Raw genomic sequence first — 461,373 nt, 5'->3', positions numbered from 1 at the left:
GTTTGTTTGCCGTGATGTTTGCCGGTTACCTCATTTCCACCGCCGACGGTGTGGGGATTCCGGTGTTTGGTCTGTTCGAGGTGCCGGCGTTGATCACCAGCATCCCTGATCAGGCGGACGTCGCTGGCGCTGTTCACTTGTACCTGGCCTGGATACTGGTGATTTTCTCCGGACTTCACGCCCTGGCAGCATTGAAGCACCACTTTATTGATCGCGATGCGACCCTTACGCGCATGTTGGGTCGCGACTAATGTTTAACCTAAACAGGAATAAAAGCATGTTGAAGAAGACTCTCGCCGCATTGGCTCTGGGCACGGCACTGTTGTCCGCTGGGCAGGCGATGGCCGCTGATTACAAAATCGACAAGGAAGGCAATCACGCCTTCGTAAACTTTAAGATCAGTCACTTGGGCTTTAGCTACATCTACGGCTCTTTCAAAGACTGGGATGGCAAGTTCAGCTTCGACGCCAAGAACCCGGAAGCCAGCAAAATTGATGTCACGCTGAAAACTGCCAGCGTTGACACCAACCACGCTGAACGTGACAAGCACATCCGTACTGCTGACTTCCTGGACGTGGCGAAATTTCCGGAAGCCAAATTCGTTTCGACTTCGGTTAAATCGACTGGCACCGACACGGCTGACGTGACCGGCGACCTGACCCTGCACGGCGTGACCAAGCCGGTTGTGATCGCTGCTCACTTCCTGGCCGAAGGCAAAGATCCATGGGGCGGCTACCGTGCAGCCTTTGAAGGCACCACGACCATCAAGCTGAAAGACTTCGCCATTCAGAAAGATCTGGGCCCTAAAACCCAGGAACTTGAGTTGATCATCTCGTTCGAAGGCGTTCAAACCAAGTAAGGTTTGCTCGCAGCATCAGAACGTCGGCCTTGGTGCCGGCGTTTTTATGTTTGATAAAAAAACGCCCCGAACCAGTCGGGGCGTTTTTTATTCAGCTTGCTTAGCCTTCGCGGTTGCGGGTCAGCAATGCTGGTTTCTCGCCACGCGGACGGCTTGGCAGTTGGTCGAGTTGCTCGGCCGACGGGAAGCGGTCGCTTTTCGACTCTTTGTGCATGATTTTCGGCTGCGGCTGGCTGTCACGAGGACCTTTGACTGCCGGTTCCTGACGTGCTGTTGGCTGATCATCGCGAGCAGGGCGACGATTGCGTGGCTGCTCCTCACGACGGGCCTGACCGTCGCGCGGTGCACCACTGCGTGGGCCACCGGTGCGTTTGGCCGGTGGTGTGCCAGTTGTGGTGCCGGTGCCACCAGTCCGAGGACCGCTCTGGCGGCCAGGGGCTGGCGCGCGAGCAGCCGGAGCTGCACCACCTGCGGCAGCGGCCGGAGCGGGGGCGCCCGGACGACGGCCGCGACCTTGATTTTTGTTCGGGTACGGGCTGACGTAATCAGCGCGGTTGCCGAAGTTATCCACTTCGTCATCCAGAAACTCATCCGGGGCACGGTCGGCACGTGGGGTTGCCTGACGCTGTTCGCGGGCTGGAGTGCCTTCGCGAGGCTTCTGGGCCGCACGTTCAGGACGCGCACCAGCTGCCGGTTTTTCCGCGCTCTGGCCCTTGTCCTTGCCTTTGTCCTTGCGACCGCCGCCACCGCCGCTGCCGTTCGGACCATCGCCGCGTGGGCCGCGAGGTGCGCGTGGGTTGCGCACATCCGGACGCTCGCGAACTTCTGGCTTCTCGGCTTCAACCGCCGTGATATCGAAGCCCATCAGGTCGCCGTCGGCGATTTTCTGCTTGGTCATGCGCTCGATGCTTTTGAGCAGCTTCTCTTCGTCCGGCGCGACCAGCGAGATTGCCTCACCGCTACGGCCCGCACGACCGGTACGACCGATACGGTGCACGTAATCTTCGTCGACGTTAGGCAGTTCGAAGTTGACGACATGGGGCAACTGATCGATATCCAGGCCGCGAGCGGCGATATCGGTAGCGACCATGATGCGAACCTGACCTGCCTTGAAGTCGGCCAAGGCTTTGGTCCGGGCGTTCTGGCTCTTGTTGCCGTGGATTGCCACAGCGGCGAGGCCGTGTTTGTCCAGGTACTCGGCCAGACGGTTGGCACCGTGTTTGGTCCGGGTGAAGACCAGCACCTGTTCCCAGGCGCCCGCGGTAATCAAGTGCGCCAGCAGCGAGCGTTTATGGCTCGAAGACAGACGGAAAACGCGTTGTTCGATGCGCTCGACCGTGGTGTTCGGCGGCGTGACTTCGATGCGTTCCGGGTTGTGCAGCAGCTTGCCGGCCAAGGCCGTAATGTCGTTGGAAAAAGTCGCCGAGAACAACAGGTTCTGACGTTTGGCCGGCAGACGGGCCAGGACTTTTTTCACGTCATGCACGAAGCCCATGTCGAGCATCCGGTCAGCTTCGTCGAGCACCAGGATTTCAACGTGGGACAGATCGACGCTGCCTTGGCCGGCCAGATCGAGCAGGCGGCCAGGGCAGGCCACCAGCACGTCAACGCCTCTAGCCATGGCCTGGACCTGCGGGTTCATGCCGACACCGCCGAAAATCACGGCGCTGACGAACTTCAGGTTCTTGGCGTACACCTTGAAGCTGTCGTGTACTTGCGCCGCGAGTTCGCGGGTCGGGGTCAGGACCAGAACGCGCGGTTGGCGCGGGCCGTGACGCTGGGATTTGTCCGGATGACCATTGGGGAACAACCGCTCCAGGATCGGAAGGGCGAAGCCGCCGGTTTTACCAGTACCTGTCTGAGCCGCGACCATCAGGTCGCGACCTTGCAACACGGCGGGAATGGCCCGCTGTTGCACCGGGGTAGGCTGGGTATAGCCAGCTGCCTCGATGGCGCTGACTAAAGCCTCGGAGAGACCGAGGGAAGCAAAGGACATGAGTAATCCTGTTTTAGTTAGGGCTTGGCCCATAGGGAAGATCTTGCCTGGCGCGAATGGCGTTTAGAAGACGCAATCCCGTCCGGTCCTGCTGGGTCTTTAAGTTCATCTCGGCACATCGGCGCGGGAAAGAAAGGCGCGACTGGCGTGATCGAGATGCCTTTTGCAAGGCCGAGCGTCCGGGCGTAAGCCTGGCGGGAAGGCCGGAGTATAACAGAGCAATCACCGTGCGCTGCTTTCCTGCTGCTCAACGGTTTTTCTCAGGCTCGGACGCCGGCCCGGCGGGCAACGGCGCCGATGCTTGAATGCTATAGAAGCGGGTTGATCACGTCAGTTTGGTTCTTAACGTGGAAGCTGCAGGTTATTCCAGATGGCCAGGCTGGGATCTGCCTGGTTAAGGGTATAGAAATGCAGCCCCGGTGCGCCGCCTTGCAGTAGGCGCTCACACATTTGTGTGATGACCTGTTCGCCAAACGCCTGGATGCTTTGGACATCATCGCCGTAGGCTTCCAGCTGCTTGCGAATCCAGCGTGGGATTTCCGCACCACAGGCGTCGGAGAAGCGCGCCAGTTTGGTGTAGTTAGTGATCGGCATGATGCCCGGCACCACTGGAATGTTCACGCCCATCTTCTGCACGCGTTCGACGAAGTAGAAGTAGCTGTCGGCGTTGAAGAAGTATTGGGTGATGGCACTGTCGGCGCCAGCGCGGGCCTTACGCACGAAGTTTGCGATATCGTCTTCGAAATTGCGTGCCTGTGGATGCATCTCCGGGTAAGCGGCAACTTCGATATGGAAATGGCTGCCGGTTTCTTCACGAATGAAGGCCACCAGATCGTTGGCATGGCGCAATTCACCGCTGGCCATGCCCATACCCGAAGGCAGGTCACCGCGCAGAGCAACAATACGTTTGATCCCTGCATCCTTGTAGTGCGTCAGCAGAGTGCGCAGTTCGTCTTTGCTATCGCCAACGCAGGACAAATGCGGAGCGGAGGGGATTTTGACTTCGCTTTCCAACTGCAGCACGGTGTTGATCGTGCGGTCGCGGGTCGAGCCACCGGCACCGTAGGTGCAGGAGAAAAAGTCAGGGTTGTACTCGGCCAGTTGACGAGCAGTGGCGAGCAGTTTTTCATGCCCGGCATCGGTCTTGGTCGGGAAGAATTCGAAGCTGAAGCGACGGTCGTTAGACATGGACGCCGATCTCATTGTAGGAGCGGGCTTGCCCGCGATAAGGTCGGAACGACCTTCAAAATGCTGAAACCACATCGGTCACTTGTCTGATCACGACGACCGCTGCGCGGCCGATCGTCCGGATGCGGCCCAGACCAAGCCCGCTCCTACAAAGGGGAGCGGGCTGCCTGGTCAATCAGTAGCGATAAGCGTGTGGCTTGAACGGGCCTTCCACGGTTACACCGATGTAGTCGGCTTGGGTCTTGGTCAGTTGAGTGACCACGCCACCGAAACCACGGACCATTTCCAGGGCCACTTCTTCGTCGAGTTTCTTCGGCAGCACTTCAACCGTCAGACGCTCGGCTTTCTGTGCAGGTGCCAGGTCGGCGTATTTCTGACCGAACAGGAAGATCTGCGCCAGTACCTGGTTGGCGAACGAGCCGTCCATGATCCGGCTCGGGTGACCTGTGGCGTTGCCCAGGTTCACCAGACGGCCTTCGGCCAGCAGGATCAGGTAGTCATCGTTGTGCGGATCGAAGGTGCCAGCGCCGGTACGGTGAATCTTGTGTACCTGTGGCTTCACTTCTTCCCATGCCCAGTTTTTGCGCATGAAAGCGGTGTCGATTTCGTTGTCGAAGTGACCGATGTTGCACACGACCGCGCGTTTCTTCAGGGCCTTGAGCATGTTCGAGTCGCAGACGTTGACGTTACCGGTCGTAGTCACGATCAGGTCGATCTTGCCCAGCAGTGCGGTGTCGATGCTGGCGGCGGTGCCGTCGTTGATCCCGTCGATGAACGGCGAAACCAGTTCGAAACCGTCCATGCAGGCTTGCATGGCGCAGATCGGATCGACTTCGGAAACCTTGACGATCATGCCTTCCTGACGCAACGACTGCGACGAGCCTTTGCCCACGTCACCGTAACCGATGACCAGCGCTTGCTTGCCGGACAGCAGGTGGTCAGTGCCGCGCTTGATTGCATCGTTCAGGCTATGACGGCAGCCGTACTTGTTGTCGTTCTTGCTCTTGGTGACCGAGTCGTTGACGTTGATGGCCGGGATTTTCAGCTCGCCCTTGGCCAGCATGTCCAGCAGGCGGTGAACGCCGGTGGTGGTTTCTTCGGTGACGCCGTGGATGCGGTTCAGCATCGCAGGGTATTTCTTGTGGATGATCTCGGTCAGGTCGCCGCCGTCGTCGAGGATCATGTTGGCGTCCCAAGGCTGGCCATCTTTAAGGATGGTTTGCTCGATGCACCACTCGTACTCTTCTTCAGTCTCGCCTTTCCAGGCGAAAACCGCGATGCCGGCAGCAGCGATAGCAGCAGCGGCCTGGTCCTGAGTGGAGAAAATGTTGCAGGACGACCAGCGCACTTCGGCACCCAGGGCAACCAGGGTTTCGATCAGCACGGCAGTCTGAATGGTCATGTGGATGCAGCCGAGAATCTTCGCGCCCTTGAGCGGTTGCTCGCCGGCGTATTTGCGGCGCAGACCCATCAGGGCAGGCATTTCGGATTCAGCAATGATGGTTTCGCGACGACCCCAGGCAGCCAGGGACATGTCGGCGACTTTGTAGTCGTTAAAATCTGCGGGCGTGATTACAGCACTCATTGAGAGTCTCCATTCGTAGTGTGCGAATGGGCGCCGTTGTGCGTTTAAGGCTCGTCCGGACTGATTCAGTAAAATCAGCCGATCAAACAACGCCCCATCCGAGCCTGACAGGAAAAACCTGCTGCAGCGCCCCTCGGACAGGTGGCGGGAACGGTATCAAGCGAAGATGACCGTTTTGAAGCGGTGGCGATTATAGCTGTGCCGGCGGATCTTCCCAAGGCTTTCTGTCGCATAAAAAGGACGAAAACTAATTGCCACCATAGAAGCACCTGCATAGAGGTAATGTGCCGGGTCTGCCATGATTACCGGCATCAATCGGCAAGACGGTCAGGAGTGAGCATGAATTTCCACACCCGTAAGTGGGTCAAACCCGAAGACCTCAACCCCAATGGCACACTGTTCGGCGGCAGTCTGTTGCGCTGGATCGATGAAGAAGCCGCGATCTATGCGATCGTCCAGCTGGGCAACCAGCGCATCGTGACCAAGTACATTTCCGAGATCAACTTCGTCAGCGCCTCACGTCAGGGCGACATCATCGAGTTGGGTATCACCGCCACTGAATTTGGCCGCACCTCGATCACCCTGACCTGCGAAGTGCGCAACAAGATCACTCGCAAAAGCATCCTGACGGTGGAGAAGATGGTCTTCGTCAACCTCGGTGAAGACGGCCTGCCCGCGCCGCATGGCAGAACCGAAATCATCTACGTGAAGGACCAGTTCAAGGACGACGTGGTCAGTTGAGATCGCATCTCTGATCGTTCCCATGCGGAGTGGGAACGATCAGCAAACCCGGACGACCAGTGTAGGAGCGCGCTTGCCCGCGATCGCTCCGGGGTCGCGTCCGACCAAGCAGTCGCAAAATCAGCGAACTCGATGCTGGCAATAGACCCGTTCTCAGCATTTTTGGGACCGCTTCGCGGTCCATCGCGGGCAAGCGCGCTCCTACAGGGTTTGTGTCAGGCGCTGACGGTCCGCACCTGCCGCCGCTGCAAATAGATATAGAACAGCGCCGTCAGCACAGTCAGTACTGCGACAGCCGCCCCGGTCCAAGGCAGGTCGGCCAGGTCCGCGCCGCTGCCGACCACCAGGCCGCCAATCCAGGCGCCGGCCGCATTACCCAGGTTGAACGCGCTCTGGTTGAGGGTCGAACCCAGGTTCGGCGCGTCGCTGGCTTGATCGATGATCAGCAGTTGCAGAATCGGGCACAACGCGAATGCCACCACGCCCCACAGCAGCAGGGTAATGGCCGCCGGAATGACGGAATGGCTGGTTTGGCTGAACAGCGCCACGATCAGCACCACCGCCACTGACATCCCCACCAGTGCTGGCAGCAAGCGGCTATCGGCCAGTTTCCCGCCGAGCATGCTGCCACCCGTCAACCCCAGCCCGAACAGCAGCAACATGATGGTCACGCCATGGGGGCTGACGCCGGTGACATCGCGCAGGATCGGTGCGATATAAGTGAACACGCTGAACAGGCTGGTAGATGCCAGTGCGCTCATCGCCAGCGCCAGTAATACATTGGGCTTGCCCAGCACGCGGAATTCGGTGACCAGATTGCCCTTTTCCATGGGGATTTCCCTGGGCAGCCAGATCATCTGCGCAATCACTGCGATCACGCCGATCACCGCCACCGCCCAGAACGTCGAGCGCCAGCCAGCGTATTGCCCGAGCGCTGTGCCCAGTGGCACGCCCAATACGTTCGCCAGGGTCAAGCCGGTGAACATCAGCGCGATGGCCTGCGCCCGTTTGTTCGGCGCCACCAGACCTGCCGCGACCACCGAACCGATGCCAAAGAACGCGCCGTGGCACAGGGCGGTGATCACCCGCGCGGCCATCAGTGCGGCATAGGTCGGCGCCAGCGCGCAGAGGATATTGCCGAGGATGAACATCAGAGTCATGCCCAATAATGTGGCTTTGCGCGGCATATTCGCGGTGGCGATGGCGAGGATCGGCGCACCGAACACCACGCCCAGTGCGTAGCCGGTGATCAGCAGCCCGGCGTGGGGGATGCTGACGCTCAGATCGCTGGCGACCTCGGGCAGCAAGCCCATGATCACGAATTCAGTGGTGCCGATGCCGAAAGCGGCAACCGCGAGTGCAAGCAATGCGAGTGGCATGCGTAGGGCTCCGTCTTAAGGGATATGTCTGTACTCTTGACGCCCTGATCAGGCACACGCATGCGAGCGACAGAACTCGATCCGGTGAAGGCTGAGCCCGGTAGATGCAAAGATTATTGGAATAGTTAGAGTGCGCAGCGGATGTGGCGTAGTGGTTGTCAGTATATCCAGCTGCTGACATATGGCGAATCAATTATCCCCGTCAGCACTCTTTTCAATAACGGCAATTTTGAACAAGGAAGTGCCCAGTGCTGGCGACGGCTTTGGTGTTGATCGCAGCGTTACTGCATGCGACCTGGAATACCCTGATCAAATTCAGTGGCGAACGGTTGTTGGTCATCGCCAGCATGGATGCCGTGGCGCTGCTGTTCGCCGTGCTGATGCTCGGCTTGGTCACACCGCCTCTCGCAAGCGTCTGGCCGTGGATGCTGGCGTCGGCCGGGTTCGAATTGCTTTATCGTTATTTGCTGATCAAGGCCTACCGGGTTGGCGATCTGGGGCTGGTCTATCCTCTGATGCGCGGGCTTTCGCCGTTGGTGGTGTTGGGGCTGACACTGGTGTTTGCCGGCGAGCAACTGAACACGCAACAAATCCTCGGAATTCTGTTGATTCCGTGTGGGATGGTCTGCCTGCTGTGGCAGGGTGGGGGCAGCGAGCGCTTGCCTTGGTCGATGTTGCCGGTGGTCGGGCTGATCGGCCTGTGCATAGGCTGTTACACCTGGATCGACGGTCAGGCGCTGAAGCGCGGCGTACAGCCTTTGGGTTATCTGGTGTGGTTGACGCTGATCAGTGCCTGGCCGTTTCCATTGCTGGCGATGTGCAACAAGCGTCAGGCGTTCACCTTGTTCTGGCGTGAACAATGGCGCTTGGGGTTGAGCGTCGGGCTCTGTGTGCTGTTCAGCTACGCCTTGGTGCTGTGGGCCATGCAACTGGGTTCGGTGGCGGAAGCGGCCGCCTTGCGTGAAATCAGCGTGGTATTGGTGGTGCTGTTCGGCATGCGTTATCTGAAAGAACCTTTTGGTCGGCCCCGGCTCCTGGCGTGTGGGCTAGTGTTGCTAGGGATGCTTCTGATGAAGTTAAAACTATAGGGATTGGTTCATGACTGCTGCCTTCTGGTGCGTATTGATCGCGATACTCCTGCCTTACCTGTGTACGGGGGTGGCCAAGTTCAGCGGCGGCAAGTTCGGTCTCCCCGAGAACCACGACCCACGGGCCTTTCTCGATAACCTCGAGGGCTTTGCCAGACGCGCGCATTCAGCGCAGCTAAACAGCTTTGAAGTGACTCCGGCGTTTGCCGCGGCGGTGATCATTGCCCATTACGTCGGCAATGCCCTGCCAGTGACGATCAACGTGCTGGCAGTGATGTTCATCACCAGTCGTCTGCTGTACATCATTTTCTATTTGGCGGACTGGGCCGCTCTGCGCTCGCTGGCCTGGGCCATCGGCATGGGGATTATTGTGACGTTGTTCGTCGTTTCGGCGTGAAGGATGCCCCGACTGCGGCAATGGTGCGCTTGGCCTTTTGCGGTCACCCGAGGATACTGACGGCCGTTTCCCCCAGCCTGTAGCCATCATGACCCTGAAAAGACTTTCCATAGTATTGCTGGCCTGCCTGACCCTGAGTGCCTGCGGTGGCGTCGATCCGAACTCACCGCTGGGTCAGCGCAAGGCGATCTTCAAGCAGATGCTCAAGGCCAGCGAAGACCTGAGCGGCATGTTGAAAGGGCGCGTGGCGTTCGATGGTCAGCGCTTTACCGATGGCGCGACCAAACTCGACAGCCTGTCCCGCGAGCCATGGAAGCACTTCCCGGCGGTCAAGGAAGCCGACAATAGCAGCGCCAAGGACGATGTCTGGCAAAAGCAGGCACACTTCCAGGATCTGGTGAGCTCGCTTGAGTCAGCCACTGGGGAGTTGGTTCTCGCCACCAATGCCAAGCCGTTCAAGGCCAGCACCCTCAACCCTGCGGTGCAGAAGGTTCAGGATGCGTGCGAGGCGTGTCATAAAGAGTTTCGCGATCATTGATTGAGTCAGGCACCCCAAGCCTTCTGTAGGAGCGCGCTTGCCCGCGAGAAGGTCGGTACGACCTTCCGGCGATGGTGGGCCCACTATTTTCAGGAGCGCTCCGCACTGGAGCGCCAGCCCGGTCCATCGCGGGCAAGCGCGCTCCTACAGTCGGAATGTGATCTGTGGGAGCAGGCCTGCGAATGGCCCTCAATCATCACTCGGCTCGACCTTCTCCAGTTCCACCTGCGCGTCTTGCAGGTCTTTGCGCGACTGGGCGAGCTTGTCTTTGTGCTTGTTGATCTTGTCCGGGTCGCCCTTGCTCATGGCTTTGTTCAGGTCCGACTGGCGACGACTGACTTCGTGCTTGGCATCCAGTACTTTCTGTTCGAGTTGCTTGAGCAAGGGGGTATCGGTGCAATTGGCCGTCACTTCACTCAGGGCTTTTTCCAAACCGGCTTGCTGGTCGCTGTTGCCATTGGCCTTGGCTTGATCGGGCTGGGTGCTGATGTCCTGACGCTTGGCGGCACAGCCTGTCAGTTGAGGGGCTTCTTCGGCGGCGAATAGCAGTGCAGCCAGCAGACTGCATGCGGTGAACAAGATGAGTGGTGACAAGAATTTCATATGAGCTCCCTTGAAAACTTCCCTGAAAAGATGATGTTGACCTAAAAACCATCGATGCCCTGAATCCGCAATTGTTCACTCAATGCCTGCACGTGCGGATTTTGAAAAAATGCAGTGAGCTGCGCGGCTCGTCCTGGGCCGATACCCGGCGCGGTTTGCCACTGCTCGACGCTCTTGGACGCCAGCGCGCTCCATTGGTTGCCAAGCTCGACGCCGGCAGTTGGCGGCAGGCCAAGGGCTTTAAGCCAGCGATGAAACGGCTGTTGTCGGGCGTTTTGAAAACTGCTCAGCAGTTTAGCGCCGCTGCGCTCACCAAAGCCGGGAATGTTAACAAGTTGAGCGGCATCGAGGGTCATCCAGTCGAGTAGGCCGTTAATCCGTTCGGCCTTGAGCAGTTTGTCCCAGGTACCGGGGCCGACACCTGCCAACGCCAACCCTTGTTTGCCGCTAAGCCAGGTCAGTCGCGCCTGGAACTGGCTTTCACACCCTGGGCTCGGCTGCCAGCAACTGAGGGGGTGATAGTCGCTCGCCATGGGCACCTTGAGTTCAGCCCGTTCCACGCTGCGCGATACCACGCTGTCCAGACGCGGGATGGTCAGCCCGGCAAGGCTGATCGCGATCTGATCGCCCGGTCTGATATCAAGCTGTTGCCAACGTTGCAGCGAGCCGACGTTGATCCGTTTGACCTGCCGATCGTCCAGACGTACAGGATCGATGTCCAGTACCGGGGTGATTCGGCCGCTGCGCCCGACGTTGAAGTTGACCTTGCGCACCTGCGCCAGCACTTGGGCGTAGGGGTATTTCCACGCCGCAATCCAGTACGGCGCCTTGGCCTGCCAGCGCTGTGCGGGCGGCCGCTGGCTTTGGCGCATGACCACGCCATCGCTGGCGAAAGGCAGCGCGCTGCGATACCACTGCTCGCGCCATGATTGCGCCTGCGCGAAGTTTTCCAGCGGATGGCTATAGGACGCGCTGTCGGGGAAGCCCATTGCAGTCAATCCGGCCAGGCGTTCGGTCAACTGCTCCGGTCCACCGGGCCAGTCCCAGACAAATAACCCGATATTCGCCGCTTCGTCTGCGCTGATGGTCTTGCGCGCCAGCAGCCCGGCGACCTTGCTGCGCGCGTTCAGGCTACCGGCGGTGGCTTGCACGTGATCCTGCAATCGCCAATACAACTCGCTCTGCAGTAGCAGATTTTCCTGTACCGGCAACTGTTGAGGGATCGCTGGAATCTGCCGTGCATGATGGGTCCAATCCTGCCCTTTGAGCCCGTCACCACGACTGATGGCCTGCTTGAAGCGGCCATTTTCATACACCAGCGTCACCGCAACCCCATCGACCTTGGGCTGAATCCACACGTCGTGACGATCCTTGAGCCAGCTTTGCACGGCGCGCTCATTGGGCAGTTTATTCAGCCCGTATGGGGGATTGGATGAGGGATCGGGCCGGCAGCGGTTTTCAGCGGATTGTCATCAGACGCAGGCGCTTGGGCAAAACACCCACGCCACAGCGTCAGGCGAGCGCGGGATTGGTCGTACAGCTCATCGGCGACTTGAGACACACCGATGCGGTGATAGCTGTCATCCCACTCGGTGATTTGCTGTTGCAGTGCGGTGATTTCTTGTCGGGCTTTGGCGATGGGCCAGTCGGGACAGGTAGCGGCGTTGGCGGTCAGGGCGGTGAGGGCGAGTACACAAACGGTCAGTGAGCGCAGCATCGAAGCATCCTTGCTTGAGGAGGGTGCTTGTGAGGCTAGTTGTTGGTGGTGAAGCGGACGGATTGGGTGATTACAGGGTTTTGCGGCGCCTGAAATATTGCTATCGCGGGCAAGCGCGCTCCTACATGGGGTGCGTATATTTGTAGGAGCGCGCTTGCCCGCGATGGCGGTATCGCAGATACAAAAAAGCCCCAGCCGACCGAAATCGACTAAGGCTATTTAAAGCTAAAGCGTCTTACAGACCAGCAGCGATACGCAGGGCGTCGGCGCGGTCGGTTTTTTCCCAGGTGAAGGCGGTGAAGGTGTCATCACCAACTGTCATTTCCACTGGTGTGCGACCGAAGTGGCCGTAGGCAGCGGTGGCCTGGTACATCGGGTGCAGCAGGTCGAGCATGGTGGTGATCGCGTAAGGACGCAGGTCGAAGTGCTCGCGAACCAGGGCGATGATTTTCGAGTCTGGCAGCTTGCCGGTACCGAAGGTGTTCAACGAGATCGACGTCGGTTGAGCGACACCAATCGCGTAGGAAACCTGAATCTCGCAACGCTCGGCCAGGCCGGCGGCGACGATGTTCTTCGCCACGTAACGACCGGCGTATGCCGCGGAACGGTCAACCTTCGATGGATCCTTGCCGGAGAACGCACCACCACCGTGACGGGCCATGCCGCCGTAGGTGTCGACGATGATCTTGCGACCGGTCAGACCGCAGTCGCCCACTGGGCCACCGATGATGAAGTTGCCGGTCGGGTTGATGTGGAACTGGGTGTCTTTGTGCAGCAAATGAGCTGGCACCACGTGCTTGACGATCAGCTCCATCACGCCTTCGCGCAGGTCTTTGTACGCCACTTCAGGGTTGTGCTGAGTCGACAGTACAATGGCGTCGATGCCCACGACCTTGCCGTTTTCGTAGCGGCAAGTCACTTGCGATTTGGCATCCGGACGCAACCACGGCAGCAGGCCGGATTTGCGGGCTTCGGCCTGACGCTCCACCAGTTGGTGGGCGAAGGTGATCGGTGCTGGCATCAGCACGTCGGTTTCGTTGCTGGCGTAGCCGAACATCAGGCCCTGGTCGCCAGCGCCTTGATCTTCCGGCTTGCTGCGGTCAACGCCCTGGGCGATGTCCACGGACTGCTTGCCGATGATGTTCATCACCGCGCAGGTCGCGCCGTCGAAGCCAACATCGGAGCTGTTGTAGCCGATATCGATAATGACTTTGCGGACGATGTCTTCCAGGTCGACCCAGGCCGACGTGGTCACTTCACCAGCGATGATCGCTACGCCGGTTTTCACCAGTGTTTCGCAGGCCACGCGGGCAAACTTGTCTTCGGCAATAATGGCGTCCAGAACCGCATCGGAAATCTGGTCGGCGATTTTGTCCGGATGCCCTTCAGACACGGATTCGGAGGTGAAAAGTGAGTATTCGCTCATATCGACGGGTTTCCTGAATTTACCGATGGTGAGTGTCGCCAGCCGGTCGCTGAAAGTGGCGAACCTGGATCTGGAAACCATTACGTAGGCCTACATAGAGGCTTTCCCCGGGAACGAGTCCCGCAGCGGAGGCCCAACGGGCCAGATCATCCTGTTCAAAACCCAACCAGAGATCGCCGCAGGCCTCCTTGGCCCAACTCTGGTCGTGGCTACACAACTCTGTCACTAATAAGCTACCGCCTGGTTGCACCAGATGGGCCAGTTGCTTAAGGGCTTCGGCCGGTGCGGCGAAATGATGAAGCACCATGTTCAACACTACGCAGTCGGCGCGCACTTCAACGCCGTTCAAGGCATCGGCCAGTTGCAGCTCGACATTGCCCAGCGCCTCGCGCTCGCAGACCTGTCGGGCCAGTTCCAGCATCGCCGGGCTGTTGTCCAGCGCCGTGACGTGGCGGAAACGCCGCGCCAGTTCCGGCAGGAAACCGCCATCGCCCGGCCCGACTTCCACTGCAGTGGCGTCGCTGCCAAAGCTCAGCTTGTCCAGCAGCGACAACAGGCTCTCTCGATATTGCGCCAGTCCGGCGATCAAATCCTGCTGTGCCCGAAATTTTTCCGCGACCCGCGCGAAGAAGTCCTGACTGGCCGTCGCCCGTTGCCGATGCACCAGGCCAATACGCGCCTGAACTTCGCCGGGCAAGGCCAGGTTATCCACTTCATCGAGCAAGGCCGCGTGCAGCCTGCCGCCCGGTTGTCCGGTGTGGGGCAGGGCGCGACGGTAAAAAATCGCATTGCCTTCACGGCGTGTCGCCACCAGTTCGGCCTGGGCCAGCACCTTTAAATGGTGGCTCATGCCGGACTGACCGATGGCGAAGATCTGCGCCAGCTCCAGAACCCCGAACGAATCGTTGGCCAACGCGCGCAGCACATTGAGTCGCAGCGGATCGCCCCCGGCTTTGCACAGGGCAGCCAGGTCGTCGCTGTCATCATGGCGGATTGCAGGCACGCGAAGGTTCATAGGGCAGGCAGTCTAGAGAGCGACCGTTCGCCTCGCAAGAGCAATATCAAAAAGTTTTGATATTGCTCGATGGATGGCGTTTGTCAGGCGCATTTGAGTAAACGCAGGAAAAACGCGCTCCAATGACTATCTGTCATTGCCCCCGAGCAGTGCCTGAGGGAAAATGCTCGCCTTTTTTCCGATCCCATCCTTTCAGTTCCAGGAGATCAGCGATGCCCAGCCGTCGTGAGCGTGCCAACGCCATTCGTGCCCTCAGCATGGATGCCGTGCAAAAAGCCAACAGCGGCCATCCCGGTGCCCCTATGGGCATGGCGGATATTGCCGAGGTGCTGTGGCGTGACTACCTCAAGCACAACCCGAGCAACCCGTCGTTCGCCGACCGTGACCGTTTCATCATGTCCAACGGCCACGGCTCGATGCTGGTGTACTCGCTGCTGCACCTGACCGGTTACGACCTGTCGATCGACGACCTGAAAAACTTCCGTCAATTGAATAGCCGTACCCCGGGTCACCCGGAATACGGTTACACCCCAGGCGTTGAAACCACCACCGGTCCATTGGGCCAAGGCCTGGCCAATGCCGTTGGTTTCGCCATCGCTGAAAAAGTGCTGGCCGAGCAGTTCAACCGCCCGGGTCACAACATCGTCGATCACCACACCTACGTATTCCTGGGTGATGGCTGCATGATGGAAGGCATTTCCCACGAAGTTAGCTCGCTGGCCGGTACCTTGGGTCTGGGCAAGCTGATCGCGTTCTACGATGACAACGGCATCTCCATCGATGGCGAAGTTGAAGGCTGGTTCACCGACGACACACCAAAACGTTTCGAAGCCTACAACTGGCAAGTGATCCGCAACGTCGACGGCCACGATGCCGAAGAAATCAAGATCGCTATCGACACTGCACGCAAAAGCGCGCAGCCAACGCTGATCTGCTGCAAGACCACCATTGGTTTCGGCTCGCCGAACAAGCAAGGCAAGGAAGAGTCCCACGGCGCGCCACTGGGCGCCGAGGAAATCGCCCTGACCCGCGCTGCGCTGAAATGGAACCACGGTCCTTTCGAAATTCCGGCTGATATCTACGCCGAATGGGATGCCAAGGAAACCGGTCTTGCCGTCGAAGCCGAGTGGGATCAGCGGTTTGCTGCCTACTCCGCTGCTCACCCGGAACTGGCCAACGAGCTTATTCGTCGCATCAGCGGCGAGCTGCCTGCCGATTTCGCCGAAAAAGCCGATGCTTACATCGCTGAAGTCAACGCCAAGGGCGAAACCATCGCCAGCCGTAAAGCCAGCCAGAACGCATTGAATGCCTTCGGCCCGCTGCTGCCTGAGTTCCTGGGTGGTTCGGCTGACCTGGCCGGCTCCAACCTGACCATCTGGAAAGGCTCCAAGAGCATCACGGCTGACGATTTCAGCGGTAACTACCTGCATTACGGCGTTCGCGAATTCGGCATGAGCGCGATCATGAACGGCATCGTTCTGCACGGTGGTTTCGTGCCGTACGGCGCAACGTTCCTGATCTTCATGGAGTACGCCCGTAACGCAGTGCGCATGTCCGCACTGATGAAGAAGCGCGTGATCTACGTGTTCACCCACGACTCCATCGGTCTGGGCGAAGACGGCCCGACGCACCAGCCCATCGAGCAACTGGCCAGCCTGCGTTGCACGCCGAACCTCGACACCTGGCGTCCGGCGGATGCCGTGGAATCGGCAGTGGCCTGGAAATACGCCATCGAGCGTAACGACGGTCCATCGGCGATGATCTTCTCCCGTCAGAACCTGACTCACCAATCCCGTCATACCGTGCAATTGGCGGATATCGCTCGTGGTGGTTATGTGCTGCGCGATTGCGATGTCGAGCCTGAGCTGATTCTGATCGCTACCGGTTCGGAAGTAGGTCTGGCGGTACAAGCCTTTGACGCCCTGACTGCACAAGGCCGCAAGGTGCGCGTGGTTTCCATGCCGTGCACCAGCGTCTTCGAAGCGCAGGACGCGATGTACAAGCAAGCGGTCCTGCCGTTGCAAGTCAGCGCCCGTATCGCCATCGAAGCCGCCCACGCGGACTACTGGTACAAGTACGTCGGTCTGGAAGGTCGTGTGATCGGCATGACCACCTTCGGCGAGTCGGCGCCTGCGCCAGCCTTGTTCGAACATTTCGGTTTCACCCTGGAAAACATCCTGGGTACGGCTGAAGAGCTGCTGGAAGACTAAGAAGTAACGCGTCCCCTGTAGGAGCTGCCGAAGGCTGCGATCGACCGAGAATCGGTCGTGGCTTTTGGTGCACAGAAGGTCCTTCGGACCTTATCGCAGCCTTCGGCAGCTCCTACAGGTTCTCTGCAATCCTTCACGCGAGAACCCCATGCCTCAGCCGCGTCCTTATAGAGTTGCTCTCAACGGCTACGGCCGAATCGGTCGTTGTGTCGTGCGTGCGCTCTGTGAGCGAGGGGCGAAGGCCGGGTTTGAAGTGGTTGCAATCAACGATCTGGCCGACATGGCCAGTCTCGAATACCTCACGCGCTTCGATTCCACCCACGGTCGCTTTCCGGGCGAAGTGCGGGTCGAAGGCGAATACCTGCACATCAACGATCACCGCATCAAAGTCCTGCGCAGCGCGATTCCGGAAGGCATCGACTGGGCCGGGCTGGGCGTGGATCTGGTGCTCGAATGCTCGGGTGTCTACCACACCCGCGAAGACGGTCAGCGCTTTCTCGATGCCGGCGCGCCCCGCGTGCTGTTCTCGCAGCCGATGGCCAGCGAAGCGGATGTCGACGCCACCATCGTCTATGGCATCAATCAGCACACACTGACCGGTGATGAACTGCTGGTCTCGGCCGCGTCCTGCACCACCAACTGCAGCGTGCCGTTGCTGCGCCTGCTGGATCAGGCCGTCGGCCTGGAATACCTGACCATCACCACCATTCACTCGGCGATGAACGACCAGCCGGTGATCGACGCCTACCATCACGAAGACCTGCGCCGTACGCGTTCGGCCTTTCAGTCGATCATTCCGGTGTCCACTGGTCTGGCGCGTGGCATCGAGCGGCTTCTGCCGGAACTTGCCGGGCGAATTCAGGCCAAAGCAGTACGTGTGCCGACCGTTAACGTTTCCTGCCTCGACATCACCCTGCAAACCGAGCGTGATACCGATGCCGCCGAGATCAACCGGATCCTTCGCGAGGCTGCCACCAGCGGCCCGCTGAAAGGTTTGCTGGCGTATACCGAACTACCGCATGCCAGCTGTGATTTCAACCATGATCCCCATTCGGCCATTGTCGATGCCAGTCAGACTCGCGTTTCCGGCCCTCGGCTGGTGAACCTGCTGGCCTGGTTCGACAACGAATGGGGTTTTGCCAATCGAATGCTCGACGTTGCGGATCATTATCTGAACGTCATCCACAAACAACAGTAACAAACAGGGACTGCATCATGACCGTGTTGAAGATGACCGACCTCGATCTGCAAGGTAAGCGTGTATTGATCCGCGAAGACCTCAACGTCCCGGTCAAGGACGGTTTGGTAACCAGCGATGCGCGGATTCTTGCTTCGCTGCCGACCATCAAGCTGGCGCTGGAAAAGGGTGCTGCCGTCATGGTCTGCTCGCACCTGGGCCGTCCGACCGAGGGCGAGTTTTCCGCCGAAAACAGCCTTAAACCGGTTGCCGACTACCTGAGCAAAGCGCTGGGTCGTGACGTGCCGCTGGTGGCCGACTATCTGGACGGTATCGAGGTCAAGGCTGGCGACATCGTGCTGTTCGAGAACGTGCGCTTCAACAAGGGCGAGAAGAAAAACGCCGACGAGCTGGCGCAAAAATACGCAGCTCTGTGCGACGTGTTCGTGATGGACGCCTTCGGCACCGCTCACCGCGCCGAGGGTTCGACCCACGGCGTCGCCAAGTTCGCCAAAATCGCGGCCGCTGGCCCGTTGCTGGCTGCCGAGCTGGATGCCTTGGGCAAAGCCCTTGGCGCACCTGCCCAGCCGATGGCGGCCATCGTCGCCGGCTCCAAGGTGTCCACCAAGCTGGACGTACTCAATAGCCTGAGCGCGATCTGCAACCAGTTGATCGTCGGTGGCGGCATCGCCAACACCTTCCTCGCGGCAGCCGGTCACAATGTCGGCAAATCGCTGTACGAACCCGACCTGCTGGACACCGCGCGCGCCATCGCCGCCAAAGTCAGCGTGCCGCTGCCGGTGGACGTGGTCGTGGCCAAGGAATTCGCCGAAAGCGCTGTGGCGACGGTCAAGCTGATCGCCGACGTGGCTGACGACGACATGATTCTGGACATCGGTCCGCAAACGGCGGCGCACTTTGCCGAATTACTGAAATCTTCCAAGACTATTCTGTGGAACGGTCCGGTGGGTGTATTCGAGTTCGATCAGTTCGGCGAAGGCACCAAGACACTGGCCAAGGCCATCGCCGAGAGCCCGGCATTTTCCATCGCGGGTGGCGGCGATACACTGGCAGCTATCGATAAATATGGCGTAGCGGATCAAATCTCCTACATTTCTACGGGTGGCGGTGCGTTCCTTGAGTTTGTAGAAGGCAAGGTTCTGCCTGCCGTTGAAGTTTTGGAGCAACGTGCCAAGGCCTGAGCATCCGGCGTTGGTAAAGGGGAATTACATGATCAAGCCGTTACCGCTGTTCATCATTGCCGGTCTGATGGTCGGGTGTGCCAGTGAGCCGGAAGCCGAAGAGACGCAAACCGCGCCTCGGGTGCTCCAGGTAAGCTGCTACCAGGCTCACTGGCAGGCGGAAACCGTGCCGATCATTTACAAGCGCGGCGGTCAGGAAGCCCTGGACAAGTACGAGCTTATCCCCAAGGTGGCGGAAGTGGGCTGTCCATAACGCTTGGGATGTGGTTGAGCAACCGTGGTGGATGTCGAGGCATACGCCACGGGTGAACTGACCGATGAGCGCAATCAGGAACAAGACTGCCCCTGAGCGACCGAAGTGATTGGCACCTGCCAGGCTTCATGGGGCGACCAGGAGAAGTAATGAAAGGCTTAATCGCCCTTGCGACACTTGCAGTACTTGGCGGTTGCGCCAGCATGAAAGCACCGGAACCGGACACTTGGACCAATTGGGTTTGCGACAGTAAGGCGGGATTGCTGTGGCATTTTACCGATAGCACCAAGAATGAAGTCGATGTTCGCCTGATCGGCAGTGATCAGGTCTATCGTTTGAAGCCTGAGCCCGGCGCTTCTGGTGAGCTGTACAGTGATGGCGTGTTGGCGTTTCACATAAAAGGTGAGGAAGGCCTGGTTTACTGGGTTGCCACCAATGATTTGATCGGTCGCGGTTGCAAGGCTCCATAGTCTGGAGCTGAGGCTGCTACTGAATAAGCGCGACTGCGTAGAGAGAGCGCTCGGCATGTGTACGATGCGCAAAATTTGAATAGCAGCCGCCGTTAAGGCAGGCTTGCACGATTAACGACCCTACCGGGAGAGAGACCTAAAATGGCACTTATCAGCATGCGCCAGATGTTGGACCACGCAGCCGAGTTCGGCTACGGCGTCCCCGCTTTCAACGTCAACAACCTGGAACAGATGCGCGCCATTATGGAAGCGGCCGACAAGACCGATTCCCCGGTGATCGTTCAGGCTTCGGCCGGTGCGCGCAAATACGCTGGCGCGCCGTTCCTGCGTCACTTGATCCTCGCCGCCATCGAAGAATTCCCGCACATCCCGGTGGTCATGCACCAGGACCACGGCACCAGCCCTGACATCTGCCAGCGCTCGATCCAGCTGGGCTTCAGCTCGGTCATGATGGATGGCTCCCTTGCCGAAGACGGCAAGACCCCGACTGACTACGAGTACAACGTACGCGTGACTCAGCAAACCGTGGCCATGGCTCACGCCTGCGGCGTGTCGGTCGAAGGCGAGCTGGGCTGCCTGGGTTCTCTGGAAACCGGTATGGCTGGCGAAGAAGACGGCGTGGGTGCAGAAGGCGTGCTCGATCACAGCCAGCTGTTGACCGATCCGGAAGAAGCCGCTGACTTCGTCAAGAAGACTCAGGTCGATGCCCTGGCCATCGCTATCGGTACCAGCCACGGCGCGTACAAGTTCACCAAGCCGCCTACCGGCGACACCTTGGCTATCGAACGCATCAAGGAAATCCACAAGCGCATCCCTAACACCCACCTGGTGATGCACGGTTCGTCTTCGGTTCCGCAAGAATGGTTGAAAATCATCAACCAATACGGCGGCGACATCAAAGAGACCTACGGCGTACCGGTTGAAGAAATCGTCGAAGGCATCAAGTACGGCGTGCGTAAGGTCAACATCGACACCGACCTGCGTCTGGCGTCCACCGGCGCAATGCGTCGCCTGATGGCTACCAACCCGAGTGAATTCGACCCGCGCAAATTCTTCGGCGAAACCATCACGGCTATGCGTGACATCTGTATCGCGCGTTACGAAGCCTTCGGCACTGCCGGCAACGCTTCGAAAATCAAGCCGATCTCGCTTGAGAAAATGTTCCAGCGTTATGCAAAAGGCGAGCTGAACGCCAAAATCAACTGAGTCCGAGTTGATTGAAAAAGCCCGCAGATGCGGGCTTTTTTGTGGCTGTCTGTCGGCTTACCGCTGCAACACCAATATCCGCGACAGCAGTTCATCCCGGTCGATGTAGCAACCCTGGAAGTGCCTTGCGCCGGTTGCCGGGTCAAACGCATTGCGGGCGTGGAGGGTGCGGCGGTTGTCGAAGCACCACATTTCACCTGGGCTCAACCGCGCAATCACCCGAAAACGCGCTTCGCGGGTCATGGCGATAAAGCGTCGATAGGCCCGATACAGTGCGGGCATCTGGGCTGCCGGTGCATCGAACGGACCGCGCAGGAAGTTGGCCATGCGAATTTCACTGACTCGACCCAGCGCGTCGAGCGCGATGATTGGCGCCAGGCAGCGGTAGTCGCTGTGGCGATCCTTGTTGCGGAATTCCACCGGGATCTCGCACAAGCTGCGGAACGCCTCTGGATCTTCACGGCGTAGCGCATCGGCAATCGCAAAGCCATCGACGAAAATGCTTTCGCCGCCCACCGTTTCATTGACCAGACAATGCAGAAACTGCAGCCCCGGTTGCAGCTCGCGGGTCGGCAGGTCGCTGTGCAGCGGCAGGTTGAAAGCGGTGTAGGCGTTGCTGTCGGCATCGGCTTTTGATTGCACGTTGAACAACACGCCGAAATTACTCTCGCGGATAAACGAAATCCGCTTGGCGATCTGCACCAATGAACCCGGCTCGGTCGGCACGCCGCGCACCTGAGTCAGGCCGATATCGCGTAGGGCCAGCAACCACTTGAGCAGCGTCTGCGGGTCTTCCATCACCGCTTGATATTCGAAAACCGGCAGTTGCAGATCCGCAGTCCACAGCTGGCTTTTTGGCTTGGCCCCCAGTCGCTCGGCCCGCGACGCCTCGTCATAGGCGTGGGCACGTAGCCAGCCGGGATCGAAGCGGCTTTGATGGCCATCCTGCCATTCCACACACAGACAACCCTGGGCATCGATAAGACTGAAGTTCGGCACCAGGACTTCGGCGACATCGACGATTTCCAGTACTTGCTCGCGGGTCACGCTGTACACGCATTCGGGGCACGGGCAGTTGTCCCGCAGCCATTGATGATGAAAGGGGCTGAGTCGCCCATCGGCCCATTGCACTTGCAGCTTGTCCGCCAATGGTTGCACGGCGGTCAAAGCGCTGATCAACGGGTAACTGCGAAAGTCGGCGAAGGCTGAAGTGTTAATGGCGATCTCCTTTTTATTGTTTAGGCAGTCCAATCACGCGACCGACGTAGGCGGGCGGCGGTAAGTCCTTCTGTGTTTCGACCAGGCCCAGCAAGGTGTTCAACACAGGTTCGCTGAAGGGCGCCGAACGCGGGCCAGCCAGGTCGACATGCAGCAGCATTTGCTCATTGGCGGCCAAAGCTTCGTCGCTGCCGGGTTTGTGCAGGCTGTGGTAGAGGTGCACGCGTTTGCGGTCGTGGCCGACCACTTGGGTGCGAACTTCGACCTCTTCGCCCAGCTTCACTTCGTGCAAATAATTGAGATGGCATTCAAGGGTGAACAGCGAATGGCCGCTGGCTTCACGGTTGTCGCTGTCCAGACCCAAGTGGTCCATGAAAGCGTCAGTGGCGTAGCTGAAGATCAGCAGATAAAACGCATCGCGCAGATGCCCGTTGTAGTCGACCCAGTCGGCGAGGACTGGGGTTTTGTAGGTGGTTAGTGTTGGCATGGCAGTCTCATCAATTTTTATTTGGAATGATCCCCCTGTAGGAGCGCGCTTGCCCGCGATGCAGTCGGCGCGGTGTGTCAGGCAAGTCGCTATCGCGGGCAAGCGCGCTCCTACAGGTTTATCGGCTAGTCGCTAAACGCCATCCCATGCTTGGCTTTGGTGGTTTTCACCGCCTCAAGCACGGCCAGCAGGCAGTCATCACGATAGCGTTCCAGGGCCGAGATGCTGTGGCTGCCGAGCTGCTCGGTGGTGCCGTCGACCACATCGTCGATCAGCTTGTCGGTCAGTTCCGGTGCCGGCAAGTAGGTCCACGGCAGTTGCAGTGCCGGGCCGAATTGCGCCATGAAGTGGCGCATGCCGGCATCGCCGCCTGCCAGGGTGTAGGTCAGGAAGGTGCCCATGAACGACCAGCGCAGACCGGCGCCAAAGCGGATCGCATCGTCGATTTCGCCGGTGGTGGCCACGCCGTCGTTGACCAGATGCAAGGCCTCGCGCCACAGCGCTTCGAGCAAACGGTCAGCGATAAAGCCCGGTACTTCCTTGCGCACATGCAGCGGACGCATGCCCAGGGATTCATAGACCTTGATCGCCGCTTGCACGGCCTCGGGCGCGGTGTTTTTGCCGCCAACCACTTCGACCAGCGGCAGCAGGTAAACCGGGTTGAACGGATGGCCCACCACGCAGCGTTCCGGGTGGGTGGCGCTTTCGTAGAATTCACTCGGCAACAGGCCGGAGGTGCTGGAGCCGATCAAGGCGTTCGGCTTGGCCGCGGCGCTGATCTTGCTGTGCAGATCGAGTTTCAGGTCCAGACGCTCGGGGGCGCTTTCCTGAATGAAGTCGGCGTCACGCACGCATTCTTCGATAGTGGCGACGAAGCGCAGGCGATCTTGCGAGGCACCTGGGGTCAGACCCTGTTTTTCCAGCGCCGGCCAGGCATTGGCGACGCGCTTGCGCAGGGCGGCTTCAGCGCCAGGCGCCGGGTCCCAGGCCACCACGTCCAGGCCGTGGGCCAGTGCACGGGAAACCCAACCGCTGCCGATAACGCCGCTACCGAGGGCGGCGAAGGTTTTGATGTCAGTGATAAAAGTCATCGCGAGTTCCTGAATAGAATTCTGTAGGCGATTTTGTGGGAGCGAATTCATTCGCGAAGGCGGTGTGTCAGGCACTGACGATGTTGGATGTGCCGACGTCTTCGCGAATGAATTCGCTCCCACAGTGGGTCTGAGTCGTTGTCGTTATTGATCAGCCGCGCTTGGTCAGGCCCATTTTGATCCGGCCTTCGGCAGGGGTCAGAACACGAGCGCCCATGCGGCTGAGGATTTCCGAGGCACGTTCGACCAGTGCGCCGTTGCTGGCCAGCACGCCGCGATCAAGCCAGATATTGTCTTCCAGGCCGACGCGCACGTTGCCGCCCAGCAATACCGCTTGAGCCGCCATCGGCATTTGCATGCGGCCGATGCCGAAGCCCGCCCACACCGCGTTTTCCGGCAGGTTGTCGACCATGGCTTTCATGGTGGTGGTGTCAGCCGGCGCGCCCCATGGAATGCCCAGGCACAGCTGGAACAATGGGTTGTCGAGCAAGCCTTCCTTGATCATCTGTTTGGCGAACCACAGGTGACCGGTGTCGAAAATTTCCAGCTCGGCTTTCACGCCCAGCTCTTGAATGCGTTTGGCGCCAGCGCGCAGCTGGGCCGGGGTGGAGACGTAGATGGTGTCACCGTCGCCGAAATTGAGGGTGCCGCAATCGAGGGTGCAGATTTCCGGCAGCAGCGCTTCAACGTGCGCCAGACGGGCCAGCGGGCCGATCAGATCGGTGTTCGGGCCAAACTCCATCGGGTTCTCGCCAGCGCCAATCTCCAGGTCGCCGCCCATGCCTGCGGTGAGGTTGACGATGATGTCGACGTCGGCTTCGCGAATGCGCTCCATCACTTCGCGGTACAGGGCAACGTCGCGGCTGAACTTGCCGGTTTCGGGGTCGCGTACGTGGCAATGGACCACGGTCGCGCCCGCATTGGCGGCTTCAACGGCGGCGGCGGCGATTTGTTTGGGAGTGATCGGGACCAGATGGCTTTTCCCGGTCGTGTCGCCAGCACCGGTCAGTGCGCAGGTGATGATGACGTCATGGTTCATTTCAGGATTCCTTACAGGCGGTTTTTAAAGTGTCGTGGTCCCGTCCGCAGTCTTTCAGGCTGCGGATCGGCGGTTCGAGTCGGTTATTGATTGCTGGTCAGTTGCAGATTTGCCGCGGCGTCTTTGCCGTCAAAGGTTGTGACCCCGGCGAGCCAGCGTTTCAGATCTTGCGGATGGTCTTTGAGCCATTGTTTGGCCGATACCAGCGCGTCTTTGTGGTCGAGCAGCGGCTGCATCATCCGGCTCTCGTCTTCTGCGGTGAACTTCAGGTTGGTCAGTAGCTTGTCGACGTTCGGGCAACGTTGGGCGTAATCCGGCGCGGTGACGGTCCAGACTTTGGCCTCGCCTTCATTCGGGCCCAAGGCATCATTGCTGCCAGTGAGGTAGGTCATCTTCTGATTGACGTTCATCGGGTGTGGCGCCCAGCCGAAGAACACGATGGCTTCGTTGCGATTGACCGCCCGGGTCACTGCCGACAGCATCCCGGCTTCACCGGATTCCACCAATTGGAAGTCGCCTAGGCCGAACTCGTTCTTGGCAATCATTGCCTTAATCTGGGTGTTGGCCCCTGATCCAGGCTCGATGCCGTAGATTTTGCCGCCCAGTTCTGTCTTGAACTTGGCGATGTCGGCGAAGGTTTTCAGGCCCTTGTCGGCGAGGTAAGTGGGGACGGCGAGGGTGGCGCGGGCGTCTTTGAGGCTGGGCTCAGACAGCACGCGGACCTGATTGGCTTTCACGAACGGGGTGATGGTTTGGGTCATCAGCGGGTCCCAGTAACCGAGGAACATGTCCAGACGCTGGTCGCGGATACCGGCGAAGATGATTTGTTGTGAGGCACTGGTCTGTTTGGTCTTGTAGCCCAGGCCATCGAGCAAGACCTGGGTCATGGCGCTGGTGGCCATGACGTCGGTCCAGTTGACCACGCCCAAGCGCACGTTCTGGCAGCTGGCCGCTTCAGCCGCGACGGCGTTGCTGGCGATGAAGGTGGTACCGGTGAGTGCCAGCAGACAGCAGCTGATCAGTCTTTTCATGATGGATTCCCTCGGCAGTGGTTATTGTGGGTTCCGGCGTCTTTGCGCGCCGTGAGGCCAAGTTACGCAGCTGCAGCCCCGGGAAAACGCACAGCGGCGACCAGCTCTTGCACAGCAGCGACCTGCCCTCTTGCTGTCCAGATTCAACAGGCGTATGTGGTTATTGATGCTGGCACCGATTCCGACCCTTTGAGTACGCCCGATGTCTCAGGATTACTACTTTCTGCTCATGCCCGGTTTCTCGGTGATGGGCTTTGTCTCGGCCGTCGAGCCGCTGCGCGTGGCCAATCGCTTCGGTGGCGAGCTGTATCGCTGGCACGTACTGAGTGTCGATGGTGGGGCTGTGATTGCCAGTAACGGCATGTCGGTCAACGCCGATGCTGCGCTGGAGCCACTGAAGAAGGGCGCGACGCTCTGGGTGGTGGCCGGTTTTGAACCGCTGAAGTTTTGCACCCCCGCACTGGAACACTGGCTACGCCGCCTCGACCATGAGGGCGTGATCCTCGGCGGCATCGACACCGGCAGTTTCGTACTGGCTCAGGCTGGCCTGCTCGACGGCCATCGCCTGACTCTGCATTGGGAAGCGCTGGACGCGTTCAAGGAATCTTATCCACAGCTGGCAGTGACCCAGGAACTGTTCGAAATCGACCGCCGTCGCATCACTTCGGCCGGTGGCACGGCGTCCATCGACATGATGCTCGACCTGATCGGCCAGGCTCATGGGGCGGAGCTGGCGATTCAGGTCTCGGAACAGTTCGTGCTCGGCCGGATCCGCCCACGCAAAGACCACCAACGCATGCAGATCGCAACGCGTTATGGCATCAACAACAAAAAACTGGTGCAGGTGATTGGCGAAATGGAACAACACACAGAACCGCCACTCAGCACCCTGGACCTGGCCGACGGCATTCAAGTGACTCGTCGTCAGCTGGAGCGGCTGTTTCGGCTGCATTTGAAAGACACGCCGAGCAACTTCTATCTGGGCCTGCGCCTGGAGAAGGCTCGCCAGCTATTACGTCAGACCGACATGAGCGTGCTGGAGATCAGCATCGCCTGCGGTTTCGAGTCGCCTTCGTACTTTACCCGCAGCTATAAAGGGCGCTTCGTGAAGTGCCCGCGTGAGGATCGGCATCGGTCGAATGCGTGAGGGCTACCGGCCTCTTCGCAGGCAAGCCTGCTCCCACAGTTGATCCGGAATGTCCGAAAATAATCCTTTAAAACCAATGATTTAAAAGGTGTTTGATAGGCGCGCGAATCACTCAATCCCGATCGACTGCAAATACTCTGACCGTTCATCGCTCATCTGTGCGAAGCAGTCGTTTTGCCCGATTTCGAGGGTCTGGCTGCCTTTTTCGGTCAGGAAGGTTTGCACCGCGCAGTCGGCTTCGCGCAGTTTGGTCCAGATTTGTTGGGCATTTTTGATTTTGGCGAGGTAGTCGCTCAGTTGCACCGGGTGGTTGGCGTACTGCGAGCTGATGCGCTCGACCAGGTCTTTATAAGCGTTTTCCAGCTCGTGCTCGGAGGTGGTCCTGTTGTAGGCCGAACACTCGAAGCTTTGCTGGGTGGTTTCCACGTTGTCGCAGGGGGTGCTTTCTTCGGCTTGAGCGCCGGCGGCCAGCACTGCCAAAACCAATAACATTGACCTCATTTGCGACATCCTCGTCCGTTGTTAGGAACAATGGTCCGGGATTTTCGCTCAGGTGTCGGGTAAAGAACAGAGGCCAAGCGGTCTATCCGGGCGGGCGGCGCTTACCCTTTGTCGCTTCTTGACGCTTTCGGCAAACCCCCTGTCGTTTTTGCACCCGGCTCGCTTAACCCTCAGGCATATGCTGGCCCCAAAGCGCCGGCAGACGATTCGGCGCATGAATCACTAATAGGGGACAGCCTGATGAGCCCAGCCGAATTGCACGCCGACAGCATCGTTATTGACGGGCTGATCATTGCCAAGTGGAACCGTGAGCTGTTCGAAGACATGCGCAAAGGCGGTCTGACGGCAGCCAACTGCACCGTGTCGGTGTGGGAGGGCTTCCAGGCCACCGTCAACAATATCGCCGCCAGTCAGAAGCTGATCCGCGACAACAGCGACCTGGTTATCCCGGTCAAGACCACCGCTGACATCCGTCGCGCTAAAGAACAGGGCAAGACCGGCATCATCTTCGGCTTCCAGAATGCCCACGCTTTCGAAGACCAGCTCGGCTACGTCGAGATCTTCAAGCAGCTCGGCGTTGGCGTGGTACAGATGTGCTACAACACCCAGAACCTCGTCGGCACCGGTTGCTACGAGCGTGATGGCGGCCTGTCGGGCTTCGGTCGCGAAGTCGTGGCTGAGATGAACCGCGTCGGCATCATGTGCGACCTGTCCCACGTCGGCTCGAAGACCTCTGAAGAAGTGATCCTCGAATCGAAAAAACCGGTCTGCTACTCACACTGCCTGCCGTCCGGCCTCAAAGAACACCCACGCAACAAGTCTGACGAAGAACTGAAGTTCATCGCCGATCACGGTGGTTTCGTCGGCGTGACCATGTTCGCCCCGTTCCTGGCCAAGGGCATCGATTCGACCATCGACGATTACGCCGAAGCCATCGAGTACGTGATGAACATCGTCGGTGAAGACGCTATCGGTATCGGCACTGACTTCACCCAGGGCCATGGCCAGGACTTCTTCGAATGGCTGACCCACGACAAGGGCTACGCCCGTCGTCTGACCAGCTTCGGCAAGATCGTCAACCCGCTGGGTATCCGTACCGTCGGCGAGTTCCCCAATCTCACTGAAACCCTGCTCAAGCGCGGTCACCCCGAGCGTGTGGTGCGCAAGATCATGGGCGAGAACTGGGTCAACGTCTTGAAGGACGTTTGGGGCGAATAACCGCCCAGCCGGTCACCTGAATACATCACCCCTCTGCCATTCGCGCAGAGGGTGTAACCCGAATTTCTGGAGTTTTACCCCATGGCTAAAATCGCCCCGCAACTGCCTATCGAAGTCGACAGCGAAACCGGTGTCTGGACCTCTGATGCTTTGCCAATGCTCTACGTGCCACGTCACTTTTTCGTCAACAACCACATGGGCATCGAAGAAGTGCTGGGCGCTGATGCCTACGCCGAGATTCTCTACAAGGCCGGCTACAAGTCCGCCTGGCACTGGTGCGAGAAAGAAGCTGAATGCCACGGCCTGGAAGGCGTCGCGGTGTTCGAACATTACATGAAGCGTCTGTCGCAACGTGGCTGGGGCCTGTTCAAGATCGAAGCCATCGACCTGGAAACAGGCACCGCCAGCGTACGCCTGGAACACTCGGCGTTCGTTTACGTGTACGGCAAGGTCGGGCGCAAGGTCGATTACATGTTCACCGGCTGGTTCGCAGGTGCCATGGATCAGATTCTTGAAGCCAAGGGCAGTTCGATCCGCACCGTGGCCGAGCAGGTCTACGGCGGTTCTGAAGAAGGCCACGACGACGGCCTGTTCATCGTCAAGCCGTTGTAAGTCGAGGTTTCCGTCATGGCTTTCGAAGCAATGTTCCAGCCGATCCAGATCGGCAAACTGACCATCCGCAACCGCGTCCTCAGTACCGCACACGCCGAGGTCTATGCCACCGATGGCGGCATGACCACTGAGCGGTATGTGAAGTACTACGAGGAGAAAGCCAAGGGTGGCATCGGCCTGGCCATTTGTGGCGGGTCCTCCAGCGTGGCCATCGACAGTCCGCAAGGCTGGTGGAAATCGGTCAACCTGGCGACCGACAAGATCATCCCGCACTTCCAGAATCTGGCCGACGCCATGCACAAGCATGGCGCCAAGATCATGATCCAGATTACCCACATGGGTCGTCGTTCCCGTTGGGACGGCGACCACTGGCCGACCCTGCTGTCGCCATCGGGCATTCGTGAACCGGTGCACCGCGCGACCTGCAAAACCATCGAGCCGGAAGAAATCTGGCGGGTGATCGGCAACTACGCCAGCGCGGCTGCGCGGGCCAAGGCCGGTGGCCTGGATGGCGTTGAGCTGTCCGCCGTGCACCAACACATGATCGACCAGTTCTGGAGCCCGCGGGTCAACAAGCGTACCGATGAATGGGGCGGCAGTTTCGAAAATCGCATGCGTTTCGGCCTGGAAGTGATCAAGGCTGTGCGCAAGGAAGTCGGCCCGGATTTCTGCGTCGGTCTGCGTATCTGTGGTGACGAATTCCACCCCGATGGCTTGAGCCACGAGGACATGAAGGAAATCGCCAAGTATTACGATGCCACCGGCATGATCGATTTCCTCGGCGTCGTGGGTTCGGGATGTGACACCCACAACACCCTGGCCAACGTTATCCCCAACATGAGTTATCCACCGGAGCCGTTCCTGCATCTGGCGGCCGGCATCAAAGAAGTGGTCAAAGTCCCGGTGCTGCACGCGCAGAACATCAAGGACCCGAACCAGGCCACGCGGATTCTGGAAGGTGGCTACGTCGACATGGTCGGCATGACCCGTGCGCACATCGCTGACCCGCACCTGATCGCCAAGATCAAGATGGGCCAGATCGACCAGATCAGACAATGCGTCGGTGCCAACTATTGCATCGACCGTCAGTACCAAGGTCTGGATGTGCTGTGCATCCAGAACGCCGCGACCTCCCGTGAATACATGGGTGTGCCGCACATCATCGAAAAATCCACCGGCGTGAAACGCAAAGTGGTGGTAGTCGGTGCCGGTCCTGCGGGTCTGGAAGCCGCTCGAGTGTCCGCTGAACGTGGACATGACGTGACCCTGTTTGAGAAGAAAGACACGCTCGGCGGGCAGATCACTACGGCGTCGAAAGCGCCGCAGCGCGATCAGATTGCCGGGATCACCCGTTGGTTCCAGCTGGAACTGGCGCGTTTGAAAGTCGACGTGCGTCTGAGTACGGCGGCGGATGCAGCGGCCATTCTCGACCTGCGCCCGGATGTGGTGGTGTTGGCGGTGGGCGGTCATCCGTTCCTGGAGCAGAACGAACACTGGGGCGCTGCTGAAGGCCTGGTGGTCAGCAGCTGGGATGTGCTCGACGGCAAGGTTGCGCCGGGCAAGAACGTGCTGGTCTACGACACCATCTGTGAGTTCACCGGGATGTCGGTTGCCGACTTCCTCGCGGACAAGGGCAGCCAGGTCGAGATCGTCACCGACGACATCAAACCGGGCGTGGCCATCGGCGGCACGTCGTTCCCGACGTACTACCGCAGCATGTACCCCAAAGAAGTGATCATGACCGGCGACCTGATGCTGGAGAAGGTCTATCGCGAGGGCGACAAGCTGGTCGCCGTGCTGGAGAACGAATACACCGGCGCCAAAGAGGAGCGGGTGATCGATCAAGTGGTGATTGAGAACGGCGTGCGTCCGGATGAAGAAATCTACTACGCGTTGAAAGAGGGCTCGCGCAACAAGGGCCAGATCGACATCGACGCGTTGTTCGCCATCAAGCCGCAACCTTGTCTGAGCCAGCCGGGCGACGGCTACTTGCTGTTCCGCATCGGCGACTGCGTGGCCCAGCGCAACACCCATGCGGCGATCTACGACGCATTGCGGTTGTGTAAGGATTTCTAAAACCAACGCCGTACCCCTGTAGGAGCGGGCTTGCCCGCGATTGGGCGCGAAGCGGCCACAAAAGGTCCGTTTCGCCCCGTTATCTCTGAAGGCCTCCCGGCCTTATCGCGGGCAAGCCCGCTCCTACATTGATCGTGTTTCTCCGATGTTCCGGTGGGAGCTCCATATGTTGAACACCCTTCTCCCTATTCTGCTGTTCGTCGCCCTGGCTTTGGCCGTGTTGGGCGCGGTACGGCGGATGATGCTGTGGCGCCAGGGCCGTGCGGCCAAGGTCGACCTGCTCGGTGGCCTGCTGGCTATACCCAAACGCTATATGGTCGATCTGCACCACGTGGTGGCGCGGGACAAATACATCGCCAACACCCACGTCGCGACTGCTGGCGGCTTTGTGGCGGCGGCGGTGCTGGCGATCCTGGTACACGGCTTCGGCCTGCACAACCGCATCCTCGGCTACGCCTTGCTGCTGGCCTCGGCGATCATGTTCGTCGGCGCGATCTTCGTGGCCTTGCGTCGGAGCAATCCGCCCGCGCGGCTGTCGAAAGGCCCGTGGATGCGCCTGCCGAAAAGCCTGATGGCGTTTTCGGTCAGCTTCTTTCTGGTCACCCTGCCGGTGGCGGGCATCCTGCCGGAAGACTTTGGCGGTTGGGTTCTCGTCGTACTGCTGGGCCTGGGCGTAGCCTGGGGCGTGTCGGAAATGTTTTTCGGCATGACCTGGGGCGGACCGATGAAGCACGCCTTCGCTGGCGCCTTGCACTTGGCCTGGCACCGTCGCGCCGAACGCTTTGGCGGCGGCCGCTCCACGGGTTTGAAACCTCTGGACCTGAGCGACACCAGCGCACCGTTGGGCGTGGAAAAACCCAAGGACTTCACCTGGAACCAGCTGCTGGGCTTCGACGCCTGCGTACAGTGCGGCAAATGCGAAGCAGCCTGCCCGGCGTTCGCTGCCGGCCAGCCGTTGAACCCTAAAAAGCTGATTCAAGACATGGTAGTCGGCCTGGCCGGTGGCACCGATGCCAAGTTCGCTGGCAGCCCCTACCCATCCCTTGACGGCAAGGGCAAGCCGATCGGTGAACACGGCGGCAATGCTCATCAGCCCATCGTCAATGGTCTGGTGGACGCCGAAACCCTATGGTCCTGCACCACTTGCCGCGCCTGCGTGGAAGAGTGCCCGATGATGATCGAGCACGTTGACGCCATCGTCGACATGCGCCGCTATCTGACCCTGGAAAAGGGCGCGACGCCGAACAAAGGTGCCGAAGTTCTGGACAACCTGATCGCCACCGACAACCCCGGCGGTTTTGCACCCGGTGGACGGATGAACTGGGCGGCAGACTTGAACCTGAATCTGCTCAGCGAGAAGAAGACCGCCGACGTGTTGTTCTGGGTCGGTGACGGTGCGTTCGACATGCGTAACCAGCGGACCTTGCGCGCCTTCGTCAAAGTGCTGAAAGCGGCCAACGTCGACTTCGCCGTGTTGGGTCTGGAAGAGCGCGACAGTGGCGACGTGGCCCGCCGTCTGGGCGATGAAGCAACCTTCCAGATGCTCGCCAAACGCAACATCCAGACCCTGGCCAAATACAACTTCAAGCGCATCGTCACCTGCGACCCGCACAGCTTCCATGTGCTGAAAAACGAATACGGTGCTTTTGACGGCAACTATCAGGTGCAGCACCACAGCACCTACATGGCTGAACTGATCGAAGCGGGCTCGCTGAATTTGGGTCAGCACAAAGGCACCAGCGTGACCTATCACGATCCGTGCTACCTCGGCCGTTACAACGGCGAATACGAGGCGCCGCGCGAGGTATTGCGTGCGCTGGGCATCGAGATCAAGGAAATGCAACGCTCCGGTTTCCGCTCTCGTTGCTGCGGTGGTGGTGGCGGCGCGCCGATCACTGACATTCCAGGCAAGCAGCGTATTCCTGACATGCGTATGGACGACATCCGCGAAACCGGCGCCGAGCTGGTGGCCGTCGGCTGCCCGCAGTGCACGGCGATGCTCGAGGGCGTGGTCGAGCCCCGGCCGCTGATTAAAGACATTGCTGAGCTGGTCGCCGATGCGTTGCTGGAGGGTGTGGTTGCCAGCGCTCCTTTACCAGACAAGCAGTCCCCAGCCAAACGTAAACCTGCGGAGGTGCATTGATGAGCGACATTATCCGCCGCGACCCGCGTGCCGAATGGATCGCCCGTAACCGCCTGCACCCGCTGCATGCAGCCATGCAACCGGCTCAAACCAGCTGGATGGGGCCCAACGGTATTCTGCGCAAGAACGTTCACGGCATCGGTTTTATTGGCCCCAACGGTATCAAGCGTATCGACCGCAGTGGCGCGCAACAGGGTGGGGCGGTCAAACGTTCCGCTGCTGCCGAAGTGCAACTGCCGCTGCATCAGGTCGCGCAGCCTGCGTTCTATATCTGTGTTGCGCCAGACATGGTCGGCGGCCGCCTGAGCAGCCACGACCGTGATCTGCTGGGTCTGGCTCACAGCCTTGCCGGCAAAGACGGCGCGGTGCTGGCCGTGGTGTTCGGTGAGCACAAGGAAAACGCTTTCGCTACGGCGGGCGTCGACCGTTTGTTGTTGCTGGAAGGCAGCGAGTTCAGCGGTTACTCACCGGAACAACGGGTGCAAGGTCTGCGGGCTGTGGATAACCAGTTCAATCCGCGTCACTGGTTGCTGCCCGACAGCCGCAGCGGTGGCGGTGAATTGGGTCGGCGCTTTGCCGCAAGCCTGGGCGAACGTCCGGCGACACGGGTCTGGCAGATGACTGACGATCAGTGCATCGGTCGCGCCGGTGCCGGTCGTGAAGACCTGGCCCGTCCGCTGGCCCGATTGATTCTGGCCGCCGTCGAATGTGCAGAGCCGGTCAGCGAGACACGGCATGAAGTCTTGCCAGTGGAGTTATCCACAGCCGTCGCCCGCAGCTTGTCGCGTATCGAAGACCTCGGCGCGGTGGCCGTGGACCCTGCAGTTATCCCCATGGCCGAAGCCGAGTTCATCTTCTCCGGTGGTAATGGCGTGAAGGACTGGGATTTGTTCCACCGTACCGCCGCCGTACTGGGCGCCACCGAAGGTGCATCCCGTGTGGCGGTGGACGATGGCTACATGGCGCGTGATCGTCAGGTCGGTGCCAGCGGCACCTGGGTCACGGCGCGGGTCTACGTCGCAGTCGGTATTTCCGGGGCGATCCAGCACCTGCAGGGCATCGGAGCCTGCGACAAGGTAGTGGCGATCAACCTCGATCCGGGTTGCGACATGATCAAACGGGCCGATTTGTCGGTGATTGGCGAAAGCGCGGACATCCTCAAGGCGCTGATTGCAGCCATCGAGACTTACCGTAACGAGGCGAAACGTGATGCGGCCTGAACTTATGAATCGCCCTGTGGATAAGAATGCTCTGCATGTGATCAGCCTGGTTTCTATTGGCGCGCACCCGACTTCTGGCCGGCCGCGCCGTGCCGAACAGGACGCCCGTGCCGTCGAACTCGGTCTGCAACTGGCTGGGGATAACTTGCATGTGCTGCACGCCGGTAATGTCGACGAGCCTGCGCTGCGGGCTTATCTGGGCATGGGGCTGGACGAACTGCACGTGCTGGAGCAGCCCGAAGGTGCCGACGCCTTGCCGGCGCTGATTGATTACCTGCGTGAAACCAATGTGCAAGTGGTGCTGACGGGCAGCCAAGCCGAAACCGGCGAAGGCTCGGGCATGCTGCCGTTCCTGCTGGCCGAAAAGCTCGGCTGGCCGTTGGTGGTCGGGCTGGCGCAGGTCGAGTCGCTGGCTAACGGCGTGGCTCACGTGCTGCAAGCGCTGCCACGCGGTCAGCGGCGTCGCCTGAAGGTGCGCCTGCCGTTTCTCGCCACTGTGGATAACGCTGCACCCAAGTCCCGGCAAAGCGCCTATGGCCCGGCACAACGCGGCATGCTCGCGGCCGAGCAGGTAGAAGTGGTGGTGGATCAGCTGCTCGCCGGCTCGACGTTGCAGCCCGCCAAGCCACGGCCCAAGCGTTTGAAAGTGATCAAAGGCAAAAGCGGTGCGGATCGGATGAAAGCCGCCACGGCCAAGGCCAGCGGCGGCGGTGGGCAAGTGCTCAAGGACGTCAGTGCTGAAGCAGGCGCAGAGGCGATTTTGAAGCTGTTGATTGAAGAGGGTGTGGTTAGGTAGTCCGACCCCGTGTAGGAGCGCGCTTGCCCGCGATGACGTCGATACATCCGACGCATTTTTGTCGCCCGACAGAGAAAATCGCGGGCAAGCGCGCTCCTACAATCCATCTACAACACTTACGCACACAGACTGTTAGCGCTTCTGTGGATAAGATGTTTGCTCTCCGCTACAGCCTATATATTCAGGCACTTACAGCCGATTGTATAAAAAACGACCAACTCTGGTTGTGGATATAAGCCTCCCCCCGATCACCTATCGACACTTCCAAAGCCTGCCGCCCCTGCTGTCATGCCCGGCCCGTAGCCTCCGGATATTCCATTCAGTTCTACCGTCTTGATTTCTCTCGTGATATTACTTCATTGGTTTTTTACTTAGCATGAAGCTAAACACTATTACGGATATAGAACTGGCAGACAAAAAACATCCTGCTGCGACACCGATAATTGTCTTTCCGGTTTCTTCACTGAGCGCCAGCCACCCTCCCGCTATGATAAGAAAAGCTAAGATCGTGGTTGGTAGAATGGCCTGCTTTATTGTGGGGCGAACAAATGCAAGATTTGAAGCATTTGCCTTTGCTATCCCATGGCCTATAACGTTGATTATATGAGCTATAAGTATTACCGCTAACGTGTAGTCGACATATTTCAGCGTTGATCGGTTGATGGGCCACGTATTGTGGCATGCCATAAATATTATTGTTGTTAGCCAGAGGGCTGAGAAAAATATTGATTCGATAGTTTTTTTTATGTCTGTTTTCCAGCTTCTTGAATGTTTAGATTCTCTGTTCATTAAAAGTCTAGTCATTGATTGGGGCATGCGGTAGCGATGCCGAGGTTGAAGGTTTAATCAATGCTACTTGTTCTCACTCCCGCTTTCTCTTGCGCTGCGACCCGTTCCCTTTAATCATCCTCATAAATAATTTAAAACTTGGCTTCCGTCCGTAGGCTTTTAAAAGTAGTCGGTTGCTGCGAAAAAAGAGAACGATGGGAGCCGTAACGATGACGGACAATAGTGCTCCAGCGATGACGAGTCCCGGCCATTCGATTCCGGGGAAGTGTTTATGAATTTGCCAAATGGCGAGAAGCGTTGTCCCAAAAAAGACTGATGCAGATACGCGATACATAGAAGTCCTTGTTTTTGTGTTGGCGTCCATTGCCTGGATGCTATTGAAGCTGTTTGCAAATCATCAGTGATCTGAGCGGCGATGACAATCCGACAGATGTAGGGGGTATTAGCGGTTGTTTGGTATTTAGTCAGTTATGCGGACGACCAAACCGTATCTAAAGTGTTCGAAAGTGGACCACCCCCAAAGCGGCGCCGACCGCATGAAGGACACGATCACCAAGGTCGATGGAAGTGCGCGAAGGCGTGAGCCCACAGGAAGGTTCGGACATGCTGCCGTTCCTGCTGGCCGAAAAGCTCGGCTGGCCGTTGGTGGTCGGGCTGGCGCAGGTCGAATCGCTGGCTAACGGCGTGGCTCACGTGCTGCAAGCGCTGCCACGCGGTCAGCGGCGTCGCCTGAAGGTGCGCCTGCCGTTTTCTCGCCACTGTGGATAACGCTGCACCCAAGTCCCGGCAAAGCGCCTATGGCCCGGCACAACGCGGCATGCTCGCGGCCGAGCAGGTAGAAGTGGTGGTGGATCAGCTGCTCGCCGGCTCGACGTTGCAGCCCGCCAAACCACGGCCCAAGCGTTTGAAAGTGATCAAAGGCAAAAGCGGTGCGGATCGAATGAAAGCCGCCACAGCCAAGGCCAGCGGCGGCGGTGGGCAAGTGCTCAAGGACGTCAGCGCAGAAGCAGGCGCTGAGGCGATTTTGAAGTTGTTGATTGAAGAGGGTGTGGTTAGGTAGTCCGACCCCGTGTAGGAGCGCGCTTGCCCGCGATGACGTCGATACATCCGACGCATTTTTGTCGCCCGACAGAGACAATCGCGGGCAAGCGCGCTCCTACAATCTATCTACAACACTTACGCACACAGACTGTTAGCGCTTCTGTGGATAAGATGTTTGCTCTCTGCTACAGCCTATATATTCAGGCACTTACAGCCGATTGTATGAAAAACGACCAATTCTGGTTGTGGATAAAAACCTCTTCCCTGATCACTTATCAACACTTGCCCACAAAGTCTGTTGGCGCTTCTGTGGATAAGATGTTCGCTATCCCCTGTAAGCCATATGAACCGTGGCTTTTCGCGATGCGATCAAAAAACAACCAATAGCTTCGAGGAAAGACCTTTCTGGATAAGTCACGGTTTTTATTGGGTTTTTACACAGGGAGAAATCGACTTGCCCACAATTGCTGTGGGTGGAGCTGTGGATAAGTTGTTTGTGGAAGGCTGGGAGGTGCTGCGGGGTTGGTGTTGGCGAGGACTGATCAAATTTTGATCGGTCAAAGATGTGCTGTCTGATAAACCCTCTTCGCAGGCAAGCCTGCTCCCACAGTGATCGTACGTCTGTGGGAGCAGGCTTGCCTGCGAATCAGGTCAGCACATTACTCGTGATTAACCGCCACACCCTTCAGATACGGCGCTGGCGCCGCGCCGAGGTTTTCCAGCAGGCGGGAACTGTACCAATCCACGAAGTTGACCACCCCGAACTCATACGTCTTGGAGTACGGGCCTGGCTGGTAGGCGTCGGAGTTGATGCCGCGCTGGTTCTCTTCAGCCAGACGACGGTCCTGATCGTTGGTGGCGTCCCAGACCTGGCGCATGCGGTCGACATCGTAATCGACACCTTCGACGGCATCTTTGTGCACCAGCCATTTGGTGGTGACCATGGTTTCCTGCGCGCCCAGTGGCCATACGGTAAAGACGATGATGTGATCGCCCATGCAGTGGTTCCACGAGTGCGGCAGGTGCAGGATGCGCATCGAGCCCAGGTCCGGGTTCTGGATCCGGCCCATGAGTTTTTTGCTGCCGACCTTGCCATCGATGGTCATCGATACAGTGCCCTTGAGCAGCGGCATGCGCACGATGCGGTTACGCAGGCCGAAGCTGGCGTGGGCGTAAGGAATCTTCTCGGCTTCCCAGGCAGCCGCAGATGCCGCGACATGGTCCTTGAAGGCCTGGTCGGCACGTGGGTCGGTAACGTCGTCCCACTCCAGCAGGGTTTTCAGCAGTTCCGGGTGCGACGCGTTGCAGTGGTAGCACTCGCGGTTGTTTTCCAGCACCAGCTTCCAGTTGGCTTTCTCCAGCAAGGTGGTGGTAATCGCCACCTTGGTGTTCTCCATGTCATAGGGTTCCATGTAGTGATTCAGCGTCTGCAGGAAATCATCGATGGCCGGCGGGTTTTCCGCCAGGCTGATAAAGATGTAACCGCCCGCGGTCTTCACGTTCACTGGCTTGAGGCCGTACTGCTTCATGTCGAAGTCGGCGCCCATTTCGGTGCCGGCGAACAACAGACGCCCGTCAAGCTCGTAGGTCCACTGGTGGTAGTGGCAGACCAGCTTGGCGACTTTGCCCTTGTCGCTGGTGCACAGACGCGAACCGCGATGACGACAGACGTTGTGGAACGCGTGCACCTGACCTTCGGCACCGCGAATCACGATGATCGGGTTTTTGCCGATCTGCAGGGTCAGGTAGTTGCCCTTGGTCGGGATCTCGCAGGTCATGCCCGCAATCAACCACTCTTTGTGAAAGATTTCCTGCATATCGATTTCAAAAAGCCGTTCGTCGCTGTAGAAAGGCTGCGGCAGCGAAAACGTGCGTTCGCGGTTCTGCAGCATTTCGGCGGTGGCCTTACGTGCCGGTTCCAGCGGATCGCCCAAGCTCAAGGTTGCGGTGACGTCCATCTTTCAAGTCCTCATGACCGTTTCTGAACGGTCGGCGAATGTGGCTAATACGGTTCTTTTGTAGTCAGTTGCACGCAAGGCGACGGTTCTTTTGCCGTTCAGGCTTATCGGTACAGATTTTCAATACAAAACAGGCATGGATATTTAGTGCCGAGTGTGGGGGCCGGCGCTGACCGAACCTTATCCATGGGCGACATGGCCGAATCCGTTTCCGACGCGCTAACCCCAGTCGTTGGGGGCTGGTCGCGATAAGTATGTCAATGTCGCTGATAGGTAAGTGGGCAACCTGCGCCTTACGCAGAATCCGCATCATAAGGCCGACAGTCGGCCGTGGAGATGAGCATGTCTAACAGTTTCCTCAGCCCGGTAAATACCCAGACCTGGGCCAATGGCCGCCACCTGGTGCGTGTCGTCAAGGTGATCCAGGAAACCTGGGACGTGCGCACCTTCTGTTTCATGGCCGACCAGCCGATCCTGTTCTTCTTCAAACCGGGTCAGTTCGTCACGCTAGAGCTGGAAATCGAAGGCGTGCCGGTGATGCGTTCGTACACCATCTCCAGCTCGCCTTCGGTACCGTACAGCTTCTCCATCACCATCAAGCGCGTACCCGGCGGCAAGGTTTCCAACTGGCTGCACGACACGCTGCATGAAGGCCAGGAGCTGGCCGTGCACGGTCCGGTGGGGTTATTCAACGCCATCGACTTCCCCAACCCGAAAATTCTCTACCTCAGCGGCGGTGTCGGGATCACGCCAGTGATGTCCATGGCGCGCTGGTTCTACGACACCAACGGCAATGTCGATATGGTTTTTGTCCACAGCGCCCGTTCGCCTAAAGACATCATTTACCACCGCGAGCTGGAGCACATGGCGTCGCGGATCGACAACTTCAGTCTGCATCTGATTTGCGAAAAGCATGGCCTCGGCGAACCTTGGGCCGGCTACCGCGGTTATCTGAACCAGAAAATGCTGGAATTGATGGTCCCGGACTTCCTCGACCGCGAGGTGTTCTGCTGCGGGCCAACGCCGTACATGAACGCCGTCAAACGCCTGCTCGAAGCCAACGGCTTCAACATGGCCCAGTACCACGAAGAATCCTTCGGCGCGACGCCGGCTGAAGCACGCGCCGATGCGGTGGAGCAAGCCGAGCAAGCGGCCGACGCCCCGGAAATCGATCTGGCGGACCTGCATCAGGTGGAGTTTATTTCGGCGGGCAAAAGCATCCGCGTTGCCCCGGGCGAAACCGTGCACTCGGCGGCCGCCAAACTGGGCCTGATGATTCCCAAAGCCTGCGGCATGGGTATCTGCGGTACTTGCAAGGTAATGAAGCTGGGCGGGGAAGTGGAGATGGACCACAACGGCGGTATCACGGATGAAGACGTGGCCGAGGGTTACATCCTGTCCTGCTGCAGCGTGCCCAAGGGCGATGTGCGGATCGATTACTAAGCGCGATCTAAAAAGCTTCGCAGGCAAGCCTGCTCCCACAGTCTGTGAGAGCAGGCTTGCCTGCGAATAGGCCGACTCGGTGTCAGCCTTTTCCCTCTTACACCCTAAACCGCGAAACCATACTGTTCAGGTCTACAGCCAGACGCGACAGCTCGTTGCTGGCAGCGCTGGTCTGATTGGCGCCGGTAGACGATTGCACCGACAGGTCGCGGATGTTCACCAGGTTGCGGTCCACTTCACGGGCCACTTGCGCCTGTTCTTCGGCGGCGCTGGCGATCACCAGGTTGCGCTCGTTGATCTGCACGATGGCCAGGTTGATGGTGTCCAGCGCGATGCCTGCACCTTTGGCGATGTTCAACGTCGACTCAGCTCGTTCGGTACTGTTGCGCATCGAGTCGACGGCCTGCTCGGTGCCGCCTTGAATGCTGCCGATCATCCGTTCGATTTCGCTGGTGGACTGCTGGGTGCGGTGCGCCAAGGCGCGAACTTCGTCAGCGACCACGGCGAAACCACGTCCGGCTTCACCGGCACGCGCGGCTTCGATGGCGGCGTTGAGGGCCAGCAGATTGGTCTGATCCGCCAGACCGCGAATCACGTCCAGCACCTTGCCGATATCTCGCGATTCGTTGGCCAGATTACCGATCAGCTCGGCCGTGCTTTGCACATCACCGCTCATGCGCTCGATGGCACCGACGGTTTCCATCACCAGTTCCCGGCCATCGCTCGCTGAAGTGGTGGCGTCTTTCGAGGCTTCGGAAGTGCTGACCGCGTTGCGCGCGACTTCTTCCACGGCGCTGGTCATCTGATTGACGGCGGTCGCGGCCTGCTCGATTTCCCTGTTCTGCTGTGTCAGGCCACGTGCGCTTTCGTCAGTGACGGTATTCAGCTCTTCGGCCGCCGATGCGAGCTGAGTAGCGGAGCCGGAAATCCGTTGCAGGGTGTCGCGCAGTTTTTCCTGCATTTTCAGCATTGCCGCCAGCAGGCGACCCGCTTCGTCGCGACCTTCGACCTTGATTGGGCGCGTCAGGTTGCCTTCGGCGATTTCTTCTGCAGCTGTTAACGCTTGGTCGATAGGCTGGGTGATGCTGGCGGTCAATAGCCAGGCAAATAGCATGGTCAGGATGGTAGCGACAACCAACAGCGCGATCACCAGATTGAACGCCATGTCGTACTGGTCGCTGGCGACTTGATTGCGGTCGCGAGTCTGACGGGTATTGATATCGACCAGCTTGCTCAGCACGGTATTCATTTGTTCGGAGTTGCTCAGCAGCTCCGTGTTGAGCAGTGAGCGCAGTTCATCGACCTGGTTATTGCGCGACAGCGACTTCATTTTCTCTTCCAGCTGGTGGTACTCGCCCAGCTTCTGCACGTATTGGTCATACGCTGCGCGCTCCTCCGTGCCACTGATCAGCTTTTCGTAGGCGTTTTGTGCCACGCGAATCTGTTCGTTACGCAACTGGAACAGTTCGAGGGTTTTTTGCTGAACATCGGGTTCGCGGTTGATCAGCAAGCGGTAAGACAACGTGCGAAAACGCAGTGTCAGTTGTGTGAACTCATCCAGGCTCTTGATGCTGGGCAAGTCGCTCTGTTCGATTTCCAGGCCGGCCGTGCGGATCTTGCTCATCTGCGTCAGGGCGAAGATGCCAAGGACCAGCATCAAGCTGCCAATCAGGGCAAATCCGAGGAATGCGCGCGGGGCGATATTCATATTGCGAAGGGACATAGGAGATTCCATAAGTGGCGCATTCCATACGGCGCAGGGCAAAAAAGGCGAGGGCTTGCATGACTTATCGGACGCAAGACTAAAGTCTTGAGCGTGTCGGATTAACTGAGCGTATTTGTCGCAGTCTGGGACGGTCTGACGGGCAGCAGGAACCTGAGTCGGAAAACGCAGTCAGTAGCACTCCTTATGCGTTTATATCGATAACTGTCGAAAAGTGCTGATCTGCCTGAATCAAAGGCTGAAATGCCTTGATATACCTGGCATGAGCAGTGACTTTTCTTTATCGTGTGCGCCCTTCGAAATTTGCTAGAGAAATCAAAATGTTGGAAGCATCCCTGAGTCAATTGGAGCAACTGGTCGGTGACCTGGTGCAGCAGAATCAGACCTTGCAAAACACCAATGCGCAATTGAGCGCCGAGCTGGCACAAGTCAAGGATGACAATGACAGTCTGCAATTGAGCCTGCTGGAGCACGAAGAAAAACAGGGTGCGACCGCTGCGCGCATCCAGGCCCTGGTTCAGCGTGCCACTAGCGTCAACCCTGTCAGCGCATGAGTACCGACAGGGACGGGGTAAAGGTCGTCTCGATTCTGGGCAACGACTATTCGATCAAGGCACCTGTCGGTGAAGAGCAAACCTTGCTGGAAGCGGCGGTCATGCTCAAGGCAGCCCTGGCTGACACCAAAAGGAAATACCCAAGCCTGATCGGCGACAAACTGCTGGTATTGGCGGCATTGAACTTGTGTTCGCAGCAGATCGAACTCAAGCAGAAGCACAAAGTGGAACTCAATCGTTATCAAGAGCAGGTCAGCGCCACGGTTGAAGTGATCTCCAAGACCCTCGCCCGTGGGTAATTGCTTTCATTTGTAGGAGCGCGCTTGCCCGCGATGGACCGCGAAGCGGTCCCAAAAATGATTTTGCGACTGCTGCACAGCCGATCGCGGGCAAGCGCGCTCCTACAGAAGATTGACCTTACCCCGCCTGCATCACCAACCGGATATCCGCCGCCAACTCGCGCACGCGGTCTTCTTCGGTGTCCCATGAGCACATGAAGCGCGCGCCGCCGTCGCCGATGAAGGTGTAGAAGCGCCAGCCCTTGTCGGTCAGCGCTTTGATCGCCGGCTCCGACATTTGCAGGAACACGCCGTTGGCCTGTACCGGGAACATCAGTTCGACGCCAGGGATGTCTTTGACCAGTTCACTGAGCAATTGCGCGCAGTGGTTGGCGTGGCGCGCGTGTTTGAGCCAGGCATCGTTTTCCAGCAGGCCGACCCATGGCGCCGAGAGAAAGCGCATCTTCGAGGCCAGTTGCCCGGCCTGTTTACAGCGGTAGTCGAAGTCTTCTGCCAGCTTCTGGTTAAAGAACAGGATCGCCTCACCGACCGCCATGCCGTTTTTGGTACCACCGAAGCACAGCACGTCGATGCCGGCTTTCCAGGTCAGTTCGGCCGGGGTGCAGTTCAGAAACGCGCAGGCGTTGGAAAAGCGCGCGCCGTCCATGTGCAGGTTGAGGCCCAGTTCTTTGCAGGTGGCGCTGATGGCCTTGAGTTCTTCTGGCAGGTAGACGCTGCCTACTTCAGTCGCCTGGGTCAGGGTCACGACGCGAGGTTTTGGGTAATGAATGTCCTGACGCTTGAGCGCGACTTCGCGGATCGAGTCGGGTGTCAGCTTGCCGTTTACGCTGCGGGCGGTTAGCAGCTTGGAGCCGTTGGAGAAAAACTCCGGCGCACCGCATTCATCGGTTTCGACGTGGGCGGTTTCCGAGCAGATGACGCTGTGGTAACTCTGGCACAACGACGACAGCGCCAGCGAGTTGGCCGCCGTGCCGTTGAAGGCGAAAAACACTTCACAGTCGGTTTCGAATAATTTGCGGAAATCATCGGAAGCGCGAGCGGTCCATTCATCTTCACCGTAGGCGCGCTGATGGCCGTGGTTCGCCTGCTCCATGGCGGCCCAAGCCTCGGGGCAGATCCCGGAATAGTTGTCGCTGGCAAACTGCTGGCTTTTGTCTGTCATGGCCGGTTCCCTGTGATCGAATAGGGTCGCACTTTAACCAGAATTGCGGGCTCAGGTCATGCGTTGTTCTGTTTCACCTGACCATGGAGCGCTATGAAGCCGTTGCAGAAGAAGTCGATGACCGCTGGACGAGACACCGCGCTGGACCTGCTGAAATGGCTGGCGATGCTGAGCATGGTGCTCGACCACTTGCGTTACATCGGCTGGTCGGTGAATTTTCTTTATGTGCCGGGGCGAATGGCGTTTCCGTGGTTTTGCCTGGCGATTGCGGCCAATCTTGCACGCAGCGGCGCGGGCCATGTCAGTCGGGGCGCCCAGTGGCGTTATTTGGGTTGGTTGCTGGTGTTTGCCGGGCTGGCGGAGTTGCCCTATCGGCTGTTCATGCCGCATGCCGAGACGTTGAACGTGCTGCCGACATTGGCGTTGGGGCTGTTGTTGGCTCAGGGCTGGCGCGACCGCACGCCTTGGGCGCTGTCGTTAGCGGGCGTGGCGTTGTTGGTGGCGGTGATTTTCCAGGCGCGGCTGATGTTCGATTTTTTGGGTGCAGTGCTGCCACTGGCATTCCTGCTGGTGCTGCGCGGGCCGTGGTACGGCGCGCTGCTGCCGGGGCTGGTGTGTCTGGCGAGCAATGCCTGGCCGGAGATGTTCGCGGGTGCGAGTTGGGGCGATCCCATATCGATTGGAGGGATAGTCGCGTGTCTGACAGGGCCGTTGATCGGGCTGCTGGTGTTGCGTTCGCTGCCGCCGTTCAGCGTCTTGCCCATGCGGCGTTGGGCGTATGCCATTTATCCGGTGCACTTTTTAATACTGGTAGGTGTGCGCACCGTGATCGGAGGCTGATGCTCGCTAACTCGAACGCTTCAGCGGGCACTGGACAGATCCCCCGTCCGGCGTTTACCTTCTGCGCCAGGCCACAGCAGTGGCTAGCGTCGCTCGGACGGTTCCGGGCGCTTACGTTTTCGAGGCTTACATGGCTGACCAAGGTGTGCCGCGCCGCTTTGCGCGTATAGATCGACTCCCCCCCTACGTATTCAACATCACCGCCGAGCTGAAGATGGCCGCTCGTCGTCGTGGTGAAGACATCATCGACTTGAGCATGGGCAACCCTGATGGGGCGACGCCACCGCATATTGTCGAAAAATTGGTCACGGTCGCCCAACGAGAAGACACCCACGGTTATTCCACTTCGCGCGGCATTCCTCGCCTGCGTCGGGCGATATCCAGTTGGTATAAAAAGCGTTACGACGTCGATATCGACCCAGAAGACGAAGCCATCGTCACCATTGGCTCTAAAGAAGGGTTGGCGCATCTGATGCTCGCCACCCTCGATCAGGGCGACACGGTGCTGGTGCCTAACCCCAGTTACCCCATTCATATCTACGGTGCGGTGATTGCCGGCGCGCAAGTGCGTTCGGTGCCATTGGTGCCGGGCGTGGATTTCTTCATCGAGCTGGAGAAGGCCATTCGTGGTTCTATCCCCAAGCCAAAGATGATGATTCTCGGTTTCCCATCCAACCCTACTGCTCAGTGCGTGGAGTTGGATTTTTTCGAGCGTGTCGTGGCCCTGGCCAAACAGTACGACGTGCTGGTGGTGCATGACCTGGCCTATGCCGACATCGTTTACGACGGCTGGAAAGCGCCATCGATCATGCAGGTGCCCGGCGCCAAAGACATCGCCGTAGAGTTCTTCACTCTGTCCAAGAGCTACAACATGGCAGGCTGGCGGATCGGTTTCATGGTCGGTAATCCGGAACTGGTCAATGCCTTGGCGCGGATCAAGAGTTACCACGACTACGGCACCTTCACGCCGCTGCAAGTCGCCGCCATCGCTGCACTCGAAGGCGACCAACAATGCGTGCTCGACATCGCCGAACAGTACCGCCAGCGCCGCAATGTGCTGGTCAAAGGGCTGCATGAGCTGGGCTGGATGGTTGAAAACCCCAAGGCGTCGATGTACGTCTGGGCGAAAATCCCCGAAGCCTATGCGCACCTTGGGTCTTTGGAATTTGCCAAGAAGCTGCTGGCCGAGGCCAAGGTCTGCGTGTCCCCAGGTGTCGGTTTTGGTGAGTACGGTGACGACCATGTGCGTTTCGCCCTGATCGAAAATCAGGACCGTATTCGTCAGGCGGTTCGGGGTATTCGCGGCATGTTCCGGGCTGATGGGGCGGCGGGGCAGAATCCGCAAGCTTGAACAAAAGCCAGGCGTTCCATCGCTGGAACGCCTGGCTATTCACTGCAAAATAAGCCTTTGGAGTGAGATAACTATTTTTTTGATTTGGCCAGCACGCTCACAACAATATTACCGTTGGCAATAAGCCTGAATGTCTTCCGTTCAATGACCGCCATGCCTCCGTCAAAATAATAATAATCTCCCGAATTCATAAATTTATAGGACTGGTCCAATGGTAATTCTTCCAGGGACTCCAGCTTATAGTTTCCATCTTTATCGGCAGTGGGTTGATGGGTGCTCATATTCCACCTCATTAATATTCAGGTTAGTTTCATGTTTGGTTCCTGGAAGACTTGTAGAAAACAGCCTTGCTCTACAAACTCAGTGAGATAACCCTAAGCCTGAATCCTTGGGTCGACTACTGTTAGAAATGACAGGTTCTGCACTTTTTCCGACGAGCGGTTCGAGTGGTATTTCTGGCAATGCGCCCTTGCCTGGAAATCACCCCGCTGGAGCGCGACAGCGCAGGAACGCGATCCTCGGCAGGGGATCCCGCAGCGTCCCTGGCACTGGAGTCAATCACCCAGCAACTGAATAACCTGTGGGAGGCTTGCCCGCGATGGCGTTCGCTCAGACGATGATATTTCGCCTATCAGACCGATTCGCGGGCAAGTGCGCTCCTACAAATGTCCACAATCCTCTGTAGGAACAGCTCTGCAGTGCACCTTTCCCAAGCACCAATTATCTCTGCGCGCCAAGCCATGTCGTAAACGCACCTTTGCGTGGCGTCCATAGGCATTTGGCCTGTCTGCGTCGGACCTACCATCGCATCCAAAGGGCACTCTACAAGCCCTATCGATAAGCCAGGCGCAGCGCCGCCGCTGGGAGAACCGCGATGTTCAGCAAGCAAGACAAAATCCAAGGCTATGACGATGCACTGTTGGCGGCGATGAATGCCGAGGAGCAGCGCCAGGAAGACCACATCGAGCTGATCGCTTCGGAAAACTACACCAGCATGCGCGTGATGGAAGCTCAAGGCAGCGGCCTGACCAACAAATACGCTGAAGGCTACCCGGGCAAGCGCTACTACGGCGGTTGTGAGCATGTGGACAAGGTCGAGCAGTTGGCCATCGATCGCGCCAAGCAACTGTTCGGTGCCGACTACGCCAACGTTCAGCCGCACTCCGGCAGCCAGGCCAACGCAGCGGTCTATCTGGCCCTGCTGCAAGCGGGCGACACCGTGCTGGGCATGAGCCTGGCCCACGGCGGTCACCTGACCCACGGCGCCAAAGTCAGCTTCTCCGGCAAGCTCTATAACGCTGTGCAATATGGCATCGACACCGCAACCGGCTTGATCGATTACGACGAAGTCGAGCGCATCGCCGTCGAACACAAGCCAAAAATGATCATCGCTGGCTTCTCGGCGTACTCGAAGACTCTGGATTTCCCACGCTTCCGTGCCATCGCCGACAAAGTGGGCGCTTACCTGTTCGTCGACATGGCCCACGTTGCCGGTCTGGTCGCCGCAGGCCTGTACCCGAACCCGCTGCCGTACGCCGACGTCGTGACCACCACCACGCACAAGACCCTGCGCGGTCCTCGTGGCGGTCTGATCCTGGCGAAGGCCAACGAAGAAATCGAGAAAAAACTCAATTCCGCCGTATTCCCCGGTGGCCAGGGCGGCCCGTTGATGCACGTTATCGCGGCCAAGGCCGTGTGCTTCAAGGAAGCGATGGAGCCTGGCTTCAAGGCTTATCAGCAGCAAGTGATCGACAACGCCCAAGCCATGGCGCGCGTTTTCGTGGATCGTGGCTACGATGTAGTGTCCGGCGGTACCGACAATCACCTGTTCTTGGTCAGCCTGATCCGTCAGGGCCTCACCGGTAAAGACGCCGACGCCGCTTTGGGCCGTGCGCACATCACCGTGAACAAAAATTCGGTGCCGAATGATCCACAGTCGCCGTTCGTGACCTCGGGCTTGCGTATCGGCACCCCGGCTGTCACCACCCGCGGTTTCAAAGTGACCCAGTGCGTCGAGTTGGCGGGCTGGATTTGCGACATCCTCGACAACCTCGGCGATGCCGATGTCGAGGCCAATGTTGCCAGCCAGGTTGCAGCACTGTGCACCGATTTCCCGGTTTATCGCTGAGTCAGGAGTAGCCCCATGCAGCATTACTCAGGCTTCGGCCTTTTCAAGCACTCCCTCAGCCACCACGAAAACTGGCAGCGCATGTGGCGCACGCCGACCCCGAAAAAAGTCTACGACGTGGTTATCGTCGGCGGCGGCGGGCATGGTCTGGCGACGGCGTATTACCTGGCCAAGGAACACGGCATCACCAACGTGGCCGTGGTCGAGAAAGGCTGGTTGGGCGGCGGTAACACCGCGCGCAACACCACCATCGTGCGCTCGAACTATCTGTGGGACGAATCGGCTCACCTGTACGAACACGCGATGAAGTTGTGGGAAGGCCTGTCTCAGGACATCAACTACAACGTGATGTTTTCCCAGCGCGGCGTTTACAACCTGTGCCACACCCTGCAAGACATTCGCGACTCGGAACGCCGGGTCAGCGCCAACCGTCTGAACGGTGTGGACGGCGAATTGCTTAACGCGAAACAGGTTGCGGACGAGATTCCGTACCTGGACTGCTCGAAAAACACCCGTTACCCGATCATCGGTGCCACCGTTCAACGTCGTGGCGGCGTTGCTCGTCACGATGCCGTGGCCTGGGGCTTTGCCCGTGCCGCTGACGCCTTGGGCGTCGACCTGATTCAACAGACCGAAGTGATCGGCTTCCGCAAGGAAAACGGCGTGTGCATCGGCGTTGAAACCAATAAAGGCTTCATCGGCGCCAAACGCGTCGGTGTGGTGACGGCCGGTAACTCCGGGCACATGGCGAAACTGGCGGGCTTCCGCTTGCCGATCGAATCCCATCCGCTGCAAGCGCTGGTGTCCGAGCCGATCAAGCCGATTATCGACAGCGTGATCATGTCCAACGCGGTTCACGGCTACATCAGCCAGTCGGACAAAGGCGACCTGGTGATCGGTGCCGGTATCGACGGCTATAACGGTTACGGCCAGCGTGGTTCGTACCCGGTGATCGAACACACTATCCAGGCCATTGTCGAGATGTTCCCGGTGCTGTCCCGCGTGCGCATGAACCGTCAGTGGGGCGGCATCGTCGACACCACGCCGGACGCGTGCCCGATCATTTCCAAAACGCCAGTGGCCAACATGTTCTTCAACTGCGGTTGGGGCACCGGTGGCTTCAAGGCGACGCCGGGCTCGGGCAACGTATTTGCCGCCAGCCTCGCCAAAGGCGAAATGCACCCATTGGCCAAGCCATTTTCCATCGACCGTTTCCACAACGGTGCGTTGATCGACGAACACGGCGCCGCGGCTGTCGCCCACTAACAGGAGAAATCCCTATGTTGCACATCTTCTGTCCTCACTGTGGCGAACTGCGCTCCGAAGAGGAATTCCACGCTTCGGGCCAGGCTCATATCCCGCGTCCGCTGGACCCGAATACCTGCACCGACGAACAGTGGGGCGACTACATGTTCTTCCGCGACAACCCGCGCGGTCTGCACCATGAACTGTGGATTCACGCCGCCGGTTGCCGTCAGTACTTCAACGCGACCCGTGACACCGTGACCTACGAAATTCTCGAGACTTACCCGATTGGCGCCAAGCCGCAATTCACCGGCAAAGCGGGCAGCCCGCAGTTGGCCAGCACTGGCTTAGGAGAGAAGGTATGAGCCAGAACAATCGCTTGCCTAACGGTGGCCGTATCGACCGTAGCAAGGTGTTGAACTTCACCTTCAATGGTCAGACCTATCAGGGCTTCGAAGGCGACACACTGGCCGCAGCGTTGCTGGCCAATGGCGTCGACATCATTGGCCGCAGCTTCAAGTATTCGCGTCCTCGCGGGATTTTTGCAGCGGGCTCCGAAGAGCCGAACGCCGTGTTGCAGATCGGTGCTACCGAAGCCACCCAGATCCCGAACGTGCGTGCCACGCAACAAGCGCTGTATCAAGGTTTGGTCGCCACCAGCACCAACGGCTGGCCGAGCGTGAACAATGACGTGATGGGGATTCTCGGTAAGGTCGGCGGCAAGCTGATGCCGCCGGGCTTCTACTACAAAACCTTCATGTACCCGCAATCGTTCTGGATGACCTACGAGAAGTACATCCGTAAGGCGGCGGGCCTTGGTCGTTCGCCTACTGAGAACGATCCGGACACCTACGACGCGATGAACCAGCACTGCGACGTGCTGATCGTCGGCGCCGGCCCTGCTGGCCTGGCCGCAGCTCTGGCTGCCGGTCGTAGCGGTGCGCGAGTGATCCTGGCCGATGAACAGGAAGAATTCGGCGGCAGTCTGCTGGACAGCCGTGAAAGCCTGGACGGTAAACCTGCGGCCGAATGGGTCGCCACGGTGCTGGCCGAGCTGAAAAAAATGCCGGAAGTGATCTTGCTGCCACGGGCGACTGTGAACGGCTATCACGACCATAACTTCCTGACCATTCACGAACGTCTGGCCGATCACCTTGGTGACCGCGCGCCGATTGGCCAAGTGCGTCAGCGCATGCACCGGGTTCGCGCCAACCGCGTGGTGCTGGCTACCGGTACTCACGAACGTCCACTGGTTTACGGCAACAACGACGTGCCGGGCAACATGCTCGCCGGCGCTGTTTCCACCTACGTCCGCCGTTATGGCGTGGCGCCGGGCAAAAAACTGGTGCTGTCGACCAACAACGATCACGCCTACCGCGTAGCGCTGGACTGGTTTGATGCCAGCCTGCAAGTAGTGGCGATCGCCGATGCGCGCAGCAACCCACGCGGCGCACTGGTTGAAGAAGCGCGGGCCAAAGGGATTCGCATCCTGACCTCCAGCGCTGTGGTTGAAGCGCGCGGCACCAAGCGCGTCACGGCGGCGCGTGTTGCCGCCATCGACGTCAAAGGCCATCGCGTCACCAGCCCTGGCGAATGGCTCGATTGTGACCTGGTTGCCAGTTCCGGTGGTTACAGCCCAATCGTGCACTTGGCGTCCCACTTGGGCGGCAAGCCGATCTGGCGTGAAGACATCCTCGGTTTCGTACCGGGCGAAGCACCGCAAAAACGCGTCTGCGTCGGTGGCGTGAACGGTGTGTACAGCCTGGCTGATGCCTTGGCTAATGGTTTTGAAGGCGGCGCCCGCGCAGCCAGCGAAGCCGGTTTCAAAGCAGTCCAGGGCGTGTTGCCAAAAGCCCTGGCCCGTCTGGAAGAACCAACCCTGGCGCTGTTCCAGGTGCCTCATGACAAAGCGACTGCACGGGCGCCGAAGCAATTCGTCGACCTGCAGAACGACGTCACCGCTGCCGCCATCGAACTGGCGACCCGCGAAGGTTTTGAGTCGGTCGAACACGTTAAACGCTACACCGCGCTCGGTTTCGGTACCGATCAAGGCAAGCTCGGCAACGTCAACGGTCTGGCCATTGCTGCCCGCTCGTTGAACATGTCGATCACCGAAATGGGCACCACGATGTTCCGCCCGAACTACACGCCGGTGACCTTCGGCGCGATAGCCGGTCGTCACGCCGGGCACATCTTCGAACCTGTGCGCTTCACCGCGCTGCACGCCTGGCACGTTAAAAAGGGCGCCGAGTTCGAAGACGTCGGTCAGTGGAAGCGCCCTTGGTACTTCCCGAGAAATGGCGAAGACCTGCACGCTGCGGTCAGCCGTGAATGCAAAGCCGTGCGCGACAGCGTCGGCCTGCTCGATGCCTCGACACTGGGCAAGATCGATATTCAAGGTCCTGATGCGCGGGAATTCCTCAACCGCATCTACACCAACGCCTGGACCAAGCTCGACGTGGGCAAGGCGCGTTACGGCCTGATGTGTAAAGAAGACGGCATGGTGTTCGACGATGGCGTGACCGCCTGTATCGCCGACAACCACTTCCTGATGACCACCACCACCGGCGGCGCCGCACGCGTACTGCAATGGCTGGAAATCTACCAACAGACCGAATGGCCAGACCTGAAGGTGTACTTCACTTCCGTCACTGACCATTGGGCGACCCTGACCTTGTCCGGCCCCAACAGCCGCAAGCTGCTCAGCGAAGTCACGGCTATCGATCTGGACAAGGACGCTTTCCCGTTCATGACCTGGAAAGAAGGTCTGGTGGGCGGTGTGCCGGCTCGGGTGTTCCGTATCTCGTTCACCGGTGAACTCTCGTACGAGGTCAACATCCAGGCCGACTACGCCATGGGTGTGCTGGAAAAAATCGCCGAAGCGGGCAAGAAGTACAACCTGACGCCATACGGCACTGAAACCATGCACGTCCTGCGGGCCGAGAAGGGCTTCATCATCGTCGGTCAAGACACCGACGGCTCGATGACTCCGGACGACCTGAACATGGGCTGGTGCGTAGGCCGGACCAAACCGTTCTCGTGGCTCGGCTGGCGTGGCATGAACCGCGAAGACTGCGTGCGTGACCAACGTAAACAGCTAGTGGGCCTCAAGCCTGTAGACCCGAAAAAATGGCTGCCCGAAGGCGCGCAACTGGTATTCGATACCAAACAGTCGATCCCGATGAGCATGGTCGGTCACGTGACCTCCAGCTACACCAATGGCTCGTTGGGTTATTCGTTCGCGCTGGGCGTGGTCAAAGGCGGCTTGAAGCGCATGGGCGAACGGGTGTTCGCACCCTTGGCCGATGGCAGCGTGATCGAAGCCGAAATCGTTTCTTCGGTGTTCTTCGATCCGAAAGGCGAGCAGCAGAACGTTTGACGATAACGCCGCCGCCCTCCTGTAGGAGCTGCCGGAGGCTGCGATCTGCCGCGAAGCGGTAGTGATGTTGAGCATTGAAGGTCCTTCGGACCTTATCGCAGCCTTCGGCAGCTCCTACAAGTGCCGCACAGTGAAACAAACAGAATTCAGAACAGGTGCTTTATGACCACAGCCAACGTTTACCAACAGCGGCCAACGACCGGCGAAAAAGCCGAGTCGCCGCTGTTCCATGCCGACCTCAAGAGCTTGGTCGGCAAGGGCCGCAACAACCCTGGCGTAACCCTGCGCGAGAAAAAATTGCTGGGCCATTTGACCCTGCGTGGCGATGGCAAAGACCCGGCATTCGCAGCCGGTGTTGCCAAGGCGCTGGGCATGGAACTGCCGGTCGCACTGACCGTTGTTGCCAATGGCGACAGCTCGCTGCAATGGCTGGGCCCGGATGAATGGCTGCTGATCGTCCCGAGTGGCGAAGAGCTGGCTGCCGAACAGCGTCTGCGTGAAGCGTTGACCGGGCTGCATATTGCCGTGGTCAACGTCAGCGGCGGACAAAGCCTGCTGGAACTGACCGGGCCCAAGGTTCGCGAAGTGCTGATGAAATCCACCAGCTATGACGTGCATCCGAACAACTTCCCGGTGGGTAAAGCCATCGGCACCGTGTTCGCCAAGTCGCAATTGGTGATTCGCCGCACGGGTGAAGAAACCTGGGAGCTGCTGATCCGTCGCTCATTCTCCGACTACTGGTGGCTGTGGTTGCAGGACGCCAGCGCCGAATACGGTTTGAGCATCAAGGCCTGAGGAACGAATGACATGAGCCGCGCCCCCGATACATGGATTCTGACTGCCGACTGCCCGAGCGTTTTAGGCACGGTGGACGCGGTGACCCGCTATTTGTTCGAGCAGGGCTGTTACGTCACCGAGCACCACTCCTTCGATGACCGGCTGTCGAGCCGGTTCTTTATCCGCATCGAGTTTCGCCAACCGGAGGGCTTCGATGAACAGGCTTTCCGTACAGGGCTGGCCGCGCGTGGTGAAGCCTTCGGTATGGTCTTCGAGCTGACCGCGCCCAACTATCGGCCCAAAGTGGTGATCATGGTCTCCAAGGCCGATCACTGCCTGAACGATCTGCTCTATCGGCAGCGCATCGGGCAGTTGTCCATGGATGTGGTGGCGGTGATTTCCAACCACCCGGACCTGGAACCGCTGGCGCGCTGGCACGATGTTCCTTATTACCACTTCGCCCTCGATCCGCATGACAAACCGGCGCAAGAGCGTCAGGTGTGGCAAGTGATCCAGGAGTCCGGTGCCGAACTGGTGGTCCTCGCCCGCTACATGCAGGTGTTGTCGCCAGAGCTGTGCCGCCGTCTCGATGGCTGGGCGATCAATATCCATCACTCGTTGCTGCCCGGCTTCAAGGGCGCAAAACCGTACCATCAGGCCTACAACAAGGGCGTGAAACTGGTCGGTGCAACGGCGCATTACATCAACAACGACCTCGACGAAGGCCCGATCATTGCCCAGGGCGTCGAAGCGGTCGATCACAGCCACTACCCCGAAGACCTGATCGCCAAAGGCCGGGATATCGAGGGTCAGACGCTGGCGAGGGCAGTGGGTTATCACATTGAGCGGCGCGTGTTCCTGAACGCGAATCGCACAGTCATTTTGTAAATTTCATGCAATACAGGGCGCGTTGCGGATCTCCTGTATCAACGCTGCGCGCTACGCCGCTACTAAAACAAAAGTGAGGTGAAGGCATGTCTGGTAATCGTGGTGTGGTGTATCTCGGCAATGGCAAGGTCGAAGTGCAGAAAATTGACTATCCAAAAATGCAGGACCCGCGCGGCAGGAAGATCGAACACGGTGTCATCCTGCGCGTGGTATCCACCAATATCTGTGGTTCGGACCAGCACATGGTGCGCGGGCGTACCACCGCCCAGACTGGTCTGGTCCTGGGTCACGAGATCACCGGTGAAGTGATCGAGAAGGGCAGCGATGTCGAGAATCTGAAAATCGGCGACCTGGTATCGGTGCCGTTCAACGTCGCTTGCGGCCGCTGCCGTTCCTGCAAAGAGCAACACACCGGTGTCTGCCTGAGCGTTAACCCGGCGCGTCCGGGCGGTGCTTATGGCTATGTCGACATGGGTGACTGGACCGGTGGCCAGGCCGAATACGCGATGGTGCCGTATGCCGACTTCAACCTGCTTAAACTCCCGGATCGCGACCGGGCCATGGAAAAAATCCGTGACCTGACCTGCCTCTCCGACATCCTGCCGACCGGTTACCATGGCGCAGTGACTGCCGGCGTTGGCCCGGGCAGCACCGTGTACATTGCCGGCGCCGGCCCGGTCGGTCTGGCAGCAGCGGCCTCCGCTCGCCTGCTGGGCGCAGCAGTGGTGATCATCGGTGACGTCAACCCGATCCGCCTGGCCCACGCCAAGGCTCAGGGTTTTGAAATCGCTGACCTGTCCACAGATACCCCGCTGCACGAACAGATCGCTGCACTGCTGGGTGAGCCAGAAGTTGACTGTGCCGTCGACGCCGTTGGCTTCGAAGCTCGCGGTCACGGCCATGACGGCGTGAAGCACGAGGCTCCGGCTACCGTACTTAACTCCCTGATGGGCGTGGTTCGCGTCGCTGGCAAGATCGGTATTCCTGGCCTCTACGTCACCGAAGATCCGGGTGCAGTCGATGCCGCTGCGAAAATGGGCAGCCTGAGCATCCGCTTCGGTCTGGGCTGGGCTAAATCCCACAGCTTCCACACTGGCCAGACCCCGGTCATGAAGTACAACCGCCAACTGATGCAAGCCATCATGTGGGACCGCATCAAAATCGCTGACATCGTCGGTGTCGAAGTCATCAGCCTCGACGAAGCACCACGCGGTTACGGCGAATTCGATGCCGGCGTACCGAAGAAGTTTGTGATTGATCCACACAAGATGTTTAGTGCGGCGTAAGTCGTAATAGCAATAACGAAGGGCGGCGCAATGCCGCCCTTTTTCGTGGACGAAGATTTGTGGGAGCAGGCTTGCCTGCGAAGAAATTGACGCGGTGTGTCAGGCAAACCGCATCAGGCTATTCGCAGGCAAGCCTGCTCCCACAGGTTGGGGCAGGCATTGCATTTGTGGTGGTCAAAGCCCTGCCAATGCCCCTTGATACAGCACCGGCCCGGTCGGTTGTCCGGTTGGCGAGCCGCCTTCGGGTTCGAGGCTGACGGCCAGGGTGATGGGGGCGCCGAGCAGTTTCTGTTGGCTTTCGCTCAGGATGATTCGGCCTTTTCCGTGTGCGGGCAGCAGGCCCAGGGACACCGGTTTGCCGTCTGCCGGGATGGCCCAGAGTTCCAGGCTGCGACCCGTGTCTACAGGGGCCAGCGTCAGAGGTTCGATATTCAGATAATGGCTGTACGCCTGAACGCTGATCGCGGGCTGCTGATTGGCGGCCATCAGGGTGGCGTTGTAGTTCGGGGTATCGCGTTTGTAGAGCACGCCGAGGGTGATCGCGACGATCAGCGAGCAAGCGACGGCAGCAATCCGCAGCCAGTTCCAGAACGGACGCTTGGCCGGGACGTGCAACTCTTGCGGATCGATCCGCGCCACGATGGCATCCCAGACGCGTTCCGGCACCGCTTGCTCGGGCAGGGGCTCGGCGAGGGTGGCGAGGGTGGCCTGCCATTGGGCCAGTTCGGCGCGCATGGCGGGGTCATCCAGCAACAGCTGTTCGAAACGGCGGCGCGCGGCAGTGGACATCAAACCGATGGCGTAGTCAGCGGCGAGAGCGCGGCGCAGTGCGGGTTGTTGGTAGTTCATGATTCAAGGCACCTGCGCAGGCGTTCCATGCCCCGGCGAATCCAGGATTTGACCGAACCGAGCGGTGCGGCTAATTGCGCGGCCAGATCAGCGTGGGACACACCATGGAAATAAGCACTGATGATCGATTTGCGCTGCATGCCGTCAAGGGTGTCCAGGCAGCGCTGCAACGCATGGGCTTCACGTTTACTGTCGAGTTGTTCGGGTGCGCCCGGGCTGTCATCGCACAGTGCATCAGCCTGTTCATCTGTCAGCGGTACTTCACGGTGCTTGCGCAACTGGTCGATGGCCTGATTGCGGGTGATGTTGACCATCCACGTCATCGGCGCCGACAGATTGGCGTCGTAACGCGAGGCGTTGTGCCAGATTCGCACGAAGCTTTCCTGCAACACCTCTTCGGCCAGATCGCTGCGGTTCATGCAGCGCAGGGCGACAGCGAACAAACGTCTGGAAGCCCTGCGATAGAGACTTTCAAAGGCCCGTCGGTTGCCCAGCGTGCATTCAGCCAGCAGTTGCCTGAGTTCATCGGCGTCGACAGAAGAAATAGTGGTTCTCCAGACAAGGTGAAGAGGTCGGCCATGCTGTGTGCCAGGTCCATGGCAGGGTAGTCCAGGTTGAGCCGCTATACCATTCACCTCGGTGCTCTCTACTTATAGGGGTTGGCTTTATAAGCGCTCTCTTTATAAAAGGAGCCACCGGCATGCCCGATCAGGCATGCCGGTGAAGGCTTCAGCTTTTAGGCAGTAGCACTCGGTCGATGACGTGAATTACGCCATTGGATTGAGTGACGTCGTAAGTACTGATGTCGGCAACACCGCCTTTTTCATCCTTGATCAAGATGTTGTGCGGGCCATTCATCATCAGCCACAGTTTGCCGCCGCTGACGGTGGTCAGCTCGGCTTTGCCGCCGCCAGCCTTGATCCGCTTGGCCAGTTCCGCCATGTCGAGATTCCCGGCGACTACGTGGTAGGTCAGGATGTGAGTCAGGGTGCCTTTGTTTTCAGGTTTGAGCAGGGTGTCGACAGTGCCGGCAGGTAGAGCGGCGAACGCGGAGTTGACTGGGGCGAAGACCGTGAAAGGGCCTTTGCCTTTCAAGGTATCGACCAGGCCGGCCGCTTTCACTGCAGCGACCAGCGTCGTGTGATCGGCCGAGTTGACGGCGTTGTCGACGATATCTTTACTCGGCAACATGCTTTGCCCGCCGACCATTACAGTGGGGTGCGACATATCGGCCGCTTGCACGGTGCTGAAAGCAAAACTGGTGGACAACGCCAACGTCAGCAGGCTGGCGATCAAGGGAGCTTTAATCGATGTGCGCTTCATGGTGATGATCCTTGGTGGAAAAAATCGGCCAGAGAATCTGTCCGTGCTTGATATACGCAAGGGCCGTCAGAGTGGATGCAGGCGGATGAAAATATTATTCGCAGGGCGCAGGGAGCGGTGCCTCAAGGGCGCAAGGGAACATTCACGCCACGGCTGCGGTCAAATCGTCAGTTTTATACCGGCACTCGCCGGATCCATGGATCAAGGGGCTGTTTCGATGAAGATTTCACGCGGTTTTGCACTGGCTACGCTCATGACCCTGGCAGCGAGCCCGGTCTTCGCTTTTAACCTCAACGATGCGGCTAATGCGGTTTCCGGAGCGACCGGCGGCAACCAGAACACCGCAACTACGCCCCAGGCGGCGGGCTTGCTCAATACCTTGGGGACCCAGCTCAACGTGACCCCGGAGCAAGCGGTCGGCGGTACCGGCGCGTTGCTGGGTCTGGCCCAGAACAAATTGAGCGGCAACGACTATTCACAGCTGACCAAGTCTGTCCCGGGCCTTGATCAATTGTCCGGTCTCGGCGCGCTGGGCAGTTTGGGCGGCCTGATGGGCAACTCCGGTGGTTCGGCAGCGAGCAGCCTGATGGGCAACGTCAAGAGCATGGCGGACGTCAACTCGGCGTTCAGCGCGTTGGGCATGGACAGTGGCATGGTTGGCCAGTTCGCCCCGCTGATCCTGCAATACCTGGGTCAGCAAGGCGCCAGTGGTTCGGCGCTGAAAAGCCTGGGCAGCCTGTGGAATGTCGGCGGCTGATTCAGTTGTTTGACGCATCGTCGTGCGAGGCGACGATGCGTGCCTTATTGTCCTCCCACAGCGACTGTTTACGAATGTTTCACGCAGGACTATCTATGCTGGCGGCCAGTTGCACCGGCGAACCCAATCAAATGTGACGGTCTAAATCGGGTGCGACATGCAGGCTTCATCCATTTGCGAGGAACCCCTTACGTGAAATCAATTCTGGCCTTGTTGTCCCTGTTAGCCCTTCCTGTGATGGCCGCTGAGCCAACGTTGTATGGTCGCTACGAATACATCGGGGTGCCGGAAATCGGCGAAATCTTCAAAGCCAAAATGGACACAGGTGCCTTGACCGCTTCGCTGTCGGCCAAGGACATCGAGTTGTTCAAGCGTGATGGCGAAGACTGGGTGCGCTTCCGCCTGGCGACCAAGGGTGCCAGCGACAAGGTTTACGAGCACAAGATTGCGCGGATCAGCAAGATCAAGACCCGCGCCGAGGAAAATGACGAAGACGGCGCCGACCCAACCAAGCGTCCGGTGGTCGATCTGGAGTTGTGCCTGGGTAATGTCAAACGCACCGTCGAGGTCAACCTGACCGACCGCAGCAGCTTCAATTACCCGCTGCTGATCGGTGCCAAAGCCCTTCGTGAATTCGGTGCGGCCATCAATCCGGCACGCCGTTATACCGCTGATAAACCTGATTGCTGAACAGCGATCCTGATGTGTTTACACATTCCCTGTAGGAGCTGACTTGTCTGCGATAAGGGCCGAAGGACCTTCCAGCGGCGGTGAATCCACCATTTTTGCCAGCGCTTCGGTCGAGCGCGACCCCGGACGGATCGCAGACAAGTCAGCTCCTACGCCCTCCGGGCAGAATCGAGGCCGAGTTTGCTGCGCGACAGCGCGGGATCGCCTACAAATGAAGCCTCACGCCGGCGGCTGAGTGCTCTGCATCGACGGCCGCTTGCTGACGTCGGCATACCAGTTGGCCAGGCGTGGATAGCTGCTGCGCCAGTTCAAATCAGGCTGACGGAAATCCAGATACCCCAGGGCGCAAGCCATGCTAATGGCGGCAATATCGAAATGGGCACTGAGTTCGGCGACTGTGTCCTGTTCGAAATAGGCCAGGGCGCGCTGGATTTTTTTCGCCTGATTGCTCAGCCACACATCCCACTGTTTTTCCGGGGGACGCAAGGCCGTTTCATAACGAATCAGCAGCGCCGCATCGAGCAATGCATCGGCCAGTGACGCCAGGGTCAAACGCCTCCAGCGTGCCGAACCCTCGCGTGGGATCAGCGGATTACCGACGTGCTGCTGATCGAAGTAATCGAGAATCACTCGGCTGTCATGAATCACATTCCCGTCGGCCAAACGCAGCGCTGGCAACTTGCCTGCCGGGTTGTCCAGGTTGAGCGCCGCGTCCGGGCTGACCGGGCTGACCTGAGTCGGCAGCAACGCCACCCGCTCAAACTGCCCGGTCTCATGCAGCAGGACCAGAACTTTGCGCACAAAAGGCGATGCCGGGTTGTAGAACAAGGTCAGGCTGGGGACGGACATGGGGATTCCTCGGGCGGGACAGGCGCCTAGACTAATCAGCGTGTCGGTTGTCCGCAATGTCGACGGGGCTAAAACGAATGGGATTGTTGCCGTCTGCGCCACTGGCTAAGGCTTTGGTCGAGGCGGGCCGGGCTGTCGAGCTGTTGGCGGCTGGCGTGGCTGAACAGAATCAGCGCCAGTTCGGCGGTGACCAGCGCGTCGGCGCTGGCGTGATGGCGTTCGCCAGCGTGCAGACCGAAAAACGCGGTCCAGTCATCCAGCCCGGCCTGACGAATATTCGCCCCAGGGCAAAGCATAGGCGCCATCTCGGCGACATCGACAAAGCGGTGCTGCAAGCGATAACCGAGGCTGTCTTTCAGGGCCCGGCCGAGCATGTGCTGGTCGAATGCCGCGTGAAATGCCATCAGCGGGCTATTACCGACGAATTCCATCAGGTCCAGCAGGGCGTCGACCGGTTCGCTGCCGGCGGCGATGGCGCTGGGCCCCAGCCCATGAATCAGCACGCTGGGGCTGAGTTTGTGATCCGGGCGCAGCAGCGTGCGCTCGAACTGTTGAGCAAAATCGATGGCGCCGTCCTCGATGACCACCGCGCCGATCGACAGCACCTGATCACGATTGAGGTTCAGACCGCTGGTTTCCAGGTCCAGTACCACCCAGCGCTGCTCGCGTAGTGGGTTCTGATTGAGCGGCGCACAAGGCGCCAACTGCGCCAGTCGTTGTTGTTGGCGTGCGTTCAATATTGGGGCGTGCGGGCGTAGCCAGGCGAATAGATTCATAGCTGATAGCGTAGCGTCAGGCTGCTTTGCAGACGTTGGGCCTGGCGTAGCGCTTCGCGCAGAATGCGTCGATCCAGATGATTGAGAATGTCCGGGTCGACCCGGTTGGAATATGGCAGATTCTGTCGGCTTTGCAGTTGATGTTGCTGCATGCGGGTTTGCTGGATGAAGTGATAAGCCTCTTCATAAGCCGCGCCATCCAGTGGCTCGATCACTTCTTTGGCGACCAGCTGGCGCAGGCGTTCCAGGGTGTTATTGGCTTCTATGCCGTTGGCCAGGGCGAGCAGGCGGGCGCCATCGACAAAGGGGGTAAGGCCCTGGACTTTAAGGTCTAGCGTGGCCTTTTCACTGCCCTTGCGCGCCAGCACGAACTCGCGGAAGCGCCCGACCGGTGGCCGCTGGCGAAGTGCATTGTCGGCCAGCATGCGCTGGAACAAACGGTTGTCAGCGACCTGATCGAGAATCCCGCGCCGCAGTTGATCGACGCTGTGCTCATCGCCCCAGACCACCCGCAAGTCGAAATAGATGCTGGAGGCCAGCAGGTTGTCAGGTGTCGCCTCGCGAATGAACGCGGCAAAGCGTCTCGCCCATTCAGCGCGGGACAGGCACAGTTCCGGGTTGCCGGCCATGATATTGCCTTTGCACAAGGTAAATCCGCACTGTGCCAGGCTTTGATTGATCTGCTGGGCCAAGGGCAACAGCTTTCCACGGATCTCGGCCGCTTCTGCCGCATCGCCGGCTTCGAACAGAATTCCGTTGTCCTGATCGGTGTACAGCGTCTGCTCGCGGCGACCCTCGCTGCCGAAGCACAGCCAGCTGAACGCAATGCCGGGGTCGCCTTTTTCTTGCAAGGTCAGTTCGATGACCCTGCACACCGTATGGTCGTTGAGCAGGGTGATGATCTGGGTGATCTGCGTCGACGAGGCGCCATGGGCGAGCATGCGGTCGACCAGTTGCACGATTTCCCCGCGCAGGTTGGCCAGGCTTTCAATGCGCGGCGCATTGCGGATGGTTCGCGCCAGGTGCACCAGATCCACGCGTTGCAACGAGAACAGATCACGCTCGGACACCACGCCGCACAAACGCTGATTCTTTACCAGGCAGACGTGGGCGATATGCCGCTCGGTCATGGCGATGGCTGCATCAAAGGCGCTGGCGTCGGGGCTGAGGAAAAACGGTTTCTGAATCATCCGTCGTTCGATGGGCAGACCGAAGTCGTCATTGCCGTCGGCGACCACCTGGCGCAAATCGCGCAGGGTGAAAATGCCCAGCGGTGCTTTGCGCTCATCGACGATCACGATACTGCCGACTTGTTGGTCGTGCATCAGTTTGACCGCTTCCCGCAGGGGCGTTTCAGGGAGGCAGGTCACGGGATGACGCATCGCCAGTTCGCCGAGACGGGTGTTCAACGAATATTGCGTGCCGAGGGTTTCCGCGGCGCGTTGCTGAACCTGCTGATTGACCTGATCGAGCAGGCTGCTGACCCCGCGCAAGGCAAAATCGCGGAAGGTGCTGGAGAGGGCGAACAGCTTGATGAACGCCAGCTTGTTCAGTTGCAGGCAGAAGGTGTCTTCGGCCGCCAGGTGCTCGGTGCGCGTGGCCCGTTCACCCAGTAGCGCCGCCAGCGGGAAACATTCCCCTGCGGCAATTTCGAACGTGGTCTCGGTGCCGCGCTTGGCCGAATGAGGGCGCTCACCGACCACCCGACCTTGTTTGACGATGTAAAAGTGTTCGACCGGTCCGTCGCTGGGCTTGATGATGCTTTCGTCAGCTGCGTAAAAACGCAATTGGCACTGTTCGACCAGGTACGCGAGGTGGGCGTTTTCCATCTGGTTGAACGGCGGGAATTTCTGCAGGAACTGTATGGTGCCGTAAATGTTCTGCAACACCGCTGTTTTGCCTGCCTGGGCGAAAGCATCTGCTTTACTCATGACCACTACCGCACTTTATTTATCGAACCGTCGTTATCAAATGGTTTTATCGACAACCATGGTCGGCCGCTTGCAGGGCCGTGCCCATTGGACGTAAGTCTAGGGTCGCTGGAAGGTGCTTAACTCAATACAACGGACTCTGTATGAAACGGCGCTTTAGCTACTATGCAGGCTAGAAAGCGATGAAACGTACGGAAAATTCACTGCAATCAGCTGTCTTAATCAGCGCCAGGGAAAGGTGATACATGTATGTCCGACCTCGATATTTTGAGTGATGAAGAGCGCGAAGCCATCAATGAAGCGATGCAAGCGCCGGATGTGCCTGCGCAACAGCGGGTGCTGATCGTCGATGATGACAAAGACACTCGCGAGGTATTGGCTGAGCTTCTCAGTCTCAATGGCATCAGTTGCCTCACGGCGGCCCGTGGCAGCACCGCGTTGAAGTTGCTTGAAAGCCGTAAATCCATCGGTTTACTGATCACTGACCTGAACATGGCGCCCTGCAGCGGTCTGGACTTGATCCGTCAGGTGCGTGAGTCCGAGCGTGCGGCGCTGCCGATTATCATTATTTCCGGCGAAGCTGACGTAGAGGACGCTATTGCGGCGATGCACCTGAGCGTGGTGGATTTCTTGCTCAAACCGATCGATACCAAGCATCTGGTGGAGTTGATCACGCGTGAGCTGGGGATGGGGTGATGCGGTGCGGTGTGTCAGGTACACCGCGTCCAGCCATTCGCAGGCAAGCCTGCTCCCACAGAGGTTGTGTCTAGCTCAAGCGAATGCGGCATGTCAGACATGCCGCATTCTGCAGATTACAGCCCGTTTTTAGCCTTGAACTCACGACGACGACGATGCAATACCGGCTCGGTGTAGCCGTTCGGCTGTTTGGTGCCTTCGATGACCAGCTCGAGCGCCGCCTGGAACGCGATATTGCTATCGAAATCCGGGGCCAGTGGGCGATACAGCGGGTCGTTGGCGTTCTGCCGGTCGACCACCGGTGCCATACGCTTGAGGCTTTCCAGCACTTGCGCCTGGTTGACCACGCCATGGCGCAGCCAGTTGGCGATGTGCTGACTGGAGATGCGTAGCGTGGCGCGGTCTTCCATCAAGCCGATATCGTTGATGTCCGGCACTTTCGAACAACCGACACCCTGATCGATCCAGCGCACTACATAACCGAGGATGCCTTGGGCGTTGTTGTCCAGTTCGTTCTGGATCTCGTCAGGCGACCAGTTGGTGTTGGGTGCCAGTGGAATGGTCAGGATGTCGTCGACGGAGGCGCGACCGCGTTTGGCCAGTTCGGCCTGGCGGGCGAACACGTCGACCTTGTGGTAATGCAGCGCGTGCAATGCGGCGGCGGTCGGCGAAGGTACCCAGGCGGTGTTGGCGCCCGCCAGCGGGTGAGCGATTTTCTGCTCGAGCATCGCGGCCATCAGGTCAGGCATGGCCCACATGCCTTTACCGATCTGTGCACGACCTTGCAGGCCGCTGCTCAAGCCGATATCGACGTTCCAGTTTTCGTAAGCAGCAATCCATTTCTCGGCTTTCATCTGCGCTTTGCGCACCACCGGGCCGGCTTCCATGGAGGTATGGATTTCGTCGCCGGTGCGGTCGAGGAAGCCAGTGTTGATGAACACCACGCGCTCACTGGCGGCCTTGATGCAAGCCTTGAGGTTGACCGTGGTCCGCCGTTCCTCGTCCATGATCCCGACTTTGAGCGTGTTGCGCGGCAGGTTCAGGACCTCTTCGATGCGACCGAACAGCTCATTGGTGAACGCCGCTTCTTCCGGGCCGTGCATTTTCGGTTTGACGATATAGACCGAACCGGTGCGGCTGTTCTTGCGCAGGCTTTTGCCGTTGAGGCTGTGGATCGCCGCGAGGCTGGTGATCAGGCCGTCGAGAATACCTTCCGGGACTTCGTTGCCGTCTTTGTCGAGAATCGCGTCGATGGTCATCAGATGACCAACGTTACGCACGAACAGCAGGGAGCGGCCATGCAGGCTTACTTCGCTGCCATTGGGAGCGGTATAAGTGCGGTCGGCGTTCATGGTGCGGGTGAAGGTCTCGCCGCCCTTGGACACTTGTTCGGCCAGATCGCCCTTCATCAGGCCCAGCCAATTGCGGTACACCACCACTTTATCGTCAGCATCGACGGCAGCGATGGAATCTTCGCAGTCCATGATGGTGGTCAGCGCCGCTTCCATCAGCACGTCTTTGACACCTGCGGCATCGGTCTGGCCGATGGGGCTGGCGGCATCGATCTGGATTTCGAAATGCAGACCGTTGTGCTTGAGCAGGATGGCGGTGGGTGCTGACGCCTGACCATGGAAACCGATCAGTTGCGCGTCGTCTTTCAAGCCGCTGCTTTTCAATTCAGAGCTGCTGCCGCCTTGCAAGGCGACAGCCAATTTCCCGTCGACGATAGTGTAACGGGTGGAATCGACGTGTGAGCCAGCAGCCAATGGCGCGGCTTCGTCGAGGAAGGCGCGGGCGAAGGCGATGACTTTGTCACCACGGACCTTGTTGTAGCCTTTGCCTTTTTCCGCGCCGCCGGCTTCGCTGATGGCATCGGTGCCGTACAACGCGTCGTACAGTGAACCCCAACGCGCATTCGAGGCGTTGAGGGCAAAGCGCGCATTCATGACCGGCACGACCAGTTGCGGGCCGGCCATACGGGCGATTTCATCGTCGACGTTTTGCGTCGTCGCCTGGAAATCCGCCGCTTCTGGCAGCAGATAACCGATTTCTTGCAGGAAGGCTTTGTAAGCCGCAGCGTCGTGCGCAACGCCCGCGCGAGACTGGTGCCAGGCATCGATCCGCGCCTGGAAGTCATTACGTTTGGCGAGTAGGGCTTTGTTCTTCGGCGCGAGGTCATTGATGATCTTTTCTGCACCGGCCCAGAACTTTTCGGCGTCGAGGCCGGTTCCAGGGATGGCTTCGTTATTCACGAAGTCGAACAGGACTTTGGCGACCTGCAGGCCACCGACTTGAACGTGTTCAGTCATTGCTTGCCTCACTCTGCTCAGCTATTCAGCTTTTCATCGATCAAACGTTATGTAGTGCTCGCCGCGGCATACTACATGAGAGTCGCGGTTGTGAAAATCAGACTAAATACGTCACTGAGCGACCAATATCTATGCACGGGTCACTCTGGGGGACAGGATGTTCTCAAAAATTATAAGGATTGTTCCAGGTAATAATAAAAACAGTACACGGTTTGTTTTCAGCGCCCGTGATTTCCCCTCGGCCAAAGCACGTTGGCAGACGTTGCCTATACTTGACCGACAGCTTGGCAAACCCTGATTTGTCGTCGCTTGGGCCCTTACAACTTAGCCCCATGCAGAATAAGAGGAATCGACCGTGGATCATCTCGTCATCACCGTGTTTGCTCCCGATCAGCCTGGCCAGGTCGAACGGATCGCTGAATGCATTGCCGAGCATGGCGGCAACTGGCTGGAAAGCCGTATGTCGCGGATGGCTGGCCAATTCGCCGGGATATTAAGAGTCGGCGTGCCCGCCGAAGCTTTCGATGAGTTGGTAGATGCCTTGCAGGCCTTGTCGGTACACGGCATCCGGGTATTGATCGCGCAGAGCGGCGTTGAGCAGTCTTGCACCTGGAAGCCAATCGCGATGGAGCTGGTGGGTAATGATCGGCCGGGTATCGTGCGTGATATCACGCGCCTGCTCGCTGAACATGGCGTCAACCTCGAACGACTGGTGACCGATGTCAGGCCGGCACCGATGAGCAGCGAGCCGCTGTTTCATGCCGAAGCGATTCTCGCGGTGCCGCTGACGTTGTCTCTGGATGTGCTGCAGAAACGTCTGGAAAATCTGGCGGATGATTTGATGGTCGAGCTGGTGTTGCGTGCTGAAGTCTAATCGCCGTCGACGCTGGAAAAGGTTATCCAAGTTATACGTGCACCTGCCTGTGGATAACCTGGGGAGACAGGGCTGCGGCCCATGACCATCAAGGCTTTGCCGAAGTTGATCAAAAAACCAGCAGTTTCAACGGCTTGTGCACAAATAGGTTGAACGAGGCTGTGGATAACCTCTGGAGAGATCCCCGCAAGCCACAGGTAGTGTGGCTTGCAGGGCTTTGTACGTTTTTTGATCAGCTGCGGCGGCGTGAGCGCAGCCAGATATCAACGCTATAAACCGCCAATCCAGTCCAGATAAACGCAAACGCTAGCAGGGTACTGGCTGCCAAGTGCTCGCCATACACCAGAACCGCCAGCGCCAAGACCAGGGTCGGCGCGATGTATTGCAGGAAGCCCAGCGTGGTGTACGGCAAATGACGCGCCGCTGCGTTGAAGCAGATCAGCGGCATGACCGTGATCGGGCCTGCGGCCGCCAGCCACCACGCCTGAGAGGTCGTCCAGAAACTGGCCTGAGCGCTGACCGCCATTGGATTGAGCAACAACCAGCCAATCGCCAGTGGCACCAACAGCCAGGTTTCCACCACCAGCCCCGGCAACGCTGCCACCGGTGCTTTCTTGCGGATCAGCCCGTAGAAACTAAAGCTCAGCGCCAGCACCAGTGAAACCCACGGCAGACTACCGACCTGCCAGACCTGCTGCGCGACTCCGACGGCGGCCAGGCCGACCGCCAGCCATTGCAGAGGACGCAGACGCTCGCCCAACAGCAGCATGCCCAGCAGCACATTCACCAACGGATTGATGTAATAGCCAAGGCTGGCTTCAACCATGCGCCCGTTGTTCACCGCCCACACATACGTCAGCCAATTGGCCGCGATCAAGGAGCCGCTGAGCGTGAGAATCGCCAGGCGGCGCGGGTTGTCCCGCAACTCACGCCACCAGTCCGGATGTTTCCAGACCAACAGCAATAGCGAGCCGCACAGCGCCGACCACAGCACGCGATGGACAATGATTTCGATGGAAGGGACGGCAGCGATGGCTTTGAAATAAAGCGGAAACAGACCCCAAGTGATGTAGGCGGTAAGGCCCAGAATGTACCCGCGACGCGGGTTGGCGGCTTGCATGCTTGTTCCTTAGGCAGCTAATTATTATGCGGTGTGTCGTCAGCAGGCGCCGCTGCTCTGAGGGCGTGGCGCCTGTCTTGATGGGTTAGAACAACTTCAAGGGCTCTTCATTGAGCGCCGACAGTTGCTCGCGCAAAGCCAGTACCTGGTCGCCCCAATAACGCTCGGTACCAAACCACGGGAAGCTGTGTGGGAACGCCGGGTCGTCCCAGCGCCGTGCGAGCCATGCGCTGTAGTGCATCAGGCGCAGCGCGCGCAAGGGTTCGATCAATGCCAGCTCGCGAGGGTTGAAGTCATGGAATTCGCTGTAGCCATCCATCAGTTCTGACAGCTGGCTCAGGCACTCCTGACGATCACCCGCCAGCATCATCCAGATATCTTGTGCCGCCGGACCCATGCGGCAGTCATCGAGGTCGACGATGTGGAACATCTCATCGCGGCACATCATGTTGCCGGGGTGGCAATCGCCGTGCATGCGGATGTTCTGATGCGGCGTGGCGGCATATACATCTTCGACCCGCTTGAGCAGATCGCGGGCGACCGACTCGTAGGCCGGTAACAGGCTGCGCGGGATGACGTTGTTTTCCAGCAGAAAGGTCAGCGAATCGTGGCCGAAGTTTTTCACGCCCAAGGCTTCGCGGTGTTCAAACGGACGGGTCGCGCCCACCGCGTGCAGGCGGCCGAGCAATTGGCCCAGGCGATACAGTTGATCCAGGTTGCCAGGCTCCGGTGCCCGGCCGCCGCGACGTGGAAACAGGGTGAAGCGGAAGCCAGCGTGTTCGAACAGGGTTTCGCCGTTGTGCACCATCGGCGCCACCACCGGCACATCGACCCCGGCCAACTCGAAGGTGAAGCTGTGTTCTTCGAGGATGGCTTCGTTGGTCCAGCGATGCGGCCGATAGAACTTTGCGATCAGCGGCTCGCCGTCTTCGATGCCAACCTGATAGACGCGGTTTTCATAACTGTTGAGCGCGAGTACGCGGGCGTCGCTGAGAAAGCCGATGCTTTCGACAGCGTCCAGCACCAGATCAGGCGTGAGTGTTGCAAACGGGTGGGCCATGCTTACTCCTGCGCGCAGCAGGCTGCCGCGTCGGGCCCGTCATGGTAACGCAACGCGGTGTGCCTGACACACCGCTTCCTATATCGCTATCGCAGGCAAGCCTGCGAAGCTTTTCTACTCCAATGCCTTCCAGATATCGTTCGAATATTCACGAATGGTTCGGTCCGATGAGAACCAGCCCATCCGCGCGGTATTCAGCACGGCTGAGCGCCACCAGTTTTCGGGGTCATGCCACAGCGCTTCGACCCTGGTCTGAGCCTGCCAATAGGATTCGAAGTCGGCACAGACCAAAAAGCGGTCGTAAGCGATCAATTGATCGATCAAGCCGGCATAGCGGTTGGGATCATCCGGCGAGAACACCCCGCCGCGAATCGCTTCCAGCACATCATTGAGTCGTGGCGAGCTGGCGATATCGGCTGCGGCGCTGTAGTCGCCGATGAGCTTGCGCTCTTCGACCTGCGCCGACGTGAGGCCGAAGATGAACATGTGCTCAAGCCCGATCTGCTCACTCATCTCCACGTTGGCGCCATCGAGGGTGCCGATGGTCAGGGCGCCGTTGAGGCCGAATTTCATGTTGCTGGTGCCGGAGGCTTCCAGGCCTGCGGTGGAGATTTGCTCCGACAGGTCGGCGGCCGGGATGATGCTTTCCGCCAAACTGACGTTGTAGTTGGGTATGAATACTACTTTTAGCCTGCCGCGCAGAGTCGGGTCGTTGTTTACGGTGCGGGCGATGTCGTTGGACAGCTTGATGATCATCTTGGCCGTGTGATAGCTGGCGGCCGCCTTGCCGGCAAAAATCTTGACCCGTGGCACCCAGCCAGTACTCGGTTCAGCCCGCATCGCTTGATACAGGGCGACGGTGTGAAACAGGTTGAGCAATTGGCGCTTGTATTCGTGGATACGTTTGACCTGAACGTCGAACATCGCCTCAGGGTTGACCGTAATTCCCAGACGTTCGTGAATGATGTGTGCCAACGCTCTTTTGCTTTTCAGACGCTGTTCGGCGAACTCTTTGCGGAACGAGGACTTCTCGGCATATGGCTCAAGCTCGATCAGGCGTGATTCGGCGTTATCAAGAACGTCTGAGCCCAAGGCTTCGACCAGCATGCCGGTCAGTGACGGGTTGGCTTGATGCAGCCAGCGTCGGAACGTGATGCCGTTGGTTTTGTTGTTGATCCGATTGGGGTACAGCTTGTGCAACTCGGCGAACACGGTCTGGCGCATCAATTGGGTGTGCAATGCCGACACGCCGTTGGTGCTGTGCGAGCCGAGGAACGCCAGATTGCCCATACGCACCCGACGACCGTTGTCTTCTTCGATCAAAGACACCGCGCGCAGCACATCGAAGTCGTGGATGCCTTTGGCGCGCAACTCGTCGATGTGCAGGGCATTGATCAGGTAAATGATCTGCATGTGGCGCGGCAGCATCCGCTCCATCAGACCCACCGACCACGTTTCCAGCGCCTCGGGCAGCAAGGTGTGGTTGGTGTAGGCCAGGGTGTCGACGGTGATTTTCCAGGCCGAGTCCCACGGGATGCCATGGGTGTCGATCAGCAGCCGCATCAATTCCGCGACGGCAATCGAAGGGTGGGTGTCGTTCATCTGGATCGCGGCGTGATCGGCCAGCGAGAGCAGGGACTCGTGCATGTTCAAATGGCGTCGCAACAAGTCCTGCAGCGACGCGGAAACGAAAAAGTACTCCTGGCGCAGACGCAATTCCTGACCTGCTTCGGTGCTGTCGTTGGGGTACAGTACACGGGAAATACTTTCTGCCCGGACGACTTCGGCCACAGCGCCAAAGTGATCGCCGGCATTGAAGCGCTCAAGGTGCAGGTCTTCTATTGCCCGTGCCCGCCACAAGCGCAGGGTATTGACGCTCGAGCCGCGCCAGCCGACCACGGGAGTGTCGTAGGCCACGGCGCGCACCACCTCTGCTGGGCGCCAGACTTGCCGCTGTTCACCGGCTTCGTTATCCAGCGTTTCGACGCTGCCGCTGAAGCCGATCGGGTAGATCACTTCTGGCCGTTCGAATTCCCATGGGTTGCCGAAGTCCAGCCAGTTCTCGGTTTGCTCCTGCTGCCAGCCATCGACGACGGCCTGACGGAACAAGCCGTGCTCGTAACGAATGCCGTAACCATGGGATGCGACCCCGAGGGTCGACATGCTCTCCATGAAGCAGGCGGCCAGGCGACCGAGGCCGCCGTTGCCCAGCGCGGCATCGGGTTCGAGCAAGCGGATCCGTTCCAGGTCTACACCCAGCTCGGTCAAGGCCTGTCGGGCGATGTCCAGCAGGCCAAGGTTGCTCAGGCTGTCGTAGAGCAGGCGGCCGATCAGAAACTCGAGGGAAAGGTAATAAACCCGCTTCTGGCCTTTGCGGTAAATTTGTCGAGTATGGTCCATCCAGTGTTCGACCATATGGTCGCGGGCGGCCAGTGCAATGGCTTCGAACCAGTCATGATCGAACGCATGATCCGGGTCTTTACCCACCGCATAAGTGAGTTTGGCGAGTACGGCGGCGCGGAAAGCGGCCACCTCGGCTTCTCGAACAAGCGGTTCCTCTGACATCAATGCGACCTCTAACGAGCAGACGAATAACGAGCGGGATGTTTTACTCTAGACGTTTCGACACAAGTCCGGCTTTGTGGTTCGCGAGTAATTGTAATTGGTAAATGGCTTGCATTGATCGTTCCATTGCGATCACCCCTTGTCTCTCTAAGGGAATGATCATTCCTCGATTCGGGTTTATGATGCCCAACGGCAGAATAAATAGAAGCCCCTGAAACGCCGCCTTTGGAGCACCTATGCAGACTTTGTACCCACAGATCAAACCTTACGCCCGGCACGATCTGGCCGTGGAAAAGCCTCATGTGCTGTACGTCGATGAAAGTGGTTCGCCCAAAGGTTTGCCAGTGGTTTACATCCACGGCGGGCCGGGTGCCGGGTGCGATGCCCAGAGCCGTCGGTTTTTTGACCCGAATATGTACCGAATCGTTACCTTCGATCAGCGCGGCTGTGGTCGCTCCACCCCTCATGCCAGCCTGGAGAACAACACCACTTGGCATTTGGTCGAAGACCTGGAGCGGATTCGTCTGCACCTGGGCATCGAAAAATGGGTGCTGTTCGGCGGCTCCTGGGGTTCGACCCTGGCGCTGGCTTATGCCCAGACCCATCCCGAGCGCGTGCATGCGTTGATCCTGCGCGGCATCTTTTTGTGCCGGCCGCAGGAAATCGAATGGTTCTATCAGTCGGGCGCCAGCCGCATGTTCCCTGACTACTGGCAAGACTATCTGGCGCCGATTCCGCTGGACGAGCGCGGCGACTTGCTCAGCGCTTTCCACAAGCGTCTGACCGGTAACGACCAGATCGCCCAGATGCATGCGGCCAAGGCCTGGTCGACCTGGGAAGGGCGCACCGCGACGTTGCGCCCCAACCCGCTGGTGGTCGATCGCTTCTCGGAGCCGCAGCGCGCGCTGTCCATCGCACGCATCGAGTGCCATTACTTCACCAACAACGGGTTCCTCGAAGAGAATCAGCTGATTCGCGACATGCCGAAGATCGCCCATTTGCCGGGCATCATCGTGCATGGTCGCTACGACGTGATCTGCCCGCTGGACAACGCCTGGGAGCTGCATCAAGCCTGGCCGAACAGTGAACTGCAGGTGATTCGCGATGCCGGGCACGCGGCGTCTGAGCCGTGCATCACTGATGCGTTGGTGCGTGCGGCCAACCAGATTGGCCGGCGCTTGCTCGATTTGCCGCCTGAAGAAGCGTGAAGGGTCTGCTATGAAAGGCCTGTTACAGCGCGTGAGTGGTGCCCGGGTCGAGGTGGCGGGTGAAAGTGTGGGTGCCATTGATCGGGGTTTGTTGGTATTGATCGGGGTCGAACCTCAAGACACGCGGGCCAGCGCCGACAAACTGTTACACAAGTTGCTGAACTATCGGGTATTTAGCGACACCGACGGCAAAATGAACCTGTCGCTCAGTGATATCGGCGGGGGTTTGCTGCTGGTGTCGCAGTTCACCCTGGCCGCGGATACCAAAAGCGGCCTGCGTCCGAGCTTTTCCAAAGCCGCGCCGCCCGCGCTGGGGGCTGAGCTGTTCGACTATCTATTGGCGCAGGCTAAAGTCATGCACCAAATGGTCGCGGCGGGCCAATTTGGTGCGGATATGCAGGTCCACCTGGTCAATGATGGCCCTGTGACGTTTTTGCTTGAGAGCTAAACGGTCGTTTACCGTGGGTCGCCCGGATTTATTAGGTGAAAAAGCAATAAATACTTCATCGGACATGATGCGTTGTAACGCTGCCTACTAGATAATCGCGCGCTACGGGAATCAGCGTTCGTTGACCCAATTGTATAGCCAGAGGCTGGTCTGCCACCGTTTGGGGAATTCTTAAGCCCTTTCGGAGTCGGAACAATGCTCGCCAACCCGGCACTTGATAGCTGGCCGTTGGTTTTATGATCTGTTTTTCGGCGAGGGTTGCTCGTGATTGTTAGTCCCTGTATTGCTCCAATGACACCCGGTAAGCGGTTACGCAGCGTCCTATTAGCTGGCTCGGCACTGATCTGCCTGCTTGGATCGAGCTCGCTTTGGGCGTTCGATCTTGAAGATGTCGCGACCAAGGCCAAAGACCTGGCCGGGCAGAAGTACGAAGCTCCGAAGAGCAATCTGCCGAACGAATTCCGCGACATGAAGTTCGCCGACTATCAGAAAATCCGTTTCCGTGAAGACAAGGCAGAGTGGGCGGCAGACAAGACGCTGTTCAAATTGTCCTTCTATCACCAGGGCATGCACTTCGACACGCCAGTCAAGATCAATGAAATCACGGCGACCGATGTCCAGGAGATCAAATACGACCCGAGTCGGTTTGACTTCGGCGACGTGAAGGTCGACCCAAAGTCGACCGAACAGCTCGGTTATGCGGGCTTTCGCGTGCTGTACCCGCTTAACAAAGATGACAAAAACGATGAAATCATGACCATGTTGGGCGCCAGCTACTTCCGGGTAGTGGGTAAAGGCCAGGTCTATGGTTTGTCCGCGCGTGGCATGGCAGTCGATACCGCATTGCCGTCGGGCGAAGAATTCCCGCGTTTCACCGAGTTCTGGATCGAGCGTCCGAAACCAACCGACAAGCAACTCGTGATCTACGCCTTGCTCGACTCGCCGCGTGCGACCGGTGCTTATCAGTTGACCCTGCGCCCTGGCACCGACTCCGTAGTCGATGTCAAATCGCGCATGTTCCTGCGTGACAAGGTCACCAAGCTGGGCGTCGCTCCGCTGACCAGCATGTTCCTGTTTGGTGCCAACCAGCCCTCCAAAGTGCTGAACTATCGTCGCGAACTGCACGATTCCAGCGGCCTGTCGATCAAGGCGGCCAACGGTGAGTGGATCTGGCGTCCGTTGAACAACCCGAAACACCTGTCTGTCAGCAACTTCTCGGTCGAGAACCCGCGTGGTTTCGGTCTGCTTCAGCGTGGCCGTAAGTTCAGCCATTACGAGGACCTCGACGACCGTTACGACAAACGTCCGAGCGGCTGGATCGAGCCAAAAGGCGATTGGGGCAAGGGCACCGTCGATCTGGTCGAAATTCCGACGGCCGATGAAACCAACGACAATATCGTAGCGTTCTGGAACCCGGAAAAGTTGCCTGAGCCAGGCCAGCCGCTGGATTTCAGCTATCGTTTGCATTGGACCATGGACGAAGCTGCCCTCCATTCGCCTGATCTGGGCTGGGTCAAGCAGACCTTGCGTTCTACCGGCGACGTCAAACAGTCCAACCTGATCCGTCAGCCGGATGGCAGCGGGGCATTTCTGGTCGACTTTGAAGGTTCGGTATTGGCGACATTGCCTGCGGATGCACCCGTTCGTAGTCAGGTGACCACCGATGACAACACCGATCTGCTTGAAAACAACTTGCGTTACAACCCTGAAACCAAGGGCTGGCGTTTGACGCTGCGGATCAAGGTCAAGGATTCCAAGAAGCCGATCGAAATGCGTGCGGCTCTGCTCAGGGATGTGGCTGCAGAACCGGCCAAGGAGTTTACCGCCGCTGTTGTGAGTAAAGCGGACAAGGTTGCCAGGGCAGAGAAAAAGGAAAAACAGACACAGACTCCGCAGCCTGAAGCCGAGACTGCCCCTATTAATCCGGAACCGGCCAATAATGTGCAAATATTGACCGAGACCTGGAGCTACCAGTTGCCTGCCGATGAGTAATTCCCAGTCCGTGCCAGTGTCTCTGACCGAGTACCTGGCACATTTGCCGATGAGCGATGCGCAACGTGCGGAACTCGCAAGTTGCACCTCGTTCACCGAGCTGCATGAGCGTCTTTCAGCGCAGCCGATCACCGATGCCGTCGACGCTGCTCAGGCTTCGGTGGGTCGTCGCCTGACATTGACCACCGCTGCCGAGCTGGAAGAGGCTGAAATGCTCGTCCTCGACGCCGGCGGTCGGGTCAGCCTGAAAGCTACGCCGCCGATTCGTCGTACCAAGGTCATCCCCGAGCCATGGCGCACCAATATTCTGGTGCGTGGCTGGCGCCGATTGACGGGGCGTACAAACGCTCCTGAGCCGGACAAGCGCGAGCTGCCCTCGGCACGCTGGCGTTTCGTCGGTTCCTTGCGTCGCTACATCCTGCTGGTGCTGATGCTGGGTCAAACCATCGTCGCCAGCTGGTACATGAAAGGGATCATGCCTTATCAAGGCTGGTCCTTCGTTTCACTGGATGAAATCACTCACCAGACATTGCTCCAGACTGCTGTGCAAGTGCTGCCCTATGCCTTGCAGACCAGTATTCTGCTGTTGTTCGGGATTCTGTTCTGCTGGGTGTCGGCGGGTTTCTGGACCGCGCTGATGGGCTTTCTCGAATTGCTCACCGGGCATGACAAATACCGTATCTCCGGTGCCAGCGCAGGCAACGAGCCCATCGAAGTCGGTGCCCGCACCGCCATCGTGATGCCGATCTGCAACGAAGACGTCCCGCGTGTGTTCGCAGGTTTGCGCGCTACCTTCGAATCGGTGGCTGCCACGGGGGATCTGGATCGCTTCGACTTTTTCGTCCTCAGCGACACCAACGACACGGATATTGCTGTCGCCGAACAGCAAGCCTGGCTTGAGGTCTGCCGTGAAAGCAAAGGCTTCGGCAAGATTTTCTATCGCCGCCGTCGCCGTCGTGTAAAACGCAAAAGCGGCAACCTCGACGACTTCTGCCGCCGCTGGGGCGGTGATTACCGTTACATGGTCGTGCTCGATGCCGACAGTGTCATGAGCGGTGAATGCCTGACCAGTCTGGTGCGCTTGATGGAAGCCACGCCGGACGCCGGGATCATCCAGACCGCGCCACGGGCGTCGGGCATGGACACGCTGTATGCGCGCATGCAGCAATTCGCCACGCGTGTGTATGGGCCGCTTTTCACCGCCGGTCTGCACTTCTGGCAGTTGGGCGAATCCCACTATTGGGGCCATAACGCGATCATCCGCATGAAGCCGTTCATCGAGCACTGCGCCTTGGCGCCGTTGCCCGGTAAAGGTGCGTTCGCCGGTGCGATCCTGTCCCACGACTTCGTCGAAGCCGCGCTGATGCGCCGTGCCGGTTGGGGCGTGTGGATTGCCTACGATCTACCGGGCAGCTATGAAGAATTGCCGCCCAACTTGCTGGACGAACTCAAACGCGACCGTCGCTGGTGCCACGGTAACCTGATGAACTTCCGGCTGTTCCTGGTCAAGGGCATGCACCCGGTACACCGTGCGGTGTTCCTGACCGGGGTGATGTCGTACCTGTCGGCGCCGTTGTGGTTCTTCTTCCTCGTGCTGTCGACGGCTTTGCTGGCGGTCAACACGCTGATGGAGCCGCAGTACTTCATGGAGCCACGCCAGCTGTATCCGCTGTGGCCGCAATGGCATCCGGACAAGGCAGTCGCGCTGTTCTCGACCACCATCGTGTTGCTGTTCCTGCCTAAGCTGCTCAGTATCATTCTGATCTGGGCCAAGGGCGCGGAAGGGTTTGGCGGGCGCATCAAAGTGACCCTGTCCATGTTGATGGAAATGCTGTTCTCGGTGCTGTTGGCGCCGGTACGCATGCTGTTCCACACCCGTTTCGTACTGGCCGCGTTCCTCGGTTGGGCCGCGACCTGGAACTCGCCGCAACGTGACGATGACTCCACGCCATGGGGCGAAGCGGTCAAGCGCCACGGTCCGCAAACCCTGCTGGGTTTGTGCTGGGGACTGTTGGTCGCCTCGCTGAACCCGAGCTTCCTCTGGTGGCTGGCGCCAATTGTCGGTTCGTTGATGCTGTCGATTCCGGTCTCGGTGATTTCCAGCCGTGTCGGGCTGGGCCTCAAGGCTCGGGACGAGAAGTTATTCCTGATCCCTGAGGAGTACGCGCCGCCACAAGAGCTGATCGCGACTGATCACTACACCCATGAAAACCGTTGGCATGCATTGAAACAGGGCTTCATCCGGGCCGTAGTCGATCCGCAACAGAACGCATTGGCGTGCGCCTTGGCCACGTCGCGGCACACACAGGCCGAACCGGTTGAATGGACACGCATCGAGCGGGTTCGTCAGGCGCTGAAAGCCGGTCCGGAAAAGCTCAGTAACCAAGAGCGTCTGATGCTGTTGAGTGACCCGGTGGTGCTGGCGCGTCTGCATGAGCAGGTCTGGAGCGAAGGCCACCCCGAGTGGCTTGCCGCCTGGCGGCAGTCGATCGCAGCCGATCCGCATGCGCCTCTGTTGCCATTGCAGCCCGCCACGCATCCAGCGGGACACCAACTGGCCAACGCTTGATAGCGCGGTAAAAAAACAGCGCCCTTGAGGGAAACTTCAAGGGCGTTTTTTTATGAGCGGATACCGTGTCGTCCCCCTTCGCGAATGAATTCGCTCCCACACAGACCGATGCAAATACCTGTGGGAGCGAATTCATTCGCGAAGGTCGCACCTCGGTCTATCTGTCTAAACCCGAAACCTCCCCACCAACCCCTGCAAATGATTCCCCAACCGCGCCAGTTCGACACTCGACGCTGCCGTCTCCTCGCTGGCGGCGGCGGTCTGTTCGGAAATATCGCGCACATTCAGTACGCTGCGGGTTATTTCCTCGGCGACGGCGCTTTGCTCTTCTCCGGCGGTCGCGATCTGCTGGTTCATGCTCTGGATGGTCGAGACCGTGCGGGTAATGTGTTCCAGCGCACTGCCGGCCCGTCGACTCAGCTCGACACTGTTGTCGGTCAGGGTGCGGCTGTTGTCGAGGGTGGTCGCGACCTGCTGGGTACCGTTCTGCAAGGCCGCGATCAGGTCTTCGATCTCTTCAGTGGATTGCTGGGTACGTTGTGCCAGGCCGCGCACCTCGTCGGCGACTACCGCAAAGCCGCGGCCAGCCTCACCGGCGCGGGCGGCTTCGATCGCGGCGTTCAGGGCCAGCAGATTGGTTTGCTGCGACACCGATTTGATCACGTCGAGTACGCCGCCAATCTTGTCGCTTTCCAGTTTGAGCTGATTCATCGCCTGGGTTGAATTGCCGACCTCGACGGCCAGGCGCTCAATCTGACCGATGGCCTCGGACACGACTGTGTCACCCTCACGCGCCTGTTGGTCGGCCTCGGCCGCCGCGTGCGACGCCTCTTCAGCGTTGCGCGCGACTTCCATGACGGTGGCGGTCATCTGGTTCATGGCGGTGGCGACCTGATCGGTTTCATCCTTCTGGCTGTTCACGCCGACGCTGGTTTGCGCGGTCACGGCAGACAGCTGTTCGGCAGCGCTGGCGATTTGCGTGACGCCATCGCCGATCCCGCCAATCAGCTCACGCAGGCTCAGGGTCATCTGTTGCATGCTGGCTTGCAGCTGACCCATTTCATCGCGCCGTTCGACGATCAGGTCTTTGCTTAAGTCGCCTTGGGCGATACGTCCGGCCGCCACCAATGTCTGCTGCAACGGCACGATGATTTGCCGAGTGATCAGCCATGCCGCCAGCAGACCGAGCAACAGCGCCAAACCGGCGACACTGGTCAGGGTGGTGCGCGCTCGCGCCGCTTCGGTGTCGCGCTGAGCCGTCTGGCGGCTGCTCAACTCGGCGCTCGAAGCGAGCAATCTATCGCCCAGCGCTTCCATTGCCTCTTGCGCGGCTTCGGCTTTGACCTGCATGTCTTTGAACTGGTCGAGTTTGTCGCGATAGCTGCGTAAGGTCTGGTTCGCCTGTTGCAGTCCGCTGACGTTAGCATCGGCTTGATCCTGAGCTATCTGACCGACCTCCTTGAGCGCCTCATCGATGGCCGCAATCGCCGCCAGTTCGTACTGCTCCTGGCCGCTGAAGGTGTAGGCCTGCACATGATGACGGGCGATCTGGATCTGTTGGCGCAACTGCGAAATGTTGGTGAACTCGTCCAATCGCTCGCTGCTGTCCTGCTCCTGACTGACCGCCTTCAGTACCTCGGTTTCCACCTCGGCCACGCTCTGCATGGCCTGCTCGGACTGCTGCTCAAGCTGGTCACGGGTGGTGTCGCGCGCCTTCAACGTTTGGCCAAGCTCATCAAACGTTTTTTCAAAACTGCGCACGGCTTCACTCTGGTCCGATAGCAGCGTGAGGTTGCCTGTGTCGTCCATCGTGCTGCGCAGTGCATTGAGCTGGGCTTCCAGCTCGTTCAGACGTTTGACCACCGTAGCGGCATTTTCCGGCGTGTTCTCCACGCGAAAGGTGATCCGCTCGATACGCAAATCCTTGGTCGCATTGCTCAACTGCCCAATCGCTGTCAACGATTCGGAGCGCTCGATCATCGTGTCCAGCCCGTGCCAGCCAGTCAGGGTGATCGCCAGAGTCAGCAACAAAACCAGGCCAAAGCCCAGCGCGAGTTTGAGTTTGACGCTTGTATTGCCCAGAGTCTGGGTCAGGGATCGGAACATGAGAGCTCTCCTGCGATGGATGCGAAAAGTCGGCAAAACATCGTTGTGCCTGTTAAGCGCATCGGCAGGAGCGGGTGTCGCGCGACCTGAGTTGGTTGTAGGAAAAGTCTGAATGAAAGCGAGGGGTGATGGGGGTCACAAAACCGGGAGATACCTGATAGAGCTTTGCAGGCAATGCTGACCTCTTCGCGAATGAATTCGCTCCCACAGGGAACACGCGGTCAATTGTGGGAGCGAATTTATTCGCGAAGGCGGAGCGTCAGGCGCAGAAAATTTGCCAGACAATCTACACCTTGAACTTGCCCACCAGCATTTGCAGGTGGTTACCCAGCCGCGCCAGTTCGATGCTGGAGGCTGCGGTTTCTTCGCTGGCGGCGGAGGTTTGTTCGGAGACATTGCGCACGTTTAACACGCTGCGATTGATCTCTTCGGCGGTGGCGCTTTGTTGTTCGGCGGCGGCGGCGATTTGCTGGTTCATCGACTGGATGGCCGAGACCGTGCGGGTAATGTTTTCCAGCGAGCTGCCGGCGCGACGGGTCAGTTCGACGCTGCTGACGGTTAAGTTGCGGCTGTTGTCCATGATCGTCGCCACATGCTGGGTGCCGTTTTGCAGGCCGGTGATCAGCCCTTCGATCTCTTCGGTGGATTTCTGCGTGCGTTGGGCCAGGCTGCGCACTTCATCGGCAACCACGGCGAAACCACGACCGGCTTCCCCGGCTCGCGCCGCCTCAATGGCGGCGTTGAGTGCCAGCAGATTGGTCTGCTGGGCGACGGATTTGATCACGTCGAGGACGCTGCCGATCTTGTCGCTTTCACGCTTGAGTTCGCTCATCGCTTCGGTGGAATTGCCCACTTCGCTGGCCAGACGTTCGATCTGGGCGATGGCTTCGTTCACTACGCGGTCGCCTTCACGCGCCTGCTGATCGGCGGCAACGGCCGCCTCGGAGGCTTCTTCGGCGTTGCGCGCGACTTCCTGAACGGTCGCCGTCATCTCCTGCATGGCGGTCGCTACTTGATCGGTTTCGATCTTCTGGCTGTTGACCCCGGCACTGGTTTGTTCGGTCACGGCGGACAGCTGCTCCGCCGCGCTGGCGATTTGTGTCACGCCTTCGCTGATGCCGCCAATCAATGCGCGCAGGCCGACGGTCATGCGCTGAATGCTGGTCTGCAACTGGCCCAGTTCATCCTGACGCTCGACCTGCAAGTCCTGGCTCAAGTCACCTGAGGCGACGCGCTCCACGACGTTGAGCGTCTGTAGCAGCGGGATCACGATCTGGCGGGTGATGGCCCAAGCCGCAATGACACCGAACAGCAGCGCCAGTGCAGTGGTGATGCCGAGTCTGAGGCGGGCTTGATCGCTGTCGGCATCACGCTTGAGGTTTTGCGAGGCCGTCAGCTGAGCACTCAGGTCCAGCAAGTGCTGGCCCTGAGTGGCCATTTTTTCCAACGCTTGCTGGCTCAGCAGTTGGGTATCGTGGTATTGGCCCACCGCACTGCGATAGGCCTTGAGGGCATCGCTGGCGTCTTTGAGCTTGCCGAGATACTCGGACGGTATGGAGCCTGGCAGGCTGTTAAGACCGGTCAGCGCGTCATCGATAGCCGCGTTGGCGCGTTGTTCGAACTCCGGCTTGCCACTGTAGGTGTAGCCGCGGACCTCAAAGCGCGCTTGCTGAATCAGCTTGCTCAGGCCCACCACATCGTTGAACGCCAGGATGCTATCGCCCTTGAGCAGGGATTCCTCGATGCCGGAGACTTGCTCCACGGCGCGGTCAGCGGTAGCGCCCAGGTTCACCTGACTCGCTTCGCGGGTTTGAATGGCTTGGGTCATGTCGGTAAAAGCTCGACGATAGCTTTCAGTGGTCTGGCTCTGTTCATCGAGCAAATCGACGTTAGTCTTGTCATGAAGCGTGCCCCGCGTGGTGTGCAGGCGTTGCTCCATCTTGTCCAGAACGCTGGTTACTTGGGCTGCTGATTCAGCGTTGAATTGCACTTCGTAGGCTTGTCGGGCGGAACGCAGGTCCTTGGTCAACTCATTGAGCCGCGAGATCGACACCAGCTTGTCGCTCCGATCAATCAACGACGTCATGCTCAGCCAGCCGGTAAGGGTAATCAGCAGCGTCAGCAACAGCACCAGCCCGAAGCCGATCGTCAGTTTAAGGCTGACGCTTACATTTCCCAGGTTTCGGACTAACCAGCGATACATGGCGGCTCCTTGAGGTGCAGTTGCTATAGATGTGCCTATACATCGGCTGGCGGTGTTGAAACTAAAGGGGGGGCCGTTTTAAAACAACCGAGCGAGCAAGGCGGCGACGGCGGTTTCGACCCGCAGGATGCGTTCGCCAAGCTGGACCGGCTGCAGGCCGGCCTTGTTCAGCAGGTCGATTTCGTAGGGGATCCAGCCGCCTTCCGGGCCGATGGCCAGTGTCACGGGCTGATCGATGCCGCGCGGGCAGGCAGGGAAGTTGCCAGGATGGCCGACCAGACCGAGGCTGCCTTCAACCAGTTGAGGCAGACGATCTTCGACGAAGGGCTTGAAGCGTTTTTCGATCAGGATTTCTGGCAACACACTGTCGCGCGCCTGTTCCAATCCCAACACAAGCTGTTCACGGATCGCTTCGGGTTCGAGGAACGGCGTTTGCCAGAAGCTTTTTTCCACCCGATAGCTGTTAAGCAGAATGACCCTGGGCACGCCCATGGTCGCCACCGTTTGAAACACCCGGCGCAGCATTTTTGGCCGGGGCAGGGCCAGCAACAGCGTCAGCGGCAGTTTGGCCGGTGGTGGGCGATCAAGGCTGATCTGCAACTCGGCTTCGTGGCTCTCCAGACGCAGCAGTTCGGCACTGCCGAGCAGGCCGCCGATGCGGCCCACACGCAGGCTGTCGCCAACCACCGAGCGATGCACTTCTTGCATGTGCTTGAGGCGGCGGTCGCGCAGGATTACCCGGTCAGCCGAGATAAAGTCGGCATCTTCGAGCAGCAGCAGGTTCACGGCTGGGTCGCAGGCGGCTGATCTTGCTTGTCGGAGTCGTCGTCTGGCTGGTCATCCGGGTGATCGCCACGCTTGACGATCAAGCCGCTGCACAACACACCGATCTCGAACAGCAGCCACATCGGCACCGCGAGCAACGTCTGCGAAAAGATGTCCGGTGGCGTCAGAATCATCCCGACCACGAAGCAGCCGATGACCACGTACGGGCGCATTTTTTTCAGGTATTTGACGTCGACGATGCCGATCCACACCAGCAACACCACGGCCACCGGAATCTCGAAAGCGACCCCGAAGGCGAGGAACAGAGTCATGACAAAGTCCAGGTAACTGGCGATGTCGGTCATCATCGAAACGCCTTCCGGGGTCACGCTGGCGAAAAAGTGGAAAATCAGCGGGAACACCAGAAAGTACGCGAAGGCCATGCCCGAGTAGAACAGGACGATGCTCGAAACCAGCAAGGGCACGGCGACGCGCTTTTCATGCTTGTACAGGCCCGGTGCGATAAAGCCCCAGATCTGGTGCAGGATCACCGGCATCGCCAGGAACAGCGAGCACATCATGGTCAGCTTGAACGGCGTCAGGAACGGCGAGGCCACGTCGGTGGCGATCATCGTCGCGCCTTCGGGCAGGTAGACCCGCAACGGCGCGGAGACCAGGGTGTAGATCTTCTGGGTGAAGTAGAACAACCCGGCAAAGATCAAGAAAATCGCCGCAACGCAACGCAACAGGCGTGTACGCAGTTCGGTGAGGTGCGAGATCAGCGGCATCTGCTGATCGTTTTCCGGGATGTTTGCGCTCATGGGGCTCGCGGTGGCAAAGAGGAATCGTTGGCGGAAGGCGCGCTCGGCATCGGGCTGACGTGTGTGACCGGTGCAGTCTCGACGGGCGCTGGAGCGGCCGGAGCAGCAACGTGAACCGGAGCAACGGCAGCCGTATCAGCAGTGGCTACTGGCGTAGTGGGCGCTGGTGCGGGTGCTGATGCAGGAACGGGCGGGACGATGCTCGGGGCCTCGACAGTCGGGCTGACCGTTGCGACGGGTTCGACCGGAGGTTGTTGCGGCGCGAGGATTTTTTTCGCTTCCTCTTCCAACGACAGGATGTGCTCGTTGTGCAGTTGCCGACGAATTTCATCGGCACCGATTTCGCGCTCGACCTCCTGTTTGATCGCATTGAAGCTGCGTTTCAGCCGCCCGACCCACAGGCCTGCGGTACGCGCCGCACCGGGCAGGCGCTCAGGCCCCAGAACCAGCAGGGCGACGAGACCGACGAGCAGCAGTTCAGAGAAGCTGATACCAAACATTCAACACGACCTAGTCTTTGCGGATCGGATCTTCGACTTTGTGCGCTTGCACGTCGATGGTATGGGGTTCATGCGGCGTCGAAGCCTGAGGCGCTTGTGGCGGCTGCATAGGCTGTACTGGCTGAACCGGCGGTTGTTGTTCTGCAGGCTTGGCTTCTTCATCATTCATGGCTTTGCGAAAGCCTTTGATCGTTTCGCCGACATCGGAGCCAAGACCTTTGAGTTTCTTGGTACCAAACACCAACACCACGACGATCAAAATGATGATCCAGTGTTTCCAGTCAAAAATGCCCATGAAGCGTTCCTCTCGATAGTTCTTATTTAGTCAGCTGAGCGTGCGGCTTTTTCCGCGTGTCCGGACAACCCGAAGCGGCGATCCAGTTCATCGAGTACAGCCTGAGGGTGCTGGCCCAATGCTGCAAGCATCACCATGCTGTGAAACCACAAATCGGCGGTTTCATAGATGACATCGCTGCAATCACCGCTCACGGCGGCATCTTTTGCGGCGATGATGGTTTCGACCGATTCTTCACCGACCTTTTCCAGAATCTTGTTCAAGCCCTTGTGATACAGGCTGGCGACATAGGAGCTGTCGGCAGCGGCGCCCTTGCGTGCTTCAAGCACTTCGGCCAGGCGGGTCAGGGTGTCAGTCATGTGTGTGTCCTGCCTGATAGATAGCGTGCGGATCTTTGAGCACCGGGTCGACGACTGTCCAGCCAGTATCGTCATAGACCCGATAGAAACAGCTCTCGCGACCGGTGTGGCAGGCTATCCCGCCGATCTGTTCGACCATCAGGATAATCACGTCAGCGTCGCAGTCCAGGCGCAGTTCGTGGAGCTTCTGCACATGCCCTGATTCTTCACCTTTACGCCAGAGTTTGCCACGGGAACGCGACCAATAAATGGCCCGGTTCTCGGCAGCGGTCAAACTCAGGGCTTCGCGATTCATCCAGGCCATCATCAGCACACGACCGGTCTTATGGTCCTGAGCGATTGCAGGCACCAAACCATCGCTGTTCCAGTGAATCTCGTCCAGCCAGTCTTTCATTATCGACTCCGGCAGCCGGGGCTGTAGCCCTGGCGAATTAAATAGTGTGCCAGCGCTCTACGCTGCTGGCTATTGGCGCACGACCAGATACAAACCCGCCGCCAGCATGATCCACGCCGGCCACGCTGTCAGCGCGACCCATGAAGTGCCGTTGGCGGCCAGGGTCGAGGCCAGTGTCGCGCCGCCGGCCAGCAAGCCCGCGCCGATCAGACGCAGCACCCAGCCATCGCCGCGCTTGCGCCTTTCACGCCACGGTGCCGGCGGGTCGGAGGCGTGAGGCTGGGACATACGCTCCAGCAGGTCACGGGTCATGCCGGCCAGGTGCGGTATCTGTTCGACCTGCGATTGCAGGTTGTGCAGCAAAGTCTTCGGGCTGACGCGATCACGCATCCAGCGCTCCAGAAACGGCTGCGCGGTACTCCATAAGTCTAGTTCCGGGTACAGCTGGCGGCCAAGACCCTCGATGTTGAGCAGGGTTTTCTGCAACAGCACCAGTTGCGGCTGGACTTCCATATTGAAGCGACGCGCCGTCTGGAACAGGCGCATCAGCACCTGACCAAACGAGATGTCCTTGAGCGGCTTTTCGAAAATCGGCTCGCAAACGGTACGGATCGCGGCTTCGAACTCATTGAGCTTGGTTTCCGCTGGCACCCAGCCCGAATCGATGTGCAGCTGGGCCACGCGCCGGTAGTCACGCTTGAAAAACGCGAACAGGTTGCGCGCCAGATAATCCTGATCCTCGGGCGTCAGGCTGCCGACAATGCCGCAGTCGATGGCAATGTACTGCGGGCTCCAGGGCTGCACGGTGCTGACGAAAATGTTGCCCGGGTGCATATCGGCATGGAAGAAACTGTCACGGAACACCTGAGTGAAGAAAATCTCCACACCGCGCTCGGCCAGCATTTTCATGTCGGTGCGCTGATCGGCCAGGGTCGCCAGATCCGTGACCTGAATACCGTAGATACGCTCCATCACCAGCACTTTGGGGCGGCACCAGTCCCAATAGACCTGTGGCACGTACAACAGCGGCGAGCCTTCGAAGTTGCGCTTGAGCTGGCTGGCGTTGGCCGCTTCGCGCAACAGATCGAGCTCGTCGTAGATGGTCTTTTCGTAGTCGCTGACCACATCCACGGGATGCAGCAGGCGTGCATCGGCTGACAGTCGCTCAGCGATGCGGGCGAGGATGAACAGCCACGCCAGATCTTGGCTGATGATCGGTTTGAGGCCAGGACGTACGACCTTGACCACCACTTCTTCGCCGCTTTTGAGTTGCGCGGCATGCACCTGCGCCACCGAGGCGGAGGCCAGGGGAGCGACATCGAAGCGGCTGAACACGGCACTGATTTTTGCACCGAGCTGTGCTTCGATCAGGTCGATGGCGTGCTGTGAATCGAACGGCGGTACCCGATCCTGCAAGCGCATCAACTCGTCGGCGATGTCCTCCGGGAGCAGATCGCGGCGAGTGGAGAGCAGCTGACCGAACTTGATGAAGATTGGTCCCAGATCCTGCAATGCCAGGCGCAAACGTGCGCCACGGCTCAGGTCCAGGGTTTTACGCGGGAACCAGCGCCACGGCATGGCATAACGCAGGGCGAGCATCCACCAGGGCAGCGGCAGGGCGAACAACAGGTCATCGAGACGGTAGCGGATCACGACACGCTGGATGCGAAACAGACGGCGGACGGCAAGCAGCTTCATGCGTTATCGCTGGGTTTGAGGGAGAGGGCAAGGCGTTCGAAACGCGCCTCGAGACGTTCAAGGTCAAGCTTGATCTGGTCCAGCTCAGCAAAGCGGGCTTGCGCTTCGCGTTGACCGACCAGGGTCCGCGACTCCTCACTGAGGTAGTCGGCGAGGTTGTGCGTGAGGTTGGCAATATTGTCGCGGGTCCAGCGGGCGCTACTGCGCAGATGGCCGCCGAGCAACGGGCTGGCCACCGGACCGAGCCAGCGCGAGAGTTCATACTCCCAATCCAGCTCAAGGTCTTGCAGCACGCCGACCAGCTCCAGCAACACCGCGCTGTCGCCTTCAAGCTCGACCTCAGGGCTATGCAGCACAGCGGTTTTATCCTGGCTCAAGGCCAGACGCAGCAAGCTCGACGCCGGCGCACGCAAGGTGCAATCGGCATCAACCGCCCAGTGGGCCGCCAGCAGCAGGCCGTCGTCATTGGGCAGAATGAACAACTGCAACGCCGGGCTACGGCAATCGATCGCAATCACCTTGCCTGCCAGACGCTCCAGGCGTGGCAGGGCGGTGCTGTCCATTCGCAGCACGCGGTTGATGCCGTGCTCAACGCTGGCGAGCAAGCCGCTGAGCAGCATCAGGGCTTGATGCCGCGATGCAGGGCAACGATGCCTGCGGTCATGTTGTGGTAAGTCACGCGGTCGAAACCGGCTTCTACCATCATCGACTTGAGGGTTTCCTGGTTCGGATGCATGCGGATCGACTCCGCCAGATAGCGGTAGCTTTCCGAGTCATTGGTGATCAGTTTGCCCATCAGCGGCATGAAGGCGAACGAGTAAGCGTCGTAGGCCTTGGACATCAGTTTGTTGGTCGGTTTGGAGAACTCCAGGACCAACAGACGACCACCTGGCTTGAGCACACGCAGCATCGAGCGCAGCGCATCTTCTTTATGCGTGACGTTGCGCAGGCCGAAGGCGATGGTCACGCAGTCGAAATGGTTGTCCGGGAACGGCAGTTTTTCCGCGTCGGCCTGGACGAACTTGACGTTGCCCGACACACCCAGATCCAGCAGGCGGTCCCGGCCGACTTTCAACATCGAGGCGTTGATGTCCGCCAGCACCACTTCGCCGGTCGGACCGACCAGATGCGAAAACTTTTTCGTCAGGTCGCCGGTACCGCCCGCGATGTCCAGCACGCGGTTGCCCGTGCGTACGCCGGAAAGCTCAATGGCGAAGCGCTTCCACAGCCGGTGCATACCACCGGACAGCAGGTCGTTCATCAAGTCGTACTTGGCCGCAACGGAATGGAAAACCTCAGCAACTTTCTCGGCTTTCTGGCTTTCCGGCACGTTTTTGAAGCCGAAGTGAGTGGTGGGTTCGGTATCGCTGCCTTTGCGCTGATCGTTCATGTCGCTGTCACCGGAAGAGAATGCGGGCCATTCTAATCCCGGTGGCTGTCTTTGTCTTGGCAAGGCGTAATGTAAGTATAGTGGCGCGCCAGGACGGATTGACGCATCGGACGTCGATGGGGTTCTGGCTGAACCAATGGATACAGGAGTCCTTCAATGGCCCGGATAAGTGTTGAACGTGCTCATGACCTGGGTCGTGAGGCAGCAAAACAGAAAGCAGAAGTACTGGTACAGAAACTGGCCGAGAAATACTCGGTCGAGCCCAAGTGGTCGGGCGATACCGTCAAACTCGCCGGCTCCGGCGTCAGCGGCACGGTCAGTGTCTTTGATGCGCTGATTAGAGTGGAGGTCGACGTCAACTTCTTGATGTCGGCCTTCAGCGGCACGATCAAGAGCGAAATCGAAAAGGCGCTGGATAAAGCGCTGGTCTGATGGCGCTGTCTTTTTGTAGGAGCGCGCTTGCCCGCGATTGCTTTGGAGTCGCGTTCGATCGCAGCAGTCGCAAAATCGGAGCGCTCGATTCTGGCAGTAAAACTGTGCTGAGCATTTTTGGGACCGCTTCGCGGTCCATCGCGGGCAAGCGCGCTCCTACAACAAGGAATGCATTCCAATCCAACCTAGGGTGAGCATTCTAATTTTTCTGATTACTTTGGGCTCATGCCCATAAACCCAGTGGGCAGTTCCTCCAACATTTTTGAGCGTGAGGTGCACCATGGCCAAAGTAACCCTGAAGAAGAAAGTTGAAGTCGAGCAAGCAACGACCCTTTCCGAAGTAAAACTTTATGCCCGCAAGATCTGGCTGGCTGGCCTGGGTGCCTACGCCAAGGCCGGTCACGAGGGCTCCGAGTACGTCAAGGAATTGATCAAGACCGGCGAAGGTGTCGAGCTCAAGGGCAAGAAACTCGTCGATGAAAAAATCGAAGCGGCCAACAGCGAGATCGATACGGTCAAAGGCGAAGTGAAAGGCATCAAGGGCAAAATCGAAGTGCAATTCGAGAAAGTCGAGAAGGCTTTTGATCGCCGCGTCGGCAGCGCCTTGAATCGCTTTGGTATTGCGTCTAAACATGATGTTGAGACACTCTCTGCTAAGCTCGATGGGCTAACGGCATTGCTTGAACGTGTCGCGCGTAAACAATAAGGAGAGCGGGATGGCTGGCAAAAAGAAAGTCGAAAAAGAAGGCAGCTCCTGGATCGGCGAGGTTGAGAAATACTCCCGCCAAATCTGGCTGGCTGGTTTAGGCGCTTACTCCAAGATCAGCAATGACGGCAGTAAGCTTTTCGAAACCTTGGTTAAAGACGGCGAGAAAGCTGAAAAGCAAACCAAGAGCGGCGTCGAGAAACAAGTCGACGCAGCAAAGGCAACGGCTCAAACGGCGAAATCCCGAGTGGGCGATGTCAAAGACCTTGCGCTTGGCAAGTGGAGCGAACTCGAAGGTGCTTTCGACAAACGCCTGAACAGCGCCATCTCCCGCCTCGGTGTACCGAGCCGCAACGAAGTCAAAGCGCTGCATAGCAAGGTCGATGCGCTGACCAAGCAAATTGAAAAACTGACCGGTGCGTCGGTGACGCCTGTGTCGTCCAAAGCGGATGCAAAACCTGCGGCGGCTAAAACCGCTGCAAAACCATTGGCCAAGGCCGCGGCAAAACCAGCAGCCAAACCTGCGGTTAAAGCACCGGCCAAAACGGCAGCGGCCAAGCCTGCTGCTAAACCGGCAGCAGCCAAGCCAGCAGCAGCGGCAAAACCCGCCGCGGCTAAAAAACCTGCGGCGCCAAAAGCGGCAACGCCCAAGCCAGCAGTAGCAGTCAAACCGGCAACACCGCCGGCGGCACCCGCAACGCCGAGCGCTACAGCCGCTCCCGTAGCAACCCCTGCGCCAGTAACGACGCCTGCGTCGACGCCAGCCAGCCAGTCCTGATTTTCCAGGATTGAGAAAACGCCCGATCTGCTCTGCAGACCGGGCGTTTTTTTGCGTGGGGATTGTGAATCATCGATATCAAACACCGCCGCACTCGGCGCCGTGGTCGATCCTGAGCATCAGCGCTGCTCATCCTTAAACCGACCCGCCTTCTCGATGACACGAGGAAATCTCGGCTCGTAGCACAGCAGCAGAGAGATCCAGTGGAAGGTGGCATAAATCAGACTCGCTGGTGGCCGCTTCGGGTCGGTCGCCCAAGAGGGTGGGGACCGTAGAGAATTATCGTCCAGCTGCCATTGAGCGTTGAGCGAATGCCAGGGCCAGGGGAATTTGCTGATCAGGCGAGCAGGCCGTGGCGCGGCTTCGGGGCCCATTTCCATATAGCGACGGATATATTCCCAGAAGGCCAGGAGCTCACTGGCATTGTGGGTAGGTTTGCCGACGAAGGTCACTTCCAGATATTCGGTGGGACGGCCTTGCAAGTCCGTGCCTTGTCCCTTGTCCCAGGCGAGGATCACAAAACCGCCAGTACCGTCCAGCTCGCTCATGCCCTTGTCGATGACGACCTCGGTCTTGTCCCAGTCCATGATCAAGGTGCCACCGATATGCCGGGGACGCAGCAGGTAGACCTTGCGGGTGATACGGTTGAAACGGACGATCAGTCGGCGGGCGGTGAAGGCTTCCAGGCGGAGGTGGGGGAACAGATACTTGAAGTAAGCCCATGGCAGTAGGGATGACATAGCAATAACCACTAGATAAGAGAAGAAGTGGTCCCATGACCATGGATTAGTTTCAGTTCTGACCTTTACGAAAAAAATATTTATAAAATCAAAAACTTTGGGTAAAAATATATAAATAAGTAGCGCCCCGATGCTACCTATAAACAAAGTGAACTGCCCGCGCTTTTCGTCGTGTGGGGTGCGTAGATCAATATAGGTTGCGTTGTGGCGATAGAGCGAGTGGTTGTCGGTCACCCTTGAAGACACCGACTCTTTTACACTGCCTGGGCTATCCAGAATCGCTTGGTCCGGCTTGCGTTGTTTATCACGTATTTCTTCTGCTCGTTCTTCATCGGTTGCTTCACCCTTATCCCAGTGCAATTCCCGTTCGTAGAGATACATCAGAAGGTACCCTTGATAGTTTTGTGAAGGTTTTTCAATTCCAGGTCCTCGGTTTTTTTGGGGAGGGCGGTGTCACGGTTTTTACGGAAGGTGCAATGCTCCAGATACTATTGCAGTGCATTGGGCAGTAAGAATTCAAGTGCAACCGTCAAGACAAAAATCGACACATGGATGCGGATGCAGCAACGCAACATAGAGGCCATTTGCAGCGCCAACTGACTGGGCCTATTGAGAAGGAATGAAAGCATGCGACTTTCGCCATGCTTCTTGATGAACAGGGCTTCGAAGAGCAAACCGTTGGCCCTGTCGCGGCGCTCGTAGTAGGCGGAAACCATCAGTGCTGCTCCTCCTCAAGTCGACCCGCCTGCTCGATGGCACGGGGAAACCTCGGCTCGTAGCACAGCAGCAGAGAGATCCAGTGACCGGTGGCATGGATCAGAATCACGGGCAGCAGCATCAGGTTGATCAACACGAACACCCACAGGGCGGGGTTGTGTAGAAAGCTGCTGTCCAGCCGCCACGCGGCTTTGAGCGAGTGCCAGGGCCAGGGGAATTTGCTGATCAGGCGGACGGGGCGAGGAGCAGCTTCGGGGCCCACTTCCATATAGCGGCGGATGTATTCCCAGAAGGCCAGCAGTTCACTGGCGTTGCGGGTGGGTTTGCCGACGAAGGTCATCTCGAAGTCGTCTTTGGGTTTGCCGTCGGCGTCGTAAACCGCTTGGCTTTCCTTCTCCCAACCGAGCAGCACAAAACCGCCCGTGCCCTCCAGTTCGGACATCTTCGGATCGATACAGGCCTCGGCTTTGTCCCAATCCAGCGCGACGACGCCGCCTAGGTGTTTGGGACGAAGGAGATAGACTTTTCGCGTGATGCGGTTGAAGCGGACGATCAGGCGGCGGGCGGTAAGGGCTTCCAGGTAGAGATAGCGGAAGACATATTTGAAGTAGAGGTAGAAAGAAATGCAGGTCACAGCCAAGGCAGTTATTGCAAACAGATAGAAGTCCCAAGGAAGCAGCTTGTCTTTGTTATCGTCTAAACCCAGTAGCGTTCTAATGACTAAGGAGAGGGAAAGCAAACACCCCCAGATTAGAACGCCACCACCACCGCCAACGATTAACGTAATCAGTCCACGCTTTTCATCATTGGGGGTGCGCACGTCGATATAGGTTTTGTTATAGGCGTACAGCGAGTGGTTATCGAACACTCTCTCGGAGACGCGTCGATGGACGTTTATAGGCGGGAGGGTGCCGCCTTCCTTTTTTTGCTTGTCGGCGGCCTGCACCAATTCTTCGTAGTCGACAGTATCGCGCCCGTCATAGGCGAGCCATTCAAAGAAGTACATCAGAAGGTCCCCTTGATAGCCTTGTGGAAGTTCTTCAGCTCTTGTTCTTCAGAATCGGGGGTACCGGTCTCCCGGTTTTTACGGAAGGTGCTGTGCTCCAAGTACTGTTGCAGTGCATTGGGCAGTAAGAATTCAAGTGCGACCGTCAATACAAAGATCGACACGTTGATGCGGATGCACCAACGCAGCATAAAGGCCATCTGCAGCGCCAACTGACTGGACTTTTTGAAGAGGAATGAAAGCATGCGGCTTTCGCCATGCTTCTTGATCAGATATTCCAGATAGGGACCTGCAACGGCTAAGCCGATGGCCGCTGAGAAAAAAGCTGATCCGAATTGAGCTGTGGCTCTGAGCAAGTAGACGCTGCCGAGTCCCCATCTCTGATTTTTATATGCCTCGGGAGCATCCTTAAAATCAAACACCGCCCCCACCAAAGCCACCCCACCGGCCAGCACCCCGGCACTCAACCGCAGCCCACTCCCCATCACCCGTCCGGCCTGCTGCACGGCCTGAGTCTTATGGCTCACCGCCCGGCTGACCGCCACCACACCCAGTTCCAGGACTGCCGCGGTGACGGCGACCAGGGCGGCGCCGAGTTCGAGTTTTTCGCGCCCGCCTTCGGCGGCTTTTTCGAACTTGACCTTGAGGTTCCACAGTTGCAGCAAGCCCAGGGTGGCGCCGAGGCGGAGTTCCAGTCGGTGAGCGTTGGCCCCCGGGCCGATCCCGACGGTGAAGCTCTTGGCGACGGACGCGTCGATCTTGGCTTTGACGCCGCGGCTCAGGGGGATGCCGCCACGGGATTCCAGATGGAACTGCTGGCCCATCTTGCCCAGGCGCGCCTTGAACAGCAGGGCCAGCGCCTTGTTGATCGATGCATCGACCAACGGGACCTTATCGCTTTGCAGCAGGCGGCTGCCGAAGGTGTTGATCAGCATGGCCGCGCCGCTGAGGTGGAAGACCGTGGGCGACGCGTCGAAGTGGGCGAAAACCATCAGCGCTGCCCCTCCTCAAGCCGACCCGCCTGCTCGATGGCGCGAGGAAACCTCGGCTCGTAGCACAGCAGCAGAGAAATCCAGTGGCCGGTGGCATGAATCAGAATCAGCGGCAGCAGCATCAGGTTTATCAGCACGAACACCCACAGGGCGGGGTTGTGCAGGAAGCTGCTGTCCAGCCGCCACGCGGCTTTGAGCGAGTGCCAGGGCCAGGGGAATTTGCTGATCAGACGAGCAGGCCGTGGCGCGGCTTCGGGGCCCACTTCCATATAGCGACGGATATATTCCCAGAAGGCCAGCAGTTCACTGGCATTGCGGGTGGGTTTGCCGACGAAGGTCATTTCAAAGTCGTCTTTGGGCTGGCCGTCGGCGTCGTAAACCGCCTGGCTTTCCTTTTCCCAGCCGAGCAGCACAAAACCGCCCGTGCCCTCCAGTTCGGACATCTTCGGATCGATACAAGCTTCGGCCTTGTCCCAGTCCAGGGCAACGACGCCGCCCAGGTGTTTGGGGCGAAGGAGATAGACTTTTCGGGTGATGCGGTTGAAGCGGACGATCAGGCGGCGGGCGGTGAAGGCTTCCAGACGGAGGTGGGGGAAGACATGTTTGAAGTAAAGCCATAGCGATAGGGTTGAAACAGGAGGAACTACTAGAAAATAGAAGTAGGCATCCCATGGTAGTGGATTAGATTCAGTTCTGATCTCAACGAAAAAGGTATTTATAAAATCAAAAACCATGAATAAAAACATAAAAGTAAATAGTGCGCCTCCGCTACCCGCAATCAACGTGATCAGCCCGCGCTTTTCATCATTGGGGGTGCGCACATCAATATAGGTTTCGTTGTAGGCGTACAGTGAGTTGTTATCCAATACTCTCTCGGATACACGTCGATGGACATCTATAGGTGGTAGCGTGCCACCCTCCCTTTTTTGTTTGTCGGCGGCTTGCACCAATTCTTCGTAGTCGACGGTATCGCGTCCGTCATAGGCGAGCCATTCTAAGAAGTACATCAGAACGTCCCCTCAATGGCATCGCGCAGGTTTTTCAATTCCTGTTCCTCGGTTTTTGGGGTACCGGTCTCCCGGTTTTTGCGAAACGTGCAATGTTCCAGGTACTGTTGCAGCGCGTTGGGCAGCAAGAACTCAAGTGCGACAGTCAATACAAAGATCGATACGTTGATGCGGATGCACCAGCGCAACATGAAGGCCATCTGCAGCGCCAACTGACTGGACTTTTTGAGGAGGAATGAAAGCATGCGGCTTTCGCCATGCTTCTTGATCAGATATTCCAGATAGGGGCCTGCAACAGCCAAGCCGATGGCCGCGGAGAAGTATGCCGATCCAGCTTGAGCAGAAGCGCGAAGGGAATAGATCGCAGCAATCGAGCGTTTATCGGTCTTGACCGCTCCGACCGCATCCTGAGCATCAAACACCGCCCCCACCAAAGCCACCCCACCGGCCAGCACCCCGGCACTCAACCGCAACCCACTCCCCATCACCCGCCCGGCTTGTTGCACGGCTTGAGTCTTATTGCTCACGGCCCGGCTGACCGCCACCACACCCAGTTCCAGGACTGCCGCGGTGACGGCGACCAGGGCGGCGCCGAGTTCGAGTTTTTCGCGCCCGCCTTCGCCGGCTTTTTCGAACTTGACCTTGAGGTTCCACAGTTGCAGCAAGCCCAGGGTGGCGCCGAGGCGGAGTTCCAGTCGGTGAGCGTTGGCCCCCGGGCCGATCCCGACGGTGAAGCTCTTGGCGACGGACGCGTCGATCTTGTTTTTGACGCCTTGGCTCAAGGGGATGCCGCCACGGGATTCCAGATGGAACTGCTGGCCCATCTTGCCCAGGCGCGCCTTGAACAGCAGCGCCAGCAGGTAGTTGATCGGTGCATCGACCAGGGGGACCTTATTGCTTTGCAGCAGGCGGCTGCCGAAGGTGTTGATCAGCATGGCCGCGCCGCTGAGGTGGAAGACCGTGGGTGGCGCGTCGAAGTGGGTCTCGGTGACCAGCGCATGGCTTTTGTCGAAGATGTCGGTCAGGCCCTGGGTCAGGCCCAGCAGGGCTTCGCGGCTGAGGGTGGGCAGGCGGTTGTGTTGGGCCAGCAACGCGTCGACCTCCTTCTGCGTTTCGCTTTGGTTCTGCGCCAGGCCCCGCCAGAACAGGTTGCCCAGGTCGATGCGGTCGCGCCGGTCATAGTGGGCGAAAACCATCAACGCTGCCCCTCCTCAAGCCGACCCGCCTGCTCGATGGCGCGAGGAAACCTCGGCTCGTAGCACAACAGCAGAGAGATCCAGTGGCCGGTGGCATGGATCAGGATCACTGGCAGCAGCATCAGGTTGATCAGCACGAACACCCACAGGGCGGGGTTATGCAGGAAACTGCTGTCCAATCGCCACGCGGCTTTGAGCGAGTGCCAGGGCCAGGGGAACTTGCTGATCAGTTGGGCGGGGCGAGGCGCCGCTTCGGGGCCCACTTCCATATAGCGGCGGATGTATTCCCAGAAGGCCAGCAGTTCGCTGGCGTTGCGGGTGGGTTTGCCGACGAAGGTCACCTCGAGATTTTCGGTGGGACGGCCTTGCAAGTCGGTGCCATGTCCATTGTCCCAGGCGAGGATCACAAAACCGCCAGTACCGTCCAGCTCGGTCATGCCTTTGTCGATGACGATCTCGGTCTTATCCCAGTCCATGATCAAGGTGCCGCCAATGTGTCGGGGACGCAGCAGATAGACTTTTCGCGTGATGCGGTTGAAGCGGACGATCAGGCGGCGAGCGGTGAAAGCTTCCAGACGGAGGTGGGGGAAGACATGTTTGAAGTAAAGCCACAGCGATAGGGATGAAACCGGAAGCATCACTACAAAAAAGAGATAGGCATCCCAGGGTAGCGGATTAGATTCAGCCCTGACCTTAATGAAAAAGGTGTTTATAAATTCAAAAACCACGAATAAAAACATAAAAGTGAGTCCAGCGCCTCCAGTACCCGCAAACAACGTAATCAGTCCGCGTTTTTCATCGTTAGGCGTGCGCAGATCAATATAGGTTGCGTTGTGGCGATAGAGCGAGTGGTTATCGATCACCCTTGAAGACACCGACTCTTTTACGCTGCTTGGGTTGTCCAGAATGTCCTGGCCGGGTTTGCGTTGCCGGAGGTATGCCTCCTCCGTCATGTCTTCATGCTTCGCGTGGCTCTTGGCCCAGTGCATGCCCCATTCAAAGAGATACATCAGAAGGTCCCCTCGATAGCCTTGTGAAAGTTCTTCAGCTCTTGTTCCTCAGTTCCGGGGGTGCCGGTCTCCCGGTTTTTCCGAAAGGTGCAATGTTCCAGATATTGTTGCAGTGCATTGGGCAGTAAGAATTCAAGTGCGACAGTCAAGACAAAGATCGACACGTTGATGCGGATGCACCAGCGCAACATAAAGGCCATACGCAGGGAGAGTGCGGTGGACACGGATAATGTCGAGTTCAAAAATCTATACATGAAGAAATTGCTGGCGTGTTTTTTGATCAAGTATTCAAGGAAAGGGCCTGCAACGGCCAAGCCGATGGCCGCTGAGAAAAAAGCTGATCCAAATTGAGCAGAAGCACGGAGGCCATAGACCAGTCCAATCGAATGCTTTTCTGTTTTTAGGGCTCCGACCGCATCCTTAACATCAAACACCGCCCCCACCAAAGCCACTCCACCGGCCAGCACCCCCGCACTCAACCGCAACCCACTCCCCATCACCCGTCCGGCTTGTTGCACGGCCTGAGTCTTATTGCTCACGGCCCGGCTGACCGCCACCGTACCCAGTTCCAGGACTGCCGCGGTGACGGCGACCAGGGCGGCGCCGAGTTCGAGTTTTTCGCGCCCGCCTTCGTCGGCTTTTTCGAACTTGACCTTGAGGTTCCACAGTTGCAGCAAGCCCAGGGTGGCGCCGAGGCGGAGTTCCAGCCGGTGAGCGTTGGCGCCTGCGCCGATGCCGACGGTGAAGCTCTTGGCGACGGACGCGTCGATCTTGTTTTTGACCCCTTGGCTCAGCGGGATGCCGCCACGGGATTCCAGGTGGAACTGCTGGCCCATCTTGCCCAGGCGCGCCTGGAACAGCAGGGCCAGCACCTTGTTGATCACTGCATCGACCAGCGGGACCTTATCGCTTTGCAGCAGGCGGCTGCCGAAGGTGTTGATCAGCATGGCCGCGCCGCTGAGGTGGAAGACCGTGGGCGGTGCGTCGAAGTGGGTCTCGGTGACCAGCGCATGGCTTTTGTCGAAGATGTCGGTCAGGCCCTGGGTCAGGCCCAGCAGGGCTTCGCGGCTGAGGGTGGGCAGCCGGTTGCGTTGGGCCAGCAGCGCGTCGACCTGCTCCTGTGTTTCGCTTTGGTTCTGCGTCAGGCCTCGCCAGAACAGGTTGCTCAGGTCGATGTTGTCGGCCTCGCTCCAAGTGGCGAGCAGCGTGTCTCCGGCCTGGGTGGCGTTCATGCCGCTCACGGCGACGCCGAGCTGGGCTTCGAACAGCAAGCCGTTGGCGCTGTCGCGGCGGTCGTAGTGGGCGAAGGCGTCGAGCAGGGCCGGGCTTTTGAGCCAGTGCAGGTGGTCGGCGGCGCGGGCATCCTTGAGTGCATCGGCGTGGGCCACGACCGCCTGGTAGTCGGCGAGGAAGGCCTGGCGTCGGGATTCGTCGAGGTATTTGCCGTATTTACCGTCCCAGCTGTGCTGGTGGGCCTGTTCGATGGCGAGTTGTTCCTGGCGTTGCTGGTCGGCAGGGTTGCGGTAGCTGCGATAGTTGCCGGCTGAGGCGCTGACCATATGGGCATTGTGGGCCGCATATTCGGGATCGGTGTAGCGCACGCCGACGCTGTTGTTGTGGGCGATGTAGTGCTGCTGTGTCTGCTCGGCCAGGGTGGTCTTGAGGTTGTCGATGGCGAAGGCGATGGTGTGTTTGCGCTGGTTGTCGACCCCTTCGCTGTCTATTTGCTGCATGAAATCGACGAGCACGGTGGCGCTTTGGTTGCGCCAGGCATTGAGTTCCTGGGTGATGCCAATCGGATCGTCGAGCACCACGGCAAAACCCTGCGCGTGGCTCTGGCTGAGGGCCAGACGGCGGGTGCTGCCGGCCAGTGCGTCGTAACCCCTGGGCGCCGCAAAGAGCTGCTCGGCGAGTACCGCGTCCAGTTCGGGGTCGGTCCGGGCGATGGCTTCGGCGATGACGCTGTCGAACCGCTCGGGGTCAATGACGTGTTCGCTGTGGGTGCAGGCTTGCAGCAGTCGGCGAATGTCCAGACGCCGCAGGGTGTTGCGCAGCCGGCTGTCGCTGCGGATTTTCTCCAGCATGCGCGGGGTCAGCTGGTCGGGGGTGAACAGCAGACGGGCTTCGCTGACGTCTTCGGGATCGGTGATCTCGATCACCCGCTCGCCGAAGCCGAGGCGCGCGCGGTAACTCGCGGCGAAGTCCGGGTCCGGCGGCGGCGCAAGCGGTTGGCACAGGCCGCTGTCATAGGTGCGGTAGGCCCCTTCGCAGCGCCAGTCATCCTCCAGGCGTTGCGTCCACAGGTACAGATAGCCCTCGCGCAAGGTGCGCACGGCGTAGCGCGCGCCGCTCAGGGGCAGGTGTGCGTCTTGCAGGCGCAGGCCGAGGTTGTCGGACCAGTCCGGCGCCAGCTGACTCGCGGCCTCCGGGTTGGTGCTGCCGATCACGCCGTAGCGCAACGGCAGGATGGCGACGGCGCGCTTGCAGGTGACACAGGCGCCTGAGCCCTCGTTGTTGCGGGTTTGATTGGCGATGAGGTCAATCAGTTCGAGCATTTCGGCTGGGGTTCTCATGGGGGTGATCAACTCCGGGTGGGCGTGTGGGGCTGCTGGGGGGCGCGATAGAGCTGGGCCAGCCGTCCTCTGCCGGCGGCGGCCTGTTGCACGGCGACCTGCCATTGCCGGTCATTGGCCAGGCGCGCTAGCGAGTGCTGCAGGCCCAGCAACACGTGGCCGGACAGGTCGTGGTGATCGGTCAGACCGTTCGCGCGCGCCGTCTTGAGCAGCGCCTCGACCTGAGCCACGCGTACGCCATGGCAGTCGCTGTTGAACAGCGAGGGGGTTTGCTGGCTCAGGCTCTGCACCAGTTGCTGGGGCAAGGGATCATTGCCCAGCGCTCGCTCAAGGGGTTCGTGCAGGATCAGCGGCGGGGCCGTACGGGGCGGGCGGTCAAGCGCAAGGCCGGGCAGACGGTGCCATTGTTCCTGCGCGGTCGTGGCCCTGGGGCACCACCAGGAAACCACCGGCGCGAAGAACCACTGACGCCATGCCTCTGCGGCCTGACGATGGAGGATCGGCATCACCCGAGGGTCGTAGTAACGCAACAGGTAGCGCTCACCCGCGAGGCCGGTGGCAAAAGTGGCCTGGGCGAAATGCTGTGCCAAAGCGGCGGGGGGCAAGGTACTGGTGATCCAGGCGCTGATGATCGAGCTGTCGTAAGAGTGGAGGCGGTTGAGCAGCGAGTCATGCCCCCTGAAATCTGCCGTGAGGGGCGCCAGCAGCATGGCCCCCAGGGGTTGCAGGACGGCAAAGGCCGGGTCTTGCAACAGCGGATGCAACCGGTCACTGAATTGGCTGGTCAGCTCGGTGCGGGTCTGCGCAGGCAAGGCGGCCATGTCGATCAGGGCCATCAAGTGGCGTGGCGCGTGGCCACGGGGTGGGTGCAGGTCTTCGGAGACGGTCTGGACCATTGAGCTGGAGATCATGGGTTCACCTGAGTAATGGCTTTGCGTTCCTGTGCGGCTTTCAACCAGCAGCTCACGCAAATCGGTTCGCCAGTGGCTGGAGAACCACTGATGGCCAAGGTATTTCCCACGCCTTGGGGGGTTGTGCTGACCGGCCCTTTGATATGGACGGCGATGGCGTCAAGGGTGACGCCACGGTTGTCGATCGTGATGGTGCCCCCAGGGCCCTGCAGCACGATGCGTTGTCCGGCTTGCACCTGATGGGTGCTGGTCTTTTGCTCGATGCCTTGACCGGTCGTGATCTGGAAGTGCCCTTGTACGCTGTGCTCTACACTCCCCCCGGTCTCGATCACATGATTGGCGGCCGTCTTGTCCTGGCGGTTGTTGCCCACGTTTTCGATGCGGTCCTGGTCGATCTGGATCGTCTGGCTGCGGCCGATGGCAAGAAACTCATCCTGGCCAACCTCATGGCGACGGTCGTGGCCGATGGTGACCTGCTCGTCATGACCGACCTGTTCGCTGCGGTCGTTGCCAATCTCGATGCGTTCGTCGTGCTCGACCTTTTCGCTGCGGTCGTTGCCGACGAAGGTGGTCTGGTTGTTGTTGATTTGGCTGTTCTGGTCCTTCTGCGCATGGAGGTAGATTTCTTCCTGGTCCTTTTCGTCCTCGAAGCGCAGTTCGTTGAAGCCCTCGCCCTTGTGGGTCTGGCTTTTGATCGTCATGCGGGTTTTGTGTTGCGGCAGCGGGTACGGCGGCAGGTTGTCGGCGCGGTAGGTGCGGCCGGTGACAATCGGTTGGTCGCCGTCGCCGTCCAGGTATTCGACAAGTACTTCCTGGCCGATGCGCGGAATGGCCATCGCGCCCCAAGTGGTCCCGGCCCAGCCTTGGGATACGCGGATCCAGCAGGAGCTGTGTTCGTTGTTTTGGCTGGCGCGATCCCACGGGAAACTGATCTTGATCCGGCCCCATTCGTCGCAGTAAATCTCCTCTCCCGGTGGGCCGACCACGGTGGCCATGTGCGGGCCGTCGATACGTGGTTTGTCGTGCAGTTCGGCTTTCCAGTCGGTCAGGCCGGTGACCAGTTTGGCGGTCTGCTGGTAGGTGGTGCTCTGCTCGCTGCCCGCCGCTTCCTCTTCCAGGCTGGTGAGCTGGGTGCCGTGGTGTTCGATGAACACCGGGCGCCAGCGGATATTCAGCTCTTCCCGCGGATGGCCGATCAGGTCGAACGCCAGACCGGGTTGCAGCCGGGCATCGTCGCCCTCGACCGTGGCGATGCGCGCATCGCGGCGCAAGGCGGCCAGGCGGGTTTTGGTGAAGGGTTTACCGGCCTCATCGCGCTTGTAGCGGCCGGGGTAATCGAAGCGCTCGTAGTCGCGTTGCTGGTGCTCGTGGTCACGGCCTTCGGCGACGTGCTCTTGGGCGTAGCTCGAGTGCTTGAAGGTGTAGTCGCGCTGCACCTGGCGCGCGGTGCGTACCTGTTCGGTGTAGTCGAAACGCCACAGCGCCGGTTCCGGCTGATCGCCGCCGGGGGTGGGTTGGTACAGCACCTGGCACTGTTCCTTGCGGCCGATGGCGCCGAGGTTTTGCACCTTATCGGTGTAGATCAGGCGATGGCCATCGGCGCGATGGACGAAGTTGTACAGCAGGCCTTCTTCGGCGGCCAGACGGGCGAGAAACGCCAGGTCGGTTTCGCCGACCTGCACACAATACTCGCGAGGCTCGTGCGCGGCGCCAACGAATTGCTCACGGTCGGTCAGGGGCTGAGCCTTGAGCACCGCATCGATGATCTGCGGCACGCTTTGCTGCTGGAAAATCCGCCAGTTCGAGCGCAAGTCGGCACGGGCCAGGGTCGGTTCAACCACCGCCCGGTAACGGGTACGGCGAAAGCCGGTGTCGCCCTGATTGAACAGGCTGATCAGCCCATGCACCCGCCGTACGGCGTGCTCGCCACGCCAGAGGGTGAACAACGCAGGCCGGTCGAGCACCGCGCCAAAATCCACCTTGGGGTTGTCGCTGGAGAGCTGGATGTCCAGATGAAACGGCCGGGACAGGCCTTCCTTCAAGGTGAAGGCAACCACCTCGAAAGTTGCGCCCGAGGCGGGTTCAAAGGTGTAACGCAGGTCGCTGTGACGGGGCATAGGGAGGGCCTGTCCGAAAGGGAACCCCAGCGTATTAAAGATTCAAACTATCTAGATATCAGATGAGTCTGTGAGTTATGTAGGCTTATTCTCGACGTCCTTTCTGGCCGATAGTGAACGCCGCCTTATTGGCTTTCCGTCAGCCCCGCCGGTTGTGCTTGCGCGCGACGACCAGCCGCGCACGGTGGGCCGTGCGGGGCTGAGTTATCTGCCGATCATCCCTGGTTCGTCACCTGATCATGCCCAATCAACCCATCCACTGACGCCTCGATCAGCGCCTTGCTGATCTCGACAAAATGCAAACTCGCCCAGTGCAGCGAGCGAAGTCGTTGTGGATCGGCATGATCGGTTTCGGCGATGAGTGAGCTGGCGCAGCCCATCATCACGGTGGCGTGTTCGAGGGCGATCTGGAGGGGGATGCCGGCCTGGACGGTGAACAGGTTTTCACCGGCGGACATGTGGCCGAAGGGCAGGGTTTCGGTGGTGGGGGTTTTGGTTTTTTGGAGCATTAGCGAGATCTCTTGTGGTCAGTCGAGGCTGCCACTGAGTCGCCGTCAAACGATTTTGGGTGGCAGCTGTACGCAGGTTGACGGACCGGTCACAAGCACCCGGCGCACTCGAAAGTGCCCCACGCACAGTTGCCATAACGCTGCGCAACGGGCACACGAAGGTGCGTTGCATAGCGGTGGACCGTGCATCGGTGCTTGTGGTGCTTCCAGGCCGTCAAACCTGATCACGGATGAGCCGTGACGAGGGCGAGGATAGGCAGTGTGGGGCGGAGGGTCAAGCTGGCTACTGTTCCAGGTAATGCAGTGCCAGCCGTTCTGCCGCGTGGCGCGATTCCGGGATCAGGTGGGGCGCGACGAGCATCATGATTTGGTAGACGACGATGCGGACCTGGCCTTCTTTGCCGAGGATGCGTTGGTAGTCCAGGGAGAACAGCAGGGTCATGCTGATCTGTTCGAGCAACTGCCCCAGGGCTTGCATGTCGCTGATGATCTGCCCTTGGGCTTTCAAGTGCGCGAGCAACGAGGCCAGTGTGCGTTTGAGCGCGTTGAGCAGGTTGCGGATGCCGCGCGCGAGTTTCGGCAGGCGTCCGGCGAGGTTGGACAGGTCCTGAAACAGAAAGCGGTAATGCGCCAGGCGCTCGACAATCAGGTGCAGGAACATCCAGTAATCCTCGGCCGCCAGCCGGGCGTCGGCGGGTGGGTCGAGCAGCGGCGACAGCTCTGTTTGAAAGCGTTCGAACAGCTCCAGCACCAGCGGCTCCTTGCCGTGGAAGTGGTAGTAGAGGTTGCCGGGGCTGATCCCCAGTTCGTTGGCGATTTCCAGGGTCGAGACGTTGGGTTCGCCCTGTTGATTGAACAAGTGCAGGGCACATTCAAGGATGCGGTCGCGGGTTTTCATCCAGTCTTCTTGTATGGGTTAATCAGGAATGCACAGATGCTGTGATCGGAACGGACTCTGTGGGAGCAGGCTTGCCTGCGAAGAGTCTGACGCGGTGTGTCAGATCAGCCGTATTCGCAGGCAAGCCTGCTCCCACAGGTTCGGGTGAAGACAAGACTTCAACGCACCCGCACATAAGTCCCCGGCGCGGGTTCCATGGGTGGGTAGTTCTGGTTGCCGAGGGCCATCAGGGTTTCCCGTTGCTCGCCGGAGCGTTGTTGAATCCAGCTCAGCCAATTCGGCCACCAACTGCCTTCGACTTTTTTTCCGTCGTAGTACCAGGCGCGTGGGTCGCTGCTGAGTTTGCTGTTTTCGATGTAGTTCGATTTGGGGTTGCCGGGCGGGTTGAGGATGCTTTGCACGTGGCCGCTGTTGGACAGCACGAAGCGTCGTTCGCCGCCGAGCAGCAAGGTTGAGCGATACACCGTGTCCCATGGCGTGATGTGGTCGTTGATCCCGGCCACGTTGAAGCTGTCCACCGTGACTTTTTGCAGGTCGATGGGCGTGCCGCACACTTCCAGGCCGCCGGCGTGGCTGAGCGGGTTGTGTTTGAAGAAGTCCAGCAGGTCGCCATGCAAGGCTGCGGGCAGGCGTGTGCTGTCGTTGTTCCAGTAGAGGATGTCGAAGGGCGGTGGCGACTTGCCCAGCAGGTAGTTGTTGACCCAGTAATTCCAGATCAGGTCGTTGGGGCGCATCCAGGCGAAGATTTTCGCCATGTCATGCCCGTCGAGCACGCCTTTTTGGTAGGAGCGGCGCTTGGCGGCTTCCAGGGCCTGTTCATCGATGAACAAGGTCGCCGGGCTTTCGATCTGGCTGTCCAGCAGGCTGACCAGATAGGTCGCGCTGGAGATCCGGCGCAGTTGCCGCTTGGCTTGTAGATGACCTTGCAGCGCGGCCATGGTCAGGCCGCCCGCACAGGCGCCCATCAGGCTGACGTCGCGACTGCCGGTGATGGCGCGGCACACGTTCATCGCTTCTTCGAGGGCTTCGACGTAGCTGGACAAACCCCACTCGCGATGACGCACATCCGGGTTGCGCCAACTGATCATGAACACTTGCAGGCCATTTTTCAGCGCGAACTGGACGAAGCTGTTCGCCGGGCTGAGGTCGAAAATGTAGTACTTGTTGATTTGCGGCGGGACGATCAGCAGCGGTTTGGCGTACTGCTTTTCGCTCATCGGCTTGTACTGCATCAGCTCCAGCAGCTCGTTGCGAAATATTACCGCGCCGGGGGTGGTGGCGACGGTCTTGCCGATTTCGAACGCATCTTTGGTGATCTGGCTGGGCAGGCCGTTGTTGTGCATCAGGTCATCGATCATGTGGCTGACGCCCTTGAGCACGCTGCTGCCGCCGGAGTTGAACAGCTCCTTGATCGCCAGCGGATTGAGCAGGGTGTTGGAGGGCGACAGCGCATCGTTGAGCAGGGAGAAAATAAAGTGCGCGCGGATGCGATCGTCCTTGGACATATTGCTGTCATCGATCCAGCTCTTGATCTCATGCTGCCAGCTCAGATAAGCCTGCAATCCGCGTCGATAAAGGGGGTTCTGACGCCACGTCGGATCGGCGAAGCGATGGTCATGCGGGTTGGGAGTGTGAGGGCTGTCGCCCAGCAAGACGCGACCCAATTGCCCGCCCAGCGCCAGTGCATGCCGGGCGCTGTGCACCGGGTGGCGCAGGCTCTGGGCGGCCACGCTGCGCAGGGTGGCGAACAGGTCTCGCCCGCGCAAACCGGTTATGGCGCTTTGCGCATTGATGAATGTGGCCGGGGTCGGCACCGGGCTCGTCACTGATTTGTCTCGCATGGGGGGCAACACTCCTTCGTCAGGCCAAAACACATTCACGACGCAAGACAATCACCGCGCGAGCGCGGGCTGGCTTGCGACATTCTGCGCCGCGGGGCCTCCGGCCTGGGCGCAGTCAGTGGAGCGATCTCTTCTTCCCTAGTACTTCAATTCTGAGCACTTCAATTGCATTTGAGCTGAATGACTAAAATCCTTTATCGGTGAATCGGAGCGGGGTGCGGATGCATGACCGCGCGCTGCCGTTCCTCCTGTAGAAACTTCATGATGATGGGCGCCACGGCTTCGGCGCGGGTGATCAAGAACAAATGACCATCGTCGATTATGTGTAGCTGGGCATTGGGTATCCGCCAAGCCAGCAGGCGCATATTTACCAAAGGAATGAGCGGGTCATCGTCGCCCGCCAGGACCAATGTCGGCTGAAGAATCCTGTGCAACCAATGAATGCTGGTCCAGCCCATCCCGGCGAACAGTTGCCAGTAGTAGCCCAGCTTGCTGGTCGAGCGGACCTTGGCGGCGTGATTGGCGGCCAGATTAGGGTCCCGACGAAAGGCACCGCCGTAGATTTCCGGTGCGATGCGAATGACATGCGACGGCTGGATATAACGCCGCGGACTGGCCATCAGCCACAGCACTCTCGGTTTGCCCGGCACCATCACCATACCGGCTGCGGTGGCGGCCAGAACCAGTTTTTTGCAGCGCTCGGGGTAGTCGTAGGCAAATTGCTGCGCCAGCGCGCCGCCCCACGAGACGCCGATCACGTTGACCTGGCCGTAATCCAGGTAGTCGAGCATGCGTGCCGTCAGCCTGGCCAGCCCGGGAAAGCGAAATGGCCGGCTCGGCGTGGAAGAACCACCGACGCCCGGCACATCGAAAGCGATCACTTCCAGGTCTGGGTCAAGTGCGTCGACGAACGGAAAGACCAGTTCCAGGTTGGCGCCGATGCCGTTGAAAATCAGCAGCGGCGTCAGGTGACTCTTGCCTGGGCGGACGGCCGTTCGGATGGTGTGGCCATCCAGATCGACGGTACGGAAAACAAACGGTTGCGGCATGCGCGAAGCCCTGTGGGTTAAGCCGCTGGCAAAGCCGTCCTGAGCTCTTCCAGATAGGTCGAGGAGATCCTCGTATTGCTCGTCACATGATCGCGCTTCGGAGGCTGATGGCTCTTCCAGAGATCCATCAGCCCCCTGTTTTATTGTCTAGCGTTCGTGTACGTAAGTGCCCGGCGATGCTTCGCCGGCTGGATAAGTTTTGTTGCCGAGACTGCTCGGCGCCTTTTTCAATTTGCCCGAGCGTTCGGCCTGCCAGGTTTGCCAGTGCAGCCACCAGGAGTCGGTGTGTTTGGTCGAGTTCTCTTGCCATTCTTTGGCGTCGACCGGCAGCTCGGAGTTGGTCATGTAGCGTGACTTGGGGTTGCCCGGTGGGTTGAGAATGCTTTGGATATGGCCGCTGCTGGAGAGCACGAATTCAGTCTTGCCGCCGAACAGGTGCGCCGATTTGTAGCACGAGCCCCAGGGCGTGATGTGGTCGTTGGTGCCGGCCAGGCAAAATACATCGCTGGTGATCTGCTTCAGATCGATCGGCGTGCCGCTCACTTCCAGGGCATTGGCGCGGGTCATCGGGTTGGTCTTGAACAGCTCGATCAGGTCGCCATGGAAAGCGGCGGGCAGACGGGTGGTGTCGTTGTTCCAGAACAAGATGTCGAACACCGGTGGTTCGTTGCCCAACAGGTAATTGTTGACCCAGTAGTTCCAGATCAAATCGTTGGGGCGCATCCAGGCGAAAATCTTCGCCATGTCGCGGCCTTCCAGTACGCCGGCCTGATAGGAGTGGCGCTTGGCCGATTCCAGGGTCTTTTCGTCGATGAACAGCGCCACCTCATTATCGAGCGTGGTGTCCAGCACGCTGACCAGCAAGGTCAGCGCATGGACTTTCTGCTCGCCCAGCGCGGCGTAGTGGCCCAGCAGCGCGGTGCAGGTTATGCCGCCGGAGCAGGCGCCCAGCATGTTGATGTCCTTGCTGCCAGTGACGGCAGAGACCACGTCTACGGCTTCCTTGAGCGCGTCGATATAGGTCGACAGGCCCCACTCGCGCTGAGCCTTGGTCGGGTTGCGCCAACTGACGATAAACGTCTGCACGCCGCCGCGCAGGCAGAAACGCGCCAGGCTCTTTTCCGGGCTCAGGTCGAAAATGTAGAACTTGTTGATTTGCGGCGGGACCACCATCAAGGGGCGCTCGAGCACCTGTTCGGTGGTCGGCTTGTACTGGATCAGCTCCAGTACGTCGTTGCGAAAGATCACCGAGCCCTCGGTGGTGCCCAGGCTCTTGCCGACTTCGAAGGCATCCATATTGACCTGGCTCGGCATGCCGCCGTTATGCACCAGATCCTTGGCCATGTGCGACAGGCCATCGAGAATGCTTTTGCCGCCGGTCTCGAAGAAGCGTTTGACAGCGGCGGGGTTGACGGCGCTGTTGGTCGGCGCCATGGCCTCGGTCATCAGGGTGATCACGAAGTGGGCGCGGCTGATGTTCTGTTCGGACAGATTGCTCTCGCCGATCCAGTCATGCAGCTCTTTGCGCCAGGCCAGGTAGGTTTGCAAATAACGACGATACAGCGGGTTCTGACTCCACGCAGGGTCAGCGAAGCGGCGGTCATCGCTTTCAGGCAGCAGGCTGGATTTGCCCAGTAAAACGTTCTTCAACTCGAGACCGAAATGAGCGACATGCTTGACGCTGTGGAAGGGTTGCCTGAGAGCTTGGCTTAGAACCATACGGGCAGTGGTCAGTAAATCTTTCCGCCGCAAGCCTACTACCGGGTTCAGCCCCAGCGTGTTTTCAGAAGCTTGGCGCTGCAGGTCATCGTTACTCTTGTTACTCATCTACGACGCTCCATTGTCCTGAGGCGAGCACTGGACATCCCTGTGAACAAGTGACACAGGCGACTGCCAGCACTACTGCTCGGGTGACCGATGATGGCTAAACCAGATGTTCCCCAGTCGGCGTTTGCGTAAAAGAGGAGTCCTGCCTTTTCTGTTAGCGGGATCTCATCTGTCACGTAATCGCACGCGCTGGCTCTGCACGAATTAAATGCAGGGAACTTGCCAGATCTATTGGTTACCCGAGATTTCAAAAAATCGCAAGCAGGGCCAGTCGTTGGCCTCTGCGAGGGATATTGAAACAAACGGAATTAGAATGGTCGCCCTAAAAGGCCAGACGGTTGCGCTAGAGCATCAGCTTGATGATTTGCACGGAGGGGTCGCGTGATTTTCCGGCGGCTTTCAGCTCGGCAAGATAATCGGTCCACAGCTGTTCCTGGCGTTGCGCCAATTGGTACAGGTAGTCCCACGTGAACAATCCGCTGTCATGACCGTCGTCGAAGGTCAGTTTTAGTGCGTATTGCCCGGCCGGTTCGATTTTGCTCAAGCCGACGCCAAGCTTGCCGAATTGCAGGATCGGTTTGCCATGACCCTGAACTTCGGCCGATGGCGAATGCACCCGCAGAAACTCGGCGGGTAGATGGTATTCCTCGCCAGACGCGTATTTCAGCGTCAGGGTTTTCGAGGCTTTGTGCAGGTTGATAGCGCTGGGGAGTGTGGTCATAGGGGGAGCGTAAAGCTGCACGCTGCAAGCTGCAAGAGGAAGGTCGTCCACCCGCTTGCAGCTTGAGGCTTGCCGCTTAAAGAATGTAACGCGAAAGGTCTTCGTCCTTGGCCAGTTCGCCCAAGTGGTTGTTGACGTACTCGGCATCGATGCGGATGGTCTCTGCATCGTGCGCGCTGGCCAGGTCAGCGGCACTGAAAGATACCTCTTCGAGCAGGCGTTCGAGCAGAGTGTGCAAACGACGCGCACCGATGTTCTCGGTCTTCTCGTTGACCTGCCAGGCGATCTCGGCAATGCGCTTGATGCCGTCGGGCAAGAACTCGATGTGCAGGCCTTCGGTCTTGAGCAGTTCGCAGTATTGCTCGGTCAGCGAGGCGTGAGGCTCGCTGAGAATGCGTTCGAAATCCTGCGGCGTCAGCGCCTTGAGTTCGACACGAATCGGCAGACGACCTTGCAGCTCGGGCACCAGATCGCTCGGCTTGCTCAGGTGGAATGCGCCAGAGGCAATGAACAGGATGTGGTCGGTCTTGACCATGCCCAGTTTGGTGTTCACGGTGCAGCCTTCGATCAGCGGCAGCAGGTCACGTTGCACGCCTTCGCGGGACACATCGACGCCACCGGAGTTGCCGCGTCTGGCGACCTTGTCGATCTCATCGATGAACACGATGCCGTGCTGTTCAACCGCTTCCAGCGCCTTGGCCTTGAGCTCTTCTTCATTGACCAGGCGTCCGGCTTCTTCGTCACGCACCAGTTTCAGCGCGTCCTTGACCTTGAGCTTGCGGTTTTTCTTTTTTCCCTTACCCATGTTGGCGAACAAGTTTTGCAGTTGGTTGGTCATCTCTTCCATGCCCGGAGGCGCGGAGATATCGACACCGACCGACTCAGAGACTTCGATCTCGATTTCCTTATCGTCCAGCTGGCCTTCACGCAGGCGTTTGCGGAACAGCTGACGGGTGTTGGAGTCGGTGCTCGGCGCGGCGTCTTCGTTGAAGCCAACTCGAGCGGGCGGCAGCAGGGCGTCGAGAATGCGATCTTCGGCGGCGTCTTCGGCGCGATGACGGACCTTGGTCATTTCCTGTTCGCGCAGTAGCTTGATCGCCGCGTCGGCCAGATCACGAATGATCGACTCGACGTCGCGGCCGACATAACCGACTTCGGTGAACTTGGTCGCTTCGACCTTGATGAACGGCGCGTTGGCCAGTTTGGCCAGGCGACGAGCGATTTCGGTTTTGCCGACACCGGTCGGGCCGATCATCAGAATATTCTTCGGCGTGACTTCGACGCGCAGCTCTTCAGGCAGCTGCATCCGGCGCCAGCGATTACGCAGCGCGATGGCGACGGCGCGTTTGGCATCGTCCTGGCCAATGATGTGGCGATTGAGTTCGTGGACGATTTCGCGGGGAGTCATAGACATGATAGTGGCGGTCCTCTAGCTGAAAAAAAGCGCTCATGGCCGCCTATACGAGCGGCCTGGAAAACGGCTTATTCGGCGAGGTCCTGCTCCTCAATGGTGATGTTGTGGTTGGTGAATACGCAGATGTCGGCGGCGATGCCCAATGCGGTTTCGGCGATTTCGCGGGCCGAGAGTTCGGTTTTCATCAGCAACGCGCGGGCAGCGGCTTGAGCGTAGGCGCCACCGGAGCCCATGGCAATCAGACCATCTTCAGGCTCAACGACATCGCCGTTACCGGTAATGATCAGCGATGCGTCCTTGTTGGCGACCGCGAGCATGGCTTCGAGGCGGCTGAGGGAGCGATCGGTGCGCCATTCTTTAGCCAGTTCAACGGCCGCGCGAACCAGATGGCCCTGATGTTTCTCAAGCTGGCCTTCGAAACGCTCGAAGAGGGTGAAAGCATCGGCGGTGGCCCCGGCGAAACCGGCGATCACTTCGCCGTGATACAGGCGCCGCACTTTTTTCGCATTGCCTTTCATGACGGTATTGCCGAGCGAAACCTGGCCGTCGCCGGCCATGACGACTTTGCCATTGCGGCGCACTGAAACGATGGTGGTCAAGGGAGAGTCTCCACGCAGTGGGGCGAAAATGCCCTAGTGGAAACTCATATGGGGGTGGTGATTGGCATTTCAACTGCGAGGGATGAATGGTGATCTGGAGCGAGTGATGAACTTGTAGGAGCTGCCGAAGGCTGCGATCGACTGCGAAGCGGTCGTAGCCTTTCAATTGCTGAAGGTCGTTTCGACCTTATCGCAGCCTTCGGCAGCTCCTACATGGCCGGTTGCCTGGCCATAAATGTGTCACTTACCCTGACGTTGTTGTAACAGCAAGTTGCTGAAGCCGCTGCCGGCCAGTTGTTTCTGCGCTGTGGTCAGTTGCTCACGATTGCTGAACGGACCGACCAGAACCCGGTACCAGGTTTCATCCTTCACGGTTCCGGACTCAACCTGCACGGCTTGCCCCAGCAAAATGATCTGCGCACGAACCTTGTCAGCGTCGGTCTGCTTGCGGAACGACCCGGCCTGCAAGAAGAACTTCGTCACCGCAGCCGGTTTGGCCACTGGTGGCGCGGGCGGAGGCGTCAGGCCGCTGAGTGCCGCTTGAGCGCGGGCGGTATCAATCTTCGCCGCTTGCTCAGGCGTGACCGGTGCAACCGGCGCTACAACGGGTGGCGGAGTTTTCTCGGGCACCGCTTCGTTCGGCACGATGACTTCGGATTCCGGCAGCAAGGTATAGAAGTCGTACTTCGGCTTCACCGGTGCCTGAGGGCTTGGCGGCGTCTTGTTCGCTTCGGCGATTTTCGCCGCCTTGGCGTCCTCCTTGACCCGCTTGACGTCAGCGCCGCCGGGTTCGAGCTTCATCAGGAATACGATAAAGGCACCGACCGAGAGGCCAATTGCCAACCACAACCATCCTGGAATCGGCTTCTTTGCGGGGGCCTGATAACGACTGGCACCGCGCTTGGGAGCAGGTTTTTTCTTCACAGCCAACTTACATACGCTCCAGAGTTTCCAGACCCAAGAGTTCCAGGCCTTGCTTGAGGGTGCGGCCGGTCAGCGCGGCGAGGCGCAGACGGCTTTGCTGTTGCTCCGGGCTCTCGGCACCGAGGATCGGGCAGTTCTCGTAGAAACTGGAGAACAGCCCCGCCAGATCATAGACGTAAGCGCACAGTACGTGCGGTGTACCTTTTTCTGCGACGTTGTTCAGGGTTTCGCCAAACTGCGCCAGCCGTGCCGCCAGTTCCTGCTCCTGTGGCGCCTCGAGCACGATCTGCCCCAGGGTTTCGTCGAACGGCTTGCCCAGCTTACGGAACACACCGGCCACGCGGGTGTAGGCGTAAAGCAGATACGGCGCGGTGTTGCCTTCGAAGCTGAGCATTTGATCGAAGTTGAAGCTGTAGTCGCTGGTGCGGTGCTTGGACAAGTCGGCGTATTTAACCGCGCTGATACCCACCGCCTTGGCGATGCTGCGCAGTTCGGCTTCGGCGACTTCCGGGTTCTTTTCTTTCACCAGGGTGTAGGCGCGTTCTTCGGCTTCATCGAGCAGGTCGACCAGCTTGACGGTGCCACCATCGCGGGTCTTGAACGGGCGGCCATCGGCGCCGTTCATGGTGCCAAAGCCCATGTGTTCCATCTGCATGCCATTGGTCACGAAACCGGCACGGCGTGCGACCTCGAACACTTGCTGAAAGTGCAGGGCCTGACGTTGATCGACGAAGTACAGCGCACGGTCGGCTTTCAACGTGTTGCTGCGATAACGGATGGCCGCCAGGTCGGTGGTGGCGTACAGATAACCGCCACCGGCCTTTTGCACGATCACGGGTAGTGGCGTGCCTTCAGCGGTCTTGAATTCTTCGAGGAACACGCACTGTGCGCCGTTGCTTTCGACCAGCAAGCCTGCGGCCTTGAGGTCGCTGACCACGTTGGCCAGGTCATCGTTGTAGGCGCTTTCGCCCATGACATCGGCGGGGGTCAGCTTGACGTTGAGGCGCTCGTAGGTGTTCTGGCAGTGCGACAGGGAAATCACGTTGAAGTGCTTCCACAGGGTCAGGCACTCCGGGTCGCCGGCTTGCAGCTTGACCACCAGGCCGCGGGCGCGCTCGGCAAACTCTTCGGATTCGTCGAAGCGATGCTTGGCGGCGCGGTAGAAGTTTTCCAGGTCGGACAGTTCATCGCTGGCCGCAGGTTTTTCCTGCAGGTACGCCAGCAACATACCGAACTGCGTGCCCCAGTCGCCGACGTGGTTCTGCCGGATCACGGTGTCGCCGAGAAACTCCAGCACATTGGCGACGCCGTCACCGATGATGGTCGAGCGCAAGTGGCCGACGTGCATCTCTTTGGCCAGGTTCGGCGCGGACAAATCGACCACCACGCGTTGAGCGGGGCCGACCTTGCGTACCGACAGGTGCGGATCGGCCAGCGCGGCATCAAGGCGCGATGCCAGGGCCTGAGTGTTCTGGAAGAAGTTGAGGAAGCCGGGGCCAGCGATTTCAACCTTGCTGACCTGCGCATCGGCAGGCATCGCAGCGACCAGTTTTTCCGCCAGATCACGAGGTTTCATGCCGGCAGGCTTGGCCAGCATCATCGCGATATTGCTGGCGAAGTCGCCGTGGGTCTTGTCCCGCACGTTTTCCACCTGGATCGCCGGCGTCAGCCCTTCAGGCAAGACGCCTTCGTTGACGAGTTGGGTCAGGGCTTGTTGGATCAGCTGGCGAATGGTGTCTTTCATGGTCTGCTCTTTCGACCGCAAGCGCGGCGGCGCCTGGATGCGCTGGTGGAAAAACTGGGCATTATCCGTTGCGATGGCGGGCTTGCCAACCGTGATGGACATGCGGTCTTGTTGTCGCCGAATTCCTGTAGGAGCTGCCGAAGGCTGCGATAGGCTGCGCAGCAGTCGTAAAGTTCTGGATTGTTGAAGGTCCTTCGGCCCTTATCGCAGCCTTCGGCAGCTCCTACAGAGGGCTTTGGTGTTCAATACAAATCTACCGGATCCACATCCAGCGACCAACGCACCTGCCGCCCGCTGGGCATTTGTTCGAGCACCTGCAACCAGGCGCTGAGCAATCGATGCAGTGGCGCACGGGCGCTGGCTTGCAGCAGCAACTGCGCGCGATAGCGACCGGCGCGTCGTTCCATGGGAGCCGGAACCGGGCCCAGTAGTTCAATGGCGCCCAGATTCATTTCCGCCAGCAAGTGTTCGGCTTCGGCGCAGGCGTTGTCGAGAAAACTTTCGGCTTGCCCCGGCTTATGCGCTTCGGCACGTAACAGCGCCAGATGGGAGAACGGTGGCAGGCCGGCGGCGCGGCGTTCGCTCAACGCCTGTTCGGCGAAGGCGAAGTAGCCTTGCTCGGTCAGTTGGATCAGCAGCGGATGATCGGCGAGGTGGGTCTGGATGATCACTTTGCCCGGCTCTTCGGCGCGCCCGGCACGGCCTGCGACCTGAACAATCAACTGCGCCATGCGTTCGCTGGCGCGGAAGTCGCCGGAAAACAGCCCGCCATCGGCATCCAGAATCGAGACCAGGGTCACCCGTGGAAAGTGATGCCCTTTGGCGAGCATTTGCGTGCCGACCAGAATGCACGGCTGGCCGCGTTGAATGGTGGCGAACAGTTGGTTCATCGCATCTTTGCGCGAGGTGCTGTCGCGGTCGACCCGCAGCACGGGATAGTCCGGAAACAAAATTCCCAGCCGCTCTTCGGCGCGCTCGGTGCCTGCACCCACAGGGCGCAGATCGACCTTGCCGCACGACGGACAGTGCCGTGGGACGCGCTCGACATGCCCGCAGTGGTGGCAGCGCAACTCGCCGGAGCGTTGGTGTACGGTCATGCGCGCATCGCAGCGTGGGCATTCCGAGAGCCAGCCGCAGTCGTGACAGAGCAGCGTCGGCGCAAAGCCTCGACGGTTGAGAAACACCAGCACCTGTTGGCCGGCAGCCAGGGTCTGGGCGATGGCCTGTTGCATCGGCCCGGAAATACCGCTGTCCAGCGGGCGGCTTTTCACGTCCAGACGCAGGAAGCGCGGTTGTTGTGCGCCGCCTGCCCGTTGATTCAGGCGTAGCAGGCCGTAGCGCCCGGTGTAGGCGTTGTGCAGGCTTTCCAGCGAGGGCGTGGCTGAGCCGAGCACAATCGGAATGTTTTCCTGTCGCGCGCGGACCAGGGCCAGATCACGGGCGTGATAACGCAGGCCCTCCTGCTGCTTATAGGAGCCGTCGTGCTCTTCGTCGATGATGATCAGGCCAGGATTTTTCATCGGCGTGAACAGCGCGGAGCGAGTGCCGATAATAATGTCGGCCTCGCCGTCGCGCGCCGCCAGCCAGGCGTCCAGGCGATCCCGGTCATTGACCGCCGAATGCACCAGGGCGATGCGCGCGTTGAAGCGCTGTTCGAAACGCGCCAGGGTTTGCGGGCCGAGGTTGATCTCCGGGATCAACACCAGCGCCTGCTTGCCGGCTTCGAGGGTTTCGCGGATCAGCTGTAAATAGACTTCGGTCTTGCCGCTGCCGGTGACGCCTGCCAGCAGAAACGCATGAAAACTGTCGAAGCCGGCACGAATGGCTTCGTACGCAGCACGCTGTTCGGGGTTGAGCGGCAACTCCGGTTGCGCCAGCCAGCGTTCATGGCGCTCGCTGGGCGGGTGGCGACGGACTTCGACCTGCACCATGTCCTTGGCCAGCAACAGGTTCAGGCTTTCCCGGTTCAGCATCAGTTTGCTGAGCAGTTGATGCGCCACGCCATGCGGGTGCTGGGCCAGCGTGGTCAGGGCCTCGCGCTGCTTCGGTGCGCGGGCGATGCGTGGGTCGTCGAGTTTGGCGCCGGGAGCCACTTGCCAGAAGCGTTCCTGGCGCGCTTCGGCGGGTTCGCCCTGGCGCAGCAGCACCGGCAAGGCCCAGCTCAGGGTATCGCCAAGGCTGTGTTGATAATATTGCGCCGTCCACAGGCACAGCTTGAACAGTGCGGGTGGCAGTGGCGCATGGTTGTCGAGAATGGCCACGGCGGGCTTGAGCTTTTCCGCCGGGACTTCACTGTGGTCAGTGATCTCCACCAGAATGCCGATCATCTCGCGACGGCCGAACGGCACCCGCACCCGCATGCCTGGCTGCAGCGCACTACGCAGCACTCCGGCGGGAGCGCGATAGTCGAATAAGCGTCTTAACGGCGAGGGCAGAGCGAGGCGCAAAATGGCGTCGGGCACGCGGAGAGTTCTCTGTAACGGTCTGTGACGAAGCGGCGATCTTAGCAGACGACCGGTTTAAACGTTTGCTTGCGTCATTGGCGTTGTCTGGTACTATCCGCAGCCTAATTACGTGCGGTATTCAACAATAGTGTTGAGTGGCGGCACGCCAGCCCGAGGAAATACCCATGAAAGCTGATATTCATCCAGTTTACGAAGCCATTGTCGCTACTTGCAGCTGCGGCAACGTCATTCACACTCGCTCCAATCTCGCCAAGCCATTGAGCCTTGACGTGTGCAACGAGTGCCACCCGTTCTACACCGGTAAGCAGAAGACTCTTGATGTTGGCGGCCGTGTCGACAAGTTCAAGTCGCGCTTCGGTGCTTTCGGCGCTACCAAAGCTCCTGCTGCCGAGTAAGATGGGTGGTTCTGGACGGTCCAGTGGACTACTCCAGGCTGCTTAAAAAGGCGTCCTTCGCGGGCGCCTTTTTTATGTCTGCGATTTGGCTGTCGGCGGCGCAGGCGCTGTGCCCGGCACCTGATTCCCTGCCCGTATTCGCTGTGCAGCGGGTCGTGGATGGTGACACCCTGCGGCTGAGTGATGGCCGCAGCGTGCGCATGATTGGCTTGAATGCGCCCGAGACGGGCAGGAAGGGTCGTTCAGCGGAGCCCTTTGCCGAAGCGGCCAAGCGCCGTCTGCAACGTCTGGTGGACGAAAACGCCGGCCAGGTGAGTCTGTTGGTAGGGCGAGAGTCAAAAGACCATTATGACCGTACGCTGGCCAACGTCTATGGCCGTCAGGGCGCAAATCTTGAGGCGCAGCTGTTGGCCGAGGGGTTGGGCTATCAAGTGGCGATTGCGCCGAATGTCGCTTTGCTCGACTGTCAGCAGGCGGCGGAGCGCAGTGCGCGTCAGGCCGGGCTCGGGTTGTGGCGCACGTCGCCGGTGCAGCCTGTCGGGCAAATCAACAGTGGCGGATTCGCCCTGATCTCCGGCCAGGTTAGCGATGTGCAGCGCAATGGTGGTGGCCTGTGGATCGAGTTGCAGGGCTCGCTGGTGTTGCGTATTGCACCCAATCTCTTGGGTCAGTTCGACGTCTCCCGACTGGAGCGCCTCAAAGGCCGGTCCATCGAAGCCCGCGGTTGGGTGATCGACCGTTCGCGTCGCGGCGGGTTGAAGTTTGGACAGGCGCGGTGGATGCTGCCGATCACCCATCAGGCGATGCTGAACCTCCCCGAACGATAGAAATTGTCGACATTTCAGACCTTCAATTGTGAACAGTCAATCCCTTGTGTTCCGTGGCTCTTGGCGTAAAGTCGTAGGCGCCGGGCCTTGACAGAAGTGACTGGTCAGTCTTGTGAGGACTTTCCTTCTTGCGTATCCTCGGCGGTCCGTCTGTCCAACAGTAAAAAAGCGGAATGCCCACATGTCAGATTTGAAAACTGCCGCTCTTGAGTATCATGCCAAGCCTCGCCCCGGGAAACTGAGCGTCGAGCTGACTAAACCTACCGCGACCGCCCGCGATCTGGCCCTGGCTTACAGCCCCGGCGTTGCCGAGCCTGTGCGCGAAATTGCCCGTGATCCTGAACTTGCTTACAAGTACACCGGCAAGGGAAATCTGGTAGCAGTCATTTCCAACGGCACCGCCATTCTTGGTCTGGGCGATCTTGGCCCACTGGCTTCCAAGCCAGTGATGGAAGGTAAAGGCGTTCTGTTCAAGCGTTTCGCCGGGATCGACGTTTTCGACATTGAGGTCGATGCCGAAAGCCCACAAGCCTTCATCGATACCGTTAAACGCATCTCGATCACCTTCGGCGGCATCAACCTTGAAGACATCAAGGCGCCTGAGTGCTTCGAGATCGAAAAAGCGCTGATCGAACAATGCGACATTCCGGTGTTCCATGATGACCAGCACGGCACGGCTATCGTGACTGCGGCCGGCATGATCAACGCTTTGGAAATCGTCGGCAAAACCCTGGGGAGCGCCAAAATCGTTTGCCTGGGTGCTGGCGCTGCGGCCATCTCCTGCATGAAATTGCTGGTGAGCATGGGCGCGAAGATCGAAAACATCTTCATGGTCGACCGTACCGGCGTGATTCACTCTGGCCGTGACGATCTGAACCAGTACAAAGCGGTATTCGCCCACGCGACTGAAAAACGCACACTGACCGACGCCCTGCACGGCGCTGACGTGTTCGTTGGCCTGTCGGGTCCAAACCTGCTGAGCGCTGATAACCTGAAGCTGATGGCCAAGGACCCGATCGTGTTCGCTTGCTCGAACCCGGACCCGGAAATTTCGCCAGAACTGGCTCACGCCACCCGCAACGATGTGATCATGGCCACTGGCCGTTCGGATTACCCGAACCAGGTCAACAACGTACTGGGCTTCCCGTTCATCTTCCGTGGCGCTCTGGATGTTCGTGCCAAGCGCATCAACGAAGAGATGAAAATCGCCGCTGCCAACGCCCTGCGCGAACTGGCCAAGCTGCCGGTTCCTCAGGAAGTCTGCGACGCCTACGGCGGTATCAAGCTGGAGTTCGGTCGTGAATACATCATCCCGAAACCAATGGACGCGCGCCTGCTGGGTGTGATCTCTGATGCCGTGGCTAAAGCCGCCATCGAGACCGGTGTGGCAACCCTGCCGTATCCGAAGAACTACCCGCTTAAAAGCGTCGATGACGTTTTCAACGGCTAAGTCCTGATCGCGATACAAAAAAAGCCCGGCTCTTGAGCCGGGCTTTTTGTCGATTGGGCAAACCAACTGTAGGAGCTGCCGAAGGCTGCGATAAGGTTGGAACAACCTTCTCTACCTTAACAACGGCGCCCGCTATGCGGTCGATCGCAGCCTTCGGCAGCTCCTACATGAGAGCTGCTTCTCTAGAACAAATCGATCGGTGCCGACTCATCCGCTGGCAACGGGCTGCCGGGTGCGCTACTGCCGCCCAGTTCGTTCACGCTGGGTGGCGTGTCTTCGCTTTTGAACAGCTCGAAGTAAGCGTTCGGCGTGCCTGGAGTGGCGGCGCGGCCACTGACCGGGTCGACCCGCAGGCTGAGGATGCCTTCCGGTTCGGCCTGGACATGGGGTGGCTTGTCTTTCAAGGCAGCGCTCATGTAGTTCATCCAGATTGGCAGGGCGACCGTGCCACCGAACTCCTGGCGCCCCAGGCTTTCTGGCTGATCGAAGCCGGTCCAGACGCTGGTGATGTAGTCAGCGTTATAACCGGTGAACCAGGCGTCCTTGGACTCGTTGGTGGTGCCGGTCTTGCCGGCGATGTCCGGGCGATTCATCGACAGGGCGCGACGGCCGGTGCCTTTCTTGATCACGTCCTGCAACATGCTGTTGAGGATGTACGTGGTACGGCCATCGACGATGCGTTCCGCGACTGCCGGAGCCTGGGGCTCAGGGGCAGTGGTCGATTGCGTCGATGCTGGCACCACGCTCGGGCTGTCATTGACGGCGAAGGTGGTGGTGTCTGGCGCAGTCTTGCCATCGTTGGCCGGTACGCTCGGCGGGTTGGCGACGAATATGGTCGCGCCTTCGCGGTTCTCGATGCGTTGGATCAGGTATGGGTTGACCTTGTAACCGCCGTTGGCGAAGGCGCTCCAGCCGGTGGCGATTTCCATTGGCGTCAGTGTTGCGGTGCCCAGGGCCAGCGACAGGTTGCGTGGCAGGTCCTGTTTATTGAAGCCGAAACGGCTGATGTAGTTGATCGCGGTGTCGACGCCAAGGCTTTGTAGCAGGCGGATCGATACCAGGTTACGCGACTTGTACAGCGCCTCGCGCAAACGGATCGGGCCGAGGAAGGTGTTGGTGTCGTTTTTCGGACGCCAGACCTTATCCAGGTATTCGTCGACGAACACGATAGGGGCGTCGTTGACCAGGCTGGAAGCGGTGAAGCCGTTGTCCAGTGCCGCGCTATACAGGAACGGCTTGAAGCTGGAGCCCGGTTGACGTTTGGCCTGCAGAGCGCGGTTGTAGTTGCTCTGCTCGAAGGCAAAGCCGCCGACCAGTGCGCGAATTGCACCGTTCTGCGGGTCCAGCGATACCAGCGCACTTTGCGCCGCCGGGATCTGGCTGAATTTCAGCGAGCCGTTGGCTTGACGCTGCACGCGAATCAGATCGCCGACTTGCGCGACGTCGGACGGCTGCGTCGGAGCTTTACCCAGGCTGTTGGTGTTCAGGAACGGTCGGGCCCACTTCATGCTGTCCCAGGACACGGTTTCTTCTTTTTCGCCATTGCGGGTCAGGACGTGCAAGCCGATTTTGTCGACCTGGCTGACGATGGCTGGCTCAAGGCCGCTGAACGGTCGCTGTTTGCTCAGCTCCAGCGCCCACGCTTCGCGGGTTTTACCTGGCAGGCGGGATTCCGGGCCACGGTAGCCGTGCCGCTGGTCATAGTTGATCAAGCCTTCCTGCACGGCAGTGTTGGCGTCTTCCTGACGATCGCTCGGCACCGTAGTGGTGACGCGGAAACCTTCGGTGTAGGCTTCGCTGCCATAGCGGCCGACCATTTCGGCGCGGGCCATTTCGGCGATGTACGGCGCGTTCACTTCCGGCATCGGTACGTGATAGCTGGCGTTGATCGGCTCAGCCAAAGCGGTCTGGTAGGCGTTCTGATCGATCTTGCCTAGCTTGTACATACGGCCCAGAATCCAGTCGCGACGCTCTTTGGCGCGCACCGGGTTCGCCAGTGGGTTGAAGCGCGATGGCGCTTTGGGCAGGCCGGCGATCATCGCCATCTGCGCAATGCTCACGTCGCGGATGGATTTGCCGTAATACACTTGCGCCGCGGCGTCGATACCGTAAGCGCGGTTGCCCAGATAAATCTTGTTGACGTACAGCTCAAGGATTTCGTCCTTGGTCAGCTCGCGTTCGATCTGCAGGGCCAGAAGGATTTCGTTGGTTTTGCGGGAAAAGCTTCTTTCGCTGGTCAAAAAGAAGTTTTTCGCGACTTGCATGGTGATGGTGCTGCCGCCGGACTGGATATGGCCGCTTGTTACCAGTTGCGAGGCAGCGCGCATCAGGCTGCTGGGGTCGACGCCGTAGTGGTTGGCGAAGTTGTCATCTTCGGCCGATAACAAGGCGTTGATGAAATTGGGGGGGATTTCGGCGAAACGAATAGGCGAGCGGCGCATTTCGCCGAATTCCGCGATCAATTTTCCATCGCTGCTATAGACCCGCAGGGGGATCTGTAGCTGAATGCTTCTCAGCGAGTCTACGGACGGCAGACCAGGGCTCAGATACAGAAATGCACCGCTCAATACGAGCAACAGCCCGCAAAACACAGCGACGAATGACCACCAGAAAAACTTCAGCAGGCGTATCAAGGCTTTTGGATTTCCAGATAAAAGAATGGGTTAAGCGAGGGCATTAATAAATGGACATGCCTCGAAGCTTGGTTTTACGAAAAAAGCGCTCGGCATTATAAGCATTTTTCGTGTGCGAGCGTTATTTGCGCTACTGTCAGCTCAGCTACCAAAGGCTTTGGGCGCGAAATAATCCGTAAGCGACGGAAACTCATAGGGAATCGGTTGTGTTCGAACTCTTCAGTAAGAAGGCCAATACCCTTCTAGGGATCGATATTAGCTCCACCTCGGTAAAACTCCTTGAGTTGAGTCGTTCCGGGACCCGCTACAAAGTTGAGTCTTATGCGGTTGAACCGCTGCCGGCCAATGCCGTAGTCGAAAAAAATATCGCCGATCTCGAAGGGGTTGGTCAGGCATTGTCACGGGTGCTGATCAAGGCCAAGACCCACGTCAAAAGCGTGGCGGTGGCGGTGGCGGGCTCTGCGGTCATCACCAAGACCATCGAGATGGACGCCGGGCTGACTGACGACGATCTGGAAAATCAGCTCAAGATCGAAGCTGATCAGTACATTCCGTACCCCCTCGAAGAAGTCGCCATCGATTTCGAAGTGCAGGGCTATTCGGCGCGCAACCCCGAGCGCGTTGAAGTCTTGCTCGCCGCCTGTCGAAAAGAAAACGTCGAGGTTCGCGAAGCCGCCCTGGCGCTGGCGGGTCTCACCGCCAGGGTCGTGGATGTGGAAGCGTATGCGCTGGAGCGTGCCTTCGGCCTGCTCTCGGCGCAGTTGGGTAACGATCACGAGCAACTGACCGTGGCGGTGGTCGACATTGGCGCCACCATGACCACCTTGAGCGTGCTGCACAACGGCCGGATCATCTACACCCGTGAGCAGCTGTTCGGCGGTCGACAGCTGACCGAAGAAATTCAGCGGCGCTACGGCTTGGTGATGGAAGAGGCGGGCCTGGCGAAGAAGCAGGGCGGGCTGCCGGATGACTACGTTTCCGAGGTGCTGCAGCCGTTCAAGGATGCTGTGGTTCAGCAAGTGTCGCGTTCATTGCAATTCTTCTTTGCGGCCGGCCAGTACAACACCGTGGATTACATCATGCTCGCGGGCGGTACAGCCTCGATTGCAGGTCTGGATCATCTGATCCAGCAGCGCATCGGCACGCCGACGCTGGTGGCCAACCCCTTCGCCGACATGGCGCTGGGTTCCAAGGTCAACGCGGGGGCTCTGGCCAGCGATGCGCCGGCCTTGATGATTGCCTGCGGTCTTGCGCTAAGGAGCTTCGACTAATGGCGCGGATCAACCTGTTACCGTGGCGCGAACAGCTTCGCGAAGAGCGGAAGAAGCGTTTTCTGACGGCGCTTGTCGGGGTATTGGTCATTGCCGTGGGCGTGGTTTTCCTTGGCGATCAATACATCAGCAATGCCATCGACCATCAAACCGCTCGCAATGCGTATGTGCAGAAAGAAATTGTTCAGCTCGATGAGCGGATAAAAGAAATCAGCGAGCTGAAGGCACGGCGCAAGCAACTGCTGGAGCGGATGAAAATCATCCAGGACCTGCAAGGCAATCGCCCGATCATTGGGCGGATTTTCGACCAGCTGGCGCGAACCTTGCCTGATGGCGTGTATTTCACTGAAGTAAAAATGACTGACAAGATCATTAACATTGCCGGCGCGGCTGAATCGAACAACCGCGTTTCGGACCTGATGCGTAATATCGAGGCCTCCGATTGGCTGGCCGCGCCGAGTCTGATCGAGGTCAAGGCCACCACGGCGGGCACCGTGGATCAGGCGAACGTCTTCAAGTTGACGGTGCGCCAGACGCAGCCTGTGGTTGAGGGGGCCAAGCCATGAATCCAAGAGAGTGGCTGGAGAGTCTGCGCAAGATCGACTTCAACGATCTGGACCTGCATAACCTTGGTTCCTGGCCTGCGGCGGTCAAAACCATCACCGGGGTTCTGGTTCTGATCGTGGTGCTGGCGCTGGGTTACAACTTCTATCTCAAGGATTTGCAGGCGCAGCTCGATCAGTCGCGGATGACCGAAGCCACGCTCAAGGAGCAGTTCGCCACCAAGGCTTTTCAAGCTGCGAATCTAAATGCCTACAAGGCACAGATGAAGGAAATGGAAAACTCCTTCGGCGCGTTGTTGCGGCAATTGCCCAGTGACACCGAAGTCCCGGGGTTGCTCGAAGACATCACCCGTACCGGTCTGGGCAGTGGCCTGGAGTTCGAAGAGATCAAGCTGCTGCCCGAAGTCACCCAGCAGTTCTATATCGAATTGCCGATCCAGATCACGGTGGTGGGTGCCTATCACGACCTGGCGACGTTCGTCAGCGGCGTGGCCAGTCTGCCGCGCATCGTGACCCTGCATGACTTTCAGATCAAGCCGGTCGATCCAGGCGGTACGCAGAAGCTGCGCATGAGCATCCTGGCCAAGACCTATCGCTACAACGATAAAGGGTTGCAGAAATGAGGGCCGCTGAACTGCTGTGCGTCAGTGTGGCCTTGATCAGCCTGGCCGGTTGCGACAACGGTAATCAGTTCGCCGACTTGCAGGCCTACATGGATGAAGTTCGTGGGCGCCCTGTGGGCGTCATCGAGCCAATGCCGAAATTCCGCCCTTACGAAGCCTTCACCTACAGCGCCGCTGTGCTGCGTAGCCCTTTTCAGCCGCCGATAAAAATTGATCTGGTCAACCGCCAGAAGGGCTCGAGGCAGGTCAAGCCGGATGAAACGCGGGTCAAGCAATTCCTCGAAGGGTTCAACATCGAGCAATTCGAAATGGTCGGCACGATGGCCAACGGCTCGGGAACCTTTGCCCTGATGCGCGGCGCTGGTGGTGTGTATCGCATGAAAGTCGGCGATTACCTGGGGCGCAATCATGGGCGCATCGTTTCAATCAGCGATTCGCAGGTCGATGTCATCGAAATAGTTCCTGATGGAGAGGGCGCCTGGCTGGAACGGCCACGCAGTATTTCCCTCAAAGAACACTCATAAAAGGGTGGGACCAGGCATGTACAACACCCTCGGGTCAGCACAACGGAAATTGATAATGACTAGGATTCTCTCGGTTATCGGTATTTCGCTATGGATAGCGATGGTTTCGCCGATGCTCCAGGCAGCCAGTTTGAAAACGCTGGATGTCGCTGCTTTGCCGGGAGATCGCGTCGAGTTGAAGCTGACATTCGACGGACCGGTCCCCGCGCCACATGGCTACACCACTGAGCAGCCGGCACGAATAGCCCTGGATTTGCCGGGTGTGACCAGCCAATTGGCGACCAAGAGTCGCGAGCTGGGGGTGGGTAATGCACGCAGCGTGGTGGTGGTCGAGGCCAAGGACCGCACGCGCGTGGTCATCAACATGGCCGTGCTTGCGCCTTACAGCACGCGGGTCGAGGGCAATAACCTGTTCGTGATCGTAGGACAGGGCGCTGCGACCGCGCAGCGCTCCCAGCCAGGCGCTGCGTCGGGGGCGGCGCGGGTTTCGGTCCCGGCCGCTGCGCCTGCAAAGCCTTATGTAGCGGTGGCCAGGGCGATCAAGAACATTGATTTCCAGCGCGGTGAATTGGGTGAGGGTAACGTCGTCATCGAACTGACCGATCCGGGTATCGCCCCGGACATTCAGGAGCAGGGCGGCAAGATCCGCGTGGACTTCGCCAAAACCCAATTACCGGACCCCTTGCGCGTTCGGCTGGACGTCAAGGATTTCGCTACGCCCGTGCAGTTCGTCAATGCCAGTGTGGCGGGTGACAAGGCCAGTATCAGTATCGAGCCGTCGGGGGCTTTCGATTATTCGGCCTACCAGACCGATAACAAGTTGACCATCAGCGTGCGGCCGTTGACGACCGAGGATCTGGAGCGACGCAACACGGACAAACCGGTCTACTCCGGGGAAAAACTGTCGCTGAATTTCCAGGACATCGACGTTCGCTCGGTCCTGCAACTGATTGCCGATTTCACCAACCTCAACCTGGTGGCCAGCGACACAGTGCAGGGCGGGATTACCTTACGCTTGCAGAATGTGCCGTGGGATCAGGCGCTGGATCTGGTGCTGAAAACCAAAGGCCTGGATAAGCGCAAGGTCGGCAATGTTCTGTTGATCGCGCCCGCGGATGAAATCGCCGCCCGCGAACGTCAGGAACTGGAATCGATGAAGCAGATTGCTGAATTGGCACCTTTGCGTCGCGAGCTGCTGCAAGTGAATTACGCCAAGGCCACCGATATTGCCAAGTTGTTCCAGTCGGTGACCAGCGCTGAGGCGAAAACCGACGAGCGCGGTTCGATCACCGTCGATGAGCGGACCAACAACATCATTGCCTACCAGACTCAGGATCGCCTCGATGAGCTGCGCCGGATCGTCTCGCAGCTGGATATCCCGGTGCGTCAGGTGATGATCGAAGCGCGCATCGTCGAAGCTAACGTCGATTACGACAAGGCGCTGGGCGTACGTTGGGGTGGCTCGACCAATACCAATGGCAACAGCAATGTGACCGTCGGTGGCACTGGCAGGGTGACCGGCGCTACCGGCTCTGTCGTCAATAACAACAGCCCCTACGTTGACATGGGCGCAGCCGGCGCGACGTCCGGGATCGGTATCGCCTACGTAACCGACAGCCTGATGCTGGACCTTGAATTGAGTGCCATGGAGAAAACCGGCAACGGCGAAATTGTCTCCCAGCCCAAAGTCGTGACCGCTGACAAGGAAACCGCGAAGATCCTCAAAGGTACTGAAATTCCGTATCAGGAAGCCAGTTCCAGCGGCGCGACGACGGTGACGTTCAAGCAGGCAGTCCTCTCGCTGGAGGTGACCCCGCAGATCACCCCGGACAACCGCATCATCATGGAGGTCAAGGTCACCAAGGATCAGCCGGATTACGCCAACGCGGTCCTTGGGCAGCCTCCTATCAACAAGAACGAAGTCAATGCCAAGGTGTTGGTGTCCGACGGCGAAACCATCGTCATCGGCGGCGTTTTCTCCAATACGCAGAGTAAAATCGTCGACAAGGTGCCATTTTTGGGCGATGTGCCGTATGTTGGCCGGCTTTTCCGGCGTGACGTGGTTTCAGAGAAAAAATCCGAGCTGCTGGTATTCCTGACTCCGCGTATCATGAACAACCAGGCGATTGCTGTGAGTCGTTGATTCTGTGAGAAATTTGATACTTGTAGGACCGATGGGGGCGGGCAAAAGCACCATCGGTCGTTTGCTGGCCAAAGAGCTGCGATTGCCGTTCAAAGATTCCGACAAGGAAATTGAACTGCGCACCGGCGCCAATATTCCGTGGATCTTCGATAAGGAAGGCGAGCCGGGCTTTCGCGATCGTGAGCAGGCGATGATCGCTGAGCTGTGCGCGTCCGACGGCGTCGTACTGGCGACCGGTGGCGGCGCCGTGATGCGCAGCGAAAACCGTCTGGCGTTGCGTGCTGGCGGGCGTGTGGTGTATTTGCATGCCTCGGTGGAGCAACAGGTCGGACGTACTGCCCGTGACCGCAACCGTCCACTGCTGCGTACCGCCGATCCGGCTCGCGTATTACGCGAACTGCTGGAGATCCGTGATCCGCTTTATCGAGAAATCGCCGATCTGGTGGTGGAAACCGATGAGCGGCCGCCGCGGATGGTGGTCCTGCACATCCTCGCACGACTGGCGGAGCTTGCTCCCCGTTAAAGCCTGCGCAGAAATGCGCTATTCTCTGGCATCAGCAAAAAACAGGGTCGTTATATGGCGTAAGGCCATGATTTATATGGCCGCTATGATTTATAACCAGAGTTCAGCGATGGCGCGACACGCGCACTAGTTAATCAACGTGGGGACACATGCAGACACTTACGGTCGAGCTGGGCGAACGAAGCTACCCGATTCACATTGGCGAAGGCTTGCTGGATCGGCCTGATCTGCTGGCGCCGCACATCGTCGGACGGCAAGTGGCGATTGTTTCCAACGCGACTGTTGCGCCTCTCTACCTTGAGCGATTGACCCGCACGCTGAGCAACTACAACGTGCTGCCCGTGGTGCTTCCCGATGGCGAAGCCTTCAAGAACTGGGAAACCCTGCAAACCATTTTCGACGCCTTGCTCATCGCTCGGCATGATCGCCGCACCACCGTTATCGCCTTGGGCGGTGGTGTGATCGGTGACATGGCCGGCTTCGCTGCGGCCTGTTACCAGCGTGGCGTGGATTTCATCCAGATTCCGACTACCTTGCTGTCCCAGGTGGACTCTTCGGTGGGTGGCAAGACCGGGATCAACCATCCGCTGGGCAAGAATATGGTCGGCGCCTTCTATCAGCCCAACGTGGTGCTGATCGATACGACGACGCTCAACACCTTGCCTGCGCGCGAGCTGTCGGCGGGTCTGGCCGAGGTGATCAAATACGGCCTGATCTGCGATGAGCCGTTTCTGACCTGGCTGGAAGAGAATGTCGATCAACTACGTGCCCTCGATCAAGCGGCCCTGACGGTTGCCATCGAGCGTTCCTGCGCGGCCAAGGCTGCGGTGGTGGGCGCCGATGAGCGTGAGACGGGTGTGCGCGCGACGCTCAATCTGGGCCATACCTTCGGCCATGCCATCGAAACCCATATGGGTTATGGCGTCTGGCTGCACGGCGAAGCGGTTGCGGCGGGCACGGTGATGGCGCTGGAGATGTCCGCGCGCCTGGGCTGGATCACCCAGCAGGAGCGCGATCGCGGTATTCGTCTGTTTCAGCGTGCCGGGTTGCCCGTCGTGCCGCCGGAAGACATGACTGAAGACGACTTCCTCGAACACATGGCAATTGACAAGAAGGTGATCGATGGTCGCTTGCGACTGGTCCTGCTGCGGCGGATCGGCGAAGCCGTTGTGACTGCCGATTATCCAAAAGAAGTATTACAGGCCACGCTGGGAGCGGACTACCGCACCCTGGTGGATCAGCTTAGAGGTTAATGAAAATTCCATGACTAGTTTGCATGCCGACGAGGCCTTTCTCGGCCATTTCCAGTTGAGTCATGACCCCTTTGCTACGCGGGTGCCTGGCTTCAAGTTCTTCCCGGCTCAGCGCAAACCGGTGCTCGGTCAGCTTCATCATCTGGCGCGCTATAGCGAATTGCTATTGGTGGTCACCGGCCCGCAAGGCAGCGGCAAAACGTTGCTGCGTCAGGCCCTGGTGGCCAGCACCAACAAACAATCGGTGCAGAGTGTGGTGGTTTCGGCGCGTGGCGCCAGCGATGCCACAGGTGTCATGCGTCAGGTCGCTCAGGCGCTGAACGTTGCACAACCGGAAATGCGTCCTATCCTCTCTCAGGTCGTGCAATTGGCGCTGACCGGACAGGAAGTCTATTTATTAGTGGACGACGCCGAACAACTCGGAGAATCCGCACTCGAAGCCTTGCTTGGGTTGGCAGCGGGTACACCTGAAGGTCGCCCGCATGTGTTCCTGTTCGGCGAGTCGTCATTGATCGACCGTCTGGATCAGCTCAGCGCCGAGGAAGAACGCTTCCACGTCATTGAACTGCAACCGTACACCGAAGAAGAAACCCGCGAGTACCTGGCTCAGCGTCTGGACGGTGCCGGTCAAGGCATCGAGTTGTTCACGGCTGATCAGATTGCCGATATTCACGAACACTCCAGTGGCTGGCCGGGCGCGATCAACCAGGTCGCCCGCGATGCCATGATAGAAGCCATGATCGCCAGCCGCACTGCGGTCAAGCGTCCAAGTATGGGGTTCAAGATGCCGAAGAAACATGTGGTGGCTTTAGGTGCAGTTGTCGTGGTCGGAATATTGGCCGCATGGCTGATGCCGGGCCGTAGTGGTAACAATACCGCCACCGCGCCTGCGACGCCGCCGGCGAATGCGCAAGCGCAATTGCCGTTGGGTCAGGGGCAGCCGTCTGCACAGCAATCGAACAATCAGGGCGGCCCGGCCATTGAGTTTGCCGGTAATTCGCAACCGATGCCTTTGCCACTGGTAGGAAAATCGCAACCGGTCATGCGGGGTCCGCTGGCGGAAGCCGCGGGCGATAGCGATGGCGACGACAGCGGTCCTGCGGCTATGGGCTCAGGCCAGCCACCTACAGTGACCACGACCGCACCTCCGGTCGGCGTTCCCGCTGGCCCGGTACCGACGCCAGCCCCTGCGCGTCCCGCAGCGCCTGTGGCCGCTGCCAAGCCTGTGGTTCCGGTCGCCAAGCCGGCTCCAGTTCAGGTCGCCACCGCCAAGCCAGCGCCCAAGCCGGTAGAGAAAGCCGTGGAAAAACCTGCAGTCGCCGCAGCCAAGCCTGCCGCGGGTGGTAGCTGGTACGCCGGTCAGGCTCCGGGTAACTATGTCGTGCAGATTCTCGGCACAAGCTCCGAAACCACGGCCCAGACGTTTGTTCGCGAGCAAGGTGGCGAGTACCGTTACTTCAAGAAAATCCTGCAGGGCAAACCCCTGTATGTCGTGACCTACGGCAGTTTTTCCAGTCATGCCGCTGCAACCGCAGCTATCCAGGTATTGCCAGCCAAGGTTCAGGCTGGTAAACCTTGGCCTCGTACTGTCGCCAGCATCCAACAGGAACTGGCTGCAACTCGCTGAATGTGTGGTGGCCTTATCCAGGCCGCCAGCACAGCACCCCTGAAGTCTCGCTTGCGCGTGCTGCCCTAAAGCAGCGCGCCTTGTGGTGTCTGCGTTACAGACGTAGGCGCGGTTTTAGGGCGTCCCAGTCAAATTCACAAAAAAGACTTTGACTAGCACAACATCTGGCTATAAACCTTTCATCAATGCGACATAGATTTGCGACTGTTCGTCGTTAAGTTTGTGAGCCTTTGTGTCGGTGTGTACAATGACCTCCCTTTTGCCCCTGCAAAGCTGGCGTACGTTCGGCGCGGATGGTAACTGGTTGAATTGAAAAGAAATTTGCCTCGATAAGAGGCAGCCTGGTGAGAAAGTGTCTATGAAAGCAGGTCTGTACCATCCAGATGAATTCAAGGATAACTGTGGTTTCGGCCTGATCGCTCATATGCAGGGCGAACCCAGTCATAACCTGTTGCAGACGGCTATTGAAGCCCTGACCTGCATGACCCACCGCGGTGGGATCAACGCCGACGGCAAGACCGGCGACGGCTGTGGTCTGCTGATACAGAAACCGGATCTGTTCCTGCGTGCGATGGCCAAGGAACATTTCGGCAGCGACCTGCCCAAGCAGTATGCCGTCGGCATGGTGTTCTTCAATCAGGACACCGCCAAGGCGGAAGCTGCGCGCGAGAACATGAATCGCGAAATCCAGGCCGCCGGCCTGCAGCTGATCGGTTGGCGCAAAGTGCCGATCGACACCAGCGTGCTCGGCCGCCTGGCCTTGGAGCGTCTGCCGCAAATCGAGCAGGTGTTCGTCGGTGGCGAAGGTCTGAGCGATCAAGCGTTCGCGATCAAACTGTTCAGCTCCCGTCGCCGTTCGTCGGTGGCCAACGCGGCGGACAGCGATCACTACATCTGCAGTTTTTCGCACAAAACCATCATTTATAAAGGTTTGATGATGCCGGCCGACCTGGCCGCCTTCTTTCCTGACCTCAGTGACGAACGTCTGCAAACCGCGATCTGTGTGTTTCACCAGCGTTTCTCCACCAACACGCTGCCGAAATGGCCGCTGGCACAGCCGTTCCGTTTCCTTGCCCATAACGGCGAGATCAACACCATCACCGGCAACCGCAACTGGGCGCAGGCCCGTCGCACCAAGTTCGCCAACGAGTTGATCCCAGATCTGGAAGAACTCGGCCCGCTGGTCAACCGCGTGGGCTCCGACTCTTCGAGCATGGACAACATGCTCGAACTGATGGTCACCGGCGGTATCGACCTGTTCCGTGGCGTGCGGATGCTCATTCCGCCAGCCTGGCAGAACGCCGAGACCATGGACGCCGAACTGCGTGCGTTCTATGAATACAACTCCATGCACATGGAACCGTGGGACGGCCCGGCCGGCGTGGTCATGACCGATGGTCGCCATGCGGTCTGCCTGCTCGATCGTAATGGTCTGCGTCCGGCGCGCTGGGTCACCACCAAGAACGGCTACATCACGCTGGCGTCGGAAATCGGTGTCTGGAACTACCAGCCTGAAGACGTCATCGCCAAGGGCCGTGTCGGCCCGGGGCAGATCTTCGCGGTGGACACCGAGACCGGTCAGATCCTCGACACCGACGCGATCGACAACCGCTTGAAGTCGCGCCATCCCTACAAGCAGTGGCTGCGCAAGAATGCCTTGCGCATCCAGGCGACGCTGGTCGACGACGACCAAGGCGTGGCCAGCTACGACGCTGACCAGCTCAAGCAATACATGAAAATGTTCCAGGTGACGTTCGAAGAACGTGATCAGGTGTTGCGTCCGTTGGCCGAACAAGGCCAGGAAGCGGTCGGTTCCATGGGCGACGATACGCCGATGGCCGTGCTGTCCCAGCGCGTGCGCACGCCATACGATTATTTCCGTCAGCAGTTCGCGCAGGTCACCAACCCGCCGATCGACCCGCTGCGTGAAGCGATCGTCATGTCGCTGGAAATCTGTCTCGGTGCCGAGCGCAACATCTTCCAGGAATCGCCTGAGCATGCTTCACGGGTGATTCTCAGCTCGCCGGTGGTTTCTCCGGCCAAATGGCGCTCGCTGATGACCCTGGATCGCCCAGGCTTCGATCGTCATTTCATCGACCTCAACTACGACGAGAGCATCGGGCTCGAAGCGGCGGTGATCAACATCGCCGATCAGGCCGAAGAAGCCGTGCGTGCGGGTAAAACCCAGCTGGTACTGAGTGATCGGCACATCGCCCCAGGCAAGCTGCCGGCTCATGCTGCGCTGGCTGTGGGCGCCGTGCACCACCGTCTGACCGAATGTGGCCTGCGTTGCGACAGCAACATCCTGGTCGAAACCGCCACCGCTCGCGATCCGCACCACTTTGCGGTGCTGATGGGCTTCGGTGCGTCGGCGGTCTACCCGTACCTCGCTTACGAAGTGCTGGCCGACCTGATCCGCACTGGCGAAGTGCTCGCGGACCTGGACGAAGCGTTCAAGTACTACCGTAAAGGCATCTCCAAAGGCCTGCTGAAGATCCTGTCGAAGATGGGCATCTCCACCGTTGCGTCTTACCGTGGCGCGCAGCTGTTCGAAGCCATCGGCCTGGCCGACGAAATCGTCAACCTGAGCTTCCGTGGTGTGCCGAGCCGGATCAAGGGCGCACGTTTCGTCGACCTCGAAGCCGAGCAGAAAATGCTCTCCGTCGAAGCCTGGAGCCCGCGCAAGCCGATCCAGCAGGGCGGTCTGCTCAAGTTCGTCTACGGCGGCGAATACCACGCCTACAACCCGGACGTGGTCAGCACCTTGCAAGCCGCCGTGCAGCAAGGCGACTACAGCAAATTCAAGGAATACACCGCGCTGGTGGACAACCGTCCGGTGTCGATGATTCGCGACCTGCTCAAGGTCAAGACCCTCGATCAGCCGCTGGCAATTGAAGAAATCGAACCGCTGGAGAAGATTCTCAAGCGCTTCGACTCCGCCGGGATTTCCCTTGGCGCGCTGTCGCCTGAGGCTCACGAAGCCTTGGCCGAAGCGATGAACCGCCTCGGTGCGCGCTCCAACTCCGGTGAGGGCGGCGAAGACCCTGCGCGTTACGGCACGGTGAAAAGCTCGAAGATCAAGCAAGTGGCGACCGGCCGTTTTGGCGTCACGGCTGAATACCTGGTCAACGCCGAAGTGTTGCAGATCAAAGTCGCTCAGGGCGCCAAGCCCGGCGAAGGTGGTCAGTTGCCGGGCGGCAAGGTCAACGGCCTGATCGCCAAGCTGCGTTATGCCGTGCCCGGCGTGACCCTGATTTCGCCGCCGCCGCACCACGACATCTACTCCATCGAAGACTTGTCGCAGCTGATTTTCGACCTGAAACAGGTCAACCCGGCAGCGCTGGTCTCGGTCAAGCTGGTCGCGGAAGCCGGCGTCGGCACCATCGCGGCCGGTGTGGCCAAGGCGTATGCCGACCTGATCACCATCTCCGGTTACGACGGTGGTACCGGCGCTTCACCGCTGAGTTCGATCAAATACGCGGGCGCTCCGTGGGAACTCGGCCTGGCCGAAACTCACCAGACCCTGCGCGGCAACGACCTGCGCGGCAAAGTCCGGGTGCAGACCGATGGTGGTCTGAAAACTGGTCTGGACGTGATCAAGGCTGCCATCCTCGGCGCTGAAAGCTTCGGTTTCGGTACCGCGCCGATGATCGCCCTGGGCTGCAAATACCTGCGCATCTGTCACCTGAACAACTGCGCCACCGGCGTGGCGACGCAGAATGAGAAGCTGCGTAAGGATCACTACATCGGCACCGTCGACATGGTGGTGAACTTCTTCATCTACGTCGCCGAAGAGACTCGCGAGTGGCTGGCCAAGCTCGGTGTGCGCAGCCTCGAAGAACTGATCGGTCGTACCGACTTGCTGGAAATCCTGCCGGGCGAAACCGCCAAGCAGCAGCATCTGGATCTGACCCCGCTATTGGGTAGCGATTACATCCCGGCGGACAAACCCCAGTTCTGCAAAGTGGAGCGCAACCCGCCGTTCGATAAAGGTCTGCTGGCCGAGAAAATGGTCGAGCTGGCTAAACCGGCTATCCAGAGTCTCAGCGGCGCTGACTTCTCCATGGACATCTGCAACTGCGATCGATCCATCGGTGCGCGGATTTCCGGTGAAGTGGCCAAGTTGCATGGCAACCAGGGTATGGCCAAGGCGCCGATCACGTTCCGCTTCAAGGGCACGGCCGGGCAAAGCTTCGGCGTGTGGAACGTCGGCGGCTTGAACATGTACCTGGAAGGCGACGCCAACGACTACGTCGGTAAAGGCATGACCGGCGGCAAGCTGGTTATCGTTCCGCCAGTCGGCAGCGCGTACAAGACTCAGGACAGCGCCATCATTGGTAACACCTGCCTGTATGGCGCAACCGGCGGCAAACTGTTCGCGGCCGGTACCGCTGGCGAGCGTTTTGCTGTGCGTAACTCCGGTGCCCACACCATCGTGGAAGGCACTGGCGATCACTGCTGTGAATACATGACAGGCGGTTTCGTCTGTGTACTGGGCAAGACGGGCTACAACTTCGGCTCCGGCATGACCGGTGGTTTCGCTTACGTGCTGGACCAGGACAACACCTTCGTTGACAAGGTCAACCACGAGTTGGTGGAAATCCAGCGGATCAGCGGCGAAGCGATGGAGGCTTATCGCAGCCACCTGCAACGCGTACTGGCCGAATACGTCGAGGAAACCAATAGCGAGTGGGGTCGTAACCTCTCGGAAAACCTCGATGACTATCTGCGTCGGTTCTGGTTGGTCAAGCCTAAGGCTGCCAGCTTGAAATCGTTGCTTTCCAGCACCCGTGCCAACCCGCAGTGATATGCGCCTGAAGTGTTTGATGAGGTTTTAACATGGCTGAACGTCTGAGTAATGACTTCCAGTTCATCGAGGTCGGGCGCAAGGATCCGAAGAAGAAACTCTTGCGTCAGCGCAAGAAAGAGTTCGTCGAGATCTACGAACCGTTCAAGCCCCAGCAGTCGGCCGATCAGGCCCATCGCTGCCTGGGCTGCGGTAACCCGTACTGCGAGTGGAAGTGCCCGGTGCACAACTTCATTCCCAACTGGCTCAAGCTGGTTGCGGAAGGCAACATCCTCGCGGCCGCCGAGCTGTCGCACCAGACCAACACTCTGCCGGAAGTCTGCGGCCGGGTTTGCCCACAGGATCGTCTGTGCGAGGGTGCCTGCACCCTTAACGACGGCTTTGGCGCGGTCACCATCGGCTCGGTGGAGAAGTACATCACCGATACCGCTTTCGCCATGGGCTGGCGCCCGGACATGTCCAAGGTCAAGCCGACCGGCAAACGTGTCGCGGTGATCGGCGCGGGGCCTGCGGGCCTCGGCTGTGCCGATGTACTGGTGCGCGGTGGTGTGACCCCGGTGGTGTTCGACAAGAACCCGGAAATCGGTGGGCTGCTGACCTTCGGCATCCCTGAGTTCAAGCTGGAAAAAACCGTGCTGAGCAATCGCCGCGAAGTCTTCACTGGCATGGGTATCGAGTTCCGTCTCAATACCGAAGTCGGCAAGGACGTCACCGTCGATCAACTGCTCGAAGAATACGATGCCGTATTCATGGGCATGGGCACCTACACCTACATGAAGGGTGGCTTTGCCGGTGAAGACTTGCCGGGCGTGCATGACGCGCTGGATTACCTCATTGCCAACGTCAATCGCAATCTTGGCTTCGAAAAGTCGCCGGAAGATTTCGTCGACATGAAGGGCAAGAAGATTGTGGTACTCGGCGGTGGTGACACTGCGATGGACTGCAACCGTACCTCGATTCGTCAGGGCGCCAAATCGGTAACCTGTGCTTATCGTCGCGACGAAGCGAACATGCCCGGCTCGCGCAAAGAAGTGAAGAACGCCAAGGAAGAAGGGGTGAAATTCCTCTACAACCGGCAGCCGATCGCTATCGTTGGCGAAGACAAGGTCGAAGGCGTGAAGGTGGTCGAGACCCGTCTCGGCGAACCGGATGCCCGTGGCCGTCGCAGCCCTGAGCCGATCCCGGGTTCCGAAGAGATCATCCCGGCTGATGCCGTGGTCATCGCGTTCGGTTTCCGCCCAAGCCCGGCGCTGTGGTTCGAGGAGTTCAGCATTCAGACCGACAGCCAGGGCCGCGTCATTGCCCCGGAACAGGCGCAGTTCAAGCACCAGACCAGCAACCCGAAGATCTTCGCCGGTGGCGACATGGTCCGTGGTTCTGACCTGGTGGTGACGGCGATCTTTGAAGGCCGCAATGCCGCCGAAGGGATTCTGGATTACCTGGGGCTGTAAACGTTCTGCAGACCTGATGCGGTTCTCGGTAGGAGCTGCCGAAGGCTGCGATTGGGCGCGCAGCGGCCACGGCATTCCAAAGTGAATGAAGGTCCTGCGGCCCTTATCGCAGCCTGCGGCAGCTCCTACGCCCTGCGACAAATCGCCTCGATAGATAAAAGGCACGGCTCTCGCCGTGCCTTTTGCGTCTGGCTCTGAGAAAATGCCCCCACTTTTTTACCGGATGCCGACATGACTGCCCTGAAGAACGACCGTTTCCTTCGTGCCCTGCTCAAGCAACCCGTCGATGTCACCCCGGTATGGATGATGCGTCAGGCCGGTCGCTATCTACCGGAATACCGTGCCAGTCGCGCCAAGGCCGGTGATTTCATGAGCCTGTGCATGAACCCGGAGTTCGCCTGCGAAGTCACGCTGCAACCGTTGGATCGTTATCCACAACTGGATGCGGCGATCCTGTTCTCCGACATCCTGACTATTCCCGATGCCATGGGTCTGGGCCTGTATTTCGAAACCGGCGAAGGTCCGCGCTTCAAGAAAACCGTCACCACCCTGGCCGATATCGAAGCCCTGCCGATTCCTGATCCGCAGAAAGACCTGGGTTATGTGATGGACGCGGTCAGCACCATCCGCCGTGAGCTCAACGGTCGCGTGCCGCTGATCGGTTTCTCTGGTAGCCCATGGACCCTGGCGACTTACATGGTCGAAGGCGGCTCGTCGAAAGACTTCCGCAAGTCCAAAGCCATGCTCTACGACAACCCGCAAGCCATGCACCTGCTGCTGGATAAACTGGCACAGTCGGTGACCTCCTATCTCAACGGCCAGATTCTCGCGGGCGCGCAAGCGGTGCAGATCTTCGACAGTTGGGGTGGCAGCCTGTCGTCAGCGGCGTATCAGGAGTTCTCCCTGGCCTACATGCGAAAAATCGTCAGCGGCCTGATCCGTGAACACGACGGGCGCAAAGTGCCGGTCATCCTGTTCACCAAAGGCGGTGGCCTGTGGCTGGAAAGCATCGCCGACGCCGGTGCCGATGCCCTCGGTCTGGACTGGACCTGCGACATCGGTGAAGCCCGTCAGCGCGTCGGCAACAAGGTCGCCCTGCAAGGCAACATGGACCCGACCGTACTCTATGCCCGCCCCGAAGCCATCCGCACCGAAGTCGCGCGCATCCTCGCCAGTTATGGCACCGGCACCGGCCATGTCTTCAACCTCGGCCACGGCATCACCCCGGAAGTCGACCCGGCCAATGCGGGTGCGTTTATGGAAGCGGTGCATGAGTTGTCGGTGCAGTATCACCAGTAAGTCGTTATGCGTTGAATGAAAACGCCCGGCGATGCCGGGCGTTTTTGTGGTGCAGCGAAGAGGCGTCAAGACGGGGCATTGCTCACCAACGGCGCCAGCTTCGACAGGCGCAACGCCACCGCCAGGGCGATCAACAGCAATACCCCGATGAACAGGCCAATACCGTTCCAGCCGGCGTAGTGCCAGAACATCCCGCCTGCGGTGCCGGCCACGCTGGAACCGGCGTAGTAGCAGAATAAGTACAGCGACGATGCCTGGCCCTTGGCTTTGATCGCACGGCGGCCGATCCAGCTGCTGGCGACCGAGTGGGCGCCGAAGAAGCCGAAGGTGAACAGCAGCACACCGATCACCACCAGCAGCAGCGGGCTGAACATCGTCAAGGCGATGCCGGCCAGCATCAGCACGATGACCGACCACAACATTTTGCGCCGACCGAGTTTGTCGGCCAGTGCGCCAATTTTTGCCGAGCTGTAGATGCCGGACAGGTACACCACGGAAAATAGCCCGACCAGTGACTGGCTCAGGTGGTAAGGCTCAGCCAGCAGGCGATAGCCGATGTAGTTGAACAGGGTGACGAAGGCGCCCATCAACAGGAAGCCCATGAGGAACAGCCACGGCAGGCCGGCATCGCGAAACTGCAGGGTGAAGCCGTCGAGCAGGCTGCGTGGGTGCAGCGAGCGAGGGCGGAAGTTGCGCGATTCCGGGAGGATCTTCCAGAACACTGCCGCGGCGATCATCGCCAGGCCGCCAATGATCAGCATCGCCATATGCCAGCTGACAAAGTCGACCAGGACCCCGGTGATTACCCGACCACTCATGCCGCCAATGGCGTTGCCGCCGATGTACAGGCCCATCGCCAAGCCGATGTGCTGCGGGTGAATCTCTTCGCTGAGGTAGGTCATGGCCACTGCGGCCAGGCCGCTGAGCGACAGTCCGACCAGGGCGCGCATCAGCAGGATGCCTTCCCAGGTTGGCATCATTGCACCGAGCATGGTGAACAGTGCGGCGCAAAACAGCGCCGTGACCATCACCGGTTTACGCCCGAGCCGATCGGAAATGGGCCCGGTGATCAGCAAGCCGATGGCGAGCATGCCGGTGGCCACCGAAAGAATCAGGCTGCTCTGTGCCGCGTTGATCGAATACTCATGGGACAGCACCGGCATCATCGGCTGCACGCAGTACAACAGGGCGAAGGTCGCAAAGCCACCGGAGAACAAGGCCAGCACCGTGCGCATGAACATCGGCGTGTCTTTTTCAGTATAGGTATCGCCCAGTGTCATCGCGACTTCGCTGGCGGGCGAGGGCTGGCGATCTTGAGAGGCGGGGACCTGAGAGTGTGGGGCAACAGCGGTTTTCACGATGGACCTCGATGGGCGCGGCCGTTCAGACAATATGAAAAAGAATATAGCTGGCTAATGATTCTTTCCAATATATTGTTCGACCTGTTTGATATCTAAAACGACCTAATGGTGAGTCCATGGAATTGCGTCATCTGCGGTATTTCATCGCAGTGGCCGAAGAGTTGCATTTCGGCAGGGCTGCGCAGGCGCTGGGCATTTCCCAGCCGCCGCTGAGCCAACAAATTCAGGCCCTGGAACACGAGGTGGGGGCGCGTTTGTTCGAGCGCACCAACCGTCGGGTCGAGCTGAGTGAGGCTGGCCGGCTGTTTCTGGATGAGGCGCGCCTGGTGTTGGCTCAAGTCGACAAAGCCGCCGACGTAGCGCGGCGTGCGCAGTTGGGGCAGTTGGGAGAACTGAAAATCGGTTTCACCGCCTCGGCGCCGTTCACTTCAAGTATTCCTCAGGCGATCTTTGCGTTTCGTCAGGCCTTCCCGGCGGTGCATCTGGCCTTGCAGGAAATGAGCAGCAAGGCGGTGGCCGAGGCGCTGGTGGATGAGTCGGTACAGGTTGGCATCATGCGTCCGCTGCCCTTGCCGGAGTCGTTGATCGCCGTGGAGTTGTTTCGCGAACCACTGGTGGCGATTATCCGCGCCGACCATCCGCTGGCGGCGGGCAGCGAAAAAGGCTTGCAGCTGTCGGCGCTGGCGGCTGAACCCTTCGTATTCTTTCCGCGCTCATATGGCAGCGGTTTGTACGCGCAGTTACTGAATCTGGCGCGCCAGGCCGGATTCAGTCCGCTGATTACGCAGGAAGCAGGCGAGGCGATGACGATCATCGGGCTGGTGGCGGCGGGGTTGGGGGTGACGGTATTGCCAGCGTCTTATCAGCGCATGCGCATAGACGGTGTGGTCTACCGCACGTTACTCGACGAGGACGCCAACACCGCCGTGTGGCTGGTGCAGCGTCGGGACCAGCATTCACCGATGGCCAAGGCGTTTGTTGAACTGTTGACCAAGCGTGCGGTGTTGCAGGGGTAGATGGCTCGCCACGAATGTAGGAGCTGCCGAAGGCTGCGATAAGGCCCGAAGGGCCTTCATGCGATCCGGAATTTCACGACCGATTCTCGGTCGATCGCAGCCTTCGGCAGCTCCTACCGGGAATGTGGTGGGCCGCGATCACTACGCCCAGCGACGGAAGATCAGTGAGGTGTTCACACCGCCGAACGCGAAGTTGTTGTTCATCACGAATTGGTTGCTCATCTGCCGCGATTCACCGCACAAGTAATCCAGCTCGCCACAACGCGGGTCGACGACGTCAAGGTTGAGGGTGTGGATGTAGCGGTCGCAGTTCATCATCTCGATGGAGAACCACGATTCAAGCGCACCGCACGCGCCCAAGGTGTGGCCAAGGAAGCTTTTCTGCGAACTGATGGGCATCCGCGCGCCGAACAAGCTGTGGGTCGCCAGGGTTTCGGCGATGTCGCCTTGTTCCGTGGCGGTGCCATGACCGTTGACGTAACCGATCGCGTCGGGCGACAGGTGGGCGTCCTCCAGGGCCAGTTCCATGGCACGGCGCATGGTGCTCTGCTCCGGACGCGTAGCGTGCATGCCATCGGCATTGCTGCCGAAGCCGACGATCTCGGCGTGAATATGCGCCCCCCGAGCCAGTGCGTGTTCCAGCTCTTCGAGGACCAGCATGCCGCCACCTTCACCGATCACCAGACCGTCACGGTCGCTGTCGTAGGGACGAGGAGTGGTGTGCGGGGCGTCGTTTTTCAGGCTGGTGGCATACAGCGCATCAAAGACCATGGCTTCGGTCGGGCACAGCTCTTCGGCGCCACCTGCAAGCATCAACGGCAGGCGCCCGAACTTGATCGACTCGTAGGCATAACCGATGCCCTGGCTGCCACTGGTGCAAGCGCTGGACGTAGGAATCAAGCGCCCGGTCAGGCCAAAGAAGATGCTGATATTCGCTGCCGTGGTGTGGGGCATCATCCGCACATACGAGTTGGCGTTCATACCTTCGGCCACCGAATTGATCAGCATGTTGCCGAATGCTTTGATCTCGTCGGTGCTGCCGGTGGACGAACCACAGGAGACGCCCATACGCCCATCGCGGATGATTTCATTACCCAGCAAACCGGCGTCGAGCAACGCTTGCTCAGATGCGCCCACTGCCAGCCGCGACACTCGGCCCATGCTGCGCAATTGCTTGCGGGTCCAGTGTCCGGGCACGGCGAAATCGTCGATGGGGCCGGCGAGGCGGGTGCTGAGTTCGGTGAAGCGGTCCCACTCATCCATCCGCCGAATGCCGCTGCGGTTGGCGTTGAAGTTGGCTTCGATGCTGGCCCAGTCACTGCCCAGCGAGGTAATGCCGGCCATGCCGGTGACGACGACGCGCTTCATCAGCACAGGCCTCCGTTGACCGCCAGAACCTGGCGGGTGATGTAGGACGCTTCGGCCGACATCAGGAAATTCACGGCACCGGCGACTTCTTCGGGGGTGCCCATGCGTTGTGCCGGGATCATCTTCATCAGCTCATCCACTGGCACGTGTTCGTCAAGCATCGCTGTGTCGATCAAGCCGGGTGCGACGCAATTGACCGTGATCTTGCGCTTGCCCAGTTCGATGGCCAGCGCTTTGGCGGCGCCAATGATGCCCGCCTTGGATGCGCTGTAATTGACCTGCCCACGATTGCCGATCAAACCCGACACCGAGGTGATGCAGACAATTCGCCCGGCGGCGCGACGTCGAATCATCGGCATCATCACCGGATGCAGGACGTTGTAGAAACCATCGAGGTTGGTGCGCATCACCAGATCCCAATCTTCGTCGGTCAGCGCCGGGAATGCGCCGTCGCGGGTCAGGCCGGCATTGCAGACCACACCGTAATAAGCGCCGTGTGTTTCCACATCGGCTTCGAGAATCGCTTTGCAGGCGGCGCGGTCGGCCACGTCGAATTGCAGAATGCGTGCCTGTCGGCCCAAGGCCTGGATCTCACGTTGCACTGCTTCGGCTTCGGTGCGACCGCTGCGGCAATGCAGGATCAGGTCATAGCCGGCCTGGGCCAGCCGCAGGGCGATGGCGCGACCGATGCCACGGCTGGAACCGGTGACCAGTATGGATTCAGTCATGCATGGACTCCTTCGGCGAGATAGTCGGCGATCTGGGGCGGGCAGTACACGTTCAGCCGCGCCGTGGCCTGAATGCCAGGGCCGGTCAGCTGGCATTCGAAAATGCCCATGCCGTTGTCATCCTGCAACGAGCGCAGGACGTGGATGGTCAGTTCGGTGCCAGCGGGGAAACTCTCGACGTTGCATTCGAACTTGCGCGTGCCCAGCAGAAACCCGAGCTGCACCGGGTTGCCGTGCTCGCGTGCATTGCAGCCGGCGTGGGCGGCAATGCTTTGGGCCATGAGCTCGACCGCGAGCCAGGCCGGGAGGCTGCCATCGGCGCGGTTGAACAGGCCACCGGAGCGCACGCTCAAGCGGGTGTGGATGTGTTCTTCATCGAACGCCAGGATTTGATCGATGAGGATCATGTCTCCGGCATGGGGCAGCAGTTCGGCGAGCGGCCAATCGATCATGGGGCGTCTCCGATAATCAGGCTGACGTTATTGCCACCGAAGGCGAAGGAATTGCTCATCAGTCGGCGTGGATGGGTTTGCAACAGACACTGGCCCGGCTCGACCCATTTTAGGGCGGGCAATTGCGCATCGGCCTGGCCGTCCCAAATATGCGGCGGCAACGCCTGCCTGGTATTTTCTGGCGCCAGGCTCAGCCAGCAGAACGCTGCTTCCAGGGCTCCGGCAGCGCCGAGGGTATGGCCACTCATCGGCTTGGTAGAAGAGCAAGGCACGCCGTCCGGGAAGACAGCCTGAACCGCAAAGCTTTCCATCGCATCATTGTGTTGCGTGGCGGTGCCGTGCAGATTCAGGTACCCGATGTCCGGTGCTTGCAGGCCCGCGTTACTCAGCGCTTTCTGCATGGCCTCGCGCGCACCCCGGCCGCTGGGTTCCGGCGCGGAAATATGGTGTGCATCAGAGCTGGCGCCGGCGCCGAGCAGGGCAATCGACGTGGCGCCGCTGGCTTCGCGGGTCATCAAATACAACACCGCGGCCTCACCGATATTGATGCCATTACGATTGCGCGAAAACGGATTACAGCGCTGCTCCGAGACCGCGTCCAGCGCGGAAAATCCGTTCAGCGTCAGCTTGCACAGGCTGTCCACGCCGCCGCACAGCACGGCATCGCACATGCCCATATCCAGCAAGCGTCGCGCACTGAGCAACGCCCGGGCGCTGGAGGTACAGGCGGTGGAAATCACGTAAGCGGGGCCGCTGAGGCGCAGCCACGCGGCAAGGAAGTTAGCCGGGGCGCTGAGTTCCTGTTGCTGATAGTCGTAGTCGCTGGGGAATTGCTTGTCGCGCAGGTAGGCTGCGAGGTCACGGCTGGCTTCATCGATTCCCGAGGTGCTGGTACCGAGAATCACGCCGATCCGTGTGGGGCCATAACGTTTGATGGCCTGTTGGATTTCGCCTTCTATTTGCAGCGCGGCGGCCAGCAGCAGCTGATTATTGCGACTGCGGTGCTGACTCAGTTCCACCGGGATGTGCGGCAGCTTGCCTTGCGCGGCGGCGACCGGCAGATGTCGATCCGCAACCCAGCCGCCGTCCTCGAGCATGCCCGAGCAATCGCCGGCAAACAGCTTGCGCGAGACTTCGGCTTTGTCATTGCCCAGGGCGCAAATTATCCCCAGCGCGTTGAGGTAGGCGGTCATGGGTCGATCTCGTCATTCAATGGGCTGACGTGATAGCGCAGGCCTTGCTCCAGCCGCAAGCTGAAGACCTGAGGCTGGCGGTACTCGACGCGCCAGCGTGTGCCGAGCGTGCGTTGCCCGGATTGAGCCTGCGCAGCAGGATAATTGCCGCGCAACTCATTGGCAGGCGTCAGGGCAAACAGCAGCGCGGCAAACAATTCCCGGGCTTGCGGGTTGGGCGGCAGCAAGCCATCGGCCTGCCATGTTCCGCCGCTCAAGCGCTGGCGGGCGAGGGGAATGCCCAGCGGGTCCATCAGCGACCAACGCAAGCCGGCGTCTTCCTGCTGAATCACCAGCAACCAGTCCTGACGCTGCCCGGCCTGTTCGCGCTGGATATGCAATTGCAGCGGCAACGGCAGATGCGGCGAGCTTTCAGGCAAAGGTGCCTGGCTGGCGCAGGCGCACAGCAACAAAAGGCAAATGCTGAGCAGCAGACCGCGAATCATCCCGGGCCACCTTGCACAGGCTTGCGCGCTACCACCTTGACCAGGGTTTTCTCGACGTAGCTGTGGTTCAGGTACTCAGCGCTCATTCGGCCGAACTCGCGCAGACTTCAGCGAGTACCCGCAAACGGCGTTTGGCCTCGCTGACAAAGGGGTTGCGCTCATCCCAGGCATAACCGGCGAGGATCGAACTGATCATGCGGCGGATCTCCGGCGAGCTGCCGGAGTGGAAGATCACATCCTGAAAACCGCCTTCATACCAGCCTTCGACGTAAGCACGGAAGGTATCCACGCCCCGTTTTAGCGGCACGGCGAACTCGGTTCTCCAATCGACGGTTTCGCCTTGCAGCTGACGATGCAGCAGGCCGGCGGCCATGCTTGCCGAACGCATGGCGATGGTCACGCCGGAAGAGAACACCGGATCGAGGAACTCTGCCGCGTTACCCAGCAGTGCGAAGCCTGGGCCGTGCAGGGTTTTTACATTGGCCGAATAACCGCCGATGTTCCGCGCCGGGGTATCCCACACCGCGTTTTGCAGCAAGCCTTTGAGGTTCGGCGTTTCGTCGATGAATGCACGCAGGCAGGCATCCAGATCCTGCGGCTTGTCCTTGAAACGCTCTGCCGCGGCGACTACCCCCAGCGAACAGCGGCCGTTGCTGAAGGGGATCAGCCAGAACCAGATGTCGCGATGTTCGGGGTGAGTGGTGATGAGGATCTTGTCGCGGTCGAAACGCGGGTCATCGATGTGGTCTTCGACGTGGGTAAACACCGCTTGGCGAATCGGGAAGTTCGACGGTGCTTCGAGGTCGAGCAATCGCGGCAGTACGCGGCCATAGCCACTGGCGTCGAGGACGAAATCCGCTTCGAGGGTGTACTCGCTGCCATCTTCACGGCGCGCGCGTAGCTGTGGTTTCGGACCGTCGAAATCAGCGGCGGTGATTTCTTCCTGATAGCGGATTTCCACGCCTTGCAGTTCGGCTTGATCGGCGAGCAATTTATCGAAGCGGGCTCGCTCCACCTGAAAGGTGGTCGGCTTGCCCTGGCTGAAGGTGTCGCCAAAATTGAAATCGGTATAGCGCTCACGCCAGGCGAAGGCCGCGCCGTTCTTCAACTGAAAGCCAGCGGCTTGCACGGCTTCGAGCATGCCGGCTTCTTCGACGAAATCCAGGCAGTGCGAGAGCAGGCTTTCACCGATGGAAAAGCGCGGGAAAAGCTGGCGCTCGATGATCAGCACGTCGTGCCCCTGACGCTTGAGCAGCGTAGCGGCGATGGCGCCAGAGGGGCCAGCACCAATCACCACTACTTGGCGTCGTTGCATTTCAGCTATTGGCATAAGGGCTCCTCGCCTGTTCGGCGGGTTTGACAATCATTCGGTTGATGCCTGCGAGGGCGGGTATCAGGGTCGCAATCAAGCCCATCAGCATCAGCGCGAAGTACAGCGCCGGACTGATCAGCTGTTGTTGCAGCAGCAGGTTGAGGAAGACGATCTCACTCAAGCCGCGGATATTGAGCAGCAGGCTTTCACGCCAGCGACTGGCGCCTGCAAACGAAGGCGTGGCCCAGCGCAGGCCGAGCCAGCTGCCGAGCACTTTGCTGGCGATCGGCAGCACCAGCAGCGCACCGAGTTGCAGCCAGCTGAGGCTACTGACGACGCTGTGTACATTGATCTGCACGATGCCGAACGTCAGGATCAGCGGGATCGCCAGAAAGTTCTGCAAGCGTTTGAACAGTGCGGGCTTTAACGGCAGGACAAAGGATTGCTTGAGCCAGGCCATGCAAAACAGGTAGCCGATGCCGAAGATCAGCGCGTTGAGCTTGTAATGTTCGGCGACCACCAGCAGCAGAAAAAAGGTCAGGCTGTACACCAGCGGCTGGCGCAGACGCAACGCCCTGAAGAGCAACGGCACGCAGGCGCCTAGCAGAGGCAGCAGCAGACTGCTCAGGTGCAGAGTGCCTTGCGCGACGGCGAACAGACTCCAGCATGTCAGGTCGATCAGGATCGCGGTCTGCACCAGTCGTCGAGTGGCCGCGGGCGGGTAGTCAATGTGGCGCAGGTACAAATACAGCACCGGGATCGCGGTGATCGCGAACACCAGCCCTACCGCCAGCGAACTCAGCCACGCTTGCTCTGGCAGCAGCCAGAACGCGCAGGCCAGCCCGCAGCAAAACGGCACGCAAAAACTGGGCACGGCGACTTTCAGGCTTTGCCGGTCCATGCGCAGCTCAATCACGTCGCTGAGGATATGCCCGAGCAACAGGGCGAAGCTCAGGCCATACAGGGTCTTGAGCCACACAGGCTCCACCAGCTGCGCGCCGCTGAGTTGCCATTGCGGCTCGATCCAGAACAGCATCAGCAAGGGCAGGCCGAACGTCGCCAGCAGCAATTGGCTGACGATGGGGATCAGGCCCAGGTAGTGACCCAAGCGTGTCGCCAGCGCAAACAGCAGCAAGGCCAGCAACCAGAACAGAGCGATCATCATGTCGCAGGCTCGGCGACGGCCTGTGCATGCGGCCGGCGGCCGGCCCAAGGCGCGAGCATAAAGCTGAAGGCCAGACCGAGACTCACCGACAGGCCAAAATTGCTCACCGCAGGTGTGCTGGAAATCGCCAGCAGGCCGAACGACAGCCAGGTGGTGACAGCCGCAAGCAAGGTGCCGAGCAGGCTGACCGCTGCACCGCCGACCTGCTCACGCATCAGGATTGCGTAATCGACGCTGATGGCCGTGACCAACAGCAGCCCGAACAGGCTGAACAGGGTCAGCGGCTGACCCAGCCAACCGAGGCTGGCCAGACTGCACAGTGCCGCCAGCAGCGGCAACGCGACGATCCGTAGTGCGCCACTGAGACCGAAGGGCAGAATCAGCAGCAACACGATCAAGCCACAGGACAGCAGCTTCAGCTCCGCAGCGCTGATTTGTGTGGCGGCGAACACATCGTTCAAATCGCCGAGACGATCCACCAGCTTTACGCCCTCAAGGTCCAGCGCCTGTACCCGCAACAACGCGGCATTGTTCAAGCCTTGCAGGCTGACGATGCCGGCTACGCCGTCGGTCGTCGTGCCGAGCCACAGCGTGCGCCAGGGCTCGCCCAGCGGGCCGGCCAAGGCCATGTCGATGTCTTCGACTGGCAGCGCCTGCAAGCGCGCCAGCTCAGCTTGTAGCGCGCCTATTGGTACACCCAGATCAATCAACGGCTGCCAATACAGTGACAATTGGTTCAGCGCATCGCGTACCTTGCGTTGCTCGGTGGGCGGGCTCAGCAATTGGTTGAGCGCCAGATAACCCTGCAACTTGTCGAGGCTGACCAGTTGATCGAGGCGTTGGCTCAGCGCGGTCTGCCGTTCCAGCAGTTGTTGCTGATCGGCAGCGCGCACCAGGAAAAATTGACTGGTCGGCTGATAGCCGGTGATGCGGGCAATCGCTTGTGCTTCGGCCATCAATTGCGGGGGCGTGCCGACCCATTGGCGGATGTCATTTTTGCTGGTCAGTTGCCACAGTCCGGCCGCGCAGAACAACAGCAACAGCCCCAGCAGAACGGGCGTACGGACACGACTGATCAGCGCTTCACGCCAGCTCAACAGGTGCTCGGCGATACGCAGCGGCCAGTTGGCCGGGCGCAGTTCGAGGTTGTTGAGCATCGCCGGCAGCAGGCACACGGCGGTCAGGTAAGCGCCGACCAGACCGGCGGCGGAGAACACCGCAATCTGAGTCAGGGCCGGAAAAGGTGTCCAGGCCAGGGCCAGATAGCCGATGCAACTGGTGACCAGGCTCAGGCTCAGGCCCCCCAGGGTCAGACGCAGGGCAGGCCAACTGCGCCAAGGCTTGAGGCTCCAGCTTTTCGACAGATAGTGCAGCGGGTAGTCCACCGCCACGCCAATCAGGCTGGAGCCAAGCACCAGCGTTATCACATGCATATGGCCGAACAGCGCCACGCAGGTCACCGCGCCGAACAACATGCCTACCACCACCGGGACGAACGCCAGCAGCACGCGCCACCGGCGGAAGGCCAGCAGCAGCAACAATAAAATGCCCAGCGTGGCCCCGCCGCCGACCCAGGTGATCTCTCGGGTGGCCTGGCGTTGACCGTTGGCGGCGTACAACAGACCGCTGGCGGCGAGTAATTGCGCATCGCCCTGGCGGGCTTGCTCGCGCGCCGCACTCAGCAGGTCTGCGACCTGTATGGGCAGGTGCATGTCGAACGCATTACCTTTGGTTCGCGCGCGCAGCAGCACCCAGTTTTTGCCGTCGGCGGTGGCAATCAACGCGCCACTGCCGATATCCAGCTGCACCGAGCCATGCTGTGGTTGGCTGTTTTGAATGCGTCCGGTCAGGCCGAGCCAGTCATCCTGGCTGGGCACAAGGCTGAAGCCGGTGAAGGGGTCGAACAGGCTTTGCACACGTTGCTGAATAAAAGCTTGGGGTTGTTCGATCAACTGGCTGCGATCCGCCGCCGACAGCATCGCCAGCCTACCCTGCAGCAGTTGCTGGCGCAGACCGGGGATGTCGGCTTGCAGGTTCCACTGAACCTTCTCGAATAGCCCACTGGCTTGCCATTGTTCGCCCAGTTGTCGGGCCAGATCGATGGCGTTCTGGCGATCCTTGTGGCCGACCAGCACCAGCATCTCTCGGTTGAGCGGTTCCTGCATCCGTTCTTCGGCGCGCTGCTCCAGCGCATCCGGGGTTGAGCCGGGCACCAGTTCCATCAAGTTGGCCGATAAGGGTGGACCGTTGCGCCATTGCCAACCCGCCAGGACCAGCGCTGCCAGCAAGAGGATCAGAAACAGGCGCGGCAGCCAGCGCTCAATCGGCATGCGTCCAGTCAACCCGCGTTTACTCAACAAAGTCGTGGCGCTCCGCATCGCTCAAACTGTCGGCGCTGCTGGTGTCGATCATGCGCAGCAGGGTGCTGTCGCCCTGGGTTTCCAGCAGCTCGATGCGCTGAACCAGCTCGCCGCCGTTGATATTGATCTGCTTGAATACCTGTTGCAGCAGCATTGAACGCGGGGTCAGGGTCAGTTGCCAAGCCTGTGGGTCACCCTTCAGTTGCAGGTCGAAATCACGTTGCAGGCCGCTACTGTCACCTTGCAAGACGGCGAGGAACAGCCGATTTTGCTCGGCACCAGCGCTCTTGTTCGGCAGCATTTGCCAGCCATGGGCATCACGGCGGGCAATGCCGGCAGCGTTGATCCGGTAGTCCTGTTTCAGGGGCGTCGCCAGCAGCCAAAGCAGCCCATAGTCTTTGGCGAGCACGAACTTGCCTTTGCTGGTCAGTGGCTGGGGCAGGGCGCGCAGGTGTTTTTCCTGAATGAAGTCGCCATGGATCACCGAAGGTTTCGCCAGTTGCGCGCTCAGCTGTTGCAGATCGAAGGCGTTGGCCAACGATGACAGGCCAAGCAGTGCAAGGGCACACAGCGCTCTGGAAAGGCGGCTCATGGCAATGCTCTCTGTACCGCTTCGATTAAAACCTTGGGCGAGGCTAGCTGCATCTCGCGGCTGGCCATGTTCACAGCCACCTGAACGGTGGTGGCACGGGTCATGCGCTCGCCCGTGACGGCGTCACTGATCAGGTAATTGATCTTCAAGCGGTTCTCCCATTCGACCAGACTGGCACGCACATTCAGCCGCTGGCCAAAAACTGCGCCGCGCACATAGCGCAGTTGCAAGTCGATCACCGGCCACGCGTAGCCGGCCTCACGCATCTGCGTGTAGTTGTGGTTCAGTTGATCGAGCAACGCACAGCGGGCGACTTCCAGGTACTTGATGTAATGGCCGTGCCAGACAACGTTCATCATGTCGATGTCGAAAAATGGCACCACCACTTCAGTGTCCGCGTGGATCAGGCCTTTACTGCGCATGCAGCCTCCAGTGGCGATCGGCGATCCGTTTCAGGCACAGACGCAGTTCGCCTTCCAGCGCGCGGTCTTCGATCACGGGCGGGAAGTCCTCGCGCAGTTGCTCGTGCATGGCGGCCAGCGCGGGCGACAGGGGGCGTGCATCTTCTGCCTGACTGCGCAACCACACGCCCTGATTGGCTGCGAGCAAGGTGGCGGCGGCGACTTGTTCAGTCAATTCCAGTACTCGGATCGCATCACGGGCGGCGATGGTGCCCATGCTGACCTTGTCCTGGTTGTGGCATTCGGTGGAGCGTGAGAACACGCTGGCCGGCATGGTGTTTTTCAAGGCTTCGGCGGTCCAGGCGCTGGTGCCGATCTGCACCGCCTTGAAGCCGTGATTGAGCATCGCCCGCTCGGCGCTGGCGCCTGACAGGTTGCTCGGCAGACCATGGTTGTAACGCACGTCCACCAGCAGCGCCAGTTGCCGATCCAGGAGGTCGGCGACGTTGGCCACCAGCGTTTTCAGGCTGTCCATGGCGAAGGCGATGTGACCGCCGTAGAAGTGACCGCCGTGCAGCACCCGCTCGGCTTCGGCGTCGATGATCGGGTTGTCGTTGGCGCTGTTCAGCTCGATTTCGATAAACGAACGCAGCCAGTTCAGGCTGTCGGCCAATACCCCCAGCACATGCGGCGCGCAACGTAGCGAGTAGCGATCCTGCAAGCGGTGCAAGGGCGCGGTCGGTGCATCGATGGCCAGATCCTGGCGCAACCACGCGGCGACTTGCATCTGCCCAGGGTGGGGTTTGGCGGCGAACAGGCGCTCATCGAAATGCTCGGGATTGCCCTGCAACGCGACCACGTTCATCGCGGTGATGCGGGTTGCCAGTTGCAGCAGGTAATCGGCGCGGGCGAATGCGAGGCAAGCGAGGCCGGTCATCACTGCGGTGCCGTTCATCAAGGCCAGCGCTTCTTTCGGCCGCAGGACCAGCGGGTCCCAGCCCAATTGGCGGTGCACGTCGCTGGCTTCGCGGCGTTCGCCACGGAACATCACTTCGCGCTCACCGGACAAGGTTGCGGCGACGTACGACAGCGGCGTCAGATCACCGCTGGCGCCCACCGAACCCTCTTCCGGGATCAGCGGCAGAATGTCCTGATCGAGAAACGCCTGCAGGCGCTCCAGCAACTCCACGCGAACCCCGGAAACGCCCTGGCACAGGGACTGCAAGCGCGCCGCCAGCACCGCGCGGGTGGCCTGCGCATCAAGCAGCTTGCCGAGGCCGCAACCATGGAAGGTGTACAAATGACGCGGCAGCGCCTCGACGTGCTGCAATGGCACCGCGACCACGCAGGAGTCGCCATAGCCGGTGGTCACGCCATAGATCACACCTTCCTTGTCCAGCAGGGAATCAAGAAATTGTGCGCCTTTGGCGATGCGCTGGCGAAATGTGGCGTCGCTCTGCAACTGCGTCCGCACTTGGCGATTGGCCAGTGCCAGCACCTCTTCAATCTGCAACGGCCGTTCGCCGAAGGTTACCGGTTCAAGCGCTTGGGTCGTCATTGGTTTTCCAGAATGGGTAGAAATTGAACCATTGCTGCGGCGCCTCCAGGCAATAGTGGCCGACGCGTTCGGCGTAGTGCTGGGCGTGTTCGGCGATCACCTGTTGGCGATCGCTGCGGCGCCATTGAATGGCCTCGGCGAAGGGCTCGAGGATCACTCGATAACCATGGGTGCCTTTCAGGCAAAAAATCAGATTGATCGGGCATTTCAGCAGGCCGGCCAGCAACCATGGGCCTTGCGGGAAGGCGGCCGGGTGACCGAGGAAATCCACCTGCACGTTGCGCCCGCCATGCAGCGCGACGCGATCGCCAGCGATGGCCAGCCATTCGCCGCGATCCAGGCGTTGGCTCAATTGCAGCATGATCGCCGGGTCCAGCTCACTGACCTGAATCAGGCGCAGATTGGTCGCGCCGGCCTCGCCCAGCAGGCGATTGAAACGTTCGGCGTGCTTGGTGTGCACCAGCACGTTCATGGTGACTCGTTCGCCCAGTTCGGCCAGCGCGCGGCAGACTTCCAGGTTGCCGAGGTGCGCGCCCACCAGCATTTGCCCTTGTCCGCTGCGGAGTCGGGGGCGCAGCAGGGCGTGATCGATAATTTCGATCTGCTCCAATCGCAGCTTGCCGTTCCACACGTCAAGCTTGTCCAGCAGCGAATCGGCGAAGGCCATGAACTGCTTGAACACGCGCCAGCGCGTGGGGCGTAGCATCGATTGCCCGCTCCAGTCGGCCAGGTGCTGCTGGTACTGCCAGGCGCTCCGTCTGGCGCCACGGCCAGACACAAAGAAGTACAGGACGGTGCCGTACAGCACCGGGGTCAACAGTCGTCGCCCGAGACGGCGCACGCCCCAGGCCATCAGCTGCATCAGCAGGAAGCTGCCACGTTCCTTATGTGCGGCCCAATGCTTGGTCGGCTGACTCATGCCTGCCACCGTCGCCAGAGGATCAGGGGCAGACGCGCCAGCATGCCGAAAAACAGCTTGGCATGCATTTTCGAGATCAGTACGTTGTCGCGGAACAGCCGGAAATGCGACAGGCCGTCCTGCGGGTAATGAACCCGAACGGGCAGCCAGCGCATCGGCTGATTGCGCCAGGACAGGCGCACGATGATGTCCGAGTCAAAGTCCATCCGTTTGCCCACCTGCACCGAGTCAATCAGCTTGACGGTCGGTGCCAGGGGGTAGAGCCGGAAGCCACACATTGAATCGCGAATCTGCAATGACAGGCTGTTGATCCAGACCCAGACGTGGGTCAGGTAGCGTGCATACAGGCGGACCTTGGGTACGCTGGCGTCGTATTGCGGATAGCCGCAAATCAAGGCGTTTGGGTGGCTGCGCGAGGCGTCGAGAAACAGTGTGACGTCGTTCAGGTCATGCTGGCCGTCGGCGTCCACTTGCAGTGCATGAGTGAAACCCAGGCGCGCTGCTTCGCGGAAGCCGACCATCACCGCGTTACCTTTGCCTTGGTTGATCGGCAGGCGCAGCAGATAGACGTTCTCTTGCCCGGCCAGCGCTTGCAGCACAGCGGCACAACCCGGGCTGCTGCCGTCGTCCACCAACACACAGGGCAGACCCGCCTTCAGCAGTTTATGCACCACCGCGGGCACCGCCCGTTCGTGGTCGTAGACCGGGATCACAGCGCAGGGCTTATGCATGGGCGGCCTCCAGCACGATACGGCCGCTGGAGCAGGCTGCTTCGGTGTTGTGGTAGGCGAAATGCAATTTGCTGCGTTTGGCATCGAACCGCAGGGTCAGCACGACCTGATCACCGGGACGCACCAATTGCTGGAACTTCAACACTTCCATACCCGCGAATCTGGGCGGCAGGTCCAGCAGGCGCTGACCCAGGTTCAGCGCCCAATCGACCTGTACCACGCCGGGCAGTACGGGGGCCTGGGGGAAGTGTCCGCTGAAGTAAGCCAGATCCGGTGGGACGATCAATTCCAGGCGCAACTCGCCGTCAACATGCTGCTGGCTGAGCAGTTCCGGTTCCTGGGGACGAGCTGCGAGCAGCAGGGCCTCGACCTCGGCCTGGGGTAGTTTGCCTTGAGCGTTAAACGGCAACTGGCGTAACAACCGCCAGCGACGTGGCAGGGCGATGGCCTCGCAATGCGGGCGTAAATGCTCGCGCAGTTGCTCGGTCAGCGCGCGTCGGCCTTGATTGCGCAGGGCGTGCAGGCCGCTATTGCTGAGTACTATCAAGGCCCCCAGGGAGGCCCGGTTTTCCTGAACCACGCCCAGGCGCACTTCGCTGACCCAGTCATGAGTCTCCAGCGCGCGTTCCAGTTGCGGCAGCGAGATGCGTTTTTCTTCAAGTTTGACGATGCGATCCAGACGCCCGAGCAATTCGAAACGGCCATCAGCACTGAAACGAGCGGCGTCGGCGGTGTGTTCGACATGGCCGACGGGCAAGTAGGGCGATTCGATGCGCAGCGCGCCGTCGCTGTCCTGGCTCAGTTGCACCCCTTCAAAGCCCTGCCACAGCCTGTCGCCCTGACGCCAGGCGATGCCGCCGGTTTCCGAACTGCCGAGAATTTCGGTCGGCCATTGGCCCAGGCGCTGGTGCAGGCTTTGCGCGGCCTCAGCGGGCAGCACACCTCCCGAGGAGAACACGCGCCGCACCTTGCTCAACGCCGGCCAATCCAGATGGTCGCTCATGCGCTTGAGCAAAGCCGGGCTGGCGACCCAGGCAAAGGTTGGGTGTTCGCGACTGGTTCGCTGCAAGTCTTCGGGAAATGGCAGCTGTTTGCGTACAAAGCTGCGTCCGGCACACAGCGGCCATAGCACGCGGAACAGCAAGCCATAGATATGTTGGGTGGCGACGCTGCCGATGATGCAGGCCGTGCCGAGATCCGCGCCCCACAGGCGCTCCAGCGCGTCGACTTCATTGGCCAGTTGCCGCAGACGCTTTTCGATCAGCTTCGGTTCGCCACTGGAGCCGGATGTGCACAGGCTCAGTCGACAGGCGTCGAGATCCAGGGCTGCGGGCGACAGCGGCGCGGCCTGTACGTCATCCAGCCGTGTGTCGCCGGTCTGGTCGCTGAGCCATAGATCGACTTCGCTCGACCAGCGCTCGCGGGTTTGCGCTTGCAGGTCGGCGGGCAATAACACGCTGACCCCGGCGCGCCAGGCGCCAAACAAGGCCACGGCCAGCTCGCCGGCGTCCTCCAGGTGCACCGCCAGGCGCTTGATGCCTCGGGCCTGCAGGCCAGCGGCGACGCTCAGGGCCTGTTCGCAGAATCGGGCGTGATCAAGGGGCGGGGCCATCGTCAGTTCACGGGCCGGCAAAGCCTCGAGCAACAGGTGCTCAAGTGATATCCAATTCATGCACGGCCTCTTACACGTTGGCGCAACAGCCATTCACCGGCAAACAGCAGACCCATCAGGCCATAAGCGATCAAGCCGTTGTACAGCGTCCACCAGCTCAGCGGTGCCCACAGGGTCAATGCCGCTGCGAGCAGGCCATTGCACAGAAAAAACAGGCTCCAGACTTTGGTCACCTGTCGGGTGTAGCGGATAGCGATCTCGGGCAAGTCGGGTTCACTCAAGCGCGCCAATCGTTCGACGACGGGGGGACCATAGATCAGGCTGAGGCCGAACAGGCTCAACATGAACCCGCTGACCAGCACCGGGTACCAGCGCAACAGCAGCGGGCTGTCGAGTAACCCCAGCAACAGGCAGAAACCAATGGCGGCAATCGCCATCCCCAGACTGCCAGGACGCCGTTCGCCAGTCAGCGCCCGGGCTAGCCACAGCCCTCCGAGCAACAGGGCGAACTGCCAGGGCGCGAAATGTCCCATGCCGAAATACACGGCAAAGGGGTACAGCGCTCCTGCCAGCAACAGGCCGAGGCTGATCAACCGACTCATGCGGCCGGGTTGACCAGACGGTAGACCGCCTCGACCACGTCGTTGACGGTGCGCACGGATTTGAAGTCTTCTGCGGCAATTTTCTTGCCGGTCTTGCGTTTGATGTGGTCGATCAGGTCCACCGCATCGATGCTGTCGATTTCCAGGTCCTGATACAGGTCGGACCGCAGGCTGATACGCTCGGGTTCAAGCTCGAACAGCTCAACCAGCGCACTGCGCAGGGTGTTGAAGATGTCTTCATGGGTTTGAATGACGCGGTCTTGCATGGTCATTCCTCAGGCCACTTGTCTGGTGCTGACGAACGCCACAAGGCTGTCCACGCTGGTGAAATCGTTGCGGGTGTCATTGGCTTCGGCGTCGATCTTGATGCCATAGCGTTTCTGGATGGCCAGACCCAGTTCCAGGGCGTCCACCGAGTCCAGGCCCAGACCTTCGCCGAACAATATCTGGTCATTGCCGATGTCATGGGGGCTGATGTCTTCGAGACCCAGGGAGTCGATGATCAGTTGCTTAATTTCCAGGTGCAGATCGCTCATCTTTGGCGAGCTCCTTGATAAAGTATTGATGTAGATAATCGTTGAACTTGCGCGAGGCCATAGGCGCCGGGCCAAGCACAGCAAAGGCTTGTGGATCTATATCGGCACCGACGCGCAGACTGAAGTGCACGCGGCGTTGCGGGATGCGATACCAGGGTTCGGCCTTGGTCAGGGTACTGGGCCTGACTTGGATCGTAATCGGGGTGACAAGTTTCGCACCCCGCAGGGCAATTGCGGCGGCGCCACGATGAAAGGCAGGTACCTGCCCGGGTCGGGTGCGCGTGCCTTCGGGGAAGATGATCAGCGTCTGCCCGCTTTGTAGAGCGGCTGCGGCGGTATCGAGCATGTCCATGCTGCCGTCATTGCTGATGTAATCGGCGGAGCGTACCGCCTCCCGGGTAAAAGGGTTCTGCCACAAGCTCTGTTTGACCACGCAGTTGGCATCGCGCACCAACCCGATCAAAAACACTACATCGATCAGCGACGGATGGTTGGCGATGATCATCTGCCCCGGGCGCCCGAGTTTTTCCGCGCCCTGGACTTCGTAGGTCAGGACTCCGGTGCGCTTCATGAACCGGATAAACCGCCAGAACAGCTGACCGATGGTGCGTCGGGCCCGCTGCCTATGGCTGTGCGCATCGCCGGGCAGGCAGCTAAACAAGGGGAAAATCACCAGCCGCAGGCACAGGCCACCCACCCCGAAGAGGGCAAAGCTCAGCGCGGTCGCCAGCAGACGCCAATAATAGGCGTCGCGGCGTTTGTTCAGGGGTGTCGTTGCCAACTCCACACCCGGTTCTTCCATGAATGCTGGCAGGTGGTCTGCTCGCTCAATAGCGTGCGCAGGAAGTTGAGGGCGTGAGGCCACTCGGCGCGGGGCAGGCTTTCGCTACCGGGGCCAAGGGACAATTGCCAGTCCGTGCCTGGGGTCAGTAACAGGCCGACCGCATAAGGGAAGGGTACATCGTCGATCCAGTTGGCATAAGCGTGTGGCGGTTGCTCTTCGGAGACAATCAGCAGTACGGCGGGTGCACCCTCGGCGAGCAGGGCGCAGGCTTCGACGATGCCATGTTCCAGACCATCACCGGCGGCGGCCAACGAGGTCATTTCACTGGTTTCGCCGCGCATGATCGACCACAAACCAATCACTGCGTTGTGCACTGACAGGCTGAACTGGGTGGGCGACAGCGGTTGGTCGGTAGCGAGGTCACTGAGGATGTCGAAGGTGCGCGGTGTTTCGCCATGGCGCGAGACGAACACCAGCGGCAACTGCTCACGACCTTCGGCCAATGGCCAGCCGACGCTGAAGGCCATCCGTGCCAGACGGCTCAGGCGTCTGCGCTGCATGGCCGGTAAAAACGAGACATCGGGTGCCGCGTCGCCACTTGCTACAGGCGACGGGCTCAGGCTCCATTGCTGCCAGTCCTCGACCGTTTCCAGGCCGGGGGCCCAGGCGCGCCATTGTGCGATGTTGAACGTAATCACGAATTCTCTTCCCGCCCCTGCGGGCTTGCCTTTCGCTGCGGTCTCCCGAGCGACACCCATCATGGCGCGACGCTTTTGGCCGAGAGGGTGCGTATTATCCCGATGAGGCTGGCGAGTAGCAAACGCCGTTACAAATAGTTCATTTACAGGAACGCATTCCTACGCTTAGTCGTTTTACATTCTTACATTGCTATGTGGGAAAGTGCTATTGCTGGTGTAAGTCTGAATCCGCTACCAGTGTCTCTTTTTATATGAAGCGCTCGCCCTTGTCCCACGCTTTGCTTAGACTCGGTCCCATTCATCTGGGCCATTTACAGAACCAAGGAGGTCTTTGCATGCGGCGCGTGGTGTTCAATCAGAAGGGCGGGGTGGGCAAGTCCAGCATCGCCTGCAACCTGGCGGCGGTCAGCGCGAACGAAGGGTATCGGACGCTTTTGATCGATCTTGATGCTCAGGCCAACTCGACCCAGTACCTCACCGGTTTGACCGGCGACGACATCCCCATGGGGATTGCTGACTTCTTCAAGCAAACCCTGTCGTCCGGCCCGTTCGCCAAAAAAAGTCAGGTCGATATCTACGAAACACCCTTCGACAACCTGCACGTGGTGACCGCCACGGCTGAACTGGCGGACCTGCAACCCAAGCTCGAGGCCAAGCACAAGATCAATAAACTGCGAAAACTGCTGGATGAACTGGACGAGGACTACGAACGTATCTACCTGGATACGCCGCCAGCGCTGAATTTCTATGCGGTTTCGGCGCTGATTGCCGCCGATAGAGTGCTGATCCCCTTCGATTGCGACAGCTTTTCCCGTCAGGCACTTTACGGCCTGCTCAAGGAAATCGACGAACTCAAGGAAGACCACAATGAGGGCCTGGAGGTCGAGGGCATCATCGTCAATCAGTTCCAGTCCCGCGCCAGCCTGCCGCAACAGATTCTCGATGAGCTGATCGCTGAAGGCCTGCCGGTGTTGCCGGTCTACCTCAACAGCTCGGTGAAAATGCGTGAGTCACATCAGGCCAACATTCCGCTGATTCATCTTGAGCCCCGCCACAAGCTGACCCAGCAGTTTGTGGAGCTGCACAGTCTGCTGGAGTCCGGCCCTCAGCGTTGAGCAATGTCGCAGTGGTTAGCCGGGTTGCGCTGGCCGGGTTAGCCGCAGCGGCGAGAACAATTTCTCGCGCAAAGAGCCTTCGAAGATGGCGTGTGACATCTGTTCGGCGGTCATTCGCGCGGCATCGGCGAGATCTGGCGGAATGGATATGGTCGCTTCCATATCTGCCGGAACGCTTTCCGGGCTTGCCAACAATCGATGACTGCCCAGCGGGCAAGCGCATTGCACCACCTGGCCGTGGGTCGCTACGGCGACATACTCATCAATGAATGTCGGATTGCCTTCAGCGATATAACCGACGCATTCACACGCCGGACACCATACTGGATCGCCCATTCTCGCCAGCTTGCGAAGCTGCACGGCGGCCTTTGCGGAAGCGGTTATGACGAAGCCGCTCGTGGTCGTGAGATCACCTTCCCTGATGACATAAACCATAGATATTCCTTATCCGTTGTGCAAATGGAGTAAGGAAGGCTAGAAGTAAAACGCAGCGGCGAGGGCCGGGAAAACCTGTTTAGGAATTGCCCTACAGGAAAGTCAGCGCGGACACCTGGGCCAGAAAACGCCTAAACCCCTTGGCTTTGCAACCAGGCCAGCAGCTGCGGCAGTGGGAACGCGCCACTTTGGCGTGCGACTTCCTGACCATTCTTGAACAGGATCAGGGTGGGGATCGAGCGGATGCCCAGCTGAGCCGACAGTTGCTGATGGGCTTCGCTGTCCAGCTTGGCGAGCCGACAGCGCCCGGATAGCTGGCTGGCCGCTTGCTCGAAAATCGGTGCGAAGGACTTGCACGGTCCGCACCACTCGGCCCAGACATCCACCAACAGCGGCAGATCGCCTTTTATCTGGCTGGCGTAATCGCCCTGAGTCAATTCGAAAGGTTTGCTGAGCAACACCTGCGCCTTGCAGCGCCCACATTTGGGCTGATCGCCCAGGCGGTCGGCGGGGATGCGATTGAGCCCGTTGCAGTGTGGGCAGGGGATCATGAGTGGGTCGGACATGGGGGGCTCCAAGTGTTTGGCCAATGTCATTGAGTTGGAGTCAATTGTCGAGGTTATCAAGCGTGGCGTGTTCTGGTGTCTGCATCATTTTGAATGGATCGATCTCGGATTGAACGTTGCGAACCAACAAGCGTTGGCTAGGATTTTCAGGGTTGATCGTGCTCACGCGCCCCTGAAGAGAAACAAAATCACTTTTTTGAGGTATCGCAATTTGCGATATTTTTTTGTCTGGTGCGACAAGGGCAAGTGGAGGGAGTAGGACATGAGCGCACTTATCAAACAAGCCGCTGAACATTGGCGCTACGTCGCCCCGCTACTGAGCAAGCCGGCAACCGATGCTGATTACGACGCTCTGGTCGAATCACTGGATGAACTGCTGTCTCTCGTCGGCGAAGATGAAGCCCACCCACTGAACACTCTGGTCATATTGATCGGCGATCTGATTGAGGCTTATGACCATGCGCATCGGCCCATGCCCGTGGTTTCCGGGACAGAAGCCTTGCGCTATCTGATGCGTGAGCATGGTTTGAATCAGGGGGACCTGCCTGAGATAGGTACGCAGTCAGTCATTTCCGAAATTCTCGCCGGAAAGCGTCAGATTAATTTGCGACAGGTACGTTTGTTGGCTGAGCGCTTCTCGGTACCTGCTGACGTTTTTTTCTAGAACGCTCAGAAGACTGTATCCGGTGACGTGTCGCTATTTTTACTAAATGGCGACACGTTCTGATGATGTGTCGTGGGCAACGAACAGCTAATCCCCTAATACTTCCCTCACTCCGGCGACCGTTCGGCGTGGCGCTCCTTGCTGGATAGTCCTATCCGAAGCGTTTGTCTGGCATGGAATGCCTAAAGCGGGTTTCGTCGTCGCCCTGTCAACTACCCGTTCAGAGAGTGGTGCCCAGCCATCGGGCGCAGTAGTCTCTGGCGAAAGCAATCAATCAGTCCCCTTCTTGAATTCAATAGTTGCCTATGAACGATGAGGACCTGGATATCTGTCCAAAGTAATGAGTGATTCAACTGCATTTAGTTGTCCAATCCAAAAATAATGAATTCGGTCTATTGTCGGTTAAGTATGGAGTATCACTATGCGGATTTTTAACCCGGTTGTTCTCTCGTTGGCGCTAGTCGCTGTAACTGCATCGGTTACCGCGCAGGCAGGGCCAAAGGTGCATGTTGTTTTCAAGAATCAAGGGGCGGGAGAAGCAATATATAGGGTCTTCGGTTCCAACGGGGTGACTACTAAGGCCAATGCTTCGCCAACACCTAGTCACAAAGTAGATGCAGGGAGTTTTGAGGCTTACACGGTACAAAGCAATCTTTCTCCCGATGCCAATTATGCTGTCGTACGCTATCAGATGGGCTCGAAGGTTTGTCAGTTTTCAACGACATTCGTCAATGCGTTCGTGCGCAGTGGCGTTAAAGTGCCGAAATGGAACAAAAGCGCAGTCGCCAGTGGAGGGGCTGTCTGTACGGCGGCTATCACAGCCACTAACTTCTCGACGTATGCGTGGTCAGTCGAATTCACAATGAAGTAATGGGAGGTTAGCTGATCTATAGACCCCTGTCCGTGGTGTGCATCAATCCGTGTGATGGGGGTTGTCTGAATATTTAAGTTGGAGTAGCCAATGGTCAATCATATTCAAGCTACGGTTGTCAGCAGTCAGGTGCAGTCTATCTCAAACAATCCTGTTTCAGTTCCAATAGAAGATATCAGCGTCAATACATCCACGTCCGCCTCATCTGATCCCGCGACCATTTCAACGCTTTCTCGTCAATTGGGTGAAAGCGCAGCGCGTGCAGACGTGCGTAATAACAGCCTGAATCACAAGCAACTCGGTGATCTGGCTCTCAAGCTCAGCGATCAGTTCTCGGGTGAGCGCTACTTCGCCAACAAGGCCAAACACGACAGTGAAGTCCCGGATACCGATGACCCGGAATTATTGGCCAGAGCCAAGCACGCTACGGACTATGTCAACCGGACTGCCGGGGGCGACAGAGCTGCGGAGAGCCCTTTTGCTGGCCTGTCCCGTGAGCAGCTCAATCTGATCGCTTACGATGACAGGGGTTCCTATACCGTGAATGAGCGGCGAGCCGCTTGGGTGGGTACACAAATTATGGAGCAAGCGTGGCGGCAGAAAGTGGTGGCCCAAGGCATGGATGAATACAACCGCACCGGCAAGTCGCCTGCCTTTTTCACCGAAGTACTCGCGCACTATGAAGCGCTGCCGCGTATCGAGCAGGCCCAATACCCTGAAGATTATGCGGCCGGCCTGAAAATTAAGATCGACCAAGAAGCCACGGATCCAGGTGTTCGGCCGAAAAACAACTTTCTCACGCTGGTCGAGTTTCTTGCTCGGGCACCCGCACCTGAGGTCGAGAAGCAAGCGGCCTCACCACCCCCTCAATCCCAATTCACGACGAACAACTTATCTCCAGATGCTTCCCCCACTCCGGTGGACGCTCCGCGTAGTTAGCCATGCCAGGCTGTTCGTCGAACGGCTTGCTCAGCACCGCATGCAAACGACGGACTTCTTCGTAGTTGCCGTCCTCGGCTGCATCGATGGCTTTTTGTGCCAGGTAGTTGCGCAGGATGTAGAGCGGGTTGACCGCGTGCATGCGGGTCTGGCGTTGTTGCTCGGTGCCGTTGTCTTCGCGGGCGATGCGCGCCTGGTAGTCGCTGGCCCAGGCGTCGAAGCCTTTGATGTCGATAAAGTCGTCGCGCAGGCGGGTGGCTGCCACGGCGGCGGACTCATCGCCCAGACGGCGGAAGAACAGGGTGTAATCGACGCCGCTGTTTTGCATCAGTTTGAGCAAGCGTTCGATCAGTGTGGCGTCGGCCTCTTCGGCGCGGGTCAGGCCCAGGCGGCGGCGCATCAGGTCCAGGTAGTGAGCCTGATACAGCGGTAGGAACAGGCCGAGGGCTTCGCGCAGGGCTTCGACGCTGATGAAGGGTGTCAAGGCTTGCGCGAGGGCGCTGAGGTTCCATTGGCCGATGGGCACCTGATTGCTGAAGGAGTAACGGCCTTCATGATCGGAATGATTGCAGATGAAGTTCTGGTCGAAGTCATCGAGGAAGGCGAACGGGCCGAAGTCGAAGGTGATGCCCAGAATCGACATGTTGTCGGTGTTCATTACGCCATGGCAGAAGCCATACGCCTGCCACTTGGCGATCAGTTCTGCGTTGCGCTCGACGATCTCCCGGAACATCGCCAGATAGGGTTCGGGTTGTTCCAGGCATTCAGGGAAGTGCATCGCCAGCACATGCTCGCCCAGCGCCTTCAGTTGTTCCGGCTGCTTGGTGTAGAAGAAGTATTCGAAACTGCCGAAACGGATATGGCTCTGCGCCAGGCGTAAGACCATGGCCGCCCGTTCCTGTTTCTCCCGCCACACCGGCGTGCTCGAACCGATGACGCACAGCGCCCGGCTGCTGGGAATGCCCAGTGCGTGCAGTGCTTCGGAAGCCAGAAACTCGCGGATCGATGAGCGCAACACTGCGCGGCCATCACCCATGCGCGAGTAGGGCGTCTGCCCGGCACCTTTGAGGTGCAAGTCCCAGTGCTCGCCGGCGTCGTTGTAAACCTCGCCCAGCAGCAAGCCGCGACCGTCACCCAAGCGTGGGTTGTAGGAGCCGAATTGATGGCCGGAATATACCATCGCCCGAGCGTCGGTGCTGGCCCAGAGTTTGTGACCACTGAAAATTTCGGCGAAGACTGGCAACTCGGCCTGCGCCGGATCGAGATCGAGCAACGCCATGGCGGCAGTACTTGCCACCACCAGACGCGGGTCGGCGATGGGTTCGGGCAGTACCGAAGTGGAGAACGCGTCGCCCAGGCGGGCGAAGCGGTTGTCGAAGGTCAGTTCGTCGAGGGCTTTCAAGGGCCATCTCCAGCAGAATGTCCGAGCATTCTGCTGGGATTAGCCTCATCAGTCGAGCTTCACATCCGGTGGCTCGGGCACGTCTTTGGCGACGGGCGGCACCGCTGGTATCGGGCTACCGTGTTTGTCAGGCACGTCGGTGGGTACCAACTTGTATTCCTCGCCTTGAAGGTTTTTCAGGTAGACCTCCATTTGCCGGAACGAGATGCTGATATCGTGCGCCTTGAACTCACGGTCAATGAAGCGGTTGATCTCGTCGACGGCCGGGTTACGGTCGCCAAGATCGCGAACGTGCATGCGTAACTCGTGGTCCAGGGTGCTTTCGCCGAAGTTCAGAAAGTACACCTGCGGTCCCGGATCCTTGAGTACTCGCGGGTTATCCTGAGCGGCCTTGAGCAACAGGCTACGCACCAGGTCCAGGTCCGAGCCGTAACCGACGCCGAGTTTCAGGGTCACACGGGTGATGGTGTCAGTCAGGGACCAGTTGATCAGTTGTCCGGTAATGAAGGTTTTGTTCGGGACAATGATGTCCTTGCGGTCGAAGTCGGTGATGGTTGTGGCGCGGATGCGGATCTTGCTGACGGTGCCCGACAGGTTGCCGATGGTGATGGTGTCGCCGATCCGCACTGGACGTTCGAACAGGATCATGATGCCGGAGATGAAGTTGGCGAAGATCTCCTGCATACCGAAACCCAGGCCTACCGACAGCGCCGCCACCAGCCATTGCAGCTTGTCCCAACTTACGCCCAGCGCCGACAGTGTCGAGACGAAACCGACCCCGGCAATCGCATACGACAGCAGGGTGGTGGTCGCGTAAGCGCTGCCCTGGGCCAGGTTCAGACGCGACAGCACCAGCACTTCCAGCAGGCCGGGCAGGTTGCCGGCCAGCACGACGGTGGTACCGATAATGATGATCGCGCCAATCATGTCGCCGAGGCTGATCGGCACCATGCTCATGGCGGCACCGGTGCCGCTGGTGTATTCGTAGAGGGTAATGTTGTTCAGGTACGAGAACACGCTGATCAAGTCCGACCAGGCCCAATACAGCGCACCGATGAAGCCGCCAAGCAGGGCCAGACGGATCAGGCGCAAGGACTGCTCGTTGACCTGTTCGATATCCAGTGTCGGCTCTTCGATGACCGCTTCGCCATCACCGCTTTCCTTCGCTGCCTGACGTTTGCTCAGGGCGCGATGGAAGGCCAGTCGCCGTGCCGCCACGCTCAGCCCGCGCACGAAGGCGGCTTCAATCACCAGCCACAGCATCAGTAAATACAGAGTGTTAATCAGTCGATCACTGAGTTTCAGGGCGGTGTAGTAGTAGCCGAAGCACACGGCGATGAACAAGGCGATCGGCAGCGCGGTGAAGATCACGCCGACGGCTTTGCGGAACAGTGACGCGCTATGTTGGGTCGGGCTGCTGACCAGCAGCCGGCTCAACAGCCAGGCCATCAGCGCGTAACACGTCAGGACCACGGCAATCCCAAGTACGTCGTCGGCCAGCGCAGCGGGTTGGTGCTCGGCCACCGCGACCACCGAAACCAACGCCAGCACGACCAGACCCAGACGACGAATCCAGCCTTGGAGGAATTCGACTTGCGGTTTTTCCCAGCGGAAATGCAATTGCGCAACGCCGCCCGGCGCAAGAATGCGGTAAGCGGTGTAGAAAATCAGCCAGGCCAGGGCGATTTGCAGCAATGCGGCGCCGAGGTTGGCGTTTTGCCCGCGTGCGTCGATTTGCAGGGCGTAACCACACAACGCCAGGCCCAGCGCGAGTGGCACGGCCAGCAGGATATTGATCAGGATCGCTAGCGGCGTGTGCCATTGGCTGTCCCGCTTGAAGTGGCCGATGTCCGAATGCAGTTCATTCAGTTTGGTGTAGAGCGACTTGCGCTTCCATACCAGGGTACCGATCAACAGCAGCAGCGGCAGGAACAGCAACGGCCGTTGTATCAGGCCATCTGCCAACTCGCTGACGCTGGAGACCCAGGGCAAGGTGGTGACTTGTTTCAGCAGTCGTGGCGGTATGCCTGCCAGCCAGTCCAGGTCCAGCGGTTTGTTGCTGGGTATCCAAAACATCTGCTCGTCGAGAGTCGCGCGCAGGCTCAGCGCGGTGCTGACCAGTTGTTTCTGATTGAGCTGCAGGGTGATGGATTCATTGAGCAGCGCGCTCAATTCGCGGTTCAGGCGCTCTAGCAGATCGCTGCGGGTGACGGCCAGGTCGAGCAAGGTTTTGCGCAGCAGCGGGGTAACGTCTTCCGGAGGCTGGGTCGCGAGCAGCTTGTCGACATAAGCGCTTGGGCTGCTCATCAGCTCCCGCTGTTGATTGACCTCGAATTGATACAGGCGAATGTCCGCGATTTCGTCGGCGAGCCCGCTGTCGAGCGTCAGATAAGGCAGCGCCTGTTTTTGCTTATAGAGAATCTTGGACAGCAGCAGGCTGCCCTTGAGTACGTTGATCTGCTCATCCAGCGCCTGATCGCTTTGGGTCAGGCTATCCAGTTGCTGTTTGGTCTTGAGGTTCTGCTGGGTCAGGTCGTTAAGCCGGTCGGTGCCGCGCAACAGGTAATCAGACAGCTTGAGGTTAGCGGCGCTTTCGGTGGCCAGCAGGCTGCTGCTGCCGGCTTTTTGCGCCTCGATGGACAGCTGGGTAACGGTCTGTTGCGACTGGGCGCGGCGCTTGTCGTTGATCAGGGTTTGGAGGTCCTGAATCTCTTGCTCTTGCCGACTGACGCGCTCGGTCAGCAGATCACGCTGGCTGTTGCCCAGGTCCTGCAGCAGGCTGTTACCCGCCAGTTCCTGACGGCGTAGCAGGGTCAGAGCGTTGAGCGAAGCCAGTTCGGCATTGAGTTGGTCGCGCTGGTCAGAGCTGATCGTTTTGCCGCCATCCTTGCCTGCCTTGAGGATGCTGTTGATCTGCTGAGTGCGCGTCTGATTGCTGCTGATCTCGCCTTGAGCCCGTTCCGGCCGGGTCTGGGCGGTGACGGTCAGGCTGTTGGCATCGTTCAGGGCCTTTTGCAGATCGCCTAGCTGAGTGCTGCGCTCGGTGAGTAACTGCTCCAGTTGTGGCACGTCGAGGTTGGCGTAACGCTGGGCAATCGGGATGGCCTTACTGGCCTTCAGGCGCACCAGATCGCGCTGGTTATCCGTAGTCTGTTTCGGGGCCTGGCTCAGTTGCTGCTTGAGTTCGGTCAGGCGCTTTTCGCTGTCTTCCTTGCTCGCGAGCAGTGCCAGGGTCTGCTCAAGCACCTGTTGCAGGGCTTTTTGATCAGCATCCGGCAATTTGCGGTCGGCAATTTTAGCCAGGCTTTGCTGTACGGCGCTTTTGGTCGGTGGCTCGGCAGCGTGTGCAGGAACGGTGGATAGGCATAGCCCGAGCAGGGCCGCGGCAAAAAGAGTGCGCAGGTTGAGCATAAGTACCGGTCGAACTGATCGAAGAGAGAGGCAGTTTAGAGGAACAGCCCAGGACCTGGGCGGCTTCCTTCGGGGAATTTGACGCCGACTTTGAGGATCTTGTTCCCTTCCATGACGGCAACGGTCCAAATTGTGCCGTTCCATTCGACCTGGTCGCCGATCACAGGCTCGCCACGATTCTTCTGAATGATGAATTGGCTGAGCGGCATGTTCGAATCCAGACCGTCGAGTTTCAGACCGTACAAGGCCGCGACAGCCCCGAGCTGAGCGTCTCCCTCAAGGACGAAGTCGCCGAAGAAGCGCAAATCCAGACCGCGCTGTGGGGCCTGACTGAACAGTTTGCCCAGGGCCGACAAGTTATGTTCATGGCCGATCACACAGAGCAGATCACCGACTTCCAGCGTGGTACTACCCGACGGATGGAGCAGTTGCTGGCCGCGAAACAGGGCTGCAATCCGGGTTCCTTCCGGCATTTTCAGCTCCCTCAGAGCCGCACCGATACACCACTTTTCAGCGCCGAGACGATAAACGAACAGCTCCCACTCGCTGGTGACATGCACCTCCAGCGCCGAGCGTGAGATCGGCGCGGGTTCTGGCGGCACGGTGACTTTCAGAAGCTTGGCGACCCACGGCAGGCTTGTGCCCTGGACCAGCAGTGAGACCAGCACGATAAAGAACGCCAGGTTGAAATACAGCTGGGCGTGGGGCAGCCCGGCCATGAGCGGGAACACTGCAAGAATGATCGGTACCGCACCCCGCAACCCGACCCAGGCGATAAAGGCTTTTTCTTTACCATGGAATGCTTTGAACGGTAGCAGGCTGACCAGGACCGACAGCGGTCGGGCAAACAGAATCATCCATAGCGCAAGACCCAGCGCGGGCAGGGCGATGGGTAGCAAATCATGGGGCGTGACCAGTAGGCCCAGGACCAGGAACATGCCGATCTGAGCCAGCCAGGCCATGCCGTCGAGCATGTGCAAAATTCCGTGGCGGCTGCGAATCGGCCGATTGCCCAGCACCAGACCACACAGGTAAACCGCAAGAAAACCACTGCCGTGGAGGGCGTTGGTCAAGGAGAACACCGCCAGCCCGCCGCTGATCACCAGAATCGGGTACAGGCCGTTGGCCAGATTGATCCGATTGACCAGCTGCAACATCAACCAGCCACCACTCAAGCCGATAATCGCGCCGATACCGAACTCACGGATCAGATGCCCCAACAAGCTCCAGTGCAGACCGGTCTGGCCGCTGGCGAGCATGTCAATCAGGGTCACGGTCAAGAACACCGCCATCGGGTCATTGCTGCCGGATTCGATTTCCAGGCTGGCGGTCACCCGCTCGTTCAGGCCTTTGCCGCCCAGTAGCGAGAACACCGCCGCCGCATCCGTGGAGCCGACGATGGCGCCGATCAACAGACCCTGAATCAGGTTCAGGTTGAATAACCAGGCCGCAACCATGCCGGTCAGCACGGTGGTGATCAGTACGCCGACAGTCGCCAGCGACAGTGCAGGCCATAACGCAACCCGGAAACTGGCGACCCGCGTGCGCAAGCCACCGTCGAGCAAAATCACCGCCAAGGCGAGGTTGCCGACCAGATAAGCCGTGGGGTAGTTGTCGAAAATAATCCCGGCGCCATCAACGCCCGCCGTCATGCCCACCGCGAGGATGATGACCAGAATCGGAATGCCGAGGCGCGAGGACAGCGAGCTGACCAGAATACTTGCACCCACCAGCAACGCGCCGATCAAGAACAGGCTGTTGATGGTTACTGAATCCAAGGGCGGTACTCCAGGTGAAGGGCAACAATTGAACAGCGCGGGACACGAACTGACCATGCAGTCCGCGTGCCAAAGGATTCTAACCTGTTGAATTGCCTGACTGTCAAAGCATTACTGCGGATGGCCCCTCGCCAGCGATAACTATGTACCGCACGGAGGGAATCTGGCGGTTTTATCGTCTGACTTCCACATCAAATGACAGGACGTCAGCATCATGGAAGATGAACGCAGTTTATTTAGAAACACGTTAAGCCAAGAGGGAAAAGATCGGCTGAACGCTCGATCGCGTGAACTCAGAGAGCATTACGGGAGCGCTGTGCCTGCTGATCGCGGTGGACATTCCCCTGGGACGTCAGACTGGGGTTGGCCTGAGGAGCATTCCGAGCACGTCGACAATTCAGGCACATCCGGGAATGTTCCAACGATAACCGAGGAGCAACTGGCGGCGCGACGCAAGGCGCAACAGGAGTACTACGACGCCAATAAAGAAGTCATCGATGAACTGCGTCATCGATGGGAGCAGGCGCGTGACAGCGGGTTCAGCGTCACCGTCGACGAACAGGTCGATCCCGACAACCTGCCGCCTGACCTACTCGTCGAGGAGTATTTCAACGGCCAGTCAGTAAGGCTGGAGGCGCCGGGAATTTATGCTCGCCAGCTGATCAAGCAGTACGCCCGGTCCCAATGGGGCGTTGACCTGGACCCGGACGAGACCCTGATTACCACCCTTTACATCGAGAGCATGGGCGCGCGTGCGCCATTTCGCGCCAATGTCGCGTTCTCGATGACGCTGACCCAGGCGATGTTGGGCAATTGGCAGCAAAACGGAAATGGCGATTGGTCGGACCACCTCGGGCACCCAGCCGCTCATCGCAAGGGTGGCTATTCGGTCAGGGTGACCCAGCAACCCGTTGCCAAGTGGGACAGCGTGGCGTACGAGGCTCTCTACCAAAAAACCACGCCGCAACGTTATGACGCCAGCACCCATCTGGAGATCCCGGCAGCCCGCTTCAAACAGTTCGTGTGGGACGCGGATCTGCAGCGTCATTATCTTTCGTATCTGAACGCGTTCTGGGCACGGCATTACCAGGGCTATCACTTGCTCATCAAAGGCAGTCTGCTCAAGGCCGCTTATATACAAGCGCGGGAAAGGACCCTAAGTCAGGACGATAAATCGCTGGTGCTTGAAGCGCTGGGATTGAGCTATTCCCAGCGGTGGGAAGACCTCACGTTTACGCGTTTCAGGGACGCAGCCCTGCGCAACTCCATGAGTTTTTGTGAGCTGATTATTCACAAGTACACCGCCACCGATATCATTGTGCTCAAAGACCCTCCTACCGAACGAGTGTTGCTCTATATCCCTGGCAACTCGTCGCCATGGCACTCGTTTGAGTCGGAGAACGCGGCGAAGGACTGGATAGGTCAACTCTGCAAGAATCCGACCAAACGCCGGGCGCTGGAAGCTCACTTCAGGGCGGAGGATGACGATGATGGGCTTTTCCTCAGCGGGGTGCACACCGCACTTGAAGGCATGGCCGCTTATCCGCAAATCTTGAACGGTGGGACCGGGCTGTGGAAGCCACGCGATATCGTCAAGTTCGGTGAGCCTCTGCGACCTTGGCCTTTCTCGCATTTCCGGGACAACGCAAAAAGTCGCTTCGAATCCGATGCCAAGCAGATCATCCACACCCAATCGGACTATCGAAAAGAGGAGTTTCGACGAGGGTTGATCAACGCTGTTACGGCGACGGGACTGATTGTCATGGTTGCGCCGGAGCTGCTTCCTGTTCTGGTTGGGCTGTCGTTGGCATTGGTGGGAACAGGCGTCGATCAGGCTATCCATGGGCGCACGCTGGAAGAGCGCAAGCAAGGGCTTGATCGCGTGGAGTTCGGCGTGATGAATGCCCTGCCGCTTGCGGCCGAGGTGGCTGAGGAGGGCTATAACGTCGTTCGTGAAGTTGTTGGAGGCAGGGAGATCGGGGAAGGAACGGGCAGCGAGTGGCTCACTGGGGTTGATGAGCAGTCCACCAATGAAGGGGGCGATATTCGTGACGCACAAGCCGAACAGGAAGCGTTCGAACTCGACGCTGAGTGGGACAGGGTCACAAAGGAAGCAGAAGAAAGGCGGGCACAGGCCGCACGTGAAAACCAAACTGACGCCGAGCGGCCGCAGATTCGTGATTTCGGGCCTGAGCCGCCGGCACTCCACTCACTGAACCCTCGAATGCGCAGGTTGTTGAGACGACTTGAGTCCCCTCAGCAGCTTGATGAGCTGGGGTGGACGACTACGAACGATGGCAAGGAGGTTTATAGCAAGGACCATAATAGTCACCAGTACATCCAGCTTCACGACAAGGTCTACTACGTCAAGTGGGTGCGGTCCGAGCGTCAATTCCGCATTTATTCTGAGCTCGATGAAAACCTTCCGGGCCCGTTCGTCAAAGCGTTGAAACCGGGCGAATGGGATCTGGACTTGAAACTTGGATTGCGAGGTGGCGAGAGTTTCGATGGTTCATTCGTGGTTCACCTTCAAGACCCTGCTATTTTAGGGCCCCAAGCGGCCGAAGTCCCCATTATTCTTCAGCCGAATATCCCCAAGATTCAGGTAGAAATACCCATGGACGGGATTGAGCAAACAGACGGTAATTACTTCGTAATGCTGAATGGAAAACGGGTGTCTGTTTACTATGACGCTGACGCCGACGTGACCTGCTGGAAGTCAGGAACTATCGACTATGTTTGGCGCGACAGTGCGGGTGAATGGCAGAGCGGTGACGCGGCAGCGTATAAAAAAGTAGAATCCAGGCTTGCTCACAGTGTGGACAGTCAGATTTATACTTTTCCGCGCCTGCCCAAACTACCCGATCATCCGACACCCATTCCACGTGAAGTTCACCATATCTGGATGGGCGATCGACTGCCCAGTGATAAGTTGTTGACCAATCTATCAAGGAATGCGGCAAAGAGTCCGGATTTAAAATTTACACTTCATATCGATATCGACAATGAAAACGCACTGTATGATCTGTCCAGCCGGTTTGCCAATCACTCAAATGTTCACATCTCTCCCTTGAAGGATGAATCATTTTACGCAGGCTTTCTAAAAAGCAAAAATGCACAGTTATTCAACTATTTCCGCTACGGAAATTATCAAAATCTGGCGGCCGCCTCGGACGTTCTCCGTTACCGTATGATCTACGAGTATGGGGGTATTTATATGGATTGTGACGACACAATCCTACAATCCTTTGTCGGTGTTGAGCTCAATGCCGGACCCTGTGATGTGTTGATGGGGAGTGAAGTTAATGCGCCGTCATTTGATTATGTCGGACCCAATACGAGCCATTTTGCCAGTCATCCTCGAAATCCCGTATTGAATCAACTGTTGGAGGAAATGCACCTACGTTATTTAAAAGAGGATCCGGCATTTTTTACAACGCCGAGGCCCCATATAGACACATCTACCGAAGCGCTTCGCGTTGCCTCGAAGGCAAAAATGAGACCGTATATGATCAAAATATTCGAGTTGACGGGGCCACGTTTATTTTCTGATGTGATCGGCAAACTGCGCACTGATTATTTCGACCTGCTGGAGAGAGGTGAGCAAATGCAGACAAGTGCAGTCATTGCATCTGCCTACACTGAGCGTTTTGAAGCGACGAGGGATTTTTACTTTCCATTCAAGCGCAAGGCTCGCATCTTTGCAGGAAGCGCGAATGAATGGTAAGGCAGTAATCAGCTATAGGGATTTTGATAAGAAATCCATGGGGGATGAGTCCTTGAGGTAAATAACTACACCCCAACGTCTTTTCCATCTTGCTTACGTCATGACTTCCCTCACACAAAGGATTGGAAGTCATGACGTCACTTTTTCCCGCCCAAAGCGATGCAGTTCAACTGAAGGACCGTGCCCGCCAGTTCATGGCGGCTTACCCCGATATCCATGACATGGCCTATGCGGCCGCCAGCAACATTCTGCTTAAACACACTCAGCTGAAACTTAATCTTGAAAAAGTGTATTGGCACCGTTTCAGTAATGCCGGCAGCAGCCACCGATCGTTTACGGGCTGGATGCACGTGGGGCCGCCGACTGAATCGATGACCTTCATCGAACTGCTTATGCAGCGTTTCAATGCTCGCGATCAGGAAGCCTGGGATGAACTTCAGGTTTACGGCGGCTTTTACTCCGATGGTCCGGATCACGACCTGTTCGACGAGCGTAACGAAATACGCATGCTGCCCAAGGATGTCCTGAATGATTTCTGGGCGCTGGATTTCAGTGCTGCTTACACCCAGGCCATGGAGCGTTTTTGGGCCGATCACAGTGAAAATTTCCGCACCCTGGCGAAGGCACACTTTTTAGCAGCTGCAGGACAAAGTCGACGCAGTGGAAAGCTGTCGGAGCAGGATTTTCGGACGGTGTTTCACGCGGTGGCTGACACAGTGAGCCCTGTGATGACGTTGGCCAAGTTGCAGGCAAAAGTGCGGCCGCGAACGGGTATCACACTGCGCACATTCGACATTGGGGGCGTGGTATCACGCGATATTCTGCGGATCGTCGATGTCCGGGGTCGACAGATTCTGTATGTGCCGGGCGAGTCACCGGCATTTCACAGCTTCGCAAGCGAGGCTGAGTTGTATCAGTGGGTTCGTGGTCGGCTGTCCGACAAAACCTCGCGCATGACCTTCAGCCTGCATTTTCTACGTTCGGCAGCGGACCGGGAGCAGAACGGTGCGGCGTTTGATGGGGTGGTCAAGCAGATACTCCAGCGCAAGTGGTTTGAACTCAAGCTCGTCAACCCGCTTGATCAGGTCATCACGGGCGATGTCTTCGAGCACTTTCGAGATCTTGCCCGCAGGGAGATGGCCGCGGATGCGACCCTGTTGCTCACGTCAAACGCCAGTCTGCGCAAGCAGCTATGGATCGGATACCTGAGCGCTTTTACTCATGTGTTCGGGGGTGTGGCGCCGCTAGGTTGGCCCATTGCCCTGACATTGGTAGGGGCTGGCATTGCCAACGTGGCGCTGAACATTGACCAGTCGATCCACGGTGCAAACGCATCCTTGCGCAGGGCCGGGGTCGAGGGGGCGATTTTCAGTTCGATCTTTGTGGTGTTCAACCTGCCGATGTTTGCCGGGCTGAGTGAGGCTGCTCAAGAGGTGCCCATCGCCGAAATTGGTGCGCCAGCTTCCCCATTACCGCTGGAACCTGTGATCCCGTCAGATCCCGTCGTCACTGAACCGGGCATTGAATCACCCTTGGCCGGGCTGGAAGGCAATGTGGTTCTCAATGAAGCCGTTCCCGTTCCCACCAAGGGCCCGCTGCGCGGTATCCACGTGTTGGCTAACGGTGAAACCTGGATCAGTTTGAATCATCTCCCGTATTACGTGCACTACAGCGCCGAACTACGCTCTTGGGCCGTTGTGGACCCGGACAGTCCCTTTGCCTTTCAGGGGGGCAAACCCGTACACCTGAACGCAGAAGGCAAGTGGGAGCTGGCGTCGCCACCGAAGTTCAAAGGTGGCATGGAGAGCGCGGGTACTTCTTCGCAGACAGGTTCCGCTCTGGCGGGCAAACCCTATCCCACGACAACCTCGACGTTTTGGGACGGCTACATGAGGTTCAATCCGTTGGAGGAAATGCAGTTATCCAGGGCGGCACTTGTACGGCAGCGGGAAGCCGTCGATGTGATGATCGTGCCGGATAGCGACGTGGTGCCCGATGAGGACGGCTTCAAAAAATATGTCGACCAAGGGGGATCGGCCTACCGCGTATTCAAGACCGAAAGTGGGCGTTACCACGGGGGTAGCATTGGGCATTACGTTCAGGAAGATCACGCTTACAACCTGTTTCTGCGCACCGGGACGCCTTACTCCTATGACAACCCGGTAGTCCTTATCGAACGGCTCGCCAACGACCTCGATGAGGTGGGCATCGATAACGCAGTGAATTTGTATCGAGGTGGCAGCGGCGGCCGCGGTACTTCCGGAGCTATGTATCGCAGTGGTGTCATCAAACCGGGCAACACCCTGGTCAATACGGATATCACTTCCTTCAGCGAGAACCCGTATGTGGCCAGGAACTTTGCCAACAGTCAGGTAGGGGAAAACTCGGGTGAGTTCCACGGCGTGGGCAGTTTCGACGATACGTCGATCATTTATGTTCTGCCCGCCAAGAGCTACCAGGGCGCGACGCCCATCGGGCCTTTTTCGGGGCTGGAAGAGGAAGCCGAATCGGTATTCCTGCCCGGCCATTACTTCAGGGTCAAGAGCATCGAAGAAGTCACTGGGCAGCGTTACAAGTTCATCAAAGTGGAGATGAGTGAGATCGACAAATCGCAAGCCTCCACCTCGATTTACGACCTGCGCACCGGCAAGCCTTTCAGCCGCGAGCAATACGCTGTAAAGCTCGGGGCCGGTGCGCAATCGATCGTCGATCGCTTCTTTCCGCTTGACGAGTAATCGGTCGGTCAGAACCACGCGTCCTGCATGGACAGGCAGGTGTCATCACGCGCTTCGAGAATCGCCAGTTCGTGATGACAACCTGGTACTTCCCAGGTCAGAAAGTAGCGTGCGGCTTGTAGTTTGCCTTTATAGAAGCTGACGTCCGCTTCGTTGCCCTTTGCCAGACCTTCTTCGGCGCGAATCGCTTGCTCCAGCCAGCGCCAGCCGATCACGGTATGACCGAATGCCTTCAGGTACAGCGCCGAGTTGGCGAGGCTGCTGTTGACCTTGCCCTGAGCCATGTCGGTCAACAGGCCGATGGTCACGGTCTGCAGGCGCGCCACCAGTTGCTCCAGCGGTTGGCGCAGCGGGGTCAGGGCTTCATGGGCTTGCGCCCGTTCGGCGGTGTCGGCGATCAGGCGAATCAGTTGCTTGAGACCGGCACCGCCGTTCTGTGCAAGCTTGCGACCCAACAGATCCAGCGACTGAATACCGTGGGTGCCCTCATGGATCGGGTTCAGGCGGTTATCGCGGTAGTACTGCTCCACCGGGTATTCGCGGGTGTAACCATGGCCGCCGAGAATCTGGATTGCCAGTTCGTTGGCCTTGAGGCAGAACTCCGACGGCCAGGATTTGACGATGGGGGTCAGCAGATCAAGCAGTTCGTGGGCCTGTTTGCGGACCTCTTCGGTTTCCCCTGTGTTGGTGTCGTCGAACAACCTTGCCGCGTACAGGCCGAGGTCGAACGCACCTTCGACGTAGGCTTTCTGCGTCAGCAACATGCGCTTGACGTCAGCGTGCTGAATGATCGACACCGGCGCGGTGTCCGGATTCTTGCTGTCCGGCAGGCGCCCCTGCGGCCGTTCGCGGGCGTATTCCAGCGAGTACAGATAACCGGCATAACCGAGCATCACCGCACCCATGCCGACGCCGATCCGCGCCTCGTTCATCATCTGGAACATATAGCTCAAGCCCTGATGCGGCTTGCCCACCAGATAACCGACGCACTCACCGTTATCGCCGAAGTTCAGCGCGGTGGACGTGGTGCCGCGCCAGCCCATCTTGTGAAACAGGCCGGCCAGCAATACGTCGTTGCGCTTGCCGAGGCTGCCGTCGTCGTTGACCAGGAACTTGGGCACGATAAACAGCGAGATGCCTTTCACCCCGGCAGGAGCGTCCGGCAACTTGGCCAGGACCATGTGCACGATGTTTTCCGACAGCGGATGATCGCCGCCCGAGATAAAAATCTTGTTGCCGCGCAGGCGATAGGTGCCGTCTGCTGCAGGTTCGGCGCGGGTACGGATGTCCGACAGCGATGAGCCGGCATGCGGTTCAGTCAGGGCCATGGTGCCGAAGAATCGACCGTCGATCATCGGCTGCAAAAAGCGCTGTTTCTGCTCGTCGCTGCCAAAGCTTTCGATCAGATTGGCCGCGCCCATGGTCAGGAACGGGTACGAGGTCGAGGCCGCGTTGGCTGACTGGAAATGTGCAAAACACGCCTGCGACAACAACGTCGGCAACTGCATGCCGCCCGCCTCGAAACTGCGCGCAGCGTTAAGGAAACCGGCTTCCAGAAACGCATCCACCGCCGGCTTCACTTCCGGGATCAGGATTGCCTCACCATTCTCATAGCGCGGTTCGTTCTCGTCACCTTTGCGGTTATGCGGGGCAAAATACTTTTCAGCGATGGTCCGCGCTGTACCGATCGCCGCATCGAAGGTCTCACGATTGTGCTCGGCGAAGCGCTCGCGCTGGGTCAGGGCTTCGGCGTCCAGCACTTCATACAGCTCGAAAGCCAGATTGCGGGAACTGAGCAGCGTCTCGGACATGGCGGGGTACCTTTTTTTGGAATGCCCGAGTCTAGGCCGCGATGCGAGTGGCTGAACAGCAAGATTGATGCGGGTGATGGAGGGGTAAATTGTGGGAGCAGGCTTGCCTGCGAATGTCTCGACGCGGTATGCCAGACACACCGCATGCTCTTCTTCGCAGGCAAGCCTGCTCCCACAGGATTTCAGCCAGCTGAAAGATCTTCGCCGGACCCCTGCCTTTGTGGGAGCAGGCTTGCCTGCGAATGTCTCGACGCGGTACGCCAGACACACCGCGTGCTCTTCTTCGCAGTTCAAGCCTGCTCCCACATCTAGGATTTCAGTCAGCTGAAAGATTTGCGCCGGGCTCGGCTTTTGTAGGAGCGCGCTTGCCCGCGATGTGCGGTGTGTCAGTCACCGACGATGTTGGATGTACCGACGCCATCGCGGGCAAGCGCGCTCCTACAAGGGTTATCCAATCGTCATCAAGCTCGCATTCCCCCCAGCCGCCGCCGTATTCACACTCAACGCCCGTTCAATTACCAACCGCTCCAGCGCAATGTTAGTTTCGCCGTGTGACAGACCGTGAACCCCAACAATAGCGCCAGCGCGTTTGGCGATTTGTTGGCAGACCGCTCGCAACTGGTCGGAGTCGCCGTGGTGCAGGACTGCATCAATGACCACCTCGTCTTTGTTCCAGTCGGCAACCAGTTGGATGCGCGTTTGCACGTCTTTAGGCAGGCGAGCGCGCAACGGTTTGCTCAGTTCGGTTTCGGGCCAGACGGCTGTGCTGCCGACGGCCAATACGGCTGCCAATTGAGTCAACAGGTCTGCTTCGGCCTCTGCGAGGCACAGTACGTGTTCGCGGGGCAGGAGGCTGTAGCTGTTGCGTTCGCCGGTCGGGCCGGTCAGCAGGCGGGTGATGCCGCTTTGCGACTGCTCGGCGAACTGGCTGCACAATGCGCCCAGTTCGGCTTGCTGATTGCTGCCGGCCCAGGTTTGCAGGGCGTTGAGCGGTTTGCTCATGGCTGTGCGCATCCGGGTGTCCGGTGCGGTCAGTGCATCGCCTCGAGCGAAGGATTGCTCGATGGCATCCACCGGACGGGTCGACAACAGGCGATAGAGGTAAAGCGGACCACCGGCTTTTGGGCCGGTGCCCGACAAGCCTTCACCACCGAACGGCTGCACACCCACCACGGCGCCGACGATGTTGCGGTTGACGTAGACGTTACCGGCGTTGACGTTGTCGATAACTTTGGCGATGGTTTCGTCGATGCGCGTGTGTACGCCCAGGGTCAGGCCGTAGCCGGAAGCGTTGATCTGGCTGATCAACTGGTCCAGTTCTTTGCGCTTGTAGCGCACCACGTGCAGCACCGGGCCGAAGATCTCCCGTTGCAGTTCGTCGAAGCTCTCAAGTTCGATCAAGGTCGGCATCACATACGTGCCGCGTTTGATTTCATCGCTGTCGGCAATTGCCACTTGGTAAACGGTGCGGCCTTTGTCGCGCATGGCCTGGATGTGCTTCTCGATTCCGGCCTTGGCTTCGGCGTCGATCACCGGTCCGATGTCCACAGACAGACGCTCGGGGTTGCCAAGGCGGCATTCAGCCATGGCACCTTTGAGCATTTCGATCACGCGGTCGGCGGAGTCTTCCTGCAGGCACAACACGCGCAGTGCCGAGCAACGTTGACCGGCGCTGTCGAAGGCCGAGGAGACCACGTCGATGACCACTTGTTCGGTGAGCGCCGAAGAGTCGACGATCATCGCGTTCTGGCCACCGGTTTCGGCGATCAGCGGGATCGGCCGACCCTGTGCATCCAGACGACCGGCAATGTTGCGTTGCAACAGACGTGCGACTTCAGTCGAGCCGGTGAACATCACGCCTTTGACCCGATCATCACCCACCAGACGCGCGCCAACGGTTTCGCCACGACCCGGCAGCAGTTGCACCACGCCTTCGGGGATACCGGCTTCGAGCAGCAGGCGCACAGCTTGCGCCGCAATCAGTGGAGTTTGCTCGGCAGGCTTGGCCAGCACCGGGTTGCCGGCGGCCAATGCAGCTGCAACCTGACCACTGAAAATCGCCAGCGGGAAGTTCCACGGGCTGATGCAGACCACTGGCCCCAGTGGCCGGTGCGCGTCGTTGGTGAAATCGTTGCGCGCCTGCACTGCGTAGTAACGCAGGAAGTCCACGGCTTCGCGCACTTCGGCGATGGCGTTGGCGAAGGTCTTGCCCGCTTCACGCGCCAGCAGGCCCATCAATGGCTGGATTTCGCCTTCCATCAAATCGGCGGCACGCTCCAGGATCGCGGCGCGTTCGGCAGGTGGCGTCGCTTGCCAGATGGGTGCGGCATTCAGGGCGCACTGGATGGCGTTATCGACGTCTTCCAGATTGGCTTCCTGAACATGACCGACCACATCGCGCAGATCCGACGGGTTCAACACCGGAGCAGGCGTGCCCACACTGGCTGGACTGCCCAGCATCGGGCCGGCTTGCCAATGGTTATGTGCGGTTGCCAGCAATGCCGAGGACAACGACGCCAGACGGTGTTCGTTCGCCAGGTCGATACCACTGGAGTTGGCACGTGCCGGGCCGTAAAGATCACGCGGCAGCGGAATACGCGGATGCGGCAGGCCGAAGCCGCCTTCCTGCGTCGCCATCTGCTCGATGCTGCTCACTGGATCGGCCACCAATTCCTGAATGGAGATGGATTGGTCGGCGATGCGGTTGACGAACGAAGTGTTCGCGCCGTTTTCCAGCAGGCGACGCACCAGGTACGCCAGCAATGTTTCGTGAGTGCCGACCGGTGCATAGACCCGGCACGGGCGGTTCAGCTTGCCATCGGCGACTTTGCCCACCACTTGCTCGTACAGCGGTTCGCCCATGCCGTGAAGGCACTGGAATTCGTACTGGCCGGGGTAATAGTTCTGACCGGCGATATGGTAAATCGCGGCCAGGGTGTGGGCGTTATGCGTGGCGAACTGCGGATAGATGACTTCCGGCACTGACAGCAGTTTTCTAGCACACGCGATGTAGGAAACGTCGGTGTACACCTTGCGGGTGTACACCGGATAGCCTTCCAGGCCTTCAACCTGCGCGCGCTTGATTTCGCTGTCCCAGTACGCGCCTTTCACCAGGCGGATCATCAGGCGGTGACGGCTGCGACGGGCCAGATCGATCACGTGGTCGATCACGTACGGGCAGCGCTTCTGGTACGCCTGAATCACGAAGCCAATGCCGTTCCAGCCGGTCAGTTGCGGCTCGAAGCACAGGCGCTCCAGCAGATCCAGCGACAGCTCCAGGCGGTCGGCTTCTTCGGCGTCGATATTCAGGCCGATGTCGTACTGCTTGGCCAGCAAGGTCAGCGACAGCAGACGCGGATACAGTTCATCCATTACTCGCTCATACTGCGCGCGGCTGTAGCGCGGGTGCAGGGCGGAGAGTTTGATCGAGATGCCGGGGCCTTCATAAATGCCACGACCATGGGACGCTTTGCCGATGGAGTGGATGGCCTGCTCGTAGGACGCGAGGTATTTCTGCGCGTCGTGTTCGGTCAGTGCTGCTTCACCGAGCATGTCGTAGGAGTAGCGGAAGCCCTTGGCTTCGAAGCGGCTGGCGTTGGCCAAGGCTTCGGCGATGGTTTCGCCCGTAACGAACTGCTCGCCCATCAGGCGCATGGCCATGTCCACGCCTTTGCGGATCATCGGCTCGCCGCTTTTACCAATGATGCGGCTCAGGGACGACGTCAGCCCGGTTTCATTGTGGGTGGCGACCAGTTTGCCGGTCAGCAACAGACCCCAGGTGGCAGCGTTGACGAACAATGAGGGGCTGTTACCCAGGTGCGGTTGCCAGTTGCCGGTGCTGATCTTGTCGCGGATCAATGCGTCGCGAGTGCCCTTGTCCGGGATGCGCAACAGCGCTTCGGCCAGACACATCAAGGCCACGCCTTCCTGGGACGACAGCGAGAATTCCTGCAACAGGCCCTGAACAATCCCGGCACGGCCACCGGCGCTTTTTTGATTGCGCAGTTTTTCGGCGATGCTCGAGGCTAGCTTGTGAGTCGCTTCAGCCATGCTGACGGGCAGGCGCGCCTGTTCCAGCAGCATCGGCACCACTTCAGGTTCAGGGCGGCGATAAGCGGAGGTGATCGCGGCGCGCAGAACCGATTGCGGCAGGATGCTTTCGGCGAATTCCAGGAAACACTGGTGGGTGACGTCGGTCAGCAGATCGGCGTGCTCGTCCGCATCCTTTCCGGTCAGGCCACTCAGTTCCGTCAGAGTTGCACCCCTCTCGAGTTTTTCCAGGTAGTTGAAAATTGCCTGCTTGATCAACCAGTGGGGTGTGCGGTCGATCGATTGTGCGGCAGCTTTCAAGCGCTCACGGGTAGGGTCATCGAGCTTGACTCCCAAGGTGGTCGTCGCCATTTTTTGTCCTCGTTATCGCCACCACGGTGTGGCATCAGCTGACGCTCAGATTAGTCCTGCGTTTATCTGGGTGCAACCTAGTGCAACCTGTTTTCGTCAGAAATAATTGCTCGCTCCCGGAAAACGACAGAATGCGGAGGTCTGGCGCGCTTTGGGGCCACTTTTCGGTCGGCAAAAGAACGCTTTTGCTCCGAAAAGAAGCAAAAACATTTCGTTATAGAAAAAAGCTGCTGGGTGCAACTGATTCGGGGGTATGGGTTGTACCTTGTTTGCATGGCTGACCAGGATTCGCCGTCGGGGTGCAACCATCTGTCCCTTTGGTTCATCAGCTGACGCTTTTCTGGGAAACGGCCCGCATCTTCAGGATGTCGGACCGTTCTTGAATATAAACCGGGGGGACTCCCTAAAGCGCTATACCGTTAGTCGGCTTGCGTTGTGTTTCGCTGATGGATATTCGTTAGCTAGCTTCTGCTTTTGCTGTGGCAGGTCTAGAGTAAGCCGCTAGTGGAACTCGGGTACTCGCCCAGCGCCCTGGCGTAAGGGTCATAGAAAGAGAAGCAGCATGGAATGCGCTCACTCAAAATCATTGGACGGCAGTTCTGTCTTATTGGTAGTTGATGATTACCCGGAAAATCTGGTCACCATGCGTGCGGTCTTGCAGCGGCAGGACTGGCATGTGGTCACGGCCAGTTCCGGGGTGGAAGCCTTGAATCTGCTGCTGGAAATGGACATAGATCTGGTCTTGCTCGACGTGCAGATGCCGGGCATGGATGGTTTCGAGGTCGCGCGCTTGATGCGTGGCAGCCAGCGCACGCGATTGACGCCGATCATTTTCCTTACCGCCAATGAGCAATCCCAGGACGCTGTTCACAAGGGTTACGCCAGTGGCGCTGTGGACTACCTGTTCAAACCCTTCGATCCGAAGATTCTCAAACCCAAGGTTCAGGCGTTGCTGGAACACCAGCGCAACCGCCGTGCCCTGCAAGCCCTGACGCATGAGCTGGAAGCCGCACGCGCCTTTAACGCGTCAGTGCTGTCCAATGTCGCCGAAGGCATTCTGGTGGTCGACGAGGCGGGCCTGATCAGCTTCGCCAATCCGGCGATTTGCCGTTTGCTCGACGCCACCGTCGAGGCGTTGTGCGGTACTCAGTTGACCGATTACCTGCACAAGCCCCACGTGGTGCAATGGTCGGAGTCGGACTTCTATCGCAGTTATCTCAACGCCGATACCTACCGGATGCATGACGCAGTCTTGCGCACCAGTGGCGGCCAGCAAGTACCGGTGGCGTTGTCCTGCGCGCCGCTGCCGGCCGAGCGGCGGTCGATGGTGTTGAGCATTCTCGATATGTCAGTGGTGCGTAACCTGTATCAGCAGCTAGAGCAGCAGGCGGTCACCGACGCACTGACCGGCCTGCTTAATCGGCGCGGATTTTATCAAATGGTCGAAAGTACGTTGTTGCGCAACGACCGCGCCGATAAATCGCTGGTTGTGCTGTACCTGGATCTCGATGGGTTCAAGCGTATCAATGACTCCCTCGGCCACGATGCTGGCGATCGGGTGTTGCTCTGGGTCGCCGAGCAGTTGAAGGAGTGCCTGCGTCCTTACGATATTCTGGCGCGCATGGGCGGCGATGAATTCACCGCGGTGATCGATGGGCTGGACTACCCGGAGCAGGCCGCGATCGTCGCTGAAAAGCTGATCGAGCGGGTGTCGGTACGTCAGCAAATCGACGGTCTGGATATCGCCCTCGGCGCGAGCATCGGCATCGCCACCTACCCGGATTGCGGTTCGGATCTGGACGGTCTGCTGCGTGCTGCCGACATTGCCATGTACGAAGCCAAGCGCGCGGGCCGTCAGCAATATCGCTTTTACGATCAAGAGATGAATGGCCGCGCCCGCTCGCGACTGATGCTGGAAGAGAGCGTACGCACGGCTATCGAAGGCAACGATTTTTCGCTGGTCTATCAGCCTCAGGTGTACATCGGCGATGGCCGCGTGCGGGGTTTCGAGGCCTTGTTGCGCTGGCAGCATCCCAGCGTCGGTGATGTGCCGCCGGGGCTGTTCATTCCGCTGCTCGAGGAAACTCGCCTGATCAATCGGTTGGGCAGCTGGATCTTCGAGCAGGGCGCCGCGCAGCTCCAGATCTGGAACGCTACTTTCGCTTCCGAGCGGGTGCTGGGAGTGAGTGTCAGCACCGCACAGTTCAGCATGCCCAATCTTGCGTCGGAGCTGCAGCGCGCCATCAGCCAGTATGATCTTCAGCCGCATCAGCTTGAGGTTGAGGTCACGGAAAGCTCGCTGGTACAAAACATGGGTCACACGCGCAAGCAATTGCAGGCGTTGCGCGACATAGGCGTGCGCATTGCGCTTGATGATTTTGGTGCCGGTGAGTGTTCGTTGGCCCTTCTGCGTAACTTTGAGCTGGATACCCTGAAGATCGACCGGCATTTCGTTGCGCGGTTACTCGATTCTCCGCGCGATGCTGCGGTGGCGCGAAGCATTATCGATCTATCTCGTCAGTTGGGCATGCTGGTGATCGCGGAAGGCGTCGAGACCCTCGGGCACTATCAATGGCTGGCGGAGAATGGCTGTCAGTTGATTCAAGGGCTCCTGGTAGCACACCCGCTGACCGCTGAAGATGCCCAGCTGTTTGAGCAGTCGTTCGACTGGAGCGGGCTCAAGGCGAACTGAATTCGGTACACTGGCGGCTTTCAAACCTTCGTTGCCACTTATGACCGCGCCGGCCCTCTCTCCCCTGAAATACCTGCAAGCCTATCCGCCTGCCCTGCAAGAGCAAGTGCGACAGTTGATTGCGCAGAACCGGCTGGCTGCCTATTTGAATCAGCGCTATCCCGAGCGGCATGCCGTGCAGAGCGATAAGGCGCTGTACGCCTATGCCCTGGCGTTGAAGCAAGAGCATCTGCGTAATGCCCCGAATATCGATAAGGTGCTATTCGACAATCGTCTGGACCTGACGCATCGGGCGCTGGGCCTGCATACGGCGATCTCGCGTGTGCAGGGCGGCAAGCTCAAGGCCAAGAAAGAAATCCGCATCGCCTCGTTGTTCAAGGACGCGGCACCGGAGTTCCTGAAAATGATCGTGGTGCACGAATTGGCGCACTTCAAAGAGTCCGACCACAACAAGGCGTTCTATCAGCTTTGCGAACACATGCAGCCCGGCTACCACCAGCTGGAATTCGACCTGCGCATTTACCTGACCTACCGTGACCTGCAAGGCAAAGCCGCCGAATGAGCATCGACAAGGATCTGACGATGGACGTCAGCAAGACCAAAAGCAGTTTTTATCGCCGTTTGTACGTGGCGTATCTGATTGATAGCCGGATCGCCAGCAGCGTCCCAGCACTGATGGAAGCCACCGGCATGCCGCGGCGCACTGCGCAGGACACTATTGCCGCGCTGGCCGATCTCGATATTTTTTGCGAATTCGAGCAACTGGACGGCGCGCGCAACCATGCGGGGGGGTATCAGATCCGTGAGTGGGGCGCGATCGACAAAACCTGGATCGCGCAGCATCTGGTGCAGATTAAAGCGGTACTGGGTTACCCGTAAGGCGTCGACTCAGGTAAAAGGCAGCGTGCCGCCGCGGCTCATCACTCCAGGTCGCGGCGCATGCCGATATGAGGAATGTTGTCTTCCAGATACGCCTCGCCAACTGCCTTGAAGCCATAGCGCCCGTAATAGCTTTGCAGGTGCGCCTGGGCCGAGAGGTAGATCGGTTGATCAGGCCATTTCTTCTCTGCCTGTTCCAGCGCTTGAACCATCAACGAATGCCCCATTCCCTTGTGGCGCGCGATGGGGGCGGTCACCACCCGACCGATGACCACGTCACCACCCTGCTGAATGGGGTCGAGCAGACGTAGATAAGCCACCAGCAGATCATTTTCCCAGGCCATCAGGTGGCAGGTGTCGCCCTCCAGGTCCTGACCATCGACGTCCTGGTACCAGCATTTTTGCTCAACCACGAACACTTCGGCACGCAGTCGCAAAATGGCGTACAGCTGTTCCTTGCTGAGATCGGTATGGTGTTTGCAGACCCAATTGATAGACATGTGGCAGACCTGAGAATGAGTTCTGAGGCGAATACTAAAGCCGGCATCCGGCTGGACGCCAAATAAAACTGTAGCGGGTTAATGCGGGGGTGTTTCGATTCCAGCGGGAACGACGTAATAAATCAGTGCCGCCACGCACGGTGCGGGCTCAATCCTATGCTTGCAAGCACTGATTTAGGTGGATTCCATGAGCGATCACTCATATCCACCACTCATATGAGTTGTGCTGCGTACTGAATGAGTCTTCAATAAAGGCTACTAGCCACCATCCGTGTTGGTGAGATTGCCATCTTTGTGTAATCTGCATTTCCCCTGTGGATTCGGGTTTATATGAACTAGTGTTAGTCCGGGCCGTGGCATAACACGTCCCTCACATGGCGGGCAGGCTGCCCGCCTCAGGATCTTGAGCATGCCGCGATTGCTTCGAGCCATGGGTTTGCTGGGATTGCTGCTGTTGGCACAAGCCGCAGCAGCGGAGAAATTACGTCTGGTGGGCGATGCATGGCCGCCGTTCACCGACATCAATCTGGTCAATGGTGGGCTAGCCACTGATATCGTCAGTACTGCCTTGACGCGGGCCGGGTACGCCACGGAGTTCGAGCAGGTGCCGTGGGCTCGGGCGTTGCTGGGGGTGGGCGAAGGGCGCTACGACGTGCTGGTCGATGCCTGGTTCAATCAGGAGCGCACGTTGCTCGGCGAGTTCTCCGGGGAGTTTCTGCTCAACCGGGTGCGCTTTCTCAAGCGCAAGGATTCGCCTATCGTCTTCGAAAACCTGAAGCAACTGCATCCCTATCCGATCGCGGTGGTGCGTGGCTATGCCTACTCGGCTGCATTCGACAGCGATCCTGAGTTGCAGAAAGTCCCGGTACACAGTTTTGCCATGGCCGTGCGCATGCTGGCGGCAGGGCGGGTGGCGCTGACAGTGGAAGACGAATATGTCGCTCGCTACAATCTCAACCGTGAGTCGCCGCACATACGCGACAGCGTCGAGTTCTTGCCCCAGTCATTGAGTGAGAACAGCCTGCATATTCTGGTCAGTTTGAAGAACCCCAATCATGCGCAAATCGTCGCCAACTTCGATCGGGAAATCGCCGCGATGAAAGCCGACGGCAGTTACGACCGGTTGTTTCGCGAGCACGGCCTGTAAAGCCCGTCATCGAATGGTTCAGGCTTCGCTGGGTTCTTTGATCAGGTGTGCAGCCAATGTCCGCAGCGGCCCCAGCTGACGGCCGATCAGTGCCAGTTGGGTCTGCACCAATCGCTGACTTTCGTCCATTTCGTCGGGCATGTGCTCCAGGTCACTGGCCAGCGCTTCTTCGGCATCGCTCTGGATCGTTACCGGTTTTTTATTGGCCAGGCTTTGTGCGATTTCATCGATGCTCGCTGCCAGGGTTGCCCCGGCGCCATCGATCAAATGCTCGCGCACTTCAGGCGGCAATTGCGTTTCGCGGTGGGCGCCCAAACCCGACAAATAGCTGAGCAAGGTGTGTGACAACACCAGAAAACGGAAGCCCACGTCGGCTTCTTTGCGAAAGTGCCCCGGCTCCATCAGCATGTTGGCCAAGGTAGTCGACAGCGCCGCATCGGCGTTGTGCGCGTTGCGTCGGGCCAAGCGGTAAGCCAGGTCGTCACTTTTGCCGTGGGCGTATTGCTGCATGATCTGGCGCAGGTAAATGCTGTTGCAGGTCAGGGTGTTCGCCAGCACTTTGTTCAACCGCCGTCCTTGCCAGTCCGGCAGGAACAGGAACACCGCGAGGCCGGCGATCAGGCTGCCGAGCAGGGTGTCGAACAGTCGCGGCAGGAACAGCCCGTAACTGTCGCCGATCTGATTGAAGCAGAACAAAATCATCAAGGTCATCGCCGCTGTCGCCAGCGTGTAACGCGCGGTTCGATTGACGAAGAACACCACGCCCGCGACGACTGCGAACATCGATTGAATCAATGGGCTGGGGAACAGATCGAACAGCGCCCAGCCGGCTGTGAGGCCAATCGCCGTGCCGCTGATCCGCTGTACCAGTTTGCGTCGGGTCGCGCCGTAGTTGGGCTGGCAGACGAACAAGGTGGTCAGAATGATCCAGTAGCCCTGAGACGGATGCACCAGATGCACCATGCCGTAACCGATGCTCAGCGCCAGCGGCAGGCGCAAGGCGTGGCGGAACAACAGCGAGGTGGGGGTCAGTTGCAGGCGCAGGCGATTCCACACGTCCTTGAGGTTGCGTGGCGAACGGTCCAGCAGGCTGCTGTCGGTGGCGTCGGCCAGGCTGTCAGGGTTGCTGGCGTCTTTCAGCAGGCGGTCGAGAGTCCCCAGGTTGGCTGCCAGTGCGCGCAATGAGCGCAGCAATCCACGCCATGCCGGGTTGCTCTGGATGCGCAGATGCTCCAGCGAGGCGTGCAAGTCGTCCAGGGCGTGGGCGAAGCGGTCGTCGTAAGCAAAGGGCTGACGTAACTGGATCGTTTCCGACAGCCTGCGGCAGGCGGTGCCTTGCTGGCGCAGCAGGCGCAGGCAGCGGAACAGCACATCGCTGTGGAAGAACGCTTCGGCCAGCGCGTTGTAAGGGTAGTGCGACGAACTGGCGCGCTCGTGGATGTCCTGAGCGAGAAAGTACAGCTTCAGATAACGGCTGACCTTGGCGCCGGGCCGGCCATCGCCGACGCGGTGCAGAATGATTTCCTTGGCAGCGTTCAGGGCCGCCACGACGCGGCCATTCTGTTGCGCCAACTTCAGGCGGCGCCGTTCGATATCGAGTTGCCGGATCGGCTCGAACAGCGTCGCTTTGAGTTCCAGATAGTGTCCCAGCTCACGAAACAGTCGCGCCAGGCTTTGCTGCACCGGCTGATTGGAAAACAGCATTTGCCATAGCACCGACAACAAACCATACCAGGCAGCACCGGCGACCAGCAGCATGGGTTCGTGCCAGAAGTCGGTGACCTCCCCACCGCGCTGGTCAACGCCGATCATGGTGTACACCGACAGAATCAGCGTGGCCGAGGCGATGGCACCATAGCGTTCGCCCAGCGCGCCGAGCATGGTCAGGCAAAAGGCTGCCAGCGCCAGCGCGAATACAAAAATCAGCGGGTAGGGAAACAGTAGTTCGACCGACAGCGAGGCGACGCTGAAGCACACCAGCGTCACTGCCAACGCGTTCAGGCGGCCTTGCCAGCTGTCATCGGTTTCGGCCAGGGCGCTGGCGATAATCCCCAGAAATACCGGGATCAGCAGGCCCATTTCGTCCTGGTACCAACACAGCGCCATGGTGCCAGTCAGCGCGATAAACACCCGCACGCTGTAGCTGAACTTGTCCAGTGCCCACAAACGACGGAGCGTATGACGAAAGGAAGTCGATGACATAAGTGAGCTAACGGCCTTGTTCGCTATTGATCTAAATCCAGCTCAGTATCTACAGCGCTAAGTGTCGGCTGTACATGGGATTTAGCAAATATCTTTCAATTCGCTGCCAAGCTATCGCGACCCCTGTAGGAGCGCGCTTGCCCGCGATAATGGCCGAAGGACCTTCCTGCGATGCTGAGCTCAACATCCTGCCAGCGCTTCGGTCGAGCGCGACCCCGGACGGATCGCGGGCAAGCGCGCTCCTACAAAAGGATCAGCACATGGCCTTAGACGTACTGCGCAGCGGCATACGCCGAGGCCCAGGCCCACTGGAAATTGAAGCCGCCCAGGTGCCCGCTGACGTCCAGCACTTCGCCGATGAAATACAGCCCCGGCGATTTCAGCGACTCCATGGTCTTGGACGACACTTCACGGGTATCGATCCCGCCGAGGGTCACTTCCGCCGTGCGATAGCCTTCGGTACCGGCGGGCACCACCTGCCAGTACGCCAGTTTTTCGGCGATGTCGCTGAGTTCGCCGGGGGTGTATTGCTTCATCGGTTTGGAGACGAACCAAAGCTCGGCGATCAGGTTGGACATCTTCTTGGTGAAGATTTCACCGAGCAGGGTTTTCAGCTCACTGTTGGGCCGTTCGGCTTGCTGTTGCAGCAGCCAGCTCGGCACATCGTGGTCCGGCAGCAGATTGATCACGACCGTTTCGCCCGGTTGCCAGAACGAAGAAATCTGCAGAATCGCCGGCCCGCTCAGACCGCGATGGGTGAAGAGGATGTTTTCGCGAAAGCTGGTGTCGTTGCAGCTGACCAGGCAATCCACCGACGTACCGGACAGCTCGGTGCACAGTGCTTTGAGTTGGTCGGTAATGGTGAACGGCACCAGACCCGCGCGGGTCGGCAGCAAGGTATGGCCGAATTGTTTGCCCACTTGATAACCGAAACCGGTGGCGCCTAGCGTCGGGATGGACAGCCCACCGGTGGCGATCACCAGCGACTGGCAATCCAGGATGCCAGCCGTGGTGTTCAGGCTGTAGCCGTTGTCGGTTTTTTCGATGTTCTGCACTGACGTGTCCAGGTGCAGACTGACCCCGGCGTGTTCACACTCGTTGAGCAGCAGTTCGAGGATGTCGCTGGATTTGTTATCGCAGAACAACTGGCCGAGTTTTTTCTCGTGGTATGGCACGCCATGCTTGGCGACCAGCGCGATGAAATCCCACTGGGTATAACGCGCCAGCGCGGACTTGCAGAAGTGCGGGTTCTGCGAGAGAAAATTACCGGGCTCGGTGTACATGTTGGTGAAGTTGCAGCGCCCACCACCGGACATGAGAATTTTCTTGCCGGCCTTGTTCGCGTGATCGATCAGCATCACCTTGCGCCCGCGATTGGCGGCCGTGAGCGCGCACATCAAACCTGCGGCGCCAGCGCCGATGATCACAACGTCAGTAACGGGCAAAACTAAATCCTCGGAGGGGGCGAACTGTAGGAGCTGCCGAAGGCTGCGATCGACCGCGCAGCGGTCGCGGGGTTCTGAATCGCATGAAGGTCCTGCGGACCTTATCGCAGCCTTCGGCAGCTCCTACAGGTGATGGCGTTATGTTTACAAAATCCGCACGCGCAGCGAACGGCCTTTGATCTTGCCGTTGTTCAAACGCTCCAGCGCCTGTTTGGCCACGCCGCGTTCGACGGCGACATACGCCTGGAAGTCGAAAATGGCGATTTTGCCGACCTGGGTGCCCGGAATCCCGGCATCACCGGTCAAGGCGCCAAGGATGTCGCCGGGGCGAACCTTGTCCTTGCGGCCAGCGCCGATTACTAACGTGCTCATGGTCGGTAACAACTGCGAGCCGCCCTGATTCTTCAGTTCGTCCAGTTGGTCCCACTTGAGCGGGGCTTTCTGTACGTCTTCGATGGCCCGTGCGCGGTGCGCTTCGGACGGCGCGACGAGGCTGATCGCCAGGCCTTTCTCGCCGGCGCGACCGGTACGGCCAACCCGGTGAATGTGCATTTCCGAGTCCCGCGCCAGTTCGACGTTGAGCACCATGTCCAGCGCATCGATATCCAGACCGCGAGCGGCGACATCGGTAGCGACCAGTACCGAGGTACTGCGGTTGGCGAACATCGCCAGCACTTGATCACGGTCACGCTGTTCCAGATCGCCGTGCAGGCCGACGGCGGAAATGCCTTTGGCGGTCAGGTGATCGACCACTTCCTGGCATTGCTGCTTGGTGAAGCAGAACGCGACACAGGACTGCGGACGGAAATGCCCGAGTACCTTGACCACGGCGTTCAGACGTTCTTCCGGGGTGATTTCGTAGAAGTGCTGCTGGATCTGGCTGTCCGCGTGCAAGGCTTCGACCTTGACCGTTTGCGGGTCGCGCATGAACTTCGACGACAGCTGCTTGATACCGGCCGGGTAGGTGGCCGAAAACAGCAGGGTCTGACGCTTGCTTGGGGTCTGGCCGATGATGTCCTCGATCGAGTCGTAGAAACCCATGTCGAGCATGCGGTCGGCTTCGTCGAGGATCAGCGTGTTGAGGCCGTCGAGGACCAGCGAGCCCTTGCGCAGGTGCTGCTGGATGCGCCCAGGGGTACCGACGATGATGTGCGCGCCGTGTTCCAGCGAACCGATCTGCGGGCCGAATGACACGCCGCCGCACAGGGTCAGGACCTTGATGTTGTCTTCCGAGCGCGCCAGACGGCGGATTTCCTTGGCCACCTGGTCGGCCAGCTCACGGGTCGGGCACAGCACCAACGCCTGGCAACCGAAGAAGCGCGGGTTGATCGGGTTGAGCAGGCCGATGCCGAACGCAGCGGTCTTGCCGCTGCCGGTCTTGGCCTGGGCGATCAGGTCCATACCCTTGAGAATCACCGGCAGGCTCTGTGCCTGGATCGGTGTCATTTCGGCATAACCAAGCGACTCGAGGTTAGCCAGCATGCCAGCGGATAGAGGCAAAGTATTGAAAGCGGTGTTAGTCACGGGACGGGCCTGCAAAACAAAATGTCGCGCAGTGTATCAGGTCGCGGGCCCGTCTTAATGCCCGATCTCGGGTTCCGGACGAGGAACACCCTGCCATTTCTTGGGCGACAGTTGCAGGAAAATCCCCGCCGCCAGCATCGACAGCACGCCAACACTGACGAATGTCAGTTGGAAAGCGCCTAATACACTGCTCACTTCGCCGCTACCGCTGGTCACATCGTCGGTAAAGCCGCCCAGCAACGCCGCTGCGCAGGCCACCCCAAGGCTCAAGGACAACTGCGCCACCACTGACAGCAGACTGTTGCCGCTGGCGGCGCTGGCATCATCGAGGTCGATCAGGGTCACGGCATTCATCGCGGTGAACTGCAGTGAATTCACCGCACCCATCAAGCCGAGATGGATCAGTAGCACCCAATACTCGGTTTGCGCATCGACCAGCGCCAGACTGGCCAGCAGGGCACCCAGCAGGAACGTGTTGCCTGTCAGCACGATGCGGTAGCCGAGGCGCTCGATCAGCGGCCGCGCCACCGACTTGGTGATCATGGCGGCGACCGCCAGCGGGATCATGCTCATCCCGGCCTTGGAGGGCGAATAACCGAGGGCCACTTGCAGCAACAACGGCACCAGAAACGGCAGGGCGCCGCTGCCAAGCCGGGAGAACAGGTTGCCAAAAATTCCCACGGCGAAGGACCGGGTACGAAACAGCGCGGGCGCGAACAAGGGGTAGTCGATATTCCCGGCGCGCAACCAGTAAGCGGCCAGACAGGCCATCCCGCCAAACAGCAGCAACACCACGCGCATATGCGGCAGGTGAAGTTCGCCCAAGCCTTCGAGAGCGATGGTGATCAGCACCATCGAGGCACCAAACAGCGCAAAGCCGACGCCATCGAAGCGCGTGCGGGCACCGCCGGGCAGGTTCGGGACGAACGCTTTGATAGCGTAGCAACCGAGCAGGCCCACGGGCAGGTTGATCAGGAAGATCCAGTGCCAGCTCAGGTACTCGACGATCCAGCCGCCCAGCGTCGGCCCCATCAACGGCCCGAGCAGGCCGGGGACGGTGATGAAGCTCATGATCCTCACCAGCTCCGAACGCGGGTAAGCGCGCAATACGATCAAGCGGCCGATGGGTACCATCAATGCGCCGCCCAGCCCCTGTACCACGCGCGCGGCGACCAGCATGCTCAACGAACTGGACAGCGCACACAGCAGCGAACCGAGGCTGAACAATAGAATTGCGCCAAAGAAAATCCGCTTGATGCCAAACCGGTCAGCGATCCAGCCAGACGCCGGAATCAGCAAGGCCACCGTGAGCATGTAGGCGATCACCACCGACTGCATGCGCAACGGGTCTTCGGTCAGGGAGCGGGCCATGGCCGGCAGGGCCGTATTGAGGATCGTGCCGTCGAGGCTTTGCATGAAAAACGCAATGGCTACGACCCAAGGCAGCCAGCGCAGGGTCCGGGCATCCAGAAGCGGTGTACTGGTCGGCATACGATCCTTAGAGCGTGAGAGTCAATCGGCTGATCAAGGCGCCCGGCAGCAGGCTCGACGCTGTCTGGCGTTGACTGTAGGTGCTTGCCGAGAGAATCAGTTCCCGCTCGCGGGTCAATGCTTCGAGGGCATTGCCGAGCAGGCTATAGACGCTGTCGTCGAAGCGCATGGTGCTGACTGGCGCCTGAATCTCGCCGTTCTCGACCCAGAACGTGGCAAAGCGGGTCATCCCGGTCAGCCGTGCGGCGGATTGATCGGAGAAGTTGAGGTACCAGAGGTTGCTGATGTAGAGCCCAGTGCCGAGTTGCTCGAGGATCTGCTTCAACTCCAGCGTACCCGCAGCCATGCTCAATGCACTTGGCGCTTCACCCCAGCCGGCGCCGTTGGCGGCCAGACCGTATTCCGCGGCGCTGCGCGAGCCGACCAGTTGTTCGCGGGCGAGGCCGGCGCCGATCAGCGACAGATCCTGGCGCGGATAGCCTTCGGGGGAGAATGCCGGCGACAGCGAGCCGGTCACCTGTTCATCCAGACACACCAGCGGGTTGAGGTGGGCGTCGCGGTTGTACAGCCGTTGCAGTGGGCTGGTCTTGCTGGCCAGCGCTTCGGCGGAGAAACCACCCCAGCACAGCATGCCAATGATTTCTTCGAGCGCGGCGGGGGCCAGGTACGCGCGATATTGACCGGGGGCCAGGGTTTGCAGTGGCCGACCGAGGAACTCCAGCTGTTCACGAGCCTGCTGAAAGCGTTGGGCAAAGGCGTCGTCGCTCCAGTCGTGCCCGGCGTAGCTGGCTTTCACTGCCTGGCCGTTAGCGTGGAACAGGCTCCAGTCGAAGTTGAAGCTGTTGGCCTGATGCCAACCCAGCGCGCCCCAGGAACTGGCGAAGCCGCGATACAACGGGCCGGCGGCATAAAACCCCACCAAGTCCAGGCCCTCGGCCAGCTCACTGATTTGCTCAAGTACGCGCGCGGTGTCCGGCAGCGGCTGGGTCTGGCTGTTGCTGATCTGCCAGGCCTCGGTGTTGGGCAGCAGATACGGATCCTGCGGCAGCAACACCAGGGTTTCGCGCAACTGTTGCAGCGCTGTGGCCAATCGCGCCTGATCGACCTGCGCATCGCCGGACAGCGTCAGATGCAAGTCGGCATGACGGCCGTCGTCGATCAGTTTGAAGTTCAGGCTGGCCTGCTGCACATGCCCGGCCTGCCGCACTTTGGCGTGGTTGAAACGAATGAATTCGGACGCTTCGGCGTTATAGCCGAGGGTGAAGGCTTCCTGCTCGGTGATCGCGCCGCGCAGCCCGTCGACCAGCGCTTCGAACTGCTGTTGCTGAGCTATTTGTTCCATCAAGCATCCCCTCCGAAAACATCGACCTGGGAGAACACGCAGGCGGGTGAGGCATGGCCTACGCGCACCACCTGATTGGGTTCGCCTTTGCCGCAGTTGGGCGTACCGAGCACCTTGAAGGTGCTGGCGTCGCCAACGGCGCTGAGGTTGCGCCAGAACTGCGCGGAAATGGCCCGATAGTTCGGGTTCTTTACCACGCCTTTGAGTTCGCCGTTTTCGATCAATTGGCCCCATTCACAACCGAACTGGAATTTGTTGCGGGCGTCATCGATGGACCAGGAACGGTTGGTCGACATCATGATGCCGTGCTCGATGCCGCTGATCAGTTGTTCGAGCGGCTGGTCGCCAGGCTCGACATTCAGGTTGGCCATGCGGTCGATGGGCGGGCGGTTCCAGCTGCACGCGCGGCTGTTGGCGACGCCCTCCATACCGGAGCGGTATTGCGACAGCGCGCCGCCCAGAGGCCGAATCAGCACGCCGTCGCGGATCAGGAATTGTTTGCTCGCGGGCGTGCCGTCATCGTCGTGACTGTAGCTGGCCAGTTGTTCGGGAATGTCCGGGTCGAACGTCACATTGAGCAGTGCGGAACCGTATTGCAGGCTGCCAAAGTCACTGGCCTTGACGAAGCTGGTGCCGGCGTAATTACGCTCGTCACCGAGAATGCGGTCCAACTCCAGCGGATGGCCGATGGATTCGTGGATTTGCAGCATCATCTGGTCCGGCATCAGCAGCAGATCGCGCGGCCCTTGGGGCGTGTTGGGAGCCATGATCAGTTGCAACGCCTGATCGGCCACCTGCGCAGCCGCGCCGATCAGCCCACAGTTGGCAATGACCTCGGCGCCACCTTGCTGGCCGAAGTTGTCGCGGCCCAGGCTGCGGGTCTGGCTGTCGAGGCCGTCGTAAGCGGTGACGCTCAACCCTGGATAGACGTAGCGCTGTGCCTGACGAATCTCGGCGCCAGCGCTGTTCAGGTAAATCTGTTCGACGTTGTCCAGCCCGAGGCTGACCTGCCAGTTCACCAGGCGTTTGTCGCTGGGCACGGCTGCCGATTCGGCACCGAGCAATTGGTAGCAGTCACTCAACGACGGAAAGGCGTCAGTCAGATGAGGCGACAGGTAATCGGCGCGGCCAGTGGAAACCGGCTGATCGCGCAGATCGAGCAGGGCATGGGGTGCCAGACGCCGGGCGTGTTGCTCGGCCTGTTCCAGCGCGGCTTGTAGCCCGCGTTGCGAGAGATCGCTGGTGGCGGCGTAGGCTTCGACGCCGTTGATTCGCACGGTCAACATCGCGCCTTCATCGCTGCTCAGATACGGCGGTTCGGCGACGTTCTTGCGAACGGACAGGTGTTGGCTGGTTTGCCGGACGTAACGCAGCGAGAAAAATTCGGCAGGGCTCCGCAAGGCGGCAAACCGCTGCTTGAGCTGAGCGGAGAAATCGAACATGCGGAGAGGCTCCTTTGAATATGCTGTGCCTGGGTTGACGCCTTCGCGAACAAGCTCGCTCACAGGAAACACGCGATCCCCTGTGGGAGCGAATTTATTCGCGAATGGCCTGACGCGGTGCATCTGGCACACTGCGATCGTGGGCAGGCCTTTTAAACCGGGCAACCCTTGCTGCGCAGGATCGCGTCGAAGCGGTCCGGGTCCAGGGTGCCGGCTTCGATGGCGGCCAGTGTGGCTTTTTCGCGAGCCAGCAGATCGTTGCAGCGCACCAGCAGTTCCGGCAGTTCGGCACGGGCCGCGGCGACAACGCCGTCACCGTCGCCAATCATCAAATCGCCGGGCATGACCAGCATGCCTGCGCAGGAAATAGGCACGTTGATTTCGCCGCCACCATCAGTGCTTGGCCCACGGTGTACGCCGCCGATGGCATAAGCCGGAAGCTCGCCGGTCTGCCATTCATCAAGGTCACGCAGGGCGCCGTTGATGACCACGCCGACGATGCCGGCCTTGAGCGCCATGGCGCGCATGATGCCGCCGAACACCGCACGGGTCAGGTCGGCACTGCCGTCGATCACTAGCACGTCGCCGGGACGGGCCATTTGCATGGCTTTGAGGATCATCAGGTTATCGCCGGGGCGAACGCGCACGGTCAGGGCACTGCCGAGCATCGGGGCGTTGCCGTGGAAGGCTTTGAGCCCCAGACCGCCGACATTGCGGCCCAGGCAGTCGCTGACAGCAGCAGCTGGAATCTTGCTGAAGGCTTGCAGCCATTTCGGATCGAGGGGTTCTGCGTTTGGATTGATCAGGTAGCCGGTGGGCCATGTGCTCGAAGACACTACATCAAACATGAGAAAGCCTCGTGGCCAGTCAGTGCCGGCTTGTCGATTGAAGCGGGGGGGGTGATCGTTTGCGTAGCGCTAGATTAGGCCTGCGCAGAAGGCGGATCAAGGGCGGAACGGTGAGCCAATGGTCTATGAGGTGTGTGGGATGGCATTGAAATTGTAGGAGCTGCCGAAGGCTGCGATTGGCCGCGAAGCGGTCACAATCCTCAAAAGCGAAGGTCGTTCCGACCTTATCGCAGCCTTCGGCAGCTCCTACATAAAGCCTTTGGCTTTATTTGACTTCACGCAATGGCTTGCCGCGTGCCGGTTTTTCACCCGCAACGAAGTAGTCGGCGGTGCTGCGCGGCAGTGGGGCGCGGCCACGGATGTTGTCGGCGATCTTCTCGGCAATCATGATCGTCGGCGCGTTGAGGTTGCCGGTGGTGATCAGCGGCATGATCGACGCATCGACCACACGCAACCCTTTCATCCCGTGCACCCGACCTTGACCATCGACCACGGCCATCTTGTCGGTGCCCATCTTGCACGAGCAGGACGGATGGAAGGCGGTTTCGGCATGTTCACGCACGAACTGGTCGAGCTGCTCATCCGTCTGCACCTCGATGCCGGGGCTGATTTCGCGACCACGGTACGGGTCCAGCGCTGGTTGCTGCATGATTTCCCGGGTCAGGCGGATGCCGTCGCGGAACTCCTGCCAGTCCTGCTCGGTGGCCATGTAGTTGAAAAGGATGCTCGGGTATTCGCGTGGGTTTTTGGATTTCAGGTGCACGCGACCACGGCTCGGCGAGCGCATGGAGCCGACGTGCGCCTGGAAACCGTGCTCTTTCACACCGTTGCTGCCGTTGTAGTTAATCGCGACCGGCAGGAAGTGGTACTGAATGTTCGGCCACTCGAATTCTTCGCGGGTACGAATGAAACCACCGGCTTCGAACTGGTTGCTGGCGCCGATGCCGGTACCGAGGAACATCCACTCCGCGCCAATGGCCGGCTGGTTCCACCACAACAGCGATGGGTACAGCGAAACCGGCTGGGTGCAGGCGTATTGCAGGTACATTTCCAGGTGGTCCTGAAGGTTCTGACCCACGCCTGGCAGGTCGTGAACCACCGGGATATCCAGGCTTTTCAGCAGCTTGGCCGGGCCGACGCCGGAGCGTTGCAGAATCTGTGGCGAACCAATAGCGCCGCTGCACAGCAGGACTTCCTTGCGGGCTTTGGCTTCAATGCGGGTATCGCTGTCGCCGACCATGTAGGACACGCCGACCGCACGTTTGCCGTTGAACAGAATCCGGTCGGTCAGGGCGTGGGTGACAATGGTCAGGGTCGAACGTTTTTTGGCTTGATCAAGGTAACCGCGAGCCGTACTGGCGCGACGGCCATTCGGCGTCACGGTACGGTCCATCGGGCCGAAACCTTCTTGCTGATAACCGTTCAGGTCATCGGTACGCGGATAACCAGCTTGCACGCCGGCTTCGACCATGGCGTGGAACAACGGGTTGTTACCGGCTTTAGGCGTGGTCACGCTGACCGGACCGTCGCCACCGTGGTAGTCGTTTGCACCGATGTCGCGGGTTTCCGCTTTGCGGAAATACGGCAGGCAGTCGAGGTACGACCAGTTTTCCAGGCCAGGGTTTTTCGCCCAACCGTCGTAGTCCATGGCGTTGCCACGGATGTAGCACATGCCATTGATCAGCGAAGAGCCGCCCAGGCCCTTGCCGCGACCACATTCCATGCGGCGATTGTTCATGTGCGGTTCTGGATCGGTTTCGTACGCCCAGTTGTAGCGGCGACCTTGCAGCGGGAAGGCCAGGGCTGCGGGCATTTGGGTGCGAAAGTCGAGGCGATAGTCCGGGCCGCCTGCTTCGAGCAGCAGGACGGTGACGCCTGGGTCTTCAGTCAGACGGGTCGCCAGGGTGTTACCGGCAGAGCCGGCACCGATGATGATGTAGTCGAATTCTTGGGACATTAAATGCACCCTCAAAGATGGGTGTGAGGTGTTCTGTGGGAGCAGGCTTGCCTGCGAATGGGCTGACGCGGTGTGTCAGATGCGCCGCCTTCGCGAATGAATTCGCTCCCACAGTTAGATTGCATTCCCCTGTGGGAGCGAATTTATTCGCGAAGAGGGCGGCGCGTTTTCTCAGAACACCGAAACGTAATCCCCCAACTCAACCTGCACCGATTTAATTCTCGTGTACTGCGCCAACGAGCTGATCCCGTTTTCACGACCCACGCCCGATTGCTTGTAGCCACCGACCGGCATTTCTGCGGCCGACTCGCCCCAGGCATTGATCCAGCAGATACCGGCTTCAAGCTGGTGAATGACGCGGTGAGCGCGGTTCAGGTCTTTGGTGACGACCCCGGCAGCCAGGCCGAACTCGGTGTCGTTGGCGCGGCGGATCACTTCTTCCTCGGTCTCGTAACTGAGGATGCTCATGACCGGGCCAAAGATCTCTTCGCGAACGATGGTCATCTCGTCGGTGCAATCGGTGAACACGGTGGCTGCAACGAACGCGCCTTTGGCGAATTCACCTTCAGCCAGACGTTCGCCGCCGCACAGCAGACGGGCGCCTTCTGCCTTGCCCTTGGCGATGTAACCCAACACGCTTTCCATATGGGCGAAGCTGACCAGCGGGCCGAAGTTGGTGTTGTCGTCCTGTGGGTTACCAACGCGGATGCGATTCACGCGCTCGACGATCTTGGCTTCGAAGGCGGCTTTCAACGCGCTTGGCACGAACACGCGGGTGCCGTTGGTGCAGACCTGACCGGAGCTGTAGAAGTTGGCCATCATCGCGGTGTCGGCGGCGCGATCGAGGTCGGCGTCGTCGAAAATGATCAGCGGCGACTTGCCACCCAGTTCCATGGTCACGTCTTTGAGCGAAGAGCTCGACGCGCTGGCCATGACTTTCTTGCCGGTGTCGGTGCCGCCGGTGAAGGAGATTTTCTCGATGCGCGGGTGTTCGGTCAGCCAGGTACCGACTTCACGGCCGCTGCCGGTCAGCACGTTGAACACACCATTCGGAACGCCGGCTTCGGTGTAGATCTCGGCCAGTTTCAGGGTGGTCAGCGACGTGACTTCGCTCGGTTTGAAAATCATCGCATTGCCGGCAGCCAGGGCCGGGGCGGACTTCCACAAGGCGATCTGGATCGGGTAGTTCCAGGCGCCGATACCGGCGACCACACCCAGCGGTTCGCGACGGGTGTACACGAATGAGGTGGTGCGCAGCGGGATCTGCTCGCCTTCGATGGCAGGCACCAGGCCGGCGTAATACTCCAGCACGTCAGCGCCGGTGACGATATCGACGTAACGGGTTTCGGAAATCGCTTTGCCGGTGTCCAGGGTTTCCAGTGCAGCCAGTTCGTCGTTGCGCTCACGCAGGATCTCGACGGCACGACGCAGAATGCGCGAACGCTGCATGGCGGTCATCGCGGCCCAGATCTTCTGGCCTTTTTCGGCGCTCTCGACGGCACGTTCAACGTCGGCTTTGCCAGCCCGCTGCACGGTGGCCAGGACTTCGCCGTTGGCCGGGTTGATGGTGTCGAAGGTGGCGTCGATGCTGGAGTCGACGTAACCGCCGTCAATGTAGAGTTTTTGCAATTCGAAACGGGCCATAGTGTCCTCGCGAGTACCGCGGTGTAGGGGTTCAGGCGTCGTGTGCGTTAGCGCACCTGTTTCGCCAGTTGTAGGTCCATGTATTCGTAAGCGATCTGCTGCGCTTGCTCGGTGTCGAAGGCATCGCCCGACAGCGCGCCGCGCAACCATAATCCATCGATCAAAGCCGCCAGACCGCGGGCTGCGCTGCGGGCATCGGCCAGCGTCAGCACTCGGCGAAACTGGCAGCACAGGTTTGAATACAGGCGGTGATCGTTGATCCGCTGCAACCTGTGCAATGACGGCTGGTGCATGCTGGTCGCCCAAAAGGCCAACCAGGTTTTCATTGCCGGGCCATTAACCTGGCTGGCGTCGAAGTTGCCCTCGATAATCACCTGAAGATGCGCCCGTGGGCTGTCATTGCCGAGCGCCAGACGACGTTCGCTGACGTTCTCGATCAAGGCATTCATCAGGTGGCGCATGGTCGCTGCGATCAGGCCGTTCTTGTCCTGAAAGTAGTGACTGATGATGCCATTCGACACGCCTGCCAAACGGGCGATCAGCGCAATGCTGGCGTCGCCCATCCCAACCTGATCGACAGCCTCTAACGTGGCCTGGATCAACTGTTGACGGCGGATGGGCTGCATTCCAACCTTGGGCATTTCAGGCATCTCCTTGGGTCAATCCATTCGGTGACGACCAGTCTATTTGTTTTTAGTTGAACGTTCAATCAACAAAAAACAACCTCTATGACTCTCCTTCGTTTCTCAGGTTGCTCAGGGAGTTTGTAGGAGCGGGGGGGCGCCGAGTTCTTGCCCGCGATGGCGTTAGGTCTGACACACCGCGTGAAGCTATTCGCGAATGAATTCGCTCCCACAGGACATAGGCGATCTGTGGGAGCGAATTTATTCGCGAAGCTGTCAGCCCAAATTCTTGCCTAACAACGCGTGGTACAACTCGCTGTCGCCGAGGATGCCGACAACCTTGTTGCCTTCTTGCAGGACCAGCTTGTTGCCGGTTTGATAACGGATTTGCAGCGCGTCGCGCATGCCGATGTCGGAGTGCACCAGCGTCGGACGGCGGTCCAGGCTGTCCATGGGTTGCCCCGGAACCCAGTTTTGCAGGTCGAAGTTGGCAGTGCCGTTGCGTGCATTCTTGACGGTGTTGCCTTCACCCAGATCGATCCAGGAATCTCCGCCCGGATCAAGGCATACCGAGCCGTTGACGCGGGTGCAGTTGGCCAGCGTGCGCATCAGGCTGCGACCGCACAACACGTTGAGCGGGTTGGTGTGGGCGACGAAGGTCCGCACGTATTCATCGGCCGGGTTGAGCACGATCTCTTCAGGCTTGCTGTACTGGACTATCCGACCGTCTTTCATGATGGCGATACGGCTGCCGAGCTTGAGCGCTTCATCGAGGTCGTGGCTCACGAATACGATGGTTTTGTGCAGCTTGCGTTGCAGTTCCAGCAGTTCGTCTTGCAAGCCTTGGCGGATCAGCGGGTCGAGGGCCGAGAAGGGTTCGTCCATCAGCAGAATATCGGCGTCCATCGCCAGCGCGCGAGCCAGGCCGACACGCTGCTGCATGCCACCGGACAGCTCGTCGGGCTTTTTGTTGCGCCACTGTTCCAGGCCCACCAACTCAAGTTTTTCATCCACCAGCTTGCGCCGCTCTTCGGGCGGACGGTGCTGCATCTCAAGACCGAAACTGATGTTTTCGCGTACCGTCAGCCAAGGCATCAGGGCGAACTTCTGGAAGACCATGGCGATACGTTTGGTGCGCATCAGCTTCAGTTCGGCAGGTGTGCACGACGCGATATTGATTTGCGCGCCTTCATGTTCGACGAACAGCTTGCCTCGGCTGACGGTGTTCAGGCCGTTGATGCAACGCAACAGGCTGGACTTGCCGGAACCGGAAAGGCCCATCAGGACGCAGATTTCGCCTTTCTCGATATCGAGGCTGGCTTTTTCGACACCGACGATCTGGCCGGTCTGTTTCAGAATCTGATCACGCGTCAAACCCTGGTCCAGCAGTCTGAGGGCCTCACGCGGATCTTTGGAGAAGACAACGTCAACCTTGTCGAAGCTGATTATGCTCATGCGTCACCCCTTACCTGTGCGTCGGGTTGTTTGCAGATACGGTCGAGCATGATCGCCAGCAATACGATCGCCAGGCCGGCTTCGAAGCCCAGGGCGATATCAGCAGTGTTCAGTGCGTTGACCACGGGTTTACCCAAGCCGTCGGCGCCTACCAGGGCCGCGATTACCACCATCGACAGCGACAACATGATGCATTGGGTGATGCCGGCTGCGATGCTCGGCATGGCGTAGGGAAGTTCAATGCGCGAGAGCAATTGTTGACGCGAGCAGCCAAAGGCCTTGCCTGCGTCCATCAACTCTTGCGGTACATCGCGGATACCCAGGTAAGTCAGGCGGATAGGCGCGGCAATCGCGAATACCACCGTGGAAATCAGACCGGGTACCACACCCAGACCGAACAGGGTCAGGGTAGGAATGAGGTAAACGAAGGTCGGTACGGTCTGCATCAGGTCGAGAACCGGACGCATGAGCGTATAGAACATCGGTTTGTGCGCGGCGACGATGCCCAGGGGCACGCCAATGATCACGCAGACAAACGTCGCGAAGAGCACCTGAGCCAGGGTCTCCATGGTTTCCTGCCAGTAACCCAGGTTCAGGATCAGCAGGAATGACAGCACCACAAACGCCGTCAGGCCCCATTTGCGCTGGATAAAATGAGCGAGCAGAGCAATCAGGCCGATCAACGCAAGCGGATTGAACCAGGTGAGTGCGAACGTCACGCCGTGGATCATCGTTTCCAGCGTCGTGGCAATCAAATCGAAGTAGTTGGCGCCATGTTTCGTCAGCCATTCAACGAAGGCGGCGATGTACTGGCCCAGAGGGATTTTGTGTTCAGTCAGCATGGTATTGAACGTCCACATGCGGGGGAAAAATTACAACAGCAGGCGGGCGAACCCGCCTGCACACGGGTTACTTCATCAACTTGGCTTTAACGGCCTCCAGGCCTGGTTTACCGTCCACGGTGGTCACGCCAGCCAACCAGGTATCAAGTACCTTCGGGTTTTTCTTCAGCCAGGCTGTGGCTGCTGCATCAGGCTTCATCTTGTCGTCCAGGACGTTGCCCATCAGCGAGCTTTCCATGTTCAAGGTGAACGACAGGTTTTTCAGCAACTGGCCCACGTTGCTGCACTCTTGGGTGTACCCCTTGCGAGTGTTGGTGTAAATGGTGGCCTGACCAAAGTTCGGACCGAAATACTCGTCACCGCCAGTCAGATACTTCATTTTGAAGCGGGTGTTCATCGGGTGCGGTTCCCAACCGAGGAAGACCACTGCGGTGTTGCGGCGCTGGGCGCGATCAACTTGCGAGAGCATGCCTGCTTCGCTGGACTCGACGACCTTGAAGCCGGCGTCTTTCAGGCCGAAGGCGTTTTTGTCGATCATGCTCTGGATCAGGCGGTTGCCGTCGTTACCCGGTTCGATACCGTAGATCTTGCCGTCGAGTTCTTTCTTGAACTTGGCGATATCGGCGAAATCATGCAGGCCCTTGTTGTACAGCTCTTCAGGAACGGCCAGGGTGTACTTGGCGTTTTCCAGGTTGGCACGAACGGTTTCGACACTGCCCGCGTCACGATAGGCCTTGATGTCGTTTTCCATGGTCGGCATCCAGTTGCCGAGGAACACGTCCATGTTCTTGCCGTCGGCCAGAGACTTGTAGGTCACAGGCACGGAGATCATGGTGGTCTTGGTTTTGTAGCCGAGGGCGTCAAGGATGACGCTGGTAGTCGCGGTGGTGACTGTGATGTCGGTCCAGCCGACATCGGAGAAGTTAACGGTTGCGCACTGTGCCGGCTCTGCAGCTTGCGCCAGCAGTGGCAGACTCAGTGCAGCGGCCAACAGCAACGTTTGGGAACCTTTCATCGGTGGACTCCTGGGTGTTTTCTCTCGTCATCAGCCTGTAATGACTGACGCGGTTTATGTGTTGCAGCTGAATGGCGAGGCGATCTACGCAACAGCTTTACCACTGCGCCTGGCAATCGAGTCGAGACTGATCATGTAACAGGGAAAAACAAACGCCTACAGGGGGCGTCGTATCCAGTACACACAGGGTCGCATCCAGTGTCGGCAACGTCGTTTACAGATTTTTTAGCCGGCGCAAAGGCACTTTTCAGGTGTCAGTGCGGCATTCGAGTGGTCAAGGCAGTCGTAAATCGTCATGCATGGACGCTCCCCATCAGCGGCGACGTTGGTGGGTATGAGTGAGTCGGTGTCAGACGCCGTACGCCGCGATAAAAGCCCGATGATGCGCCCATCTCGGCGGATAGCGGCTTCAGCGTAGCAGCTCCGTCGCCAGGCGCTATTTGCGCTCGGAGTCTCGACTACAGAGGGTTTGCGGTAATGGCTATCAGCGTGTTCGACCTGTTCAAGATCGGTATCGGCCCCTCCAGCTCCCACACCGTGGGGCCTATGCGCGCTGCGGCGCTTTTCACCCAGGGCCTGCGCGAACGCGGCCAGTTGAATCAAGTGCGACGCGTCGAAGTGCGCTTGTACGGTTCGCTGTCGGCCACCGGCATCGGCCACGGCAGCGACAACGCGGTGATCATGGGCCTGATGGGCGAATGGCCGGATCAGATCGACCCTTCGACCATCGGTTTGCACATCTCCACCCTGAAAGAAACCGACACGCTGCTGCTCAACGGCAACCTGTCGATCCCCTTTCAGTGGCAGCGCGACATGCTGCTCATTGACGAGAACCTGCCGTTCCACCCCAACGCAATGACCCTGATCGCCGAAGGCGAGGGCGGCGAGCTGCATCGCGACACGTACTACTCGGTGGGTGGCGGTTTCGTGGTTGATGAAGCCCAGGCCGCGAGTGGCGTGCTGGACATGGATCGCACGGTGTTGCCTTACGATTTCTCCAGCGCTGCGGAATTGCTCAGCCTGTGCGAGACCCATGGCTTGCGTGTGTCGCAACTGATGATGGCCAACGAAAAGGTCTGGCGCAGCGAAGAAGACATCCGCAGCGGCCTGATGCGTCTGTGGCGCGCCATGCAGGACTGCGTCGATCAAGGCCTCAAGCACGAAGGCATCCTGCCCGGTGGTTTGAATGTGCGCCGTCGCGCCGCGCGCTTGCACCGCAGCTTGCAGGAACTGGGCAAACCCAACGTGATCGGCTCGACCCTCAGCGCCATGGAGTGGGTCAACCTGTTCGCCCTGGCGGTGAACGAAGAGAACGCGGCCGGTGGACGCATGGTCACGGCACCGACCAACGGTGCGGCAGGGATCATCCCGGCAGTGCTGCATTACTTCGTCAAGTTCAGCGAGGAAGTCAGTGAGGCCAATGTGGTCGACTACTTCCTGGCGGCGGCTGCGGTGGGCATCCTCTGCAAGAAAAATGCGTCGATCTCTGGCGCCGAGGTCGGTTGTCAGGGAGAGGTGGGTTCGGCCTGCGCCATGGCCGCGGCGGGGTTGGCGGATATTCTCGGCGCCACCCCGGAGCAATTGTGCAACGCGGCGGAAATAGGCCTGGAACATAACCTGGGGCTGACCTGCGATCCGGTTGGCGGTCTGGTGCAGGTGCCGTGCATCGAGCGCAACGCCATCGCGGCGGTGAAAGCGATCAATGCCGCGCAAATGGCCTTGCGTGGCGACGGTCAGCACTTCATCTCCCTGGACCGGGTGATCCGCACCATGCGCGATACCGGCGCCGATATGCACGACAAATACAAAGAGACATCGCGGGGTGGGTTGGCGGTCAGCGCGATTGAGTGTTGAGACCCCGGCGTCAGGGATGACGCCTTCGCGAATGAATTCGCTCCCACGGTAGGATCGCAATCCCCTGTGGGAGCGAATTCATTCGCGAAGAGGCCGCACCGGATATACCCGTTGCCCATTTATTGAACACCACCCACAAATCCCGCCACCTTTTAGCGCGCAGCCCCTCATGCACTGACCGTTGGTCGGTTCGTGCACGGGGGTGACACTCCTTTCGTCTAGCTCGACGTGGCCTTCACACAAGTGCTACCGAAGTGCTCAACCTCTCTGAGCAGCCCGCCATACAAGGCGTCTCCCTCCTTATAACCCCGGTTGTCGTACGTCCTGATATAGACGCATCGCGACGTCGTTTTCAGGTTTTATTGAATGGCCATTCAACTTTAGGCATGGCAATTGCGTTGTCATTACAAAGCCCCCCACTGCATGGGGGCAATAACAAGAGCCTCGCCTGAGGCCATCAACCGCTTTGTGTGAGGAGATACCGTGATGACTTCGTTCAACTCCGGGGCCCAACCCCAGAACCGCGCGCCGCAATCCATCGGCTTTCTGCTGCTGGACAATTTCACACTGATCTCCCTCGCCTCGGCGGTTGAGCCACTGCGCATGGCCAATCAACTGTCTGGCCGCGAGCTGTATCGCTGGACCACCCTGACCGTTGACGGTGGGCAAGTCTGGGCCAGCGATGGTCTGCAGATCACCCCTGACGCCTCCATGCACAAAGCACCTGTTCTGGACACCGTGATTGTTTGCGGCGGCGTGGGCATTCAGCGCACCGTGACCCGCGAACACGTCAGCTGGTTGCAAAGCCAGGCGCGCCAATCGCGTCGCCTTGGTGCGGTCTGCACCGGCAGTTGGGCCCTGGCGTGCGCCGGCCTGCTCGATGGCTTCGATTGCAGCGTGCACTGGGAATGTCTGGCCTCGATGCAGGAAGCTTTCCCGCGCGTCGCCATGAGCACCCGTTTGTTCACCCTCGACCGCAACCGTTTCACCAGTTCTGGCGGCACCGCGCCGCTGGACATGATGCTGCACCTGATCAGCCGCGATCACGGTCGTGAACTGTCGGCAGCGATTTCCGAGATGTTCGTCTACGAGCGTATTCGCAACGAGCAGGATCACCAGCGCGTGCCGCTCAAGCACATGCTCGGCACCAACCAGCCGAAATTGCAGGAAATCGTCGCGCTGATGGAGGCCAACCTCGAAGAACCGATCGACCTGGACGAACTGGCGGTATACGTCACGGTTTCCCGGCGTCAGCTGGAGCGGCTGTTCCAGAAATACCTGCACTGCTCGCCATCGCGCTACTACCTCAAACTGCGTTTGATCCGCGCCCGGCAGCTGCTTAAACAGACGCCGATGTCGATCATCGAAGTGGCGTCGGTCTGTGGCTTCGTGTCCACGCCGCACTTCTCCAAGTGCTACCGCGAATACTTCGGCATTCCGCCGCGTGACGAACGCGTAGGCTCCAACACCGCCCAGCAAGTGGCAATGATGCCCATCCCGCAAGCGCTGGTACTGGCGCCGTTGTCAGGCCCGTTGTCCGCCTTGAGCCAGGCGCGCAATGAATCGACGTTCGCGAGTGTGCGGTTGTAACAAGTAAATGGGGAGACGCCGATCCCCTGTGGGAGCGAATTCATTCGCGAAGCCGTTGTGTCAGACGCAGCTGTGTTTGATGTGCTGGCCCTTTCGCGAATGAATTCGCTCCCTCGGGGAATCTGCGTCAGATATCAAATCCATATGGCATCCCAGAGCGGGTAATCACCGACGCGCTTTACCAGTCCTGCGCGCAGGGGATTGGCGACGATGTAACGAGCCAGGCCACGCAGATCCTCTTCCCGCCGAACTGCTTTGTCGTGAAAACCCTGCTGCCACAAGCGTCCTCGATTGATCATTACGGAGCTGCTGGCTTTAACCTGCTTCATGAGGTTAGCCAACGAGCCGTGCTTGAGCTCAATCAGCCAGTGGAAGTGATCCGGCATCACTACCCAGGCCAGAGACAGGACCAAGCCTTGCTGTTCGGCACGTCTGAATTCATTGACCACCAGCCGCCCCAGGCGCCAATCAGCAAAGATCGGGCGGCGGTCATGAACGATGGACGTCACCAGATAAATCCGTCCAGCTTCGGAAAAACGACCTGAGCGAAGTCGACAGGAGCGTGCGTGGTCGGGCATTCATTACCCTCCATTGCGGATAATCAGCGCTCGAATCTACCGCTGTAAAAGTCCTGGAGCTCGGCAAAATCTTTCCGAAATATGTATGGCCTTGCGGGCCCTTTCGCCAATGAATTCGCTCCCACGGTGAGCCCGTGTGTTCCTCAAATCTTTAATCTGCTGAAGATCCCCTGTGGGAGCGAATTCATTCGCGAAGGCAATATCAGCCCTGCACACGACTTTGCTTATAAGCCGCCAACGCCGGCAACAGCTGTTGATCGATCGCCTGGCGCACCGACGGCAGGATGGTTGCGCTGCCGGTCAGCAGTTGTTCGACCATGCGCCGCAAGGCTGTGGCGCGGGCTTCTGTCAAGCCGCATACCGCTTGCGCGCAGGCCTGTTCGGCGGTGGCGCCGGAAGGCATTTCGAAACCCAGGGCCCTGAGTTGGCCGAGCAGGTCCTCCTGGTCAATCAAATCCGCATGCATCATCACGTCCGCTCCTTTTGTGGGGTGTGGCTCGATTCTGGTGGCGCTCACGGATGTCGGCAAGGCCCTCAGTCGGCAATGTCCGGTATACCTACGAACAGGTCGTTTTCGGCTAACTCGCCAACCGGGGCAGCAGGCACACTGGGCTCACTCGACAATGCGCGGTAAATGGTTTGGTCACCCTCTGTATCGCGTAGTTCTTGGAGCAGTACCTCAGCCTCGGTTTTGTAACGGCTTAACCGGGGCTTTTTTTTGCCTTTGAAACGGGCATAAAAAAGGGGGCCATCAAGGCCCCCACATTCACACTTCAATCAAACAGCGGCATTACCAGCTGTAACGCAGCCCCAGGTTAACGCCCCAGGGTTGCTCGATCTTTTCGCCGTTGCTGTAGTCCACATCGCCGTGCACTTGCCATTTGTCGGTCAGCTGCGCGGCAATACCCGCGCCGATTTCACCGCGGCTACCGGACAAATCATTTCGGAACGTGGTGTCGTTGACCTGAACCTTGTTGCTATTGGCAAACTCGTGCGCCAGGGCCACTTTCACGTATGGCTGAACGTAGCCGCCTTTTTCCAGTGCGAAATTACGCCCCACGCTTGTCCCCACTTTACCCAGGTACGAGTTGGCCTTGTTGCTGCTGGCGTCCATGCCGTTGCTCAGCGAGTAGCTGTCGCCATTGACCCACAGGGCCGAGAACTGCGTGAAAGGTTCGACGAACCAGTTGTCAGCCAGCTTGATGTGTTTACCCGCTTCAATCGAACCACCAATACCGTGGTTGCTGTAGTCACCGCCAGACTTGGTGCCGTCGCTCATGCGCACGTCGGATTGGTTCTTGAAGTAGTTGGCCTTGATGATCGCGTCGATGTAATAACCGTCGTCCGACAGCCAGGTGCTGTAAGCACCAAGGTAGGTACTCTTGACGGTGCCGGAAGTGCCTGCCGCGATGTCCAGATCGGATTTGCTGTAACCGCCCAGCACACCCAGCAGCCATTGCCCGCTGGCGTTGGGTACCGCGCCGTCGGCACCGAACGAAATACCCTGCTGGTTTTGCGAGAAAGAGGAACCGCCTCCTGCAGACGTGTTGTATTTATTGCCGTAGGCGCGCATCCAGCCACCGCCTTCGGTTTTGCCATAGCGCAACTCGCCCATGCGACTGCGCAGAGTGGACAACTCGCCATACCAGACGGTCGGTGCAGCACTGAACAGGTCGATGGCGGACTCGGTGCCCGGGGTAATGATCGGGTCGCCGTTGTCATCGAGTTTCTGTACCAGGAACCAGTCGGTGCCCCGTTGCTCCAGACCGTAGGCGAATGTCCCCAGATCCACCTGGCCGCCGACCACGCCGAAGGCCGCGTCGCTGCCCGCGCCAGTGTGTACCACTTGCTGAGGCTGATCGCCCTTGAGTGGCTCCGCCCCGGTGTTCGCGATCTGTAGATCGTAGCTACCGGTCGCGTGGCCGGTCACATTCACCAGATCGCTCTGATGGGCCGCCAGATCGGTGTCCATCACGAACCGGCCGTTGCCCGAGAGGGTGGCAACCGTCAGGGTCTCGAACGTGCCGCTTCCTTCGCCCAGCTTGACCGTACCGGCATTCATGCTGAGGTTGGTGACGCCATTGCCGTCGAGGGTAGTCCACGTGGAATTATTCACGCTCAGGTTTTCGACATTGCTCATGTTGCCGGTCAGGCTGGCGTTGTTATTGAGTGTGACATCCCCTGTCGATCCCTGATTGACGAGGATATCGCCGCGAATCGCACTGTTGTCGACCGTTATATCCGCAGTGGAGTTGTTGTCCACTTCGATGGCAACACCATTGCCGCCATTCAGCGTTGAGCCGTTAGCAATCACGATGGTCGCGTTTGATGGCAGTGCCGGGTTGAATGGGCCCACATAAATGGCACTTGAGTCCGTACCCGTGATGGTCGAACCATCAACGGTCAGCGAAACATTCGCGCCAGCGGCTCCTCCTAAGGTATCAGAGCCTAGAAAAACACCATGAGCACTGCCTGTGATCGTACTGCCGCCCTGCACAGTCCCGGTCGCTCCAGCCAGCGTCAGCCCGGCGCCGCCTCCAAGCCCCTTACTCCCATCGCCCGATCCCGTTACGGTGGATCCAGACAGGGTCACATCGCTGCCAAAGGTGGCGATGACGCCGCTGCCCACGCCTGAGAGGGTGCTGTTGCTGACGGTTGCAGTTGAACGACCACCCACCAGATCCGGGGTTCGCTCAACAGCCAGTCCGAAATCACCGGTACTGGTAATCGTAGCGTTTGCAATCGTTGCATGACTTCCCACCAGGCTTATGCCTAAACCACCGCTGGCCACCGAACCACCATCGATATTGACGGTCGAGTTCTGTGCGCTGATCGCCAGCGTGTTACCGCCAGGCGTGACAGTCAACGTAGAGCCGCCTTGCAGGCTCCACGTGTCCACTGGATCTCCGGCACCGACGGTGGCATTTTTTCCAGGTACTACCACGCCAGCAAAGGCAGGAGAACTGAACGCTATCGCCAGGGCGACGGCGGTTGATACATGGGTGAGTCTGTGAGGGTGTTGGCTGATGTTCACGGCATCTTTCCTTTTAATGAGAGCAGCCACGGTTGATCGTGTGGTGCATGCAGAGGAGGGGGCGTAGTGAATAGGCTTCCTCACCTGCTCGCATTCAGATAAGTGCGACTCAATTTGTAGGAAACGTCCGAATATTCAGTAGGTATCTCTTTTATTTGGATAGTCCGTTTCCGACAGGCAAGAGCCAAACCCAATCTCCCGCTGCTCGACGCATACCTTCCTTAGATGACCAAAGAAACAATCTGACAACGCATGTTATTACAGTAACTAAGTAAAACCCTCAGTTGCACGCTGTCAAGAAAGCAAGAAAAATAAAGTGGGGTTACAGCCAATCGCTGTTTACTTAATTCCAAATGATGATAAGCCCGGCGGTGCCGATTAGCACATTATCGCGAAATCGAAAATAGTTGATTCTGATTTTATATAGCGTGTGTTTGCATTCTTCGTCTAGCCTTTACCCTTGTAGTACCCGCCACTTCGCACCGCTTATTATCCAAGGAGGGATAGTTGTCATGACTGTGTCCTCACGTGCGTTCTCTCCGCTGGATCACGCGTTGCTTGAATCAACTTGCCATCGAATGTTGATCAGCGTGCGACCTCGTGCGCCGAGCAAAAAGCCGATCAGGTTTAACGTGTTAAATTACTGAGACTATTGTCATGACCAACCTTAACGTACCGTCCACAGTCACAACCAAGCCTAACGTGCGGTCAAAAGCCAAAGTTCGGCCTGGTAGCCCACGGCAAAACCCACCCCTTCCTCCTCCAGTGACAACCCAGTGGCTCTCTGCTGACGACCCCAGATTACCTCTCAGTGTTGTAGATAATGAGCTTGAGGTCGATATCCCATGGTGGACGGGCATCGTGGCCAATTACAGAATTCAATTGTTCTGGGACGGAGCACCCTCCGGTCCCAGGAGAGACATAACCGCCACAGAAGCCGCTGATAACACGACTGTTTTTCATTTAACGGTCCCTGCCACATCGATGCTTGTTGAAGGGCCTCACATCATTAACTTTGAGCTCAGAACCAATAACGGCGTCAATCCGTACTTTTCACCGGACACCACGGTCATCGTCGACCGTACCGCACCGGGTGGCGATAGACTGCCGACATTGCAGTTCGACCAGTCAGTCATCGACAATGGTTTAACGGACAGCGACCTGATTAACGATCAACTTCCGGCGAACCTGCCTGATTACTTCGGGATGGCTGACTACGACAAAGTAACGCCCTGGATAGCCGGGCCGGGGAGGCTGGGGACGCTCCTGCCTGGATCTGCAGTGATCGTTCTTCCGGACAAAGTAGGGTTTGAAGTAAATTTGCTTTTCAACAGAGCAGACATTGTCGCCGAGGGCGACGGAATTGTGCGTTTCGCCTACCAGCTTAGCGATTGGTCTGGGAACGTTTCGGTGATTGCCCCGGAGGTTCCGATAAGCGTTTTGATCGCCGGTGCGCCAAGCGGGCTTCTGGCGCCTCTGGTTCCAGCGTTCGATGATGGCGTGGTCACCGATTCGGACGCTCGTCCGGATCCGGTGGCGGTCGAAATCCCGACCTACACCACTCCACTGGTAGGTGACATCATCACCGTCACCTGGGGGTCGCAAACCGCCGATCCGTATCCCCTGGTCGCTGGGGATATCACCCAGGATCCAGTGACGACCATTCTGTTGTCGTATCCGCTTGTCTTTGCGGCGGGAAACGGAATAATTCCCGTGTCCTATACGGTTAAACGCAGAAATGTCGTGTTCGGCCCTTCCCCCGTGCTTAATGTTGTGGTCGACCTTCGCATCCCAGGCGGGCCTGACCCCGACCCAACCACCCCGGTCAATGAAAACCTCAAACCATTGACCGTGACCAGTAATAGTGGGGCTATCAATGAGATTCCAGAAATCGACTATGGAAGAAATGCCAACGTAACGATTCCTTATCAGACCGCTGTAGACGTGCCGCCCGAACCCGTGTTCCTGGTTGACGACGAAGTGACCGTGTACTGGGGGGGCACTCCCGTACTTCCCGCCCATACGATTGTATTTAATGACCTCGCGAAGAACCTGGTTTTACCTGTATTGGCCCACTACATCACAGATGTCGGAACGGGGAACATCACTGTCGACTATACGATCACCCGTGAACTGTTGGTACCGGGCTATGCCCCTCCACAATTCAGCTCATCCCTATCTCCGCCCACCCTCGTCGATGTGCGCTCCAATCAAGGCTTGCCGAACGACGGTGTGCCACTGGCGAAACCTGGCTTCGTTGATAGAAACGGCGTTCCAATCGACACCGATAATGTGATAGACAAGCCCGAAAATCGGGCCGGCGTCTATGTGCGTTGCCTAGTGGATTATCCCAACGTCGCGGCAAATGATGGCGTTGAATTGTATTTCCTTGGATACGATGACTATCAAGGTCAAGGGAATCCAATAGAGGCGTCGAGGCATGAACCGAAGGAGACACTTTCGAATGCGGACATCACCGCTACCTATTTCGACTTCCTCATTCCTGCACCCAAAATACAAGTGATCTGTAACGGTTCTGCCAAGGTGTATTACAAGCTGGTCAATGCCAAGGGCCCAGGGGAATCGCTTCCTCATTTGGTCATTGTCGACCAGCGCGAAGGTTCCGATGACGTATGCGCCATCCCTTAAGTCTTCACTGGCGGGCAGATTAAACATCTGCCTGCCAGTGCGACGCCTTCTATCGAACGGACGACGCACATCAACTTGCAAGAAGCAGGTGAACGTACATGAATACCGAAGAGCTTGCCGGAGCGTTTCAATTACCCGATCCAACGTTGCCGGCTCCAAGAATCCCCGTCGTAGACCAAACGAACAAAGGCGGCCTTGGCGTCGATGAACTTCGCAAAACTCCACCAGAGCCGGTACGCGTGATTGCACCGATTTCAGTCGGAATGAAAATAAACGACACCGCGATCCTGTATTGGGACACAAACCCTGTGGATTCGTACCTCATCAACCTGGGTCACATCAATGCGGGTACTCTCGTCTTCGATGTCGACTCGTCAAAAATTCTCGATGCCGACCAGACCGAAGTGCACTACGAGTCCTACACCGTTATTGGCCAGAACCATTCGGTGTCCTTTCCTTACTTTGTGCGGGTCAATACCAAGGTTCCCGGCGACCCCGACCCCGATCTTTCGACGCCAACGATCAACGAAAACCTTCCGCCACCCGGGGGCATCCCTGCAGTCATTACCGACCCGATCGCCGCCGCCGGTGTGGATGTGATCGTGCCCAACTGGGTGTACATGGAGGTTGGCGACGTACTGGCACTCACGTGGGGGCAAACGCGACTTGTGCAACCTCCTTTGGATATTGGGGATGTCGACAAACCGGTCATTATTCATGTGGACGAGGCCACTATTCTGGCGACCTCCAATACGTTAAACCTGCAGGTGTTCTATGACATTCGCGACAACGTCAGTAATTGGTCGCTCAATTCGTTGTCGTACAAAACTGACGTTGAGGCCGGGCCCAATACTATGCCTGCTCCCCGAGTTCAGAAAGCGGTGAACAATGACCTCGATCTCGACGTATTGGACATTGATGACGCGCTTGTCGACATTCCGTCTTATGTTCCATGGGGTGTTGGTGACGCGGTCGTGCTGTTTTGGTTCGGAATCACCGCCGAGGGCGCGCCAGTCGATGAAACGGTGTCGTACACCATGACGCTCCCCGATGAAGGGTTTTTCGTCACCTTACCGATACCCAATGCGTCGGTGGTTGCCATCGCCAGTGGCCGGGCCATTGTGTATTACGAAGTCAACCGGGTGCGTCGCTCCAAACGGACATCCATCACGGTGAGCGGTGCGGTTCGGAAGCTTCCCGCCCCTAACGTTGTAGAGGCCGATGGCGACGTGCTCGACCCTGGTAAAGTCCCGGTTTCGGGGGCCACGGTCATGATCAAGGCCTACGCAGGTATGGCCGTAAACGATCATGTCTATCTCTTCTGGAGTGGCGTGACGGCCGACGGCTCCCTCACGTATTACAACGCCGACCTTCCCATTACCAACGCCAACGTCGACAAAGACGTGGTCCTCTCCGTGCCGAAAGCTCAACAAGTCGATCCACTGGCTGGCGGCAGTGTCGAGCTGTATTACGCCGTGGTCAGTGCTAAAGGTGTGCTGCGTGACTCCGACTCCCTGAAGCTGGCGGTCACTGTGGGTGGCGGATTGCTGTTGCCGGCAGCCACCGTGGTGGAATTTCCGAACGGCGACATCGACCCGCTGCTGGTTCCGTTCACCGGTGTCACACTGCGTGTGGTCTACAACATGCTAACCACGGACGTCATTGGTATCGCCTGGGGCGGGAATGACACGCTCGTTCCGACACAAAACGGCAATATCGGCGGCACCGTCGACTTCGCCATCCCGGCCTGGGCGGTGTTTGCTTATATCGGCAAATCGCTGACGGTCCACTACGCCGTCGCGCGCGCGGGCGGCCCTTATCTCTCGGACCCGCTCAATCTGACGGTGAAAGCCATTCCTGAGTCCGCACTGCCAAGGCCGAAAGTGCTGCAAGCGCCCGACGACAGGGTATTGGATTTGAATACCTTCACCGGAGACGCCACGGTCACCGTTGCGGCGTGGCCGTTGATTGCCGTCGCGCAGACCGTTTGGTTGTCGTTGAGTGGGACGGGGTTGAATGGCAGTCCGCTCGATATACCGTTAGTTCAGGGCTTTCCTATCCCGAACCTAAACGGTTATAGCGGTTCTATCCCTCGGATTGAACTGGAGAAGTTTGAAAATAATAGTCAGCTGCGCGTGGTGTTCAAGGTGGCGCTGGATGGCAGTTCGGATGAAACACATGCGGTTGGATTCCCGGTGTTATCGTTAACGTTGATTACTCAAGCAACGCTACTGCTGGAAGACTTTGAAAGTTATCCTGAACAGCCAATCAACGTAGGGCAACGTCTTCCAGGGCCGCTCCTGACTATAGTCCATCGTGCGGGCCCCGGGCTCTGTCGAATTGCAACGGATGCAGCGACCTGTCCAGCGCTTAGAGCGGGCAAATTCTTGAGTTTTGGCGTGAATGATAATTCCACTGTGGACCTTGAGTTCATCGCCAGCTATACGTCCGTTGATTGTGTGGTGATGGCCAATGAGTTTCGGATTGATATAGAGTTTTATGACGAAAACAATGACTTGATTATTAAAGTCCCCGTGCCCTCGAGCGGTACCGGTTGTACACCCGTGCATCAAGCAGCACCACCGGGCCGGAAAATTAAAAAAATGTCGCTGTACGGAGGTGCGGGCATCGATAACGTGAAGTTTACACCTTGATAGGGCAACGGGTTGTTTATAGGTAACACTCATTCTCATGGAGAGAGTTATGAAACCTTCACAGATCAAACAGGCTCTGCCGGTCCCCCTCGTCGATTATGCGGAAGGTACCCCACCTGATCGACTCGAGCCAGACAAAGTGCCTGCGGTGGGTACCACCGTGCGCTGCAGAAACAACGCCATGCAGGCAGGCGACCGGGTCGACCTGCGTTGGGACGGTGTAGTGAATTTCAGGGACTTCGCCGAAGTACCGTACGGTGGGGCTACTGAAATTAGCTTTCTGGTGCCCAAGAACAACTATGTCACTGGCAATTTGAACACCACCGTGCAGGTGTATTACACCGTGAACCGCGGCAGTGTGCCGCTGGAGTCGGCCAGGCAACCGTTGTTTATTGGCGTGTTGCTGCAACCCACCATCACCAGCGTCAAGGATTTGCAGAACCAGGAAATCCCGCATAACGGCAGCACCTTCGACACCAGCGTGACCTTGAGTGGCTCGGCCTTGGCCGGTCAGACGGTCGAGCTCTTTCTGGACGGGGGCTCGAAGGGCCTGGCGACCGTCAACAACAGCGGTGCGTGGACGCTGCCGGTCACGGACTTGAGCGTGGGCGAGCACAAGTTCCAGGCGCAGGCCCACTATGGCAGCAAACCGGTATCGGACATTCGCGCCGTTACCGTGGCCGTGGCAACCGCCCCGACCATCACCAGCGTCACGGACTCCAAAGGCCCGGTCGCCGATGGCGGCACCACCTTCGACGCCGACGTGACCCTGAGTGGCACGGCCTTGGCCGGTCAGAAGGTCGAGCTCTATCAGGACGGGAGCTCGAAGGGCGAGGTGACTGTCAACGCCAGCGGCGTGTGGACGCTACAGGTCACGGGCCTGAGCGTGGGCGAGCACAAGTTCCAGGCGCACGGCCGCTATGGCAGCAATCCGGGATCGGCCATTCGCGCCGTTACCGTGGCCGTGGCAACCGCCCCAACCATCGACAGCGTCAAGGATTCACAGAACCAGGAAATCCCGCATGACGGCAGCACCTTCGACACCAGCGTGACCCTGAGTGGCACGGCCGCGGCCGGTCAGAAGGTCGAGCTCTATCAGGACGGGAGCTCGAAGGGCGAGGTGACTGTCGACGGCAGCGGCGCGTGGAGGCTGCCGGTCACGGGGTTGAGCGTGGGCAAGCACAACTTCCAGGCGACGGCCCGCTATGGAAGCAATCCGGGATCGGCCATTCGCGCCGTTACCGTGGCCGTGGCAACCGCCCCGACCATCACCAGCGTCAAGGATTCGCAGAACCAGGAAATCCCGCATAACGGCACCACCTTCGACGCCGACGTGACCCTGAGTGGCACGGCCTTGGCCGGTCAGAAGGTCGAGCTCTATCAGGACGGGAGCTCGAAGGGCGAGGTGACTGTCAACGCCAGCGGCGTGTGGACGCTGGAGGTCACGGGCTTGAGCGTGGGCGAGCACAAGTTCCAGGCGACGGCCCGCTATGGAAGCAATCCGGTATCGACCATTCGCGCCGTTACCGTGGCCGTGGCAACCGCGCCCATTATCTCCAGCGTCAGGGATTCGTTGGGCGCCGAGATTCCCAATGGCAATACTACCAAGGACACCAGGGTGATAATCAGCGGTACCGCACTGGCCGGTGGACAAGTGCAGATTCTCGACGGTACTGCTCTGCTAACAACTGTGACGGCGACGGGCGGTAACTGGACTTATACGCTCACGACAACAGTGAAAACCTACAACATCAAAGCCCGAGGGGATTATGGCACCAATCCGGAGTCGGCGGTGCGGACGTTTACTGTGCAAGTGGCAACACCGCCGCTGGAAATCGATACTTCAACGATGGTCTTGAATGGACGGTTAATTCGGGACGCTCAAACACCTTTCAATCCACCGGCAAACACTCATGGAACCCGGGTAGCTTCAGGTGGTGTACCGCCTTATACCTACTCAGCTTCACCGATCGATATCGTAGATTTCACCACAGTGCCTGGTCAGGTGGTTTCTCGCCACACCGGTACAACCACCGTTACAGTGAAGGACAGTGCTAACCAAACTAAAAGTTATTCAGTCGTTGTATCCAATGTTTTTATTTTTGGAGGTTACGTGGGAAATCAGTTCTATGACAGTGCCGTCTCATTTGCACAGCAAAATGGTGGCCACCTTCCCTCTATGGAGGAATTTGCAACGTACAGAGCTACTTACAATAATAATCCTGGAATCCCACCAAACGAGGGAAATCCACAAGCGTGGACTACAAATGATGCAGGACTCAATCTTAAACAAACTATATCTCCGTTAACCGGCGCGACGGGAGCAGGAAATACTAAATTCCCACCCAACAACCTCCACTTTGGCTGGGCAATCATTCCATCCTAATAAGGAACAAACAGTAATCGAGTAATGGGGACGGATTTATTTAATCTGCCCCCCCCCCCCTTCTTTTTCTCCAGATGGATCACTGTTTATCGTTGAAAATAAATCAGTCCCGGCGAAATATGTCGCAACCATTTCATGACCCGGTTATCTCATTTCCTGGGCCGATGCCCGCTACGTTGATTTTTCCAATGGATGGAGGATTGACAATACCCCGGACTGCCCGCGTCGTTTTACCTAACTACCCGCACCACGTCGTTCAGCGTGGTCACAACCGCCAGGTGGTGTTTGCGCATGGAGATGATTTTGCGCGGTATCTGAACGATGTACGTGAGCTCAAAGATGTCTGTGGCGTGAAGGTCTATGCGTTTTGCCTGATGACTAACCATGTCCACTTGTTGCTTGCACCGGACACACCAAGTGGGTTGGGCCAATTGATGAAAGCCTTGGCCGCACGCATGACCCGCTATCGCAACAAGCTTGAGGCCGCTCCGGAACGCTGTGGGAGCGGGGACAGATTAATTTTTGATGAAGCGCTGAAAATAAATCAGTCCCCTCACGCCCCACCTGCTTTTGCTAAACTCGGCAGCCTTCCAGGAGCTGCCATGAATTACCGTCACGCCTTCCACGCTGGCAACCATGCCGACGTGTTCAAACACCTGACTCTGACTCGCTTGATCGCCCTCATGGCGCGCAAGGAGCAGCCGTTCGCCTATATCGACAGCCACGCCGGGATTGGTCTGTATGACCTCAAAGGCGATCAGGCCAGCCGCACCGGCGAATGGCTCGATGGCGTACGGCGCCTGTGGGATGCGCCGGACCTGCCTGCGCTGACGGCTGATTACCTGCAAGTGCTGCACGACATGAACCCCGACGGCGAGCTGCGCTACTACCCCGGCTCCCCGGAAATCGCCCGCCGCCTGACCCGCGAGCGCGAACGTATCCTGCTCAACGAGAAGCACCCGGAAGACGGGCGGCTGCTTAAAGAGAACATGAAGGGTGACCGGCGTGTTGCCGTGCACTTGGGCGAAGGCTGGCATGTGCCGCGTGCGTTGTTGCCAGTGGCGGAAAAACGCGGGCTGATGCTGATTGATCCGCCGTTCGAACAGCTGGATGAGATGAAGCGCTGCGCGGTGGCGTTGAAAGAAGCCATCAGCCGCATGCGTCAGACCGTGGCGGCAATCTGGTACCCAATCAAGGATCAGCGTTTGTTGAAGCGCTTCTATCAGGACCTGGCGGAGACCGGTGCGCCGAAGTTGTTGCGGGTGGAGTTGTTCGTGCATCCGCTGGACACGCCGCAGAGTCTTAACGGCTCAGGTCTGGCCATCGCCAACCCGCCTTGGGGGCTGGAAGAGGAATTGCGTGAACTAATGCCATGGCTGGCCAAGACCTTGGGGCAAACCCAGGGCGATTGGCGGATGGATTGGTTGATTGCTGAATAAGGGGACCGATTTTATTTTCAGCGCTTCACCGAAAATCAATCTGTCCCCGCTTGCGTAGGACCGGGGACAGATTGATTTTTCAAAGAGCGCGAAAAATAAATCAGTCCCCTAGTGAAGTATTCGGGCCAAGCATCCCAGCGGCCGGATATTTTCCGGGTGAGGCCCCATTGGGCCTTGGGTGATCTCGAACTCCACCTGCTGTTCTTCGGTGATCGTTTCGAAGTCTGTGCCCTGTGCCGTCTGGTCACGAAAGAACGCGTAAGGACCGATGTCATCTACGGTGATAAATCCGTAGCCCTCTTTGACGTTGATGAACTTGACTGTTCCGCGCGTCATTTTCGACCTCCCGCGTCAATTGCAGCTGCCTTTTATGGATTACTCCGATAGCAGTAATTGTCAATTGGCGAGGGCTCAGTGGTGTTTGGCCTATTCGCAGGCAAGCCTGCGAAGGCTGCCGTTCAGGTGATGAACTTCAAGCCGGCAAACAAACCCCGGTCCCACCCAGCCCGCAATAACCCTGCGGATTTTTCGCCAGGTATTGCTGGTGGTACGCCTCGGCGTAGTAGAACGTCGGCGCTTCTTCGATTTCGGTGGTGATTTTACCGAGGCCGGCTTTGTCCAATTCGGCCTGGAACACGTCTTTGCTGGCTTGGGCCGCTTTCAGTTGTGCTTCGTTGGTGCAGTAGATCACCGAGCGGTATTGCGTGCCGATGTCGTTGCCCTGGCGCATGCCTTGGGTCGGGTTGTGCGCTTCCCAGAACACTTTCAGCAGCGCTTCGTAGGTGGTTTGTTCGGTGTCGTACACCACCAGCACCACTTCGCTGTGGCCGGTCAGGCCGGAGCAGACTTCTTCATACGTTGGGTTGGGCGTCATTCCGCCGGCATAGCCGACTGCGGAGCTGTACACGCCCGGTTGCTGCCACAGGCGGCGTTCAGCGCCCCAGAAGCAGCCCAGACCAAAGATCGCAAAGTCCACGCTTCCCGGGAACGGCCCGAGCAGTGGGTTGCCGTTGACGAAATGCTTTTCCGGAACCGTCATCGGTGTTTCACGGCCTGGCAGTGCTTGCGAGGCAGTAGGGAGTTCGTTTTTGTTCACAAGTATCTCCGAGCGCCAAACCATGATTCATATCCTCTCGATAGATAGAGGTAATTGAATGGGTGTTGTCAGTGAGGGCTTTTGATTAATTGATGTTGAGTGACGAAGACCGTCAGTTTGCCCGACTGTTCAGGCCGGAGGGAAGGGGCAGGGGGCGAAGCGGTCAGGCCAGAGGGCCACGCGGGTAACGTCGGAGCTTGTCGATCAGATCCAGGCCCGGAATCGGTCGGTCGAACAGGTAACCCTGGCCGACGTCGCAGCGGTGCCGGCGCAGGAACGCCAGTTGCTCGGAGGTTTCGACCCCTTCAGCCACGACCTTGAGCTTGAGGTTGTGGGCCATGGCGATCACTGCTGAGGTGATTTCCATATCGTCCTGGTTATCCGGGATGTCGCGAATGAAGCTGCGGTCGATTTTGATCACATCGATCGGGAATTTCTTCAGGTAACTGAGCGACGAATAACCGGTGCCGAAGTCATCCATGGCCAGGGTCAGCCCGAGCTTTTTCAGCAGATCGAGTTGCTGCCGGGTGTCATCGGTGGCTTCCAGCAGCAGGCCTTCGGTGAGTTCAAGTTCCAGCATCGGCGCGGCCAGGCGTTCTTCCTTGAGGATGTTGGCAATCGAAGACACCAGGTCGGGGTCGGAAAACTGCTTCGGCGAGAGGTTGATCGCGACCTGCAAGCGGCCCAGCCCGGCGGCGGTCAGCTGTTTGCTCATGCGACACGCCTGACGCGCGACCCATTTGCCAATGGGGATGATCAGGCCAGTTTCTTCGGCGACGCTGATGAACTGGTCCGGGCGGATCATGCCTTTTTCCGGGTGATTCCAGCGCAGCAGCGCTTCCATCCCCAGCAACCGTCCGCTGCGCAGGCAGAGCTTGGGTTGGTAGAACACCTCCAGCTCGTTCTGGGTCAGGGCGCGCCGCAGGTTGTTCTCGACGAACAGCTTGTAGCTGGCCTCGGCGTTGAGCGCTTCGGTGAACACCTGAACCTGATGTTTGCCGTTGGCCTTGGCCTTGTGCAGGGCCAGCCCGGCGTTCTTCATCAGGGTTTGCGGATCGCGGCCGTGTACCGGCGCGCAGGCCAGGCCCACGGAGCCGGTGACGCTGATGAGCTGGTTGTCGACGAACATCGGTTTGTCGAGGGTCTTGAGCACCTGGATCGCGATCTGCTGGCCGGCTTCGAGGTCGGTGTCGTCCAGCAACACCGCAAACTCGTTACTGGCGAAACGCGCCAGGCTGCCGCTGGGGCTCAGGCTGTTGCGCAGGCGCCGGGCAAGGCTGATCAGCAGCTTGTCGCCGGTTTGGTGGCCGAGGCTGTCGTTAATGCGCTTGAAGTTGTCGATGTCGACCAGCAGCAGGGTGATCGGCGTGTCGCTGTCACGGGCGAAGCGTTCGTCAAGGTTGCGAATGAACGCCGGACGGTTGCCCAGGCTGGTGAGGTTGTCGGTGTAGGCCAGGCGCTCGATGCGCTGCTGCGCCAGCTTGGTCTGGGTGATGTCTTCGTAGATGCCGATGTAATGGGTCAGTTCGCGGTTGTCGCCATACACCTTGGATATCGACAGCTGGCCCCAGTAGGGTTCCAGGTTTTTGCGTCGGCTCTTGAACTCACCTTGCCAGCTGTTGCTTTTGGCGAGGCTGGAGTTGGCATCAAGCAGCAGTTCGTTGAGGTTCTCCAGTGCCGGCAGTTCTGACAGCCGGTGACCGTGGACCTCTTCGGTGGTGTATTGGGTGATCGCGGTGAAGCTCGGGTTGACGTACTCCACCACGCCGTCGCAATTGACCAGCAGAAAAGCGTTGGCGCTCTGTTCCACGGCACGCTGGAACAGGTGCAGGGCGCTGGTGGCGGTGCGCCGGTTGTGATTGTTGATGACCTGGGCAAATTGATCGGCCAACTCACCGGCAAAGGCGATTTCATCGGACTGCCAGGCGCGCGAGGTGCCGGTCTGTTCCAGGCACAGCACGCCGACCACATGCCCATCGATGCGGATACTGGCATCGAGTATTGCATTGATGTCCCGGGGCCTCAGGTTGTCGGCCATCTCGCGGGTACGCGGGTCATGCATGACGTCATTGGCATCGATGGCGCGACTGGTGTGCAGCGCCTCGAGGTAATTAGGATAGGTGCTGAGATCGATGGCTTTGGGCAGCAGGTATTCGCCCGTATCACGGCGGAACGCGGCAATCGATTGCAGATGATTACCGTTGAGGTTCCAGATACTGGCACTGCCGATGTCGTAGATTTCGCAAGCGCTCTGGGTGATCAGCTGGGCGGCCTCTTGCACAGAGTTTTGGCTGCTGTAGCGATGACGGGCCAGGCGCAGGATCAGGCTTTGCTGGGCGCGAGCCCGCTCCAGGTGCAGCAATTGTTCATGCTGGGCGCGCTGGTTCAACTCCAGGGCGATCTGCAGGCGGTTGTTCTGGGTTTCCAGGCTCGGGCCTGAAGCGTGTTCGTTTTTGCCGAACACGCCTTCGACCACCATTAAATAACCGCGTAGCAAGTCGCGGTTGTGTTGCCTGTAGCCTTCCCCCAGCTCCAGCAGGCCGATGGGGCCTTTTGCCGTGTGCAGCGTGTAGCGGATCAGATAGAAGGGGCTGTGGGCCAATTGCAGCTGGATGGCGTCATGCATCTGATAGCGCGCTTCGGGCTCCATCAGGCTGGCATAAGGCGAGCCGACCAGCGCGCAAAGGTCTACGGCTGGCAGGCCAAACTGTTTCTCGCAATTGGGATCGAGGTACAGCAGCGCCCAGTTAGCTTCATTCAGCCGTTCGAAACGCAACATGCCGAGCCGCGAGGGCACCGGTAATTGCGTCACTACCTCGGCCGCGGTTCGACCAGCGGCATCGGGTTGGCTTTTCATTAAGAAACTCGCTTTCAGAATGCTGACCGCGCAAGGGCTAAGACCCTCTTTTATGTCGCGAGCGGCAAGGTTGCATCATGCAGCTCGGGCTGACAAGTGAGCACGGTGGCTTAGTGCTATAAATCTATCGACTTGTGCGTCGGAATGATCAAAAGCGGCCAACGCGGTCCGTTGTTTCAAGGTAATAGCCATCTGTTGTTTTTCCAGTGCAGCGCCATTTCTACGGAAGAACTGCATCCGGACTTCTTTTTTTGCAGGCAAAAAAAGCCCCGCCAAATTGGCGGGGTTGAGGTACGAGCGTGGCAGCTCGGAAAACAGTCAGCGCAGCAGGCCCACCGAAATGGGCCTGCAGGCTTTTTACAGAAGCATCGTGCGGATATCCGCCAACAATTCGCTCAGACGCTTGGTGAAGCGCGCAGCCGCGGCGCCGTTGATCACGCGGTGATCGTAGGACAGTGACAGTGGCAGCATCAGTTTCGGCTGGAAGGCTTTGCCGTCCCAGACTGGCTGGATGGTTGCCTTGGACACGCCAAGGATCGCCACTTCCGGCGCGTTGACGATCGGCGTGAAGCCGGTGCCGCCAATGTGGCCGAGGCTGGAAATGGTGAAGCAGGCGCCTTGCATGTCGTTGGCGGTAAGCTTCTTGGCGCGCGCTTTTTCTGCCAGTTCGGCCGCTTCGGCCGCCAGTTGCAGCAAGCTCTTCTGATCGACGTTCTTGATCACCGGGACCAGCAGACCTTCCGGGGTGTCCACGGCAAAGCCAATGTTCACGTACTTCTTGCGGATGATCGCTTTGCCGCTTGGTGCCAGGGAGCTGTTGAAGTCCGGCAGTTCCTTGAGCAGATAGGCGCAGGTCTTGAGCAGCAGCGGCAGGATGGTCAGCTTGACGCCAGCCTTCTCGGCCACGGCTTTCTGGGCGACGCGGAAAGCTTCCAGCTCGGTAATGTCAGCCTGATCGAACTGAGTTACGTGCGGAATGTTCAGCCAGCTGCGATGAAGACCGGTGGCGCCCAATTGCATCAGGCGGGTCATCGGCACTTCTTCGATTTCGCCAAAACGGCTGAAATCGACTTCCGGGATCGGCGGAATGCCTGCGCCACTGGTAGCGCCGGCTGCTGGTGCTGCCTTGGCCTTCTGCATCATGGCCTGGACGTAAACCTGCACGTCTTCCTTGAGCACACGACCATGCGGACCGCTTGCGCTGACCGCGTTCAGCTCGACGCCGAATTCACGGGCCAATTGGCGAACAGCCGGACCGGCGTGAACCTTGGCGCCGTTCTGTGCTGGCGCTTGAGCCGGAGCGGCAGGGGCCGCTTCGGCTTTCGGTGCAGGTGCTGCGGCAGGTGCAGCCGCTTCAGCCTTGGCCGGAGCAGCCGGTGCGGCCGCGGGAGCAGGGGCTGCTGCCGGTGCTGCGCCCGTCACTTTCAATTTCAGGATCAGGTCGCCGGTACCGACTTCCTGGTCAAGCTTGACGAGGATGCTTTCGACCACGCCTGCGGCGGGCGAAGGGATTTCCATGCTGGCTTTGTCGGACTCGAGGGTGATCAGCGATTGATCAGCCACGATGGTGTCGCCGGCCTTGACCATCACTTCGATGATCTTGGCTTTGCCCGACGAACCGATGTCCGGGACATGGATGTCCTGAACGGTGGCCGCAGCGGCTGGTGCAGCAGCCGGTGCAGCAGCCGGTGCAGCAGCCGGTGCAGCAGCCGGTGCAGGCGCGGCGGCCGCAGGCGCTGCTTTTTCTGGCGCGGCAGCGGCAGGTGCAGTAGCAACAGGCGCCGGCGCAGCAGCTTCGCCTTCGACTTCCAGCTCGAACAGCTCGTCGCCTTCTTTCAGGCGGTCGCCCAGTTTCACTTTCATGCTTTTGATGACGCCGGCCTTGGGAGCAGGGATTTCCATGCTCGCCTTGTCCGATTCCAGAGTCAGAATGCTCTGGTCGGCTTCGATGCGATCGCCGACCTTGACCATCAACTCAATGACTTCACCTTCACCGTTGCCGATGTCGGGTACGCGAATTAGTTCACTCACAATGTCTCTCCTTCGGAGAACCTGTTCACTCTCGACTGCGCTGGATTCAGCTGCGACGAAAACAGCGTCGGATGCTCATTTACCGATGTAAATTCCGCATCCTCGGCTGTTTCGCGCACCTTGTCAGCGCCCTGTGCGATCTGGAAACAGACTCTTAACAGTCCAGTGGGTTGCGTTTTTCAGGGTCGATGCCGAATCGGGCAATGGCTTCAGCCACCACTTTAGGTTCGATATCGCCGCGATCAGCCAAGGCTTCCAGAGCTGCCAGCACCACGAAGTGACGGTCGACTTCAAAGAAGTGACGCAGCTTCTTGCGGCTGTCGCTGCGGCCGAAACCGTCAGTGCCCAGGACTTTGTATTCCTTGCTTGGTACCCACTGACGAATCTGGTCAGCGAACAGTTTCATGTAGTCGGTCGACGCGATCACCGGACCTTTACGGCCGTTGAGACACTCTTCCACGTAGCTCAGGGCAGGTTTCTGACCTGGGTGCATACGGTTGCTGCGTTCTACGGCCAGGCCATCGCGACGCAGTTCGTTGAAGCTGGTAACGCTCCAGACGTCGGCGCCGACGTTGAACTGCTCACGCAGGATTTTCGCGGCTTCACGCACTTCACGCAGGATGGTGCCCGAACCCAGAAGCTGAACGTGGTGCGCCGCTTCCTTGGTGTCGTCTTCGAGCAGGTACATGCCCTTGATGATGCCTTCCTCTACACCGGCCGGCATGGCGGGCTGGACGTAGGATTCGTTCATCACGGTGAGGTAGTAGAAAACGTCCTGCTGCTCTTCGAACATCAGGCGCATGCCTTCGCGGATGATGACCGCGAGTTCATAGCCATAAGTCGGGTCGAACGTGCGGCAGTTCGGGATGGTCGAGGCCAGGATGTGGCTGTGACCGTCTTCGTGCTGCAGACCTTCGCCGTTGAGCGTGGTACGACCGGCCGTGCCGCCGACCAGGAAGCCACGGGTGCGGCTGTCGCCAGCGGCCCAGGCCAGGTCACCGATACGTTGGAAACCGAACATCGAATAGAAGATGTAGAACGGAATCATCGGTTGGTTGTGGCTGCTGTACGACGTACCGGCAGCGATGAAGGAGGACATGGCGCCCGCTTCGTTGATGCCTTCTTCGAGGATCTGACCTTTCTTGTCCTCGCGGTAGAACATCACTTGTTCTTTATCGACTGGCTCGTAGAGCTGGCCGACGGACGAGTAGATGCCCAACTGGCGGAACATACCTTCCATACCGAAGGTACGGGCCTCGTCCGGGATGATCGGAACGATACGCTGGCCGATTTCCTTGTCCTTGACCAGTTGCGACAGAATCCGCACGAAGGCCATGGTGGTGGAGATTTCGCGATCGCCGGAACCGTCGAGGATGGCCTTGAGGGTGTCCAGTGGTGGCGTCGGCAGGTTGAAGCTCTTGGCGCGACGCTGTGGCACGAAACCGCCCAGTGCTGCACGGCGCTCGCTCAGGTAACGGGCTTCGGCGCTGCCTTCTTCGGGTTTGAAGAACGGCAGGTTGTCCAGCTCGGAGTCCTTGACCGGGATGTCGAAGCGGTCACGGAAGCTTTTCAGGCTGTCGACATCGACTTTCTTGGTGTTGTGCGCGGTGTTCTTCGCTTCACCGGCGCCGGTGCCATAACCCTTGATGGTCTTGGCCAGCACCACGGTCGGTTGACCCTTGTGGTTGACTGCCTGGTGGTAGGCCGCATACATCTTGTACGGGTCGTGGCCGCCACGGTTGAGTTTCCAGATTTCGTCGTCCGACAGGTCTTCGACCATCGCCTTGAGTTCAGGCGAGTTGAAGAAGTGTTCCCGTACGAACGCGCCGTCTTTGGCTTTGTAGTTCTGGTACTCGCCGTCGATCACTTCGTCCATCCGGCGTTGCAGAATGCCGTCGGTGTCTTTGGCCAGCAGTGGGTCCCAGAAACGGCCCCAGACCACTTTGGTCACGTTCCATTGAGCGCCACGGAACACACCTTCGAGTTCCTGGATGATCTTGCCGTTGCCGCGCACCGGACCGTCGAGACGTTGCAGGTTGCAGTTGACGACGAAGATCAGGTTGTCGAGTTTTTCACGACCGGCCAGGGCGATTGCGCCCAGGGATTCCGGCTCGTCGGTCTCGCCATCGCCAAGGAAGCACCAGACTTTCTGCTTGCCTTCAGGGATGTAACCACGGTGTTCCAGGTACTTCATGAAGCGTGCCTGGTAGATCGCCTGGATCGGGCCAAGGCCCATGGACACAGTCGGGAACTGCCAGAAATCTTTCATCAGCCACGGGTGTGGATAAGACGACAGACCCTTGCCATCGACTTCCTGACGGAAGTTGTTCATCTGGTCTTCAGTGATCCGGCCTTCCATGAACGCGCGAGCGTAGACGCCCGGCGAAGCGTGACCCTGGAAGTAGATCAGGTCGCCGCCATGTTCGTCGGTCGGTGCCTGGAAGAAGTAGTTGAAGCCGATGTCATACAGCGTCGCACTGGAGGCGAAGCTGGAGATGTGACCGCCCAGGTCGGGATCGTTCAGGTTGGTTTTGACAACCATGGCCAACGCGTTCCAGCGTACCAGCGAGCGAATGCGGCGTTCCATGAACAGGTCGCCAGGCATGCGTGCTTCGTGGGTGACTGGAATCGTGTTGCGGTAGGGCGTGGTGATGGCGTAAGGCAGCTGTGAGCCACTTCTGGTGGCCAGCTCGCCCATACGGGTCATCAAATAGTGAGCACGGTCTTCGCCTTCTTTGTCGAGAACCGATTCCAGGGCGTCCAGCCATTCCTGGGTTTCGACGGGATCGAGGTCTTGCATGGCTTGCTCCAGGGCGGAAAGGCTTCCAGAATCGGTTGCCTGAGTTTGCGACTGGCCTTGTGGGCAGACGACATAAATTCTTGGATTACCGGAGGTTGTACCGGCGTCGTGTAGTTTTACTACAAATCGTTGGCTATTTCAGCCTTTCGAGTAGTCGCCTCAGTAGTAAAACTACAGAAGAGCGACTGATGGGCTCCTGTTGTGTTGTGAGATAAATCGTTAATGTGAGTGTGAAGCGAATTAAAGCGGGTGAAAACTTGATGCTGGCTGCCAATAAATATGTTTTTTCAGCTATTTATAACTTTTGTTCGACGATCCATTCCGTAGCGTGTTTCTTGCTGTCACGGCAGCCAACCCTTCGCACGCCGACCAAGGATAGACCATGAGCCTCCCTTTGCTGGCCGATCTGCCGGCCATCCTGCTGCCATTTGTCACCCGTGCGCAACAGTCGTTTCGCACCGCCGTTGCCGCGTTATCCGACGATGCTCTCGCGACGCTGGACGCCTGGCCCGCCGCGCGCCGCGCTGCGTTCGACCGCGTATGTGCGGCCAGCGATTTTTTCGTCGATCAAGTGTCACGCGATCCGCAGATGTTGCTCGACCTGGCCGCCTCTGGCCAACTGGAGCGCAGTTATGCCGTGGGCGAGTTGCGCGAGCAGGTCGCTGCCGCGGTGCAGACCGCCGACACTGAGGATGGATTGGGCCGCCATTTGCGTCGGCAACGAACCCGGCATCAAGTGCGCATCGTCTGGCGTGACCTGACCCGTCAGGCCGATCTGGTAGAAACCTGCCAAGACCTGTCGGACATGGCCGATGCCTGCATCGATCTGGCCTATCAATGGTTGTATCAACGCCATTGCCAGCAATTCGGCACGCCCACCGGGCGGCGCAGCGGTGAGCCGCAGCAGATGGTCATCCTCGGCATGGGCAAGCTGGGGGCGGTCGAACTCAATCTGTCGTCGGACATCGACCTGATCTTCGGCTACCCCGAAGGTGGTGAAACCCAAGGGGTCAAGCGTCCGCTGGATAACCAGGAGTTCTTCATTCGTCTGGGGCAGCGGCTGATCAAGGCGCTGGACCCGATCACCGTCGACGGCTTCGTGTTCCGCGTCGACATGCGCTTGCGGCCTTACGGGTCGTCCGGCGCGCTGGTGCTCAGTTTTAACGCGCTGGAGCAGTATTACCAGGATCAGGGCCGCGACTGGGAACGCTACGCGATGATCAAGGCGCGGGTGGTCGGCGGCGATCAAGTGGCGGGCGCGCAGTTGCTCGACATGCTGCGTCCGTTCGTCTATCGGCGTTACCTGGACTTCTCGGCGATTGAAGCGCTGCGCACCATGAAGCAGCTGATTCAGCAGGAAGTCCGGCGCAAGGGCATGGCCGAGAATATAAAGTTGGGTTCTGGCGGGATTCGCGAAGTCGAGTTCATCGCCCAGGCGTTCCAGCTGATTCACGGGGGGCGCGACCTGAGCCTGCAACAGCGCCCCTTGCTGAAAGTGCTGCACACCCTGGAGGGCCAGGGTTACCTGCCACACGCGGTGATTGACGAACTGCGTGAAGGGTATGAATTCCTGCGTTATACCGAACATGCGATCCAGGCCATCGCCGACCGCCAGACCCAGATGCTACCTGACGGCGCGCAGGATCAGGCGCGCATCGCTTTTATGCTGGGCTTTGCGGACTGGGGAAGTTTCCACAAGCAGTTGATGCGCTGGCGTGGCCGGGTGGATTGGCATTTTCGCCAAGTCATTGCCGATCCTGATGAAGAGCAGGGCGATGAAGGCGAAATGGTGGTTGGTGGCGAATGGTTTGCGCTGTGGGAAGAATCCCAGGATGAAGAGGCCGCGTGCCGACAGTTGCAGGAAGGTGGTTTCGTCGATGCCACCAAGGCGCTGAAGCAGTTGTCAGCCCTGCGCGGTAGCCCGCAATTGCGCTCCATGCAACGCTTGGGTCGCGAGCGTCTGGATGCGTTTATTCCACGGTTGCTGGCTCAGGCGGTGGAGCATGACAGTCCCGATCTGGTGTTGGAGCGGGTGCTGCCGTTGGTCGAAGCCGTCGCTCGACGCTCGGCCTATCTGGTGCTGCTCACGGAAAACCCCAGTGCCTTGCGCCGCTTGCTGACGTTGTGTGCGGCCAGCCCGTGGATCGCCGAACAGATTGCGCGTTTCCCGTTGCTGCTCGATGAACTGCTCAACGAAGGCCGCTTGTTCAGCCCGCCGTTGGCGCCGGAGCTGGCAGCGGAGTTGCGCGAGCGGCTGACGCGCATCCCTGAAGATGACCTCGAACAACAAATGGAAGCCCTGCGTCACTTCAAGCTGGCTCATCGGTTGCGTGTGGCGGCGTCGGAAATCACCGGCAGTTTGCCGCTGATGAAAGTCAGCGATTACCTGACCTGGCTGGCCGAGGCGATTCTTGAACAGGTGCTGGCCCTGGCCTGGCGCCACACCGTCGCCAGGCACGGCACGCCGGTTCGCCCCGATGGCAGCTTGTGCGATCCGGGTTTCATCATTGTTGGCTATGGCAAGGTCGGCGGGATCGAACTCGGCCATGGTTCGGATCTGGATCTGGTGTTCATTCACGATGGCGATCCGCAAGCTGAAACCGACGGCGTCAAGCCTATCGACGGTGCACAGTTCTTCACCCGGCTGGGCCAGCGGATCATCCATCTGCTGACTACCCAGACCAACTCCGGCCAGTTGTACGAAGTCGATATGCGCCTGCGGCCGTCCGGTGCATCGGGGTTGTTGGTCAGTTCGCTGGGGGCGTTCGACCGCTATCAGCAGAACGAAGCCTGGACCTGGGAACATCAGGCGCTGGTGCGTGCGCGGGTGCTGGTGGGCAGTCATGAAGTGGGTGCTGCGTTCGAAAAAGTGCGTGCTGCGGTGCTGGGCCGCGAACGCGATCTGCCCACGCTGCGGGTGGATGTGAGTGAGATGCGCGCCAAGATGCGCGACAACCTCGGCAGCAAGGCGACCGCCGCCGGAACCGCCGAAAATGCCTTCGAAGCCACGTCGCCATTCGATCTCAAGCAGGACGCCGGTGGTATCGTCGATATCGAATTTATGGTGCAATACGCGGCCTTGGCTTGGTCCAGAGAGCATCCAGCGCTACTGCGTTACACCGATAACATCCGTATTCTCGAAGGCCTTGAGCAGGCCGGGTTGATCCTCGACACGGATGCCAACCTGTTGCGCGAGGCCTATAAAGCCTACCGTGCAGCCGCTCACCGGCAGGCTTTGCAGAACGAGGCCGGGGTGATCAGTGGCGATCAATTTCATGCCCAGCGGCGTGAAGTGTTGCGGATCTGGGCTGAATTGGGTTTGAGTTAGAAATGGTATCCGGCAAGTCTTTAAAGGCTTGCCTCACTTGTCTGACAGCTCTGAAAACGCCGTCAGGTACAGGATTTGAGGAGCGCAATGATGTCGATGGCCGATCGTGATGGCGTTATCTGGTATGACGGCAAGCTGGTTCCGTGGCGCGATGCCACCACCCACGTTCTGACTCATACCCTGCATTACGGCATGGGTGTATTCGAAGGTGTACGCGCCTATGAAACCCCGCAAGGCACAGCGATTTTCCGGTTGAAGGCGCACACTGACCGGCTGTTCGATTCCGCCCACATCATGAATATGAAGATTCCGTTCTCGAAAGACGAAATCAACGAAGCGACCCGCCTTGCGGTGCGTGAGAACAATCTCGACAGCGCCTACATCCGGCCGATGGTGTTCTACGGATCCGAAGCCATGGGCTTGCGCGCCACTGGCCTGAAAGTCCACGTGATCATCGCGCCCTGGAGCTGGGGCGCGTACATGGGCGAAGAAGCACTGCGTACCGGCATCAAAGTGCGGACCAGTTCGTTCACCCGTCACCACGTGAATATTTCCATGACCCGCGCCAAGGCCAACGGTAACTACATCAACTCGATGCTGGCGTTGCAGGAAGCCTTGTCCGGCGGTGCCGACGAAGCGCTGTTGCTTGACCCGGAAGGCTTTGTCGCCGAAGGTTCGGGCGAGAATGTGTTCCTGGTCAAGGACGGTGTGGTCTACACCCCGGATGTCACGGCCTGCCTGAATGGCATCACGCGCAGTACGGTGCTGACCCTGGCTGAAGAGTTCGGCATCAAGATTGTCGAAAAGCGCATTACTCGCGACGAGGTGTACATCGCCGACGAAGCGTTCTTCACCGGTACTGCCGCGGAAGTGACGCCGATCCGCGAAGTCGATGGCCGGCAGATTGGTATCGGCAGTCGCGGACCTGTGACCGAGAAGCTGCAAAAAGCCTATTTCGATCTGGTCAGTGGCAAAACCACTGCTCACGCCGAGTGGCGGACGTTGGTCAAATAAGCGCTATATAAGCTATGACAGGGAGGCGTCAGGTTGTGTGGAAATGTCACGCAGCCTGATAAGCCTCCCTGCTCGTTTCTGGTCGTATTTGGATTAAGCATGAGAATTCTGATCGTTGGGCCAAGCTGGGTCGGTGACATGGTAATGGCGCAAACGCTGTTCCAGTGCCTGAAGCAGCGTCATCCTCAGTGCGAAATCGATGTGTTGGCCCCTGAGTGGAGCCGGCCGATCCTTGAGCGCATGCCTGAAGTGCGCAAGGCCCTGAGCTTTCCGCTCGGCCATGGCGTGCTTGAATTGGCGACCCGCCGCCGGATTGGCAAGTCGCTGGCGGGCCAGTACGATCAAGCGATCCTTCTGCCTAATTCGCTGAAGTCGGCGCTGGTGCCGTTTTTTGCCGGCATCCCCAAGCGCACCGGCTGGCTTGGCGAGTTTCGTTACGGGCTGCTCAACGATGTGCGCACCCTGGACAAGCCGCGTTATCCGCTGATGATCGAACGCTTCATGGCCTTGGCCTATGACGCGGGTGTCGAGCTGCCCCTGCCTTATCCACGGCCAAGCCTGAAAATCGATGCGGCCACTCGCGACGTGGCGCTGGCCAAGTTTGGTTTGAGCCTGGACCGCCCGCTGTTGGTGCTGTGCCCCGGCGCCGAGTTTGGCGAATCCAAGCGCTGGCCCGCCGAGCATTACGCCAAGGTCGCGGAGACCAGGATCCGCGAGGGCTGGCAGGTCTGGTTGTTCGGTTCGAAAAATGACCACGCCGTGGGCGAGAGCATTCGTAACCGGTTGATTCCCGGCCTGCGTGAAGAATCGGTGAACCTCAGTGGCGCTACGTCGCTGGCGGAAGCAATTGATCTGATGTCCTGCGCTGACGCAGTGGTTTCCAATGACTCGGGACTGATGCACGTCGCCGCGGCGCTCAATCGACCGTTGGTGGCTGTGTACGGTTCGACCTCGCCGGGCTTCACGCCGCCGTTGGCCGAGCACGTCGAGATCGTCCGGTTGGGCATCGAGTGCAGTCCGTGTTTCGACCGTACCTGTCGTTTCGGTCATTACAACTGCCTGCGCCAACTTGAACCAAAATCCGTGGTCGAGGCGCTGGAGCGTCTGGGCGGCGGCACACCGGTCGAGGTCACCTGACTTTGTGTAGCTTGCGGGTACTGCTGATCAAAACCTCGTCCCTGGGGGATGTGATTCATACGCTGCCAGCGTTGACCGATGCTGCGCGGGCGCTCCCCGGTATTCAGTTCGATTGGGTGGTGGAAGAGGCCTTCGCCGAGATCCCGACCTGGCACCCGGCAGTGGCCGAGGTGATTCCGGTGGCGATTCGGCGCTGGCGCAAGAACCTCTGGCAAACCCTGCGCAATGGCGAGTGGCGAGGCTTGAAGCAGCGCCTGGGCGAGACTGATTACGACCTGGTCATCGACGCTCAAGGCCTGCTGAAAAGTGCCTGGCTGACGCGTTACGTCAAGGCGCCCATTGTTGGTCTTGACCGGCTATCTGCACGCGAACCGTTGGCCAGTCGGTTTTATGATCGACCGTATCCGGTGGATCCTGAGCAGCATGCCGTAGAGCGCTCGCGCCAGTTGTTCGCTCAAGCGCTGGGTTATCAAGTCCCGGCCGGGCTGGGCGAATACGGCCTGGATCGATCGCGGTTGCTGGATGCGCCCGCCAGTGAACCGTTCGTGCTGTTTCTGCACGGCACGACGTGGGCGACCAAGCACTGGCCGGAAATCTACTGGCGGCAGTTGGCTGAGCTCATGGGTAACCGCGGCTTGCAAGTGCGCCTGCCATGGGGCAATCCGGCCGAGCTGGCGCGTGCCGAGCGCATTGCGCTAGGTCTGGATAACGTCGTGGTACTGCCCAAACTGAACCTGGCGGGCGTCGCCAGGGTGTTGGCGGGCGCTCAGGCTTGCGTCGCGGTGGATACCGGCCTGGGGCATCTGGCCGCTGCGCTGGACGTGCCAACCCTGTCGTTGTTCGGTCCGACCAACCCCGGCTTGACCGGTGCCTACGGCCAATCGCAGGTGCACATCGCCAGCGATTTTCCCTGCGCGCCGTGTCTGCGAAAGAAATGCACTTATCGCCCGACCGCTGAAGATCAGCGCCGGTTCGATTTAAAACGCGAGTGGCCTTTATGCTTCACTCGCTTGAATCCCGAGCGAGTAGCGAGCCAATTGGGCGCGCTATTGCTGGTAAAGGAACCAGGCTGATGCAACTGGCGTTTGTGCTTTACAAATATTTCCCGTTCGGCGGACTGCAACGCGACTTCATGCGCATTGCCCTGGAGTGCCAGCAGCGCGGGCATCAGATTCGTGTCTACACCTTGACTTGGGAAGGCGACGTGCCGCACGGTTTCGACGTGGTGGTGGTGCCGGTCAAAGCGATATTCAACCATCGGCGTTACGAAAAACTCAGCGCGTGGGTGGAAGCGGATTTGCTCAAGCGTCCGGTGGACCGTGTGATCGGCTTCAACAAAATGCCTGGCCTGGACGTGTACTATGCCGCCGATGGCTGCTACGAAGACAAGGCGCAAAACCTGCGCAACGCGCTGTACCGCCGCTGGGGTCGCTATCGCCACTTCGCTGCCTATGAGCGTGCGGTGTTCGCCAAAGGCGCGAAAGCCGAAATCCTGATGATTTCCGAGGTGCAGCAACCGCTGTTTATCAAACATTACGACACGCCGCTTGAGCGCTTTCACCTGCTGCCACCAGGCATCGGCCAGGACCGTCGCGCCCCAGCCGATGCGCCGCAGATTCGTGCCGAGTTCCGGCAGGAGTTCGGCCTCGCGGACGACGATTTGTTGTTGGTGCAGATCGGCTCCGGGTTCAAGACCAAGGGGGTGGATCGAAGCATCAAAGCGCTGGCCGCCTTGCCATCGGATCTGAAAAAACGTACTCGACTGTTTGTCATCGGCCAGGACGACCCCAAAGTATTTCAGGTGCAAAGCACTGCGCTGGGGCTGGGCGAACACGTGCAGTTTCTCAAGGGGCGTAGCGACATTCCGCGTTTTCTGCTGGGTGCCGATGTGTTGATCCACCCGGCGTACAACGAAAACACCGGCACCGTTCTACTCGAAGCGCTGGTGGCCGGTTTGCCGGTGTTGGTCAGTGCGACCTGTGGTTACGCGCATTACATCGCGCAAGCCGACAGCGGTCTGGTGCTGGACGAACCGTTCGAGCAATCGCAGCTCAATCAATACCTGGCGACCATGCTCAAGGATGAGGCAGCACGCACGGCCTGGGGCCGTCATGGTCTGATCTTCGCCGATACGGCGGATCTCTATAGCATGCCGCAGCACGCGGCCGATGTGATTCTGGCGGAGCACCACGGATGAAACTGATCCTCGCTGAGCCGTTCAAAAGCCTCTGGAGTGGACGCGATGCGTTCGCCGAGGTCGAGGGTTTGGACGGCCAGGTTTATCGCGAACTCGAAGGTCGGCGCACCTTGCGTACCGAAGTCGAGGGGCGCGGGTATTTCGTCAAGATTCACCGGGGCATCGGCTGGGGTGAGGTGGTCAAAAACCTGATCACCGCCAAGCTGCCGGTGCTGGGTGCGGGTCAAGAGTGGAAGGCGATCAACCGCCTGCACGAAATCGGTGTGCCGACCATGACCGCCGTCGCCTATGGTGAACGCGGCAACAATCCGGCGGCGCAGCATTCGTTCATCGTCACCGAAGAACTGGCGCCGACGATCAGCCTGGAAGATTACTGCATCCATTGGCGCCAGGAACCGCCGCCGCCGCGACTCAAGTGGGCGCTAATCGCCGAGGTCGCGCGCATGGCCGGCATGATGCATCGCGCCGGGGTCAATCACCGTGACTGCTACATCTGTCACTTCTTGCTGCACACCGATAAGCCGGTGACGGCCGAGGACTTTAAACTGTCCGTGATCGACCTGCACCGCGCCCAGACACGTCCAACGATCACCCAGCGCTGGCGCAACAAAGACCTGGCTGCGCTGTATTTCTCGGCGCTGGACATCGGCCTGACCCAACGTGACAAATTGCGTTTTCTGCGCGGTTATTTTCAACAGCCGTTGCGCCATATCGTGGCTAAGGAATCGGCGTTGCTCAGCTGGCTGGAGAGCAAGGCCAACAAACTGTACGAGCGCAAACTGCGTTACGGAGGTGCGCTCTGATGGTGACCTGGACGTTGAGCTGCTCGGGCAAAAATGCATGCGTCATATCGTCAGCTTTTTCGAGGGGCGGGAATGAGTGACTTCATCGCACCAGCCGACCGTGGGTTGCTTGAACGCCACGGTCTGGCTGACTTTGAGGCGTTGTGGGAAGTGCAACTGGACGCCGTCGACGATCTCGGCACCGGGCGCGGCGGTTGGAGTAGCGTGTTTCGCCTGGAGCTGGAAGGCTCCGGCTTTTACCTTAAGCGCCAGAGCAACTATCTGATCCGTAGCCTGCATCGTCCGTTTGGCGAGCCCTCGTTTTCCCGCGAGTTTCGTATTCTCAACCGCTATCAGGCACTGGGGATCCCGGCGTTGCATGCGGTGTTCTACGGCGAGCGCAACGTGGAAGGCGAACGCCGAGCGATTCTGCTGACTCGAGCGCTGGACAACTGGACTGATCTGGATGCGCTGTTGCCTCGGTGGTTGACGTTGAGTACCCATCAGCGTCTGGGGATCCTTCAGGCCTGTGGACAACTGGCGCGTACCCTGCATGCTGCGGGGCAGATTCATGGTTGTTTCTATCCCAAGCATATTTTCCTGCGCTCGCGCTCGAATGCTTATCACGCTCAGTTGACTGATCTGGAAAAGACCCGGCCCGTGCTGTTCGGTTGGCGTGACCGGATCAAAGACCTTGAGCCGTTGTTGCATTTCGCGCCGATCTGGAACGAAGCCGAGGTGCGCGAATTGCTCGCGACATATTTGCAAGCGCCGATCGACAGTGCGTTGGTCGATACGTGGTGGCAGCGGCTGGCGAAGCGCAGCAGTTATAAAGAGGCTAGCTAATGCGGTTGTCTGAACTGAAAACGGCCGGCCGCACGCCTGCACTGCCGATGAACCTGGCGCTGGCGGATGCTGTCGGCCCGGCTGAGTTGCAGCTGTTGACCTTGCTGCGTGTGTTGCCGGGGCAGCGCTATGTCGGTGCCGGGATTTGGCGCGGGCGTCCAGTGCTGGCGAAATTGCTGGTTGGCTCCAAAGCCGCGCGGCACTTTCAGCGTGAGCGGGCCGGTGTGCGCCTGCTCGCCGAGCAAGGCATGACCACGCCCTTGCTGTTGGCCGATGGCCTGCAGGACGGCGAGGGCGGCTGGCTGTTGTTCGAGTTTCTGGAACCGACGCAAAGCCTGGGTGAGGCCTGGGCTGAAGTCGAACAGCTGCCGGTTCTGGCGGACGAGCAGCAGGCCGTGTTGGGCGAGGCGTTGTCGGCCATCGCGCATTTGCACAGCAAGGGCCTTTGGCAGGAGGACCTGCATCTGGACAACCTGCTGCGTTACAACGGCCAGTTGTATCTGATCGACGGCGGCGGAATTCGCGTCGAGCAGGCGGGCAAGTCGTTGTCGCGGCAACGGGTGCTGGAAAATCTCGGTGTATTTTTCGCCCAGCTGCCCAAAACCCTTGAGCCGTTCACTGAAGAATTGCTGGTGCATTACCTGCTGAGCAATGGCGAACATGGCTTGCCGATGGAAGCGCTGCAAAAGCAGATCGACAAGACTCGCGGCTGGCGCCTGAAGGACTACCTCAGCAAGGTCGGTCGTGATTGCAGCCTGTTCAGCGTCAAGACCGGTGCCTTTGGTTTGCGCGTGATGCGTCGCGAAGAAGAAGCCGCGATGACGCCGGTTTTGGTGCAGGCCGATGCCTGGCTTGATCAGGGGCATCTGTACAAGACCGGCGGCTCGGCCAGTGTCGGGCGAGTGGACATAGCCGGTCGACCGCTGGTGATCAAGCGCTACAACATCAAGAATTTCGCTCACTGGCTCAAGCGTTTCTGGCGCCCGAGTCGTGGTTGGCATTCGTGGCGTGAAGGCAATCGGCTGGCGTTCCTCGGCATCGCTACGCCCAAACCGCTGGCGTTGCTGGAGCAGCGATTCTTCTGGCTGCGACGCAAGGCGTATCTGGTGACCGAATACCTGCCGGGGCCGGACATCATCGAGCGATTCGCGCCCTATGTTGAATCGGGTGATGTGCCGGAGATTGAATTGCAGGCATTGGATTTGCTGTTTGCACAACTGCTGCGTGAGCGGATCAGCCACGGCGATCTCAAAGGACACAACGTGTTCTGGCACAAGGATTGTTGGGCATTGATCGACCTTGATGCGATGCGTCAGCACACGTCGAGCACATCCTTCGCTACTGCGTTTGCCCGTGATCGTGCGCGGTTAATGCGCAACTGGCCAACCGACAGTGCGCTGCGCCAGTTGCTGGAGCAGCGCTTGCCGCAGGGTCCATTTTAAAACACGGTGTGCCTGACTCACCGCCTTCGCGGACAAGTCCGGTCTGTAATCAGCCCACCCGGGTCAGGTTGAGGTCTTCAAGCGCCAGGATCAGTGCTTGCAGGTCATCATGGGGTTGCAGGTGGATGGGCAGCCACCGTTCGCGGTCGATGTACAGCTTGCCCTCGTCGTTGACGGCGATGGGCGTGCGGTGAATCAGGTTATCTCTGGAGCGATGCACAATCACTAACTGACCAGGCTCGGACTCTTCGATCAAAAACATCCCTGGTCGCCGCAGTCGCTCTTCGCTGGTCAGTATTACGGCCTCCGCCATGGGGCGGCGAACAACGGGCGTCTCCAGCGTTTCTATTTCCAGACGGTAATCGCTCTGAAGAAACGCGCGCTCCGTGCCGAGGCGGTCGACCACGTCCTCACCCGGATCTCTCACCACGCGAGCCTGACCAGGGCCGACATCCAGCACGCGAACGCCAATACCCCCTTCAAGCTCGGCAATGCCCGGCACGATTTTCTGGAAGCTGTTGGCGTGCGAGTTGCCCACCAGCGCGATCCATTTATGCGCGCCGACGACCTCCTGATGCTTGCGAATCGTGCGCGATGCGAAATAGTTCATCATTTGCTGGCGGTTGGTAGGGGGCGCGGAAGACATGCCTTTGAGGTGGTAACTCGCGGCACAATCGATCGCTCTGACTTCCAAACCATGCTCCCGGGCTTTGATTACCAGGTTTTCGAAGGTGTAGACCTTTTTCGGGTCCGTGTAGTGGCCTTGATCCATCTTTCGGAGTTCATGCAACAGGCTCTTGCTCATCTGCCCTGTATCCGCAAAGCGATCCAGGTCCACTTGATGCAAATCTGTCAGTAAATGCTCCAGGTAAAGGGTTTTGACCTTCTGTTCGGCAAGGTGCGGCAGGTTGTCGATGATGAGCTTCTTGCTCGCGATACTAGAGTGCGACTCGCCAATGATCACTGCCGAGGTGTGTTCATACAGGTTGTCGAAAAAGCCAGTCGCCGTCGTCTCTGGTGACACCTCCGGCAACGTCGGCCGAGGCGGCAGATCACCTGAAATCACACGTCGGGCATCAAGTTGCAGTTGTTGACGTCGGCTGAAGAACGCCTGACGTGTCTGCGCCAGTTGCGTATCGGGAATGTAATAGCGCTCATCCAGCCCTTTGTGTTGTGAATTCGCCAGTTCGTGCAGTTTCGCTCTGAGCTCGAGGGGGATGTCGTAGTCGGCGTCGATAAGCGATTGCTGCATGGGCGTGATCGAGTTATCCGCGTTCCACTCCGACGGGTCGACTCGCTGCCATTGGCCTGCGTCGTCCAGTTTGAACCCATGTTCGCCGGCATAGGGATTAGGCGTGTCCGGCCATTGCTCGATCAGCTTTCCGGTGCGCGGGTCCACGCTCCTTCGGACATAGGGTTTGCCTTCCATGAAGGCGTACAACGAGGCGTCCAATTCGCGGACGGCATGGGTTGCAGCGGCAGTTGAAGGGCCACGCAGTTCGACGATCATCGGGCTGGCCATCTCTAGTTTGAAGTCACCCTGAGGTGTCGGCTTGCTGCCAAGCGTCTCCATCGCATCGCGGCTCACCCGAGTAGGGCGTCCTGCCGGGACATCCTTGATACGTACGCTGATTGCACCTTGCAGTTCAGTGATGCCTGGCACCTGCTGATAGGTGTTCATCCGGTCTTGGTCGAGCAGGGCGACCCAGCGGCGTTCGGGTTTTGCCGCGGTATCGGCGTTGATCAACTTATGCCCGAAGAAATTGCTCATTTTGCGCGCGGCGGCGTTGTCGCCCACGGCTGTCGATACCGGGCTGTTGATGAACGGGTAACTGACCGACGAATTGAGCGGTTTGACCTCGATGCCGTGTTGGTGCGCGGTTTTCACCAGATGGTAGTAGTCGTACACCTTGCTTGAATTATTCAGCGCGCCGCCGTTGACCTCACCGAAATGGTTTTTGAGCTCATGGGAGCCCGACCTGGTTTTGTTACCCAGTTTTTTGTACTTGCTCAGCTTGCGCAGGTGTTGGTCAGTGAACAGGTGTTCGATGTACAGCACCTCGACCTTGTGCTCGACCAGCAGGGCCATGTTGTCGATCAGCAATTGCTTGCTGGCGATGGACGCGGGAACCTCGCCGAGCACCAGGCCGTTGGTTTTTGCAAAGATGCTTTCGATCAGCGTGTTGGCACTCGCCGCGACCTCAACGAGGGGAAGCTCCGGCTTGGCGGCGAGCGTGGCGTTGTCAAAGAAAGCGTTGGCGTCCCGATAGAGGTTTTGTCTGAGGGTGACGTAGGTCGTGCGCATGTCCGAATAAAACGCTCCCAATATTTCTTCAAAACCGAGTCCGATATCTTCGAGGTTGTCGATGAGCGCGGGATTCACGATGCCGTGCATATACGGCTGCATCTGCGCAGGCAACTCGTAGTCGCTCACGTCGCCGACGGCGGTGCTTGGGCCAGCAGCGTCTTCGTCCAGTGCCCGGAATCTGGGGCGAACGCCACCGCGCAGGTTCAAGGCATCCATGACTTGCCATTGACCCTGGTCATTGAGGCGTATCGGTTGCTTGCCGAAAAAGGCGAAGGGGTTATGGGGATCGATAAGGGTCCAGCAGCGCATTCTGGCGTCGAACTGCACCATGAAGGTCAGGCCATCCAATTCGATGTAATGCTGGCCGCGGATAACTGTGACGCCTTGGGCGTGACCGGTCGCGATGGGCGCTGTGTCCCGCAGCGATACGTCCACTGCATAGGCGCGATTGGCCGTGCCTTGGGGCACGGGCAGCGGCTCGCTAGCTTCAAGGCGCAGGGGCTTCAGCAGGCCCGCGTTATCTACCTCGGCGAATTGACCGGTGGCGAGCAGTTTTTCAGGCTCGCTGGCGCTGCCGCGAAACAAGGGTGCGTGGCCGGTTGCATTAGGCCTGCCCGCCCAGAATTGCTCGCCGTGTAGTGTCATCGGGCGCAGGTCAGTCAATGGAGGCGGTAATTGCTGCAGCTGTTTCGCGGTGTTGAGTGCCGGGTTTTTCCCCGAGTGGCGAGTCACCTGATGCAGGACGCCACCGATGCCTTTGAAACCTGAATCGAGATCGCCGATGGCGCCGAGACTATTGAACAGCGAGCTGAGAATGTAGCCGCTGGCTGCTTCGCGATCGCCTTCGCTGAATGCTTCCAGGGCATGGAGGCTATCGCGCAAGGACAGCAATGCGCCAACCGCGAAGCTGGCGGGTGGAAAGGGCAGGGTCAAAGCGGAGGCGATCAGTTCGATGCTGGTCCAGACCAGCTTGCCGAGCATGTCGCTGCGCCCGGTGGTGGTGTCTTCTACATCGCGAATCTTGCGTTCCAGTACTTGATTGAAGCAGGCGCCATAGAGATCGGCGAAAGGCCCGCTGGGCAGTGCAGGTGGCTGACTGTTCCCACCACTCTTCATGTCGGCGAGGAAGAACGCCAGCATTCGGTTGGCGCTGATGCGACAGCGGTCCTTGTAGTAGTCGCTCATCCCTTCGCTCGCGAGGGTGTCGAGGAACGTGCCGAGCGGCCGAAACTCAAGGCCGTCCGGCGCCTCTGGCGTGTACACCAGTGCCTGGGCGGTATCGCGGGAGTGATCCGGCGTCAGCACATAACAGCCTTGTACTGTTTCGATCCGGGCTCGATCCACCGAGGGTGCCGAGGTGATGTCGGTCGCGAGGTCCATGAGGTAGTCCAGCGCTTCGCCCAGTTCTGGGACCGGGGTCGCGATCAGCGGGTTGTCCAGTCTGAATTGCAGGGGATAAACCGGACAGCTTCGGCGGGTTGCCGGGTCGCTCAGATGCATCTGCTCGATGGACGCCTTGAGCCACTGGTAGTGCAGTGCACCGATATCGCCTTTGAGCCGGCTGCGCAGGGCGGCAGCTTTCATTTGCAGTTGAGTGATGAGCAGGCTTGTCTGGCGGCGATACATATAGCCGGTGCTATTCGGATTCAGCAGTGTGTTTCGGATTCGCGTGACATAGTCGTCGCTGAGCCAGGTGCCGTGCGCCGAGCGCGCCACGTTTTGCGCGGTCAGCGCTGTCAGATCGATGCCGTCGGGCCCACTGAACCGGGCTTCAGAGGCCGGGTTGGTGAGGATGGGGTTGATGCTGTCGTTGTAGCCATTGCGCAGCATCTGGGTGTACGTCAGTGTTTCGCGTTCTGAGGTGATGATGATTTTGTCAGGATCGATAGTCCCTGCCGCTACGCCCAGCAGTGCATTGATTTTCTCACTGGCCCGCTGGTGCACGTAGTCGTCGAAAGCCTGGACCTGCGCATAGGGTTTGGCTTCGTAGTTCACGCGGGCGGCGTTGATGGCGTCCTCAAGGGCGACCAGTTCCTGACGCTGTGTTTGGCTGGCGTGCACATACCAGTCCGGGGTGTGCTGGCCCTGATCGGCGATCGCGACGCGGATATGCTCGATCACCAGCGCGCGCAGCCCTTCGTCGTAATTGTGTTGGGTGATCAGACTGACGAAATCGGCGGGTGGCTGAGGCTTTTGGCTCAGGCCGAACAGTTGCGCTTTGAGTGCGGGACGACTGGCGGGCTCCACTTGTTCCAGCAGGTATTCGCTCATGGCGGGGATGGCGCTCCAACTCACCAGTTCCTGCGTTAATTGCCGTTCATTGTCGAAGCCTTGGAATTGGCGGTCGCGTGGGTTGTCGGGGGTGAATAGCACCAAGCGCTCGAGATTGCCTCGCGCGTCCTCTTTGCGAAACAGCAGCACATTACTCAGCGTATCGCGCTTGTTCAGTTTCACTTGCTGGACGCGCAAGGTGCTGCTCGGCGCGTCATTGGCGAACTGATCCGCCGACTCGATCAGGTCGAAGTCTGTTGGCAGGATGTGATGTTGCAGTTTTGCGGCATAGGCCAGGGCGGTCACCTGTTGTCGGGTAACGATGCGCATGAGCCGCTGAATCTGCGCCGAGCCATAGGCTTCGCGCTGGGCTGGGCCGAAGCAGGTGCGTAAATTCAGCGCTTCGATCAGCTCGCCGATATAGCGGTTGGTCAGTCCAGGATAGGCTGAGCCGAGCGGTTGTCCCTGAAGGCTTAACGTGCTCCAGTTCAAGAACTCGGAACCCGCTTCCAGGTCGCCGGGGTGCAACCCGTAGAGCGCCAATTGATTCAGCGGGCGGGTCACCGTGTAGGACTCTTTGGTCTGCGGCAGGGTGCGCCAGGTGGTAACGATCAGATGCTCAGGGTTCAGGTCGTAGCCCAGATCACTCTCGATGCGGGCTCGCAGGCGCACACTGGCGAATTGTTCCGGTGAAGCAGCTCCACCCAGCACGCTCAACAGCGCTGCGCGTGATTGCTCATAATGTTGCAGGCCTTGCACGTAGTGTTGGCGATCCTCCGGACTGGCGAATTTGAACCAGCCCGGCAGACTTTTGCGTTGCTTGCTTTCGCGGCGATTCGCTTCCAGCAGGGCAAGTATGGCTTCGGGGCCAAACAGACCCGGCATGCGTACCGCGTGGTTGATCTGGATCGACCATTGTTCCGGATCAGTACTGCGCTGATGGCTCTCGCCAAAGGCATGGCTGACATCTTTGCGCTGCTTGTTCAACTGTCTGACGAAGGCGTGTTCGAACGGTTTTTCGCGGATTGGCAGCAACTGCCAGTTCGCGGATTCGAACGGTTCGAGAAACAGGTCGGGGTCGCGGTCGATTTCGAGCAACAGGTCCTGATAACGTTGCTCGACGTTGTTGAGCAAGACACTGCGCACTGCAGTGTCGTTGACCCACTGGGTGATGGCGTCGCGCATCGCTGTCGGCGACACAAATCCCTCGACGCCGTAGCCAGGGATCGACAGCAAGGTGTGGCCCTGCGCCGTGCTGAATACCAACGCACCGGCGATCTCGGCGGTGGTGTGTTCATTGAGTTGCAGATGCAGGGCCTGAGCCACAGGTACTGACAGGCAGGCAGCGTAGCTGAGGTGTAGCGTGCCATCCTGGGCTTTGAGGGCGACTTCATCACGCAAGGCGTCTTCGAAACCGGCGATGAACAGGTCGCGTCGAGACTGGCCCTGAACGCTGGACGCCGCCCAGTACGCGTCGATGGCCTCGCACAACCGCGCCAATGTCGGTTCAGGTTGTTCGCTGCGCGAGTCCTTGAGCACTTCGTCCCGGATATCCGGGAGGAACCTGAGTTCATTCGCCAGGGCGGCGCTCAACGTGTTCAAACGGGTGAGGGGGGATGTTTGCATGAACTTGTTTCTTCTCTGCGGGGGATGAATTCGTTCCGCAGCAATCAATCAAGGCTCGGGCGTGCAAGGGCGGTACATAGTTATCCCCAGGCATTTTGTGTGTGGCATTCTGCCCGGAGGGCGTAGGAGCTGACTTGTCTGCGAAGACCATACGGCGCGATCTGTCAGACCCACCGCGTTGAATGGCCTTCGCAGACAAGTCAGCTCCTACAGTCGATCAGTGCCTGACTTAAAATTTATATCTATTTTCAACGACTTATAGGTTATTTGATGAGGGCTTCCATGTTTCCAGGTACCCCACAAGGCATCTGTAGCGAACTTGTTGGCGAGACGCTTGATGCGGGGTGTCCAGAATCATTAGGTCAGTTCAGCTTGCCCGCGAAAGCAATGGATTCGTGCCGTCAGCCACCCGACCACATACAGCCTCATTACGCTATAATCCCGCCCTTTAGCTGTTCCTCGCACCTTTTGCGGGGGCACATTTTTCTCAGGCGCTTACCGCCTGCATGCAGACTAAAGAGGCTAGACCCCTGTGGCATTGACGATTCTTGGCCTGTCCGGCGCCCTTAGCCATGATCCTTCCGCAGCCCTGTATATCGACGGCAAGCTGATTGCGGCTGCTGAAGAAGAGCGCTTCGTTCGCGATAAACACGCAAAGAACCGCATGCCCTACGAGTCGGCGAAGTTCTGCCTGGAGCAAGCGGGCATCAAGCCGTCGGACGTTGACGTGGTGGCCATTCCGTTCGCGCCAATCAGCCTGTTCGGCAAGGCGCGCTGGCATTACGCCAAGCGCTACTGGTACGCCCCGGATCGCGCCCTCGATGCGCTGTTGATGGGCAACCGCCGCTACAAGCGCTATCGCAACAAGATTGTCTTCTGCCTGGAGCAGTTGGGCTTCGATCCGAAGAAAATCAAGATCGAGCCAGTCGAACACCACTTGGCTCACGCCTCCAGCGCTTATCACTGCTCCGGTTTCAAAGAGAAAACCGCGATCATGGGCATCGATGGCAAGGGTGAATACGCCACGACGTTCTTCGGCTACGGCGAAAACGGCAAGATCCACAAGATCAAGGAATTCTTCGACCCGGATTCCCTCGGCGGCTTGTACGGCGCGATCACTGAATTCCTCGGCTTCGAAATGCTCGACGGCGAATTCAAGGTGATGGGCATGGCGCCGTATGGCGATGCCAGCAAATACGACTTTTCGCGTCTGGCGACCTTCGAAAATGGCGAGTTGGTGATCAACACCGATTACGCCAACGTGGTCGGCCTGCGTCGCTACAAGGAGAAGGGCAAGGGCTTTTACTTCTCGCCGAAACTGATCGAGTGGCTGGGTCCGAAACGCGAAGGTGATATCGCCGACGAGCCGTACATCCACTACGCCGCCAGCATACAAGCGCTGTTCGAGAAGCTGTCGCTGCAAATGATGGACTTCTACCTGGGCGACATTCTCAAAGAAACCGGCAAGCTGGCTTTTGCTGGCGGCTGTGCGCTGAACGTCAAGCTGAACCAGAAGATCATTGCGCGCCCTGAAGTCAAAGAGCTGTTCGTGCAACCGGCCTCCGGTGATGCCGGTACCGCCGTGGGTGCTGCGGCTTACGTGTCTCACGCGCGTGGCGTGCCCGTCGAGAAGATGGAACATGTCTATCTCGGTCCGTCGTACAGCAACGAAGACGTGATCGCTGCCTGCGCCCGCCACCCGAGCAAGCCGGCCTGGCGCCAGATCGACAACACCCCGCAGCGCATCGCCAAAATCATGGTCGAGGGCAACCCGGTGGCCTGGTTCCAGGGGCGCATGGAATTCGGCCCGCGCGCGTTGGGCGGTCGTTCGATCATTGGCTGCCCGAGTATTCCCGGCGTGGCCAATCGCATCAACGAACAGATCAAGTTCCGTGAGCGCTGGAGGCCTTTCTGCCCGTCGATGCTCGACACCGTCGGCCCGCAGATGATCAAGATCGACCACCCGGCACCCTTCATGACCTTCACCTTCGAAGTGGCGGAAGAGTGGAAAACCCGCGTGCCGGAAGTCGTCCATGAAGACGGGACTTCCCGTGCGCAGGTGCTGGAGCGCAAATACAACCCGCGTTACTACGACATGATGAAAGCGCTGGAAGACCTGACCGGCAACGGTGTGTCGCTAAATACCTCGCTTAACCGTCGCGGGGAGCCGATGATCTGTTCGCCGACCGATGCCTTGAACATGTTCTTCGGCTCCGATCTGGAATACCTGATCATGGAAGACATCCTGGTGCTCAAAGACGGTGTGGACGCTTATGACACGTTCGGTTGAACGCCATGTGTTGCAGTTCTGTCACGGCTATGATGGGCCGTTTCTTGACTGCACCCGGCAATACGCCAGTCTGTTCGCCGGCAAGGGATACCGGGTTACCACGGTATTTCTGACGGGTGTCGCTGATGCCGAGGTCGCAGCAGGCTGCGCCTCGGACGAAGTGCTGTTTCTCGAGTACAGTTCCAAAGACGTACGTAACCTGAAGCTGGGGGCGATCCGCGATCTGCGCAAGATTGCCGCTACCCGGACGTTCAGCTTCTGTATCGCCCATCGTTTCAAGCCGGTGTACATCGCACTGCTGGCGACTCGTTTGCCGGTGATTGGTGTCCATCATGCGTTTGGCGACTATCACCGTCTTACCCGCAAGCTGTTCGCGCATATCTTCCGCTGGCGCCTGAGCCTGCTGGGCGTGTCCGATGCGGTACGTGACGACATGCGCAAAAGCTTGCCGAAGTGGCCGACCGGGCGCATTCAAACCCTGCACAACCGCATCGATATCGAACAGTTGCAAGCGACCCAGCTGCCCGCTGCCGAGGCTCGCGAATTGCTGGGGCTGTCGCCGACAGCCTGGATCGTCGGTAACGTCGGTCGATTGCACCCGGACAAGGATCAGGCAACCTTGTTGCGCGGCTTTGCTCAAGCGCTGCCAACCTTGCCTGCGAACAGTCAATTGGTGATTCTCGGTAAAGGTCGCCTGGAGCAGGATCTCAAAGAGCTTGCGCTGGAGTTGGGCATCGGTTCGCAGGTGCTGTTCCTCGGCCAGGTGTCCGAGGCGCGTCGCTATTTCAAGGCATTCGATGTCTTCGCCTTGAGTTCGGATCACGAGCCGTTCGGCATGGTCCTGCTCGAAGCGATGGCCGCAGGTGTTCCACTATTGGCTACCGCCGCGGGTGGGGCCAAGGAAGTGGTCGAAGGCGTCGGTATTCTGTTTCCGCTGGGTGATGACCAGCATTTGGCCCAGGGCCTCGCTCATTTGGCTACGCTGGATGCTCAGCAGCGTGAAGCCTGTGCCGAGTTGATGCAGCAGCGCCTGCACGAGCGTTTTTCTGATCAAGCTGTACGCGATGTGTTCTGGCATCTGCCGCAAGTCACCAGTCTGATCGCGGAGTCTTGATGCTCAACCGATTTCAAAGCTGGCGTGAACGTGGCTGGACCCTGATCGATGCGCCTGCCTATGCGCAGGCCTGGCAGCGTTTTGGCGGCAGTGTCGCGACCCATCCTTTGGTGGTTGAGCGGCTGGCCGGTCTGGCGGGCATTCCGGTGCGTTATCTGGGGTGGGAGCAGGACGGCGAGTTGCAAGCGGCGATCCCGACCTGGGGGCGCTCCTTGGCGTTGTCCAAGGACGTGCTGAAAAGGCGGGGCAAGAAAGGTTTGTTCGATCTGGGCAATGCCGAGCTGATTCTGCCGATGGCTTCGGGCGCGCAGATTCCGTTGCGCCATCGCGCCCGCTACCTGTCGGCCCTGCATGAAGGTCATGTCAGCACCCTCAAACCGCAGCCCGAATCGCTGGCCATGGCTCGCATGCCCGAAGAGCTGTCGAAGAAATTCCGCTACAACCAGCGCCGCGAATTGCGCTTGCTGGAAGAGGCCGGTGGTGTGGTGCGGCCTGTCACCGACTTCACCAGTGCTGAGCTGGCGGGTATGTATTGCGATCTGTTCCAGCGTCGTTGGGGGTTTCCGGCGACCGGTGCCGAGCGCATGGCCGATGTGATCGAATTGTTACGCGAGCTGATGATCGGCTCGGTGGTGTTTCTCAATGAGGCGCCCATCGCCATTCAGTTGGTGTATCGGGTCGAAGCACCGCAGTGGATCAGCGTCGAATACATCAACGGCGGCGTCGCCCCTGAAACGCGCGACTTCAGTCCCGGCAGCGTCCTCAGCTTCCTCAACACCCAGAGCGCCTGGGAACAGGCGCGCGCCAGCAACAAGCCACTGCGGTTTTCCTTCGGTCGCGCCGACCGTGAGTACAAGGATCGTTGGTGCAACCCTGTGCCGGTATTTCAGGTATGAATCAGGGTTTGAACCGCAAGCAGGAGTTGCTCAAACGCCATCGGCGTAACAAGCGTAGGGCGCTGCTGATTGGCCTGTTGTTGCTGATGGGGCTGGTGCAGTTGATCGCGGTAGACGTGTTTGGTGTCTGGTGGCTGCTATTGCTGTTGACCGTTGTTGCGTGGGTCGCTCATGAAGCCTGGTTTGCCGACCATCTGTTCTACTCGCCGAAAGGCGATTATCAGTACGCGTTTCCTGAAGGCAGCGAGCGGGCCGGGGTTCGTCTGGAGGGCGAGCGCTTGCTGCTGGATGAGCCGTTGAGCCTGGCTGGCGACGAAACCCTGCTGCTGGCGATACAGGTCAAGAGCAGCTGGCTCGGCCGTTTTCTCGATCCTGCGGTCGAGCTTATGGGGGGCGAATGCCACGACCGGCAGGCCTTCGAGCGTGGCGTGAGCGGCCTGCGTTACCTCAACCTCAGCGGTCTGGCAGAGCCATTGGCCAGCGGTGAGTTGCGCCTGCAGGGGCGTTTCTGTCACTTGCTTGGGCAGCCGACACTCTGGTTGTTCCGCCATCCGGACTACCGACGTCAGCGAGTGATGGTCATCGCGCCTCATGCCGACGATGCGGAACTGGCGGCCTTCGGTTTTTACAGCCAGGCGGATGAAGCCTGGATCGTCACCTTGACCGCCGGTGAGATCGAGGCTGACCGCTATCAGCAGATGGGCCTGTCGTGCGCCGAGGCGGCGCGGATCAAGGGTCGTCTGCGCGCCTGGGATAGCATTGCCGTACCGCGCTGGGCAGGTGTGCCTGAGGGGCGCTGCGTGCAGCTGGGCTATTTCTGCTTGCAGCTCTCCGCGATGCAGGCAGCGCCCGATCAGCCTATTGCTTCCCGGGAGGCGGAACTGAGTGATACTCGGTTATTCCGTCAGTTCAACGCTTTCCCTTTGTCCAGCGACCATGACGGCGCACCGACCTGGAACAATCTGCTGGCCGACTTGCGTGAGTTACTGCTTAAAGTGCGGCCGGACGTGATTGTGATGCCCCATTCTTCCCTGGATCCGCACCCCGACCACGTCTGTGCGCAGGCGGCGGTATTGGAAGCATTGCAGGGCCTGGAGTGGCAGCCCACCACGCTGCTCGGTTATGCCAATCACCTGCATGACAATGATCGCTGGCCGATGGGTGAATCGGGCACGGGTGTCAGCTTGCCTCCGTTGTTCGAGGCCGTGCAGACGTTACAACCTTACTGCCTGTCGCTGTCTATCGAGCAGCAGCGAGACAAGGCCATGGCGTTGGGGATGATGCATGATTTGCAGGCGAGGGCATCGTTCAAGTGGCGTCTGCGGCGTTTGATACAGAGGTTTCTGGCCGGTAGGTCTCCGTCTCCTTATGGCGAGAACGAGTTCTTCCGCAAGGTTGTCAGGCGTCACGAGCTGTTTTGGTTCCTGAGGCACAAATGAAACCGTTGTGTGGTGTAGCATGGCCCGGTGTTTTCGAGACCTACGTTGAGTTCTGTCGTGGTTAATCCAAACCCTCGCATTCTTTTTATCATTCCATACTTCGGCCGATGGCCGTTCTGGATGCCCTTTTTTCTCGAAAGTTGCCGGCGTAATCCTGATATCGATTGGCTATTGTTCAGTGACTGTGGCGTCCCGGAGAACCTGGCACCTAACGTCCGGGTCGAGAGCATCAGCTTCACTGACTATTGCCAGCTCGTGTCGCAGCGTTTGGGGATCGACTTCGCACCCAAGGCCGCTTACAAACTGTGTGATATCAAGCCCGCGCTTGGTTATATTCATGTCGATCGTCTTGGGGGCTACGATTTCTGGGCGTTCGGTGATATCGACGTGGTGTATGGCGACTTACGCAGCTATTTCACGGCTGAACGGTTGGCAGGTTATGGCCTGTTCTCGACGCATGAGCGGCGTGTCGCAGGTCATTTGTGCCTGATACGCAACACGGCGCGAAAGCGAGAGGTGTTCATGCGGATCGAGAACTGGCGCGAACGCTTTGCCGATCAGGAGCACCACGCGCTGGATGAAGGGGCGTTCAGCCGGATATTCCTCTGGCGCAAAAACTTCCCCAAACCGTTGTTCAACCTGGTCGGCAAGTTCAATCCATGGCGGCGGCGTAGCGAGTTCGCGGAAGCGTTCAGCACTCCGGGTTGTTTGATCAAGTGGCATGATGGCGGTGATCATTTTCCTCATCGTTGGTACTGGCGTAATGGCCTCTTGACCAATGACCGTGATGGGGACCGCTCGTTTCCGTATTTCCACTTCGTTTGCTGGAAACGCAATCAATGGCCTCAGTTGCCGGAGCCCGATTCTGAGTGCATGAAGAAGTTGGCCGCCGAGCCAGCCTGGGTAATCGATGCGAATGGCTTTCAGTGGGTATAGCTATGAATCAGCGCTTCAAGGTCCTGCAACTGCAGCCGGACTACAACGTCAAGGCGCACGACTTTGCCGATCTTGCAGAGCAGATCGTCAAGGCCTTGCCGGTTGAGCGGTATGAAGTGACCGCTGCCTTTTTACGGGGTCGACCAGAACCCGGGGCTGCGGTGAGCCGTGCCGATCATTCGGTGTACTTCGACTTTTCAGATAAGTCCCTCAAGGGACTGCGTCTGCGGGCAATGTGGCAGTTGTATCAGTTCTGCCGTAAAGAAAAGTTCGATGTGGTGATTTGTAATCGCTTCAAGCCGGTCAACATGCTGCTGGTACTGAACCGCTGGTTGAAAATACCTTTGTGTATTGGTATTTCCCATGGTTTTGGCGAGTACGACCGTTTTTACCGGCGTCGTCAGACCCAGCGCCTGATCGACAAGGCCTGGTGTTTTGTTGGCGTGTCGCCGGCGGTCAAACAGTATCTGCTGGACTGCGATTGCGGTTTTACCGATCAGAATACTTACGCCATCACCAACGCCATTGATATCGAGCAGGCCGAAGGTTTGCAGCATTCCCGCGAGCAGTCGCGCGAGTTGCTAGGGCTGGCGCCATCGGTTCGCCTTATCGGCGCACTTGGGCGGCTGGTACCGGTAAAGGGCCATACCTATCTTTTACAGGCCTTCGCAGCACTTAAGGACAAGTATCCCGAGGCGCAGTTGGCGATCATTGGTGCTGGTCGCGAAGAGTCGCGCCTGCGTAGCGAGATTGAACGTTTGGGGCTGAGCGGTCGTGCACACTTACTTGGCTTTCGAGAGAACGCTCTGCAGTACGTCCGGGCGTTTGATATCTGGGCCATGCCTTCTCTGGCTGAGGGACTGGGTCTGGCTTTGCTTGAGGGCATGAGCGGACATTTGCCAGTGATCGCTTCGAGCGTTCCAGCCATGTTGCCACTTATTCAGGGGGCTGGAGGTCTGGCAGTAGAGCCGGCCGACGTACCGACGCTTACGGCTGCGCTGGACACTTACCTGGGACTCTCGGATGAGGTGCTTCAGACCAAGGGCGAGCAGGCTTATCGCTATCTGCAAGAGCAGCACGACATCGACGTATTTCGTCAGGAATATCTGCAGTTGATTGATTCAGGCTTGAATCAGGCGCGTAAGGAACAAGCATGAAAGACGATCAACCCTTAGTGACGGTGATCATCGCCTCTTATAACCATGGTCCTTACATTGAACAGAGCATTCTGAGTGTTCTGAACCAGACATACCCGAATATCGAGTTGCTGGTCGTTGATGATGGTTCCAGCGATGACAGTGTCGAGCGCATCCGTCGTTTGCAAAGCGAATACACGTTCGATTTCCAGGTTCAACAGAACCAGGGCCTGACCAGGACACTCAACGGAGCGATTGCCCGATCAAAAGGTAGTTTGATCGCTCCGTTCGGTTCCGATGACATCATGTTGCCAGATCGCATCGCCACTCAGGTTGCTTATATGGACGGTAAACCTGAGGTCGGTATTTGCGCCGGGAATATTGAATTGATTGATGCAGAGGGCGAGCTCTTTCCCGAAAAGCATCAGCGCCGAGAGGTGCCTTTCCGTCGTATGGACTTCGATGACGTGTTCCTTGAGCGCAAACCTTATCCGCCTGCACCCACTTTATTGATTCGGCGGGAGGCGCTGGACAAGGTCGGAGGCTTCGACCTGAATATTCGATTGGAAGACTTGCTGATCGAGCTGAAGATCACCCGTGCGGGTTATTTTATTGATGGGTTGAGTGTGCTGATGGCCCGCTATCGCAAACACGCGACCAACTCTTACAAAAATCACCGGTTCATGATTGATAACATTCTGCGCTCCTACGCACTGTTCAGCGATCACCCCCGTTATGATGAGGTTCGCTACAAGTTTCTCAACTCGATGTTCCTCAAAACCGCCAATCGTGATCGGGTATTGGCTCGTGAAATACTGGCGCAGATCCCGCTCAAGGCGTGGACACGCAAAACCTTGCGTGGGCTGAGCCGGTTCTACTTGTTGCCGCTGAAAAAGCACTGAGCGACCAGCGCACGCTGTTTCAGGTAGAAGCCTGAGCCGGGTTGCGATGGTTGCGCAGCAGTAGCAGAACTCTTTTACCGAGGGCGATGCCGGGTTTCTCGATATACCAGAAGGTCAGGCTGCTCAGTGCAATCAGCAGGCAACTGCTGAGTGCCATCCGTAACAGGAAAAACCCCGGTGAACTGGGGTCGTAATCCAGTGCCAGCGGCAAGCGCTGCATCATTAGCCAAAGCAGGAAACCATGCAGCAAGTACGTGCTGTAGCTGATTTCCCCCATCCAGTGAATGCTGCGCAGCTTGAGGGCACCGAACAGCGTATTGCCAGAGGCGACCACCACGAAGAACAGGGTGAGCAGGAGCAGAAGACTTAAGGGGTCAGATCGTCTGTCTCTACGACCCCGGCGTTTGTCGTGAGCTTTCCATTGCCGAGGCGGGTAGTACTTCGGCAGATCCGCTGAGCAGTTGTTTGCCGCGTCTGCCAATGCTTAGCGCCGCGATCAGGGCAAGGGGAATCCATAGCAGGAACCAGTGCTCCTTGGGGGGGGAGACAATACCTCCGCCCTCAGTAAGTCCTGCCCCGATTCCAAACATCAACCAGCTGGAGGCGAGGATGAACAGTGGCTGTACACGTTGCCGCCAACTGCTTAGCAACCCCCACACCTGGTTGAACACCCAGGGTAGAAAGCCAATAATCCCAACGTAATAGAGGGCGCCCAGAGCAAAGTTATGGGGCTCCTCTAATGTGTATCCAATGCCTGGGTCAAGGCTCAGAGGGGCGTCATAGCCGTAGCCGATCCATGGATGAATGACAATCTGCTCCAGTGCCAGAACCCATAGTTCGAAGCGATAGGAGTCGCCACGGACGGTGATCATCTGCGAAAACACCAGTAGCACACCGAGTCCAGCAACCAGCATGGTGCCTAGCATGACCAGCGAGCGGCGATTCCAGCAGATGAAACCAAGCCAGAGTCCTGCAAGGGATATTGCGACTAGTGGGGTCCTGGAACCGGTGGCGATCAGCGTGGCAAACATGACCGTAAGGGCTGGAATGCTCAGCCACAGCACATGCGGGCGTTTGCAGGTCATGCTGACGGTCATCCAATAGACACAGAAAAAGCCAAATACGTGAGAACTCAGCAATGGGTTGTCGAACGCGCCAGCACCGATCATTCGCATGTCAGGGGTATAGGTCTGCGCGAAGGTGTACAGATTGAAGAGCGAGGCGATCAGGGCAATCACCGCGGCACAAAAGAAAATCGGTTGCAGGCTTTCATTGCGGTAACGCACCAAGAGGCAGCAGCCGATATACAGCATCAAGGTGTGCAAAGGGGGTTTTATCAGGCCCAGTCTGCCGTCAGTGGTCGTGCTCCAGACCAGGCTGAGTACCGCCCAGAGGAGGAATATCAACATGCCGATAAACAGCGGCTCACGCAGCAGGCCTTTCAGCTCTCTTGGTCGTAGACAAACGGCCAGGAGTGTCGGGATGCTGAACAAACCGTAGAAAAGCTTGTGGTGAACACTGTGCCCAGGGAGAAAGAACAGGCCACTCAAAAGCAGTAGGTAGCCGACAGGCAGTACCCACAGGCAAATGAAATCGAATGCTCTGTTTGAAAAATTACTGAAACCGCTGAATTGCATATTAAAAATTCGTTCCAAAGGAGTGTTCACCCAATTAGCGTTGGAGCTACTCGCTGATAGACCTTGCCTCAGCAGGAGAGCGCCAGCTTTTCTACGAGTGTGCCGCGCTTCCAGTCATGAACGCTGTGTTCGCTGTAACCGGCGAAGAAGAGGGCGCCTTGTTCCTGAAGTAACCATTCATGGTCATTGTGGTAGCGGCGCATGTGCTGGAAATTGCGCAGGCACCGGCTTTTGCGCAGAGGACGGCGCAGGGTGCGCATGTCTGCGATGTCGATCAGCCCCAGCTCGTTGTCGGACGTCACCACTACGTTGCCCAAGTGCAGCGAGCGGAAATAAATTCCCAAATTATGTAGCTGGGCAACGAAGCGTCCGAACTTCTCCAGTAATACAGGATTGCTGTAATGGGCCGGGTCGGCGATCAATTGCCGCAGTGTCTGGCCGGGCAATGGCTGATAGTGCACGACGTCTCGCGCTATGTCGGAAACCCGGTAGGTGGCCAGTACGTCAGGGCATCGGACGCCGCGCTTTTTGAGTTCCAGAGCGTTGTCGGCGAAGCGTTTGGCATACGGAAAAAATGCCGCCGACGAAATCAGCCGTTTACGCCGGAACAACTTCATGAAGTTGCCGTCTTCAAGGCGCAGAACCTTGTCACCGAAGAAGTCAGCTTCGATCACCTCGGCATCGCTGCGTAAGGCTTGATAGTCAGCGTAAGCGAGTGCGCGCATACAAGCTCCTTCGAAAATGGCCGCCATCATACCCCAGCCTGAGCCCTAGGGCTCAATGGCGCCGGGCTGTGATAGTATCCCGGCTCTCTTTTCCGTGCCGATGACTATGAGTACGCCAGAACAAAGCTCCAGTATGAAAATCTATTTCCGACTGCTGACCTATGTGATGCCTTATGTCGGCATCTTTGCACTCAGCATCCTTGGCTTTGTGATCTTCGCTTCGACCCAGCCCATGCTGGCCGGCATCCTCAAGTATTTTGTCGATGGCCTGAGCAATCCCGAAGCCCCGCTGTTTCCCAACGTGCGCTATCTGCGTGACTTGCAGCTGTTGCAGGCCGTGCCGCTGCTGATTGTGCTGATCGCAGCCTGGCAAGGCCTGGGCTCCTATCTGGGTAACTACTTTCTGGCCAAGGTCTCGCTGGGGCTGGTGCACGATCTGCGCGTCGAGTTGTTCAACAAGCTGTTGGTACTGCCCAACCGTTACTTCGATACGCATAACTCGGGTCATCTGATTTCGCGCATCACGTTCAACGTCACCATGGTCACCGGTGCCGCCACCGACGCGATCAAAACCGTGATTCGTGAAGGCCTGACCGTGGTCTTCCTGTTTATCTACCTGCTGTGGATGAACTGGCACTTGACCCTGGTAATGCTGGCGATCCTGCCCGTTATCGCCTTGATGGTCGGCAGTGCCAGCAAGAAATTCCGCAAGCAGAGCAAGAAGATTCAGGTAGCGATGGGCGATGTGACGCATGTGGCGTCGGAAACCATCCAGGGCTATCGCGTGGTGCGCAGCTTCGGCGGTGAGCGCTATGAAGAGGAGCGCTTCAAGAGTGCCAGCCAGGGCAATACCGACAAGCAGCTGAGAATGAACAAGACCAGCGCGGTGTATACGCCGATGCTGCAGTTGGTCATCTACTCCGCCATGGCGGCGTTGATGTTCCTGGTGCTGTTATTGCGTGGCGATGCGACCCCTGGTGATCTGGTGGCCTATATTACCGCCGCCGGTCTGCTGCCCAAGCCGATCCGTCAGCTGTCGGAAGTCAGCTCGACGATCCAGAAAGGCGTTGCGGGTGCGGAAAGCATCTTCGAGCAGCTGGACGTCGAACCGGAACTCGACAACGGGACTGTCGAACGTGAGCGCGTCACCGGTCATCTGGAAGTGCGCAACCTGAGCTTCACCTACCCGGGTACCGAGCGGCAAGTGTTGAAAGACATCAGCTTCACGGCTGCTCCAGGGCAGATGGTCGCGCTGGTGGGCCGCTCAGGCAGCGGTAAGTCGACCCTGGCGAGCCTGATTCCGCGCTTTTATCACCACGGTACGGGCGAAATTTTGCTCGATGGCGTTGAAATCGAAGAGTACCGCCTGCGCAACTTGCGTCGGCATATCGCTCAGGTCACCCAGCACGTCACCCTGTTCAACGACAGCGTCGCCAACAACATCGCATACGGTGATCTGGCGGGTGCTCCGCGGGCCGAAATCGAAGCGGCGGCGGCCGATGCCTATGCCAAAGAGTTCGTCGAGCAGTTGCCAGAAGGCTTCGACACCCAGGTCGGTGAGAACGGTGTGCTGCTGTCCGGTGGCCAACGCCAGCGCCTGGCGATTGCCCGGGCCTTGCTCAAGAACGCGCCACTGTTGATCCTCGATGAGGCAACCTCGGCGCTGGATACCGAGTCCGAGCGTCATATTCAAGCGGCGCTGGATCAAGTCATGAGGGGGCGCACGACGCTGGTCATCGCGCACCGTCTGTCGACCATTGAGAAGGCCGATCTGATTCTGGTCATGGATCAGGGGAGCATTGTCGAGCGCGGGACCCATGCCGAGCTGCTGGCTCAGAATGGCTACTACGCGCGGTTGAATGCCTTGGGCCTGGATGAGCCGGTGGCAGCTGCCGGTATCGCCTGATACCGGCTGATACCGCATTCGCAGGCAAGCCTGCTCCCACAGGTTGGTTGTGATCCCTGTGGGAGCAGGCTTGCAACTACGCGTCCCGCTGCGAATAGTTTGATGCGGTGCACATGACACACCCGGTTGCAGGGTTCGCACGTCAGCCAGCGCCTACAGATGGTGGTGCGCCAACCCTGTGCTAAGATTCGGCCCCTGTTCATTCTTAGTTACGGGTTGTTCGATGAAGTTGTCCATGCCGCGTTTCGATCAAGCGCCTGTCTTGGTGGTTGGCGATGTCATGCTCGACCGTTATTGGCATGGCGGTACCTCACGGATTTCACCGGAGGCGCCGGTGCCAGTGGTCAAGGTCGAGCAAATCGAGGATCGTCCGGGCGGTGCCGCCAACGTTGCCTTGAACATTGCGGCCCTGGGTGCGCCTGCCTCGCTGGTGGGAGTGACCGGGGAAGATGAGGCGGCCGAAAGTCTGGCCAATAGCCTGAAAGCGGCCGGCGTGACCGCGCGTTTTCAGCGCATCGCCCATCAGCCGACCATCGTCAAATTGCGGGTCATGAGTCGTCACCAGCAATTGCTGCGTATCGATTTCGAAGAACCGTTCGCCACCGATGCGCTGGCGCTGAGCGTAGACGTCGAAGACATGCTCGACGGCATCAAGGTGCTGGTGCTGTCCGACTACGGTAAAGGTGCGCTGAGAAACCACCAAGTGCTGATCAAAGCTGCGCGTGATCGGGGTATTCCGGTCCTGGCTGACCCCAAAGGCAAGGATTTTGCGATCTATCGCGGCGCCAGCGTGATCACGCCGAACCTCAGTGAGTTCGAAGCCATCGTCGGTCATTGCGTCGATGAGGCCGAACTGGTCGCCAAGGGCGCACAGTTGATGAGCGAGCTGGAGTTGGGTGCGCTGCTGGTGACCCGCGGTGAGCACGGTATGACCTTGCTGCGTCCCGACCATCCGGCCCTGCATTTGCCCGCCCGTGCCCGTGAAGTGTTCGATGTCACCGGTGCCGGCGATACCGTTATTTCTACCCTGGCGGCGGCGATTGCTGCCGGCGAAGAACTGCCGCACGCCGTTGCGCTGGCCAATCTGGCCGCTGGCATCGTGGTCGGCAAACTGGGTACGGCGGCTATCAGCGCACCTGAATTGCGCCGGGCGATCCAGCGTGAAGAAGGTTCCGAGCGTGGTGTGCTGAGCCTCGATCAATTATTGCTGGCAATCGATGACGCGCGGGCACACAAAGAATCGATCGTGTTCACCAACGGCTGCTTCGACATTCTCCACGCCGGACATGTGACCTATCTGGAGCAGGCGCGTGCGCAAGGTGATCGATTGATCGTGGCGGTCAATGATGATGCGTCCGTCAGCCGCCTGAAAGGCCCGGGACGACCGATCAACAGTGTCGACCGGCGCATGGCTGTGCTGGCCGGACTCGGCGCGGTGGATTGGGTGATCAGCTTCCCTGAAGGCACCCCGGAAAACCTGCTGTCCCACGTCAAGCCTGACGTGCTGGTCAAGGGCGGTGACTACGGCATCGATCAAGTGGTCGGCGCTGAGATCGTTCAGGCCTATGGCGGCAAGGTGAAGGTGCTGGGGCTGGTGGCAAACAGCTCGACCACTGCGATTGTCGAGAAAATCCGCAGGCAGTAACTGTGGGGACAGCTGTCTTCTGTAGGAGCTGCCGAAGGCTGCGATCGACCGGGAACCGGTCGCTTTCTTGAGACCGCTGAAGGTCGTGCCGACCTTTTCGCAGCCTTCGGCAGCTCCTACAGGGACCGTGTTTGCTGCGCGACAGACGGGGCGTGATCTCCTACAGGGGTACTGCTGATCAATTGTGGGAGCAACGTTTGATCACTTGCTCAGGGAGCTACGCGCCAGCTCCAGCAGTTGCCGGGCTTTGTTCGTCAGGCGCTTGAGGCCATTCTTCTTTGCTGGCGCGCTCAAACCTTGTTGCCTGAGCCAGTCCTTCCAGCGAATCCGCTCGTCTTTCACCACCCAGCCCTGCTGCGGCGCAAAGCTCTCTGCCAGATACAGGCCGCGCGTGCTGGCCGGTTGCAGCTTGTCGCGCTTGAGGGTGTATAGCTCAGGCTTAGGCAGGCCATTTTCCAGCGGCATCAAATACAGGTCGGGGCGACTGCGGTTCAGCCGTGCCACCAATTGATCGTTTTCCAGGCTCTCATCAACGTGGAACAGACTTAGGGGTCGCGCCTCTCTGGGCACATCCAGGCGCATGTCGTAAATCAGTTGCAGCGACGCCGTGGGCAAATGCACGTAGGCGCGCGGGCGTTCCATCAGGGTCATGTTGCCGCAGCGCACCGGCCTGGCCGCGCCGGACAGAGGGCTCAAACGAAAGGGCATGGCCTCACGATAGTGCAGCGCCGCGGCATACGGCGCCGGGAGCCAGGTGTCGTGGAAGCGCCCGCTCAGCCAGCCTTGTGGGGTTTCGATCAGGCACTCTTCAGCGACTTCCTGAATGGCGGTGTGCAGTGGCAGGTTCAGTTCATGCGCGGGCACGTAGCCTGAAATCAACTTCAGCACCACGTCGCCACGGTCCTGCCGACGCTGCCTGACCAGCACCCAGTAATCGCGGTTTTGCCAATTCAGTGTCAGCCGTACCGATACCCCGAGGTTGGCAAGATCCACAGAAAAACGCTCGGTATCGGCAAGCTCGATCTTGCGTCGGCGTTGCAGGGTCTGGGCGAAATTCAACGGCATGCCGACGCTCTGATAGCTCAGGCCTTCGGGTGTAGCTTCGACAAATAGCGGCAGGGTTTTAAAGTTGCTGGGGTTTTTCCGAATCAACGTTCGCGGCATGTCGGCTCCTTCGTGCGTTGGGGTCGGCCACCGCCTGGATCAGGTTTGACGGCGAATCACGGCGGCGGCAGTTGCCACGTTATGGGCCAGGTGCAGCGGGTTAATGGTCCCGACAATAGCACTGGCGACACCCGGATGGTCAAACAGCAACTGGAAGCTGGCTTGAACCGGGTCGACGCCGGGGCTCAGGCAAACATGACCGCTGGCCAGCGCCTTCTTCACCAGGATGGCTTTGCCATGACTGGCGGCGTAGTCCAGTACCGGCTTTTCGCTTTGTTCGTTGAGATTGTAGGTGATCATTGCGCAATCGCCTTCGCGCAAGGCCAGTAAACCGCCTTCGACGGTTTTGCCCGAGAAACCATAGCCGCGAATCTTGCCCTGTTGCTTGAGTTCCGCCAGCGTCTGATACACCTCCGAGTCGTTGAGCACCGCCAGATCATTGCCGTCGGAATGGACCAGCACCAGGTCGATGAAGTCGGTCTCCAGGCGCTTGAGGCTGCGTTCCACTGACAGGCGCGTGTGTGCGGCGCTGAAGTCGTGGCGCGACTGGCCGCCTTCGAACTCCTCGCCGACCTTGCTGACGATTACCCATTCCTGACGCTGGCCGCGCAATAGCGGGCCGAGGCGCTCTTCGCTGGTGCCGTAGGCCGGGGCCGTGTCGATCAGGTTGATGCCCAGATCTCGGGCCAGTTTGAGCAGCATCCGCGCTTCTTGATCGTTGGGGATCGTGAAGCCGTTGGGGTATTTGACGCCCTGGTCACGGCCCAGCTTGACGGTGCCTAGCCCCAGTGGGGAAACGCTCAGGCCGGTGCTGCCCAGCGGTCGATGCAGTTCGTGCAGGGTTTTCATGGCAGCAGTTGATCCCAGACCGGTTGCGCCATGGGCGGTTTCGGCAGGCCGACCAACGGCGACTGCGGTGTTGGATGGATGTCGTCGTGGGCCAATGCAGCCAGCACCCGATCAGCAAAATCAGGGGCCAGTGCGAGCTTGGTCGGCCAACCCACCATCAGGCTTTGTTGCACCGAGAGATACGCGTTGTCCGGGCGCACCAGGCCAGACTGCGCCGGCTCTGCCCGATCGACGCGCAAGGTCGCCCACTGCGCCTGGCTGAGATCGACCCACGGCAGCAAGTTGCCGAGTTCTTTTTTCGCCGCCGCGATTTGTGCTGCAGGCTCGCGGGCGACACCATCGGCTTCGGCCAGATCGCCACCCAAGTACCAGACCCATTGACCATCGGCCGCCGGGTGAGTGGTGACGGTGACCCGGGGTTTTGGCCCGCCGCCCAGGCAATGGGCATACAACGGCTTCAAGGTCGGCCCTTTGACCAACACCATATGCAGCGGACGGCGTTGCATGGTGGGGTGGTCCACTCCCATGGATTTCAGCAGCTCGGCGTTACCGGCACCGGCGCTCAAGACCACGCGCTGAGCGTGGATCTCGCGACCATCGACCCGCAGGCCGATCAGTTCTTTACCATTGAGCGCGCCACCGTTGGGCGCCCCACTCGCATACAGCGGCTCGATTTTTTCACCGGCCAGCAGGCTGTCGCCAGACAGTTCGGCAAGACGTTCGATCAGGCTCGGTACATCGATAACCAGTTCGGCCAGACGATAGACCTTGCCCTTGAAGCCAGGGTTCTGCAGCGCGGGCGGCAGTTCAATGCCCGTGACTTGATCGACGCGGCCACGCACGGCCTTGCTGGCGAAGAAACTGGTGAGGTTGCCGGCGAGGGTGCCGGGCGACCACAAATAATGCGCTTCGGACAGCAGGCGCACGCCAGACAGGTCCAGTTCGCCTTTACCTGCCAAGGCTTCACACCAGCGGCGGGGCATGTCGGCGATCGCCTCGGAAGCGCCGCTCAACGCGCCGTGCAGGGCGTATTTGGCGCCGCCGTGGATGATCCCCTGCGACTTCAAGCTTTGCCCGCCGCCGAGGCTGGCGCTTTCCACCAAAACTGTCGAGAACCCTTGGCGACGCAGGCGCGCATTGAGCCAAAGGCCGGCAACGCCGGCACCGACGATCAGTACGTCAGTGGTCATAGCGGATGGAGTGAGCGCAGATGGCATGGGCGACCTCGGTGGCTAAACGGATGTCGCCATTATAGGGGATCGCGTTTTCAATGCCCGGCGGTTTTCGAGAACAGTTGAATCACCACCACGCCGGCGACGATCAAAGCCATGCCAGACATCGCCGGCACGTCGAGTTTCTGCCCATAAATGAACAGCGCCGCGATGCTGACCATGACGATACCCATGCCTGCCCAGACTGCGTAGGCGACACCCACTGGAATGCTGCGCACCACCAGCGTCAGCATCCAGAACGCAATGCCGTAACCGACGATCACCAGCAGCAACGGTAACGGTGTACTAATGCCTTTGACGGCTTTCATCGAGACGGTGGCGATTACTTCGGCGCAGATGGCGATGGCCAGGTAGTAGTAGGCAGTCATGGTGCAGCTCCTCTTCAATAGCTGCGCATTCTAGAGACTGAGCAGATGGGGTAAAGTCATTACCTATCTTTCTGGCCGATAGGTTGGTGTGCCTTGCAGTGGAATCTCGAGCAAATCCGTTTATTCGTCAGCGTTGCCGAACAGCGCTCGTTCTCGGCGGTGGCGCGGGATCTGAAACGTGCGCAGTCAGCCGTCAGCAGTGCCATCGCGTTATTGGAAGCAGACTTGGGTGTCAACCTGTTCGACCGCAGCAGCGGCCGACAACCGCGTTTGACTGAGGCCGGCGGCGCGCTGCTTGAAGAGGCGCGGGAGCTGTTGCGCCAGTGTGAGCGTCTGGATGGTCGGGCGCTTGCGTTGATGCGCGGCCAGGAAGCCTGTTTGCGACTGGCTCACGACGAAGCCATGCCTTATCAGCCGGTGCTCGACAGCCTCGAAGCGCTGGCCGAACGCTTCCCCAGTGTCGAGGTGCAACTGGCCAGCGGCGCCCAGGGCGACGTGGCTCGCAAGCTGGTGGAGCGTCGTGCTGATCTGGGTTTGTTGTTTCACCATGAGCAAATGCCCGAAGCCCTGGAGCGCCGGGTGCTGGGCAGCGTCGAAATGGTGACGGTCTGTGCAGTAGGTCATCCCTTGGTCAACGAGTCTCGGGTCAGTCGTCAGCAGTTGGGGCGCCACAGGCAGCTGTTGATCGCGCCGCAGCAAAGCGGTTATCCCGGTGGCGAGCAGATCAGTGCTCGGGTCTGGCGGGCCGACAGTTTTTATGTGATGGCCGAATTGCTCATGCGCGGCCTCGGCTGGGCCTGGCTGCCGCGGCATGTGGTGCAGTACCCGGCGTACCAGAATCTGATGGTCGAGCTGACCAGCGACTGGACGCCACCGGCCCTGGTGGTAGAAATGGTCTGGCGCCGAGACGAGCCACTCGGTCCGGCTGCTCGGTGGCTGGCCGAATGTTTTGCCCGGCATTTGCAGGCGATTGGCTGATAAACTCCGCCGCCATGAATAGAACTCTTTATACCCTGCTGCTTCATCTCGGTTTGCCCTTGGTCGCTCTGCGCCTGTGGTTGCGGGCACGCAAGGCCCCGGCTTACGGACAACGGATCGGCGAGCGGTTCTCGTTCGGTCTGCCACCGATGCTGCGCGGCGGCATTTGGGTGCATGCGGTGTCGGTGGGCGAAAGCATCGCTGCGGCGCCTATGATCCGTGCCTTGTTGGCGCGTTATCCACAGCTGCCGATCATCGTCACCTGCATGACGCCGACCGGTTCGGAGCGGATCGAAGCGTTGTTCGCGGGTGAGCCACGCATTCAACATTGCTATCTGCCCTACGACTTGCCCTGGGCGGCCGGGCGTTTTCTTGATCATGTCCAGCCTCGGCTCGGGGTGATCATGGAAACCGAGCTGTGGCCCAACCATATCCACCAATGCACCAAACGCGGGATTCCTGTGGTGCTGGCCAATGCGCGGCTGTCCGAGCGCTCGGCGCGGGGTTATGGGCGTATCGCCAAACTGACCCGGCCGATGCTCGCCGAGATGAGCGGGTTTGCCGTGCAGACCGAAGCCGAAGCGCAGCGCCTTCGTGATTTGGGCGCGCGGCCCGAATGCGTCGAGGTCACCGGTTCGATCAAGTTCGATTTGAGCATCGACCCTCAATTGTTGGTCCGTGCTGCTGAGCTGCGTGAGCAATGGCACGCCAGCCAGCGCCCGACGTGGATCGCGGCCAGCACCCATGCTGGCGAAGATGAAATCGTGTTGGCGGCCCATCGACAATTGCTCGTCAGCCATCCCGACGCCTTGTTGATCCTGGTGCCGCGCCACCCTGAGCGCTTCAACAGCGTCCATGAGTTGTGTCAGCAGGGGTTCGAGACGGTTCGCCGCTCGACGGCGCAACCGGTCACTGCGACCACCTCAGTGCTGTTGGGTGACACCATGGGTGAGTTGCTGTTTCTGTACGCCTTGGCCGATTGTGCGTTCGTCGGCGGCAGCCTGGTGCCCAACGGCGGGCATAACCTGCTGGAGCCTGCTGCGTTGGCCAAGCCGGTCTTGAGCGGTCCGCACCTGTTCAATTTCCTGGAAATCGCCGGGCTGCTGCGCTACGCCGGAGCGCTGGAAGAAGTGATCGATGCCGCGGGTTTGGCGATTGCGGTGCAGCGCCTGTTCGATCAGCCGGTAATTGCGCGCAACATGGCCGATGCCGGCCTGAAAGTGATGCACGCCAATCAGGGCGCGTTGCAGCGGTTGCTGGATATGTTGGGGCGGGTTTCCGGTCTGTAAGACCGCATCCAGTTATTCGCAGCGGGACGCGTAGTTGCAAGCCTGCTCCCACACAGGCTGTGTGAAAACCTGACGATCATGTTTCAAACCAACGCCCCGACTTGTCGGGGCGTTGGTTTTTGGCCTTTGATCCCGAAATCATCGCTGTTCGTTTTCACGTCGCCGGGACAAAGCGTTTTGAGCGCTCCATGGCCAGTCCTGGGACGTTTGTCAGGCGCAAAAAAAGGCTGCTTAGCCCATCTTCGCCATCATTTCACGCGCACCCAGCACATTGATCGCCCTTTTAAAGTTATAGGCAAGCACCGCCAGCGACATCTCTATTCGCGCGCCTTTCAGTTGGCGTAGCAAGAACCGTCCATTGCCCATGATCCATTGCTTGAGGTTGCCGAAGGGGTGTTCAACGATGGACCTTCGTTCAACCATCTTCTCCGGATGCGCCTGCATGCGCTGCTCCATTCGCTCAAAAGCGGCCTCATGCGCATGCCGCGTTACTTTCCGGCGGGAGGTCTTGGTGCACTGACTTTTCAGCGGGCAGTGGGCGCAGTCACTGGGCAGTGCGTGGTAAATACGCGTGCCGCGATTCAGTTGCGTCAGCGTCAGTAGCTTGCCATTCGGGCACCGGTACTGATCGTCCAGGGCCTCATACGTAAACTGGGTGCGGTCAAAGAATTTTACGTCCCCGCCCCGCGTGTTGATCGTTCGATTCAGCGGCACATACGCCGTGATACCCGCGTCTTCACAGGCCTGGAATTGTTTGCCGTGGGAATATCCGGCATCGGCCACTACCGTCAGCTCTGACTGTTGCAGTACTTCTTTAGCCGCTTTGGCCATGGGTTCAAGCTGTTTGCGGTCATCGCCGTCCTGAGTCACTTCGTGGTGCAGGATCAAGCCGTTCTCGGCATCCACCGCCGTCTGCACGTTGTACGCCACGGCCATGCCTTGCGGCGCCCGCATCATCCGCGCCTCGCTTTCGGTGCTGATGAACTGCTCGACTTCCAGCGCCTTCATCACCTGCTGACGGGTCAGGTTGTTGTCTCGTTTGTTGCTCAGACGGGCCAAAGCGGCTTTGACTTTCTGCTTATCCACAGGCTGATCGGCGTCGTCTTTGTCCGCCCGATCAAGCTCCGCCAGGTACTGGGTAATCTTCTTGTTCAGTATTTCCTCATCGCGCTTAAGGTGCTTGAGGCTCATATGACGGCGCTTGGAGGCCACGGCTTTGAATTTGCTGCCGTCGATAGCAACCAGCTTGCCGGCGATTAGCCCCACTTCACGGCAAAAAAGAATGAAGAGTCGGCAGATGGCGGCGAATGCGGCACCGTTGTCTCTGCGGAAATCGGCGATGGTTTTGAAGTCAGGTGCGAGCTGATTGAGCAGCCACATGACTTCGATGTTGCGCAGGCATTCGGCTTCGAGGCGGCGTGACGAACGGATGCTGAGGAAATAGCCGTAGAGATAAAGTTTGAGCAGGTCTGCCGGATCATAGGGCGGGCGCCCGTTGCCCTTGAGGACAGCCTTGTCGAATCCCAGCTCCCGCAGATTGAGCTGGGTGACATAGGCATCAATGACTCTGACCAAGTGGTCTACCGGAATGGATTCTTCCAGCGACACCGGAAAAAGACTGCTCTGATCGCGCGCTATGCCTTGGATGTATGCCACAAAAATGCCCCCAATCTTCCGATGAAGGCATTTTCTTAGACCGTTGCAAGAATTGCCAGGTTTTCACACAGTCTGCACAGGTTTTGTGTTCGCCGAATATCCCATGTAGGAGCGCGCTTGCCCGCGATCGGCTGCGTAGCAGTCGCAAAATCAGCGAACTCGATTCTGGCAGTAGAACTGTGCTCAGCATTTTCGGGACCGCTTCGCGGTCCATCGCGGGCAAGCGCGCTCCTACATTGACCGTGTTTGCTGCGCGACAGCGCGGCGTCGAAGACGGGGCGGCCCTCTTACAGAGGGCGCGTGATCAATACCCCGAAGGCTTCTCGAAGTTCTTGGCGGCTTCCTTGGCCAGGTCAGGCGGCAGGAAGTCTTTGTCCGGGTTGTAGTCGGCTTTGAGATAGCGTGACAAGTCCTGCAGGTCACCCGGGTTCAACGTGCCGGCCGCCTGCTTCAGGCGCAGGTTGTCGAGGATGTAGTCGTAGCGCGTGTTGTTGTAGTCACGCACCGAACTGTACAGCTGGCGTTGGGCGTCGAGCACGTCGACGATGTTGCGCGTCCCCACCTGATAACCGATTTCGGTTGCCTCCAGCGCGCTCTGGCTGGAGATGATCGATTGCTTGCGCGCCTGGACCTGCTCGACATCGGTGTTCACTGCGCGGTGCAGGTTGCGAGTGTTCTCCACCACCTGACGGCGCAGGCTTTCGCGTTGCTGCTCGCTCTGGCTCAGGCGTGAATAGGCTTCGCGCACCTGCGAGCTGGTCAAACCGCCACTGTAGAGCGGGATGTTCAGCTCAACGCCGACGCTGCTCTGTTCCACGCTGCCGCTATAGTTCTGGCCAGTAAAGTTGGGGTTGCTGAAGCCAAACGCGTCGTTATCGCCGCGCTTGTAGGAAGCAACGGCGTCGAGGGTCGGCGCGTGCCCGGCCTTGCGTTGGCTCAGGGTTTCTTCAGCGGCCGTCACCGCGTAATTGCTGGCGAGCAGATTCAGGTTCTGTTGCGAAGCTGTGTCGACCCATGCCTTGGCGTCATTAGGCGTTGGCGCCAGCACCGGCAGGGTGTGGACGATGCCTTCGATGGAGTTGTATTCGCGGTTGGTCAGGGTCATCAGCGCCTGGAAGGCATCGTCGACCTGACGTTGAGCGGTGATTCGGTTGGCGCGTGAGGTGTCGTAGCTGGCCTGGGCTTGCAGTACGTCGGTCTTGTCCGACAGGCCGACGTCGAAGCGCTCATTGGCTTGATCCAGCTGGCGCTTGAACGCTGCTTCCTCAGCCTTGGTCGAGGCCAGGTTGTCCTCGGTGCGCAGGACGGTGAAGTAATCCTGGGCACTCTGCAAAATCAGATTCTGTTCGGTCGCGGAAAGCTGCAGCATCGCTTGTTCGTCGACCGCCTTGGCCGCCTGAAACTGGAACCAGCGATCGGCGCGGAAGATGGGCTGGCTCAACGTCGCTTGATAGAGATTGCCGCTACGGCTGAAGGTCGATGATGGCTGATCGATCTGGGTGCGGGTGTTTTGCGTGCTTGCCCCGGCAGACAGGTTCGGGAGCAGCCCGGCGCGGGCCTGGGGCACGACTTCTTTTTGGGCCGCGTAATTGTCGCGAGCGGCAGCCAGGTCGGAGTTGTTATTCACGGCCTCTTCGTAAACGTTGACCAGGCCGGTCTTGGTCGACAAAGGCATATCTGCCGCCCAGATCATTCCGTTGGAAGCACAAGACACGGCAAGGGCCAGTGAAAGTTTGCGCAGCATGAGGCGTTCCCTAGAGTGAATAATTCGCGTAGCGAGTGTAGTGCGCGAGGTTGTCCGCAACAATCCTGCATAACCGCCATTTATCGAGCGATATACAACGATGTTGGCGTTCTGCTCGTGTCTTGACTAGACTGGCGACGTTCTTGTCGGGGTGCCTTGCTGTAAGGCTGAGATCGGTTAATCCGGATCCCGTTGAACCTGATCAGGTTAGCGCCTGCGTAGGGAACAAGATTTCTCGTCTCCCGGCGAGTCCTCTTGAGTGTCGTCCGGGGTCGATTGTTCAAAAAATGAACAGCAGCGCCTCCTTCCGATGTTCAGCGCCAGTCCTGGTGCGTCCGTGCCTTTCAGGTTTGCTCCGACAATTAATCCGCCGCTGGATGATGTCTGGAGAGTCCGTGATGAGTACAAAATCAAAAAACACAGCCAACCTTAGCGACTCGGCCCAAGTCGACTCGGGATCGGTTCAACCGTTTACCCGCTCGCAAAAAATCTATGTTCAGGGTTCACGCCCGGACATTCTGGTGCCGATGCGGGAAGTAAGCCTGGACGTGACGCCGACCGATTTCGGCGGCGAGATCAATGCGCCCGTGGTGATTTACGACACCTCAGGCCCGTACACCGACCCCAACGTGATCATCGACGTGCGCAAAGGCCTGGCGGACGTGCGTTCGCCGTGGATCGAATCGCGTAATGACACCGAACGTCTGACAGGTCTGAGTTCCAACTTCGGCCAACAGCGCCTGAGCGATGCCGAACTGACCGCGCTGCGCTTCGCCCATGTGCGCAACCCGCGTCGGGCCAAGGCGGGCGCCAACGTCAGCCAGATGCACTACGCGCGTCAGGGCATCATCACCGCCGAGATGGAATACGTCGCCATCCGCGAAAACATGAAGCTGCAGGAAGCCCGCGCCGCCGGCCTGTTGACCCAGCAACACGCCGGTCACAGTTTCGGTGCCAGTGTTCCGAAAGAAATCACCGCTGAATTCGTGCGCGAAGAAATCGCCCGCGGTCGCGCGATCATTCCGGCCAACATCAACCACGTCGAGTTGGAGCCGATGATCATCGGTCGCAACTTCCTGGTGAAGATCAACGGCAACATCGGCAACAGTGCGTTGGGTTCTTCCATCGAAGAAGAAGTCGCCAAGCTGACCTGGGGTATTCGCTGGGGTTCTGACACGGTCATGGACCTGTCCACCGGCAAACACATTCACGAAACCCGTGAATGGATCATCCGCAACTCGCCAGTGCCAATCGGTACCGTACCGATCTATCAGGCGCTGGAAAAAGTTGGTGGCGCGGCCGAAGACCTGACCTGGGAACTGTTCCGCGACACCTTGATCGAGCAAGCCGAGCAAGGCGTCGATTACTTCACCATTCACGCTGGCGTGCTGTTGCGTTATGTACCGCTGACCGCCAAGCGCGTGACCGGGATCGTCAGCCGTGGTGGTTCTATCATGGCCAAGTGGTGTCTGGCGCATCACCAGGAAAACTTCCTGTACACCCATTTCGAAGACATCTGCGAAATCATGAAGGCCTACGACGTCAGCTTCTCGCTGGGCGACGGCCTGCGTCCGGGTTCGATTGCCGACGCCAATGACGCGGCGCAATTCGGTGAGCTGGAAACCCTTGGCGAACTGACCAAAATCGCCTGGAAGCACGACGTGCAGACCATGATCGAAGGCCCGGGCCACGTCCCGATGCAGTTGATCAAAGAAAACATGGATAAGCAGCTGGAATGCTGTGACGAGGCGCCGTTCTACACCCTCGGCCCGCTGACCACCGACATCGCACCGGGCTACGACCACATCACCTCGGGCATCGGTGCGGCCATGATCGGTTGGTTCGGTTGCGCCATGCTCTGCTACGTCACGCCTAAGGAACACTTGGGCCTGCCGAACAAAGATGACGTGAAGACCGGGATCATCACCTATAAAATCGCGGCCCACGCGGCGGACCTGGCCAAAGGGCATCCTGGCGCGCAGATTCGCGACAACGCCTTGAGCAAGGCGCGGTTCGAATTCCGTTGGGAAGACCAGTTCAACCTGGGTCTCGACCCGGATACCGCACGCTCTTATCACGATGAAACCCTGCCGAAGGATTCGGCCAAGGTCGCGCATTTCTGCTCCATGTGCGGGCCGAAGTTCTGCTCGATGAAAATCACCCAGGAAGTCCGTGAATACGCGGCCAACCAGCGGATCGAAACGGTGGACGTGGCCGTTCAGGAAGGGTTGCGCGAGCAGGCCGAGCGCTTCAAGCAGGAAGGTAGCCAGCTGTACAAAAAGGTTTGATCTACCTGTGACAAATCCCCTGTAGGAGCGGGCTTGCTCGCGATAAGGTCGGGACGACCTTCAATGCTCTCTGCGACCGCTTCGCGGTCGATCGCAGGCAAGAACTAGGCGTCCCCCCGCTCCTACAGGTTTTGAGTGCATCGCCCCTCTGAGTTAACACCTGTGACTATTTCAACCAATACCTACTCCCCCGATCTCGCGGTGCCTATGGGCAAGCGTGTGTTCGGCGGGCGTGATTTGTTTTCCCTGTGGTTTTCCCTCGGCATTGGCCTGATGGTCCTGCAGACCGGTGCGTTGCTGGCGCCGGGGCTGGGCTTGTGGGGATCATTGCTGGCGATTTTTCTGGGCACTGCCGTCGGTGTTTTGCTGTTGGCTGCCGTTGGCGTGATCGGCACGGATACCGGACTTTCGTCCATGGCCGCGCTCAAGCTCAGCCTCGGCACCCGTGGCGCATCGCTGCCGGCGGTGTTGAACCTGCTGCAACTCGTGGGTTGGGGCGCTTTCGAGATCATCGTCATGCGTGATGCAGCCAGTCTGCTGGGCGCGCGGGCGTTCGCCGAGGGCAGTCTGTGGGCCAACCCTTTGCTCTGGACATTGCTGTTCGGCGCCTTGGCCACCTTGCTGGCCGTCAGCGGGCCGTTGACCTTTGTCCGTCAGATATTGCGCAAATGGGGCATCTGGCTGCTGCTGGCAGCGTGCCTGTGGTTGACCTGGAACCTGCTGACCAAGACCGATCTGTCCGCGTTATGGTCGCGGGCCGGTGACGGTTCGATGCCGTTTGCCGTGGGCTTCGATATCGCCATCGCCATGCCGCTGTCCTGGCTGCCGCTGATCGCCGATTACTCACGCTTCGGCAAGCGCGCCCAAAGTGTCTTCGGTGGTACGGCGCTGGGCTTTTTCATCGGAAACTTCTGGCTGATGAGCCTGGGCGTGGCTTATACCCTGGCGTTCGCGCCGAGTGGTGAGATGAATGCCTTGCTGCTGGCCTTGTCCGGTGCCGGGTTGGGCATTCCGCTGTTGTTGATCCTGATCGACGAATCTGAAAACGCTTTCGCCGATATTCACTCGGCAGCGGTGTCCAGCGGGATTCTGCTGCGCATGAAGGTCGAGCATCTGGCCTTGGCCATCGGCGTGATCTGCACCCTGATCGCCTGCTTTGCACCGCTGGCGCAGTACCAGAACTTCTTGCTGCTGATCGGTTCGGTGTTCGCACCGTTGTTCGGCGTGGTGCTGGTCGATCACTTCATCCTGCGCCGCCGCAGCAGCCAGATGGCGACGGTCGGCTTTCGCTGGATGACGCTGTTGGCATGGCTGGGTGGCGTCAGCACCTATCACCTGTTGGCCAATCTGTACCCCGATGTAGGGGCAACACTGCCAGCCCTGATCGTGGCTGGCGTGTTGCAGCTGCTGCTGGGCCGGGTTTTCAGCCGCGGACCGGGAACAGTTCCGGCTTGAGAATGCCATTGAGCTGAAGGTAAGAAATGTTCAGCTCAATGTGGCCCATGGTGTAAGGGGCGATAGTTGTCACGGGGTATTTGAGGATCACCCCGCCATACGTCAGGGCGATGTTCGGCGTTTTTTGGAACGGCCACGCCTTCACGAACTCGGCATCCTGGTCGACCTTGCTGGTGATCATCCAGCCTTTATGGGCTTGTTGTGCTGTCAGCCAAAACGCCTCTTCCTGACCCGGCAACAGCATGTCTTGCAGGGTCAGCGCCTTGTGTTGCTGGCGGGAATAGTTGATGAACCCGCGACCGGGGGTGCCATGTTCACCGTCGGTTTCCAGATAACTGGACAGTTCGACGATCACCAGACCGTCATGCTGCTCCCGTACTTTGGCCTGCAAATAGCTGTTGTTGCTGCTCGGCGCCTCACGCAGAAATTGCTCTTCATAAGCTTTGAGCGAGACCGGCAACGATGCGGCTGGCGAGTTGCGGGTCATTTGCAACAGTGATCTTTCGACCAGACTGTCGAGTGTCGGCTCGTCGGGAAAGTGCACGGTATCGATATTCACCAAGGGGCAGTCAGCCACGGTGCAGCCTGGCTTGATCTGTTCCGAGACATCACGCTGCACATCCAGCGGCGCGCGGAGGTTGGGCTGGAACAGGCTTTGGCAGGCGCCTAGCGTCAGCGCGAGGCCGGCCAGTGAAATGATCCTCAAAAATGACATGGTGATCCTTGGCAGTAACAAAAAAGGCGAGTTGACGTGCTTCGACTGCAAGCAGCTCCATCAGTTCGCCACTAGGCTAATTAGAAGTTGTTTCCGGGCCGGCCGTCTACCCCGGTTGCCTCAACGGCATGTTCAAGGGGCTGCATCCTGGGAAAGAGCGCGTTAGGATGGCGCGAAGCCGAGCGGGCCCTTAGTGAGAACTCCATGACTGATATGAGCAAGTCCGTCCCGACGGCGGTGGAAATTACCCAGCGTGAAAACTGCTTCAAGGGTTTTTACCGGCTGGATCGCCTGCACCTGCGTCACGAGCTGTTCAATGGCGGCATGAGCCGCGAAATCAGCCGTGAATTGTTCGTGCGTCACGACGCAGTGTGCGTCCTGCCGTACGACGTCAAACGTGACGAAGTGGTGCTGATCGAGCAGTTCAGGGTCGGTGTGCTCGGCAAAGTCGACAATCCGTGGCTGATCGAACTGGTCGCCGGGCTGATCGACAAGGATGAGCAACCAGAAGAGGTTGCCCACCGCGAAGCAGAAGAGGAAGCTGGACTTACTTTCAGTGCGATGTTGCCGATCACCAAATACTTTCCATCGCCGGGCGGCAGTAGTGAATTCGTTCACCTGTACCTGGGGCATTGCGACAGTGAGGGGGCGGGTGGGGTACACGGACTGGAGTCGGAAGGAGAAGATATTCGCGTGTCGGTCTGGGCATTGGAAGATGCATTGCAAGCCGTGCGTGATGGACGAATTTTCAATGCCGCCACCCTTATTGCTTTGCAATGGCTGGCATTGAACCGGGCTGAAGTCAGGGGGCTATGGTCGTGAATCCTGTGCGCGAGCGCTACCGTGTTGACCTTGTCGGGCTGCAAGCTGCCTGTGAGGCCAACTATGCGCGCTTGATGCGGCTGCTCCCCGACATGCGCAACGAGCAACGCTCGCGTCGGGTGGCCGTGACCCAAGGCGATCAAATGCTCGGCGTGCTGGCGGTCGAAGTGCTGCTGGATTGCCCGTATACCACCACCCTGCAAGTACGGCAGGAGCACAGCCTGCCATGGCTGCCGGTGCCCAAGCTGGAAGTGCAGGTCTACCACGACGCACGTATGGCCGAAGTCATCGGTGCCGAACACGCCCGCCGATTCCGCGGCATTTACCCGTATCCCAATGCCGACATGCACCAGCCGGATGAAAAAGCTCAGCTCAATTTGTTTTTGGGTGAGTGGCTGAGCCATTGTCTGGCGTGTGGGCATGAGTTTGAGGTGGTGCGCTGAGCGTTTTTCCACGCACACGCTGACAAACGCTATTCATTAGAAGCTGCTTTGTAGAATGTGAGGCAGGTCTTGTTGACGGGGTTACCCTCGCGACCGCCAAACAGCATAATCGTGTCCAAATAGCTCAAGGAGACGGCCTTGCCGAGCGCCCCCATCCCTACCGCTGACGTTTCAGTCACGCTGGTCCAGCTTTCCGACAGCCACTTGTTTGCCGATGCAGGGGGCAAGTTGCTGGGTATGAATACCCGTGACAGCCTGAATAAGGTAATCGAACGGGTCTTGGCCGAGCAGCCTCGGATTGATTTACTGATCGCCAGCGGCGACTTGTCGCAGGACGGCAGTGTCGAGTCCTATCAGGCGTTTCGCCACTCCAGTGCGCAGATTTCTGCACCGACACGCTGGTTTCCTGGCAATCACGACGAATTGCCGGAAATGGCCGAAGCCGCGCAGCAAAGTGAATTTCTGGCACCGGTGACCGATGTGGGTCAGTGGCGCATTACCCTGTTGGACTCCTCTGTACCTGGCTCAGTGCCCGGTTATTTGCAGGACCAGCAGTTGCAATTGCTGGCTCAGTCGTTGAGCGAAGCGCCCGAACGCCATCATCTGGTTTGCTTGCATCATAATCCGGTGCCGATAGGTTGCGCCTGGATGGACCCCATCGGCCTGCGTAACCCCGACGCGCTGTTCGCAGTGCTCGACCGATTCCCGCAAGTGCGCGCTGTGCTCTGGGGTCATGTCCATCAGGAATACGATCAGTTGCGCAATGGCGTGCGCCTGCTGGCCACGCCGTCCACCTGCATTCAGTTTGCGCCGGGCAGTGTCGAGTTCAAGGTCGACAGCAGCGCGCCAGGCTATCGCTGGCTGCGTCTGCACGCGGACGGCGGCCTTGAAACAGGCGTCTCACGGGTAGAAGGGCTGGACTTTGAGGTGGACTACGGTGGTGAAGGTTATTGAACGATCCGTCTTGAATTGACTGGGAAACATCTGAGGGCGAGTCATCCGGCGGTAGTCCCTGTAAACTCCGTGTTTTTGCATGCGATCAAGAGTTTTCAGGAGGGGATATGACCGGCGAACACTCCACACTGCTGTATATCCATGGCTTGAACAGCTCACCGCTGTCGAAAAAGGCCAGCCAGCTATCGGCTTTGATGCAAGCCCTTGGCCTTGGCGAGCATTTGCGGGTGCCGGCGCTGCATCATCACCCGCGTCAGGCCATCGCTCAGTTGGAAGCGTTGATAACCGAACTGGGCCGGCCGCTGCTGGTCGGCAGCTCCCTCGGCGGCTACTATGCCACTCACTTGGCTGAGCGCCACGGCCTCAAGGCTGTGCTGATCAACCCGGCGGTCACGCCGCATCGGCTGTTCGACGGGTTTCTCGGTACCCAGCAGAATCTTTACAGCGGCGAAAGCTGGGAATTGACCCACGACCACGTGCAGGCCCTGGCCGAACTGGAAGTGCCTGCCCCGCAGGACCCGCAGCGTTTTCAGGTGTGGTTGCAGACTGGGGACGAAACCCTGGATTACCGCAGCGCCCAGACGTATTACCGGGCATGTGCCTTGCGCATTCAGGCTGGCGGCGACCACGGTTTCCAGGGCTTCGCCGAGCGATTACCGGCGTTGCTGAGTTTTGCAGGCTTCGCGCCAGAGCTGCTGCAGGCGATTGATTTGTCTGTGCTTTGATAGAACAACACGAGAACACATAGGGACCCCTGTAGGAGCTGCCGAAGGCTGCGATAAGATCCAGAGTCCACGACTGCTCCGCAGCCGATCGCAGCCTCCGGCAGCTCCTACAAGTCTTGATACTCCGTAATTTCATGAATAACTGACGACGAGACCCCATGGCCAATCCCAGCGCTAGCTCTTATAACGCAGACGCCATCGAAGTCCTCTCGGGCCTCGACCCGGTCCGCAAACGCCCGGGCATGTACACCGACACCACGCGGCCGAACCACCTCGCCCAGGAAGTCATCGACAACAGCGTCGACGAAGCCCTCGCCGGACATGCGAAATCGGTGCAGGTGATCCTGCACGCCGACAACTCACTGGAAGTGTCCGATGACGGTCGCGGCATGCCGGTGGACATTCACCCCGAAGAGGGGGTGTCGGGCGTCGAGCTGATCCTCACCAAGTTGCACGCGGGCGGCAAGTTCTCGAACAAGAACTACCAGTTCTCCGGCGGCCTGCACGGCGTGGGGATTTCCGTGGTGAACGCGCTTTCAAACCAGGTCCGGGTCCGGGTCAAGCGCGATGGCAACGAATATGAAATGACCTTTGCCGATGGCTACAAGGCCAGCGAGCTTGCAGTGATCGGCACGGTCGGCAAACGCAATACCGGGACCAGCGTGTATTTCGCCCCGGACCCTAAATACTTCGACACGCCTAAATTTTCCGTCAGTCGCCTCAAGCATGTGCTCAAGGCCAAAGCGGTATTGTGTCCGGGGCTGCTGGTCAGCTTCGAAGACAAAGCCACCGGCGAGAAAATCGAATGGCATTACGAAGACGGTTTGCGTTCCTACCTGCAAGATTCCGTCAGCGAGTTTCTGCGCCTGCCGGATGAGCCATTCTGCGGCAGTTTCGCCGGCAACAAAGAAGCTATCGACTGGGCATTGCTCTGGTTACCCGAGGGTGGCGACAGCGTTCAGGAAAGCTACGTCAACCTGATTCCCACTCAGCAAGGCGGTACCCACGTCAACGGCCTGCGTCAGGGCCTGCTCGACGCCATGCGCGAGTTCTGTGAGTTCCGCAACCTGCTGCCACGCGGCGTCAAGCTGGCGCCGGAAGACGTCTGGGAACGGATCGCCTTCGTCCTGTCGATGAAAATGCAGGAACCGCAGTTCTCCGGCCAGACCAAAGAGCGGCTGTCTTCCCGCGAAGCGGCGGCGTTCGTCTCCGGCGTGGTCAAGGATGCGTTCAGCCTGTGGCTCAACGCCAACTCTGAGCTGGGCATGCAACTCGCCGAACTGGCGATCAACAACGCTGGCCGTCGCCTTAAGGCGAGCAAGAAAGTCGAGCGCAAACGCATCACCCAAGGCCCCGCGCTGCCGGGTAAGCTGGCCGACTGCGCCGGGCAAGACCCAATGCGTTCCGAGCTGTTTCTGGTCGAGGGTGATTCCGCTGGCGGATCGGCCAAACAGGCGCGAGACAAAGAGTTTCAGGCGATTCTGCCGTTGCGCGGCAAGATCCTCAACACCTGGGAAGTCGATGGCGGCGAAGTACTCGCCAGCCAGGAAGTGCACAACATTGCCGTCGCCATCGGCGTCGATCCGGGTGCTGCCGATATAAGCCAGCTGCGTTACGGAAAAATCTGCATTCTCGCCGACGCCGACTCCGATGGCCTGCACATCGCCACCTTGCTCTGCGCTTTGTTCGTTCAGCACTTCCGTCCGCTGGTGGACGCTGGGCACGTGTACGTCGCGATGCCGCCGCTGTACCGGATCGACCTGGGCAAAGAGATCTACTACGCGTTGGACGAAGCCGAGCGCGATGGCATTCTCGATCGTCTGGTCGCCGAGAAGAAGCGCGGCAAACCGCAGGTCACCCGATTCAAAGGTCTGGGCGAAATGAACCCACCGCAGCTTCGCGAAACCACCATGGACCCGAACACCCGGCGTCTGGTCCAGCTCACGCTGGATGATTACGCGGCCACCTCGGAAATGATGGACATGCTGCTGGCGAAAAAACGCGCTGGCGACCGCAAGACCTGGCTCGAATCCAAAGGCAATCTGGCCGAGGTTCTGACTTGATGCGAGGCTGGCTCGCAGCGTTATTGCTGATCGCGTCACCGGTATTCGCAGAACCGCTGCCTGAACTGAAGTTACTGTCCGAGCACGCTGTCGATGGCATGGTCGGCGGTAATCTCTCGGGGCTGGCATCGTGCAATGGCGAGCTGTGGACGGTATCGGATCGCGATGATGCCTTGCTCTATCGGCTTGATACCTCCGCGACGGTGTGGAAAGCCGAGGCGAACGTCATTGATGTGCCGCCGGTGCCAGACAGTGGTTTGTCCTTTAGTTTGCGTTCGCTGGCTAAGGCGTCGTCACTCGTTCGCGGGGGCGATCTGGATTTCGAAGGCGTGACCTGTGACGCAGTGGGTAATCGTTATCTGGTCAGTGAGGCGCATGCGGCGGTGCTGCAAGTGCCGGTCTCCGGCTCACCGAACTGGCTGAAACTGCCGCCGAGTCTGGTCCGTGAGGCGCGGGCCAGTGGCATGCTGCGGCACTTCAATGCAATCTTCGAAGGCATTGCGATCAACCCGGCCGGGGATCGACTCTGGCTGGCGGCCGAGCGCGAAAAGCGCGGATTGCTGGTGGTGCATCGTGATCAGACTGCCTGGAGCTGCAAGGGTGGCTGCGTAATCTTCAGTGAAGCAGGGACTCAAACGATGCCGGCGCAAATGGGCAGCCGTAAAGTCTCGCGAGACTTTTCCGACCTGTCGCTGTTCGAAGGCAAGCTGTTTACCCTGGAACGCGCCGCATACCGGGTTTGCCGTCGCGATCTGGACACCGGTAAGGTCGAGCGTTGCTGGTCGTTCGCCGACGATGCGTTGGTGCCAGAGAAGCGTTATTCGCAGCCCTATGGTCTGGCTGAAGCGTTGGTCATCGACGCAGATGGCGCCTGGATTGGTGTCGACAACAATTTTGGCGCACGGGCCGACGGCGAGAAACGCCCGATTGTCTGGCGTTTTGCGGCACCCAAGGATGGCTGGAGCGCCAAGCCATGAGTCAGCAGCCTCCCGGCAAACGCGCCGGTCGCGTGCTGTTGATTCTGGCGTGGGGCGCAGGGCTGTTTCTGGCCACGCGCTTTTTCGGGCAATGGGAGCAACGTCAGGAAAACCCTAACGCGGTGGTGACGTCGCAACATGGCGATGGCTATATCCAGGTTCTATTGTTGAGCAACGGCCAAGGCCATTTCGTCGGCAATGCCCAGATCAATGGCCAGCCTGTGCAGTTTTTACTCGATACGGGTGCCACCGACGTAGCGATCCCTGCCGACATGGCGGACACATTGCATCTCAAGCGCGGTATGCCGGTGAAGACCAACACCGCCAACGGCCCGGCCCAGGGCTTTCGGACCACCGTGGAGCACTTGCAGATTGGCGACATCGTCCTGCATGACGTGCGCGCCCTGGTGTTGCCCGGCCTGGAAGGCGAACAAATACTGCTGGGCATGAGCGCAATGAAACAACTTGAATTCACCCAGCGCGGCGGCACCATGCTGCTGCGCCAGACCACGAAATGATGAGGCTTGCATGAGCGATTCCCTTGACCTCAGCCTGGATGGCGTAGAACGCCGATCGCTGGCTGACTTCACCGAACAGGCCTACCTCAACTACTCCATGTACGTGATCATGGACCGTGCCTTGCCGCATATCGGCGACGGCCTGAAGCCTGTACAGCGGCGTATTGTCTACGCCATGAGCGAGTTGGGGCTCGATGCCGACTCCAAGCACAAGAAGTCGGCGCGTACCGTCGGTGACGTACTGGGTAAGTTCCACCCTCACGGCGATTCGGCCTGCTACGAAGCCATGGTGTTGATGGCACAGCCATTCAGCTATCGCTATACGCTGGTGGACGGCCAGGGTAACTGGGGGGCGCCGGATGATCCGAAATCCTTCGCTGCCATGCGTTACACCGAAGCGCGGCTGTCGCGTTACTCTGAAGTGCTACTCAGCGAGCTGGGGCAGGGCACGGCGGATTGGGTGCCGAACTTCGACGGCACCCTTGATGAGCCAGCGGTGTTGCCGGCGCGTCTGCCCAATATCCTGCTCAACGGCACCACCGGCATCGCCGTGGGCATGGCCACCGACGTACCGCCGCATAACCTGCGTGAAGTTGCCTCGGCCTGCGTGCACTTGCTCGATGAGCCCAAGGCCACGATCGAAGAGCTGTGCGAGCACATCAAGGGCCCGGATTATCCGACCGAAGCGGAAATCATCACGCCGCGCGCCGATCTGCTGAAAATGTACGAAACCGGCAAAGGCTCGGTGCGCATGCGTGCGGTGTATCGCATCGAAGACGGCGATATTGTCGTCACCGCGCTGCCGCATCAAGTGTCCGGCGCTAAAGTGCTGGAACAGATCGCTGCGCAAATGCAGGCCAAGAAGCTGCCGATGGTCGCCGACCTGCGTGACGAGTCGGACCATGAGCATCCGTGCCGCATTGTGATCATCCCTCGTTCCAATCGGGTCGAGCTCGATGAGCTGATGCAGCATTTGTTCGCGACCACCGAGCTTGAGTCCAGCTACCGGGTCAACATCAACATCATCGGTCTCGATGGCAAGCCGCAGCTGAAGAATCTGAAAGCCCTGCTCAGCGAGTGGCTGGTGTTCCGCATCGGCACTGTGCGTCGGCGGTTGCAGTTCCGTCTGGACAAGGTCGAGCGTCGCTTGCACCTGTTGGACGGCTTGCTCACGGCCTACCTGAACCTGGATGAAGTGATTCATATCATCCGTACCGCTGAACAGCCGAAAGCGGAGTTGATCGAGCGTTTCGCGCTGTCGGAAATTCAGGCCGACTACATCCTCGACACCCGTTTGCGTCAGTTGGCCCGCCTGGAAGAAATGAAGCTGCGGGCTGAGCAAGATGAATTGCGCAAGGAACAGACTCGTCTGCAATCGTTGCTGGGTAGCGAAACCAAGCTGCGCAAGCTGGTACGCACCGAGCTGATCGCGGATGCTGAAACCTATGGCGACAACCGTCGCTCGCCTATCGTTTCCCGCACCGAAGCCAAGGCGTTGTCGGAAAACGAGCTGATGCCGACCGAGCCGGTTACGGTCGTGCTGTCGGAAAAAGGCTGGGTGCGTTGCGCCAAAGGCCATGATATCGACGCCACCGGGCTTTCCTACAAAGCCGGGGATGGCTTCAGGACGTCGGCAGCCGGGCGCTCCAACCAATTTGCAGTCTTTATCGACTCCACCGGACGCAGCTATTCGCTGGCGGCCCACACCCTGCCATCTGCACGTGGCCAGGGCGAACCGTTGACTGGCAAATTGCAGCCACCGCCAGGCGCGACCTTTGAATGTGTGCTGCTGCCGGATGATGACGCGCTGTATGTCATCGCGTCCGACGCGGGCTACGGTTTCGTGGTCAAGGGCGAAGATCTGCAGGCCAAGAACAAGGCGGGCAAGGCGCTGTTGAGCTTGCCTGGCGGCGCCAAGGTGATCCTGCCGCGTCCGGTGGCCGATCGTGAGCAGAACTGGCTCGCAGCGGTGACCACCGAAGGACGCTTGTTGATTTTCAAAGTCAGCGATTTGCCGCAGTTGGGCAAAGGCAAAGGCAATAAGATCATCGGCATCCCGGGCGAGCGTGTGGCCAGTCGCGAAGAATACGTAACCGACCTGGCGGTGATACCGGAGGGCGCGACATTGGTACTGCAAGCGGGTAAGCGCACGCTGTCGCTTAAGGCGGATGACCTTGAACATTACAAAGGTGAGCGCGGTCGACGCGGTAATAAGCTTCCGCGCGGCTTCCAGCGAGTGGATGCATTGCTGGTGGAAAATACCCTATAACGGCGGTTTAGAGCGCTCGGTCTTCGTTTTGACGCGAAGATCGACGCATAATCGCTGGAGTCACAGCCAATATTCACGGATGATATGGGGTCTTGGGTCACCGGCGTGGCTGAGTGCCTTCATGGATTTTGTGAGTATTTAGACTGTGATTCGCCTTGTGGCGGCTATCTGGATGGGATGATGAATTTTTTACGCCTTCCTTTTGTATTGTTAATGACCGGCGTACTTGGTCTTGTCGGTTGCAGTGTGCAGCAACCCACCTCTTTGTATCAGCTCGACGCTGGAGAGCCGGGTCAACCTAAACAAAGTGCTGGACTGGCCGTTTTATTGGGTCCGGTTTCAGTGGCTGACTATCTGCAACGTGAAACCCTGTTGCAGCGCCAGCCGGACGGCAGCCTGACCGCATCGACCGATGGTCGTTGGGCAGGCAGTCTGTCTTCGGATATCGATCAATTGCTGTTGCGCCAGCTTGCGTGGAAATTGGACAGTCAGCGCGTTGTACTGGCCCCGGCCGCTGCCAGTTTCACACCGGACGTGCAGGTTGTGCTGTCCATCACCCGGCTTGATTCGGGCGTAAACCAGCCCGCGATCCTCGATGCGCAATGGCGCTTGCTCGATCGCAAGGGCCAGGTTCGTGACAGCAAGTTGGTTCACCTGGAAGAGCCCCATGCCGGGTCCTCTGCCGCACAGGTGAAGGCGCAGGGCGTGCTGTTACAGCGTCTGGCCGATCAGTTGAGCGTTGCGGTCAGGCCGTTGGCCAACCAGCCCGTCGTAGAAGAACCTAAAAAGGCAGCACCGGTTCAGGTCCACAACACTAAAGACCAGGACAAGCCAAAGATGCCGATGGCTTCGCCGATCCGAACCGATATGGAAGTGTTCCGCTTCTAAGGAAGTGGTTTCATCGCCCAACAAAAAGCCCACAGCGATGTGGGCTTTTTGTTGGGTGCCAGTTACGTCGTGTCGATCCGTTCGCAGGCAAGCCTGCGAATGCCTACACCTTGCGTCGGCTCTCATGCATCCGCGCCAGTTGGCGTTCGAGCATGGACGGGTAGGGCTCCATCAGTCGCTCGACGCAGCACGCGCCTTCCGGGCTGGCGATAGGGCGGATGCGGGCACGTTGGCGTATCAGGAGATCGTCACTGATCTTGCGCTCGACCAGCAGCAGATTGCGGCTGTGCTGCGAGAGGGCCAGGGCATTCTGGGCGGTTTCGGTCAGTAGCAGGTCGATCTGACTCAGACCGAACAGCCTGTCACCCAGCGTCAGGCCCAACTGCAATTGCAGGGTAATACCGCTGTCCGCGACCTCGATTTGCAAGGCATGGCTCAGCGCACGCAGCAGTTCACCGCAGCAAATGGCGTTGGTCAGGTAATCATCACCGCTTTCCTGACTGTGGAACAGCATCAGCGTGCTGCCGTCGTTCAGGGTGTGCAGTTCGCTCTCGTATAGCGAAGCGGCCTGATCGAGACAATCACGGTAGCGTTGCAGCAGGTCAGTCAGGCGGGCACGGGGCAAGCGACGCAGCTGATCCTGAGCGCCAAGTTGCACGGCCAGGACCGCACTGTGTTGCGGCTGGGTCGGGGCTGCCGGAGCTACCGGAGCGCGTTTGATCACCGGTGCCGGGCTGGAGTGATCGCGCAGATCGGCGAAGGGGTCTTCTCCGTCCTCTTGATCTTCTTCGGCGACAACAACACGCCGCGGCGCTTGCGTCGATACGCGAGGTTTAGGTGTCTCGTCGAAATCGGGGTCTCGCAGGTCATTGGCTGCAAACACGGACTCGACGTCTTCTTCCGCTTCAAGGTATGGATCGTCGCCTTCGTTTTCGTCGTATTCAGGCTCTGGTATCGGCGCAGGTTCAGGAGGCTCCGGCGCGAAAGCGGCGTGCAGTTGTCGGGCCAGATCGCCGATTTCATCCTGGCGCTCGGTTGCTGGCGTGTGTTCGTCGATATCACGCAGCCAGACGCGCAATTGCAGCAGCGGTGTCGAAATATAACGACCCAGGCGCAAGCTCAACGCCAATGCCAATGCCAGCAGAATCCCGCTGAGGATGCCCATGCTTTGCAAACTGATGGTCATGGGCTGCTGGAATTGCGCCATGTCCAGGCTGATACGCAAATGGCCGGCGATCACGTCCTGGAAGGTGATCTTGATTTCGTACAAGCCTCCGGCTTCGCCCAGCAGGCCGTTTTTCGGGCGCTGGCCGGCTTCGGCAAGAATGCGGTTGTCCACGCTATAAATGGCGGCATGTGCTACCAGCGGGTTCTTCACCAGATTGCCGAGCAGCACATTGAGGCTGAGGATGTCGTTGGACACCAGCAGCTCGGTGGCAGACGTGGCAGTTTGCGTCGTCAGGGCCTGGCCCAGCGCGTCAGCCTGTTCGTGCATGGCCTGCTTGAACTGCAAACCCATGACGCAGGCATAGATCACCAGCGCCAAGGCGACCAGAATCACGTTATGGCTGGCAATACGCAAAGCAAGCGGTACACGGCGATGGCGCAATGCCCGGAAGATCAGCAGGAAGAAATTATCGGTTTTAACTGGCGTGGGCCGGTTCACTGAGCACGGCTCTTTCGGTGAGGTTGCCGGGCAGTATAGCGACCGACCCTTGAGCGGCAAAGCGCTCGCTGTGCCCGATGGTCACTGAAAGTGGTTAGAATGCGGTTTTTTTCCACTGCGGGGGTGCGCCTTGCGCGAAATCGTCCTGATTAACATCACCGGTGAAGACCGTCCGGGTCTCACTGCGGCTATTACCGGGGTACTTGCCCAGGGTGGCGTGAACATTCTCGACATTGGTCAGGCGGTGATTCACGACACCTTGTCGTTTGGCATCCTGGTTGAAATCCCGGGGACCGAACAGGGCTCTTCGGTGCTTAAAGATATCCTGTTCACCGCTTACAAGCTCGATCAGCAAGTGCGCTTCACGGCTGTGTCCGAAGAGGATTACCAGCACTGGGTCAACGGTCAGGGCAAGGCGCGGCATATCGTGACGCTGCTCACACGCAAGGTCACGGCCGAGCAATTGCAGCGCGTCAGTTCCATCACTGCCAAGTACGGCCTGAACATCGATCAGATCGATCGCTTGTCCGGACGCATGCCGCTGGACACCCCGGCAGATAAAGGCAAGGGCTGCATCGAGTTCTCCGTGCGCGGCGAGCCGGCCGACCCCAAGGCGATGCAGGCTGAATTCCTCAGTGTGGCGCAAGAGCTCAATGTCGATATCGCTTTCCAGCAGGATTCGCTGTTCCGGCGTAACCGTCGTCTGGCAGTGTTCGACATGGACTCGACGTTGATCGAGGCCGAAGTCATCGACGAGTTGGCCAAGGCTGCCGGTATCGGCGAGTTGGTGTCGGAAATCACTGAGCGGGCCATGCGCGGCGAACTGGATTTTCGTGCCAGCTTCAAAGAGCGTCTGGCGCTACTCAAGGGTCTGGACGTGAGCGTGCTGGATGAAATCGGTGCCTCATTGCGCCTGACCGAAGGTGCCGAAACCCTGTTCGCCGAACTCAAGCGTCTGGGCTACAAGACTGCGATTCTGTCAGGCGGCTTCACCTATTTCGCCAAACAGCTGCAAGCCAAGCTGGGCATCGACTATGTGTTTGCCAATGAGCTGGAAGTGGTCGATGGCAAGGTGACGGGCGTGGCCATCGAGCCGATTGTCGATGCCCAACGCAAAGCCGACCTGTTGCGTGAGCTGGCGCACAAGGAAGGCTTGAGCCTGGAGCAGACGATTGCAGTCGGTGACGGTGCCAATGACCTGCCCATGTTGGCGATTGCCGGTCTAGGCGTCGCATTCCGCGCCAAGCCACTGGTCAAGCAGTCAGCCAAACAGTCGATTTCGACGCTGGGGCTGGACGGGCTTCTTTACCTGCTCGGCTTCCGTGACCGGGATGGGCGCGGCTGAGAGGCTCCCACAGGGAAATGCAAACCCTTGTAGGAGCGGGCTTGCCCGCGATGGCGGTGTGCCTGATACACCGCGTGACCCCAATCGCAGGCAAGCCAGCTCCTATGGTTTTGCGCCAGACCAGGCAACGTAGAGCCCCTCCCTGCGAATAGTTTGACGCGGTCTTGAGCTACAACAACGTCCACAACGAATCGAACTCTTCGTCAGTCGTGGTGCCGGCGGGTCCTTGCGTGCGCGGTGCTTCAATCGTCTGGTACTCGAACTGATTGAAGCTGCCGGTGCCGGTGCGACGTTTGCCCAAGCCAGCGCGACGCTCTTCACCGCTGGTGTTGATCTTCACTTTGTTGCCTTCCTGAAACGGCAAGCGCGGGGCCAACAACGTCGCTGGCTGGTCGATTGCGCGCACTTCCGGCAGTAGCAATGCTCGCAGGTACGGGGTGCTTTGATCGGTGGTTCGCATCAATTGCAGGCCGCACGGCTGAGCATGGGGCGCTACCAGCTCGATGCCCATTTGCGTGCCGCCGCTGCGCACCTGACGAATCCAGCGCACGACTGCGATGCTCCAGCCTTGGCCGGGGGCGTCTTGAATACCGATCATTTCCCCGGCCTGCAACTGGCTGGGGACCTCTTTGGGCCATGCCAGGCAATAACCGCCTGGGCTGTGGTTGATGACGTGCAGGACATGGGTCGGAAACGTCTGCTGGGCATTGGACACCGGATCGCCGCCGCCCTGTTCGGTCTGCAGATACTGGATCTCTTCATACGGCAGCATATGGTCCGAGGTACCGTCACGATGGGTATCGAAGGCGATGGACCAGGCATCGCTCGAGGGGCTGTTGGCAAACTGCGTGCTGAACTTTGCCACCTCGCTGACGGCGGGCAGTTTGAGCATCTCGCTGAACGATGTTTGCCCGCCAAGGTAATAGTGCAGGGCGCTCATGCCGATGCACAGCGTCAGCTCGCCTTGACCGACGGTGCGCTGAAACGTCCGTTCGGAGACATCGCCCCAGGCCGCCGCCAAATGCTGCAGCAGATCCAGGGTAAAACCATGTGGCACCAGCAGCGGCGATTGACCACGCTGTTCGGCGGGTAAATCCAGGTAATCCTTGATGGCTGCCGCCAATGGCAGCGGATTGATCCCCAGCAGGCTCGATAGCTGCTCATCGAGGAACAGCGATTTGTAGCGCGGTGGCGCATCGACGGCTTGCGCCACGGCGAACAGGCTGGTGGCCTCGGCTGGGGATTGCAGTTTGACCAGCGCGCTCCAGGGTTCGAGGACGTCGGCCAGACGACCGATATTGAGCTGGCGCATTTGATTGCAGCGCGAGCAACCCAGCAACAACGCCACCACGTACGTTTGCTCGACGCTCAGAGTGCGGGTGTGGCTGGCCAGGCTGTCGGGCACGGCGATGTTGTGTAACTGGTACTGGCGGGCAATCAGATAAATCTGATGCAGTTCCAGCCACAGACCGTCCGGCACGGGGCAATACAGCTGACTGGCGCGAATCAGTGGGCCATTCAGGCAGTGCAGGGCCCGCTGCGCGGCAGTGGTCAGCAGCGTTGCGCGCTCCTTGGAGAAGCGCGGCGCGATGCGCACGATGATCTGTTTGTAACCCACCGCCAAATGGTTTTGCAGGGCCTGGCACAGGTTGGCGACTTTGCGCGGGCGTTCGTCGAGCACAATCGCTTGACTGAGGAAGTGTCGCTCAAGGTTCTTGCAGACGTAATACACCTCAGGGCGCAGCAGTTCGAGCAGATGCAGGCGGTTGTCGCTGGATGTCAGTAACTGATTGAGTTCGCCCAGGGCTTGATAGAGCAGACGGGCGGTTTCACCGAGGTTGGCTTTGGGCAGGGTGGCAATCCAGTGTTTCAGGTCGCGCGGGGTGGCTTCACAGAACGACAGGCTCGGCTGTGTAGGCGTGGGTACACGCAACAACAGATGGAGACTTGAATTACTCATGTGCCCGGCAAACTCCAACAACACGGTGGCTCAATCCGCAGCTCTTCAGAACAAAGCCAAGTCCGACTCTAACAGTATCGGCTTACAGTCGCAGCCTTCGATGGTCCAGTACCTCCGATGGCTGGCGATAGTGACTGCCAGCGCATCGGATTGGGCGCGCTCAAGATGTGATCTGCGGTCAAACCTGCGCAGCCAGACCCAGTGCCTGACCCATCTGCACAGGGGTACCGGCGCCAAGTTGCTCGGCCCATTTCACTTGATCCGGCCCGAACAACACAATGGCCGTCGAGCCCAGCTTGAAGCGCCCAAGCTCAGCGCCTTTTTCCAGATGGATCGGTGCGCGGGCGGCTTCGTCGTAGCGCACGGTTTTCAGCTCGCGTTTGGGTGGGGTCACCAAACCGGCCCAGACCGTTTCAATCGAGGCGACAATCATCGCGCCCACCAGTACCACTGCCATCGGACCGCGCTCGGTATCGAACAGGCAAACCACGCGTTCGTTACGGGCGAAGAGCTCCGGGACGTTTTCGGCGGTGGTCTGGTTGACCGAGAAAATGCGCCCTGGCACGTAAACCATTTCACGCAAGGTGCCGGCCAGCGGCATATGGACCCGGTGATAGTCTTTTGGCGACAGGTAAATAGTGGCGAATTCGCCGCCCATGAAGGGTGCGGCCAAATTCGCATCGCCGCCCAGCAGTTCTAGCACGCTGAAGCTGTGACCCTTGGCCTGGAAGACCCGGCCATGATCGATCGGACCCAATTGGCTGACGGCGCCGTCGGCAGGGCTGAGAATCGCGCCAGGGGTTTCATCCAGCGGCCGTACGCCAGGCTTCAGGGTGCGGGTGAAGAAAGCGTTGAAGTGCTCGTAAGCGGTCAGGTCCTCCACCAACGCTTGCGACATGTCTACCTGATAACGCCGGACGAACCAGGCGGTGAGCGAATTTTTGAACCAGCGCACACGGCACTCGGCAACGCAGCCAGCCAGACGAGACAACAAATGGTGTGGCAGCAGGTATTGGCTGAGGATAAACAAACGCTGTTTCATCAAAATCCCTAAAGCGAAGCTTCTGTAAAAAAGTGGCAATTATAAAGAGTGGTGGGTCCTGCTGACGCCCCGTCTTATTTCTCGACTGGCGTATCGGGATGGTTGCCCCATTCGCCCCAGGAGCCGGCGTAGCCTTTGACTCGCGGGTAACCCAGCGCCTTGGCCACCAGATAGGTGAAGCCGGAGCGATGGTGGGTCTGGCAATGGGTGATCACTTCCTTGTCCTTGGTAATGCCCAAATTCTTGAGAATCTGCGGCATATCCTTACGGATACGCAGGCTGCGTGTCGCGTCCATTCCGGCAGTCCATTCGAAGTTGACCGCGCCGGGGATGTGCCCGCCTTTGGCCGCGAGGATTTTTTCGCCTGAATATTCAGTCGGCCCGCGTGCGTCCCAAATCGCCAGATCAGCGGCACCCAGACGGCATTGCAGGTATTCGCGGGTAGCGGTCGGTTCGCTGTGCAGGGTCAATGGCACGGGACCGCCGACGCTGTGCGGCACATTGCTCGACAAAGGCAAGGCCTCGGCCAGCCACGCGTGCAGCCCGCCATCAAGGTAGTGATACTGCGAGTGGCCGATCACATCCAGCAACCAGATAAAGCGCCCGGCCCAACCGCCGCCTTCGTCGTCGTAGACCACGTAGACCGCTTTGGGGTTATGCCCCAGTTCACCGAACAGCACTTCCAGCTGGGCTTGCGTGGGCAAAAGGCCCGGCGCGGGTGCCTGGCCCAGTTGCGTGCGCTTGGGGTCGACAAAGTGCGCGCCCGGGATATGCCCGGCGCTGTAGCGCGCGCTGCTGGTCAGGTCGACAAGAATCAATTCTGGCGCGTCAAGGCGGGCCAGCAGGTCGCTGGGCTCGATCACCAACGGCAAGCTAGAGAAGTCAGACATTTGAGGTCTCCAGATCAGAAAAAAAGAGGCGAATTGTAACGCACGAGTCAGACTTTGCGATTACTAAAGCTGCTTAACGCGCGCTCGATACATTGCGAGGTTTTACCGAAAGCCTGCACGCTGATCTCCGAGAGCGGTCCGCCGCCCTGATCGGCGAACACCAACATCACCACCCGACCGTTACTGCTGAGTGAGCGCAACAACAGATGCTCGCCAGTGAACAGTCCTTTCAGTTGACCCGGTAACAGCGCCGAAAACTGCGCATTATTGGTCGGCGTCAGGCGCAGTTGGGTCGGTTGCGCCAGCAAGCGCTGCAACACGGTACTTGCGCTGATGTTCAGGGTCAGGTTCGCGGCGTCTTTGTTCAGCCCGGCAATCTGATGGACGCGCAGGGCGGTCATGTTGCGATCGGTCATCAACAGCATGACGCGCTGCATGCCGCACGCCACCAGCGCATCGCGAGCAAAGGTGGTCAGGTGCATCGCATTATTGAAGCGGCTCGGCTCTACCAGCAGCTCGGCGCAGTACTTGCGCCAGGCTTGCAGCGCCTCGGCGGTGGGGGGTGGAGCAGGCAACAAACCACGGTGAATCCGCCGCGTTTCCCATGGCCAGAGCAGGGCTTCGGCCGGATGCCAAAGCTCACTCGCCCAGTGATTGCGAGCGCTTTGCACCGCTTGTTGATGCAGTTGTTGTTGCAGTTCATCCAGTGGCTGTTGCAGGTACAGGCTGGTCAGCAATTGCCAGCGCTCGCTGTGTGGGCTGTCCCAGGCTTGTTGCGCCGACAGCGCCACGCCGTTGGCCAGCAGGATGGTGTTGGCGGGTTGATTGAGCCAGCGTCGCAAGACTGGGTCCGCGTCCAGCAGTTGCCGTTGGCGCAGCGGGTGACGGTGGTCGCGGGCAATGCGCAACACTTTGACCAGCAGTCGACGTTCGCTGATCAGCGAGCGATAGCCCTGCGTGACCCACATGGGCAGGCGCCAAGCGTCGGCCAGCGCCAGGCATAGCTTGAGCAGGCCGACGCCAAACAATTGCATTTCAACGTTCAGCGCCGATTCGCCTTTGTGAATGACGCGTAGCTCCCATTCTTCAAGCAGTTTGGGGTGGGCCATCGCCATCGGCCACAGCGGCGACAAAAACAGCAGGCTGCCCCAATGAATGTCCTGCCAGAGCCGCGCCAGGCGACTGGCGAACAGCCCGTTGGCCTGCTGCGTCGCGTGCTGGCTGATCAGTTGCAGCTGGCGCAGGGTCGGCGGGATGTCCTGCGTATCCAGCGCGGGCAGGCGCTGAAGCAACTCTTCGGTGCGTTTCAACCCCAGGCGGTTGATCGCCACCTCAAGACTTTCCGCCGGCTCCGAAAAGCCGGTGCTGTGATGATTGGCTTCGCGCAACACACTGAGCACCAGCGAAGGGCTTTCCTGCATCAGCTCGGCGATATCGCGCAACGAGCGACGGCTGTCGTCCAGTGCGCCGAGCACACGTCCGTGGCTGGCGATCGGCACCGGTAAACGGATGGCATCCAGTTGCTTGATCCAAGCGTCGAGGCTGCGCGGAACGGGAAGCTGAGCTGAGGTTTCTGGAGGCATGCAGGAGGCCTGTACGGCTGAGGTGTCAGGATAGTATCGGATGCCGGATTCAAGGCGGATCGACGCCAGACTGCCCGCTACACGGGGCGAACTGGCTTTTCGCCTGAACTGGCTATAGTCTGGCGCACTTATGCCGATAAGTAGAAGAAGAGTTTCAAGAACTTCCGCTCATGACCTCGAACCCGACTCAGTAAGAAATCTCTCTATATGGCTAAAATTATCGGCATCATTGTCGTTTTCGCGAGCGTCCTCGGCGGATACGTCATGTCACACGGCAAGATTGCAGCACTGATTCAGCCTTTTGAGGTCATGATTATCGGTGGTGCGGCCTTTGGAGCATTTCTTCAGGCCAACCCCGGTTATATGACCCTGCATGTGATCAAGAAGTCGCTGAAGATGTTCAGCTCACGCTTCAATCACACCTTCTACCTGGAAATTCTGGGCCTGGTCTACGAGATCCTCAACAAAAGCCGCCGCGAAGGCATGATGGCGATCGAGGGTGATATCGAAGACGCCTCGGCCAGTCCGATTTTCGCCAAATACCCGGCCGTGCTCAAAGACGAACGGATGACCGCCTACATCTGTGATTACTTGCGCATCATGTCGTCGGGCAACATGGCGCCGCATGAGCTTGAAGGTTTGTTCGACATGGAATTGCAAAGCATGAAGGAAGAGCTGGAGCATCCTTCCCATGCGGTCACCGGGGTTGCCGACGGCATGCCCGGTTTCGGTATCGTCGCGGCGGTCCTCGGTATCGTAGTGACCATGGCCTCTCTGGGCGAGGGCGACAAAGCGGCCATTGGCATGCACGTCGGTGCGGCATTGGTCGGTACTTTCTTCGGTATTCTCGCCGCCTATGGTTTCTTCGGCCCGCTGGCGACGTCCCTGGCCCATGATGCCAAGGAAGAGCTGAACGTGTTCGAAGCCATCAAGGCCTCGCTGGTCGCTTCGGCTTCGGGCATGCCGCCGTCGCTGGCTGTGGAGTTCGGTCGCAAGGTTCTTTACCCGGCGCACCGACCCAGCTTCAGTGAGCTGGAGCAAGCGGTTCGCGGTCGCTGATTCATGGAAAACAATCAGCCGATCATTATCAAGCGCGTCAAGCGCTATGCTGGCGGGCATCACGGCGGCGCCTGGAAAATCGCTTTCGCTGACTTCGCGACAGCGATGATGGCCTTCTTCCTGGTGCTGTGGCTGATATCTTCGGCCACTCCGGAACAATTGAAAGCCATCGCCGGGTATTTCAAGGACCCGGTCGGTTTCAGCGACAGTGGCACGCCTTACATCATCGATTTAGGTGGATCGCCAGCGCTGGCGCCCGACGAGACCTTGAGCCCTGAGGTCAAGTCCGAGCCGCAACCCGACAAGATCAAGGTCGATAGCGATCAGGTTGAAACCCTGGCCGAGCAAGTCGAGCAAGAGCGTTTGGAAATGCTGTTGCAAGAGCTGCAAACCAAGGTCGATGAGAACCCGCAACTGAAGAGATTCAAGGACCAGATCCTGTTCGAGATCACTCAGGACGGTTTGCGCATCCAGATTATGGACGCTGAAAATCGGCCGATGTTCGACTTGGGCAGCGCCCGCCTGAAACCGTATTTTGAAGACATCCTGCTGGCCATGGCGGACACCATCAAAACGGTGCCGAACAAAATCAGCATCAGTGGTCATACCGACGCCACGCCTTTTGCAGGCAGTGGTGGATTCGGTAACTGGGAGCTGTCGGCAAATCGGGCCAACGCGGCTCGGCGGGCGTTAGTTGCCGGTGGTTATCCTGATTCGCAGGTAGCGCGGGTGGTGGGGTATGCCTCGTCGTCCTTGTACGATAAGGACCATCCGCAGGATCCGGTGAACCGCCGCATCGACATCATCGTGCTGACCAAAAAAGCCCAGCAGCGTATGGAAGGAACTCAGGCTCCGCCGCAAACGCCTGATGCCGCAGCGCCTGCACCTGCGCCCGAATCAACCGCCCCGGCTGGCCCGGCAGCAGGTGCCGCCATCGACCCGCAAACTGCACTACAGCCTCACGAGCTGCGGCAAAAGCTGAACATCTTTGAAAATGGCGTGTTGAAGATGGATGAGACGAAGAAGTAGGCCGGTCCATAGGTGCAAAAAAGCCGCGATGATCGCGGCTTTTTTTCGCGGGCGGGAAAGAATCAGTAACTGTTTTCCGGCAAGCTGGCGATGATCGAACGGTAGCTGTTCATCCGTTGCTGCTGAACGCGGCCTTCTTCGAGGGCCTTGAGCAGCGCGCATCCCGGTTCGCGATCGTGTTTGCAATCGCGGAAACGGCAGGTTCCGATCAGCTCGTTGAACTCGATGAAGCCAGCTTCCACATCGGAGCGGCTGACATGGCCCAGACCGAACTCTCGAATCCCCGGGGAGTCGATCAGATCGCCGCCGCGCGGGAAGTGGAACAGGCGTGCAGTCGTTGTGGTGTGCGTACCTTGGCCGGACAGCTCGGAAAGCGGGCCGACGCGGGCTTCGACTTCAGGCAACAGGCTGTTGACCAGTGACGACTTGCCAACCCCGGACTGGCCGACGAATACGCTGATATGCCCGTCCAGCTGGGTTTGCAGTTGCTGCATACCGTCGCCCTGGTGTGCGGACACTTCCAGCAGCGGATAACCCAACTGCCGATACACCGCCAACAACGCATTGAGCGCCGGGGCGTTTTGATCGTCGATCAGATCTGCCTTGTTCAGCAGCAGCAGCGGACGAATCCCCGCGTGTTCGGCGGCGACCAGATAGCGGTCGATCAGGTTGGCATGAGGCTCAGGCATGGGGGCGAAGACGATCACGATCAAATCGACGTTGGCCGCTACCGGCTTGAGCTGGCCACGGCTGTCCGGGCGGCAAAGCTCGGTGGTGCGCGGCAGTTGCGCGACGATGACGCCGATGCCCTGATTGCCGGCACGCCAGACGACTCGGTCGCCGGTCACCAGTGCCGGCAGATTGGCGCGCAAGTGGCAGCGGAAGACCTGGCCGCTCTGCTCGCCTTCCTGCGCTTCGACTTCGACCTGCACACCGAAGTGAGCGATCACAAGCCCGGTCTGCTCGGGGCCGAGATCACCGCCCTCAAGTGTTTCAAGGGTCTGCGATTCACGTTTGGCAGCGCGGGCAGCGCGCTCGCCCTGAATCTTTTCGATGCGCCAGTTCTGACGACGATTGAGTTGGCGTTTGGCCATGGGTGTTCCGAGTCGATAAAGAAGCTGATTGGGTAAAACGGGGAAGAGTCTAGCACGCCGGGTAAGCTAAACTGCGCGCCTACTCTGAGGAGCCGTGACATGCCGACGACGCAAGAAAAATTTAGCAAGCAGAACCTAATTTGGATCGATCTGGAAATGACCGGTCTGGACCCCGACACCGACGTCATTATCGAGATGGCGACCATCATCACCGACAGCGAATTGAACACGCTGGCTGAAGGGCCGGTGATTGCAGTGCACCAGAGTGACGAAACCCTGGCTCGCATGGATGAGTGGAACACCCGTCAACACGGCGGCTCGGGCCTGACTCAGCGGGTTCGCGACAGCCGCATCAGCGCCGCTGAAGCTGAAGCGCAGACGCTGGCATTCATCCAGCAATGGGTGCCGGAACGCAGTTCGCCGATCTGTGGCAACAGCATCTGTCAGGATCGTCGTTTCCTGTATCGGCACATGCCGACCCTGGAAAACTACTTCCACTACCGCAACCTCGATGTCTCCACGCTTAAAGAGCTGGCGGCACGCTGGTCGCCTGAGCTGAAGTTCAAGAAAGGCAGTGCTCACCTGGCGCTGGACGACATTCGCGAGTCCATCGCTGAGCTGCGCTACTACCGTGAGCATTTTATTCAAGGGATAGGCATCAAGGGCTGATCAACATGCTGTTGATGCTCTATTTGATCGCCATCACTGCCGAGGCCATGACCGGTGCGCTCTCGGCGGGGCGGCGGGGCATGGACTGGTTTGGCGTGGTGCTGATCGCATGCGTCACGGCACTTGGCGGCGGTTCGGTTCGCGATGTTCTACTGGGGCACTACCCGCTGACGTGGGTCAAACACCCGGAATACTTGATCCTGACCAGTGTCGCGGCCCTGCTGACCATCTTTTTCGCACCGCTGATGCGCCATCTGCGCTCACTGTTTCTGGTGCTCGATGCCCTGGGATTGGTGGCGTTCACCCTGATCGGTTGCATGACCGCGCTGGAAGCCGGCAACGGCATGCTGGTGGCCTCGGTCTGCGGGGTGATCACCGGCGTATTTGGCGGAATCCTGCGGGATATCTTCTGCAACGACATCCCGTTGGTTTTTCGTCGAGAACTTTACGCCAGCGTGTCATTCGTGGCGGCCTGGTGCTTCCTGTTCTGCCAGTACCTGGCGCTTGCGAATGAGCAGGCGATCCTGATCACTCTGTTTGGCGGTTTCCTGCTGCGGCTGCTGGCGATCCGTTTCTGTTGGGAAATGCCCAAATTCGTTTATAACGATCCCTTGTAGGAGCGCGCTTGCCCGCGATCGGCTGCGAAGCAGTCGCAAAATCAGCGCATTCGATTCAGACAGTGAAAACTGTGCTCGGCATTTTTGGGACCGCTTCGCGGTCCATCGCGGGCAAGCGCGCTCCTACAGTTGACCGTATTTGCTGCGCTACAGCGTGGCGTCGAGGCGGGATGGGATCCCCTACAAAATTGAAGCGCGCCGCAACTCATGCTGCCTCAACGCCCACTCCACATGCTCACGCACCAGCTCTGACGGGTAGTTGCGTCGCGCTTCCAGCGCTTCCAGTACTGGAATGGTCGAGGGTGCATTGCCCAGCCCGACCGCCAGATTGCGTAACCAGCGTTCATAGCCTGCGCGGCGCAGGGGAGAGCCCTCGGTGTTGCTGAGGAACGTCTCTTCATCCCACAAAAACAACTCGGCCAGTCCGGCGTTGTCCAGGTTATGCCGGGGCTGGAAGTCTCCCTGGCTGGTGGGCCGGGCGAAGCGGTTCCACGGGCAGACAATCTGGCAGTCATCGCAGCCGAACACGCGGTTGCCGATCAGCGAGCGCAACTCTTCAGGGATTGCGGTCTTGAGTTCGATGGTCAGGTAGGAGATGCAGCGTCGGGCGTCCAGCACATAAGGGCCGACGAATGCTGCGGTGGGGCAAATATCCATGCAGGCCGTGCAACGCCCGCAATGTTCGCTGGCGTGGGGTGGGTCGACCGGCAGAGGCAGGTCGACGAACAATTCGCTGAGGAAGAAATAGCTGCCAGCCTTGCGATTGAGTATCAAAGTATTTTTGCCGATCCAGCCCAGCCCGGCTTTTTCGGCGATGGCTTTTTCCAGTACCGGTGCGCTGTCGACGAAAGCCCGATAACCAAACGGGCCAATGGCTTGCTGAATTCGCTCGGCCAGTTGCTGCACGCGTTTGCGGATCAACTTGTGATAGTCGCGGCCCAGGGCATAACGCGAGACATAGGCTTTTTCCGGTTGTGCCAGGCGTTGTGCCATTTCGGTGTCGCCCGGCAGGTAGTCCATGCGCAGCGACACCACCCGCAGCGTGCCTGGCACCAGTTCTTCCGGGTGCGAACGCTTGCTGCCATGAGCTGCCATATAGTCCATCTCACCGTGGTAACTCGCATCGAGCCAGCGTTGCAGGTGCTGCGCGTGCTCGCCCAGATCCAGGTCGGCGATCCCGACTTGTTGGAAGCCCAACTCGCGCCCCCAGTCTTTGATCGATTGGGCAAGGGCGGCCAAGTCGGCAGTAATTGGCTGATCGGCAGTAATAACGGGCATGCGAAGAGGGCAACCGGGGCTGAGGTGCGTATAATTCTGCCAGACATCGGAGCCAGAAAACGCATGCAGCCAACTAAACCGCAATTACCCGACGCACTGTACAGCGCCGCGCAGGTGCGGGATCTCGACGCCCGACTGATTGCGGCCGGTACGCCGGGCCTGGAATTGATGCAGCGTGCGGCTCATGCGACCTGGCGCGCGCTACGCCGCCATTGGCCCGAAGCACGGGAATTGACCGTGTTGGCAGGGCGGGGCAACAACGCCGGTGACGGCTATTTGATTGCGGCGCTGGCCCGACGCGCCGGCTGGCAAGTGGCTGTGCTGGCCGTCGGTGATCCTTCGCGATTGTCCGGTGATGCCGCGCAAGCGCATGCCGAGGCGGTGAGGGCGGGCGTCAGCATCGAGAACTGGTCCGCTGAACAGGCACTGCGTGGCATCTTGCTGGACGCGCTGCTTGGCACGGGCCTGAGTGGTGAGGTGCGCGAGCCTTACCTCAGCACGATCAACGCGATCAATGCCAGCGGCCTGCCAGTCGCGGCGGTCGATATTCCTTCCGGCTTGTGTGCCGACACCGGGAAAACCCTCGGCGTTGCCGTGCAGGCCCAGCTCACGGTGAGCTTCATCGGCCTGAAACTGGGGCTGTTCAGCGGCGATGCCGCGGACCTGGTCGGTGAGTTGGTATTCGATGATCTGCACGCCGATCCGGCGATCGTCGCGCAAACGCCGGTCAGCGCCAAACTGTTGGATACCTTTAATTTGCCACGTCTGGTCGCCCGACCCGCGACGGCCCACAAGGGCATGTTCGGTCGCGTGCTGCTGATTGGCGGCGATCATGGATTTGGTGGAGCGATCTTGTTGTCGGCAGAAAGCGCCCTGCGCAGCGGCGCGGGCATGGTGACGCTGGCGACCCGCAGCGAGCATGTCTCTGCCGCCCTGGCGCGGATGCCCGAAGTGATGAGCGCGGGGATTAGCTCGTCCAATCAGCTGGGTGCCTTGATCGAGCCGGCGGCGGTGCTGGTGGTGGGTCCCGGTCTGGGGCAGGCCCATTGGGGGCGCAGTCTGTTGTCGGCGGCGGCCAATGCCCGGCGGCCGCAGGTCTGGGACGCCGATGCCTTGAATCAACTGGCCAGCGAATGGGTCACCTTGCCGGCGCACAGTGTGATCACTCCACACCCGGGCGAAGCGGCGCGTTTGCTGGGCATCACCACCAAAGACGTCCAGGCGGATCGTCCTGCGGCGGCGCATGCGTTGGCGCAGAAATACCAGGCCGTTGTCGTGCTCAAGGGCTCGGGTAGTCTGATTGCCGATGTCGACGGGCGGCTGGCGTTGTGCGATCGCGGCCACCCGGCCATGGCAACAGCCGGTCTGGGCGATGTGTTGGCCGGACTTGTTGGGGCGCTGATGGCGCAAAGGCTGCCGGCTTTTGAGGCCGCGTGTCTGGCGGTCTGGTTGCACGCCAGCGCGGGTGAACGCGTGGGCGTATTGGGCCGAGGGCTGGCGGCCAGTGATCTTATTCCAGCCATTCGTCAGTTATTGGAGGAGCAGTCACCGTGTCAGAACTAACGCTGCATATGGCCAATGAAGACGCCATGATGAGCTTCGGTTCGCGTATCGCTCAGGTCACCGAAGGGCTGGGCGTGATCTTTCTGGAAGGTGACCTGGGGGCGGGTAAAACCACCCTGTCACGCGGGATTATCCGGGGCTTCGGGCATGTCGGCGCCGTCAAAAGTCCGACGTTTACCCTGGTCGAACCTTATGAAGTCGGTAAGATTCGCGCCTATCACTTTGATCTGTATAGGCTGGTTGATCCCGAAGAGCTAGAGTATATGGGGATCAGGGATTACTTTGATGGCGGGGCACTTTGCCTGATTGAGTGGCCCAAAAGAGGTGCGGGCTTTTTGCCAAAGCCTGACCTGACCATTACCATTACGCCGCATGCGGAAGGTCGATCACTGACTTTGAGCCCTGAGGGCTCGCGTGGCGAAACCTGGTGTGCCGCTTTGGCTTTGGAATTCAAATAAATGATGGGGTTAGGTATGCGCATGCGCGCGCTGGTTACTGTTGTAGGTCTGCTGCTGACGGCGCTGGCTGTCGATGCGTTAGCCGCTACACAGGTACGAAGTGTTCGCCTATGGCGTGCACCGGATAACACACGGCTGGTTTTCGATCTGTCCGGGCCTGTCGAGCACAGCGTGTTCACCCTCACGTCACCGGACCGCCTGGTGATCGATATCAACGGCGCCACCTTGGCTGCACCGCTGAAACTATCGACGACCAACACCCCGATCATCAGCATGCGCTCGGCCCAGCGAACGCCGACCGATCTGCGCGTGGTCATCGACCTGAAAAAGGCCGTCACCCCGAAAAGCTTCGTCCTGGCGCCGAACCAGCAATACGGCAATCGCCTGGTGGTGGACTTGTTCGATGACGCCGCCGACGCCAACCCAAATCCGACCATTCCCGACACCGCCGCCAATACGGCGCCCGCGGTGCCGGTCAGTCCCGTCAAGCCTGAGATCAAACTGACGCCTGTGCCCAACGGCAAGCGTGACATCGTGATCGCCATCGATGCCGGCCACGGCGGTGAGGATCCGGGCGCGGGCGGTGCACGAGGCCAGAAGGAAAAGGACATCGTGTTGTCCATCGCCAAGGAATTGCAGCGCCAGATCAACTCGGAAAAAGGCTACCGTGCCGAGCTGACCCGTACCGGCGACTACTTCATTCCGTTGCGTAAACGTACGGAGATCGCCCGGAAGAAGGGCGCCGACCTGTTCGTCTCGATCCACGCCGACGCAGCCCCTTCTTCGGCGGCCTTTGGAGCTTCGGTATTTGCCTTGTCTGAGCGCGGCGCCACGTCCGAAACCGCGCGTTGGCTGGCCGACAGTGAAAACCGTTCCGACTTGATCGGTGGCGCTGGCGCAGTAAGCCTCGACGACAAGGACAAGATGCTGGCCGGGGTGCTGCTGGACTTGTCCATGACCGCCTCGCTGTCTTCCAGCCTGAATGTCGGGCAGAAAGTGCTGAGTAATATCGGTCACGTCACTTCGCTGCACAAATCACGGGTCGAGCAGGCCGGGTTCATGGTGCTCAAGTCCCCGGATATCCCGTCGATTCTGGTAGAAACCGGCTTCATCTCCAACGCGGCGGAAGCGGCGAAGCTCACCGGCTCGTCTCATCAACAGGCACTGGCGCGCTCGATCAGTGCCGGTGTGAAGCAGTTCTTCCAGCAAAATCCGCCACTGGGCACCTACGTCGCCTGGCTGCGGGACAATGGCAAAATCGTTCAGGGGCCGCGCGATCATACGGTTCGCTCGGGTGAGACGCTGGCAATGATCGCCGTTCGTTATCAGGTGAGCGTGGCCACGCTGCGCAATACCAATGACCTGAAAACAGATGAGCTCAGGGTAGGGCAGACGTTGAATATCCCGAGCACTGCGTTGGCGGCTCAACCATGAGTGAGTCACCGCTCAGCGCCGCCCGTATCGAGTTGCTCAGTCCGCGTCTGGCGAACCAGATTGCGGCGGGAGAGGTGGTCGAGCGGCCGGCTTCAGTGATCAAGGAACTGTTGGAAAACAGCCTGGACTCCGGGGCCAGGCGCATTGATGTCGATGTCGAGCAGGCCGGGATCAAGCTGTTGCGCGTGCGTGATGACGGTGGCGGTATTTCCTCCGACGACTTGCCGCTGGCTCTGGCGCGGCACGCGACCAGTAAAATTCGCGAGCTGGAAGATCTTGAGCGGGTCATGAGTCTGGGGTTTCGTGGGGAGGCGCTGGCGTCGATCAGCTCGGTGGCACGCCTGACCCTGACCTCGCGTACCCGCGACGCCGATCAGGCGTGGCAGGTCGAAACCGAAGGCCGCGACATGGCCTCGCGGGTGCAGCCAGCTGCGCATCCGGTCGGCACTTCAGTAGAAGTCCGCGATCTGTTTTTCAACACGCCGGCGCGGCGTAAATTCCTAAAGGCCGAAAAAACCGAGTTCGATCACCTGCAAGAAGTGATCAAGCGCATGGCCCTGGCGCGTTTCGATGTGGCGTTCCATCTGCGGCATAACGGCAAAACCATCCTCAGCCTGCACGAAGCCAATGATGACAACGCTCGGGCGCGGCGTGTGGCGGCGATCTGTGGTCCAGGCTTTCTGGAGCAGGCGCTGCCGATCGAGGTGGAGCGTAATGGTCTGCATTTGTGGGGGTGGGTCGGTTTGCCGACGTTCTCCCGCAGTCAGGCGGATTTACAGTATTTCTATGTGAACGGCCGTGCCGTACGCGACAAACTAGTCGCCCATGCCGTGCGTCAGGCGTATCGCGACGTATTGTTCAATGGTCGGCATCCGACCTTCGTGCTGTTTTTCGAAGTCGATCCAGCGGTGGTCGATGTCAACGTGCACCCGACCAAGCACGAAGTTCGCTTCCGTGATGGGCGCATGGTTCACGATTTCCTGTACGGCACTTTGCACCGTGCGCTGGGTGATGTGCGGCCAGAAGATCAACTTGCTGGCACTGCGCCGGTGACTGCGTTGGTGCGCCCGACCGGGCCGGAAGCGGGTGAGTTCGGCCCTCAGGGCGAAATGCGTCTGGCCAACAACCTGCTTGAGCCATCGCCAGCAGAGCCTTATGCCCGGCCTGCCGGCTCAGGCGCGGGAGCGGGCTATCAGTTTCAATACTCGCCGCGCCCGACCGCGTCCTTGCCAGCCGCTGAAGCCCAGAGCGCCTACCGCGAATTTTTCGCGCCGCTGCCTGGCGCCGGTGCCGCGCCGTTGCCGGATGCTCAGGGAGATATCCCGCCATTGGGTTATGCCCTGGCGCAGCTCAAGGGTATTTATATCCTTGCAGAGAACGCCCAAGGCCTGGTGCTGGTGGACATGCATGCCGCCCACGAACGCATCATGTACGAGCGCTTGAAGATTGCCATGGCCAGCGAAGGGCTGAGCGGCCAGCCATTGTTGGTCCCGGAGTCCATAGCGGTCAGTCAGCGCGAGGCCGATTGCGCCGAAGAACATGTCAGTTGGTTCCAGCGCCTGGGCTTCGAGCTGCAGCGGCTGGGCCCGGAAACCCTGGCGATCCGGCAAATCCCGGCGTTGCTCAAGCAGGCCGAAGCCAATCGACTGGTGCATGACGTATTGGCCGACCTGATGGAATACGGCACCAGTGACCGAATTCAGGCGCACCTGAACGAACTGCTCGGGACCATGGCCTGCCACGGTGCTGTGCGCGCCAATCGGCGTCTGGCCATCCCGGAAATGAACGGTTTGTTGCGCGACATGGAAAACACCGAGCGCAGCGGCCAATGCAACCATGGCCGACCGACCTGGACCCAGATGGGCCTTGACGATCTGGACAAACTTTTCCTGCGCGGTCGCTGATGAGTGCTTTACCCCCGGCCATCTTCCTGATGGGACCCACCGCCGCCGGCAAGACCGATCTGGCGATAGAACTGGCCAAGGTGCTGCCTTGCGAGCTGATCAGCGTCGATTCGGCGTTGGTCTATCGCGGCATGGACATCGGCACTGCCAAGCCTTCCAGGGAGCTGCTGGCCGAGTTCCCGCACCGCCTGATTGACATTCTTGACCCGGCACAAAGCTATTCGGCGGCCGAATTTCGTACCGACGCTCTGGCCGCGATGGCCGAGATCACCGCGCGCGGCAATATTCCGTTGCTGGTGGGCGGCACCATGTTGTATTTCAAGGCATTGCTGGAGGGTTTGGCGGACATGCCGCCGGCCGATGCGGGCGTTCGCGCGCAGCTTGAAGCTGAAGCGGCGGCCCTTGGCTGGCAGGACTTGCACGATCAATTGGCCGAGGTTGATCCGGTGTCGGCGGCGCGAATTCATCCCAATGATCCGCAGCGGCTGATTCGCGCTCTGGAAGTTTATCGGGTAAGTGGTTTGAGCATGACCGCACACCGCGAGCAACAAACTGCGCAAAGTACTGAAGCAGCCGCCTCGGGACGTCATCAATTGCCCTATACTGTCGCGAACTTGGCCATCGCTCCGGCGGATCGCCACATACTGCATGACCGTATTGCGCAACGATTTGCACAAATGTTGGAACAGGGGTTCGTTGACGAGGTCTTAGCCCTGCGCGCCAGAGGTGACTTGCATTCGGGGTTGCCGTCGATAAGGGCAGTGGGCTATCGCCAGGTCTGGGACCATCTGGATGGCAAGTTGACGTGGGACCAAATGCAGGAGCGCGGCATCATTGCCACGCGCCAATTGGCCAAACGCCAGTTCACCTGGCTGCGCAGCTGGAAGGATTTGCACTGGTTGGACAGCCTGGCTTGCGACAATCTGCCACGCGCCTTGAAATACCTGGGATCGGTCTCCATATTGAGCTGAGACCTTACAATTGCTGTCTATCCTTGGGGGGTAGCGGCTTAAGCTGATTTGCTTACTATTTTTTCTATTGATCCTTAAAGGAGTGCGGCACATGTCAAAAGGGCATTCGCTACAAGACCCTTACCTGAATACTTTGCGTAAAGAAAAGGTTGGGGTTTCGATTTATCTGGTCAACGGTATCAAGCTGCAAGGCACGATCGAGTCCTTCGACCAGTTCGTGATTTTGCTGAAAAACACTGTCAGCCAAATGGTTTACAAACACGCCATCTCTACCGTTGTGCCGGTTCGTCCAATTCGCTTGCCTAGCGCGACCGAAACCGAACAGGGCGACGCTGAGCCAGGTAACGCCTGATAGGAGTCTGCTTTGTTCTTTGAGCGCCACGGTGGTGGTGAACGGGCCATTCTCGTTCACTTGGATGGTCAGGACCCTGAGGCGCGCGAAGATCCGCAGGAGTTTCAGGAGCTGGCGATTTCTGCTGGCGCCGAGACCGTCGCGTTCGTAAACGTGCCGCGTCATCGGCCATCAGCCAAATACTTGATTGGCAGTGGCAAGGTCGAGGAGCTTCGCGACCAGGTCAAGGCCGAACACGTAGATATCGTGATTTTCAATCACACCCTCACGCCCAGTCAGGAGCGCAATCTCGAACGTGTTTTCGAGTGTCGCGTACTTGATCGCACCGGTTTGATTCTGGATATCTTCGCGCAGCGTGCGCGTACTCATGAAGGCAAGTTGCAGGTCGAGCTGGCACAGCTCGAGCACATGAGTACCCGTCTGGTTCGCGGCTGGACTCACTTGGAGCGGCAGGGCGGCGGTATCGGTCTGCGCGGTCCGGGTGAAACCCAGCTGGAAACCGACCGGCGTTTGCTGCGGGTACGCCTGCGGCAGATCAAGGGCCGCCTGGAAAAGGTCCGCAGTCAGCGGGAGCAGGCCCGCCGTGGTCGCAAGCGCGCCGATATTCCTTCTGTATCTCTGGTGGGCTACACCAACGCCGGCAAGTCGACGCTGTTCAATGCGGTGACCGACTCCAATGTCTTCGCCGCTGACCAGTTGTTCGCCACCCTCGATCCGACCCTGCGCCGTCTTGAACTCGATGATCTGGGGCCGATCGTGCTGGCCGACACGGTGGGCTTTATCCGCCATCTGCCGCACAAACTGGTCGAAGCGTTTCGCGCCACCCTCGAAGAATCGAGCAACTCCGACTTGCTGTTGCATGTCATCGATTCCCATGAGCCTGAGCGTATGGCGCAGATCGAACAGGTGATGGTAGTGCTGGGCGAGATCGGGGCAGAAAGCTTGCCGATCCTCGAGGTGTATAACAAACTCGATTTGCTCGAAGGGGTGGAGCCCCAGATTCAGCGTGATGCCGATGGCAAACCGCAGCGAGTCTGGTTGTCCGCCCGTGATGGTCGAGGGCTGGACCTGCTTAAACAGGCTGTGGCTGAATTGCTGGGTGACGATTTATTCGTCGGCACCTTGCGCTTGCCGCAGCGTTTTGCTCGACTGCGCGCTCAGTTCTTCAAGTTGGGCGCTGTGCAAAGCGAAGAGCATGACGAGGAAGGTGGCAGTCTGTTGGCGGTACGTTTACCGCGTGTTGAGTTCAATCGCCTGGTGAGTCGCGAAGGAATGCAGCCGCTGGAATTCATCGAGCAACACACTTTGCAATAAAAGCCCGAGAAAGCGGTTGTGCCGCGGACACAGGCATTCTGTAGCATTGGTCGGCGCGCCGTGGGCGCGTCTTTGCTTTATCAGATGGAGAGCGCTATGGCTTGGAATGAGCCGGGTGGCAACTCGAATAATCAGGATCCTTGGGGTGGTAAGCGCAAGGGCGGCGACCGCAAGGGGCCACCGGATCTCGACGAGGCCTTCCGAAAGCTGCAGGAAAGCCTGAATGGGTTGTTCGGTGGTGGTAGAAAACGTAGTGGTGACGAGGACGGTGGTCAGCGCAAGGGCGGTGGTTTAGGTCTGCTCGGCATCGGTCTTGTCGTGCTGGCCGCCATTTGGCTGTACAGCGCTATTTACGTGGTGGATGAGCAGGAGCAGGCCGTGGTGCTGCGCTTCGGCAAATACTACGAAACCGTTGGCCCGGGTCTGAATATCTACTTCCCGCCAATCGATCGTAAATACCTGGAAAACGTCACTCGTGAGCGTGCCTATAGCAAACAAGGGCAAATGCTGACCGAAGACGAAAACATCGTCGAAGTGCCGTTGACCGTTCAATACAAGATCACCAACCTGCAGGATTTCGTGCTGAACGTCGATCAGCCGGAAGTCAGTCTGCAGCACGCGACTGAAAGCGCCTTGCGCCATGTGGTGGGCTCCACCGCGATGGATCAGGTGCTGACTGAAGGTCGTGAGTTGATGGCCAGTGAGATCAAGGAGCGTCTGCAACGCTTCCTCGATACGTATCGCACCGGTATCACTGTGACCCAGGTGAACGTGCAAAGCGCCGCGGCGCCGCGTGAAGTTCAGGAAGCTTTCGATGACGTGATTCGTGCCCGTGAAGACGAGCAGCGTTCGCGCAACCAGGCTGAAACCTACGCCAACGGTGTGATTCCGGAAGCGCGCGGTCAGGCTCAGCGCATTATCGAAAATGCCAATGGCTATCGTGATGAAACCGTGTCGCGTGCCAAAGGTGAGGCGGATCGCTTTACCAAATTGGTCGTCGAGTACCGCAAGGCTCCGGAAGTAACGCGCGAGCGTCTGTATCTGGACACCATGCAAGAGCTGTTCAGCAACACCAGCAAGGTGCTCGTGACCGGGGGCAACAAAGGGCAGAACAACCTGCTTTACCTGCCGCTGGACAAGATGATCGAAAGTGGTCGTGCCAGCGCTGCTCCGGCAACCGCTGCACCTGCTGGCAGCGAGGTAGGAGCACGCGCTAGCGAGCTTCAACAGCAGCACGATTTGCGTTCAAGGGAGAGTCGCTGATGAGCAATAAATCGCTGATCGCCCTGATTGTTTGTGCAGTGCTGGCGGTCGTTGCCTGGAATAGCTTCTACATCGTTGCCCAGACTGAGCGTGCGGTTTTGCTGCAATTCGGTCGCGTCGTCCAGGCGGACGTCCAGCCGGGTCTGCATGTGAAGGTTCCGTACGTCAATCAGGTGCGCAAGTTCGACGGGCGTTTGATGACCCTCGATGCACCGACGCAGCGTTTCCTGACGCTGGAAAAGAAAGCCGTCATGGTCGATGCCTACGCCAAGTGGCGAGTGAAGGACGCCGAGCGTTTCTACACCGCGACTTCCGGCCTCAAGCAAATCGCTGATGAACGTCTGTCGCGTCGTCTCGAATCCGGGCTGCGTGACCAGTTCGGCAAGCGCACCTTGCATGAGGTAGTGTCGGGCGAGCGTGATGCGTTGATGGCGGATATCACCGCTTCGCTGAACGCGATGGCAAGCAAGGAGCTGGGCATCGAAGTCATCGATGTTCGGGTCAAGGCCATCGACTTGCCGAAAGAAGTGAATCGCAGCGTTTTCGAACGTATGAGTACCGAGCGTGAGCGTGAAGCACGTGAGCATCGGGCCAAGGGTAACGAGCTGGCAGAAGGCATTCGTGCCGATGCCGATCGTCAGCGTCGGGTTCTTCTGGCAGAAGCCTATCGTGAGTCTGAAGAATCTCGCGGTGATGGTGATGCCCAGGCGGCCGCGATCTATGCCAAGGCCTATGGTCAGGATCAGGAGTTCTACGCGTTCTATCGTAGCCTGCGTGCCTACCGTGAAAGCTTCGCGAACAAAAGTGACGTGATGGTGCTGGATCCGAGCAGCGATTTCTTCCGCTACCTGGAAAAATCCAAGCCGTAATCGGCTCACCCGCCGGGCGGCAAAACCGCCTGGCGGGGTGATCGTGGAGGAAAACGTGTGTATGATGCGGCAGCCGGGAAAATCCCGGCTTTTTTGCGTCTGCACGATTGATTGGCTGCAGCGTGGTTGTGCGCTGGGCAAGATTTTTCGAGGAGAATGGTCTGTAAGGCGGGTCTCGGGCCGCTGGTTCTGCTGGGCCCATAGTAAATACAGGCGCGCAGAACAGACCGCACTCTGCTTCACTCAAGGCTCGCCCTCAGGGCTGGCCGCCCGGATCATAGGGGATTGGCGTAATGGCAACGGTTGACCGCTGGCTGCTACCAGATGGCATCGAAGAAGTACTGCCGCCGGAAGCGGCGCGCATTGAAGTAGCGCGTCGTCAGGTGTTGGATCTGTTCCAGAGCTGGGGCTATGAGTTCGTCGTCACCCCGCATATCGAATACCTGGAATCGCTGCTTACCGGCGCGGGCCAGGACCTGGATCTGCGTACCTTCAAGGTGATCGATCCGCAATCAGGCCGGCAAATGGGTTTCCGCGCCGATATCACGCCGCAAGTGGCGCGTATCGATGCGCACACCCTGCGCCGCGAAGGGCCGAGCCGTCTATGCTATGCCGGTAGCGTGCTGCATGCGCAGCCGCGGGCCTTGTCGTCCTCGCGTAGCCCGATTCAGTTGGGTGCCGAGTTGTACGGTGATGCCAGCCCGAGCAGTGATGTCGAAGTCATCAGCCTGATGCTGGCTATGCTGCAATTGGCCGATGTGCCGGATGTGCATATGGATCTGGGCCATGTCGGTATTTACCGTGGTCTGGCGCGTGCCGCCGGTTTGTCTGGCGAAGTCGAGCAGCAGTTGTTCGACGCTTTGCAGCGTAAGGCGATAGACGAAGTCATCGTGCTCACCGCTGATTTGCCTGCTGATCTGGCTGCGATGTTGCGTGCTCTGGTCGATCTGTGTGGTGGGCCTGAAGTACTTGTGTCAGCCCGTGATCGTCTGCGGGATGCGCCGGCACCGGTATTGGCAGCTTTGGATGATTTGCTGGCGATTGCCGAGCGCCTATCCGCGCGCTTCCCGCAATTGCCGCTGTATTTCGATCTCGGTGAGTTGCGTGGTTATCACTATCACACCGGCGTCGTGTTTGCGGTATTCGTGCCGGGTGTCGGCCAGTCGATCGCTCAGGGCGGTCGCTATGACGACATCGGTGCGGATTTTGGTCGGGCGCGCCCGGCTACCGGTTTCTCCACGGATTTGAAAACCCTGGTCACGCTGGGGCGTGCGGATATCGAGCTACCGTCTGGTGGTATCTGGATGCCCGACAGTACGGATTCGGCACTCTGGCAGCAGGTCTGCCAATTGCGCAGCGAAGGTCATCGCGTGGTTCAGGCATTGCCTGGGCAGCAGGTGTCTGCCGCGCGTGAAGCCGATTGTGACCGGCAGTTGATTCAGCATGATGGGCTTTGGCAGCTAATGCCGCTGGCTTCTTGAGTTTCCCTGCCGGCCGCAGCCGGCACCAAGTTTGCGCGAATGAGGACAAGTGTTATGGGTAAGAATGTCGTAGTCCTGGGCACTCAATGGGGTGATGAGGGCAAAGGCAAGATCGTTGATCTGCTGACCGAACATGCTACCGCCGTAGTTCGTTACCAGGGTGGCCACAACGCTGGCCACACATTGGTGATCGATGGCGAAAAAACCGTATTGCACCTGATTCCGTCCGGTGTACTGCGCGAAGGCGTGCAGTGCCTGATCGGTAACGGTGTGGTGGTTGCGCCTGACGCACTCATGCGAGAAATCATCAAGCTCGAAGAGAAAGGCATTCCGGTACGTGAGCGTCTGCGTATCAGCCCTTCCTGCCCGCTGATCCTGCCGTACCACGTCGCGCTGGATCAGGCGCGTGAGAAGGCCCGTGGCGAGCTCAAGATCGGTACTACCGGTCGTGGCATCGGCCCGGCTTACGAAGACAAGGTCGCACGTCGCGGTCTGCGCATCGGCGACCTGTTCCACCGCGAGCGTTTCGCGGCGAAATTGGGCGAGTTGCTCGATTACCACAACTTCGTTCTGGTCAATTACTACAAAGAGCCGGCGATCGACTTCCAGAAAACACTCGACGAGTGCATGGAATACGCCGAACTGCTCAAGCCGTTGATGCTCGACGTCACCGCTGCGCTGCATGAAATGCGTCGCAACGGCAAAGACATCATGTTCGAAGGCGCCCAGGGTTCGCTGCTGGATATCGACCACGGTACCTATCCGTACGTGACCAGCTCCAACACCACGGCTGGCGGAATCGCGACCGGTTCGGGTTTTGGCCCGATGTACCTGGATTACATCCTCGGCATCACCAAGGCTTACACCACTCGCGTGGGTTCGGGGCCGTTCCCGACTGAGCTGTTCGACGATGTTGGCGCGTTCCTGGCCAAGCGCGGTCATGAGTTCGGTGCAACCACCGGTCGTGCACGTCGTTGCGGCTGGTTCGATGCGGTCATCCTGCGTCGCGCTATCGAGATCAACAGCATCTCCGGTCTGTGCCTGACCAAGCTCGACGTGCTCGACGGTCTGGAAACCATCAACATCTGCGTGGGTTACCAGAACGAACATGGTGCAGTGATCGACGCCCCGACCGATGCCGACAGCTACATCGGCCTGCAGCCGGTCTACGAAGAGATGCCGGGCTGGTCCGAATCGACTGTGGGTGCCAAGACCCTGGAAGAGCTTCCGGCCAATGCTCGCGCCTACATCAAGCGTGTTGAAGAGCTGGTGGGTGCACCAATCGACATTATTTCGACGGGCCCGGACCGCAACGAAACCATCGTGTTGCGTCATCCGTTCGCGTAATAAGTCATTGAAATACCTACAAAGGGCCGCTCATGCGGCCCTTTGTTATATCTACTAGTCAGTAAATGCTGGCGCGGCACGGCCCTTGCTGTAATTATCCCTACAAAGAGTGCCATCATTTTAATGGCGTCAGTAATAGGGGAGTTTCTCTGTGTCGGCTGTCCTTTCTCTTTTGCGTAGCCGCCTGTTGCGGCCTGTGTTTATTACTCTCGGCGTTGCCCTTTTGGTGCAGGTGGTTGTGGCGGTTGCCCTGACCCGAAGCACCGTGACGGCGCTCGAGGCTGATTTGGCCAATCGACTAGGTGTAGATTCGCAACACCTGTCGGCGGAATTGGAGCAAGCGAGTCGCGAAGTTACTTCCAGTCTGGACGCGCTGTCTTCCAGTACCCGTCAACGCCTGAGCGCGGGCTTGTCGTCGCGTTTGAAGGACGAGCAGGTACAGTTGCGTGGGACACTCGAAAAAGACCTTCAGGACTCGGCCAACGATATGGCTCAGTTACTGGCAGCGGTCGCTCCGCGTGCCATGTGGGATAACGACACGCCAACGCTGTCGGAGTTTGCTCGCCGGGCCCAGCGCAATCCCAATGTGTTGTTTGTCATCTATGACGATGCTCAGGGTGAGCACCTGACCCGTTACCTGAATCGTGAGAGCCCGCAGATCAAGGCCTTGCTCGATAAGGGGGAGGGTGATCGGCCGATGGATAAAGTCCTGAATGCCGCTAAGCATGATCCTTCGGTTTACTACGTCGAGGCGTCGATCAGCCCCAATGGCGTGGAGATCGGCAAGGTGTTGATGGGTGTTACCACGGCAACCGTCGAGACGGATCTGGCGGCGCTGGATAAGCGCTTCTCGGCGTTGATCGGTAACGCAGAGCAGTTGGTCTCCGACAGCCTGGTGAGCGCGGCGGCCGACAGCTCGGCGGCGCTGCGTACGCGTTTGCAGTCGGCGCAGACCGCTGCATCGGCAATGGCGGCCAATACCGCCAGTACGGTACAGGAGGCAGCGGCAACCTTGCGCTGGCGCATCGGCCTGGGCCTGGCCTTGGTTGGCTTCGGCGTGTTGCTATTGTTGGCGGTGGTGCTTGGGCGTCGGGTTGTCAGCAAATTGCATTTGCTGATAGCGGCCCTGGATGATTTGGCGGCAGGTGAAGGTGATCTGACCAAGCGAGTGCAGCTCAACAGCAATGATGAGATCGGTGACATGGCGGCAGCGGTCAATCGCTTTGTCGACAAGCTTCAGCCAATCGTGCGTGAGGCGGGCGATGTGGCCCAGCTCACCGGCGTGGAAATTGGTGCCTTGAGCCGACGCAATGCCGGGGCGGGTGCGGCGGCCGAATCACAGCGCGATGAAGTGGCCGCTAGCCTCAAAGCCCTTTCGCAGATGGCTGATGAGGCTCAGGCAGAAAGCCAGGCGATGCAGGCGGCTTTGCGCCAGGTTGTCGATATTCGTCAGGCCACCGATGAAAACACGCGGACTTCCACGCAGGTCGGTAACCTGATTGAGGCGTTGGCGGGGCAAGTCGAAACCGGTGCCAAAGTTATCGAGCGGCTGGCGCAGCAAAGCGAACAGATTGAAGTGGTGCTGACCGTCATTCATGGCATCGCCGAGCAAACCAACTTGCTGGCCCTTAACGCGGCTATCGAGGCGGCGCGAGCAGGTGAAACGGGTCGCGGTTTTGCGGTGGTGGCGGATGAAGTTCGCGCACTGGCCAGCAAGACCCAAAGTTCTACCGGCGATATTCAGGCGCATATCGGTGCTTTGCAGCAAGGTGCCAAGGAAGCGGTGGCTGCGATTGGCCTGGCAGGGCGTCAGGCCAATGAAGGATTGGCGGTGCTACGCAACAGCGCGAAGTTGCAATTGACGGTGCAGGCCTCGGTTGAGCAGGTTCATACGGCCATTGGCCTGGCGACTCAGGCTGCGGCGCATCAAGCGCAAGGGGCGCAGGCGGTGAGAGGGCGTGTGGAAGTGATCCATGCCCAGGCTCAGCGCGCGGCTCAAGCCGTCGTCGAGACGACCGCCAGTGGCAAAGTGCTGGATGGTCTGGCTGCGCAATTGAAGGCAAGTCTGGGGCAATTCCGCGCCTGATAGCTCGGAAATTTTTAACGAGATGAGGGTGTGCCAGGCACGCCCTCAGGTGGCAGCTCTCAATGTTTGATCTAGAATCTCAAACGCAGAAAACACAAAACCGAGCACGAGGCTCGGTTTTGTTTGAATTGGTGCCCAGAAGAAGACTCGAACTTCCACGACCTTGCGGTCACCAGCACCTGAAGCTGGCGTGTCTACCAATTTCACCATCTGGGCAGTTCGTTGGGTTCAACAACAACTCTGATTTGACTCGGAAATTATCGTTTACTTTCAACTACAACAACGTTTGCCGTCGTTGTGGGGCGCATCTTACGGATGAGTTTAGGACCTGTAAACCCCTGTTGTGAAATATTTTTTGGAAATAGCGAATGGGCATGACAAACGGTGTCTTCGCGTTTCAATCCGGTATATGCCAAACTAAATATATACAGATAAGGTGAACTCATTCTAATGGCCGATTGGCAGTCCCTCGATCCCGAGGCCGCTCGTGAAGCGGAAAAATACGAAAACCCTATCCCCAGCCGTGAGCTGATTTTGCAGCATCTTGCCGATCGTGGTTCTCCGGCGAGTCGTGAGCAATTGGTGGAAGAGTTTGGCCTGACAACTGAAGACCAGTTCGAGGCCTTGCGTCGTCGCTTGCGTGCCATGGAGCGTGATGCTCAGTTGATATACACCCGCCGCGGCACATACGCCCCGGTGGACAAGCTCGACCTGATCCTCGGTCGCATCACGGGTCACCGCGACGGCTTCGGCTTCCTCATCCCTGATGATGGCACCGATGACCTGTTCATGAGCCCGGCGCAGATGCGTCTGGTATTCGATGGTGACCGTGCCCTGGCACGCGTTTCCGGCCTCGATCGTCGTGGCCGTCGCGAAGGCGTGATCGTCGAAGTGATCTCCCGTGCCCACGAAACCATCGTTGGTCGCTACTTTGAAGAGAGCGGCATCGGTTTCGTTGTGCCCGACAATCCAAAGATCCAGCAGGAAGTGCTGATCACACCTGGCCGCAATTCCGACGCCAGGGTCGGTCAGTTCGTCGAGGTGAAGATCACTCACTGGCCGACGCCACGCTTCCAGCCGCAAGGCGACGTGGTGGAAGTGGTGGGCAATTACATGGCGCCCGGCATGGAAATCGATGTCGCGCTGCGCACCTACGACATCCCGCATGTCTGGCCTGAGGCGGTGCTCAAAGAAGCCGCCAAGCTCAAGCCGGAAGTCGAAGAGAAAGACAAGGAACACCGTGTCGATCTGCGTCACCTGCCGTTCGTGACCATCGACGGCGAAGACGCGCGCGACTTCGACGATGCGGTCTACTGCGAAGCCAAGCCCGGCAAGCTGCGTCTGTTCTCCGGTGGCTGGAAGCTGTACGTCGCCATCGCTGACGTATCGAGCTACGTGAAAATCGGTTCGGCGCTGGACGCTGAATCGCAAGTGCGTGGCAACTCGGTGTACTTCCCTGAGCGCGTGGTTCCGATGCTGCCCGAGCAGCTGTCCAATGGACTGTGTTCGCTGAACCCGCATGTCGATCGCCTGGCCATGGTCTGTGAGATGACCATCTCCAAAACCGGCGAGATGACCGATTACCAGTTCTACGAAGCGGTGATTCACTCCCATGCTCGCCTGACCTACAACAAAGTCAGCGCGATCCTGGAGCAGCCGAAAACCACCGAAGCCAAGCAATTGCGCGGCGAATATTCGGAAGTGGTGCCGGATCTCAAGCAGCTCTATGCACTGTACAAAGTGCTGCTGGCCGCCCGTCATGTTCGTGGCGCGATCGATTTCGAAACCCAGGAAACCCGGATCATCTTTGGCACCGAACGCAAAATCGCCGAAATCCGGCCGACCACGCGTAACGATGCACACAAGCTGATCGAGGAATGCATGCTGGCGGCCAACGTGGCCACTGCCGAATTCCTGAAAAAGCACGAAATTCCGGCCTTGTACCGCGTTCACGATGGTCCGCCGCCAGAGCGTCTGGAAAAACTCCGCGCGTTCCTGGGTGAGTTGGGTCTGTCGCTGCACAAGGGCAAAGACGGTCCGTCGCCGAAGGATTACCAGGCGTTGCTGGCGAGCATCAAGGATCGTCCGGATTTCCACCTGATTCAGACCGTGATGCTGCGTTCGTTGAGTCAGGCGGTGTACAGCGCGGATAACCAGGGCCACTTCGGCCTGAATTACGAGGCGTACACGCACTTCACTTCGCCGATTCGCCGTTACCCGGACCTGCTCACGCACCGCGCGATTCGTAGCGTGATCCGCTCCAAGCAAGACACTCCGCACGTTCGCCGTGCCGGTGCCATGACCATTCCGAAAGCGCGCATCTATCCGTACGATGAAGCGAGTCTGGAGCAGTTGGGCGAGCAGTGCTCGATGAGCGAGCGCCGTGCCGATGAGGCCACTCGCGACGTGGTCAACTGGCTCAAGTGCGAGTTCATGAAAGACCGCGTGGGCGAGTCGTTCCCGGGCGTGATCACCGCCGTGACCGGCTTTGGTCTGTTCGTCGAGCTGACCGATATCTACGTCGAAGGTCTGGTGCACGTCACCGCCTTGCCGGGTGATTACTACCACTTCGATCCTGTGCATCACCGCTTGGCGGGCGAGCGCACGGGTCGCAGCTTCCGTCTGGGCGACACGGTTGAAGTGCGGGTCATGCGCGTCGATCTCGACGAGCGCAAGATCGACTTCGAGATGGCCGAAAAAACCATCAGCGCACCGATTGGTCGCAAACGTCGTGGTGCCGAGCCGGCGCCAGTGGAGAAAGCCGAAGCCCCAGCCAAGGCAGGGCGCCGCGGCGCTTCGACCAAGGCAGCGCCGGTTGCTGAAGCTTATCGACCAAGCGATGCCGCAGCGAAAAACGCTGAAGTGCGCAAAAGCCGCGAAATGAAGCAGGCCTTGTTGGCAGAAGCGAAAGGTGGTGGCAAGGCGGCGTCGGGAAAGCCCGGTAAAGCGGCCCCCGCTTCGTCGGGCAAACCAGCAAAACCGAGTAAACATCGTAAGGGCCCGCCAAAAGCGGGCTCGGCCCCTGCTGCGAAAAGCGGTGGGGTGCGTAAACCTAAGGCCAAGTCATGAGTCAGTTGGAAAAAATCTACGGCGTGCATGCCGTAGAAGCGTTGTTGCGTCACCACCCGAAACGGGTCAAGCAGGTCTGGCTGGCTGAAAACCGCAACGATCCGCGGGTTCAGGTATTGGTCCAGTTGGCCAACGACAACCGTGTGTCTGTGGGTCAGGCCGAGCGTCGTGAAATGGATGTCTGGGTCGAAGGCGTGCATCAAGGCGTGGTTGCCGAGGTCAGTCCGAGTCAGGTGTGGGGCGAGGCCATGCTCGATGAGCTGCTCGACCGTACCGAAGGCGCGCCACTGATTCTCGTGCTCGACGGCGTGACCGACCCGCACAACCTCGGCGCTTGCCTGCGCACCGCCGATGCGGCCGGTGCACTGGCGGTTGTGGTACCAAAAGACAAGTCGGCGACGTTGACGCCAACGGTTCGGAAAGTGGCTTGCGGCGCGGCGGAAGTGATTCCGCTGGTGGCTGTGACCAATCTGGCGCGCACCCTTGAGAAGCTTCAGCAGCGCGGTCTGTGGGTTGTCGGTACGGCGGGGGAGGCTGAAGTGGAGTTGTATCAGCAAGACCTGACTGGTCCAACCATCCTGATCATGGGTGCCGAAGGCAAAGGCATGCGTCGTCTGACTCGCGAGCATTGCGATTACCTGGTGCGCCTGCCGATGGCCGGTAGCGTCAGCAGCCTGAACGTCTCCGTGGCAACGGGCGTGTGCCTGTTCGAAGCGTTGCGTCAGCGCAGCGTCAAGGCGGCCGCGAAGAAGTAATCCATGTAGGAGCTGCCGAAGGCTGCGAAAAGGTCGGCACGACCTTCGGCGATCTCAAGAACGCGACCGGTTCCCGGTCGATCGCAGCCTTCGGCAGCTCCTACTTGCTCAAATAATCACCAATTGCCTTGCGCCCCTCCAAGCCCTTCTCTACAATTGCGCCCCTTGCTGTCATGGCAGGCGCTTATGTGCCTGTCCCTGAGCAAGACACACAAGTGTCATTCACTCCTTGTCTGACCGTTTTTTAGCGGCAGGCTACAACCCGTAAGGAGCATTCATGCGTCATTACGAAATCATCTTTTTGGTCCACCCGGATCAAAGCGAGCAAGTCGGCGGCATGGTAGAGCGTTACACCAAGCTGATCGAAGAAGACGGCGGCAAAATCCACCGTCTGGAAGATTGGGGCCGTCGTCAACTGGCCTATGCAATCAACAATGTTCACAAGGCTCACTACGTGATGCTGAACGTTGAATGCACCGGTAAGGCTCTGGCTGAACTGGAAGACAACTTCCGTTACAACGATGCCGTGATCCGTAACCTGGTCATCCGTCGCGACGAAGCCGTAACTGGTCAGTCCGAGATGCTCAAGGCCGAAGAAAACCGCAGCGAGCGCCGTGAGCGTCGTGACCGTCCTGAGCACTCCGACAGCGCCGATGGCGATGACGGCGACAACAGCGACGCCAGCGATAACGCTGACGAGTAATCCACGGACCTTTTGAGGAGCCAATTACATGGCACGTTTCTTCCGTCGTCGTAAATTCTGCCGCTTCACCGCTGAAGACGTGAAGGAGATCGATTACAAAGATCTCAACACTCTGAAAGCCTACGTATCCGAGACCGGCAAAATCGTTCCAAGCCGTATCACCGGTACCAAAGCTCGTTATCAGCGTCAGCTGGCCACCGCTATCAAGCGTGCCCGCTTCCTGGCCCTGCTGGCCTACACCGACAGCCACGGCCGCTGAGACCGGGCAGTCGACAAAACGTAGTAAGGGATAGAACGCATGCGCGCCATGGCTAATTTCATCATGCGCGGCCGCGTGCAGGCCACTCTGGTAGTGGTTGGATGTGCGGCTTTGCCGCTGTTGTTCTGGTTGAGTGCTGCCGCGGGATGCCTTGTGCTTCTGCGGCGCGGTGTGAGTGATGCCGCTGGCATCCTCGCCTGGGCTCTACTGCCGGCTTTGGTCTGGTGGTATTTCGGTGAACCCCGCACGCTAATGGTGTTGTTGGGTTCGCTAGGGTTGGCCGCGTTGTTACGTGCCAGCCAGTCCTGGGTCCGCGTGCTGCTGGTCAGCGTGGCATTGGGTCTGTTGTATGCAGTGATCCTGGGTGCGGTTTTCCGCGAACCCATCGAAGCGATGGCGCTGGAGTTGCAAAAGCTCCTGCCGCAAGTCCTCGATGGTCTCTACCAGCAGTTATCGGTAGAAGAGCGAGCGCGTATGGGGGCACTGATTGCACCGGTCCTTAACGGCCTGATAGCGGCCTTGTTGCAGATCGTCAGTGTGTTGAGCCTGATCCTTGGGCGTTACTGGCAAGCGTTGTTGTACAACCCGGGTGGTTTTGGCCGCGAGTTTCGCAGCATAAGACTCCCGCGGGTACCTGCGTTGATGCTGCTGGTGTGCATGCTTCTGGGGCCGAATTTCGGTCCGCAGATGGCGATGTTGACACCGTTGTGCAGCGTACCGCTGGTGTTCGCCGGGCTGGCCTTGATTCATGGGTTGGTGGCTGAAAAGCGACTGGCCAGGTTCTGGTTGGTGGGGTTGTACGTAACGCTGTTGCTGTTTATGCAGCTGATCTATCCGTTGCTGGTGGTGTTAGCCATTGTCGACAGCCTGATTGATTTTCGCGGCCGTCTCGCGTCGAAAGACGTCGATAACGGATCTGCGAACGGTGAAGGTTAAAAGTTAAGAGGATTTTCACATGCAACTGATCCTTCTGGAAAAAGTCGCCAACCTGGGCAACCTGGGCGACAAAGTGAACGTTAAGGCCGGTTACGGTCGTAACTTCTTGCTGCCTTACGGCAAAGCTACCGCTGCGACCGCTGCTAACATTGCTGCGTTCGAAGAGCGTCGTGCCGAGCTGGAAAAACTGGCTGCAGACAAAAAAGCTTCTGCCGAAACTCGCGCTGCCCAACTGGCTGAGCTGGAAGTGACTATCACTGCCACCGCCGGTGACGAAGGCAAGCTGTTCGGTTCGATCGGCACCCACGACATCGCTGATGCACTGACCGCCTCTGGCGTTGAAGTTGCAAAAAGCGAAGTTCGTCTGCCGAACGGCACCATCCGCAACGTTGGCGAATTCGACGTAGCCGTGCACCTGCACAGCGACGTAGAAGCAACCGTACGCGTTGTTGTGGTGGCTGCTTAAGCAGCACTTAACGTCTGGTGACTTGCTCGCCAGACGTTTAACATCGGGCACGATCCTGTTTACAGGTCGTGCCCTTTGTCTTTCTGTCCCCCCTGATTCCGTGTGGCCATGAACGATATCTCCGCCCCCGAGCAATACGATCTGCAAACCGCTGCCCTCAAGGTGCCGCCGCATTCCATCGAGGCCGAACAGGCTGTGCTCGGTGGTCTGATGCTGGACAACAACGCCTGGGAGCGCGTGCTCGATCAAGTGTCCGATGGCGATTTCTATCGACATGACCACCGTCTGATTTTCCGCGCGATCGCCAAGCTGGCCGATCAGAACAGCCCTATAGACGTCGTGACCCTGGCCGAGCAATTGGACAAAGAAGGTCAGACGTCGCAGGTCGGTGGCCTGGGTTACCTCAGTGAGTTGGCGAAAAACATTCCGTCGGTCGCCAACATCAAGGCTTACGCGCAGATCGTGCGTGAGCGAGCGACCCTGCGGCAGTTGATCGGCATCAGCACCGAGATCGCCGACAGCGCGTTCAACCCAGAAGGCCGCAGCGCCGCCGAGATTCTTGACGAGGCTGAACGGCAGATCTTCCAGATCGCCGAAGCGCGCCCCAAGACTGGCGGCCCGGTCAGCGTCAACGACCTGTTGACCAAGGCCATCGACCGCATCGATACCTTGTTCAATACCGATAACGCGATCACCGGCCTGTCCACCGGCTATACCGACCTCGACGGGATGACCAGCGGCCTGCAGCCGTCGGACTTGATCATCGTCGCCGGTCGTCCATCCATGGGTAAGACCACCTTCGCCATGAACCTGGTGGAAAACGCCGTGTTGCGTAGCGAAAAGGCGGTTCTGGTCTACTCGCTGGAGATGCCAGGCGAGTCGCTGATCATGCGTATGCTGTCCTCGCTGGGTCGGATCGACCAGACCAAGGTCCGCGCCGGTCGCCTGGAAGACGACGATTGGCCGCGTCTGACGTCTGCGGTCAACCTGCTCAACGACCGCAAGCTGTTCATCGATGACACCGCCGGTATCAGCCCGTCGGAGATGCGTGCGCGTACTCGCCGACTGGTGCGTGAGCACGGCGAGGTTGGTCTGATCATGATCGACTACCTGCAATTGATGCAGATTCCAGGCTCTGGCGGTGATAACCGGACCAACGAGATTTCCGAGATTTCCCGCTCGTTGAAAGCCCTGGCCAAAGAATTCAACTGCCCGGTCGTCGCACTGTCTCAGCTCAACCGTTCCCTGGAACAGCGGCCGAACAAACGCCCGATCAACTCCGACTTGCGGGAGTCCGGAGCGATCGAGCAGGATGCCGACGTCATCATGTTCGTTTACCGGGACGAGGTGTACCACCCGGAAACCGAGCACAAAGGCATCGCCGAAATCATCATCGGCAAGCAGCGTAACGGCCCCATCGGCACCACGCGGCTGGCGTTCATTGGCAAATACACCCGCTTCGAAAACCTCGCGCCGGGCAGTTACAACTTCGACGACGAGTAAGCTGCCGGGACGCTCTGTAGGAGCTGACTTGTCTGCGATTGGCCGCGAAGCGGTCATAGAATGTCAAAGCGTGGTGTTACTGAAAGAACTGGGATACCGGATTGCGACTGCTGCGCAGCCGATCGCAGACAAGTCAGCTCCTACAGGGGGTCGCGTTTGTCCTCTAAGCAGTCACCACCAATTTCCGACCACCACCGTCGGAATTGGTCAATTTTTGTGCTATATTCCGCGCCCGCGAAATTCACTGATTAAATCGGTTACCCACATGCAAGCAGCCAAGCCGCTTTTCGACTATCCCAAGTACTGGGCCGAATGTTTCGGACCAGCGCCTTTCCTGCCCATGAGCCGGGAAGAAATGGATCAGCTTGGCTGGGATTCCTGCGACATCATCATCGTCACCGGTGATGCGTACGTTGACCATCCGTCGTTCGGCATGGCGATCATCGGCCGGCTGCTGGAGTCTCAGGGCTTCCGCGTCGGGATCATTGCCCAGCCTAACTGGCAGTCCAAAGACGACTTCATGAAGCTCGGTGAGCCGAATCTGTTTTTCGGTGTCGCGGCCGGCAACATGGACTCGATGATCAACCGCTACACCGCTGACAAGAAAGTCCGCTCCGATGACGCGTACACGCCAGGCGGCATGGCCGGCAAGCGTCCGGATCGCGCCAGTCTGGTGTACAGCCAGCGCTGCAAGGAAGCCTACAAGCATGTGCCGATCGTACTGGGCGGCATTGAAGCCTCGCTGCGTCGCATCGCGCATTACGACTACTGGCAGGACCGGGTACGTAACTCGATCCTGATCGACGCCTGCGCCGACATCCTGCTGTACGGCAACGCCGAACGCGCGATTGTCGAGGTTGCCCAGCGTCTGTCCTACGGTCACAAGATCGAAGACATCACCGACGTGCGCGGCACCGCGTTCATTCGCCGTGACACGCCGAAAGACTGGTACGAGGTCGACTCCACGCGTATCGATCGTCCGGGTAAGGTCGACAAGATCATCAACCCGTACGTCAACACCCAGGACACCCAGGCCTGCGCCATCGAGCAGGAGAAGGGGCCGGTTGAAGATCCGAACGAAGCCAAGGTCGTGCAACTGCTGGCCAGCCCGCGGATGACTCGCGACAAGACCGTGATTCGTCTGCCGTCGTTCGAGAAGGTTCGTGCCGACTCCGTTCTGTATGCCCACGCCAACCGTGTGTTGCACCTGGAAACCAACCCGGGCAACGCCCGTGCGCTGGTGCAGAAACATGGTGAAGTGGACGTCTGGTTCAACCCGCCGCCCATTCCGATGACCACCGAAGAAATGGACTACGTGTTCGGCATGCCCTACGCGCGCATCCCGCACCCGGCGTACGGCAAGGAAAAAATCCCGGCCTACGACATGATTCGTTTCTCGGTGAACATCATGCGCGGCTGCTTCGGCGGCTGTACCTTCTGCTCGATCACCGAGCACGAAGGCCGGATCATCCAGAACCGTTCCGAAGAGTCGATCATTCGCGAAATCGAAGAGATTCGCGACAAGGTGCCAGGCTTTACCGGCGTCATTTCCGACCTTGGTGGCCCGACCGCGAACATGTATCGCATCGCGTGTAAGAGCCCTGAGATCGAGTCCGCGTGCCGTAAACCGTCCTGCGTGTTCCCCGGTATTTGCCCGAACCTGAATACCGACCACTCGTCGCTGATTCAGCTGTATCGCAGCGCACGTGCCTTGCCGGGCGTGAAGAAGATCCTGATCGCCTCCGGCCTGCGTTACGACCTCGCGGTCGAGTCGCCGGAATACGTGAAAGAGCTGGTGACGCACCACGTCGGTGGTTACCTGAAGATCGCCCCGGAACACACCGAGGAAGGTCCGCTCAACCAGATGATGAAACCGGGCATTGGCAGCTATGACAAGTTCAAGCGCATGTTCGAGAAGTACTCGAAAGAAGCCGGTAAAGAGCAGTACCTGATTCCGTACTTTATCGCGGCCCACCCTGGCACCACCGATGAAGACATGATGAACCTGGCCCTGTGGCTCAAGGGCAATGGTTTCCGCGCCGATCAGGTGCAGGCGTTCTACCCGTCGCCGATGGCGACTGCCACCGCCATGTATCATTCGGGCAAGAACCCGTTGCGCAAGGTGACCTACAAGAGCGACGCGGTCACCATCGTCAAAAGCGAAGAGCAACGTCGGCTGCACAAGGCGTTCCTGCGTTACCACGACCCGAAAGGCTGGCCAATGCTGCGTGAAGCCCTTACGCGCATGGGCCGTTCCGACTTGATCGGGCCGGGCAAGAACCAGCTGATTCCGTTGCACCAGCCCGCGACCGACGACTACCAGAGCGCTCGTCGTAAAAACTCGACGCCGGTCGGCAGCCACAAGGTTGGCAAGACCACGCTGATCCAGACCCAACACACCGGCCTGCCTCCACGCGCCAGTGATGGCGGCAACCCGTGGGACAAGCGCGAAGAGGCCAAGGCGGCTGCGTTTGCTCGTAACAAGCAAGCGACCAAAGAACGCATCGACGCGGCCAAGGGCAAGGGTCCGAAACCGCCTAAGCGCAAGCCAGTCGTTCCGCGTTAACTGATCGTTCCTACAGTGGATGCGTGATCCCCTGTAGGAGCTGCCGAAGGCTGCGAAAAGGCCGGAACGGCCTTCATCGCTATTCAGACGTTGCGACCGGTCCCCGGTCGATCGCAGCCTTCGGCAGCTCCTACAGGGATCGGTGTCGAAGCCCCCTCCGTAAAAATTCTCTCCTGTCTCGCCCTTTTTCTGTGCAACGCTTGCACCGCAGGGCAGGCGCGGCGCTTTATTGGTGCCCAGCGTTGCCGCTGTACTCAGGAACCGCCGTATTTGCCGGGATGGCATAAGTCTTGCGCGGTTCCGTTACCGTCCAGGCTCGCAGGAGGCACGCCGTGTCGATTCATATCGCCTTGCACCATGTCACGCATTACCGTTACGACCGAGCGGTCGAACTTGGCCCGCAGATTGTGCGTCTACGCCCGGCGGCCCATAGCCGTACGCGGATTTTGTCGTATTCGCTGAAAGTCCTGCCCGAGCAGCACTTCATCAACTGGCAGCAGGACCCGCAAGGCAATTACCTGGCCCGCCTGGTTTTCCCTGAGAAAACCAACGAGTTGCGGGTCGAGGTTGATCTGGTCGCCGAGATGGCGGTGTTCAATCCGTTCGACTTTTTCCTTGAGCCCTACGCGGAAAAAATCCCCTTTATCTACGCCGCCGACGAGCAACGTGAGCTGGCGCCGTACCTGGAAAAGCTGCCGCTGACACCGAAGTTTGCGGCCTATCTGGCGAGCATCGATCGCACGCCGCTGCCGACCATCGATTTTCTGGTGGCGCTGAATCAGCGCTTGAGCCAGGACATCGATTATTTGATTCGTATGGAACCGGGCGTTCAGACACCTGAATTCACCCTGGAAAACGCTTCCGGTTCATGCCGTGATTCGGCGTGGCTGCTGGTGCAGTTGATGCGCCATCTGGGCATGGCGGCGCGTTTTGTGTCTGGCTACCTGATCCAGCTCAAGGCTGATGTCGAAGCGCTCGACGGGCCGTCCGGCACCGATGTCGATTTCACCGATCTGCACGCCTGGTGTGAGGTTTACCTGCCCGGTGCCGGTTGGGTCGGACTCGATGCAACGTCCGGTTTGTTCGCCGGCGAAGGCCATATTCCGTTGGCGTGCAGCCCCGAGCCGTCTTCTGCTGCACCGATCAGTGGGTTGGTCGAACCCTGCGAGACCGAGTTCACCCACGAAATGTCGGTCGAGCGGATATGGGAGGCGCCGCGCGTCACCCAACCGTACAGCGAAGAACAATGGCTGGCGATTCAGGCCCTCGGTCGGCAGATCGATGCCGATCTGCTCGCCGATGACGTGCGCCTGACCATGGGCGGCGAGCCGACCTTCGTCTCTATCGATGATCGTGATGGCGATGAGTGGAACACCGCCGCGCTGGGGCCGAAGAAACGAAAATTGTCGGCCGAGCTGTATCAGCGCATGCGCAAACACTATGCGCCGCTGGGGATCGTGCATTTCGGTCAGGGTAAGTGGTACCCCGGCGAGCAACTGCCGCGTTGGTCGCTGAATTGCTTCTGGCGTCGTGATGGGCAGCCGGTGTGGCGCAACAACGCCTTGATCGCTGATGAGACCGAAGACTACGGCGCCGATGGCGAAATGGCTGGGCGTTTCCTCGCCAGCGTCGCTGAACGCCTGAAGCTGCCTGCCCGTTTCGTATTCCCGGCCTATGAAGACAATTTCTATTACCTGTGGCGTGAAGGCGCGTTGCCGGTCAACGTCAACGCCGAGGATTCGCGGCTGGGCGACGAGCTGGAGCGTGCGCGACTGCGCAAAGTCTTTGCTCAGGGCCTGGACAAGGTCATTGGTCAGGTTCTACCGCTGGCCCGCAATGCTGCGGGTGATCACTGGCAGAGCGGTCGCTGGTTCCTGCGCGACAATCATTGTCGGCTGGTGCCGGGAGATTCCGCGCTGGGTTATCGGCTGCCGCTGGCCTCGCAACCTTGGGTCAAGGCAGCGGAGTACCCGTTCATTCATCCCACCGACCACAATCAGGACTTCCCGCCGCTGTCTGACGCGCCGATGCAGGCGCAATTCAGCAGCCTGAGCGCACAAAACGCTGGCGTCGAAGAGCGTGTGCCGAAGATCGACGAATCGGCGGACTGGCTGACCCGCACGGCGCTCTGTGCGCAGGCCCGGGAAGGGCGGTTGTATCTGTTCATGCCGCCGCTGGAGAAGCTGGAGGATTACCTTGAGCTGGTCAATGCCATCGAAGCCACTGCCGAGGAGCTGCACTGCCCGGTGTTGCTCGAAGGGTATGAGCCACCCAGCGATCCGCGCCTGGCGAACTTTCGCATCACGCCTGATCCGGGCGTTATCGAAGTCAACGTGCAGCCCTCTTCCAGTTGGGACGAGTTGGTCGAGCGCACCGAGTTTCTCTACGAACAGGCCCGGCAAACCCGGCTGACCACCGAAAAATTCATGATCGATGGCCGTCACACCGGTACGGGCGGCGGTAACCACTTCGTCCTCGGTGGCGCGACGCCTGCGGATTCACCGTTTTTGCGCCGTCCGGATCTGCTCCGCAGTCTGCTGAGCTATTGGCACAACCATCCGTCGTTGTCGTACCTGTTTTCCGGCTTGTTCATCGGCCCGACTTCCCAGGCGCCGCGTGTGGATGAGGCGCGAAACGACTCGTTGTACGAGCTTGAAATCGCCTTCGCCCAGATGCCGGAACCCGGCGAAGAGTGCGCTCCGTGGCTGGTGGATCGGCTGTTGCGCAATCTGCTGATCGACGTCACCGGCAACACTCACCGGGCCGAGTTCTGTGTCGACAAGCTCTACTCGCCGGACGGTGCGACGGGACGTCTGGGTCTGCTGGAGCTGCGTGCCTTTGAAATGCCGCCCCATGCCCGCATGAGTCTGGCCCAGCAGTTATTGCTGCGGGCGCTGGTCGCACGCTTCTGGCGTGAACCTTATGCACCGGCCAAGCTGGCGCGTTGGGGCACCGAGCTGCATGACCGCTTCATGCTGCCGCACTTTATCGAGCAGGACTTTGCCGATGTCATCGTTGAACTGAATGCCGCCGGTTATCCGCTGCGTGCCGAATGGTTTGCCGCGCATCTGGAGTTTCGCTTCCCGAAAGTCGGTGATTACGCCGTCAGCGGCATTGAACTGGAATTGCGTCAGGCGCTGGAGCCCTGGCATGTACTGGGCGAAGAGGGCGCTGCCGGTGGCGCGGTGCGTTATGTCGATTCGTCGTTGGAACGCTTGCAGGTCAAGCTCAACGGCTTGCCGCCGCAGCGCTATATGTTGACCTGCAATGGCATCCCGGTACCGCTGCAACCGACCGGGCGTGTCGGCGAGTTCGTCGCCGGGGTGCGTTATCGGGCCTGGCAACCGGCCAACTGTCTGCAGCCGACCATCCCGGTGCATGCGCCGCTGGTGTTCGACCTGCTCGACACCTGGATGCAGCGTTCCGTGGGTGGCTGCGAGTACCATGTCGCGCATCCCGGTGGGCGCAATTACGAGACGTTGCCGGTCAATGCCAATGAGGCCGAAAGCCGGCGTCTGTCGCGCTTCTTCCGCCTCGGTCATAGCCCCGGCAAGCTGCCAGTGCCGTTGTTGACCCTCAATGATGAACTGCCCATGACGCTGGATATGCGTCGCCATTAAAACAAGCTGATTCAGGGCGATGTCACGCGGAGGGTTCGCCTATCCGCGTGTCATTCTTCTGCGCTAATCTGACATCCTTCGCTGCCTGCCGAGCCCTTCATGCCTGACCTGCTTGACCGCTATCCGCTCACCGCGGGTACTTATCACGAAATGCTCGATGCCAGCGGAGCCGTTCGGCCGCATTGGCAGCTTCTGTATGAGCATCTGCAACGCAGCACGCCCGCGCAATTGATGCAGCGCCAGGCGTTGCTCTCCCGGCAGATTCAAGAAAACGGTGTGACCTACAACGTCTACGCCGATCCAAAAGGCGCAGACCGGCCCTGGGAGCTGGATCTGCTGCCGCACCTGATTCCGGCCCAGGAATGGGCACCAGTCGCCGCTGGCATTGCTCAGCGGGCACGGCTGCTGAATGCAGTGTTGGCCGATCTGTACGGCCCGCAGCAGTTGATCGCCGATGGCTTGTTGCCGGCCGAACTGGTGTTCGGGCACAACAACTATCTGTGGCCGTGTCAGGGCGTGAAACCGCCCGAAGACATGTTCCTGCACATGTACGCCGTGGATCTGGCGCGCACTCCGGACGGTCGCTGGTGGGTGACTGCCGACCGCACGCAGGCACCCTCGGGTGCCGGTTATGCGTTGGAGAACCGGCAGATCGTGTCGCGGGCTTTTCCAGACTTGTACCGCGACTTGCAGGTGCAGCATCTGGCAGGCTTTTTCCGCGCCTTGCAGGAGACGCTGGCGCGCCAGGCACCCAGCGACAAGGAAGCGCCGCTGGTGGTGCTGTTGACCCCCGGTCGTTTCAACGAAAGTTACTTCGAACACCTTTATCTGGCTCGCCAGCTTGGCTATCCGCTGGTCGAAGGCGGCGATCTGACGGTGCGCGACGCCACGGTCTACCTGAAAACCCTCAGCGGTCTGCGTCGGGTTCACGCGATCATGCGTCGTCTCGATGATGACTTCTGCGACCCGCTGGAATTGCGCACTGACTCAGCGCTGGGTGTTCCCGGCTTGCTGGAGGCGGTACGCCAGGGACGGGTGCTGGTCGCCAACGCCCTGGGCAGTGGGGTTCTGGAGTCGCCGGGCTTGCTGGGCTTTTTGCCGAAAATCAATCAGCACCTGTTTGGCGAAGAATTGATTCTTCCGTCTGTGGCGACCTGGTGGTGCGGTGAGCCTCCTGTGCTGGCCCAGGCGTTGGAAAAACTCCCCGAACTATTGATCAAGCCGGCGTTTCCGTCACAAAGTTTTGCGCCGGTGTTCGGCCGCGATTTGAATGCCGAGCAGCGTCAGGCATTGGCCGCGCGGATGCAGGCACGGCCTTATGCCTACGTCGCACAGGAGCTGGCGCAGCTGTCCCATGCGCCGGTCTGGCAAGCCGATGGCGGTAAACTGCAACCTCGGGCGATTGGCATGCGGGTGTATGCCGTTGCCAGCGCTGACGGGTATCGGGTGTTGCCAGGCGGTTTGACCCGGGTCGCCGCGCAAGCCGATGCCGACGTGGTGTCGATGCAGCGCGGCGGTGCGAGCAAGGATACGTGGGTGTTGGGCGAGCGTGCGCACGGGGTCAAACCCTGGAAAGGTCAGCGCCCCCTCGGTGTGCACGACCTGGTTCGTCGTGACCCTTATCTGCCATCGAGGGTGGTGGAGAACCTGTACTGGTTCGGTCGCTACTGCGAGCGTTGCGATGACAGCGCGCGGCTGCTGCGGATCATGCTCGGGCGCTATGTCGATGGCGATGATCCACTGGCCCTGCAAGCGGCGGTGGCGCTGGGCGAAACGCTCAACCTGCTGCCGGAAGAGGGCGAGCTGCACGAGCGGCTGCTTGCGGCGCTGCTGGGTGAAGACTGGTCGTTCAGCCTGCGAGCCAACCTGCAGCGTTTACAGTGGGCGGCATCGCAAGTGCGCGGCAAGCTGTCGCGGGAAAACTGGCAGGCTTTGGTCGAGCTGCAACGCGAAGCCCTGAGCCTGGAAACCGATGAGCCCGATCTCGGCGAGTTGCTGGATTTCCTCAACCGTCTGGTGATGTCGCTGGCCGCCTTGTCCGGTTTTGCCCTGGACGACATGACCCGTGATGAAGGCTGGCGCTTTTTGATGATCGGCCGGCGCATCGAGCGTCTGCAATTTCTCAGCATCAGTCTGGCGGCGTTCCTGCGGGATGCCGCCGTGAACGATCAAGCCGGCCTGGAATGGCTGCTGGAGCTGGGCAACAGCAGCATCACCTATCGCTCGCGTTATCTGGCCGTGCCGCAACTGATTCCGGTGCTCGACTTGCTCCTGCTCGACGAACAAAACCCGCATGCGGTGTTGTTCCAGCTCAAGCTGGTGTCGCGTTCGCTGACCCGGTTGAACGAAGACTTCGGCGCGCCTCGTGATACCAGCCTGCCGTTGTTGATCCAGCGTCTGTCGATTTTCGATCTCGGCAATCTGGAGAATCCGCTATTTGGCCAAAGCAGCGTGCGTGCCGTGCTCGATGGCCTGGCCGATTTGCTGCAAAGCATTGGCGAGACCAGCGGACAGGTGTCGGACCGTCTGGCCCTGCGCCATTTTGCCCATGTCGATGATGTCAGCCAGCGCACGGTGTCCGTTTGATGAGCGCCCATTACCAGATTTTTCACGACACTCACTACAAATACGACAGCCCGGTGTCCCTGGCGCAGCAGCTTGCTCATTTGTGGCCACGGCCTTGCACCTGGCAGCGTTGCACCGAGCGGGAATTGTTGATCAATCCAACGCCGACCTACCGTCGGGACGAACTGGATGTGTTCGGCAATCCGCTGACACGTCTGGCGTTCGAAAGGCCGCACGACGAATTGCAGGTCAACGCGCGGCTGCGGGTCGAAGTGTTGGCCCGGCCGTCGCTGGACTTTCAGTTGTCTGCCGACTGGGACGCCACACGCAGCGCGTTGACCTACAGCGGTCAGCCGATGTCGCCGGCGATTCTTGAAGCGTGCCGGTACCGCTTCGAATCGCCGTACGTGCATTTGAAACAGACGTTCGTCGATTTTTCCGCGAGCTGTTTCCCCCTCGATCGGCCGCTACTGCTGTGCGTGCAGGCGTTGATGGAGAAGATTTTTGATGAGTTCACCTTCGACGCTGAAGCCACTCAGGTGGCAACGCCGCTGGTCGAGGTGCTGGAAAACCGCCGCGGAGTGTGCCAGGACTTTGCTCACTTGATGCTGGCCTGCCTGCGTTCACGCGGCCTGGCGGCGCGCTATGTCAGCGGCTATCTGCTGACCCAACCGCCACCTGGCCAGCCGCGGATGATCGGTGCGGATGCGTCGCACGCCTGGGTGTCGGTGTTTTGTCCGGTGCTGGGTTGGGTCGATTTTGATCCGACCAACAATGTGCAGCCGGCACTGGAGCACATCAGCCTGGCCTGGGGCCGTGATTTCTCCGATGTGTCGCCGTTGCGTGGGGTGATTCTGGGGGGAGGCACTCATGACCCGGAGGTTCAGGTGACAGTGATGCCGGTCAGCACCGGGTTGAGTACGTTTTAGCGGTTTTGCCGCGGCCTGCCGCTTGAGCGACAGGCGTGGCGTAGGGGCTTCGTCGATTGGCGAAGCCCTGCGGTTTCAGCTGGCAGGCTTTTGCTCTGGAGTCGCCTCAGCGTCGTCGGCAGGCTCTTGGCCTTCAACGGTTTCGCCTTCTGTGCCGGTTTCAGTCAGGGCGGCATTCTTTTTCTGCAGCTTTTCCTCTTTCTTCTGCTCTTTTGCCAGATCTCTCTGACGTTTGGCGAAGGAATAGTTAGGTTTAGCCATGGGCGATCCTCTGTGTAGGCTGGAAATGCCGCCATTCTGCCTGAGAACGGGATCGGGCACACGGCGTTGTGTGCCCAACGGTCTGCGCGCGATGTTCAATAGGCTGGTCAGGTCAGCTTTTGTGGCGCAGGTTAGTCCACGCTAGTCACGCTCGGGCTGATCGTCACGGCGTTCATAGGTACCGCTGGCACCGCAGGCATACGCGGCAAGCAAGCGGCGAAACAGACTATTGAGGTGCATGATGTGCGCTCCAGTGAGTGATGATGGCCCTATGTTATGGCGGCGCCACTTGCCTGGCTGGTTGATTGTCTCGATGGCGTCGATAGCCAGGCGCTGGCCTGCGTTGCGTTGACGCAGGTCATTGGAACTTGCGCGCGAATCAGGCAGTCTTCCACTAGGCAATCTTCTTCAAAATAATTTTTATAACGTCCTGCCCTGGAGATTCATCATGATTCGCAAACTTGTCGCGATATCCCTACTGACGCTAGTGAGTGGCCACCTGTTGGCGGCGGAGTGCAAGGTTGATATCGATTCCACGGACCAGATGTCTTACACCACCCAAGAAATCACCATCGACAAAAGCTGCAAGACCTTCACCGTGAATCTGACCCACTCCGGCAGCCTGCCGAAAAACGTCATGGGCCATAACTGGATCCTGAGCAAAGCGAGTGATATGGCAGGTATTGCAACTGACGGTATGGCTGCTGGTATCGACAAGAACTACCTGAAAGACGGCGACTCGCGGATCATTGCCCACACCAAAATCATCGGTGCTGGCGAAAAAGACTCGGTGACCTTCGATGTCTCGAAACTCAGTGCAGGGGAAACCTATCAGTTCTTCTGCTCGTTCCCAGGCCACAACAGCATGATGAAAGGCGCTGTTGTCCTGAAATAACTTTTGTTCTGAAGCAACGGGCACGTATTGCATCATGGCCCGACCCTGCGTCGGGCTATGACTCTTCAGCCATCCTGAACGTCATGCGGATGGTCTTGCCCAACAGTTGCTTCCCCCCCGCGATATTCCTTTCCCCGCACTCGGGAAACGCCTGCACGCCCTTTTGCAGCACCTCGCGTACCGCAATCGCGCCGCTTTGAAGATGGGGCGGTAATCGCCCAAAAGCGATAAATCGACCTCAAGTCCGTGGCGCCCAAGCCCGATAGACCCGTTATCGCCAACCCTCTCTGCTCCCAAGGAGTCCTGCCTATCATGTTCACCGATCTCAAAGTCCGCACCGGCATGTTGTGGGTACTGCTGCTGTTCGTCGCTGCCTTGTTGTTTTCGACGCTCAGTGCCTGGCGATCTGCGGTAGGCAGTGACGAGCAGATCACAGAGTTGAATAGCACTGCGATCCAGGCCGACCATCTCAACAATGCGCTGCTTCTGGCTATCCGTGCGAGTGCCAACGTTTCGTCGGCATTCATTGAGCAGCAAGGCGGGCGGGTAGACAGCGCGGTGACTCGGCTCGCACTTTCAGAAGAGTTGATGCGCAATACCGAAACGCTGATCGCAGGTCTCGCCGACCACATGCTGAGCCCTGAGCGCATTGAGTTGGCGGCACAGCTAAAGACGGCCTTCGCCGACTACGGCCGGGCCGTCGCCGGGCAGCGCGAAGCCACCCGTGCCAACTCGCTGGAGCAGTATTTCCACGTCAACGTCGAGGCTACCGCAGCCATGGGCAGGCTCCAGAAGCTTGCGTCAGACGCTCGTGGATTCCTTGAATGACCGTAGCCGGGAGATCATGACGCAGTCGGCGCAACGCTTGAACATGGCGAAAGCTCTGACCGTGGGGTTGGGCATCATTACCCTGTTGTTGGCAGCGCTGTGCTGGAGCTTTATCGCCAACCGGGTGCTGCGCCCGCTACAAGAAGTCAGGCAGCATTTTCAGCGTATCGCCAGTGGCGACCTGACCTTGCCGGTAGAGGTACGCAGTCGCAACGAAATCGGTCAACTGTTTGCCGAGTTGCAGCGCATGCAGCAAAGCCAGCGCGCGACCATCACTCAGATCACCAACTCTGCCACCCAGTTGGCCTCCGCCGCCGAAGAGTTGAGCGTGGTGACAGAAGAAAGCAGCCGTGGCCTGCTGCAGCAGGATCTGGAGCTTGAACAGGCGGCCTCAGCGGTGACGCAAATGACCGCCGCCGTGGAGGAAGTGGCACGTAATGCTGTGTCGACTTCCCAGGCAGCCAATGACTCGAACCGATTGGCCGAGCAGAGCCGTCAGCAGGTCCATGAGAACATCAGCGGCACCCATGCCATGGCCAAGGAAGTGCAAGGCAGTGCCGAGCGTATCCAGCAACTGGCCGGCCAGGTTCGTGATATCGGCAAAGTGCTGGAGGTGATTCGCTCGATATCCGAGCAGACTAACCTGCTGGCCCTCAATGCCGCTATCGAGGCTGCCCGCGCAGGCGAGGCCGGTCGTGGTTTCGCTGTAGTCGCCGATGAAGTGCGTACATTGGCCTTCCGGACGCGAGAGTCGACGCACGAAATCGAGAAAATGATCGTCAGCGTACAGGGTGGTACCCAGGTCGCTGTCGAATCCATGCAGTCCAGCGCTGTCCTGGCACAGACGACGCTGGAGATCGCCCAAGACTCGGCCAGGGTGCTCGAAGGCATCTACTCGGCCATCGGCGGAATCAACGAGCGTAATCTGGTGATCGCCAGCGCGGCGGAAGAACAGGCTCAGGTTGCCCGTGAAGTGGACCGCAACCTACTGAACATCCGAGATCTGTCAGCCCAGTCCGCCGCCGGTGCGCACCAGACCAGTGCCGCCAGCAACGAACTCTCGCGCCTGGCGGTGGAGCTTAATACCCTGGTCAAGCGCTTTCAGATCTAAGCCCTGAGGATTGCCGCGCGGCGCAGAAGACTGTTGATCAGGACTGCTTTGAATCGGTCATCTTGAAGATGCCCTGAGCATTACTGCTGTCGAAGTTGAGATCGAGCCTATCGTTGGCCGGGTCGATCTTGCGCTGGATGAATTCGACAAACGAGCCCGGCACCTGATGCTCGTGCAGTTGGCCGTTGGCGCCCGCCAGTACGCGCTTCACGGTGCACGCTTTATAGGCGGTCTGCATCACTCGGCCTGACGCGGACACTTCGATGCTGTCCTTCATCGGCCGCTCTTTGCGGTTCTGCTCAACCACTACGGCCTCAAGATCGGCAACCCGGTCAGTGAGGTGATTGAAGCTGTTGCCTTCGGTGGCGATCCAGGCCATTTCCGCGCTCTCGCTGAGCAGTTGCAGATAATCTGCCTGCTGCACCACGCCATGCTGACGACCGAACGCTTCATACAGCCCCGGCAGCAGGTGGTAGGCTTCTTTCAACGTGCAATGGCGGGTCAGTTGCAGACGTTTGAGGATGCTCAGGTGTTCGGCGTTCAGCGGGTCACGGCTGGAGCTGACCACGCGGCCAACTGCCGCCTGAAACGCTTCGCTGAAACGGCCGGGATGCAGCTCGGAAACGAAGAACTGGGCAATGTCTTCCGGCAGATCCTGCTGGCGATAGCCCCAGCCGGTCATGTTCAGTTTGGTCAGTGGGTAAGTGCGCACATCGGTAAAACCCAGCGGTTCCAGCAAACGGGCGAAGGCCTGGCGACCACGGGGCAGTTCACCGTTCTCGACCCAGTCCACCGTACGAATGGCGCCGTGATCGAACAGCGTTTTGCGCCCTTGCTCGGCCTGTTCACCGACATACAGACGGCCTGCGGGCACGGCTTCCACCAGTTTGTGAAACAGACACAGATTCAATGCTTCCGCCAGCCACACCCGATGCAGCGCGGTCTCGCTCCAGCTGAAGGCCTGTAATCCTTCAGGCACTTCGACATGGGCTTCAAGCCACTGCGCAGCGGGTTGGCCGACGACGGACGCGACGAGCGAAAAAAGGCCTTCGAAGGAGGACATGGGCAAGGGGCTCTAACTGTGAAAAAGAGGCCCCTATGAAAGCGTTGATGGCAAAGCCCGGCAAGCGAAAAAAAACGGCAGGTTCATTCCGTTTTCTATTGCTCAGTCAGATACACCGCGTTGCGCCTTTCGCAGGCAAGCCTGCTCTCATCAAACAAAAAATAACGCATTGTTTTTTATGCCTTTTATTTGGCCATAACTAACTGCATCCCAAGCTTGTGTGCCTTGCGTTCCAGGGCACGCAGTTGACGGTGTCGACTCTCGGCTTCATAGGCTTCCATACCTCGCTCCACGTAGGGTTGGCCTTTGGTCAACATGACGTAGATCAGGCGGGCCAGTTGATGCGCGGTGGCTTTGATGGCGCACGCGGTATCCATGCGCGCCAACCGGGCTCGATGGCTGGCGCCGATGAAGCTCTTGTCGTTGCGCGCGTTGGACGCGGCCTGCTTCAAGGCCTGCGCGGCTCGATTCGAGACCTTTGGCGGACTACCAGGCAGCTGCCTGCCGCCGGATATCCGGGTCGCAGGTGCCAGGCCGAGCCAGGAACAGAAGTGTTGTTGCGTGGGAAATCGCGATAAATCAGGCCCGATTTCGCTCGCCAGTGCCAAAGCGGTTTCGACGCCGATGGTGGGAATAGCGGTCAAATCAACGCCCATTATTTTTCCCAGCGCACGGTGCAAACGGGCTTGCTCGGCTGACGAGCGGTGCGGGCTGCGCAGTGTCTTGGCCGGCGGCAGAGGTTCATCGTTCAATACCGGCAGTCGATCAATGGCGTGAGCGATGGCCTGATCGCATTCGGCAATTTGCTGTTCCAGAAAATCATGCGTCGCCATTTCCTGAGCCAGGGCATGCAGATGCTCGGTTCGCCAGTTACCGCGCAGGCTGCGGGCAATGGTTTCATGATCGGCCTTGATGTGACCGTTTCGAAAACCGGCCAATACGTACGGATCACGCTCGCCGCCGATGATCGCGTTGAGGATTTTCTTGCCCGTCAGGCCGGTGATGTCACTGATGACAGTGGCTAGCTGGATGTTCATCTGGGTCAAGGCTTTCTGCATGCGATTGACGCTCTTGGCCTGATCGCGAACTTTCATTGCGCGCTGGCGAACCAGAGAGCGCATCGAGCAAATGTCGTCGGCGGGCCGAAAGGCGCCTCTGAGCAAGCCGTGGGTCATGAGCTGCCAAATCCACTGGCAGTCCAGCACATCGGATTTGCGCCCGGAGGTCTGGCGGGTGGCGCGGGAGTTCACCAAATACACCTCGAAGCCCCGTGCATCGAGGATTTCAAACAGCGGTATCCAGTAGACCCCGGTTGCCTCCATGGCCACGACATTGATCTTCAACGCTTCGAGCCAATCGGCTAATGCGAGCAACTCGTCGGTGAACGTTTTAAACGAGCGGACAGGGGTGTCGCTCTGGTCGGGGTTGACCCCCACCCAATGCTCGCGACTGCCAATATCGATACCCGCACAATGAGGGTGAACCACTTCAAAACGTTTCTGCTGGTTCTTGCGCGCCATGACAATTCCTCGCAGGATTGAGGGGCGCGCGGGGAGCACGGTGGCGAATGGATTCACTCTCTCATACGTGGTCACAGCTTGCTGTGCCGACAACGACTCCACGCCGATACCGTGCGGACCACTCTCCCATGCGGGTGCGTACACACCAGTGATGGCTACGGTCTTGGTCCCCGCGCGCACTTCGATTCTACGACGTGCCCCTGTTTGCTGCGCGACAGCGCGGCGTCGAAGACGCGGCGAGGCCTCCCATCAAACAACGCATAAATCATTGAAAATAAAGCATAATTTTTATGCAATTTTCAGCCTAACGCTGACCCCCTGTAGGAGCTGACTTGTCTGCGATCCAGTGCGAAGCGCTGGCAAAAATGGTGAATCCACCATCGTCGGAAGGTCCTTCGGCCCTTTTCGCAGACAAGTCAGCTCCTACGCCCTCCGGGCAGAATCGCGACCGAGTTTGCTGCGCGACAGCGCGGCGTCGAAGACGCGGCGAGACCTCCCACAGGATTGACGCGATCTCTAATGTGGGAGCAGGCTTGCCTGCGAATCGGTCTTACGGCGCGAACGGCAGCTCGCGTTTGTGCTGGGTCTTGGCGTAGGTGTCGCGAATGATGTTGAAGGCTTCTTCGCGCACTGGCTGACCGTGCAGGAAGGCATCGATCTCGGCATAAGTGACGCCGTGGGAGGCTTCGTCCGGTTTGCCGGGTACCAGGTCTTCAAGGTCGGCGGTAGGCACCTTCTCCACCAGCGACTCAGGCGCGCCGAAGCTGCGAGCGATAGCCCGGACCTGATTTTTCACCAGCCCGCTGAGCGGTGCCAGATCGCAGGCGCCATCGCCGAACTTGGTGAAAAAGCCCATCACAGCTTCCGCCGCGTGGTCGGTACCGATCACCAGACCCTGACGGGCGCCAGCGATGGTGTATTGCGCGACCATGCGTATCCGCGCCTTGGTATTGCCCGTCACGAAATCCACGGCGCTGGCGTGTTGACCTTCGAACGCCTTGACCTGGGCGGTCAGGGCCTGCACCGATGGGCCGATGTTGACCGTGTGTGACTCGTCCGGCGCAATGAATTCGACACACGCCTGAGCATCGTGCTCGTCGAACTGAACCTGATACGGCAGGCGCACGGCGATGAACCGATAGCTGTCATCCCCGGTGCTTTTGCGCAATTGCTCTACGGCGCGCTGAGCGAGCAAGCCCGCGGTCAGCGAATCGACGCCACCACTGATGCCCAGCACCAGCGTCTTGAGCCTGGCGTTCTGCAGGCACTGCTGGATAAAGGCGATCCGTCGGGCGACCTCGGCTTCAAGCGCGTTCTGGTCGGCGAAAGGCGGTTGGACCTTGAGCTGTTCAGCAATCTGGAGCTGTACGGCTTGCATGATTCACTCCTTGACAGGTTGTGAGGAAACGAATGGTTTTGAAGCAGGGCTCTCAGGCACCTTGAACACGTGACGCATGTACGCGACGAAGTTCGGGTCCTTGCATTGAGTCTTGCCGGGCTCGTCAGAGATTTTCGCCACCGCCTGACCCGCGCAGGCGGTCATTTTAAGCACGATGTTCATAGGCTCGACACCTGGAATATCGGCGGTCAAGTTGGTGCCAATGCCGAAGCTGACGTTGATGCGGCCGCGTAGCGCACGGAATATTTCCAGTGCTTTGGGCAAGTTCAGGCCGTCGGAAAACACCAGTGTCTTGCTCATAGGGTCAATGCCGAGCTTCTGGTAATGGGCTATGCATTTTTCGGCCCACTGCACCGGGTCGCCGGAATCATGGCGCAGGCCGTCGAACAGCTTGGCGAAGTACAGATCGAAGTCGCTGAGGAAAGCATCGGTGGTGATGCAGTCGGTCAGGGCGATGCCCAGCAGGCCACGGTATTCACGAACCCAGCAATCGAGCGCGGCAATCTGGCTATCGATCAGGCGCGGGCCAAGCTGCTGGTGGGCCATGATCCATTCGTGGGCCATGGTCCCGAGCGGTTTGAGGGCCAGTTTACGCGCCAGTTGCACGTTGCTGGTGCCGACGAACTGGCCGGGGAAGTCGCGCTTGAGCACCGTGACCACTTCCTCCTGCACGCGGTAGGAGAACCGTCGGCGGGTGCCGAAGTCTGCCACTTTCAGTTCCGCCAGCTCATCGCCGGAGGCATTGGCGCGCAGCCAGTCGAATTTGCGATACAACTGGTCGCGGGCCTGTACGAGTAATGTATCCGGGTGGCGACTGCGGTTGCGCACCTCACTGACAATCGCCAGCAGCGGTACTTCAAACAGAATCACGTGCAACCACGGGCCTTGCAGACGGATGCACAGCTCACCGTCTTCGATGCTGGTTTGTACATAGCGCATGTTGAAGCGGAACAGGCCGAGGAAACGCAGAAAATCAGGCTTCATAAAGCTGATGCGCTCAAGAAAACCCAGCTGATCGACGCTCATGGACAGCTCGCAGAGCAGCTCGATCTGATGACGAATCTCGGCCAGATAAGGCCGCAGGTCTTCGCCATTGCGGCAACGAAACTCCCACTCCACATCGACGTTGGGGTAGTTGTGCAACACCGCTTGCATCATGGTCAGCTTGTAGAAGTCGGTGTCGAGCAGGTTCTGCACGATGCGATCGGAGAAGGCGCTCTCACTCATGTTCTCAGGTCTCCAGAGCAGCCGGTGTGGTTGGGTTCGCATTGTCGCCCTTAACTTGCCGGGTTATCCAACTGTTCCAGCATCCAGCGCACGAAATCGCGGATTTTCGGCACTTCAGCCGTGTGCTCCGGGTAGGCCATGTAGTAGGCGTCATGGCTGGGCAGGGCGTGGGGCCAGGGGATGATCAGTTTTCCGTCCGCCAGCTCTTCTTCGACCAGAAACCTGGGGAGCAGCGCGACCCCGCATCCGACCTGGGCTGCACGAATGCACATGTAGAACGTTTCAAAACGCGGTCCGTGGTAGCTGTGTTCGGTCTGATAGCCCTGGCTGTCGAACCACTCGTGCCAGGCTTGCGGCCGTGAGGCGTTTTGCAGCAACACCAGCTCGCTCAGTTGTGTCGGATCGGTGAACGGCTTGTCCGGCATGCTGCCGGGGGCGCAGACAGGAATAAGCTCTTCGCCGAACAGCTTCACCGACTCGGCGCCGGGGCGGGCGCCCTGACCGAAGTAGAACGCGAGGTCACAGCGGCCCTGAATCAGGTCGTCGGGTTCCTGCTCGCTGATCAGGTCCAGATGGATATGCGGATGGCGCAGTCGCCAGCCTTTGAGCCTGGGCACCAGCCAGCGGGCGCCGAAGGTGGGCGGGGTGGACACGCGCAGCACCTCGGTTTCACCGCCGTAGGAGCGCAGGTAGAGAGTGGACATCTCCACCTGCGTGAGGATTTTGCGTACTTCGCCCAAGTACAACGCGCCAGCGGGGGTCAGCTGTAAGCGCCGACGCACGCGGCGAAACAGCAAGTGTTGCACCAGTTCTTCGAGCTGCGCGACTTGCTTGCTGACGGCGCTTTGGGTCAGGTTCAGCTCTTCGGCGGCGCGGGTGAAACTCAGGTGCCGGGTCACCGCCTCAAAGCATTGCAGTGCGGTGATCGATGGCAGATGACGTTTGTTGAGCATGGACAGGCCTTTTTGTTTTTCTACACTGCCAGGATGCTAGCGGGAGGGGCAGCATGAATAAACGGAATGATATCTCGCCTAATGGTCGTTTGTTCGCAAGTCTCAGGCCAGTTATTAGTAGAGCCTGATGCATTACCCGGATCTTGAATTACGCTTTCGATTTCCGCATTCCATTTCCAATCCAAGGAGAAACCATGATTACCGACTTGCTCAACCGTCTCGGTGTCGACCCTGCCCTGTACCAGAAAGGCGATCAGGCCGTGCACACCCCTGTCGATGGCAGCCGTATCGCGTCCGTGCATTGGGAAGGGCGAGCGGAAGTCGAGCAACAGGTCACCCGTGCCGAAAACGCGTTCGAAGCCTGGCGTAAAGTCCCGGCGCCGCGGCGTGGTGAATTGCTGCGCCTGTTCGGTGAAGCCCTGCGCAAGCACAAGGCCGAGCTGGGTGAACTGGTGTCGTGGGAAGCCGGCAAGATCACCCAGGAAGGTCTGGGTGAAGTGCAGGAAATGATCGACATTTGCGATTTCGCTGTCGGCCTGTCACGCCAGTTGTACGGTTTGACCATCGCTTCCGAACGCCCTGGCCACCACATGCGCGAAACCTGGCATCCGCTGGGCGTCGTGGGCGTGATCAGTGCGTTCAACTTCCCGGTGGCGGTCTGGGCCTGGAACACCGCGCTGGCGCTGGTCTGCGGCAATGCCGTGATCTGGAAACCGTCGGAGAAAACCCCGCTGACCGCACTGGCTTGCCAGGCGCTGTTCGAAGGCGTACTCAAGCACTTCCCTGACGCACCGGCTTACCTGAGCCAGGTGGTGATTGGTGGTCGTGACGCCGGTGAAGCACTGGTGGACGACCCGCGTGTGGCGCTGATCAGTGCCACCGGCAGTACGCGCATGGGCCGCGAAGTCGCACCAAAAATCGCCGCACGTTTTGCCCGCAGCATTCTTGAACTGGGCGGCAACAACGCAATGATCCTCGGCCCAAGCGCCGACCTCGACTTGGCGGTACGCGCCATTCTGTTTAGCGCCGTCGGTACGGCCGGTCAGCGTTGCACCAGCTTGCGTCGCTTGATCGCCCACGAATCGGTCAAGGACGAAATCGTCAGCCGCTTGAAAACCGCCTACGCCAAAGTGCGCATCGGTCATCCACTGGAAGGCAATCTGGTGGGTCCGTTGATCGACAAGCACAGCTACGAAAGTATGCAGGACGCCCTGGAGCAGGCACTGAGCGAAGGTGGTCGAGTATTCGGCGGCGAACGTCAGTTGGCCGAGCAATTCCCGAGCGCGTATTACGTGTCTCCGGCCATCGTCGAAATGCCTGAGCAAAGCGACGTGGTCTGCACCGAAACCTTCGCCCCGATTCTGTACGTGGTGGGTTATGACGAGTTCGCTGACGCCGTGCGCCTGAACAACGCCGTGCCACAAGGTCTGTCGTCGTGCATTTTCACCACGGACGTGCGTGAAGCCGAGCAGTTCATTTCGGCGCTGGGCAGCGACTGCGGGATCGCCAACGTCAACATCGGCCCGAGCGGTGCGGAAATTGGTGGTGCTTTCGGTGGTGAGAAAGAAACCGGTGGCGGTCGTGAGTCCGGCTCGGATGCTTGGCGCGGTTACATGCGTCGCCAGACCGCGACCGTGAATTACTCCTTGGAATTGCCGTTGGCGCAGGGTATTACTTTCGACTGATTGAGGCGTCGGTTTTTGTAGGAGCTGCCGAAGGCTGCGATTGACCGGGAACCGGTCGCTGCGATCAAAAACGCAGAAGGTCGTACCGACCTTATCGCAGCCTGCGGCAGCTCCTACAGGGTTTGTTCGAAGGCAACAGAAAAAGCGCTGTCTCTTTTCGGGGTTTTGCGATGCCGCTACGCGAAGAATGTCTGTGGGAAAAACTGACACCGCAACGGCCTGAGGCCGAGGCGCTCAAGGGTGAATTGACGGTCGATGTGTGCGTGATTGGCGCGGGCATCACCGGGTTGTCGGCAGCGATTCATTTGTTGGAGCAGGGCAAGCGGGTCGCCGTACTCGAGGCCCATCGCACCGGTCACGGTGGTTCGGGGCGCAATGTCGGGCTGGTCAATGCCGGCTTGTGGATTCCACCGGACGAGATCGAGGCCGGATTCGGCAAAGAAATCGGCAGCCAGTTGAATCAGATGCTCGGCGCCGCGCCATCGCTGGTGTTCAGCCTGATCGATAAATATGGCATCGATTGCCAGTTGCGCCGTGAAGGCACGCTGCACATGGCGCACAACGCCCGTGGCGAAGCCGATCTGCGCAGCCGTGAAGAACAATGGAAGCGCCGGGGTGCGCCGGTCGAGCTGCTGACAGGCAAGGCTTGCCAACAAGCCACCGGTACTCAGAAAATTTCTGCCGCGCTGCTGGATCGCCGCGCCGGCACATTCAACCCGATGGCCTATACCAGCGGTCTCGCCAAGGCCGTTGTCGGTCTAGGCGGACAGGTTTTCGATCACTCCCCGGTGACCCGTCTGGAACGCCAAGGTGATCGCTGGTGCGTCATCACCGAACACGGCTCGGTACTGGCCGAGAACGTGGTCATGGCCTCCAACGCCTACACCGAGGGCGAATGGACCGAGCTGCGCCGCAACTTTTTCCCCGGTTATTACTATCAGGTCGCCTCGGTGCCGCTGACCGAAGACGCCGCTCAGCAGATTTTGCCCGGTGGCCAGGGTTCCTGGGACACGCGCCAGGTACTCAGCAGCATTCGCCGCGACGCCGATGGCCGTCTGTTATTAGGCAGCCTGGGCAACGGCAATCAGAAACCGGCCTGGTTCCTCAAAGCATGGGCCGACCGCGTTCAGCAGCATTACTTCCCGTACCTGAAACCGGTGGAGTGGGAATGCACCTGGACCGGCACCATCGCCTTTACCCCTGACCACTTGTTGCGGCTGTTCGAGCCGGCGCCGGGTCTGGTGGCGGTCACCGGTTACAACGGCCGCGGTAATACCACTGGCACCGTGGTGGGCAAGGCGTTTGCCGACTATGTGTGCCACGGTGATGCCAAGGCGTTGCCGATTCCTTTTGCGCCAATGCAACCCTTGGCCGGTGTCGGGTTGCGCAGTGCGCTGTATGAGGCAGGATTTTCGCTGTATCACGCGGGCCAGTGCTTGCGGATCGTGATTTGACGAGAATTTTCCGGCATCCAGCGGCGCTTTTTTCGCGCACCAACTACCCTCTGGTGGTGCGTCCCGTAGCGGTCGCGCACCGCGGGTGTGCACTTCGGTGACGCATACTGTTACAGGTGGGTTGCACAGGGTCGCTTGCATGGGTTGCAAGTTTTCCCGACAAGGGTTGCTCTTTTTTATGGGGAGGGTTGTACCTGTTCCGGTTTAGACGGTTGCACGCCTAATAAAAAAGGGCACAAAACGGTCGAATAACAACAAAACAACGACTTTTTTCAGAATAAAAAACCTATGGCACGCCACTTGCTCTGCGCTTGTAGCTGAATCAAAGCTTCCGCTGAAGTTGCTGTGCTAACTAAAAAACCTCAGGAGCACCATCACATGTCGCAGACGTTTTACAGGAAAGGTTTTCTGGCACTCGCAGTCGCTACTGCATTGGGTGTTTCTTCGTTTGCTCAGGCAGATGTCAAAATTGGCGTAGCAGGTCCAATGACCGGCGCAAACGCTTCCTTCGGCTTGCAATACATGAAAGGCGCGCAAGCTGCTGCGGATGCGATCAACGCCAAGGGCGGCATCAACGGTGAAAAAATCGTACTGGTCCAGGGCGATGACGCCTGCGAACCGAAACAGGCGGTGGCCGTAGCGAACAAAATGACACAGGACAAGGTAATAGGCGTCGTCGGGCATTTCTGCTCGTCGTCGACCATTCCTGCTTCTGAGGTGTATTCCGATGCGGGGATCATTGCGATTACCCCAGGCTCCACCAACCCGGCGGTCACCGAGCGCGGCCTGCCCGCCATGTTGCGTTTGTGCGGGCGTGATGACCAGCAAGGTATCGTCGCGGGTAACTACATCGTCGACGTCCTGAAAGGCAAGAAAGTTGCCGTTATCAATGACAAAGACACCTACGGTAAAGGTCTGGCGGACGCGACTGCCAAGCAGTTGACCAAACGTGGCGTGAAGCCGGTTCTGGAAGAAGGTCTGACCCGCGGCGAGAAAGATTTCAGCGCCCTGATCACCAAAGTCCGTTCGGTAGGGGCCGATGTCCTTTACTTCGGCGGCCTGCACCCGGAAGCCGGCCCACTGGTCCACCAACTGCGTGAGCAAGGTCTGAAAGACGTCAAGTTCATGTCCGATGACGGCATCGTGACTGACGAAATGGTCACCACTGCCGGTGGTGCTCCGTACGTCAACGGCGTGTACATGACCTTTGGTGCTGACCCGCGTCTGATTCCAGACAGCAAGGCTGTCGTAGACACCTTCCGCAAGTCCGGTTACGAGCCTGAAGGCTACACCCTGTACGCCTACGCCTCGGTGCAAGCCCTGGCTGCCGGCTTTAACGGTGCCAAGTCGAACAAAGGCGAAGACGCCAGCAAATGGCTCAAGGCGCACTCGGTGGAAACCGTGATGGGCAAGAAGGAATGGGATGAGAAGGGCGACCTGAAAATCTCCGACTACGTGGTTTACCAGTGGGATGCTGCGGGCAAATACCACCAGCTGGAAACACAGAAGTGAGATAAACGCATCGCCAGGCCTGGGTCTCTCGATATAAGTCGTGGGGCGCAGGTCTGGCTTTGGTAATGGGTTCTGCAATCGTGCCGGCCCGGTATTTTTCTTCTGAGCCACATGAACCCGGCCAGGTGCGCCTCACAAGGGCTCATCGACACCGGGTTCGCGGTGGCCTCTCAAGTATGTGAGAGTGCATGATGGACGGTATTTTCCTGCAACAAGTAATCAATGGTCTGACCCTCGGGTCGGTCTACGGCCTGATCGCCATCGGCTACACAATGGTCTACGGCATCATTGGCATGATCAACTTCGCCCACGGCGAGGTTTATATGATTTCCGCGTACCTCGCGGCGATCAGCCTGGCTCTACTGTCCTACTTCGGTGTCGAATCCTTTCCGCTGCTGATTCTCGGTACGCTGCTGTTCACTGTCTTCGTGACCGGTGTGTATGGCTGGGTCATCGAACGCATCGCTTACAAACCGCTGCGCAACTCCACCCGACTGGCACCGCTGATCAGTGCTATCGGCGTTTCTCTGATCCTGCAAAACTACGCACAGATCGCTCAGGGCTCACGACAACAGGGCATCCCTACGCTGCTGAGCGGTGGACTGAGATTTGATATCGGTACCGGTTTTGTGCAGATCACCTACACCAAGATCTTTATCCTGATCGCAGCGTTTGTCGGGATGGCCCTGCTGACCTACGTCATCAAATACACCAAGTTGGGGCGCATGTGTCGTGCGACCCAACAAGACCGCAAGATGGCCTCGATCCTCGGGATCAATACCGACCGGGTGATCTCCTACGTATTCATCATCGGTGCCGCCATGGCTGCGCTGGCCGGTGTCTTGATCACGGTGAACTACGGCACCTTCGATTTCTACGCAGGCTTCGTGATCGGCATCAAGGCCTTCACCGCTGCGGTGCTCGGCGGGATTGGTTCGCTGCCTGGCGCGATGCTCGGCGGGATCATCCTCGGGATTTCCGAGTCGCTGTTTTCCGGCGTGATCAACTCTGACTATAAGGACGTCTTCAGCTTCTCGCTGCTGGTACTGATCCTGATTTTCCGTCCTCAAGGCCTGTTGGGTCGCCCACTCGTGGCGAAGGTATAAGTATGTCCGCAGCCAATAGCAAACCTATCGATATCAAAAAAAGCCTGATCGACACCGTTCTGGCCGGGTTGATTGCCCTGATTGTCTTCGGCCCGATCGTGGGCGTAGTGCTTGAAGGTTATAGCTACAACCTGCAGCCGACGCGTGTGGCCTGGATGGTCGGCGCGGTGATGATCGGGCGTCTTGCCTTGAGCCTGTTCATGCAGACCGCCAGGGGCGTGAAGGTCCAGCAAAGCTTCGAAGTCACCGGCTCAGGCGTGCATGTGCTGCCGCCTGATTTCAAGTCGCGCCTGCGCTTGATCATTCCTGCGGTGATCGTGATCGCTATCGTGTTTCCGATCTTCGCCGACAAGTACCTGCTGACGGTGGTGATCCTGGGATTGATCTACGTGTTGCTGGGCCTTGGCCTGAACATCGTGGTCGGTCTGGCGGGGCTGCTCGACTTGGGTTACGTAGCGTTCTACGCCATCGGCGCTTATGGGCTGGCACTGGGTTATCACTACCTTGGCCTGGGCTTCTGGACCATGTTGCCGCTGTCGGCACTTATGGCGGCGATGGCGGGATGCATACTCGGCTTCCCGGTCTTGCGCATGCACGGTGACTACCTGGCCATCGTGACCCTGGGCTTCGGTGAAATCATTCGTCTGATACTGACCAACTGGCTGTCCTTCACGGGCGGGCCTAACGGAATGCCGGTGCCATCACCGTCGGTTTTCGGTATTGAGTTCGGGCGTGTGGCGAAGGATGGCGGGATACCTTTCCATCAATTCTTCGGCACTGAATACAACCCGAACGTAAAGTTCATGCTCATCTATGGCGTGCTGTTCCTCGTCGTGATGCTGGTGCTGTACATCAAGCATCGTCTGACTCGGATGCCGGTCGGTCGTGCCTGGGAAGCCTTGCGCGAAGATGAAATCGCCTGCCGTGCCATGGGCCTCAACCATGTACTGGTCAAGCTTTCGGCCTTTACCTTGGGTGCTTCCACTGCTGGTCTGGCCGGGGTGTTTTTCGCCAGCTATCAAGGCTTCGTCAACCCGACCTCGTTCTCGTTCTTCGAATCGGCCTTGATTCTCGCCATCGTCGTGCTCGGCGGCATGGGTTCGACCGTCGGTGTGGTGATCGCCGCGTTCGTGCTGACCGTCGCCCCGGAATTGCTGCGCAGCTTCGCGGAATACCGGGTGTTGCTGTTCGGCATCCTCATGGTGCTGATGATGATCTGGAAACCACGCGGCCTGATTCGGATCAGCCGTACCGGTGTGACCCCGCGTAAAGGAGTGGCGCCATGAACGATGATGTCATTCTCTCGGTAGAAAACCTGATGATGCACTTTGGCGGTATCAAAGCCCTCAGTGACGTCAGCCTGAAAATCAAACGCAACTCGATCTCTGCCCTGATCGGTCCCAACGGCGCGGGCAAGACCACGGTGTTCAACTGCTTGACCGGGTTTTACAAGGCTACGGGCGGGCGTATCCAGCTCAACAGCCGGGGCACCAGCACCAACGTAATCAAGCTGCTGGGTGAGCCATTCAAGGCCACCGACTTCGTCTCGCCAAAAGCCTTTGGCAGCCGTCTGTTCTACAAAATGTTCGGCGGCACGCACTTGATCAACCGCGCAGGTCTGGCGCGGACGTTTCAGAACATTCGTTTGTTCAGAGAAATGTCGGTACTGGAAAACCTGCTGGTGGCGCAGCACATGTGGGTCAATCGCAACCTGGTGGCGGGGATTCTCAACACCAAGGGTTACCGCAAAGCCGAAAGCGACGCGCTGGACCATGCGTTCTATTGGCTGGAAGTAGTGGACCTGGTGGATTGCGCCAACCGTTTGGCCGGAGAACTGTCCTACGGTCAACAACGGCGTCTGGAAATCGCCCGGGCCATGTGCACGCGGCCGCAGATCATTTGCCTGGACGAACCGGCTGCCGGCCTCAACCCGCAGGAAACCGAAGCCCTGAGCAAGATGATTCGGTTGCTGCGCGACGAACACGACCTGACCGTGGTGCTGATCGAGCACGACATGGGCATGGTCATGAATATTTCCGATTACATCGTGGTCCTCGACCACGGCAATGTGATTGCCGAAGGTGGTCCGGAGCAGATTCGCAACGACCCGAAAGTGATCGCCGCGTATCTGGGTGCTGATGAAGAGGAGTTGGTATGAACGCACCGATCCTCGAGCTGAAAGAGATCGAAGTGTTTTACGGGCCGATTCAGGCTCTGAAGAAAGTCTCGTTGCACATCAACGAAGGTGAAACCGTCAGCCTGATCGGCTCCAACGGGGCCGGCAAGTCGACCCTATTGATGTCGATCTTCGGTCAGCCGCGGGCCAGCAGCGGGCAGATCATCTATCGCGGTGTCGACATCACGCACAAGTCTTCGCACTACATCGCCTCCAACGGTATTGCGCAGTCGCCGGAAGGACGGCGGGTGTTCCCCGACATGACCGTCGAGGAAAACCTGCTGATGGGCACCATCCCCATTGGCGACAAGTTCGCCACGGAAGACCTGCAGCGCATGTTCGAGATGTTTCCGCGACTCAAGGAGCGCCGCAATCAGCGCGCCATGACCATGTCCGGCGGCGAACAGCAGATGCTGGCCATTGCTCGCGCACTGATGAGCCGTCCCAAACTGCTGCTGCTCGATGAGCCGTCGCTGGGGCTGGCGCCGATCATCGTGAAGCAGATCTTCCATACCCTGCGTGAGCTGGCCAAGAGTGGGATGACCATCTTCCTGGTGGAGCAGAACGCCAACCATGCGCTGAGGCTCTCTGATCGGGCCTACGTGATGGTCAACGGGAAAATCCGCCTCACGGGTACGGGGCAGGAGCTATTGAGCAACGAGGAGGTCAGGAACGCTTATCTCGGCGGTCACTGATTGGCGTTAACGCAGGCTGTAAATACAAGGCGCGCCCCGGGTGGAAATCACTCGGGGCGTTTTTTTTTCAAATTGTGGAAAACAATTTTCGCAAGCTCTCAAACCGCGACATAAAGACGCTGCAAATAGTTGTTTTGTCACGGTTTTGACTTGTCCAAGATTATTGTGGAGGTGGCTGTGGGTAACATGGGAGTAGCTGGCTGTAGCCCTTGTTTTACGCGGCCTACAGAGAGTTGGTTGTTTTTTGATCAGTGGTTTTTGCGCAAGCTCCACTGCGCTCTGTCAACGATTTTCTAGCTGGTTGTTCATACAGTGTATTTATCCACGCTGCCTGTGGATAAGTCTGTGGGCAAACCTTGGAAAGGTTCGGCTAAGGGCCGTAATTGCTGGCATGGAGCCTTTAATTTCGATTTTGACCTGGCAGACCGATTTTTTTCTGCTACATGCGCGGACCTCAGGGTCAAGTAGCAAACGTCTAAAATCTCCGCGCAGGCCCCGTAATGACGGGGTTGTGCTGATTCGTACTTGCCCCCAAAGACTGTGGGCGGGGCTGTGGATAAGGTGGGTAAAACCCGGTGCAGGCCAGACGGGCTATGGCGTTGCAACAATAGAGTGTTTTTTGTACAGCGGCAGGCTACGCGGGCGTCCGATTTATCCCCAGGCTTGCTGGCAACCCGCCTGGCCGGGCATTCTGCTGATCTGTTGCCCTTATTCGTAATCATGGCTGCGCTGCCTTCGAGCCAAATCAGGAGAAAGAAATGACTTCCACTGTGTTCATTACCGGTGCCACTTCGGGCTTTGGCGAAGCTTGCGCCCGACGCTTTGCCGAGGCCGGCTGGTCTCTGGTGCTGACGGGCCGTCGTGAAGAGCGCCTCAACGCGCTGTGCGCCGAATTGTCCAAGCAGACCAAGGTCCATGGCCTGGTGCTGGACGTACGTGATCGTGGGGCCATGGAGAGCGCCATCGCCGGTCTGCCGGCGGAATTCGCCACCCTGCGCGGGTTGATCAACAACGCCGGTCTGGCGCTGGGTGTGGACCCTGCACCCAAGTGCGATCTGGATGACTGGGACACCATGGTCGACACCAATATCAAGGGACTGATGTACAGCACCCGTTTGTTGCTGCCGCGTTTGATCGCCCATGGGCGTGGCGCCGGGATCATCAACCTGGGTTCAATCGCGGGCAATTATCCTTATCCGGGCAGCCACGTGTATGGCGCCACCAAGGCGTTCGTCAAACAGTTCTCGCTAAACCTGCGTTGCGATCTGGTGGGTACCGGAGTGCGGGTGACCAACATCGAGCCTGGCCTGTGCGAGAGCGAGTTCTCACTGGTGCGTTTCGCCGGCGACAAGGCCCGTTACGACGCTACCTACGCGGGCGCCGAGCCGATCCAGCCGCAGGACATCGCCGAGACCATCTTCTGGGTCCTGAACACGCCTGCGCACATCAACATCAACAGCCTTGAGCTGATGCCGGTGAGCCAGACCTGGGGTGGGTTTGCGATTGATCGCAGCAGGGCTTGAGTCAGTAAGGCCGCGTCAACTTATTCGCAGGCAAGCCTGCTCCCACAGATTCATGCCGGGCACAAATCCTTGTAGGAGCTGCCGAAGGCTGCGATCGACCGGGAACCGGTCGTAGATGCAGATATTTTTGAAGGCCGTTCCGGCCTTATCGCAGCCTTCGGCAGCTCCTACATGGGTTCGGCGTATTGCCTGGGAACATAGAATCTCCCACAACCGCGTACCCTGTGCAGGCTGTGTGAAAACCTGACGATCATGTTTCAAACCAACGCCCCGACTTGTCGGGGCGTTGGTTTTTGGCCTTTGATCCCGAAATCATCGCTGTTCGTTTTCACGTCGCCGGGACAAAGCGTTTTGAGCGCTCCATGGCCAGTCCTGGGACGTTTGTCAGGCGCAAAAAAAGGCTGCTTAGCCCATCTTCGCCATCATTTCACGCGCACCCAGCACATTGATCGCCCTTTTAAAGTTATAGGCAAGCACCGCCAGCGACATCTCTATTCGCGCGCCTTTCAGTTGGCGTAGCAAGAACCGTCCATTGCCCATGATCCATTGCTTGAGGTTGCCGAAGGGGTGTTCAACGATGGACCTTCGTTCAACCATCTTCTCCGGATGCGCCTGCATGCGCTGCTCCATTCGCTCAAAAGCGGCCTCATGCGCATGCCGCGTTACTTTCCGGCGGGAGGTCTTGGTGCACTGACTTTTCAGCGGGCAGTGGGCGCAGTCACTGGGCAGTGCGTGGTAAATACGCGTGCCGCGATTCAGTTGCGTCAGCGTCAGTAGCTTGCCATTCGGGCACCGGTACTGATCGTCCAGGGCCTCATACGTAAACTGGGTGCGGTCAAAGAATTTTACGTCCCCGCCCCGCGTGTTGATCGTTCGATTCAGCGGCACATACGCCGTGATACCCGCGTCTTCACAGGCCTGGAATTGTTTGCCGTGGGAATATCCGGCATCGGCCACTACCGTCAGCTCTGACTGTTGCAGTACTTCTTTAGCCGCTTTGGCCATGGGTTCAAGCTGTTTGCGGTCATCGCCGTCCTGAGTCACTTCGTGGTGCAGGATCAAGCCGTTCTCGGCATCCACCGCCGTCTGCACGTTGTACGCCACGGCCATGCCTTGCGGCGCCCGCATCATCCGCGCCTCGCTTTCGGTGCTGATGAACTGCTCGACTTCCAGCGCCTTCATCACCTGCTGACGGGTCAGGTTGTTGTCTCGTTTGTTGCTCAGACGGGCCAAAGCGGCTTTGACTTTCTGCTTATCCACAGGCTGATCGGCGTCGTCTTTGTCCGCCCGATCAAGCTCCGCCAGGTACTGGGTAATCTTCTTGTTCAGTATTTCCTCATCGCGCTTAAGGTGCTTGAGGCTCATATGACGGCGCTTGGAGGCCACGGCTTTGAATTTGCTGCCGTCGATAGCAACCAGCTTGCCGGCGATTAGCCCCACTTCACGGCAAAAAAGAATGAAGAGTCGGCAGATGGCGGCGAATGCGGCACCGTTGTCTCTGCGGAAATCGGCGATGGTTTTGAAGTCAGGTGCGAGCTGATTGAGCAGCCACATGACTTCGATGTTGCGCAGGCATTCGGCTTCGAGGCGGCGTGACGAACGGATGCTGAGGAAATAGCCGTAGAGATAAAGTTTGAGCAGGTCTGCCGGATCATAGGGCGGGCGCCCGTTGCCCTTGAGGACAGCCTTGTCGAATCCCAGCTCCCGCAGATTGAGCTGGGTGACATAGGCATCAATGACTCTGACCAAGTGGTCTACCGGAATGGATTCTTCCAGCGACACCGGAAAAAGACTGCTCTGATCGCGCGCTATGCCTTGGATGTATGCCACAAAAATGCCCCCAATCTTCCGATGAAGGCATTTTCTTAGACCGTTGCAAGAATTGCCAGGTTTTCACACAGTCTGTGTGGGAGCAGGCTTGCCTGCGAATGCCGTCAGAGCTCATCGAAATACTCGACCAAACCGCTATAGCAAGTCGCCAGGTGATAAGGCGTGGTCGACGGCATATCGCTACGACTGACCTTGCCCTGATCATCCAGACATTCGTGCCAGCCCGCCGGATGCAAAAAACGCTGTTGCAGCGCGATCAGTTGCCGCGCCAACAGCGCTTCACTGTCTGGTCGCAAGGCCAGCGCCCGCAGGTATTCGGCCTGCGCCCAGATTCGCTGGGTGCCATCACGCACGGCGCCATCGACTTCCAGCATGGCCTTGACCGCGCCGGTATGCGGATCGACGCCGAGTCGCTCGGTATAGTCGAATGCCCGGGTCAGCGACGCGTGCAGCGGGCTGTCACGAAGCAGCGGCGAAGACTCCAGCAGGAAGAACCATTCGAACTGATGCCCCGGCTCGAACCAGTTATCCACAGCGCCCATCGGTTTTTCCAGCATCACACCGTGCGCAGGGTCGATGAATCGCTCCTGCATCGCGGCCACCAACTGTGCCAGCGCCGCTTGCGTGGCCAGGTCTTCGCGCACCGACAAGGTGGCGAGGAAGGCTTCAGCCAGGTGCATCAACGGATTCTGCAACGGACCACTGTCGAGGGACGACCAGTCCTGATCGAGACTGGCTTCGTACAGCCCGGTGCCATCGGCGAAGCGCTCGGCCACCACGTTGAGGGCGGCATTGAGCACCGACTCGACCAATGGCTCGCTCACTTTGGCCCAGTAATGGGCGCAGGCGAAAATGATGAATGCGTGGCTGTACAGGTCCTTGCGCCGATCCAGCGGCGCGCCTTGCGGGTCGATGCTGTAAAACCAGCCGCCGTGCTCGGGATCATGAAAATGCCGCTGCAAGGAACGGAACAGTGCTGCCGCGTGGGCTTTGGCACCCGGTGCAGACGGCTGATCGATCAGGCTGGAAAACAGATACAACTGCCGTGCACAGGCCATCGCGCGGTAACGTTGGGGAGGCAACGGCCGATGATTGGCGTCCACGGCCTCATACGGCAGTGCCAGCTCCGCATTCCAGCCGGGACCTAGCCAGAGCGGCACGATTACCTGCTGGAAATGCAGCTGCATGGCAGCGAACACCGTGGTCAATTCAGGCTTGGAGGCGGAGCTGGAAACATCGGGCATCGGCTGGCGTCACGGCAAGGGCGTTTGCGCGACATGGTAGCAGGCGGCTTAGTGTCTGACACAGATCCCTTGAGCCTGCTGAGGGGACTGATTTATTTTCAGCGCTTCATCGAAAATCAATCTGTCCCCGCCTGTGAGGACCGGGACAGATTGGTTTTTCAAAGAGCGCGAAAAACAAATCAGTCCCCTGATTCAGATCAACCCGCCATCAACCAAACCCCCGCCGCAGCCGACGCAGCGCCCGCAATCCGCACCAGTGGCGAGGCCGCCTGTGGCAGGAAGCGCACCACTGCGTAACCGGCAGCATGCAAGGCGGCGGAAGCAGCGACGAAGCCAGTCGCGTAGGCCCACGGGCTGGACATCTCAGGCAGCTCAAGGCCGTGCGCCACACCGTGAAACAGCGCGAACAAGGCAGTTGCAGCCACGGCCAGCGCCAGTGGCGGCCGCACAGCCAGTGCCACGGCCAGGCCCAGGGCGAACACCGATGCGGCGATACCGCTTTCCAGTGCCGGCAGGTTCAAGCCGGCAAACCCCAATACACCGCCGATCAGCAGGGTGCCAACGAAGGTGCAGGGCAGCGCCCAGCGCGCCGTGCCTTGTTGTTGTGCGGCCCAGAGGCCGACAGCCAGCATCGCCAGCAAGTGATCAATACCGCTGAGGGGGTGGCTGATCCCGGCCAACAGGCCGTTGTCACCATGGCCGGGATGGGCGAAGGCCAGGGCCGGGGTCAACAGTAAGGCGAGGGCGCACAGGGTTTTTATGTAATTCATGACTGGCTTCCTTGAAAGGGTGGAATCACGCCGCCTGAGTCAGCAGGCCCTGGCGTTCGATGAAGGCAATGATCTGCTCAAGACCGAGGCCGGTTTTCTGGTTGCTGAAGACGAAGGGTTTGTCGCCGCGCATCTTCTTCGTGTCGCGGTCCATCATTTCCAGCGACGCGCCCACCAGCGGCGCCAGGTCGACCTTGTTGATCACCAGCAAGTCGGACTTGCAGATGCCGGGGCCGCCCTTGCGCGGCAGCTTGTCGCCGGCCGAGACGTCGATCACATAAATGGTCAGGTCCGACAGCTCGGGGCTGAAGGTGGCGGACAGGTTGTCGCCACCGGATTCGACGATGATCAGATCCAGCCCCGGAAAGCGCCGGTTCAGTTGATCCACGGCTTCCAGATTGATCGAGGCATCTTCGCGAATCGCCGTGTGCGGGCAGCCACCGGTTTCGACGCCGATGATCCGCTCCGGCGCCAGGGCTTCATTGCGCACCAGAAAGTCGGCATCTTCGCGGGTGTAGATGTCGTTGGTGACCACGGCCAGGTTGTAGCGCTCGCGCAGGGCCAGGCACAGGGCCAGGGTCAGGGCGGTCTTGCCGGATCCGACCGGGCCGCCGATGCCGACACGCAGAGGTTGGCTGTTCATAAGGTTCTCCTTGGAAGGTCAGGACCGAAACAATCGGCTGTATTGGCGTTCATGGGCCATGCTCGCCAGTGACAGGCCGAAGGCAGCACTGCCGTAATGCTGTGGGTCGATGGCGGTGGCCTGTTGTTGCGCCTGTTGCAGCAGCGGCAGCAACTCACTGGTCAAGCGTTGTGCGGCTTGCTGGCCTAGCGGCAGGGTTTTCATCAGCACGGCCAATTGGTTTTCCAGCCAACTCCACAACCACGCGGCCAAGGCGTCTTGTGGGCTGATCTGCCAGGCGCGGGCGGCCAAGGCCCAGCCCAGCGCCAGATGCGGCTCAGGCAGTTGGGCGAGAAACGCTCGCGCCGGACGATCCAGTTCCGGCAGGCCGTTGAGCAGCTGTTGCAGGGAATAGCCCATCTGCCGGCTTTCCTGATGCAGCTCACGGGTTTCCCGACTGGCGCGGTGTTCCTGGCTCAATTGCAGCAATTGGCCCCAGTTGTCCTGCGTCGCCGCCGTGCAATGGGCCAGTAGTAAAGGTGCGTCGAAACGGGCCAGGTTGAGCAGCAGTTGATCACCGATCCAGCGTCCAGCGCTGGGTGGATCGCTGACTAACGCTTGCTCGACCGCCATCTCCAGGCCTTGCGAATAGCTGTAACCGCCAATCGGCAGCTGCGGACTGGCCAGACGCAGTAGCGCCCAGGCGCTGTTCACGTACGCACGCCAAATTGGTGCAGGCGCGGCGGGTAATTGAAATCTTCATCGCCGTGCCGCGAATGGTGATGACCGCCGCCATAGGCACCGTGCTCGGGCTGGAACGGGGCTTCGAGGGATTCGGTGGTGGCGCCTAGCTGGTCAAGCATGGCCTTGAGTACATAGTCATCGAGCAAGCGCAGCCAGCCATCGCCCACTTGCAGTGCGACATGCCGATTACCCAAATGGTAAGCCGCGCGGGTCAACTCATAAGCGCTGCTGCAGGTGACATGCAGCAGTAGCTCGGGCCGCGCGCAGACGCGCACGATGCGCCCGTCCTCGGCTTGCAGGCATTCGCCATCGCGCAAGGGCGGTTGGCCGCGTTCGAGAAACAGCCCGACGTCTTCACCTTCGGCGCTGAAGCAGCGCAGGCGGCTCTTGCTGCGCGCCTCGAAATTCAAATGCAGTTCGGCAGCCCAGGTGGCTTGAGGATCGATTCTTCGATGAATCACCAGCATCAGAGTGCTTCCAGCTAATTGCGATGCAATAACCAGAGCAAGGGGCTTGCCAACGTCGGAATGCGCCTACAGACGAAGGATGTGTTTGAAGGTGGGGCGGAGGATTGCGTCAAATTGGTGCGTAAGTCGAAACGGAGCACCGTTTGTGATCATTCGGTGCTGCCCAAACCTTGCCAGTGGTTGGCACCGATAAAGATGAAGCGCAGCTGCTGGGTGATCTTGGCGCGGGGCGTAAGGTGTTCGGCGAGGTTTTCGGCGGGGGGATCAATCAGCTCAGGCAGCATGGCGAACACACTTTTCACCACCAGATCGGCCATGACAGATAAGTCATCAGGGTCCAGGTGCTGCAATTTGGGCATCCCCGCCAGGTCGGCGGCGAGGTCTGCGCTGATGCCTTCGCGCAGGGCGCCCAGTGCTTGACGCACTTGAAGCGAGCCGCCGTATTGTTCGCGGGCCAGAAACAGGAATTGCGAGCGGTTGGCTGCGACCACCTCAAGAAAGATCTTCACCGACGCATCGATGATCCCGCTCACCACGAATTTGTTGTGCCGCACCAGACGAATGGTTTCGCGAAAGGTCTGGCCCACTTCACAGACCAAGGCCAGGCCCAGTTGGTCCATGTCGTCGAAATGCCGATAGAACCCGGTGGGTACGATGCCCGCCGTTCTGGCCACTTCACGCAGGCTCAGGCTGCCGAATCCCCGCCCGCTTTCCATCAGACTGCGAGCGGCGTCCAGCAAGGCGTGGCGGGTTTGTTGTTTCTGTTCGGCACGGGGCGGCATGGGGTGGCGGGTATCTAAAGGGAGACTGCGCAGCACTTTAACAAATTTATGGGGTTAGCTCGCGCGTTGGTGTTGTTCGATCAAACGATCAGAACCGCTTTCAGCGACGCGTTGGTATTGCTGGATCAAACGAGCAGAACCGGTATCGGCTACACGGCTATGTTGTTCGATCAGACGATCAGAACCACCTTCGGCAACGGTGTGGTGAATCACCGCCGAGACGGGTTTTGCCTCGGCAGAGATAGCCTGCTCACCCGCTGGCATGGCGAAAGTGTTGGCAGCCAGCAGTGAGAGAGTCAGGCTAAGCAGCAGTTGGCGTTTCATGTAGGGCGCTCCTCGGAAGGGCATTAAAAAAGAATGGTGCTCATGCTACTCCCGAGATCTCGATATAAAAGTTCATATGGCTAATGGTAACAATCAACTAAATTGATTCGTTGCCCCAGCCCTTGCAGACCGGGGCCTGCAGGGAAATGGTTTTGCCCTGATTTGGGGGAATCGAGCCCTGCTTTGCTCCCTGAGAGGGCGAGTAGAGGCTGCACTCTCGGATTGAACTCAGCTAATTTGCTATACCGACCAAACCTGCGGCGCTTTTTTCAGTCGAAAGGCAAAGCCGTATGGAAGCGCGATCCAGGCACATGTCGGGCAGCGCTGCTGCTGGTATCAAGAGAGAGTCAGGGGAGTTGTGCAATGACGCGCAGCAGTAAGTTTTTGGTCTGGACCGGTGTCACGCTGTTGGTGGTGCTGGCCGCTCTGGTCATTGTGGTCGCCACGTTCGATTGGAATCGAGTCAAGCCGACCCTCAACGAAAAAGTCTCCGCAGCCTTGCATCGGCCCTTTGCAATCAAGGGCAATCTCGCTGTGCTCTGGCAGCGCGAACCGGATCAAGGGAGCTGGCGCGCCTGGTTGCCGTGGCCGCATTTCGTCGCCGAAGACCTGACGCTGGGCAATCCGGACTGGTCCAAAAATCCGCAGATGGTCACCCTCAAGCGGGTCGAGTTCCGCCTGGCGCCGCTGCCGTTGCTGGTTCGGCAGGTGGTCATTCCGAGGATCAACCTGACCGCTCCCGATGCGAAGCTGGAGCGCCTGGCCGATGGCCGCGCCAACTGGACCTTCGACTTGCCCAAGACCGACGCAAATGCCGCGCCGTCGAAGTGGGTGCTGGATATCGGCGCGATTGGCTTCGATAAAGGACTGGTCAGCCTCAATGACCAACGCCTGAAGACTCAGTTGGATCTGGTGATCGACCTTCTGGGCAAACCGATCCCGTTCAGCGATATCGTGGGCAGCAGCGAAGCGAAAAAAGTTCAGGACAAGGGCGCCGCACCGCAGGACTACGCGTTTGGCCTGACGGTCAAAGGGCAGTACCACGGGCAGGCACTCAGCGGTAATGGCAAAGTCGGTGGGTTGTTGGCACTCAAGGACGCGACGCAACCTTTCCCGTTGCAAGCCGATCTGCAAATTGCCGACACCCGCATTGCCGTGGCCGGAACCCTGACCGACCCGCAAAACCTCGGCGCGCTGGATTTGCGCCTGAAGCTGGCAGGCAGCAGCCTGGGTAACCTGTACCCGTTGACGGGCGTGACCTTGCCTGATTCGCCAGCCTATTCCACTGACGGTCATTTGATTGCCAAGTTGCATGAGTCCGGCGGGGCGTCGTTCCGCTATGACGGCTTCAACGGCAAGATCGGCAACAGCGATATCCATGGTGATCTCGGTTACGTTGCCAGCCAGCCGCGTCCGAAATTGACCGGAGCGCTGGTGTCCAACCAATTGCTGCTCGCTGATCTGGCGCCGTTGATCGGTGCCGATTCCAATGCTGCCCAGAAAAAGCGCGGCGGCGACAGCCAGCAACCCACGGGCAAGGTGCTGCCGGTGGAGGAGTTCCGTACCGAGCGCTGGCGCGATATGGATGCCGACGTCGAGTTCACTGGCAAGAAAATCGTCCAGAGCAAAAACCTGCCGTTCACGGACCTGTACACCCACGTGTTGCTCGACGACGGCCGGCTTAGCCTGCAACCTCTGCGTTTCGGTGTGGCGGGCGGTAAGCTCGACGCCGATGTTCGTCTGGACGGGCGCGCCACGCCACTGGAAGGGAGGGCAAAGCTCACGGCGCGTAACTTCAAGCTCAAACAGCTGTTTCCCACCTTCGAACCGATGCAGACCAGCTTCGGCGAGTTGAATGGCGACGCCGACATCAGCGGGCGCGGCAATTCGGTGGCGGCCCTGCTGGGGACCGCCAATGGCGATCTGAAGATGCTGGTCAATGATGGCACCATCAGCCGTGGCCTGATGGAAATCGCCGGGCTCAACGTGGGCAATTACGTGATCAACAAGATGTTTGGCGACCAGGAAGTGAAGATCAACTGCGCCGCGGCCGATCTGGGGATCAAGAACGGTCTGGCCACGACTCGGCTGTTCGTGTTCGATACCGAGAACGCGATTGTCTACATCAATGGCACGGTGAATTTCAGCAGTGAGCAACTGGATTTGAAGATCAGTCCCGAATCCAAGGGCGTGCGCGTGTTTTCGCTGCGTTCGCCCTTGTATGTGCGTGGTACGTTTGCCAAGCCCGATGCCGGGGTTCAGTCCGGGCCATTGCTGTTGCGCGGTGCGGGGATGGTGGTGCTCGGCGCAGTCATGGGACCGGCAGCCGGTCTACTGGCGCTGGTGGCCCCAAGCGCTGGCGAGCCCAATCAATGCGCGCCGCTGCTTGAGCAGATGAAAGCGGGCAATGCGCCGAAGACGGTGAAGTGAGAGCGATGGAGCAACACAATTCCGTGTAGGAGCTGCCGAAGGCTGCGATAGGCCGGGGTCGCGCTCGACCGGTACGACCTTCATCGGTCGAAAGAAACCAACCGCTTCGCGGTTGATCGCAGCCTTCGGCAGCTCCTACAGTAGATTTTGGTTGCGTCCAACCTACGTCATAAATCCTTCAACAGATCCGCCATGTCATCCGCATGCTCTTCTTCCTGAGCCAGGATGGTTTCGAAGATCCGCCGGGTGGTGGGGTCTTGTTCGCCGACGTATTGGATGATTTCGCGGTAGCTGTCGATGGCGATCCGCTCGGCGACCAGGTCTTCGTAGACCATTTCCTTGAGCGTGTTACCCGCGACGTACTGCGCATGGGAGTTCTTGGACAGGGTGTCCGGATTGAATTCCGGTTCGCCCCCCAATTGCACGATGCGTTCGGCCAGCAGGTCTGCGTGTTGGGCTTCCTGTGCTGCGTGTTCGGCGAATTCGGTGGCGGCGACGGCGGCCTTGAGGCCCGTGGCCATGTAGAAGTGGCGTTTGTAGCGCAGCACGCAGACCAGCTCAGTGGCCAGCGATGCATTGAGCAACCGCAGGATCTCTTCCCTATCAGCGCTGTACCCCTCGGTCACCGCGCCGTTTTCCACGTTCAAGCGCGCACGTTGGCGCAAGCTGTTCACATCCGATAATTGCTGCTCGTTGCTCATCATCAATCTCCAGGGCTAATCCGTTTTCCGTCTCGCTCTGTGAGAGGCGACCGTCAAAAAGGTCAATTGGCCGCTCCGGCGTGATCGGTACCTAGTTGTGAGTGATGAGCGCCGAGAAAGTTTTATTGAAGTGGGTGGTTGTCATATTGCTACGCTCGCTTGCGCGCGAGACTGTAGGCCAGCATCTTGCACGTGCCGCTATGGTTGAATCCCCCTCCAATGCACAGGATGCAGGCTTATGACGCAACAACTCGCCACGCGTTATCCGTTGGTGATGGTCCCGGGTTTGTTGGGGTTTGTTCGATTGGTGGTGTACCCCTACTGGTTCGGGATCGTAACGAAGTTGCGCCGTGGCGGAGCCAGGGTCTTTCCGGTGCTGGTGTCTCCCGTCAATTCCACAGAGGTGCGTGGCGAACAGCTGCTACGACAGATCGAGCAGATCGTGCGCGACACAGGAGCGGCCAAGGTCAACCTGATCGGCCACAGCCAGGGTGCGCTGACCATTCGCTATGCCGCTGCGAAGCGCCCGGATCTGGTGGCCTCAGTGACGTCGGTCGCCGGCCCCAACCATGGCTCGGAGCTGGCGGATTACCTGGAGCGAAGCTACCCCGTAGGCAGCGCCCGAGGACGCCTGCTCAACTTCGCGTTGTACCTGTTGGCCTGGCTGATGAGCCTGTTGGAGAGCGGCTATCGCGGGCCGAAACTGCCGGTGGATATCAATGCGTCTCATCAATCGCTCACCACCGAAGGGGTCGCGTTGTTCAACAGCCGCTACCCGCAAGGTCTGCCCGCTACTTGGGGCGGGCAGGGCGAAGAACTGGTCAACGGCGTGCGTTATTACTCCTGGTCCGGGACATTGCAGCCGGGGCGCAGTGATCGCGGGTGCAATCGTCTGGACGGCACCAACGTCACCTGTCGCCTGTTCGCCCGTACCTTCACCCGCGAAGTCGGGCAATGCGACGGCATGGTCGGGCGTTTCAGTTCACATCTGGGGACGGTCATCGGTGATGACTACCCTCTCGACCATTTCGATATCGTCAATCAGACGCTCGGGCTGGTGGGCAAGGGCGCGGACCCTGTGGGGTTGTTCGTCAAACATGCCGAGCGCTTGAAAGCGGCCGGTCTATAGCGCTGTCGGTCTATAACGCTGTGGATGCGGCCCCCAGCGGTGTCCTCCAGCGCTCTGCCAGCACCACGCCGCCCAGGGTCAGCGCGCCGCCGAGCAAGTGATACAAGGCCAGGCGTTCGCCCAGTACAGCTGCGGCGATCAGCGCCGTGACGATCGGCAGCAGGTTGAAAAACAGCGTCGTACGGCTCGGGCCCAGACGGCTGATGGCTTGCATCCACATCAGCGGCGCCAGCATCGAGGTGGGAATGCAGGCGTACAGAATCAGCGGAATGTTGCTCGGGCTCAGCCCGGCCTTGGGCGACAGGATAAACAGCGGCAGCAACACGATAATCGCCACCAACACTTGCAGGTACAGCAGCTGTAGCGGCGGCATGCGCAACTGCCATTTTTTCAGCAGCGTGCTGTAGACCGCATACGCCAGCGTTGCCACCAGCATCATCCCGTCGCCGAGATTCATGCCGTGCTCGATCAGCGCGCTCAGGCTACCGGCTGAAACGACAACCAGCACCCCGCCGAAAGACAGCACCGCGCCCACCAGCGCGCCGGCCGTCAGGCGATTGCCGAGGCTGGTGATCGACAGCGTCAGGGCCATCATCGGCATCAGAGACAGAATGATTCCCATATTGGTGGCCGAGGTCAGAGTCGCGGCGAAGTACGCCAGGCTTTGATACACCGCCATACCGAGCACGCCGAGGATGAAGATTTTCCCCAAGTCGGGCTTGATCATCGCCCAGTTGGCCACTACCGGTTTGAGCACGAAGGGCGTGAACAGAACCCCAGCCAGCAACCAGCGGTAGAAACCGATCTCGGCGGGAAAAATCACCCCCACGGCCAGTTTGTTGACCACGGTGTTGCCGGCCCAGATCAAAATGGCCAATAACGGATACAGGTATTGCATGAGCGCAACCACGGCAGAATGAGCCGTGATTATCCGCCTGTCTGTCTTGATGGCTATACTTCGTTTCAGACAACTCCACCCTGATGACAGACAGCATGAGCACAAAGCTACTCAGTATCCCCGACTTTTCCGCGCTGCCATCCCCGGTTTATCTGCGTCACGACGAGTTTGGTGCTGACACTCACAGCACGTCGCACCAGCACGCCTGGGGGCAGCTCAACTTCGTGGCCCGTGGAGTGATGGAGTTGGACATAGCCGGCCAACGTTTTTTGTCGCCACCGCAGTACGCCGTGTGGATTCCACCCCACATGCAACACAGCGCCTACAACCGCCAGGCCATCGTCTATCGCTCGGTCTATCTGTCCCTCGAACACAGCGCCAACTTACCGGCCGAGCCGTGCACGCTGGTGATCAGCGACATTCTTAAAGCCATCCTCAATGACTTTGCCGAGCGCGACGTGAAAATCCCTGAGTGCGAATCCGACATCCGGCTGGCGCAAGTGCTGGTGGATCAATTGCGTCTGGCGCGAGTACAGACGCGCTATCTGCCTTACGCGCAAAGCCCCGGCTTGCTCTCGGTGCTACAGGCTTTGCAGGCCGATCCCGGCGATAACCGGCCCTTGGTCGAGTGGGCCAGTCGGGTGCATGTCAGCGAGCGGACGCTGGCGCGCCAGTGTTTACGGGAGTTGGGCATGAGCTTTGGCGACTGGCGTCAGCGCCTGCGGTTTCTGGCGGCCATCGAGGCGCTGGAGGGTCATCGCTCGGTGCAGGAAATCGCCTTCGACATGGGCTACAGCAGCGCTTCGGCGTTTATCTCGATGTTCCAGCGCTTGGCCAGCTGTACCCCTGAACAGTACCGGCGGCAGGCGAAAAGGGCCTGAATGACGTTCGTCATATGCCGTAACACATGCCCAAGCGTTGGCTACACTCCAACGCACGCTGCGCTGCCCGGCGCGGAACCAAGGAGAAAACTCCATGAAAATACTGCGTGTTCCTTTGTTGGTCATGGGTTTGTTGATGTGCGCACAAGGATTCGCCGCCACCGCGCAACAGAACAAAATGGCAACCTGCAATGCCGCTCCCGAGGCGAAAACCCTCAAGGGCGATGAGCGTAAGGCGTTCATGAGCAACTGCCTCAAAGCCACACCCGCAGCCACCCCTGCCACCCAGCCGCTCACCGCTCAGCAGCAAAAGATGAAAGATTGCAATGCCGACCCTCAGGCAAAAACCTTGAAGGGCGATGCACGCAAAACATTCATGAGTACGTGCCTCAAAAAATAATTTTCAGTCGGTTACCATGACAGGTGCAGCGACACTGCCAGCACGGTAAAACCTGCGATTGCGGGCATTGATTCAGACCGCCATCGCAGCCTTGATCAGTTGATCGTCGGTACCCTCTCAGGATCGCTGGTCCTCAACTCAGAACGCTGGCAGACTGCCCCCCTTTTCGCGCCGTTCGTCTTGAGGCTGTCATGCCAACGTTTTCTCCGCGCCACGTGTTGTTGGCCAGTTTGATCATCATTTGTGGCGGTTTGTTGCTGGTATTGCCACTCAAACTCCTACCCAGTCTGCTGGCCGGGTTGTTGGTGTTCGAGCTGGTGAACATGCTCACGCCCAAGTTGCAGTTGTTGATTGCCGGAGAGCGCGCACGCTGGCTGGCGGTGGCGTTGCTGGGCACCTTGGTGGTCAGTGTGCTGGCGTTGCTGTTTGCCGGTGCGATCAGTTTTTTACTGCACGAAGCAGAAAACCCTGGCGCGTCACTGGATAAATTCATGATTCTGGTGGACCGCGCCCGTAGCCAGTTACCGCCGTTCATCGACAGTTATCTGCCCGCCAGCGCCGCCGAGTTCCGTGTCTCGCTGGGCGCCTGGTTGACCAAACATGTGGGCGATTTACAACTGCTCGGCAAGGGCGCGGCGCACATGTTCGTCACGCTGCTGATCGGTATGGTGCTGGGTGCAATCGTCGCCTTGCAGCGAGTGAGCCCCGACCACAAGCGCAAGCCACTGTCGGCTGCGCTGTCCGATCGGTTGAACTTTTTAAGCGCGGCTTTCCGCAATATCGTTTTCGCGCAGATCAAGATCGCCCTGCTCAACACCGCGTTTACCACGATCTTCCTGGTGGTGGTCCTGCCGCTATGCGGTATTCATCTGCCGCTGACCAAGACGTTGATCATTCTTACCTTCCTGCTCGGCTTGCTGCCGGTGGTGGGTAATCTGATGTCCAATACGCTGATCTTCATCGTCGGCATGTCGCTGTCGGTCTGGGTGGCCGTGGCGGCGCTGGGGTATTTGATCGTGATCCACAAGCTCGAGTACTTCCTCAATGCCCGGATCGTCGGCGGGCAGATCAGTGCCAAGTCGTGGGAATTGCTGCTGGCGATGCTGATCTTCGAATCAGCCTTCGGCCTGCCGGGGGTAGTGGCCGGGCCGATCTACTACGCGTATTTGAAAAGCGAGTTGCGCAATGCGGAGCTGGTTTAGCGCGGGCAGTCATTCGCAGCGGGACGCGTAGTTGCAAGCCTGCTCCCACAGAGGACCGCATGCCGTCTGTGGGAGCAGGTTTACTCAGCCATACCGCTTCTTGGCTTCAATCGCCAAACCGCTACCGATGCTGCCGAAAATATTGCCTTCCACATGGCGGGCGTTGGGCAGCATCGCCGAGACGCTGTTGCGCAGCGCCGGGATGCCGCTCGAACCGCCGGTGAAGAACACCGTATCGACCTGTTCGACACGCACGTCCGCATCATCGAGCAGTTTCGACACGCTGTTGCGCACGCGCCCCAGTTGTGTGTCGATGGCTGATTCGAACAGCGTCCGGCTCAATTCCACACTCAAGCCCGGCTGAATACGGTCCAGCGGCACGTGGCGGCTTTCTTCGTGGGTCAGCTGGATCTTGGTTTCTTCCACTTCCATCGCCAGCCAGTGCCCGGCGCGTTGCTCGATCAACTTGAACAGGCGATCGATGCCGCCGGTGTCCTCGATGTCGTAACGCATGCTGCCTAATGCCAGCTGGGACTTCTGTGAATACACCGCGTTGATCGTGTGCCAGGTCGCCAGGTTCATGTGGTGGCTGGTGGGCATGTAGGCCTGACTCTTCATCCGGCTGCCGTAACCGAACAGCGGCATCACGCCTTGCAGGCTGAGTTGCTTGTCGAAATCGGTCCCGCCGATGTGTACGCCGCCGGTGGCGAGGATGTCGTCGTGACGGTTATCGATGAAGCGCCGCTCTGGCGACAGGCGCACCAATGAGAAGTCCGAGGTACCACCGCCAATATCGACGATCAGCACCAGCTCTTCGCGTTCGATGGTCGACTCGTAGTCGAAGGCTGCCGCGATAGGCTCGTACTGGAAGGACACTTCCTTGAAGCCGATCTTGTGCGCGACTTCAACCAGTGTGTCTTCGGCTTCCTGGTCCGCAGCGGCGTCGTCATCGACAAAATGCACCGGGCGACCCAGTACCACTTCATCGAACGCGCGACCGGCGGTGGCTTCGGCGCGGTTTTTCAGCTCGCCGATGAACAGTCCCAGCAGGTCCTTGAACGGCATGGCCGTGCCCAGCACGCTGGTGTCGTGCTTGATCAGCTTGGAGCCCAGCAGGCTTTTCAGCGAGCGCATCAGGCGGCCTTCATAGCCTTCCAGGTACTCGTGCAGCGCCAGACGGCCATACACCGGGCGGCGCTCTTCTATATTGAAGAACACGACCGACGGTAACGTGATCTTGTCGTCCTCCAGCGCGATAAGCGATTCCATGCCCGGTCGCAGCCAGCCGACAGTGGAATTGGACGTGCCGAAGTCGATACCGCAGGCACGGGCTGGGGATTCGTTTTTCATGCGTTTCATGTTCCAGTCAAAAAACGGCCGCGCAGTGTATGTCAGCACACCGCAGATGCGTAGGGCGAAACGTCGGTTAGGTGCAGTTAAATCCGAATAAGAGCATGCTACGCGCTGAGCAGGGGCCTTTCGGGGCTGCGCTGGATAATTGGGGATGGTGACCGTTACATGGACTTCAAAGACTACTACAAGATTCTTGGGGTGGAACCGACTGCGGACGACAAGGCGATCAAGGTCGCGTATCGCAAGTTGGCACGCAAATATCACCCGGACGTCAGCAAGGAAAAGGGCGCAGAGGACAAATTCAAAGAGGCCTCAGAGGCTTATGAAGTCCTGAAAAGCCCGGATAAACGCGCCGAATACGATGACCTGCGCAAATATGGCCAGCAGGGTCGTCCTTTCCAGGGCCCTCCTGGCTGGCAGAGCCGTGGTGGCGCACCGGGCGGTTATGGGGATGATCCGGGTGACTTTTCAGACTTTTTCAGCTCGATCTTCGGTGGTCGGGCCCAGCAAGGCCGTGCGCGCAGCGCCGGTCGCCGTGGACAGGATGTAGAAATGGAACTCCCGATCTTCCTCGAAGAAACCCTGTCGACCGAATCGAAACAAGTCAGCTTCAAGGTGGCGCAATACGGTGCTGACGGCCAGCGCATGGCGGACATCACCAAGACCTTGAACGTGAAGATCCCCGCCGGTGTGGCCGACGGCGAGCGCATCCGCCTCAAGGGGCAGGGCGCGCCGGGCGTGGGAGGTGGGGCCAACGGTGATCTGTACCTGATCATCCGTCTGGCACCTCATCCGCTGTTCGATGTTGAAGGTCATGACTTGATCATCACCGTGCCGCTGGCGCCGTGGGAAGCTGCGCTGGGTACCAAAGTCGCCATGCCGACCCTGACCGGCAAGATCAACCTGACCATTCGGCCGGACAGCCAGAGCGGTCAGCGCCTGCGGGTCAAAGGCAATGGCTTGCTCGACAAGCAGGGCCTGCGCGGTGATCTGTATGCCCAGCTCAAAGTCGTGATGCCCAAGTCCACCGACGAAGACACCAAAGCGCTTTGGCAAAGCCTGGCTGAAAAAGCAGCCTTTGATCCGCGTGCCCAATGGAGTAACTGATCATGAGCAGCACCCTGATCGTAGAGTTGGATATGAAGGAATTCTGTCAGGCGACCGATATGCCGGCCGCCTACGTGATCGAAATCGTCGAACACGGCATCCTCGAACCTCAGGGGCGAAAGCCGGACGATTGGTTATTCGATGCCCATGCGTTGGCTGTCGCCAGACGGGCGGTCAAACTGCAGCATGATCTTGAGCTGGAATGGCAAGGCGTCGCTCTGGCGCTTGATCTGTTGGATGAAGTCGAACGCCTGAGGGCCGAGAACCTCATGCTGAAACAGCGGCTGGGGCGGTTTTTGGTGGAGTGATCAGGGGACTGATTTATTTTCAGCGCTTCATCGAAAATCAATCTGTCCCGCTTGGAGGCCGGGGACAGATTGATTTTTCAAAAAGCACGAAAAATAAATCAGTCCCCTCGCTTGGGCAACACCACAGTAAACGATGTGCCATCGTCACGGTTTGAGCAGACCTTGATGCTGCCCTGATGGGCGTTGACCACTTCCTTGACGATAAACAGACCCAGCCCAAGGCTGGTCGAAGGTTGGCCGACCTCTTCGCTGGAACTGCGCACCAGTGGATCGAAAATTGTACCAATCGAGTCTTCGGCAATGGGTTCGCCGAAGTTGTGCATGAGCAGTGTGACGCTGTGCTCGTCAGCGTTGAGGGTCAGGCTGACCTCGTGGCTACTGGAACCGTGCTGTAGCGCATTGCCGATCAGATTTTGCAGCAATTGATTGATGCGCCCGTGATCCCATTCGCCGCGGGTGTCACCGTTGATCAAGAGATGTGGATGACAGTCGGGCTGGGCGGCACAGGCTTCGTCGATGGCCTCGCGACAGGCGGCAGCCAGGTCCATGGGCTTTCGCTCGATGGGCAGAGTGGTGCCCAGGCGGCTGCGCACGAACTCGAGTAAATCCCTGACCATCGCGCTCATATGACGGGTACCGCCCTTGATGCGCGCAATGTAGGACAGCGCGGCTTCATCGAGGCCGACCTTGCGCACCAGCAGCTCCGTGGACATGCTCACCGCCTGCAAGGGCGCGCGCAGGTCATGCCCGAGAATCGCCAGGAAAATATCCCGTGAGCGTGCCACCTGCTCGGCATAGGCCGCGGTGGATTCGGCCAAGGCTTCATCGATGGCTTCGTTGAAACGAATCATGTCCTGAAAATACGCCAGATCCGGCGACTCCAGACTGCCCACCCATAAGCGGATGACACTGGCACGCAAATGACGAAATTCAGACGTCATCTGTACCAAATCAAAGCCCACGGTATGACGTAGTTCGCCATGGCTGGCAGCTGCCTGATCCAGTGTCGAGGATTTTTCCGGGCCTTCACCTTTGGCTTTGGCCGCCTGTTCACTGGCGGTCTGCGCAGTGTTCATGTCCCGGGCGGCCGCCAGCAGAATCGACTTGGCGTGGTCGCGCAACTCCTGACCGCTTAATGAATCCGCTGCCGGTTTGAAGGTTTTTGCGAACTTCTCCCATTCATCGACGATGCGCTCAACCTGCTGGACGATGAATTCAGATAGGCGCATGGGCGGGCAACCTTTGCTGGGACAGCGTTGATGGAGGCGTCTCGCATAGTAGCGCTTTTGCCCCGTTTCAAGCACTGTCCGGTTCGCATCAGAACAAGAAGTACCGCTGCGCCATTGGCAGCACCTCAGCCGGCTCGCACCACAACAGCACGCCATCGGCCTTGACCTGATAGGTCTGCGGATCGACCTCAATGTTCGGCAGATAGTCGTTGTGGATCAGGTCGGTTTTTTTCAGGTTGCGGCAGCCTTTCACCACGCTGATTTTCTTTTTCAGGCCCAATGATTCCGGGATTCCGGCATCCAGCGCCGCCTGGCTGATGAAGGTCATGCTGGTGGCGTGCAGCGAGCCGCCATAGCTGGCGAACATCGGGCGGTAGTGCACCGGTTGCGGTGTCGGAATCGAGGCGTTGGCGTCGCCCATCAGGCTGGCGGCGATGGCGCCCCCTTTCAGGATCAGGCTCGGTTTTACCCCAAAGAACGCCGGGCGCCACAGCACTAGATCGGCCCATTTACCCACTTCGATCGAGCCCACTTCATGGCTGATGCCGTGGGTGATCGCCGGGTTGATGGTGTATTTGGCGATGTAGCGTTTGGCGCGGAAGTTGTCGTTGCCGGGACCGTCTTCAGCCAGCGGACCACGTTGCTTCTTCATTTTGTCGGCGGTCTGCCAGGTGCGCATGATCACTTCGCCGACACGGCCCATGGCCTGGCTGTCGGAACTGATCATCGAGAACGCGCCGAGGTCGTGCAGGATGTCTTCAGCGGCGATGGTTTCGCGACGGATACGGCTTTCAGCGAAGGCCACGTCTTCGGCGATGCTTGGGTCCAGGTGATGGCAAACCATCAGCATGTCCAGGTGTTCGTCGATGGTGTTCTTGGTGAACGGCCGGGTCGGGTTGGTCGAACTGGGCAGGACGTTGGGGAAGCCGCAGGCCTTGATGATGTCCGGGGCATGCCCGCCACCCGCGCCTTCGGTGTGGTAGGTGTGGATGGTGCGGCCCTTGAACGCTGCCAGGGTGGTTTCGACGAAGCCGGATTCGTTGAGGGTGTCGGTGTGGATCGCCACTTGCACATCGTATTGATCGGCGACGCTCAGGCAGTTGTCGATGGCGGCCGGCGTGGTGCCCCAGTCTTCATGCAGTTTCAAGCCGATGGCGCCGGCTTTGACCTGCTCGATCAGCGGTTCGGGCAGGCTGACGTTGCCCTTGCCGGTGAAACCGATGTTCATCGGGAAGACGTCGGCGGCTTGCAGCATGCGCGCCAAGTGCCAAGGGCCCGGAGTGACGGTGGTGGCATTGGTACCCGTGGCCGGGCCGGTGCCGCCGCCGATCATAGTGGTCACGCCACTCATCAGCGCTTCTTCGATCTGCTGGGGGCAGATGAAGTGGATGTGGGTATCGACGCCGCCCGCAGTGAGGATCATGCCTTCGCCAGCAATGACTTCGGTACTGGCACCGATCGCTATGGTTACGTCGGGCTGGATATCCGGGTTGCCGGCCTTGCCGATAGCGGCGATGCGGCCGTTCTTGAGGCCGACGTCGGCTTTGACGATGCCCCAGTGATCGACGATCAGCGCGTTAGTGATCAAGGTGTCGACCACGTCGGCTGCCAGCAGCTGACCCTGGCCCATACCGTCACGAATGACCTTGCCGCCGCCGAACTTCACTTCTTCACCGTAGGTGGTGAAGTCTTTCTCGACTTCGATCCACAGCTCGGTATCGGCCAGTCGCACGCGATCGCCGACGGTGGGGCCGAACATGTCGGCGTAGGCTTGTCTGGAAATCTTCATGGCGATCCTTAATCTTTAATTTTCTGTGCCTGGACTGGCCTCTTCGCAGCCTTCGGCAGCTCCTACAAGTGTTGCGGTGATCTCACTCTGTAGGAGCTGCCGAAGGCTGCGATAAGGTCCGGAGGACCTTCCAGCGTTGTCAGTCCAACTCACCCATGACTCTGCCGGCAAACCCAAACACCCTACGATGTCCCGCCAGGTCCACCAATTCCACATCCCGCGACTGGCCCGGCTCGAAGCGTACGGCGGTGCCGGCGGGGATGTTCAGGCGCATGCCGCGGCTGGCGGCACGCTCGAAGCTCAGGGCGTCGTTGGTTTCGAAAAAGTGAAAGTGCGAGCCGACCTGGATTGGCCGGTCACCGCTGTTGGCAACATTCAGGCTGATCGTACGGCGGCCGGCATTGAGTTCGATATCGCCGGGCTGGATCTGATATTCGCCAGGGATCATGCAGTCGTCCTCGACAAGGTTTTGTAGTAGATGGCCGTTGCTTTGTATTCGCCGTCGGGGCTGCACGCGTAATCGGGCAGCTTGCCGGACAAGGTGTAGCCCACGGAGCGATAGAAGTCTTCGGCGGGCGAGCCGGCTTCAGTGTCCAGGTAAAGCAGGCCGCGCTTGTGTTGGTGCGCGGCCTGCTCAAGGGCGCTCATCAATTGCCCGCCCAGGCCACGCCGCTGCGCCGGTTTCAGCACCAGCAGTTTTTGCACTTCGGCGCGATTGAGGCCGTTCTGCTTTTGGCACAACGACAGTTGAACGCTGGCCAGCACTTGTTCTTCCTGGACCACCGCCCACAGCAGCACATTGCCTTTTTCCAGTTCTGCGCGCACGCCGTCGAAATAGGTAAGGGCCTCACTGGCCTGCAGATTAGCCATGAATCCCACCGACGCGCCGTGCTGGACGGCGTCGAGCAGCAACTCGACCAGACCCTGGCGATAGTGGGGAAAGCTTTCGGCGTTGACGCGTCGTAACTGGGCGGCGTTCATGGGCAGACTTCCTTTTTATGGGCTAGGAGAGCGAGGCGCTGGAGGCGCGGCATCCGGTGTCAGATTCAATTGCATGAAGGTCAGGTCGAGCCAGCGACCGAACTTGGTACCCACCTGTGCCATCTGGCCGGTGATCGCAAAACCGAGGCGTTCGTGCAGACGCACCGAGGCGGCATTACCACTTTCGATGGCGGCGACCATCATGTGTTTGTCGCAGGTCCTGGCGCGCTCGATCAGAGCTTGCATCAACAGCGGGCCGAGGCCATTGCCGCGTTGGTCGGCACGCACATAAACCGAGTGCTCGACGGTATGCCGGAAGCCATCAAACGGCCGCCAGTCGCCGAACGAGGAATAGCCAAGCACGTCATCAGCCGCATCGACCACTACCAGAATAGGGTAGCCCTGGGTCTGACGAGCGTCGAACCAGGCCTTGCGATTGGCGAGATCGACTGCTTGTTCGTTCCAGATGGCCGTGGTGTTGAGCACGGCGTCGTTGTAGATATCGCGGATGCCGGCAAGATCGGCTTCCAGGGCGTCACGAATGAGGTACGTCATTACAAGGCTCGCATCGTCAAAATCAGGCAATCGGTTGGTGCACGGTCACCAGCTTGGTGCCGTCGGGAAAGGTGGCTTCGACCTGGATCTCCGGGATCATTTCCGGGATGCCTTCCATGACCTGTTCGCGGCTCAGCAGGGTGGTGCCGAAATGCATCAGCTCGGCGACCGTCCTGCCATCACGGGCGCCTTCCAGCAGCGCGGCGGAAATATAGGCCATGGCTTCCGGGTAATTGAGCTTCACTCCCCGCGCCAGGCGCCGTTCGGCAACCAGGCCGGCGGTGAAGATCAGCAGCTTGTCTTTTTCGCGGGGGGTCAGGTCCATTGTTTAATCCGTTTTGTGTCGTTTGAGAGTGACCTGTAGGAGCTGCCGAAGGCTGCGATGCGTTGGTGATCGTGACGACCGGTTCCCGGTCGATCGCAGCCTTCGGCAGCTCCTACAATGACGGTGTTTGTCAGGTACTCCATATTCTTGGCGGTACAGCCTCACGTCCCAGCAATGCCGGGCGCAGCAGCTTCCATAATTCGATCAGCCAGGCGCGGGCGTGCAGGGCTTCGTCGGCCAGGCAGCGGGCGACCAACAGGCCGGGTAGTTGAGTCAGGTCAGCGCGTACGGGATTTAGCAGGTTGCGGCAGGTTTCCAGCAATTCACTGCTCACCTCGCCAGTCACCAGCAATGTGGCGAACACAGGCTTGCCACCCAGGCCGATGGGCGAGTCGAGCAGGCCATCGCCGCCGATGATTCGCTGGCGCTCGTGCCACAGCAATTGGCCGTCGCGGCGGATCTCGACCTGCGACTGAAAATGACCACGATCGAAGCGCTCGCCACTGGCTGGGCGGCCCAGTGCAACCATGTCCCAGTACAGCACACGTGCATCGCCTTGCAGCTCGATGCGGGTGGTCAGTTCGGCCTGGGCAGCGCTGAAGACGATGGTTTCCTGCGGCAGCCATTCCAGCGTGGCCCCGGCCTCTACGCGCAGCTCCAGCTGTTGATAGGCCGGGCTTGCGGCGCGGTACCACTTGGCCGCGCCGGGGCTGGTCAGTTGTGCCCATGCGTCTTTGCCGACGTTGGCCGAAATATCGAGCCGATCACCGCCGGCAATCCCGCCCGGTGGGTGAACGATGATGTGTTGGCAGACCTGCGGGCCTTCGGCATACAGATGCTTTTGCACCCGAAGCGGGCCTTGATGCCGACGCAGGGTCGGTCGCGTGCTGTCGCCGAAACGGCCATAGCCCAGCTCCAGCTCGGCGTGCCAGCTGGGGGTGAACAGCGCGGTGTGGGCAGGAAGGTTCATGGTGTCGTTATGTTTTATAGGGTCTGACGATAGAGCACACCTTAACGGATTGGCGCATCAAATAGTCACCAGACCGCGAACCCCTTCGGCTTCCATGTCATCGCCACGGCCCTGCTGAACAATTTCGCCACGGGACATCACCAGGTACTGATCCGCCAGTTCAGCGGCAAAATCGTAGAACTGCTCCACCAGCAGAATCGCCATGTCGCCTCGCGCGGCAAGTTTCTTGATCACCGCGCCGATCTCTTTGATGACCGACGGTTGGATGCCTTCGGTGGGTTCATCAAGGATCAACAGGCGAGGGCGGCTGGCCAGGGCACGGCCGATTGCCAATTGTTGTTGCTGGCCACCGGACAGGTCACCGCCGCGTCGGTGTTTCATTTGTAGCAGCACCGGGAACAACTCGTAGATAAACGCCGGGACTTCCTTGGCTTCGGAGCCGGGGAAACGTGACAGGCCCATCAGCAGATTCTCTTCCACGGTCAGGCGGCCGAAAATTTCCCGGCCCTGGGGCACGTAAGCGATCCCGGCGTGTACCCGTTGGTGCGGTTTGAAGCCGGTGATGGTTTTGCCTTCCCATTGCACGGCGCCTTCCTTGGACGGCAGCAGGCCCATCAGCACTTTGAGCAGCGTGGTCTTGCCCACGCCGTTACGGCCGAGCAGGCACGTCACTTCGCCGATATTCACCTCGAAGGACAGGCCACGAAGAATGTGGCTACCGCCGTAATACTGGTGGAGTTTGTCGACTTGCAGCATGGGTAAGTTCTCAAGCAATTGTGAGTGACCTGTACAGGCTGTGTGAAAACCCCAACAGAAAACTGAACTGCGCGTTCGTACGTCAATTCAGAAATAGATCGGCTGCTGGACAGACCTGGATTTCACGTAGGAACGCGATTTTCAGGTCGGTTTTTAATCAGTTAATCGGTCGCGGAGGTTTTCACACAGCCTGTGTAGGAGCTGACTTGTCTGCGAATGGCGCGACGCGGTATGTCTGACGAACCGCGTTGTATGGTCTTCGCAGACAAGTCAGCTCCTACAGGGGTATCAATCATCTTCCGAGATACACCTCAATCACCCGCTCATCCGCCTGCACGTCGGCCAGCGACCCTTCGGCCAGCACGCTGCCTTGATGCAGGACGGTGACGTGATCGGCAATCGAACCGACGAAGCCCATGTCGTGCTCCACCACCATCAACGAGTGTTTGACTGCCAGGCTTTTGAACAGCTCGGCGGTGAACTCGGTTTCGGCGTCGGTCATGCCGGCCACCGGCTCGTCGAGTAGCAGCAATTGTGGGTCCTGGACCAGCAACATGCCGATCTCCAGAAACTGTTTCTGCCCGTGGGACAACAGCCCGGCCGGGCGATGCATGGAGTGGGTCAGGCGGATGGTTTCCAGTACCTCGAGAATGCGGTCTTGCTGCTCGCCACTCAGGCGCGCACGCAAACTGGCCCACACCGACTTGTCGGTTTTCTGCGCGAGCTCCAGGTTTTCGAACACGCTCAACGCTTCGAACACCGTCGGCTTCTGGAATTTGCGCCCGATCCCGGCCTGGGCGATTTGCACTTCGCTCATCAGCGTCAGGTCCAGGGTTTCGCCGAACCAGGCCTTGCCGTGGCTGGGCCGGGTCTTGCCGGTGATTACGTCCATCAGTGTGGTTTTGCCCGCGCCGTTGGGGCCGATGATGCAGCGCAATTCGCCGACGCTGATGTATAGGTTCAGATCGTTCAACGCCTTGAAACCATCGAAGCTGACGCTGATGTCCTCCAGGGTAAGGATGGTGCCGTGTCGGGTGTCGAGGCCTTCACCGGCGAGCTGGCCGTGGCTGATGGCATCACGACTGGTGCCCGCATCGGAGTTCGGCGCGAGGATCGGTTCGAGCATGAAGGCGGGAGTCGGTGTGGTTTTCATTGCTCGCCCTTTTTCTTCAGCAGGCCAATCACGCCTTTGGGCAGGAACAACGTCACGACAATAAACAGCGCGCCGAGGAAGAACAGCCAGTACTCAGGGAAGGCCACGGTGAACCAGCTCTTCATGCCGTTGACCAGGCCGGCACCCAGCAGTGGGCCGATCAGCGTGCCACGGCCACCGAGGGCGACCCACACGGCGGCTTCGATGGAGTTGGTCGGCGACATTTCGCTGGGGTTGATGATGCCGACTTGCGGCACATACAAGGCCCCGGCCAGCCCGCACATCACGGCGCTCAAGACCCAGACGAATAGCTTGAAACCGCGTGGGTCGTAGCCGCAGAACATCAGGCGGTTTTCAGCATCACGTAGCGCGGTCAGCACCCGGCCGAACTTGCTTTGCGCCAGGCGCCAGCCCACATACAGGCTGCCGACCAGCAAGACCACGGTGGCGAGAAACAGCGTCGCCCGTGTCCCCGGTGAGGTAATGCTGAAGCCCAGAATGCTGCGGAAGTTGGTGAAGCCATTGTTGCCGCCGAAGCCGGTCTCGTTGCGAAAGAACAGCAGCATCCCGGCGAAGGTCAGGGCTTGGGTCATGATCGAGAAATACACGCCCTTGATCCGCGAGCGGAAGGCGAAGAAGCCAAAGATCAGCGCCAACAAGCCCGGGGCCAATACGACGAGGCACATGGCCCAGAGGAAGTGATTGGTGCCGGTCCAGTACCAGGGCAGTTCGGTCCATGACAGGAACGTCATGAACGCAGGCAGGCCATCGCCGGCGGCTTCGCGCATCAGGTACATGCCCATGGCATAGCCACCGAGGGCGAAGAACAGGCCATGCCCCAGCGACAACAGCCCGGCATAACCCCAGACCAGATCCAGCGCCAACGCGACGATGGCATAGCAGAGGATTTTGCCCACCAGCGTCAGGGTGTAGGCGGAGACTTGCAGGCTGTTGTCGGCCGGTAGCAACGATAACAATGCCAGTGCGATCAACACCACAAGGACCGCCGTGCCGACGGCCAAGGTGATTGTCGGGCCGGCTTTTTGCGCAGCCGTGACCATAAGAGGCTGGTTCATCAGTCGATCACCCGTCCTTTGAGTGCGAAGAGCCCTTGCGGACGTTTCTGGATAAACAGAATGATCAGCGCCAGGATCAGAATCTTGCCGAGTACGGCGCCGATCTGCGGTTCGAGGATTTTGTTGGCGATGCCCAGCCCGAAGGCCGCCATCACGCTACCGGCCAGTTGACCGACTCCGCCCAGCACCACGACCAGGAAGGAGTCGATGATGTAGCTCTGGCCCAGATCCGGGCCGACGTTGCCGATTTGACTCAAGGCCACGCCACCCAAACCGGCGATGCCCGAGCCCAGACCGAAGGCCATCATGTCGATGCGGCCGGTGGGTACACCGCAGCAGGCAGCCATGTTGCGGTTCTGAGTGACGGCGCGCACGTTCAGACCCAGGCGGGTCTTGTTCAGCAACAGCCAGGTCAGGACGACGACGAACAGCGCAAACGCAATGATCACGATGCGGTTGTACGGCAGCACCAGATTGGGCAGCACTTGAATGCCGCCAGACAACCACTCGGGGTTGGCGACTTCGACGTTCTGTGCGCCGAAGACCAGACGCACCAGTTGAATCAGCATCAGGCTGATGCCCCAGGTCGCCAGCAGGGTTTCCAGTGGCCGGCCATACAAATGGCGAATAACCGTGCGCTCCAGGGCCATGCCGATGACCGCCGTGACGAAGAACGCCACCGGCAGCGCCACCAGCGGATAGAGCTCCAATGCCCCCGGCGCGTAACGCTGGAACATCAACTGCACGACATAGGTGGAGTAGGCTCCCAGCATCAACATCTCGCCGTGGGCCATGTTGATCACGCCCAGCAGGCCGAAGGTGATCGCCAGCCCCAGCGCCGCCAGCAGCAGAATCGAGCCGAGCGACAAACCACTGAAGGCCTCGCCGAGTATTTCGCCAACCATCAATTTGCGTTTGACCTGAGCCAGGCTGGTTTCGGCAGCGGTGCGCACGCCGGCATCGGTTTCGACGGTGGGGTCGAGCAGGGTTTCCAGGCGTGTGCGGGCCAGCGGGTCGCCGGTTTCACCCAGCAAACGGACGGCGGCCAGACGCACGGCCGGGTCACTGTCCACCAGTTGCAGGTTGGCCAGCGCCAGGCTCAAGGCGGTGCGCACGGTGGCGTCGGTTTCGCTGGCGACCTTTTGATTGAGCAATGGGAGCTGTGCAGGCTGGGCACTTTTTTGCAGTTGCAGCGCCGCCGCCAGACGCAATTTGGCATCGACAGCGAGCAGTTGGTGGCTGGCCAGCGTGGTCTCGATCAGACCCCGCAGGCGGTTGTTCAGACGCAGGACTTTTGCTTCGCCATCGACCGTGATCTGGCCTTGTTGCAGGTCATTGATCAACTCGACTCGCGCCGGATCTGGCTTTGCCGCCCAGGCTTCAAGCAGTTTGGCTTGCTGCACCGGATTGGCCGCCACGAAGTCACTGGCATCGCTGGCGTGGGCTGCCAGTGGCAACAGCAGCACCACAGCGAGAATGAGGCGTATTAGGGCAGTGGGCATATCGGATGTCTCACGGTCATGCGCGGACTTTGTAGGAGCTGACTTGTCTGCGATAAGGGCCGAAGGACCTTCATTCGGTGCTGGACATGACACTGATTCCAGCCGTTTTGCGAGCGCTGCGCACTCGATCGCGGGCAAGCCCGCTCCTACAAGGAGAGGGGTAACCGATTAATTACTTTTCACCGCATAGTCCGGCTTCTTGTCGTTGCCAGGGATGTAAGGGCTCCACGGTTGAGCGCGGATCGGGCCTTCGGTCTGCCAGACCACCGAGAACTGGCCGTCGGCCTGAATCTCGCCGATCATCACCGGCTTGTGCAGGTGGTGGTTGGTTTTGTCCATGGTCAGGGTGTAGCCCGACGGTGCGGCGAAGGTCTGGCCAGCCAGGGCTGCGCGAACCTTGTCAACGTCGGTCGACTTGGCTTTCTCGGCAGCCTGCGCCCACATATGGATGCCAACGTACGTGGCTTCCATCGGGTCGTTGGTCACCGCCTTGTCAGCGCCCGGCAGGTTGTGTTTCTTGGCATAGGCTTTCCAGTCAGCGACGAACTTGGTATTGACCGGGTTCTGCACAGACTCGAAGTAGTTCCAGGCGGCGAGGTTGCCCACCAGCGGCTTGGTGTCGATCCCGCGCAGTTCTTCTTCGCCGACCGAGAACGCCACAACCGGCACGTCGGTGGCTTTCAGACCCTGGTTGGCCAGTTCTTTGTAGAAGGGGACGTTGGAGTCGCCGTTGACCGTGGAGATCACAGCGGTCTTGCCACCGGCGGAGAATTTTTTGATGTTCGATACGATGGTCTGGTAATCGCTGTGGCCGAACGGGGTGTAGACCTCTTCGATGTCTTTGTCGGCGACGCCTTTGGACTTGAGGAACGAACGCAAAATCTTGTTGGTGGTGCGCGGGTAAACGTAGTCGGTGCCCAGCAGGAAGAAACGCTTGGCGGCGCCGCCTTCTTCGCTCATCAGGTACTCGACCGCAGGAATGGCCTGCTGGTTAGGTGCTGCACCGGTGTAGAACACGTTCGGCGACATCTCTTCGCCTTCGTACTGCACGGGGTAGAACAGCAGGCCGTTGAGTTCTTCGAACACCGGCAATACCGATTTACGCGACACCGAGGTCCAGCAGCCAAAGACCACCGCTACTTTGTCCTGGGTCAACAACTGACGGCCTTTCTCGGCGAACAGCGGCCAGTTGGACGCTGGGTCGACCACCACCGCTTCAAGCATCTTGCCATTGACGCCGCCCTTGGCGTTGATTTCGTCGATGGTCATCAACGCCATGTCTTTGAGTGACGTCTCGGAGATCGCCATGGTGCCGGACAACGAATGCAGGATGCCGACCTTGATCGTCTCAGCGGCCTGGACGCTCCACGTCATGCCCATGGCGGCAATCGAGGCGGACAGGGTGAAAGCTTTGATCAGACTGCGACGCTTCATTGGGCTATCTCCATTCTTGGATTTCAGGGGGCGGGTGCGATCACTGCAAACGCGTGTCTGAAAGGTCTTTAGCAAAGGCTGGGCCAAGGATGAAAACGTCGCAAAAAGGTATGAATCTGTTGTCTGGACTAGATGCCGCGCACCGGCATGGATCCAAATCCATACACGGGTGCGCGAGTTGCGCTGATGTGGTGCGCGACGCAAAGGTCGAACGCTAGACCAGTATTTCCCGATTCCCGGTGTAGATATCGAAAACATGGGTGCTGAGTTCTTGGGGCATGGCGAAGTAGGTGAAGAATTTTCCGTCCACCTCCTTGGTCGCCATTAACTGCACGGGCGTACTCGGTGGAATAGCGACATGATCGCCGAGGAGGATGGTGAACATATTTTTCTTGGGTACAGAATTGTCGAAGATCATGAAAATCAAATGGTCATCGGCCGTCGCGTGTTGAGTGACGAATTGGTCCTGACTCCATCGTGTTGCATTCCAGCGGCTGACGGAGGCGGATTGAACGCCCGCGTCGGCATAGATCAGCCCGATCTTGCTTTTCAAGCGTTGCAAGCTGGCAGAAGACACATGGGCTACCCGAAAGGCCACGCCTTGATACTCGTTGAGTCGGTAAAACTCTTGCAGGAACTTGCGTGTGGCGGGGTTTTTGGTGCCTGCTCGCAACACCGTGTTTATGTCAGCTGAACCGGCCTCGCAATAGGCAAGCACCTCTGGAAGAAACGCGGAATTGGAGGTTCTGGCCAGCGCGAGGTAGTCAGTTTCAAAGCGCGTCTTTTCTGCGATGCTCAAGCTCTCCACTGATTTTGGCCATCGCATTGTCAGCCTATCCAGTTCGCGACTCGCACCACTGAAGATGAGCGTATTGGTGCCCCTGGCGTGATAAGACGCCCTGATCCAGAGGCGTTTTTTGTTGCGAAGACCAAACCCGCCGCTGTGCACCAGCATGCCAGGATCGCCGGGGGCCTGGCGATAGAGCGGAGAGTGCCCAAATAGATTGAAGCGGTTGCGGACGTAGAACACCTCATCGCCTATTTTAGCGATGGTGAATTTTCCAGGGTCAAGCGCTGTGACCCGTGCTGAGTTGCCCAGTTGTGGCGCGCGGGTGGGTGATAGCAAAAAGCCGATATGTTTCTCACCATCGGGTCCGATCCTGCGTACGAGTGGCGGGGCAGGGCGAAACGTGTTAATGGGGGTCACAAGCTTGGTCGGGAGGGAAAGCTTTCCAATCCCCGCGGGTACCAGGTAACTGAGGGCAACAAGGAATTCTCCAGCGGCGCCTTCGTAATCGCTTTCATCGATTTTTCTGAAACCCTCCCAGGCTGCGTACAAGCCCAGGCCGAGTACCAGGGGAATCATCACCGGCGCAGGCAAAAAAAGGAGGGCGATGCCGATTGCCAATTGAACCGTGGCACTGTGGTCACTGGCCTGGGGTCCTTGCGAATTGACCCTGCATGCTTTCGCGTCGCTGATCATGTGGTCGATTCTGATGTCGTGGTTTTCAACGAGGAAGTCTTTGCTCTGTTCGACGAAGGTCACGACCTCCCAGAGGATGGCGGGGAGCGGGACTGGCTGTGGCAGGTATTTGAAAAAAGTCGGGAAGCGGTAATGCTTGAGCCAGGCATCCATTTCGAGGTTTCTGTGCGTTATAGGCCGTTGTGCGATAGGGATCTGCAGCAGCAGGTACTCACGGAATGCCGGTTGGGTGAGAAAGTTGTTTTTGAGACTTTCTGTGCTTGAAAACCAGCGAAAGACAATGCCGTCTGGCGCGTTGAGCGTGCAGAGCACAATGGCCCTTCGTTCACCGGCATCGTCCGGTGCGATCAGCATCACATTCGACAACAGTACAGTGTTGATCTTCAGAAACTTGAGCTGAATGTTTTTGGACTTTACCTGCCTGCGCATTGTCGCGTCAGGAGCATCCAGCACCGCTGTTATCCAGTCCAGACCGACTTGCTCAAACCCTTTTCGCCTGGCCATGAGCAACCCCATGCGCATTTGGGTGAGCGCCAGCCTGGTGGACTTCTCAAGCAAGGTCCGGGCATAGGCAGATGTTTTCAGCGTGGTGACCAGAAAACGATCGAAGATGTCCTCGATGTTGATTCGGGCCACCAGATCACGGACAGCGTTGGCATCAAGTCCTCGGATACGAATATTGTTCGCATCGGTCACAACGATGTCGCGTGAGTAACCCGGTTTGAGTATGCGTGGTTGTTCGACGGCCAATGATTTGAGCGTATATCGTTTGGTCAACGTGCTTCTGGTCTCCCGCTCCGTTTGTCCCGGAAAGGCAGGCGTGGGTAACTCCGTGAAGTAGATGATATCGACGTAAACCGTGTCGGGAGTCAGCCGTATGTTTTGCTCGGACAAGAAGGTCTTGAGGACGCTGTCGATGTATGCATTGAGAAGCAGGTCGCTGTCGAATTCAGGCGTGTTCAACTGATCCTGAGTCAATTGCTGAAGTTCGATGATCGAGCCACCGAACGTTTTTGCCGAGGTTAACCACTCGCTTTTTTCCTCGGTACTCATTGCGTGCCACCAACCGGGCATGGCGGCATGGAGGTGGTTTTTTTCGTTCCTGTCCAGACTCAGGTAGTTGTCGAACTGATACCGCGGGTCGAGCATCTGTGACAGCCGTTCCAGAAATCCCTGGCAATCGAGCGCGCCGGCTTTTGCAACCTCGACGCAGTGAGCGAAATCCGATTGTTGTTTCATTCGTTGCCAAACGAACTGCGCGCTCAGGAAATCGCCACCGGTGGGGATGTAACGCCAGGCGTGCGTGACTTGGCCTTGATCCGGGCCTTGCAGCAGGGAGGTGGTGTATTTGGACTCTGCATTTTTCAACAGCCACTGTTTTTGTTCGGGGTCGGCCAGTCGCTGGTTCAATGCTTCAGTCAGTAAAGGAAACGACGCGAATCCCTCCAGACCGGCATTCGGGGTATAGAGCAAAACCGGGCCCAGCCTTGCGTCGTCGACAGTAGGCATGCCGGTGTTGCAGGCATAACTGAGAACGAAGCAGCCTGCAAAATCGATTGCCGGCTGATCGGGCCGATCCAGTGACAAGGTATAAACGCCATGCTTTTGCACGGGGTTAACGCTTTTATCCTGGCTATAGCGGAGCATGATCTTCAGCATGTCGTCCTGAGCCGCGGTCAAGCTGCCTTGTTCGACCCCTACCCGCGCCTCCATTTGCAGGGTGTGTACACGTTCTTCGTTGAACAATGCCCTGCGCGTCTTGCCGGTCGTCTCGACGATGTTCCAGTAACTCAGCAGGGATTCGTTGTAGGCATCGATCAATGTGTTGGCTAACTGACCGTAGATAGACTGAATGTCCTTCTGACTCAAACCCCCAACCAGCTCTCGTTCGTCGACGGTTGTGGGATGAGTGAACAAGCCGTAAAGGTCATCTTCGGACAGCACTAATGTGCCCAGGAAAAAATCGATCAGACTGTCGCGAAAAGGTATGGCGCGTGTGAGCGCGCGGACCGTACGGGGCGTCGGCGATGCTGTTGGTACAGGAAAGTCGGTGAAAGGAGGAATGTGGGTTGCGTTGAGCTCATACAGGTTCAGCCATGTGTTATTGAGATCAATAACAAGAGAGGGGAAATCGCGATCAAGGATTTTCTGCAGTTCTAAGTCGACAATATCGGGAAAGTAGGGCGGGAATATCGTTGTTACCGGTGGCTGTGCTTGTCGCGTAGCGGGTGTGGGAAGTTGAGTGGTCATAGTGGCTATTCATAACTCGTGAGAAGGGTGTCCGCTCGATACAGAATGGATTGAGCGGTCCAAGTCATGAAGTCACTGTGGGCAACTGGCGTCTGTCGGCCGCTGGAGATCCGGCAGGGCGCATTCAGCTATTTGCGGGTAGGGCAAGTCCGACGGCTCAGCGCTTGCGCATCAACACAATAAAGAACAGTCCACCGATGGCTGCCGTGGCGACACCGATAGGCAAGTCCTCCGGCGCGATCAAGGTGCGGGCGGCGACATCGACCCAGACCAGGAAAATGCTCCCCATCAATACTGAAGCCGGCAGCAGTCGACGGTGTTCGGCGCCCACCAGACGTCGGGCAACGTGAGGCACCATCAGGCCGACGAAACCGATGGAGCCAGTGATCGAGATCATCACGCCGGTCATCAGCGAGGCGATCAGGAACACCTTGATTCGCACATTGCGTGCGTTCAGGCCCAGGGTCACGGCGGTCTGTTCGCCGGCCATCAAGGCATTCAAGGCGCGGGCCATGGCCAGCAGCAAGACCAGTCCGACCAACACGCTGAGTGCCGGGATGCCCAGCAGTTCCCAGCGTGCCAGCCCCAGCCCGCCAAGCATCCAGAACATCACCGCGGAGCTGGCGCGATGGTCCCCCATGAACAGCAGCAGGTTGGCCGCCGCCATCATCACGAACGACACCGCGATCCCGCACAGCAGCAGACGGTCACTGTCCAGGCGGCCCTGGCGGCTGGCGATGGCGAGCACCATCAGCATGCTGCACAACGCGCCGATGAACGCGGCAACGGGCAGGGTCAGAATGCCGATCACTTGGCCGACATGCAGCACTACGATCACTGCGCCCAATGTCGCGCCGGAGGTCACGCCCAGCAGATGCGGATCGGCCAGCGGATTGCGGGTCACGGCCTGCAACACCGCGCCCGTCAGCGCCAAGCCGGCACCTACCAGCGCGCCGAGCAACATCCTGGGCACGCGAATCAGCCAGACAATATGTTCCTGGCCTGCGCTCCAGCTTGGCGAGTCAGGCCCCAGACCGAACAGCTTGTGCAGGAGAATCTGCCAGACCACCTCTGCCGGCACCCGCGCCGAACCGAAACCCAGCGACAGCACACACGAGGCCAGCAGCAAAATGCCGAGGCCCAGCATCAACAGGCTGTAGTTGCGCCCACCGCTGATGGATAAGGGCAGGTTCAAGGACAGACGCTGGTTCACAAGGGGGTGCCGTGAAAGCCTGCGGCCAGGGTTTCGATGGCGTCGATATTGTCGATGCCCGGCGTGGCGGCCACGTACGGGATAACGATGAAGCGCTTGTTGCGGATCGCAGAGACCGATTGCAGCGCCGGGTTGTCCAGCAGGAAGCGCTCCTTCTGCGCGGCGGTCACTTCGCCGTAATCGACGATCACGATGACCTCAGGATTGCGTTCCACCACGCTTTCCCAATTGACCCGCGTCCAGCTGGCATCGATGTCGTCCAGAATATTGCGCCCGCCCGCCGCACTGATCAGCGCCTGCGGCATTGCCAGTCGGCCTGAGGTCATGGCCCGGTCTTCGCCGCTGTCATAGAGAAACACCCGTGGTCGATCCGCAGGCAGGCTGGCCTTGATCTTCGCCACCCGCTGCTGCATCTGGGCGATCAACTGATTGGTGCGATGCTGCACGTCGAAGATTTTCCCCAGCGTGCGCAGGTCGGTGTACATGTCTTCAAGGCTCGCCGCCGGACGCTTCATCACAAAGGCGCAGGACTCGGTCAGTTCATAGACCTTGATTCCCAGCGGTGCGAGGGTCTGCGGGGTGAGGTCGCCACCCACCCGCATGCCGTAATCCCAGCCGGCGAAGAAGAAGTCGACGTTGGCGTTGAGTAGGGTTTCCACTGACGGGTATTTGCTCGCCAGCTCCGGCAGGCCGTCGAGGATTTTCGCCATCTGTGGCGTGACCGATTTCCAGCCGCTGATGCCGCTGTAACCGACCATGCTCGATTTCAATCCCAGGGCCAGCAGCATCTGGGTCATGTTGATGTCATGGCTGACGGCATGTTGCGGCGCCTTGTCGAAGGTCACTTCGCGGTTGCAGCTCTGGATAGTCAGCGGGTAATGCGTGGCGTCGGCCAGGGCTTGGGTTGCGCCCGACAGCAGGCCGAAGGCAAGGCTGATGCGCAGGATGAAAAAGGACGTCATGGGTGAGTGATCCAGGTAATTCGTGGGTAGCCGGAGAGCGGGTGAGTGTCGACCAACGCATCGACGCCGAACACCTCGCGCAGCAACTCGACAGTCAGCACTTCGGCAGGCGTGCCGCTGGTGACGATACGGCCATGGTCGATGACGTACAGCCGGTCACAAAAAGCGGCGGCGAGGTTGAGGTCATGAATGCTGGCCAGCGTGCCGATGTTCAGGCGCTTGACCAGTTGCAACAATTCGAGCTGATAGCGCGGGTCGAGGTGGTTGGTCGGCTCATCGAGGATCAGCATCTTCGGTTGCTGCGCCAAGGCGCGGGCCAGGATCACCCGCTGCTTCTCGCCGCCGGACAGGGTGGCGAACGCATGATCTTCAAAACCTTGCATGCCCACCGACGTCAGCGCATTGCGGGCGATCTGCCGGTCTTGCAGCGTATCGCCATCGAACATGCCCTTGTGTGGCGTGCGACCCATGACGACCACTTCATCGACGGTCAGGCCGAAGGCGTCGGGAAATTCCTGCAACACCACGGCGATGCGTTGCGCACACCAGCGTGGCGATTGCTGCCAGACATCGACCTCGCCGAGCAACACCTCACCCCCGGCCGGTCGAGCGAAACGGTAGGCACAGCGCAACAGGCTGGTCTTGCCACTGCCGTTGGGCCCGATCAGCCCGACAAACTCCCCCGGCGCCACCCGCAGGCCGACCTCTCGCAGTTGAAACTGGTGATGACAATGGCCGTGGCCGAGGGGGGACCAAGCGAGATTGGAGAGGGTGAGTGAAGTCAATGCGTAAATCCTTTTGTAGGCGATTGCGCAGCAAACACGGTTAGTTGTAGGAGCGCGCTTGCCCGCGATCGCTCCGGGGTCGCGTCCGACCGGAGCAGTCGTAAAATCAGCAAACTCGATTCTGGCATTAGAGTTGAGATCAGCTTTTTGGGACCGCTTCGCGATCCATCGCGGGCAAGCAAGCTCCTACAGTCATCATGAAATCAGCTTGCGGGTTGCGCCTTGACAAAACGCGACAACACCAACCAATCCAACGCCCAAACCACCACCAATGAAATCCCCACCAACGGAAACGCCACACCCAGGCCGATCATGATCACGATGGCGGTTTTCCAGCGTGGCAGGTCGTGGCGCATCGGCGGAACGCCAAGGCTGCCTTGCGGGCGACGTTTCCACCAGATCACCAGCCCGCTCACGGAACTGAGCAGCACCATCAGGCAGACCAAGAGGATGACAAGCTGATTGACCCAGCCAAAGATCTTGCCCTCATGCAGCATCACGCCCATTTCCGTGGCGCGGGAGACGTTGCTGTAATCCTTCCAGCGCACGTCGGCCAGCACTTTACCGGTGTATTGATCGACGTGCAGGGTGGCGTCGTTGCGTGGGTCGTCGGCGAACACGGAAATGGTGAACACGCCGTCGGCGGTAGTCGGGGCGGTGATGCTATAGCCCGGCTCAACGTGCTGCTCGGTGGCAATCTTTACCACTTGTTGCAGCGACAGCGTCGGTGCTGCCGGCGCGATCATGCCGCCACCGTGGGCCATGTGTTCGGCATGATCGCCAGACTGCGGCATCGGCGTGTTTTCCAGCGCCCAAGGTACGGTCTGGCGCGTGGGGCTATTGAGTTCGCCAGCCTGTTTGTCGGACTTGGGCACCTCGTTCCACAGCGCTGCCGGGAAAGTGTTCCAGACATCGGCGAATTGCTTGCCCCAGACGCCGGTCCAGGTCATGCCGCTGAGCAGCATCATCAGTAGGAACAGTGCGCCCCAGAAGCCGGTCACTGCATGCAGATCCCGCCACAGCACGCGGCCTTTACTGTTTAACCGCGGCCACAGCACCCCCGCCGACGACTTGCCGCGCGGCCACCACAGGTACAGGCCAGAAACCACCAGCACGATTCCCCAGCCAGCAGCCAGTTCCACCAGCCGATCACCGACTGTGCCGAGCAGCAATTTGCCATGCAGGGCGCGGACGGTGGCTTGCAGGTTGTTTTTGCCATCCTGAGTGCCAAGCATCTCGCCGCGATACGGGTCGATAAACACATTCAGCTCGCGGCCGTCCTGCTGCACCACGAACTCCGCGCTGCCTTGGGCATTCAACGGCGGCAGGTACTTGCTGATCGTCGCGTGTGGAAACGCCGCGTGCACCCGCTGTTGTTGGGTGTCGGCGCTGAGCGGATGCGGGCCCTGCTCTACGTACAACAGGTCGCTGTACATCAGGTTGTCCAGCTGGGGTTTGAACAGGTAAATCATCCCGGTCAGTGACAGCAGGATCATGAACGGCGTAACGAACAGACCGGCATAGAAATGCCAGCGCCATGCGAGGTTGTAGAAGGAAACTTTGGTTGGCGTCATGTGCAGCGCTCCCGGCGCAAAGACAAGCACAGGTTCAACCTGTGCGGCCGCCCTCAGGGTGCCGACAGGGGTGAGCTGACGCGTTGCGGGCGCGCGCGGCTCAATTCAATGTGGACCCGAGCGGATCAGCCTCAATAGCTGGGCATGGATTCGGTGTTCTCATCCGGCGCTTGTTTCCGCACCAGAACGTCTACGGTCACATCACCGGATTTTTCGAAGTGCAACGTCAGCGGAAAGCGTTGGCCGTTGGTCAACTTCGATTTGTCCTTAAGCTCCAGCAGCATGACGTGATAGCCCATCGGTTCGAACTTCGCCTCGCCACCGGCAGGGATATCGACGCTCTGAACCTGCTGCATCTTCATCAAGCCATCTTGCATCAGATGTTCATGCAGCTCGGCCTTGCCGGCCACGGGGGAGTCGACGCTGAGCAGGCGATCAGGGTTTTTGCCGTTGTTATGCACAACGAAATAGGCGGCGACGGTTGGCGCGTTGGGCGGCAACTCCATGGACCACGGATGAATGATGCGCAGTTCGCCGACGCTGTATTCAGAGGTGTCGGCATTGGCAAAGCAGGCAGGCAGCAGCAGGGCGGCCAGAACGAGGATCTTCTTGATCATGGTAGTTCTCCAGCAGGATCGATTCCGATGCGCCGGACCTTATGGTCCATGGCGCTTTTTCAAAGGCTCGGATCAGACCAGCGGAGAAGCCCGCGGATTGAGGCTCGGCCATTGCTGGCGCGGGGACAGTGGAGCAGGGGAATGAATCTCACGCGTCAGGCGCGTTTCAGTCTGGATCGCGAACCACTTGGCAAAACCGGCAGGGATCGTCACCAGCGGTGCCGAGCCGGAACAGCACCAGCAGTGCTGCATGGCCGAGTGGTCATCGTGTTGCGGAGCGCTTTGATCGGTCTTGCCCAGAGAGATCGCCACCAGCTTGCTGCCGCTGGCGGTACAAAAACTGCCCCACAACAACTGCTCACTGACGGTCTTGGGTGCTGCCCCGGAAAGCGGCATGGCAAGCATGTTGAACAGCACTGCAAAGCAGGCGATCCAGGCAAATGCCAGCCGATGTCGGGACATGGGTGATTTCCATTTCAGTAGGCGATCAATGGCGCTATTTAGCCTGAAGCGCCGATATAAGTAAAAAAACCGGGTGTGGTGAGATGCCGCGGATTCTAATTTTGATCAAAAATCCCCAGAGCCCGATAAATAGTATTCGGACAAGTCCGCTCCCACAGAGGCTGTGGTCAACCCATAAATTTGCGTCAGGCCGAGATCAACTAATGTGGGAGCGAACTTGTTCGCGAAGACGTAGGCACTGCAACACCGGATCTATGCCCGAGGAACGACCTTCATGCGGTTTTGATGTCAGAAGCACGTGCGATGTCATCAAGTGCTGCACGAATCAATGCTCCATCACCAGAGTCCTTCTCTAGACAAGCCCTCAGATAAGCTGCCATGTCTTCTGAAGTCTTCAGATATTCGGCGGCGTCGAAGTGGGTGAATTGTTCGCTCACGGTTGAGTCCTCACTTGGAGCTTTCGATGACCGCTTCGCAGCGGGACGCGTAGTTGCAAGCCTGCTCCCACGGGGAGTGCGATCTATGTGGGAGCAGGCTTGCCTGCGAAAGCTGTTTCTCATGCCGACAGAAAACCAGACTGATCCAACGCTTCCAGCAATTGACCAACCCGCACAAACTCCCGATCCACCTCCGGCAACACTGGCCTGCGCAGTATCAAAACAGGCACCCCCCGCTCCCGCGCCACTTCCAGTTTCGGTTCTGTCGCGCTGCTGCCGCTGTTTTTGCTGATCAGTACATCGATCGCCCGGCGTTCGAACAGGGCGCGTTCGTCGTCCAGCAGAAAGGGCCCACGCGCACCAATCACTTCGCAGCGCTCGTTGCCGGGGTAGTCATCAAGTGCGCGCAGGGTCCAAAACTGGTGGGCGGGGATTTCATTCAGGTGCTGCAACGGCTCGCGACCGAGGGTGAACAGCGGCCGCTTGAACGGCTCAAGTGCGGTGATCAGTTCGCCCCAGTCGCTGACTTCGCGCCAGTCATCGTCGGGCTGTGCGATCCAGGCCGGGCGCCGCAGTGCCCAGCAGGGAATGTCGCTGAGTTGGGCGGCGATCACCGCGTTTTGGCTGATCTGCGCCGCGTAGGGGTGCGTCGCATCCAGCAGTAGGTCGATGCCTTCATCGCGAATGAACTGCGCCAGACCTTCGGCCCCGCCGTAACCACCGACCCGCACCTGACAGGCCAGGTCAGTCGGCACCCGACCCACGCCGGCCAGGCTGTAGATATGTTGCGGCCCCAGTCGACGGGCGATGGCCAGGGCTTCCGTCACACCGCCGAGCAATAACAGACGCTTCATTCGCGTACTCCTGCCTGGCCGACAATGCCGCCCTGGCGGTCGATGGCGAACACTTCCACTGCAACCTGCGCCGGGACCACGCTGCGGGCAAACACCTGCGCATGGCGGCACACCTCATCACCCAGCGCGATACCGGCTGCGCTGGCCATCGCCAATGCCTGCTGGCTGGTGTTGGCCTCGCGGATCGCCTGTTGCAGCGCCGAATCGGCGCCGAGGGTTGCGGCCCAGTCGGCCAGTTGTGGCAGGTCGATGCTGGAATGGCGGCTGTGTAAGTCCATATGCCCGGCCGCCAGTTTGCTGATTTTGCCGAAGCCGCCGCAGAGGCTCAGCTTGTCTACCGGCACTTTGCGCAGGTGTTTGAGCACCGCGCCAACGAAGTCGCCCATTTCGATCAGGGCAATTTCCGGCAGGTTGTAGACCCGACGCATGGTGTCTTCGCTGGCGTTGCCAGTGCAGGCGGCGATGTGCAGATAACCGTTGGTTTTGGCAACGTCGATGCCTTGATGGATCGATGCGATGTAGGCCGCGCAGGAAAACGGTCGAACGATGCCGCTGGTGCCCAGGATCGATAGCCCGCCGAGAATGCCCAGCCGTGGGTTCATGGTTTTCAACGCCAACGCTTCGCCCCCTTCGACGCACAGGGTGACTTCGAAACCACCGGCGTAGCTCGTATCATCCGCCAATTGCTGTAAGTGTTCGGTGATCATCTTGCGCGGCACCGGATTGATCGCCGGCTCGCCCACACCCAACACCAGACCGGGTCGGGTGACGGTGCCCACACCCGGCCCGGCCACGAACCGCACGCCGACCTCATCGATGAGTCGCACTCGGGAGTACACCAGCGCACCGTGGGTGACATCCGGGTCGTCGCCAGCATCCTTGATCGTGCCAGCCTCTGCGCCGAGGGCAAAGAAGCGGCAGAATTCCAGACGCATCGGTACGAGCTTGCCCTTGGGCAGCACGATCTCCACGGCGTCACTCACCTCGCCGTCGAGCAGCAGGCGGGCCGCCGCCAGGCAGGTGGCTGTCGCGCAACTGCCGGTGGTGTAACCGCTGCGCAGCGGCGCGGGTTGTTCGGCGGTTTCGGCGCGCATCAGGGTTTGATCGCTTCAAGCAGGGTGATAGGCAGCGCCTGGCGCCAGGTGTCGAACTCGCCCAAGGGCTTGGTCTGGGCAATATGGATGCGGGTCAGTTCGCCGCCATGCTGTTCGCGCCACGCAATCAGCGTGGCTTCGCTTTGCAGGGTGACGGCGTTAGCCACCAGCCGTCCGCCAGGGCGCAGCTGTTGCCAGCAGGTGTCGAGCACGCCGGGGCGAGTGACGCCACCGCCGATGAAAATCGCATCGGGCGTTTCCAGATCTTGCAGCGCTTGGGGGGCGCGGCCGCGAATCAGTTGCAGGCCCGGTACGCCCAGCGCGTCGCGGTTGTGTTCGATCAGTAACTGGCGACCCTCATCGGCTTCGATTGCCAGGGCGCGGCAGCTAGGGTGCGCGCGCATCCACTCGATGCCGATGGAGCCGCAGCCCGCGCCGACGTCCCACAACAACTCACCGGGTGCCGGGGCAAGGCGGGCGAGGGTGATGGCGCGCACATCGCGCTTGGTCAGTTGCCCGTCATGTTCAAAAGCGCTGTCCGGCAGCCCGGCAAGCAGGGACAGGCGTGGCGCATGGGCGTCGGCGCGGCATTCGATGGCGACCAGATTCAACGCAGCGATCTGTGGATCGGCCCACTCACTGGCGATGCCTTCGACCCGGCGCTCGGCGTCGCCGCCCAGATGCTCCAGCACCGTCATCCGGCTCGGCCCGAAACCACGCTCGCGCAACAGTTCGGCGATGGCCGCGGGGCTGCTGCCGTCGTTGCTCAACACCAACAGACGCAAACCGTTATAAATCTGCGCGTTCAGCGCCGCCAGCGGCCGAGCGACCACCGATAAGGTGACCACGTCCTGCAACGGCCAGCCCAGGCGCGCGGCGGCCAATGAATAGGACGAGGGGGCGGGCAGCACCAGCATCTCATCGGCGAGGACCTGCCGCGCAAGACTGGCGCCCACCCCAAACAACATGGGATCGCCGCTGGCCAGCACGCAAACCTGGGTGCCGCGCTGCTCAAGGACCGGATTCAGGGAAAACGGGCTGGGCCAGACGTTGCGCTCGGCACGAATGCAGGCTGGCAGTAGATCGAGCTGACGCTGGCCGCCAAACACTTGTCCGGCTTGCAGCAGCGCACGGCGAGCCGTCTTGCCCAAGCCTTTGAAGCCGTCTTCACCGATTCCCACGACTGTCAGCCACGGCGACATGCACTTTCCTCAACCAACTAATAAGACTTCCGACAGACCGGCTTTTCATGCCTGCGGACAAAGCAGGCATAATACCGCGCCCAAGGGGCCTAAGCGCCTTTTGAAATTTTTCTCGGGTGACCCATTGAACGAGCCGACCTCTGCTCGCACGTCCTCAACACCTTTACGCCCCTCGGCTTGTCCGGGGTTGTTGCGTATCGTCCCGGCATTGGACGGCGGCATCTGCCGAATCAAGCTGGCCGGCGGGTCGATCACAGCGATGCAGGCGGGCGCAGTGGCCGATGGGGCAGAACGTTATGCCACGGGGGTGATCGAGGCCACCAACCGCGCCAATCTACAGATTCGCGGGATCGGCGCTGAGCGGGATGGCTTGATCGAAGTCCTGTTGGGCGCAGGTCTGGGCCCAAACAATGTGGCAGGCGACGACGTACGTAATCTGATGCTCAGCCCGACGGCGGGCATTGACCCGCAAAGGCTGTTCGACACCCGTCCGTTGGCTGAGCAGATTCTCGACACCCTGCAAAATCACCCGCGTTTCCATGACCTGTCACCCAAGTTCGCCCTGTCGCTGGACGGCGGCGAAGCGCTGGTGATGCGCGAACATCCTCATGATCTGTGGTTGTCGGCTTTGGTTGTCGACGGCGAGACTCTGTTGGCGTTTGGCCTGGCGGGTTGTCCTGCCGACGATGCGCCGCTGGCTGCCGTGCCGCTGAGTCATGCTCATGAACTGGTGGTGGCGGTGCTGGAAGCGTTCCTTGATCTGGCGCGACCTGAGCAGACACGGATGCGCCATCTGTTGGCTGAAATGTCGACCGAGGCGTTTCTTCAGGTGGTGTCACAGCGCATGACCGTCAAACTGTGCAGCCCCATTCGCAGGCAAGCCTGCTCCCACAGGGGATCGCATTCCTCTGTAGAGACTTGCTCTCACAGCAGATTGCATTCCTCTGTGGGAGCAGGCTTGCCTGCGAAGACGGCCTGTCAGACCCACGGGCATTTGGGCATTTATCCACAGGACGTGGCCAGTCTGGTAGCCGTCGGCGCCGCAGTCCCATTGGGGCGTCTCGATTCGTCGATGCTGCGAGCGGTCGCGCAGTTGGCGAGCGAATGGGGCGATGGAACCTTGCGCCTGACGCCCTGGCAAAGCCTGTTGCTGCCCAACGTTCCCGCTGAACACGCCTCCACCGTGTTGACGGGCCTGCACGCGGCAGGACTGATCTGCACCGCTGAACAACCGCTGGGCCAACTGATCGCCTGCACCGGCTCGGCCGGCTGCGGCAAAGGCCTGGCTGATACCAAAGCAGATGCCTTGCTGTTAGCGATCCAGCTAGAACAACACGGCTTGAGCCTGCCGGTGCATCTGTCCGGCTGTTCGCGTTCCTGCGCCGCCGCGCATATTGCCCCGGTGACTTTGCTGGCGGTGTCCGCCGGCCATTACGACCTCTATTTTCGCGACACGCAGCAGCCGGGTTTCGGCGTTCTGCGGGCGCGTGATCTCACTATTGAAGCAGTTGGCGCGCTGTTAGCCACCGACTCACGGAGCAGCACCCATGATTGATTACATTCGCGACGGTCAGGAGATCTATCGCAACTCCTTCTCGATCATTCGCGCCGAGGCCCGGCTCGATCAGATCCCTGCCGACCTGGAAAAACTCGCGGTGCGGGTGATCCACGCCTGCGGCATGGTCGAAGTCATCGAAGACCTGCGTTTTTCCCCCGGTGCCGGTACGGCCGGGCGCAACGCACTGGCAGCTGGTGCGCCGATCCTTTGCGATGCGCGCATGGTGTCCGAAGGTGTGACCCGCACACGCCTGCCTGCCAACAACCAGGTGATCTGCACCCTCAAGGACGAAAATGTTCCTGAACTGGCCCGCGAGTTGGGCAACACCCGTTCCGCCGCTGCGCTGGAACTGTGGCGTCCGCATCTGGAAGGCAGCGTCGTGGTGATTGGCAATGCGCCGACCGCGCTGTTCTACCTGCTGGAAATGCTCGACGCCGGTGCACCGAAGCCGGCGTTGATCCTCGGCTTCCCGGTCGGCTTCGTCGGCGCGGCAGAGTCCAAGGCCATGCTTGCCGCCGACAGCCGCGGCGTGCCGTTCGTGATCATGCAGGGCCGTCGCGGCGGTAGCGCCATGGCGGCGGCTGCGGTCAACGCCCTGGCGACGGAGATCGAATGATGCAGCAACCCGGTCGTTTGATTGGCCTGGGCGTCGGCCCCGGCGATCCTGAGCTGATTACCGTCAAAGCCCTGCGCCTGTTGCGTGAGTCGCCAGTGGTCGCCTACTTCGTCGCCAAGGGTAAAAAGGGCAACGCGTTTGGCATCATCGAAGCCCACCTGCAAGACGCGCAGACACTGTTGCCGCTGGTGTACCCGGTCACCACCGAGGCCCTGCCGGCGCCGTTGTCCTACGAGCAAGTGATCAGCGATTTCTACGACGACGCCAGCGAGGCATTGGCCGCGCACCTGGATGCCGGCCGCGACGTGGCGGTGATCTGCGAAGGGGATCCGTTCTTCTACGGCTCTTATATGTACCTGCACGACCGCCTCGCCGAGCGTTATGAAGCTGAAGTGGTGCCTGGCGTCTGCTCGATGCTCGGCGGCGCTTCGGTACTGGGCGCGCCGTTGGTCTACCGCAATCAAAGCCTGTCGGTGCTCTCCGGCGTGCTGCCCCATGATGAGCTCAAGCGGCGTCTGGCCGATGCCGATGCCGCGGTGATCATGAAGTTGGGGCGCAACTTCCCCAAAGTCCGGCAAGTGTTGGAGGAGCTGGGCATGGCCGAACGTGCCTTGTATGTCGAGCGCGCCACCATGGCCAATCAGAAAATCGTGGCGCTGGATCAGGTCGAGCCGATGTCGTCGCCGTACTTCTCGCTAATCATCGTTCCGGGCGAAAGGTGGCAGGGCTGATGAGCATGCAGACACCCGCCATCGTCATCCTGGGCAACGGCAGCCTCGCTACCGCGCGACGCATTCAGCAGCTGTACCCGGATGCATTGATCCATGGGCTGGCCGCACGGGTTGAAGGCGCCGACCTGACCTATACCGAGTTCGGCGCCACGCTGCGCCGGCTCTATCAGCAGGACACGCCGATCATTGCCCTGTGCGCAGCCGGCATCGTGATTCGTACCCTGGCGCCACTGCTACTGGAAAAAGGCGTCGAGCCTCCGGTGCTGGCTGTTGCCGAAGATGGCAGCGCCGTCGTGCCGTTGCTGGGAGGGTTGGGCGGGGTCAATGTCATGGCCCGTGAGATTGCGACGGGTCTGGGTGTAGCGCCGGCGATCACCACCAGTGGCGAGTTACGCTTCGGCACCTGCCTGCTCAATCCGCCAAGCGGCTATGCGTTGGGCGATCTTGAGTTGGGCAAGCGCTTTGTTTCCGATTTGCTGTCCGGGCAACGCGTGCGTATCGAAGGCGAAGCACCGTGGTTGGCGCAGGCGCAATTGTCTGAGGATGAGCACGCGCAGTTGGCAATCCATATCAGCTGTGCCGAGCGGGAGCCGGCGGCCAATGAACTGCTGATCTATCCACGCAGCGTGTTGGTGGCGGTCAGTGCTTCGGTGCCCGAGCTGGCGTCCAGTGTTCGCGCAGTCTTGCATGATGCGGGTATCGCGCTGCAATCGCTGGCGTGCTTGTTGGCGGCCGACGTCGAGATGGCTAATGCGCCACTGCATGCCGCCGCTGCTGAATTGAACGTGCCGCTGCGCTTCATGGCAGCGCAAGGAACGGTTAGCCAGCTCGCGCAACACGCGGTGCCGCAATTACTGCCACCGATCAGTGCTGGCGACGGCATCGCCATTGCGGTCGCCACCCAGCCATTGGATGTGCAGCGGATCGGTCGAGGCCGCGGACGATTGGTGGTCATCGGGCTCGGCCCCGGTGCTGCGGAACTGATGGTACCAGCGGTCAAGGCTGAGCTGGCGCGGGCCAATGACATCTTGGGTTACGAAACCTACGTGCGCATGGCCGGGCCGTTTCGCGCGGATCAGGTGCAGCATTGCACCGACAATCGCGAAGAAATGCAGCGCGCCCGGCACGCCTTCGAACTGGCGGCTCAAGGGCGTTCGGTGGTGGTGGTGTCGTCGGGTGATCCGGGCGTGTTCGCCATGGCCTCGGCGGTGCTTGAAGCTTTGCACGAATCGACCAACGCCGACTGGCACGCGGTTGAGTTGGAAATCCTGCCGGGGGTGTCGGCATCGCTGGCAACCGCCGCACAAGCGGGTGCGCCGCTGGGGCATGACTTCTGCGTCATGTCCCTCTCGGACAACCTCAAACCGTGGGACGTGATCGAAAAACGCCTCGACCTCGCGGCTCAAGCCGACCTGGCGCTGGCGTTCTACAACCCGATCTCCCGCTCGCGCCCTTGGCAACTGGGACGCGCCCTGGAAATCGTTCGCCAGCATCGCACACCGGAAACACCGGTGACCTTGGGTCGCGACATCGGTCGGCCGGGTCAGACGCTGCGGATTATCACCTTGGGCGACCTGACGCCGGAGCAAGTGGACATGCGCACCATGGTCCTGATCGGCTCATCCACCACCTGCGTCTTTCCGCGCGCCGATGGCGGGAGCTGGGTTTATACACCGAGGTGGTATGGGGAAAAGCCGGGGGCTTGAGTCCCCGTTGCGCCGTTCGCAGGCAAGCCTGCTCCCACAGAGATGCGCGATCTTCTGTGGGAGCTTGCTTGCGAAGGCGGCCGTTCAATCAACTTATCTTTCCAATGTTCAAGTTGTAAGAAAAGTCACCTTGTCGGGTGAGTAATGAGCCATTTGTCGCGAATCAACGCCTGTGATTCATCACGGAAGTATTACCCGGCTAATTATCAGTCAGTCCATTTTATGGGCGGCTAGTCGCGCAGCACCCCGTATTTACCTGTTATGGCGATAAAGAGGTCGCGCGCAGAGTTTGGTTGTATTAAAGAGAAAGTGGACTGTTCACTGTAGGAATAACGTCAAGGGGCAGGGTGGAGGGATTTGCCGCACTCGGCTAGTTTAAACGACTTCCCGGATGGGTTGTTTCACTATAAAAGGAGTTTCAAATGAATGATACGCACGAAGTTAATAGGGCTGTCGAAAACCGAATCGCAGAAATCGCTGCGTTGGAACTGCCTGATGCTGCCGATATGTCGGGTACTTTCAACGGGCGAGCACTCAGTCGCTCGCGTCGGTCCTTGACTATCGATCCGAAGAATCAAAGCGCTGCTGTCGTAGGCAGTGGCGTTCTTTCTTTTGTTGCGGGTATGTCGAAGCAAAACAAGGAAGATATCAAAAACTCTTATTTGATTTCGAGTCTCGCGGCCAACAAAAAATTTGATCCAAACAACGAAGGCGCCCGCTGGTTTGAAACGTTCACCCGCGCGATGGAGTCGTGTGGCTGGTTGGTCATTGGCCGGAGTTACGGAAACTACCGTGCCGTCGAACAGCGCTTCACCATGGAGCAGGTCGGCCTGAAAATCCTCGGTTCGGCCATCGCCGCTGCCACCGTTCCAGGGCCAACGGCTTTATTGATCGCCAAAGTCGCCAAAGATGCGATCGAGGCGCTTCAAAGCAATGACCGACCGCTGAGACTGTTCGAGCGCAATGCTCGCACCCATGTAGGCGGCAGCTTCAGCGTCGCGTCGTGTGCGGAGGCGGAAGACGGTGACGTGATCATGGCCATGGGTGCTGTTGCGTTCGATTCGAACATAAGCGTGACTGATGTTCTGTTCTGGGAGTGGAACAATGCCAGCGTCGGTATTACCCGTGGTGAGGCGTCCCTGACGCTCAATGAGGGGGTTTACGCTGAAGTCAGGGCGCTTGTCATGAGTCGCCTGGGCCAGAATGCGCGAGATGCCATCGCCGCCTTCGATATTTGATGGGGCCGGGAACTGCAGAGGGCTGCGGTTCCCGTTTCCAGTTCTGATTTTTTTCGGAGAGACAATGATGGGCGACGGAACGCGGAGTACTTACCTGAATGCCGGGAGCCTGATGTGTTTTAACGGTAGCCTGGAAAAATCATTCGAGGACGATGTGTTGGTTTCTGTTCTTTATAGTCAACTTGCGGCTTCCAAGAAGTATTCGCTCTTTACCGAGTTCGAGGAGTGGCGTGACACCTATCTTCGCGCAATGACTGCCTTTGGTTGGATATTTACTCAGCGCGAAGCCCTGAGCGATGCACCTGCGCCTTCGGGAACTTTCGATGTCGTGTCGTTGATCAAGCGCGAGCTCGAGCATCGTGTATCTGGCGAATTTCATGATCAAGTTAAACTCGCCGCGAATGGTTTTTCGATGGCGGTGAAGCGTATTTCCAGTCATGTAATGGCCACAGGAGGGGCTCATGATGCGGCGCCGTTATTCGCTGTAACACTGCATGTCAGTTTTGTGCAGGCCGACCCCGTGATGACCTCACTATTGGTTTATTTCAAAACAAGGCAGCCGGTCGGTGATCATCCGCTCGCCCAGTCGTATGCCATGGATCACATCGTCGGCAATATCGAGCTTCTTCATTTTTCAGCGGAATTGCTCGATATGCACTACGCATTGTTCAGAGAGAAGCTGATTGCCGCGCTGGGCGACAAAAGGCAAACACTCATAACGCGCATTGCGGAGCCAGCGTGATGAATAGCGGAAAACGTGGCTCAGTCATGGCGGGCAGCAATCTGGTTTTATTTGCGCCCGGAATATCACGGCAGGAAAAGGAAGACATTCTGGATGTTCTGTTGTATGCCGACTTTTTCGCCAGTCAGGCCTACAGGCGCCACGAGCATTGGCAAAGCTGGATGGATTACTACCGGAGCCGAATGGTCAAGTACGGGTGCACGTTGAAAAGCCTGATTACGAAGCAACCCATGGTGATGTCGGACAGCAACGAGCTGGACCGCGCCACCTTTGCTATCGTCGGTTCGGAGGGTTCTAGCCGGCTTGCTGATCTTGTTCAGTCATCGTTCCGGGCATTGAGAGTCAACCAATACGCCCGGGTGTTCTTTGAAAACGGCAGGGGTGCAGGAAACCTGGGGAGTTTCCAGGTTGTTCCGTGTGAAAAAACCCCAGCCGGTGAAGTATTGATCCTGCTCTGCGGGCTGCACATCAGCGCCAATACCGCGATCGACATCTTTGGACTCAACGAGCGCGTCAAGCGCGACATGGTGCTGCGTCTGGTCGGCGGGACTTACGCATTCAAGCCTGATGTTTACTCACCGCACAGGGAGATGATTCGTTCCAAATTGATCTCCAACGCGTTCAGGGCCATTCAAGACCTGGATATTTGAAGCTACGGAACCAGATACCCCTTCACCCCGGTAAAGATAATCTGCGCCGCCAGCGCGCACACGAACAACCCCATCAAGCGGCTGACGATCTGCAGGCCCTGGTCGCCGAGGATGCGCTCGATGCGATTGGACAGGTACAGCACCACGCCGACGGTCAGGCTGGCGATGGCAATGGCGAGGATGGCGGTGAGTTTGTCGTCCCAGTGCGGCTGGCTGACACCCATGACCAACAGGGCGCCGATGGTGCCGGGGCCGACAGTCAGGGGAATGGTCAGCGGCACGATGGTCACGTCCTGCTGAACGTTGTCGGTCTGGATCGCGGATTTACCTTGTGCCATCCCCAGCGCCGAGATGAACAGCACGCTGCCCGCACCAATGCGGAAGGCGTCGGCGGTGATACCAAACACGTCGAAGATCACCCGTCCGAACAGGTACAGCAGAACGCTGGAAATCAGCGTCGCCAGTGCGACTTTCCACGCCAGGCGACGACGCTCCTTGCTGGAGTAACCACGGGTCAGGCTGATAAAGCACGACAGTACGAAGAATGGGCTGTAGAGCACCAACATCTTCAAGTAAACGCTGAACAACACGTGGAGCATGGTTTGAGCTCGCGCGGCAGGGGAAGGACGAGAGGAAGTCTATCAGGCGGCGCACGTCGCCTTGCGGTGGAATATCAGTTTCGTGCATTGGGGGGATGATCAGGCTGAACAGCGATCAGCGCGCCGAACCATCAGATAGTTCAGGTATGGACCTGGCGTTGCTCGCGCTTGACGACCCAATGCTCGATCAGCTCACGCAGTTGCGACAGTTCCACGGGCTTGGCCATGTGACCGTCCATGCCCGCCTGACGCGCGCGCTCTTTGTGTTCTGTCAGAATATGCGCGGTCAGCGCGACCACCGGCGTGCGATCCCGCTGGTTGCCGACTTCCCAGGCGCGCAACTGTTGGGTCGCGGAAAAGCCATCGAGGATCGGCATTTCACAGTCCATCAGCACCAGATCGTAGCGCTGGGCTTTCATCGCGCGCAGCGCTTCTTCGCCATTGCTGGCGGTATCGGGGTGCAGGTTGAGTTTGCCGAGCATGCCGCGAATCACTTTGGTCGAGATGCTGTTGTCTTCGGCGACGAGGATGCGGAAGTCACTCGGGACGCTGACCGGGTTGCTGGCGTGTGGTGCCGAGAACGCTGTGACGCCTTTGCTTCGTTGATTGAGCTCGTCGGCCAAGGTGGTCTTGAGGGTGTAGCCGGCTACCGGTTTGGCCAGGATGCGTTTGATCCCGGCGTTGCGCGCGATGATCTTGCTCGGTGCGTTGCTGATGCCGGTGAGCATGATCAGCAGAATATCGTGGTTCAGGCTCGGGTCTTCCTTGATCTTGGCCGCCAGTTGCATGCCGGTCATCCCGGGCATGTTCTGGTCGAGCAGGACCACGTCGAAATAATCACGCAAATGCGCTTTGGTTCGCAGCAGCGCCAGTGCTTCCTTGCCAGATGGTACGGCACTGACATTCAAACCCCAGGCACTGCATTGCTGCACCAGTACTTTGCGGCAGGTGTCGTTGTCGTCCACGACCAACACCCGGGCGCCTTTGAGCGGGCTGTCGAGGTCGGTGGTGGGTTGTTCCAGTCGATCCGGGTCCAGCGGCAAGGTGAGCCAGAGCGTGCTGCCCTGATTGCTGCCGCTCTGAATGCCGAACTCACCGTGCATCAGCATGATCAGTTGGCGGGCGATCACCAGCCCGAGACTGCCGCCCAGTTTGGTGGTGGCGAGGAAGTTCTTGCTGTGCAGTTCGGCATGCAGCAGGGCGTCGCGTTCTTTGGCCGCCAACGGCTCGCCGCTGTCTTGAACGGCAATACGCAGGCGTGGTTTACCGCTGCGCGAGTCCAGTGCGACCACCAGCAGGATTTCGCCTTCGTCGGTTTTCTTCAGGGCGTTTTCCAGCAGGCTGAGCAAGGTTTGGCGCAGACGTGTCGGGTCACCGCTGATCACGCGGGGGACTTGAGGCTGGATGAAGCTGATCAGTTCGACGTTCTGTTGTTCGGCTTTGGCCCGGAAGATATTCAGGCAATCCTCGATCAGGGCATTGAGATCGAACTGCACATCGTCGAGTTCTATTTGCCCGGACTCAAGCTTGGTGATGTCGAGAATCTCGTTGATCAGGGTCAGCAGCTCATTGCCCGCGCTATGAATGGTTTGCACGTAATCACGCTGCTTGACTGAAAGCGGTGTGCCCAGCAGCAGTTCGGTCATGCCCAGCACGCCATTCATGGGGGTGCGGATTTCGTGGCTGAGTTTGGCCAGGAACTCGGCCTTGGCATTGATTTCGGCGGTGCTGGCCGCCAGGTCGCGACTGGCACTGAATTGGTCTTCAGTGATGCTGCGATGGCGTTCGCTGAGGGCAATGCTCATCAGCAACCCGGCGACGCAGAACACACCCAGCAGCGTGATGATCAACCATTGCGGGGCGATCAGGGTCAGGCCCAGCAAGGCCGGCAGAATCACCAGGCAACCCAGGTTGAAGACCACCATCGCAATCACAAACAGCCGGGCAGGGCTGTAGCCCTTGTGCCAGTGATACGAGGCGACAAACAGAATGCTCAGGCTGGCCAGCGCCACCAGCCCGTAGGTGATGAGGTTCAGCGGCAGGGTATCGACGAACACCACCAGCATGCCGCTCAGCGCGATGACCAGCATGTCGCCCAACAGCAATCTGTTCAACGCACTGGAGCGCCTGGGCGCGAAAAAGCGGTAAGCGAACATCAGGCCGCTCAGGGCCGCCAGGATCAGTGCCAGGTACGCGCTGGGGGTCTGCGCCACATGCCAGTTGGACAGCCATGGCGCCAGAAGATTGAGCAGCAGCAGCGCGCTCAAGGTCAGCATCGTCTCGCAGGCCGCCAGCCACAGGCAGCTTTGCGAACGGGTGTGGGTGAAGCGGGTGACGTTTTGCAGGATCAGCATCGCCAGGCAGCCTAAAAACAGGCCAAGCAACAGCGGCTGGCGTTCATCCGCGGCACTGGAGATCGCCGATTGCAGGGTGATATTGGGGCGCAATTTCTGTTCGGAAACCAAACGCAGGTAAACGTCTAGCGCGGCATTGCTTTGTGGCAGCGGCAGAAGGAAGTCGGTGGAGGGCAGTAAATGGTTATCGCGGGGAATGTTATTGCCGGTTCGCGAATGGTTGATCAGCTTGTCGCCGTCAAGCACGTACATGTCCAGGTTGGCCAGGTCCGGTGCGAAGATACGCAGCAACTGTTCATGCTCACCCGGGAGCAGCCGATAGTGCAGCCAGACGGCGCTGTTGCGGTCGCTCGCGCTGACTTGATCGAGTTCGATAGGGCTGAATTGATTGAGGTAGCGCGCCGAGCGCACATCGCTCAATTGCAGGTTTGCCTGATCATCGAGCAACGTTGACCAGCCACCGCTTTGCTCGGCGTAGGCCGGAAGCATGCAGAGCAGGGTCAGCAGACTGACAGTGAAACCTATGGCAATCCTGAGCCAGCGCACGGCGAAATCCCTTCGTAGGTGAATGCCATATAACTATGCGCGGGGCTGGAATAAACAGGCAAGCACCGGCTGACGGGCGCTTGCCTGGTTGGCCGTCTAGCCTTATTCCAGATCTTCACCACGCTCGCGGGCAATGGCACGGTAGCCAATGTCCTTGCGATAGAAACAACCTTCCCAATCAATTTCAGCGGCCAGTTTGTAGGCCTGTTCCTGTGCACTGCCTACGCTTTCGCCTAGTGCTGTAGCACACAGAACACGACCGCCGGACGTTACTACTTGACCATCCTGCAACGCTGTACCGGCATGGAACACCTTGCCAGTCAGTCCTGCTGCGGCATCCAGACCCTTGATCACAGCGCCTTTGGCGTAATCGCCAGGGTAACCGCCAGCGGCCAGCACCACACCCAGACTCGGGCGTGGATCCCATTGCGCTTCAACCTTGTCCAGCGCTTGCGCCAACGCGGCTTCGATCAGTAATACCATGCTCGATTGCAGACGCAGCATCACCGGTTGGGTTTCCGGATCGCCGAAGCGGCAGTTGAACTCGATGACCTTGGGGTTACCCGCCTTGTCGATCATCAGACCAGCATAGAGGAAACCGGTGTAAACGTTGCCTTCCTCGGCCATGCCACGGACAGTCGGCCATATGACCAGGTCCATGACGCGCTGATGGACTTCGGCGGTGACCACCGGGGCCGGGGAGTACGCGCCCATACCACCGGTATTCGGGCCGCTGTCGCCGTCGCCGACCCGCTTATGATCCTGGCTGGTGGCCATTGGCAATACATTCTTGCCGTCAACCATGACAATAAAGCTGGCCTCTTCGCCATCGAGGAACTCTTCGATCACTACCCGCGAACCTGCCTCGCCAAACGCGTTGCCAGCGAGCATGTCGCGCACGGCATCTTCGGCTTCAGCCAGGGTCATGGCGACGATCACGCCTTTACCCGCCGCGAGGCCATCGGCCTTGATCACGATCGGCGCACCGGTTTTTTGCAGGTAGGCCAGCGCTGGCTCGATCTCGGTGAAATTCTGGTAATCAGCCGTCGGGATCTTGTGGCGGGCCAGGAAGTCTTTGGTAAAGGCTTTCGAACCTTCCAACTGAGCTGCGCCAGCCGTCGGGCCGAAGCAATCCAGACCACGGGAACGGAACAGATCGACCACGCCGGCGACCAGCGGCACTTCCGGGCCAACGATGGTCAGGGACACGTTCTTTTGCGCAAAATCTGCAAGCTGCTCAAGGGCGAGCACGTCGATAGCGACGTTTTCGCACTTGGCTTCAATCGCGGTGCCAGCGTTGCCCGGTGCCACGAAGACTTTCACGACGCGCGGGTCCTGTGCGACTTTCCACGCCAGGGCGTGTTCACGGCCACCGCTGCCAATGATCAAAACATTCATTTCAAAACCTCGATGACGCTGAATTCTTTATGGGGCATACGCCGCAGATTCCGGGCGGTATATCTGTTCCTGTAGGAGCGCGCTTGCCCGCGATAAGGTCGGAACGACCTTCCAGCAAACGTGTAGTCACCATCTTTGCGAGCGCTTCGCACTCGATCGCGGGCAAGCGCGCTCCTACAGAGTTACGTGTGGTCAGTGACGGAAATGGCGCATCCCGGTGAATACCATCGCGATACCGGCTTCATCAGCGGCTGCGATCACTTCGTTGTCGCGCATCGAGCCGCCTGGCTGGATCACCGCAGTGATGCCGACCTTGGCTGCGTTGTCGATGCCATCACGGAACGGGAAGAATGCATCTGATGCCATGACCGCGCCTTGCACTTGCAGGCCGGCGTGTTCAGCCTTGATCGCGGCGATGCGCGCGGAGTTGACGCGGCTCATCTGGCCGGCGCCGACACCGATAGTCTGACGGTTTTTGGCGTAGACGATGGCGTTGGACTTCACATATTTGGCCACTTTCCAGGCGAAAATCAGGTCATGGATTTCCTGTTCGGTCGGCGCGCGCTTGGTCACGACTTTCAGGTCGTCGCTGCTGATCATTCCGATATCGCGGCTCTGCACCAGCAACCCACCGTTGACGCGTTTGAAGTCCCAGGCCGGCGTGCGCTCGGCAGCCCATTGGCCGCTGGTCAGCAGGCGGACGTTAGCCTTGGTGGCAACAATGGCCTGAGCTTCAGCGCTGACGCTCGGTGCGATGATCACTTCGACGAACTGACGCTCGACGATGGCCTTGGCCGTTTCAGCGTCCAGCTCGCGGTTGAAGGCGATGATGCCGCCGAAAGCCGATTCGCTGTCAGTGGCGTAGGCCAGTTCGTAAGCCTGACGGATGCCGCCTTCGTCGTCCGGGCTGACTGCCACGCCGCACGGGTTGGCGTGCTTGACGATGACGCAGGCAGGTTTGACGAAGCTTTTCACGCATTCCAGCGCGGCATCGGTATCGGCCACGTTGTTGAAGGACAGCTCTTTGCCCTGCAACTGGGTCGCGGTGGCGATGCCCACCTCGGCAGGTTTGGCTTCCACGTAGAACGCCGCGCTCTGGTGCGGGTTCTCGCCGTAGCGCATTTCCTGAGCCTTGATGAACTGGCTGTTGAAGGTGCGCGGGAAGGCGCTACGGCCTTCGGTGCTGAGGGTTTCAGCGCTCTGGTCGACGCTGCCCAGGTAGTTGGCGATCATGCCGTCGTAGGCGGCGGTGTGTTCGAATGCCTTGAGCATCAGGTCGAAACGCTGGGCGTACGTCAGGCCACCGGCCTTGAGGCTTTCCAGCACCTGGCTGTAGTCGCCGGCGTTGACCACGATGGCCACGTCTTTGTGGTTCTTGGCTGCCGAGCGAACCATGGTCGGGCCGCCGATATCGATGTTCTCGATGGCGGTCGGCAGGTCGCAGCCGGGTTTTGAGATCGTTGCTTCGAAGGGGTAGAGGTTGACCGCAACCAGATCGATCGGCTTGATCCCGTGCTCGCTCATGATGGCGTCGTCGATGCCACGACGGCCGAGGATGCCGCCATGGATTTTCGGGTGCAGGGTCTTGACCCGGCCATCCATCATTTCTGCGAAGCCGGTGTAGTCAGCGACTTCTACCGCAGCAATGCCATTGTCCTGAAGCAGCTTGAAGGTGCCACCGGTGGAGAGAATCTCGACGCCCAGGGCGGTCAGCTCACGGGCGAATTCGAGGATCCCGGTCTTGTCGGAAACGCTGATCAAGGCGCGGCGGATCGGCAGGCGGGTAGTCTGGTCGGTCATCTCTATTTCCATCTAAAGCAAAGGAGTCAGCAAAAAAAGGCGACCGCATGAGGTGGGTCGCCTTTTCTGTTTTAAATGCTTACAGCAGATCGTACTGCTTGAGTTTCTTGCGCAAGGTGCCGCGATTAAGGCCCAGCAATTCGGACGCTTTGGTCTGGTTACCCTTGACGTAGTTCATCACGCATTCGAGCAACGGCGCCTCGACTTCCGACAGCACGAGGTTGTACACATCCGTGACGGCAGCGCCTTCCAGGTGGGCGAAATAATTGTGCAGCGCCTTCTCGACACTACCGCGCAGGGTTTGACCCTCTTCGCTCGGCGTGTTGAGGTGCTGTTTCAAATTGACGTTGTCGCTCACGGGTGTTGTTCCACTCACTAAAGTCTCGGTCATCATCGTCATGCGGCCACCTCCTCTGCGACCCCTTTTTGAGGGCTCTTGTAACGTTCGCTGAAGAAATCACGAACGTTGGCGCACTGTGCTTCCGTATCTTCCAAACGATTGAAGTGGGCGCGAAACTCCCTGGCGCCCGGCAGGGTAGCGAGATACCAGCCGACATGCTTGCGCGCAATACGCACGCCAAGCACATCGCCGTAGAAGGTGTGCAACGCCGCCAGATGCTCAAGCAGGATGCGTTCCACTTCACTCAACTGCAGGGCCGGCAATGTCTCGCCGGTGCGCAGGTAGTGTTCTATCTCGCGAAAAATCCAGGGTCGCCCTTGGGCGGCCCGGCCAATCAATAATCCATCTGCACCGGTCGCCTGCAGCACGTACCGGGCTTTTGCCGGTGAATCGATATCGCCATTGGCGAAGACCGGGATCGACACCGCCTGCTTGATTTCAGCGATGGTGTCGTATTCGGCTTCGCCGGTGTACAGGTCGGCACGGGTTCGGCCGTGCACCGCCAGCGCCACTATTCCGGCCTGCTCGGCGATTTTCGCCACCGTGAGACCATTTTTGTTCGCCCGGTCCCAGCCGGTACGAATCTTCAAGGTGACCGGCACATCGACTGCGGCCACCACGGCCTGCAGGATCTCGCTCACCAGCTGTTCGTCTTTCAGTAGTGCGGAGCCGGCGGCCTTGTTGCAGACCTTTTTTGCCGGACAGCCCATGTTGATATCGATGATCTGTGCGCCCAGTTCGACATTGGCGCGTGCTGCGTCCGCGAGCATCTGCGGGTCACCACCGGCGATCTGTACCGAGCGGGGCTCGGGATCACCTTCGTGGATCATGCGCAGACGCGATTTGCGGCTGTTCCACAGGCTCATGTCACTGGTGACCATTTCCGAGACGACCAGACCTGCGCCGAGTTGACGGCAGAGCTGGCGAAAAGGCTGGTCGGTGACCCCGGCCATCGGGGCAAGAATCAAGCCGTTTTGCAATGTGTAGGGGCCGATGCGTACCGCCGACATAGGTGTGCCTGTTGTGGGGCCGGATCAACGCAGGCTCGCCGAAAAGTGCTTTTTGCAACTTTTCAACCCGAACCCAGAGTGTGAAAAAGGGTTGGCATGATACCCGCTCTCGATGACTGGATAAAGGCTGAATTGGATAAAATCTGAACAGTTATTTTCTTATCGCGGACGGTTTGGTTTTCTGTCATGACGTCATAAAAGCGTCGTCAATCCCGGAGCGGTGACCGGGTCAGGTTCACGCTTTAGTCTATTGGTCATTCTTTTGCGAGAGCGCTTGCTGGAGAGCTGCTGGCAGGCTCTGGCGCGGGCTCTGGCGCTTATTCGGGTGAACGGAAGCTCAGGCTGTAATTCACGGCTTTGGTCCCTGGATCGAGGATGTCCAGGGCGATATGGATCGGCGTTTGTGGTGGCATTTCAACCTTGCCGGCCATTTCACCGCTCAGATATTCGCTGGGCTTGAACCGACGACTGGCAATCAGTTGACCGTTGGGATCGGCAAAACGCAGCTCCAGCAGCGGAAATGGCTGAGAAAAGCGCGCACGGTTGTAGATGATCGCATCGACCACCAGCGCACCCTTGAAGTCAGGATGGCTGCGCACCACCAGATTGCTGCTTTTGAGCAGGCTGATATCGACTTTGGACGGCACTTTGCAGCCGATCTCCGGGCAGAACAGCTGGAACCATGGGCGGTATTGGTCCTGGCGTGCCAGCTCGTCGAAGTGATACCAGACGTACTGGCCAGCCAGTGCTGCGATCGCGAGCAGAATCAGCAGTCCCCAGCCAAAACGACGGCCCCAGCGAGGTTTGGGTTTCTGCCAGTCAAGTTGCAGCGCGTCGTCGGTGAGGTCGAGCATGGGTTTTTCTCGCAGCACTTGATCATGCAGGCCGGGCTCGCTGCGACTGCGTTTGAGTCGTGGCTCAAGGCGCTCTTGCGGCTGTTCAAGGTGTTCATGCTCGTCGTCATCGATGGCTGACAAGCGTTCGGCATGCTCTTGGTATGAAGAGTTTTTGTGTGCGGGGTCTTTGTGTACCGAGTTTTTGTGAGCGGGGTTGCCGGGGCTTTCGCTCAGGCGCGGTGCAGGCGTGTCGGACTCGTCGTCCAGTGCTGTGGTGTCGAACGACAGCGAGGGCTCGGTGCGGCTTGGGCGTGTGGTCGGCTCGGGCTGTTTTTTCGCCTCAGGCGCAGCGTCAGGTTTTGGTTCCGCATCGGCAAGTTCATGGACGTCGTCATTGAGCAGGCTGTCGACCCACTGCTCGCTGTCGGTCTCGGTGCTGTCGCGGCGGGCGCTTAGTGCGGATTCGCCGTTTCTGGAAGGGCCTTCGCGCCCGAACTCTTCAGGCAGCTGGATTTCCCGCTGCTCAAGTTTGGCCAGTTCCTCGTCCAGATCCAGGTTGTCCAGGTCGAGGCTGCCGAAGTCAAGCGTGCTGGCCTTCCGTTCCTTGTGCGGTTCGACCGGTTGTTCAACAGGCGGGGCGGGCGGCGGAATGGGGGGAGAAATGGGCGTTTCTTCGGTCGGCTTGCCGGAGCGTTGTTCGAGCAGTTGTTTTGCCGCATTGAAGACCTGCAGGCAAGCGCCGCACCGGACTACGCCACGGGCCACGCTCAATTGCGCATGGCTGACGCGGAAACTGGTCTGGCAGTGCGGGCACTGGGTAACGAAACTGTCGGTCATGCGGCTATCCGGTTCAGGCAGGCGCTCATTCTAGTCCACGATGTGAAGCAACGGTTAACGGCGGCGGCCTGTAATGCGTACCCAGCCATCACGGTCAGCGATTGGGTCCAGGTCAAACGTATCGGCGTAGGCAGCAGCCACTTCTTCGCCTTGTTCGGCAAGAATACCTGACAACGCCAGACGCCCGCCGGATTTGACCAGGCTTGCAAGCGTTGGTGCCAGGGATACCAGCGGGCCAGCCAGAATATTGGCAACCAGCACGTCGGTTTGTACCTGAGGCAGTTCTTCCGGCAAATACAGGGTGAACAGCTCGGGAGCAATGTTGTTGCGGCCTGCGTTGTCACGCGAAGCATCCAGCGCCTGGAAGTCGATATCGGTGCCGACGGCTTGTTTGGCGCCCAGCAACAATGCGGCAATCGCCAGAATCCCAGAGCCGCAGCCGAAGTCCAGCACAGTGCAGTCTTTCAAGTCCTGACCGTCGAGCCATTCCAGGCACAGGGCGGTGGTCGGGTGCGTGCCGGTGCCGAACGCCAGGCCTGGATCGAGCAGCAGATTGACTGCGTCCGGCTCCGGTGCGGCATGCCAGCTCGGCACGATCCACAGGCGCTGACCGAAACGCATCGGCTGGAAGTTATCCATCCAGCTGCGCTCCCAGTCCTGATCTTCGATGACTTCGCTCATGTGTTCCGGCAATTCTGCGCCGGTCAGCAATTGCAGGTGGGCCAGTACATGAGAGGCATCGGTATCGGCTTCGAACAGCGCCAGCAAGTGGGTGTGCGACCACAGCGGCGTGGTGTTGAGTTCCGGTTCGAAAATCGGCTGGTCTTCGGCATCCATAAACGTTACCGAGACCGCGCCGACTTCAAGAAGAGCGTCTTCGTAGGTTTCGGCTTGTTCTGGGCTGATGGCGAGACGGACTTGCAGCCAAGGCATGGCGGGCACCTTTGAAAAATGACGGTGTGCAGCGCGCAGCTGCGAGAAGCGCGCAAGTTTACTTGAGCGCGAGAGGGAAGGGCAAAAAACAACAGAAACAACAAAGCCGCTAACAAGCGGCTTTGTTGTTCTGCAACACGCTATGGCTTATTCGTTGGCCAGTTTGTGTTCCAGGTAGTGGATGTTGACGCCGCCTTCGCAGAAGCCTTCATCGCGGGTCAGGTCGCGGTGCAGCGGGATGTTGGTCTTGATCCCGTCGACGACGATCTCGTCCAGTGCATTGCGCATGCGCGCCATGGCTTCATCACGGGTTGCACCCCAAGTGATCAGTTTGCCGATCAAGGAGTCGTAGTTCGGCGGCACCTTGTAGCCACTGTAGAGGTGCGAGTCGACCCGTACGCCATTCCCGCCCGGCGCATGGAAATGCTTGACCAGCCCTGGGCTCGGAATGAAGGTTTTCGGATCTTCGGCATTGATCCGGCACTCAAGTGCATGCCCGCGAATGACCACGTCATCCTGGGTGAACGAAAGTTTGTTGCCGGCAGCGATGCTGAGCATCTCCTTGACGATGTCGATCCCGGTGACCATTTCCGATACGGGGTGCTCTACCTGAACCCGAGTGTTCATCTCGATGAAGTAGAAGTGGCCGTTCTCGTAAAGGAACTCGAAGGTTCCAGCGCCACGGTAGCCGATGTCGATGCAGGCCTTGACGCAACGAGCCAGGACTTCCTTGCGCGCAGCTTCGTCGATGCCTGGAGCCGGTGCTTCTTCAAGTACCTTCTGGTGCCGACGTTGCAGCGAGCAGTCACGGTCGCCCAGGTGGATCGCGTGACCCTGGCCATCGGACAACACCTGAACTTCCACGTGACGTGGATTGGTCAGGAATTTTTCCAGATAGACCATCGGGTTGCTGAACCAGGCTGCCGCTTCGGCACGGGTCTGCTTCGCCGCTTCGATCAGGTCTTCTTCGCGGTGCACTTCGCGCATGCCACGACCGCCGCCGCCGCCAGCAGCTTTGATGATCACGGGATAGCCGACTTCACGACCGATGCGCAGCGCGGTTTCTTCGTCTTCGGGCAGTGGGCCGTCAGAGCCTGGAACCGTCGGTACGCCCGCACGTTTCATGGCGTCCTTGGCAGAAACCTTGTCGCCCATCAGGCGGATAGTTTCGGCTTTCGGGCCAATGAAGGCGAAACCGGATTTTTCCACCTGTTCGGCGAAATCGGCGTTTTCCGCGAGGAAGCCATAACCGGGGTGAATCGCTGTGGCGCCTGTCAGCTCGGCAGCCGAGATGATGGCCGGGATGTTCAGGTACGACAGGTTGGCGGGCGCAGGACCGATGCAGACGGTTTCGTCTGCCAGGCCAAGGTGCATCAACTCGCGATCTGCCGTGGAGTGTACAGCGACGGTCTTGATCCCCAGTTCCTTACAGGCACGCACGATCCGCAGGGCAATTTCACCGCGGTTGGCGATCAGAACTTTTTCCAACATCGCAGGCTCTCCGCGGTTCAAACGATGGTGAACAGCGGCTGGTCGTACTCAACCGGCTGACCGTTTTCTACCAGGATGGATTCGATCACACCGCTCGTTTCAGCCTGGATGTGGTTCATCATTTTCATGGCTTCGACGATGCAGATGGTGTCGCCTTTCTTCACGCTCTGGCCAACTTCAACGAAGGCTGGCGAAGTCGGTGCCGGGGTACGGTAGAACGTACCGACCATTGGCGACTTGACCACGGTGCCATTGAGTTTCGGGGCGGCCGGTGCTTCAGCGACTGCTGGAGCTGGAGCTGGAGCTGCTGCGACTGGGGCGGCAACCGGGGCGGCCATTGGAGCAGGTGCGTAGTACTGCTGAGCAGGAGTTTTGCTGTGACGGCTGATCCGAACGGACTCTTCACCTTCACGGATCTCGAGTTCGTCGATGCCGGACTCTTCCAGCAGTTCGATCAGTTTCTTAACTTTACGGATATCCATGAATCATCAACTCCCAAGGGTCGGTCAGGGGCGTTTAGCTTGTTGTTCAAGCTGTTCCAGGGCGGCCTCCAGGGCCAGTCGGTAACCGCTGGCGCCAAGGCCGCAGATCACTCCCACAGCAACATCTGAAAAGTAGGAGTGATGGCGGAAAGGTTCGCGTTTGTGCACGTTAGAGAGATGCACTTCGATGAATGGGATGCTCACTGCCAGCAGCGCGTCACGTAATGCGACGCTTGTGTGCGTAAAAGCTGCTGGATTGATCAAAATGAAGTCCACACCTTCATCGCGTGCGGCGTGGATGCGGTCGATCAGTTCGTACTCGGCATTGCTTTGCAGGTACAGCAGGTGGTGGCCACCGTCACGGGCCCGCTTTACCAGATCCTCATTGATCTGCGCCAGGGTCACCGCGCCGTAGAGGCCCGGTTCGCGTGTGCCGAGCAGGTTCAGATTGGGTCCGTGGAGAACGAGTAGGGTCGCCATCTGTTGTTCCTTGTTGTGTGAGCGGGTATCGATGCGCAGCGACTATGCCGCAAACCCAAGCGGACTGTCCAGTTAACTGCAATAGCCAGCACGATGACCGATGTTCGCGCGAAGTTTATGACTCATATATTAAATGTGGTCATTTGCCTTGGTGATGCGTGCCACGAAGTCTGCGGTGTTGATTTCGCCGATCACCCGAACATCTGCAAGCTCCGCACCATTTTTGCCGAAGAACAGCAGCGCAGGAGGGCCGAACAGCTTGTAGCGGTCGAGTAGGGCGCGTTGTTCTGTGTTGCTTTCGGTCATGTCGAAGCGGATCAGCCGATAGCCCGTGAGCAGGCGGTTGACGCCGGGATCGGGCAGCACTTCGTGTTCGATGACTTTGCAACTGATGCACCAGTCGGCGTACCAGTCCAGCAGCAGCGGCTGACCGGCGGTCTTCGCTTCGCTCAGCACGCGGTCCAGTTCGGCGGCGGTGCTGATGGTCTGCCATTGGCTGGCAGAGGGTGCCGCTGTGCCGTTGGCCATCACTGTTGGTTGCGCACGGCCCAGAGGACGGAAAGGATCGGTCTGGCCGCTCAAGGCGCCATACCAGCAGGCCAAGGCGTAAACCAGCAAAAACAAGCCAAGCAACTGTGCCAGACGCTGGGTAGTGGTTTTTTGGGTGAACTCCAGCGCGCCAAGAAACAGCGCCACGCCGGCCCATAACAAGCCCAGCAACAGCAAGGTGATCTCGCCCGGAATGACCCGGCTGATCAAGCCGATGGCCACGGCCAGCAGCAAGACACCGATGATGTTTTTCACCATCACCAGCCAAGGTCCACTTTTGGGCAGCCATGCCGCCCCGCCCGTGGCGACCAACAGCAAGGGCGCACCCATACCCAGTCCCAGGGCAAACAGTTTCATGGCGCCGCCCAAGGCATCGCCGCTGGCACTTATATAGAGCAGTGCGCCCGCCAGGGGGGCGGAGACGCACGGCGAAACCAGCAGGCTGGAGACCACGCCGAGGACCGCAGCACCCCACAGCGATCCGCCTTCAGTCCGACCCGCGACCCGATCCAGCCGGGTGCTGATGAACTGCGGCAGACGTAGTTCGAACAGGCCAAACATCGCCGCGGCGAAAATCACGAAGAACAACGAAAATGGCACCAGTACCCAGGCCGATTGCAGGCGGGCCTGTAGGTTAAGACTCGCGCCGAACATGCCCATCAATGCGCCGAGCACGGCAAAACAGATCGCCATCGGCAACACATAGGCCAGCGACAGACTAAAGCCGCGCAGCCCACCAATCTGCCCGCGAAGCACAACGCCGGACAGGATCGGCAGCATCGGCAACACGCAGGGGGTGAATGTCAGGCCGATCCCGGCGAGGAAAAAAAGCGCCAGTTCTTTCCAGCTCCAGACGCCGTGGGTCGTAGGGATGGACGGCGAGCTGGAGTTGGCGGCCGCCACATCGCCGATGGTCAGGCGCTCGGTTTCGGGCGGATAGCAGAGGCCTTTGTCGGCGCAGCCCTGGTAGGTGACGGTGAGGGTGAAGGGTCGGTTATCACCGGGCTTGCGGGGTATATCGACATCGAGAATGCCGTGATAGACCTCGACGTCGCCGAAGAACTCGTCGTGCTTTTTCTCGCCGTCCGGCAGTTGCGCGGTGCCGAGGCCGATGTCGGCAGGCTCGGTGTGGAACTGGAAGCGATGGCGATACAGGTAATAGCCTTCGGCGGGGACAAAACGCAGCTTGATCGATTGCGGCGTGGTTTCGATCAGGCTCAGACGAAAGGCTTCATGAACCGGCAGGAAATCGGCGCTGTTGTTCAGCGATGCGGCGCCCAAGGTGGCGCTGGGGCGATTGTCCAGCAGGCTCGCACCAACGGCGGGCAGGGCGAGGACCAACAACATCAGGCAGAGCAGGCGGCGCATAGCGGTCTCGCATGTCGAAAGTCTGCGCATGATAGCGGACTGTTCCCAGTCGTGCTGGGGCGGGACTTGTAACAGCATAAGAACGCCAATTTTCTGTAGGAGCGCGCTTGCCCGCGATCGGCTGCGTAGCAGTCGTAAAAATGTTGGACTCGCCGCAGCATGAAGGTCCTTCGTGTCGAGCGCGACCCCGGCCTATCGCGGGCAAGCGCGCTCCTACAAAAGCCTGTGTCTTCCTGCGAAGAAGGCGACGCGGTCTCAGATCAAACCCTGAACGCCTGCACCGCCGTGTTCAGTTGTCCGCCGAGTTGTTGCAACTGTTCGCTCTGGCTGCGGCCTTCGCCGATGCGCAGCAGGTTGTCGCCGCCCAGTTGATGGATACCTTCGCTGTGGTCACGGATTTCGCTGACGGCGCCGCTTTGCTGTGCGGTGACGTCGGCGATGCGTTCTGCGGTGTTGGCGATGGTCTGGATCGCGCCGACGATTTCATCCAGCGCACCATCTGCGAGTTGTGCCTGATTGGCCGTGGCTTCGGCGTGCTCGACTTGGGCGCGCATGCCTTCCACCGATTCGCGTGCCGCTTTCTGCAAGCTGGCGATCAGTACCTGAATCTCGCCTGTGGCCCCGGCAGTACGCTGGGCCAGGGAGCGCACCTCTTCGGCGACCACCGCAAACCCGCGGCCCATTTCCCCGGCGCGGGCGGCTTCGATGGCGGCGTTGAGGGCCAGCAGATTGGTCTGATCAGCGATGGAGCGGATCACCGTCAAGACGCCGCCAATGGTGGCCGACTCCACAGCCAGGTGTTCGATGGCTTGAGCGTTGTGTTGCACTTCACCCACCAAAGCATGCAGCCCGGTCAGGCTCAGGCCGATGACCCGCTGGCCTTGTTCGACGGCGCGACCGGCATCGCGACTGGCCTGGGCAGCCTGGCTGGCGTCACCGGCAACCTGTTGAATGGTGGCTTCCAGTTCGCCCAGAGAGTCGCGAATCATCGCGGTGTCGCCGGCCTGACGCTCCGCCCCGCCATGCAGGCCCGTGCACAGTTCGGCCAATGCATGGCTGCTGCCCTCGACCTGCTCGGCGTTCAGGCGAATAGTACCCACCAGGTCCACGAGGTAAGCCCGCAGACGATTCAACGACTCCTCGATATCGCGCAGTTCGCGGTTGGTCGCTCCCAGCTGGATGTCCTTGGCGAAATCCCCCTCGGCCCAGCTCGACAAGGCTGGCGCAAGATTGGTCAGGACGCGGGCAAGGCGACGTTGCAGGGTGTCGATCAGCAGCGCGATCAACAGGATCAGCCCGATCATCAGCCCCTGTATCATCCGCACTTCACCCTGAATACGCGCGTGTTGGCTGCGCACCTCTGGTTCCAGTTGGGCGATGGCTTTTTGCATCGCCTGGATCTTGCGTTGGGCACTGGTGCTGAGCTCGGCGCGGCGCTGAATTTGATCACGGGTGCGATTCAGCTCGGCCGGATAACGATTGAGCAGGCTTTTCAGTTCACGCTTGTAGCCCACGCCGCTGTCTTCGGCGACCGCCTTCTCACTATTGCCCAGGCCCATCATGGCGGAGAAGTCATCGGTGCTCGATTCGGTGCTGGCGGTCACGCCAAGCAATGGCAAAGCATCCAATGCCTGCGCCTGGGTGTTGATGGCGGCAACTTCGCGTTCTACGTCGGCGGCCAACTCGCTGCGGCCGCTGCTGACCAGTTTGTCCCGGGCCAGGCTCAAACGCGCCAAGTGTTGCGAAGCCGTCAGCAGAGGACCTTGATAAGTGGCGGCGGCGGGGTTGCCGCTACTGGCGGCGTATTGCGTGAGCTGCTCGAGCGCTGCGCCCAGCTCGCGTTCGGCCTGTAACAGCAAGCCTTGTGGATCACCGGCCAGTTTGCCAGCGGCCAGCAGGTCGTTGCTGCTGAATTCGCGCAGTTGGGTGAGGCTGGGACGCAGGCTCTCGGCCATTTCTGGCGGCAGTGTGTCGAGTTCCTGTTGAACCTTGTCGATGGCCTGGGTGGCGTCGCTATGGCGCAGGGCATCACCGCTGGCGAGATAGTCTTCAACATTGCGCGCAACGTGATTCTGAAATTCCTGAGACAGACTCAGGTAGCGCTCCATGAGTTGATAAGGGCGTTCCAATGCCTGCTGCGACCACCAAAGCGTTACTCCCAACGCGAGGCAAACAGTGACCAGCAGTAGTGTATTGAGATTGGTAAGCAGCTTCAGACGCATGTGTGCTCTCGACCCGACGACAAGGGTAAGTGCCTGAAGTTATTGCATTTTAGTTACAGCGTTATGACTGCGTCGGCCAGTTCTTCGAGAAAAGTGGCATTTTGCCTTAGGCGGCCGGCGTGCACCTGATTGCGTCCCGCATCTTTGGCGCGATACAGCGCGTCATCCGCCAGGGTTGCCAGCAACAGACTGTCTGCGCCGTCGGACAATTCCACTACGCCAGCGCTGAACGTGCAGGACAAATCCATCGGTTGCGCCGGGTAATGGATTTCGGCGAAGCGCTGGCGGATTTCGTCGAGTACCCGATGCGCGTTGTGCAGGTCGGTGTCCGGCATCACGATGGCAAACTCTTCGCCGCCGTAACGGCCAATGTAGTCGGTCTTGCGCAGGCGTTGCTTGAGGAATAGCGCAAGGCTTTTGATCACCCGGTCGCCCATGGGGTGGCCATGGCTGTCGTTGACACGTTTGAAGTGATCGATATCGAGCATGGCAAAGCTGAGCGGCTTGCCTTCGCGACGGGCGCGGAAGCTGCAATCTTCAAGCAATTGCAGGATGTGCGTGTGGTTATACAGGCCGGTCAGGCTGTCGCGAACCATCCGCGCCTTGAGATTACGCGCTCGCGCCGCTCGATTGCGCACGGTGGTGATCAAGTGGCGCGGCTTGATCGGCTTGGTCAGGAAGTCATCGCCGCCTTCGCTCATGGCGTCGAGCTGCTTGTCCAGATCGTCTTCGGCCGATAGATAAATGATCGGCACGCTGACATAGCGGTCGTTATGGCGGATCACTTTGGCCAGTTCGGTGCCGGTGCAGCCCGGCATGTACATGTCGAGAATGATCAGATCAGGTTGAAACTCCGCGAGTTCGGCCATGGCCTGGATCGGATCGATCAACGTGCGGGTAACGATGCCAGCGCTGTTGAGCAGGCGTTCGGTGTGAGTGGCCTGGGCGCGGGAGTCATCGATGATCAGCACTTTATAGGGCTCGTACTGCGCCACGCAGGTGAGGATTTCGATTTTTTCCAGCAGGCTCGAAGCTTCGAGGGTGCCGGTGAGAAACTCTTGACCGCCAGCGCGAACCGCAGCCAGCCGGGTCGGGGTGTCGGTTTCGTGATGGCTGAAGAACAACAGCGGCAGCTTTTGCTCCAGCCCTTCCTGGGCCTGTGCTGCCAGTTTCAGGCCCAGACCCGGGCCGCTGAAGTCGACGTCCATCACGATAGCGGCCGGATGGCGCTCGGCCATGGTGGCGTTGAACGCGGCAACGCCGTCCAGCGCCAGGGCGCTCAGACCGAAGAATTCAAGTTGCTTGGCGAGCCGGTCGCCACGCTCGTGGTCCTGCAACATCACATAGATCGGCTTGCGCAGGGGCGGTAGCGAGGTTTGTTCCAGGCGATCACCATGGCGCAGGCCAGTGCGTGACAGGCGCTGCATCAGTCGATTGAGTTCGGTGATCAAACTGCTGCTCAGACGCCCGCGGTTGGCGTCGACCGCGTCGAGGCACAGGCTGATGCTGCTTGCCAGTTGTGCGTGCTCGACTTGTTCGAAGCGCTCGGCAAAACGCAACAGGCGCAAGTTGGCCTCGGTGAGCTCAACCATGTCCGCAGCCGACCATTCGCTTTGTTGCAGGCGTTGCCAGATCTCAAGAATTTGACGTGCCTGATGGATTACCCGCTGGGCAAAGTGATGCTTGAGACGATCACGACTCGGGTCTTCTGGCTCGGTCATATCCTGACTACTAGTAAGGGAACGCACGGAGGTCGACTGGTGGCTCTATGCTAGCACCTCTTCTCGTCTTCCAGAGTGCCGTAAGTCAATTAACTGCTTTTTGCGATCGGACAGTTTTCGGTGCATGCGGATGCGTGGCAAGGGTTGGAATGCGAGTTTTTGGATCCGACATGGTGGTACATGGCGTCTGTGGGAGCAGGCTTGCCTGCGAATAGCTTGACGCGGCACGCCTGACACACCGCGCTGGATTCTTCGCAGGCAAGCCTGCTCCCACGGTCGATCGGGGACAATCGTAGGGTGCCTGCACAAGGCACCTTGCTGTAAGGTTGCGGTCGAACCATTGAACTTCGTGATTGAAAGGATATAGCCATGTTGGACTGGAAGAATCGCGCGGGCAGCGCACGGGATCGCGTCGATGAACCCAAGGTTGGAACCGCGCCCCGAGGCTATTGGGGTGGCGTTTTCTTTAGCCGCGCACTGGGCATTCTGCTGGGCGTGTATTTGCTGGTCACGTTGCTGGTCGGCTGGTACTGGAGCCATGAACCCGCGTTGTTCCCGGTTCAGCAGAACGCGCAAGCGGCGGCCGAGCGCGAGGGCAAGCAGATGGTGATCGGCTACACCACGGTCGAAACCCTCAAGACCGTCGCCGGGACCTTGCTCGACAAACGCGGTGGCTATATCTCCAACGACCGCTTTCCGCCGGGGTTGTGGCTGGACAATATTTCGCATTGGGAATATGGCGTGCTGGTCCAGGTGCGTGACCTGAGTCGTGCCCTGCGTAAGGACTTTGCCCGCTCCCAGTCGCAATCCGCCGAAGACGTCGATCTGGCAAAGGCCGAGCCGCGTTTCAACTTCGACAATAAGAGCTGGGTCTTGCCGTCGAGCGAGTCTGAGTACCGGGAAGGGATCAACTCCCTGAGCCGTTATCAGGCGCGTCTGTCCGACCCGAACCAGAAAGGCGCGCTGTTTTATGCTCGCGCTGACAACCTCAACAACTGGCTGGGCGACGTCGCTACCCGTCTGGGTTCGCTGTCGCAACGTCTGTCGGCCAGCGTCGGTCGGGTCAAGCTCAACAGCAGCCTGAAAACCGAATCCGTACTGCCGGGTCAGGTGCCGAAGGTTGACGAAGAGATCGTCGAAACTCCATGGCTGCAGATTGACGACGTGTTCTACGAAGCGCGTGGTCAGGCGTGGGCGTTGTCGCACTTGCTGCGTGCCGTCGAAGTGGACTTCGCCGATGTATTGGCCAAGAAGAACGCTACCGTCAGCGTGCGTCAGATCATTCGTGAACTGGAAGCCTCGCAGGCGCCGGTCTGGAGTCCGATGATCCTCAACGGCAGCGGCTTCGGCATCCTGGCCAACCACTCGCTGGTCATGGCCAACTACATTTCGCGGGCCAACGCTGCGGTGATCGACCTGCGTCAACTGCTTTCGCAGGGGTGATCGATGCCGTTCTCCTCTCAGGAGGCCGCGCACCGCGCTGCCTCCGACGCCGAACAGATTGCCTGGGTCGATGAACAGGACCAGCAATTGGGCTCGATCGAGCGGGCCCGGCTACGCGAACGTGGCCTGATTGGACGTGGCACTTATATCTTGTTGTTCAATTCCGCCGGGGATTTGTGCGTGCATCGGCGCACATTGAGCAAAGCTATTTATCCCGGTTATTGGGACGTGGCAGCTGGCGGCATGGTGCTGGCCGACGAAACGTATGCCGAGTCGGCAGCGCGAGAGCTGGAAGAGGAGTTGGGCGTGAGCGGCGTGCCGTTGAGCGGGCATGAACATTTCTTCTTTGATCAACCGGGCAATCGTTTGTGGTGCGCGGTGTTTAGCGCCGTTTGGGACGGGCCATTGCGGCTGCAACCCGAGGAAGTGCTGGAAGCGCGGTTTATCCCGGTCGCCGAGGCCTTGAGCGAAACCCTGTACAAGCCTTATTGCCCGGACTCTCTGGCTGCTTTGAAGCGCTATTTGGGCCAGCCAGAGCCCTAGGGTCTGTTGACGCTTGGTGGCGAACCGCGTTGCGATGCCAACGTGTGCGAGGCAAGGCGTGGGATGCCGCGAATGGTTGTTCCCTTGGCAAATCCCGCAACGCAGCCTCGCGCACGTTGGCGCGCAACCCGCAGGGACGGGGCCCATTTGGCGCAGGGCTGCGTTGCTCGGAACTTATTTGGAACAACCAAACCGCGTTCCTCGCGCCTTGCCCTGCGCCAAATGGGCCTCCGTCGCGGTCGTCACCAAGCGTCAACAGACCCTAGACGCAAAACTTGACGGAAATGACGCATATTTACGCTTAGCATCTGCAGTTTTTGCCGTTACACTGCGCGACCTTTTTCAAGCTGGGTCTTTGATTGGCCCAGTAGCGCTGCCCCTGCCTGAGTGGGGCTTCGCGGTCGGTTTTGCGCTGCGCCGCAGCCGACCCATCTTTGTCCTCAAACAAGAGGATTGCCGGTGGCCAAAAAAGCCGCATCCTTCGCCGCCCTGGGCGGTCTGGTATTTTCCACCGACGCAGGACGGCATTGTCCCGACTGTCGTCAGCCCGTGGATGCCTGTATCTGCAAACAAACCGTTATCCCCGATGGGGATGGCATCGCCCGTGTGCGCCGCGAAAGCAAAGGTCGTGGCGGTAAAACGGTGACCACTGTCACCGGTGTGCCGTTGGCCGAAGACGCACTCAAAGATCTGGCGACTACGCTCAAGCGACGGTGCGGAACGGGCGGTGCGCTCAAGGACGGAGTGATCGAGATACAGGGCGATCACGTCGAACTGCTGTTGACGGAGCTGGTGAAGCTGGGGTTCAAAGCGAAGAAGTCCGGCGGTTGACCGCCAACTTTTAAACTCTGCTCTCTGATCCGGGTCTATTGCCCCACGCAGGCAGGCGCTGTCGATACAGCGCCAAATCGTCATTTCCACTCTTTACACTGCGCCAGCCCTATCGCGGCTGACGCTATTTGACTTCTTTATAGGGGACTTCGATGTCCGTACGACGCACACGCAAAGACGATGGCAGCCAATGGACAGTTGCGGACAGCCGCAGTGTTTATGGGATTCGTCATTGGGGGGCCGGTTATTTTGCAATCAACGAAGCTGGCCGCGTTGAAGTTCGCCCCAACGGTCCGGACAGTTCGCCCATCGATTTGTACGAACAGGTCGCCCTGCTGCGCAAAAGTGGTCTTTCCCTGCCGTTGTTGGTGCGTTTTCCCGACATCCTGCAAGACCGCGTCCGTCAGCTGACTGGCGCGTTCGACGCCAACATCGAGCGCCTGGGCTACCAGAGCAAATACACCGCGTTGTACCCGATCAAGGTCAACCAGCAAGAAGCGGTGGTGGAAAATATTATTGCCACGCAGGATGTGTCCATCGGTCTGGAAGCCGGCTCCAAGCCGGAACTGATGGCCGTGCTGGCCCTGGCGCCCAAAGGCGGGACCATCGTTTGCAACGGTTACAAGGACCGCGAGTTCATCCGTCTGGCGCTGATGGGGCAAAAGCTGGGTCACAACGTCTTCATCGTGATCGAGAAAGAATCCGAAGTAGCGCTGGTGATCGAAGAAGCGGCTGAACTCAAGGTCGCGCCGCAGGTTGGCTTGCGCGTGCGCCTGTCTTCGCTGGCGTCGAGCAAATGGGCTGACACCGGCGGCGAGAAATCCAAGTTCGGTTTGTCCGCGGCGCAGTTGTTGTCTGTGGTCGAACGCTTCCGCGCGGCCGGTCTGGATCAGGGTGTGCGCCTTCTGCACTTCCACATGGGTTCGCAGATTGCCAACCTGGCCGACTATCAACACGGCTTCAAGGAAGCGATCCGCTACTACGGCGAACTGCGCAACCTGGGCCTGCCGGTCGACCACATCGACGTGGGCGGCGGTCTGGGCGTGGACTACGACGGTACGCACTCGCGCAATGCCAGTTCGATCAACTACGACATGGACGATTACGCCGGTGTCGTGGTGGGCATGCTCAAGGAGTTCTGCGACGAGCAGCAGCTTCCGCATCCGAACATCTTCTCCGAAAGCGGCCGTTCGCTGACCGCGCACCACGCCATACTGGTGGTGCAGGTGACTGACGTCGAAAGCCACAACGACGAAGTCCCGCAGATCGACGACAAGGAAAGCCTGCCGGAAACCGTGCAATGGCTGGTGGACCTGCTCGGCCCGACCGATATCGAGATGGTCACCGAAACCTACTGGCGCGCCACGCACTACATGAGTGATATCGCCACCCAGTACGCCGAGGGCAAGATCACCCTGTCGCAGAAAGCCCTGGCCGAGCAGAGCTACTTCGCGGTCTGCCGCCGCCTGCACAACTCGTTGAAGGCGCGTCAGCGTTCCCACCGTCAGGTGCTGGACGAACTCAATGACAAGCTCGCCGACAAGTACATCTGCAACTTCTCGGTGTTCCAGAGCCTGCCGGACACCTGGGCCATCGGCCAGGTATTGCCGATCCTGCCATTGCACCGTCTCGATGAAGAGCCGATGCGCCGTGCGGTGCTGCAAGACCTTACCTGCGACTCCGACGGCAAGATCAAGCAGTACGTCGACGAGCAGAGCATCGAGACCAGCCTGCCGGTCCATGCGCTGAATGAGGGCGAGGACTACTTGCTGGGGATTTTCCTGGTAGGCGCCTATCAGGAAATTCTCGGTGATATGCACAACCTGTTTGGTGACACCGACTCGGTGAACATCTACCAGAACCCGAACGGCAGCGTGTACCACGCCGGTATCGAAACTCACGACACCATCGAGGACATGCTGCGCTACGTGCACTTGTCGCCCGAAGAGTTGATGAACCATTACCGCGACAAGGTTGCCAGTGCCAAGATCACCCCACGCGAACGTACCCAGTACCTCGATGCTCTGCGTCTGGGCCTGACACGGTCATCGTATTTGTCGTCTTAAGAGGTCATCACAATCCCTGTAGGAGCTGCCGAAGGCTGCGATCACCCCGGGGTCGCGTCCGACGGTACCGGTCGTATTGGTTGGGCATTTGAAGGTCGTCCCGACCTTATCGCAGCCTTCGGCAGCTCCTACAGGGGATTGTGACCGTCGTACCTCCGCCGACAGCCGTAGGTGTTGTCGTGTTTTTTTGTAGGCTCTTTCCTGTTCTGCATTCTGGCCCTCTACTCGGAAGGATCTCTCGGCGAGAATCCCCGGCCGTCCCCAAGTAGAGGAACAGCCGATGTTCGATCCAGTCAGCGAGCCCTTTTTTCGTCTGGATATCCCGAACCTGTCCCACACGCTCAACGTGCTGTCGTTTACCGGCACCGAGGCGATCAGCCGGCCTTTTGCCTTTGAGCTGGAAGTGGTCAGCGAATCCTCCGATCTGAATCTGCAAAGCCTGATGTACCGTTCGGCGTGGCTGAGCTTCGCCGGCACCAAAACCGGGATCAACGGCCAGATCCATGGCGCAGGTCACAGCCGTCACGGGCCGAACCTGGCCCACTATCGTTTGAGTCTGGGTCCAAGACTTGCCTGCCTCGCCCAGCGCTTTAACCAGCGCATCTTTCAATGCCTGTCGGTGCCGCAAATCATTGCCAGGGTGCTCAAGGAACACGGCATTCGCGCCGATGCGCACCGCTTCGAACTGAGTGGCACTTACCTTGAACGGATGTACTGCGCGCAGCATCACGAATCGGATTTGCAGTTCATCCAGCGTCTGTGTGAGGAGGAGGGTATCCACTACCATTTCCAGCATTCGAAGCTGCGCCATGTGCTGGTGTTCGGTGATAGCCAGGGTGGGTTCCGTCGTGGGCCGACCTGTTTCTTTCAGGCAGAGCCCAAACGGCATGGGGTCAGTCAATTTACGGTCAGCACCGCCAGCGGCGAGCAAGAGAGCAGTCGCGTTCTGGAACGGGCCGAGGGCGAAAGCACCTCGCCATATCTGGGCTCCGGCCTGTTGTTGCCGTTGAGCGGGCATCCACAAAAAGACTGGAATCATCTCTGGCTGCTGACTGAGGTTCAGCATCGCGGCCATCAACCGCAGGTGTTCGATGAGCTGTTGGCCGCTGGGGGCAGCCCCCGTTTGCCGTACAGCAATCATTTCCAGGCGACGCCTTGGGAGGTCGGCTTTCGGCCTTCACCCGTGCAACCAAGGCCGCGCATGTTTGGCGTGCAGCGCGCGCAGGTGGTCGGCCCCATCTTCGATCAGGTGTATTGCGATCCGTTGGGCCGGATCAGCGTGCAGTTCGATTGGGGGCGTCAGGGTGACGGCGCGCACTACGCCAGTTGCTGGGTGCCCGTGTCTTCTGCGCTGGTTGGCGAGGACGATGATGACAGCGACCTGCCGCGGGTCGGCATGGAGGTGGTGGTGAGTTTTGTGCACGGTGACCCTGATCAACCGGTGGTGACCGCATGCCTGCAACGTCAGGACGCCGTACTGGCCGCCAGCGCAGCCACTGCTGAGTCCGGCTTCGAGCCCGCTACGGATGAGGGGCCGTTACCGGGTGCAAACGCTCTACGGATATGCCTCGATCCGCGAACCTTTGTCAGCGCCGGGCAAAGGGTCGAGCTGTCTGGGGGGATCACGCTGACGTTCGAAAACGACAGTGAGCTGATGTTCAGCGTTGGCGATAGCTCGGTCCATCTGGGGGCGGACAGCTTGAAGCTGTACAGTAAGCAGATCGCGTTCAACGCGGCCCCTGCACCGCTATCGGCCGTCGACCCGCACCGCGACGCAAGCGAAGTCGACGAGACCGACCAGCAGGCGCGGGCCAATGAACTGCTGGAGCTGTTACAGGCCAGTCATCCGTTGGTCTTGCTCTGCCAATTGCCTTCGGGTGGAAGTCTTGCCCACTGCCAAAAGGTGCCCTGCGCGTGCCGGGCGATGACCCGCCTTGATGAAGGGGGAGCCCAATGAAGGACTCAAACATCCACTTTCCCCCGATGCCAGACAATGTATGGCTATTGCTCGATACGCCAAGCGTGCCCGGTCTGGCCAATCGGTTCAAAAAACGCTTTGGTGATAGCAGCACCTGGACCGAACTGCTGGCGGGCACCGACCTGCACCTGATCCGCGAGCAGGGCCCACTGCTGGTGTATATGATGCCTGGCAGCCCGTTCTGCCATGTGTTTCCGGGTGAAGCAAAGGATTGGCCTGGCCTGTTTATCGTCTGCTCGGGGCCCAAGGAGCAACTGCTGGCCCATCTGCGTCGCATGCTCACCGTTCGTTTCAGCGACCACTACAAAAGCCTGATCACCTATTACAACGTACAGACCGCGAGCTATTTTTTCGACGCGATGGACGCTCAGGAGCTGAGTCGCTGGTTGGGACCGATCGACTCGATCACCTGGTTCGGCGGCACCTGGGCAGACAAGGTGGACGACTATCAGGGCAAACAATTCGTGGTCAATCCGAAGCTTGACGTTACCCCGTTGGCTATCGAGCCCGAACTCAGTCTCAAGCAGGAGAAAAAGTTGCAACAGTGCCTGATGGAGCGGCATGCGTACTGTTGGAGTCGTGCTACCTGCAGTCACTACCGCAGTACCCTTCGCCATCTTCAGGAGGGCCTGCGCCATGGGTTCAATGACAGTGCCATCCTCGATGAATGGCTGGAGTTGCGCTCGAGATTTCCTTCGGCATCGTTCCCGGCGAATCTGTCCGGAGACAATCAGCGGGCACGCTTTGACGAGCTGAGTAACTATTGGCAGCGTGGACAGTCGTAACCCTGGAAGGTCGTGCTCTACGGCCGCGGCCAGCCCAGTCCCGGCCTCAATGACCTCGCCCGGCAACCCAGCCATCGCTGCGGTCCAGGCGCCAGGCGAGTACGCCCAGCGTCACGCCGCGCAGTAGCATGAACAGCATGAAGGTCAGCCACAGCCCATGATTGCCGAGGTCTTGGGCGAGCCAGGCGATAGGTGCCACCAGTGCCACGCTGAGCAGCATGGCATTGCGCATCTCCCGTGCGCGGGTAGCGCCGATGAACAGGCCGTCGAGCAAGTAACTCCAGACCGCAACCATTGGCAGTGCCGCCAGATAGGGCAGATAGATAAAAGCGGTTTCGCGTACCTCTGGAATGCTGGTCTGCATCTCGATGAATAGATGCCCGGCGAACATGAACAGCACCGCAAATGCCACGCTCGCAAGCAATGACCAACCGGCGGCAACCGTCAGCGAACGCCTCAACGAGCCTCGATCATGGGCGCCGATGGCGTGACCGCACAGCGCCTCCACGGCATGGGCCAGCCCGTCCAGTGCGTGGGCGGTCAGCAGCAGGCCGTTGAGCAGCAAGGCGTTAGCCGCTACCGTGGCATCGCCCAGGCGCGCACCTTGCACCGTGATCAGGAAAAACACCGATTGCAGCGCCAGGCTGCGGATGAAAATGTCGCGATTGACCGCCAGCAGCGGTCGCCAGCTTTGCCACCGCGCGAGTGCCGCCCAGACGACTTGGCCGGGATAGGCGAGCAGGCCTTTGTGAGTCAATGCCAGGCCGAGCAGGGCGCCGATCCATTCGGCCAACACCGAGGCCCGCGCCGAACCGACCACGCCCCAGTTCAGACCGATGACGAACCATAGGTTGAGGGCGATGTTCACCAGATTGGTGGTCAACAGAATCGCCAGTGGCGCTCGGGCGTTCTGCGTGCCGAGAAACCAGCCGACCAGCGCATAACTGGCTAGCGCGGCGGGCAGGCCAAACAGCCGGGTATGGAAAAAATCCAGGGTCAGTTGCTTGAGATCGGCCGACGGCTGCATCAGGTCCAGCGCCAGATGGCTGAACGGCAGGGCGATGACGCCGAGTACCAGTGCCAGCAGCAACCCTTGCAACAGGATCTGCCGCAATGCAGCACCGTCGCTGCGCCCGGCGGCCTGCGCGGCGAAACCGGTGGTGCCCATGCGCAGAAAGCCCATGGCCCAGGCGAGGAAGGTGTACAGGCTGGCGCCCACCGCCACTGCGCCCAGTTGATGGGCATGCGGCAGATGGCCGATGACCGCGCTGTCGACCAACGCCACCAGCGGCACGGAAATATTCGAGAGAATCATCGGTGCCGCCAGCGCCCAGACCCGACGATGGGTGAGGCGGTCGCGCCAATCGCTCAGCAATCTAGACATCAAGGCTCCTTGGAAGCGGCGCAGTGTAGCAATCTGTCTGGCCTGCGCGGATCAAATGTAGGAGCTGACTTGTCTGCGATCCAGTGCGAAGCGCTGGCAAAAATGGTGAATTCACCACCGCTGGAAGGTCCTTCGGCCCTTTTCGCAGACAAGTCAGCTCCTACGCCCTCCGGGCAGAATCGAGCCCCAGTTTGCTGCGCGACAGCGCAGCGTCGAAGACGGGGCGGGCCCTCCTACAGGTGAGCTCGATCTATGCGGGTGCTCTATAGTTCATCTCTTCACTACTGCTTCCGATGAGTGACCCATGCTTAACAAAGGATTGTTTTTGGCCTGTGTGCTGACACTGTTGAGCGCCTGCGATTCGTCCACGTCAGACAAAGCCGCACCGGCCCCAGCGCCAACCCCAGCCGCAACGGTCGCTGAGTCGAGCAAACCCAAGCCCGCGCTGGATCTTCCGGCCCTGAGCAAGCGCTACGCTGGTCGTGAATTGACGGTGGTCGATGTCTCGGAAATCCAGGTCGATGGCGCCAGCACGCTGTCGGTGAGTTTCTCCGTGCCGCTGGACCCCGAGCAGAAATTCACGGAAAAACTGCATCTGGTCGACAGCAAAACCGGCAAGGTCGACGGCGCCTGGGAACTCTCCGACAACTTGATGGAGCTGCGCCTGCGGCATCTTGAGCCCAAGCGCAAACTGGTGTTGACCGTGGACGCCGGGCTGTTGGCGGTCAATCAGGGCAAGTTGGCCGCGGAATACATCAGTCGCCTGGAAACCAGCGACCTGCAAGCCACCGTCGGCTTCGCCAGCCGTGGCAGTCTGTTGCCGACCCGACTGGCCGAAGGTCTGCCAGTGATCGCGTTGAATGTCGACAAGGTCGATGTCGAGTTCTTTCGTATCAAGCCCGAGTCCTTGCCAGCGTTTCTCAGCCAATGGGGTCGTAGCAGCGCCCTGCAAAGTTATGAATCCAAAGCGCTGCTGCCCATGGCCGATCTGGTCTATGGCGGCCGCTTCGACCTGAACCCTGCGCGCAACACCCGAGAAACCCTGTTACTGCCGATTGCCGGCCTCAAGCAGCTGCAGCAGCCGGGGGTCTATCTGGCAGTGATGCGCGCTTCCGGTACTTACAACTATTCACTGCCGGCCACGCTGTTCACGCTGAGCGATATCGGCCTGTCGGTGCATCGCTATCAGAGCCGGCTGGACGTGTTCACCCAGGCGCTGGAAGGCGGCAAGGCCCTGAACGGTATCGAGCTTGAGCTGTACGACGCCGAGGGCCGGGTGGTCGGCCAGGGCAAGACCGATAACGCCGGGCATGCCCAGTTGCCGTTGCCGGCCAAGGCCGAAGTGCTGCTGGCGCACCAAGGCGAACAGACCAGCATGCTGCGCCTGAACAGCGCGGCGCTGGACCTGGCCGAATTCGACATCACCGGGCCCAAGGCCCATCCCCTGCAATTCTTTGTCTTCGGCCCGCGTGATCTGTACCGCCCTGGCGAAACCGTGTTGCTCAACGGCCTGCTGCGCGACAGCGATGGCAAGGACGTGAAGCCGCAACCGATTACCGTCGAAGTGCGTCGCCCGGACGCACAGGTCAGCCGCAAATTCGTTTGGGACGCCGACGCTACAGCGCTCTATCAATATCAGCTGCAACTGGCTGCCGAAGCGCCGACCGGGCGCTGGCAACTGGTCTTCGACCTGGGTGATGGCAAACCACAGGTGTATGAGTTTCTGGTCGAAGACTTCCTGCCCGAGCGCCTGGCGCTGGAGCTCAAGGGCAGCGATAAACCGATCAGCCCGGCGGACAACGCCGAGTTCAGCATCAATGGTCGCTACCTGTACGGCGCCCCGGCCTCGGGCAATCGCCTGACCGGCCAGCTGTATGTCAGACCCTTGCGTGATGCGGTGCCTGCGTTGCCCGGTTACCAGTTCGGTTCGATCACCGAAGAAGAGCTGAGCCAGGATCTCGATGTGGATGAAAGCACCCTCGATGCCAATGGCGAGCTGACCCTCGAGGTGGAAAGCAAATGGGCGCAGGCCAAGTCACCTCTGAAACTGATTCTGCAAGCCAGCCTGCAAGAGTCCGGCGGGCGTCCGATCACTCGACGTCTGGAGCAACCGGTATGGCCGGCTGAGCGTCTGCCGGGACTGCGTGCGCTGTTCGACGGCGACCAGACCAATGGTGATGGCCCGGCTGAATTCGAGTTGCTGGTAGCGGACAACGAAGGTCACAAACTGGCCGCCGACAACCTCAAGGTGCGGCTGGTGCGCGAGCGTCGCGACTACTACTGGAACTACTCGGAAAGCGATGGCTGGAGCTATCACTACAACGAGAAGTTTTTGAACCTCGACGAAGAAACCCTGAGCATCAAACAAGGCGACACCGCCAAAGTCAGCTTCCCGGTGGAGTGGGGTCCGTATCGCGTCGAAGTCGAGGACCCGAAAACCGGCATGATCAGCAGCCTGCGTTTCTGGGCCGGTTACCGCTGGCAGGACAACACTGAAGGCGGCGCGGTGCGTCCGGATCAGGTCAAACTGGCGCTGGACAAGCCGGCTTACGCCGACGGCGACACGGTCAAAGTCACGGTCACACCCCCAGCAGCGGGCAAGGGCTACCTGTTGCTCGAATCCAGCGATGGGCCGTTGTGGTGGCAGGAAATCGACGTGCCAGTAGAGGGCAAGACCTTCGATATCCAGTTGGACAAAAAATCGGAATGGGCACGCCATGACCTGTACATCAGTGCGCTGGTGATCCGGCCGGGCGAACGCAAAGCCAATGTCACGCCAAAACGGGCGGTTGGCGTGCTGCACCTGCCGCTGGATCGCTCGCAGCGCAAGCTGGCCCTGAGCATCAGCGCGCCGGAAAAAATGCGGCCCAAGCAACCGTTGAAGATCAAGCTGAACGCCAAGAACGCCGATGGCAGTGTGCCGACTGAGGTGAAGGTGCTGGTGTCGGCGGTGGACGTGGGCATTCTCAATATCACTGAATACCCGACGCCGGATCCGTTCTCCAGCCTGTTCGGCCGTAAAGCCTATGGCGCCGATCAACTGGACATCTATGGGCAACTGATCGAGGCCGGTCAGGGCCGTCTGGCCAGCCTGGCATTCGGTGGTGACGCGGGATTGAACAAGGGCGGCAAACCTCCGCAAACCAGCATCACCATCGTCGCTCTGCAAAGCGCGCCGGTGAAGTTGAACGAGCAGGGCGAAGGCGAAGTCAGTGTCGATATCCCGGACTTCAACGGTGAGTTGCGTGTCATGGCGCAGGCCTGGACCGGTGAGCGTTACGGCATGGCCGAAGCGAAAACCGTGGTCGCCGCGCCGCTGATTGCCGAGCTGTCGGCCCCACGTTTCCTCGCCGGCGGCGATCAGACCCAACTGGCGCTGGACCTGTCGAACCTGTCCGGCAAAGCGCAAACTCTCAACGTGCAACTCAGCACCGAAGGGCAACTGAGCTTGCTCAATGCCAGTGCCGGCCAGACCGTGCAATTGGCCCAGGGTCAGCGCACCACGTTGCAGATTCCGGTACGTGCCGAAGGCAGTTTTGGGCAGGGGAAAATCAAGGTGTTGGTGCAAGGACTGGACCTGCCGGAGGAAAACCTGCCGGCGTTCAGTCGCGAGTGGACCCTGGGCGTGCGCCCGGCCTGGCCGGCTCTGCTCAAGCACTATCGCGCGGTTCTCAAGGATCAGGCCTGGAGCTTGCCCGAAGGCGCTCTGGAGGCCTTCGAACCGGCGAGCCGCGAAGCGCTGCTGTCGGTGTCGAGCCGTCCGCCGTTGAACCTCGGCGAGCAGATCCGCGCACTGAAAGCCTACCCTTATGGCTGTCTGGAGCAGACCGCCAGCGGCCTGTACCCGTCACTCTATGCCGATGCCGCAAGCCTTAAACGTCTGGGGCTGGAAGGCGAGCCGGAGGCCGATCGCAAACGCAAGATCGAGTTGGGTATCGAGCGTCTGCTGGGCATGCAGCGCTACAACGGCAGCTTCGGTTTGTGGGGCGCGGATGGCGAAGAGGAGTATTGGCTGACTGCGTACGTCACCGACTTCTTGCTGCGGGCGCGCGAACAAGGCTTTGCCATACCGCCAGAAGCCTTGAAAAAGGCCAGTGAGCGCCTGCTGCGTTACCTGCAAGAGCGCAACCTGATCGAGGTCAATTACAGCGAGGATGCCGAGCACACCCGCTTCGCCGTGCAGGCCTACGCCGGTCTGGTGCTGGCACGCAGTCAACAGGCGCCGCTGGGTGCCTTGCGCAGTCTGTTCGAGCGCCGCACCGATGCACGTTCCGGTTTGCCGCTGGTGCAGCTGTCGGTGGCACTGGAAAAAATGGGCGACAAGCCGCGTGCCGAACAGGCGCTGATGGCAGGTCTCGCCGCCACGCGTAAAGCCAATGACTGGCTCGCCGACTACGGCAGCCCGCTGCGTGATCAGGCACTGATTCTGTCGTTGCTCGAAGAGAACAACCTGGCGGCAGACAAGCGCGAAGAGCGGCTGTTTGATCTCTCCGATCAACTGGCGGCGACGCAGTGGTTGTCGACACAGGAGCGTAACTCGCTGTTCATGGCGGGTCGCGGTCTGCTCGGCAAGCCGGAAGCCAACTGGACCGCGCAATTGAGCAGCGGTAACCAAACCCGCGAGCTGAGCAACAATCAGCCGGGCCTCAAGCTCGAAGGCGCGACCTTGGCCTCGCCGCTGTCGGTGCAGAACAAGGGTGACCAGACGCTGTATCAACAGCTGACGATTTCCGGTTATCCCCAGCAGCCGCCGCTACCTGGTGGTGAAAACCTGAGCATTCGTCGCGAATACCTGGGCATGAAGGGGCAGGCGCTGAACCTCGATGCGCTAAAGAGTGGTGAGTTGGTGCTGGTGCACATCGAAGTCAGAGCCAAACAACGGGTGCCGGATGCGTTGGTGGTGGACTTGCTGCCGGCCGGTCTGGAACTGGAAAACCAGAACCTGGCACAAAGCGCGGCCAGCCTGGAAGATGCCAGCAGCGAGGTCAAGGAATGGCGCGTGTCGATGCAGAACGCCGGTCTCAAACATCAGGAGTTCCGCGACGATCGCTATGTGGTTGCGCTGAATCTGGACGGCTACACCGCCACGCACCTGCTGTACCTGGCGCGGGCGGTGACACCGGGCACTTATCGTGTGCCGCCGCCGCAGGTCGAATCCATGTACCGGCCAAACTGGCAGGCCTTGGGCGACGCACCACCGCAGTTGGTGGTGAAGGGGAAATAAACCTGTAACCGTGGATCACTGTAGGAGCTGCCGAAGGCTGCGATCGCCCCGGGGTCGCGTCCGACCGAAGCGGGCGCCATGATTGAACACGCGGAAGGCCGTTCCGGCCTTATCGCAGCCTTCGGCAGCTCCTACAAGTAGTCGGCGTTTTATCAGTGAATAATCCAGCTCAACAACCACAGGCCCAGGATCAGCCAGATGATGCCGGAGATGATCGAGGCACGCATGAAGGCGCGGATGGCGGAGTACAGCAGCATCAGCCCGATGATCAGCGCCAGGATGCTGATCAGCGAGGGGTTCATGCCCAGCGTACGGGACAGGCCTTCGACAAAGTTGCCACCGGCATGAGTCAGTATGTTGAACAACCAACCCAAGCTATCGACAACAAAACGAATCACGGCGCCCACCACCTGGCCGAGCCATTCGAAAAAGCTTTCTACCTGCATGTGTGTGTCCTGATGAGGCTGATAAAGAACGGAGTCTGTTCGCTTGGGCTATCGGTCGGCTCGGCGAGTTCCGTGGATCATAAAGGCTCTTGGGCTTGAATCTGCGAAAATTTGTGCGCAGGACTATGGGCAGCCTGTTGCTGCTGATCGCTTTACTGTGGCTGGCCGACCGTATCTGGCCGTTGCCGCTGCCCAAGGATGATCTGGCTCGCGTGGTGCTGGCGGAAGACGGCACGCCGCTGTGGCGATTTGCCGATGCCAATGGGGTGTGGCGCTACCCGGTGACGACCGATCAGGTGTCGCCGTATTACCTCGATGCTTTGCTGACCTATGAAGACCGCTGGTTCTATCAACACCCTGGCGTGAACCCGCTGGCGTTGGTGCGGGCGACTTGGCAGAACCTCAGTGGCGCCCGCGTGGTGTCGGGAGGCAGCACCTTGTCGATGCAAGTGGCGCGGTTGCTCGATCCGCATCCGCGAACCCTGTCCGGCAAGCTGCGGCAGTTGTGGCGCACGGCGCAGTTGGAATGGCATCTGTCCAAGGACCAAATCCTCACCCTGTACCTCAACCGCGCACCTTTCGGCGGCACGTTGCAGGGCGTGGCCGCTGCCAGTTGGGCGTACCTGGGCAAGTCGCCGCTGCAACTGACCCACGCCGACGCTGCGTTGCTCGCGGTCCTGCCCCAGGCGCCGAGCCGTTTACGTCCCGACCGTCACCCGAAGCGCGCGCAGGCAGCGCGGGACAAAGTGCTCAAGCGTCTGGCCGAGTTTCAGGTCTGGCCACAATCGGCAGTCAATGAAGCGCTGGAAGAACCGTTGCTGCTGGCACCGCGTCAGGAGCCGAGCCTCGCGCCTTTGCTCGCCCGTCGCTTGAACCGTGCCGACAGCCCGCCGCTGATTCGTACCACCATCGACGCCACCTTGCAGCGCCGCCTTGAAGATTTGCTGCTCGGTTGGCGTGCGCGATTACCGGAACATACGTCGGCGGCGATTCTGGTGGTCGAGGAACAGAGCATGGCCGTGCGCGCTTATCTGGGCTCGGTCGACATCAGCGATGACAGGCGCTTCGGCCATGTCGACATGGTCAGCGCGCTGCGTTCGCCCGGCTCGACCCTTAAACCGTTTCTGTATGGCATGGCGATGGACGCCGGGCTGATTCATTCCGAATCACTGCTGCAAGATGTACCGCGGCGTTACGGCGATTATCGGCCGGGTAATTTTTCATCCGGCTTCAGTGGCGCGGTGTCGGCCAGTAGCGCATTGGCAACTTCGTTGAATCTGCCGGCTGTGCAGTTACTCGAAGCGTACGGCCCGAAACGCTTTGCCGCCGAGTTGCGCAATGGCGGTGTGCCGCTGACCCTGCCGCCCTTGGCCGAGCCGAATCTGGCGTTGATTCTCGGTGGCGCGGGCAGTCGTCTGGAGGATCTGGTCAGCGGCTACAGCGCTTTCGCTCGGGGCGGAAAAAGCGCCAACCTGCGCCTGCAACCGCAAGACACTCTGCGCGAGCGACCGATGCTGTCGCCCGGTTCGGCGTGGATCGTGCGGCGTATTCTCAGCGGTCAGGCACGGCCTGATCGCGACCCGCACGCCGACCTGGTCCAGCGCCCGGTGCTGGCCTGGAAGACTGGCACCAGTTTTGGCTTTCGCGATGCCTGGGCCATTGGCGTCGGGCCGAGGTTCCTGATCGGCATCTGGATCGGTCGCCCGGACGGCACGCCGGTACCGGGGCAATTCGGACTGGCGTCGGCGGCACCATTGATGCTGCAAGTGCATGACATGCTGATCAACCGCGACAGCCAGCGCGGTATCGTCGCTCCTGTACAACCCGTGCCGATGAACGTGGGGGTCGCGGCGATCTGCTGGCCGTTGGGCCAGCCCATGAATAAAAGCGACCCGAACTGTCGACGTCAGCGTTTTGCCTGGACACTGGACAGCACCACGCCGCCGACCTTGCAGGCCACCGATCAACCGCTCGGGTTAGGGCTGCTGGAGAAAATCTGGGTCAATGGCAAAGGCCTGCGCGTCGCCGCCAATTGCCCCGATGCACAGGCCCGGGACATCGCCTCGTGGCCTGCGCCACTGGAGCCGTGGTTGCCGCGTCTGGAACGCCGCGAAGCGCGCCTGCCGCCGAGCGATCCCGACTGCCCCCCTAAAGCCTCGAGCCTGGCTGCGCCGTTGTCGATAGTCGGTGTGCGCGAAGGTGATCAACTGCGTCTGCCGACCGGCAGCAAGGACCTGCTACGGCTCACACTCTCGGCGCTGGGCGGCAGTGGCCGGCGCTGGTGGTTTATCGATGGCGTGCCCATGGCCGACACGGCTAATGAGGACAGTTTCAACCCGACTCTCAGTCGACTGGGCCGGTACCAACTCAGCGTTCTCGATGAAGGCGGGCAGACGGCGCGGGTTGAATTTGATGTGGCGGATTGAATCGCGGGTCAGACGCAGCCTCACCCCCGCCGAATCATCCACACCCCGCCCAGGATCAGCACCAATCCGGCGACTTTGCCGATGCTGATCGGGGCTTCGCGAAAGCCGACCCACCCAAAGTGGTCGAGGGCGAGCGCCATACCCAATTGCCCGGCCAACACCAGTGCCATGAACAACATTGCGCCAATGCGCGGGCCGGCGAAGGCGGCGGTGGTGATGAAAAATGCGCCCAGCAACCCGCCGCTCCAATGCCACCAGGTCAGGCTTTTAAAGGCGTTCAACGTCGGCACTTCGCGCTGAACCAGGACCAGAATCAACAACGCCACGGTGCCCACAAAAAACGACACCAGCGCTGCCGCCAGCACGCTGGACACATTCTTGGCCAACTGGCCATTGATCCCGGCTTGCAAGGGTAAAAAAGCGCCGGCCACAAATGGCAAACACAACAGCCACCAGACGGGGGCAGGCATGGCGATCTCCAATAGAAAAAAAGGAGTGCCAGTATACCTGCTGTATCAGCAGGGACATTTACCTGAGAAGGCGATCTACTGCCCGACCCTATCCATCCGTGGTTCGGGGAATAGGTTGTTGAGGGTTTCCAGCAGGCGGACGTGGTAGATGGGTTTGCGGAACAGGTCCAGGACCTGCAAGCGCAGGAGGTCGCTGACGTCCTCCATGTCGGCCTGGCCTGAAGTGACGATGACCGGCAAGTGCTGGCGTGAGGTGTGTTCGCGCAAACGCTTGATCAGCGACACGCCACTTTCTTCGGGCATGCACAGGTCGGTGATGATCAAGGCGATATCCGGATGGCGGGTCAGTTGCTGAAGGGCGATTTTGACTGAGGTTGCAGTGAAGCAACTGAAGCCTTCGCCCTCGAGCAATTCGGCCAACTCTTCAATGGCGTCCTCTTCGTCATCCACCAGAAGAAGCTGTTGGCGTGCAGGGGAGGGGACGGCCATTTTTAATACCTGTTTTTATTGAAGTGGTTGATCGTCGACGATAAGAATTTTCACCGCCGAATGCCTGTTCACGTGCTACTCCATGCCTGCAAACTATTACTGAGCGATGTGCCAAATTGAGGTATATGGGACAAACGTAGCCGCACTTTCCTGCTCTGTACATACCGTGCCGGGCGTTTTCGATAAATGGATCCAATTTTGTGATGAGGACAAGTCCGGTCGATGCTCATTTGAAGGCGCAGCGCTGGCGAGTGCTGTGCCTGGCGTTGGCCTTGCCCGAAATAAGCGGTCTCGGCTGGCGGATCTACCGTCAACAGGCTATTCGCAGGCAAGCCTGCTCCTACACAGGCTGTGTGAAAACCCCAACAGAAAACTGAACTGCATGTTCGTACGTCAATTCTGAAATAGATCGGCTGTTGGACAGACCTGAATTTCACGTAGGAACGCGATTTTCAGGTCAGTTTTTAATCAGTTAATCGGTCGCGGAGGTTTTCACACAGCCTGTACAGGTGATCGCATTCTCTGTGGGAGCAGGCTTGCCTGCGAAAGACAGCACAGCGAGGCGGCGGAACATGAGGTTCTCCGTCAAGAGTCAAGAAGGAGGATAGGTGGTCAGGGCTTGGGCTATGGCTTGGCGCAAGGCTTTGGCGCGGCCGGACTCATCGCCGCCGCTTGCGGTTTCAGCGCTTGCGCTCCATACGGGTTGACCGCTTCGGTTATCGAACAGGCTGATGCGCACCACGACCACTTGCACCTGATACGTGCGTACGACGGGCACAGCGCCATAGTATGGATCGTAGACGTCTTGGCGAACCTGACGCAGGCGTGTTTCCAGATGCGTGTCGGCACTCACGGTCAAGTCTGCCGGCTGATTGCTCATCGCCGGCCGCAAGCCACGCTGATCCAGGCCGTTGCTGACCGCTTCGGCCAGTTGCTCCGAGTTAGCCCATGGCGAGCCGCCGGGGAGTTGCCCGTTGACCCAGGTCCAGTTGCGATAGCGCCCGTAATCGCGGGTCGGCGCCGGGTAGGCGCTCAGGTCCACGGCGCTGCTCGCTTGGGGCGGTGCCGGTGGCAACGGGTTGGAACTGGCGACGTAAGGGTTGGGGCTCTGACAGGCGCTGACGCCCAGACAGAGCAACATTAAAGCGAGGCGTTTCATGATGGTCTCCGCAGTTAGCCTCTTGGCGATGAGCGACTCAAAGTGGCCGGCACATCCAGTGCAGATAACGTCCCACGCCAGCAAAACCAGGGTGGCGACGATGGGCCAGTTCCATTTCCAGCAAGTCCGCGAGTGCGACCCTGGCTTGAAACTCCACCGGCATGTAGTCGTGAAAAACCCTTACGCCACTCTGGGTTTCGACTCGCCACAGACCTTCAAGTTGCACCGCCAATTCGCGCGGATCAAGCGGTTGTTGTGGGGTCAGGCTCTGCTTTTCACCGGCCATGTCATTCTTGCGCATCTTGCGGAAATGGCCTTTGAGCAGATTGCGATAGATCAATGCATCGCGGTTATAAAACGCCAGCGACAGCCAGCCATCTTGCTTAGTCAACTGATGCAACACCGGCAGGATCGCATGGGGATCGGCCAGCCATTCCAGCACGGCGTGGCACAGCACCAGATCGTAGGGTTCGGTGAGCTGGCCGAGCAGCTCCTGCCAGGGCGCCTGAATGAAGGTCGCGCTTTGGCCGGCTTCGGCGAAGCGCTGGCGTGCGCCTTCAAGCATCGGCTCGGCCGGTTCGGCAAGCGTCACCAGATGACCGCGTTCGGCCAGCCACAACGACATATGCCCCAACCCTGCGCCGATATCCAGCACGCGCAAGGGCCGGTCAGGCAGTATTTCGCTGAGGTCGGCCTGCAAAACGGCCAGGCGGATGGCACCTTTGGCACCACCATAGATTTTTTCGGCGAACCGGGTCGCCAACTGATCGAAATGACGGTCGCTCATTTGCTGAACCGCCGTTCGCTGTCGGCCAGTTTATTGCGCACCACCTGTTCCATATCCAACCCCAATTCGCTGCACATCAGCAGCAGATACAGGACGATATCGCCCACTTCCTGACCCGCATGTTCCAGCTGCTCCGCCGGCAGTTGCCGTGACTGCTCTTCGCTGAGCCATTGGAAGATTTCCACCAACTCGGCCATCTCCACGCTGGCGGCCATTGCCAGGTTTTTCGGGCTGTGGAATTGGCGCCAGTCATTCTGGTCGCGGATCTGGTGCAGGCGTTGGGTAAGTTCGTCGAGGTTCATGGGGCTCTCCTGAAGACGCATAGCTTCAAGGGGATGAGGGCGGGAAGCAAGTGTCGAGAGCCCGTCGTAATTCAATTTGTAGGGGCTGTGTATAGCCCGGAAGTTCTTATGTCACCGGTTGCCAACTCCCGATCATATGCACCATGTCATTCGCGCCGGTAAGCCGCAGCTGCCCACTGGAGCCGGCGGGGCTGGCGGATAGCACAACCTCGCTGGGCAGGCGCACCGGTTTCTGGAATTGCACGTCGATCTCGATGTTCGATGCTGGCAGGTGATCAGCCAGGGCCGCAAGGGTCCGCGCCTTGAGCCACAGACCATGGGCGATGGCCTGGGGGAAGCCGAACATTTTGGCGCTGGCGGCACTCAGGTGAATCGGGTTGTAGTCGCCAGAGACTTTGGCGTATTGCCGACCGATATCGGCGGGCGCCTGCCAGCGCACCACTTCGCTGAGCAGCAACGGCGCGGGCTCGAAATCGCCGGTCGGCACGCCAGGCAACTGCACGCCGCGACAGAGCATGGTGCTGTCCTCTTCCCACAGCGGACCGAGTACGTCTTCGACTTGAGTGATCAGGCTGAAGGTCGCGCCTTTGGCGTGAGGTTGCAGGTTCGCGAGATGAACGCTTATTCGCACCTGACCCACGCCACCCAGCGGGCGCAAGGTGCTGATGCGATTGCCGAGGTGAATCAGACCCAGTAGCGGGAAAGGGAAATCCTTGGCTGTCATCAACTGCATTTGCAGGGCGAACGCCAGTACATGGGGGTAAGTCGGCGGCAGCAGGCTGCTGTTAGTGAACCCGCAAACGTTGCGATAGGTTTCCAATCGCTTGGGGTTGACCGACACCCAACAGCGCAAACCTTGATTGGGCAGTTCGGCGCCAGTGACCTTGCGCCGCAACGCGGCCTGCATGAACAAACCCGGTAAGGCGGGCGGTGTATTCAGATAGCTCCACTGTGAGGCCATTGCTCATCTCCCTGCTCTTGCAATAAAGGGCATGCAACAAAAGGTCAGGCGCCAATAACGCTCTGCCCACACACTCGCAGAACCTGCCCGCTGACTGCCCCCGTACCTGGCTGACTCAGCCAGGCCACGGCTTCTGCGACGTCTTGTGGCAAACCACCCTGGCCCAGTGAACTCATGCGTCGCCCGGCCTCACGCAAGGCGAAGGGCATCTCGGCGGTCATTTTGGTTTCGATGAAGCCCGGCGCCACGGCGTTGATGCTGATGCCACGTTCATGCAACAACGGTGCCCAGGCTTGGGCCAATCCGATCAATCCGGCTTTGCTGGCGGCGTAGTTGGCCTGCCCGCGATTGCCGGCGATACCACTGATGGAGGCCAGCAGAATCACGCGCCCGTTGTCGCGCAGGGTGCCGCTGTCGAGCAGGGCTTTAGTCAGCACTTGCGGAGCGTTGAGGTTGACGCCGAGCACCGCGTCCCAGAATTCGGCGGTCATATTGGCCAGGGTTTTATCGCGGGTGATACCGGCGTTGTGCACGACGATATCGATGCCGCTGCCGTGGTGTGCGCCCAAGCCCTCGATCAACTGGGCCGCAGCGTCGGCCGCGCAGATATCCAGCGCCAGACTTTGCCCACCCAGACGCGCAGCCAGCGCTTCGAGATCGGCCTTGGACTGCGGTACGTCCAGTAGCACCACTTCGGCGCCGTCGCGGGCCAGGGTTTCGGCAATCGAGGCGCCAATCCCGCGCGCCGCACCGGTAATCAACGCCCTGAGCCCGGTCAGCGGGCGGCTCCAGTCCTGTACATGGGTCGCGCATGGGCTCAGGCGCAAGACCTGCCCGGAGATGTAGGCGCTCTTCGGCGACAGGAAAAACCGTAGCGCGCCTTCCAGTTGATCTTCCGCGCCCTCATCGACGTGCAGCAATTGCACGGTGCCGCCGTTGCGCATTTCCTTGGCGAGGGAGCGGCTGAAGCCTTCTATGGCCTGTTGGGTGCTGGCGGCCAGCGGATCACTCAGGGAGGCAGGCGCTCGACCGAGGATCAACACATGGGCGCTTTGATCGAAGCTTCTCAAAATCGGCTGGAAAAATTCGCGCAATTGCTTGAGTTGGTCAGTGTGGACAAGGGTGCTGGCGTCGTACAGCACGGCCTTGAGCTTGGGCCCTTGCTCGGCGACCCAGGCGGTCGCGCCCGGTTGATCGCTGCCAAAGCTGTACAGCGAATCGGTAAGACGCTCGGCAAAAATCCTCACGTGGTCAGCCAGCGGCCCGGCACTGATCAATAGCGTGCCTTCGATGGGGCGCAGCCGCCCGGCTTGCCAGCGTTCCAGACGGACCGGCGCCGGCAGGCCAACGGCTCCAATCAGGCGCCGCCCGATATCTGAGTTGGCGAAGTCGATATAGCGATCTGAGGACATGGAACGCTCTCCTTGAGCAGGGGTTCAAAGCAGTTGACCACTAGAGCTTAGCGGCGTTCGTTGCAATCCGACCTACGCTGTTCTCTACCGGTTTGCATGCTTCGCTCAACAAAGAGTTCGCTTAACAAACAAGGGAGTTTTTATGAATCAGCCACGTCGGGTCGCCATTGTCGGCGGCAATCGCATCCCTTTCGCCCGTTCCAACGGCGCCTACGCCACGGCGAGCAATCAGGAGATGCTGACCGCCGCGCTGGAAGGGCTGATCGAGCGGTTCAGCCTGCATGGCTTGCGCATGGGCGAAGTGGTGGCGGGTGCGGTGCTCAAGCATTCTCGGGACTTCAACCTGACCCGCGAGTGCGTGCTGGGCTCGCGGTTGTCACCACAGACGCCAGCCTACGACGTTCAACAGGCCTGCGGCACAGGGCTGGAAGCGGCGCTGCTGGTGGCCAACAAAATCGCTCTGGGGCAGATCGAATGTGGTATTGCAGGCGGCGTGGACACCACGTCTGATGCGCCAATCGGGGTTAACGAAGACTTACGCCACATTCTGTTGCAGGTCAATCGCAGCAAAACCGGTGCGGAGAAGCTCAAGGCCCTCTTAAAGCTGCGCCCGCACAACCTGAAACCTGAATTGCCGCGTAACGGCGAGCCGCGCACCGGCCTGTCCATGGGGCAGCATTGCGAGCTGATGGCGCAGACGTGGAACATTTCCCGCGAAGCACAGGACGAATTGGCGTTGGAAAGCCATCTGAAGATGGCGGCCGCGTATGCCGAAGGCTGGCAGGACAACCTGCTCACGCCCTATCTGGGCTTGATCCGCGATCAGAACCTGCGCCCGGACCTGACCCTGGCCAAACTCTCCAGTCTCAAGCCAGCATTCGAGCGCAGCGCGAAAGGCACGCTGACCGCAGGCAATTCCACGCCCCTGACCGACGGCGCTTCGTTGCTGCTGTTGGCCAGCGAAGCATGGGCCAAAGAGCGCGGCTTGCCGGTATTGGCTTATTTGCGTGATGGCGAAGCGGCGGCAGTGGATTTCGTCAACGGTGCCGAAGGTTTGCTGATGGCCCCTGTTTACGCGGTTCCACGCTTGCTGGCGCGCAACAACCTGAGCTTGCAGGATTTCGACTACTACGAAATCCACGAAGCCTTTGCTGCACAAGTGCTGTGTACGCTCAAGGCCTGGGAGGACGCTGACTACTGCAAAACCCGCCTGGGCCTTGACGGGGCGTTGGGTTCAATTGATCGCAGCAAGCTCAATGTCAAAGGCAGCTCGTTGGCGGCCGGTCATCCCTTTGCCGCAACCGGCGCCCGCATCGTTGCCAATCTGGCCAAGTTGCTGGAGGTGGCGGGGCAAGGGCGCGGGCTGATCTCCATCTGCGCGGCGGGCGGGCAGGGGGTGACGGCGATTATCGAAAGATAACGATCAGGCGACCCGCGCCGCGCTGGCCTGGGTTTTTTGCAGGCGGTTGCGGGCGGCGTAGCTCTCAGCCATCACCGAACAGACGATCAACTGCATCGGGTGATAAATCATGATCGGCAGCAGAATCAGGCCCAGACCGGGGTTGGTGCCGAAGATCAGCGCAGCCATCGGTGCGCCTGCGGCCAGGGATTTTTTGCTCGCACAAAATACCGCTGCCACTTCATCGGCGTGATTGAAGTGCAAGGCGCGCGCTGTGCGTGTGGTCATGAACAGAATCGCCGCCAGCAACAGCCCACTGCCGATGAAGGCGCTGAGAATCACCGTGTCGCCTTGTTGTTGCCACATGCCGGACACCATCGAGTTGCAGAACGCGGCATAGACCAGCAACAGGATGACCACCTTATCGGCGACGTTGGTGTAGCGCTTGTGCCGGGCGAAAAACTTGCCGAGGAACGGTCGCACCAGTTGCCCCAACACCAGTGGCAACAGGAGCATCCCGCACAGGTCGAGCAAGGTTGAACCCAGATCGATACCGCCGGCACCCGTGCCGACCACCAGGCTAACCAGCCACGGCGTCATGAATATCCCGAACACACTGGACATGCTGGCATTGAGGATGGCTGCCGGAACGTTGCCGCTGGCGCTGCCGGTCAGTGCGACTGAAGAAGAAATGGTCGAGGGCAGGGCGCACAGGTATAGGAAACCGAGCATCAACAGAGCGGGTATGTGCGAGCCGAACAGCTGGTTGCAGAGCAGCCAGATCAGCGGGAACGCCACGAAGGTGAAGCCCTGCACCATGATGTGCAGGCGCCAGTTCTTCAGGCCGTGACTGATTTGCTCGCTGGACAGGTTGACGCCGTGCAGGAAGAACACCAGAAACACACCGATATTGATCACCCACCCTGCGTGCATCCCGCCACCGGCGCTGCCGAAACCGGGGAAAAAATACGCCAGCAGGGTGGCGATCAGCATTCCGCAGAGGAACCAGTCCGTGACAACGCGTTTGAGGTGCTTGAGTGCGTGCATAAAAGGTTGGGCCTGATTCTATGTAGGTAAGCGTTATAAGTAAGAGTTTTGTAAAAAAGTATGACCGCAGGTTAACGTAGGCGCTCTGATGCCGTCTTGCGACATAAGGCCAATCGATGCCGACTAACGGACAACGAGGTACCGAACGCCAGATTCCTGTGCTGGATGCTCTGCCGCGTCCGGTTTATGCCCGCGCCGAAAGTCTGAGCGCGGGTTCCTGGACGCCGCCTCATCGTCACGACTGGGTACAGTTTTCTTATGCGATCAGTGGCGTACTGGGCGTGCATACCGCAGAGGGTAGTTTTTTCGCGCCGCCGCAATGGGGCGTGTGGATTCCGGCCGGGCTAGAGCATGATGTGGTCACCTCGATGCGCGCCGAAATGCGTAGCCTGTATGTGCGCAAAGAAGACTGCAGCTGGGCGCCGGAGCGATGCCGGGTTCTGGAGGTCACGCCGCTGGCCCGTGAGTTGATCAAGAGTTTTTGCCTGCTGCCTTCGAGTTATCCACAGGGTGACAGCAGCGAGGCGAGGCTGGTCCAGGTGCTGCTCGATCAGTTGGAGGATTTGCCAGAGGTAGGGTTCTCGCTGCCGTTGCCGCGTCATCCGCGACTGCTTGGGTTGTGCAACGAATTGATCGAAAGCCCCGGCCAGTTGATCACCCTGCATGACTGGGCCGAGCGCCTGGGCACTTCGGAAAAGACCTTGATGCGTCTGTTCCAGCGTGAAACCGGTTTGAGTTTCCGTGGCTGGCGTCAGCGCGCGCGGCTGCTGTCGTCGCTCAGTGCCCTGGAAGAGGGCGACAGCGTGACCAACACTGCACTGTCTTGTGGTTACGACTCGACCTCGGCTTTTATCGCCGCCTTCAAAGGATTGTTCGGGTTTACGCCGGGAGAGTTGTTCAAACAGTGACCTTGTTTTATGGTGGTTGGCTGTGCGCATGCCCGGCATGGAAGCTGCTAAATAATTGAAGCCTTTCGTAAATCTGTGACGGTCAAAGGTCGGCATCCACTACTCGCTGTGAGAGGATTGCCGTATAACGAGCAACAATCGCGTGTTTGGCAACGAAGGACCCACAATAAAAGCTGATGAAGACTCCAAAACGCATTGAACCCCTGATCGAGGACGGTCTGGTCGACGAGGTGCTGCGCCCACTCATGAGTGGTAAAGAGGCAGCTGTTTATGTGGTGCGCTGTGGCGAAGAGCTGCGGTGTGCCAAGGTTTACAAGGAGGCGAATAAACGTAGTTTCCGGCAGGCCGCGGAGTATCAGGAGGGTCGCAAGGTTCGCAATAGCCGGCAGGCCCGAGCGATGGCCAAGGGTTCGAAGTTCGGTCGCAAAGAGACAGAAGACGCCTGGCAGAATGCCGAAGTGGCGGCGCTGTTCCGTCTGGCCAGCGCCGGTGTGCGCGTGCCCAAGCCGTATGACTTCCTCGAAGGCGTACTGCTGATGGAGCTGGTGGCCGACGAGTACGGCGATGCGGCACCACGTTTGAACGATGTGGTAATGGACGCGGACCAGGCGCGCGAGCATCACGCGTTCCTGATCAGTCAGATCGTGTTGATGCTGTGTACCGGTTTGGTGCACGGCGACTTGTCCGAGTTCAACGTGCTGTTGACCCCGGACGGACCGGTGATCATCGATCTGCCGCAAGCGGTAGACGCGGCGGGCAACAACCATGCGTTCAGCATGTTGGAGCGCGACGTCGGCAACATGGCTTCCTATTTTGGGCGCTTTGCCCCGGAATTGAGGGATACTCGGTACGCGAAAGAGATGTGGGCGCTTTATGAAGCCGGCACCTTGCACCCGGCCAGCCTGCTGACCGGCGATTTCGATGAGCCTGAAGACCTGGCCGATGTCGGTGGGGTTCTGCGGGAAATCGAAGCGGCCCGTCTGGACGAGGATCGCCGTCAGGCGGCCCGCGCCGCTGACGATGCGCCACCGAGCAAAGCCGAAGAGCCGCCTCCGCCCTGGATGCAGCAGTGATCCGCTAAACAAAAAATCCGGCTCAGGCCGGATTTTTATTGGGGCAGACAAAATACCGGTCACTGTAGGAGATGTCGCCCCGTCTTCGACGCCGCGCTGTCGCGCAGCAAACTCGGTCAATTGTAGGAGCGCGCTTGCCCGCGATGGACCGCGAAGCGGTCCCGAAAATGCTGAGCACAGTTCTATTGCCAGAATCGAGTTCGCTGATTTTGCGACTGCTTCGCAGCCGATCGCGGGCAAGCGCGCTCCTACAAAATAATCTTTTATTTCAGCTGGTTATGCATTGTTTGATAAGAGCTGCCAAAGGCTGCGAAACGGTCGTATTGGTGGCGGTATTTGAAGGTCGTTCCGGTCGAGCGCGACCCCGGCCTATCGCAGCCTTCGGCAGCTCCTACATGGACATTGTATTTGCCCTGGCGCCATCAGTCGCAACACCCACCCGACGCCAGATCCTTGAGGATCGGGCAGTCCGGGCGGTGATCGCCGTGGCAGTGTTCGACCAACTCCTGCAGGGTGTCGCGCAGACTGGCCAGTTCACTGATCTTCTGATTCAACACGCTGATATGTTCGCGCGCCAGGGCCTTCACATCGGCGCTTGCACGCCCGCGGTCTTGCCACAGGGTCAGCAGCCTGGCGACCTCTTCCAACGAGAAGCCCAGATCCCGCGAACGCTTGATGAACGCCAGGGTATGCAGATCATCCTGCCCATACAGGCGATAGCCGCTATCACTGCGGTGCGCGGCCTTGAGCAGGCCGATGGACTCGTAATAGCGAATCATCTTGGCGCTCAGACCACTGTGTCTGGCAGCTTGACCGATATTCATCTGGCTCCCTTGTTCAGTGGCTTGTTCAATATTCCAGTGCCATCTGTTTCAAGTACATGCCGTGGGGCCCGGTGGCGATCTGGTATTTGCGGACTTCGCCGGCCCTCAGTTCGATGGCCATCGCACGTGGTACATCCATCCCCGGCTGGCACCCCGGCACTTGGCCTGGCAGGAGGCGAAGACGCACAGTGGTCTTGCCTGGCGCCAGGTTGAAGGACGTGGACTCTTCCTGGAACAGGCGCCCAACCAACTGATCCTGAATGTACAGACCAATCTCGCATGAAGTGGCCACTTCCAGCCGCTCCCGAGAGATGATCAATACGCTGTAATCCTGCGAGTCAGCCTGGGCCCAGGGTGCTGACACCAACAGGCCGAGAATGCTGAATAGACTCAATGCTGACCAGCGCATTGCTGATACTCCTGCTTTTAATACGTTGATGACGCAGCTTGGCCGAGCCGTGTGACGAATACCAGCCCGGCAGAAAAAACAGACGCTTGACCTTGCCACAATGGAAAGGTTGAACATGCCTACAACCTTACCGAGGAGCAACAACATGCAGCGATTCAATGTTCAGGGTATGTCGTGTGGCCACTGCGTCCGTGCAATCACTCAAGCGGTGCACAGCAGTGATCCGGTCGCTGACGTGCAGGTCGATCTGGCCAGTGGTGAAGTACGGGTGAAAAGTACACTCGCGGCCGAGGTCGTTGCCAGCTTGATCAACGCCGAAGGGTATGCGGTGCAAGTGGTTTAAGAGTTGCGCAGATCCACTGTGGTCTGCACCAGCCCACTGAAAAACTTTGAAGTAATTTCCCCATCAGGACGCTCTGAGGATTCAGGACGGTTAGACTAGCGTGTCGCGCTGACTATAGTTTTGGATGCCTGATGAACCTGAGAACAATCCTGATTCTTGGCGCTTTGAGCGCTTTTGGGCCGCTGGCCATCGATTTTTATCTGCCCGGTTTTCCGGCGATGGCCTTGGCTTTCGCTACTGACGAAAAGCATGTGCAGCTGACCCTGGCGTCTTATTTTCTGGGCTTGTCCATCGGTCAATTGGCGTACGGCCCGATCGCGGATCGCTTTGGTCGACGCACCCCGCTGCTGGTCGGCGTCGGGCTCTTCACCCTGTCATCGCTGGCGTGTGCCTTTGCGCCCAATCTCGACTGGCTGATTGCCGCGCGCTTCATTCAGGCGCTGGGTGGTTGCGCCGGGATGGTGCTGTCGCGGGCCATCGTCAGTGATAAGTGCAATGCCGTGGAGTCGGCGAAAGTCTTCTCGCAATTGATGTTGGTGATGGGGCTGGCGCCGATTCTTGCGCCGATGCTCGGCGGCTTGTTGGTCAACCTGTATGGCTGGCAGTCGATCTTCCTGGTGCTGACCGTCTTCAGCGCCTTGTGCTCGCTGGCGGTAGCACTGGGTCTGCCAGAAAGCATGCCGGCTGGCCATCCACGCCATCCATTGGCCGGCGCGTTGGGACAATATCGGCGGTTGTTGGCTGATCCGGTCTTTCTTGGCCATGCCTTGACCGGCGGCATCGCCATCGCCGGTATGTTCGCCTACATCGCCGGCTCGCCATTCGTCTTCATCAAGCTGTATGGCGTACCGCCGGAGCATTATGGTTGGCTGTTCGGGACTAACGCAGCGGGTTTCATTCTGGTAGCACAGGTCAATGCGCGGATGTTAGGCAAATTCGGGCCGGCGTTTCTGTTGTCGCGCGCGGTCTGGGTTTATCTGGCGGCGGCCTTGGTCATACTCGGGATTGCCGGGCTGCACACCCAGGCGCTCTGGCCGTTGTTGATCCCTCTGTTCATCTGCATCGCCAGCCTGGGCTGCATCATTCCCAACGCCTCGGCGTGTGCCATGAGCGGCCAATGGGCAAGGGCCGGCAGCGCGTCGGCTTTACTCGGATGTCTGCAATTCAGTGTCGCTGCAGGCGCGGCGGCGCTGGTGGGTGTTCTACACGATGGCAGCGCCATACCGATGGCAATGGTGATCAGTTTGTGCGGGGTTTTCGCTGTGGGCGCAGCACTGCTGACCCGCCGTTTGCAACGGACGCGCGATGCACTCGCGGCCCAAACGGCCCATATCTGAAGCTGCTGGGGGTGGAGGAGCGGCTTGGCTCAGCCAGTGGCCTGCTGGCGATAGCCGGGGAGTTGGTGTGGAGCCCGAAGCCGGGATTCAAGCGTGTTGACGAAGGCGCGCGCCTCGGCCTCACTGCGGAAGTTCACGACATGCTGATCCAGACGGACCTGCCACTCACTCCCTTGAGATTTTGCTAACTCACGTACCAGGACTTTCATTGCTGACTTCCTCCGGTTGGCAAAGATTGCAATTGTAGTCCTGGAGTCACCGCCCGTAATGATTCAGATCAAGCGCCCTGACTGACGGTGCTGTTTTTTTAAACAGGAGCTGAACAGGGGTCGATCAGAAGCCTTCGAGCACGATCTTGCCTTTGGCCTTGCCGCTCTCCAGCAGCGCGTGAGCGCGACGCAGGTTGGCGGCGTTGATGGTGCCGAAGTGCTCACCAAAGGTGGTTCTCAAAGTGCCGGCATCGATCAGCGCTGCGACGCGGTTGAGCAGTGTGTGCTGCTCGATCATGTCGTCGGTTTCGAACAACGACCGGGTGTACATGAACTCCCAATGCAGCGACAGGCTCTTGCGTTTGAGCTTGCTTATGTCGAGGGATTTGGGGTCATCGATCAATGCCAGACGACCTTGTGGCGCCAGTGCTTCGACCAGTTGATCCAGATGCTGATCAGTCTGAGTCAGGCTAGCGACGTGAGTGACATGTGGCAGGCCAGCACGGGTCAGTTCTTCGCTGAGCGGCTTGCTGTGGTCGAGCACCTGATGCGCCCCCAGTTCACGGACCCACGTTTCGGTTTCAGGTCGTGAGGCCGTGCCGATGACGGTCAGGCCGGTCAACTGACGGGCCAGTTGAGTGAGCATCGAGCCCACGCCGCCGGCGGCACCGACGATCATCAGGCTTTGCCCTTTGTCAGCGGCGCCTTCGGCAATTTGCAGGCGTTCGAACAGCAGCTCCCAGGCCGTGATCGCGGTCAGTGGCAAGGCTGCGGCATGGGCGAAGCTCAGGGATTTTGGCATGTGCCCGACGATCCGCTCATCGACTACGTGCAGTTCGCTGTTGGCTCCGGCACGGGCGATGGAGCCGGCGTAAAACACCTTGTCGCCCGGCTGAAACAGCGTGACTTCGCTGCCGACCGCTTTGACGATGCCGGCCACGTCCCAACCCAACACTTTGGCGTCGCCGCCTTCCGGCTGAACGTTCTGGCGAACTTTGGTATCGACCGGGTTGACGGAGATGGCTTTGACTTCCACCAGCAGATCACGGGGGCCTGCAACGGGCGCAGCCAGTTCGATGTCCTGCAATGACAAGGGATCGCTGATGGGTAGGGACTGGTAGTAGGCGATAGCTTTCACGGGGTGCTCCTGAGAGATAAGCCTGAATCAATGTGATGGAGGAATGATTGGCTATTTCTCTTAAAGATAAAACCCGCTAAAACGGCAGGCTCTTTCAATTTATTTTTGATAATCCGAGTAAATGATGCTGCGCTTTAATGACCTTCAATTATTTGTCCAGGCCGCGGATCTGGGCAGTCTTTCCGCTGCTGCGCGGGTCATGGATATGTCGGCGGCGGTTGCCAGCGCTGCGCTCAAACGTATCGAGCAACAACTGGGCGCGCGGTTGCTGGCACGCTCGACCCGCAGTTTGCGTTTGACGGCCGAAGGTGAAGGTTTCCTCGAATATGCCCGCGCGGCCCTGAGCAGTCTGGAGGAGGGCCAGCGTTTGCTGGCCAGCAGCCAGGATCAAGTCAGTGGCGTTCTGCAACTGTCGGCGCCCTCGGATTTTGGTCGTAATGTATTACTACCCTGGCTCGACGAATTTCAGCGTCAACATCCGCAGCTCACCGTACGCCTGCTGCTGGGCGACCGAATTGCCGATTTGTTTCGCCAGCCGGTAGATATAGCCCTGCGCTATGGCGAGCCGGAAGACTCCAGCCTGATCGCCTTGCCCATCGCCCCGGACAACCGCCGCGTATTGTGTGCTGCGCCTTCTTATCTGGCCAGCCATGGCGAGCCGCAGCACGTGGAGCAATTGGCGCAGCACAACTGCCTGCTGTTCATGCTCGGCAATCGAGTGCATGACCATTGGCGCTTCCATGACGGCAAGCGTGAAATGAGTCTGACTGTGCGCGGGGATCGTTTTAGCGACGATGCCGACGTTGTACGCCTGTGGGCGGTAGCGGGTGTCGGAGTCGCCTATAAATCCTGGCTGGATGTTGCGGCTGATGTGCATGCCGGGCGCTTGAAACTATTGATGCCGCAATTGCAGGGGGAGTTGGCGCCGCTCAACTTGCTCTGTGCGCACCGTGCGCAACTGAGTAAACCAGTCAATTTATTGCGCGAGATGCTCAGGTTGCGATGTTCTGAGTTAGCACCGCGAACGCCTGTCAGCCAGTGACGTCAGGTTCAGGTTGCGGTGGCTTACATATGTGAAGGAATTGGCTGACATCCCGCACGCAAAAGTTCTACAAAAAAAACGGTTACCAGCAGCTTCAGGCGCGAATAAAGCCATTTAGAGGTCGTATTTTCTTGCCTGTTTTGTGTGTTTTTTTCGTAGGCATTTCCCTTGCTATAGGCGCTCGGATTTTGTGCGACTGACGGTAAGTGTCCGGCCAGAGCCGCTTTCACGGCAGGCGAGTAAATCACAAGGATTTTTCCGTTGTTAACGTGATGCCTGACTTTGGCTGTAGCGTGCCGGCGATTCCCGCGTCCCGGTTTTAATCCCATTTCGTAACAGGGCACTGGGCTTATACTTGGCGCCAGCGGCCGAGTCCGTATAAGTCGTCAAGCACGTCTGATGTGTAGGACGCTATCAGGCAGGCGCTATCGATGCAGATGTGAGCGTGTCTGAGGCAGAAATGGTTGCAGCATGTAAGGGCTGCGAGAGGGCGTTCTGGGCGTAGAGGTGAAATACAGCCCTGGTTTTGGCGGCTTAGCGTCTTGGCTGGATCCAATTTGCTGTTCACTATGTCAGTGCGATAGACGAATGTTTCAACAGGGAGTGAATACATGGAATATGCACCTTGCATTAGCCAGATAGCCACGCTATTGGCTGACCCCAAGCGCAGTGCAATGATTTGGGCGTTGATGGATGGTACCGCCCGCCCCGCAGACGAGCTGGCCTTGCTGGCTGGCCTTTCGACTTCTTCGGCAGGTGCGCATCTGGCGCGACTGGCTACCGGGGGGCTATTGAAGCAGGAGGCGCGCGGCAGGAAGCGTTTCTTCAGGCTGGCCGCGCCGGAAGTGGGTGCGGCGGTCGAGGCGTTGGCCAATGCTTCGCTGGTCAGCACCGACCACATCAGCCGAAGTGTGTCACAACCCGTCCCACTCACGCCTCCCTTGCCACTGCGTCGTGCCCGGATCTGTTACGACCATCTGGGCGGAGAGCTGGCGGCCGAGCTGTATCAACGATTGTTGGAGGCGGGCTGGATCGAGCAGCAGGAGCAGCGCATCGAAGTCACCAGTAAAGGTGTTGCTCAATTTGCCGAGCGCGGGATTTATGTCCCGGCGCTGGCCCATCGAAAGCGCCAGACTGTGTGCGCCTGTCCAGACTGGAGTGAACGCAAGCCACACCTGGGTGGAGCATTAGGTGCAGGCCTGCTGCAATTGTTCATTCAGCTGGGCTGGCTGCGCACCATGGAAGAGTCCACCGCCTTGCAGGTCTCGTCCAACGGGCAGCGCGAGATCAGCAAAATAGCCTCGGCTGCCTGACGCCGCACAGTGGGTCGTTCCCTCGTTCAAGGGGGAACGATCAACGTCCCATCAAGGTTTGACCAATCGCGCATCCAGGCTGTTCTGCGCCAGTCGCTTGGCCTGATCCTGGGTCATACCGAGATGGGTATGCAGCGCGTGGAAGTTCTCGGTCACATAACCACCGAAATACGCCGGATCGTCAGAGTTGACGGTGACTTTCACACCACGCTCGAGCATGTCGAGAATGTTGTGTTGAGCCATGTCGTCGAAGACGCGGAGCTTGGTGTTGGACAGTGGGCAAACCGTCAGCGGGATCTGTTCGTCGATGATTCGCTGCATCAGCCGCTCATCTTCGATGGCGCGGACACCGTGATCAATACGCTGAATCTTCAACAGGTCCAGAGCCTGCCAGATGTACTCGGGCGGGCCTTCTTCGCCAGCATGGGCGACAGTCAAAAAGCCTTCGTTGCGCGCGCGGTCGAACACGCGCTGGAACTTGCTCGGTGGATGGCCCATCTCTGAGCTGTCGAGACCGACGGCGATGAAAGCATCGCGAAATGGCAGTGCCTGATCGAGGGTTTTCTCGGCCTCTTCTTCGCTCAAATGGCGCAGGAAGCTGAGAATAAGGCCGCTGCTGATACCGAGCTTTTCCTGGCCGTCCTTGAGCGCACTGGCGATGCCGTTGAGTACCACTTCAAAGGCGATGCCCCGATCAGTGTGGGTCTGCGGATCGAAGAAGGGCTCGGTATGAATGACGTTCTGCGCCTTGCAGCGTTGCAGGTAAGCCCAGGTCAGGTCGTAAAAATCCTGCTCGGTGCGCAGCACATCGGCACCGCGGTAGTACAGATCGAGAAACTCCTGCAAATTGTTGAAGGCATAGGCCTTGCGCAGCGTTTCGACATCGGCCCAGGGCAGGGCGATCTTGTTGCGATCGGCCAGCGCAAAGAGCAATTCGGGCTCCAGCGAGCCTTCCAGGTGCAGGTGCAGTTCTGCCTTGGGCAGTGCGTTGAGCCATTCGTACATATGCTTTTCTCATCAGGTGCAGATGTTGGCATTCTACAGCAGTCTGTATTCCACACGTTCCGTCCCCTGTCAGACACTTTTGACCCAAGGCTTCCAATGCTGACTTATTTGAAAGAAGAAAAATTTCTGCTGTTGGCGCTCCTCGCGGCGATTGTCGCGTTCCCCGTCGAACACTGGTTGCTGACTCACGGTCAGGGTGTCGCGCTGGCGGGGGGGATTGCACTGGTGGTGGCGATTGTCAGCGCGTCGATGCGCGTGGCCCATCATGCCGAGCTATTGGCACATAAGGTTGGCGATCCCTATGGCACGATGATCCTGACGTTGTCGGCGGTGTTGGTCGAAGTGGTGATCCTGGCAATCATGATGGGCAACGAACCTTCGCCAACGCTGGTGCGCGATACCATCTATTCGGCGGTGATGCTCGATATCAACGGTATCCTGGGTCTGGCGGCGCTGATGGGTGGGCTCAAGCACGGTGAGCAGTCCTACAACGATGATTCGGCGCGCATTTACAGCGTAATGATCCTTACTGCGATGGGCGTTTCCATGGTGGTACCCGAGTTCATTCCCGAAGGTGACTGGAAGGTTTATTCGGCGTTCACTATTGGCGCGATGGTGGTGTTGTACACCTTGTTTCTACGGATGCAGGTCGGGCCGCACAGTTACTTTTTCAGCTACAGCTATCCGGAAAAGAAACGCAAGATTAAACCTGCTGAAGAAGAGCAGCCGATCAGCCTGACGCGATCTATCGGCACCCTGGTTTTCGGCGTGGTGGTGATTGGTGCGCTGGCTGAGGTGATGTCTAAAACCGTCGACCTGGGCCTGGAAGGCACGGGCGCGCCGCCGGTGATGACGGCGATTCTGGTGGCAGCGATTTCCGCTGCACCGGAAATCCTGACCGCCTTGCGCGCAGCCTTGGCCAACCGCATGCAATCGGTGGTCAATATCGCGATGGGCGCGTCGTTGTCGACGGTGATCCTGACGGTTCCGATCATGGAAGCAATGGCGTTGTACAGCGGTCAGCCGTTCCAGATGGCGATGACTCCGATACAGACGGTGATGGTTTTTATCACCTTGCTGGTCAGCGCGATCAACCTCAACGATGGCCAAACCAACGCCATCGAAGGCATGACTCACTTTGTGCTGTTCGCGACCTTCATTATGCTATCGTTGCTCGGGCTGTAAGCGACTCATTGCGACCGCTGCGCGGTCGATCGCGGGCAACGTGCCCGCGATGACGGTCTATCAGGCGAAGAGGCTTACCAGGGAATGGTCTCGCCCCGATAGTTGACGAAATGGTGCCCACCCTTGCCGGCAAAAGCATCGATCTGCTCCACCAGACCTTGAGTGCTGGTTTGCACATCGATATCAGCGCCTTCGCCACCCATGTCGGTTTTCACCCAGCCCGGATGCAGGGACAGCACTGTCGGCCTCGGTTCGGCCAGTTCTGTGACGAAGGTGTTGGTCATGGAGTTCAGCGCGGCCTTGCTGGCCTTGTACAACGCCATGTCGTTGCCTTCGGGGCACGCGACGCTGCCCAGCACCGAACTCATGAACGCCAGAATGCCGGTGTCCGGGCGAATCTGCTGGATCATCCGATCAGCCAGACGAATAGGCGCAATGGCGTTGGTCAGGAATAACTGACCGAGCTCTTCGGTGGTGGCTTGCGCTGCGCTCTGGTGCTTCGGCCCGCTGACCCCGGCATTGATGAACAACAGATCGAACACCTGTCCTTTCACCTTCTCGGTGAAGGCATCCAGGGATTGCAGGTCATTGATATCCAGTGTCTCAATTTGCACCTCAGGGATGGTCTGTGGGCCACCGGCCTGGTGCGGGTCACGCACTGTGGCGGTCACGTGCCAGCCTTGTTCGGACAGGCGCTGCACCAGGCCGAGGCCAAGGCCCCGGGAAGCACCGATGATCAACGCGGTTTTGGTATGTGGCATGGATCGAACTCCTTGTTCAAAAAAAGTGCTTCAAAGAAAGTGATTCCGAGGAAATAGCTGCCTCAGGGACTCAGTGGACAACTCTGGCCCAGCCGTTGTTGCAACTCAAGGCTCAGCTTGTCCTGCAGCAGTTGCGCTATCCAAGTCCTGAAGGTGCTTGACCCCGGAGCGTACTCCAGACTTTAGCCTGCGGGCACCTTTAGTGGGATTTGCCGGGCTCGCCCGTCCTGGATGAAATACCTGTTCATCCATTCGCAGTAATTGAGCAAAAAATGAACAGCTGAGCGCACCCCATGATCCCTCTACGCCTGCGACAGCCTTGCACGGGTTATCCACAGGTTGTTCCACAGTTATTGTGCGCAAGCCAAAAGTACGGGAATAAGCAGCGACGGGGATGGATCCAACTGCGATAAGTGAGGCTAACACCCTGTTTTAAGGTGGTTTTATTTCAGCAGGGGGTGAATTGGGCAAAAAACGACCAGTCGTCGCAACGCCATACGCTGCAAGGCTTGCAGGGGTATGTGCTCAGGTTATCCACAGCCGGGTGCACAGTAGATGTGGGCAATTAGACGCGGAGGGGCGGAGCGCTGATTCAGTTGTCCGACAGTCGCTGCAAGAGGATGCGCCCGCGACTCAGATCCGCCAGTTGTCGCTGCAGAATGTCGATGTGCTCCGGCCCGAGCGAGATCTGCAGTTCCACGCCGTTGGCGGTGAAGGTTTCGTTCTGCAGCAGACCGTTCAGCTCGGCCAGGCGCACTTTGACCAACGCCAGTTCGCTGAAGCTGCACGCACAGCTCAGTTGCACCCGATGGATCAATGGCAAGCGCTCGGCCTGTTGCAAACATTTATTGGCGCCACCCCCATAAGCGCGAGCGAGGCCGCCTGTGCCCAATTGGATGCCGCCGTACCAGCGGATCACCAACACCACGACCTGATCACAGTCCTGCGCTTCGATTGCCGCCAGAATCGGTCGACCTGCCGTGCCGCCGGGTTCGCCATCGTCGCTGCTGCGATATTGACCCGCCAGTTTCCACGCCCAGCAATTGTGCGTGGCATTCAGATCGCTGTGCTGCTCGATGAACGCCTGGGCGTCGGCGGCGCTGGTGATCGGTGCGGCGAGGGTAATAAAGCGGCTTTTGCGAATCTCTTCACGGTATTCGCAAGGGCCGACAAGGGTAAAAGGCATGTGTAGGTTCCAGCTATCGACGGCGTGAGGCACTGCTTCTGGTGACTGACCGATCAAGCCACCGGAGGCGTCAGTCCACAGCCTTTGAGGATGATGCGGATCAGGTTGTCGCTGGCGGCTTCCATATCCTGTTTGGTCAAGCGCGTACGCCCGGTGACCCGACAGATCTGGGTGGCGAAGTCGGCGTAATGCTGGGTGCTGCCCCAGAGCAGAAAGATCAAATGCACCGGGTCGACCGGGTCCATTTTCCCGGCGTCGATCCAGGTTTGAAACACCGCGGCCCGGCTTTGAAACCAGGCGCGGTAGTCCTGACTGAAATGCTCATTCAGGCATTCGCCACCGCTGATGATTTCCATGGCGAAGATTCGCGAGGCTTGCGGCTGACGTCGGGAGAATTCCATCTTGGCGCGAATGTAATGGCTCAGCGCCTGGGCAGGATCATCGTCGACGCTCAGCGCGTTGAAGGTGCTGTCCCACAGGTCGAGGATGTTGCTCAGCACCGCGATGTACAGCCCGAGTTTGTTGGTGAAGTAGTAATGCAGATTGGCTTTGGGCAGCCCGGCATTCTGCGCGATGGTGTTCATGCTGGTGCCTTTGAAGCCGTGACGGGCGAACTCGTCTTCAGCGGCTTTGATGATCGCCTCTTGGTTTTTCTGGCGAATGCGGCTGGCAGGTTTAGCGACGGCTTGGGGGCTGTGCGCTGGAACTTCAACGGTCATGGGCGGTTCCGAACGGGTCATGGGCTGCAACCTGTGAACAGATAACGCACCCGCGACGATCAGACAAGAGCTTGCGGTGCAAATTAGTGGTCGAGGGCTTGTCTCAGCGTGTTGCTGCCAGGCTTTCAAGAAAACTTTCCAGCACCAGATGAGGGCGTCGCCCCTTGCGAGTGACCGAGGCCAGACTCAGGTCGTAAAAGCGCTTCGTCGGTTTCAGTGATCGCAGTCGGCCTTGCTGAACCCACAGGCTGGCGTAGTGATCCGGCAGATAGCCGATATAGCGCCCGGTAAGAATCAAAAAGGCCATGCCTTCGCGATCCGATGCGCTGGCCGTGCAATTGAGCGCCTGGTAATGCGCCTGGATATCGGCAGGCAATCGAAAGGTCGGCGCGATGGCGTCTTGAGTGTCCAGGCGCGCGTCGTCCAGTGCGGCATCGTCCATATAGAAGAGCGGATGGCCAACGGCGCAATAAAGCAGTGAGCGTTCGCTGTACAACGGCTGATATTCCAGCCCGGACAAAGCGCTGGCTTGCGGCACCACGCCGACGTGCAAACGTCCGTCGAGCACCCCTTGTTCCACTTCACTGGGCGCGATCATGCGGATCTGGATATGCACGTCCGGCCCGCGCTCCTTCAGTTGGGCCAATGCATGAGTAATGTGCATGTGGGGCAGGGTGACGAGGTTGTCGGTGAGGCCGATATTCAGTTCGCCGCGCAAGTGCTGGTGCAGACCGTTGACCTCGGTGCGAAAGCTTTCCAGCGCACTGATCAGCTGTAAGGCCGACTGATACACCTCACGGCCTTCTTCGGTCAGGGAAAAACCGGCGCGTCCACGCTGACACAGGCGCAAGCCCAGGCGCTGCTCAAGATCGCTCATCTGCTGACTGATCGCCGAACGGCCGATGCCCAGCGCGCTTTCGGCGGCCGAGAAGCCGCCGGACTCGACTACGCTTCGAAAAATGCGCAACAAACGAATATCAAAATCGCTGACTTGGGCCAATGGATCGGGTCGACGGCTGCTCATAGTTTAGTAATCGGCTAACTGAAGATTAGAAATGTCGGGTTTTACAGACTTTATCGCCGTGGCAACTTAGCTGCAACAACAACGGCTTAATACGCTGCCCCATCGCCCCGCGAGGTATTTGCATCCATGACACTTCCAGATTCCGCCGAAAGTTCTCTGGCCAGCCAACTGAAGCTCGATGCTCATTGGATGCCGTATACCGCAAACCGTAGCTTCCAGCGTGATCCTCGGCTGATCGTCGCGGCACAGGGCAGCTACCTGACCGATGATAAGGGCCGCAAGATTTATGACTCCTTGTCTGGGTTATGGACCTGCGGCGCGGGGCATACGCGCAAGGAAATTCAGGAAGCGGTATCACGGCAGTTGGGCATTCTCGATTACTCGCCGGCGTTTCAGTACGGTCATCCCTTGTCCTTCCAGCTGGCCGAGAAAATCACCGAGCTGACGCCGGGCAATCTGAATCACGTCTTCTATACCGACTCTGGTTCTGAATGCGCGGACACGGCAGTGAAAATGGTGCGCGCTTACTGGCGCCTGAAGGGCCAGGCCACCAAGACCAAAATGATTGGCCGTGCCCGTGGTTATCACGGCGTCAACATTGCGGGTACCAGCCTGGGCGGGGTCAACGGCAACCGCAAAATGTTCGGCCAACTGATGGATGCCGATCATCTGCCGCACACCTTGTTGGCCAGCAATGCGTATTCGCGCGGCGTGCCTGAGCTGGGTGGTATCGCGCTGGCCGATGAAATGCTCAAGCTGATCGAGTTGCACGACGCCTCCAATATCGCGGCGGTGATTGTCGAGCCCCTGGCTGGCTCGGGCGGCGTACTGGTGCCACCGCAGGGTTATCTGAAACGCCTGCGCGAGATTTGCGATCAACACAACATCCTGCTGATTTTCGACGAAGTCATCACCGGCTTTGGTCGCACCGGCTCGATGTTCGGTGCCGACAGCTTCGGCGTGACGCCGGACCTGATGTGCATCGCCAAGCAAATCACCAATGGCGCGATCCCGATGGGCGCAGTGATTGCCAGCAGCGAGATTTATCAGACGTTCATGAACCAGCCGACGCCGGAGTATGCCGTCGAGTTTCCACACGGCTACACCTACTCGGCGCACCCGGTCGCCTGTGCTGCCGGTCTTGCTGCACTGGACTTGTTGCAGCGGGAGAATCTGGTTCAGCAAGCCGCCGAGGTTTCGCCGCATTTCGAAAGCGCATTGCATGGCATCAAAGGCGCAAAAAACGTCGTGGATATCCGTAACTACGGCCTGGCCGGCGCAATCCAGATCGCTCCCCGTGATGGCGACGCCATCGTGCGTCCTTACGAAGCCGGGATGAAACTCTGGAAAGCGGGTTTCTATGTGCGCTTTGGCGGCGACACCCTGCAGTTCGGGCCAACCTTCAACAGCAAGCCGCAGGATCTCGATCGCTTGTTCGACGCGGTGGGCGAAGCGCTGAATCAGGTCGACTGATCGCTATCAGACTAAACAGCAGGCGCGGCCCGGATCGCGCTTGTCCGCAATTTTTTGGAGTCATGCCATGAGCAACATTCAACACCTGATCAACGGCGAGTTCGTGACCGACACGGGTCGTACTGCCGATGTGTTCAATCCATCGACCGGTCAGGCTATTCGTAAAGTCCCATTGGCCAGCCGTGAAACCATGCAGCACGCAATCGATGCAGCCAAGGCCGCGTTCCCGGCCTGGCGCAACACGCCTCCGGCCAAGCGTGCCCAAGTGATGTTCCGTTTCAAGCAACTGCTGGAGCAGAACGAAGCGCGTATCGCACAGTTGATCAGCGAAGAACATGGCAAAACCCTGGAAGATGCTGCGGGCGAATTGAAACGCGGTATCGAGAATGTCGAATACGCCAGTGCTGCCCCGGAAATTCTCAAGGGTGAGTACAGCCGCAATGTCGGGCCGAACATCGATGCCTGGTCAGACTTCCAGCCTCTGGGTGTGGTCGCGGGTATCACGCCGTTCAACTTCCCGGCCATGGTTCCGCTGTGGATGTATCCGCTGGCGATCGCTTGCGGTAACTGCTTCATCCTCAAACCGTCCGAGCGTGATCCAAGCTCAACGTTGCTGATCGCTCAATTGCTGCATGAAGCAGGGCTGCCAAAGGGCGTGCTTAACGTCGTTCATGGTGACAAGACAGCAGTGGATGCGTTGATCGAGGCGCCGGAAGTCAAAGCCTTGAGTTTTGT

Annotated in this window: 373 protein-coding genes, 1 tRNA gene, 9 pseudogenes and 2 riboswitches (2 of these 385 running past the window's edge); of the genes and pseudogenes, 177 read left to right on the top strand and 206 right to left on the bottom strand. The window is 59.3% G+C overall.

Going from position 1 to position 461,373, the window contains the following annotated elements:
• Both AC1MEE_RS24135 and AC1MEE_RS24130 read left to right on the top strand, forming a co-directional pair.
• A protein-coding gene (locus AC1MEE_RS24135) for a cytochrome b (RefSeq protein ID WP_480412025.1) crosses the window boundary here: on the top strand, positions 1–251 show its 3' end. 298 nt of this gene lie to the left of the window's left edge; only the last 251 of its 549 coding nucleotides appear in the window; the start codon falls outside the window, past its left edge; it ends in the stop codon at positions 249–251.
• Positions 252–277: 26 nt separating this feature from the next.
• Entirely contained in the window at positions 278–859 is a 582-nt protein-coding gene (locus tag AC1MEE_RS24130; RefSeq protein WP_480412024.1) for a YceI family protein, read from the top strand.
• Between the two features lie 100 nt (positions 860–959).
• Here the strand turns inward: AC1MEE_RS24130 and rhlE2 are convergent, their stop codons facing one another.
• From rhlE2 to AC1MEE_RS24115, 3 genes are all read right to left on the bottom strand, one after another.
• Entirely contained in the window at positions 960–2,855 is a 1,896-nt protein-coding gene (gene rhlE2 / locus AC1MEE_RS24125) for an RNA helicase RhlE2 (RefSeq protein ID WP_480412023.1), read from the bottom strand.
• 342 nt (positions 2,856–3,197) lie between these two features.
• A complete protein-coding gene (metF, locus tag AC1MEE_RS24120) occupies positions 3,198–4,043 on the bottom strand; it encodes a methylenetetrahydrofolate reductase [NAD(P)H] (protein WP_480412022.1) in 846 nt (281 codons plus the stop codon).
• A 175-nt stretch (positions 4,044–4,218) separates the two neighbouring features.
• Positions 4,219–5,628: an adenosylhomocysteinase gene (locus AC1MEE_RS24115; RefSeq protein WP_480412021.1), complete on the bottom strand. Its 1,410-nt coding sequence runs from the start codon at positions 5,626–5,628 to the stop codon at positions 4,219–4,221.
• A gap of 21 nt (positions 5,629–5,649) precedes the next feature.
• Positions 5,650–5,769, bottom strand: a riboswitch (S-adenosyl-L-homocysteine riboswitch).
• A gap of 198 nt (positions 5,770–5,967) precedes the next feature.
• On the opposite strand from AC1MEE_RS24115, the gene AC1MEE_RS24110 reads away from it, so the two are divergent.
• Complete coding sequence (locus AC1MEE_RS24110; RefSeq protein ID WP_480412020.1) at positions 5,968–6,369, top strand: acyl-CoA thioesterase; 402 nt, start codon at positions 5,968–5,970, stop codon at positions 6,367–6,369.
• A 215-nt stretch (positions 6,370–6,584) separates the two neighbouring features.
• On the opposite strand, the gene AC1MEE_RS24105 is transcribed toward AC1MEE_RS24110, so the two are convergent.
• A complete protein-coding gene (locus AC1MEE_RS24105) occupies positions 6,585–7,748 on the bottom strand; it encodes an MFS transporter (protein WP_480412019.1) in 1,164 nt (387 codons plus the stop codon).
• A 248-nt stretch (positions 7,749–7,996) separates the two neighbouring features.
• On the opposite strand from AC1MEE_RS24105, the gene AC1MEE_RS24100 reads away from it, so the two are divergent.
• The 3 genes from AC1MEE_RS24100 to AC1MEE_RS24090 all read left to right on the top strand — a co-directional run bounded on the left by AC1MEE_RS24100 (position 7,997) and on the right by AC1MEE_RS24090 (position 9,771).
• Positions 7,997–8,836 (top strand): EamA family transporter, encoded by an 840-nt coding sequence (locus AC1MEE_RS24100; RefSeq protein WP_480412018.1) that lies wholly within the window; start codon positions 7,997–7,999, stop codon positions 8,834–8,836.
• Between the two features lie 10 nt (positions 8,837–8,846).
• On the top strand, positions 8,847–9,233 hold the full coding sequence (locus tag AC1MEE_RS24095) for an MAPEG family protein (protein ID WP_480412017.1): 387 nt from the start codon (positions 8,847–8,849) through the stop codon (positions 9,231–9,233).
• An 88-nt stretch (positions 9,234–9,321) separates the two neighbouring features.
• Entirely contained in the window at positions 9,322–9,771 is a 450-nt protein-coding gene (locus AC1MEE_RS24090; RefSeq protein ID WP_480412016.1) for a c-type cytochrome, read from the top strand.
• A 189-nt stretch (positions 9,772–9,960) separates the two neighbouring features.
• On the opposite strand, the gene AC1MEE_RS24085 is transcribed toward AC1MEE_RS24090, so the two are convergent.
• The 4 genes and pseudogenes from AC1MEE_RS24085 to AC1MEE_RS24070 form a co-directional block, all read right to left on the bottom strand.
• On the bottom strand, positions 9,961–10,374 hold the full coding sequence (locus AC1MEE_RS24085; protein WP_480412015.1) for a DUF1090 domain-containing protein: 414 nt from the start codon (positions 10,372–10,374) through the stop codon (positions 9,961–9,963).
• A gap of 41 nt (positions 10,375–10,415) precedes the next feature.
• Positions 10,416–12,091, bottom strand: a pseudogene (gene ligB, locus AC1MEE_RS24080) (NAD-dependent DNA ligase LigB).
• Between the two features lie 235 nt (positions 12,092–12,326).
• Positions 12,327–13,517: a methionine adenosyltransferase gene (gene metK / locus AC1MEE_RS24075; RefSeq protein ID WP_480412014.1), complete on the bottom strand. Its 1,191-nt coding sequence runs from the start codon at positions 13,515–13,517 to the stop codon at positions 12,327–12,329.
• A gap of 19 nt (positions 13,518–13,536) precedes the next feature.
• Positions 13,537–14,532 carry an ArsR/SmtB family transcription factor gene (locus tag AC1MEE_RS24070; protein ID WP_480412013.1) on the bottom strand — a complete coding sequence of 332 codons (996 nt, stop codon included), beginning with the start codon at positions 14,530–14,532 and terminating at the stop codon, positions 13,537–13,539.
• A 212-nt stretch (positions 14,533–14,744) separates the two neighbouring features.
• Here AC1MEE_RS24070 and tkt point away from each other — a divergent pair, with 212 nt between their 5' ends.
• The 6 genes from tkt to fba all read left to right on the top strand — a co-directional run bounded on the left by tkt (position 14,745) and on the right by fba (position 21,050).
• Complete coding sequence (tkt, locus tag AC1MEE_RS24065) at positions 14,745–16,742, top strand: transketolase (RefSeq protein ID WP_480412012.1); 1,998 nt, start codon at positions 14,745–14,747, stop codon at positions 16,740–16,742.
• A 148-nt stretch (positions 16,743–16,890) separates the two neighbouring features.
• The gene (epd, locus tag AC1MEE_RS24060) at positions 16,891–17,940 is read left to right on the top strand and encodes an erythrose-4-phosphate dehydrogenase (RefSeq protein ID WP_480412011.1); all 1,050 of its coding nucleotides are present in this window, start codon (positions 16,891–16,893) and stop codon (positions 17,938–17,940) included.
• Between the two features lie 17 nt (positions 17,941–17,957).
• On the top strand, positions 17,958–19,121 hold the full coding sequence (locus AC1MEE_RS24055) for a phosphoglycerate kinase (RefSeq protein ID WP_480412010.1): 1,164 nt from the start codon (positions 17,958–17,960) through the stop codon (positions 19,119–19,121).
• Positions 19,122–19,149: 28 nt separating this feature from the next.
• Positions 19,150–19,374 (top strand): hypothetical protein, encoded by a 225-nt coding sequence (locus AC1MEE_RS24050; RefSeq protein WP_480412009.1) that lies wholly within the window; start codon positions 19,150–19,152, stop codon positions 19,372–19,374.
• Positions 19,375–19,523: 149 nt separating this feature from the next.
• Positions 19,524–19,844: an MliC family protein gene (locus tag AC1MEE_RS24045; protein ID WP_480412008.1), complete on the top strand. Its 321-nt coding sequence runs from the start codon at positions 19,524–19,526 to the stop codon at positions 19,842–19,844.
• Between the two features lie 141 nt (positions 19,845–19,985).
• On the top strand, positions 19,986–21,050 hold the full coding sequence (fba, locus tag AC1MEE_RS24040; protein WP_480412007.1) for a class II fructose-bisphosphate aldolase: 1,065 nt from the start codon (positions 19,986–19,988) through the stop codon (positions 21,048–21,050).
• A 57-nt stretch (positions 21,051–21,107) separates the two neighbouring features.
• Here fba and AC1MEE_RS24035 read toward each other — a convergent pair whose 3' ends face one another.
• From AC1MEE_RS24035 to choX, 5 genes are all read right to left on the bottom strand, one after another.
• Positions 21,108–22,268 carry a gamma-butyrobetaine dioxygenase gene (locus AC1MEE_RS24035; protein ID WP_480416329.1) on the bottom strand — a complete coding sequence of 387 codons (1,161 nt, stop codon included), beginning with the start codon at positions 22,266–22,268 and terminating at the stop codon, positions 21,108–21,110.
• 13 nt (positions 22,269–22,281) lie between these two features.
• Complete coding sequence (locus tag AC1MEE_RS24030) at positions 22,282–22,755, bottom strand: thioesterase family protein (protein ID WP_480412006.1); 474 nt, start codon at positions 22,753–22,755, stop codon at positions 22,282–22,284.
• 125 nt (positions 22,756–22,880) lie between these two features.
• Positions 22,881–23,846 carry an L-carnitine dehydrogenase gene (locus AC1MEE_RS24025; protein WP_480412005.1) on the bottom strand — a complete coding sequence of 322 codons (966 nt, stop codon included), beginning with the start codon at positions 23,844–23,846 and terminating at the stop codon, positions 22,881–22,883.
• A 151-nt stretch (positions 23,847–23,997) separates the two neighbouring features.
• Positions 23,998–24,885, bottom strand: coding sequence for a 3-dehydrocarnitine:acetyl-CoA trimethylamine transferase CdhC (gene cdhC / locus AC1MEE_RS24020; RefSeq protein ID WP_480412004.1), 888 nt, complete (start codon positions 24,883–24,885; stop codon positions 23,998–24,000).
• Positions 24,886–24,968: 83 nt separating this feature from the next.
• On the bottom strand, positions 24,969–25,916 hold the full coding sequence (choX, locus tag AC1MEE_RS24015; RefSeq protein WP_480412003.1) for a choline ABC transporter substrate-binding protein: 948 nt from the start codon (positions 25,914–25,916) through the stop codon (positions 24,969–24,971).
• Positions 25,917–26,118: 202 nt separating this feature from the next.
• Between choX and AC1MEE_RS24010 the strand changes: the two genes are divergently transcribed.
• On the top strand, positions 26,119–27,063 hold the full coding sequence (locus AC1MEE_RS24010; RefSeq protein ID WP_480412002.1) for a GlxA family transcriptional regulator: 945 nt from the start codon (positions 26,119–26,121) through the stop codon (positions 27,061–27,063).
• Positions 27,064–27,171: 108 nt separating this feature from the next.
• Here the strand turns inward: AC1MEE_RS24010 and AC1MEE_RS24005 are convergent, their stop codons facing one another.
• A complete protein-coding gene (locus AC1MEE_RS24005) occupies positions 27,172–27,564 on the bottom strand; it encodes a lysozyme inhibitor LprI family protein (protein WP_480412001.1) in 393 nt (130 codons plus the stop codon).
• Between the two features lie 240 nt (positions 27,565–27,804).
• Between AC1MEE_RS24005 and AC1MEE_RS24000 the strand changes: the two genes are divergently transcribed.
• The 6 genes from AC1MEE_RS24000 to etfB all read left to right on the top strand — a co-directional run bounded on the left by AC1MEE_RS24000 (position 27,805) and on the right by etfB (position 35,629).
• The gene (locus tag AC1MEE_RS24000) at positions 27,805–28,782 is read left to right on the top strand and encodes a dipeptidase (RefSeq protein ID WP_480412000.1); all 978 of its coding nucleotides are present in this window, start codon (positions 27,805–27,807) and stop codon (positions 28,780–28,782) included.
• A gap of 81 nt (positions 28,783–28,863) precedes the next feature.
• Positions 28,864–29,394 (top strand): DUF5943 domain-containing protein, encoded by a 531-nt coding sequence (locus tag AC1MEE_RS23995; RefSeq protein ID WP_480411999.1) that lies wholly within the window; start codon positions 28,864–28,866, stop codon positions 29,392–29,394.
• A gap of 15 nt (positions 29,395–29,409) precedes the next feature.
• Entirely contained in the window at positions 29,410–31,470 is a 2,061-nt protein-coding gene (gene dgcA, locus AC1MEE_RS23990) for a dimethylglycine demethylation protein DgcA (protein WP_480411998.1), read from the top strand.
• A gap of 166 nt (positions 31,471–31,636) precedes the next feature.
• On the top strand, positions 31,637–33,613 hold the full coding sequence (gene dgcB, locus AC1MEE_RS23985; protein ID WP_480411997.1) for a dimethylglycine demethylation protein DgcB: 1,977 nt from the start codon (positions 31,637–31,639) through the stop codon (positions 33,611–33,613).
• Complete coding sequence (etfA, locus tag AC1MEE_RS23980; protein WP_480411996.1) at positions 33,613–34,833, top strand: electron transfer flavoprotein subunit alpha; 1,221 nt, start codon at positions 33,613–33,615, stop codon at positions 34,831–34,833. The genes dgcB and etfA overlap by 1 nt, the downstream gene beginning before the upstream one ends.
• A gap of 4 nt (positions 34,834–34,837) precedes the next feature.
• Positions 34,838–35,629 (top strand): electron transfer flavoprotein subunit beta, encoded by a 792-nt coding sequence (gene etfB, locus AC1MEE_RS23975; protein ID WP_480416328.1) that lies wholly within the window; start codon positions 34,838–34,840, stop codon positions 35,627–35,629.
• 351 nt (positions 35,630–35,980) lie between these two features.
• Here etfB and AC1MEE_RS23970 read toward each other — a convergent pair whose 3' ends face one another.
• A complete protein-coding gene (locus AC1MEE_RS23970) occupies positions 35,981–36,418 on the bottom strand; it encodes a hypothetical protein (RefSeq protein WP_480411995.1) in 438 nt (145 codons plus the stop codon).
• Between the two features lie 591 nt (positions 36,419–37,009).
• On the opposite strand from AC1MEE_RS23970, the pseudogene AC1MEE_RS23965 reads away from it, so the two are divergent.
• A pseudogene (locus AC1MEE_RS23965) lies at positions 37,010–37,478 on the top strand (electron transfer flavoprotein subunit beta); the annotation flags it as partial.
• 640 nt (positions 37,479–38,118) lie between these two features.
• Here the strand turns inward: AC1MEE_RS23965 and gbcA are convergent.
• Positions 38,119–39,417, bottom strand: coding sequence for a glycine-betaine demethylase subunit GbcA (gbcA, locus tag AC1MEE_RS23960; RefSeq protein ID WP_480411994.1), 1,299 nt, complete (start codon positions 39,415–39,417; stop codon positions 38,119–38,121).
• A 342-nt stretch (positions 39,418–39,759) separates the two neighbouring features.
• On the opposite strand from gbcA, the gene gbcB reads away from it, so the two are divergent.
• Entirely contained in the window at positions 39,760–40,860 is a 1,101-nt protein-coding gene (gbcB, locus tag AC1MEE_RS23955; protein ID WP_480411993.1) for a glycine-betaine demethylase subunit GbcB, read from the top strand.
• A gap of 97 nt (positions 40,861–40,957) precedes the next feature.
• Here the strand turns inward: gbcB and AC1MEE_RS23950 are convergent, their stop codons facing one another.
• The gene (locus tag AC1MEE_RS23950) at positions 40,958–41,821 is read right to left on the bottom strand and encodes a methyl-accepting chemotaxis protein (protein WP_480416327.1); all 864 of its coding nucleotides are present in this window, start codon (positions 41,819–41,821) and stop codon (positions 40,958–40,960) included.
• A pseudogene (locus tag AC1MEE_RS23945) lies at positions 41,813–42,568 on the bottom strand (MCP four helix bundle domain-containing protein); the annotation flags it as partial. The gene AC1MEE_RS23950 and the pseudogene AC1MEE_RS23945, both read right to left, overlap by 9 nt.
• Positions 42,569–42,903: 335 nt before the next feature.
• Here AC1MEE_RS23945 and AC1MEE_RS23940 point away from each other — a divergent pair.
• On the top strand, positions 42,904–43,137 hold the full coding sequence (locus AC1MEE_RS23940; RefSeq protein WP_480411992.1) for a hypothetical protein: 234 nt from the start codon (positions 42,904–42,906) through the stop codon (positions 43,135–43,137).
• Complete coding sequence (locus tag AC1MEE_RS23935) at positions 43,134–43,436, top strand: cell division protein ZapA (RefSeq protein WP_480411991.1); 303 nt, start codon at positions 43,134–43,136, stop codon at positions 43,434–43,436. The genes AC1MEE_RS23940 and AC1MEE_RS23935 overlap by 4 nt, the downstream gene beginning before the upstream one ends.
• Before the next feature lie 118 nt (positions 43,437–43,554).
• On the opposite strand, the gene AC1MEE_RS23930 is transcribed toward AC1MEE_RS23935, so the two are convergent.
• Positions 43,555–44,598: a threonine aldolase family protein gene (locus AC1MEE_RS23930; protein ID WP_480411990.1), complete on the bottom strand. Its 1,044-nt coding sequence runs from the start codon at positions 44,596–44,598 to the stop codon at positions 43,555–43,557.
• A gap of 93 nt (positions 44,599–44,691) precedes the next feature.
• Here AC1MEE_RS23930 and AC1MEE_RS23925 point away from each other — a divergent pair, with 93 nt between their 5' ends.
• Both AC1MEE_RS23925 and alaC read left to right on the top strand, forming a co-directional pair.
• On the top strand, positions 44,692–45,438 hold the full coding sequence (locus AC1MEE_RS23925) for a TraX family protein (protein WP_480411989.1): 747 nt from the start codon (positions 44,692–44,694) through the stop codon (positions 45,436–45,438).
• 130 nt (positions 45,439–45,568) lie between these two features.
• Positions 45,569–46,789: an alanine transaminase gene (gene alaC / locus AC1MEE_RS23920; protein WP_480411988.1), complete on the top strand. Its 1,221-nt coding sequence runs from the start codon at positions 45,569–45,571 to the stop codon at positions 46,787–46,789.
• A gap of 71 nt (positions 46,790–46,860) precedes the next feature.
• Here alaC and AC1MEE_RS23915 read toward each other — a convergent pair whose 3' ends face one another.
• Positions 46,861–47,070, bottom strand: a complete 210-nt coding sequence (locus tag AC1MEE_RS23915; protein WP_480411987.1) for a hypothetical protein — start codon at positions 47,068–47,070, stop codon at positions 46,861–46,863.
• A 593-nt stretch (positions 47,071–47,663) separates the two neighbouring features.
• Here AC1MEE_RS23915 and glyA point away from each other — a divergent pair.
• From glyA to fdhA, 7 genes are all read left to right on the top strand, one after another.
• The gene (gene glyA / locus AC1MEE_RS23910) at positions 47,664–48,917 is read left to right on the top strand and encodes a serine hydroxymethyltransferase (RefSeq protein WP_480411986.1); all 1,254 of its coding nucleotides are present in this window, start codon (positions 47,664–47,666) and stop codon (positions 48,915–48,917) included.
• A 15-nt stretch (positions 48,918–48,932) separates the two neighbouring features.
• Positions 48,933–50,183 (top strand): sarcosine oxidase subunit beta family protein, encoded by a 1,251-nt coding sequence (locus AC1MEE_RS23905; protein WP_480411985.1) that lies wholly within the window; start codon positions 48,933–48,935, stop codon positions 50,181–50,183.
• A gap of 14 nt (positions 50,184–50,197) precedes the next feature.
• Positions 50,198–50,527 carry a sarcosine oxidase subunit delta gene (locus AC1MEE_RS23900; RefSeq protein WP_480411984.1) on the top strand — a complete coding sequence of 110 codons (330 nt, stop codon included), beginning with the start codon at positions 50,198–50,200 and terminating at the stop codon, positions 50,525–50,527.
• On the top strand, positions 50,524–53,541 hold the full coding sequence (locus AC1MEE_RS23895) for a sarcosine oxidase subunit alpha (RefSeq protein WP_480411983.1): 3,018 nt from the start codon (positions 50,524–50,526) through the stop codon (positions 53,539–53,541). Before AC1MEE_RS23900 ends, AC1MEE_RS23895 begins: the two co-directional genes overlap by 4 nt.
• Positions 53,542–53,703: 162 nt before the next feature.
• Entirely contained in the window at positions 53,704–54,336 is a 633-nt protein-coding gene (locus AC1MEE_RS23890) for a sarcosine oxidase subunit gamma (RefSeq protein WP_480411982.1), read from the top strand.
• A 12-nt stretch (positions 54,337–54,348) separates the two neighbouring features.
• On the top strand, positions 54,349–55,206 hold the full coding sequence (purU, locus tag AC1MEE_RS23885) for a formyltetrahydrofolate deformylase (RefSeq protein ID WP_480411981.1): 858 nt from the start codon (positions 54,349–54,351) through the stop codon (positions 55,204–55,206).
• 86 nt (positions 55,207–55,292) lie between these two features.
• Positions 55,293–56,492: a formaldehyde dehydrogenase, glutathione-independent gene (gene fdhA / locus AC1MEE_RS23880; RefSeq protein WP_480411980.1), complete on the top strand. Its 1,200-nt coding sequence runs from the start codon at positions 55,293–55,295 to the stop codon at positions 56,490–56,492.
• A 174-nt stretch (positions 56,493–56,666) separates the two neighbouring features.
• Here fdhA and AC1MEE_RS23875 read toward each other — a convergent pair whose 3' ends face one another.
• The 3 genes from AC1MEE_RS23875 to AC1MEE_RS23865 all read right to left on the bottom strand — a co-directional run bounded on the left by AC1MEE_RS23875 (position 56,667) and on the right by AC1MEE_RS23865 (position 58,664).
• Positions 56,667–57,341, bottom strand: a complete 675-nt coding sequence (locus AC1MEE_RS23875) for an anti-sigma factor (RefSeq protein ID WP_480411979.1) — start codon at positions 57,339–57,341, stop codon at positions 56,667–56,669.
• Positions 57,338–57,976, bottom strand: coding sequence for a sigma-70 family RNA polymerase sigma factor (locus tag AC1MEE_RS23870; protein WP_480411978.1), 639 nt, complete (start codon positions 57,974–57,976; stop codon positions 57,338–57,340). Before AC1MEE_RS23870 ends, AC1MEE_RS23875 begins: the two co-directional genes overlap by 4 nt.
• A 94-nt stretch (positions 57,977–58,070) precedes the next feature.
• On the bottom strand, positions 58,071–58,664 hold the full coding sequence (locus AC1MEE_RS23865) for a fasciclin domain-containing protein (RefSeq protein ID WP_480411977.1): 594 nt from the start codon (positions 58,662–58,664) through the stop codon (positions 58,071–58,073).
• 217 nt (positions 58,665–58,881) lie between these two features.
• Between AC1MEE_RS23865 and AC1MEE_RS23860 the strand changes: the two genes are divergently transcribed.
• Positions 58,882–59,421 (top strand): DUF2780 domain-containing protein, encoded by a 540-nt coding sequence (locus AC1MEE_RS23860; protein ID WP_480411976.1) that lies wholly within the window; start codon positions 58,882–58,884, stop codon positions 59,419–59,421.
• 192 nt (positions 59,422–59,613) lie between these two features.
• On the top strand, positions 59,614–60,111 hold the full coding sequence (gene rloA2, locus AC1MEE_RS23855; protein WP_480411975.1) for a retropepsin-like aspartic peptidase RloA2: 498 nt from the start codon (positions 59,614–59,616) through the stop codon (positions 60,109–60,111).
• A 219-nt stretch (positions 60,112–60,330) separates the two neighbouring features.
• On the opposite strand, the gene AC1MEE_RS23850 is transcribed toward rloA2, so the two are convergent.
• The 3 genes from AC1MEE_RS23850 to AC1MEE_RS23840 all read right to left on the bottom strand — a co-directional run bounded on the left by AC1MEE_RS23850 (position 60,331) and on the right by AC1MEE_RS23840 (position 63,667).
• Complete coding sequence (locus tag AC1MEE_RS23850) at positions 60,331–60,960, bottom strand: glutathione S-transferase family protein (RefSeq protein WP_480411974.1); 630 nt, start codon at positions 60,958–60,960, stop codon at positions 60,331–60,333.
• 68 nt (positions 60,961–61,028) lie between these two features.
• The gene (locus AC1MEE_RS23845; RefSeq protein WP_480411973.1) at positions 61,029–61,736 is read right to left on the bottom strand and encodes a 3'-5' exonuclease; all 708 of its coding nucleotides are present in this window, start codon (positions 61,734–61,736) and stop codon (positions 61,029–61,031) included.
• The gene (locus AC1MEE_RS23840) at positions 61,733–63,667 is read right to left on the bottom strand and encodes a putative nucleotidyltransferase substrate binding domain-containing protein (RefSeq protein ID WP_480411972.1); all 1,935 of its coding nucleotides are present in this window, start codon (positions 63,665–63,667) and stop codon (positions 61,733–61,735) included. The genes AC1MEE_RS23845 and AC1MEE_RS23840 overlap by 4 nt, the downstream gene beginning before the upstream one ends.
• Before the next feature lie 249 nt (positions 63,668–63,916).
• Between AC1MEE_RS23840 and AC1MEE_RS23835 the strand changes: the two genes are divergently transcribed.
• Positions 63,917–64,363, top strand: a complete 447-nt coding sequence (locus AC1MEE_RS23835) for a response regulator (RefSeq protein WP_480411971.1) — start codon at positions 63,917–63,919, stop codon at positions 64,361–64,363.
• A gap of 116 nt (positions 64,364–64,479) precedes the next feature.
• On the opposite strand, the gene AC1MEE_RS23830 is transcribed toward AC1MEE_RS23835, so the two are convergent.
• The gene (locus AC1MEE_RS23830) at positions 64,480–66,672 is read right to left on the bottom strand and encodes a malate synthase G (RefSeq protein WP_480411970.1); all 2,193 of its coding nucleotides are present in this window, start codon (positions 66,670–66,672) and stop codon (positions 64,480–64,482) included.
• 355 nt (positions 66,673–67,027) lie between these two features.
• On the opposite strand from AC1MEE_RS23830, the gene AC1MEE_RS23825 reads away from it, so the two are divergent.
• Entirely contained in the window at positions 67,028–67,546 is a 519-nt protein-coding gene (locus AC1MEE_RS23825; protein WP_480411969.1) for a glycine cleavage system transcriptional repressor, read from the top strand.
• Positions 67,547–67,778: 232 nt separating this feature from the next.
• On the opposite strand, the gene rarD is transcribed toward AC1MEE_RS23825, so the two are convergent.
• The 3 genes from rarD to AC1MEE_RS23810 form a co-directional block, all read right to left on the bottom strand.
• Complete coding sequence (rarD, locus tag AC1MEE_RS23820) at positions 67,779–68,666, bottom strand: EamA family transporter RarD (RefSeq protein WP_480411968.1); 888 nt, start codon at positions 68,664–68,666, stop codon at positions 67,779–67,781.
• Positions 68,667–68,751: 85 nt separating this feature from the next.
• Positions 68,752–69,726, bottom strand: coding sequence for a serine/threonine protein kinase (locus AC1MEE_RS23815; RefSeq protein ID WP_480411967.1), 975 nt, complete (start codon positions 69,724–69,726; stop codon positions 68,752–68,754).
• A 114-nt stretch (positions 69,727–69,840) separates the two neighbouring features.
• On the bottom strand, positions 69,841–72,291 hold the full coding sequence (locus tag AC1MEE_RS23810) for a glycogen/starch/alpha-glucan phosphorylase (protein ID WP_480411966.1): 2,451 nt from the start codon (positions 72,289–72,291) through the stop codon (positions 69,841–69,843).
• 236 nt (positions 72,292–72,527) lie between these two features.
• Between AC1MEE_RS23810 and pip the strand changes: the two genes are divergently transcribed.
• The 4 genes from pip (at position 72,528) to mdoH (ending at position 78,508) form a co-directional block, all read left to right on the top strand.
• Entirely contained in the window at positions 72,528–73,499 is a 972-nt protein-coding gene (gene pip / locus AC1MEE_RS23805) for a prolyl aminopeptidase (RefSeq protein WP_480411965.1), read from the top strand.
• A gap of 10 nt (positions 73,500–73,509) precedes the next feature.
• Complete coding sequence (gene dtd / locus AC1MEE_RS23800) at positions 73,510–73,947, top strand: D-aminoacyl-tRNA deacylase (RefSeq protein ID WP_480411964.1); 438 nt, start codon at positions 73,510–73,512, stop codon at positions 73,945–73,947.
• A gap of 264 nt (positions 73,948–74,211) precedes the next feature.
• On the top strand, positions 74,212–75,939 hold the full coding sequence (locus tag AC1MEE_RS23795; RefSeq protein ID WP_480411963.1) for a glucan biosynthesis protein G: 1,728 nt from the start codon (positions 74,212–74,214) through the stop codon (positions 75,937–75,939).
• On the top strand, positions 75,932–78,508 hold the full coding sequence (gene mdoH / locus AC1MEE_RS23790) for a glucans biosynthesis glucosyltransferase MdoH (protein WP_480411962.1): 2,577 nt from the start codon (positions 75,932–75,934) through the stop codon (positions 78,506–78,508). Before AC1MEE_RS23795 ends, mdoH begins: the two co-directional genes overlap by 8 nt.
• Positions 78,509–78,673: 165 nt before the next feature.
• Here mdoH and AC1MEE_RS23785 read toward each other — a convergent pair whose 3' ends face one another.
• The 13 genes and pseudogenes from AC1MEE_RS23785 to ubiE form a co-directional block, all read right to left on the bottom strand.
• Positions 78,674–79,537: a methyl-accepting chemotaxis protein gene (locus AC1MEE_RS23785; RefSeq protein WP_480416326.1), complete on the bottom strand. Its 864-nt coding sequence runs from the start codon at positions 79,535–79,537 to the stop codon at positions 78,674–78,676.
• Positions 79,529–80,488: pseudogene (locus tag AC1MEE_RS23780) on the bottom strand (methyl-accepting chemotaxis protein); the annotation flags it as partial. The gene AC1MEE_RS23785 and the pseudogene AC1MEE_RS23780, both read right to left, overlap by 9 nt.
• A 412-nt stretch (positions 80,489–80,900) precedes the next feature.
• Complete coding sequence (locus AC1MEE_RS23775) at positions 80,901–81,614, bottom strand: methyl-accepting chemotaxis protein (RefSeq protein WP_480416325.1); 714 nt, start codon at positions 81,612–81,614, stop codon at positions 80,901–80,903.
• 144 nt (positions 81,615–81,758) lie between these two features.
• Positions 81,759–82,700 (bottom strand): annotated as a pseudogene (locus AC1MEE_RS23770) (methyl-accepting chemotaxis protein); the annotation flags it as partial.
• 195 nt (positions 82,701–82,895) lie between these two features.
• A complete protein-coding gene (locus AC1MEE_RS23765) occupies positions 82,896–83,603 on the bottom strand; it encodes a 16S rRNA (uracil(1498)-N(3))-methyltransferase (protein ID WP_480411961.1) in 708 nt (235 codons plus the stop codon).
• Positions 83,600–84,403: a twin-arginine translocase subunit TatC gene (tatC, locus tag AC1MEE_RS23760; RefSeq protein WP_480411960.1), complete on the bottom strand. Its 804-nt coding sequence runs from the start codon at positions 84,401–84,403 to the stop codon at positions 83,600–83,602. The genes AC1MEE_RS23765 and tatC overlap by 4 nt, the downstream gene beginning before the upstream one ends.
• The gene (gene tatB / locus AC1MEE_RS23755; protein WP_480411959.1) at positions 84,400–84,903 is read right to left on the bottom strand and encodes a Sec-independent protein translocase protein TatB; all 504 of its coding nucleotides are present in this window, start codon (positions 84,901–84,903) and stop codon (positions 84,400–84,402) included. The genes tatC and tatB overlap by 4 nt, the downstream gene beginning before the upstream one ends.
• Positions 84,904–84,913: 10 nt before the next feature.
• Positions 84,914–85,198 (bottom strand): twin-arginine translocase TatA/TatE family subunit, encoded by a 285-nt coding sequence (locus AC1MEE_RS23750; RefSeq protein ID WP_480411958.1) that lies wholly within the window; start codon positions 85,196–85,198, stop codon positions 84,914–84,916.
• Positions 85,199–85,224: 26 nt separating this feature from the next.
• Complete coding sequence (locus AC1MEE_RS23745) at positions 85,225–85,557, bottom strand: phosphoribosyl-ATP diphosphatase (protein ID WP_480411957.1); 333 nt, start codon at positions 85,555–85,557, stop codon at positions 85,225–85,227.
• Positions 85,550–85,951, bottom strand: coding sequence for a phosphoribosyl-AMP cyclohydrolase (gene hisI, locus AC1MEE_RS23740; RefSeq protein WP_480411956.1), 402 nt, complete (start codon positions 85,949–85,951; stop codon positions 85,550–85,552). The genes AC1MEE_RS23745 and hisI overlap by 8 nt, the downstream gene beginning before the upstream one ends.
• A 69-nt stretch (positions 85,952–86,020) precedes the next feature.
• Positions 86,021–87,649: a ubiquinone biosynthesis regulatory protein kinase UbiB gene (ubiB, locus tag AC1MEE_RS23735; RefSeq protein WP_480411955.1), complete on the bottom strand. Its 1,629-nt coding sequence runs from the start codon at positions 87,647–87,649 to the stop codon at positions 86,021–86,023.
• Positions 87,646–88,269, bottom strand: a complete 624-nt coding sequence (locus tag AC1MEE_RS23730) for a ubiquinone biosynthesis accessory factor UbiJ (protein ID WP_480411954.1) — start codon at positions 88,267–88,269, stop codon at positions 87,646–87,648. The genes ubiB and AC1MEE_RS23730 overlap by 4 nt, the downstream gene beginning before the upstream one ends.
• Positions 88,269–89,039, bottom strand: a complete 771-nt coding sequence (gene ubiE / locus AC1MEE_RS23725; protein WP_480411953.1) for a bifunctional demethylmenaquinone methyltransferase/2-methoxy-6-polyprenyl-1,4-benzoquinol methylase UbiE — start codon at positions 89,037–89,039, stop codon at positions 88,269–88,271. The genes AC1MEE_RS23730 and ubiE overlap by 1 nt, the downstream gene beginning before the upstream one ends.
• A 156-nt stretch (positions 89,040–89,195) precedes the next feature.
• On the opposite strand from ubiE, the gene AC1MEE_RS23720 reads away from it, so the two are divergent.
• The 3 genes from AC1MEE_RS23720 to AC1MEE_RS23710 all read left to right on the top strand — a co-directional run bounded on the left by AC1MEE_RS23720 (position 89,196) and on the right by AC1MEE_RS23710 (position 90,955).
• Positions 89,196–89,471, top strand: a complete 276-nt coding sequence (locus AC1MEE_RS23720; protein WP_480411952.1) for a polyhydroxyalkanoic acid system family protein — start codon at positions 89,196–89,198, stop codon at positions 89,469–89,471.
• Positions 89,472–89,751: 280 nt separating this feature from the next.
• Positions 89,752–90,177, top strand: a complete 426-nt coding sequence (locus AC1MEE_RS23715; protein WP_480411951.1) for a phasin family protein — start codon at positions 89,752–89,754, stop codon at positions 90,175–90,177.
• Between the two features lie 10 nt (positions 90,178–90,187).
• The gene (locus AC1MEE_RS23710) at positions 90,188–90,955 is read left to right on the top strand and encodes a phasin family protein (protein WP_480411950.1); all 768 of its coding nucleotides are present in this window, start codon (positions 90,188–90,190) and stop codon (positions 90,953–90,955) included.
• A 119-nt stretch (positions 90,956–91,074) separates the two neighbouring features.
• Here the strand turns inward: AC1MEE_RS23710 and AC1MEE_RS23705 are convergent, their stop codons facing one another.
• The 21 genes from AC1MEE_RS23705 to AC1MEE_RS23605 all read right to left on the bottom strand — a co-directional run bounded on the left by AC1MEE_RS23705 (position 91,075) and on the right by AC1MEE_RS23605 (position 117,212).
• A complete protein-coding gene (locus tag AC1MEE_RS23705; RefSeq protein ID WP_480411949.1) occupies positions 91,075–92,076 on the bottom strand; it encodes a DUF6708 domain-containing protein in 1,002 nt (333 codons plus the stop codon).
• Between the two features lie 107 nt (positions 92,077–92,183).
• A complete protein-coding gene (locus AC1MEE_RS23700; protein ID WP_480411948.1) occupies positions 92,184–92,411 on the bottom strand; it encodes a hypothetical protein in 228 nt (75 codons plus the stop codon).
• Entirely contained in the window at positions 92,411–93,418 is a 1,008-nt protein-coding gene (locus AC1MEE_RS23695) for a DUF6708 domain-containing protein (protein WP_480411947.1), read from the bottom strand. The genes AC1MEE_RS23700 and AC1MEE_RS23695 overlap by 1 nt, the downstream gene beginning before the upstream one ends.
• On the bottom strand, positions 93,418–94,410 hold the full coding sequence (locus AC1MEE_RS23690) for a hypothetical protein (RefSeq protein WP_480411946.1): 993 nt from the start codon (positions 94,408–94,410) through the stop codon (positions 93,418–93,420). The genes AC1MEE_RS23695 and AC1MEE_RS23690 overlap by 1 nt, the downstream gene beginning before the upstream one ends.
• Positions 94,410–95,417 (bottom strand): DUF6708 domain-containing protein, encoded by a 1,008-nt coding sequence (locus AC1MEE_RS23685; RefSeq protein ID WP_480411945.1) that lies wholly within the window; start codon positions 95,415–95,417, stop codon positions 94,410–94,412. Before AC1MEE_RS23685 ends, AC1MEE_RS23690 begins: the two co-directional genes overlap by 1 nt.
• Positions 95,417–96,613, bottom strand: a complete 1,197-nt coding sequence (locus AC1MEE_RS23680; RefSeq protein WP_480411944.1) for a hypothetical protein — start codon at positions 96,611–96,613, stop codon at positions 95,417–95,419. The genes AC1MEE_RS23685 and AC1MEE_RS23680 overlap by 1 nt, the downstream gene beginning before the upstream one ends.
• Positions 96,613–97,623: a DUF6708 domain-containing protein gene (locus tag AC1MEE_RS23675; protein WP_480411943.1), complete on the bottom strand. Its 1,011-nt coding sequence runs from the start codon at positions 97,621–97,623 to the stop codon at positions 96,613–96,615. The genes AC1MEE_RS23680 and AC1MEE_RS23675 overlap by 1 nt, the downstream gene beginning before the upstream one ends.
• Positions 97,623–100,196 (bottom strand): T6SS effector BTH_I2691 family protein, encoded by a 2,574-nt coding sequence (locus tag AC1MEE_RS23670; RefSeq protein ID WP_480411942.1) that lies wholly within the window; start codon positions 100,194–100,196, stop codon positions 97,623–97,625. Before AC1MEE_RS23670 ends, AC1MEE_RS23675 begins: the two co-directional genes overlap by 1 nt.
• Before the next feature lie 8 nt (positions 100,197–100,204).
• Positions 100,205–101,107: a DUF4123 domain-containing protein gene (locus AC1MEE_RS23665; protein WP_480411941.1), complete on the bottom strand. Its 903-nt coding sequence runs from the start codon at positions 101,105–101,107 to the stop codon at positions 100,205–100,207.
• Positions 101,104–103,224, bottom strand: coding sequence for a type VI secretion system Vgr family protein (locus AC1MEE_RS23660; RefSeq protein WP_480411940.1), 2,121 nt, complete (start codon positions 103,222–103,224; stop codon positions 101,104–101,106). Before AC1MEE_RS23660 ends, AC1MEE_RS23665 begins: the two co-directional genes overlap by 4 nt.
• 215 nt (positions 103,225–103,439) lie before the next feature.
• Positions 103,440–103,733: a DUF3077 domain-containing protein gene (locus AC1MEE_RS23655; protein WP_480411939.1), complete on the bottom strand. Its 294-nt coding sequence runs from the start codon at positions 103,731–103,733 to the stop codon at positions 103,440–103,442.
• A gap of 283 nt (positions 103,734–104,016) precedes the next feature.
• Positions 104,017–104,631: a TetR/AcrR family transcriptional regulator gene (locus AC1MEE_RS23650; protein ID WP_480411938.1), complete on the bottom strand. Its 615-nt coding sequence runs from the start codon at positions 104,629–104,631 to the stop codon at positions 104,017–104,019.
• A 158-nt stretch (positions 104,632–104,789) separates the two neighbouring features.
• Positions 104,790–106,472, bottom strand: a complete 1,683-nt coding sequence (phaC, locus tag AC1MEE_RS23645) for a class II poly(R)-hydroxyalkanoic acid synthase (protein ID WP_480411937.1) — start codon at positions 106,470–106,472, stop codon at positions 104,790–104,792.
• Positions 106,473–106,666: 194 nt separating this feature from the next.
• Positions 106,667–107,521, bottom strand: a complete 855-nt coding sequence (phaZ, locus tag AC1MEE_RS23640) for a poly(3-hydroxyalkanoate) depolymerase (protein WP_480411936.1) — start codon at positions 107,519–107,521, stop codon at positions 106,667–106,669.
• Between the two features lie 147 nt (positions 107,522–107,668).
• Complete coding sequence (phaC, locus tag AC1MEE_RS23635; protein ID WP_480411935.1) at positions 107,669–109,348, bottom strand: class II poly(R)-hydroxyalkanoic acid synthase; 1,680 nt, start codon at positions 109,346–109,348, stop codon at positions 107,669–107,671.
• 343 nt (positions 109,349–109,691) lie between these two features.
• Complete coding sequence (locus tag AC1MEE_RS23630; protein WP_480411934.1) at positions 109,692–110,069, bottom strand: gamma-butyrobetaine hydroxylase family protein; 378 nt, start codon at positions 110,067–110,069, stop codon at positions 109,692–109,694.
• Between the two features lie 76 nt (positions 110,070–110,145).
• Positions 110,146–111,483 (bottom strand): ATP-dependent protease ATPase subunit HslU, encoded by a 1,338-nt coding sequence (gene hslU / locus AC1MEE_RS23625; RefSeq protein ID WP_480411933.1) that lies wholly within the window; start codon positions 111,481–111,483, stop codon positions 110,146–110,148.
• A gap of 68 nt (positions 111,484–111,551) precedes the next feature.
• Positions 111,552–112,082, bottom strand: coding sequence for an ATP-dependent protease subunit HslV (gene hslV / locus AC1MEE_RS23620; RefSeq protein ID WP_297843852.1), 531 nt, complete (start codon positions 112,080–112,082; stop codon positions 111,552–111,554).
• A gap of 240 nt (positions 112,083–112,322) precedes the next feature.
• Positions 112,323–113,012 (bottom strand): SPOR domain-containing protein, encoded by a 690-nt coding sequence (locus AC1MEE_RS23615; protein ID WP_480411932.1) that lies wholly within the window; start codon positions 113,010–113,012, stop codon positions 112,323–112,325.
• A 1-nt stretch (position 113,013) separates the two neighbouring features.
• Positions 113,014–114,750, bottom strand: a complete 1,737-nt coding sequence (argS, locus tag AC1MEE_RS23610) for an arginine--tRNA ligase (protein WP_480416324.1) — start codon at positions 114,748–114,750, stop codon at positions 113,014–113,016.
• 242 nt (positions 114,751–114,992) lie between these two features.
• Positions 114,993–117,212, bottom strand: coding sequence for a primosomal protein N' (locus AC1MEE_RS23605; protein ID WP_480411931.1), 2,220 nt, complete (start codon positions 117,210–117,212; stop codon positions 114,993–114,995).
• A 167-nt stretch (positions 117,213–117,379) separates the two neighbouring features.
• Here AC1MEE_RS23605 and rpmE point away from each other — a divergent pair, with 167 nt between their 5' ends.
• The 3 genes from rpmE to AC1MEE_RS23590 all read left to right on the top strand — a co-directional run bounded on the left by rpmE (position 117,380) and on the right by AC1MEE_RS23590 (position 119,887).
• Positions 117,380–117,610: a 50S ribosomal protein L31 gene (gene rpmE / locus AC1MEE_RS23600; RefSeq protein ID WP_480411930.1), complete on the top strand. Its 231-nt coding sequence runs from the start codon at positions 117,380–117,382 to the stop codon at positions 117,608–117,610.
• Between the two features lie 23 nt (positions 117,611–117,633).
• A complete protein-coding gene (locus AC1MEE_RS23595) occupies positions 117,634–118,437 on the top strand; it encodes a thermonuclease family protein (protein ID WP_480411929.1) in 804 nt (267 codons plus the stop codon).
• Positions 118,438–118,618: 181 nt separating this feature from the next.
• Positions 118,619–119,887 (top strand): malic enzyme-like NAD(P)-binding protein, encoded by a 1,269-nt coding sequence (locus AC1MEE_RS23590; RefSeq protein WP_480411928.1) that lies wholly within the window; start codon positions 118,619–118,621, stop codon positions 119,885–119,887.
• Between the two features lie 182 nt (positions 119,888–120,069).
• Here the strand turns inward: AC1MEE_RS23590 and AC1MEE_RS23585 are convergent, their stop codons facing one another.
• The gene (locus AC1MEE_RS23585) at positions 120,070–122,517 is read right to left on the bottom strand and encodes a penicillin-binding protein 1A (RefSeq protein WP_480416323.1); all 2,448 of its coding nucleotides are present in this window, start codon (positions 122,515–122,517) and stop codon (positions 120,070–120,072) included.
• 209 nt (positions 122,518–122,726) lie between these two features.
• Between AC1MEE_RS23585 and AC1MEE_RS23580 the strand changes: the two genes are divergently transcribed.
• The 11 genes from AC1MEE_RS23580 (at position 122,727) to hemE (ending at position 138,604) form a co-directional block, all read left to right on the top strand.
• Entirely contained in the window at positions 122,727–123,791 is a 1,065-nt protein-coding gene (locus AC1MEE_RS23580; protein WP_480411927.1) for a pilus assembly protein PilM, read from the top strand.
• Positions 123,791–124,357, top strand: a complete 567-nt coding sequence (locus AC1MEE_RS23575; RefSeq protein WP_480411926.1) for a PilN domain-containing protein — start codon at positions 123,791–123,793, stop codon at positions 124,355–124,357. Before AC1MEE_RS23580 ends, AC1MEE_RS23575 begins: the two co-directional genes overlap by 1 nt.
• Positions 124,354–124,977 carry a type 4a pilus biogenesis protein PilO gene (gene pilO, locus AC1MEE_RS23570; protein ID WP_480411925.1) on the top strand — a complete coding sequence of 208 codons (624 nt, stop codon included), beginning with the start codon at positions 124,354–124,356 and terminating at the stop codon, positions 124,975–124,977. The genes AC1MEE_RS23575 and pilO overlap by 4 nt, the downstream gene beginning before the upstream one ends.
• A complete protein-coding gene (pilP, locus tag AC1MEE_RS23565) occupies positions 124,974–125,501 on the top strand; it encodes a type 4a pilus biogenesis lipoprotein PilP (protein WP_480411924.1) in 528 nt (175 codons plus the stop codon). Before pilO ends, pilP begins: the two co-directional genes overlap by 4 nt.
• Positions 125,502–125,556: 55 nt before the next feature.
• Positions 125,557–127,644 (top strand): type IV pilus secretin PilQ, encoded by a 2,088-nt coding sequence (locus AC1MEE_RS23560; RefSeq protein WP_480411923.1) that lies wholly within the window; start codon positions 125,557–125,559, stop codon positions 127,642–127,644.
• A gap of 4 nt (positions 127,645–127,648) precedes the next feature.
• A complete protein-coding gene (aroK, locus tag AC1MEE_RS23555; RefSeq protein WP_480411922.1) occupies positions 127,649–128,167 on the top strand; it encodes a shikimate kinase AroK in 519 nt (172 codons plus the stop codon).
• A gap of 149 nt (positions 128,168–128,316) precedes the next feature.
• Positions 128,317–129,420: a 3-dehydroquinate synthase gene (gene aroB, locus AC1MEE_RS23550; RefSeq protein WP_480411921.1), complete on the top strand. Its 1,104-nt coding sequence runs from the start codon at positions 128,317–128,319 to the stop codon at positions 129,418–129,420.
• 10 nt (positions 129,421–129,430) lie between these two features.
• On the top strand, positions 129,431–131,047 hold the full coding sequence (locus AC1MEE_RS23545; RefSeq protein WP_480411920.1) for an AAA family ATPase: 1,617 nt from the start codon (positions 129,431–129,433) through the stop codon (positions 131,045–131,047).
• A 358-nt stretch (positions 131,048–131,405) separates the two neighbouring features.
• A complete protein-coding gene (gltB, locus tag AC1MEE_RS23540) occupies positions 131,406–135,854 on the top strand; it encodes a glutamate synthase large subunit (RefSeq protein WP_480411919.1) in 4,449 nt (1,482 codons plus the stop codon).
• 32 nt (positions 135,855–135,886) lie between these two features.
• Entirely contained in the window at positions 135,887–137,305 is a 1,419-nt protein-coding gene (locus tag AC1MEE_RS23535) for an FAD-dependent oxidoreductase (protein ID WP_480411918.1), read from the top strand.
• 231 nt (positions 137,306–137,536) lie between these two features.
• The gene (gene hemE, locus AC1MEE_RS23530) at positions 137,537–138,604 is read left to right on the top strand and encodes a uroporphyrinogen decarboxylase (RefSeq protein WP_480411917.1); all 1,068 of its coding nucleotides are present in this window, start codon (positions 137,537–137,539) and stop codon (positions 138,602–138,604) included.
• A 65-nt stretch (positions 138,605–138,669) separates the two neighbouring features.
• Here the strand turns inward: hemE and AC1MEE_RS23525 are convergent, their stop codons facing one another.
• Entirely contained in the window at positions 138,670–139,962 is a 1,293-nt protein-coding gene (locus AC1MEE_RS23525; RefSeq protein WP_480411916.1) for an MFS transporter, read from the bottom strand.
• A 119-nt stretch (positions 139,963–140,081) separates the two neighbouring features.
• On the opposite strand from AC1MEE_RS23525, the gene AC1MEE_RS23520 reads away from it, so the two are divergent.
• A complete protein-coding gene (locus AC1MEE_RS23520; protein WP_480411915.1) occupies positions 140,082–140,981 on the top strand; it encodes a LysR family transcriptional regulator in 900 nt (299 codons plus the stop codon).
• Positions 140,982–141,122: 141 nt separating this feature from the next.
• Here the strand turns inward: AC1MEE_RS23520 and AC1MEE_RS23515 are convergent, their stop codons facing one another.
• The 19 genes from AC1MEE_RS23515 to AC1MEE_RS23425 form a co-directional block, all read right to left on the bottom strand.
• Positions 141,123–142,349, bottom strand: a complete 1,227-nt coding sequence (locus AC1MEE_RS23515) for a beta-ketoacyl-ACP synthase (protein WP_480411914.1) — start codon at positions 142,347–142,349, stop codon at positions 141,123–141,125.
• Entirely contained in the window at positions 142,349–143,077 is a 729-nt protein-coding gene (fabG, locus tag AC1MEE_RS23510; RefSeq protein ID WP_480411913.1) for a 3-oxoacyl-ACP reductase FabG, read from the bottom strand. Before fabG ends, AC1MEE_RS23515 begins: the two co-directional genes overlap by 1 nt.
• Complete coding sequence (locus tag AC1MEE_RS23505) at positions 143,074–143,529, bottom strand: hotdog family protein (protein ID WP_480411912.1); 456 nt, start codon at positions 143,527–143,529, stop codon at positions 143,074–143,076. The genes fabG and AC1MEE_RS23505 overlap by 4 nt, the downstream gene beginning before the upstream one ends.
• Positions 143,526–144,722 (bottom strand): beta-ketoacyl-[acyl-carrier-protein] synthase family protein, encoded by a 1,197-nt coding sequence (locus AC1MEE_RS23500; RefSeq protein ID WP_480411911.1) that lies wholly within the window; start codon positions 144,720–144,722, stop codon positions 143,526–143,528. The genes AC1MEE_RS23505 and AC1MEE_RS23500 overlap by 4 nt, the downstream gene beginning before the upstream one ends.
• Positions 144,719–145,207, bottom strand: a complete 489-nt coding sequence (locus AC1MEE_RS23495; RefSeq protein ID WP_480411910.1) for a DUF3261 domain-containing protein — start codon at positions 145,205–145,207, stop codon at positions 144,719–144,721. The genes AC1MEE_RS23500 and AC1MEE_RS23495 overlap by 4 nt, the downstream gene beginning before the upstream one ends.
• A gap of 82 nt (positions 145,208–145,289) precedes the next feature.
• Complete coding sequence (locus tag AC1MEE_RS23490) at positions 145,290–146,537, bottom strand: NAD(P)/FAD-dependent oxidoreductase (RefSeq protein ID WP_480411909.1); 1,248 nt, start codon at positions 146,535–146,537, stop codon at positions 145,290–145,292.
• Complete coding sequence (locus AC1MEE_RS23485; RefSeq protein WP_480411908.1) at positions 146,524–147,684, bottom strand: cation:proton antiporter; 1,161 nt, start codon at positions 147,682–147,684, stop codon at positions 146,524–146,526. Before AC1MEE_RS23485 ends, AC1MEE_RS23490 begins: the two co-directional genes overlap by 14 nt.
• Positions 147,681–150,014 carry an MMPL family transporter gene (locus AC1MEE_RS23480; RefSeq protein ID WP_480411907.1) on the bottom strand — a complete coding sequence of 778 codons (2,334 nt, stop codon included), beginning with the start codon at positions 150,012–150,014 and terminating at the stop codon, positions 147,681–147,683. Before AC1MEE_RS23480 ends, AC1MEE_RS23485 begins: the two co-directional genes overlap by 4 nt.
• Positions 150,015–150,033: 19 nt before the next feature.
• Positions 150,034–150,636 carry an outer membrane lipoprotein carrier protein LolA gene (locus AC1MEE_RS23475; RefSeq protein ID WP_480411906.1) on the bottom strand — a complete coding sequence of 201 codons (603 nt, stop codon included), beginning with the start codon at positions 150,634–150,636 and terminating at the stop codon, positions 150,034–150,036.
• Positions 150,633–151,058, bottom strand: coding sequence for an acyl-CoA thioesterase (locus AC1MEE_RS23470; RefSeq protein WP_480411905.1), 426 nt, complete (start codon positions 151,056–151,058; stop codon positions 150,633–150,635). The genes AC1MEE_RS23475 and AC1MEE_RS23470 overlap by 4 nt, the downstream gene beginning before the upstream one ends.
• Positions 151,048–152,595 (bottom strand): HAL/PAL/TAL family ammonia-lyase, encoded by a 1,548-nt coding sequence (locus AC1MEE_RS23465; protein WP_480411904.1) that lies wholly within the window; start codon positions 152,593–152,595, stop codon positions 151,048–151,050. The genes AC1MEE_RS23470 and AC1MEE_RS23465 overlap by 11 nt, the downstream gene beginning before the upstream one ends.
• Entirely contained in the window at positions 152,576–153,514 is a 939-nt protein-coding gene (locus AC1MEE_RS23460) for an LpxL/LpxP family acyltransferase (protein ID WP_480411903.1), read from the bottom strand. The genes AC1MEE_RS23465 and AC1MEE_RS23460 overlap by 20 nt, the downstream gene beginning before the upstream one ends.
• Positions 153,511–154,245, bottom strand: a complete 735-nt coding sequence (locus AC1MEE_RS23455) for a glycosyltransferase family 2 protein (RefSeq protein ID WP_480411902.1) — start codon at positions 154,243–154,245, stop codon at positions 153,511–153,513. Before AC1MEE_RS23455 ends, AC1MEE_RS23460 begins: the two co-directional genes overlap by 4 nt.
• Positions 154,238–155,917: an ApeI family dehydratase gene (locus AC1MEE_RS23450; RefSeq protein ID WP_480411901.1), complete on the bottom strand. Its 1,680-nt coding sequence runs from the start codon at positions 155,915–155,917 to the stop codon at positions 154,238–154,240. The genes AC1MEE_RS23455 and AC1MEE_RS23450 overlap by 8 nt, the downstream gene beginning before the upstream one ends.
• Positions 155,914–156,459: a COG4648 family protein gene (locus tag AC1MEE_RS23445; RefSeq protein ID WP_480411900.1), complete on the bottom strand. Its 546-nt coding sequence runs from the start codon at positions 156,457–156,459 to the stop codon at positions 155,914–155,916. The genes AC1MEE_RS23450 and AC1MEE_RS23445 overlap by 4 nt, the downstream gene beginning before the upstream one ends.
• The gene (locus AC1MEE_RS23440) at positions 156,456–156,710 is read right to left on the bottom strand and encodes an acyl carrier protein (RefSeq protein ID WP_480416322.1); all 255 of its coding nucleotides are present in this window, start codon (positions 156,708–156,710) and stop codon (positions 156,456–156,458) included. The genes AC1MEE_RS23445 and AC1MEE_RS23440 overlap by 4 nt, the downstream gene beginning before the upstream one ends.
• A gap of 24 nt (positions 156,711–156,734) precedes the next feature.
• A complete protein-coding gene (locus tag AC1MEE_RS23435; RefSeq protein WP_480411899.1) occupies positions 156,735–156,995 on the bottom strand; it encodes a phosphopantetheine-binding protein in 261 nt (86 codons plus the stop codon).
• Positions 156,970–157,782, bottom strand: a complete 813-nt coding sequence (locus AC1MEE_RS23430) for a lysophospholipid acyltransferase family protein (protein ID WP_480416321.1) — start codon at positions 157,780–157,782, stop codon at positions 156,970–156,972. The genes AC1MEE_RS23435 and AC1MEE_RS23430 overlap by 26 nt, the downstream gene beginning before the upstream one ends.
• A complete protein-coding gene (locus AC1MEE_RS23425; protein WP_480416320.1) occupies positions 157,758–158,537 on the bottom strand; it encodes a beta-ketoacyl synthase chain length factor in 780 nt (259 codons plus the stop codon). Before AC1MEE_RS23425 ends, AC1MEE_RS23430 begins: the two co-directional genes overlap by 25 nt.
• 275 nt (positions 158,538–158,812) lie before the next feature.
• Here AC1MEE_RS23425 and AC1MEE_RS23420 point away from each other — a divergent pair, with 275 nt between their 5' ends.
• Positions 158,813–159,592 carry a ParA family protein gene (locus AC1MEE_RS23420; protein WP_480411898.1) on the top strand — a complete coding sequence of 260 codons (780 nt, stop codon included), beginning with the start codon at positions 158,813–158,815 and terminating at the stop codon, positions 159,590–159,592.
• Positions 159,593–159,607: 15 nt separating this feature from the next.
• Here the strand turns inward: AC1MEE_RS23420 and AC1MEE_RS23415 are convergent, their stop codons facing one another.
• Together AC1MEE_RS23415 and trxC are read right to left on the bottom strand one after the other, a co-directional pair.
• Positions 159,608–160,027 carry a PAAR domain-containing protein gene (locus AC1MEE_RS23415; RefSeq protein WP_480411897.1) on the bottom strand — a complete coding sequence of 140 codons (420 nt, stop codon included), beginning with the start codon at positions 160,025–160,027 and terminating at the stop codon, positions 159,608–159,610.
• Between the two features lie 131 nt (positions 160,028–160,158).
• On the bottom strand, positions 160,159–160,593 hold the full coding sequence (gene trxC, locus AC1MEE_RS23410) for a thioredoxin TrxC (protein ID WP_480411896.1): 435 nt from the start codon (positions 160,591–160,593) through the stop codon (positions 160,159–160,161).
• A 262-nt stretch (positions 160,594–160,855) separates the two neighbouring features.
• On the opposite strand from trxC, the gene AC1MEE_RS23405 reads away from it, so the two are divergent.
• The 3 genes from AC1MEE_RS23405 to AC1MEE_RS23395 all read left to right on the top strand — a co-directional run bounded on the left by AC1MEE_RS23405 (position 160,856) and on the right by AC1MEE_RS23395 (position 163,067).
• Entirely contained in the window at positions 160,856–161,257 is a 402-nt protein-coding gene (locus AC1MEE_RS23405) for a helix-turn-helix domain-containing protein (RefSeq protein ID WP_480411895.1), read from the top strand.
• A 421-nt stretch (positions 161,258–161,678) separates the two neighbouring features.
• A complete protein-coding gene (locus AC1MEE_RS23400) occupies positions 161,679–162,128 on the top strand; it encodes a hypothetical protein (protein ID WP_480411894.1) in 450 nt (149 codons plus the stop codon).
• Positions 162,129–162,218: 90 nt separating this feature from the next.
• The gene (locus AC1MEE_RS23395) at positions 162,219–163,067 is read left to right on the top strand and encodes a hypothetical protein (protein ID WP_480411893.1); all 849 of its coding nucleotides are present in this window, start codon (positions 162,219–162,221) and stop codon (positions 163,065–163,067) included.
• Here the strand turns inward: AC1MEE_RS23395 and selO are convergent.
• From selO to AC1MEE_RS23380, 3 genes are read right to left on the bottom strand one after another with little or no spacing between them, the layout of a single operon-like run.
• Positions 163,006–164,469, bottom strand: a complete 1,464-nt coding sequence (gene selO, locus AC1MEE_RS23390) for a protein adenylyltransferase SelO (protein ID WP_480411892.1) — start codon at positions 164,467–164,469, stop codon at positions 163,006–163,008. The two genes, AC1MEE_RS23395 and selO, sit on opposite strands and share 62 nt — an antisense overlap.
• Positions 164,470–164,517: 48 nt before the next feature.
• Complete coding sequence (gene mscK / locus AC1MEE_RS23385) at positions 164,518–167,880, bottom strand: mechanosensitive channel MscK (protein ID WP_480411891.1); 3,363 nt, start codon at positions 167,878–167,880, stop codon at positions 164,518–164,520.
• Positions 167,881–167,915: 35 nt separating this feature from the next.
• Positions 167,916–169,658: a potassium/proton antiporter gene (locus AC1MEE_RS23380; protein ID WP_480411890.1), complete on the bottom strand. Its 1,743-nt coding sequence runs from the start codon at positions 169,656–169,658 to the stop codon at positions 167,916–167,918.
• Positions 169,659–169,872: 214 nt separating this feature from the next.
• Here AC1MEE_RS23380 and AC1MEE_RS23375 point away from each other — a divergent pair, with 214 nt between their 5' ends.
• Both AC1MEE_RS23375 and AC1MEE_RS23370 read left to right on the top strand, forming a co-directional pair.
• On the top strand, positions 169,873–173,385 hold the full coding sequence (locus AC1MEE_RS23375; RefSeq protein WP_480411889.1) for a glycosyltransferase family 32 protein: 3,513 nt from the start codon (positions 169,873–169,875) through the stop codon (positions 173,383–173,385).
• 131 nt (positions 173,386–173,516) lie between these two features.
• Positions 173,517–176,120 (top strand): dermonecrotic toxin domain-containing protein, encoded by a 2,604-nt coding sequence (locus AC1MEE_RS23370; protein ID WP_480411888.1) that lies wholly within the window; start codon positions 173,517–173,519, stop codon positions 176,118–176,120.
• Between the two features lie 8 nt (positions 176,121–176,128).
• On the opposite strand, the gene AC1MEE_RS23365 is transcribed toward AC1MEE_RS23370, so the two are convergent.
• Together AC1MEE_RS23365 and putA are read right to left on the bottom strand one after the other, a co-directional pair.
• Complete coding sequence (locus tag AC1MEE_RS23365) at positions 176,129–177,931, bottom strand: acyl-CoA dehydrogenase (protein ID WP_480411887.1); 1,803 nt, start codon at positions 177,929–177,931, stop codon at positions 176,129–176,131.
• A gap of 447 nt (positions 177,932–178,378) precedes the next feature.
• A complete protein-coding gene (putA, locus tag AC1MEE_RS23360; RefSeq protein ID WP_480411886.1) occupies positions 178,379–182,332 on the bottom strand; it encodes a trifunctional transcriptional regulator/proline dehydrogenase/L-glutamate gamma-semialdehyde dehydrogenase in 3,954 nt (1,317 codons plus the stop codon).
• A 562-nt stretch (positions 182,333–182,894) separates the two neighbouring features.
• Here putA and AC1MEE_RS23355 point away from each other — a divergent pair.
• From AC1MEE_RS23355 to AC1MEE_RS23345, 3 genes are read left to right on the top strand one after another with little or no spacing between them, the layout of a single operon-like run.
• Positions 182,895–185,024, top strand: coding sequence for a putative bifunctional diguanylate cyclase/phosphodiesterase (locus tag AC1MEE_RS23355; RefSeq protein WP_480411885.1), 2,130 nt, complete (start codon positions 182,895–182,897; stop codon positions 185,022–185,024).
• Positions 185,025–185,064: 40 nt separating this feature from the next.
• The gene (locus AC1MEE_RS23350; protein ID WP_480411884.1) at positions 185,065–185,586 is read left to right on the top strand and encodes a M48 metallopeptidase family protein; all 522 of its coding nucleotides are present in this window, start codon (positions 185,065–185,067) and stop codon (positions 185,584–185,586) included.
• A gap of 20 nt (positions 185,587–185,606) precedes the next feature.
• Complete coding sequence (locus AC1MEE_RS23345; protein WP_480416319.1) at positions 185,607–185,903, top strand: winged helix-turn-helix domain-containing protein; 297 nt, start codon at positions 185,607–185,609, stop codon at positions 185,901–185,903.
• Between the two features lie 41 nt (positions 185,904–185,944).
• Here AC1MEE_RS23345 and AC1MEE_RS23340 read toward each other — a convergent pair whose 3' ends face one another.
• A complete protein-coding gene (locus tag AC1MEE_RS23340; protein ID WP_480411883.1) occupies positions 185,945–186,403 on the bottom strand; it encodes a GNAT family N-acetyltransferase in 459 nt (152 codons plus the stop codon).
• Between the two features lie 409 nt (positions 186,404–186,812).
• On the opposite strand from AC1MEE_RS23340, the gene AC1MEE_RS23335 reads away from it, so the two are divergent.
• Positions 186,813–187,550: a substrate-binding periplasmic protein gene (locus AC1MEE_RS23335; RefSeq protein WP_480411882.1), complete on the top strand. Its 738-nt coding sequence runs from the start codon at positions 186,813–186,815 to the stop codon at positions 187,548–187,550.
• A gap of 18 nt (positions 187,551–187,568) precedes the next feature.
• Here AC1MEE_RS23335 and yccS read toward each other — a convergent pair whose 3' ends face one another.
• The 13 genes from yccS to AC1MEE_RS23270 form a co-directional block, all read right to left on the bottom strand.
• The gene (yccS, locus tag AC1MEE_RS23330) at positions 187,569–189,752 is read right to left on the bottom strand and encodes a YccS family putative transporter (protein ID WP_480411881.1); all 2,184 of its coding nucleotides are present in this window, start codon (positions 189,750–189,752) and stop codon (positions 187,569–187,571) included.
• 266 nt (positions 189,753–190,018) lie between these two features.
• The gene (locus AC1MEE_RS23325; protein WP_480411880.1) at positions 190,019–191,197 is read right to left on the bottom strand and encodes a BaiN/RdsA family NAD(P)/FAD-dependent oxidoreductase; all 1,179 of its coding nucleotides are present in this window, start codon (positions 191,195–191,197) and stop codon (positions 190,019–190,021) included.
• A gap of 144 nt (positions 191,198–191,341) precedes the next feature.
• Positions 191,342–192,721, bottom strand: coding sequence for an ATP-dependent RNA helicase DbpA (gene dbpA, locus AC1MEE_RS23320; protein WP_480411879.1), 1,380 nt, complete (start codon positions 192,719–192,721; stop codon positions 191,342–191,344).
• Between the two features lie 54 nt (positions 192,722–192,775).
• Positions 192,776–194,212 carry a multidrug transporter subunit MdtD gene (mdtD, locus tag AC1MEE_RS23315; protein ID WP_480411878.1) on the bottom strand — a complete coding sequence of 479 codons (1,437 nt, stop codon included), beginning with the start codon at positions 194,210–194,212 and terminating at the stop codon, positions 192,776–192,778.
• Between the two features lie 7 nt (positions 194,213–194,219).
• Positions 194,220–195,554, bottom strand: a complete 1,335-nt coding sequence (locus AC1MEE_RS23310) for a TldD/PmbA family protein (RefSeq protein ID WP_480411877.1) — start codon at positions 195,552–195,554, stop codon at positions 194,220–194,222.
• Positions 195,554–196,996: a TldD/PmbA family protein gene (locus AC1MEE_RS23305; RefSeq protein WP_480411876.1), complete on the bottom strand. Its 1,443-nt coding sequence runs from the start codon at positions 196,994–196,996 to the stop codon at positions 195,554–195,556. Before AC1MEE_RS23305 ends, AC1MEE_RS23310 begins: the two co-directional genes overlap by 1 nt.
• A 152-nt stretch (positions 196,997–197,148) precedes the next feature.
• Complete coding sequence (locus tag AC1MEE_RS23300; protein WP_480411875.1) at positions 197,149–197,844, bottom strand: RraA family protein; 696 nt, start codon at positions 197,842–197,844, stop codon at positions 197,149–197,151.
• 265 nt (positions 197,845–198,109) lie between these two features.
• On the bottom strand, positions 198,110–199,801 hold the full coding sequence (gene betA, locus AC1MEE_RS23295) for a choline dehydrogenase (RefSeq protein WP_480411874.1): 1,692 nt from the start codon (positions 199,799–199,801) through the stop codon (positions 198,110–198,112).
• A 171-nt stretch (positions 199,802–199,972) separates the two neighbouring features.
• Positions 199,973–201,445: a betaine-aldehyde dehydrogenase gene (betB, locus tag AC1MEE_RS23290; RefSeq protein WP_480411873.1), complete on the bottom strand. Its 1,473-nt coding sequence runs from the start codon at positions 201,443–201,445 to the stop codon at positions 199,973–199,975.
• Between the two features lie 47 nt (positions 201,446–201,492).
• On the bottom strand, positions 201,493–202,086 hold the full coding sequence (gene betI / locus AC1MEE_RS23285) for a transcriptional regulator BetI (RefSeq protein ID WP_480411872.1): 594 nt from the start codon (positions 202,084–202,086) through the stop codon (positions 201,493–201,495).
• Between the two features lie 258 nt (positions 202,087–202,344).
• Complete coding sequence (gene choV / locus AC1MEE_RS23280; RefSeq protein ID WP_480411871.1) at positions 202,345–203,523, bottom strand: choline ABC transporter ATP-binding protein; 1,179 nt, start codon at positions 203,521–203,523, stop codon at positions 202,345–202,347.
• Entirely contained in the window at positions 203,520–204,365 is an 846-nt protein-coding gene (gene choW, locus AC1MEE_RS23275) for a choline ABC transporter permease subunit (protein WP_480411870.1), read from the bottom strand. Before choW ends, choV begins: the two co-directional genes overlap by 4 nt.
• Positions 204,366–204,432: 67 nt before the next feature.
• Positions 204,433–205,380, bottom strand: coding sequence for a choline ABC transporter substrate-binding protein (locus AC1MEE_RS23270; RefSeq protein WP_480411869.1), 948 nt, complete (start codon positions 205,378–205,380; stop codon positions 204,433–204,435).
• Between the two features lie 477 nt (positions 205,381–205,857).
• Here AC1MEE_RS23270 and AC1MEE_RS23265 point away from each other — a divergent pair, with 477 nt between their 5' ends.
• Complete coding sequence (locus tag AC1MEE_RS23265; RefSeq protein ID WP_480411868.1) at positions 205,858–207,234, top strand: L-serine ammonia-lyase; 1,377 nt, start codon at positions 205,858–205,860, stop codon at positions 207,232–207,234.
• A gap of 486 nt (positions 207,235–207,720) precedes the next feature.
• Complete coding sequence (gene gbdR / locus AC1MEE_RS23260; RefSeq protein WP_480411867.1) at positions 207,721–208,824, top strand: choline metabolism transcriptional regulator GbdR; 1,104 nt, start codon at positions 207,721–207,723, stop codon at positions 208,822–208,824.
• Between the two features lie 134 nt (positions 208,825–208,958).
• On the opposite strand, the gene AC1MEE_RS23255 is transcribed toward gbdR, so the two are convergent.
• From AC1MEE_RS23255 to AC1MEE_RS23245, 3 genes are all read right to left on the bottom strand, one after another.
• Entirely contained in the window at positions 208,959–209,402 is a 444-nt protein-coding gene (locus tag AC1MEE_RS23255; RefSeq protein ID WP_480411866.1) for an REP-associated tyrosine transposase, read from the bottom strand.
• Positions 209,403–209,604: 202 nt separating this feature from the next.
• Positions 209,605–209,871 (bottom strand): hypothetical protein, encoded by a 267-nt coding sequence (locus tag AC1MEE_RS23250; RefSeq protein ID WP_480411865.1) that lies wholly within the window; start codon positions 209,869–209,871, stop codon positions 209,605–209,607.
• Positions 209,872–210,192: 321 nt separating this feature from the next.
• The gene (locus AC1MEE_RS23245) at positions 210,193–212,436 is read right to left on the bottom strand and encodes an autotransporter outer membrane beta-barrel domain-containing protein (RefSeq protein WP_480411864.1); all 2,244 of its coding nucleotides are present in this window, start codon (positions 212,434–212,436) and stop codon (positions 210,193–210,195) included.
• Between the two features lie 861 nt (positions 212,437–213,297).
• Here AC1MEE_RS23245 and AC1MEE_RS23240 point away from each other — a divergent pair.
• The 5 genes and pseudogenes from AC1MEE_RS23240 to AC1MEE_RS23220 all read left to right on the top strand — a co-directional run bounded on the left by AC1MEE_RS23240 (position 213,298) and on the right by AC1MEE_RS23220 (position 221,564).
• Positions 213,298–215,085, top strand: coding sequence for a hypothetical protein (locus AC1MEE_RS23240; protein ID WP_480411863.1), 1,788 nt, complete (start codon positions 213,298–213,300; stop codon positions 215,083–215,085).
• A gap of 98 nt (positions 215,086–215,183) precedes the next feature.
• On the top strand, positions 215,184–217,739 hold the full coding sequence (locus tag AC1MEE_RS23235; RefSeq protein WP_480411862.1) for a hypothetical protein: 2,556 nt from the start codon (positions 215,184–215,186) through the stop codon (positions 217,737–217,739).
• 49 nt (positions 217,740–217,788) lie between these two features.
• Positions 217,789–220,125 (top strand): hypothetical protein, encoded by a 2,337-nt coding sequence (locus AC1MEE_RS23230; RefSeq protein ID WP_480411861.1) that lies wholly within the window; start codon positions 217,789–217,791, stop codon positions 220,123–220,125.
• Between the two features lie 206 nt (positions 220,126–220,331).
• Positions 220,332–220,630 (top strand): annotated as a pseudogene (locus AC1MEE_RS23225) (transposase); the annotation flags it as partial.
• Positions 220,631–220,727: 97 nt separating this feature from the next.
• Positions 220,728–221,564: a 23S rRNA (adenine(2030)-N(6))-methyltransferase RlmJ gene (locus AC1MEE_RS23220; RefSeq protein WP_480411860.1), complete on the top strand. Its 837-nt coding sequence runs from the start codon at positions 220,728–220,730 to the stop codon at positions 221,562–221,564.
• A gap of 108 nt (positions 221,565–221,672) precedes the next feature.
• On the opposite strand, the gene AC1MEE_RS23215 is transcribed toward AC1MEE_RS23220, so the two are convergent.
• The 5 genes from AC1MEE_RS23215 to aceE form a co-directional block, all read right to left on the bottom strand.
• The gene (locus AC1MEE_RS23215; protein ID WP_480411859.1) at positions 221,673–221,900 is read right to left on the bottom strand and encodes a cold shock domain-containing protein; all 228 of its coding nucleotides are present in this window, start codon (positions 221,898–221,900) and stop codon (positions 221,673–221,675) included.
• A 136-nt stretch (positions 221,901–222,036) separates the two neighbouring features.
• Positions 222,037–222,684, bottom strand: a complete 648-nt coding sequence (msrA, locus tag AC1MEE_RS23210; protein ID WP_480411858.1) for a peptide-methionine (S)-S-oxide reductase MsrA — start codon at positions 222,682–222,684, stop codon at positions 222,037–222,039.
• Between the two features lie 139 nt (positions 222,685–222,823).
• The gene (locus AC1MEE_RS23205; RefSeq protein WP_480411857.1) at positions 222,824–225,517 is read right to left on the bottom strand and encodes a putative bifunctional diguanylate cyclase/phosphodiesterase; all 2,694 of its coding nucleotides are present in this window, start codon (positions 225,515–225,517) and stop codon (positions 222,824–222,826) included.
• Between the two features lie 357 nt (positions 225,518–225,874).
• A complete protein-coding gene (aceF, locus tag AC1MEE_RS23200; RefSeq protein ID WP_480411856.1) occupies positions 225,875–227,548 on the bottom strand; it encodes a dihydrolipoyllysine-residue acetyltransferase in 1,674 nt (557 codons plus the stop codon).
• A 154-nt stretch (positions 227,549–227,702) separates the two neighbouring features.
• A complete protein-coding gene (gene aceE, locus AC1MEE_RS23195; RefSeq protein ID WP_480411855.1) occupies positions 227,703–230,348 on the bottom strand; it encodes a pyruvate dehydrogenase (acetyl-transferring), homodimeric type in 2,646 nt (881 codons plus the stop codon).
• A gap of 382 nt (positions 230,349–230,730) precedes the next feature.
• On the opposite strand from aceE, the gene glnE reads away from it, so the two are divergent.
• The 8 genes from glnE to AC1MEE_RS23155 all read left to right on the top strand — a co-directional run bounded on the left by glnE (position 230,731) and on the right by AC1MEE_RS23155 (position 241,094).
• On the top strand, positions 230,731–233,676 hold the full coding sequence (gene glnE / locus AC1MEE_RS23190; protein ID WP_480411854.1) for a bifunctional [glutamate--ammonia ligase]-adenylyl-L-tyrosine phosphorylase/[glutamate--ammonia-ligase] adenylyltransferase: 2,946 nt from the start codon (positions 230,731–230,733) through the stop codon (positions 233,674–233,676).
• A gap of 90 nt (positions 233,677–233,766) precedes the next feature.
• Positions 233,767–234,690 carry a branched-chain amino acid transaminase gene (locus AC1MEE_RS23185; RefSeq protein WP_480411853.1) on the top strand — a complete coding sequence of 308 codons (924 nt, stop codon included), beginning with the start codon at positions 233,767–233,769 and terminating at the stop codon, positions 234,688–234,690.
• 99 nt (positions 234,691–234,789) lie between these two features.
• Complete coding sequence (gene waaF, locus AC1MEE_RS23180) at positions 234,790–235,827, top strand: lipopolysaccharide heptosyltransferase II (protein ID WP_480411852.1); 1,038 nt, start codon at positions 234,790–234,792, stop codon at positions 235,825–235,827.
• Between the two features lie 11 nt (positions 235,828–235,838).
• Positions 235,839–236,900 carry a lipopolysaccharide heptosyltransferase I gene (waaC, locus tag AC1MEE_RS23175; protein ID WP_480416318.1) on the top strand — a complete coding sequence of 354 codons (1,062 nt, stop codon included), beginning with the start codon at positions 235,839–235,841 and terminating at the stop codon, positions 236,898–236,900.
• Complete coding sequence (locus AC1MEE_RS23170) at positions 236,900–238,024, top strand: glycosyltransferase family 4 protein (RefSeq protein ID WP_480411851.1); 1,125 nt, start codon at positions 236,900–236,902, stop codon at positions 238,022–238,024. Before waaC ends, AC1MEE_RS23170 begins: the two co-directional genes overlap by 1 nt.
• Positions 238,021–238,827, top strand: a complete 807-nt coding sequence (gene rfaP / locus AC1MEE_RS23165) for a lipopolysaccharide core heptose(I) kinase RfaP (RefSeq protein WP_480411850.1) — start codon at positions 238,021–238,023, stop codon at positions 238,825–238,827. The genes AC1MEE_RS23170 and rfaP overlap by 4 nt, the downstream gene beginning before the upstream one ends.
• 72 nt (positions 238,828–238,899) lie before the next feature.
• A complete protein-coding gene (locus tag AC1MEE_RS23160) occupies positions 238,900–239,652 on the top strand; it encodes a lipopolysaccharide kinase InaA family protein (protein WP_480411849.1) in 753 nt (250 codons plus the stop codon).
• A complete protein-coding gene (locus AC1MEE_RS23155; RefSeq protein WP_480411848.1) occupies positions 239,652–241,094 on the top strand; it encodes a lipopolysaccharide kinase InaA family protein in 1,443 nt (480 codons plus the stop codon). The genes AC1MEE_RS23160 and AC1MEE_RS23155 overlap by 1 nt, the downstream gene beginning before the upstream one ends.
• A gap of 49 nt (positions 241,095–241,143) precedes the next feature.
• Here the strand turns inward: AC1MEE_RS23155 and AC1MEE_RS23150 are convergent, their stop codons facing one another.
• On the bottom strand, positions 241,144–247,299 hold the full coding sequence (locus AC1MEE_RS23150) for a dermonecrotic toxin domain-containing protein (RefSeq protein ID WP_480411847.1): 6,156 nt from the start codon (positions 247,297–247,299) through the stop codon (positions 241,144–241,146).
• A 532-nt stretch (positions 247,300–247,831) separates the two neighbouring features.
• Between AC1MEE_RS23150 and AC1MEE_RS23145 the strand changes: the two genes are divergently transcribed.
• The 7 genes from AC1MEE_RS23145 to AC1MEE_RS23115 are packed head-to-tail and all read left to right on the top strand — an operon-like array spanning position 247,832 to position 256,012.
• Positions 247,832–249,589 carry a carbamoyltransferase family protein gene (locus AC1MEE_RS23145; RefSeq protein WP_480411846.1) on the top strand — a complete coding sequence of 586 codons (1,758 nt, stop codon included), beginning with the start codon at positions 247,832–247,834 and terminating at the stop codon, positions 249,587–249,589.
• Positions 249,573–250,703 carry a glycosyltransferase gene (locus AC1MEE_RS23140; RefSeq protein WP_480411845.1) on the top strand — a complete coding sequence of 377 codons (1,131 nt, stop codon included), beginning with the start codon at positions 249,573–249,575 and terminating at the stop codon, positions 250,701–250,703. The genes AC1MEE_RS23145 and AC1MEE_RS23140 overlap by 17 nt, the downstream gene beginning before the upstream one ends.
• The gene (locus tag AC1MEE_RS23135; protein ID WP_480411844.1) at positions 250,703–251,599 is read left to right on the top strand and encodes an antimicrobial resistance protein Mig-14; all 897 of its coding nucleotides are present in this window, start codon (positions 250,703–250,705) and stop codon (positions 251,597–251,599) included. Before AC1MEE_RS23140 ends, AC1MEE_RS23135 begins: the two co-directional genes overlap by 1 nt.
• Before the next feature lie 8 nt (positions 251,600–251,607).
• Positions 251,608–253,038 (top strand): PIG-L deacetylase family protein, encoded by a 1,431-nt coding sequence (locus AC1MEE_RS23130; RefSeq protein ID WP_480416317.1) that lies wholly within the window; start codon positions 251,608–251,610, stop codon positions 253,036–253,038.
• 57 nt (positions 253,039–253,095) lie between these two features.
• On the top strand, positions 253,096–253,974 hold the full coding sequence (locus tag AC1MEE_RS23125; RefSeq protein WP_480411843.1) for a DUF6625 family protein: 879 nt from the start codon (positions 253,096–253,098) through the stop codon (positions 253,972–253,974).
• Positions 253,975–253,976: 2 nt separating this feature from the next.
• Positions 253,977–255,131 (top strand): glycosyltransferase, encoded by a 1,155-nt coding sequence (locus AC1MEE_RS23120; RefSeq protein WP_480411842.1) that lies wholly within the window; start codon positions 253,977–253,979, stop codon positions 255,129–255,131.
• A complete protein-coding gene (locus AC1MEE_RS23115) occupies positions 255,128–256,012 on the top strand; it encodes a glycosyltransferase (protein ID WP_480411841.1) in 885 nt (294 codons plus the stop codon). Before AC1MEE_RS23120 ends, AC1MEE_RS23115 begins: the two co-directional genes overlap by 4 nt.
• A 19-nt stretch (positions 256,013–256,031) precedes the next feature.
• Here AC1MEE_RS23115 and AC1MEE_RS23110 read toward each other — a convergent pair whose 3' ends face one another.
• The 3 genes and pseudogenes from AC1MEE_RS23110 to AC1MEE_RS23100 form a co-directional block, all read right to left on the bottom strand.
• Positions 256,032–256,349: a hypothetical protein gene (locus tag AC1MEE_RS23110; protein ID WP_480411840.1), complete on the bottom strand. Its 318-nt coding sequence runs from the start codon at positions 256,347–256,349 to the stop codon at positions 256,032–256,034.
• A 32-nt stretch (positions 256,350–256,381) separates the two neighbouring features.
• Positions 256,382–257,649: pseudogene (locus AC1MEE_RS23105) on the bottom strand (O-antigen ligase family protein); the annotation flags it as partial.
• Positions 257,650–257,717: 68 nt separating this feature from the next.
• Positions 257,718–258,374 (bottom strand): lipopolysaccharide kinase InaA family protein, encoded by a 657-nt coding sequence (locus tag AC1MEE_RS23100; RefSeq protein WP_480411839.1) that lies wholly within the window; start codon positions 258,372–258,374, stop codon positions 257,718–257,720.
• Positions 258,375–258,474: 100 nt separating this feature from the next.
• Here AC1MEE_RS23100 and msbA point away from each other — a divergent pair, with 100 nt between their 5' ends.
• Both msbA and hldE read left to right on the top strand, forming a co-directional pair.
• Positions 258,475–260,280 (top strand): lipid A export permease/ATP-binding protein MsbA, encoded by a 1,806-nt coding sequence (gene msbA, locus AC1MEE_RS23095; protein ID WP_480416316.1) that lies wholly within the window; start codon positions 258,475–258,477, stop codon positions 260,278–260,280.
• Between the two features lie 223 nt (positions 260,281–260,503).
• Positions 260,504–261,925, top strand: coding sequence for a bifunctional D-glycero-beta-D-manno-heptose-7-phosphate kinase/D-glycero-beta-D-manno-heptose 1-phosphate adenylyltransferase HldE (gene hldE, locus AC1MEE_RS23090; RefSeq protein WP_480411838.1), 1,422 nt, complete (start codon positions 260,504–260,506; stop codon positions 261,923–261,925).
• A gap of 201 nt (positions 261,926–262,126) precedes the next feature.
• Here hldE and AC1MEE_RS23085 read toward each other — a convergent pair whose 3' ends face one another.
• From AC1MEE_RS23085 to AC1MEE_RS23070, 4 genes are read right to left on the bottom strand one after another with little or no spacing between them, the layout of a single operon-like run.
• Positions 262,127–263,089: a metal ABC transporter ATPase gene (locus AC1MEE_RS23085; RefSeq protein ID WP_480411837.1), complete on the bottom strand. Its 963-nt coding sequence runs from the start codon at positions 263,087–263,089 to the stop codon at positions 262,127–262,129.
• A 39-nt stretch (positions 263,090–263,128) separates the two neighbouring features.
• Entirely contained in the window at positions 263,129–263,938 is an 810-nt protein-coding gene (locus tag AC1MEE_RS23080) for an aldo/keto reductase (RefSeq protein ID WP_480411836.1), read from the bottom strand.
• Positions 263,935–265,155, bottom strand: coding sequence for an NAD(P)/FAD-dependent oxidoreductase (locus AC1MEE_RS23075; protein ID WP_480411835.1), 1,221 nt, complete (start codon positions 265,153–265,155; stop codon positions 263,935–263,937). The genes AC1MEE_RS23080 and AC1MEE_RS23075 overlap by 4 nt, the downstream gene beginning before the upstream one ends.
• A gap of 50 nt (positions 265,156–265,205) precedes the next feature.
• Complete coding sequence (locus AC1MEE_RS23070; RefSeq protein ID WP_480411834.1) at positions 265,206–265,538, bottom strand: DMT family transporter; 333 nt, start codon at positions 265,536–265,538, stop codon at positions 265,206–265,208.
• A 93-nt stretch (positions 265,539–265,631) separates the two neighbouring features.
• On the opposite strand from AC1MEE_RS23070, the gene AC1MEE_RS23065 reads away from it, so the two are divergent.
• Positions 265,632–266,516 carry a LysR family transcriptional regulator gene (locus AC1MEE_RS23065; protein WP_480411833.1) on the top strand — a complete coding sequence of 295 codons (885 nt, stop codon included), beginning with the start codon at positions 265,632–265,634 and terminating at the stop codon, positions 266,514–266,516.
• A gap of 14 nt (positions 266,517–266,530) precedes the next feature.
• The gene (gene waaA / locus AC1MEE_RS23060) at positions 266,531–267,805 is read left to right on the top strand and encodes a lipid IV(A) 3-deoxy-D-manno-octulosonic acid transferase (RefSeq protein WP_480411832.1); all 1,275 of its coding nucleotides are present in this window, start codon (positions 266,531–266,533) and stop codon (positions 267,803–267,805) included.
• 231 nt (positions 267,806–268,036) lie between these two features.
• Here the strand turns inward: waaA and AC1MEE_RS23055 are convergent, their stop codons facing one another.
• On the bottom strand, positions 268,037–269,461 hold the full coding sequence (locus AC1MEE_RS23055) for an IS1182 family transposase (RefSeq protein ID WP_480410535.1): 1,425 nt from the start codon (positions 269,459–269,461) through the stop codon (positions 268,037–268,039).
• Between the two features lie 304 nt (positions 269,462–269,765).
• On the bottom strand, positions 269,766–271,205 hold the full coding sequence (locus AC1MEE_RS23050; RefSeq protein ID WP_480411831.1) for a TolC family outer membrane protein: 1,440 nt from the start codon (positions 271,203–271,205) through the stop codon (positions 269,766–269,768).
• Positions 271,206–271,342: 137 nt separating this feature from the next.
• A riboswitch (TPP riboswitch) is annotated at positions 271,343–271,447 on the top strand.
• Between the two features lie 156 nt (positions 271,448–271,603).
• Between AC1MEE_RS23050 and thiC the strand changes: the two genes are divergently transcribed.
• Both thiC and cytX read left to right on the top strand, forming a co-directional pair.
• Positions 271,604–273,493 carry a phosphomethylpyrimidine synthase ThiC gene (gene thiC / locus AC1MEE_RS23045; RefSeq protein ID WP_480411830.1) on the top strand — a complete coding sequence of 630 codons (1,890 nt, stop codon included), beginning with the start codon at positions 271,604–271,606 and terminating at the stop codon, positions 273,491–273,493.
• A gap of 207 nt (positions 273,494–273,700) precedes the next feature.
• Positions 273,701–274,948: a putative hydroxymethylpyrimidine transporter CytX gene (cytX, locus tag AC1MEE_RS23040; protein ID WP_480416315.1), complete on the top strand. Its 1,248-nt coding sequence runs from the start codon at positions 273,701–273,703 to the stop codon at positions 274,946–274,948.
• Here cytX and AC1MEE_RS23035 read toward each other — a convergent pair.
• Positions 274,917–275,663 carry a DUF3298 domain-containing protein gene (locus AC1MEE_RS23035; protein WP_480411829.1) on the bottom strand — a complete coding sequence of 249 codons (747 nt, stop codon included), beginning with the start codon at positions 275,661–275,663 and terminating at the stop codon, positions 274,917–274,919. The genes cytX and AC1MEE_RS23035 overlap by 32 nt on opposite strands.
• 204 nt (positions 275,664–275,867) lie before the next feature.
• On the opposite strand from AC1MEE_RS23035, the gene AC1MEE_RS23030 reads away from it, so the two are divergent.
• The 9 genes from AC1MEE_RS23030 (at position 275,868) to AC1MEE_RS22990 (ending at position 285,322) form a co-directional block, all read left to right on the top strand.
• The gene (locus tag AC1MEE_RS23030; protein ID WP_480411828.1) at positions 275,868–276,485 is read left to right on the top strand and encodes an NUDIX domain-containing protein; all 618 of its coding nucleotides are present in this window, start codon (positions 275,868–275,870) and stop codon (positions 276,483–276,485) included.
• Positions 276,476–276,928 carry a DUF1249 domain-containing protein gene (locus AC1MEE_RS23025; RefSeq protein WP_480411827.1) on the top strand — a complete coding sequence of 151 codons (453 nt, stop codon included), beginning with the start codon at positions 276,476–276,478 and terminating at the stop codon, positions 276,926–276,928. The genes AC1MEE_RS23030 and AC1MEE_RS23025 overlap by 10 nt, the downstream gene beginning before the upstream one ends.
• Before the next feature lie 138 nt (positions 276,929–277,066).
• Positions 277,067–277,882: a 3',5'-cyclic-AMP phosphodiesterase gene (gene cpdA, locus AC1MEE_RS23020; protein ID WP_480411826.1), complete on the top strand. Its 816-nt coding sequence runs from the start codon at positions 277,067–277,069 to the stop codon at positions 277,880–277,882.
• Between the two features lie 107 nt (positions 277,883–277,989).
• The gene (locus AC1MEE_RS23015; protein ID WP_480411825.1) at positions 277,990–278,607 is read left to right on the top strand and encodes a YqiA/YcfP family alpha/beta fold hydrolase; all 618 of its coding nucleotides are present in this window, start codon (positions 277,990–277,992) and stop codon (positions 278,605–278,607) included.
• A 158-nt stretch (positions 278,608–278,765) separates the two neighbouring features.
• Positions 278,766–280,670 (top strand): DNA topoisomerase IV subunit B, encoded by a 1,905-nt coding sequence (parE, locus tag AC1MEE_RS23010; RefSeq protein WP_480411824.1) that lies wholly within the window; start codon positions 278,766–278,768, stop codon positions 280,668–280,670.
• The gene (locus AC1MEE_RS23005; protein ID WP_480411823.1) at positions 280,670–281,647 is read left to right on the top strand and encodes an esterase-like activity of phytase family protein; all 978 of its coding nucleotides are present in this window, start codon (positions 280,670–280,672) and stop codon (positions 281,645–281,647) included. The genes parE and AC1MEE_RS23005 overlap by 1 nt, the downstream gene beginning before the upstream one ends.
• Positions 281,644–282,165, top strand: coding sequence for a retropepsin-like aspartic protease family protein (locus AC1MEE_RS23000; protein ID WP_480411822.1), 522 nt, complete (start codon positions 281,644–281,646; stop codon positions 282,163–282,165). The genes AC1MEE_RS23005 and AC1MEE_RS23000 overlap by 4 nt, the downstream gene beginning before the upstream one ends.
• 10 nt (positions 282,166–282,175) lie before the next feature.
• Positions 282,176–284,434: a DNA topoisomerase IV subunit A gene (parC, locus tag AC1MEE_RS22995; RefSeq protein ID WP_480411821.1), complete on the top strand. Its 2,259-nt coding sequence runs from the start codon at positions 282,176–282,178 to the stop codon at positions 284,432–284,434.
• Between the two features lie 180 nt (positions 284,435–284,614).
• Positions 284,615–285,322: a PqiC family protein gene (locus tag AC1MEE_RS22990; protein WP_480411820.1), complete on the top strand. Its 708-nt coding sequence runs from the start codon at positions 284,615–284,617 to the stop codon at positions 285,320–285,322.
• Positions 285,323–285,425: 103 nt separating this feature from the next.
• On the opposite strand, the gene AC1MEE_RS22985 is transcribed toward AC1MEE_RS22990, so the two are convergent.
• Positions 285,426–286,988: a histidine kinase gene (locus tag AC1MEE_RS22985; RefSeq protein ID WP_480411819.1), complete on the bottom strand. Its 1,563-nt coding sequence runs from the start codon at positions 286,986–286,988 to the stop codon at positions 285,426–285,428.
• A gap of 130 nt (positions 286,989–287,118) precedes the next feature.
• Between AC1MEE_RS22985 and serB the strand changes: the two genes are divergently transcribed.
• Positions 287,119–288,333 (top strand): phosphoserine phosphatase SerB, encoded by a 1,215-nt coding sequence (gene serB, locus AC1MEE_RS22980; protein ID WP_480411818.1) that lies wholly within the window; start codon positions 287,119–287,121, stop codon positions 288,331–288,333.
• A gap of 169 nt (positions 288,334–288,502) precedes the next feature.
• Here serB and AC1MEE_RS22975 read toward each other — a convergent pair whose 3' ends face one another.
• The 4 genes from AC1MEE_RS22975 to AC1MEE_RS22960 form a co-directional block, all read right to left on the bottom strand.
• Complete coding sequence (locus AC1MEE_RS22975; RefSeq protein WP_480411817.1) at positions 288,503–290,293, bottom strand: molecular chaperone; 1,791 nt, start codon at positions 290,291–290,293, stop codon at positions 288,503–288,505.
• Positions 290,294–290,471: 178 nt separating this feature from the next.
• On the bottom strand, positions 290,472–291,341 hold the full coding sequence (gene asd, locus AC1MEE_RS22970; RefSeq protein ID WP_480416314.1) for an archaetidylserine decarboxylase: 870 nt from the start codon (positions 291,339–291,341) through the stop codon (positions 290,472–290,474).
• Positions 291,342–291,409: 68 nt separating this feature from the next.
• Positions 291,410–292,225, bottom strand: coding sequence for a rhodanese-like domain-containing protein (locus AC1MEE_RS22965; RefSeq protein WP_480411816.1), 816 nt, complete (start codon positions 292,223–292,225; stop codon positions 291,410–291,412).
• A 47-nt stretch (positions 292,226–292,272) separates the two neighbouring features.
• On the bottom strand, positions 292,273–293,808 hold the full coding sequence (locus AC1MEE_RS22960; RefSeq protein WP_480411815.1) for an HDOD domain-containing protein: 1,536 nt from the start codon (positions 293,806–293,808) through the stop codon (positions 292,273–292,275).
• 207 nt (positions 293,809–294,015) lie between these two features.
• Here AC1MEE_RS22960 and motA point away from each other — a divergent pair, with 207 nt between their 5' ends.
• Both motA and motB read left to right on the top strand, forming a co-directional pair.
• Positions 294,016–294,867: a flagellar motor stator protein MotA gene (gene motA / locus AC1MEE_RS22955; protein ID WP_480411814.1), complete on the top strand. Its 852-nt coding sequence runs from the start codon at positions 294,016–294,018 to the stop codon at positions 294,865–294,867.
• A gap of 3 nt (positions 294,868–294,870) precedes the next feature.
• Positions 294,871–295,896: a flagellar motor protein MotB gene (gene motB, locus AC1MEE_RS22950; protein WP_480411813.1), complete on the top strand. Its 1,026-nt coding sequence runs from the start codon at positions 294,871–294,873 to the stop codon at positions 295,894–295,896.
• Between the two features lie 62 nt (positions 295,897–295,958).
• On the opposite strand, the gene rsgA is transcribed toward motB, so the two are convergent.
• A complete protein-coding gene (rsgA, locus tag AC1MEE_RS22945; protein WP_480411812.1) occupies positions 295,959–296,990 on the bottom strand; it encodes a small ribosomal subunit biogenesis GTPase RsgA in 1,032 nt (343 codons plus the stop codon).
• 99 nt (positions 296,991–297,089) lie between these two features.
• Here rsgA and orn point away from each other — a divergent pair, with 99 nt between their 5' ends.
• Positions 297,090–297,659 (top strand): oligoribonuclease, encoded by a 570-nt coding sequence (gene orn / locus AC1MEE_RS22940; RefSeq protein ID WP_480411811.1) that lies wholly within the window; start codon positions 297,090–297,092, stop codon positions 297,657–297,659.
• Between the two features lie 5 nt (positions 297,660–297,664).
• The gene (locus AC1MEE_RS22935) at positions 297,665–298,276 is read left to right on the top strand and encodes a trimeric intracellular cation channel family protein (protein ID WP_480411810.1); all 612 of its coding nucleotides are present in this window, start codon (positions 297,665–297,667) and stop codon (positions 298,274–298,276) included.
• 180 nt (positions 298,277–298,456) lie between these two features.
• On the opposite strand, the gene queG is transcribed toward AC1MEE_RS22935, so the two are convergent.
• On the bottom strand, positions 298,457–299,554 hold the full coding sequence (queG, locus tag AC1MEE_RS22930; protein ID WP_480411809.1) for a tRNA epoxyqueuosine(34) reductase QueG: 1,098 nt from the start codon (positions 299,552–299,554) through the stop codon (positions 298,457–298,459).
• A gap of 63 nt (positions 299,555–299,617) precedes the next feature.
• Here queG and AC1MEE_RS22925 point away from each other — a divergent pair, with 63 nt between their 5' ends.
• The 13 genes and pseudogenes from AC1MEE_RS22925 (at position 299,618) to AC1MEE_RS22865 (ending at position 314,596) form a co-directional block, all read left to right on the top strand.
• Positions 299,618–301,117, top strand: coding sequence for an NAD(P)H-hydrate dehydratase (locus tag AC1MEE_RS22925; RefSeq protein WP_480411808.1), 1,500 nt, complete (start codon positions 299,618–299,620; stop codon positions 301,115–301,117).
• Positions 301,105–301,575, top strand: a complete 471-nt coding sequence (gene tsaE / locus AC1MEE_RS22920; protein WP_480411807.1) for a tRNA (adenosine(37)-N6)-threonylcarbamoyltransferase complex ATPase subunit type 1 TsaE — start codon at positions 301,105–301,107, stop codon at positions 301,573–301,575. Before AC1MEE_RS22925 ends, tsaE begins: the two co-directional genes overlap by 13 nt.
• A 3-nt stretch (positions 301,576–301,578) precedes the next feature.
• Entirely contained in the window at positions 301,579–303,009 is a 1,431-nt protein-coding gene (locus AC1MEE_RS22915; RefSeq protein WP_480416313.1) for an N-acetylmuramoyl-L-alanine amidase, read from the top strand.
• Positions 303,006–304,913, top strand: a complete 1,908-nt coding sequence (gene mutL / locus AC1MEE_RS22910) for a DNA mismatch repair endonuclease MutL (protein WP_480411806.1) — start codon at positions 303,006–303,008, stop codon at positions 304,911–304,913. The genes AC1MEE_RS22915 and mutL overlap by 4 nt, the downstream gene beginning before the upstream one ends.
• Positions 304,913–305,884, top strand: a complete 972-nt coding sequence (miaA, locus tag AC1MEE_RS22905; protein ID WP_480411805.1) for a tRNA (adenosine(37)-N6)-dimethylallyltransferase MiaA — start codon at positions 304,913–304,915, stop codon at positions 305,882–305,884. Before mutL ends, miaA begins: the two co-directional genes overlap by 1 nt.
• 91 nt (positions 305,885–305,975) lie before the next feature.
• Positions 305,976–306,236: an RNA chaperone Hfq gene (hfq, locus tag AC1MEE_RS22900; protein ID WP_040063849.1), complete on the top strand. Its 261-nt coding sequence runs from the start codon at positions 305,976–305,978 to the stop codon at positions 306,234–306,236.
• Positions 306,237–306,248: 12 nt separating this feature from the next.
• Positions 306,249–307,550: a ribosome rescue GTPase HflX gene (hflX, locus tag AC1MEE_RS22895; RefSeq protein ID WP_480411804.1), complete on the top strand. Its 1,302-nt coding sequence runs from the start codon at positions 306,249–306,251 to the stop codon at positions 307,548–307,550.
• 96 nt (positions 307,551–307,646) lie between these two features.
• Positions 307,647–308,813: an FtsH protease activity modulator HflK gene (gene hflK, locus AC1MEE_RS22890; RefSeq protein ID WP_480411803.1), complete on the top strand. Its 1,167-nt coding sequence runs from the start codon at positions 307,647–307,649 to the stop codon at positions 308,811–308,813.
• The gene (gene hflC, locus AC1MEE_RS22885) at positions 308,813–309,682 is read left to right on the top strand and encodes a protease modulator HflC (RefSeq protein ID WP_480411802.1); all 870 of its coding nucleotides are present in this window, start codon (positions 308,813–308,815) and stop codon (positions 309,680–309,682) included. The genes hflK and hflC overlap by 1 nt, the downstream gene beginning before the upstream one ends.
• A 293-nt stretch (positions 309,683–309,975) precedes the next feature.
• The gene (locus AC1MEE_RS22880; RefSeq protein WP_480411801.1) at positions 309,976–311,163 is read left to right on the top strand and encodes an ATP phosphoribosyltransferase regulatory subunit; all 1,188 of its coding nucleotides are present in this window, start codon (positions 309,976–309,978) and stop codon (positions 311,161–311,163) included.
• Between the two features lie 54 nt (positions 311,164–311,217).
• Positions 311,218–312,510 carry an adenylosuccinate synthase gene (locus tag AC1MEE_RS22875; RefSeq protein ID WP_480411800.1) on the top strand — a complete coding sequence of 431 codons (1,293 nt, stop codon included), beginning with the start codon at positions 311,218–311,220 and terminating at the stop codon, positions 312,508–312,510.
• Positions 312,511–312,997: 487 nt separating this feature from the next.
• Positions 312,998–313,690: pseudogene (locus AC1MEE_RS22870) on the top strand (methyl-accepting chemotaxis protein); the annotation flags it as partial.
• Positions 313,691–313,711: 21 nt separating this feature from the next.
• Complete coding sequence (locus AC1MEE_RS22865) at positions 313,712–314,596, top strand: methyl-accepting chemotaxis protein (RefSeq protein WP_480416311.1); 885 nt, start codon at positions 313,712–313,714, stop codon at positions 314,594–314,596.
• A gap of 129 nt (positions 314,597–314,725) precedes the next feature.
• On the opposite strand, the gene AC1MEE_RS22860 is transcribed toward AC1MEE_RS22865, so the two are convergent.
• A tRNA-Leu gene (locus AC1MEE_RS22860) sits at positions 314,726–314,812 on the bottom strand.
• A gap of 234 nt (positions 314,813–315,046) precedes the next feature.
• On the opposite strand from AC1MEE_RS22860, the gene rnr reads away from it, so the two are divergent.
• From rnr to AC1MEE_RS22805, 11 genes are all read left to right on the top strand, one after another.
• Complete coding sequence (rnr, locus tag AC1MEE_RS22855) at positions 315,047–317,665, top strand: ribonuclease R (protein ID WP_480411799.1); 2,619 nt, start codon at positions 315,047–315,049, stop codon at positions 317,663–317,665.
• Positions 317,662–318,420: a 23S rRNA (guanosine(2251)-2'-O)-methyltransferase RlmB gene (rlmB, locus tag AC1MEE_RS22850; RefSeq protein WP_480411798.1), complete on the top strand. Its 759-nt coding sequence runs from the start codon at positions 317,662–317,664 to the stop codon at positions 318,418–318,420. Before rnr ends, rlmB begins: the two co-directional genes overlap by 4 nt.
• Before the next feature lie 277 nt (positions 318,421–318,697).
• On the top strand, positions 318,698–319,123 hold the full coding sequence (gene rpsF, locus AC1MEE_RS22845) for a 30S ribosomal protein S6 (RefSeq protein WP_020293663.1): 426 nt from the start codon (positions 318,698–318,700) through the stop codon (positions 319,121–319,123).
• A gap of 28 nt (positions 319,124–319,151) precedes the next feature.
• Positions 319,152–319,382, top strand: a complete 231-nt coding sequence (gene rpsR, locus AC1MEE_RS22840) for a 30S ribosomal protein S18 (protein WP_002551829.1) — start codon at positions 319,152–319,154, stop codon at positions 319,380–319,382.
• 39 nt (positions 319,383–319,421) lie between these two features.
• Positions 319,422–320,318 (top strand): hypothetical protein, encoded by an 897-nt coding sequence (locus tag AC1MEE_RS22835; RefSeq protein WP_480411797.1) that lies wholly within the window; start codon positions 319,422–319,424, stop codon positions 320,316–320,318.
• 19 nt (positions 320,319–320,337) lie between these two features.
• Positions 320,338–320,784 carry a 50S ribosomal protein L9 gene (gene rplI, locus AC1MEE_RS22830; RefSeq protein ID WP_259110731.1) on the top strand — a complete coding sequence of 149 codons (447 nt, stop codon included), beginning with the start codon at positions 320,338–320,340 and terminating at the stop codon, positions 320,782–320,784.
• Between the two features lie 108 nt (positions 320,785–320,892).
• Complete coding sequence (dnaB, locus tag AC1MEE_RS22825) at positions 320,893–322,287, top strand: replicative DNA helicase (protein ID WP_480411796.1); 1,395 nt, start codon at positions 320,893–320,895, stop codon at positions 322,285–322,287.
• A gap of 265 nt (positions 322,288–322,552) precedes the next feature.
• Complete coding sequence (locus AC1MEE_RS22820) at positions 322,553–324,853, top strand: YgiQ family radical SAM protein (protein WP_480411795.1); 2,301 nt, start codon at positions 322,553–322,555, stop codon at positions 324,851–324,853.
• Between the two features lie 332 nt (positions 324,854–325,185).
• Entirely contained in the window at positions 325,186–328,473 is a 3,288-nt protein-coding gene (locus AC1MEE_RS22815; RefSeq protein ID WP_480411794.1) for a transglutaminase family protein, read from the top strand.
• 99 nt (positions 328,474–328,572) lie between these two features.
• Entirely contained in the window at positions 328,573–331,059 is a 2,487-nt protein-coding gene (locus AC1MEE_RS22810; protein ID WP_480411793.1) for a circularly permuted type 2 ATP-grasp protein, read from the top strand.
• Complete coding sequence (locus AC1MEE_RS22805; RefSeq protein WP_480411792.1) at positions 331,059–331,967, top strand: transglutaminase family protein; 909 nt, start codon at positions 331,059–331,061, stop codon at positions 331,965–331,967. The genes AC1MEE_RS22810 and AC1MEE_RS22805 overlap by 1 nt, the downstream gene beginning before the upstream one ends.
• Before the next feature lie 75 nt (positions 331,968–332,042).
• Here the strand turns inward: AC1MEE_RS22805 and AC1MEE_RS22800 are convergent, their stop codons facing one another.
• On the bottom strand, positions 332,043–332,228 hold the full coding sequence (locus AC1MEE_RS22800) for a hypothetical protein (protein ID WP_480411791.1): 186 nt from the start codon (positions 332,226–332,228) through the stop codon (positions 332,043–332,045).
• Between the two features lie 448 nt (positions 332,229–332,676).
• On the opposite strand from AC1MEE_RS22800, the gene azu reads away from it, so the two are divergent.
• The 3 genes from azu to AC1MEE_RS22785 all read left to right on the top strand — a co-directional run bounded on the left by azu (position 332,677) and on the right by AC1MEE_RS22785 (position 335,062).
• Positions 332,677–333,123, top strand: coding sequence for an azurin (azu, locus tag AC1MEE_RS22795; RefSeq protein WP_480411790.1), 447 nt, complete (start codon positions 332,677–332,679; stop codon positions 333,121–333,123).
• 312 nt (positions 333,124–333,435) lie between these two features.
• The gene (locus tag AC1MEE_RS22790) at positions 333,436–333,951 is read left to right on the top strand and encodes a Tar ligand binding domain-containing protein (protein WP_480411789.1); all 516 of its coding nucleotides are present in this window, start codon (positions 333,436–333,438) and stop codon (positions 333,949–333,951) included.
• 16 nt (positions 333,952–333,967) lie between these two features.
• The gene (locus AC1MEE_RS22785; RefSeq protein ID WP_480416309.1) at positions 333,968–335,062 is read left to right on the top strand and encodes a methyl-accepting chemotaxis protein; all 1,095 of its coding nucleotides are present in this window, start codon (positions 333,968–333,970) and stop codon (positions 335,060–335,062) included.
• Positions 335,063–335,099: 37 nt separating this feature from the next.
• Here AC1MEE_RS22785 and AC1MEE_RS22780 read toward each other — a convergent pair whose 3' ends face one another.
• The 5 genes from AC1MEE_RS22780 to AC1MEE_RS22760 all read right to left on the bottom strand — a co-directional run bounded on the left by AC1MEE_RS22780 (position 335,100) and on the right by AC1MEE_RS22760 (position 341,224).
• Entirely contained in the window at positions 335,100–336,125 is a 1,026-nt protein-coding gene (locus AC1MEE_RS22780; RefSeq protein WP_480411788.1) for a 2-oxoadipate dioxygenase/decarboxylase family protein, read from the bottom strand.
• 185 nt (positions 336,126–336,310) lie between these two features.
• Positions 336,311–337,645, bottom strand: a complete 1,335-nt coding sequence (locus AC1MEE_RS22775) for an IS110 family RNA-guided transposase (protein ID WP_480410955.1) — start codon at positions 337,643–337,645, stop codon at positions 336,311–336,313.
• 550 nt (positions 337,646–338,195) lie between these two features.
• Complete coding sequence (gene nadE, locus AC1MEE_RS22770) at positions 338,196–339,023, bottom strand: ammonia-dependent NAD(+) synthetase (RefSeq protein WP_480411787.1); 828 nt, start codon at positions 339,021–339,023, stop codon at positions 338,196–338,198.
• Positions 339,024–339,026: 3 nt separating this feature from the next.
• The gene (gene pncB, locus AC1MEE_RS22765) at positions 339,027–340,271 is read right to left on the bottom strand and encodes a nicotinate phosphoribosyltransferase (RefSeq protein WP_480411786.1); all 1,245 of its coding nucleotides are present in this window, start codon (positions 340,269–340,271) and stop codon (positions 339,027–339,029) included.
• A gap of 50 nt (positions 340,272–340,321) precedes the next feature.
• Positions 340,322–341,224, bottom strand: coding sequence for a LysR family transcriptional regulator (locus AC1MEE_RS22760; protein ID WP_480411785.1), 903 nt, complete (start codon positions 341,222–341,224; stop codon positions 340,322–340,324).
• 194 nt (positions 341,225–341,418) lie between these two features.
• Between AC1MEE_RS22760 and amaB the strand changes: the two genes are divergently transcribed.
• The 8 genes from amaB to AC1MEE_RS22720 all read left to right on the top strand — a co-directional run bounded on the left by amaB (position 341,419) and on the right by AC1MEE_RS22720 (position 351,375).
• Complete coding sequence (amaB, locus tag AC1MEE_RS22755; protein WP_480411784.1) at positions 341,419–342,909, top strand: L-piperidine-6-carboxylate dehydrogenase; 1,491 nt, start codon at positions 341,419–341,421, stop codon at positions 342,907–342,909.
• 170 nt (positions 342,910–343,079) lie between these two features.
• On the top strand, positions 343,080–344,363 hold the full coding sequence (amaA, locus tag AC1MEE_RS22750) for an L-pipecolate oxidase (RefSeq protein ID WP_480411783.1): 1,284 nt from the start codon (positions 343,080–343,082) through the stop codon (positions 344,361–344,363).
• 378 nt (positions 344,364–344,741) lie between these two features.
• Positions 344,742–345,875 (top strand): ABC transporter substrate-binding protein, encoded by a 1,134-nt coding sequence (locus AC1MEE_RS22745; RefSeq protein ID WP_480411782.1) that lies wholly within the window; start codon positions 344,742–344,744, stop codon positions 345,873–345,875.
• A 191-nt stretch (positions 345,876–346,066) separates the two neighbouring features.
• Positions 346,067–346,981 (top strand): ABC transporter permease subunit, encoded by a 915-nt coding sequence (locus tag AC1MEE_RS22740; protein WP_480416307.1) that lies wholly within the window; start codon positions 346,067–346,069, stop codon positions 346,979–346,981.
• Between the two features lie 2 nt (positions 346,982–346,983).
• On the top strand, positions 346,984–348,267 hold the full coding sequence (gene livM / locus AC1MEE_RS22735) for a high-affinity branched-chain amino acid ABC transporter permease LivM (protein WP_480411781.1): 1,284 nt from the start codon (positions 346,984–346,986) through the stop codon (positions 348,265–348,267).
• A complete protein-coding gene (locus AC1MEE_RS22730) occupies positions 348,264–349,139 on the top strand; it encodes an ABC transporter ATP-binding protein (protein ID WP_480411780.1) in 876 nt (291 codons plus the stop codon). Before livM ends, AC1MEE_RS22730 begins: the two co-directional genes overlap by 4 nt.
• The gene (locus tag AC1MEE_RS22725; protein ID WP_480411779.1) at positions 349,136–349,852 is read left to right on the top strand and encodes an ABC transporter ATP-binding protein; all 717 of its coding nucleotides are present in this window, start codon (positions 349,136–349,138) and stop codon (positions 349,850–349,852) included. Before AC1MEE_RS22730 ends, AC1MEE_RS22725 begins: the two co-directional genes overlap by 4 nt.
• Before the next feature lie 758 nt (positions 349,853–350,610).
• Positions 350,611–351,375 (top strand): SDR family oxidoreductase, encoded by a 765-nt coding sequence (locus AC1MEE_RS22720; RefSeq protein ID WP_480411778.1) that lies wholly within the window; start codon positions 350,611–350,613, stop codon positions 351,373–351,375.
• A gap of 405 nt (positions 351,376–351,780) precedes the next feature.
• On the opposite strand, the gene AC1MEE_RS22715 is transcribed toward AC1MEE_RS22720, so the two are convergent.
• The 8 genes from AC1MEE_RS22715 to AC1MEE_RS22680 form a co-directional block, all read right to left on the bottom strand.
• Positions 351,781–353,205 carry an IS1182 family transposase gene (locus tag AC1MEE_RS22715; protein WP_480410535.1) on the bottom strand — a complete coding sequence of 475 codons (1,425 nt, stop codon included), beginning with the start codon at positions 353,203–353,205 and terminating at the stop codon, positions 351,781–351,783.
• A gap of 104 nt (positions 353,206–353,309) precedes the next feature.
• A complete protein-coding gene (locus tag AC1MEE_RS22710; protein WP_480411777.1) occupies positions 353,310–354,449 on the bottom strand; it encodes an AGE family epimerase/isomerase in 1,140 nt (379 codons plus the stop codon).
• A 197-nt stretch (positions 354,450–354,646) separates the two neighbouring features.
• Positions 354,647–355,219, bottom strand: coding sequence for a HupE/UreJ family protein (locus AC1MEE_RS22705; protein WP_480411776.1), 573 nt, complete (start codon positions 355,217–355,219; stop codon positions 354,647–354,649).
• Positions 355,220–355,244: 25 nt separating this feature from the next.
• Positions 355,245–355,862: an urease accessory protein UreG gene (gene ureG / locus AC1MEE_RS22700; protein ID WP_480411775.1), complete on the bottom strand. Its 618-nt coding sequence runs from the start codon at positions 355,860–355,862 to the stop codon at positions 355,245–355,247.
• Positions 355,863–355,880: 18 nt separating this feature from the next.
• Positions 355,881–356,555, bottom strand: a complete 675-nt coding sequence (locus AC1MEE_RS22695; protein ID WP_480411774.1) for an urease accessory protein UreF — start codon at positions 356,553–356,555, stop codon at positions 355,881–355,883.
• On the bottom strand, positions 356,552–357,052 hold the full coding sequence (gene ureE, locus AC1MEE_RS22690; RefSeq protein WP_480411773.1) for an urease accessory protein UreE: 501 nt from the start codon (positions 357,050–357,052) through the stop codon (positions 356,552–356,554). The genes AC1MEE_RS22695 and ureE overlap by 4 nt, the downstream gene beginning before the upstream one ends.
• A gap of 149 nt (positions 357,053–357,201) precedes the next feature.
• A complete protein-coding gene (locus tag AC1MEE_RS22685; RefSeq protein WP_480411772.1) occupies positions 357,202–357,834 on the bottom strand; it encodes a TetR family transcriptional regulator in 633 nt (210 codons plus the stop codon).
• Between the two features lie 54 nt (positions 357,835–357,888).
• Complete coding sequence (locus AC1MEE_RS22680) at positions 357,889–358,158, bottom strand: hypothetical protein (RefSeq protein ID WP_480411771.1); 270 nt, start codon at positions 358,156–358,158, stop codon at positions 357,889–357,891.
• 363 nt (positions 358,159–358,521) lie between these two features.
• On the opposite strand from AC1MEE_RS22680, the gene AC1MEE_RS22675 reads away from it, so the two are divergent.
• Positions 358,522–360,588 (top strand): AsmA family protein, encoded by a 2,067-nt coding sequence (locus AC1MEE_RS22675; protein ID WP_480411770.1) that lies wholly within the window; start codon positions 358,522–358,524, stop codon positions 360,586–360,588.
• Positions 360,589–360,755: 167 nt separating this feature from the next.
• Here the strand turns inward: AC1MEE_RS22675 and AC1MEE_RS22670 are convergent, their stop codons facing one another.
• Complete coding sequence (locus AC1MEE_RS22670; RefSeq protein ID WP_480416306.1) at positions 360,756–361,289, bottom strand: ferritin-like domain-containing protein; 534 nt, start codon at positions 361,287–361,289, stop codon at positions 360,756–360,758.
• Between the two features lie 238 nt (positions 361,290–361,527).
• Between AC1MEE_RS22670 and AC1MEE_RS22665 the strand changes: the two genes are divergently transcribed.
• Positions 361,528–362,418, top strand: a complete 891-nt coding sequence (locus AC1MEE_RS22665; protein WP_480411769.1) for an esterase/lipase family protein — start codon at positions 361,528–361,530, stop codon at positions 362,416–362,418.
• Positions 362,419–362,428: 10 nt separating this feature from the next.
• Here the strand turns inward: AC1MEE_RS22665 and AC1MEE_RS22660 are convergent, their stop codons facing one another.
• Positions 362,429–363,316 (bottom strand): DMT family transporter, encoded by an 888-nt coding sequence (locus AC1MEE_RS22660; protein WP_480411768.1) that lies wholly within the window; start codon positions 363,314–363,316, stop codon positions 362,429–362,431.
• Between the two features lie 95 nt (positions 363,317–363,411).
• Here AC1MEE_RS22660 and AC1MEE_RS22655 point away from each other — a divergent pair, with 95 nt between their 5' ends.
• From AC1MEE_RS22655 to AC1MEE_RS22645, 3 genes are all read left to right on the top strand, one after another.
• Positions 363,412–364,197 carry an AraC family transcriptional regulator gene (locus AC1MEE_RS22655; protein WP_480411767.1) on the top strand — a complete coding sequence of 262 codons (786 nt, stop codon included), beginning with the start codon at positions 363,412–363,414 and terminating at the stop codon, positions 364,195–364,197.
• A 94-nt stretch (positions 364,198–364,291) separates the two neighbouring features.
• The gene (locus tag AC1MEE_RS22650; RefSeq protein ID WP_480411766.1) at positions 364,292–364,597 is read left to right on the top strand and encodes a PsiF family protein; all 306 of its coding nucleotides are present in this window, start codon (positions 364,292–364,294) and stop codon (positions 364,595–364,597) included.
• Between the two features lie 191 nt (positions 364,598–364,788).
• The gene (locus AC1MEE_RS22645) at positions 364,789–365,799 is read left to right on the top strand and encodes an AI-2E family transporter (RefSeq protein ID WP_480411765.1); all 1,011 of its coding nucleotides are present in this window, start codon (positions 364,789–364,791) and stop codon (positions 365,797–365,799) included.
• 84 nt (positions 365,800–365,883) lie between these two features.
• Here AC1MEE_RS22645 and AC1MEE_RS22640 read toward each other — a convergent pair whose 3' ends face one another.
• Positions 365,884–367,149, bottom strand: coding sequence for an Hsp70 family protein (locus tag AC1MEE_RS22640; protein WP_480411764.1), 1,266 nt, complete (start codon positions 367,147–367,149; stop codon positions 365,884–365,886).
• A gap of 168 nt (positions 367,150–367,317) precedes the next feature.
• Between AC1MEE_RS22640 and cbpA the strand changes: the two genes are divergently transcribed.
• Together cbpA and AC1MEE_RS22630 are read left to right on the top strand one after the other, a co-directional pair.
• Positions 367,318–368,259, top strand: a complete 942-nt coding sequence (gene cbpA, locus AC1MEE_RS22635) for a curved DNA-binding protein (protein ID WP_480411763.1) — start codon at positions 367,318–367,320, stop codon at positions 368,257–368,259.
• A 2-nt stretch (positions 368,260–368,261) separates the two neighbouring features.
• Positions 368,262–368,567 (top strand): chaperone modulator CbpM, encoded by a 306-nt coding sequence (locus tag AC1MEE_RS22630; RefSeq protein WP_480411762.1) that lies wholly within the window; start codon positions 368,262–368,264, stop codon positions 368,565–368,567.
• A 98-nt stretch (positions 368,568–368,665) separates the two neighbouring features.
• Here the strand turns inward: AC1MEE_RS22630 and AC1MEE_RS22625 are convergent, their stop codons facing one another.
• The 23 genes and pseudogenes from AC1MEE_RS22625 to cbiE all read right to left on the bottom strand — a co-directional run bounded on the left by AC1MEE_RS22625 (position 368,666) and on the right by cbiE (position 393,270).
• A complete protein-coding gene (locus AC1MEE_RS22625) occupies positions 368,666–369,796 on the bottom strand; it encodes a sensor histidine kinase (protein ID WP_480411761.1) in 1,131 nt (376 codons plus the stop codon).
• 88 nt (positions 369,797–369,884) lie between these two features.
• Positions 369,885–371,585 (bottom strand): urease subunit alpha, encoded by a 1,701-nt coding sequence (gene ureC / locus AC1MEE_RS22620; protein WP_480411760.1) that lies wholly within the window; start codon positions 371,583–371,585, stop codon positions 369,885–369,887.
• A gap of 139 nt (positions 371,586–371,724) precedes the next feature.
• Complete coding sequence (locus tag AC1MEE_RS22615) at positions 371,725–372,033, bottom strand: urease subunit beta (RefSeq protein WP_480411759.1); 309 nt, start codon at positions 372,031–372,033, stop codon at positions 371,725–371,727.
• Positions 372,030–372,566 (bottom strand): GNAT family N-acetyltransferase, encoded by a 537-nt coding sequence (locus AC1MEE_RS22610; protein WP_480411758.1) that lies wholly within the window; start codon positions 372,564–372,566, stop codon positions 372,030–372,032. The genes AC1MEE_RS22615 and AC1MEE_RS22610 overlap by 4 nt, the downstream gene beginning before the upstream one ends.
• Before the next feature lie 15 nt (positions 372,567–372,581).
• Positions 372,582–373,121: an N-acetyltransferase family protein gene (locus AC1MEE_RS22605; RefSeq protein ID WP_480411757.1), complete on the bottom strand. Its 540-nt coding sequence runs from the start codon at positions 373,119–373,121 to the stop codon at positions 372,582–372,584.
• A gap of 22 nt (positions 373,122–373,143) precedes the next feature.
• Positions 373,144–373,446 carry an urease subunit gamma gene (gene ureA / locus AC1MEE_RS22600; protein ID WP_033055605.1) on the bottom strand — a complete coding sequence of 101 codons (303 nt, stop codon included), beginning with the start codon at positions 373,444–373,446 and terminating at the stop codon, positions 373,144–373,146.
• A gap of 130 nt (positions 373,447–373,576) precedes the next feature.
• A complete protein-coding gene (locus AC1MEE_RS22595; protein WP_480411756.1) occupies positions 373,577–374,416 on the bottom strand; it encodes an urease accessory protein UreD in 840 nt (279 codons plus the stop codon).
• A 57-nt stretch (positions 374,417–374,473) separates the two neighbouring features.
• On the bottom strand, positions 374,474–375,172 hold the full coding sequence (urtE, locus tag AC1MEE_RS22590; protein WP_480411755.1) for an urea ABC transporter ATP-binding subunit UrtE: 699 nt from the start codon (positions 375,170–375,172) through the stop codon (positions 374,474–374,476).
• A 292-nt stretch (positions 375,173–375,464) separates the two neighbouring features.
• Complete coding sequence (urtD, locus tag AC1MEE_RS22585) at positions 375,465–376,325, bottom strand: urea ABC transporter ATP-binding protein UrtD (protein WP_480411754.1); 861 nt, start codon at positions 376,323–376,325, stop codon at positions 375,465–375,467.
• Positions 376,322–377,401, bottom strand: a complete 1,080-nt coding sequence (gene urtC / locus AC1MEE_RS22580; protein ID WP_480411753.1) for an urea ABC transporter permease subunit UrtC — start codon at positions 377,399–377,401, stop codon at positions 376,322–376,324. The genes urtD and urtC overlap by 4 nt, the downstream gene beginning before the upstream one ends.
• On the bottom strand, positions 377,401–378,903 hold the full coding sequence (urtB, locus tag AC1MEE_RS22575) for an urea ABC transporter permease subunit UrtB (RefSeq protein ID WP_480411752.1): 1,503 nt from the start codon (positions 378,901–378,903) through the stop codon (positions 377,401–377,403). Before urtB ends, urtC begins: the two co-directional genes overlap by 1 nt.
• Positions 378,904–379,071: 168 nt before the next feature.
• Positions 379,072–380,337: an urea ABC transporter substrate-binding protein gene (urtA, locus tag AC1MEE_RS22570; RefSeq protein WP_480411751.1), complete on the bottom strand. Its 1,266-nt coding sequence runs from the start codon at positions 380,335–380,337 to the stop codon at positions 379,072–379,074.
• Positions 380,338–380,551: 214 nt separating this feature from the next.
• Positions 380,552–384,070 (bottom strand): dermonecrotic toxin domain-containing protein, encoded by a 3,519-nt coding sequence (locus AC1MEE_RS22565; RefSeq protein WP_480411750.1) that lies wholly within the window; start codon positions 384,068–384,070, stop codon positions 380,552–380,554.
• Between the two features lie 157 nt (positions 384,071–384,227).
• Positions 384,228–385,217: a FecCD family ABC transporter permease gene (locus tag AC1MEE_RS22560; RefSeq protein WP_480416305.1), complete on the bottom strand. Its 990-nt coding sequence runs from the start codon at positions 385,215–385,217 to the stop codon at positions 384,228–384,230.
• Between the two features lie 62 nt (positions 385,218–385,279).
• Positions 385,280–386,245 (bottom strand): ABC transporter substrate-binding protein, encoded by a 966-nt coding sequence (locus AC1MEE_RS22555; RefSeq protein WP_480411749.1) that lies wholly within the window; start codon positions 386,243–386,245, stop codon positions 385,280–385,282.
• Positions 386,242–387,030 (bottom strand): ABC transporter ATP-binding protein, encoded by a 789-nt coding sequence (locus AC1MEE_RS22550; RefSeq protein WP_480411748.1) that lies wholly within the window; start codon positions 387,028–387,030, stop codon positions 386,242–386,244. The genes AC1MEE_RS22555 and AC1MEE_RS22550 overlap by 4 nt, the downstream gene beginning before the upstream one ends.
• A 203-nt stretch (positions 387,031–387,233) precedes the next feature.
• A complete protein-coding gene (locus AC1MEE_RS22545) occupies positions 387,234–388,604 on the bottom strand; it encodes a PepSY-associated TM helix domain-containing protein (protein WP_480411747.1) in 1,371 nt (456 codons plus the stop codon).
• A gap of 131 nt (positions 388,605–388,735) precedes the next feature.
• The gene (locus AC1MEE_RS22540) at positions 388,736–389,221 is read right to left on the bottom strand and encodes a copper chaperone PCu(A)C (protein WP_480411746.1); all 486 of its coding nucleotides are present in this window, start codon (positions 389,219–389,221) and stop codon (positions 388,736–388,738) included.
• A gap of 72 nt (positions 389,222–389,293) precedes the next feature.
• Entirely contained in the window at positions 389,294–389,683 is a 390-nt protein-coding gene (locus tag AC1MEE_RS22535; RefSeq protein ID WP_480411745.1) for a DUF2946 domain-containing protein, read from the bottom strand.
• A gap of 293 nt (positions 389,684–389,976) precedes the next feature.
• Positions 389,977–390,120, bottom strand: a pseudogene (locus tag AC1MEE_RS22530) (helix-turn-helix domain-containing transcriptional regulator); the annotation flags it as partial.
• Positions 390,121–390,239: 119 nt separating this feature from the next.
• On the bottom strand, positions 390,240–390,974 hold the full coding sequence (locus tag AC1MEE_RS22525) for a cobalt-precorrin-6A reductase (RefSeq protein ID WP_480411744.1): 735 nt from the start codon (positions 390,972–390,974) through the stop codon (positions 390,240–390,242).
• The gene (locus AC1MEE_RS22520; protein ID WP_480411743.1) at positions 390,971–392,068 is read right to left on the bottom strand and encodes a cobalt-precorrin-5B (C(1))-methyltransferase; all 1,098 of its coding nucleotides are present in this window, start codon (positions 392,066–392,068) and stop codon (positions 390,971–390,973) included. The genes AC1MEE_RS22525 and AC1MEE_RS22520 overlap by 4 nt, the downstream gene beginning before the upstream one ends.
• Complete coding sequence (cbiE, locus tag AC1MEE_RS22515; RefSeq protein WP_480411742.1) at positions 392,068–393,270, bottom strand: precorrin-6y C5,15-methyltransferase (decarboxylating) subunit CbiE; 1,203 nt, start codon at positions 393,268–393,270, stop codon at positions 392,068–392,070. Before cbiE ends, AC1MEE_RS22520 begins: the two co-directional genes overlap by 1 nt.
• Before the next feature lie 124 nt (positions 393,271–393,394).
• Between cbiE and cobG the strand changes: the two genes are divergently transcribed.
• The 7 genes from cobG to AC1MEE_RS22480 all read left to right on the top strand — a co-directional run bounded on the left by cobG (position 393,395) and on the right by AC1MEE_RS22480 (position 400,511).
• Entirely contained in the window at positions 393,395–394,825 is a 1,431-nt protein-coding gene (gene cobG / locus AC1MEE_RS22510; RefSeq protein ID WP_480411741.1) for a precorrin-3B synthase, read from the top strand.
• Positions 394,818–395,444 carry a precorrin-8X methylmutase gene (locus AC1MEE_RS22505; protein ID WP_480411740.1) on the top strand — a complete coding sequence of 209 codons (627 nt, stop codon included), beginning with the start codon at positions 394,818–394,820 and terminating at the stop codon, positions 395,442–395,444. The genes cobG and AC1MEE_RS22505 overlap by 8 nt, the downstream gene beginning before the upstream one ends.
• A complete protein-coding gene (locus AC1MEE_RS22500) occupies positions 395,444–396,175 on the top strand; it encodes a precorrin-2 C(20)-methyltransferase (protein WP_480416304.1) in 732 nt (243 codons plus the stop codon). Before AC1MEE_RS22505 ends, AC1MEE_RS22500 begins: the two co-directional genes overlap by 1 nt.
• Positions 396,175–397,881 carry a precorrin-3B C(17)-methyltransferase gene (cobJ, locus tag AC1MEE_RS22495; RefSeq protein WP_480411739.1) on the top strand — a complete coding sequence of 569 codons (1,707 nt, stop codon included), beginning with the start codon at positions 396,175–396,177 and terminating at the stop codon, positions 397,879–397,881. Before AC1MEE_RS22500 ends, cobJ begins: the two co-directional genes overlap by 1 nt.
• A gap of 422 nt (positions 397,882–398,303) precedes the next feature.
• On the top strand, positions 398,304–399,119 hold the full coding sequence (locus tag AC1MEE_RS22490) for a hypothetical protein (RefSeq protein ID WP_480411738.1): 816 nt from the start codon (positions 398,304–398,306) through the stop codon (positions 399,117–399,119).
• A gap of 64 nt (positions 399,120–399,183) precedes the next feature.
• A complete protein-coding gene (locus AC1MEE_RS22485; RefSeq protein ID WP_480411737.1) occupies positions 399,184–399,861 on the top strand; it encodes a hypothetical protein in 678 nt (225 codons plus the stop codon).
• Positions 399,862–399,887: 26 nt separating this feature from the next.
• On the top strand, positions 399,888–400,511 hold the full coding sequence (locus AC1MEE_RS22480; RefSeq protein ID WP_480411736.1) for a hypothetical protein: 624 nt from the start codon (positions 399,888–399,890) through the stop codon (positions 400,509–400,511).
• A 2-nt stretch (positions 400,512–400,513) separates the two neighbouring features.
• Here AC1MEE_RS22480 and AC1MEE_RS22475 read toward each other — a convergent pair whose 3' ends face one another.
• From AC1MEE_RS22475 to AC1MEE_RS22410, 14 genes are all read right to left on the bottom strand, one after another.
• On the bottom strand, positions 400,514–401,110 hold the full coding sequence (locus tag AC1MEE_RS22475) for a MarC family protein (RefSeq protein ID WP_480411735.1): 597 nt from the start codon (positions 401,108–401,110) through the stop codon (positions 400,514–400,516).
• Positions 401,111–401,250: 140 nt separating this feature from the next.
• Positions 401,251–404,010, bottom strand: coding sequence for a hybrid sensor histidine kinase/response regulator (locus AC1MEE_RS22470; RefSeq protein WP_480411734.1), 2,760 nt, complete (start codon positions 404,008–404,010; stop codon positions 401,251–401,253).
• Positions 404,011–404,112: 102 nt separating this feature from the next.
• Complete coding sequence (gene purD / locus AC1MEE_RS22465; RefSeq protein WP_480411733.1) at positions 404,113–405,408, bottom strand: phosphoribosylamine--glycine ligase; 1,296 nt, start codon at positions 405,406–405,408, stop codon at positions 404,113–404,115.
• A gap of 192 nt (positions 405,409–405,600) precedes the next feature.
• A complete protein-coding gene (gene purH / locus AC1MEE_RS22460; protein ID WP_480411732.1) occupies positions 405,601–407,208 on the bottom strand; it encodes a bifunctional phosphoribosylaminoimidazolecarboxamide formyltransferase/IMP cyclohydrolase in 1,608 nt (535 codons plus the stop codon).
• Positions 407,209–407,287: 79 nt separating this feature from the next.
• Positions 407,288–407,608, bottom strand: a complete 321-nt coding sequence (fis, locus tag AC1MEE_RS22455) for a DNA-binding transcriptional regulator Fis (protein ID WP_007907419.1) — start codon at positions 407,606–407,608, stop codon at positions 407,288–407,290.
• Complete coding sequence (dusB, locus tag AC1MEE_RS22450) at positions 407,605–408,618, bottom strand: tRNA dihydrouridine synthase DusB (protein WP_480411731.1); 1,014 nt, start codon at positions 408,616–408,618, stop codon at positions 407,605–407,607. The genes fis and dusB overlap by 4 nt, the downstream gene beginning before the upstream one ends.
• A gap of 317 nt (positions 408,619–408,935) precedes the next feature.
• Positions 408,936–410,291, bottom strand: a complete 1,356-nt coding sequence (locus AC1MEE_RS22445) for a DUF3426 domain-containing protein (RefSeq protein ID WP_480411730.1) — start codon at positions 410,289–410,291, stop codon at positions 408,936–408,938.
• A gap of 54 nt (positions 410,292–410,345) precedes the next feature.
• On the bottom strand, positions 410,346–411,224 hold the full coding sequence (prmA, locus tag AC1MEE_RS22440; protein WP_480411729.1) for a 50S ribosomal protein L11 methyltransferase: 879 nt from the start codon (positions 411,222–411,224) through the stop codon (positions 410,346–410,348).
• A gap of 147 nt (positions 411,225–411,371) precedes the next feature.
• A complete protein-coding gene (accC, locus tag AC1MEE_RS22435) occupies positions 411,372–412,715 on the bottom strand; it encodes an acetyl-CoA carboxylase biotin carboxylase subunit (RefSeq protein WP_480411728.1) in 1,344 nt (447 codons plus the stop codon).
• Positions 412,716–412,732: 17 nt separating this feature from the next.
• Positions 412,733–413,197 carry an acetyl-CoA carboxylase biotin carboxyl carrier protein gene (gene accB / locus AC1MEE_RS22430; RefSeq protein WP_480411727.1) on the bottom strand — a complete coding sequence of 155 codons (465 nt, stop codon included), beginning with the start codon at positions 413,195–413,197 and terminating at the stop codon, positions 412,733–412,735.
• Positions 413,198–413,221: 24 nt separating this feature from the next.
• A complete protein-coding gene (gene aroQ, locus AC1MEE_RS22425) occupies positions 413,222–413,677 on the bottom strand; it encodes a type II 3-dehydroquinate dehydratase (RefSeq protein WP_480411726.1) in 456 nt (151 codons plus the stop codon).
• 129 nt (positions 413,678–413,806) lie between these two features.
• A complete protein-coding gene (locus tag AC1MEE_RS22420) occupies positions 413,807–415,594 on the bottom strand; it encodes a protein-disulfide reductase DsbD (protein ID WP_480411725.1) in 1,788 nt (595 codons plus the stop codon).
• A gap of 260 nt (positions 415,595–415,854) precedes the next feature.
• Positions 415,855–416,583, bottom strand: a complete 729-nt coding sequence (locus AC1MEE_RS22415) for a methyl-accepting chemotaxis protein (protein WP_480416303.1) — start codon at positions 416,581–416,583, stop codon at positions 415,855–415,857.
• A 1,286-nt stretch (positions 416,584–417,869) separates the two neighbouring features.
• Complete coding sequence (locus tag AC1MEE_RS22410) at positions 417,870–419,537, bottom strand: diguanylate cyclase (protein ID WP_480411724.1); 1,668 nt, start codon at positions 419,535–419,537, stop codon at positions 417,870–417,872.
• 369 nt (positions 419,538–419,906) lie between these two features.
• On the opposite strand from AC1MEE_RS22410, the gene AC1MEE_RS22405 reads away from it, so the two are divergent.
• The 6 genes from AC1MEE_RS22405 to AC1MEE_RS22380 all read left to right on the top strand — a co-directional run bounded on the left by AC1MEE_RS22405 (position 419,907) and on the right by AC1MEE_RS22380 (position 427,183).
• Positions 419,907–420,980 carry a DUF2333 family protein gene (locus AC1MEE_RS22405; protein ID WP_480411723.1) on the top strand — a complete coding sequence of 358 codons (1,074 nt, stop codon included), beginning with the start codon at positions 419,907–419,909 and terminating at the stop codon, positions 420,978–420,980.
• A gap of 3 nt (positions 420,981–420,983) precedes the next feature.
• Positions 420,984–421,523, top strand: coding sequence for an NUDIX hydrolase (locus AC1MEE_RS22400; protein WP_480411722.1), 540 nt, complete (start codon positions 420,984–420,986; stop codon positions 421,521–421,523).
• Between the two features lie 459 nt (positions 421,524–421,982).
• Positions 421,983–422,354: a translation initiation factor Sui1 gene (locus tag AC1MEE_RS22395; protein WP_480411721.1), complete on the top strand. Its 372-nt coding sequence runs from the start codon at positions 421,983–421,985 to the stop codon at positions 422,352–422,354.
• A gap of 152 nt (positions 422,355–422,506) precedes the next feature.
• Positions 422,507–424,420, top strand: a complete 1,914-nt coding sequence (gene speA / locus AC1MEE_RS22390; protein WP_480411720.1) for an arginine decarboxylase — start codon at positions 422,507–422,509, stop codon at positions 424,418–424,420.
• A 280-nt stretch (positions 424,421–424,700) separates the two neighbouring features.
• Positions 424,701–426,377 (top strand): type VI secretion system tip protein TssI/VgrG, encoded by a 1,677-nt coding sequence (gene tssI, locus AC1MEE_RS22385; RefSeq protein WP_480411719.1) that lies wholly within the window; start codon positions 424,701–424,703, stop codon positions 426,375–426,377.
• Positions 426,374–427,183 carry a DUF4123 domain-containing protein gene (locus tag AC1MEE_RS22380; RefSeq protein WP_480411718.1) on the top strand — a complete coding sequence of 270 codons (810 nt, stop codon included), beginning with the start codon at positions 426,374–426,376 and terminating at the stop codon, positions 427,181–427,183. Before tssI ends, AC1MEE_RS22380 begins: the two co-directional genes overlap by 4 nt.
• Before the next feature lie 46 nt (positions 427,184–427,229).
• Here AC1MEE_RS22380 and AC1MEE_RS22375 read toward each other — a convergent pair whose 3' ends face one another.
• Positions 427,230–428,567 (bottom strand): MATE family efflux transporter, encoded by a 1,338-nt coding sequence (locus tag AC1MEE_RS22375; protein ID WP_480411717.1) that lies wholly within the window; start codon positions 428,565–428,567, stop codon positions 427,230–427,232.
• Between the two features lie 304 nt (positions 428,568–428,871).
• Here AC1MEE_RS22375 and AC1MEE_RS22370 point away from each other — a divergent pair, with 304 nt between their 5' ends.
• The gene (locus AC1MEE_RS22370) at positions 428,872–433,791 is read left to right on the top strand and encodes an alpha-2-macroglobulin family protein (RefSeq protein ID WP_480411716.1); all 4,920 of its coding nucleotides are present in this window, start codon (positions 428,872–428,874) and stop codon (positions 433,789–433,791) included.
• A 152-nt stretch (positions 433,792–433,943) separates the two neighbouring features.
• Here the strand turns inward: AC1MEE_RS22370 and AC1MEE_RS22365 are convergent, their stop codons facing one another.
• Positions 433,944–434,237, bottom strand: a complete 294-nt coding sequence (locus tag AC1MEE_RS22365; RefSeq protein ID WP_480411715.1) for a hypothetical protein — start codon at positions 434,235–434,237, stop codon at positions 433,944–433,946.
• A 113-nt stretch (positions 434,238–434,350) separates the two neighbouring features.
• On the opposite strand from AC1MEE_RS22365, the gene pbpC reads away from it, so the two are divergent.
• Positions 434,351–436,663, top strand: a complete 2,313-nt coding sequence (gene pbpC / locus AC1MEE_RS22360) for a peptidoglycan glycosyltransferase PbpC (protein WP_480411714.1) — start codon at positions 434,351–434,353, stop codon at positions 436,661–436,663.
• A gap of 20 nt (positions 436,664–436,683) precedes the next feature.
• On the opposite strand, the gene AC1MEE_RS22355 is transcribed toward pbpC, so the two are convergent.
• The 7 genes from AC1MEE_RS22355 to AC1MEE_RS22325 all read right to left on the bottom strand — a co-directional run bounded on the left by AC1MEE_RS22355 (position 436,684) and on the right by AC1MEE_RS22325 (position 442,243).
• A complete protein-coding gene (locus AC1MEE_RS22355; protein WP_480411713.1) occupies positions 436,684–437,133 on the bottom strand; it encodes a DMT family transporter in 450 nt (149 codons plus the stop codon).
• A 75-nt stretch (positions 437,134–437,208) separates the two neighbouring features.
• A complete protein-coding gene (locus AC1MEE_RS22350) occupies positions 437,209–437,622 on the bottom strand; it encodes a response regulator (RefSeq protein WP_480411712.1) in 414 nt (137 codons plus the stop codon).
• A 592-nt stretch (positions 437,623–438,214) separates the two neighbouring features.
• A complete protein-coding gene (locus AC1MEE_RS22345; RefSeq protein WP_480411711.1) occupies positions 438,215–438,781 on the bottom strand; it encodes a DUF4136 domain-containing protein in 567 nt (188 codons plus the stop codon).
• A 37-nt stretch (positions 438,782–438,818) separates the two neighbouring features.
• The gene (locus AC1MEE_RS22340) at positions 438,819–439,568 is read right to left on the bottom strand and encodes a methyltransferase domain-containing protein (protein ID WP_480411710.1); all 750 of its coding nucleotides are present in this window, start codon (positions 439,566–439,568) and stop codon (positions 438,819–438,821) included.
• A complete protein-coding gene (locus tag AC1MEE_RS22335; protein ID WP_480411709.1) occupies positions 439,565–439,870 on the bottom strand; it encodes a nucleotide pyrophosphohydrolase in 306 nt (101 codons plus the stop codon). Before AC1MEE_RS22335 ends, AC1MEE_RS22340 begins: the two co-directional genes overlap by 4 nt.
• Positions 439,871–439,976: 106 nt before the next feature.
• A complete protein-coding gene (locus tag AC1MEE_RS22330) occupies positions 439,977–440,831 on the bottom strand; it encodes a MaoC family dehydratase (RefSeq protein WP_480411708.1) in 855 nt (284 codons plus the stop codon).
• A 44-nt stretch (positions 440,832–440,875) separates the two neighbouring features.
• Entirely contained in the window at positions 440,876–442,243 is a 1,368-nt protein-coding gene (locus AC1MEE_RS22325; RefSeq protein WP_480411707.1) for a 3-oxoacyl-ACP reductase, read from the bottom strand.
• Positions 442,244–442,385: 142 nt separating this feature from the next.
• Between AC1MEE_RS22325 and AC1MEE_RS22320 the strand changes: the two genes are divergently transcribed.
• The gene (locus tag AC1MEE_RS22320) at positions 442,386–443,663 is read left to right on the top strand and encodes an acetyl-CoA C-acetyltransferase (RefSeq protein ID WP_480411706.1); all 1,278 of its coding nucleotides are present in this window, start codon (positions 442,386–442,388) and stop codon (positions 443,661–443,663) included.
• A 3-nt stretch (positions 443,664–443,666) separates the two neighbouring features.
• On the opposite strand, the gene AC1MEE_RS22315 is transcribed toward AC1MEE_RS22320, so the two are convergent.
• Positions 443,667–444,689: a bile acid:sodium symporter family protein gene (locus AC1MEE_RS22315; RefSeq protein WP_480411705.1), complete on the bottom strand. Its 1,023-nt coding sequence runs from the start codon at positions 444,687–444,689 to the stop codon at positions 443,667–443,669.
• A 116-nt stretch (positions 444,690–444,805) separates the two neighbouring features.
• Here AC1MEE_RS22315 and AC1MEE_RS22310 point away from each other — a divergent pair, with 116 nt between their 5' ends.
• Positions 444,806–445,597 carry an AraC family transcriptional regulator gene (locus AC1MEE_RS22310; protein ID WP_480411704.1) on the top strand — a complete coding sequence of 264 codons (792 nt, stop codon included), beginning with the start codon at positions 444,806–444,808 and terminating at the stop codon, positions 445,595–445,597.
• Positions 445,598–445,773: 176 nt separating this feature from the next.
• Complete coding sequence (locus AC1MEE_RS22305; RefSeq protein WP_480411703.1) at positions 445,774–446,670, top strand: PA4780 family RIO1-like protein kinase; 897 nt, start codon at positions 445,774–445,776, stop codon at positions 446,668–446,670.
• A gap of 422 nt (positions 446,671–447,092) precedes the next feature.
• On the opposite strand, the gene cueR is transcribed toward AC1MEE_RS22305, so the two are convergent.
• Together cueR and AC1MEE_RS22295 are read right to left on the bottom strand one after the other, a co-directional pair.
• The gene (gene cueR / locus AC1MEE_RS22300; RefSeq protein ID WP_480411702.1) at positions 447,093–447,494 is read right to left on the bottom strand and encodes a Cu(I)-responsive transcriptional regulator; all 402 of its coding nucleotides are present in this window, start codon (positions 447,492–447,494) and stop codon (positions 447,093–447,095) included.
• Positions 447,495–447,519: 25 nt separating this feature from the next.
• Complete coding sequence (locus AC1MEE_RS22295; protein WP_480411701.1) at positions 447,520–447,903, bottom strand: hypothetical protein; 384 nt, start codon at positions 447,901–447,903, stop codon at positions 447,520–447,522.
• A gap of 145 nt (positions 447,904–448,048) precedes the next feature.
• Here AC1MEE_RS22295 and AC1MEE_RS22290 point away from each other — a divergent pair, with 145 nt between their 5' ends.
• Positions 448,049–448,246, top strand: a complete 198-nt coding sequence (locus tag AC1MEE_RS22290; protein WP_480411700.1) for a heavy-metal-associated domain-containing protein — start codon at positions 448,049–448,051, stop codon at positions 448,244–448,246.
• 131 nt (positions 448,247–448,377) lie between these two features.
• A complete protein-coding gene (locus AC1MEE_RS22285) occupies positions 448,378–449,583 on the top strand; it encodes a multidrug effflux MFS transporter (RefSeq protein WP_480411699.1) in 1,206 nt (401 codons plus the stop codon).
• A gap of 29 nt (positions 449,584–449,612) precedes the next feature.
• Here the strand turns inward: AC1MEE_RS22285 and AC1MEE_RS22280 are convergent, their stop codons facing one another.
• Positions 449,613–449,792: a hypothetical protein gene (locus tag AC1MEE_RS22280; protein ID WP_480411698.1), complete on the bottom strand. Its 180-nt coding sequence runs from the start codon at positions 449,790–449,792 to the stop codon at positions 449,613–449,615.
• Positions 449,793–449,916: 124 nt separating this feature from the next.
• Positions 449,917–450,930, bottom strand: a complete 1,014-nt coding sequence (locus tag AC1MEE_RS22275) for a zinc-binding alcohol dehydrogenase family protein (RefSeq protein ID WP_480411697.1) — start codon at positions 450,928–450,930, stop codon at positions 449,917–449,919.
• A 124-nt stretch (positions 450,931–451,054) separates the two neighbouring features.
• Here AC1MEE_RS22275 and AC1MEE_RS22270 point away from each other — a divergent pair, with 124 nt between their 5' ends.
• Positions 451,055–451,972 carry a LysR family transcriptional regulator gene (locus AC1MEE_RS22270; protein WP_480411696.1) on the top strand — a complete coding sequence of 306 codons (918 nt, stop codon included), beginning with the start codon at positions 451,055–451,057 and terminating at the stop codon, positions 451,970–451,972.
• A 611-nt stretch (positions 451,973–452,583) separates the two neighbouring features.
• Positions 452,584–453,285, top strand: a complete 702-nt coding sequence (locus tag AC1MEE_RS22265; RefSeq protein ID WP_480411695.1) for an ArsR/SmtB family transcription factor — start codon at positions 452,584–452,586, stop codon at positions 453,283–453,285.
• 51 nt (positions 453,286–453,336) lie between these two features.
• Here AC1MEE_RS22265 and AC1MEE_RS22260 read toward each other — a convergent pair whose 3' ends face one another.
• Complete coding sequence (locus tag AC1MEE_RS22260) at positions 453,337–454,290, bottom strand: adenosine deaminase (RefSeq protein ID WP_480411694.1); 954 nt, start codon at positions 454,288–454,290, stop codon at positions 453,337–453,339.
• Positions 454,291–454,386: 96 nt separating this feature from the next.
• On the opposite strand from AC1MEE_RS22260, the gene AC1MEE_RS22255 reads away from it, so the two are divergent.
• Positions 454,387–455,475 carry a calcium:cation antiporter gene (locus AC1MEE_RS22255; protein ID WP_480411693.1) on the top strand — a complete coding sequence of 363 codons (1,089 nt, stop codon included), beginning with the start codon at positions 454,387–454,389 and terminating at the stop codon, positions 455,473–455,475.
• Positions 455,476–455,549: 74 nt separating this feature from the next.
• Here the strand turns inward: AC1MEE_RS22255 and AC1MEE_RS22250 are convergent, their stop codons facing one another.
• The 4 genes from AC1MEE_RS22250 to AC1MEE_RS22235 all read right to left on the bottom strand — a co-directional run bounded on the left by AC1MEE_RS22250 (position 455,550) and on the right by AC1MEE_RS22235 (position 459,165).
• Positions 455,550–456,236: an SDR family oxidoreductase gene (locus tag AC1MEE_RS22250; RefSeq protein ID WP_480411692.1), complete on the bottom strand. Its 687-nt coding sequence runs from the start codon at positions 456,234–456,236 to the stop codon at positions 455,550–455,552.
• Between the two features lie 592 nt (positions 456,237–456,828).
• On the bottom strand, positions 456,829–457,422 hold the full coding sequence (locus AC1MEE_RS22245; protein WP_480411691.1) for an IMPACT family protein: 594 nt from the start codon (positions 457,420–457,422) through the stop codon (positions 456,829–456,831).
• Positions 457,423–457,475: 53 nt separating this feature from the next.
• The gene (locus AC1MEE_RS22240; protein WP_480416302.1) at positions 457,476–458,141 is read right to left on the bottom strand and encodes a TetR/AcrR family transcriptional regulator; all 666 of its coding nucleotides are present in this window, start codon (positions 458,139–458,141) and stop codon (positions 457,476–457,478) included.
• A 103-nt stretch (positions 458,142–458,244) separates the two neighbouring features.
• Positions 458,245–459,165, bottom strand: coding sequence for a LysR family transcriptional regulator (locus AC1MEE_RS22235; protein ID WP_480411690.1), 921 nt, complete (start codon positions 459,163–459,165; stop codon positions 458,245–458,247).
• A gap of 126 nt (positions 459,166–459,291) precedes the next feature.
• Here AC1MEE_RS22235 and aptA point away from each other — a divergent pair, with 126 nt between their 5' ends.
• Both aptA and AC1MEE_RS22225 read left to right on the top strand, forming a co-directional pair.
• Entirely contained in the window at positions 459,292–460,638 is a 1,347-nt protein-coding gene (gene aptA / locus AC1MEE_RS22230; protein ID WP_480411689.1) for an omega-aminotransferase AptA, read from the top strand.
• Positions 460,639–460,705: 67 nt separating this feature from the next.
• Positions 460,706–461,373 carry the beginning of a CoA-acylating methylmalonate-semialdehyde dehydrogenase gene (locus AC1MEE_RS22225; protein WP_480411688.1) on the top strand. The gene runs 826 nt beyond the window's last position, so the window shows 668 of its 1,494 coding nt (coding positions 1–668); its start codon is at positions 460,706–460,708; the stop codon falls past the right edge of the window.

The sequence above is a fragment of the Pseudomonas sp. ASL3 genome (assembly GCF_056680425.1).
The sequence above is the reverse complement of the archived record's forward strand: the minus strand, read 5'-3'. Positions and strand labels throughout refer to the sequence as shown.

Excerpts from the sequence above, each read along its gene's own strand:
- AC1MEE_RS24130 (WP_480412024.1), top strand. The coding sequence starts at position 278 with ATGTTGAAGAAGACTCTCGCCGCATTGGCTCTGGGCACGGCACTGTTG.
- rhlE2 (WP_480412023.1), bottom strand. The coding sequence starts at position 2,855 with ATGTCCTTTGCTTCCCTCGGTCTCTCCGAGGCTTTAGTCAGCGCCATC.
- metF (WP_480412022.1), bottom strand. The coding sequence starts at position 4,043 with ATGTCTAACGACCGTCGCTTCAGCTTCGAATTCTTCCCGACCAAGACC.
- AC1MEE_RS24115 (WP_480412021.1), bottom strand. The coding sequence starts at position 5,628 with ATGAGTGCTGTAATCACGCCCGCAGATTTTAACGACTACAAAGTCGCC.
- AC1MEE_RS24110 (WP_480412020.1), top strand. The coding sequence starts at position 5,968 with ATGAATTTCCACACCCGTAAGTGGGTCAAACCCGAAGACCTCAACCCC.
- AC1MEE_RS24105 (WP_480412019.1), bottom strand. The coding sequence starts at position 7,748 with ATGCCACTCGCATTGCTTGCACTCGCGGTTGCCGCTTTCGGCATCGGC.
- AC1MEE_RS24095 (WP_480412017.1), top strand. The coding sequence starts at position 8,847 with ATGACTGCTGCCTTCTGGTGCGTATTGATCGCGATACTCCTGCCTTAC.
- AC1MEE_RS24090 (WP_480412016.1), top strand. The coding sequence starts at position 9,322 with ATGACCCTGAAAAGACTTTCCATAGTATTGCTGGCCTGCCTGACCCTG.
- AC1MEE_RS24085 (WP_480412015.1), bottom strand. The coding sequence starts at position 10,374 with ATGAAATTCTTGTCACCACTCATCTTGTTCACCGCATGCAGTCTGCTG.
- metK (WP_480412014.1), bottom strand. The coding sequence starts at position 13,517 with ATGAGCGAATACTCACTTTTCACCTCCGAATCCGTGTCTGAAGGGCAT.
- AC1MEE_RS24070 (WP_480412013.1), bottom strand. The coding sequence starts at position 14,532 with ATGAACCTTCGCGTGCCTGCAATCCGCCATGATGACAGCGACGACCTG.
- tkt (WP_480412012.1), top strand. The coding sequence starts at position 14,745 with ATGCCCAGCCGTCGTGAGCGTGCCAACGCCATTCGTGCCCTCAGCATG.
- epd (WP_480412011.1), top strand. The coding sequence starts at position 16,891 with ATGCCTCAGCCGCGTCCTTATAGAGTTGCTCTCAACGGCTACGGCCGA.
- AC1MEE_RS24055 (WP_480412010.1), top strand. The coding sequence starts at position 17,958 with ATGACCGTGTTGAAGATGACCGACCTCGATCTGCAAGGTAAGCGTGTA.
- AC1MEE_RS24050 (WP_480412009.1), top strand. The coding sequence starts at position 19,150 with ATGATCAAGCCGTTACCGCTGTTCATCATTGCCGGTCTGATGGTCGGG.
- AC1MEE_RS24045 (WP_480412008.1), top strand. The coding sequence starts at position 19,524 with ATGAAAGGCTTAATCGCCCTTGCGACACTTGCAGTACTTGGCGGTTGC.
- fba (WP_480412007.1), top strand. The coding sequence starts at position 19,986 with ATGGCACTTATCAGCATGCGCCAGATGTTGGACCACGCAGCCGAGTTC.
- AC1MEE_RS24030 (WP_480412006.1), bottom strand. The coding sequence starts at position 22,755 with ATGCCAACACTAACCACCTACAAAACCCCAGTCCTCGCCGACTGGGTC.
- AC1MEE_RS24025 (WP_480412005.1), bottom strand. The coding sequence starts at position 23,846 with ATGACTTTTATCACTGACATCAAAACCTTCGCCGCCCTCGGTAGCGGC.
- cdhC (WP_480412004.1), bottom strand. The coding sequence starts at position 24,885 with ATGAACCATGACGTCATCATCACCTGCGCACTGACCGGTGCTGGCGAC.
- choX (WP_480412003.1), bottom strand. The coding sequence starts at position 25,916 with ATGAAAAGACTGATCAGCTGCTGTCTGCTGGCACTCACCGGTACCACC.
- AC1MEE_RS24010 (WP_480412002.1), top strand. The coding sequence starts at position 26,119 with ATGTCTCAGGATTACTACTTTCTGCTCATGCCCGGTTTCTCGGTGATG.
- AC1MEE_RS24005 (WP_480412001.1), bottom strand. The coding sequence starts at position 27,564 with ATGAGGTCAATGTTATTGGTTTTGGCAGTGCTGGCCGCCGGCGCTCAA.
- AC1MEE_RS24000 (WP_480412000.1), top strand. The coding sequence starts at position 27,805 with ATGAGCCCAGCCGAATTGCACGCCGACAGCATCGTTATTGACGGGCTG.
- AC1MEE_RS23995 (WP_480411999.1), top strand. The coding sequence starts at position 28,864 with ATGGCTAAAATCGCCCCGCAACTGCCTATCGAAGTCGACAGCGAAACC.
- dgcA (WP_480411998.1), top strand. The coding sequence starts at position 29,410 with ATGGCTTTCGAAGCAATGTTCCAGCCGATCCAGATCGGCAAACTGACC.
- dgcB (WP_480411997.1), top strand. The coding sequence starts at position 31,637 with ATGTTGAACACCCTTCTCCCTATTCTGCTGTTCGTCGCCCTGGCTTTG.
- etfA (WP_480411996.1), top strand. The coding sequence starts at position 33,613 with ATGAGCGACATTATCCGCCGCGACCCGCGTGCCGAATGGATCGCCCGT.
- etfB (WP_480416328.1), top strand. The coding sequence starts at position 34,838 with ATGAATCGCCCTGTGGATAAGAATGCTCTGCATGTGATCAGCCTGGTT.
- AC1MEE_RS23970 (WP_480411995.1), bottom strand. The coding sequence starts at position 36,418 with ATGAACAGAGAATCTAAACATTCAAGAAGCTGGAAAACAGACATAAAA.
- gbcA (WP_480411994.1), bottom strand. The coding sequence starts at position 39,417 with ATGGACGTCACCGCAACCTTGAGCTTGGGCGATCCGCTGGAACCGGCA.
- gbcB (WP_480411993.1), top strand. The coding sequence starts at position 39,760 with ATGTCTAACAGTTTCCTCAGCCCGGTAAATACCCAGACCTGGGCCAAT.
- AC1MEE_RS23950 (WP_480416327.1), bottom strand. The coding sequence starts at position 41,821 with ATGCAGGAAAAACTGCGCGACACCCTGCAACGGATTTCCGGCTCCGCT.
- AC1MEE_RS23940 (WP_480411992.1), top strand. The coding sequence starts at position 42,904 with ATGTTGGAAGCATCCCTGAGTCAATTGGAGCAACTGGTCGGTGACCTG.
- AC1MEE_RS23935 (WP_480411991.1), top strand. The coding sequence starts at position 43,134 with ATGAGTACCGACAGGGACGGGGTAAAGGTCGTCTCGATTCTGGGCAAC.
- AC1MEE_RS23930 (WP_480411990.1), bottom strand. The coding sequence starts at position 44,598 with ATGACAGACAAAAGCCAGCAGTTTGCCAGCGACAACTATTCCGGGATC.
- AC1MEE_RS23925 (WP_480411989.1), top strand. The coding sequence starts at position 44,692 with ATGAAGCCGTTGCAGAAGAAGTCGATGACCGCTGGACGAGACACCGCG.
- alaC (WP_480411988.1), top strand. The coding sequence starts at position 45,569 with ATGGCTGACCAAGGTGTGCCGCGCCGCTTTGCGCGTATAGATCGACTC.
- AC1MEE_RS23915 (WP_480411987.1), bottom strand. The coding sequence starts at position 47,070 with ATGAGCACCCATCAACCCACTGCCGATAAAGATGGAAACTATAAGCTG.
- glyA (WP_480411986.1), top strand. The coding sequence starts at position 47,664 with ATGTTCAGCAAGCAAGACAAAATCCAAGGCTATGACGATGCACTGTTG.
- AC1MEE_RS23905 (WP_480411985.1), top strand. The coding sequence starts at position 48,933 with ATGCAGCATTACTCAGGCTTCGGCCTTTTCAAGCACTCCCTCAGCCAC.
- AC1MEE_RS23900 (WP_480411984.1), top strand. The coding sequence starts at position 50,198 with ATGTTGCACATCTTCTGTCCTCACTGTGGCGAACTGCGCTCCGAAGAG.
- AC1MEE_RS23895 (WP_480411983.1), top strand. The coding sequence starts at position 50,524 with ATGAGCCAGAACAATCGCTTGCCTAACGGTGGCCGTATCGACCGTAGC.
- AC1MEE_RS23890 (WP_480411982.1), top strand. The coding sequence starts at position 53,704 with ATGACCACAGCCAACGTTTACCAACAGCGGCCAACGACCGGCGAAAAA.
- purU (WP_480411981.1), top strand. The coding sequence starts at position 54,349 with ATGAGCCGCGCCCCCGATACATGGATTCTGACTGCCGACTGCCCGAGC.
- fdhA (WP_480411980.1), top strand. The coding sequence starts at position 55,293 with ATGTCTGGTAATCGTGGTGTGGTGTATCTCGGCAATGGCAAGGTCGAA.
- AC1MEE_RS23875 (WP_480411979.1), bottom strand. The coding sequence starts at position 57,341 with ATGAACTACCAACAACCCGCACTGCGCCGCGCTCTCGCCGCTGACTAC.
- AC1MEE_RS23865 (WP_480411977.1), bottom strand. The coding sequence starts at position 58,664 with ATGAAGCGCACATCGATTAAAGCTCCCTTGATCGCCAGCCTGCTGACG.
- AC1MEE_RS23860 (WP_480411976.1), top strand. The coding sequence starts at position 58,882 with ATGAAGATTTCACGCGGTTTTGCACTGGCTACGCTCATGACCCTGGCA.
- AC1MEE_RS23850 (WP_480411974.1), bottom strand. The coding sequence starts at position 60,960 with ATGTCCGTCCCCAGCCTGACCTTGTTCTACAACCCGGCATCGCCTTTT.
- AC1MEE_RS23845 (WP_480411973.1), bottom strand. The coding sequence starts at position 61,736 with ATGAATCTATTCGCCTGGCTACGCCCGCACGCCCCAATATTGAACGCA.
- AC1MEE_RS23840 (WP_480411972.1), bottom strand. The coding sequence starts at position 63,667 with ATGAGTAAAGCAGATGCTTTCGCCCAGGCAGGCAAAACAGCGGTGTTG.
- AC1MEE_RS23835 (WP_480411971.1), top strand. The coding sequence starts at position 63,917 with ATGTCCGACCTCGATATTTTGAGTGATGAAGAGCGCGAAGCCATCAAT.
- AC1MEE_RS23830 (WP_480411970.1), bottom strand. The coding sequence starts at position 66,672 with ATGACTGAACACGTTCAAGTCGGTGGCCTGCAGGTCGCCAAAGTCCTG.
- rarD (WP_480411968.1), bottom strand. The coding sequence starts at position 68,666 with ATGCAAGCCGCCAACCCGCGTCGCGGGTACATTCTGGGCCTTACCGCC.
- AC1MEE_RS23815 (WP_480411967.1), bottom strand. The coding sequence starts at position 69,726 with ATGGCCCACCCGTTTGCAACACTCACGCCTGATCTGGTGCTGGACGCT.
- AC1MEE_RS23810 (WP_480411966.1), bottom strand. The coding sequence starts at position 72,291 with ATGTCAGAGGAACCGCTTGTTCGAGAAGCCGAGGTGGCCGCTTTCCGC.
- pip (WP_480411965.1), top strand. The coding sequence starts at position 72,528 with ATGCAGACTTTGTACCCACAGATCAAACCTTACGCCCGGCACGATCTG.
- dtd (WP_480411964.1), top strand. The coding sequence starts at position 73,510 with ATGAAAGGCCTGTTACAGCGCGTGAGTGGTGCCCGGGTCGAGGTGGCG.
- mdoH (WP_480411962.1), top strand. The coding sequence starts at position 75,932 with ATGAGTAATTCCCAGTCCGTGCCAGTGTCTCTGACCGAGTACCTGGCA.
- AC1MEE_RS23785 (WP_480416326.1), bottom strand. The coding sequence starts at position 79,537 with ATGACCCTGAGCCTGCGTGAGCTGATTGGCGGGATCGGCGATGGCGTC.
- AC1MEE_RS23775 (WP_480416325.1), bottom strand. The coding sequence starts at position 81,614 with ATGCAGGAGATGACGGCGACCGTTCAGGAAGTCGCGCGCAACGCCGAA.
- tatC (WP_480411960.1), bottom strand. The coding sequence starts at position 84,403 with ATGAGCGCAAACATCCCGGAAAACGATCAGCAGATGCCGCTGATCTCG.
- tatB (WP_480411959.1), bottom strand. The coding sequence starts at position 84,903 with ATGTTTGGTATCAGCTTCTCTGAACTGCTGCTCGTCGGTCTCGTCGCC.
- AC1MEE_RS23750 (WP_480411958.1), bottom strand. The coding sequence starts at position 85,198 with ATGGGCATTTTTGACTGGAAACACTGGATCATCATTTTGATCGTCGTG.
- AC1MEE_RS23745 (WP_480411957.1), bottom strand. The coding sequence starts at position 85,557 with ATGACTGACACCCTGACCCGCCTGGCCGAAGTGCTTGAAGCACGCAAG.
- hisI (WP_480411956.1), bottom strand. The coding sequence starts at position 85,951 with ATGAAAGACTGGCTGGACGAGATTCACTGGAACAGCGATGGTTTGGTG.
- ubiB (WP_480411955.1), bottom strand. The coding sequence starts at position 87,649 with ATGAAGCTGCTTGCCGTCCGCCGTCTGTTTCGCATCCAGCGTGTCGTG.
- AC1MEE_RS23730 (WP_480411954.1), bottom strand. The coding sequence starts at position 88,269 with ATGCTGCTCAGCGGCTTGCTCGCCAGCGTTGAGCACGGCATCAACCGC.
- ubiE (WP_480411953.1), bottom strand. The coding sequence starts at position 89,039 with ATGAACGATCAGCGCAAAGGCAGCGATACCGAACCCACCACTCACTTC.
- AC1MEE_RS23720 (WP_480411952.1), top strand. The coding sequence starts at position 89,196 with ATGGCCCGGATAAGTGTTGAACGTGCTCATGACCTGGGTCGTGAGGCA.
- AC1MEE_RS23715 (WP_480411951.1), top strand. The coding sequence starts at position 89,752 with ATGGCCAAAGTAACCCTGAAGAAGAAAGTTGAAGTCGAGCAAGCAACG.
- AC1MEE_RS23710 (WP_480411950.1), top strand. The coding sequence starts at position 90,188 with ATGGCTGGCAAAAAGAAAGTCGAAAAAGAAGGCAGCTCCTGGATCGGC.
- AC1MEE_RS23705 (WP_480411949.1), bottom strand. The coding sequence starts at position 92,076 with ATGTATCTCTACGAACGGGAATTGCACTGGGATAAGGGTGAAGCAACC.
- AC1MEE_RS23700 (WP_480411948.1), bottom strand. The coding sequence starts at position 92,411 with ATGGTTTCCGCCTACTACGAGCGCCGCGACAGGGCCAACGGTTTGCTC.
- AC1MEE_RS23695 (WP_480411947.1), bottom strand. The coding sequence starts at position 93,418 with ATGTACTTCTTTGAATGGCTCGCCTATGACGGGCGCGATACTGTCGAC.
- AC1MEE_RS23690 (WP_480411946.1), bottom strand. The coding sequence starts at position 94,410 with ATGGTTTTCGCCCACTTCGACGCGTCGCCCACGGTCTTCCACCTCAGC.
- AC1MEE_RS23685 (WP_480411945.1), bottom strand. The coding sequence starts at position 95,417 with ATGTACTTCTTAGAATGGCTCGCCTATGACGGACGCGATACCGTCGAC.
- AC1MEE_RS23680 (WP_480411944.1), bottom strand. The coding sequence starts at position 96,613 with ATGGTTTTCGCCCACTATGACCGGCGCGACCGCATCGACCTGGGCAAC.
- AC1MEE_RS23675 (WP_480411943.1), bottom strand. The coding sequence starts at position 97,623 with ATGTATCTCTTTGAATGGGGCATGCACTGGGCCAAGAGCCACGCGAAG.
- AC1MEE_RS23670 (WP_480411942.1), bottom strand. The coding sequence starts at position 100,196 with ATGAGAACCCCAGCCGAAATGCTCGAACTGATTGACCTCATCGCCAAT.
- AC1MEE_RS23665 (WP_480411941.1), bottom strand. The coding sequence starts at position 101,107 with ATGATCTCCAGCTCAATGGTCCAGACCGTCTCCGAAGACCTGCACCCA.
- AC1MEE_RS23660 (WP_480411940.1), bottom strand. The coding sequence starts at position 103,224 with ATGCCCCGTCACAGCGACCTGCGTTACACCTTTGAACCCGCCTCGGGC.
- AC1MEE_RS23655 (WP_480411939.1), bottom strand. The coding sequence starts at position 103,733 with ATGCTCCAAAAAACCAAAACCCCCACCACCGAAACCCTGCCCTTCGGC.
- AC1MEE_RS23650 (WP_480411938.1), bottom strand. The coding sequence starts at position 104,631 with ATGAAAACCCGCGACCGCATCCTTGAATGTGCCCTGCACTTGTTCAAT.
- phaC (WP_480411937.1), bottom strand. The coding sequence starts at position 106,472 with ATGCGAGACAAATCAGTGACGAGCCCGGTGCCGACCCCGGCCACATTC.
- phaZ (WP_480411936.1), bottom strand. The coding sequence starts at position 107,521 with ATGCCGCAACCGTTTGTTTTCCGTACCGTCGATCTGGATGGCCACACC.
- phaC (WP_480411935.1), bottom strand. The coding sequence starts at position 109,348 with ATGAGTAACAAGAGTAACGATGACCTGCAGCGCCAAGCTTCTGAAAAC.
- AC1MEE_RS23630 (WP_480411934.1), bottom strand. The coding sequence starts at position 110,069 with ATGACCACACTCCCCAGCGCTATCAACCTGCACAAAGCCTCGAAAACC.
- hslU (WP_480411933.1), bottom strand. The coding sequence starts at position 111,483 with ATGTCTATGACTCCCCGCGAAATCGTCCACGAACTCAATCGCCACATC.
- argS (WP_480416324.1), bottom strand. The coding sequence starts at position 114,750 with ATGAAAGACACCATTCGCCAGCTGATCCAACAAGCCCTGACCCAACTC.
- rpmE (WP_480411930.1), top strand. The coding sequence starts at position 117,380 with ATGAAAGCTGATATTCATCCAGTTTACGAAGCCATTGTCGCTACTTGC.
- AC1MEE_RS23590 (WP_480411928.1), top strand. The coding sequence starts at position 118,619 with ATGTCAGATTTGAAAACTGCCGCTCTTGAGTATCATGCCAAGCCTCGC.
- AC1MEE_RS23575 (WP_480411926.1), top strand. The coding sequence starts at position 123,791 with ATGGCGCGGATCAACCTGTTACCGTGGCGCGAACAGCTTCGCGAAGAG.
- pilO (WP_480411925.1), top strand. The coding sequence starts at position 124,354 with ATGAATCCAAGAGAGTGGCTGGAGAGTCTGCGCAAGATCGACTTCAAC.
- pilP (WP_480411924.1), top strand. The coding sequence starts at position 124,974 with ATGAGGGCCGCTGAACTGCTGTGCGTCAGTGTGGCCTTGATCAGCCTG.
- AC1MEE_RS23560 (WP_480411923.1), top strand. The coding sequence starts at position 125,557 with ATGACTAGGATTCTCTCGGTTATCGGTATTTCGCTATGGATAGCGATG.
- aroB (WP_480411921.1), top strand. The coding sequence starts at position 128,317 with ATGCAGACACTTACGGTCGAGCTGGGCGAACGAAGCTACCCGATTCAC.
- AC1MEE_RS23545 (WP_480411920.1), top strand. The coding sequence starts at position 129,431 with ATGACTAGTTTGCATGCCGACGAGGCCTTTCTCGGCCATTTCCAGTTG.
- gltB (WP_480411919.1), top strand. The coding sequence starts at position 131,406 with ATGAAAGCAGGTCTGTACCATCCAGATGAATTCAAGGATAACTGTGGT.
- AC1MEE_RS23535 (WP_480411918.1), top strand. The coding sequence starts at position 135,887 with ATGGCTGAACGTCTGAGTAATGACTTCCAGTTCATCGAGGTCGGGCGC.
- hemE (WP_480411917.1), top strand. The coding sequence starts at position 137,537 with ATGACTGCCCTGAAGAACGACCGTTTCCTTCGTGCCCTGCTCAAGCAA.
- AC1MEE_RS23520 (WP_480411915.1), top strand. The coding sequence starts at position 140,082 with ATGGAATTGCGTCATCTGCGGTATTTCATCGCAGTGGCCGAAGAGTTG.
- AC1MEE_RS23515 (WP_480411914.1), bottom strand. The coding sequence starts at position 142,349 with ATGAAGCGCGTCGTCGTCACCGGCATGGCCGGCATTACCTCGCTGGGC.
- fabG (WP_480411913.1), bottom strand. The coding sequence starts at position 143,077 with ATGACTGAATCCATACTGGTCACCGGTTCCAGCCGTGGCATCGGTCGC.
- AC1MEE_RS23505 (WP_480411912.1), bottom strand. The coding sequence starts at position 143,529 with ATGATCGATTGGCCGCTCGCCGAACTGCTGCCCCATGCCGGAGACATG.
- AC1MEE_RS23500 (WP_480411911.1), bottom strand. The coding sequence starts at position 144,722 with ATGACCGCCTACCTCAACGCGCTGGGGATAATTTGCGCCCTGGGCAAT.
- AC1MEE_RS23495 (WP_480411910.1), bottom strand. The coding sequence starts at position 145,207 with ATGATTCGCGGTCTGCTGCTCAGCATTTGCCTTTTGTTGCTGTGCGCC.
- AC1MEE_RS23490 (WP_480411909.1), bottom strand. The coding sequence starts at position 146,537 with ATGCCAATAGCTGAAATGCAACGACGCCAAGTAGTGGTGATTGGTGCT.
- AC1MEE_RS23485 (WP_480411908.1), bottom strand. The coding sequence starts at position 147,684 with ATGATGATCGCTCTGTTCTGGTTGCTGGCCTTGCTGCTGTTTGCGCTG.
- AC1MEE_RS23480 (WP_480411907.1), bottom strand. The coding sequence starts at position 150,014 with ATGCCGATTGAGCGCTGGCTGCCGCGCCTGTTTCTGATCCTCTTGCTG.
- AC1MEE_RS23475 (WP_480411906.1), bottom strand. The coding sequence starts at position 150,636 with ATGAGCCGCCTTTCCAGAGCGCTGTGTGCCCTTGCACTGCTTGGCCTG.
- AC1MEE_RS23470 (WP_480411905.1), bottom strand. The coding sequence starts at position 151,058 with ATGCGCAGTAAAGGCCTGATCCACGCGGACACTGAAGTGGTGGTGCCA.
- AC1MEE_RS23465 (WP_480411904.1), bottom strand. The coding sequence starts at position 152,595 with ATGACGACCCAAGCGCTTGAACCGGTAACCTTCGGCGAACGGCCGTTG.
- AC1MEE_RS23460 (WP_480411903.1), bottom strand. The coding sequence starts at position 153,514 with ATGAGTCAGCCGACCAAGCATTGGGCCGCACATAAGGAACGTGGCAGC.
- AC1MEE_RS23455 (WP_480411902.1), bottom strand. The coding sequence starts at position 154,245 with ATGCATAAGCCCTGCGCTGTGATCCCGGTCTACGACCACGAACGGGCG.
- AC1MEE_RS23450 (WP_480411901.1), bottom strand. The coding sequence starts at position 155,917 with ATGAATTGGATATCACTTGAGCACCTGTTGCTCGAGGCTTTGCCGGCC.
- AC1MEE_RS23445 (WP_480411900.1), bottom strand. The coding sequence starts at position 156,459 with ATGAGTCGGTTGATCAGCCTCGGCCTGTTGCTGGCAGGAGCGCTGTAC.
- AC1MEE_RS23435 (WP_480411899.1), bottom strand. The coding sequence starts at position 156,995 with ATGAGCGATCTGCACCTGGAAATTAAGCAACTGATCATCGACTCCCTG.
- AC1MEE_RS23425 (WP_480416320.1), bottom strand. The coding sequence starts at position 158,537 with ATGGGTGTCGCTCGGGAGACCGCAGCGAAAGGCAAGCCCGCAGGGGCG.
- AC1MEE_RS23420 (WP_480411898.1), top strand. The coding sequence starts at position 158,813 with ATGCGGCGCGTGGTGTTCAATCAGAAGGGCGGGGTGGGCAAGTCCAGC.
- AC1MEE_RS23415 (WP_480411897.1), bottom strand. The coding sequence starts at position 160,027 with ATGGTTTATGTCATCAGGGAAGGTGATCTCACGACCACGAGCGGCTTC.
- trxC (WP_480411896.1), bottom strand. The coding sequence starts at position 160,593 with ATGTCCGACCCACTCATGATCCCCTGCCCACACTGCAACGGGCTCAAT.
- AC1MEE_RS23405 (WP_480411895.1), top strand. The coding sequence starts at position 160,856 with ATGAGCGCACTTATCAAACAAGCCGCTGAACATTGGCGCTACGTCGCC.
- AC1MEE_RS23400 (WP_480411894.1), top strand. The coding sequence starts at position 161,679 with ATGCGGATTTTTAACCCGGTTGTTCTCTCGTTGGCGCTAGTCGCTGTA.
- AC1MEE_RS23395 (WP_480411893.1), top strand. The coding sequence starts at position 162,219 with ATGGTCAATCATATTCAAGCTACGGTTGTCAGCAGTCAGGTGCAGTCT.
- mscK (WP_480411891.1), bottom strand. The coding sequence starts at position 167,880 with ATGCTCAACCTGCGCACTCTTTTTGCCGCGGCCCTGCTCGGGCTATGC.
- AC1MEE_RS23375 (WP_480411889.1), top strand. The coding sequence starts at position 169,873 with ATGGAAGATGAACGCAGTTTATTTAGAAACACGTTAAGCCAAGAGGGA.
- AC1MEE_RS23370 (WP_480411888.1), top strand. The coding sequence starts at position 173,517 with ATGACGTCACTTTTTCCCGCCCAAAGCGATGCAGTTCAACTGAAGGAC.
- AC1MEE_RS23365 (WP_480411887.1), bottom strand. The coding sequence starts at position 177,931 with ATGTCCGAGACGCTGCTCAGTTCCCGCAATCTGGCTTTCGAGCTGTAT.
- putA (WP_480411886.1), bottom strand. The coding sequence starts at position 182,332 with ATGGCGACGACCACCTTGGGAGTCAAGCTCGATGACCCTACCCGTGAG.
- AC1MEE_RS23355 (WP_480411885.1), top strand. The coding sequence starts at position 182,895 with ATGGAATGCGCTCACTCAAAATCATTGGACGGCAGTTCTGTCTTATTG.
- AC1MEE_RS23350 (WP_480411884.1), top strand. The coding sequence starts at position 185,065 with ATGACCGCGCCGGCCCTCTCTCCCCTGAAATACCTGCAAGCCTATCCG.
- AC1MEE_RS23345 (WP_480416319.1), top strand. The coding sequence starts at position 185,607 with ATGGACGTCAGCAAGACCAAAAGCAGTTTTTATCGCCGTTTGTACGTG.
- AC1MEE_RS23340 (WP_480411883.1), bottom strand. The coding sequence starts at position 186,403 with ATGTCTATCAATTGGGTCTGCAAACACCATACCGATCTCAGCAAGGAA.
- AC1MEE_RS23335 (WP_480411882.1), top strand. The coding sequence starts at position 186,813 with ATGCCGCGATTGCTTCGAGCCATGGGTTTGCTGGGATTGCTGCTGTTG.
- yccS (WP_480411881.1), bottom strand. The coding sequence starts at position 189,752 with ATGTCATCGACTTCCTTTCGTCATACGCTCCGTCGTTTGTGGGCACTG.
- mdtD (WP_480411878.1), bottom strand. The coding sequence starts at position 194,212 with ATGCCGACCAGTACACCGCTTCTGGATGCCCGGACCCTGCGCTGGCTG.
- AC1MEE_RS23310 (WP_480411877.1), bottom strand. The coding sequence starts at position 195,554 with ATGGAACAAATAGCTCAGCAACAGCAGTTCGAAGCGCTGGTCGACGGG.
- AC1MEE_RS23305 (WP_480411876.1), bottom strand. The coding sequence starts at position 196,996 with ATGTTCGATTTCTCCGCTCAGCTCAAGCAGCGGTTTGCCGCCTTGCGG.
- AC1MEE_RS23300 (WP_480411875.1), bottom strand. The coding sequence starts at position 197,844 with ATGTTTGATGTAGTGTCTTCGAGCACATGGCCCACCGGCTACCTGATC.
- betA (WP_480411874.1), bottom strand. The coding sequence starts at position 199,801 with ATGTCCCAAGAATTCGACTACATCATCATCGGTGCCGGCTCTGCCGGT.
- betB (WP_480411873.1), bottom strand. The coding sequence starts at position 201,445 with ATGGCCCGTTTCGAATTGCAAAAACTCTACATTGACGGCGGTTACGTC.
- betI (WP_480411872.1), bottom strand. The coding sequence starts at position 202,086 with ATGCCCAAGGTTGGAATGCAGCCCATCCGCCGTCAACAGTTGATCCAG.
- choV (WP_480411871.1), bottom strand. The coding sequence starts at position 203,523 with ATGAGCATAATCAGCTTCGACAAGGTTGACGTTGTCTTCTCCAAAGAT.
- choW (WP_480411870.1), bottom strand. The coding sequence starts at position 204,365 with ATGCTGACTGAACACAAAATCCCTCTGGGCCAGTACATCGCCGCCTTC.
- AC1MEE_RS23270 (WP_480411869.1), bottom strand. The coding sequence starts at position 205,380 with ATGAAAGGTTCCCAAACGTTGCTGTTGGCCGCTGCACTGAGTCTGCCA.
- AC1MEE_RS23265 (WP_480411868.1), top strand. The coding sequence starts at position 205,858 with ATGGCTATCAGCGTGTTCGACCTGTTCAAGATCGGTATCGGCCCCTCC.
- gbdR (WP_480411867.1), top strand. The coding sequence starts at position 207,721 with ATGACTTCGTTCAACTCCGGGGCCCAACCCCAGAACCGCGCGCCGCAA.
- AC1MEE_RS23255 (WP_480411866.1), bottom strand. The coding sequence starts at position 209,402 with ATGCCCGACCACGCACGCTCCTGTCGACTTCGCTCAGGTCGTTTTTCC.
- AC1MEE_RS23250 (WP_480411865.1), bottom strand. The coding sequence starts at position 209,871 with ATGATGCATGCGGATTTGATTGACCAGGAGGACCTGCTCGGCCAACTC.
- AC1MEE_RS23235 (WP_480411862.1), top strand. The coding sequence starts at position 215,184 with ATGAATACCGAAGAGCTTGCCGGAGCGTTTCAATTACCCGATCCAACG.
- AC1MEE_RS23230 (WP_480411861.1), top strand. The coding sequence starts at position 217,789 with ATGAAACCTTCACAGATCAAACAGGCTCTGCCGGTCCCCCTCGTCGAT.
- AC1MEE_RS23220 (WP_480411860.1), top strand. The coding sequence starts at position 220,728 with ATGAATTACCGTCACGCCTTCCACGCTGGCAACCATGCCGACGTGTTC.
- AC1MEE_RS23215 (WP_480411859.1), bottom strand. The coding sequence starts at position 221,900 with ATGACGCGCGGAACAGTCAAGTTCATCAACGTCAAAGAGGGCTACGGA.
- msrA (WP_480411858.1), bottom strand. The coding sequence starts at position 222,684 with ATGGTTTGGCGCTCGGAGATACTTGTGAACAAAAACGAACTCCCTACT.
- AC1MEE_RS23205 (WP_480411857.1), bottom strand. The coding sequence starts at position 225,517 with ATGAAAAGCCAACCCGATGCCGCTGGTCGAACCGCGGCCGAGGTAGTG.
- aceE (WP_480411855.1), bottom strand. The coding sequence starts at position 230,348 with ATGCAAGACCTCGATCCCGTCGAAACCCAGGAATGGCTGGACGCCCTG.
- glnE (WP_480411854.1), top strand. The coding sequence starts at position 230,731 with ATGAGCCTCCCTTTGCTGGCCGATCTGCCGGCCATCCTGCTGCCATTT.
- AC1MEE_RS23185 (WP_480411853.1), top strand. The coding sequence starts at position 233,767 with ATGTCGATGGCCGATCGTGATGGCGTTATCTGGTATGACGGCAAGCTG.
- waaF (WP_480411852.1), top strand. The coding sequence starts at position 234,790 with ATGAGAATTCTGATCGTTGGGCCAAGCTGGGTCGGTGACATGGTAATG.
- AC1MEE_RS23170 (WP_480411851.1), top strand. The coding sequence starts at position 236,900 with ATGCAACTGGCGTTTGTGCTTTACAAATATTTCCCGTTCGGCGGACTG.
- rfaP (WP_480411850.1), top strand. The coding sequence starts at position 238,021 with ATGAAACTGATCCTCGCTGAGCCGTTCAAAAGCCTCTGGAGTGGACGC.
- AC1MEE_RS23160 (WP_480411849.1), top strand. The coding sequence starts at position 238,900 with ATGAGTGACTTCATCGCACCAGCCGACCGTGGGTTGCTTGAACGCCAC.
- AC1MEE_RS23155 (WP_480411848.1), top strand. The coding sequence starts at position 239,652 with ATGCGGTTGTCTGAACTGAAAACGGCCGGCCGCACGCCTGCACTGCCG.
- AC1MEE_RS23150 (WP_480411847.1), bottom strand. The coding sequence starts at position 247,299 with ATGCAAACATCCCCCCTCACCCGTTTGAACACGTTGAGCGCCGCCCTG.
- AC1MEE_RS23140 (WP_480411845.1), top strand. The coding sequence starts at position 249,573 with ATGACACGTTCGGTTGAACGCCATGTGTTGCAGTTCTGTCACGGCTAT.
- AC1MEE_RS23135 (WP_480411844.1), top strand. The coding sequence starts at position 250,703 with ATGCTCAACCGATTTCAAAGCTGGCGTGAACGTGGCTGGACCCTGATC.
- AC1MEE_RS23120 (WP_480411842.1), top strand. The coding sequence starts at position 253,977 with ATGAATCAGCGCTTCAAGGTCCTGCAACTGCAGCCGGACTACAACGTC.
- AC1MEE_RS23115 (WP_480411841.1), top strand. The coding sequence starts at position 255,128 with ATGAAAGACGATCAACCCTTAGTGACGGTGATCATCGCCTCTTATAAC.
- AC1MEE_RS23100 (WP_480411839.1), bottom strand. The coding sequence starts at position 258,374 with ATGCGCGCACTCGCTTACGCTGACTATCAAGCCTTACGCAGCGATGCC.
- msbA (WP_480416316.1), top strand. The coding sequence starts at position 258,475 with ATGACTATGAGTACGCCAGAACAAAGCTCCAGTATGAAAATCTATTTC.
- hldE (WP_480411838.1), top strand. The coding sequence starts at position 260,504 with ATGAAGTTGTCCATGCCGCGTTTCGATCAAGCGCCTGTCTTGGTGGTT.
- AC1MEE_RS23085 (WP_480411837.1), bottom strand. The coding sequence starts at position 263,089 with ATGCCGCGAACGTTGATTCGGAAAAACCCCAGCAACTTTAAAACCCTG.
- AC1MEE_RS23080 (WP_480411836.1), bottom strand. The coding sequence starts at position 263,938 with ATGAAAACCCTGCACGAACTGCATCGACCGCTGGGCAGCACCGGCCTG.
- AC1MEE_RS23075 (WP_480411835.1), bottom strand. The coding sequence starts at position 265,155 with ATGCCATCTGCGCTCACTCCATCCGCTATGACCACTGACGTACTGATC.
- AC1MEE_RS23070 (WP_480411834.1), bottom strand. The coding sequence starts at position 265,538 with ATGACTGCCTACTACTACCTGGCCATCGCCATCTGCGCCGAAGTAATC.
- waaA (WP_480411832.1), top strand. The coding sequence starts at position 266,531 with ATGAATAGAACTCTTTATACCCTGCTGCTTCATCTCGGTTTGCCCTTG.
- AC1MEE_RS23050 (WP_480411831.1), bottom strand. The coding sequence starts at position 271,205 with ATGCTGCGCAAACTTTCACTGGCCCTTGCCGTGTCTTGTGCTTCCAAC.
- thiC (WP_480411830.1), top strand. The coding sequence starts at position 271,604 with ATGAGTACAAAATCAAAAAACACAGCCAACCTTAGCGACTCGGCCCAA.
- cytX (WP_480416315.1), top strand. The coding sequence starts at position 273,701 with ATGGGCAAGCGTGTGTTCGGCGGGCGTGATTTGTTTTCCCTGTGGTTT.
- AC1MEE_RS23035 (WP_480411829.1), bottom strand. The coding sequence starts at position 275,663 with ATGTCATTTTTGAGGATCATTTCACTGGCCGGCCTCGCGCTGACGCTA.
- AC1MEE_RS23030 (WP_480411828.1), top strand. The coding sequence starts at position 275,868 with ATGACTGATATGAGCAAGTCCGTCCCGACGGCGGTGGAAATTACCCAG.
- AC1MEE_RS23025 (WP_480411827.1), top strand. The coding sequence starts at position 276,476 with ATGGTCGTGAATCCTGTGCGCGAGCGCTACCGTGTTGACCTTGTCGGG.
- AC1MEE_RS23015 (WP_480411825.1), top strand. The coding sequence starts at position 277,990 with ATGACCGGCGAACACTCCACACTGCTGTATATCCATGGCTTGAACAGC.
- parE (WP_480411824.1), top strand. The coding sequence starts at position 278,766 with ATGGCCAATCCCAGCGCTAGCTCTTATAACGCAGACGCCATCGAAGTC.
- AC1MEE_RS23005 (WP_480411823.1), top strand. The coding sequence starts at position 280,670 with ATGCGAGGCTGGCTCGCAGCGTTATTGCTGATCGCGTCACCGGTATTC.
- AC1MEE_RS23000 (WP_480411822.1), top strand. The coding sequence starts at position 281,644 with ATGAGTCAGCAGCCTCCCGGCAAACGCGCCGGTCGCGTGCTGTTGATT.
- parC (WP_480411821.1), top strand. The coding sequence starts at position 282,176 with ATGAGCGATTCCCTTGACCTCAGCCTGGATGGCGTAGAACGCCGATCG.
- AC1MEE_RS22990 (WP_480411820.1), top strand. The coding sequence starts at position 284,615 with ATGAATTTTTTACGCCTTCCTTTTGTATTGTTAATGACCGGCGTACTT.
- AC1MEE_RS22975 (WP_480411817.1), bottom strand. The coding sequence starts at position 290,293 with ATGAGTAATTCAAGTCTCCATCTGTTGTTGCGTGTACCCACGCCTACA.
- AC1MEE_RS22965 (WP_480411816.1), bottom strand. The coding sequence starts at position 292,225 with ATGTCTGACTTCTCTAGCTTGCCGTTGGTGATCGAGCCCAGCGACCTG.
- AC1MEE_RS22960 (WP_480411815.1), bottom strand. The coding sequence starts at position 293,808 with ATGCCTCCAGAAACCTCAGCTCAGCTTCCCGTTCCGCGCAGCCTCGAC.
- motA (WP_480411814.1), top strand. The coding sequence starts at position 294,016 with ATGGCTAAAATTATCGGCATCATTGTCGTTTTCGCGAGCGTCCTCGGC.
- motB (WP_480411813.1), top strand. The coding sequence starts at position 294,871 with ATGGAAAACAATCAGCCGATCATTATCAAGCGCGTCAAGCGCTATGCT.
- rsgA (WP_480411812.1), bottom strand. The coding sequence starts at position 296,990 with ATGGCCAAACGCCAACTCAATCGTCGTCAGAACTGGCGCATCGAAAAG.
- orn (WP_480411811.1), top strand. The coding sequence starts at position 297,090 with ATGCCGACGACGCAAGAAAAATTTAGCAAGCAGAACCTAATTTGGATC.
- AC1MEE_RS22935 (WP_480411810.1), top strand. The coding sequence starts at position 297,665 with ATGCTGTTGATGCTCTATTTGATCGCCATCACTGCCGAGGCCATGACC.
- queG (WP_480411809.1), bottom strand. The coding sequence starts at position 299,554 with ATGCCCGTTATTACTGCCGATCAGCCAATTACTGCCGACTTGGCCGCC.
- AC1MEE_RS22925 (WP_480411808.1), top strand. The coding sequence starts at position 299,618 with ATGCAGCCAACTAAACCGCAATTACCCGACGCACTGTACAGCGCCGCG.
- AC1MEE_RS22915 (WP_480416313.1), top strand. The coding sequence starts at position 301,579 with ATGGGGTTAGGTATGCGCATGCGCGCGCTGGTTACTGTTGTAGGTCTG.
- mutL (WP_480411806.1), top strand. The coding sequence starts at position 303,006 with ATGAGTGAGTCACCGCTCAGCGCCGCCCGTATCGAGTTGCTCAGTCCG.
- miaA (WP_480411805.1), top strand. The coding sequence starts at position 304,913 with ATGAGTGCTTTACCCCCGGCCATCTTCCTGATGGGACCCACCGCCGCC.
- hfq (WP_040063849.1), top strand. The coding sequence starts at position 305,976 with ATGTCAAAAGGGCATTCGCTACAAGACCCTTACCTGAATACTTTGCGT.
- hflK (WP_480411803.1), top strand. The coding sequence starts at position 307,647 with ATGGCTTGGAATGAGCCGGGTGGCAACTCGAATAATCAGGATCCTTGG.
- hflC (WP_480411802.1), top strand. The coding sequence starts at position 308,813 with ATGAGCAATAAATCGCTGATCGCCCTGATTGTTTGTGCAGTGCTGGCG.
- AC1MEE_RS22880 (WP_480411801.1), top strand. The coding sequence starts at position 309,976 with ATGGCAACGGTTGACCGCTGGCTGCTACCAGATGGCATCGAAGAAGTA.
- AC1MEE_RS22875 (WP_480411800.1), top strand. The coding sequence starts at position 311,218 with ATGGGTAAGAATGTCGTAGTCCTGGGCACTCAATGGGGTGATGAGGGC.
- AC1MEE_RS22865 (WP_480416311.1), top strand. The coding sequence starts at position 313,712 with ATGGCGGCAGCGGTCAATCGCTTTGTCGACAAGCTTCAGCCAATCGTG.
- rnr (WP_480411799.1), top strand. The coding sequence starts at position 315,047 with ATGGCCGATTGGCAGTCCCTCGATCCCGAGGCCGCTCGTGAAGCGGAA.
- rlmB (WP_480411798.1), top strand. The coding sequence starts at position 317,662 with ATGAGTCAGTTGGAAAAAATCTACGGCGTGCATGCCGTAGAAGCGTTG.
- rpsF (WP_020293663.1), top strand. The coding sequence starts at position 318,698 with ATGCGTCATTACGAAATCATCTTTTTGGTCCACCCGGATCAAAGCGAG.
- rpsR (WP_002551829.1), top strand. The coding sequence starts at position 319,152 with ATGGCACGTTTCTTCCGTCGTCGTAAATTCTGCCGCTTCACCGCTGAA.
- AC1MEE_RS22835 (WP_480411797.1), top strand. The coding sequence starts at position 319,422 with ATGCGCGCCATGGCTAATTTCATCATGCGCGGCCGCGTGCAGGCCACT.
- rplI (WP_259110731.1), top strand. The coding sequence starts at position 320,338 with ATGCAACTGATCCTTCTGGAAAAAGTCGCCAACCTGGGCAACCTGGGC.
- dnaB (WP_480411796.1), top strand. The coding sequence starts at position 320,893 with ATGAACGATATCTCCGCCCCCGAGCAATACGATCTGCAAACCGCTGCC.
- AC1MEE_RS22820 (WP_480411795.1), top strand. The coding sequence starts at position 322,553 with ATGCAAGCAGCCAAGCCGCTTTTCGACTATCCCAAGTACTGGGCCGAA.
- AC1MEE_RS22810 (WP_480411793.1), top strand. The coding sequence starts at position 328,573 with ATGCCTGACCTGCTTGACCGCTATCCGCTCACCGCGGGTACTTATCAC.
- AC1MEE_RS22805 (WP_480411792.1), top strand. The coding sequence starts at position 331,059 with ATGAGCGCCCATTACCAGATTTTTCACGACACTCACTACAAATACGAC.
- AC1MEE_RS22800 (WP_480411791.1), bottom strand. The coding sequence starts at position 332,228 with ATGGCTAAACCTAACTATTCCTTCGCCAAACGTCAGAGAGATCTGGCA.
- azu (WP_480411790.1), top strand. The coding sequence starts at position 332,677 with ATGATTCGCAAACTTGTCGCGATATCCCTACTGACGCTAGTGAGTGGC.
- AC1MEE_RS22790 (WP_480411789.1), top strand. The coding sequence starts at position 333,436 with ATGTTCACCGATCTCAAAGTCCGCACCGGCATGTTGTGGGTACTGCTG.
- AC1MEE_RS22785 (WP_480416309.1), top strand. The coding sequence starts at position 333,968 with ATGACGCAGTCGGCGCAACGCTTGAACATGGCGAAAGCTCTGACCGTG.
- AC1MEE_RS22780 (WP_480411788.1), bottom strand. The coding sequence starts at position 336,125 with ATGTCCTCCTTCGAAGGCCTTTTTTCGCTCGTCGCGTCCGTCGTCGGC.
- AC1MEE_RS22775 (WP_480410955.1), bottom strand. The coding sequence starts at position 337,645 with ATGGCGCGCAAGAACCAGCAGAAACGTTTTGAAGTGGTTCACCCTCAT.
- nadE (WP_480411787.1), bottom strand. The coding sequence starts at position 339,023 with ATGCAAGCCGTACAGCTCCAGATTGCTGAACAGCTCAAGGTCCAACCG.
- pncB (WP_480411786.1), bottom strand. The coding sequence starts at position 340,271 with ATGAGTGAGAGCGCCTTCTCCGATCGCATCGTGCAGAACCTGCTCGAC.
- AC1MEE_RS22760 (WP_480411785.1), bottom strand. The coding sequence starts at position 341,224 with ATGCTCAACAAACGTCATCTGCCATCGATCACCGCACTGCAATGCTTT.
- amaB (WP_480411784.1), top strand. The coding sequence starts at position 341,419 with ATGATTACCGACTTGCTCAACCGTCTCGGTGTCGACCCTGCCCTGTAC.
- amaA (WP_480411783.1), top strand. The coding sequence starts at position 343,080 with ATGCCGCTACGCGAAGAATGTCTGTGGGAAAAACTGACACCGCAACGG.
- AC1MEE_RS22745 (WP_480411782.1), top strand. The coding sequence starts at position 344,742 with ATGTCGCAGACGTTTTACAGGAAAGGTTTTCTGGCACTCGCAGTCGCT.
- AC1MEE_RS22740 (WP_480416307.1), top strand. The coding sequence starts at position 346,067 with ATGGACGGTATTTTCCTGCAACAAGTAATCAATGGTCTGACCCTCGGG.
- livM (WP_480411781.1), top strand. The coding sequence starts at position 346,984 with ATGTCCGCAGCCAATAGCAAACCTATCGATATCAAAAAAAGCCTGATC.
- AC1MEE_RS22730 (WP_480411780.1), top strand. The coding sequence starts at position 348,264 with ATGAACGATGATGTCATTCTCTCGGTAGAAAACCTGATGATGCACTTT.
- AC1MEE_RS22725 (WP_480411779.1), top strand. The coding sequence starts at position 349,136 with ATGAACGCACCGATCCTCGAGCTGAAAGAGATCGAAGTGTTTTACGGG.
- AC1MEE_RS22720 (WP_480411778.1), top strand. The coding sequence starts at position 350,611 with ATGACTTCCACTGTGTTCATTACCGGTGCCACTTCGGGCTTTGGCGAA.
- AC1MEE_RS22710 (WP_480411777.1), bottom strand. The coding sequence starts at position 354,449 with ATGCCCGATGTTTCCAGCTCCGCCTCCAAGCCTGAATTGACCACGGTG.
- AC1MEE_RS22705 (WP_480411776.1), bottom strand. The coding sequence starts at position 355,219 with ATGAATTACATAAAAACCCTGTGCGCCCTCGCCTTACTGTTGACCCCG.
- ureG (WP_480411775.1), bottom strand. The coding sequence starts at position 355,862 with ATGAACAGCCAACCTCTGCGTGTCGGCATCGGCGGCCCGGTCGGATCC.
- ureE (WP_480411773.1), bottom strand. The coding sequence starts at position 357,052 with ATGCTGGTGATTCATCGAAGAATCGATCCTCAAGCCACCTGGGCTGCC.
- AC1MEE_RS22685 (WP_480411772.1), bottom strand. The coding sequence starts at position 357,834 with ATGCCGCCCCGTGCCGAACAGAAACAACAAACCCGCCACGCCTTGCTG.
- AC1MEE_RS22680 (WP_480411771.1), bottom strand. The coding sequence starts at position 358,158 with ATGAAACGCCAACTGCTGCTTAGCCTGACTCTCTCACTGCTGGCTGCC.
- AC1MEE_RS22675 (WP_480411770.1), top strand. The coding sequence starts at position 358,522 with ATGACGCGCAGCAGTAAGTTTTTGGTCTGGACCGGTGTCACGCTGTTG.
- AC1MEE_RS22670 (WP_480416306.1), bottom strand. The coding sequence starts at position 361,289 with ATGAGCAACGAGCAGCAATTATCGGATGTGAACAGCTTGCGCCAACGT.
- AC1MEE_RS22665 (WP_480411769.1), top strand. The coding sequence starts at position 361,528 with ATGACGCAACAACTCGCCACGCGTTATCCGTTGGTGATGGTCCCGGGT.
- AC1MEE_RS22660 (WP_480411768.1), bottom strand. The coding sequence starts at position 363,316 with ATGCAATACCTGTATCCGTTATTGGCCATTTTGATCTGGGCCGGCAAC.
- AC1MEE_RS22655 (WP_480411767.1), top strand. The coding sequence starts at position 363,412 with ATGAGCACAAAGCTACTCAGTATCCCCGACTTTTCCGCGCTGCCATCC.
- AC1MEE_RS22650 (WP_480411766.1), top strand. The coding sequence starts at position 364,292 with ATGAAAATACTGCGTGTTCCTTTGTTGGTCATGGGTTTGTTGATGTGC.
- AC1MEE_RS22645 (WP_480411765.1), top strand. The coding sequence starts at position 364,789 with ATGCCAACGTTTTCTCCGCGCCACGTGTTGTTGGCCAGTTTGATCATC.
- AC1MEE_RS22640 (WP_480411764.1), bottom strand. The coding sequence starts at position 367,149 with ATGAAAAACGAATCCCCAGCCCGTGCCTGCGGTATCGACTTCGGCACG.
- cbpA (WP_480411763.1), top strand. The coding sequence starts at position 367,318 with ATGGACTTCAAAGACTACTACAAGATTCTTGGGGTGGAACCGACTGCG.
- AC1MEE_RS22630 (WP_480411762.1), top strand. The coding sequence starts at position 368,262 with ATGAGCAGCACCCTGATCGTAGAGTTGGATATGAAGGAATTCTGTCAG.
- AC1MEE_RS22625 (WP_480411761.1), bottom strand. The coding sequence starts at position 369,796 with ATGCGCCTATCTGAATTCATCGTCCAGCAGGTTGAGCGCATCGTCGAT.
- ureC (WP_480411760.1), bottom strand. The coding sequence starts at position 371,585 with ATGAAGATTTCCAGACAAGCCTACGCCGACATGTTCGGCCCCACCGTC.
- AC1MEE_RS22615 (WP_480411759.1), bottom strand. The coding sequence starts at position 372,033 with ATGATCCCTGGCGAATATCAGATCCAGCCCGGCGATATCGAACTCAAT.
- AC1MEE_RS22610 (WP_480411758.1), bottom strand. The coding sequence starts at position 372,566 with ATGAACGCCGCCCAGTTACGACGCGTCAACGCCGAAAGCTTTCCCCAC.
- AC1MEE_RS22605 (WP_480411757.1), bottom strand. The coding sequence starts at position 373,121 with ATGACGTACCTCATTCGTGACGCCCTGGAAGCCGATCTTGCCGGCATC.
- ureA (WP_033055605.1), bottom strand. The coding sequence starts at position 373,446 with ATGGACCTGACCCCCCGCGAAAAAGACAAGCTGCTGATCTTCACCGCC.
- AC1MEE_RS22595 (WP_480411756.1), bottom strand. The coding sequence starts at position 374,416 with ATGAACCTTCCTGCCCACACCGCGCTGTTCACCCCCAGCTGGCACGCC.
- urtE (WP_480411755.1), bottom strand. The coding sequence starts at position 375,172 with ATGCTGCAAGTCGACAAACTCCACCAGTATTACGGCGGTAGCCACATT.
- urtD (WP_480411754.1), bottom strand. The coding sequence starts at position 376,325 with ATGAAAACCACACCGACTCCCGCCTTCATGCTCGAACCGATCCTCGCG.
- urtC (WP_480411753.1), bottom strand. The coding sequence starts at position 377,401 with ATGAACCAGCCTCTTATGGTCACGGCTGCGCAAAAAGCCGGCCCGACA.
- urtB (WP_480411752.1), bottom strand. The coding sequence starts at position 378,903 with ATGCCCACTGCCCTAATACGCCTCATTCTCGCTGTGGTGCTGCTGTTG.
- urtA (WP_480411751.1), bottom strand. The coding sequence starts at position 380,337 with ATGAAGCGTCGCAGTCTGATCAAAGCTTTCACCCTGTCCGCCTCGATT.
- AC1MEE_RS22565 (WP_480411750.1), bottom strand. The coding sequence starts at position 384,070 with ATGACCACTCAACTTCCCACACCCGCTACGCGACAAGCACAGCCACCG.
- AC1MEE_RS22560 (WP_480416305.1), bottom strand. The coding sequence starts at position 385,217 with ATGCTGGGCCTCGGCATTTTGCTGCTGGCCTCGTGTGTGCTGTCGCTG.
- AC1MEE_RS22555 (WP_480411749.1), bottom strand. The coding sequence starts at position 386,245 with ATGACGTCCTTTTTCATCCTGCGCATCAGCCTTGCCTTCGGCCTGCTG.
- AC1MEE_RS22545 (WP_480411747.1), bottom strand. The coding sequence starts at position 388,604 with ATGACGCCAACCAAAGTTTCCTTCTACAACCTCGCATGGCGCTGGCAT.
- AC1MEE_RS22540 (WP_480411746.1), bottom strand. The coding sequence starts at position 389,221 with ATGATCAAGAAGATCCTCGTTCTGGCCGCCCTGCTGCTGCCTGCCTGC.
- AC1MEE_RS22535 (WP_480411745.1), bottom strand. The coding sequence starts at position 389,683 with ATGTCCCGACATCGGCTGGCATTTGCCTGGATCGCCTGCTTTGCAGTG.
- AC1MEE_RS22525 (WP_480411744.1), bottom strand. The coding sequence starts at position 390,974 with ATGAAGCGTCTGTTATTGCTCGGCGGTGTGACGGAAGCCCTGGCCATC.
- AC1MEE_RS22520 (WP_480411743.1), bottom strand. The coding sequence starts at position 392,068 with ATGCGCGCCGAAACCGCCGAACAACCCGCGCCGCTGCGCAGCGGTTAC.
- cbiE (WP_480411742.1), bottom strand. The coding sequence starts at position 393,270 with ATGTCGCCGTGGCTGACAGTCGTGGGAATCGGTGAAGACGGCTTCAAA.
- AC1MEE_RS22505 (WP_480411740.1), top strand. The coding sequence starts at position 394,818 with ATGATTGATTACATTCGCGACGGTCAGGAGATCTATCGCAACTCCTTC.
- AC1MEE_RS22500 (WP_480416304.1), top strand. The coding sequence starts at position 395,444 with ATGCAGCAACCCGGTCGTTTGATTGGCCTGGGCGTCGGCCCCGGCGAT.
- cobJ (WP_480411739.1), top strand. The coding sequence starts at position 396,175 with ATGAGCATGCAGACACCCGCCATCGTCATCCTGGGCAACGGCAGCCTC.
- AC1MEE_RS22490 (WP_480411738.1), top strand. The coding sequence starts at position 398,304 with ATGAATGATACGCACGAAGTTAATAGGGCTGTCGAAAACCGAATCGCA.
- AC1MEE_RS22485 (WP_480411737.1), top strand. The coding sequence starts at position 399,184 with ATGATGGGCGACGGAACGCGGAGTACTTACCTGAATGCCGGGAGCCTG.
- AC1MEE_RS22480 (WP_480411736.1), top strand. The coding sequence starts at position 399,888 with ATGGCGGGCAGCAATCTGGTTTTATTTGCGCCCGGAATATCACGGCAG.
- AC1MEE_RS22475 (WP_480411735.1), bottom strand. The coding sequence starts at position 401,110 with ATGCTCCACGTGTTGTTCAGCGTTTACTTGAAGATGTTGGTGCTCTAC.
- purD (WP_480411733.1), bottom strand. The coding sequence starts at position 405,408 with ATGAATGTTTTGATCATTGGCAGCGGTGGCCGTGAACACGCCCTGGCG.
- purH (WP_480411732.1), bottom strand. The coding sequence starts at position 407,208 with ATGACCGACCAGACTACCCGCCTGCCGATCCGCCGCGCCTTGATCAGC.
- fis (WP_007907419.1), bottom strand. The coding sequence starts at position 407,608 with ATGACGATGATGACCGAGACTTTAGTGAGTGGAACAACACCCGTGAGC.
- dusB (WP_480411731.1), bottom strand. The coding sequence starts at position 408,618 with ATGTCGGCGGTACGCATCGGCCCCTACACATTGCAAAACGGCTTGATT.
- AC1MEE_RS22445 (WP_480411730.1), bottom strand. The coding sequence starts at position 410,291 with ATGACCGACAGTTTCGTTACCCAGTGCCCGCACTGCCAGACCAGTTTC.
- prmA (WP_480411729.1), bottom strand. The coding sequence starts at position 411,224 with ATGCCTTGGCTGCAAGTCCGTCTCGCCATCAGCCCAGAACAAGCCGAA.
- accC (WP_480411728.1), bottom strand. The coding sequence starts at position 412,715 with ATGTTGGAAAAAGTTCTGATCGCCAACCGCGGTGAAATTGCCCTGCGG.
- accB (WP_480411727.1), bottom strand. The coding sequence starts at position 413,197 with ATGGATATCCGTAAAGTTAAGAAACTGATCGAACTGCTGGAAGAGTCC.
- aroQ (WP_480411726.1), bottom strand. The coding sequence starts at position 413,677 with ATGGCGACCCTACTCGTTCTCCACGGACCCAATCTGAACCTGCTCGGC.
- AC1MEE_RS22420 (WP_480411725.1), bottom strand. The coding sequence starts at position 415,594 with ATGCGCCGCCTGCTCTGCCTGATGTTGTTGGTCCTCGCCCTGCCCGCC.
- AC1MEE_RS22415 (WP_480416303.1), bottom strand. The coding sequence starts at position 416,583 with ATGATTCGCGACTCTCTGGGCGAACTGGAAGCCACCATTCAACAGGTT.
- AC1MEE_RS22410 (WP_480411724.1), bottom strand. The coding sequence starts at position 419,537 with ATGACCGAGCCAGAAGACCCGAGTCGTGATCGTCTCAAGCATCACTTT.
- AC1MEE_RS22405 (WP_480411723.1), top strand. The coding sequence starts at position 419,907 with ATGTTGGACTGGAAGAATCGCGCGGGCAGCGCACGGGATCGCGTCGAT.
- AC1MEE_RS22400 (WP_480411722.1), top strand. The coding sequence starts at position 420,984 with ATGCCGTTCTCCTCTCAGGAGGCCGCGCACCGCGCTGCCTCCGACGCC.
- speA (WP_480411720.1), top strand. The coding sequence starts at position 422,507 with ATGTCCGTACGACGCACACGCAAAGACGATGGCAGCCAATGGACAGTT.
- tssI (WP_480411719.1), top strand. The coding sequence starts at position 424,701 with ATGTTCGATCCAGTCAGCGAGCCCTTTTTTCGTCTGGATATCCCGAAC.
- AC1MEE_RS22380 (WP_480411718.1), top strand. The coding sequence starts at position 426,374 with ATGAAGGACTCAAACATCCACTTTCCCCCGATGCCAGACAATGTATGG.
- AC1MEE_RS22375 (WP_480411717.1), bottom strand. The coding sequence starts at position 428,567 with ATGTCTAGATTGCTGAGCGATTGGCGCGACCGCCTCACCCATCGTCGG.
- AC1MEE_RS22370 (WP_480411716.1), top strand. The coding sequence starts at position 428,872 with ATGCTTAACAAAGGATTGTTTTTGGCCTGTGTGCTGACACTGTTGAGC.
- AC1MEE_RS22365 (WP_480411715.1), bottom strand. The coding sequence starts at position 434,237 with ATGCAGGTAGAAAGCTTTTTCGAATGGCTCGGCCAGGTGGTGGGCGCC.
- AC1MEE_RS22355 (WP_480411713.1), bottom strand. The coding sequence starts at position 437,133 with ATGCCTGCCCCCGTCTGGTGGCTGTTGTGTTTGCCATTTGTGGCCGGC.
- AC1MEE_RS22350 (WP_480411712.1), bottom strand. The coding sequence starts at position 437,622 with ATGGCCGTCCCCTCCCCTGCACGCCAACAGCTTCTTCTGGTGGATGAC.
- AC1MEE_RS22345 (WP_480411711.1), bottom strand. The coding sequence starts at position 438,781 with ATGAAACGCCTCGCTTTAATGTTGCTCTGTCTGGGCGTCAGCGCCTGT.
- AC1MEE_RS22340 (WP_480411710.1), bottom strand. The coding sequence starts at position 439,568 with ATGAGCGACCGTCATTTCGATCAGTTGGCGACCCGGTTCGCCGAAAAA.
- AC1MEE_RS22335 (WP_480411709.1), bottom strand. The coding sequence starts at position 439,870 with ATGAACCTCGACGAACTTACCCAACGCCTGCACCAGATCCGCGACCAG.
- AC1MEE_RS22330 (WP_480411708.1), bottom strand. The coding sequence starts at position 440,831 with ATGGCCTCACAGTGGAGCTATCTGAATACACCGCCCGCCTTACCGGGT.
- AC1MEE_RS22325 (WP_480411707.1), bottom strand. The coding sequence starts at position 442,243 with ATGTCCTCAGATCGCTATATCGACTTCGCCAACTCAGATATCGGGCGG.
- AC1MEE_RS22320 (WP_480411706.1), top strand. The coding sequence starts at position 442,386 with ATGAATCAGCCACGTCGGGTCGCCATTGTCGGCGGCAATCGCATCCCT.
- AC1MEE_RS22315 (WP_480411705.1), bottom strand. The coding sequence starts at position 444,689 with ATGCACGCACTCAAGCACCTCAAACGCGTTGTCACGGACTGGTTCCTC.
- AC1MEE_RS22310 (WP_480411704.1), top strand. The coding sequence starts at position 444,806 with ATGCCGACTAACGGACAACGAGGTACCGAACGCCAGATTCCTGTGCTG.
- AC1MEE_RS22305 (WP_480411703.1), top strand. The coding sequence starts at position 445,774 with ATGAAGACTCCAAAACGCATTGAACCCCTGATCGAGGACGGTCTGGTC.
- cueR (WP_480411702.1), bottom strand. The coding sequence starts at position 447,494 with ATGAATATCGGTCAAGCTGCCAGACACAGTGGTCTGAGCGCCAAGATG.
- AC1MEE_RS22295 (WP_480411701.1), bottom strand. The coding sequence starts at position 447,903 with ATGCGCTGGTCAGCATTGAGTCTATTCAGCATTCTCGGCCTGTTGGTG.
- AC1MEE_RS22290 (WP_480411700.1), top strand. The coding sequence starts at position 448,049 with ATGCAGCGATTCAATGTTCAGGGTATGTCGTGTGGCCACTGCGTCCGT.
- AC1MEE_RS22285 (WP_480411699.1), top strand. The coding sequence starts at position 448,378 with ATGAACCTGAGAACAATCCTGATTCTTGGCGCTTTGAGCGCTTTTGGG.
- AC1MEE_RS22280 (WP_480411698.1), bottom strand. The coding sequence starts at position 449,792 with ATGAAAGTCCTGGTACGTGAGTTAGCAAAATCTCAAGGGAGTGAGTGG.
- AC1MEE_RS22270 (WP_480411696.1), top strand. The coding sequence starts at position 451,055 with ATGCTGCGCTTTAATGACCTTCAATTATTTGTCCAGGCCGCGGATCTG.
- AC1MEE_RS22265 (WP_480411695.1), top strand. The coding sequence starts at position 452,584 with ATGGAATATGCACCTTGCATTAGCCAGATAGCCACGCTATTGGCTGAC.
- AC1MEE_RS22260 (WP_480411694.1), bottom strand. The coding sequence starts at position 454,290 with ATGTACGAATGGCTCAACGCACTGCCCAAGGCAGAACTGCACCTGCAC.
- AC1MEE_RS22255 (WP_480411693.1), top strand. The coding sequence starts at position 454,387 with ATGCTGACTTATTTGAAAGAAGAAAAATTTCTGCTGTTGGCGCTCCTC.
- AC1MEE_RS22250 (WP_480411692.1), bottom strand. The coding sequence starts at position 456,236 with ATGCCACATACCAAAACCGCGTTGATCATCGGTGCTTCCCGGGGCCTT.
- AC1MEE_RS22245 (WP_480411691.1), bottom strand. The coding sequence starts at position 457,422 with ATGCCTTTTACCCTTGTCGGCCCTTGCGAATACCGTGAAGAGATTCGC.
- AC1MEE_RS22240 (WP_480416302.1), bottom strand. The coding sequence starts at position 458,141 with ATGACCGTTGAAGTTCCAGCGCACAGCCCCCAAGCCGTCGCTAAACCT.
- AC1MEE_RS22235 (WP_480411690.1), bottom strand. The coding sequence starts at position 459,165 with ATGAGCAGCCGTCGACCCGATCCATTGGCCCAAGTCAGCGATTTTGAT.
- aptA (WP_480411689.1), top strand. The coding sequence starts at position 459,292 with ATGACACTTCCAGATTCCGCCGAAAGTTCTCTGGCCAGCCAACTGAAG.